Consider the following 392,403-nt stretch of genomic DNA (forward strand, 5'->3'; position numbering starts at 1 on the left):
CCAGCAGACCCGCGAAACCGTCCCCGCCAACTAGTCAACACCTGACTGACACCCCTGGCGGCGGCCCTGAACACCAGGGCCGCCGCCACACTTCGTCCCAACCACGTGGAGCACCATGACCTCCGGCAACACCAACTCGCTGCAGCAGCGGCACCGTCGCACTGGCATTACGCTGGGCCTGCGGCAGAACCTGGCCCAGTTCATGCTCCTCGTCGCCGTCAACGCGCTGGTCGGCGGCACCCTGGGCCAGGAACGCACGGTCCTCCCGCTGCTCGCCGGACAGGTCTTCCACCTCGACCTCTACACGTCCGCGCTGACGTATATCCTGGCCTTCGGCCTCGCCAAGGCCGCCACCAACTACTTCGCCGGCACCCTCTCAGACCGTTACGGCCGCAAACCTGTCCTGATCGTCGGCTGGGTTATCGCCCTGCCCGTCCCGCTGATGTTGATCTTCGGACCGAGCTGGGGCTGGATCGTCGCGGCCAACGTCATCCTGGGCATCAGCCAGGGCCTCACATGGTCCACCACCGTCATCATGAAAATGGACCTCGTCGGCCCGTCCAAGCGGGGCCTCGCCATGGGCCTGAACGAGGCGGCCGGGTACCTCGGGGTCGCCGGCACCGCCCTGGCCACCGGCTACATCGCCGCCAACTACGGTCTGCGGCCCGGACCGTTCCTGCTGGGCGCCGCCTACATCGCACTCGGTCTCGGCCTCTCGGTCTTCGCCGTGAAGGAAACCCGGGGCCACGCGAAGCTCGAAGCAGCCAACCATACGTTGGCCCACGGCGAGGCCCACGGCGAACTGAGCAACCGGGAAATCTTCACCCTCACCAGCTTCCGGGACAAGTCACTGTCGTCGGTCAGCCAGGCCGGCATGGTCAATAACCTCAACGACGGCCTGGCCTGGGGACTCTTCCCCGTCCTGTTCGCCGCGGCCGGACTGACGATCGAAAAGATCGGCATCCTGGCCGCCGTCTATCCCGCCGTCTGGGGTGCCGCCCAACTCGTCACCGGCGCACTGTCGGACAAATACGGCCGGAAATGGCTGATCGTGGGCGGTATGCTGCTCCAGGCCGCCGCCCTGGCAATGATCGCCGTCGGCCAGGACTTCGGGATCTGGCTGGCCGCCGCCATCCTCCTGGGCCTCGGCACGGCGATGGTCTACCCGACCCTGCTCGCCGCCATCGGCGACGTCGCGCACCCGGAGTGGCGTGCGCGCTCCGTAGGCATCTACCGGCTGTGGCGCGACGGCGGATTCGCTGTCGGCGCCCTGCTCTCCGGCATCATCGCCGACGCCTACGGCATCCCGGCCGCCGTCGGCGTCGTCGCAGGACTCACAGCCCTGTCAGGTCTGCTGGTGGCCGTCCGTATGCGCGGCACCGACCACCGCCCGGCCGCCGCCTGAGCTGGCGCGGAACCCCTCGGCGGTCCCGCACCCAGCCATTGCAATCTGCGGCCGCAAGGTCCAATATCGAGTCCAGCCCTGCGCCGTCCCGCTGAGGCAGGAGGTCATCGTGGCGGATTTTGCCAGGCAGCCCATTCCGGCTCACCCGGATGAGCGCCGCCGGCCTGGCTTGCCGATGCCGCTGCTGCGGCTGGACCCGGGTTTCGGCCGACGTTAAGCGTGGGGCGCGATGAGCGACATCAAGGACTCGGCCGGACTCGTTCCCGGTGCCGTCAATCTCGACGGTCTGACGGAGATCCGTGTGCACGGCGTGGGCGGCACACCGCCGGAGGATCTTCTCGGCGATCTGCGGCCGACGAGGGTCGCGGGGGATCGCATCGCCGGGTTCTACCGGACAAGCGATGCCCGCGGCCGACACCGTGAGGCTTACTCGTGGGGCGGCCTGACCTCGCACTCGCCGCTCCGGGTGCTGTGGACGCCGCTGCTGCCGTCGATGCTTGCCAACATGGCCGGGTGGATGGCCCGGCGCCGGGTGATGTCCGGCGATGAGGAGGCAACCGCGGAGCCGACGACGAAGACGTTCCGGTGGTTTGCCCGCCTCGCCGCCCTCGCGCTGACCCTGAGCACCGCGATTATGGTCACCATGCCGAGCCTGGATACCGTCGCCTACCAATGCCTGGGCCAGCAGCAGTGCCGCTCCAGGCTGTGGGGTGCCCAGTTTCTGGACTTCGTGGCGCCGTACGACCGCCCCGGCTTCCGGCTGGCCGCGGGCATCATCGCGCCGGTAACCGTCGCGGTGATCTTCTACGTTCTGGCTTCCCGTTCGCGCACCAGCTATGAAGGCGTTGAACCGCCCGCGCCGGGAACGGCCAGGCCCGTGCCCTACGGCCGCTGTGCCGCGGCGCAGTCGGGCGGGTTGCGCAGCGCTGACTTCTGGTCCGGGCGCCGGTGGCACCAGCACCTCTCGGAACTGCACCTGGCGGCCGGCCTGGCGGTGGCGGCGGGGACGCTGGGCTGGTGCGTGTCCGAACTCGGCGGACGTGTGGACCTCACGGACACGGGCGCCCACGTGGCCGCCCGGGCAGCCGGCGTGGCCTCCGCCGTCGTGATCGCTGCTGTCATCGTGATGCTCGCATCGGACGAGGCGCACGAGCAGCTCGCCCGGGGAACGCTCTATGCAGCAATCGGCGCCCTGCTGGCCTCGGTCACCGGCGCCCTGACCCTGCCTCTGGAACTCAACGAGGCCGGCGGTGGGCCGGAGACCGTCACCCAACCGGCGGGCGTCCTGCCGGGCATCGGTTCGTCTGTCGCTACTGGCTGGGCGCTCACTCTCGTGCTGCTGGTCCCCTTGATGATGCAGCTGGTGGCGGCGTGGATCATCCGGTGGCGGAACGCCCTGAGGGTCGAGGAGCCCGGGCCCGGGCGGATCAAGCGCTTGACGGCCATTGCTCGCGGCTCCAACAGTGTGTTCCCGTGGGCGGCGCCACTGGTCCTGAATGTCGTGGCACTCATAGTGGCCAACGCAGTGCTGTTGTCGTTGATGATGCTCGTCGCCGCCGGGCTCGGGACGATCGAATACGGGCTCGGGCCACAAGAAGTCAGCGGCGGGCGACCCGCTGCGGGCAATTACGCGGGCCCGGTGCTGTGGGTGCCGAAGGCGGTGGCGTCGATCGCTTCCCTTCTGGCCCTGGGCCTTATCGGCGTGCTTGGACTTTTCGCGGCGGCCGCCGGCGTGTGGCTGTCCGTCACATCACGGCAGCGCGCGGTGAGCCTCGTGGTCGAACTCCAGCGCGACTACGACGCAGCGGAGGCAGTGCAGGCCGGTCCGCCCATGGAAGCTGCAGCACCGGCAAGCAGGACGTCCCGGAGTCGCGGGAACGCCTGGACGGTGTCGGCCTTTGACCCGGCGCCGTTCAGCTGGGGCCGGTCCGCAGCCCTACGGGCAGGTGACGGAACGCGCCCCAGCCCCTGGGTCCGCAAGGTGGCGAGGATGCGATTGCTCGGCGAGTACGCCCCCACCCTGGCGGCCTACCTGATGATTGCGGTCGCCGGTGCGGCTCTGCTGGGTGTGGCGCTTTTTGCCACCCAGGTCTTTGTGCTCGATCAGGATCCGCCCTTCCTGAACATCGGAGTGGCCACGTGGATCAGCGCCTCGTTGCCCATTGTGTACGGGGTGGTCCTCCGGCTCGCGTTCCGGCAGGAGAAATGGCGCAAGATCCTGCTCTCGCCGTTCGACGTCGGGACGTTCTTTCCGCGGTCCTTCCACCCGTTCGCCCCTCCTTCGTACACCGAGCGGGCGGTGCCCGAGCTGACACGCCGGATCTGGCGGTTGCATGACAACCAGGGCCGGGTGGTGCTCACCGCGCACTCGCAGGGCAGCATGGTGGCCGCCGCCGCGCTGGCGCGCCAGTCCGCCCGCCACGAGGAGAAGACCGTCGGCCTGGTGACCCTCGGTTCCCCGCTGGCGAAGCTGTATCGCTGGGCGTTTCCCGCCCTGGTCAGCGACGGACTCCTGCAGAATTTCGCCGGGGGCCACGGCGGCATCGGTGCGGTCCGGTGGCGCAACGTCTACTACGAGACCGATTACATCGGCGGACCGGTCGCCACGGATGACTGGCCCGCGCCCAGTACGACGGACGTCCGCCTTGTCGACCCGCCGACGGACAAATTCGTGTTCGCCCAGCCGCTGCCTCGGATCCTTAGCCATACCGGCTACTGGGTTGACGCCAGATTCTGGCATGAGGTCGACAGCGTCTGCGACGCAATCGCAGCGGACACCGCGGCTTTCCCCACACCGGGCAGCCCTGGCCCTGGCGGGACCGGGCCGCCCCGCGAACTTCCCCCGGAAAAGCCGGCGACCGACGGGACGGCACCCGGGGGTGCCGCCGAGGACGGCCGCCAGGGTTTGGCGGACACCATCGCTCCTGACCCCGCGGCGCCGCTCCAATACCGGTAGACCTTCACCCGTCCGTGACGCCGGGGCGGATTTCGCGATGCCACCCCGTGCCGTCAGACCAAGGTGGACGCCCGGACCACCAGTTCAGGGGGAAAGACGACCTGGCGTGGCACAAACCCGGACTCCGGGTTGGCCTCCCGGAGCAACAACTCCAGGGCGGTGGAACCAATCAGGGCGCTGGGCTGCCGGATGGACGAAAGGGGGACCACGGCGGCCGCGGCGAACTCGATATCGTCATAGCCAATCAACGCAATTTCCTGCGGCACCGGCACGCCGCCCATCAGCATGAGCCCCTGCAGGACACCCACCGCGAGCAGATCGTTGGCCGCGAAAATCGCATCCGGCCGTTGTGCCGCGGGCCGGAGCCGGATGGCTTCGCCGGCGGCACGGCCGGACAGGACGGTCAACGACTCCGTCCTGATGACTTCCAGGCTGGCGCCGGGCGCAGCCTCGATGGCCTTGCGCGCTCCGGACAGCCGGTCTGCCACCTGGCGGATAGTTTCCGGCCCGCCCACGAAGGCGATCCGGCGCCGGCCCACGGAGAGCAGGTGCGCAACAGCCATCTCACCGCCGGCCAGGTCGTCCACCGCGACGGAAGAGAAACTCAAGTTATCCGCCTGCCGGTCCACCAGGACCGTGGGGATACCCCTGCGGCGCAGCTGTTCAAGCCGGGGGATCACATTGCCCACGGGGGAGATCAGCACGCCGCGGACACGCTGCTGTTCAAACAGATCCAGGTAGGCCGCTTCCCGCCCTGCGTCCTCGTTGCTGTTGCCCACCAGTACGGTGAAATGTTCGGCAGCAGCCCGGTCTTCCGCTCCTCTGGCCAGATCGGTGAAGAAGGGGTTCGCGGCGTCCAGCACCACCAGGCCAACACTGTGGCTCAGGCCGGCGCGGAGCTGGCGTGCGGCGTCGTTGCGCACGAATCCAAGCTTGTCGATCGCGGCCTGCACCCGGGAGGTGACCTCCGTGGACACCTTTTCCGGACGGTTCAGCACGTTCGATACCGTCCCGACGGAGACGCCGGCCAGGGCCGCGACGTCCTTGACGCTGGCTGAAACCATTCCTGAGCTCCTGAAGGCGGGACGTCGCCGCCGCGGGGGAGAGGCAAGCGGGCGAACCGAAGTTGGTGCCCCTAGGATACCCGCCCCGGACCCATTTTGAACCCTTTCATTGAAACGAATCAAAAATGCCGGCGCGGGGATTCTGGGCCTATTGACGACGAGGCCACCCTGCTCATATGATTCAAATCACAGCAGCTCTGAAACGATTCATTATGATGTTCACTCAGCCCCAAAGGTGCGGTTACTTCCATGCAGCAGACAGACAGCTCCCGGTCCGGTCCCTCACCGGACGGACCGGGACCGGTACTTTCCCTTTCCCATGCAGCCAAGACCTTCGGCCCGGTGGTCGCGCTGGCCGATGGCACCATCGAACTCCGGGCCGGCGAAATCCACGCCCTGGTCGGCGAGAACGGGGCCGGAAAGTCCACCCTGGTGAAGATCCTCGCCGGCCTGCACCATCCGGATTCCGGCGACTTCAGGGTCGGCGGCGAGAGTGTCCAGTTCCGCAACGTCGGCGACAGCAAGGCCGCGGGCATCTCCGTCATCTACCAGGAACCCACGCTCTTTCCGGACCTCACCGTCGCGGAGAACATCTTCGTCGGACGCCAGCCCAAGGGCCGGTTCGGCCTGATCAGCAAGGCGGCCATGGTCCGGGAGGCCAGCAAACTCTTCGACCGCCTCGGCGTCCCCATCGATCCGACGCGTATTGCCGAGGGCCTGTCCATTGCGGACCAACAGATCATCGAAATCGCCAAGGCCATATCGCTCGACGCCAAAGTGCTCGTGATGGACGAACCGACGGCAGCGCTGAGCGGAGTGGAAGTGGAGCGGCTGTTCGCCGTCGCCCGCAGCCTCCGGGACAAGGGCACCGGCATCCTCTTCATCTCGCACCGCTTCGACGAGGTCTTTGATCTGTGCGACCGGATCACGGTCATGCGGGACGGCCGGTACATCTCCACGCACCGGACCTCCGATGTCACCGTCGCGGAGATTGTCCGCGAGATGGTCGGCCGCGACATCGAGGCGCTCTTCCCCAAGACCGTTGCGGAGATCGGCGACACTGTCCTGAAGGTCGACGGCCTCAGCCGGGCCGGGGTCTTCAACGACATCAGCTTCGAGGTCCGGGCCGGGGAGATCGTGGCGCTGGCCGGCCTGGTGGGCGCCGGCCGCACGGAGGTCGCCCGCGCCGTCTTCGGCATCGACCCCTACGACGCCGGTGAGATCAGTTTCAAAGGAAGAAGACTCAAAGCACGCGATCCGCAGGCGGCCATCACCGCGGGCATGGGATTCGTTCCTGAAGACCGCCGCAAGCAGGGACTGGTCATGAACCTCTCCGTGGCCCGTAACGTCACCCTCACGCTGCGCAACAAGCTGGCGACGGCGGGCCTGATCAACGGCGCCGCCGAGCGCCGTGCCGCCCAGGACTGGAGCAAGCGGCTCCAGGTCAAGGCCGGATCGCAGGAACACGCAGTCTCCACCCTCTCCGGCGGAAACCAGCAGAAGGTGGTGCTTGCCAAGTGGCTGGCCACCGACCCGCAGCTGCTGATCATTGACGAACCCACCCGAGGGATCGACGTCGGGACCAAAAGCGAGGTCCACCGGCTCATTTCCGACCTCGCGGGACGGGGGATCGCCATCCTCATGATCTCCTCCGAACTGCCCGAAGTCCTCGGGATGGCGGACCGCGTCCTGGTCATGCGCGAGGGCCGGATCACCGCCGAACTGGACCGCGCCGTGGCCAACCCCGAATCCGTCATGCACGCCGCAACATCTTCCGCAGGAGGAACCCTGTGAGCTCAGCTCTGGACCACAAAAAGCCGACGACGGCGGCGCCCGCCGGCAGTGCCCGTGGTGCCGTGGCCTCCGTGCTGCGGCTGCGCGAAGTGCCCGTGATCATCGCACTGGCGCTGCTGGTGCTCGTCACCTACCTGATCAACCCGCTGTTCCTAACGCCCCAGGGCGTCAAGGACCTCCTGCTCAATGCCACCATCGTGATGATCCTGGCGGCCGGGCAGACCCTGCTGATCATTACCCGGAACATCGACCTGTCCGTGGGGTCGATGCTGGGGCTGGTGGCCTTCGGCACCGGCTCCATCTTCTCCGCCATGCCCGAGCTGCCGATTTTTGCGGTGTTCGTGATCGGCATGGCCTTCGGCGCGTTGCTGGGGGCGATCAACGGGCTCCTGGTGACCGCGGCCAAGGTGCCCGCCCTCGTCATCACCCTCGGAACCCTCTACGTCTTCCGTGGCCTGAACAACGCCTGGGCCGGTGGGAAGCAGTACTTCGCCGGGGACCGGCCGGACGCCTTCGGAGCCCTTTCGGTGGACACCGTGCTGGGGTTCCCCATCATCACCCTGCTGGCCATCCTGGTCGTCGTCGCGGTGGCGGTCTACATGGCCGGCACCCGTCCTGGACGCGACCTCTACGCCATCGGTTCCGATCCGGATGCGGCCACCGCCTTCGGCATCAAGGTGTCCAAGCGCGTGCTCCTGGCCTTCCTGGCCAACGGTGCCCTGGCCGGACTGGCCGGCGTGCTCTACGCCAGCCGCTTCAACTCCGTCGGCGCCACCACGGGAACCGGCATGGAACTGACCGTCGTGGCTGCCGCCGTCGTGGGGGGAGTGGCCATCTTCGGCGGCAGCGGATCGGTGACCGGCGCCGCCCTCGGCGCGTTGCTCCTCACCACCATCACCAGCTCCCTGACCGCCCTGCGCGTCGACAAATTCTGGCAACAGGCAATCGTCGGCGTACTGATCCTCACGGCCATCATCATTGACCGCGTGGCAAGCCTGCGCACAGCCAAGAAACTGCGGATAAGCGAGGCACGCAATGTCTGAAACCACATCGACAACCGGCACGGTTCCGGCTCCGGTGGCTGACAGCACCAAGCCGCTGGCCTCCGAACCCAAGGGCAGGACAGGCGCCGCGAGGATCCTGGCCGGCCGCGACGCCATCACCATCTATGCCCTGCTGGCGTTCCTGATCTATGCAGCCATCGCCATCCCGCGTTTCGCTTCACCGGTAACCACCGGATTCCTGCTCCTGGACGTCATCCCGGTCCTGCTGATCGCCATGCCAATGACCCTGATCATCATCACCGGCGAAATCGACCTCTCGGTCGCGAGCATTGCAGGACTGACCAGCGCCCTGATGGGCGTGCTCTGGGCCGGCGGCATGGACATCTGGCTGGTCCTGGCGATCAGCCTGCTCGCCGGCATCGCGGCCGGAATGTTCAACGGCTTCCTGATCGCGGTCCTCGGACTGCCCTCCCTGGCGGTCACGATCGGCACCCTGGCCCTCTTCCGGGGCCTGGCCCTCGTCACTATCGGCGACAACGCCGTGGCCAATTTCCCGAAAGCCCTGACTGCCTTCTTCACCTCCAAGCTCGGCGGCACGGGCATCCCCACCGTCATGATCGGCGTCGTGGTCGTCATCGTCTTCTTTGGGGTCCTGTTGCATTTCACGCCGTTCGGCCGCGGTCTGTTCGCCATCGGCTACAGCAAGGAAGCCGCCAGCTTTGTCGGCATCAAGGTGGCCCGCAGCAAGTTCTGGCTCTATGTGGCCTCCGGCGCAGTCTCGGCCCTGGCCGGGATCTACTGGACATTGCGCTACACGAGCGCCCGCAGCGACAACGCGTCCGGCCTGGAACTCGCCGTCATCGCAGCGGTTCTGCTGGGCGGGGTCTCGATCTTCGGCGGCAAGGGGTCCATCCCCGGCGTGATCGCCGGTGTCCTGCTGATCGGAAGCCTCAACTACGCCCTCCGCCTGGCCCGCGTGTCCGACGTCGTCCTCATCACCGTGACCGGGCTGCTGCTGATCGTCTCGGTCGTGGCACCGAGCGTCGGCTCCGCGATCAAACAATGGCGCCACACCCGACGCGTCCGCCGAAGTTTCACCGCAAGCACCAGCTGAAATTTTGCCCACTGCACTACCCGCCGCATCCAGAACGGACCGGCTGTACCGACCGCACGAGGAAAAAGGAAGAACAATGATGTTGAACCGCAAGAGCCCGGGCCAGACCGGCCGTTTGGCGGGCGTGGTGGCCATCGCTGCCGCCGCCGCACTAGCCCTGACCGCCTGCAACAGCGGCTCGGGATCCACCGATGGAAGCAGTCCCGCCGCGGGCGGGGACCTGAAGATCACCTTCATCCCCAAGCAGCTCAACAACCCCTACACCGACGTTGTCCTGGGCGGCGGCAAGAAGGGCGCCACCGAAGCCGGCTTCGCCTCCGCCCAGGTGGTCGGACCGCTCGAGGCCTCCGCCTCCAGCCAGGTCTCGTTCATCAACGCCGAGACGCAGGCCGGCACCAACGTCATTGTGATCGCCGCCAACGATCCCGACGCCGTCTGCACGGCGCTCGGTGAAGCCCGGTCGGCCGGTGCCAAGATCGTGGCGTTCGACTCGGACGCCAACCCGGACTGCCGCGACGTCTTCATCAGCCAGGTGGTGGCCAAGGAAGTGGCGCTGATCCAGACCAAGCTGATTTCCGAGCAGATCGGCGGCAGCGGCGAAATCGCCATCCTGTCAGCCACGGCGAACGCCACGAACCAGAACGAGTGGATCAAGTTCATGGAAGAGGAACTGGCCTCCAACCCCGCCTACAAGGACATCAAACTCGTATCCAAGGTGTACGGCGACGACAACGACACCAAGTCGTTCCAGGAAGCCCAGGGCCTGATGCAGGCCCACCCGAACCTGAAGGGCATCATCTCACCGACCACCGTCGGCATTGCGGCCACCGCCCGGTACCTCTCGACCTCCGAGTACAAGGGCAAAGTAGCCCTCACCGGTCTGGGGCTGCCCAATGAAATGCGACCCTTCGTCAAGGACGGGACCGTGAAGGAATTCGCCCTCTGGGATCCGGCGCAGCTGGGCTACGTTGCCGCCTTTGCCGGCAAGGCGCTCACGGACGGCAAGATGACCGGCGCCGAAGGGGACACGTTCACCGCCGGCGAGCTGGGCGAACGCAAAGTCGAAAAGGGTGGCCTCGTGATCGTCGGACCGCCCACGGTCTTCAACGCCGAGAACATCGACAAGTACAACTTCTGAGCCGCCGCGTCTGAGCGGCCCGAACTGAGCCGCCGGGCAGGCTGCTGACAGCCTGCCCGGCGCCAACCCCGCACCGCCCCCGTACACTGCACCGTCCCCTGCCGGGAGCGGGCGCGCTGAGCCCCACGAGTTCCTTTTCCATGCCGGAAGGCCCCTTCACATGAACCAGAAACAACCGGATGCGCGGCTGCTCCAACCGCACCGCCGCCGGCCCACCCGCATCGGATTGGTCTCCGGCGGCCTTGGCGCCTACTGGCCCCAGTTTCCCGAGTTGCTGCCGCAGCTGCAGGAGTCCGTCCGCTACGTGACGGACCGCTTCGAAGCACTCGACGCCGACGTCGTCAACACCGGCTTCATCTCCGATGCGCAGGAAGCAGCCGCAGCCGGCGAAAAGCTTCGCATCGCCGACTGCGACCTCATCGTCATTTTCCTGACCACCTACCTGACCTCGTCGATGGTGCTCCCCATCGCCCAGCGGGCCAAGACCCCCGTCCTGGTGATTGACCTGCAGCCCACCGAAGCCATGGACCACGCCAACTTCGACACCGGAAAGTGGCTGGCCTACTGCGGCCAGTGCCCGGTCCCCGAGGTCGCCAACGTCTTCCGCCGGGCCGGCATCGAGTTCCGCTCCGTTTCCGGGCACCTCAAGCAGGAAGCCGCCTGGGACCGCATCACCCGGTGGGTGCACGCGGCCGGCGTCCGCGCCCGCTTGCGCAACGCCCGGCACGGGCTCATGGGCCACCTGTATCCGGGCATGCTGGATGTCGCCACCGACCTCACCACCGTCTCCACGACCTTCGGCTCCCACGTCGAAGTGCTGGAATTCGATGACCTCCGGGAACGGGTGAACGAGGTCACCGACACTGAAGTCGCTGAACGCCTCGACCTGGCCCGGCAGCTGTTTGTCCTCGACGGTTCCGTGAACGACGACGACTTCGCCTGGGGCGCGAAAGTATCCGTCGGCCTGGACCGGCTCGTGGAAGACTTCGACCTCGACTCCGTGGCCTACTACCACCGCGGCCTCGCCGGCGAGCAGCACGAACGCCTCGGTGCCGGGATGATCCTCGGGTCCTCCATCCTCACGGCCCGGGGAATCCCGATGGCCGGCGAGTTCGAATTGCGGACCTCCATCGCCATGCTCGCAGCGCAGGCGATTGGTGCCGGCGGGTCGTTCACCGAAATCCAGGCCCTGAACTTCTTCGACAACGTGGTGGAAATGGGCCACGACGGTCCCGCCCACCTGGCCGTTTCTGCGCAGCAACCGCTGCTGCGTGGCCTGGGCGTCTTCCACGGCAAGCGCGGCTGGGGCGTCTCGGTCGAATTCGACGTCCGGCACGGCCCGGTCACCACGTTCGGGCTCGGGCAGGACCCGGACGGCAGCTACGTGTTCATCACCTCCGAAGGTGAAGTGGTGCCCGGCCCGCTCCTCGCGATAGGCAACACAACCTCACGGGTGGACTTCGGCGGTGACCCGGGACTCTGGGTGGACCGCTGGAGCCAGACCGCCATCGGCCACCACTGGGCGCTCTGCGTCGGACACCGCGGTGCCGACATCAAGGCAGCCGCGTCCCTGCTGGGCATTGAACACCGGCAGGTGGTCCTGTCATGAGCACCAGGCGCGTCTGCTTCCAGCTCCAGCTCAAACCCGGACGGATCGCCGAGTACAAGGCCCGCCACGCCGCCGTGTGGCCGGAGATGCTCCAGGCCCTGAAGTCCGCCGGCTGGAACAACTACTCCCTCTTCCTCCGCCCTGACGGGCTGCTGATCGGCTACTTCGAAACCGACAACCTCGAGGAAGCCCAGGCCCGGATGGCAGCCAAGGACATCAACGCCCGCTGGCAAGCCGAGATGTCCGGCTTTTTCGAAGACCTGAACGGGGCCCCCGATGAGGGGTTCCTCCAACTGACCGAAGTATTCAACCTCGAGGACCAGCTGGCCGCAGCCGCGTCAGCCCTCACCCAGTCCAAGTCCCTAGGAGACTGACGTGTCTATCCCCACCGACGTTCTGACCACGCTCGAACAACAGAGCATCGAACTGCCCTCCTGGGCGTTCGGCAATTCCGGCACTCGGTTCAAGGTCTTCGCCACACCGGGAACTCCGCGCACCATTGAGGAGAAACTCGCCGACGCCGCCCAGGTCAACGCCCTGACGGGGCTTGCCCCCTCGGTTGCCCTGCACATTCCCTGGGACAAAGTCGACGACTATGCCGTGCTGGCGGACTACGCGGCCGGCCTGGGCGTCAAGCTCGGGACGATCAACAGCAACACCTTCCAGGACGACGACTACAAGTTCGGCAGCCTCACGCACAGCGATCCGGCGGTGCGGCAAAAGGCGGTGGACCATATGTACGAGTGCCTGGAAGTGATGAACATGACCGGCTCGCAGGACCTGAAAATCTGGCTGGCCGACGGCACCAACTACCCGGGACAGGGCAACATGCGGGCCCGCCAGGACTGGCTGGCCGAATCCCTCCGCAAGGTCTACGACCGTCTCGGCGAGAACCAGCGGATGGTGCTGGAGTACAAGTTCTTCGAGCCGGCTTTCTACCACACCGACGTTCCGGATTGGGGCACCTCCTACGTGCACTGCGCCGCCCTGGGCGAGAAGGCCAGGGTATGCCTGGACACCGGACACCACGCGCCCGGGACGAACATCGAGTTCATCGTCGCGCAGCTCCTGCGGCTGGGGAAGCTCGGTTCCTTCGACTTCAACTCGCGCTTCTACGCCGACGATGACCTGATTGTGGGGGCCGCGGATCCGTTCCAGCTGTTCCGCATCATGCACGAGGTGGTCCGCGGCGGCGGGCTGGAGCCGGCCGCCGGGGTGGCGTTCATGCTGGACCAGTGCCACAACATCGAAGGGAAGATCCCCGGCCAGATCCGTTCCGTGCTCAACGTCCAGGAGATGACGGCGCGGGCCCTCCTTGTCGACACCGCAGCCCTCGAGGCCGCGCAGCACACGGGCGATGTCCTCGCTGCCAACGCGGTACTGATGGACGCGTTCTACACCGATGTCCGCCCCGGACTGGCGGAATGGCGCGAATCGCGGGGACTTCCCGCCGACCCGATGGCAGCCTTCGCCGCCAGCGGATACCAGGAAAAGATCAATGCCGACCGCCAGGGCGGCCACCAGGCCGGATGGGGAGCCTAAGACCATGACCAATCCAACCGTTGAACAGCTGGTACGCCGTTCCAACCGGCTCGGCGCCGACAAACGAAACACCAATTTCGCCGGTGGCAACACCTCCGCCAAGGGCACCGAAAAGGACCCTGTCACCGGCGAAGACGTGCAGCTCCTGTGGGTCAAGGGATCCGGCGGTGACCTGGGCACGCTGACCGAATCCGGACTCGCGGTCCTGCGCCTGGACCGGCTGCAGGCCCTAAAAAACGTCTACCCCGGCGTCGACCGCGAAGACGAGATGGTGGCCGCATTCGATTACTGCCTGCATGGCAAGGGCGGGGCGGCCCCCTCGATTGACACCGCCATGCACGGACTGGTGGACGCAGCCCACGTGGACCACCTCCACCCGGACGCGGGAATCACGATCGCCACGGCCGCCGACGGCGAGGCGCTGACCGCCAGGATCTTCGGCGACAAGGTGGCCTGGGTGCCGTGGCGCCGTCCCGGTTTCCAGCTCGGGCTGGACATCGCCGCGATCAAGGACGCCAACCCGCAGGCCGTCGGCACCATCCTGGGCGGCCACGGCACCACCGCGTGGGGCGCCACCAGTGAGGAAGCCGAAACGAACTCCCTGTGGATCATCGAACAGGCCGAGAAATACATCGCGGAACACGGCCGGCCCGAGCCTTTCGGACCGAAACTTCCCGGCTATGGCGCCCTGCCGGAGGCCGGGCGTCGCGCCAGGGCTGCAGCCCTGGCACCGGTGATCCGCGGGCTGGCCTCCACTGACAAGCCCGTGATCGGACACTTCAGCGATGATGCCGCCGTCCTTGACTTCCTCGAAGGCGCCGAACATCCACGCCTCGGTGCGCTGGGTACCTCGTGTCCTGACCATTTCCTGCGCACCAAGGTCAAACCGCTGGTCCTGGACCTGCCGGCGGACGCCTCGATCGAGGAGTCCGTGGCCCGGCTGAAGGAACTCCACGCCGCCTACCGGGAGGACTACCAGGGATACTACGACCGCCATGCGGACGCGGACTCACCCGCGCTGCGCGGGGCGGACCCCGCCATCGTCCTGGTCCCGGGCGTCGGAATGTTCTCCTACGGAAAGGACAAGCAGACCGCGCGGGTCGCCGGGGAGTACTACCTCAACGCGATCAATGTGATGCGCGGCGCTGAGGCAATCTCCACCTACGCCCCGATCGAGGAAGCCGAGAAGTTCCGGATCGAATACTGGGCGCTGGAGGAAGCCAAACTGGCCCGCATGCCCCAACCGAAGTCCCACGCCTCCCGCATCGCGCTGGTGACCGGGGCGGCGTCGGGCATCGGCAAGGCCATCGCCACCCGGCTCGCGGCCGAGGGCGCCTGCGTCGTCATCGCTGACCTGAACCTGGACACCGCACGGGCTGCCGCGGCGGAGCTCGGCGGCTCCGACGTCGCCGTCGGCATCCAGGCCGATGTCACCGACGAAGCCCAGGTCATCGCCGCGGTGAACGCCGCCGTGCTCGCCTTCGGCGGCCTGGACCTCGTGGTCAACAACGCCGGACTGTCCATCTCCAAACCGCTGCTGGAAACCACCGAGCAGGACTGGGACCTGCAGCACAACGTCATGGCCAAGGGCTCCTTCCTGGTCTCCAAGGCCGCAGCGAGGGTCCTGATTGACCAGGGCATGGGCGGGGACATTATCTACATTTCCTCGAAGAACTCCGTCTTCGCCGGGCCGAACAACATTGCCTACTCCGCCACCAAGGCCGACCAGGCGCACCAGGTCCGGCTCCTCGCGGCGGAACTGGGCGAGTACGGCATCCGGGTCAACGGGATCAACCCCGACGGGGTGGTCCGCGGCTCCGGGATCTTCGCCGGCGGCTGGGGCGCCAAGCGCGCCGCCGTGTACGGTGTCGACGAGCAGGACCTGGGCAAGTACTACGCCCAGCGGACCCTGCTCAAGCGCGAAGTCCTGCCGGAAAACGTGGCAAACGCCGTCGCCGTCCTCACCGGCAGCGAACTCTCGCACACCACCGGACTGCACATCCCGGTGGACGCCGGCGTCGCCACCGCCTTCCTCCGATGACCACGGCACCATCCACGGCCGGCGGGGTGTTTGCTGCGGTCGATATTGGGGCGTCCTCCGGCCGCGTGATTCTGGGACGAATCACCCGTGACGGAGGGACCCCGGGTGTTGTGCTGGAAACGGTCCACCGGTTCCCCAACGGCGTGGTGGAATCCGACGGCGGCCTGCGCTGGGATTTCACCGCGCTCTTCGCGGAGGTGCTCACCGGCCTGACGGCTGCCGCGGGCTGCGCAGCCGAGCACGGGGAACGGCTCACCAGCATCGGGATCGACACCTGGGCCGTGGACTACGGGAGGGTGAACACCGCCGGCGAGCTGGTCGCGCAGCCTTTCAGCTACCGGGATGGCCGGGGCCGCGGTGCGGTGGCGAAGGTCCACCGGCGCCTCGATCCGGAACGCCTGTACGCGACGACCGGGCTGCAGTTCCTGGAATTCAACACGATCTACCAGCTCGCCAGCGAAGCTGACCTGACCGGGCTCCAGGCCCTGCTCGTTCCGGACCTGATCGCGTTCCTCCTCACCGGCCAGCGCCGAACCGAGGCCACCAATGCCTCCACCACGGGACTTTTCGATGCCGTGGCGGGGCAGTGGGCCACGGAGTTCCTGACCGCTCTGGAGCTGCCCCGGGACCTGTTCCCCCCGCTGATCCAGCCCGGCGAAACCGTCGGCACCCTGCTGCCCGGCATCGCCGCCAGGACCGGACTGGACCCTGCCACGAAGGTAGTGGCCGTCGGCTCGCACGACACCGCCTCCGCCGTCGCCGCCATCCCGGCCCGGACCGGGAACTTCGCCTATATCTCCTCCGGGACCTGGTCCCTGGTAGGGGTCGAGCTGAAGCGCCCCGTGCTCACCGAAGCCAGCCGGCAGGCGAACTTCACCAACGAACGCGGCGTGGACGGCACCATCAGGTACCTCCGCAACGTCGGAGGACTCTGGCTTCTCAGCGAATGCCAGCGCAGCTGGGCCGCCGGCGGCTACTCGCTTGAGTTGAGCCAGCTGCTGGCGGCCGCCGCCGCCCTGCCGCCAGGCGGGCCCCAAATCAACGCCAACGATCCGTACTTCATCGCACCGGACAATATGCCCGAAAGGATCCGGGCTGCTTCACGCATCACCGGAGCCGTCCTCACCGACAACCCCGCTGCGATCACCCGTTGCATCCTGGACAGCCTCGCTGCTGGCTACGCCCGGACAGTCGCCGACGCCGAACGCCTCGCGGACGTGGTGGTGGACGTGGTGCACATCGTGGGCGGAGGCTCGCAAAACAGGCTCCTGTGCCAGCTCACGGCCGATGCCACCGGCCGTCCCGTCATCGCGGGCCCGGTTGAAGCGACCGCCCTCGGCAACGTGCTGGTCCAGGCCCGTGCCGCCGGCGATCTTTCAGGGAGCCTCGCGGAACTGAGGACGATTGTCGCCGGCGGCACGGCCCTGGAACGGTACGAGCCGTCCGCGCTCACGAACGGGCCGCTGCCGTCGCCAAACCCGATCCACCAGGGCTAATGCTCCAGGCGCACCGTGATGTCGAGGTGAATGCCGTTGGTGGCCAGGCGGTCCGCCAGGAATGTGGCGAGGCTCGCCTCAGTGGCGGTGTGCTCGTCTTTTGCGATGGCGCCCCGCAGGCAGGCCATCGTCGACGTGGACTTGACGGTGGACAGCGGTGCACGGTGGTCGGATACCAGCCGCTCGATGTCCGTTTGGAAGGCGCGCTGGTGGCCTTCCCGTGCGGTGGCGAGCAGGGTGAAGGGTACAAAAGCAGTTGGCACGGAGAATCCTTTTCTGGCGGCGGCCCCATGGCCGTCCAATGGGAACAAGTCTTCGAAGTCTCCTGCTATTCCGCTGCCGGGCGTAATGAGGCCGGGCTCACCCGGCGGGCTCCTCTGCCCGCCGGGGTGCCAGCGTGACGGAGGAGACGAGTTTCAGCCGGGGATGCAGCTGGTCACCGCCATCCACGACGCCGGTCTGCCACCATAGATTCAGCCCCTCCGGTGCTACTTCCAGGCAGGCCAGGTTGTTGTCGAACCAGGGCCCTTTGATGCCAGACCAGCGAAACGGCGGGTCAGGGACCTTCGCCGAGCGCGCTACCAGGGCGCCTACCGGGGAGGCCAGACCGTAGGACATGACGGCCGCGAAGGACCTCATCAGCCGGGGCAGCGGGTTGCGGATGGGGGAGCAGACGGCCTGCACGATCCGGCTGCCGGAGGAGCGCTCCACCTCCGAAACGTAGGAGTAGTGCACGTCTCCGGAGAGAAACGCGATGGTTTCCGGTGCCGGGCCGCGTTTGCCGTCGGCGACCTCGGTCACCATGGCCGCCACTTCCTGGAAACTGTTCTGGAAGGCGCCCCAGTGTTCAAGGTCCACCGCCTGGCGCAGCTTTTCGCCGACCCGGGAAACAGGTTTCCCCCACGCACCTTGGGAAATTGCCTCATTCCAGGACTCGACGTAGTGCAGTCCCATCGGCAGCAGGAAAGGCAGCGACGTCGCTACCAGCAGGTGGCGGAAACCGCCGCGCATCCGTCCGTCGAGCCAGGCCATTTCCGCCTTGTCCACCAAGGCGCGGTCATCCGGCGTCAGGTCCCGGGCCGCCCGGGAATCCACCACAATCAGCCGCGTGTCCCCGAAATCGCGACAGTAGCTCCACCGGTACGATCCCGGGTCCTTGTCTGCCCGGTCCGCGAAACTGTCCAGCTCGGCGCTCACGTCGATCTCATCCTCGCCCGCGTGCCCGGCGATCAGCTGCCACACGGCGTCCCCGGCCCGCTCCTGCGGCGACAGGTTCCCCAGATGCTGGTACACCCAGTAGGAGGCCAGCCCGGCGACGATCCGCCCATGCCACCAGGACGTGGCCTCCATCTGCTTTCTCCAGCTGAGTGAGGTATTCCAGTCGTCGCGGATGTCGTGGTCGTCGAAAATCATGGCGCTGGGAAGGGTGGACAGCAGCCACCTGTTCGCGGGGTCAGACCAGGCCAGATTGTAGAGGTGGGCGTATTCCTCATAGTCCTTGAGCTCCTCGCCGGGCGGTTCATCGGTGTCCCGGCGGGCGCGGATGAACTCCTGCATCTGCTCGCTGGTCAGGTCGGCGTAGACCTGGTCGCCGAGGAAAGCCACCAGATCCGGCCACTGCAGGTCACCGCCGGAGGCCATCCCCACTGCGTAAGCCCGCAGTGAGTCGACGCCGTGGGTCCGGTTGCCGGTCTTATCGTGCGGCACACTGGTCCGGCAGGAGCCGAAAGCCATCCGCAGCGGCTTGCCGGTCTGCAGCGTCGCGATCATGGACGGCGGGAACTCCGATGCGGGATCAGGCCAGACCTGGCTTCCGTTGATGTCGACGGCGTACGGTGTGACCGTTCCCGGCTCCAGCCCGTCCAGTTCCACCAGCGCGTAGTGGTGGCCGTGCACCGCGAAGGTACGGGCTACCCAGTCCCGTCCGCCTGCGCGGATGGAGACCCGGGCAGCAGCCCGGGTCTCCATCCAGACGCTCGCCGAGGTCTCATCCACGTACCGCATCATCGGGCCGAGCACCAGGGGTGAGGTAGTCATGACTCAGTTCTACCTGCTCGGCCCGGGGTGCGGCCATGCTTTGGCGGCAAATGATCCAGCGGAGCGGCTGCTTTTCGTGACGTGCAGGGCCTGCCGCCTCCGATATCCAGGGACCAGGAGGTCAACCGCGCGGGGCCATGGCGTAGGTGACGGTGGCGTAGGCCAGGGCCGCGGACATTTCCTTCAGCATGTCCGCGTTGGTGTTACTGATGGTGTCGCAGGCCTTGTGGTAGCAGGAATCGAGTTTCTTCCCGGCCACACCGCCGTAAGCCTGCATCTGGGCCTTGGTCTTGGATTCCACGTCGCCGGTGAACAGCCCGCCGCCGGGAATGCCTGCCCGCAGGAACGGTTCGTAATCGGACCCGCCGTCAAAGGGAGTGGTTTCCGCCGGCAGCGAATTGTCTTCGAAGAACCGGAAAAAGACGTCCTCGATCTCCTGGGAGCCTTTCGGCCCGGCCTCCTCGAAATCCGACCCGTCACCGTCATGGATGGACCGCACGCCGTTGGGCGAAGCTGCCATGTCCACATTCAGGTAGACCGCTGTCCTGCGGACTTCGGCCGCGCTCAGCTCGTCAACGTAGTGCCGGGAGCCGTCGAGGTCATCCTCTTCGGCGCCCCAGAATGCGAACCGGACCCGGTTCGCCGGCGTGATCCCGCTCTCCTTCATCCACCGGGCGGTTTCCAGCACTGCAGCGACGCCGCTGGCGTTGTCGTTGATTCCCGGACCGTCCTCCACGGAGTCCAAATGGGCGCCCACCACAATGGTGTTCTCGGCACTTCCCTCCGTGTCGGCGAGAATGTTGAAGGTCTCCACCCGCTCGTCATCGGGCCGGTGGGTAAACGTCTGCCTGACCGGGTTGTACCCGGCCGCGCGCAACTGGTCCTCCACGTAGCGTGCCGAGTCCTCGTATCCCGAGGTCCCCGAGGCGCGGTTGCCGTCATTCTCATCAGCGACACGCTGCAGCGCCTCCATGTGCTTCACCATGCCCCGGCCCCTGAAGGCCTCAAGCACCGTTCGTGCGTCGACCGCACTCGCGGGCCCCAACCGAGGAGCCGCAATGCTGGGGTCGGTGGATGTCGCGCCGCTGCCGGGGCTGCTGGTCACTTCTTCGGGCAGGAAGTTTGGCCGGGAGCCGGCCGCGGATTCGGAAGTACAGGCGGTCGCGGACAGGAGCAACACGGCCAGGACTGAAGGAAGTACGTGCTTTCGCAGAGTCAACATGCTCGGAAACCCATCAGTAGTCGGTTTCAGCTCGGAAGGCCAAGGCGCCCGCCACTGACGTACGGCAAGCCACGGCCACCATTGATTCCGCGAACACCGCTATCAGTTTCGACCATTCTTGTAGATCCGGCTGTATCTTCAATAGCGCGTGCCTGTGAAAATGCTGTGCGAATGGCGTGACGTCGTTGCCCGGCAGGATGGCCGAACGTTGGTTCGCCTGCAGCGGATTGCTCCGCGGCGTCATGGCCAGGGCGGATAGACTGGTTCGCACTATGGATGACCCTCCCTCGCATATGCCCTCGCCCCTCAACCTCCTGACCGGGATTCCGGCCACCGCGGGAGAGGGGCGCCCGAATGTATGAATGGATCATGATTGGCGTTGGCCTCGTCCTGACGGTCGGGACGGGAATGTTCGTTGCCTCCGAGTTCGCCCTGGTCAACCTGGACCGCAACGACCTTGAAGCCCGCCAGGCGCGCGGCGAGAAGCGGCTGACGCCCACTATCAAGGCCCTTAAGGTCACGTCGACGCACCTCTCCGGCGCGCAACTCGGCATCACCTTGACCACGCTCCTTACCGGGTACACCTTTGAGCCGGCCATCAGCAAACTGCTCAGCGGACCGTTGACCAGCGCCGGTCTCCCCGAAACGGTTGTCCCCGGGGTGGGGGCTGTCGTGGGCATCTTCCTGGCCACGATTTTCTCCATGGTGATTGGTGAACTAGTGCCCAAGAACTTCGCCCTGGCGCTTCCGCTGGCCACGGCGAGAGTGGTGGTTCCTTTCCAGACGCTCTTCACCACGGTCTTCAAGCCAGTGATTCTCCTGTTCAACAACACGGCCAATTCGATCATCAGGTCGTTCGGCATTGAACCTAAGGAAGAGCTGTCAGGCGCGCGCAGTGCCGAGGAATTGAGCTCCCTGGTTCGCCGCTCCGCGCTGGAAGGCGTCCTTGACCTGGACCACGCGGCCTTGTTGCACCGGACACTGCGGTTTTCCGACCACAGTGCCGCCGACGTGATGACCCCGCGCGTGCGGATGGCGACGATCGGAGCCGACGACACGGCCGAGCAGATCGTCAGCCTGGCGACAGCTACCGGATATTCGCGTTTCCCGGTGATCGGCCGGGACCGGGACGAGGTCCTTGGTGTGCTGCACGTCAAACAAGCCTTCGCGGTGGCCCTCGACAATAGATCGGAAGTGTCCGCCTCCGACCTCATGATCGAGCCGCTGCGGGTGCCTGAGTCGATGGGGGTCGACACCCTCCTGGGACTCCTGCGCCGGCAGGGCCTGCAGGTGGCGATCGTCTCGGACGAGCATGGCGGCACGGCCGGCATCGTCACGCTCGAGGACCTGGTGGAAGAGATTGTCGGGGAGCTGGAAGACGAACACGACCGTGCGCGCACCGGCGTCGTACGGACGGGCCGTTCGCTGACTTTTGATGCGTCCCTCCGGCCCGACGAACTCCTGGACCGGACCGGCATCACCGTCCCGGACGGCGAGGAGTACGACACGATGGCCGGCTTCGTCACGGACCGGCTGGACCGGATCCCTGAACTCGGCGACGAGGTGGCCATCGACGGCGGGACGCTTCGGGTGGAACGCGTGGTGGGGACCCACGTCGAGCGGCTCCGGTATACCCCGGATGAATCCGCGGAACCCCCGCAGAGCGCCCATGACCGGATCATCGACAATCTCACGCAGGAGCTGACCCATGAGTGAATATCTGCCAGGCATCATCTGGCTCGTCGTCCTGCTGGTCGTCAATGCCTTCTTCGTCGGTGCTGAATTCGCTGTCATCTCCGCCCGGCGTTCGCAGATCGAGCCGAGGGCCGAGGCCGGAAGCAAAGCGGCCAAGACCACCCTCTGGGCGATGGAGCACGCCACCCTGATGCTGGCGACCAGCCAGCTTGGCATCACGGTGTGCTCCCTGGTTATCCTGAACGTCTCGGAACCGGCGATCCACCACCTGCTGGAGATCCCCCTTGGCTTGACTTCCCTGTCGGCTGAGACCATCGGCATCGTCGCCTTCGTCGTCGCCCTGCTGCTGGTGACGTTCCTGCATGTGGTGTTTGGCGAAATGGTGCCGAAGAACATCTCCTTCTCCGTTCCGACCCGGGCTGCGCTGCTCCTGGCGCCGCCGCTGGTGCTGGTGGCCCGGGTGTTCAAGCCGGTCATCTGGACCCTGAACGGCATCGCAAATTCAATTCTGCGGCTCTTCAAAGTTGAACCCAAGGACGAAGCCACCAGCGCCTATACGCTGGACGAGGTGGCGAACATCGTGGAGCAGTCCACCCGGGACGGGATGCTGACGGACACCAGCGGGACCCTGACCGCGGCCTTCGAGTTCACTGCCAAGACCGTCGCCGACGTCGAAGTGCCGATCGATTCGATGGTGCTGCTGCCGTCGTCCGCCACCCCGGCTGATATCCAGCGGGCTGTCGCGGCGCACGGCTACTCCCGCTACATCCTCACGGACGACGACGGCGCCCCCACCGGCTACCTGCACCTCAAGGACGTTATGGACCTCACGACGCCGGCCGCGTTCAGCGAGGCGGTCCCCGCCAAACGGATCCGGAAGCTGGCGTCGGCGTTCAGCGGCAGCGAACTCGAAGACGCCCTGGCCGTGATGCGCCGCACGGGAGCCCACGTCGCACGGGTATTTGACGCCCACGGCACAACAACAGGCGTGCTGTTCCTTGAGGACATCATTGAGGAACTCGTCGGCGAGGTGCAGGATGCCACCAGCGCTTAAGTTTCTCCGATCACCTGAATTACCGGACCGAACTGGCCTCCGGGGCCGGATCCCTCACGGAAGTTGAGCAACATGACCGTTTCCCCCCTTATCTGGGCAAGCACCATCGCCGTCATCCTGGCCTTGCTGGCCTTCGACTACTTCTTCCACATCCGCAAGGCCCACGTGCCCACGCTCAAGGAGGCGGCCGCGTGGTCGGCCCTCTACGTGGGACTGGCCGTCCTCTTTGGTGTCCTCGTGTGGATTTTCGGCGGCACCGAGATGGGGTCGGAATACTTCGCCGGCTACATCACGGAGAAGGCCCTCTCCGTCGACAACCTGTTTGTCTTCCTGATCATCATCGCGAGTTTCCGGGTGCCGCGCGAAGACCAGCAGAAGGTGCTGCTTTTCGGCATCGTTTTCTCGCTGATCGCCCGCACCGGGTTCATTTTCCTCGGGGCCGCGCTGATCAATTCCTTTGCGTGGGTGTTCTACATCTTTGGCCTGATTTTGTTGATCACCGCGGGCAACCTGCTCCGGCCGGACGCCCACGGCGACGACCAGGCCGATAATTTCCTGATCCGCATTGCCAGGAAGCTGTTCCACACCACGGAGCACTACGACGGGGACAAGCTCTTTACAGTTCACGACGGCAAGAGGGCGCTCACGCCGATGCTGCTGGTGATGGTGGCCATCGGGGGAACCGATATCCTCTTTGCCCTGGACTCGATCCCGGCGATCTTCGGGCTGACCCAGAACGTGTTCATCGTGTTCACCGCCACCGCGTTTTCCCTGATGGGCCTGCGCCAGCTGTACTTCCTGATCGACGGCCTCCTGGACCGCCTCATCTACCTCGCCTACGGCCTGGCGGTGATTCTTGCCTTTATCGGCGTCAAACTGGTGCTCCACGCCCTGCATGAGAACAACCTGCCGTTCGTCAACGACGGCCAGCCGGTTCCCGTGATCGAGATCAGCACCGGCCTGTCCCTGAGTGTCATCGTTGGGGTGCTCGTCCTGACGGTCGTCGCGTCGCTGCTGAGTAAGGCCGGCAAAGCCCAGACGTCCATCAACAACGCGCGCCGGCACGCCGTTAACTACCTTGACCTGGAATACACCGCTGACGCCTCCGAACGCGAGCGGATTTACCGGATGCTGACCGAGGAAGAGTCCCAGATTCTGGCCATGGATTTGAAGTACCGCAACAAGGCCAAGGACATTGACAAGATCCGGGCGCTGGTGGCGGAAGCGCACCGGCAGCACGAGGAATACCTCGCGCGTTAGGTGCCAGTCCGCGAGGCCTCAGTCCGTGCGAGGTCAGGCGGGGCCGGCGGTGGAGTGCAACCCGGCCGGCCCTCCGCAGGACTGGGCGATGGCGGCCTGCAGCCGGGCCAGCACCTCGGCCGGCTGCCCGTCGGCAGGGATGCTGGTAAACGCTGGGAATTCCGGGAGTGATTGGTAGGCCTCGCGCAAGGACTCGAGGTCTTCGAGCCGCTCGGAGTCGGTGCCCCGCGCGAGGACCCGTGCGTGCGCCTCTCGGGGGTCGATGTCGAGGTAGATCAGGAGGTCGGGCTGGGGGAGCGCACGGATGAGGTAAGGAAGCACGCGACCCCGGGGAAGTCCGTGCATCCGGCGCAGCGCAAGCTGGCAATGCAGGTCCCGATCCATGACCACCAGGCCGGGATATCGTTTGGCGCGGCGGTGTGAATTCAGGACGTTGAAGGTCCGAACGGCCGTTTCCAGAAAGTCCGCCGGCCGCGAGGGCAGGTGAACGCCGAGTCTGGCACTGATGAGGGACATTTGCCGGCGGCCCGCATAATTGCCGAGAAGCAGGACGTCTTTCCCCGCGTTGCGGGCAGCATCAACCAGGGCCCGTGCCGCCGTCGTTTTTCCTGACCCGTCAATTCCGGTGAGCACGATCAGCAAGCAGTCTCCTTTGGTGGGCGAGGGTGTTGGGCCGCTACCCACCCCAACGAATGGAAGTGCGGCTTGATCCCCAGGCTGCGGCGGTCCGCGGTGCCCCTGTCAGAGGCTGTGCGCCAACAGTTCGAGGCCAATGACCATCAGGCTCAACACTACTTCGGCGAACATGATCACGGCTTTGTGGCGGAACGGCAGCTCCAGTCGCCGGATCGCGAGGAAGCCGACGATGAGGAGCGTCACCACGAGAACGATGACTGCCCATTGCAACGCCACCGCGGTTGACCAGAGGCCGAGGCCGGCCGCCGTGAGGAGAAGGAGCGGAGTCACCAGGACACTGAGCGCCTCGGTGCTGACGGCGATCATGTGGTGCAGTTCCTGACCGCTGGGGAGCTGCGCGTGAACTGTCAGGTGGCTCAGCAGATCGGCGACGAAGATCCCGAGCAGGGAACCGACGACCACGATGCTGAGGGTTGCCGCCGCAGCAGCGGGCGACGTCTCGTCCGCATGGCTCCGCAGGGCCAGCACCACAGCCAGGCTGGTGAAGCTGATGTAGACGCGCTCCTTCAGGCTCGCCGCGCGATGGACGGCAGACATTTCACGCCGGCCCGTCGGTTCGACTGCATTCATCGAGGGAGTCCTCTCTATGCGTGGGACGGGATCGTCAGGTGCCGGGAGCCCGGTACCCGACCTCGGCGGCCATCCGCAGGGCGTCCAACGTTTCGTCGACGGTCAGCAGCACGGTTGTTTCCAGCGAACTCAGCGCACCGCCGCCGGTAATTGCTAGGGCCACCGCGGCCATGGACACGTTGTTGGGAGCCTCCCAGAGGTTGTAGCCGTCGTGGCTGCCGAAGGCATACCAGAAGCCGTGGAGCTTACCCCCGACCGATTCGATATAGGCCTGGGCGGCCTTTCCGCGGTCTTCCGGGTTGCTGATCATCCTGGCCCAGGTCTCTGGGGTGTAGCTGAACTTCGACAGATAGAGCGGCATCGTCTTTCCCTTTCGTTCGCTTCCGGGAGTGCGGATTACCCAAGGATGGCAGTCCGCTGCCGGGCCAGCAATGGCGCGTGACAGTCCAAGGAGGTGCCCCGCGCCGCGCCTGTCAGGGCCCGCGGCCCTTCACGTGCTGGATCAAGGCCTCGAGGATCGGCAGTTGGCCGCTGACCAGCTTGGTCCGGGCTTCCTGCAGTCCGGCCCAGCGGGCGTCGTCGACCTCGGGGTAGCTGCGGACCGTGCCGGATCCCTTCGGCCACTCCAGGACGAAGGTGTTGCTCACGATGTGTTCCGGAGCGAAGTCGGACTCGGCGGCGAAGACCGTGATGACCTTTCCCGAAGGTTGCCGGAAATCACCGAGCTGGCAGTAGTGCGCGGCTGGTGCAGGAGTTCCCATTTCCTCGGCGAACTCGCGCTGCGCAGCGGCCAGCGGGTCCTCGTCTGGAAGGTATTCACCCTTGGGAATCGACCAGGCGCGGGCATCCTTGCGCGCCCAGAACGGTCCGCCCATATGGGCTATCCACACGTCCACTCCCGCTCCACCAACCCGGCGGTATAGCAGAATGCCTGCGCTCCGAACCGTCATGGTTCATCTCCTGTCCGGGGTGGCCCGGGGTCCTGGTCCCGTCGTCCTCCTCCGGTGTCGATGGCCGGCAGGAACTGTCGGTTCCTGATCCGTGATTCGCCGAATTCGATGGCCAGCGGGGCAATGTCCCGCGGCCCGCGGCCCTTTGATTTGGGGCGGCCGACGGCGACGTGCGGTGTCCAGCGGGGGTACCTGAAACCGAGGGCGCGGGAGCCGAGGATGAAGTCGTCGACATTGTCCACCAGCAACCCGTCCAACAGTTCATGCAGCGCCTTCACGAGGGAGACCTGATAGTCCCGCACCTGCTGGGGCACCTCCACTTCCAGCCCGCTCACGCGCCCGCCGCCCAACAGGACCAGACGCTCGGACCTCGCAGAGAAGCCGCCGAGCACGGGCAGACCCTCCAACCAGGAGACTGCCGTGCTGGCGGCTTCCTCGGCACTCGTGCTGCCCCTGGTCCAGTCCGCGATGTCCCGGGCGAAGTCCGCCAGGACGCCGATGTGCAGCAGGGTCAGGTGCAGCCCCCGTTGCCTGCGCAGCGCATCGACGTGGCTGCCCAGTTCCTCATAGTCAGAGGGTCCGGAGCCAATGGTGAGTACCGGCACCTCAACCGTGATGCGCGGCGGCGTTTGCATTCGGACCCCTTCCGTCCGCTCTGGCTGCTGGCCCTCGGTGCCATTATCCTCCCGGGCGGCGAGCGGGCAATAAGGGCAGGCGGGGCCGTGGTGCAATGTCCGACGGGTCGAACGCGGCAGGCGACATGACACAATCGACGCATCGCCCGGAGCGGACCCCCGCCGACGCATCCGCAGAGCGGGTGACCTGTCACAGGACCACGAAGGAGCGCAGTGAGCAACCCGAAACAGCACCGCACGGACTTCCACCGGTCCTCGCTGGCAACAGCCGGGCTATCGTAACCCTGCTGACGCGGCACGGAACTCCGGGGCAGCGCTACCGGCCAAGGGCCCGGAACATGAAGAGCCGGACGGACTGGGCCAACGACTCCAGCCGGCAGGGCCCGTTCCAGATATCGAAATTTTCGTAGCGGTGCGCCCCGGGGCGGTCGGCAGCCAGGGCTGCCGCATCCCGGATCGCCCGAAGGTCCCCGACCGTCAGGGGAAGGGCAGCTTCATCAGGGTGCCAGGTTGAGCCGAGCGGAAAGTCCCGGAACGGCCGGTCCGACATTTCGATGTGGGCCCCAAGAACCACCCTGACCGGGTGCGCCGCACTGAAATCGCACAGGGAACGCAGCGATTCCTGGAAAGCCGGAAAATCCTGCACATAGAGCCGGCCGGGATAAACAGTGTCTCCGGTGAGCAGAATGCCCGTGGCCTCGTCATAGATGGCGACGGCGGAAGGATGGTGCCCTGGCGTCGGGATCACCTCAAGCACCCGTCCGCCGAGGTCCACGCGGGCCGTGCCCCGGGGCCAGTGGTCGATCCCGAAGAACGAGGCAACCTCTTCGGCGGAATGTCCCACGACCCGGGTGTGGGGCCGGCCTGTGAACTGGCCGTCCCCGGCGACGTGGTCCCCATGGGCGTGCGAGTGGGCCACGACGAGTTCGTAACCGTCCTTGGGGTGCCCGCGCAGCCAGCCTTCAATGAGCGCGTCGACTGTCGCCCGAAGCGGAAATCTGGTGGCATCCGCCGTCGCGCCCGTATCAAGAAGGACGGCACGGTCCTCGCCGAACAGCAGGTAGAGGAACGGTGCTTCGAAATCGCTCGCGATGCTCTGCCGGAGGATGACCGTGTTGGGCGCGGCCAGGTGCACCTGGATCGGCGGTGCTGCGCCGTGGCGGCGGGACCGCGTCCCCGCGTACCAGCGCACGTCAATATCGAGATCCGTCATGGCGCTGCTGGTCTGTTTGAGGCTTCCGCGGCTTCCGCGGCTTCCGCGGCTTCCGCGGGGCCGGGGGCGGCCGGGGCGCCATGGGCGTTGCCGATTTCGCCGGCGGAACTAACGTGCATGACGGTACCTTACGTGAAGCTGCGTACTCGCGGACCGAAAGAGGGGGCGCCCCGGGAGTCCAAACAGGCCTGGGCTGCGGAGGCGTCCGTTGAGTCGAATCCAGAAAACGAAGGGGCCGACGACGGCTGGGGGCGAGAACCCCGGTCTCAGAGGGCTCTCAAGCGTCGCCGACCCCGTTTTACGCCCGACCCGACCGGATCCGGCAAGCAAACGTACCCGGTCCAACACGTCGCAACGTTCGGCAGCGGCGCGGACCTATTACTATTCAACACCTTGTCTGCTGGGACGGCGAGAGAGATATCTGATGTCCACCAGAAGGTCTGGCCGGAGGGTTTCATCCTTGCCGGGTGACGGCACCCGGCCGTGGCAGTCGTAGCGTAGGGGTACCCCGGAAACGGACCAAGCCCGCGGCACTTCGCCCCAGCAGGACGAGCTGCGGGTAACGGCGGCACTCCATGACCCCCCATAGCCCACACCATGTTCGCGGTCGCGATGCTCGCCGGTAAGAGGGCCGCGGCGCGCCGCCCGGCCATCCTCATCCGGTGGGAATTCCTGCTCTTGATCGTGGGCCTGGTGGTGCTGGTTCCGATCGTGCCACGTGCGGACTCCGGCAGGTGGACCCGGCTGCCACTGATCATCGCCGGATGTGGTCTGGGGCCGTTAGTGTCCCAGCTCACCAACTACACCCTGGGTCCAGCAACATGGATGTCCGCTCGTTCAGCCTCAACATGGAGGTGTCGGTGCTTGTCCATGGGCGCGGGATTGTGGACGCAATCCGCGGGATTGAGGACGGGTACCGGGAGAACAGCCTCGAACTCCAGCTCGAGGACTGGATCCGGCGGCCGGTCGCCCAGAAGGCGTTCGATAACCTGGCGCGCCTGACCGCATCCCTCCAATAACACCGTGGCGGGTCGGGCCGGGCGTCCTGGCACCGCGCTTATTGGGCTGCGTCGGTGAGTAACTGCCGGAATTCGGCTTCCGTGTCCAGCACCAGTTTCTTGCCATTGAGGAAGAATGTCGGTGTGCCGGTGACCCCCAGGGCCGTACCGTCCGCGGCATCCTTCCGGATCCGCTCCCTGGTACTCTCGTCCGCCACGGCCGCGTCGTACCTGGCCAGGTCGAGGCCGAGGTCCTGCGCGTAGCTGCGGAACACGGGGGCCTGGGATTCCTGCTTTCCGCCCCACTCTGTCTGGGTTGCGAAAAGCTTCGCTGCCATCTGCTCGTATTTGCCTTGCTGTGCGGAGGCCTCGACCGCCAGGGCGGCTGTCCCGGAGTTGCGGTGTCCGGGGAGGGGGAAGTAGCGGTTCACAAACGTGATCCGGTCACCGTACTCCTTCTTGAGTTCCTCGACGAGCGGATGGGCGGCCCGGCAGGACTCGCATTCGAAATCCAGGAACTCGACCAATTGGGCCTTTTCGACAGCGGGGGAGGTAAGCCGGTGGCTGTCCTCGCGGACCAGTTGTGCCCTGGCCGCCGGCTGCTGGGTTTCGGGTGCGGGCCTGTTGGTCGTCAGGACCGCGTACCAGACGAGGCCGGCCGCGACGATGGCAGCGAGCAGGATCCAGAGGACCATGCGGATTTTCTTCGCGGGGTCACGCCGGGCCGGTGTTGGTTTCGTCGTGGTCTGTGTCATCACTATGGATAGCTTTCATGGTCGCGCCGGGCGGCGGGTTCGATTGGACGGGCAGTTTGCAACGGATTCCGCGTCTCCGGCCTAGCCGGCGCTACGTGGCGCGAACATGATCACGGCCACGCCGAACAGGCAGAGCACGGAGCCGATGATGTCCCATCGGTCGGGCCGGAACCCATCAAACATCATGCCCCATGCGAGCGAGCCGGCTACAAAGACCCCTCCATAGGCTGCGAGGATGCGTCCGAAGTGCGCGTCGGGCTGGAGGGTCGCCACGAAGCCGTACGCGCCCAGCGCGAGGACGCCCAGCCCGGCCCACCACCAGTCTTTGCCCTCGCGGACTGACTGCCAAACCAGCCACGCGCCGCCGATTTCAGCTGCAGCAGCGAGCACGAACAGCACAACCGATTTTGCGATAGTCACTGCTCCATCATTGCAGGGCGTTTGTGGGCCGGAAGTGCCTCACGATTCCCGCCAGTTCCGGGTGTCGTTGAAGACGCATCCCAGGCGGCTGCATTGCCGGGCACTCACTCGCCAGTCGGGCTGGCTGGAAGCCGCAGACCGCTTGTCTTTCCAGATCGGGATGACCCGCGAGCCGCATTCTCGACACGGAGTCTCCACGTGGGCGCGTCTCTGCGCTTTGTTCATAATTTCCCCCCAAAGAAACTCACCAGAATATAGCCTTAAATCGAACGAATGTACAAACTATGGACGGCTGGCGGCTCCGCGAAAGCCGATACGGGCGGGGCACGTATCCGGGTCATGAACCGTTGAGTTTGTGGTGAGGGGGAATACTGGAGCGGGTCCGTCTGTTGAACAGCTATCCGACCCGCAATCCGAAGAAGAGAGAATCACGTCAGTGGCAACCGATTACGATGAAGTACGTTCCGACGTCAAGGAATCGCAGGACAGGTCCCTGGAGGCGCTGCAGTCTGCGAATGCTCCGGACGCCCGCAGCGTGGTGCGCGAGCTGGATGAGGCGGATTCGCTGGACGACTCGATCGTCCCCGGCGGAGAATTCGTCGCCGAGGAACTCATCGTCCAGGTCATCCCCCAGGCGGAGGATGAATTCACCTGTTATTCCTGCTTCCTGGTCCGGCACCGGTCCCAGATCGCGCGTGAAAAGAACGGCCACGCTTACTGCGTTGACTGCGAGGGGTAGGAGCGGTCCGGACTGAAAAAACGGCGGCAGTGGCGACGGTACCAGGCTATGTGTCGGAGGGACGCGGACCACTACAATCGCCGCATGACCATTCTGGACTGGCTGCTCGATAGTGATCCTTCCATCCGATGGCAGGCGCTGCGGGATCTTGCCGCCGCACCTTCCGACGTCGTGGCCGCCGAGCGCGCACGGGTGGTGACCGAGGGATGGGGAGCCCGGTTGCTGGCTCTGCGCGGCGACGATGGCCAATGGGCCGGGGGAGCGCACTTCCCCGCGCAAGGCGGCGTTTCCGACGTCGTACCTCCAGATGGAGCTGACACCCCAGGCAGCCAGTACGATCCCTCCGGGCATGAAGGTGCCGACGACGGGATCCAGCCCTGGACCGCCACCACGTACAGCCTCCTGCAGTTGCGTGACTTCGGCGTCGAGCCGGGCAGCGAGCAAATGCGCCGGACCGTTGCACTCGTGCGGGACAACTGCCGCTGGGAGGAAGGCGGACAGGCCTATTTCACCGGCGAGGTCGAGCCCTGCATCAACGGCATGGCCGTTGGACTCGGAGCCTACTTCGGGCAGGACGTCGACGCCGTGGTCGCCCGGCTGGTCCGCGAACAGCTCGACGACGGCGGGTGGAACTGCTGGGCAGAGTATGGCGCCGTGGTTTCCTCGGCCGCGACAACCATCAACGTGCTCGAAGGCCTGCTGGCGCACGAAAAGTCAACCGGCGGCTCCGCGAAATCCATCGAGGCGCGGCGCCGGGCCGAGGAGTATCTCCTTGAACGACGGCTGTTCCGCCGCAGAAGCACGGGAGAGGTCATCGACCCGGCCTGGCTGGAGTTCTCATTCCCGACCCGCTGGCACTACGACGTGCTCCGTGCCCTGGAGTATTTCCGCTCCGCCGGTGGTCCGCCCGACCCGCGCATGGCCGAGGCAGTCGACCTGCTCCGATCCAAACGGCAGCCCGACGGCACCTGGCTGCTCGAAAACACGCACCCCGGGCAGGTCCACTTTGCGCTCGGGGACGGTGACGGGCGTCCCAGCCGGTGGAACACCCTGCGCGCGCTGCGGGTCCTGCGCTGGTACGAGGACGGAGCGCACCCGTAGCCCACACGGCGGGTTCGTAGCCCCCGTCATCCCACGATCTGGTTACGCTGCGCCGGTCCACCGGGGCGCTGATGCCGCCCGCCGGATGGTCTTGGAGCGGCTGTGGAAGCCTTCGGCCCGTTTGTGCCAGCCATGGCGGGCCAGCGGGGCGTCGGGCGCTGACTCCTGAACCCCGCCCTGCCCGCGGGTCTCGGAGCAGAGGTCGGTGACCAGCCCCATCCCGGCGCACTCCCGCACGGCGGCGATGCCGGCTACGGCAGCGGACTTGTCGCGGAACGCAGCCGATACCGCCATCACGGTGCCGTCTGCTGCCCTGAGTCGGAATCGAAACCTCGACTCCGTGTCAACGAACAGTTCAAATTGGCCGGTCATCGCTATCCTCCCGGTCTGGGGAGCCTGTCCCCCGGCGTCACTACCGCGGATCAGGCCGGAACGCATCACTGCGTCCGTCTCCCGGTGCCTCGTCGACCGATCACGAAAGATCAGTTCTTCTGGTGATATCCAGTCTGTTGCAGGTCCCCGGGACCCACAAGGCAAGGCAGGTAAACCCTAAGTAAAAGCCGCGCAACAACGGGCTCAAACGTACTTGGTGAACCAGGCCAGCGTGTCATTCCATGCGGCGGTGGCCTGCGCCTCAACGTAGCGCGGCCCGGTGTCATTGTGGAAAGCGTGGTCGACGCCGGGATAGACGGTGAGCTGGTGGCGGACGTCCGTGCCAGCCAGCGCATCCCGCAGCGCCGGCAGTGCGCCAGTAATCCGCTGATCGAGTTCAGCGTAGACGCCGAACACGGCCGGCTGGATGGTCGGGACTTTGTCCAGTTCGGGGGAGGGCCCGTAAAAGGCTGCAGTCGCCTTCAGTCCGGGCAGTTCCGTGGCCGCCTGCCACGTGATGCCCCCGCCGAAGCAGTATCCGGTCATGGCGATGCGCCCCTCGTCGACGAAGTCCTTTGTCTGCAGGTAATCAAAAGCCGCCGCGAAATCGGAAACATGGCGCTGGACGCCGGCCGCCGTCAATGCGCCCGGGACGGCGTCGCGGTCCATGCCCGCGGTGCCACCTTCCCTGCTGAGCAGGTCCAGCGCCAGGGCCGCGTAGCCGGCCTTGGCGAAACGGCGAGCCACGTCCTCAATGTGCGCAGTCAGCCCGCGGTTCTCGTGGCAGATCAGTACTGCAGGTCCGGACGCACCCGCCTCCGGCCGGGCAAGGTAGGCGCTGATGTCTGTTCCCTCGGCAGGGAATCGCACTGTCTCTGTCAGTAGACCGGGCGCTCCCTCAGGAACAGAGAGCGGGCTCTTGGCTCCCGGCACCGGGCCAAGGGAGGCGGTGCCGGCCCCCGAGCCCGACGGCGAGGGGCTGGGGCTGGGGGTCGGCATGGGGTCGGTGCTGCGCGGTACTTCCTCCGGAGTGCAACCCACCAGCAGCATCGCCGCCGAGGCCGCGGCCATGCTGCCCGTTATGAAAGCCACCCGGCGCGTGAACGTCCGCTGGCTCATGGCGCCGGCGCGGTAATCGTCGAAAAATTCCTCAATCAGGTACTTCTCAAACTTGCCAAGCTTGTTCATGACAGGCCTCCTGGAGTGTCCGCACATCCTCCTCCGAAGTCCCTAGTCAGGCAAGGGCACGCCGCATTGGTCGCCGGCCCGGGTACGGTCCAGCTTCGCCTTCCGCGATGACCAGCCCTGCTGGACGAACTGACCCGCGCACTGCTGATGACGGCGGCCTGGGTGACCAATTTGGCCGTGGCCGAGTATGTCATCCATCGTCGTGCCCGACAGCCTGCCCGCGTCCTGCATGCTTCCCGTCCGGCCGTCCGGACTCTCCGGACCACTGCGGGGATGTCTTGATGAGGGCGAGAAGCCGGCGCGGCTTCTCGAACGTCTTAATTCGACATGCTAATGTCCCCGGCCACCCTTCAGTCCGTAACATTGAGGAAAGTACAGTCCCCAGCTTGCCAAGTTCATCGAAAAGGACTAATAAGGTGCCCCTCGAATCATTGCCCGTCCTGGACCTTTCCCGATTGAGCGCGGGCCCGGAGGAGGCCTCCCGGTTTCGTGATGACCTGCGCAACGCCATGCACGAGGTCGGCTTCCTCTACCTGGCCGGACACGGGATCCCGCAGGAGCTGACGGATTCCATGCTCGACGTCTCCCGGCGCTTCTTCGAGCTGCCCGAGGAGCAGAAGCTCGCCGTCGAGAATATTAATAGCCCGCAATTCCGTGGATATACCAGAGTCGGTGGCGAACTCACTGACGGCGCCGTCGACTGGCGCGAGCAGATTGATATCGGCGTTGAGCGTGCTGTGGTGGAGCCGGGGCCGGGAGTCGCCGACTACTGGCGTCTTGAGGGCCCCAACTTGTGGCCGGAAGCCCTCCTCGAAATGCGGGGCATTGTCCTGGAGTGGACCGAGCGGCTGAGCACTATTTCGCTGACCCTCCTGCGAGCCCTGGCGGTGTCCCTCGGTGCGCCCGAAGACACTTTCGACAAGGCTTTCGCCGCACGGGCCTTTCCCCTGCTGAAAATTGTGCGGTACCCGGGGGAGTCCAACCCGGAGCCCAAGCAGGGCGTGGGCTCCCACCGCGACGGCGGCGTCCTGACGCTGCTGCTCGTGGAGCCAGGAAAGGGTGGGCTGCAGGTCGAGTACCAGGGGCAGTGGATCGATGCCCCCCAGGTGCCGGGAACGTTCGTCGTCAATATCGGCGAGATGCTCGAACTGGCAACCAACGGATACCTCAAGGCGACCCTGCACCGGGTGATCTCGCCCCTGCGCGGCACCGACCGTATTTCGCTTCCGTTCTTCTTCAACCCGGCGCTGGACGCGACCATGCCGCAGCTCGCAGTGAGCCCGGAGTTCCAGGCCAGGGCCCGCGGCCTGTCCGTTGATCCAACGAACAGCCCCATTCTTGAAACGTACGGAGACAACGCACTCCGCTACCGGCTCCGGGCCCACCCGAACGTCGTCGCCGAGCACCACTTGGACCTGCAGAACAGCTGAGTCGCCCGGCCCCTTTCCGCTGTGCAGTCCTGGGCCGCCGTCGGCTGCGCCGTCGTTCTTGACCTCAAACAGGGGCCGCTGCTGCCGGTGCGCCGCGGTTCAGTCGTTGATTGCCTCGATGCCTAGCCGTTTGAGTTCTTCAAGGTGGTTCCGCATGTTCTGAAGCACCTCGGGGGAGTGTGGTTCCCAATCCAGGACCTCGTCTAGTACCCGCAGTGGCTCCCGGGTTCGGTAGGACCTTGTCGGGTTGCCCGAGAACTTTTTATCGGTCAGGTTGGGGTCATCCTCAAAGGGGCCAGTGGGTTCCACACGGTAGATTTTGCCCGGTCCCTCGCCCACCCCGAGTTCGGCTCCCCAAGTGGCCGCATCGAGGGTTGCGGTCATGTAGATGTAGTTGGCCTTCTTACGCTCGCCGAAATTCGAGCTATAGCCGGGTTTCAGCACGTCCCCCGGCTTCAGGTCAGCCTTCGTGCCGTGGTAGAAGGGCCCGGGGTCTCTGGCCCCGGACGGCATCGGTTCATTCTCCATACGAACCCCCCCATCGACGTTGGGCTCCCACTCTAGCTCGCCACTCCCAAGTAAAGGACGGTTATATCCCGGCTTGTTCCGATCGGTCTGGTGTTGCTGTTCCTCGTTTGGCGGAGACACCCGCTGGCTGGCCGGTGAGCACCCACCCTGGCGGGCGGCGGGACCGACGGACGCCCACGCAAGACGCTCGGCCGGGATGTCCTAGCCGAGCGTCTTGCGTGTCTTACTACTAACCACTTAAGCAACGGGTGTTGCAGTGACCGCTGGAAGCCGCCGTGAAGGTCGGGGCCTTTGTGCAGGGCGGCTTAGCCCATGACGAGGTTCAGGATGAACAGCAACGGGATAGACCCGGCCCAGACGGCGGTGGTGATGCCCGACCAGCCCCGAAGGGCCGCGGTGCCTTCGAGCCCGGCGAACCTGGTGACCACCCAGAAGTAGGAGTCATTGAAGTAGCTCAGGATCATGGATCCGGCGGTGCAGGCCATTGCAGCCACCAGCGGATCGATGCCGAGGGTTCCCACCAGGGGGGCCGTGACGGAGGCAGCCGTGATCATCGCCACCGTACCTGATCCCTGGGCCAGCCGGACGAGGGTCGCTACCAGGAAGGGCACAAGGAAGGCCGGCAGGGCGGTGGCGGCAATGGCCACCGCCAACGCGTCGCCCACACCGGAGCTGCGCAGCACCTGTCCCAGCGCGCCGCCGGCACCGGTGATCAGCAGGATGAGGCCGGCAGATGCAGCCGCATCACAAAACCCGCCCTGGACCTTGGTGCGCGGAGTCCATCGCGGCAGCAGCACGTAGACGGCCAGCAGTACGCCAATGATCAGTGCGATCACCGGGTTGCCGATGAAGGCGAAGGGAACAACCCAATCGGACGGTTCGTATTTGGCGCCGACAACGCCCTGTGCGTTCTGGTCGATAGCACCCGTGACCGTGTTCAGGATGATCAGCAGCAGCGGGACCAGCAGGGGCAGGGAGGCGAGAAATGCGCCGACGCGGTGCCTCGGTGGCATGATTGACCGGAAGATCGGCCGGGTGGTCAGCATTTCGTCCATCTCCGCCCAGCGCGGCGGTGGCACCTACTCCAAGGTCGCGTACAGCGCGGCCAAGGCCGGCATTATTGGCTTCACCCGCGCCCTGGCACGCGAGATGGGTGAGCATGGGATCACCATCAACTGCATCGCACCGGGGCCTGTGGACACGGACATCATGGGCGGCACCCTGACCGAGGAACGGAAGAAGGAAATGTCCAAGGACATCCTGGTGGGCCGCGTGGGCACGGTCAACGAGATGGCAGCTTTGATGACCTTTCTCATGGGAGAGGAGGCCGGCTTCATCACAGCGGCCACTTACGACATCAACGGCGGACTGCAGGTTTCCTAAGCACGTTCCGCCCTCACCGTTCCGGCCTGGGGCTATCCTGACGGTTATGGATGTGCGGGAAGCACCCGGCGCCGGCCCTCTCTGATGGATTCCCCAGGCGATGGCCAGCCCCCTCCGGCGGTCACGGAACGGCCGTCCGGACCGGTGGTGCTCGGGGTGGGTTGGGAACCATCTAAATCCCTGATCAGGTCCGGCGCCAGCCTGGCTGCACGGCTAAACGCACACTTGATTTGCGCCTATGTGGATCCGGCCAGTTACCTCACGGAGTGGGAACCCTCAGCCTCACGGGCAAGCGCATCGTTGGATCCGGCCATCAACAGTGAGACGGACTTCCCCTCCAGCCACGTCCGGGGCGTCCTCCAAGACGTATTGGGCCTGCCGGGGGAGGACTGGTCGTTCCGGGTGCTGAACGGCGCCGTTGCCCAGGCTCTTGGCCGGCTGGCGGCGAGCACGGACGCCTCGCTGCTGATCGTCGGGGGACAACGCCCCGGGCGGCTGGCAGCCGTTGAGCGGATGCTGGAGGGGTCGGTCGGAATGAACCTGGCCGGACTGCAACGCAGACCCGTGCTGGTTATTCCACCGCCGGGTCGCTGACGCCGGGAGACCAGCAACCGCCCTATTTCCAGCGGAGTGGCTCGGGCGGAGATGACTCCCATGTGCGGAAGAAACGCTCGCGGGACACTTCACCGGCAACTTGCTCCAAAGCATGCAGCCGCCCGTAGGTGAACGCACTTTTCCCGCGGTGGTTCGCGGCCAACTCGCGCAACAGCTCCCGGGTGACGACACTGTCATGGTGATCGCCCAGGCTCTCCTGGATCTCTTCGGCGGCCCGCGCAACGGTGGTGGCCCGTTTCCCCAGAATCGGGGCGGCCGCTTCTGCCGCATAGCGCAGTCGCTTGGCGCTCTTCCGGACCTCGTGGAGCGCGGCTTCCGTCGCCGGGCTGTCGGAGTCGACGTCGAGGGCCAGGACCTCTTTTTTCAAGCGTTTGCGCTGCTTCGAGACGAGCCGGCCAACCGTCTGCCGCGCTTCCTTCCCGGCAGTCCCAGTTAGCGGCGGCTCCGCCAGGAACGCATCCAGCGCATCGAGCAGGCGGAAGTAGCGGGCACTCTTCAACGCAGCCAGGCCCTTCGCGCGGGCATCATGGGCCGCAGCGTCGAAATGTTCTTCGATCTGCCGCGCCACAGAACCCAGCAGGAGGTCCGGCGGCTCGGTGCCGATCAAGTCCAGCAGCCGGGCCCGCATCACTTCGTTGTCCCGGACCTCACCCACGCTGCCGGCAAGCCATTGAAGTTCTGAGCGCAGCGATCTGGTGACGTCGGGGTCGGCAAGTTTCCGGAAGGTTGCCAGCACGGAGCGGATCCTGCGCGCGGCCACCCGGAGCTGATGCACGGAGTCCGGCGTGTTTTCCCGGACGCCGGGGTCATGTTTTTTGAGCGCCTCGACCTGCTGGCTCAGGTAGGACAGGAGGACTGCCGAAGCTGGTCCCTCTGGCTCCGGCCCAGGTGCAGGTTTGGCGACCGCGGGATACTGTTCGCCCAATCCGCGGGCGAGTTTGGATGGCAGCGCCGACGGGCGGCGGCCGGTTTCAGCGAGCAGCGCGTCGGCACCCTTGAGCAGCTTTTTGGGGCCGTCAATGAGTTCGATTTCCCATTCCCGCCAGGTGGAGTGCGCCTGCGGCTCCAACAGGGTCTGGGAATCCACCCGGTCATCGCTGAAGTCGGCCAGAGCCGTTCCATCGGACGAAAAGAGCCGCTGCTTGGTGCGCCGGGTGGTCAGCCTTGCTACTGGAATCACGTCGCGGTCCCTCGTATGGACCTGGACGAGTCGCCGCAGCCGCCGGGGCACTGACTCGGGCTTTTTGCCGAACTGCACGGTGAATTCCTGACGTTCCCCTACCGCCACGGGGAGCTTCAGGTGCCATCCGTCATCGTGTCCACCGGTCCGCCGGCGCAGGGTGATGCCGCGGGACGCCAGTGCCAGACCTGCGGTGTCGAAGTAGACGGCGTCGAGGGCCTCGTCCTCGGGCGGCCCCGCCCGGTCCACCTCCGGCAACGACTCCAGGAGCGGCAGTTCGTCGCCCTCGCCGACGTCGTATTTTCGCTCCACCTCGAGCATCTCGGAGTCAGTCATGTCCTAGCCTAGGCCCGCTCGGGATCGAGCCGCATGAGTCAAAAGTCCCGGTGTCGCGGCGCCGCAGCGTTCTGCGTGGGATTGATCGGGGACGCCGCACCCGTTCCGGGCGGAACACGGCGTCCCGGCTTTGTGGGGACAATGGGAGTGTGACTACTCCGGCTGATCCGCTGACCCTTGCCCCCGCGCCGTTCAGGCTGGAGGCCATCGGGTCGGGCCTGGCCTTCGGGCGCTCGCTCGGCGATCTGGCCGAGGCATTGCGGGCCGGCGGCCCGGGCGCGACCGCCGTGGTGCAGGCGCCGCCGGGCACGGGCAAGACCACGTTGGTCCCGCCGCTGCTGGCCAACCTCGTCCTGAGTGCCGCACGGCAGCAGGGCCGCGGGTCCAACGCACGCATCATCGTCACCCAGCCGCGCCGGGTCGCCGCGCGTTCAGCGGCGCGGCGCCTCGCTGCGCTGGACGGCAGCCGGCTGGGGGACCGTATCGGATACACGGTCCGCGGCGAACGCCAGACCGGCCCGGACACCCTGATCGAATTTGTCACCCCGGGCATCCTGCTGAACCGCCTGCTGGCGGATCCGGGGCTGGAAACCGCCGGCGCCGTCATCCTCGACGAAGTGCACGAACGCGGCCTCGAAACCGACCTGTTGCTGGGCATGCTCGCCGAGGTCCGTCAGTTGCGGGGCGACCTCGCACTCGTCGCCATGTCCGCCACCCTGGACGCGCCGCGGTACGCCGCCCTCCTCGGAGCCGGCGGCGATGCGGCGGATCACAGCGCCGGGGATCACGGCGGCGCCCGTCCGGCGCCCGTCGTCGACTGTCCGTCCGCGCTGTACCCGTTGGAGGTGGACTGGGTGCCGGCCGCGGTGCCCAGGCTGGATGAGCGCGGAGTGACCCGGGCCTTCCTGGACCATGTGGCAGACACAGCCGCCTCCGCGCATGCCGAAGCCCTCGCGGCCGGCCTGGATATTGATGCCCTGGTGTTCGTCCCGGGGGCGTGGGAGGTGTCCTACGTTGCGGGACGGCTGCGCGGCCGCTCGCGCGCGGAGGTCCTGGAACTGCACGGGCAGGTCGGCCCGACAGAGCAGGACCGCGCCGTATCCGGGCGGGTACCCGGGGGCGGCCCGCGGATCATCGTATCCACGTCGCTCGCCGAATCCTCCCTCACGGTCCCGGGAGTCCGGCTGGTCATCGACTCCGGACTGTCCCGCGAGCCGCGGCGGGACGCGGGCCGCGGCATGTCCGGGCTCGTGAACGTGTCCTGTTCCCGCGCCTCCGCCGAGCAGCGCGCCGGGCGGGCAGCCCGCCAGGGACCGGGACGGGTGGTCCGCTGCTATGACCAAAAGACCTACGGCGCCGCGCCGGCCCACCCGACACCGGAGATCGCGGTTGCTGACCTCACCGGTGCCGCCCTGGTCCTGGCGTGTTGGGGATCGCCGGGGGGCCGCGGGCTGTCACTGCCTGACGCCCCGCCGCAGTCCGCGATGAACGAGGCCGTGGAGGTGCTGAGGGAACTCGGGGCGGTGGCACCGGACGGCCTGGCCACGGATCTCGGCAAGGCGCTGGCCCGGGTTCCCGCAGATCCCCGGCTGGCCCGGGCCCTGCTGGACGGGTCGGCCGCCGTAGGGAACCGCGCCGCCGCGGAAGCCGTCGCGCTGGTCGCTGGGGACCAGCGCGCCCCCGGCGCCGATCTCCCGCGCCTGCTGGCCGGCCTGCGCTCAGGCAAGGATCCGGCGTCCCGGCCCTGGGCGGACGACGTCCGGCGGATGGAGACCATCGCACGGCAGGAGCGGTCCGGCGTCGCATCCCCGCCCCTGGCGGTGGCTATCACCCCTCGGGAAGCTGTTGGGGTCGTTGTCGCCCTCGCTTTCCCGGACCGGGTGGCGCGCAGGGTCGCCGGAGAAGGACCGGAGCGCTACCTGCTCAGTTCCGGGACTCGGGCCGGGCTTCCTGCCGGAAGCTCCCTGTCCGGGCACGAATGGCTCGCTGTCGCCGAGGTTTCCCGGGCCCAGGGCCGCGACGCGGCCGGCACCGGCGCTGTCATCCGTTCGGCCGCACCGCTGGCGGCGGATACCGCCGAGGCTGCCGCCCGGCACCTGCTGAGCGACACCGTAGTGGCCATGTTCAGCCAGGGCCGGGTCACGGCCCGGAAGGAACGCCGGCTGGGCGCGATCGTCCTCTCCACCACTCCGGTCCGTCCGTCCGCCGCTGACGGCCGGGCGGCAGTAGCGCGGGCGCTGGAGAAAGAGGGGTTGGGAACGATTGGATGGTCGACGGCGGCGGACGCCCTGCGCCGCCGCCTTGCCCAGCTGCGCCGGGAACTCGGGGACCCGTGGCCGGACGTGTCCGATCCGGCATTGATCTCCCGCCTCGACGAGTGGCTCGCACCGGAACTCGAGGCGCTTGCCGGCGGCGCTGCCACGAGCGGGATCGACCTGGCAGACCCGCTGCGGCGACTGCTGCCCTGGCCCGAGGCCGCCCGGCTCGGGGAGCTGGTCCCGGAACGGCTGGAGGTGCCCAGCGGTTCCTGGGTCAAAATCGACTATCCCGCCGTCGGCGACGACGGCGCGCGCCCGGTGGTCGCGGTCAAGCTCCAGGAGTGCTTCGGCTGGGACCAGACGCCGCGGCTCGTGGGCGGCAGGGTGCCGGTGCTGTTCCATCTGCTGTCGCCGGCCCGGCGGCCGCTGGCCGTGACCGACGACCTCGCCTCCTTCTGGTCCGGGCCCTACGCGCAGGTCCGTGCGGAGATGCGGGGCCGATACCCCCGGCATCCCTGGCCGGAGGATCCGTGGACGGCGCCGGCGACCTCCCGGACGAAGAAACGGAGCTGACGAACGGGCGGCTGTGACGTCATTGTGACGCGGCTCACGGCGGTCCGGGTATCCTAGAGGTGGTCATGCAGTCGGCCGCACATGCTTCACAGGGGATCTTTTACTATGACTAGCAAACTCGACATCACCGTCGCTGTCGACCTCAGTTCGGAATCCGCACTCGTATCACCGGTGGGCCAACTCACCGTTCGGAACGTCTCAAGTCTTATCGCAGTTGCCCGCCGGGCAGGTTCGTTTGGGTATGGCCTCGACACGGTCGTGGACCTGCGGAAGCTGACCGGCGCAGACCCTGAAGCCGTGGAGATGATCCGCGACTCGGGATGGCAGGGGCGCCGCCTACTCGGAGCGGGCCCCGCCGACCGGAGGCGTGCAGCATGAGGGCGGAAGTGGCCGTCTACGGTTCGCTCACCCATACCCACGGTGCGGAACTGATGTTCGATTCTTTCCGCCGCTGGCCCCTGGTGCCCTCCCCGCAGCTCGTGCGTCTCCGCTCGGCGCTGCTGCAATGCGTCGAGTTGGCCTCGCCGGACAACGGCAGGGACCTCTCGGAGTCCGCCGGAAAGCTGCTGCGGCTCGTCACCGACGAACTGGACCGCCGCAACGACCACTCAGCCGGTCCCGCGGACCTGCCGCAAGGATTCCGGCGCGCACGGCGCCGCCCTCACGCGTAGATGGTCGGAATGGCGGGTCCGCCGCGCTGAAGCCGGTACACGACGGCGGGAAGTTCGGCCATGGTCTCCGTGTGCCGGCGCCGGGCCCGCACCACGGCCTCCGGCCCGGTCCATCCCGGCAGGAGCTCTCCATCCCGCACGAAGTGCTGAAGCAGTGGCCTGCCGTGCGGTTCCTCCGCCGGAGGGTGGCCAACCCCGAGGACTTCGTGGGTGGCCGTGCCCGAGCCGTCAAGCCGGCGCACCGCGTGCTTCCGGCCGCTGGCGTTGATCTTGTTCTTCGAGCTCTTGGCCACCGCGATGAATTCCCCGGCGTCGTTGGTGCGGCTGACCAGCTTGTAGACCATGCCGGCGGTGGGGGCGCCGGAACCAGTGACCAACGCCGTCCCGATGCCGTACGAGTCAGCCGGTGCAGCCTGGAGCGCCGCAACGGAATATTCGTCCAGATCGGACGTGACGACGATCTTCGTGTGCACGTTGCCCAGCCGGTCCAGCAGCTCACGGACCCACCGCGCCTGCGCCAGCAGGTCACCGGAATCAAGCCGCACCGCCCCCAGCTTGTCGCCGGCGAGCTCGACGGCGGTCCGGACGGCCGCCTCGACGTCGTAGGTGTCCACCAGCAGTGTGGTCCCGGGTCCGAGCGAGTCCAACTGCGCCCGGAACGCATCGCGTTCGGTGTCGTGCAGGAGGGTGAAGGAATGCGCGGCTGTGCCGACCGTCCGGAGGCCGAAGCGCCGGCCGGCTTCCAGGTTCGACGTTGCGGCGAAGCCCGCGATGACGGCGGCCCGGGCAGCGGCGGCGGCCGCTTCCTCCTGGGCCCGGCGTGAACCCATCTCAATGCAGGGCCTTCCGCCCGCCGCGCTGACCATCCGGGAGGCCGCCGACGCTATGGCGCTGTCGTGGTTGAGGACGGACAGCACGAACGTCTCCAGGATGCAGGCCTCGGCGAAAGTGGATTCCACGATCAGGACAGGGGAGTAAGGGAAGTAGGCCTCCCCCTCGGCGTAGCCCCAGATATCGCCGGAGAAGCGGAAGTCCGCGAGCCGGTCCAGGATGCCGGCGTTGACGACGCCGGTCCGGTCCAGGAACTCCAGCTCGGATGGGCCGAAGCGGAAACCGGCAAGGCCTTCAAGCAGCCGCCCCGTTCCGGCCACGATCCCGTACCGGCGCCCCTCCGGCAGTCCGCGGGCGAACGCCTCGAACACGGCCTTCCGCTCCGCAGCGCCGGAGTGGAGGGCCGCCTGGAGCATGGTCAGTTCGTAGTGGTCGGTATAGAGGGACGAAATGGGGCGGTCCCACGCCGGGGAGGTATCCATGATTCACCCTAGTCCTCCCCGGACGGAGGGTCAGCCTGGAGCGTCTGCGGCCGCCGACCCAACGCCGTGCCCGGGCCCTAGTGCCGCATACAGCGCCTCGACCCGGCCGCGGATGTCGTCCCGGACCAGCCGCATCCGTTCCATGCCCTGGATGCCCCGCTGGGAGGGCTCATCGGTTTCCCACACCTCGAAGCGCTTTCCCTCCCGGGGTTCGAGTTTCGCTTCGGTCCCGAGGATGACCACCACGTCGACGGCGTCGATCGCCGCGTCAGTGACCGGTTTCGGGTGTTCGTGGCGGATGTCTATTCCGAGCTCGGCAAGGGATTCCACCGACTCGGCGTTCAGGGAGGTGCCCGGCGTGGTGCCGGCCGACAGTACGGTCACGGTATCGCCGGCGAGCTGTTTCAGGAGCGCGGCCGCGAGCTGGGACTTCCCGCCGTTCTTGCTGCAAACGAACAGGACGGCCGGCTTCCTGTCGCTCTCAGGCATGGGTGGGTTCCTCGACGAGGGCGGTGGCGATGCTGTCGGCGTCGTCCAGTGCGGCGAGGTACCGTTCGGCGTCCAGGGCGGCGGCGCAGCCGGTGCCGGCGGCGGTGATGGCCTGCCGGTAGCGGTGGTCCACGGCGTCCCCGCACGCGAAGACACCGGAGAGGTTGGTGACGGTGGTGGGGGAGTCGACCTTGATGTAGCCCTCGGAGTCGAGCTCCACCTGGCCGGTGAGCAGTTCGGTGCGAGGGACATGCCCGATCGCGACGAAGATGCCGGTGGCGGCCTGTTCCCGGGTTTCGCCGGTGCGGGTGTCCGTCAGGGTGACGCCGGTAACCTTGGCGTCCCCGTGGATGGCGGTGACGGCGGAGTTCCACGCGAAGCTGATCTTGGGGTTGTCCTTGGCGCGCTGCGCCATGATCCGGGAGGCGCGGAGCTCGCCTTTGCGGACCACGACCGTGACGGACTTCCCGAAGCGGGTCAGGAACGTGGCTTCCTCCATGGCCGAGTCTCCGCCGCCGACAACAATGATGTCCTGGTCGCGGAAGAAGAACCCGTCGCAGGTGGCGCACCAAGAGAGCCCGTGCCCGCTGAACTTCTTCTCCTCCGGCAGGCCGAGTTCCTTGTAGGCCGAGCCGGTCGCGAGGATAACGGCGGGCGCCTCGTGGGTCTCACCGGCTCCGGTGACCACACGCTTGAGGTGGCCGGAGAGCTGGACCTCGGTGACGTCATCGAACACCACCTGGGCGCCGAATTTCTCGGCCTGCTGCTGGAGCCCGTCCATGAGCTCAGGGCCCTGGATGCCGCCAGGGAAGCCGGGGAAGTTTTCCACCTCGGTGGTGTTCATCAGGGCGCCTCCCGCGGTGACGGCCCCGGCGATAACGAGGGGCTTCAGGCCGGCCCGGGCGGCGTAGATCGCCGCGGTGTAGCCGGCGGGGCCGGATCCGATGATGATCAGCTGTTCAGTGTTTCCGGCGTCAGCGCTCACGGTCGTGCTCCTTGGTCTTGGTGCCGGTTACTGGCGGCGGGGATGAGGGATGCGATGAGGTCCTCGATGCGGGCCTTGATGTCGTCGCGGATCGGCCGGACGGACTCGACGCCCTGGCCGGCCGGGTCCTCGAGTTCCCAGTCCTCGTAGCGCTTGCCGGGGAAGATCGGGCAGGTGTCGCCGCAGCCCATGGTGATGACGACGTCGGATTCCTTGACGGCCTCGGTGGTGAGGACCTTGGGGATCTCGGCTGACATGTCGATGCCGAGTTCGGCCATGGCCTCGACGGCGGCCGGGTTGACCTTGTCGGCGGGCTGGGAGCCGGCGGAGCGGACTTCGATGGCGCCCTTGGACAGGGTGGTGAGGAAGGCGGCGGCCATCTGGGAGCGGCCCGCGTTGTGGACGCAGACGAACAGGACGGAAGGCTTCTTGGCGGTTTCGGCGGTCATTCGGGTCTCCTGGGGTTCGAAGGGGTGGAAGTTCAGCGCGCGACGGCGGCGGGGGTGAAGTAGCGTGTGCGGGCCCAGAGGGCCACATAGACCAGTGCAACAAGAACCGGGACTTCGATCAAGGGGCCAACGACGCCGGCCAGCGCCTGGCCGGAGGTGACGCCGAAAGTTCCGATTGCCACGGCGATGGCGAGTTCAAAGTTGTTGCCGGCCGCGGTGAACGCCAGGGTGGTGGTCTTGGCGTAGCCGAGGTCCAGCCACTTTCCGATCAGCATGCCGGCGCCGAAGACGACGAGGAAGTACACCAGCAGCGGCAGCGCGATCCGGACGACGTCGAGCGGACGGGAGGTGATGGTGCCGCCCTGCAGGGCGAAGAGCAGGGTGATCGTGAAAAGCAGGCCGTACAGCGCCCACGGACCGAGCTTGGGCAGGAACGTTCCTTCGTACCAGTCACGGCCCTTGGCCTTTTCGCCGATGGTGCGGGTGAGGAAGCCTGCCAGCAGCGGGATCCCCAGGAATACGAGCACCGAAGCGGTGATGGCCCAGAAGGAGAAGTCCGCGCTGGTGGTGGGCAGGCCCAGCCATTCCGGCAGCAGCTGCAGGTAGAACCAGCCGAGCGCGCCGAACGCGATGACCTGGAAGACGGAATTGATGGCCACGAGGACGGCGGCGGCCTCGCGGTCGCCGCACGCGAGGTCATTCCAGATCATCACCATGGCAATGCAGCGGGCCAGGCCCACGATGATCAGGCCGGTCCGGTACTCGGGCAGGTCCGGGATGAAGATCCAGGCCAGGGCAAACATGAATGCCGGCGCCAGGACCCAGTTCAACACCAGTGACGTGACCATAAGCTTGCGGTCGCCGATCACGCGGTGCGCCTGGTCGTAACGGACCTTCGCGAGGACGGGATACATCATCACCAGCAGGCCGACCGCGATCGGCAGGGAAACCTGGCCGACCTTGACGGTCTCCAGTGCGGCATTGAGCCCCGGGATGAAGCTGCCCAGGAGCAGGCCCAGGACCATGGCGGCAACGATCCATACCGGCAGGAAGCGGTCGAGCGTGGAGAGCTTGCCGACGACGGCAGCCTCGCCATCAAGGGTGGGCGACGGGTCGGTCTGGATGCTCACGGGGCTCCTGTGCTGCTCAGCGGTACGCTAAATTGATGAGTGTCGATATGAACTCTTCCAAATCACATCGATGAATGTCAATCTGTGCGCCGCCGGGGAAGATGAACACTGTGGAAACACCTCCGGGCCGTCAGGCGGGCTGCGGTACGGCCGTCAGGGCCGTGAGCTTCTCCTCACCGATCGGTTCGGTGGCCAGCAGGGGTACGAATGCGATCCTGTCGGCCAGGGCGCGGACCCTGGTGATTTCCGGGATCTCGGCGGCGGCCCGGGCCTGCAGGAACGGGGTCTGCGGGCGGGCGGCGGCCATGGAGTTGTTGATCACCCAGGCCCACGGGTGGATCCCTGCCCGTTCCAGGTCCTCCTGCAGCCCCTGGGCCTCCAGGACCGGAGTGGTTTCGGCGAGGGTGATGAGCAGGACCTTGGTCTGGGCCGGATCCTGAAGCCGCATCAGCGGGGTCACGAACCCCATGGTGCTGCCGACCTGCCGGGCGATCTCGCGGTGGTACGACCCGGTGGCGTCCAGGAGCAGGAGCGTGTGTCCGGTCGGCGCGGTGTCCATCACCACGAAATTGCGGCGGGATTCCTGGACCACCCGGGAGAACTGCCGGAAAACAGCCACCTCGTCGGTGCACGGGGACAGCAGGTCCTCAGCGAGGGCGGCACGCCCGTCGGCGTCGAGGCTGTGGCCCTTGGTGGTCATCACGTGGTCCCGGTACTCCTGGATGGCAGCGACCGGATCGATGCGTGAAACCTTCAGGCCCGGGACGGAACCATGCAGCGTTTCGGTGAGATGCGCCGCGGGATCGGTGGTGGTGAGGTGCACAGCGTGGCCACGGTTGGCCAGGGCAACCGCGAGCGCCGCAGCGACAGTGGTCTTGCCGACACCGCCCTTGCCCATGCACATGACGAGTCCGTGGCCGTCGCGTTCCATTTCGGCGACGAGGTCCGACAGGGCGGCATCCTCAAGTTCCGCCGCGGGCGGCGCGGCCATGGGCGCAAAACTGCCCGGCACGAACAGGGTTTCCAGCGCCGGAATGCCGACCATGTTGCCGGCCTTCAGCTCCAGGACGTCGCGGGGGAGCGCGGCAATACTGCCTGAGATGGCGGCGATGGCTGCGGTTTCGCGGCCCCGCACGGCCTGTGCCAGTGGTTCGTCTCCGACGCTGTGCGGCAGGACACCGTTGATGACGACGAATCCGCCGGCGATACCGATCTGGTTGAGTTCCAGGAAGGTCCGCTCAATCTCCGTCAGCGAGGAGGTCTGCGCCCGTGCGACCAACACGAGGCGCGTTCGGGCGGGGTCGGTGAGGGTCTGGACGGCCTTGGCGTAAACCTGTTTGTGTTTCTCCAGCCCGGACAGGGGGCCAAGGCAGGACGGATCGCCCTTGCCCGCGTCGAGGAAGTCAGTCCACGACCCGGGCAGCTGCAGCAGCCGGATGGTGTGGCCGGTGGGTGCGGTGTCGAAAACAATGTGGTCGTAGGCCCCATAGGCCGTGTCGTCGGCGAGCAGGTTGGTGAACTCGTCGAACGAGGCAACTTCCGTCGTGCAGGAGCCTGAGAGCCCCTCGGCGATGCTCGCCAGTTCGCTCTCCGGCAGGAGTCCCCGGACGGGGGCGATGATCCGCTCCCGGTACGCGGCGGCGGCCTGCTCCGGGTCAATCTCGAGCGCGGCCAGGCCGGGCGCCGCCGGAATGGGAGTGATGGTGTTCCCGATGGTGACGCCGAAAACCTGCCCCACGTTGGACGCGGGGTCGGTGCTGACCAGGAGGACCTGCTTGCCGGCCCCGGCCAGGCTCAGGGCGGTGGCGCAGGCCACGGAGGTCTTGCCCACGCCGCCCTTGCCTGTGAAGAACAGGAAGCGGGGCGTGTTCTCGAGGAACTTCATGCCGGTCTAGCAGCAGCTCGTTGAGCCGCCGCAGCAGCCGCCGGATTTCTTGCTGAGGCCAAGCTCCGGGCGGATTCGGTCCTCTGCCGGAGCCTCTTGGGCGAGGCCGGCGAAGCTGAGCAGCTGCTCGCGGTTCGGGTAGCTGCCGATCGCGACCGTGACGCCGTCGACCATGGTCAGGGGAAGTCCTTTGGAGCCGACGGTGTGCAGGAAGCCGCGGACGGACTCGTCGGCGGCGAAGGCGGTGGGATCGCTCGCAAGATTGTGGCGCGCGATGTCAGCGCCGAGGCTCTGGAGGTGGCGCACGTCGGCCGTGACCTCGAGGAGCGACTGGTCGACGTCGGGGCCGCAGACTCCGGTGTCGCAGCACAGGGCGGATTCGTAGATGTGGATAGCAGGCATGTGGCTCTCCTTGGCCTAGGTGCAAGTGAATGCGTGATCAGTATATCGAGCTTTGTCGATAGATGCGCTGCTGTGGTTGCCGGGCTATTCAGTTGTCCCAGGTCTGGGAGTACCTTGTCCCCATGGCGAAGGAAGAAGTGACCATCACGCTCGACAGCCCCACCGGAAAGCGGGACCTGCGGATTTCCAGCCCCAGCAGGGTCCTGTGGCCGCAGCTCGGGCTCACGAAGCTGGACCTCGCCCGGTACATTGTCGACGTCGGGGACGCCTTCCTGGCGGCGAATGGCAGCCGTCCCGTGACGCTCCAGCGGTTCGGCGACAACATCGACGGCGAACAGTTCTTCTCGAAGAATCCGCCGCGGGGCGCCCCTGACTTTGTGCGTTCGGTGACGGTGGTCTATCCCAGCGGACGCTCGCATCCGCAGCTCGTGATCGACGAGATTGCCGCCGCGGTCTGGGCCGTGCAGATGAACACGGTGGTGTTCCACCCCTGGGCCTCGCGGGCCGGCAACCCGGACAACCCGGACCAGCTCCGGATCGACCTCGACCCGCAGCCGGGCACCGGATTCGAGGAGACCGTGCCCGCCGCCCAGGAACTGCGCTCCGTCCTGTCCGAGGCCGGGCTGGAGTCCTTCATCAAGACCTCCGGCAACCGGGGTCTGCATGTTTTCTCCCCGATCGAACCCAGCCGTGAGTTCCTTGAGGTCCGGCACGCCGTGATCGCCGCCGCCCGTGAACTTGAGCGACGGATGCCGGACAAGGTCACCACTGCCTGGTGGAAGGAAGAACGCGGCGCGAGGATCTTCGTCGACTTCAACCAGGCGAACCGCGACCGCACGATGGCGGGGGCCTACAGTCCACGAGCCCTGCCCGGTGCCACGGTTTCCTGCCCGATCGGCTGGGAGGAGCTGGAGCACATCACCACTAAGGACTTCACCATCATCACGGTGCCGCAGCGGCTCAAGGCCACCGGAGACCCATGGGCGGAGATGCAGGCGAAGCCGGGCACCATCGATGTTCTGCTGCAGTGGTGGGAACGTGACCTCGCGGCCGGCCTCGGTGAGCTGCCGTTCCCGCCGGACTTCCCGAAAATGCCGGGCGAGCCGATGCGGGTGCAGCCCAGCCGGGCCAGGGCCAAGGAGTAGGGCGGGGTCAGACGCCCAGCAGGCGCTGGCCGTTGTGCCAGCAGACCGTACGCAGCCAGTCGTCGTCGAGCCGGGGTTCCTTGTCGCGGAGGCGTTCGAGTGCTTCCAGCTGATGGGCGTAGGCATACGGGATGTTCGGGAAGTCGCTGCCGAGCACAATCCGCTCCGGCATCGAGGCCAGCCGCGGCAGGAGCTCGGGCGGGAAGGGTGCGGCGGCCTCGAAAAAGTCCGTGAAGACCATGGTGGTGTCCAGGTGGACGCGGGGGTACCTCTCGGCCAGGTCCAGGAACTCGCCATACTCGGGTGCCCCCAGGTGGGCGACGACGGCGGTCAGCTGGGGATGGCAGCGCATGACGCCCTCCAGCTTGTCCGGGCCGGTGAAGCCGGGCCGTGGAACCGGGCCGCTGCCCACGTGCACAACGACCGGAACACCGGTCTCGGCGAGCAGGCCCCAGACCGGGTCCAGGACAGGCTCGCGCAGATCGAATCCGCCCACCTGCGCGTGGATCTTGAACACCCTGGCGCCGCGTTTCAAGGCCGACCGCACCTGATCCAGGACACCGTCCTCCGGGAAGAATGTGGCGCTCGGGACGCAGTCGGGCTCTGCTGCGGCCAACGCAAGGGCAAAGTCGGTGAGGTCCGCCGCCATGCCCGGGCGGTGCGCGTAGGTCAGTGCGGTGAAATGGCGCAGCCCCAGCTGGCGCAGCCGGGCCAGCCTGCTCGCCTCGTCCGTGCGGTAGGTAATGGGCCAGGGGCGGCCGATGAGGGGACCGGCTTCATCAAAGTGTGCCCACACCCGACGCAGCATCCGCTCCGGAAGGAAATGCGTATGGATATCGATCAGGCCCGGGAGCCCGAGCCGCCTCCACCACTCCGGTACATCGGCATCCCGCATCGTCTCCGCAGGTTCTTCCATTGCGTTGTTCACGCCGACAGTCTGTCACGCCGTGCCGTCCACCCGGCAGGCGCGCCCAAGGACAGGTGCAGTCCCGGGTCCGCTCAGTTCAGGGCCGGATACGTCGCCAGGATGTAATCGGTGGCTGCCGGTCCGGCCATGCGGAGTCGGCTGCGGCCGGGCCTGATGCGGTGCGCCTTCAAGGCAGCCCAAAAGCCGGAGACCGGCTGCGGTGCGGTGTCGTGCAGCAGGCACCAGCTGATGTAAAGACCGTAGAGCTGGTCTTTCCTCAGCGAGTTGCCGTCGTCGGTTCCTTCGGTGGTTGCCTCGGCGAGGAAGCGGTCGATGTGGGCAGGGGCAGTCAGTGAAGCGGCCATGGTCGGCTCTCTCCCGTACTGTGCAGTGAATGCTGCCGTGTGGCTACAGCAGCGTGTTCCTCGGCGCCGCGCACAAGGGCGCCGAAGCGGTTGGCCCGAAAGCCGAGCCGAGAGCGGCCCGCTGTGCCCCGGGGGCAGTCAGCGGGCGATCCCGGAAGGCAGGAGGCGGGCCAGCGGAGCTCAATCCTGGAACATGTCATCCGGGAACGTCTACATTGTAGATATTAGGCGTAGACTACGGGTTAGGCAAGTGGTGCCGCGGTCGCGGCGCCTGGCCCACAGCTTGAGGAAGTGGCACCAACATGACAACCCCGCAGCAACCAGCAGGCGACGAAGCCGGCAGTGGCGCCCGGAAGAAGCGGCTCAGCCGTGAGGTCGTTCTGGCTGCGGCACTGAAGCTTGTCGACGACGAGGGGCTGGAATCGTTGACCATGCGCCGGCTGGGGCAGGCCCTGCACCGCGATCCGATGGGGCTGTACCGTTACGCAGCCAACCGGGCGGCGCTCCTGGACGGCGTCACCGAGCTCGTGCTGGACGAGCTGGCCATCTTCGGGGACGACCCGGACTGGCAGGGACAGTTGCGGCGCATCGCCCACGACCTCCGGCTGCTCGCACTCCGCCATCCCAATGTGGTTCCGCTGCTGGTGACCCGTCCGCTCTCGACCCCGCTGGGTCTCCGTCCGCTGGGCACCCTCCGGCCGCTGGAGCAAATTCTGGGTCTGCTGATCGACGCCGGCTTCACCGCCTCCGATGCCCTGCACGTCTACCGGGCCTACTACGGATTTCTCTACGGACACATCCTCAACGAACTCCAGGAGTTCATCGTGGACCCCGACGAGAATGAGGCCTTGCTGCGGCTTGGCCTGCACCGCCTTCCGCCGAAGGAGTTCCCGCGGCTGCGTGCCCTGGCTCCCCAGCTGGCCGACTATGACGGTGCCGCGGAGCTGGATGAGGGCATAACCATCCTGCTGTCCGGGCTCTCAGCCCACCTTGCCGCGCCGCTGATCAAGTAAGGCTGAGGACGCGGCTCCCTGGCATGGCAGCGTCACCGCGTTCCCGGGCGCCGCGGCGGCGACAGCAGTGGAGTAAGCAGCGGAGTAAGCAGCGGAGTCAGCGGCGGCGGAGGGTGCGGAGCACTCCGCGGACCGCGAATCCGACGGCACACACCAGCGGAACCAGCCCGGCAAGGACGGCGATGCTGTTGGGCCGGAACGCCACCTGCCCGTCACTTCCGCGGCAGTACACCCCCAGCGGGAGCACAAAGCCGCCTCCGCCGCCTCCGGCGGCCGCGCCGTCGTGGCCGGCAGCTTCGCCGCCGGGAACGGGGCCGGAGTTTCCACCGCCGCCGAAGCCGAAGGAGACCAGGGCCACCGGGATCAGTTCCTCGCCGTCCACTGTCACCGCCGGGCCATAGGCCCTGGACACACCCACGTTTTTGAAAGTCTCTGCGAGAGACGATAGAGCTTCAGTCATGCCACGACCGTAGGCGCCCCGCGCGGGGGAGCGCCAGAGGCATTGGCCCCTGAACCGCCCCGCGGCAGGGCCATCCGGCCCCTGTTCGGCTGCGGAACGCCGAAATAGATTGGAAGCGGACTAAGGCACCGGCAGAAAGGCCATGATTATGACGAAAAAGACTGGGGCGGCACCACGGCTGGCGGAAGTGCTCTCCGTCGTCCTGGGCACAGCGGAAATCCCGCTGCGGCTGAAGGCCTGGGACGGTTCGGAGGCCGGCCCGGCCGGCGCGCCGGTCATCGAGTTCCGCTCCCGGCGGGCCCTGCGCCGGATGCTGTGGTCGCCCGGGCAGCTCGGCCTCAGCCGCGCCTACGTTGCCGGGGACATCGACGCCCCGGGCGACGTTTTTGCGAGCTTCGCGGCGCTGAGCTCCACCGGCAAGTTCGCCGAGCCCGGGCCGTTCCGGTCTCCCACTGTCCGCGAACTGGCGACCATCCTCAAAAACGCCGCCCTGCTCGGCGCCCTGGGCCCCAACCCGGCGCCACCGCCGGAGGAAGCCAGGATCGTCCGCGCCGGCGGGCGGCACACACGGACGCGTGACGCGGCGGTTATCTCCCACCACTACGACGTCGGCAACGACTTCTACGCCCTCGTCCTCGGCCCGTCGATGGTCTACTCCTGCGCGGTCTGGCAGGACGAAGACACCGGACTGGAAGCCGCGCAGGGCGCCAAACTCGACCTGGTCTGCCGGAAGCTGGGACTGCAACCCGGCATGAGAGTGCTGGATGTCGGCTGCGGCTGGGGCAGCTTCGCCCTGCACGCGGCGCAGAACTACGGAGTCGACGTCGTAGGCGTGACGCTGTCGGGTGAACAGGCGGCCAGGGCGGGCAAGCGGGTGGCGGAGGCCGGCCTGACCGACCGGGTGGCCATCCGCGTCCAGGACTACCGCGATGTCGTCGACGGGCCGTTTGACGCGATCAGCTCCATTGGTATGTCGGAGCATGTGGGCCGCGATCAAATGCCCGGGTACGTCGCCAGGCTGCACGGGCTGCTCCGGCCCGGCGGCCGGCTGCTCAACCACGCCATTTCCTGGAACGCGGGTCCCAGCGCCCCGGATCCGGACTCCTTCATCCCGCGCTATGTGTTCCCGGACGGCGAGATGTTGGCCCTGGCGGAGATGGTGGGCGCGCTGGAGGCCGGCGGACTGGAAATCCTCGACGTCGAGGCCCTGCGCCGGCACTACGCGCTGACGCTGCGGGCCTGGGTGCGGAACCTCGAGGAGCACTGGAGCGAGGCGGTGCAGCTGGGCGGGGCAGGGCGGGCCCGGGTTTGGCGGCTCTACATGGCTGCCAGTGCCCTGGGCTTCGAGTCCGGCATGACCGGCGTCAACCAGATCCTGGTGCAACGCCCCGGAGGCGCCGAACCGCCGCTGCGCAGAACCGCCTGGATCTGACGTAAGCGGATGCCTCAGCAGGGGCTGTGCGCGGCGATGAAGGCCGCCGCGGATCCTGCCAGTGATACGCCGACTTCCTCGGTGCTGCGCTTGGTCCCTTTGACATCGAAGGTATGGTTGCCGCCGTCGCGCCACTCAAGGGTTGCTGACGGGCCGATCCGGGCCGCCACGGCCTCCAGCAGTTCCGGCGTGGCAAACGGGTCGCGCGTGCCCTGCAGGAAGAGCATCGGCAGTGCCAGCCCGTAGAGGTGGTCGTCACGGAGCTTCTCCGGCCTGCCCGGGGGGTGGAGCGGGTAGCCAAGGAAGACGAGTCCGGCCGAGGGCATCCCCTCGGCCACCGCCATTGAGGCCATCCGCCCGCCAAAGGACTTGCCCCCGGCCCAGAGCGGCTCGCCTGCCGACCGGGCGGCAGCGTCAGCCATGGCCGCGCGCCAGGCCGCAATCGCTGCCGGAGGCCTGTCGGGGAACTTGCGTCCGGCCTCCCGGTAGGGGAAGTTGAAGCGGAGCGTGGCGATCCCCAGGTCGTTCAGGGCGCGGGTGAATCCGGCCAGGAACGGGTGCTCCATGCCGGCCCCCGCCCCGTGGGCGACTACCATGGTCGCCGCTGGCGTCCCGGGGCGGGCGTAGATGCCTGAAACGGCGGATTCGCCCACGTTGATCGTGACGGGTAACTCGGGGACGGTCATGACTCCATCATGACGCCTTTGCAGGCTGCGGATACCGCCCCGCGATGGCTAGGCTGTCGTTATGAGCAACACCGAGGTGGCACCCCAGGAGATCCTGTGCGAAACGGACGACAGCTGCGTGGGCGTGGAAATTCTCGTGCCCCGGCAGGTCCCGCTGGGCGGGCCGCGGGCCATGGATGTCAGACGCACTCTGCCGCAGCGCCAGCGGAGCCTTATCGGTGCCTGGTGCTTCCTGGACCACTACGGTCCGGACAGGGTCGGGGAATCGGGGGGCATGCACGTGCCGCGCCACCCGCACACGGGTCTGCAGACGGTCAGCTGGCTGTTTACCGGCGAGATTGAGCACCGAGACTCGGCCGGGTTCCACGCCGCGGTGCGGCCCGGCGAGGTCAACCTGATGACCGCAGGGCGGGGCATCAGCCACTCGGAATTTTCCACCCCCGGGACCGACGTGCTGCACGGTGCGCAGCTGTGGGTGGCACTGCCGGACGGTGCCCGCCAGATGGAGCCCACCTTTGAGCACTACCGCCCGGATCCGCTCTCCGGACCCGGCTGGATCATGCGGGTCTTCCTGGGATCCCTCGCCGGTGCCACCTCACCGGTCACCACCCACACACCGATGCTCGGGGCTGAGATCCTGCTGGAGGCGGGTGCGACGCTGAGCCTGGACACCGACCCGTCCTTTGAACACGGGCTGCTGGTTGACACTGGGTCCCTCCTGGTCGACGGCCACCCGGTCGCCAAGGACCACCTCGCCTACCTGCCGGCGGGGCACACCTCCCTGACCCTGGCAGCCGGCGCCGAACCGTTGCGCGTGCTGCTGATCGGAGGCGAACCCCTGGGCGAGCAGATCGTGATGTGGTGGAACTTCGTGGGACGAAGCCATGAAGAACTCGTCGAATACCGGGCGCAATGGCAGGCGGAAATCGGCGCCGAGGACGCAGCCGTAGCCGCCGGGACGGACACCGCGGGCCCGCGCTTCGGCACCTTTCCCGCGGGTGAACCCGCGCCGCTGCAGGCGCCAGCACTCCCGAACGCCCGGCTCCGCCCGCGTGCCTAAGACTGTCCACTGGCCAGTCGGCTCAACCCGACAGCCCACCCCACTGTGAAACGAGACAGATGCTGACCGCTATCACCATCCGCAACAATCCGGACCGGCCGCGCTTCGAGGTGCTCGACGGCGACACGGTCATCGGCCAGGCGGCCTACGTCGACGACGGCGACGCCCACCGGATTTTTTACCACACGGCCATCGATGAGGAGTACGGCGGTCAGGGGCTTGCCGGCCGGCTCGCGGCACAGGCACTCGACGAGACGGTCGCCGCCGGATTGAAGATTGTCCCGGTGTGCCCGTTCATCAAGAAGTACCTCGGGAAAAACACCCGGTACGCGGCGAGTGTTCAGCGTCCTACACCGGCGCTGCTCGAGGTTCTCAACAGCGCATTGGCGCAGCGCGCCCGGCGCTGAGTGGTGCCGGGCGTGGATCACGTGCGGGGCCGCTCCTGCTCAAAGCCTGACGCCGGGCCGCGGGTTAGCTCATGCAGTCAGCGCAGTACGCATGCCCTGCCTTCTCGCGGGCGAGTTGCGAGCGGTGCCGGACCAGGAAGCATGAGTAGCAGGTGAACTCGTCTTCCTTCTGCGGAATGACGGTGACCGTCAGTTCCTCGCCGGACAAGTCGGCGCCCGGCAATTCCACGCCTTCGGAGGTGTCAGCCTCGTCGAGTTCGCGGGTTACGCTGCGTGCGTCCGGAGCGTTCGCGGAGCGAAGGGCCTCCAGCGAGGCGTTGCGTGATTCCGCAACGTCGGATCGGACTTCGTCATAGTCGGTTGCCACCTGGTTAATTCTCGATTCCGTTGTTCTGGGTTTCCCGGGATTGAACGGTACAGCATCCAACCGTTAATTGGCTGGGTGTAGAGGGACGGCGGGCAGTGACACTCACAACACCGCAGGTGTTCGATGATCGTCGCCCGGATTTCACGTGGCGTTCATGCCGCGGTCCTAGGCTGATTCTTCAAGCACCGTCCGCCAGAAGGGAATCGTGATGGCCGATATCGCCGCAGTACTCGGGAGGCTCTCGCCCGAGGAATTTGACGGACTCCGGGCCCTTGGCCCGGCGGGTCACCTGCCCCGGCACCTCACCGAGGCCCTCGACCGTGCGGCCGGCGGTCCGGGTGCGGGCCGTGGTTACTACGTTCCCACCGGCAGTGTCAGTGCCACGGGTGGACCGCACTTTGTGCTGCGCAGCGACGTCTCCGGCTGGCTTTTCGGTTCCGCTGCCCCGGTGCCCCAAGCACGCGGTGACGTTTAGGAATCCGGCGGCCGCCACCGGGTCCGGCGTCGGGCTTCAGCTGCTTGGGTGCTTGTTCCCGACGGGCTGCCGCCTTAAGCTAAATACTCAGCATGCTTAGTATTTACGCAACGCGAAGGAGTCATGATGAGAGCACTTACCTGGCAGGGCAAACGCAAAGTCAGCGTCGAGAACGTGCCGGATCCGGTCATCCGTGAGTCCACGGACGCCATCGTCAAGATCACCTCATCGGCGATCTGCGGTTCGGACCTCCACCTTTACGAGGTGCTGGGGCCGTACTTGAAGGCCGGCGATATCCTGGGCCACGAGCCCATGGGCATTGTGCAGGAGGTTGGCGCCGACGTCACGAACCTCAAGCCCGGCGACCGCGTCGTCATCCCCTTCAACATCTCCTGCGGGCACTGCTGGATGTGCAAGCGGGGCCTCCAGTCCCAGTGCGAGACCACGCAGGTTCATTCGCACAACAGCGGGGCCAGCCTGTTCGGGTTCTCCGAACTCTACGGCTCCGTACCCGGCGGCCAAGCGGAATTCCTGCGCGTTCCGCACGCCGACTACGGCCCGATCAAGGTTGGCCACGAACTGCCGGACGAGCGCTATCTTTACCTCTCGGACATCCTCCCCACCGCCTGGCAGGGCGTAAAGTACGCGGACGTCCCCGCCGGGGGCACCCTGGCCGTCTTCGGTCTCGGCCCCGTAGGCCAGTTTGCGAGCCGGATCGGACGTCACCTGGGGCACCGGGTCATCGCCGTCGAACCGGTGCCGGAACGCCGCCAGATGGCCGAGCGCCATGGCATCGAGACCATTGACTTCACCAAGGACGTCGGGAACGAGCTCCGTGAGCTGACCGATGGCCGGGGTCCCGACGCCGTCGTCGACGCCGTGGGGATGGAGGCGCACGGCTCCCCGGTGGGCGCATTCGCCCAGAACGCGGTCGGCCTGCTCCCGGACGCGCTAGCCAGAAAGGTGATGGAGACGGCCGGCGTGGACCGCATGTCGGTTCTGTACGCGTCCATCGATTCGGTCCGCCGCGGCGGCACCCTGTCGCTCAGCGGCGTTTACGGGGGCACAGCCAGTCCGATGCCGCTGCTCACCATGTTCGACAAGCAACTCCAGTTCCGGATGGGCCAGTGCAACGTCCGCCGCTGGACCGACGAGTTGCTCCCGATCGTGGAAGACCCAAGCGACCCGCTCGGCGTCATGGACCTGAAGACGCACGAGGTCTCCCTGGACGGCGCTGCTGCCGCCTACGAAATGTTCCAAAAGAAGGAAGACGGCTGCATCAAGGTTGTTCTGAAGCCCTAGGTTGCCGGCGTCACCCTGAGCCAGACCTGCGGCCAGCGCTGGGGCACAATTGCTGCCGTGTTCCTAGCTGGCAACCCGGATGACCAGCGGATCCATCGGCTGCCCGGCGGCGTACTGGCCGTCGAAGAGTTCCGATCCTTCCGGGGAGATAACGACGTCGACGTGGTCCCAGACCAGGGACCCGTCGGCGTCGCGGGGCTTCGACGGGCTGAGGAACCCGACGACGGTGCGGTCCTGGCCGCCGCCGTCGCCGGTGCTGATGGAGAGCACGCCGCTGCCGCTCGTGAAGCTAATCCACGGGTCCAGCAGCCGGACCAGCAGCATGCCGTGATGGCCGCCGAGCCGGACGTCACCCCGGAAGCGCAGCACGCCGGTGCCGCGCGCGACGTCGTAGTCGGACGACTCGGGGCTGAAGCAGAACATGAAAGATTCGGCCACAGTCGCCCCGGCGGTCGCCGAAACGGACCCGTCCGGCAGGCTGGTGATGTAGTCGATGAAGCTGCGCTTGATGCCCCAGCTCAGGCCCAGCGCAGGCAGAAGATCGGGTGAAGCGGACGCTGGGTTCACGTAGGTTCTCCTGTGGCTGAGAGGCTGATCTCCTCTGAGCCTAGCGGCGGATTGCCCGCCAGATGAACTGCCGCCCGGGTGGCAGTTCATCCGACGCCATCTCTGCGGAGCCGGGAGCACCGGGCTACGACGGCGAGGGCGGTGGTTGACTGGGGGCAAGTAGCAGTTCGGGGCGCTGCCTCGCATTGCCGAAAAGGCAGTCTCCCAGGCCACCAGCAGCAAATCCGTTGATCTCCTGGACAATTGGTGTCCCGCTCGGCGTTGTTGGGTCCGTGCACCTCGGAAGTAAGCGTTCTCACCGTTCGGGAGGGCGGGGGTGTCGGCGTCGCCCGACCCCCGGGGAATGCGGAGTGGGGCGCGGAAATGTACATTTCAGTGTTAGGGCGGGAATGATGCTGCATTTCGGCCCTGTCGACAATATCCGGCACAAAAGGTAATCCGGGAATTCTCATTCACATCCTGTGAGGTGCCAGGGTGTCGGTCCCGTCCCGTTCAACGTCGAGGCCCCCGAGGGGGCCCGGGCACCCCGGGAACGGAGCGTCTGTACTGCCGCCCGCGGGTCCTGGCAGGGCTATCTGGCCTGCGACGACTCGCCGTACCCGGGGCTTTCCCGTCCCGGCCGAGCCCCACGGGGCCCCTACTCGACGCCGTGCCGATGCCCGGGAGTGCGAATACCTACCCCATGAACTAAGTACTCGCATTGTGTTCGGCGGATACTTGGTGGCGTTCTGCGGTGTACCCGACTTTCCGTGCGGCATAGGATCGGGTAGCTACATTCCTTGTTGCGCCCCTTTTTGCGTGTCACGGTTTTCGTAGAAAGTCGAAGGAAGTGAGTCTCAGCACGTCGTTCCGACAATTCCTTCTGGCTCTCCGAAATACGAATAAATGATGCCTGGGGAAAACGGAGATCATGGTGGACAAGGTGAGCGGTTCCACGCCGGCAATTTCGGTTCGACTATTTGGAACATTCGAGGTCCGGCGAAATGGCGCAGTACTCAGAGCTGCGGACATGGGAGGCTGCAAGCCGCGACACATTCTGGAGATTCTGTTGCTGAATCTGGGGACACCGGTCTCCAAGACGCGCCTCGTGGAGCTCCTGTGGGGACCCCAGGCCAGCGACGGCGCGGTCGCCACCCTGGAGAGCTACGTCAGTGGCATTCGCCGGGCGATCCAGCCAGGGAACACCAAATCGGGTCCGCTTCGCACCGCGAATGGCGGCTACGTGCTTGACCCACAGCTGGTGGAACTCGACCTGTCTGCGTTTCACGAGCTTGTCCGCGCGGCCCGGCAGTCGCCGCCGGCTGAGGCGCATGTGCTCTCGATGCAGGCCCTGGAGTTGGCGGCAGAGCCGCTGCTGGGCTTTGAACTCGTCGCCGACTGGGCAGAGGAGGCGCGGACCCGCCACGCTGCCGAGAAAGTCGCCGCCCAGATTCTCGCGGCAGAGACCGCAGCGTTCCTCGACAAACCCGAGCTCGCCGTCTCGCTGGCACAGACTGCCATCCGGTGTGAGCCGCTCAATGAACGGGCCTGGACCATCCTTGTCGCGGGATACGAGCAGGCGGGACTGCCGGTGGAGGGGTTGAACGCCTATGAACGTTGCCGCCGGCTGTTCGACCGCGACCTCGGCTGCACGCCGGGACCGGCGCTGCGGGCTGCCCACCTGAGATTGTTGCGGCAGCGCGCCGATGGAAACACCGAGCTCTCGGAAGTCCTGGCGGCCCTGCTCTATTTGGGTGAACGGCTTCACGGCCCTAAATGCACGCAGCCTGCCGCAGAGGAATCCCGGCGCATGCAGGAGAACGCCGGCCGGGTGCTCGACTCCTTCCTGCAACAGGCGCTGGCCGCCGCTGTCTGACGATCCGCTGTGCCCTGCTGCAGGCGCCCGGCCCGGGCAGTCACCCCGCTTTGACGACCGGGAGCTCGGCCCAGTGGGTCGTGTACCGCGGGGACAGCATGCCGCGTTTCATGCTCCAGTCCGGCCCGCCCCGGATTCCGGCGCGGCCCAGCCCGATGGAGCCGCGTCCATACCGCCGGCTGACCTCCTCCAGCAGCGAGCCGATGCCGCGTTCCTCGTGCGGGTTCTCGAAGATCTCCAGCGGTGCCTGGTTGCCGGTGGGGCGCAGATCGGTGACCATGATCCCGGCGCGGACGTACCTCATGCCGTTCTCGGCCCGGGGGAGCAGGGCATACGCCGCCTTCGCCAGGAGTACCGGGTCAGCGGTGGGCATGGGCAGGGGCACGCACACCGTGGGGTGCGAGCTGGGCTGCGGGCTGTAATGGGACGTGGCGGCGAAGGCCGTCAGCACCTTAGCCTGGAGCCCGTGCCTCGCCAGTCGGGCACTGGCCTGCTGGGCATAGACGCCGAGGACCTGGCGAAGGCCGGCGCTGGTGGTGATCGGGGTTGAGAAGGAACGGCTGAAGATCAGCTGGTCGCGGCCGATCCGCTCTTGCTCGAGGGGGATGCACGGAGTTCCCTGGAGTTCCAGGACGGTCCGCATCAGTACCACGGAGAAGCGGTCCCGGATCCTGGCCGGGTCCGCCCGCGCGAGGTCCAGGATCGAATGGATGCCCAGGGCATTGAGCCGTTTGGTCAGCCGCGTCGCGACTCCCCAGAGTTCGACCACGGATAGGCCCGCCATGAGCTTCTCCTGCTGGCCAGCGGGCACGGCATCCCAGTGGCAGACGCCGTCGAACGCCGGGTTGTGTTTGGCCCACTTGTTGGCCAGCTTCGCCAGCGTCTTGGTGCCGGCGATGCCGACGCAGACGGGGACACCGACGTTCCGGCGCACCGCCGTCTTCATGGTGTGCCCCAGCCGCTGAAGCTCCTCCGGGGTGCCGCTGACGCCCAGGAATGCCTCGTCGATGCTGTAGACCTCCAGCCAGGCCGAGTAACGGCCGAGGAGCTCCATCACCCTGGCGCTGATGTCCCCGTACAGCTCGTAGTTGCTGGATAGTGCCACGAGCCCCCATTCCTTGGCCCGGGGCGCGAGCTTGAACCAAGGCTCGCCCAGGGGGATCCCGAGTGCCTTGGCCTCGGGGGAGCGGGTGACGGCGCAGCCGTCGTTGTTGGAGAGGACCACCAGCGGACGGCCCTCGAGGGAGGGGTTGAAGGCGCGTTCGGCGCTGGCATAGAAGCTGTTCACGTCAACCAGGGCGATGCTGCCACGGCCGGGCACGGCCCTAGACATGGTGCAGGCAGCGGGTCGCGACACCCCAAATGACCAAGTCCGACAGGCCCGGGACCATGATGTCCGGATAGCGGGGGTTGTCTGCCTGAAGCACCACGCCCGAAGCCGTCAGGCGCAGCCTCTTGACCGTGAGTTCCCCATCGAGGACTGCGATGACGACGCAGCCGTCGCGCGGCTCGAGTGCCCGGTTGACGATCAGCTCGTCGCCGTCGCTGATCCCCGCGCCCTCCATGGAGTCGCCGGACACCCGGACGACGTACGTGCTGGTGATGTCCTTGATGAGATGTTCGTTGAGGTCAATGCGGCCGTCAAAGTAGTCCTGGGCCGGAGAAGGGTAGCCGGCGGCGACCTGCACCGGCGAGATCAGGACCGACAAAAGAGAAGTGCCCGCGTCTATCACGCGGGGCCCGATGATTACGCCCACAACACACCTTTATTCGAATATATGTTCGATCTATTCAGTGTAGCCCCGGGTGCTGACATTGAGCATTCTTCGCGGAAGTTCCTGGCCGACAGGGGTGGCGACACTCCAGCATGACGTTGGCCACGGCGTCCTCTTCACGCTGCGGCAGGCGATCATCCACACACACGATGCAGCTTCGTGGGCGTTAGGGATCTGTGGGTGGGCTGTGTCTGTATGCTGTGCACATGACGGCGCCGCAGATCTATGTCAGTTTCCCCGGCACGGCGCGTGAAGCACTCGGCTTCTACGCGGACGTTTTCGGCGGAGAGCTTTCCTTGTTCACCAACGAGGACTTCAGTAGAAGCGACGGCGTGCCGGGCGCCATAGCTCACGGAGTGCTCAGCGGGGTCGTTGCGATGGCGGGATCGGATGTGGCGGCAGGCCAGAAAAGTGTCCGGCTCGAAGGTGTCATGCTCTCATTGCTGGGGACCGTCGAACCGTCAGTGCTTCATGAGTGGTTCGACAAGCTCGCTGTCGGCGGCCAGGTGGTGGACCCCCTTGCCCCGAAGCCTTGGGGCGCTTCGGACGGCCAAGTCATAGACCGGCACGGCCTTCACTGGCTCATCGGATACGAACCTGAGCCGTAAGCGACGCACAGCTGCCTAACGAGGCCGCAACGGAGTGGTTCTGCTCCACTACCCGGGAGGGGGCGCCTAACGGCCCACCTGCTGGGAACCGGGGACAGGCTGCCCTTCAGTGGACCACCCGATAGCGCACGTGGGTGACGAGCCGGGTGCCGCGCACTTCCGTCGGCTCAAGCTTGAGGTTGCCGACTCCGTCCAGCAACCGCTCACCCGCTCCCAGGACGATAGGCGCGATGTGGAGCCGCAGCTCGTCGATCAGCCCCGCCGAAAGGTACTGTCGCACGGTCTGCGCTCCTCCGGCAATGGCCACGTCCTTGCTCCCAGCGGCCTTCCGTGCCTGGGCCAGCGCAGATTCGATCCCCTCGGTCACAAAGTTGAACCTGGTGCCGCCCTGCATGTCCAGGGGCTCGCGTTGCTGATGGGTGAGAACGAACACGGGTGCGTGATAGGGCGGCTCCTCACCCCACCATCCCCGCCAATTCTCATCCCACGCCCCGGGCCCTGCGAACATGTTCCGTCCCATGATGAAGGCGCCGGCCGCGAGGATGCCTTCGCGCTCGGCTGCATTGGACTCGGGTTCTTCGAACTGCCACCTGTGCAGGAGCACTCCGCCCTCGCCGAGAGGTTCCGCCTGGCTCTGGTTCGGACCGGCGGCGAATCCGTCGAGCGAGATGGTCAGATCGCATGTGACGCGGCCCATGGGCACATTACGTCACCACCATGTCACCCCGAAGCCGACTGCAGGGAATTTTCCATGGCGACCGCTGGTGCCTTTCCGTACTGTGCCTCACTCCTGATGTTCGACGTCCTGGACGGATCGGGACAACAGGCAGAACTCGTTGCCCTCGGGATCGCCCAGGACCACCCAGCTGACGTCCGGGCCCTGGCCCACGTCCATGCGCCGCGCGCCGAGGGCGAGCAGTCGCTCGAGCTCCTCGGCAGTGGATACGCCGTCAGCCCGGAGGTCGAAATGCAGCCGGTTCTTGACGGTCTTGCCCTCGGGCACCGCGACCACATCAATGGAAGGCCAGGTCTTGTCCTGCGGCGCGATGCTGATGACGCCGCTATCCTCGTCGACAACATGCCAGCCGAGGACGGCGCACCAGAAGTCGGCCACCACCCGTGGCCGGATCGCGTCGATGGTAATCACTGCTAATTGGCTGGGCATGGCCCCACGATAGCCCGGGAAGGTCAGCAGGAGGACCTTGCAGCGCTGGTGCGGTTCCTGCCCGCGGATCGCGGATCGCGGGTGCGGGGCCGGGAGCGTCGTCATGGGCGGGGCCGCCTCGTCTCCCTCAGCCTGCTCGACGGCGCGGGCCAGCCGTTCCCGCTCCCGGGTGACCCACCCGCCCGGGGCATAGTTCTGGAGGAACGTCTCAGCGAACTCCACGGGGTCATCCCCGACAATCCCGCGGATCGGCGTTCCGTCAGCCGCAGCCTGCTCGAACAGGTCGGCAAGGTCCTCGAACATCGACGATGCGCTGTCGCCGTCCGCCGGACCGAAATACATCACATACCGTTCCAGCGCCTCGACCGCCGTGCGATAGTTCGCGGGGAGCCGTTGCGTGCGGGCCTTGTATTCCCGCCAGCGTCGCTTGTCGCCGATCACCTTTGAGGTGAACTTTGAGATGGACATGGTCATCTGCCTCCGTCGCGGAGCTGTTCAAGCCGATCTGTGAGGAAGCTCCAGGTCCTCCAGAAGTCTTCGAGATATTCCCGTCCCTGAGCGTTGAGGGAGTACACCTTGCGCGGGGGCCCCTTCTGGGACGGACGCTTCTCGACGTCGACAAGGCCTTTCTGCTCGAGCCTGATAAGCAGCGCGTACACCGTCCCCTCGGCGATCTCGGAGAAGCCCCTCGCCCGGAGCTGCGTCGTGATTTCGTACCCGTACGCCGGCTTCCCGGTCAGGAGGGCCAGCACGATGCCCTCCAGCGTCCCCTTGAGCATTTCCGTCATCTGCTTGCCCATGGGACATCACCTCCTACTACTCAGTGCTACTAGCTACTGCTACATAGTAGCGCTAGGTAGCGGGGTTGCAAGCCTCCTGGTGTGGTCACCAGCGACGGAGCCTTCCGGCCCCATATCCGGCCGCTAAGTTAGCTTCGTCACGTGCCGGGTTTTCGACGAAAATCCCGGCGCGGCGGGCCTCATACTTGGAATGACCCCGGCGGACTTTCCCCACCGCCAGGTATGAGGAGGGTCCATGAAAACCTTGAGAATTTTGCAGAGCACTGTGCAAAGCACTGTGAAAAGCGCAGTTACGAACGAGTACTATCCCTCGGCGGCGGTGCTGGCCGGAGTGGTCCTGTTTTGGGGCATAGGGCTCTTCGGCGGGTTGTCGCTGCTGAGCAACCACCAGACGCTGCTGACCACGCTCAGCTGGCTGCTGTTTGTCTACGCCGCGGCTGTGCTCACGCCGCTCGCGGGACTCATCGCGGTGGTGGACCTGTCACGGCGCTGGCTGCGGAACCGGGCGTCCGGCGCCGCAACGTCGGCCGAGACCGCGTAGGGCCGCCGGGCACCTATTCGAAGCGGGACGGGTCGCCCATGCCGCGCCGGACGATTTCGGCCACGCCGCTGGAGTAGTCGATCACCGTCGTCGGCTCCGCGCCGCAGTCGCCGGAGTCAATCACGGCGTCCACGACGTGTTCCAGCCGTTCCTTGATCTCCCAGCCCTGGGTCAGCGGCTCTTCCTCGTCCGGGAGCAACAGCGTGCTGGAGAGCAGCGGCTCGCCCAGTTCCGCCAGCAACGCCTGGACCACCGGGTTGTCCGGGATGCGCACGCCGACGGTCTTCTTCTTCGGGTGCAGCAGCCGCTTGGGAACCTCTTTCGTGGCCGGCAGGATGAACGTGTAGCTCCCGGGAGTGACGGCCTTGATGCTGCGGAACACATCGTTGTCGATCTGCACGAACTGGCCCAGCTGGGCGAAGTCCTTGCAGACCAGGGTGAAGTGGTGCTTGGCATCGAGGTGGCGGATGGTCCTGATCCGGTCCAGCGCCTCCTTGTTCCCCAGCTGCGCGCCGAGCGCGTAGCAGGAGTCGGTGGGATAGGCGATGAGCCCGCCGGAACGGACGATGTCCACGGCCTGGCTGATGGAGCGGGCCTGGGGGTTTTCAGGGTGAACATCGAAGTATCTCGCCATGGGATGAGCTTACGCCCGACGGCGGCCCGGTCGCCTCACGCCCGACACGTCCGGGAGCCTCAAGTTCGGCGGTTTGGGTCCTTATCCGTCAGACCGCGAGCGCCGCGAACATGACGGCCATCGACGCCGCGCCCGCGAGTTCCAGGAACGCGTCGCCGCTGCGGGGACGGCCGGGCACGCGGAGCCGCCGGAACAGGAGCAGCCCCCACACGGCTGCGGCGAGCCCGAAAGCCAGCGCCAAAACGAGGGCGGGCTGGCTGCAGCAGTCCTGCGCCGAGCCAGCCAGGACGCCCGGCACCGACAGCCCGAAGGCGGGTCCGCCGTGGTGCGGCGCCTGGCCAGGAAGTCCCGGGGCTTCAGGACCTGCCAGAGTGCCGGCGCCGTACAGGTCCATGACGGCCAGCATGCACGCCATAGCTGCCATGGTCAGCGCGTTATAGAGCAGCGCGCCGCGGCTGTGCCCCGGCCCGGCGGCGGGAACCTGCAGCCCGGCGCCCTGCACCGGCCGACGGGAGACGGAACGGAGGATGAACCACCATGCGGCCAGGCCGAAGAAAACGATCTGGGGGAGTGCGGGCCACTGGAGTCCGGGCACAAGCATCGGCACCATGGCGATCATCATCGCGGCATGGAGTCCATAACCGGCCCGGGTGGCCGGCGGCGACTGCCGTCCGGCGCGGAACGCCGCGTACAGGGACGCTGCCAGCAGCAGTGCCATCAGCCCCCAGCGCAGGACATCGTCTTCGATCACGGTGACCGGTCAATGCTGGTCGTCGTGGTGGATCCGCTCGTCGAGGTGCCGGAGTGGCTCCCCGCTGCCGCTCCACTGCTTGGCAATGAACTCCGCGGCGATGGACACCGCGGTCTCCTCCGGGGTCCGGGCACCGAGGTCAAGGCCCACCGGGCTGTGCAGCCGAGCCAGCGCGTCCTCGCCCAGGCCCGCCTCGCGCAGCCTGGCGATCCGGTCGGCGTGGGTCCGGCGCGAGCCCATGGCGCCGATGAAGGCGATCGGCGGGCCGCGCAGGGCGACGTCCAGCAGCGGAATATCGAACTTCGGATCGTGGGTGAGGACGCACAGTACGGTGCGCTCATCCACCAGGCCCTGTTCGAGCTGCTCGGCGAAGTAGCGGTGCGGCCAGGCGTTGACGACTTCCGCCGCATCGGGAAAGCGCGCCGGAGTGGCGAAAACGGCGCGGGCATCACACACCGTGACGCGGTAGCCCAGGAAGCTGCCCAGCCGGGCCAGCGCCGAGGCGAAGTCGATGGCGCCGAAGACCAGCATCCGCGGTGGCGGGGCGTAGCTGGCGAAGAAGACCCGCATGCCGGTGTCCAGCCGTTCCCCGTCGGGGCCGTAGCTCAGGACGGCGGACCGGCCGGCGGCGAGCAGGCCCTGCGTGTCGTCGCCCACGGCATGGTTGGCCCGGGCGGAACCGAGGTCGCCCTCGAAGCCGTCCGGCCGCACGATCAGGTGCCGGCCCAGCCAGCCGCTGTCCGGGTGCTCGATCACCGTGGCCACCCCGACGCGCCGGTCCCCGGCGATGTCCTTCCGCACGGCGTCGAGTGCCGGAAAACTGCGCCGGGACACCGGCTCGACGAAGATGTCGATGATTCCGCCGCAGGTCAGGCCGACGGCGAACGCGTCGTCGTCGCTGATCCCGTAGCGCACCAGTACGGGGGCGCCATCCTCCTTGACCTGCGTGGCCAGCTCGTACACGGCCCCCTCGACGCAGCCGCCGGATACCGAGCCGACCGCTTCGCCGTCGGCAGTGACGAGCATGGACGCGCCCGGGAGCCGCGGGGCTGATTTGAAGGTACTCACCACGGTGGCCAGGCCGGCGGTGTCACCCTTCTGCCAGCCCGGCATCATGGCTGCCAGAACATCACGCACGGTCGGTCTTCAGCCTTCCGATCGCCCGGATCAGCCGGAAGGCGGAGCGCCGGCCCGCCCAGTAGGAGACGCATGCGACCACCGCCACGAGTGCCAGAACCTTCCCGGGGTTGGACAGCTGCTCCGCCGCGATTCCCTTCGCGAGGCTGAGGGCGTCCAGGCTGCCGGCCGGGGCGGACGCCGGGGCGGGAGCGGAAACCTTCGGGGCCGCCGCGGGAACGGCGCTCGCCGGCACACCCGGAAGTCCCGACGCCGGCGCCGGGGCGGTCGCTGCGGCGACCTTCGCCGCTGCGGCCTCCGACGCGGGCACGGGTTCCGGGACCTGGCCCGCCGGCGCGGTTCCGGGCGCGCCGGAGGCGGTGATCATGGCCTGCAGATTGCTGGCGAACAGGGCCATCATCTGTTCGGTGACACTGCCAATCACGCCCTTGCCCATCGCGGCGGCCTTGCCGGAGAGTGACAGCTCGGCGTTGACGGTGCCGCGGGTGGTGCCGCCGGCCTCCTCCGTCAAAAGCAGGGTCACGGTGGCCTCCGCGGTGCCCTGGCCGCGGGTTTCCTGTGCCTTGCCGCCGAGCACGGCGCGGTGTTCATCGGCGTTGCGCTCGATGACGTTGAGCAGCCCTTTGTACTGCATGTTCACCGGGCCCAGCTTCACGGTCATGCCCACCTGGTAGGCGTCGTCCGAAAGCTTGTTCAGGATCTTGGCGCCGGGGACGCAGCCGGCCACACGTTCAAAGTCCATGATGGTGTCCCAGACGGTGTCGATCGGTGCGACGACCGAGAAAGTGCTGTTGATCTGCATTAGTTCCCTCTTCCCTTGAGTGATGACTGGCCGTCGCCGCGGATTGCGGCTGCCACCTCTGCCAACGCCGTGTAGCTGTGTCCGCTGACGAAGGCGTCGCAGTACGGGATGGCCGCTGCCATGCCGCCCACCAGCGGCTGGTACTGCGGGGCGGCCTTGCGCGGATTGACCCAGATGATCCGGTGCGCCAGGCGCCGCAGGCGCGCCATCTGGGCTGCCACCTGCCCGGGGTCCTCCTGCGCCCAGCCGTCCGAGAAAATCACCACCACCGCGCCACGGGCCAGGCCCCGGCGGCCGTGTTCGTCGACGAAATGCCGGATGCTGTCGGCGATCCGGGTGCCGCCGGCCCAGTCCGGGGCAGCCTCGGCGGCACGGGCCAGAGCCGTGTCCGGATCGCGCAGCGCCAGTTGCCGGGTCAGGCGCGTCAGCCGGGTGGAAAACACGAAAGCCTCGGCGCCGGCCGTTGCCACGGCTCCCTGCAGCAGCGAGACGAAGATCCGCGCATACGGTTCCATGGAGCCGGAGACGTCGCACAGCATCACCAGCTTGCGGCGCTGCTCCCGGCGCCGGGCATACAACAGCCGCGTGGTGTCGGTGCCCGAGCGCCGGGCCGCACGGACTGTGGCGCGCACGTCCAGCCGGGCGCTGCTGTGGCTGGACTTGCGGGTGCGCCGGCTCAGGCGCGTCGGGGTGGCGAGCAGCAGCCGGGACGCCAGCCGCCTGATTTCCAGGACTTCCGCCTCGGTGAGCTGCGTGAAGGACGTCCCGTGCAGTCGTTCCTCGGTGGAGGCCATGGCCAGCACGGCTTCCCGTTCCGGGGCGTCCGGGTCGCCGCCTGCGTCCGGTCCCGCGGAGGCAACCGCCGGCGCCGTCGGCTGTGATGCCGGCGCCTGTCCGGGGGCGCGGTCCCCGGCCGGGGAGGGCCGGGTGTGTGCCTGCTCGGGGCTGCCCGGCGGGGACGGGCGCGCGGCGCTGGTGCGGTGTGCGGAAGGTACGAACCCGCCGCGGAAGACCGCGGAGAAAACGGCGTCGAACACCGGCAGCTGTCCGCGGGCGGACACCAGCACCACCCGGGACGCCCAGTAGAGCCGCTCGACGTCGGTGGGCGGGATCAAGCGGAGCGCCTCGGCCAGCCGGACGGCCCGGTCGGGCGAGCATGAGAGCCCGGCCCGGCGCAGGGCGGTGACAAAAGCTGCGCACAGGGTGGCTGCCTCCACCGTGGGGGGTGCGGGGGACATGTCCTGCCTGGTCCGGGCCATCACCGGGCTCACCCGCCCGTGCCGGCGACGAGCCAGTCGGCCCCGCGGGCTCCGACCAGCTCCAGGTCATCGCGGTTCTTGACGATCGCGCCGAGCGTCCGGTCCGCCGTTGTGGCGTCGATGTGGTCGATGCCCAGGACGGCCAGGGCGGACACCCAGTCGATGGCCTCGGAGATCCCCGGCGGTTTGGCGAGGTCCAGGGTGCGGAGCTTGGTGATCACCGCAGCCGCCTGAAGTGCCAGCGGGCCGCTGCTGGCGGGCACGCGGCGGCGCACGATTTCGGCGATCCGCTCCGGCCCGGGGTAGTCAATCCAGTGGTAGAGGCAGCGCCGGGTCAGGGCGTCGTGCAGGTCCCGTGTCCGGTTGGACGTCAGGATCACGATCGGGGGGTGGGTGGCCCGGATGGTGCCGAGCTCCGGGATGGTGACCGCGGCTTCGGCGAGGAGTTCGAAGGTGAACGCCTCGAACTCGGCGTCGGCCCGGTCAATCTCATCCAGCAGGAGGACCGCGGGGCGCGGGCCGGGGTGTTCGATCGCCTGCAGCAGCGGCCGGCGCAGCAGGTACTCCGGGCCGAAGAGGTCCGTTTCGGTAACGGAGGCGTCCCGGACTTCCGCGAGCCGGATTCCGAGCAGCTGACGCTGGTGGTTCCACTCGTAGAGGGCCTCGCCGGCGTCGATTCCCTCGTAGCACTGCAGCCGGTACAGCGGCGTGTCCAGCAGTTCGGCCAGGGCCTTCGCCGCCTCGGTCTTGCCGACGCCCGCCTCACCCTCCAGCAGGATGGGCTGCGGCAGCCGGACGGCCAGGAACAGTGCCGTGGCCAGCCCGACGTCGGCCAGGTAGTCGTTGCTGTCCAGCGCCGACATCAGGGATGCGACGTCGGGAACCCTGAGCTGGACATCCTCCTCCGCGCCGGTGCGCGCCGCGGTGTTCATAGCGCGCCCCCCAGACCGGCCAGGACCCGCCGGTAGTCCTCTTCCGTGTCCACGTCCAGCGGGATGGGCCCCGGAACGGGGAGTTCGACGACGTCGCCGGCCCGCTTCTCCAGCAGCTTCCAGACGGCCTTGTCGCCGTGCAGGGCGGCCAGTTCCGGAAGCATCCGCCGGGCGAACGCCAGGGGGTGGCCGACGCCGTCGTCGTAACGGCAGACGGCGATGCCCGGAGCGCCCCGGCCGGTGCGTTCCGCGCCGGTGAACAGGCGTTCCAGCAGTGCCCGTGCGGTGACGGCCGGCACGCCCGGCTGGTCCCCGAGCAGGAGGACCACGGCGTCCGTGTCCGGGTGGAGCACGGCGATGCCGGCGGCGATCGAGGAGGAACAGCCCTCGCCGAAGTCCGGGTTGAGGACGATCTCGCAGCCGGTGGTGTCCACCGCGCGCTGCACCTCCCCGGCTGCACCGCCCAGGGCCAGCACGGTCTGGTCGAAGCCGCAGTCCCGCGCGGTGGCCAGCACGGCGTCGAGCAGGACGCCGTCGCCGTAGGGGAGCAGCTGCTTGGGCCGGCCAAGACGTCGCGACGCCCCGGCCGCCAGGATCAGACCCGCCGTCCGGTGCGTGGTGGCCGGGCGTTCAGAGGGTGAGGGCATAGCGCTCCGGATCTTTACGGAAGGCCGCACGGCAGCCCGGCGAGCAGAAGTACACGGTGACTCCGTTGTGCTCGAGCTGCAGGGAGGAGTCACCGGCGGCGACCGTCATGCCGCACACGGGGTCGACTGCCGTCGCCGGCGCATCCGCCGTCGTCTCCGCTGCCGTCTCCGCCGTCGTCTCCGTGGCCGTCACCGGGGTGGCGTGCCGGGCTGTTGCCCGTTCCTGGATGAGCTGCGCCAGAATCGAGAGCGCGATCTCGCCGGGGGTGCGGGCGCCGAGCTGCAGCCCGGCGGGGGTGAACACACGTGCGCGCTGCGCCTGGGCGACGTCCAGGGATTCCAGCACCGCGGCGCCCCGCGTCCCGCTGGCCACGAGCGCGACATAAGGCACCCCGGCGCGCAGGGCGGCCTCGAGCGCGACTTCCTCCGCTTTGCCGTGCGAGGCCACAATCAGCGCCGCGTCGTCGGCCCGCGGAGCCGCCGATTCCCCGTCGGTGAGTTCCATGGCCAGTCCCACGCCGGCGCCGAGGGTCGCCAGGGCCTGGGCCACCGGCGTGGTTCCGATCACGACGACCCGGGGTGCCGGGATGCGCGGCTGCAGGAAGATCTCGATCGCCCCGCCGCTCAGGCACGGGTTGGACACCTCAACCGCGCCCTCCCCGGCCGTGCGGGACGGTTCGCCGGGGACCACACGCAGCAGCAGGGGTTCCTGCGATGCCAGGACCTGCAGGCTGTACTCCCGCACCGAGGACTCGACGCAGTTTCCGCCAACGAAACCCTGGATCTCGCCGCTGGGCAGCACCAGGGCGGTGTCCCCGGCGTGGGCGCTGGTGGGATGCTGGGCACGGACCACCGTGGCGTGCACGAAAGGCTCACGGCGGGAGGCAAGATCGTTCGCCCGGGCCGTGAGGGAATCTGCAGTCGGGCTCATCTTAGATCGGCGGCCTTGCCCGGCCCTGCATGGCGGCCCAGACCCGGGCCGGGGTGCAGGGCATGTCCATGTGAACCACCCCGTAGGGCGCCAGCGCGTCAACGACGGCGTTCACGACCGCCGGGGGTGACCCGACCGTGGCGGACTCGCCGATGCCTTTCGCGCCGATGGGGTGGTGCGGGGACGGGGTGACGGTGAAGCCGGTCTCCCAGTCCGGCACTTCCATCGCGGTGGGGATCAGGTAGTCCATAAAGGACCCGCCCAGGCAGTTGCCGTCGGCGTCGAACTCGATGATCTCCATCAGGGCCATCCCGACGCCGTCGGTCAGTCCGCCGTGCACCTGGCCTTCAATGATCATCGGGTTGATCCGGGTGCCGCAGTCGTCCACCGCGATGAAGCGGCGCACCTTGACGTGCCCGGTGCCCGGATCGATGTCGACCACACAGATGTACGCACCGAAGGGGAAGGTCAGGTTCGGCGGGTCATAGGTGACCTCGGCGTCGAGGTTGCCGTCGACCCCCTCGGGAAGGGTCATGGTGCCGTGGGCCGCCATGGCGATCTCAGAGATGGTCTTCCCGGCGCCGGGGTCGCCTTTGACGAACCAGCGCCCCTTCTCCCATTCAAGGTCTTCCGGCCGGGTTTCGAGCATGGCTGCGGCGATCAGCTTCGCCTTCTCCCGGACCTTCCGGGCGACGAGGGCGACAGCGCCCCCGCTCACCGGCGTCGAACGGCTCCCGTAGGTGCCGAGGCCGAACGGTGTCTGGTCGGTGTCGCCATGGACGACGTCGATGTCCTCCGGCGGGATGCCGAGCTCCTCGGCGACGATCTGCGCGAAAGTGGTCTCGTGGCCCTGGCCCTGGCTTTGCACCGAGAGCCGGACGACGGCCTTTCCGGTGGGATGGACCCGCAGTTCCGCGCCGTCGGCCATGCCGAGGCCCACAATGTCGAAGTGTTTGCGCGGTCCGGCGCCCACCGTTTCGGTGAAGAAGGAGATGCCGATCCCCATCAGTTCGCCGCGCTCCCGCTTCTCCCGCTGCTCGCGGCGGAGCTCGTCGTAGCCGGCCAGCTGCATGGACAGCCGCATGGCAGGTTCGTAGTTGCCGGAGTCGTAGACCCAGCCGGTCTTGTTGGTGTACGGGAACTGCTCGGGCTTGATGAAGTTCTTCAGCCGCAGTTCCGCCGGGTCCATCTCCAGCTTGCGGGCCAGGATGTCCACCATCCGCTCGACGAGGTAGACGGCCTCGGTGACGCGGAAGGAGCAGGCATAGGCGACGCCGCCCGGTGCCTTGTTCGTGTAGACGCCCGTGACACTGCAGTAGGCGGCCTTCAGGTCATAGCTGCCGGTGAAGATGGAGAAGAAGCCGGCGGGGAATTTGGTCGGTTGCGCGGTGGCGTTGAACGCGCCGTGGTCGGCCAGGACATTGGTGCGCACCGCGAGGATCTTGCCGTCCCTGGTGGCCGCGATCTCGCCCTGCATGATGTAGTCGCGGGCGAAGGAGGTGGACATCAGGTTCTCCGAGCGGTCCTCCACCCACTTCACCGGCCGGCCGGTGACGATCGAACCGACCACGGCGAGGATGTAGCCGGGGTAGATGCCGACCTTGTTGCCGAAGCCGCCGCCGATGTCCGGGGACACCACACGGATCTTGTGCTCGGGGATCCCGGCGACGATCGCGAACAGCGTGCGGTGCGCGTGCGGCGCCTGGGTCGTTTCGTACAGGGTCAGTTTGCCGTCGACGGCGTCGAAGTCGGCGATCGCGCCGCACGTCTCCATCGGGGCCGGATGCACACGCGGGTAGACCATTTCCTGGGAGACGACGACGTCGGCGCTCGCGAAGATAGCCTCGGTTTCGGCCTTGTCACCCATCTCCCAGTCGAAGATGTGGTTGTCCGTCTTGCCCTCGATCTCGTCGCGGATCACGGGGGCATCGGCGTCGAGGGCCTTCCGGGCGTCGATGACCGGGGGCAGGACATCGTATTCGACGTCGATCAGTTCCAGCGCATCGCGGGCGGCGTAGCGGTCCTCGGCCACAACGAACGCGACCTCCTGGCCCTGGAAGCGGACCTTGTCCGTCACGAGGACTGCCTGGACATCCGCCGAGAGGGTGGGGGCCCAGGCGAGCTTGAGGCCTAGCAGGTCCTTTCCGGTGATGACGGCGAGGACCTTGGGGTGGGCGAGGGCGTTAGTGGTGTCGATGGAGACCAGCCGGGCGTGCGCCACCGGGGCGCGCAGGATGGCTCCGTGCAGCATGCCGGGCAGGACAATGTCGTCCAGGTAGTTGCCTTTGCCTCGGACAAAGCGCGGATCCTCCTTCCGCTGGATCCGGCCGTAGCCGATCGGGCGGTCCTCGTCGCCGGCCGCCGGGTTGCTGGGCCGTTCGTGGATGACGGTCATGCCTTCACCTCGTTGTCTGCTGTTTCTGCTGTTTCCGCCGGGATGTCCTCGATGACGGTGTCCGTACCGTCGATGACCTCCTCGACGGTGGCGTCCGTGTCGCCGCCCGCCGGGTGGGCGGCGGCCCACTGCACCGACCGGACAATCGTGGCGTAACCTGTGCACCGGCAGATCTGCCCGGAAATGGCCTGCCGGATCTCGGTGGTGTCCGGGTGCGGGTTCTTGTCGAGCAGGGCACGGGCGGTCAGCATCATGCCCGGGGTGCAGAAGCCGCACTGCAGCCCGTGTTCCTCCATGAAGCCCTGCTGGACCGGGTCAAGGGTTGCCCCGGAGGCCAGGCCCTCGACTGTGCGGATGTCGTGTCCGGCGGCCATGGCCGCAAGGACGGTGCAGGACTTCACCGGCTGGCCGTCCATCAGGACAACGCAGGTCCCGCAGTTGCTCGTGTCGCATCCCCAGTGGGTACCGGTCAGGCCCAGGACTTCGCGGATGTAGTGGACCAGGAGCACACGGGGCTCAATGTCGGACGTGACTTCGCTGCCGTTGACGGTCATGCTGATCTGCATCCGCTTCAGCCTTCCTGTGTCTGGGCGGCGCGGGCACAGGCCTGCCGCAGTACCCGCCGGGTGAGTTCGTCGGCGAGATGCCGTTTGTAGTCAATCGGGCCGCGCTGGTCGGCCACGGGGTCGCAGGCCGCGGCGGCGAGCCGTCCGGCCTCCACGAACAGTTCCTCCCGGGGCTGCTGGCCGCGGAGCAGTTCGGCGGCGCCGGCGACGCTGTGGTCGAGTCCGAGGGCTGTGAGTCCGACGGCGGCGTCGGCGATGGTGCCGTCCGCCGCAAGTGTGACGGACGCCCCGGCGGCGCCGACTGCCCAGTCGCCCACGCGGCGTTCAACCTTTTCGTAGGCGCTGCCTGAACGGGGTCGGACGGGGATGCGGACCTCACACAGCAGCTCGTCCTGGCCGACCGCCGTCTCATAGGGTCCGCGGTGGAAGTCGGCCATGGCCAGGATGCGCTCGCCGGCCGGTCCCCGGATCACGGCTTCGGCACCCAGCACATCGCAGACCGTGGACAGGTCCTCGGCCGGGTCAGCCTGGCAGAGCGAGCCGCCGATGGTGCCCCGGTTGCGCACGATGGGATCGGCGATCACGGCTTCGGCGTCGCGGACGATTGGGAAGAGCGCCGCGATTTCGTCCGACTCCAGGAGCGTCGTGTGGCGCGTCAAGGCGCCGATGCGGAGTTTGTCGCCGTCGCGCAGGATGAAGTCGAGCTCGTACAGGTCGTTGATGTCGATCAGCCACTCGGGCCGGGAGAGCCGGAGCTTCATCATCGGCAGGAGGCTGTGGCCCCCGGCGACGACCCGTGATTCCGCGCCGTGGCGGGCGAGGAGTTCCAGTGCGTTGGCCACGGAGGTGGCCCGCACGTAGTCGAAAGGAGCCGGAATCTGCATAGTCCCTACCTCACTCCAGGGCGCTGGCAACGCCGCGCAGCACCGGTTTGAGGCAAGTCTTGCCCTGGCTGATACGGAGTGTCAATATCGTCATAAGCGAAAGGTTATGACGCCGTGGCCATGACACTAAGCCAGCTCCGCACGTTCGCCCTGGTTGCCCGTCTGGGCTCGTTGCACGCTGCCGCGGAGACCCTCGGCGTCAGCGAACCGGCGGTTTCCGCTGCCCTGGCGGCGCTGCGCCTGGACCTCGGCGACCCGCTCTTTGTCCGCGCCGCTGGGGGCATCGCGCTGACTCCGGGCGGCCGGGCACTGGCCGATTACGCCCAGGACATCGTCGGACTGGCGGACCAGGCCCGCTGGCAGGTCGCCAATGCCAAGAACGACGCCGTGCGGCTGAAGATCGCCTCGACCGCGCCTTTCGCCGAACACGCCGCCGGCCGGCTGCTGGACATCTTCACCAAGCGTGTCCCCGGCGCTGCGGTGGACGTGGTGGTCGAATCCGCCGACGACCTTGCCTCGCTCCTGCAGGAACGCGCGTATGACATCGCCCTGGGTGCCCGGCCGACGGCTCCGGCGGGCAGCGCCGTCACCGAACTTGGACTGGAGTGCGTTCCGTTCCTGCGCTACCAGCGTGCCCTGGTTGCGGGGGCGGGGCATCCGCTCGCCCGGCTGCACGGGCCGGTGGCCGTGGCCAGGCTGCTGGACAGGCCGTGGTTTGCCGGACCGGCGGGGATCCAGGCCGGTTCGGAAGAGGGCCGGTGGCTGGCGTCGATGGGGGTGGCACCGGAGGTCATCCGGCTCAGCAGCGAGACGGAGGCCCTGGCGGCGGTCAGGGCGGGGGAGGGCATCATGCTGGCGCTCGGCCACATTGTCCGCACCGAGCTCCAGAGCGGGGCACTCGTCCGGCTGCCCGTCGTCGGGACACCGGTCACCGGATTGTGGTGGGCGAGCACCCTGGACCACCGCCGGACCACGACCATGGCGCAGGCGCTGCAGCATTTCGCGGGCACCGCCGATGCGACCGCCGCCATGGTTGCCCCGGGCGGCTCGCGGGGACTCGAACGCCGGGGGTCGAAGTTCCACGTCGCCCTGTGGAGCTAGGGCGGATCCGGATTTCCCCAGCGGGGATTGCCTGTGTCGCGTTGCGAAACCCGGGTGTCGGTGCTACCCCTTGTGGGGGAAGACGAACGACAGATGCACCGCCACGAAGAGGAGAAACAATGACTTTGACCCGGGACGAAGACAGCTCGCTGCGGCACTGGAGCGCCCGCCTGATCCAGGCGCTGCAAATCCTGGACCTGGAGGTGGACCAAGAAAAGATCGTCCAGGTCGCGGACGAGTCGCTGAAAGCCGTCGGGCCGCATGCGGATGCCATCAGCGCGTTCCTCGTGGGGTATGCCGCGGGAACCGCGTCGACGGACGGCCGGAAGAGCACTCACGAAGCCGTGGTCGCCGCGTCCAACAAGGTGCTCGAATTGTGCGAGCACGGCGAGTCCGGTGGCCCCGACGAAAAGGGCTGGGCCAAGCGCGCCCAGTAGCCGGCACCCCGGGGGACATGCCCTCCCTTGGGACCCGCGGATGGACACGTTTGCATGATGTCCAGTGGCCGCGGCCAGGGTGGGGCATTTCCCGTGGAGTGTGCCCGCGGTGCGGGGCGCCCTACCGCGGCTGGGCCGCCGCGCCGGATGCCACGGTGGTCGAGCCGTCCGGGGTCTGGTCCTCGCTGGGTTCGAGCCTGACGATCACGGCCTTGGATACCGGGGTGTTGCTGCCTTCGGCCGTGTGGTTCAGCGGCACCAGCACGTTGGCTTCCGGATAGTAGGCCGCCGCGCAGCCGCGCGCGGTCGGGTAGGAGACCACCCGGAACTTGCGGACCATGCGCTCCACGCCGTCCTGGTACTCGCCTTTGATATCCACGAACATGCCGTCGGCCAGCCCCAGCTCGGCAATGTCCTCCGGGTTCACGAACACTACATGGCGGCCCTTCTTGATGCCCCGGTAGCGGTCGTTGTGGCCGTAGATGGTGGTGTTGAACTGGTCGTGGGAGCGCATGCTCTGCAGGATCAACGTGCCTTCCGGCTTCTCCACGTGCTCCAGATCATTGACCGTCAGCACCGCCTTGCCGGTTGGGGTGGGGAAGGTGCGGGAATCCCGGGGCCCGTTCGCCAGGATGAAGCCGCCTTCCTGCCGGATCCGCTCGTTGTAGTTCTCACAGCCGCCGACCACCCGCGAGATATGGTCCCGGATCAGGTCGTAGTTCTTCTCGAAGCCGTCCCAGTCGGCCTTGACCCGGTCCCCGACCAGCGCTTTGCCCAGCCGGCTGACAATCGCCGGCTCGGAGAGCAGATGGTGCGAGACGGGTTCAACCTTGCCCCAGGAGGGGTGCACGGCGCAGACCGTGTCCTCTACCGAGACGAACTGCGGGCCGGACTCCTGGATATCGATCTCGCTCCGGCCCATCGTGGGCAGAATCAGAGCTTCCGCGCCGGTCACGGTGTGGGACCGGTTGAGTTTCGTGGAAATCTGCACGGAGAGTTCGGTGTTCTGCATGGCCGCTTCGGTGGCATTGGTGTCCGAAATGGCGCCGACGAAGTTGCCACCGAGCGCGATGAACGCCTTGATGCCGCCGTCGCGCATCTTGTTGATGGTTTCCACGGCGTCCACGCCGTGTTCGCGGGGCGGCTCGAAGCCGAACTCGTCACCGAGGGAGTCCATGAAGGACTGCGGCATCTGCTCCCAGATGCCCATGGTGCGGTCGCCCTGGACGTTGCTGTGGCCCCGGATAGGGGAGGCGCCGGCGCCGGGCTTGCCGATGTTGCCGCGCAGCAGGAGCAGGTTGATGATCTCCTTGATAGTGGCCACGCCCTTCTTCTGCTGCGTGATGCCCATGGCCCAGGTGATGATGACTTTTTCGGCCTTCAGATAGCGGGCCGCGAGTTCGTCGATTTCCTCGGTGCGCAGGCCGGTCGCCTTCAGGACCGCCTCCTCGTCCAGCAGGCTGAGGTGTTCCCTGAGTTCGTCCAGTCCCTCGCAGTGTTCGGCGAGGAACGCGTGGTCCAGGACGGTGCCCGGGTTAAGGGCCTCCGCGTCGAGGACACGTTTGGAGATGGCCTGCAGCAGCGCCATGTCGCCGCCGATGCGGATATGCAGGAACTGGTCCGCGATCTCCGTTCCGCGTCCGATGATGCCCTTGACCTTCTGTGGGTTCTTGTACCGGCGCAGGCCGGCCTCCGGCAGGGGATTGACGGCGACGATCTCGCCGCCGTTTTCCTTGCACGCTTCCAGCTCGGTCAGCATGCGCGGGTGGTTGGTGCCCGGGTTCTGACCCATGACGATGATCAGGTCCGCCTTGGCAAAATCATCAAAGCTGACGGTGGCTTTGCCGATGCCGATGGTCTGGCCCATGGCCCAGCCCGAGGATTCGTGGCACATATTGGAGCAGTCGGGCAGGTTGTTGGTGCCGTAGCCGCGGACCACCAGCTGGTAAAGGAAAGCGGCCTCATTAGAGGTGCGACCGCTGGTATAGAAGGCGGCCTCGTCCGGTGAGTCCAGGCCCTTGAGCTTGTCCGCGATGATCCGGATGGCCTCCGGCCAGCTCACCGGCTTGTAATGGTCCTCACCGGCCGGCTTGTGGACCGGCTCGGTGAGCCGGCCCTGCATCCCCAGCCAGTACTCGGAATGCGTCCGCAGTTCACTGACGGAATGTTCCGCCCAGAACTCCCGGCCGATGACCACCGGCGTCGCCTCCCAGGTGACAGCCTTCGCGCCATTCTCACAAAACTCAAAAGCCTTGCGGTGGTTCGGGTCCGGCCACGCGCAGCTGGGGCAGTCGAAACCGTCCTTCTGGTTCATCGCCAGCACCGTCTTGCGGGTGCGGTTCAGGCCCATGTGTTCGATTGCGGGCTTCATGGAGTGCAGCACCCCCGGGATGCCGGCGGCCCAGTCCTTTGGACCGTCGCCGACCACGAGGTTCTTTTCGTCGTTTTCCTCGACCTGGGGATTCTTGCGGGTCACGTGAACTTCCCTTCTGCAACCACAGCCTGTTCAGGCCGTGCGTCTCTACTACTAAGCACCCTACCTTTTGGCCTGTTACAGGCCTATCAGCTGGTTCGGAGCGCCGCAAGGGATCCATGGCGAAGCAGCGGGAAACGCTGGAGCATCGGGAAACGCCGGAGGGCTTCACCGAATCGACTTTCAGCCACGGCGGAATCCACCATCAGGTCTTTGGGGCCGGCACGGGCCCGGCCGTGGTCCTGACACGCGCCCTCGCCGCCCTGAGGCAGGAATTCGGTGAGGGCTTGCCTGCGGCCGGACACAGCGGCGCCGAAGTGAACAAAGGAGCAGCGATGAAACTGATGACAGTGGTGTGGACGGCGGCGGCGACCGCCGCAACAGCAGCGGCCAGCGGAATAGCTACGGATCCGGACAGCCGCTGGTACCGGCGGCTGCGCAAACCGGACTGGCAACCGCCCGCCATCGCCTTTCCGGTGGTGTGGACGGCGCTGTACGCAGACCTCGCCGTGAGTTCTGCGGTTGCTTTGGACAGCGAGGCTGCCGGGGAAACCCCGGGCCGTAGGACCCGGGGGCAGGAGCTGGCCGCCTACCGGGGCGCCCTGGCCGCCAACCTGGTTCTCAACGCGACATGGAGTTGGCTTTTCTGGCGGGCCCGCCGGCCGTGGCTGGCCGCGGCCGAGTGCGCCGTGCTGACGGCGAGCAGCGTCGACCTGGTGCGGCGGACACACCGCCTAAACCGCAGCGCCGGCGTGTCCCTGGCCCCTTACGCCCTGTGGTGCGGTTTCGCCACCGTCTTGTCGACGGCAATCGCGCGGCTCAATCCCGGACCGGCAGGCAGGCACTAGCGCGGTCTCTCGGTTCAGTGCCCTGACACGAGGGTGTCGCGGATTTCACGGCGAAGGACCTTGCCGATGAGCGAACGGGGCAGGGAATCGAGCACCACCACCCGGCGCGGCACCTTGTAGGCGGTCAGGTGCTCCCGGGCAAACCTTAGGAGCGCGTCAGGATCGATGGTGGCCCCGGGGATCGGCACCACGGCGGCGACCACGTCCTCGCCACCTCCGGGGCGTGGCAGCCCGACCACGGAGACTTCGGAAACGCCGGGGAACGTGGCAATGACGTCCTCCACTTCACTGGGTGAGACGTTGAAGCCTCCCGTGATGATCAGCTCCTTGATCCGGTCCCGGATCGTCACGAAGTAGTCGTTGTCCACGGAGACGATGTCGCCGGTGCGGAACCAGCCGCCGTCGAGCAGTGCTTCCTCGGTCTCTTCCGGGCGGTTCCAGTAGCCGGAGAACACCTGGGGGCCGCGGATCAGGAGTTCCCCCTCCTCGCCTGGCGCGCGGTCCAGCGTGACGTTTCGGGGATCCACCACCCGGATGTCGGTCAGCGGAAACGGTACCCCGACGGTGCCCGGTTTGCGGCTGGGGCCGAACGGGTTGCCGATCGCGATCGGGGACGTCTCGGTCAGTCCGTAGCCCTCGATCAGGTAGCCGCCGGTCGCTTCTTCCCAGGTCTCCACCGTCGCCGTCGGCAGGTTCATGGCGCCGGAGATGGAGAAGCGGATGCTTTCCAGCCCGACGCCGCGTTCCGCTGCCGCGGCGGCGATCCGGTCGTAGATCGGCGGCACGGCCGGGAGGAAGGTCGCCGGAGACTTCTTGAGCGCCTTCAGCACCAGGTCGACGTCGAACTTCGGGAACAGGACCAGCTTCGCGCCGATACTCAGGGCGAACGTCATGCAAAGCGTCAGTCCGTAGGCGTGGAACATCGGCAGCACCGCGTACACGGTCTCCCGGCCGTCCTTGAGTCCCGGCACCCAGGCCCGGCCCTGCGCCGCGTTGGCCTGCAGATTGGCATGGCTGAGCATGGCGGCTTTGGGCAGTCCCGTGGTGCCGGAGGTGTACTGGAGGACGGCGAGGTCCTGGGCCGCAGGGCGCGGATGTTTCTTCTTCAGTTCTCCGGCGTCGAGGAGTTTCCGCCACGGCAGCACGGGCCGCGGGGCGGGAGTTGTCCGGCTCCTCGGCTGGTCGGAGCCGGCGGAGAGCGCAGCGCGGGCCTTGCCGGCCGCCGGAACCGGCAGCCGCAGCGCCAGCCGCTGCAGCAGCGGCATCGCGGGGATAAGTTCCACCGAGACGATGTGGCGGAGCCCGACGTCGGCCGGCAGTTGGCGGACCCGCTCCACCGCTTTGTCCCAGACGATCGCGACGGCAGCCCCGTGGTCCTCGAACTGGTGGCGCAGTTCCCGGTCCGTATAGAGGGGGTTGTGCTCGACGACGACGGCGCCGAGGCGCAGCACGGCATGGAAGGCAACGATGTGCTGGGGGCAGTTCGGCATCACCAGTGCAACCCGGTCGCCGGCCTTGACCCCGAGTCTCTGCAGCCCGGCGGCGGCCCGGCTGATCAGCGTGCCGAGCTCGCGGTAGCTGGTGCGGGCGCCGAAGAATTCCAGGGCGGGCTTCGACCCGTAGCGCCGCACGGAGGCGTCCATGAGGTCAACGAGCGATCCCTCGGGGAGCACCAGGTCAGCCGGAACACCTGGCCCGTAGGAGCTGGTCCACGGGCGGTCACTCCACGGCTGCCCGGGCTGCGGTGCGGTGCGGAGCGGAGCCTTGCCGTGGGCTGCCGTCCGCGTGGATTTCTTCTTCATCATCAGTCCTTGCCGCTGGAATCGCCGGGTGTCCGCGAGCCAAAGGGCCCGCTGCAAAAGCCTACCGGTGCCCGGCCCGGTGCCGTGGCCGGGCGCCGCCGGGTGCACGCAGCGCCTGGTGACTTTTGGCCCTAGGGTCAGGCCGTGCGCGGGCGGAAGCTGGGTACATCGCCTGCGCGGATCACCGTGCTGATTCGTGTCGACGCAGGTCAGTCCAGGCAGGACATGCGGGATCGGGAGCACCATGAAGCACCAGCAGCCCACCCTCCGTTTCCTCGGAGCCACCGACACTGTCACCGGGTCCCGGTACCTGCTCGAGGCCGGCGGGAAACGCTTGCTGGTGGACTGCGGGCTCTTTCAGGGCTACAAACGCAGCCGGGAACGGAACCGTGCGCCGTTCCCGGTGCGGCCGGCCTCAATCGACGCCGTAGTCCTGACCCATGCCCACCTGGACCACACCGGCTACGTACCCGCGCTGGTGCGGGACGGGTTCACCGGGCCGGTCATCGCCACCGACGGCACCACGGACTTATGCAAGCTGCTCCTCCCGGACAGCGGCTACCTGCAGGAGGAGGAAGCCCGGTACGCCACCCACCGCGGATCGTCCCGGCACAGTCCGGCCCTGCCGCTGTACACCGCTGCCGACGCGGTGAAGTCCCTCAACAGCTTCGAGATCCAGGATTTCGACGATCCGCTGGACCTTGGCGGGGGGATGGAACTGACGTTCCTGCCGGCCGGCCACATCCTGGGCGCGGCCCAGGTGCATGTCCGGATCGGTTCACGTTCGGTGCACTTTACCGGGGACCTGGGCCGGGCGGATGATCCGCTGATGTACCCGCCCCGGCCGCTCATGACGAGTGATGTGCTGGTCACGGAGTCCACCTACGGGAACCGGAAACACTCCACCGTGGATCCTGAACAGCAGCTCGGGGACATCATTAACCGCGTCGCGAAGCGCGGCGGTGTCGTGCTGTTCGCCGCGTTCGCCGTCGGCCGGGCGGAAACCCTGATGCTGCACCTGTCCCGCCTCCGCAGCAAGCACCTGATCCCGGACATCCCGGTGTACCTCAACAGCCCGATGGCCATTGATGCGTCCGGGATGTACCAGCGGCACCCCGAGGAGCACCGGCTGAAGGAACAGGAATACCTGAATATGTACAAAGTCGCCAAGCTCACCCGCTCGGTCGACGAATCCAAGCTGCTGAACCTCCGCGGCGGCCCGATGATCATCATCTCCGCCAGTGGAATGCTTACCGGCGGAAGAATCCTGCACCATCTCTCCGCCTACGGGCCCGATCCGAAGAACGCGGTGATCCTCAGCGGCTACCAGGCCGGCGGCACGCGTGGTGCAAGCCTGGCAGCCGGCGAGCGTGAGCTTCGGGTCTACGGTGAGGACGTCAAGGTCAGGGCTGAAGTCATCCAGATGGAGAGCTTGTCCGCGCATGCTGACGCGGACGGCGTCATTGCGTGGATGAAAGCCGCGGCACGGGAGCCGCGGATGACGTACATCACCCACGGTGAGCCGGATGCCTCGGATGCCCTGCGCATCAGGATGAAGCGTGAGCTCGGCTGGCGCGCGCGGGTCCCCGAACACCTTGAACAGATCTCTATCGAGGAGCCCCGATGACTTCCGGCGTCGCCAAATCTTCGGTCCTGGCCGAAATCCACTCCCTGGCCCGGCCGCTGAAGACCGACCGGGACCTCAACGGGCTGGTCCGTCGGGCGGCGGACTGCCGGTTCGTCGCGATCGGGGAAGCCTCCCACGGCACCCACGAGTTCTATACCTGGCGTGACACCCTCAGCAGGCGCCTCATAGAAGAAGAAGGCTACAACTGGATCGGGGTCGAGGGGGACTGGCCCGACTGCTGGCGGATCAACCGCTGGGTGCGGGGCGAGGCCGGACAGGCCCAGGGCGTTCATGCCCTGCTCGCCGGCTTTGAACGCTGGCCCACGTGGATGTGGGCCAACGAGGAAGTTGCCGCGTTCCTGGACTGGCTGCGCACGTGGAACCTCGGCCGTCCGATGAGCCGGCGCGTCGGCTTCTACGGACTCGATGTCTACTCGCTCTGGGACTCGCTCCGCGAGATCATCGGCTGGCTGGAGGACAACGTTCCCGACGCCGTCCCCGCCGCCATGCGCGCCTGGCAGTGTTTCCTGCCTCACCGCGAGGACCCGCATAAGTACGCGTGGAGCACGCGGCTGGTGCCAGAATCCTGTGAGGCCGACGTCATCGCCCTGCTCACCGAGGTCAGGAGCAGGGTGGCCACCCCGGGCGGGCACGACGAGGACGCCTTCGGCGCAGTGCAGAATGCCGAAGTGGCAGCGAACGCCGAGCACTATTACCGGATCATGGTCCGCGGCGAGCGCCAGTCCTGGAACGTCCGGGACCACCATATGGCCGACACCATCGACCGGCTCAGCAGGCACCTTGGCCCCGAATCGAAGGGCCTCATCTGGGAGCACAACACCCACGTGGGGGATGCCCGGGCCACCGACATGGCCCAGGACGGACTCGTCAACGTGGGTCAGCTGCTGCGTGAACGGCATGCCGCGGAAGGCGTCATGCTGGTGGGCCTTGCCTCCCACCGCGGTGAGGTCATCGCCGCGGACGCCTGGGGCAGCCCGGAACGGATCCTGCCCGTTCCGCCGGCACGCCGGGGCAGCCACGAAGACTTCCTGCACGAGGCCCTCGGGGTGCCGTCGGTGCTGGAGTTCGGGGAGGACAGGTCCGGCCCGTGGCTCTCCACCTGGCTCAGCCACCGGGCGATCGGTGTGGTCTACCATCCCGAGCGGGAGCTCGGGAACTACGTTCCGACCCGGATCGGCGAGCGCTACGACGCGCTGATCTGGTTCGAGCACACCCACCCGCTGCGACCGGTGCACCATGAAGGACCGCCGCGGGAACCGGAATTCGAGACGGAACCGACCGGCTTCTAACCCGCTGTCCCGGACGCGACGCCGGCGGGCTGGGTGGCTCCGGCGGCCGGCGGCACCAGACCGGGGGCAAGGATCCGCACGGCACTGAGCGTCACGGATTCGTTGGGCCCTGTCCTGCCCCAGTCAGTCATGGCAGTCTGGCCCTTTGACCCCGGCGGGTACCACCAGGCCCCCTCGACCGGCCACCGTCCGTCCGGCAGTCTCTTCCTCCGCAGCAAGTCGAGGGCCTCCAGAGCCCGGGGGTCTCCGGACAGTCCCATCCGGGACAGCAGCAGCAGGGCCGGGAGGATGCCGTAGTGCCAGAACTCCGGGTACCGGAGCTTGACCCAGCGCGGGTCGATCGGCCGCCCGGTCGAGGAGGATTTGACGAGCCGGTGGGCCAGCAACAGCTCGGCGGTCCGCTCAGCGGCAGCCAAGGCCGCAGGATCACCGCTGGCTTTCCAGTACGCTTGCAGGCCCTTGGCGGCAGGCAGCGATTCGTGGAACGAGGAGCGGCGTCCGCTCGCTTCGACGTCGCAGTTCCAGCCGCCGTCGGCCCATTGCCACAGGATCAGGTCGTGGGCCAACTGAGCCACCCGGGGATCCGTAGCCATTCCCAGCCGGCTGCAGACGTACAGGGCGTTCCCTTCCTGCGATGCGCAGCGCCGGGTGAGGCCGTTGATGATGCGGATCTGGCTCCGGTGCTGATCGCTGTGCAGCCAGTCGAGCACCGTACCGGCGGCGTACAGCAGTGACGGCGCATCCGTTCCCGTTACGCCGAGGTCGACCAGGGAGACGAGCCGCCAGTGCGCGCCCGTCCATTTCCGGTACGGGTGGACGCCGAAGCCGCCGTCGGACTGCTGGCCGGACAGCAGGGAGGAAACGATCCTGCCGGTGTTCACGCAGCCACCCGCCCACGGGGTGCCAAGGAATTCCAGCTGCGCCGCGCGGCGGACGGCAGGTTCCTCGGAGGCCGCCAACCACTCAACGGCGGCCGGCAACGCGTCCTGCTGCATGGCTCGACGCTACGCAGCCGGGCAATGGGGAGTGAGGGGCTTAAGGCCCTAACCGGGGGGCAGGGCCCGGCGCACACTGAAGTGTCGGCGGACTCCTGGGCTGCCGCCCGGATCATGCCATGCAGAACAGGCCGCGCCACGGAAAAGAGCAGGATTCAGAATGAATAAACCAATCGCCGTCGGTTTCAACGGATCAGCCGGAAGCGAGGCCGCGTTGACGTGGGCCCTTCAACGGGCGGGCACCCACAAGCTTCCGGTAATCATTATTCACGCCGTGGACGACCGCTGGATGTCTCCGGATTTCCAGTACCACGAGCTCATCAGGCAATCGGGCATGGAAATGCTGCAGAAGGCGCAAGCCAGCGCAGCGGAGCAGGCGCCCGGCGTGAAGGTGGACATCCAGCTGCGTCATGGCAGTGGCGGCTCGGTTCTGCGCGAGGTGTCGAAGGAAGCATCCATCGTGGTCGTCGGCGAGCACGACAGGCATTGGATGGACGGCGGTCCGCTGACTGACCGTGCCCTGCAGATCGTCTCCGCGTCGGAAATCCCTGCGGCTGTGATCCCGCTGAAGCGCGGCTCCGGTGACCGCGGCGTTGTGGTTGGTGTCGACGGTTCCGAAGAATCCCTGCAGGCCGTGGCCTTCGCCGCGGCGGAGGCTGACCGGGGCGGGGACGACTTGACCGTGATCCTGGCCTTCCGCCGGCCGGCCCGCTGGATTGAATCCCAGTTGCCGAAAAGCGGGCTTGCCGAGACCATCCTCGAGGAGGACCGGATAGTCCTGGCCGAATCCGTGGCCGGGCTGGGCGACAAATATCCGGACCTCGTCGTCCACCAGAAGCTTGAGTCCGACACCGAACCCGCCAAGGCCCTGGTCGAAGCGGCCGAGGACGCCCGGCTCCTCGTGATCGGCAGCCGGGGCCGTGGCGGTTTCTCGCGGATGGTCCTCGGGTCCACAGCCCACGCCGTCCTCCTCAATCTGCCGTGCCCGACCATCGTCACCCGGGTGCACAAGGTCAAGCACGAGGACTGAGCGGCGGAGCAGCCGCTCGTCCGCAGGACAGCCCCCTGAGTGAGGAAGCTGTCCTGCGGCGCGGCCCTTGAGCCTGCCCGGGACGGGTGGGAGGATGATGCGGTGGAGCCAATCCTCGATTTTGTCGGTCACTTCTGGTGGCTCGTCTTCCCCTTGAGCGGACTGTTTGGCGGCTGGGCGCGCTCCTGGTCCAAAGCCAGCGAACGCCGGCACCGGCGCCGGGTGGAGCTCTATAAGATCCGCAACCACGCCGCGGAGCTGGAGCAGGCCAGCCGGTCCCAGGTAAGGCAGCTCATGGACAGCCATGACGCCGTCAACCGGCGGTGGCTCGATTACGAGCTTGACGTGGGTAAACTCATCGACTTCCCGGTCATGACCGATGTGCGCGAACCGCTGACCGTGGCATTCCTGCGCGCCAAGCGGACGGCCGACAGCCTGCGGCCGGGAGCCCCGGAGGACATCACGACGGGGGCGCAGCTGGGGGAATACCGTGAGGCCGTGCACGGCTTCGAGCTGGCCTTCGACGTTGCCGAGCGGGAAGCCCGGCGGATCAAGGACAGCAACTTCACCGGACCGGAGCGGGATCGCCTCGCAACTGCCCGGAAACTCCTGCGGATCGCATCGGATGCCGCCGCAACACCGGCTGAGCGTCAAACCGCGTACAAGCGTGCGCGGCGCGAACTGGACGGACTCATTGTGCTCCCGGACGCGACGCTTGCCGCGCTTGAGGAGAAGATCGCCGGGATGATCGGCGCCGGCAGAAAACCCGACGTCCGCCAGGGCTGACGGAACGACCCCGGAGCACACACCCACAGGGTCAGGGCGGATACCGGCGCTTGTTTTTGCCCTGCTGTCTTTCCCCCGTACGATTTAAGCCGTCAAGCTACTTTGCTGAACGCCGCACTCCCTCCAGGTAAATCCCGGGTGAATCTTGCGGCAACGGGGAATGAAACCGCTGACCGTCGACTCTGCAGATTGGGCAACAGGTGGAAATCACCATCATGGTGGCGCTGGTAATTACTCTGGCGCTTTTTTTTGACTTCACCAACGGATTTCATGACACGGCCAATGCGATGGCCACGCCCATCGCGACCGGTGCCATCAAACCCAAAACGGCAGTCGCCCTTGCGGCGGTGCTGAACCTGGTGGGGGCATTTTTGTCCACGGAAGTGGCGAAGACCGTTTCCGGGGGCATCATCAAGGAGGGCTCGGACGGGATCCAGATCACGCCGGAGATCATCTTTGCCGGCCTGATGGGCGCCATCCTGTGGAACATGATCACCTGGCTGAAAGGCCTTCCATCAAGTTCCTCGCACGCCCTCTTCGGCGGCCTCATCGGTGCGGCCATCGCGGGCATCGGCATCCATTCGATCAACTTCGAGAGCCTGATGCAGAAGGTGATTCTCCCCGCGATCTTCGCGCCGATCATCGCCGGCGCAGTGGCCTACCTCTGCACCAAGCTGGCCTACGCGCTGACCTCCCGCCACGACCCGGAGACCGGCAGCAAGCTCACGCAGAAGCGCGGCGGCTTCCGCAACGGCCAGATCTTCACGTCCAGCCTCGTTGCCCTGGCGCACGGCACCAATGACGCGCAGAAGACCATGGGCATCATCACCCTGGTGCTGATCGCCGCCGGCACCCAGCAGCCGGGTTCCGGACCGCAGTTCTGGGTCATCGCCTCCTGCGCCTTCGCCATCGCGATCGGCACCTACTCCGGAGGCTGGCGGATCATCCGCACCATGGGTTCCGGACTCACCGACGTCAAGCCTGCCCAGGGCTTCGCCGCCGAAAGCAGCACGGCATCCGCCATCCTGGCGTCCTCACACCTGGGGTTCGCGCTGTCCACCACCCAGGTGGCCTCCGGCTCCGTGATCGGTTCGGGCATGGGCCGCCGCGGCACCACCGTCCGCTGGGGAACCGCCGGAAGGATTGCGCTCGGCTGGCTCTTCACCCTCCCGGCCGCCGGGATCGTCGGCGCCCTCACGGCCATGCTGGTGCAGACCGGCGTCCTGGGTGTTGTCATCGCAGCAATAGCCGGCACCGGTGCAGTGCTCTACATGTTCCTCCACTCCAAGAAGTCGCACGTCGGACACCACAACGCCGTCGAGGTCGAGGAAGCCGGCACGGCCGTTCGCTTCCGCAAGAAGAAGGCGCTTGCCGTCAGCCGCGCCAACAATAAGCCAAAGGACGAACTGTAATGAAGTGGCTGGAACTGGTTCAAGTGGCTGGCGCAACGCTCGTCTCCGCCGTGACCGTTGTGGTCCTGTACTCCCTGGGCGTCCGCCTCACGGCCATCGCCGGCGACGTCAGTGAAAGAAAGCCGGCCTGGCTGCGGCCGCTCGCCTATGTATGTTTCGCCTTGTGCGGCCTCGCCGTGCTGTTTGGGCTCTACCTGATCATTCCCTACTTCAGCAAGTAGCCTCCGGCCTCCCGGCTCCCGGGCTCCTCATTGCACCGGCGCGGCGCCGGTCACCCGCACACCCCACGGAGCATGGGCACTCCGGCCGGGAGTGGCTAGGCTGGGGCCATGTCTGGATTCCAGTATTTTGTCGCGTCCTCGCTGGACGGATTTATCGCCACCGCCGATGACGAACTGGACTGGCTCCTCCAGTTCGACGGGTTCGCCGGCGGCAAGGAAAGCTACGACTCATTCATGGCCGACGTCGGCTGCATCGTCATGGGCGGGGACACCTACGCCTGGCTGAGGAAACACGAACCCGGCAACTGGCCGTATCCGGCCACGCCGTGCTGGGTGTTCACGCACCACGAGCTCTCCGCCCCCAAGGGCGCGGACGTGACCTTCGTCCGTGGCCCCGTGGCCGAGTTCGTTGAGGACCTCAGGGGCGCAGCGGCAGGCCGGAACGTCTGGATCGTCGGGGGAGGTGTCCTCGCGGCCCAGTTCGCGGACGCCGGTGCGCTCGAGGAGATAATCATCTCGATCATTCCCGTGGTCCTTGGCAGCGGTAAAGCGGTGCTTCCCATGTCAGGCCCGACGGCGCCGCTGGAGCTGATGTCCTCGCACACCATGGGACGGGGCATCGTGGAACTGCGGTACCGGTTCGGACGCGCCCCGGCGTAGCCGCTGCGCGGCGCCGTGAATGTCCGGTGCAGCGCCTCAGCGGCGCAAGCCTATTCGGCGATGTCGCGGATCAGGTTGGTGATGCGCGCCGTGGACAGCCGCCGGCCCTGCTCGTCGGTCATCACGATCTCGTGCGTGGTGAGGGTGCGGCCAAGGTGGATTGCCGTGCACGTGCCGGTCACAGTGCCCGCGGTGATGGCCCGGTGATGCGTCGCGCTGACGTCTATGCCCAGTGCCTGCCGCTTCGGCCCGGCGTGCATTCCGGCGGCGAACGACCCCAGTGTCTCGGCCAGGACCACATGGGCGCCGCCGTGCAGAATCCCGGCCACCTGGGTGTTGCCTTCCACCGGCATGGTGCCGACCGTGCGCTCCGGGCTCATCTCGAGGAAATGGATCCCCATCTTCACGACCAGGGCCCCCACGCCGTATTGTCCAAGCCAGTCGTGCAGTTCCTCGGGAATCCCGGCAGCCGCCAGTTCGGCCGCGTAAGGGTCCGGCGTGAAATTGTCCTTCATGGGAACTAGGCTGGCACCTGTGAGCGAAACTACCAAACCGGCCCCTTCCCCCCTTTCCGCAGACACCGCAACGAGCACGGCCCCCGCCGCCGGCACCGCGTCCGTGCTCGTTGCTGAGCCTGCCAAGAAAACCCGGCGCACCGCCGCGGAGGTCTCCGCCACTGAGGCGCCGGTGGTGCCCATCACCGACCAGCCCCGCCTGCTGGTCCTTGACGGCCACTCCATGGCGTTCCGGGCGTTCTTCGCCCTGCCTGCAGACAAGTTCTCCACCGCCACGGGGCAGCACACTAATGCCATCCACGGGTTCACATCCATGCTCATTAACCTGATCAAGGAGCAGAAGCCGACCCACGTCGCCGTGGCCTTTGACGTCTCGGACGACACCACCCACCGCAAGGCCGAATACAGCGACTACAAGGGCGGACGCAACGAAACCCCCCGGGAGATGAGCGGCCAGATTGATCTCATCGACAAAGTTATGGGCGCGTGGGGCATCAAGACCATCAAGATGCCCGGCTATGAAGCTGATGACATCCTGGCCACCCTCGCCGCAATGGGAGAAAAGGCAGGCTTCGAAGTACTGCTCGTGTCGGGCGACCGGGACGCCTTCCAGCTGATCACGGACAACGTTTTTGTGCTGTATCCCAGAAAAGGCGTCAGCGACATTCCCAGGATGGATGCAACGGCCATCCAGGAAAAGTACTTTGTCAGCCCCGCCCAGTATTCGGACCTCGCCGCCCTGGTGGGGGAGTCCGCAGACAACCTCCCCGGCGTTCCCGGCGTCGGCCCCAAGACGGCGGCCAAGTGGATCAACCAGTACGGCGGGCTGGAGGGGGTTCTGGACAACCTCGACGCGATCGGCGGAAAGGTGGGGGATTCCCTCCGCGAAAACGTGGAGGAGGTCAAGCGCAACCGGCGGCTCAACAGGCTCCATACGGACCTCGACCTCCCGGTGACGCTGGACGAGCTCGCGGAACCGCGGCCGGACCAGGCCGCCCTCGAGGAGCTGTTCGACGCTCTCGAATTCAAGACCATCCGGACCAGGCTCTTTGCCCTCTATGGCAGTGAGGTTTCTGAGGCGGAGCGGGAAAGCCTCGAAACCCCGGACTACGTGATCCCCGCGGACGCGGCCGAGCTGGCCGCTTTCCTCGAGTCCGGGGCAGGCAAGCGTTCAGCCGTCGCCGTCGACCTCGTGCCCGGCCGGATCGTTGAGGATGCCGCCGCCCTCGCCATCGTCCATGACAACGGGGCCGCGTACATCGACCTCGCCAGCCAGGACGCCGCTGCGGAGAACGTCCTGGCCGGCTGGCTCCGGGACGCCGGCGCGGCCAAGGTCATGCATGGCTACAAGGCGGCCCTCAAAGCCCTTTCCAGTCGGGGCCTCGGCCTGGAAGGCGTGGTGGACGACACCTCAATATCCGGGTACCTCATCCAGCCGGACCGCCGCAGCTACGAACTTGCCGAATTGGCCCAGCACCACCTCAACATCAGCATCTCGACCGAGGTGGCCAAAGCCGGCCAGCTGGAGCTGGCGTTCGACGGCGATGACGCCGCCGCTGCGGGCGAGCTGGTCCACGTGGCCGCCGTCGCCCAGGCGCTGAGCCGGTACTTCGAGACGGAACTTGCCGATCGAAAAGCCCAGGACCTGCTGACTACCCTTGAGCTGCCTGTCAGCCGCGTTCTCGCCGACATGGAGCTCGCGGGAATCGCCATCGATATGACGCGCATGGACGAGCAACTGGCGGACCTCGCCAAGGTGATCGACAATGCCCAGGAACTCGCCTTCGCCACGATTGGCCACGAGGTGAACCTCGGGTCACCCAAGCAGCTGCAGACCGTGCTCTTCGAGGAGTTGGGGCTGCCGAAGACCAAGAAGATCAAGTCCGGCTTCACCACCGACGCCGCGTCACTGAAAAACCTGCTGGAAAAGACCGGGCACGAATTCCTGGTCCAGCTGATGGCGCACCGCGAGTCCTCGAAGTTGCGCCAGATGCTGGAGTCCCTCAAGAAATCCGTCACCGACGACGGCCGGATCCACACCACTTACGCGCAGAATGTCGCAGCCACGGGCCGAATCTCCTCGAATAACCCGAACCTGCAGAACATCCCCATCCGCAGCGAGGAAGGCCGGCGCGTCCGCGGCATCTTCGTGGTCAGCGAAGGTTATGAGTGCCTGCTGTCCGCGGACTACTCGCAGATCGAGATGCGCATCATGGCCCACCTCTCGGGGGATGCCGGCCTGATCCAGGCCTACAAGGACGGCGAGGACCTGCACCGGTTCGTGGGCTCCAACATCTTCCATGTGCCCACCGACCAGGTGACCAGTGCGATGCGTTCGAAGGTCAAGGCCATGTCCTATGGCCTTGCCTACGGTCTGACTTCGTTCGGCCTCTCCAAGCAGCTCGAAATTTCCGTCGACGAGGCGCGGACCCTGATGAAGGAGTACTTCGACCGTTTCGGTGCCGTCCGCGACTACCTCCGCGGCGTGGTGGACCAGGCCAGGATCGACGGTTACACCGCCACCATCGAAGGGCGCCGCCGCTACCTCCCGGACCTCACGAGCACCGACCGCCAGCTGCGCGAGAATGCGGAGCGCATTGCGCTGAACTCGCCCATCCAGGGCTCAGCCGCGGACATCATCAAGCGGGCCATGCTCGGCGTCTCGGGCGCCCTGGCAGACCAAGGCCTGAAATCCCGGATGCTGCTGCAGGTCCACGATGAACTGGTCCTCGAAGTGGCCCACGGCGAGCGGGAAACCGTGGAGAAGCTCGTGACCGAACAGATGGGCTCGGCCGCCAGGCTGACCGTTCCGCTCGACGTCCAGATCGGCGTTGGCTCCAGCTGGTACGAGGCCGGGCACTAGCGTACAAAGGCCAGCTGTTCCTGATCGGGGGGAACGGCCCTGCATGCGCGAAGCCGCACGTGCGATGACGCGTGAGGTGGGACGGGAAACCGTCCCACCTCACGCTTGTCCGGGCGTCCGGTGCTCGCTTTCAGGCGAACTTTAGGTCAGCCGTTTCTGGTTGCGCCGTGCCGGCGCTGCTTGAGGCGTTCGAGCAGGTGGTGCTCAGCGTCTTCGCCAGGAGCAATTCCGGACGGAATACGGAAGAAAAGGACAAGCCCGAGCACCCACCAAAGCCCAAAGAGGATCCACGGCGGTGGGGTGAGGGCTGCTGGCATGCCGGGGAGGTAGAGGCTGAGCAGTCCCAGGCAAAGGACCACGGCGGCGACGCCAATAGCGATGCCGCCGTTGCCGTTGCCGCCGACGCAGAGTGGGCGGTCCATCTGGGGTTCGCGGCGGTGCAGGATCTCGAACACCACGGCCACGAGGATGTATGCGATGACAATGCTCGGTGCGCCGGAATCTACCAGCCAGCCAAGCATCGATACACCGAAGAACGGTGCAAGAAACGACAGCACACCGATGAACAGCAGCGCGTTGACGGGCGTGCGGTACTTCGGATGCAGCTTGGCGAACCATGCCGGCAACATTCCAGAGCGGGCCATGGAATACATCAGTCGTGAAGCGCCCAGAAGCAGTGAGTTCCACGAGGTCAGGATCCCGGCAATCCCCCCGGCAATCAGGATCTTTGCCATGATGTCGTTGCCGAACAGCGCACCCATGGCATCGGCCGTGGGGATGTCCGCCTGGGCGATTTCTCCGGCAGGCATTGCGGAGGACGCGGTCAGTACGGTCATGACGTACCAAACCGTGACGAGCAGGACGGCAACGACGACGAGCTTACCCAGCTGCCGTGCCGGGATGTTCACTTCTTCCGCAGACTGCGGGATGACGTCAAAGCCAACGAACAGAAACGGGACCACCACGAGTACCGCGAAGTAGCCATTGATGCCGCCCGTGAAGAAAGGCTCCATATTCGTAGCCGAGCCACCGACAAAGGAGCCGAAGACAAGCATGAGGCCGATGATCAGAAGGAAGACCACCACGAAAGTCTGAGCGACTCCGGCCAGCTTGACTCCAAGGATGTTGATTCCTGTGATCACAACCGCGGTAACAGCTCCCACCAGCGCCCAGGTCAGGTGCACCTGGTATCCGGCGACTTCCCAGAGCGGGACCTGGCTGAGGTCGGGGAAGGGTACTGCGCCGTTCGAGGCAGCGCCACAGCCTCGAAGGCAACGATCGTGATGTATCCGCCAGTGATTGCCCAGGACCCAATAAAGGACCACCGGGGACCCATGCCGCGGAGCAGGAAGTTGTGCTCGCCGCCCGCCTTGGGCATGGCCGCAGTCAGTTCGGCGTAGGTCAACCCCACCACCATCATGATGGCGCCGCCGGTCACCATGGCCGGGACCGCCCCCATGGTGCCGGCTGAAGCTATCCAGCCTCCGGTGAGGACCACCCGGCCGAAGCCGATCATTTCTCCGAATCCAAGTGCCAGGGCATCCCAGTTGCCCAGGACTTTGAGAAGGGAAGTGTCGGGCGTCTGTTCAGCCTGAGAAACGTTCATTTGTCCTCGCTAAGGTTGTTGGCTGTGGGCAGAAACGAGATGTAGCGTCAATCGCCGGTCCCCACCTGTGCCGTGCGCCGCGTCCGGCTCCAACCTGGAGCTATGTAGTTATTCGCACAATGTGCATCAGCCCTGAAGGCGATGGCTAGGTTTGAGCGGCACTATGTGTGGAGGTGTGTGAGCGTGGGAATCGGCCGCCGCGGGTGGGGGACTGGTGGCGGCGGCTGACCTTGGCTAGGCTCGAACGCGTGGCTGATCTGAGTGGGAACTACGAAATACGGCGTTTTGCCGCGGTGTCCAAGGGCAATGACAGTTATGCGGAGGCGGAATCCTGGGTCAAGGCGGTGGCCTTCGGGTTCCATGAGTCCACCAGGACGCCGGAGCACGTGGCAACATCATTGGCCACGTATGAGGCTGACCGGCGTGTTTTGACGGGCGCCTACCAGACCGGTGAGGTTGCCCCCGGGTCGCTCCCTGCGGAGGTGCCGGTGGCCACTTTTGGAACGTTGCGGAAATCCCTCAACATTGGCTTCGGCCGAATGCTGGACACCCAGATGGTGACTGCCGTGACAGTACGGACCTCCCACCGGCGCCGAGGCCTGCTTCGGCGGATGATGTCCGAGGACCTGCGGCTTGCCCGCGAGGACGGCCTGGCCATCGCCGCGCTGACGGCTTCCGAAGGCACAATCTATGGCCGGTTCGGCTACGGCGTGGCCAGCTTCGAGCGGACTGTGCAAGTCGATACCACGGCGCGGTTCAGCCTGGACCATCAGCCCGTCGGACGCGTGGAAATCGCCGATCCCAAGGTGCTGCTGGAGGTGGGACCGACTGTCTTCGAACGGGTTCACCGCCTTACTCCAGGATCCCTCGGCCGTCAGGAGTGGTACCGGCAGCTGGCCTCCGGTTCGCTCGGGCGGGACGGTAAAGAAGACCCTGCGGTCAAAGTGGCGCTGCACTATTCGCCGGACGGAGACGTGGATGGCTATGTCTCGTACAAGTTCCTCGGCTGGGACACCAAGCCTTACACAGTCGAGGTTGTGGACTTGGTAGCGGCCGGGAACGCCGCCTACCTGGAGCTTTGGCAGTTCCTCGGCGCCATGGACCTGGTGGAACGTGTCACCTGGGAGGAAGCACCGGTTGACGACCCCCTCACCTGGGCTTTGGCCGACCCCCGCTGCCTTGACTCCTCGGACGTCCGGGACATGCTGTGGCTCCGCATCCTGGACGTCCGCAAGGCCCTGGAAGCCCGGCACTATCAGGTGGACGGAAGGCTCGTCCTCGAGGTGCTCGATCCGCTGGGCCTGACGGCTGGAACGTTCACCCTGGATGCGTCGGGCGGCGAGGGCGCCGTCGTCCCTTTCGCGGGAGCAGAACCGGCAGACCTCACCCTGGACGTGTCCGCCCTCTCCTCGATTTTCCTCGGCGCGGTCTCCCCGGTGACTCTCGTGGCGGCTGGCCGGATCCGGGAGAACCGTGCCGGCGCCGCCCTTACGGCGCGGCAATTGTTCGCCGTGGAGCGCGCCACCCACTGCCTGACGCACTTCTAGGGGAGTATTTCCAGGGACCAGCCGGCCTGTCACCGTCACTGCCGGCACGGGGGTCGGGGCGGGTGCCGCCCGCTTTGACCGGCGTTGGCTGCGCCGACTAGACTAAACGGGCGTGTACTACGTGCGCGCATCTACAATCCACAAATCAGGATAACCCGGTGATATGCCGTGTTCTGTGCCCGTGTCGCCGACGCGGTTGCAGCGGTTTGCCTGACCGACTAACTATCCACAACGGAGCCCCTACTACATGACCATCACCTCCACCGAGAAGCCCGGTACACCCGTAGTCGCAATTAACGACATCGGTACCGCTGAGGACTTCCTCGCAGCAGTCGACGCCACCATCAAGTACTTCAACGACGGAGACCTTGTTGAAGGTACCGTCGTCAAGGTCGACCGCGACGAAGTCCTGCTCGACATCGGTTACAAGACCGAAGGTGTCATTCCCTCCCGCGAGCTGTCCATCAAGCACGATGTTGATCCCGGAGACGTCGTCTCCGTTGGCGATCTCGTCGAAGCCCTGGTGCTCACCAAGGAAGACAAAGAAGGCCGCCTGATCCTCTCCAAGAAGCGCGCTCAGTACGAGCGTGCCTGGGGCGACATCGAGAAGGTCAAGGAAGAAGACGGTGTCGTCACCGGTACCGTCATCGAGGTTGTCAAGGGTGGTCTTATCCTCGACATCGGTCTGCGCGGCTTCCTGCCCGCATCCCTCGTCGAGATGCGCCGTGTGCGCGACCTCGCTCCGTACATCGGTCAGAAGATCGAAGCCAAAATCATCGAGCTGGACAAGAACCGCAACAACGTTGTGCTGTCCCGCCGTGCCTGGCTCGAGCAGACCCAGTCCGAGGTTCGCTCCACGTTCCTCAACAAGCTGGAAAAGGGCCAGGTTCGTCCCGGCGTCGTTTCCTCCATCGTCAACTTCGGTGCCTTCGTGGACCTGGGCGGCGTAGACGGCCTGGTTCACGTTTCCGAGCTGTCCTGGAAGCACATCGACCACCCGTCCGAGGTTGTCGAAGTTGGCCAGGAAGTCACCGTCGAAGTTCTCGAGGTCGACCTGGACCGCGAGCGTGTTTCCCTGTCGCTCAAGGCTACGCAGGAAGATCCGTGGCAGACCTTCGCCCGCACCCACGCCCTCGGGCAGGTTGTGCCGGGTAAGGTCACCAAGCTGGTTCCGTTCGGCGCGTTCGTTCGCGTTGAAGACGGCATCGAAGGCCTGGTCCACATCTCCGAGCTCGCCGTGCGCCACGTTGAGCTGGCAGAGCAGGTTGTCTCCGTTGGTGACGAGCTGTTCGTCAAGGTCATCGACATCGACCTCGAACGCCGCCGCATCTCGCTGTCCCTCAAGCAGGCCAACGAGGGCGTCGACTCCGAGTCCACCGAATTCGATCCGGCTCTCTACGGCATGGCCGCTGAGTACGACGAAGAGGGCAACTACAAGTACCCGGAGGGCTTCGATCCGGAGTCCAACGAGTGGCTTGAAGGTTACGAGACGCAGCGCGCCGCCTGGGAGCAGCAGTACGCTGACGCCCAGACCCGCTGGGAAGCCCACAAGAAGCAGGTTGCCCAGCACGCTGCCGACGACGCTGCAGCTGCAACGTCCGGTGAGAGCGACTCCGGCACCACCAGCTACTCCTCCGAGCCGGCTGCAGCCGAGTCCAACACCGGTGGCGGCACGCTCGCTTCCGACGAGGCTCTTGCAGCACTGCGCGAGAAGCTGACCGGCAACTAGTTGCCTCTGGCCCTCGGGGAGTCCGCTCCCTGAGGCTTGGCAGTTGGTAGCTTGAAGTAGCACCGTGAAGGTGGCCGTCCCTGCGGGGGCGGCCACCTTTTTCGTGTGGGACATGCCCCGCGCGTGCTTTTCCCGGGGGGACATGCCCAGTGATGCCCGATTCGCCGAGGGGGGACATGCCCAGTGATGCCCGATTCGCCGAGGGGGGACATGCCCAGTCCTGGCCGCGGCCACTGGACATACGGGCGCTATGTCCAGTCGTGGGCACGTGCGCAGGGCATGTTCCGGCATCCAAGTCCGGATGCCCAGCAACATGCTCACTCTTCCCGCCTCAGCGTGGACAAAGTGACAGCAAGCACAGCAGCCCCGGATCCGTGGGTGGGGCATGCCCATGCTCCGGGAACTGGGCGCGACGGCGTGTGGTTGCGGGCCGCGCCGGGCAGGCTCCGGCAGGATGGCCTGATGGATCCAGTCAGTGCAGCCCGTGCCTATGTTGCGGAAAGACATCCGAATGCCGAGGCGGCCATCCTCGGCGGCAGTGCGCGGCCCACGCCCGCAGTACTCCCACCTCCGACCTGGACCTCGTGGTCCTTTATCCGGACGGCGCTGCAAACTATGCCGTAACCACGCGCCATGACGAATGGATTGTTGAAGAGTTTGTCCACACCCGGTCAAGCCTGGCGAGCTGGTACGCGCGCGAGCGTGCCGCCCGCTGCGCCGTCCTCGGCGATCTGTGCGCTCGGGGAGTCCTGATTATCGACCGCGGGCCGGGGGAAGCGTGGCAACGGGAGGCGCAGTTCTACATGGAGCGCGGACCCGAGCCGCTGACTGACCATGACCGCCGCCTGCGCCGTTACGAGCTGGGCAGTTCCCTCGACGACCTGCGGGGATCGACAGTTGCGGCTGAAATCTACGCCATCGCCTCTGAGGTCTTCGGACAGTCGGTGGAGCTTCTGCTCCTGCAGCACGGAAAGTGGTTGGGTAAAGGCAAATGTGCGATCCGCCGGCTGTGCCAGCTCCCGGATGATGAGTGTGCAGTCGCGCTACGGGACTGGGCTGCTTCCCCGGAGCGCAGCCCTGAGCGGCTCATGCAGGTCGCGGCCAAGGTACTGGAGGGGAGCGGCGGATACCTCATGGAAGGCTTCCTTCGCGGATCGCGTGCACGCCGTCCGCAGTTCTCCGCAATTCCGGCAAACGCGCGCCGCAATCCTTGACGTGGCCCGGGACCTCATCGGACCGCCAGCGTTGCTTCCCTCGGTGCGGGATCCCGGATGCAGTTCACCATAGAGATCGACGACGTCGACGCCCTATGCGCCGAACTCGCGAGCCGCGGCGTCGATCTCCTCAACGGACCTACGGACCGGCCCCGGGGATCCGAACGGCCAGTTTCCGCGATCCAGGCGGCCACATCCGGGACATTGCAAGCGTGCCCGGGCCGCCACCGCGGGACATGTCCAGTCAGTGGCCGGGCGGATGGGCGCAAGGGGTATATGTCCAGCGGCGGCGACCGCGTTGGGGCGTGTCCAGTCGGGGCGGTGGAACCGGGCGGGAGGACATGTCCAGTCGCCGGCCCCGCGGATGGGCACAATGGGTATATGTCCAGCGGCTGCGGCCAAGGTGGGGCATGTCCGGTGGGGGCTGCGTAGCCAGCGGGGGGCATGCCCAGTGGGGGGGCAGGCCGCGGGGCCCATATAGCCCCTAGCGCAGCGGGATTCTGGCCTTGACCGGAACCGTGGCGTCAACGGAGGCTTCGCCCTGCTCGAACTCCGCCCCGGCTGAGCGCAGGAGGACCAGCGCCGCTGCATTCCCCGCTGTCGTGTCCGCCTCGAGCACTGCAGCCCCGGACGCGGCGGCCCGGTCCATCACGAGCCGAAGGGCCTCCCGCGCGATGCCGTGGCCGCGGAAGCTGCGGCCCAGCCAGATTCCCGTTTCCAGCACGTCCGCTCCGGTCCACTTGAGCCGGATGGACCCTGCCAGCTCCCCGTCGGAGCTGATGGCCCAGCTCTTCTGCTGCGCGGGGCCGTCGAGGCCTGCGGCAGCGTGGTGGTATTCGCGGAACCAGCTGATCCGCTTCGAGTTCCAGCCGGAGGCGCTGCCCAGGGGAGGGGTCACCTCGTCCGCGTCGGCGTCCTGGATCGCCACGGTCAGGAGCTGCTCCAGGACCGGCTCGGAGACGTCGACGAGTCGGACAGCGGCAGGGGACGGCTCAGCCGAGGGGGACATCGATCCACTCCGTTTCTCCAGGCAGCAATTCGGCGGTTCCAGCAGACAGAGCCGCGACACGTTCCCCTGCCCGGGCCAGGCCCGCCGGATCATCCGGCAGGGCAAGCCTCAGAACAGTAGTCTGCGCCTCATAACTGGTTTCGGCCATCACGTAGCCCGCGGCGCGCAACTCGTTCTCCAGCCTGCCGGCCGCCGTGTGCGGGACCGTCACCGCGCAGATCCGCAGCCGGCGGCGCTGGGCCAGCGGCGCCCGGTCCAGGGCAGCGGACACAGATTCGGAATAGGCCCGGACCAGTCCGCCGGCACCCAGCAGGATCCCGCCGAAATAGCGGACCACGACGGCGGTAACATCGCTGAGGTCCGTCACGCCCGGCGCGGTTTCGCGTTTCAGCAGTGCATCGAGCATCGGGATGCCCGCGGTGCCGGACGGCTCGCCGTCGTCGTTGGAGCGCTGCACCGCCCGGTCGGGACCGAGCACGAACGCGGAGCAGTGGTGCCGTGCATCATGGAATTCCTTGCGCAACCCGGCGACGACGGCGCGGGCGCCCTCCTCATCCCCGGTGCGGTGCAGCACGGTGATGAATCGGGAGCGTTTCACTTCGATCTCGTGGCGGAACTCCGGCCCGGCGGCCAGCGTGGTGTAAACGGTGGCCCTGCTCTCCGGGAAATCCGCATCTTCAGCCACCGGATCAGTTTAGTCTGGTGGGGTGCTGAAAATCGGGTTGACGGGCGGCATCGCCTCAGGGAAGTCAGTGGCCGCCTCACGCCTGCGCGAACTCGGGGCCGTGGTGATCGACGCCGATGCCCTGGCCCGGGAGATCGTGGAACCCGGGACGCCGGGACTCGCCCGGGTCGTGGAGGCCTTCAGCAAGTCCATCCTGACACCCGACGGCGGCCTGGACCGGCCCAAACTCGGCGCCCTCGTCTTCGGCAACCCGGATCGCCTCGCCGTGCTTAACGGCATCATCCATCCCCTCGTCCGGGAACGCGCCGCCGCTCAGGCAGCCGCCGCTCCGAAGGGCGCCGTTGTGGTCCAGGACATCCCGCTGCTCGTCGAGACCGGGCAGGGCGCCAACTTCCACCTGGTGGTGGTGGTGGACGCCCCGGACGACGTCCGGGTGCAGCGCATGGTGCAGCACCGGCACATGACCGCAGCGGACGCCCGGGCCCGGATGGCCGCCCAGGCCGCCAGAGCCGACCGGCTGGCGGCGGCTGACGCCGTCCTTGATAACTCCGGCGCCAAGGAGGAACTGAGGGACGCGGTGGACCGGCTCTGGAAGTTCCGGCTGGCACCGTTCGCGTTGAACCTGAGCAGGCACCGCCTCGCGCCGCGGACCGGCGGACCCGTCCTGGCGCCCGCCGACCCGGCGTGGCCCGCGCAGGCAGCCCGGCTCATCGCGCGCCTGCAGCTGGCCGCCGCCGGGGACATCCTGACCCTGGACCACGTCGGTTCCACAGCCGTCCCCGGACTCCCCGCGAAGGACATCCTGGACTTGCAGCTCGGCGTCGAGGACATGGCCGCCGCGGAGCGGATCGGGCCGCTGCTCGCCGACGCCGGCTTCCCTGCCTGGCCCGGCATCGTCTCCGACAACCCCAAGCCCTCCCACCCGGACCCGTCGGACTGGCCGAAGCGGCTGCACGGCAACGCGGACCCCGGCCGGGCGGTGAACCTGCACGTCCGCGCCGTGGGGTCCCCGGGCTGGCGGTTTGCGCTCTGCTTCCGTGACTGGCTGCGCGACGACGCGTCCGCCCGGGCCGACTACCTCACAGAGAAGCGCAGGGTCGCCAAGCTGCACGGCGTGGACAAATCCACCGCGCGCTACGCGGCCGACAAGGAAGGCTGGTTCACCGAATACGCCGCCCCGCGGATGGAGGCGTGGGTGCAGCGCACCGGCTGGCAGCCGCCGTTGTCCCCGGCCCCCGAACCGGTGACCGGTCCGGAGCCGGGGGCGGGGCCGGAGCGTACCGCCCAAAGCTGAATCAGGACATCCTGTCGGAGCCCGGCGGTAGATTAGATACATGAGTCTTGCCCAGCAGATCAACCGTGTCGTGGCGCCCTTCGAGGTCATCAGCGAATTCCAGCCGGCGGGTGACCAGCCCGCCGCGATCGCGGAACTGACCGAGCGCATCAAGAACGGCGAGAAGGACGTGGTGCTGCTCGGTGCCACCGGTACTGGTAAAAGCGCGACGACGGCGTGGCTGATCGAGCAGGTCCAGCGGCCCACGCTCGTGATGGTGCAGAACAAGACCCTCGCCGCGCAGCTCGTCAACGAATTCCGCGAACTGCTGCCCAATAACGCCGTCGAGTACTTCGTCTCCTACTACGACTACTACCAGCCCGAGGCGTACGTGGCGCAGACGGACACCTTCATCGAGAAGGACTCGTCGGTCAATGAGGAAGTCGAACGGCTCCGGCACTCCGCCACCAACGCGCTGCTGACCCGCCGCGATGTGATTGTCGTGGCCACGGTGTCCTGCATCTACGGCCTGGGTACGCCGGAGGAATACATCGCCGGCATGGTGACGCTCCGCAAGGGTGCCGAGATGAACCGCGACGACCTGCTCCGCAAGTTCGTCTCCATGCAGTACGCCCGCAACGACATGGACTTCCACCGGGGCACCTTCCGGGTCCGCGGCGACACCGTGGAAATCATCCCGATGTACGAGGAGCTGGCGATCCGGGTCGAGTTCTTCGGCGACGAGATCGAGAACATCTACACCCTGCACCCGCTCACCGGGGAAATCATCCGGGATGAGACCGAAATGTACGTCTTCCCGGCGTCGCACTACGTGGCCGGACCTGAACGCATGGGCCGGGCGATCAAGCGGATCGAGGACGAACTGGCCGAGCGGCTCCAGGTCCTGGAGGGCCAGAACAAGCTCGTGGAAGCCCAGCGGCTCCGGATGCGCACCACCTATGACCTGGAAATGATGCAGCAGATGGGCTTCTGCAACGGCATTGAGAATTACTCCTCGCACATCGACGGCCGGGCCCGGGGTACTGCCCCGCACTGCCTCATCGACTACTTCCCGGACGACTTCCTGCTGGTGATCGATGAGTCCCATGTGACTGTCCCGCAGATCGGCGCGATGTACGAGGGCGACATGTCCCGCAAGCGGAACCTCGTGGACCATGGCTTCCGGCTGCCCTCCGCGATGGATAACCGGCCGCTGAAGTGGGATGAGTTCCAGGACCGCGTGGGCCAGACGGTGTACCTGTCCGCGACGCCCGGCAAGTACGAGCTCGGCAAGGCGGACGGCTACGTCCAGCAGATCATCCGGCCCACCGGCCTGATTGATCCGGAGGTGATCGTGAAGCCCACGAAGGGCCAGATCGATGACCTGCTCGGTGAAATCAAGACCCGCACCGCGAAGAACGAGCGCGTGCTGGTCACCACCCTGACGAAGCGGATGGCCGAGGACCTCACCGACTACCTGCTGGGCCACGGCGTGAAGGTAGAATACCTGCACTCCGACGTGGACACGCTCCGCCGGGTGGAGCTGCTCCGGGAGCTCCGGATGGGCGTCTTCGATGTGCTGGTCGGCATCAACCTGCTCCGGGAGGGCCTGGACCTGCCCGAGGTATCGCTGGTCAGCATCCTCGATGCGGACAAGGAAGGGTTCCTGCGCTCGTCCACGTCGCTGATCCAGACCATTGGCCGTGCCGCCCGCAACGTCTCCGGCCAGGTGCACATGTACGCGGACCGGATCACCGATTCCATGGCCCACGCCATCGACGAGACGAACCGCCGCCGCGCGATCCAGGTCGCGTACAACACGGAAAAGGGCATCGACCCGCAGCCGCTGCGGAAGAAGATCGCCGACATCACGGACCAGATCGCCAAGGAGGACGCCGACACCCGCGAACTCCTCGCCAACGCGGGCAAGGCCCGCGGCAAGGGCAAGGGCGCCTCGAAGATCCGCGCGGACGGCCTCGCGGCCGCACCGGCCGAGGATCTGGTGGGGCTGATCGAGCAGCTCACCGAACAGATGCACTCCGCAGCCGGGGAACTCCAGTTCGAGCTCGCCGCACGGCTCCGCGACGAGGTGGGGGAGCTGAAGAAGGAACTGCGCCAGATGCAGTCCGCGGGGCACGCCTAGGGTATTGTTGGGCGGACGTAGGGGAGTATCCCAAGCGCTACGATCGTCAACACGCACGGCACAGATGCCCTGCCGGGCGTAGCGGGCAGCCAAGCAGAACCGGTTTCGTAACGGACACTCAGGCCAGTCGGAGAGACTTACACCGCACCGTCACACCCTGCGAAAGGTATCTTCGTGCCCGAACTTCCCGTCTGGTTTGAGATCGGCTCCTTTGTCGTTCTCGGCATCATCCTGGCCATTGACCTGCTGTTGGTCCTCAAACGTCCGCACGAGCCCTCCATGAAGGAAGCCGGCCTGTGGGTGTCCTTCTACATCGCCCTCGCCCTGGTCTTCGCCGGTGCCATGTTCGCCTTCACCGGCCCGGAATACGGCGGGCAGTTCCTCGCCGGCTGGGTGACGGAATACAGCCTCAGCATCGACAACCTCTTTGTTTTCATCATCATCATGGCCCGCTTCTCGGTACCCCGTAAGTACCAGCAGGAAGTCCTGATGGTCGGCATCATCATCGCGCTGATCCTCCGTGGCATCTTCATCCTGCTCGGCGCCCTGGTGATCGAACAGTTCAGCTGGGTCTTCTACATCTTCGGCGCCTTCCTGCTGTGGACCGCATGGAAGCAGGCCCAGGACGACGGTGAGGACGAGGAGGACAAGGAAAACCCGCTCATCGCCCGGATCCGCAAGGTCCTGCCGATGTCGGAGAAGTTCGACGGCGGCAAGCTCCGCACGGTGGTCGACGGCAAGAAGGTCTTCACCCCGATGCTGATCGTCTTCGTCACCATCGGCCTGACCGACCTGCTCTTCGCGGTGGACTCCATCCCGGCCATCTTCGGCCTGACCCAGAGCGCGTTCATCGTTTTCACCGCCAACATCTTCGCCCTGATGGGCCTGCGGCAGCTGTACTTCCTGCTCGGCGGCCTGATGACCCGCCTGATCTACCTCAAGCACGCGCTCTCGGTGATCCTCGCGTTCATCGGCGTGAAGCTGATCCTGCACGCCATGCACGTCAACGAGCTGCCCTTCATCAACGGCGGCCAGCACATCGAATGGGCCCCCGAGATTCCGACCTTCGTCTCGCTCGGGGTGATCATCGGCACCATCGTCGTCGCCGTGATCGCCAGCCTGATCAGCTCCAAGGCCACGCAGTCGAAGATCGACGCCCGGCTCGAAGAGGACTCCCGCAAGAGCCTGACCGACGCCGAGTAGCCCTCACGGTTCGGCTAAGCTCGGACCGTGAAAATCTTCGACACTGCAGCAGTCAACAGTACGGCGCTGGACCCGCAACGGGTCCAGCGCCGTACTGTTTGGGTGCTGAGCACCGCGCAGCTCCTCAGCGGCGTGGGCAGCGGCGCCAGCCTGTCCGTCGGGTCCCTGCTGGCCGTCCAGCTCTCCGGCTCGAACGCCTGGGCCGGCTCGGTCACCACCACCATGACACTTGGAGCCGCGGCGGCCGCACTGCCTCTCGCCGGACTGGCCGGACGACGCGGGCGGCGGGCCTCCCTCGTCACGGGGCTGCTCGCCGCCATGGCCGGCGCCCTGCTGGTGATCGTGTCCACGGTGACCGGCAGCTTCCCGGTATTGCTGCTGGCCGCGGCCCTGCTGGGGCTCGGAACGGCCGCCAACCTGCAGGCCCGCTTCGCCGCCGTCGACCTCGCCGCACCGGAACACCGCGGCCGCTCCCTGGCGATCGTGGTGTGGGCCGTGACCATCGGCGCCGTCGCCGGGCCCAACCTGATCCGTCCCGGCGCCCTGGTAGGGGAGGCCCTCGGGCTGCCGGCGCTGGCCGGACCCTTCGTGTTCTCGACGGCGGGGCTGGCGCTGGCCGCGCTGTTGCTGGTCATCGGCCTGCGGCCGGACCCGCTCCTGCTGGCGGCCCGGCTCCGTGCCGGCGGACAGCCGGCCGCCGCCAGCGGCACGGCCAGCACGGCCAGCGGCTCCGCGAGAACCGCTGGCGGCACGGCCGGAGGCACCGCCGATGCCCGACGGCGGCACGGCCTCCGGCACGGCATGCGCGCCATCCGGGCCTCGCCGCGGGCTGGCCTGGCCCTCCTCGCCGTCATCGCTGCGCACGGCTGTATGGCAGCAGTGATGTCGATGACGCCCCTGCACCTGCAACTGCTGACCGAGGGCCCCCTCGCCTCCGTGCCGGCCGGCCACGCCCACGCCGCCAGCACCGACGTGCTGGTCCTGATCGGGTTCACCATCTCGCTGCACATTGCCGGGATGTACGCGCTCTCGCCGGTGATGGGCTGGCTGGCTGACAAGGCCGGACGGCTTCCCGTCATTCTGCTGGGCCACGGCCTGATCCTGCTCTCCGTCCTCGTGGCAGGCTTCGGCCAGGCCGCCCCGGTCCTGGTGACGGTGGGCCTGGTGCTGCTCGGGCTGGGCTGGTCCGCGGCCACGATCGCCGGTTCCACGCTGCTCGCCGAGAGCGTCGGCGCCGACGACCGTGTCCTCGTCCAGGGCGTCTCGGACACCATGATGGGGGTCGCCGGCGCGGTCGGGGCAGGGTTCTCCGGGCTGGTGATGAGCGGCGTCGGCTACCAGGGCCTCAACATGGCGGCAGCTGCCGTCGCCGCGGTGGTGTTCGCCGTGGCCCTCCGGGCTGCCGGCCAGGACCGCAGCGTGCAAGCGGCGGCGTAGGCACCGGCGGGACCGCCGGGTTCAGTCCCGGGTTCAGTCCCGGACGGACCGGGTCAGGCCTAGGAGCCGGGCGAAGATACCCTCGCCGTCGTCCGCGATGCCGTCGTGGTGGAAGTCCGCCGACTCCCAGACCTGCAGGCCCCGGACGGCCGCGGCCGTCTCGAGCGACAGGTCGCGGTCGACGTAGATGTCGTCGGTGTAGACGGCGGCCGCCACCGGGACGGTGTTGAGCGCGAGCCGTTCCGGATCGTAGAGCGGCGGCCAGTCGTCCTTTTCGGCGAGCCGGCCGGCGACATTCCGCAGCGGCCGGAGGGCGGGATCCTGCTCAAAGTACCAGGGATAGACCATCTCCCCGGTGAGCAACGGCTCGGCGGCCTCCGGCGAGAACTCCGGGAAATCCTGCAGCACCCGCCAAGCGGCCCAGTCCGTGGACTCGCCCTGGCCGTAGATGGATTCGTGCATCAGCGCGTACAAAGGGTTGGCGGAACGGGACACGATCCCGCGGACCTGGTCGAGGAACGCATCCGAGAGGCGCTCCCCGCCGGGCGTGCCGACGAAGGCGTCCTCCAGCAGGTGGTGCAGCGCATCAACCCGGGTGTTGCCGCCCAGGAAGGAACCCACCATCTGGAAGCGTTCCACGGTGAGCCGTTCGCCGTCGGGCAGGAATTCCTCCGTCTCCCGAAGGTGCCGGGCTATCCGGGTGACCGCTGCGCGGTCCTCGGGGTACCGTGCGAAGTACTCGGAGTTGCGGGCCGCCACCCGCTGGAAGGTGGCCCGGTAGACCCGGTTCGCGGGCCCTGAGAGGGGCGCGAGCCCGCCGGTGATGAGGGCTTCCCGCAGGCCCTCCGGGGCGAAGGAGAGATAGCTGAGGGCACAGAAGCCGCCGTAGCTCTGCCCGTAGATCGTCCACGGCACGGAGCCCAGCGCCCGCCGGATGGCCTCGGCGTCGGCGACGATCGAGTCCGCCCGGAAGTGCGCGAGGTAGTCCGCCTGGTCGGCGTCGTTCCCGCGCAGCGGCAGTGTGTTGCGGTCGACCGCGGAGGACAGGCCGGTGCCGCGCTGGTCCAGCATCAGGATCCGGAAGTCCATGGCGGCGGCCTTGCTCCAGCCGCCGAGCGCCGGGAGACGGTTACCGCGTCCGCCCGGGCCGCCCTGCAGGTACAGCAGCCACGGGAGCTGCGCGGCTGTCTCCTCGCTGTGGTCCGTGGAGACGTACTCGCGGGCAAAGACGGTGATGGTCTCGCCAGCCGGTGCGCCCCCGCTGAAGTGGTCCAGGGGCACTTCGAAGTAGTGCTCCGCCGTGCGCATCCCGCGGTATTCGTACCGCGCCTTGATGGTGTGGGGGACGGTCGGCGGCGCAGCCTCCAGCAGCTTGGCGGCCCCGGTCCCGGTCAGGGGCAGGTCAGCCACGGGCCTGGGCTTTGCGCGCAGTGCCAAAGGCTTCCAGCGCCTCGCCGGTCAGCCGGAAGGTGGACCATTCCTCCATCGGGTTGGCACCAAGCCTTTTGTAGAAATTGATGGAGGGCTCGTTCCAGTCCAGGACACTCCACTCGACGCGGGCATAGCCGCGGTCCACGGCGGTCGAGGCAAGATGCTGGAGGAGCGCCTTGCCATGGCCTTCACCGCGGGCCTCGGGGCGTACGTACAGGTCCTCGAGGTAAATGCCGTGGACGCCTTCCCACGTGGAGTAGTTCAGGAACCAGAGGGCGAAGCCCCGGACCTCGCCGGCCTCGTTCTCGGCCATGGCGGCGAACACCCGCGGGTGCTCGCCAAACAGGACCTCGGTCAGCATCTCCGGGGTGTTCCGGACGGCGTCCGGCTCCTTCTCGTAGATGGCCAGGTCGTGGATCATCTGCAGGATTTCGGGGACATCGTTCGCCGTCGCGGGCCGGATTACACTCATCCCTCGAGTTTACTAGGGCCCGCCCGGCGTTGGATCCGGATCGCGGACCGCTACAGCCGGTTCACGTCCGTCACGCGCACGACGGCGGTTCCGGCCTCGTCCGATGCCGCGAGGTCCACCTCCGCGGAGATGCCCCAGTCATGGTTGCCGGCCGGGTCCTCGAAGATCTGCCGGACCTTCCACCGGCCCGGCTCCTCCGTGATGATCAGCAGGCCCGGGCCGCGGGCGTCCGGGCCGGTGCCGATGTCGTCGTGTTCGTCGAAGTAGTCATCCAGCACGTCCTCCCACCGTTCGGCGTCCCAGCCGGAACCGGCATCAAGTTCGCCGAGGGCAGTGGCGGCCTCGTCCGCGAAGAGCTCCACCCGGCGGAACATCTCGTTGCGGACCATCACCCGGAAGGCGCGGACGTTGGAGGTCAGCGACGGCGGCGGGGGCGGGGGAGCGTCGTGCGGCGTCGGCGCCTTGCCGGAAGTCAGTTCCTCCCATTCGTCGAGCAGGCTGGAGTCGACCTGGCGGACCAGTTCGCCGAGCCACGCGATGAGGTCCTCAAGGTCTTCGCGGAGGGCGTCCTGCGGGACGGTCTGACGCAGCGCCTTGAACCCGTCGGCGAGGTAGCGCAGCACGATTCCCTCGGAGCGGGCCAGTCCGTAGAACTGGACGAACTCGCCGAAGTTCATCGCCCGTTCGTACATGTCCCGGACGATTGACTTGGGCGCAAGTTCGAAATCGCCGATCCACGGCGCGGCCCGGCGGTAGACGTCGAACGACTCGCCGAGGAGCTCCGCGAGCGGCTGCGGGTAGCTGACTTCGTCCAGCATGGCCATGCGCTGGTCGTAGTCGATGCCGTCGGCCTTCATCGCGGCGACCGCTTCCCCGCGCGCCTTCTTCAGCTGCGCGGACAGGATCTGCCGGGGCTTCTCGAGCGTGGACTCGATCACGGAGACAACGTCCAGGGCGTACGACGGCGACTCCGGATCCAGCAGTTCCAGCGCCGCGAGGGCGAAGGGGGACAGCGGCTGGTTCAGGGCGAAGTTGGCCTGAAGATGGACCGTCAGGCGGACGGTGCGCCCGTCCGCGCCCTGCTCCTGAAGCGGGATCCGCTCCACCACACCGGCGGCCAGGAGCTCCCGGTAGATGCCCAGGGCCTTCTTCATGAGCTGCAGCTGCGAAGAACGCGGCTCATGGTTTTCGGTCAGCAGGCGGCGGGCCGCCTTGAACGGATCGCCCGGCCGTTCCATCAGGTTCATCAGCATCGCGTGGGTCACGCTGAAGCTGGATGTCAGGGGATCCGGGGCCGACTCCACGAGGCGCTTGTAGGTCGGTTCGCCCCAGGACACAAAGCCCTCCGGCGGCTTCTTCTTGACCACCTGGCGGAGCTTCTTCTGGTCGTCGCCGAACTTCGCCGTGGCCTTGGCCATCGCCTTGACGTTCTCCGTGACATGTTCCGGGGCCTGCACGACGACGGTCCCGGCGGTGTCGTAGCCGGCCCGGCCGGCGCGGCCGGCGATCTGGTGGAACTCGCGGGAATTCAGCAGCCGGGTGCGGACGCCGTCGTACTTGCTCAGCGCCGTGAGCAGCACGGTGCGGATGGGGACGTTGATGCCCACCCCGAGGGTGTCGGTGCCGCAGATGACTTTGAGCAGCCCGGCCTGGGCGAGCTGCTCCACGAGCCGGCGGTACTTGGGCAGCATGCCGGCGTGGTGGACGCCGATGCCGTGCCGGACCAGCCGGTTGAGTGTCTTGCCGAAACCGGCGGCGAAGCGGAAGCCGGCGATCAGCTCGGCGATCTTGTCCTTCTCCTCGCGGGTGCAGACGTTGATGCTCATCAGGTTTTGGGCGCGGTCGATCGCCTCCACCTGACTGAAGTGCACCACGTACACGGGGACCTGCTTCGTGGCGAGGAGTTCCTCGAGCGTCTCGTGCACGGGCGTCTGCTCGTAGTAGTAGTGCAGCGGGATGGGCCGCTCCACCGAACTGACAGTCGTCGTCGGGCGGCCGGTCAGCTCGGTGATGCCGGCTTCGAAGCGACTCACGTCGCCGAGGGTGGCGGACATCAGCAGAAACTGCGCCTGGGGGAGTTCCAGCAGCGGTACCTGCCAGGCCCAGCCGCGCTGCGGGTCGGAGTAGAAGTGGAATTCGTCCATGATGACGGCGCCGAGCTCGGCGGCGGCGCCCTCACGGAGGGCGATATTGGCCAGGATTTCCGCTGTGCAGCAAATGATCGGGGCGTCCTGGTTGACGCCGGAATCGCCGGTGATCATTCCCACGTTCTCGGCGCCGAAGATCTCGCACAGGGCGAAGAACTTCTCCGAGACGAGGGCCTTGATCGGTGCGGTGTAGTAACTGCGCTGCCCGCGGGCCATGGCCTGGAAGTGCACCGCAATTGCGACGAGGGACTTCCCTGACCCGGTGGGGGTTGCCAGGATGACATTGGCGCCGGCGGCCAGCTCCATGACGGCCTCGTCCTGGGCGGTGTACAGGGCCAGCCCGCGGGTTTCCGTCCACTCGACAAAGCGGGTGTAGAGCTCGTCCGGGTCCAGGCCGGCCCGGCCTGGTACTCGGGCGGCCGGGGCGGGGAGTTGATCAACAAGTTTCATTGCTCACCAGCTTAGTGGCCGGTGCGATAGGGCCGCGCGCCCCCTAGGCTGCCGTTCCAGCCGGGGTTAGGCTTCGGACGTTGCGTTATTCGCCGGTGATCGGAGGAAAGCAGTGAAATGGGATCCCGCCAAGTACGTGCAGTTCGGGGACTACCGGGACAGGCCCTACTTTGACCTGACGGCCCGGGTCCATGCGGACGCTCCCCGTCACGTCGTCGACCTCGGCTGCGGTCCCGGGAACCTGACGGCCACCCTCGCCGAGCGCTGGCCCCACGCCAGGGTCACCGGCCTGGACTCCTCGGAGGAGATGCTGGCCCAGTCTGCCGGCTATGCGGAGCAGCTGCCCAACCTCTCCTTCGGCGAAGCGGATATCGCCGGCTGGATGCCCGCCGGTGACACCGACGTCGTCGTCACCAACGCCGCCCTGCAGTGGGTTCCGGGGCACCGGGACATGCTGGCCCGCTGGCTTGCAGCGCTCCGGCCCGGAGCCTGGTTCGCGCTGCAGGTGCCCGGCAATTTCGACTCGCCCTCCCACACGCTGATGCGGGGACTGGCGGAGTCCGCGGCGTGGGCGGGACGGCTCGCCGGGGTGCTCCGCCACGACGACGTCGTGGGCTTGCCGGACGACTACCTGGCCATCATGCTCGACGCCGGCTGCGATGCGGATGCGTGGGAGACCACGTACTTCCAGCTCCTCCCCGGCGCGAACCCCGTCCTGGAGTGGGTCCGCGGCACCGGACTCCGGCCCGTGCTCGCGGCCCTGTCCGCCGCGGACGCCCGGGATTTTGAAACCGAATACTCGGCGTTGCTGGCCGAGGCCTACCCGGCCGGCCCGCATGGCACCGTGTTCCCGTTCCGGCGGATCTTCGCCGTGGCCCGCAAGCGGGACTGATCCGCAGCCGGGGATTCCGGACCCGCGGACAGGCCGGAGAGCGTATGACAACGGAGCACCGTGTGAGAGTGCTTACAATGTCGAGGCAGCGTGGGGGCGGCTGGGTTGGTCGATCCCTATCCTTGCCCTGATGTAGCGATGGAGGTTCGGTGCTTATTGGCCTGATGGGCCGGCTGCTGGCCGCCCGCAAGGGGACCGTGCTGGCCATCGTGGTCCTGCAGCTCGTGCAGACTACCGCGAACCTCCTCCTCCCCACCCTGAACGCGGCCATCATTGACGACGGAATCGTCGGCGGCAACGTCCCGGAGATCCTGGGCCTAGGTTCCTGGATGGCCGCGACCGCCGGCGTGCAGGTGGCGGCGGCCATCGCCGCCGGATATCTGGGCGCCGTCGTGGCGATGGAACTCGGCCGTAAACTGCGCGAAGAGCTGTTTGCCACGGTGCAGTCGATGTCCTCCCAGGAAGTCGGTGCGTTCGGCGCCGCCAGCCTGGTCACCAGGGCCACCAACGACGTCGCGCAGATCCAGAACCTTCTGGTCCTCGTGTTCACCATGCTGGTCGCAGCACCCGCCATTTTCATCGGCGGCATTGTGCTGGCCGTGCACCAGGACATCGCCTTGTCCGGCATCGTCGTGGCGGTCATTCCGTTGCTCGCGGTCATCATGGTCCTGATCGTGCGCCGCCTGGTCCCTCTCTACCGGCAGGGCCAGGAACTCATCGACCGGATCAGCCGGGTGCTGCGTGAGCAGATCATCGGCGCGAACGTCATCCGGGGTTTTGTCCGCCAGGGGCACGAGATGAGGCGCTTTGACGGGGCCAACAAAGACCTGACTCGGAACAACCTGCGCTCCGCGCTGCTGGTCGCGGGAATGATGCCGCTGATCATGTTCGTCGTCAATCTGTCCTCCGTCGGTGTGGTCTGGTTCGGCGGGCACCGGATCCAGTCCGGCGACATGCGGCTGGGCGCGCTGACGGCGTTTATCGCTTATATCCTGCAGATCCTGATCGCGATCATGATGGCGATGTACGTCTTTATGACGGCGCCGCGCGCGGCTGCCTGCGCGGAACGAATCCAGGCGGTCCTGGACACTGCGCCGGCGATTACGGACGGCCATGGCGGGTCGGCACCCGAGGGCAATGCCGTGGAGTTCCGCAACGTGTCCTTCGCCTACCCGGGTGCCGAGGCCCCGGTCCTCGACGGCGTCAGCTTCACGGCCGCTCCCGGGGCTGTCACAGCTGTTATCGGCGCCACCGGGAGCGGAAAAACCACCCTGCTGAACCTGCTGCCCCGGTTCCTGGAAGCCACTGAGGGGCAGATCAGCATCGGCGGCTGCGACGTGCGCGGGCTTCCCCTGGCGGCGTTGCGGAGCCTGATCGGCGTTGTTCCCCAGCATTCCTATCTGTTCTCCGGAACACTCGCCGGGAATCTGAGGATGGCGTCGCCGGCGGCGACGGACGCGGAGCTCTGGCAGGTCCTGGACGCCGCGCAGGCGGCGGATTTTGTCCGGGAGCTGCCACAGGGCCTGGAATCACCGGTGAGCCAGGGCGGCACGAATTTTTCCGGCGGTCAGCGGCAGCGCCTCTGCATCGCGCGCGCGCTGCTGCGCCGGGCTCCCGTGTACCTGTTCGACGACAGCTTCTCGGCACTGGATTACGGCACCGACTACCGGCTCCGCGAGGCGATGGCGCCGCTGCTGCGCACGGCCACCGTCCTGATCGTCGCTGAACGGGTCGCCACGATCGTGGACGCCGGGCTGATTCTGGTCCTCGAGGACGGCCGGGTCGTGGCGCAGGGAACACATCACGAGCTGATGGAGTCCTCGCCTAGCTACCAGGAAATCGCGGCTTCCCAGCTGGTCCTGGAGGAAACCCCGTGATCCGCGAACCGGCGCTCGACGCCGGGACCGAGGCCCCCACCACCCGTGACGCCCGGGACCAGTCCCTGGTGGACCTGCCCTCCGGCGGCCGCAACGAATCCCTCCCGGTGGTGCCCCCCGGGGACGCCGGGAAAGGCGGCCGGTTCCGCTGGCGCACGGCCGGACGGCTGATCGGGCTGCTCCGGCCGTCGAAGTGGCGGATGGTCGGCGTCATCGCCGCCACCTGCGCCTTTGTGGTGCTCAACGTGGCGGCGCCGAAAATCCTGGGGGACGCCACCGACGTTGTTGTTGAGGGCGTGGTCGGCGGATCCTTCGACCAGGAGAAACTGGGTGCCCTGCTGGCGGCGGTGTCCGTCATGTACCTGGGGGCATCCGTCTTCAGCTGGATCCAGGGTGCCGTGACGGCCGTGGCGGTGCAGCGCCTGGGCTACGGGCTGCGGGCCTCGGTGGAGGGGAAACTGCACGTCCTGCCGTCCAGCCATTTTGACGTCCAACACCGCGGGGACGTGCTGAGCCGCGCCACGAACGACGTCGACAACATCGCCCAGGCCCTCAACCAGCTGCTCAACCAGCTGATCCTGTCGCTGCTGATGCTCTCCGGGGCCCTGGCCATGATGATGTGGCTCTCCCCGGTCCTGGCCGTGATCGCGCTGGTCTCCGTCCCGGTGTCCACCCTCATCACCGTCCTCGTGGCCCGGAAATCCCAGGCCCATTTCACCGAGCAGTGGGGGAGCACGGGCGAGCTGCACGCGCAGCTGGAGGAGTTCTTCACCGGCCACGAGGTCATCAAGGCCTTCGGGCGGCAGGACGCAGCCGCGGCCCGTTTCAAGGATGGCAACGACAAGCTGTGCCGGGCCAGTGCCCGCGCCCAGTACGTGTCCGGCGTCGTGCAGCCCTTTATGGTCCTGGTGTCCAATCTCAACTACATCGCGGTCGCCGTCGTCGGCGCGCTCCAGGTCCTGTCCGGCGCCCTGACCATCGGCGGCCTCCAGGCCTTCTTCCAGTTCAGTAGGCTCTTCAGCCAGCCAATGGGGCAGATCGGCGGCATGCTGACGCTCATGCAGTCCTGCCTCGTGTCGGCCGGGCGGGTCTTCGAGCTCCTCGATGCGGCGGAGATCCCGGCGGAAACTGCCCCGGCCCCCACGGTGACATCCGCCGTCGGGTATGCCGGGACCGGAGTTCCAGCGTCCGACGCCGCCGGCCGGGTCACGTTTGAGCGGGTCACCTTTGGCTACCGCCCCGGATCGCCCGTGGTCCAGGACCTGTCCTTTGCCGTGGAGCCGGGGCAGACGGTGGCGATCGTGGGGCACACCGGCGCCGGCAAGACCACCGTCGTGAACCTCCTGATGCGCTTCTACGAACTGGATTCCGGCCGGATCACGGTCGATGGTACGGATATCGCAGCACTCTCTCGGGATGAGTTGCGGGCCAATTTCGGCACGGTGCTGCAGGACGCCTGGCTGTTCACCGGCACCATCCGGGACAACATCGAGTACGGCCGCCCCGGCGCGGACGACGCCGCGATCGTGGCCGCTGCGCAGGCCAGCCACGTGGACCAGTTCGTCCGGGCCCTGCCCCGCGGGTACGCCACGATGCTCGGCAACGACGGCGACTCCCTGAGCCGCGGGCAGCGCCAGCTCATCTCGATCGCCCGGGCGCAACTGGCCGGGCGCAGCATCCTGGTCCTCGACGAGGCCACCAGCTCGGTGGACAGCCGCACCGAAGCGCAAATCCGGCAGGCCATGCGGCGGCTCCGGCAGGGACGCACCAGCTTCGTGATTGCCCACCGCTTGTCCACGGTCCGGGACGCTGATCTAATTCTGGTCATGGATCAAGGACGGATCGTTGAACAGGGCACCCACCGCCAACTCATGGCCAGAGGCGGGCTGTACCTAAAACTGTACGAGGCGCAGTTCGCCCGCCGCGAACACCGCAAGCCCGCCCAGGAGCCTGGACAGTGACCCCCACCGAAACATCAATCACGCCGTTCCCCGGATCCTGGCGGCCCAACCCGGGCAGCTCGGTCCCGCTGTTCGAACAGCTCCGGCTCAACATTATTGAGCGGGCCGACAACGGCACCCTGGCGCCCGGGACCAAGCTTCCTGCCGTCCGGAGCCTGGCCGGCGAACTGGGCGTCGCGCCGCACACCGTGGCCCGCGCCTACAAGGAACTGGAGGCGGCCGGCGTCGTGGTGACCCGGGGCCGGAACGGGACCGTGGTCTGCGCCCGCGACGAGGCCTGGAGCTCCCTCTCCGCTGCCGCCGCCGAGTTCGCCACCGCCGCAAAGGCCCAGGGCGCCAGCTTCGCCGAGGCCGTCCAGCTGCTCGCCGCCGCGTACGACCGCGAGTAGCACACCGTTAACACAGCGGGCGGCGTTTCCCGGCTGACGGCACGGCCCTGAATAGAAATTCGAAGAAGTTTTCGATTAGCATTGGTAGCGTGCCTAAAGCCGTAGCTGAAGATCCAGCCGTTGATTCCCCACCCTCCGCATTTCAGGAGAGCCCAGTTCCGATGGGCTCCGATCCGTTGAGTCCGGCAAAGCCGGGCCGCGCGGAGGATTCCCGCCCCGCGGTGAAACGCCCGGACATGTCCCGGCTCATCGTCAAGGGTGCGCGCGAACACAACCTGCGCAATGTGGACCTGGACCTGCCCCGCGACTCCATGATCGTCTTCACCGGGCTCTCCGGCTCGGGCAAGTCGTCCCTGGCCTTCGACACGATCTTCGCCGAGGGCCAGCGCCGGTACGTCGAATCGCTCTCCGCCTACGCCCGGCAGTTCCTGGGCCAGGTGGACAAGCCCGACGTCGACTTCATCGAGGGCCTCTCGCCCGCGGTGTCCATCGACCAGAAGTCCACCAGCAAGAACCCCCGCTCCACCGTGGGCACCATCACCGAGATCTACGACTACATGCGCCTGCTGTGGGCCCGTGTCGGCCGTCCGCACTGCCCCGTCTGCGGGGAGCCCGTCGCGAAGCAGACCCCGCAGCAGATCGTCGACCAGCTGCTGGAACTGCCGGAGGGCACCCGCTTCCAGGTCCTGGCCCCGGTGGTCCGCGGACGCAAGGGCGAATTCGTCGAACTGTTTAAGGAACTCACCGCCAAGGGCTACTCGCGGGCGCGGGTCGACGACAAGCTGATCCAGCTGAGCGATCCCCCCAAGCTGGGCAAGCAGTTCAAGCACACCATCGAAGTGGTCGTGGACCGCCTCGTGGTCAAGGAAGGCATCAGCCAGCGCCTTACTGACTCGGTGGAAACCGCCCTCGGCCTCGCCGAGGGGAGGATCCTCGCCGAATTCGTGGACCTCGAGGCTGACGACCCGGAACGGATCAGGGCGTTCTCCGAGCACCTAGCCTGCCCCAACGAACACCCCCTCGCGATTGACGAGATCGAACCCCGCTCCTTCTCCTTCAACAACCCCTTCGGCGCCTGCTCGGCCTGCAGCGGCATCGGCACGAAGCTGGAAGTCGATGAGGAACTCATCATTCCGAACGGGGAGCTGTCCCTTTCCGAGGGAGCCATCGCGCCGTGGTCCCTGGGCACCGCGACGACCGAGTACTGGAACCGCCTGCTCGGCGGACTCGCCAAGGAACTCGGCTTCTCCATGACCACCCCGTGGGACAAGCTCTCCCAGGACACCCGCCAGACCGTGCTGCACGGCAAGGACCACAAGGTCGTGGTGCAATACCGCAACCGCTTCGGCCGGGAACGCAAGTACAGCACCGGCTTCGAGGGCGTCATCCAGTACGTGCACCGCAAGCACCTTGAAACGGACTCGGACTCGGCCCGGGACCGCTACGAGGAGTACATGCGGCAGATCCCGTGCCCGGCCTGCAACGGCGCACGCCTGAACCCGGCGTCGCTCTCGGTGCTGATCAACGGCAAGTCCATTGCCGAGGTCGCCGCCCTGCCGATGCGCGATTGCGCCGACTTCCTGGACAACCTCGTCCTCACCGGCCGCGAGGCCCAGATCGCCCACCAGGTCCTCAAGGAGATCCAGGCCCGCCTGACCTTCCTGCTCGACGTCGGCCTGGAGTACCTGAACCTGGAACGCCCCTCCGGCACCCTGTCCGGCGGCGAGGCCCAGCGCATCCGGCTGGCCACCCAGATCGGCTCCGGCCTCGTCGGTGTGCTGTACGTCCTGGATGAGCCGTCCATCGGCCTGCACCAGCGGGACAACCGCCGCCTGATCGAGACCCTCACCCGGCTGCGGGACCTCGGAAACACGCTGATCGTGGTGGAGCACGACGAGGACACCATCCAGGAAGCCGACTGGGTGGTGGACATCGGACCGGGCGCCGGCGAGCACGGCGGCATGGTGGTGCACTCCGGCTCCTACAAGGAGCTGCTCGAGAACACCGAGTCACTCACCGGCGACTACCTGTCCGGCCGGAAACAGATTGAGATCCCCAAGAAGCGCCGCAAGTACGACAAGAAGCGCGAACTCAAGGTCGTCGGCGCCAAGGAGAACAACCTCCTGAACGTTGATGCCACGTTCCCGCTGGGCCTGTTCACGGCGGTAACCGGCGTTAGCGGCTCCGGCAAGTCCACCCTGGTCAACGAGATCCTCTACAAGGTCCTGGCCAACAAGCTCAACGGCGCCAAGCAGGTGGCGGGGCGGCACAAGTCCATCCAGGGCCTCGAGCACCTCGACAAGGTGGTCCACGTCGACCAGAGCCCGATTGGCCGCACCCCGCGGTCCAACCCGGCGACCTACACGGGCGTCTTTGACAACATCCGCAAGCTGTTCGCTGACACCACGGAGGCCAAGGTCCGCGGCTACCTGCCGGGCCGGTTCTCCTTCAACGTCAAGGGCGGCCGCTGCGAGGCCTGCTCCGGCGACGGCACACTGAAGATCGAAATGAACTTCCTGCCGGACGTCTACGTGCCCTGCGAGGTATGCCACGGCGCCCGGTACAACCGCGAAACCCTGGAAGTCCACTACAAGGGCAAGACGATCGCCGATGTGCTGAACATGCCGATCGAGGAAGGCGCCGAGTTCTTCGCTGCCTTCTCGCCGATCGCCCGGCATCTCAGGACGCTCGTCGACGTCGGACTCGGCTACGTCCGGCTGGGCCAGCCCGCCACCACGCTCTCCGGCGGCGAGGCGCAGCGCGTCAAGCTCGCCGCGGAGCTGCAGAAACGCTCCAACGGGCGCAGCATCTACGTGCTGGACGAGCCCACCACGGGCCTGCACTTCGAGGACATCCGGAAGCTGCTCCTGGTCCTCCAGGGCCTCGTGGAAAAGGGCAACACGGTCATCACGATCGAGCACAACCTCGACGTCATCAAGAGCGCTGACTGGATCGTGGACCTGGGCCCCGACGGCGGCTCCGGCGGCGGCCGCATTGTCGCCTCGGGCACCCCGGAACAGGTGGCCAAGTCCACGGAAAGCCACACGGCGGCGTTCCTCGCCGACATCCTGGCCTGAGGCACGACGCCGGTACCTTCGCAGGAGTTAGCGCGGAGGTACGGGCGCCGTCGTCACTGATACATTCCCGTCGGGGCATGCGAGTTTCTGGCATCCGTGTCTCTCGTGAGAAACTAGGCCGGTGACGCAAACAACAGTGCCCGTGATCTTCGACCTGGACGGCACTCTTGTCGATCCGGCCGGGGGGATATCGGACGGAATCGCAGCGGCCCTTACTGAACTTGGGCTTGGCGTTCCCGACAAAGCCCTGCTGGATGCCATGATCGGCCCGAAACTCAGCCATTCCCTCACGGACATCGCCGGTGTCCCCGCCGAACGGCTCGACGACGCCATCCGGATCTACCGCGCGCACTACCTCGCCACCGGCATCGGCCAAAGCCTGCTCTACCCTGGAATCCGGGCACTGCTGGAATCCTTCGTCGAGGCCGGCCGGCCCATCGCCGTCGCCACCCAGAAACCCGAAGGCATCGCCCGGATAGTCCTGGAGCACCACGGCATCGCCGCGCTGTTCCACACCATCCGCGGCTCGGCCGCCGACGAGGCGGCTGCCGCCGGTGTGCCGTCCGGGAAGGCCGCGATCGTGGCGGCGGCGCTGGCGGACCTCTCCGGCCAGTATGGCCTGGATACGCAGGACGCCGTGATGGTGGGGGACCGTGCGCAGGACGTTGCCGGTGCGGCTGCCAACGGAATCGACTGCATCGGCGTAGGCTGGGGCTTCGCTCCGGACGGTGAACTGGACGCGGCCGGCGCGGTGGAGATTGTGCACAGCAGTGCCGCCCTTCACGAGAGAATTGCCCGGCGGGATCCGGGAGGGGCGCACGCCGGACACCCGAACGCAGCGACCCCTTTCCTGTTGACCGAAGCCATAAACGAGGTGCACACCGATGGCAATGTTTGATGCAATCCGCTGGACCACGCGGGGTCTGGTGACCTCGACGTGCCGGCCCACGGTCATCGGACTGGAAAACGTGCCCAATGAGGGCCCGTTCATCGTCGCGCCCAACCACCTGTCCTTCCTGGACAGTGTGATCGTCCAGGCGCTGATGCCCCGCCCCGTGGCCTTTTTCGCCAAAGCGGAATATTTCACCACCGGCGGGGTGAAGGGCAAGGTGATGAAGTCCTTCTTCGAGGCCGTCGGGTCCATCCCGGTGGAACGCGGCGAACAGGCCGCCAGCGTCCAGGCGCTGAAAACCCTGCTGGAGATCCTCGACTCCGGCAAGGGCGTTGGCATCTACCCGGAGGGGACCCGCTCCCGGGACGGCATCCTCTACCGCGGCCGCACCGGCGTCGGCTGGCTTGCCCTGACGACGGGCGCCCCCGTGATCCCGGTCGGGCTGATCGGCACCGAGCACCTCCAGCCGGCGGACAGCAAATCGGTCAAGCCGCAGCACTTCACCATGAAAGTCGGCCAACCGCTGTACTTCGACAAGACCGGACCGGACCACTCCCTGCCCGCCCGACGCCAGGCCACCGACCGCATTATGGACGCGATCGCGGAACTCAGCGGCCAGGAACGTTCCACGAGCTACAACCAGAGCAAGTCCATCGACTAGTCCGGCCTGACTAATCCGACCTGCCTAGGGCGGCCTGAGGTCAAGGGTCCCCCCGGGGCCAGACCGTCAAGGGCACGGCCGCAGGCTCAGTAGACTTGAACTGTGGCAGATCCAGCGAGTTACCGACCCCAGACGGGTGAGATTCCGACCAATCCGGGCGTGTACCGCTTCCGCGACCCGCACGGCCGGGTCATCTACGTCGGCAAGGCCAAGAACCTCCGTTCGCGGCTGAACTCCTACTTCGCCAACCCCGCCGGGCTGCTCCCCAAAACCTATGCGATGGTCCATGCGGCCAGCAGCGTCGAATGGACCGTCGTCGGCAGCGAGCTCGAATCGCTGCAGCTCGAATACACCTGGATCAAGGAATTCAAACCCCGGTTCAACGTGATGTTCCGGGACGACAAAAGCTACCCGTACCTGGCCGTCTCGATGGGGGAGAAGTACCCCCGCGTTCAGGTGCTGCGCGGCGAACGACGCAAGGGCACCCGCTACTTCGGCCCCTACACCGCCGGTGCCATCCGCGACACCATGGACACCCTGCTGCGCGTTTTCCCGGTCCGCAGCTGCAGCTCGGGCGTCCTGAAACGGGCCGAGGCCAGCGGCAGGCCCTGCCTGCTCGGTTACATCGACAAGTGCGCGGCACCCTGCGTCGGCCGCATCTCCGCCGAGGAGCACCGCGCCCTGGCCGAGGACTTCTGCACGTTCATGGGCGGCGAGGCCAAGCCGTTCGTCACGCGGCTGGAAAAGGACATGGCCGCCGCCGTGGCGGAACTTGACTACGAGCGGGCGGCCCGGATCCGTGACGACATCGTCGCGCTCAAGAAGGTGTTCGAACGCAACGCCGTCGTCCTCGCCGAGGGCACGGACGCCGACGTCTTCGCCCTGCACGAGGACGAACTCGAAGCCGCCGTGCAGGTCTTCCACGTCCGCGGCGGCCGGATCCGCGGCCAGCGCGGCTGGGTCGTCGAAAAGGTCGAGGACTCCACCACCCCGGACCTCGTCGAGCATCTGCTCCAGCAGGTCTATGGCGAGGAAGCAGGCCTCCAGGGCAGGCTGCCCCGCGAGGTGCTCGTCCCGGCAGAGCCCAGCAACGCCGCGGAGCTGGCGCAGTGGCTCAGCGGGCTGCGCGGGGCGAGAGTCGATGTCCGTGTGCCGCAGCGCGGCGACAAAGCCGCCCTGCTGTCCACCGTCCGGGAAAACGCCGAGCACGCCCTCAAGCTCCACAAATCCCGGCGCGCCGGCGACCTGACCCTGCGGTCCCAGGCGCTGCAGGAGCTGCAGGAGGCCCTCGAGCTGCCGGTCGCGCTGATGCGGATCGAATGCTTCGACATCTCACACGTCCAGGGCACCAACGTGGTCGGTTCCATGGTGGTGGTAGAGGACGGGCTGCCCAAGAAGTCCGAGTACCGGAAGTTCTCCGTCACCGGCGCCGCCGCCGCGGACGACACCGCGGCCATGCATGATGTGCTGACCCGCCGGTTCCGCAACTACCTGCAAGAGAAGACGGCCCAGGCCGACGCCGCCCGGCAGCCGGGCCATCAGGCCATGCTCAACGCCGCGGCCGACGCCGCCGTCGCGGGGTCTTCCGCCGTCGCCGTCGCCGACACCACGACCCCGGCGCCGCGGACCAAGTTCGCCTACCCGCCCAACCTCGTGGTGGTCGATGGCGGCAAGCCGCAGGTCAACGCCGCCGCCCGCGCCCTGGCCGAACTGGGCATCGACGACGTCTACGTCGTCGGACTCGCCAAACGGCTCGAGGAAGTCTGGCTGCCGGACAGCGACTTCCCGGTGATCCTGCCGCGGGCCTCGGCCGGGCTGTACCTGCTGCAGCGCGTCCGCGACGAGGCCCACCGCTTCGCGATCTCCTTCCACCGGCAGAAGCGCGGCAAGGCGATGACCGTCTCCGCGCTCGACGGCGTGCCCGGCCTCGGCGAATCCAAACGCAAGGCCCTGCTCGCCCAGTTCGGCTCGGTTAGGAGCATCAGGACGGCCAGCGTCGAGGAACTGACCGGCGCCAAGGGGATCGGCCCGTCCCTGGCTGCGGCGATCGTCAGGCACTTCACCGACGACGACGGCGACTCCGCGACGGTCCCCGCCATCAACATGACCACCGGCGAAATCCTGGAGACTTAGCTAGCCCCGGCAAACTTAGCTAGGGTAAGGACTTGGGAAGGGCGCGCGGCGGTTCACCGCACCGCGGGCCACACCTGGCACAGATCGAGAACAACAGCACAGCAGAACGGGGCTTCACTGATGGCAGAGTCGACGGCAGGACCCGGGACGGAGCCGGACGGCATGACGCCTGTCAAACCCGTCGAGGCCGAACTGCTCGTTGTGACGGGCATGTCGGGAGCCGGCCGGAGCACCGCATCCGACGCGCTGGAGGACCACGGCTGGTACGTCGTGGAAAACCTTCCCCCGCAGATGCTCGGCACCCTCGCGGAAATCGTGTCCCACGCACCGGGTTCCATTTCCAAGCTCGCGGTCGTGATGGACGTCCGCAGCAAAGAACTGTTCGCGGACATCCGCACCGCCCTGCGCAATCTGGAAGCCAGCGGCGTCGGCTTCCGGGTGCTGTTCCTCGACGCGAACGACGACGTCCTCGTCCGCCGCTTCGAGCAGGGCCGGCGCCCCCACCCGCTGCAGGGCGGCGGCAGGATCCTGGACGGCATCGCCGCCGAACGCGAACTGCTGCACGAACTCCGCACCTCCGCCGACATCGTGCTGGACACCTCCACCCTGAACGTCCACGGCCTCGCCACCGCGATCACCGAGCTGTTCAGCGAAACCGGTCCCGTCGCCCTCCGGCTCAACGTGATGAGCTTCGGCTTCAAATACGGGCTTCCGGTCGACGCGAACTTCGTCGCCGACGCCCGCTTCATCCCCAACCCGCACTGGGTGCCGGCGCTCCGCCCGCACACCGGGCTGGACCAGGACGTCAGCGACTACGTGCTCGCGGCGCAGGGCGTCAGCAGCTTCGTGGAACGCTATGTGCTGGCCCTCGAACCGGTCCTCGACGGCTACCGCCGGGAGAACAAGCACTACGCCACCATCGCCGTGGGCTGCACCGGCGGCAAACACCGCTCCGTGGCCGTCGCCGTCGAACTGTCCCGCCGGCTCGCGCAGTACCCGCGCGTCACCGTGACCACCACCCACCGGGACCTGGGCCGCGAGTAATGGCGCTGCTCACCGGGCCATTGCCGCTCGTCCCGCCGGCCAGCGCCGCCTTCGCCAGCCAGCAGGACAAAGGCCCTTCCGTGGTGGCGCTTGGCGGCGGCCACGGCCTCGCAGCGTCGCTGTCCGCGCTGCGCCTGCTCACGTCCGAGCTGACCGCCGTCGTCACCGTCGCTGACGACGGCGGGTCCTCGGGACGGCTGCGCGAAGAATACGGCGTCCTGCCGCCGGGAGACCTCCGGATGGCGCTGTCCGCGCTCTGTGACGACACCGACTGGGGCCGCACCTGGCGGGACGTCATGCAGCACCGCTTCGCGCCCGGCAAGGGCCGCGGCGGTTCCCTCGACGAACACGCCATGGGCAACCTGCTGATCGTGACCCTGTGGGAGCTCCTGGGCGATACCGTGGCGGGCCTCAAATGGGCCGGCGCGCTGCTGGGCGCCCGCGGGGAGGTCCTGCCGATGTCCAGCGTCCCGCTGACCATCGAGGGCCAGGTCCGGGTCACCGCCCCGGACGGCAGCCAAGCGCTGCAGACCCTGACCGGACAGGCGAAGTGCGCCGTCGCCGGCTCGCTGGAACGCGTCCGGCTGCTGCCCGAGAACGCCCCCGCCTGCATCGAGGCGCTCACCGCGATCGAACTGGCGGACTGGGTCATCCTCGGCCCCGGCTCCTGGTACACCTCCGTGCTGCCGCACCTGCTGCTGCCGGAAATGCGCGAGGCGCTCTGCAACACGGCCGCCCGCCGCTGCCTCACCATGAATCTCGCCACGGACACCAAGGAAACCCTTGGCATGTCCGCGGCCGACCATTTGCGGGTGCTCCGGGAGTATGCGCCTGACTTCACGATCGACGTTGTCCTGGCCGATCCGGCCTCCGTGACTGACCGCGCCGACTTCGAACAGGCGGCCGGGATGCTCGGCGCTGAGGTGGTGTTGGGTAAAGTGGGTGCGTCGAGCCGCCGGCCGATCCACGACCCGCTGCGTCTGGCAACGGCGTACCACGACATTTTCGGGAACAGGTAGGAAAGGTGCCATGGCACTGACAGCATCAGTCAAGGAAGAACTTTCGCGGCTGGACATCAAGAAGTCCTCGGTCCGCAAGGCTGAAGTGTCCGCCATGCTTCGCTTCGCCGGCGGACTCCACATCATCTCCGGCCGGATCGTGATCGAGGCCGAAGTCGACCTCGCCTCGACCGCGCGGCGGCTGCGCGCCGCCATCGCCGAGGTTTACGGGCACCAGAGCGAAATCATCGTCGTGTCCGGCGGCGGACTGCGCCGCGGCAGCCGCTACGTCGTCCGGGTGGTGCGCGACGGCGAGGCCCTCGCCCGCCAGACCGGCCTGCTGGACGCCCGGGGCCGCCCGGTCCGCGGCCTGCCCTCGGTGGTGGTGAACGGCTCCGCCGCCGACGCCGAGGCCGTCTGGCGCGGCGCCTTCCTTGCCCACGGTTCCCTCACCGAGCCCGGCCGGTCCTCCGCCATGGAGGTCACCTGCCCCGGCCCCGAGTCGGCGCTGGCCCTCGTCGGCGCGGCCCGCCGGCTCGGCATCCAGGCCAAGGCCCGCGAGGTCAGGGGAGTGGACCGCGTGGTGATCCGCGACGGCGACACGATCGCTGCGCTGCTGACCCGGATGGGCGCGCACGATGCGCTGATGGTGTGGGAGGAACGGCGGATGCGCAAGGAAGTCCGGGCCACCGCCAACCGGCTCGCCAATTTCGACGACGCCAACCTGCGGCGATCGGCGCAGGCTGCGGTCGCTGCCGGCGCCCGGGTGGACCGTGCCCTGGAGATCCTTGGCGACGACGTCCCGGACCACCTGAAGTACGCCGGTGAACTCCGCGTGGCCCACAAACAAGCGAGCCTTGACGAACTCGGCCGGCTGGCGGACCCTGTCATGACGAAGGACGCCATCGCCGGGCGGATCCGCCGGCTGCTGGCCATGGCGGACAAACGCGCCCAGGACCTCGGCATCCCCGGCACGGAAGCCAATGTGACGCCGGAAATGCTGGACGAGTAGCCTCTCCAGAAGAAACATCTGCAGAATCGGATCGGGCCGGCGGGAATACCTCAGGGGGACCGGAGGCTATGCCCACTGGATTCCGATCCAGAGACTTCCGGGTGCCACACCATCCGGATGCACAATCCGAGAGTTACCCAACGGACAACCAGTCCACGACATTGGAGGATTTTGTGACCGAGTACGTTCTGCCCGAACTCAGCTACGACTACGCAGCGCTGGAGCCCCACATTTCCGCGCGGATCATGGAGCTGCACCACAGCAAGCACCACGCCGCATACGTGGCCGGTGCCAACAACGCCCTCGCCCAGCTGGCCGAGGCACGCGACAAGGGCGACTTCGCCAACATCAACCGCCTCTCCAAGGACCTCGCGTTCCACACCGGCGGGCACATCAACCACTCTGTGTTCTGGAACAACCTGTCCCCGGACGGCGGCGACAAGCCCGAAGGTGAGCTGGCAGCGGCCATCGACGACGCGTTCGGCTCCTTCGACGCGTTCCGCGCCCAGTTCAGCGCCGCGGCGCTGGGCCTGCAGGGATCCGGCTGGGGCTTCCTGGCCTACGAGCCCATCGGCGGCAACCTCGTCATCGAACAGCTCTACGATCAGCAGGGCAACGTCGCACTCGGCACCACCCCGCTGTTGATGCTGGACATGTGGGAGCACGCCTTCTACCTGGACTACGTCAACGTCAAGGCCGATTACGTCAAGGCGTTCTGGAACATCGTTAACTGGGCCGACGTCGCCAAGCGCTTCGACGCCGCCCGCAAGAACGCCACCGGCCTCATCACGCTCTAACACGGCCGTGACCTTCTCCGCGTGATGCGGTTCACACGTCTGTAACAAAGTTCACAATTCGTGCCGTCTGGCTCAAATCGTGGACGGTCTGCCCCCGCACTTGCGGGGGCAGGCCAAGTTAAACGTAAGATAGGTCACGGAAGGCGGTTAGCCTTCAGCAATGTGGCTGGTCGCCCTCCGATCTGTTAATCATCTCTGCCCAATGGCGTGCGGGATCTGTTAGTTGGCTTGAGCGCCTTCTCAACTAGTCGTGCTCGCTAGAGCACCAAGGAGACTGAAAACGTGACCACCCGTATTGGTATCAACGGCTTCGGCCGTATTGGCCGCAACTACTTCCGCGCTGCACTTGCCCAGGGGGCAGACCTCGAGATCGTGGCAGTGAACGACCTCACCAGCCCGGAAGCACTGGCCCACCTCTTCAAGTACGATTCCGTGGGCGGGCGCCTGCAGGAGACGATCGAGGTCAAGGACGGCAACATCGTCGTCGACGGCAAGACCGTCAAGGTCCTCGCGGAGCGCGATCCGGCCAAGCTGCCCTGGGGCGAGCTCGGCGTTGACATCGTGATCGAATCCACCGGTTTCTTCACCAAGGCCGCCGATGCGCAGAAGCACATCGATGCCGGCGCCAAGAAGGTCCTGATCTCCGCCCCCGCATCGGACGAGGACATCACGATCGTGATGGGCGTCAACGACGGGCTCTACGACCCCGCCGCGCACCACATCATCTCCAACGCCTCCTGCACCACCAACTGCCTCGGCCCGCTGGCCAAGGTCGTCAACGACGCCTTTGGCATCGAGCGCGGCCTGATGACCACCATCCACGCCTACACCGCCGACCAGAACCTGCAGGACGGCCCGCACAAGGACCTCCGCCGCGCCCGCGCCGCCGCCATCAACATGGTCCCCACCTCCACGGGTGCGGCCAAGGCAATCGGCCTGGTCCTGCCGGAACTCAAGGGCAAGCTCGACGGCTACGCCATCCGCGTTCCCGTCCCCACCGGCTCCGCAACGGACCTGACCGTCGTCGTCTCCCGCGAAACCACCGTCGAGGAAGTCAACGCGGCCCTCAAGGCCGCCTCCGAGACGCCCGAACTCAAGGGCCTGCTGACCTACACCGACGAACCGATTGTCTCCTCGGACATCGTCGGCGACCCGGCGTCCTCCATCTTCGACTCCGGCCTCACCAAGGTGATCGGCAACCAGGTCAAGGTTGTTTCCTGGTATGACAACGAATGGGGCTACTCGAACCGCCTCGTCGACCTCACGGAGCTCGTCGCAGCCAAGCTGGGCTAGGGTAAGACACATGACATTCCACACCCTCAACGAACTGATCGCTGATGGTGTCCGCGGGCGGTACGTTCTGGTCAGAAGTGACCTGAACGTGCCGCTCGACGGCTCTACAGTGACTGACGACGGCCGCATCAAGGCCTCCCTGCCAGTGCTGGCGAAGCTCACGGACGCCGGTGCCCGCGTGCTGGTCACAGCACACCTTGGCCGCCCCAAGGGCGCGCCCGAGGACAAGTATTCGCTCAAGCCCGCCGCGGCGCGGCTCGCCGAACTTGCCACCTTCACAGTCTCGCTGGCGGACGACACCGTCGGGGACTCCGCCAAGGCAGCCGCCGCGGCGCTGCAGGACGGTGAAGCCCTCATCCTCGAGAATGTGCGCTTCGACGCCCGCGAGACGTCGAAGGACGACGCGGAGCGCGGCGCCTTCGCGGACGAGCTGGTGGCCCTCACCGGTACCAACGGCGCCTTCGTGGACGATGCCTTCGGTGCCGTGCACCGCAAGCATGCCAGCGTGTACGACGTCGCCACCCGCCTGCCGTCCTACCAGGGCGACCTGGTCCGCACCGAGGTCGAAGTGCTGCGCAAGCTCACCACCGACACGCAGCGCCCCTACGTCGTTGTGCTGGGCGGTTCCAAGGTCTCGGACAAGCTCGCGGTGATCGACAACCTCATCGGCAAGGCAGACACCATCCTGGTCGGCGGCGGCATGCTGTTCACCTTCCTCGCCGCCGCGGGCCACAAGGTCGCCGGCAGCCTGCTGGAAGAAGACCAGATCCCGGTCGTGCAGGAATACCTCAAGCGCGCCGCGGACGCCGGCACCGAGTTCGTGGTTCCCACCGACGTCGTGGTGGCCAGCAAGTTCGCCGCCGACGCCGAGCACGAGACGGTGCGGGCCGAGGCGATTGAAGGCAGCAGCTTCGGCGCCCGGGGCATCGGCCTGGACATCGGACCGGAATCAGCGGCAGCCTTCGCCGAACGGATCCAGGGCGCCAGAACGGTGTTCTGGAACGGCCCGATGGGCGTGTTCGAGTTCGAGGCCTTCGCCGCGGGCACCCGGGCCATCGCCCAGGCGCTGACCGGGACCGAGGCATTCACCGTGGTCGGTGGCGGCGATTCCGCCGCCGCGGTCCGGACCCTCGGATTCGCCGATGACCAGTTCGGGCACATCTCCACCGGCGGCGGCGCCAGCCTTGAGTACCTTGAAGGCAAGGAACTCCCCGGCCTGAGCGTCCTGGACCGCTAGACCCTCCAGCCGGCAGGGCGCCCATCCCACGACGGGCGCCCTGCCGGCTGTTCCACTGCTACGAACTTTTGGGAGACCACGTGACTACTTCAACCAACGGCACCTTCGACCGCACGCCCTTCATCGCGGGCAACTGGAAGATGAACATGGACCACGTTCAGGGCATCACCCTGCTGCAGAAGCTGGCCTGGACCCTGTCCGACGCCAAGCACGACTACAGCCGGGTGGAGGTCTCCGTCTTCCCGCCGTTCACCGATCTCCGCGGCGTCCAGACCCTGGTCCAGGGCGACGAGCTCAAGATCGTCTACGGCGGCCAGGATCTTTCCCCGTTCGACTCCGGCGCCTACACGGGCGACATCTCGGGGCAGTTCCTCGCCAAGCTCGGCTGCGGCTACGTCCTCGTCGGCCACAGCGAACGCCGGACCATCCACCACGAGTCCGACGAGGTGCTGAACGCCAAGACCAAGGCGGCCTTCCGGCACGGCATCACCCCGGTGCTCTGCGTCGGTGAAGGCCTGGAGATCCGGCAGGCGGGAACGCACGTCGACCACACGCTCGCGCAGCTCCGCGCCGGCGTCGAGGGCCTCACCCCCGAGCAGGCTGCCGAACTCGTCGTCGCCTACGAGCCGGTCTGGGCCATCGGCACCGGTGAAGTTGCCGGGCCGGACGACGCACAGGAAATGTGCGCCGCCCTCCGCGCCGAGCTCTCCACCCTCTTCGGCGCAGATGTCGCCGCCAAGACCCGGCTCCTCTACGGCGGCTCGGTCAAGGCCAACAACGCCGCCTCGATCCTGAAGGAACGCGACGTGGACGGATTGCTGGTCGGTGGTGCCAGCCTGGACGCCGCCGAGTTTGCTAATATTGTCAGGTTCGAGAGTCACCTGCTGACGGATTAGTCCGGACACCGTCGTGGCCCCCGCAATCCAAATCTTCTGAAAGGCCGTCGTGGACGTTCTTCATGTCATTCTGCAGGTCCTCCTGGGTATCACCAGCCTCCTGCTGACCTTGCTCATCCTGCTCCACAAGGGTCGTGGTGGCGGTCTGTCCGACATGTTCGGCGGCGGCATGAGCTCCGGCCTCAGCTCCTCCGGAGTGGCAGAGCGGAACCTGAACCGCTTCACGGTCATCCTGGGAGTCACGTGGGGCCTCGTGATCATCGGCCTCGGCCTGATCATGCGGTTCAGCGGCGGCGACTCCTAGGAACTTTCCTAATAACTTCATATGGGGTCCTTGTGGCCCTCCCGGCATCGGGAACTCCGAACTACACTTTGGCTGACTGCACGCGCTTTCCGTCCCCAAGTAGCCAGGAGTTCCCGATGCTGCATTCCGCCTCCGGATTCCGGGGTATCCGCGTAGGAGCCACCGAAGGGGCCTCACCCCGCCACGAACCGCTCGACGGCGCCGCCGCCCGGACACCCCGCATCCGCGTCACCTACCGGTGCGCCAAAGGCCACGAGACCCCGCTGGTCTTCGCCCAGCTGCCCGAGGACCAGATCCCCGGCGTCTGGGACTGCCGCCACTGCGGCGGAACAGCCACCCGGGACGAGGCGCAGTTTGCGCTCGAGGAAGTTCCGGTGGAAGGCTTCAAGAGCCACCTGGAATACGTTAAAGAGCGGCGCTCCAGCCAGGACGCCGAGGACGTGCTGGCCGGAGCGCTCGAGAGACTGCGGGCCCGCCGGGACCTCCCGGAGGGATAACCCGGAGGAGCAGCCCCGCCGGGCTAGCTCTTACGGACCAGTTGTTGCGGAACCCGGGCGGCCGCGTTTTCGTCGATGAGCCAGATGGTCTCGCTCCGGCCCCGCGGGCCGGCCGCCGGCACCTGTACCGGGTTGGCGCCTGCCAGGGCCAGCCCCACGGCCCCGGCCTTGTCCTCGCCGGCGACGACCATCCAGATTTCCGAGGCCGTGTTGATGGCGGGCAGCGTCAGGGAAACCCGCAGCGGCGGCGGCTTGGGTGAGTTGCGGACCCCCACTACGGTAAGTTCCTTCTCCCGGATGCCCGCCTGTTCCGGGAAGAGCGACGCGACGTGCGCGTCCGGCCCCACCCCGAGGAGAACGATGTCGAACCGGGGGAGCGCTGACGGGTGCTCCGGCCGGTCATCGGACATGTCGGCGGCGTGTTCGGCGGCTGCCGCCTCGCTGAGCTGGCGGGCGTAGTCCGCGGCCGCCTCCTCGGGTGTGTCGAAGTCGCCGGTGGAAGCGGGCACGTGGATCCGCGCCGGATCCGCGTCGATGCGCGAGAGCAGCGCCTCGTGGGCCTGCAGGGCGTTCCGTTCGGGATCGTCGGCTGCTACGAAGCGCTCATCGCCCCACCAGAAATTGACTTTGGACCAGTCGACGGCGGGAGACGCCGGCGACTCGGCCACGGCCTTGAGCGAGCCGATGCCCATCGATCCGCCGGTAAGCACCACCGTCGCCTCGCCGTGTTTGTCCTGGATGTCCACCAGCTTGGTGATCAGGCGGGCCGCGATGGCTGCCATCAGGACGGACGAGTCGGGATGGATGCTTACTCTGGGGTCAGCGCTCACTGGGACGGACACTCCTTAGATTGGTACGTGGCAGTCCAATAGTAATCACTTCGCCGAACACTTCGTCCGGATCGAGGCGGCGCAGTTCCTCGGCCAGGCAGTCCTTCAGGCTGCGGCGCGGCAGCGAGATGCGCTGCACCGGCTGCCCGGGCTGGCTCAGTTCCGCTACGGTGAGGCCCGGCCGGAACAGCTGCACGTCGCCTGCGGTGCGGGTGAGCCGCACCCGCCGGATCCCGGTCCCGGCGGGGTCCGCGACAATCGTGACCGGAGCGTCCAGGGCCAGAGTGAGCCAGGCAGCCAGCAGGATCGTGCTGGGGGAGTCGGAAGCGCCTTCGACGGCGACCGCCGTCACCGGGGAGCCGTCCACCTGGTCCAGGACCGCGGCGAGCTGGATCCGCCAGTTGGTCAGGCGGGTCCAGGCCAGGTCCGTGTCGCCGGCCTTGTAGGTGCGGCGGATGTTCTCCAGGGCGCGCTGCGGATCGTTCTCGTTGGCCGAGTCCGTGATCCGGCGGTGCGCGATCCGGCCGATGGAAGTCTCGCAGGCGTTCTTCGGTGCGCCGTGCGGCCACCAGGCCACGATCGGCGCATCCGGCAGCAGCAGGGCCGCGACGAGTGACTCGCTTTCCTCCGCGAGCTCGCCGTAGCCGCGGAGTAGGATGACCTCGGAGGCTCCGGCGTCGCCGCCCACCCGGATCTGCGCATCAAGCCTGGTCGGGGCCTTGGCGCCGGCGTCGGCGAGGACGATGATCCGGCAGGGGTGCTCCCGGCTGGCCTCGTTGGCCGCCTCGATGGCCTCCTCTTCCAGCCCGGACTTGGTGACGACCACGAGCGTCAGCACCCGGCCCAGGGCAATCACGCCGCCCTGCTCGCGCAACGCCATGATCTTCTTGGAAATTTTGGAGGTGGTGGTGTCGGGAAGATCTACGATCATGGCCTTCTCCAGGTTCGTCCGTCACGGGCAAGGAGCTCGTCGGCGGAGGGAGGTCCCCAGCTTCCGGGGGCGTAGGGTTCGGGCTGGTCGTCCAGGGACGCCCAGTAGTCCTCGAACGGGTCGAGGATCTTCCAGGACAGTTCGACTTCCGCGTGCCGCGGGAACAGCGGCGGCTCGCCGAGCAGCACATCGAGGATCAGACGTTCGTAGGCCTCCGGGCTGGACTCCGTGAAGGAGTGGCCGTAGCCGAAGTCCATGGTGACGTCGCGGACTTCCATCTGCGTGCCCGGGACCTTGGACCCGAAGCGGATGGTGGCACCCTCGTCGGGCTGGACCCGGATCACCACGGCGTTCTGGCCGAAGTCATCCTCGCCGTGGTCGGTGAAGAGCAGGTTCGGGGCGCGCTTGAGCACCACGGCGATCTCGGTCACCCGGCGGCCCAGCCGCTTGCCGGCGCGCAGGTAGAACGGTACGCCGGACCAGCGGCGGGTGTTGATGTCGACCCGGATCGCTGCGAACGTCTCCGTTTTGGAGTCGGCGGGGATGCCGTCCTCCTCGAGGTAACCGACCACCTTTTCGCCGCCCTGCCAGCCGCCGGTGAACTGCCCGCGTGCCGAGTGGGTGGAGAGATCCTCGGGGAGCCGGACGGCGGCGAGGACCTTTTCCTTCTCCGCGCGAAGGTCGTCGGCGTTGAAGGAAATCGGTTCTTCCATCGCCGTCAGCGCCAGGAGCTGCAGCAGGTGGTTCTGGATGACGTCGCGGGCCGCGCCGACGCCGTCGTAATAGCCCGCCCGGCCGCCGGTGCCGATGTCCTCGGCCATGGTGATCTGGACGTGGTCCACATAGTTCGCGTTCCACAACGGCTCGAAGAGCTGGTTGGCGAAGCGCAGCGCCAGGATGTTCTGCACCGTCTCCTTGCCCAGGTAGTGGTCGATCCGGAAGACCGCGTCCTGCGGGAAGACGGACTCGACAATGTCGTTGAGCTGGCGCGCGGACTCGAGGTCGTGGCCGAACGGCTTTTCGATCACGACGCGCCGCCACTTGTCACCCTCGGCCTGGGCCAGCCCGTGCTTGGACAGCTGCCGGCAGACCAGCTCGAAGGCGTTCGGCGGGATGGAGAGGTAGAACGCGTGGTTGCCGCGCGTTCCCCGCTGCTCATCGAGTTCATCGATGGTTTCGGACAGCCGTTTGAAGGCATCGTCGTCGTCGAACTCGCCCTGCACGAAGCGGATGCCTTTGGAGAGCTGCGTCCACACCGTTTCATCGAACGGGGTGCGGGCGTAGGCCTTGACGGCTTCCTTCACCTCGGCGGCGAAGTCCTCGTTTTCCCAGTTCCGCCGCGCGAAGCCCACCAGGGCGAAGCTCGGCGGAAGCAGCCCGCGGTTGGCCAGGTCGTAGACGGCCGGCATGAGCTTCTTGCGTGCAAGGTCCCCCGTGACCCCGAACAGGACCAGCGACGACGGTCCGGCAATACGGTTCAGGCGGCGGTCCCGCGGGTCCCGGAGCGGGTTGCGGACCGACCGTCCCGAACGCGTCGCGGAACCGCGGCCGCCATTGTGTTTGTCTGGCATGGTTGCGTGGGTGCCTTAGCTTTCGGTGGTGGGGACTGCCTGGCCGGCCAGCGTGGAGACAATCTCCTGCAGCTGGCGGACGCCGGCGGCGCGGTCCGTGAGGTGCAGGCGGAGGACCGGGCGGCCGTGTTCGGACAGTACCTGCGCGTCGCCGGCGGCCTGCGCCGAGATCAGCTCACCGAAGGTGAAGGGACGGTCCGGGATGGCCAGGTCGGTGGCGGAGGCGGCCGTCACCTGCAGGAAGACGCCGATCGCGGGTCCGCCCTTGTGGAACTGCCCGGTGGAGTGCAGGAACCGCGGACCCCAGCCGAAGGTCACGGGACGGCCGCTGACGGCTGCCAGCTGGTCCCGGACCCCCTCGAGGGGCGCGTAGGCGAGCCGGTCGAAGTACGCCTGGACACTCAGGTAGCTGTCCGGGCCGAGCTCGCCGAGCAGGGCGCTGACGGCCTCTGCTGCGGTGCTTGCGGCGCCGAGCCAGTCCCCGCCGCGGACCTCTATGGCGCCGTCGGTGAAGGCAGCCGGGGTCGGTTCCGGCTGTGCGTCCAGCAGGCCGCGGGCGGCGACCTTGGCGGCCTCCACGTCGGGCTGGTCATAGGGGTTGATCCCGAGCAGGCGCCCGGCGACTGCGGTGGCGAACTCCCACGTCATCATCTGGGTGGGCAGGCCGCCGGCGATCGCGACTTCGTTCCCGCCGAGTTCGACGTCGGCGTCCGCCGCGACGAGGCGCACCACCAGGACGTCGGGGGCGCCGAGGGTGGCCTCCGGGGAGGACGGTCCGGCGACGACCGGCAGCACGCCGGTGCCGAGCTTGCCGGTGGATTCGGCGATGAGCTGTTCGGCCCAGTCCGCGAAGCCCTTGATCCCGGAGCCGTCCTCGGCGATGACGATCTTGTCGCGCAGCGGGTTGGTGCCGCCCAGCGCCGCCCCGAGGGCGAGCCCGATGTTCTCCTCGCCGTCCTCGTTGAGCACCTCGGCGGCTTCCTCCGCCTCGTCCAGGAAGGCCTGGATGTCAACGCCCGCCAGTCCGCACGGCACCATCCCGAACGCGGTGAGCGCCGAGTAGCGGCCGCCGACGGTCGGGTCTGCGTTGAAGACGGCGCGGTAGCCGGCCTCGCGCGAGGCCTTGTCCAGCGGCGAGCCCGGATCGGTGACGATGATGATCCGGCTCTTCGCGTCGAGTCCGGCCCCGGTGAAGGCGTGCTCAAAGATCCGGCGCTGGGAATCCGTCTCCAGGGTGGAGCCGGACTTGGAGGACACCACAATCGCGGTTTCGGCCAGTCGGTCCGCGAGTGCGGCGGCGACCTGTTCCGGATCGGTGCTGTCCAGCACGGTCAGCTCGACGCCTGCGGTTCCGGCGATGACCTCGGGGGCCAGCGAGGAGCCGCCCATGCCACAGAGGACAATCCGGCTGACGCCCTCGGCGCGCAGGACGTCACGGAGGGCCAGGATGTCCGCTACCAGCGCCTGGGAGACGGTGGCCGCCTCCACCCAGCCGAGCCGGACGGACGCCTCGGCCTCGGCGTCGGGACCCCACAGGGTGGGGTCCTTGGCGAAGATCCGGGTGGCGACTTTGTCTTCCAGCAGGGCGGGCAGGTGCTGTTCGTGGGCCAGGCGGGCGGCGCCCGTGGCGTCGTAGCTGAGAGTGGTCATGGGACTATGCGTCCTTCCGTGCAGCGGCGAGGGCGCCCTCGACGTCGGCGAGGAGTTCCTTCCAGCTGGCCACGAACTTGTCGAGGCCTTCGGACTCGAGCACGGCGACGACCTCGTTGTAGGAAATGCCGAGGGCATCGAGGGCGTTCAGGGTGCCGTTGGCGTCGTCATAGCCGCGGCTGATCGTGTTGCCCGTGACGGTGCCGTGGTCGAACGTGGCGTCGAGGGTCTTTTCCGGCATGGTGTTCACGACGCCGGGAGCGACGAGTTCGGTGACGTAGAGGGTGTCCGGGTAGGCCGGGTCCTTGACGCCGGTGGAGGCCCACAGCGGGCGCTGCGGGCGGGCTCCGGCGTCGGCCAGGACGGCCCAGCGTTCGGTGGAGAAGAGCTCCTCGTAGACCTGGTAGGCGAGGCGGGCGTTCGCCAGGCCGGCCTTGCCCTTGAGGGCGCGGGCCTCGTCGGTGCCGATCGCGTCGAGGCGCTTGTCGATTTCAGAGTCGACGCGGGAGACGAAGAAGGACGCCACCGAGTGGATTTTGGAGAGGTCGTGGCCGTTGTCCCTGGCCTGCTCCAGGCCGGACTGGAAGGCGTTGATGACGGCGCGGTAGCGCTCCAGCGAGAAGATCAGCGTGACGTTGACGCTGATGCCGGCGGCGAGGGTGGCGGTGATGGCTTCCAGGCCCTCGAGGGTCGCCGGGATCTTGATCAGGACGTTGTCCTTGTTGACCTGGGCGTAGAGTTCCTTGGCCTCGGTGATCGTGCCGGCGGTGTCCCAGGCCAGGCGCGGGTCAACCTCGATCGAGACGCGGCCGTCGACGCCCTTGGTGGCCGCGGCGACCGGGGCGAAGAGGTCGCAGGCGTCGGCGACGTCGGACGTGGTGATCGCGAAGACGGTCTCTTCGACGCTGGCGCCGGAGGCGGCCTTGGCAGCGACGATGTCGTCGTAGTCGTGGCCGGTGGTGATGGCCGCGTGGAAGATCGACGGGTTCGTGGTGACACCGACGACGTTCTTCTCTTCGATCAGCTTGCGCAGCGTGCCGGTGGCGAGGCGGCCGCGGGAGAGGTCATCGAGCCAGATGGAGACGCCGGCGTCGGACAGCTGCTGCGTGGGGGTGGTGCTGGGGGTGGTGTTCATGTGTAACTCCTGAAGTCTGGGGCCGCCGCCGTCAGTGGGGCGGCGGCCCGGAAAGCGTGAAGTTGTGGATCAGGCCGGAAGGCCCGCGAGGGATTCCTTGGCTGCGGCGGCAACGGCCTCCGCGGTGATGCCGAATTCCTGGAACAGGCGCTTGTAGTCCGCCGAGGCACCGAAGTGCTCGAGGCTGATGGAACGGCCGGCGTCGCCGACGAATTCCTTCCAGCCCAGGGCGAGCCCGGCTTCGACGGAGACCCGTGCCTTGACTGCATCCGGGAGCACCGCTTCGCGGTAGGCGGCGTCCTGCTTGTTGAACCACTCCACGCACGGCATCGACACCACACGGGTGGGGATGCCTTCGGCCTGGAGCGCTTCACGGGCGTGCACGGCCAGCTGGACTTCCGAGCCGGTGCCGATCAGGATGACCTGCGCCTCGGCGGTCCGGCCGTTGGCGGATGCTTCCGCCAGGACGTAGCCGCCCTTGGCGACGCCGGCGGTGGAACCGAAGGTGTCGCCGTCGGCGTCGGACGTTCCGCGGGCGTAGGTGGGAATGTTCTGGCGGGTCAGCACGATGCCGGCAGGGTTCCCGTGGTTCTCGAGCATCACCTTCCAGGCCGCTGCGACCTCGTTCGCGTCGCCGGGGCGGACGACGTCCAGGCCCGGGATGGCCCGGAGGGAGGCGAGCTGCTCCACCGGCTGGTGGGTCGGTCCGTCTTCGCCGAGGCCGATCGAGTCGTGAGTCCAGACATACAGCGACGGGACGCCCATGAGGGCACCGAGCCGGATCGCCGGGCGCTGGTAGTCGCTGAAGATCAGGAAGGTGCCGGAGAACGCGCGGGTGCGGCCGTGCAGGGCGATGCCGTTGACGATCGACGCGGCGGCGTGCTCGCGGATGCCGAAGTGCAGCACCCTGCCGTAGGGGTTGCCCTTCCAGGCGTCCGTGGAGCGGGAGGACGGGATGAACGACGGCGAACCCTCGATCGTGGTGTTGTTGGACTCGGCGAGGTCGGCCGAGCCGCCCCACAGCTCAGGCATGACCGGGCCGATCGCGTTCAGGACCTTGCCGGACGCGGCGCGGGTCGAAACGTCCTTGCCGGCTTCGAAGACCGGGAGGGCGGAGTCGAGCTCGGCCGGGAGCTTGCGTGCCTCGACGCGTTCGAGCAGTGCAGCGGCGTCGGGGTTGCCGGACTGCCAGGCCTCGAAGGCTGCCTGCCATTCGCTGCGGGCGGCCGCGCCGCGGTCCACGGCCTTGCGGGCGTGGGCCAGGACGTCGTCGTCGACCTGGAAGGTGCGCTCCGGGTCGAAGCCGAGGACGTTCTTCAGGGCGGCGACTTCCTCGGCACCGAGGGCGGAGCCGTGGATCTTGCCGGTGTTCTGCTTCTTCGGGGCCGGGTAGCCGATGATGGTGCGCAGCGAGATGATGGACGGCTTGTCCGTCTCGGCCTTGGCGGCGAGGAGGGCGGCGTGGAGTTCGGCCACGTCCTCCTTGTATTCACCGGTCCGGGTCCAGTCGACGCGCTGGGTGTGCCAGCCGTAGGCTTCGTAGCGCTTCAGGACGTCCTCGGTGAAGGCGATGTCGGTGTCGTCCTCGATCGAGATGTGGTTCTCGTCGTAGATCACCACGAGGTTGCCCAGCTCCTGGTGTCCGGCGAGCGAGGACGCCTCGGACGTGACGCCTTCCTGGAGGTCGCCGTCGGAAGCGATGACCCAGATGGTGTGGTCGAACGGGCTGGTGCCTTCGGCGGCGTCGGCGTCGAACAGTCCGCGCATGCGGCGCTGGGAGTAGGCGAAGCCGACGGCGGAGGCGAGGCCCTGGCCCAGCGGGCCGGTGGTGATCTCCACGCCGGCGGTGTGCTTGTATTCCGGGTGTCCGGGGGTCAGCGAGCCCCAGGTGCGCAGCGCCTCAAGGTCCTTCAGTTCCAGGCCGTAGCCGGAGAGGAAGAGCTGGATGTACAGCGTCAGGGAGGTGTGGCCGGGGGAGAGGACAAAACGGTCGCGTCCCAGCCAGTCCGGGTTCTTCGGGTCGTGCCGCATCAGCTTCTGGAAGAGAAGGTAGGCGGCCGGAGCCAGGCTCATCGCGGTGCCGGGGTGGCCGTTGCCGACCTTCTCCACCGCATCGGCGGCGAGGACACGGATGGTGTCCACGGCGCGCTGGTCCAAGCTGGTCCATGACAGTTCTTGCTCTTCCAAATGTGGCACGAAAACCGGGCCCCTCTCTGTGCTGATGGCGGGTGGTATGGTCAGTCCCGTCGGGGGCACAGCTCGGTGCCCGCTGCGGTACGTACCAGCCGTTCACCATCGAAACGTTGATCTATCATTCAGCCACCTATGCCGGCAGCTGCCTGCGAAACTGCAGGCAAGTGCTTCCGGCAAGAGGAAAGGCCTTTTGGCCGTTCCTGTGCGCGCTGATCTGCAGACAGCTTAGCCCTATTCGACTTGGCGGGTGCGGTATATCTCACCAAATGGACCGGATTTGTCGCTTATATGAATCACCGCCGCCCGCGGCGGCTGTGAGCCCGCGTTAATCTGTTCGAAGCACGGAGTCTGCGGCAGCTTTCCGAAGGCCCGCCGCGCTGTGCCTGCACGGTATGATGGTTCGTGGCTACCAACGGGGGCGAGGACACGCCTGTACGCTGCGCGTGGACCCCTCGGATATGCAACCCGCGTTGCGGAACCAGCCGGACTGAACAGCCAGACAGAACAGAGTGACTGCCACCGTGAGCACAACAGATACGCCGCTGACCGCCTCTCCCATCCGTGGAAGAATCGGCTTCGCCCGCAAAGCCAAGGCCTACCTGGCGCTCACGAAACCCCGCGTCATCGAGCTCCTGCTGGTCAGCACCCTTCCGACCATGATCTACGCCGAGCGCGGCTTCCCGTCGATCGGCCTGATCGTGGCAACCCTGGTGGGCGGGGCCTTCGCCGCCGGCAGCGCCGGCGCGTTCAACTGCTACCTCGACCGCGACATCGACAAGCTTATGCACCGCACCGAGAACCGCCCGCTCGTCACGGGCGAGGTGACCCCGCGCGAGGCACTGGTCTTCTCCTGGCTCCTCGGCGCGGCCGCCATCGCGATCCTCTGGTTCGGCGCCAACCCCCTCGCCGCCTGGCTCGGACTGGGTGCAATCGTCTTCTACGTGGTCATCTACACGATGATCCTCAAGCGCCGCACGGCCCAGAACATCGTCTGGGGCGGGGCGGCCGGCTGCTTCCCGGTGCTTATCGCCTGGGCCGCCGTGACCAACACGGTCGAGTGGCCCGCCGTTGTGCTCTTTATGGTCATCTTCCTGTGGACCCCGCCGCACTACTGGCCGCTGTCCATGCGCTACGGCGAGGACTACCGCAACGCCAACGTGCCGATGCTCGGTGCGATCGCCGGGGCCAAAGTCGTCTCGGTCCAGGTGGTCCTGTACGCATGGGCCATGGTGGCCTGCTCGCTGCTGCTGGTCCCGGTCGGCAACGCCGGCTGGGTCTACACCGTCACCGCGGTCCTCGCCGGCGCCTGGTTCCTCTACGAATCGCACGCCCTGTACAACCGGGCGCAGGCCGGCGACGTGTCCAACAAGGGCGCCATGAAGGTCTTTCACGGCTCGATCAGCTACCTGACCCTGCTGTTCATCGCCCTCGCCGTGGACCCGTTCATCGGCTCCCCGATCATGGGCGGCTAAGCTCAGAGCCCCACCAGGAACGACAGAAGCACCCCGGCCCAAGCGGACCGGGGTGCTTCTGTCTGTGGCCAGGGTGCGGCTGCTTTGCCGGACCCTTTGCCGGGCCCAGGTTTGGCCGGACTTACTTGACCGGGCTGCTGCGGGCCAGGTCGGCGGCGTTGGTGGCCGCGCTCATCAGCAGGGCGGCGCCGAGCATGTGCGCCGCGACCAGGAGCGCCGGGATGCCGTTGTAGTACTGCGTGAAGCCGATGACGGCCTGCAGCACGGTGACGCCCAGGAGCATCACGACGGCGGTGCGGAACGGGCCGGGAATCCGGTCGCGGATGACCAGGTAAAGCGCGACCAGCGCCCCGGCGGTCACCAGGTACGCCGGCACGGCGTGGATGTGCGAGAACAGGTCCCAGTCCAGGTTGTTGCGCGGCGCATCGGCATCGCCCGCGTGCGGGCCTGCGCCCGTGACCACAACGCCCAGGCAGACGGCCAGGGCGGAGAACAGCGCGACGGCGCCCATCAGCGGGCGCGCGACGCCCGGCAGGGCCGCCAGTTCAGCCACCCGGAAGCGCCCCGTCCGCCCGTAGGCACGGTTGACCAGCAGGGTGGCCACCACCACGAGGGCCATCGAGACCAGGAAGTGCAGGCCGACCACCCAGGGGTTCAGCTGGGTAAGCACCGTGATGCCGCCGATGACGGCCTGCGCCGGGATGCTGGCGAGCAGGCCGATGGCCAGCCGGAACAGGTCGCGGCGTTCCTTGCGGAGATTCCACAGGTACACCAGCATGGCGACGGCGACGGCGGCCAGCGCGAACGTCAGGAGGCGGTTACCGAACTCAATGATGCCGTGTATCCCCATTTCCGGGGTGTTCACGAGCGACGAGTCCGTGCAGCGCGGCCAGGTGGGGCAGCCCAGGCCCGACGAGGTGAGGCGGACCGCGCCGCCGGTCACGATCAGGATTGTCTGGCCGATCAGGGACAGCACCGCCAGCCGTTTCACCGTCTCGTTAACGGTGACGGGCAGCCAGGCGATGTTCCGGGAAGCGGTCCGGGGAGGGCGGGAGGCCGTGCTCACAGTTTTCTCAATTCCATTTGAACCAACGGGTAGCTGCGCCGCCGGCGATCGCCGTCCAGAGCAGCAGGACAAGTACCGGCACAGGGCTGACACTGCCGGAAAGGAAAGCTTCCCGCATGGCCTGTCCCAGGGCGCCGGAAGGGAGGAACTGCACAGTTGACTGCAGCAGGGCGGGCAGCCGTTCGGCCGGGATCACGATCCCGCCGAGGGCACCCAGCAGGATCCAGAGCAGGTTGGTGATCGCGAGCGTCGCCTCCGGCCGGACAGTCCCAGCGACCAGCAGGCCCAGCGCGGTAAAGGCCGCCGCGCCGAGCACCAGCAGGACCAGCCCCGGGGCCCAGCCCAGCGGATCCGGCTGCCAGCCCAGCAGCAGGGCTACGGCCGTGACCACCAGCACCTGCAGCGCGAGGACGGCGAGGACCGCGAGGACCTTTCCGGCGATCAACCCGGTACGCCCCAAGGGAGTGGTGGACAGGAAACGCAGGACCCCATAGCGGCGGTCGAAACCGGTGGAGATGCCCTGGCCGGTGAAGGCGGTGGACATGGCACACAGCGCCAGGATCCCGGGCACGGCAACGTTGATCCGGCTCGCACCGAACCCGTCCAGCAGGGGCGTGACGGTCAGGCCCACCATGGCCAGCAGCGGCAGCACGACCGCCAGGATCAGCTGCTCGCCGTTCCGGAGCATGGTGACCGTCTCGTACTTTCCCTGCAGCACGATCCGCCGCAGCAGCGGGGCCGGTGCGCTCCCGAGCGGGCGGGCCGGCGCGGCGCTCCCAGGCGGGGCGCTGCCCAGTGCGGCACTGTCGCGGGTCATCGGATCTCCCTTCCGGAGATGTCAAGGAAGACGTCCTCAAGGCTGCGGGCCTCAAGGCTCAACGAGCGGGGCATGATGCCCCGCGCGGCCCACCACGCCGTGATTGCCGCGAGGTCCGCAGCGGTCAGTGCGCCGGTGGCGGCGTAGCTGCCGGCCCGCGCTTCGGTGACGTTGACGCCGTCGGGCAGCACCCCGGTGAAATCCAGACCCGGGTCGGTCTCGAACAGCAGGGTGCGGATGTGCTGCTCCCCGGCCTCGGGCGGCAGGGGGTGCTGCAGGAGTTGCGCGACCGTCCCCTCGGCGACGTTGCGGCCGGCGTCGATGATGTAGACGTAATCGGCCAGTCGCTGGGCGTCGTCCATGAGGTGGGTGGTCAGGACGATCCCCATCCCGCGGTTCCGGAGTTCGGAGATGAGCTCGAAGACAAGCTGGCGCGACTGCGGGTCCAGGCCGGCGCTCGGCTCGTCCAGGAAAAGCACCTCGGGGTTGCCCACGAGCGCTGCCGCCAGCGCGAGCCGCTGCTTCTGCCCGCCGGACAGCCGCCGCACGGAGGTCCGGCTGAAGGTGTCGATGCCCAGGCGCTCGATGAGCTCCCCGACCGGCCACGGGTCCTGGTACATCCCGGCAATATGCCTGAGCAGGGGAACGGGGCGGGCCGACGGCGGCAGTCCGCCGTCCTGGAGCATCACCCCGACGCGGGCACGCAGTGCGGCCCCCGCGGTGTCCGGGTCCTCACCCAGGAGGCTGATGCTGCCGTGGGTGCGTTTTTGCAGTCCCTGGGCGCATTCGATGGTGGTGGTCTTGCCCGCGCCGTTGGCTCCCAGCAGGGCCGTGACCTGCCCGCGTTCGGCGACGAGGGAAAGGCCGCTGACCACCCGCAGCATTTTGCCGTCGAGGGTGTGCAGTGGACCAACATCCTTGACGAGCCCGCTGATGGTCAGGACGGGGGATTCGGGAGATCGCACCACAGCATTCTACGGGATGTAGTACGTCCGGTTCAGGCCGGCGGCAAGCCCCGGGCCGGGGGGCGTGCTCGGCGGCCGCTCCCGCCGGTACCCGAGGAAAGCCATGCCTTACTGGCCGGGGGGAGTAAATTACGACATGATTGTGTTGTGTATTCCATGAGCTCCTCTACTTCTGTCGCGTCCGCCGGCCATACCCGCCCGCGTGCGGTGCCAGCCGCCGCGTCCGTGGCAGCGGGATCTGAGGCTGCGGCATCCCTGGCGGCCCAGCCCGCGGCCGCCTCGCCGGCTGCCGACGCCGAGGAACGCACCCGGGACCGCGTGCTGAACGCAGTGCTGGAACACGGTCCCATCAGCGCCGCTGAACTCGGCGAGCTGCTCGGCTTCACGCCCGCGGCTGTCCGGCGGCATCTGGACCACCTTTCACGCCACGGCGTGATTGAGGTCAAGCGGGCAACCCGCGCCGGCGCCGGGGCTGGACGCCCCGCCCGCCGTTATGTCCTCAGTTCCCAGGGCCAGTCCACGCTCGGCAACGACTACCTGGACATCGCCACCCTGGCCCTGCAGCGCCTCGGCGAGATGGCCGGACCCGACGCCGTCCGTCAGTTCGCCGTCGAACGCTTCGGCGAGATGGAACGCCGCTACGCGCCGGAAGTCGACGCCGCCGGACCCGACATCACTGCCCGGGCCCAGGCGCTGTCCGAGGCGCTGAGCCGCGACGGGTTCGTGGCCTCCACCACGTCGATCGAGGCCAAGGCACCCCTGCCCGCGGCGCTTTCCAGCGTCCAGCTCTGCCAGGGACACTGCCCCATCCAGCAACTGGCCGCGCAGTTCCCGGTGTTCTGCGACGTCGAGACCGACGTGTTCTCCCGGCTGGTCGGCGTCGACGTCCGCAGGCTCTCCACACTGGCGCGCGGCGGGCACGTCTGCACCACCCACATACCTACAGGCCGTCCGGCGGCCAGGGGGCTTCACAGCCCCGCAACCACCCCGGGCAGCCTGGACGAAGTATCCAACCATCTGCAAGAAAGGCCGTGATGACGGACCAACTATCAGAGAAGAAGGTTGCTGAATCCACTGTGATTTCGGAGATTCTGGAAAAGAATCCCGAGCTCCACGGAATCGGAACCTATGAGTACGGCTGGTCCGACAAGAATGACGTCGGAGCCAACGCCCGCCGCGGCATCAACGAGGACGTCGTCCGCGACATTTCGGCCAAGAAAAGTGAGCCGGAGTGGATGCTGGACCTGCGCCTCAAGGGTCTGAAGTACTTCGACCGCAAGCCGATGCCGACCTGGGGTGCAGACCTCTCCGGCATCGACTTCGACAACATCAAGTACTTCGTGCGGTCCACGGAGAAGCAGGCCAACACCTGGGAAGACCTCCCCGAGGACATCCGGAACACCTACGAGAAGCTGGGCATCCCGGAAGCCGAGCGCAGCCGCCTCGTCTCCGGTGTCGCGGCCCAGTACGAGTCCGAGGTCGTCTACCACCAGATCCGCGAGGACCTGGAACAGCAGGGCGTCATCTTCCTGGACACGGACACCGCGCTGCGCGAGCACCCGGAGATTTTCCAGGAGTACTTCGGCACTATCATCCCGGTGGGCGACAACAAGTTCGCTTCGCTGAACACGGCTGTCTGGTCCGGCGGTTCCTTCGTATACGTCCCCAAGGGCGTCCACGTGGACATCCCACTGCAGGCCTACTTCCGCATCAACACGGAAAACATGGGCCAGTTCGAGCGCACGCTGATCATCGCGGACGAGGACTCCTACGTCCACTACATCGAAGGCTGCACCGCGCCGATCTACACCTCGGACTCGCTGCACTCCGCCGTGGTGGAAATCATAGTGAAGAAGGGCGCCCGCGTCCGCTACACGACCATCCAGAACTGGTCCACCAACGTGTACAACCTGGTCACCAAGCGCGCCATCTGCGAAGAGAACGCCACGATGGAGTGGATCGATGGCAACATCGGCTCCAAGGTCACCATGAAGTACCCGGCCGTCTACCTCGTCGGCGAGGGCGCGAAGGGTGAGACCCTGTCCATCGCGTTCGCGGGCGAAGGCCAGCACCAGGACACCGGCTCCAAGATGGTGCACATCGCGCCGAACACCAAGAGCTCGATCGTCTCCAAGTCCGTGGCCCGCGGCGGCGGCCGCGCCGCCTACCGCGGCCTGGTCCAGGTCCGCGAAGGCGCCAAGCACTCGGCCAACACGGTCCGCTGCGACGCGCTCCTGGTGGACACCATCAGCCGTTCGGACACGTACCCGTACATCGACATCCGCGAGGATGACGTCACGATGGGGCATGAGGCCACGGTCTCGCGGGTCAGCGAAGAGCAGCTGTTCTACCTGATGTCCCGTGGCATGCGCGAAGACGAGGCCATGGCGATGATCGTCCGCGGCTTCATCGAGCCGATTGCCCGTGAGCTGCCGATGGAATACGCCCTCGAGCTGAACCGCCTGATTGAACTGCAGATGGAAGGATCGGTCGGTTAATGACTGACATCACTACTGAAAAGGCCCGCATCGGCGCGCCCTCAGCCCAGCCGTTCATCAACGGCTTCACCGAGGAAGGCGAAAGCCTTTCACCGGTGAACGCCGCGGCATCCAAGTCCCCGCTCGCCGGCGAAGCCGTCAAGCGCCACTCGCACGGCGGCGGCGCCGGTGTTCCGGACAGCTCACGCGCCGGTCGCCTGACTTCCTACAAGCTGGCGGACTTCAAACCGCTGACCGGCATGGAAGAGGACTGGCGCTTCACCCCGCTCAAGCGCCTCCGCGGACTGCACACCGAGGTCCTCAACGGGACCGCACCGTCCGTGAGCGTCACCGCCCCGGACAGTGTCACTGTGGAGACCGTCGGCCGGAACGACCGCCGGATCGGCTCCGCAGCGATTCCCGAGGACCGCGTCTCCGCGAACGCCTGGGAGAACTTCACCGAAGCCACCGTCATCACGGTTCCGGCCGAGGTCCAGGTCGACGGCGAGGTCAGCGTCCTGCTGACCGGCCAGGGCACCGAGGCCGCCTCCCAGCACGTGGTAATTGTCGCGGAGAAGTTCTCCAGGTCCGTTGTGGTCCTGGACCACCAGGGCACCGCCGTTGTCTCGGAAAACATCGAGATCCTCGTTGAGGACGGTGCGCAGCTCACCGTCATCTCGCTCCAGGAATGGAACGACGACGCCGTGCACGCCTCCTCCCAGCAGGCGAAGCTCGGCCGTGACGCCAAGTTCAAGCACATCGTCGTCAGCCTCGGCGGCGACCTCGTGCGCGTCACCCCGTCGGCACGCTTCACCGCCCCGGGCGCCGAAGTGGAACTGTTCGGACTGTACTTCGCCGACGCCGGCCAGCACCTGGAGCAGCGCCTCTTCGTGGACCACGCCGTCGCGAACTGCAAGTCCAACGTCCTGTACAAGGGCGCCCTGCAGGGCCGCAACGCGCACACCGTCTGGGTGGGTGACGTCCTGATCCGCAAGGAGGCAGAAGGCACCGACACCTACGAGGCCAACCGCAACCTGGTCCTCACCGACGGTGCCCGCGCCGACTCCGTGCCGAACCTGGAAATCGAGACCGGCCTGATTGCCGGCGCCGGCCACGCCAGCGCCACCGGACGGTTCGACGACCAGCACCTGTTCTACCTGATGGCCCGGGGCATTCCGGAAAAGGTGGCCCGCCGTCTGGTGGTCCGCGGCTTCCTGAACGAGATCATCCAGCAGATCAAGGTTCCCGCCATCGAGGAGCGCCTCACGGACGCCGTCGAGCGCGAACTCGCGGCAACGGACAACTAGTGCGCAGCACTGGAGAACACGGAACCATCAATGACTGAACAGCCAAGAGGCGAGCTCGTCTGCAACGCCAGTGAGATCCAACTCAAGCAGGCGCTGCGGATCCTGATCGACGACTACCCCGTCGCGATCGTGAAGGACTCGATGGGCGAGATCCACGCCATCGGTGACACCTGCTCGCATGCGGACATCTCCCTCTCCGAAGGTGAGGTGGAAGGCTGCAAGATCGAGTGCTGGGGCCACGGCTCCCAGTTCGATCTGCGCAGCGGCGAGCCGCTCCAGCTGCCGGCTTACGATCCGGTGCCGGTCTTTGCCGTGACCGTCCTGGATGACGAGGTCTATGTGGACTTCACCAATGTCCTGAACGGCGCCGAGGCCCCGAACTTCAGCTAGCTGCCCGCAGCCGGCAACCCGCACAACAGAACTTATCGACGAGAAACCGCACAGTGCCGGAGGGCACGGTGCAGAGGAGAACAAGACACATGTCTACTCTTGAGATCAAGGACCTGCACGTCAGCATTGACACCGAGCAGGGCACGAAGGAAATCCTGAAGGGCGTCAGCCTGACCATCCGGACCGGCGAAACCCACGCCATCATGGGCCCGAACGGTTCCGGCAAGTCCACCCTGGCGTCCACGATCGCCGGGCACCCGCGCTACAACGTCACCTCCGGCACCATCACGCTGGATGGCGAAGACGTCCTGGCGATGAGCGTGGACGAGCGCGCCCGCGCCGGCCTGTTCCTGGCCATGCAGTACCCCGTCGAGGTTCCCGGCGTCAGCATGACGAACTTCCTGCGGACCGCCAAGACGGCCATTGACGGCGAAGCGCCCAAGCTGCGGACCTGGACCAAAGACGTCAAGGCCGCCATGGCCCAGCTGCGCATCGACGCCGACTTCACCCAGCGCAACGTCAACGAGGGCTTCTCCGGCGGCGAGAAGAAGCGCGTCGAGATCCTGCAGCTGGAGCTGTTCAAGCCGAAGTTCGCCATCCTGGACGAGACCGACTCGGGCCTGGACGTCGACGCACTCAAGGTTGTCTCCGAAGGCGTCAACCGCGCCCACGCCGAGGGCAACATGGGCACCCTGCTCATCACGCACTACACCCGGATCCTGCGCTACATCAAGCCCGAATTCGTGCACGTGTTCGTTGATGGCCAGGTTGTCGAAGAGGGCGGCCCGGAGCTCGCCGACCGCCTGGAAGAAGAAGGCTACGACCGCTACGCCACCGGCGCCGGGGCAGCCACCATTGCTGCCGCGTCCGCTGCAGCACAGGCCTAGTTAGGACTTGGCAATGACCGAACTCAATGTGGCCCGCACGGGCCTCGAGGATGTCGAGGAAGCACTCAAGGATGTGATCGACCCTGAACTGGGCGTGAACATCGTTGACCTGGGCCTGCTGTACGGCCTGAAGTACTCGGACGACGACGGCGCCCTGCTGATCGACATGACGCTCACCACGGCCGCCTGCCCGCTCACCGATGTAATCGAGGAGCAGGTCGGCAAGGCCCTGGACGGGGTCGTCGACGAATGGCGCCTCAACTGGGTATGGATGCCGCCGTGGGGTCCGGAACGGATCACCGAGGACGGCCGCGACCAGATGCGCGCCCTGGGCTTCAACATCTAGATCCCCACCGCCTCCCTTGCCTCGCTTCGCTCGGCCAGGGAACCCTCGGCGGCGGAGGCCCCTGACATGAGACGGCGGCCGGTCACCTTCCATGGAAGGTGGCCGGCCGCCGTCGTCGTGTATCGAATGCTCCGTAACCGCCCTATAGGGACCTCATAACGGCAGTTGCGGAGCAGCGGATGGGGGTTACGGGGTGGCGACGCCGAACGTGTCGCACTGGTTGATGTCGCCGGTCTTGTACCCCTGGTAGAACCACTTCTGGCGCTGCGCGCTGGAACCGTGGGTCCAGGCCTCCGGGGACACCCGGCCGGTCGCGGCCTGCTGGATCCGGTCATCGCCGACAGCCGAGGCGGCGGAGAGGGCGTCCTGCAGGTCCCGTTCCGTCAGCGGCTCCAGGAACGGCACCCCCGTCTGGGGGTCCTCCTGGGTCGTGGCGTAACGGACCCACAGCCCGGCGTAGCAGTCAGCCTGCAACTCCACGCGGACGGCACCGGATTCCGGTCCCTGCGGGTCATGTTGCGCCCGGTCCAGGTTCCCCAGCACGTTCTGGATGTGGTGGCCGAATTCGTGGGCGACCACATACTCCTGTGCCAGTGGCCCGCCGGAGGAGCCGAAGCGGTCCACCAGTTCCTGGAAGAAGCCCGGGTCGAAGTACGCGGTGGAGTCGGCCGGGCAGTAGAATGGCCCCACCTCCGAGGTCGCCGCGCCGCAGCCGGTGTTCGTGGCCCCCTCGAAAATCACCGTACCCGGCTGCGGGTACTGCCGGTCGTACTGGGCCAGGTAGGCGGGCCAGAAGGCGTTCAGGCTGTTCACCGTGCCGGTGATGCGGCAGTCGAGCCGGGCGTCGGCGTCGGCGCCGGTTTCGCAGGCCGGGGCGGTGCTCTGGCTCTGCGATCCGGAGTCCTGGGTGCTGCCGCCCAGGCCTTCCAGCAGGCTCGGATTGATGCCGAGCAGGGATGCGATCAGCAGGATGATGCCGCCGCCGAGACCGATCCCGACTTTTCCGCCGCGGCCCATGCCGCGCCGGTCCTGGACCTGCGAGGGGTCCAGTTGGACGTTGTCATTGAAACTCATGCTGTCACAATATCGCGTACCTGCTTTCGGACGGCTCCCGGCCGGTAAAGTTGATCTGATGCCTTTCCTCGACAGACTCCAGCGCTGGGCCGACGACCGCCCCGACGGGACCGCCGTCGTCGTCGCCGGCCAGCGCCTGAGCTGGGAAGACCTGCGGGACACGGCCGCCGGCCTGGTGCCGGAAACGCCGGCCGTGACCGTGCTGTCCGAAGAGAATTCGCTGCACTTCGCCGCAGCGTTCGCGGCCGCCGTCGCGGGGGAGCGGCAATGCGCCGTGCTGGACCCGACGTGGCCGCAGCAGCTGCAGGACAGCATCAGGGAACGGATCCGCAAGACCGTCGTGACGGCGCCGGGTGCCGCGACGGTGGCGGACCTCCGCGACGGGCCGGAACTGGTCGACGGGCGCCCGGTCACGCCGTTCCTGATCGGCCTGACCTCCGGGACCACGTCTGTCCCCAAGGCCTTCAGCCGCTCGCGCCGGTCCTGGCAGCTGTCCTTCGATGCGTCGGTTGAATTTTTTGGCCTGCACGCGGAAGACAAAACCCTGGCGCCCGGGCCCCTCGCTGCCAGCCTGAACCTCTATGCCCTGGCCGAATGCCTGTACGCCGGTTCGGAGTTCCACACCCTGGCCCGGTTCGATGTCGGCGACGCCCACGCCGCCGTCAGCCATGACGGAATCACCCGGCTGGTCCTCGTCCCCACGATGCTCCGGATCCTCAGCGAACGGGGACTGAGCGGCGGTGTCGACGCCTCAGGCATCCGAAGCATCATCTGCGCCGGCTCAAAACTGGACGCCCGAACCCTGGAAGCAGCCCGCCGCTGGGCACCCAACGCGACCATCTTCGAGTACTACGGCGCCTCTGAGCTCAGCTTCGTCTCCGGCGCCGGGCTCCCGCCCGGGCAGCAGCCCGACCAGCGCGGCACCGGGATCGGCACGCCGTTTCCCGGCGTCGAGATCCGCATCCTCGACGACGGCGGAGTCCAGCTGCCCGACGGCACCGACGGCAACATCTGCGTGCGCAGCGGCATGGTCAGCGACGGCTACCTCTGGGGCGACGACGGCCAGGCCCTGCAGAGCTTCGACGGCTGGCACACGGTGGGGGACCAGGGCTACCTCGAGGGCGGGACCCTGCACATGCTGGGCCGCCGATCCGACATGATCATCACCGCCGGCACGAACGTCTACCCGCATGAGGTCGAGCTGGCGTTGGCCTCGGTTCCCGGTGTGGCCGCCGCCGTGGCCGCGGGCATCGCGGACGAGCTCCGCGGCCAGAAAGTCGTCGCCGGCATTGTCCCCTCGCACGGCGGGGTGACCGCCACGCAGCTCAAAGCCGGAGTCGATGACGTGCTGTCCCGCAACAAACGGCCGCTGGAATACTTCGCCCTGGCCGAACTACCCCTGACGGACCGCGGCAAGCTCAGCCGGGAGCTGCTGCTCGACTGGATTGCCCGCAACGACCCCCGGATCCGGCGCCTTGGCTGAGCATTCCGCGCGGAATCTTCCCGACGACCGGCAGCCGGTCATCATCTCCGCCCGGCGCACCCCGATCTGCCGCGCCAACGGCGCCCTGAAGACCCTGCAGGCCCATGAACTGCTGGCCCCCGTGCTCCGCCGCCTGCTCGCCGACACCGGCGTGGCCCCGGCGTCGGTGGCAGATGTGGTGATCGGCAACGCCGTGGGCGGCGGCGGAAACGTGGCCCGGCTCGCGGCCCTCGAGGCAGGCCTGCCAGTCAGCGTCCCCGGCCTCACTGTGGACCGGCAGTGCGGGTCCGGACTGGACGCGGTTGCCCTGGCCTCCCGCCTGGTGGCCGCCGGCGGAGGCGGCGTGTACCTGGCCGGCGGGGTGGAGAGCATCAGTACGGCACCGCTCCGGGCCCGCCGCGACGCCGGCGGTGCCCCGGAGTTCTTCCCGCGGGCGCAGTTCGCACCCCTGGGCCTAGGTGATCCGGACATGGGGGTGGCCGCCGAGAATGTGGCCGCCCGCTTCGGGGTCAGCAGGGAACGGCAGGACGCGCTGGCGCTGCGCAGCCACCAGCGCGCCCTGGCGTCCGCCGCGGCAGGACTCTTCGACGCCGAGATCGTTCCGCTGCCGGGTGTTTCCGGGCCGGACGGCCTGCACACGGTCAGTGCCGACGACGGGCCGCGCCGCGGGTTGACCGCAGCCGTGCTGGCCCGGTTCCCGCCGGTGTTCGCCGCCGGCGGCACCGTCACCGCGGGGAACTCCTGCTTCGACGCCGACGGCGCCGCCGCCGTCGTCATCACCTCGGTGGCACGCGCCCGCGAGTTGGGAGCCGGCGACGGCCTCCTCGTGCGCGGGACGGACACGGCTGGCGTGGACCCGCAGCTGCTGGGCATCGGGGCGGCCCGGGCGGCCGGACGCCTGCTGGAAAGCAGCGGCGTCAAGGCCGCGGAGCTGGGGCTGGTGGAGTTCAACGAGGCATTCGCCTCCCAGACCATCGCGTGCCTGGACCAGCTGGGCATCCCCCCGGAACGCGCCAACGCCGACGGCGGCGCCCTGGCTCTGGGGCACGCCTACGGGGCTTCCGGCGCCGTGCTGGTCACGCGGCTGCTGGCCCAGGCACGGCGCGGCCCGGTAGAGGGACATCTGGCGCTGGCACTGATCAGCATCGCCGGAGGAATGGGAACCGCCGCGCTGCTGGAGTACCGCAGCTTCACCTAGCGGGTTCTCCCAAGGGGCTCCGGGGGACATGCCCAGTCCTGGGCCCGGCCAGTGGACATAGTGGGCTTATGTCCCGTCTCCGTGGACAGGGGAGGGCATGTCCCGTGGTTCCGCAATATCGGAACTCAGACCTGCACCACCTCGCCGGGGACTTGCCCAGTCCTGGGCACGGCCAGTGGACATACTGGGCTTATCTCCAGTGTCCGCGGTCGTGGGAGGGCATGTCCCGTGGTTCCGGGCTGTCAGGGGAGGGCATGTCCTGCGGCGAGGGTGGCAGGCGGGGCATGCTCCTCGGTCTCGGCCTCACCCAGGCCCCGGGCGGCGAGGGCATCGCCGGTCTGCCGGGCGAAGGCCACGGTGGTGATGAAGACCGGGAGGATCAGGGCCCGGGGGTTGCGTTCCAGCCCGCGGGCCCGGGCGGAATCGCGGACGTCACTGTAGGCGCCCGCGATGAACGGGATGCTGCGCAGCATGATGGCGATGGTCAGCGCGAAGCGCTCCGGATCCGCCCCGAGGCGCCGGAACGGCTGCGCCAGGGAAGCCACGCCATCCAGCAGCCGCTGCACCGGGGTGGTGGCCGTGAGGATGGACGCAGCCACAATACAGACCAGCACGTTGAGCACAATCCGCGCCGCGGTCGGGCCACCGAGCTGCCACCACTGGAACAGCCCAATCGCCGCCAGAACGGGCAGCACGGGCCGGACCGCGCGGAACAGCCGCGGCACCCCCGCCCCGCTGAACAGGAACAGGGCGCACATCACGGCCAGGGCTGCCGCCGCCACAGCCCAGTCGACGATCAGGAAGGACGCCATGCCGCAGCCGACGACCAGCAGGAACTTCAGCCACAGCGGCGCGCGGTGCAGCAGGGAATCGCCCGGCACATAGTTGGCCAGCAGGAACCCGTGGCCGCTCACAACTGCCCCGGATGCCGCTGCGCCAGGGACGGATCCCCAAGGTGAAGATTCTGAGGGTGCGGGTGCCCCAACGGTGCTGCATCCGCCGCGCCAGAATCAGCGAGCCCGGCCGCGCACAGCGCACGGTAATGTGCGACGGCGGCGGCCGGCCCGCCGTCGAACACCACCGCGCCGGCGTCGACCACGAGGACCCGGTCGAGGTCCAGCGCGAGCTCAAGGTCGTGGGTGGAGAGGATGACCTGCTGGCTGAGTCCGGCCAGGGTCCGGCGCAGCAGTTCCCGGTTGCGCAGGTCCAGCAGGGTGGAGGGCTCGTCCAAGACCAGCACCTCCGGGTCCACGGCGAGGACCGCGGCGAGGGCCAGTAGCTGGCGCTCCCCGCCGGAGAGTTCATAGATGCTCTGGTCGGCCAGCGGCAGCAAACCGAAGCGGTCCAGCGTCGCCTCCGCCTGGCGGCTGCGTTCGCGGGAGTTTCGGACCGAGCGGCGGAGGGACAGCTCCACGTCCTCCCGGCCGGTGGGCATGACCAGCTGGGACAGCGGGTCGGTGAAGACGAAGCCGACGCGCCGTCGTACCTCCCGTACCGAGCGGACCGTGTCCCACTCGTCCACCGTGACGCTCCCGCTGCTCGGCACCACCAGCCCGTTGAGGAGCCGCAGCAGCGTGGACTTGCCGGAACCGTTGGCGCCGATGATGCCGATCCGCTGCTCGCTGAGCCGCAGGGTCAGCTCCGCCAGCAAGGTTTTCGGTGCCGGGCGGCCATCAACCGCCACCCGCACCGCAACCCGGTCCAGCGCAATGGTGCTCACCTCCGGTGACCCGCCGTGGCGTGGGAAACGGGCGCGCCGCCCGGGGCAACGGTCCCGCTGCTCCGGATCCGGCGGATCAGCAGATCCGGGAACGCCTTGTGCAGCGCCAGGGCAATGGTCACGGCCAGGATGTTCTTGATCACATCTCCCGGGTAGAAGACCAGGTCCGCGAGGAACGCCTTCGAGAAGTCCAGTTTCGCGTTGACCACCATGCCGAGGACACCGAGGCCGTGGACGAAGATGATGCTGCTCACCATCGCGGCAGCGAAAAGCAGGACCGCACGCAGCCTGCCGGGACGGCCCGCAGTGCGGCGCAGCACGACGACGGTCAGCCAGCCCACCGCCGTCGCGGCGAAGACAAAGCCGATGATGTAGCCCGCCGAGGGGCCGGCCAGGACCCCGAGACCGCTGCGTCCGCCGCTGAAGATCGGCAGCCCTGCGAGACCGAGGAGGACATAGAGCCCGACGGCGGCGAAGGCCCTGCCGGGGCCCAGTGCCAGCCCGGTGAGCATCACGGCGAGGGTCTGCACCGTGATGGGGACACCCATTCCTGCCACCGGAATGGCGGCAATCAGGGCGGAGCCGGCCACCAGCGCGGCGAAGACCGCGATCAGTCCCAGGTCGGTAGCGTTCCAGCGGTTCCGCTGCCGGGCGGGGGTGGCGGCTGTGCTGCCGTGGGTCTGCGTCATGGGGGGGTTCCTATCGCGAGTGAATCAGTATCTGCTGCTGATTTTGACTTTACGAGCATGCCGGGCCGGGTTTTTTGTAGGTGCTCCACTAACCGGGGGCCCGGCAGCTGGAGGGCCGCACCAACGGCCGCCGGTGGTGTCCGGCAGCACACGGCAGGCACCGCCATGGTCCGGGTTCCGGCAGCCGGCGGGGCTCTTGTCAAGAGGCGCAGGCTGGGCCGGTAGACTGGGAGAGGCCGTTCTCTCGGCCACACTGCCCCGGCCCCCTCCAGATTCCACCGTTGTGCCGCGGCGTTCCCTGTTGTGAAAGGCCTTAGCTGCATTGATTACCGTCCAGGATCTCGAACTGCGCGCCGGCGCCCGCCTCCTTATGGACCAGGTGAGCTTCCGGATCGACAAGGGAGACAAGATCGGCCTTGTGGGCCGTAACGGTGCAGGGAAGACCACGCTGACCCGGGTGCTCGCCGGCGAAGGCCTGCCCGCCGGCGGAAAGGTCACCCGCAGCGGGGAGATCGGCTACCTGCCGCAGGACCCCCGGACCCCGGACATGGAGCAGCTGGCCCGCGACCGGATCCTGTCCGCCCGCGGCCTGGACATCGCCGTCGGCAAACTCCGCCAGACGCATGAGGACATGGCCAGCGACGACGCCGAGGTCCAGCGCAAGGCGATGAACCGTTACGACCGGCTCGAATCAGAATTCCTGGCTGCCGGCGGCTACGCTGCCGAGGCCGAGGCGGCAGCGATCTGCTCCAACCTCGCCCTGCCTGACCGTCTGCTGAACCAGCCGCTCAAGACCCTCTCCGGCGGCCAGCGCCGCCGTGTGGAACTAGCCCGCATCCTGTATTCGGACGCCGAAACGATGCTCCTGGATGAGCCCACGAACCACCTCGACGCCGACTCCATCACCTGGCTGCGCGAGTTCCTGAAGAACCACCAGGGCGGCCTGATCGTGATCAGCCACGACACGGAACTGCTTGAGGCCACAGTGAACAAGGTGTTCCTGCTGGATCCCAACCGTGCGCAGATCGACTTCTACAACATGAACTGGAAGCGCTATCTCCAGCAGCGCGAAACGGACGAACGTGCCCGCAAGCGCGAGCGCGCCAACGCGGAGAAGAAGGCCCAGGTCCTCTTTGACCAGGCGAACAAGATGCGCGCCAAGGCCACCAAGGCCGTGGCCGCGCAGAACATGGCCAAGCGCGCGGAGCGTCTGCTGGGCGGCCTTGAAGCCGTGCGCGCGACTGACCGTGTGGCAGCCCTGCGCTTCCCGGATCCCTCGCCCTGCGGCAAAACCCCGCTCACCGCGGACGGCCTCAGCAAGTCCTTTGGTTCGCTGGAGATCTTCACCGACGTGGACCTCGCCATTGACCGCGGTTCCAAGGTGGTTATCCTGGGCCTCAACGGCGCCGGCAAGACCACCCTCCTGCGTATGCTCGCAGGCGTCGACAAGCCCGATACCGGCGAAGTCGTTGCGGGCCACGGCCTGAAGGTGGGCTACTACGCCCAGGAACACGAGACACTCGACGTGGACCGCACTGTCCTGCAGAACATGCGGTCCTCCGCCCCGGACATGAACGACGCGGAAGTGCGCAACATCCTGGGCTCATTCCTGTTCTCCGGCGACGACGTCGACAAGCCGGCCGGCGTGCTGTCCGGCGGCGAGAAGACCCGCCTGGCGCTGGCCACCATCGTTGCCTCGAGCGCCAACGTGCTGCTCCTCGATGAGCCCACCAACAACCTCGACCCGGCCAGCCGCGCCGAAATTCTTGGCGCCCTGAGCAACTACACCGGCGCCGTCGTACTGGTGAGCCACGATGAAGGTGCCGTTGAGGCGCTGAATCCGGAGCGGGTTGTGCTGCTGCCCGACGGCATCGAGGACCACTGGAACGAAGATTACCTGGACCTGATCACGCTCGCGTAGGCGTCTCCGGGCGCCTACGCGCCCCGCCCGGGCGCCCTCGCCATGCCGGCTAGCGGACCGGCATTTCCTCGGCCTCGGTGATTCTCTGCAGCTCATCGTAGCTGATCGAGAACATGGAGTGGTGGTCTCCTGCTCCGGCCCAGAGCACCTCGTGGATTCTCAGGGACTCATCCAGCAGCGTCTTGATTTTCTCGGGATGCCCGACCGGGGCGACGCCGCCTACTTCCTGGCCGGTGTGTGCCAGGACGAACCCGGGGGAGGCGCGTCGGATTCTCCCGGTGCCCAGCTGCTCGGCGACCTTCCGGACATCGACCCTGGCGGCGCCGCTGGCCAGGATCAGCAGCGGGGCGCCCTCGAGGTCGAACACGAGGCTGTTGGTGATGGCCGCGACGTCGCAGCCCAGCTCGGCGGCCGCCGCGGCCGCCGTCGGGACTGTCGAATCGAACACCGTGACGGTGTCCTTGGCGCCGAGCGCGTTCAACGCGTGCTTTACCCGGGCCACGGGCTCCGGAAACAGGACCGCCACTGCTCAGAACCCCTGGGCATCCAGGATCGCGTCTTCCTCTTCCTCCGCGGTCGCGTTTTTCCGCTTGCGGGGGACGGGACGCCGGCGGGCCACCGGGCCGCTGGAGTGCATCAGGAGGCCGTCCGTGTCCGCGGACTCAGCTTCGGCGTCCTCCGCGTCGATTTCGGCGTTTCGTGCCTGCTGACGGGCCGCATATCCGAAGCCGATGAACATCAGCACGCCGAACGCGAACCACTGCAGTGAGTAGGACAGGTGCGTGCCCTCTTCGGTGGAGGGCTTGGGGAACGGGAAGGGCATGTCCGCCGCCGCCGGGCTCTCCGAGGCCAGCTGGCCGTAGGCGCCCGTCAGCAGCGGGTAGCCCAGCTCGGCGGAGTAGGCGGAGAGATCGATTGAGGCGAGCTGCCCGTCCGGGGCGCCGCGCTGAAGCTCGGGCTCGGCGGGTTTGAGCCGGGCGACGACCGTCACGGTGCCCTGCGGGGGTGCCGGAACCGCGTCGGGGCTGCCTGGGTTCTTGTTGCCGATCGGCAGCCAGCCGCGGTCAATCACGACGGTCTCGCCGCTATCCACCTTGAAGGGGACAACGACCTCATAGCCGGGCTGGCCGTTGAGCGGGCGGTTGCGGACGATCCGCTGCCCGTCGACGTCGTAACTGCCCTTCAGTTCCACCTGCGTCCACTCCCGGTCCGCCGCCAGCGAGCGGAACTGGTCCTTGATCTCAGCGAACGGGACGGGCGCGGCGGAATAGTTCGAGGTGACCCGGTTGATCTCCGCGAGGGTCTCGGCGCGGCGGTCCATCTGCCAGCGGCCCAGTCCGACGCACGCTGCGGCAAAAATCGCGGCCAGCAACAAATACCCCAGCCACTTGCTGGAGAAGAGAAAACGGTACATTCAGCTTGCCCTGCCTGCCGGGTTCAGTGCCACGGTTTCCTTCCAGAGCCCGCGGGTCTGCAGATAGTCCTCGAGCCAGGCCCGGTGTTCTCCGCAGGCCAGCCAGATCTTGCGCCGTTCGGGGGTGTGGATCTTTGGGTTGTTCCAGAGCAGCTGCCATTCGGCGCCGCTCCGGCATGCTTTGCGGGAGCAGACGGCCCCGGCCGGACCGGCAGCTCCGCCGCCGGCGAGGTCAAACAGGCTCATGACGCGGCCCGCCCGCCGTCGTCGTCGGCGTGGACGTCAGGGACGCCGGGGACGTCAGGGAATCCGGGGACGCCGAGGACATTCTTCGGGGAGTCCTCATCATCTACGAGTTCGCCCTGCAGCAGCGTCATCGACGGGTCGTCCGGCGCAGCGTCGCCCTGGTCAGCCGGGGCGGTGGCAGGCGCATCGAGTTGGGCCAGCGGCGCGTAGTCCAGCAGCGAGTCGGAGTGGACTTCCGCCTGGTCGCTACCGTTCGCGATGATGACGGCAAACCAGGGCAGGAACACGGCTCCGATGACCGGGAGGATCTTCAGCCAGCCGTCCACCACAAAGATCAGGATCAGGCACACCATGCGGATGCCCATCGCCACGGCGTACTTGATCATCCGCCGGCGCATCTCTTCCGAGTGCGCGGCGGCGGCGTCGGTGATGCTGTGAACCTCGGAATCACCGGACGGTACTTCCGGGTTCCCGGGCACAGGGACACCGGATCGGTTTTTGAGTGTCAAGGCTGTCAGATCACGCTCCCAAGGCTTACTTCAATTCTCTCACCAACGGGAGAGCCGCCCAAACCCAGGCGGCCCCGGGCGCTAAGATCGGAGGCAGGAAAATCCCGCCCCCAGCGCGGCACCGTCCCGCCGCAGAATTCCGGAGCCCCACCATGTCTGAAACAGCAACCACCGGCCGCAGTGTCCTGATCACCGGCGGAAACCGCGGAATTGGCCTCGCCATCGCCGAAGCCTTCCTCGCGAACGGGGACAAGGTGGCCGTCACGTACCGCAGCGAATCGGAGCTCCCGGCAGGCATCCTCGGCGTGAAGGCCGACGTCACGGACGAGGCCTCCGTGGATGCCGCGTTCACCGAAGTGGAAGCCGCCCACGGCCCCGTCGAGGTGCTGGTGGCCAACGCCGGCATCACCAAGGACACCCTCCTGATGCGCATGAGCGAGGACGACTTCACCTCGGTCATCGACACCAACCTCACCGGCGCCTTCCGCGTGATCAAGCGCGCCTCCAAGGGCATGATCCGGGCCCGCAGGGGCCGCGTGGTCCTCATCTCCTCCGTCTCGGGCCTCTACGGCGCGCCCGGCCAGATCAACTACTCGGCCTCCAAGGCCGGCCTCGTCGGCATCGCCCGCTCGCTGACCCGCGAGTTGGGCGCCCGCGGCATCACCGCAAACGTCGTCGCACCAGGCTTCATCAACACGGACATGACCGCGGAACTGGCCGAGGCGACCCAGAAGGACTACCTCTCCAAGGTTCCCGCCGGCCGCTTCGCCGAGGCCTCCGAGGTCGCCAACGTGGTCCGCTGGATCGCCAGCGACGAGGCTGCCTACATCTCCGGCGCCGTCATCCCGGTCGACGGCGGCCTCGGCATGGGGCACTAGGAGAGTTCCCCAAGCCGACGACGGCGGCGGGAGCCCCCGGCCGCCCTCCCGGCGGGGCGCGCCGGGGCAGCCACTAGGACTTTCAGCCCGTGGCGCCGGGCGCCGCCGGGGTGTGTAATGGGGCTACAGCCCCTGACCACACCTCGGCAGGGGCATGGAATCAGGAGGACAATCGTGGCTGAACTGAACAAGTGGGTCCCGTCGGACGTGCTGGAGCCGATCAAACGTTTCCTCGACGGCGACATGACCATGACGCCGTCCATCAAGGTCGAACAGTTCGTGGACGGCACCACCCTGGTGGTGCGCGCCGAGGTTCCGGGAATCGATCCCGACCGGGACGTGGACGTCTCCGTGAGCGAAGGCATGCTGCACATCAGGGCGGAACGCGAGGAGAAAACCGAGCACAAGAGCAAGGACGGCTACCGCTCCGAGTTCCGCTATGGCTCTTTCTCGCGCAGTGTTGCGCTGCCGCCGGGTGCCAAGGAAGAGGACATCACCGCCACCTACAAGGACGGCGTCCTTGAGGTGCGGGCACCTGCCCCCGTGGCCGCCCCGGACGCGACGGCCAAGAAGATCAGGATCGACCACCCGTAGCAGGCGGCCCGACGGGGCGGGCGGACAAGAACGTGGGTCCGCCCGCCCCGTGCCGGCGCCGGCACCGGCACCGGCTGTCCGGCGGGGGCTGTCCGGCGCGGGCTGTCCGGAGCGGGCCTCAGCCCGCTGCCGCCCGCGCCTCAAACAGCCAGCCGGCTACCTCGGCGTCGAGCTCCTCCTCGTTGTGCAGCTCCAGGTGATGCATCCACACCCCGGGCGACGGGTTGACGATCTCCTTGAACCGGGCCGAACTGATCCGGCGCGGGAGCGCGATCGACAGCACGGCGGGCACCTCGGAGGCAACATACCGCCCCGGCCACCAGAGGTACGCGTAACCCCGCTTCTCCCGGAAGGCCACCTGGCTTTTCGTGGCGCGGATCGCCGGCGGGGTGGGCGCGCCAAGCAGCTTTTCCACGGCACGGAACAGGTCCAGGCCCCGGGGGGATCCGCTGAAGACCTGCTCCGGTGTGGAGTCCTCGCTCACGCCCCGGGGCACCGGATCCCCTGATCTCCAGCCCTGCGTCCAGCCGAAGGGCAGCTACCGCGCGGACGTTCCATGCCCGCGATCGTACGCCCGCGGGCCGGGCCGGAACTAGCCTGCCGCAGCTTCTTTGTGGAACCCGGACAACGGAAAACCCCTGCGCCGCTGGCATGATGGACTGCAGACCCACCGTTTTTGGACGTTTGGAACAAAGGAGCTCATATGGGACTGCTGGACAACAAGACCGCAATCGTGACCGGTTCGTCGCGGGGCATCGGCGCTGAAGTCGCCAAGATCCTCGCCGCCGAGGGTGCCGCCGTCGTCGTGAACTACCGCCAAAAGGCCCCCCGCGCCAACAAGGTTGTGACCGAAATCGAGGCGGCCGGCGGCCGTGCCGCTGCCGTCGGCGCCGACCTCACCACGCAGGAAGGCGTCCAGGCCCTGGCCAGCGCCGCGATGGAGAACTTCGGCTCGCTTGACGTCCTGGTCCTCAACGCCTCCGGCGGGATGGAATCCGGCATGGAGGAGGGCTACGCGCTCAAGCTCAACCGTGACGCGCAGGTGAACATGCTCAACGCTGCCGTGCCGCTGATGCCCGAGGGTTCCCGGGTGGTGTTCGTGACGAGCCACCAGGCCCACTTCATCAACACCGTGCCCACCATGCCGGACTACGAGCCCGTGGCACGCAGCAAGCGCGCCGGCGAGGACGCCCTCCGCGAACTCGTTCCGAACCTGGCCGAGAAGGGCATCTCCCTCGTCGTCGTCTCCGGCGACATGATCGAGGGCACCGTCACGGCCACCCTGCTGGACCGCTCCAACCCGGGCGCCATCGAGGCCCGCCGCGCCGAGGCCGGGAAGCTGTACTCGGTCACGGAGTTCGCCGCCGAGGTCGCCAAGATGGTCACCGCGGACGTCGAATCCGGCCACACCGAGTACGTCGGCGGATCCGACTACTTCGACAAGAGCAGCAACTAAGCACCCGCGCCACCCGCGGAACGCCGTTATAGCGCAGTAAACACAGTGAAGGCCGGGGCAACCGCCCCGGCCTTCACTGCTGTTCCGGGTTCCCGGTCCGGCCTCAGACGCCGGCGATGTGCCGCACGGCGTCGAGGTAGGGCATGTTCACGGCGGCATCCGCGACCGCACGGACGGCCGGTTTGGCGTTGAACGCCACGCCGATGCCGGCCGCGCCGAGCATGTCCAGGTCGTTGGCGCCGTCGCCCACAGCAATTGTGTGCTCCATCGGGATGCCTTCCCTGGCGGCCCATTCACGCAAATACTTTTCCTTCGCCGCCCGGTCAATCACCTCACCGATGACTTTCCCGGTCAGCGCCCCGTCGACGATTTCAAGTTCGTTGGCCACCCAGTAGTCCAGTCCAAGGCCCTCCGCGATCGGCTGCAGGATCTGGTTGAAGCCGCCGGACACCACCGCCACCACGTGGCCGGCGGCGTGGAAGGCGGCCACGAGCTCCGCCGCACCGAGGCTCAGTTTCACCTCGGCGCGGACGGCATCGACGACGTCGGCCCGCAGGCCGGCGAGCACCGCCACCCTCGCATGCAGGCTCTGCGCGAAGTCGAGTTCGCCGCGCATGGCGGCCTCGGTGACCGCCGTGACTTCCTCGCGTTTGCCGGCGTAGGCGGCGAGGAGTTCAATCACTTCCTGCTGGATCAGGGTGGAATCCACGTCCATGATGAGGAACTTCCGCTGCGCACTCCGGAGGGCGGCGGGGACGATCGCCGTGTCCACTCCGGCGGGGCCGTTATCTGCCGCTGCCCGGCGCAGTTCCGCCAGGGCGGTCACCCCGTGGTCCGGGCCGGAGGCCAGCTCAACGCTCCCGTCCGCCGCATAGACCTCAAAGCGGTCGTCTCCGGTCCGGGTTTCGGCGTCCAGCGTTACTCCGTTCGCTGCGAGCAGCGAGCGGAGCCGCTGCACCTCGGGAAGGGTCAGTTTCGGGGCATAGCTCACGGAGGTCACGAACAGGTTCATGCCTGCAATCCTAACGATCCGGCAGATGCGGGCCCGAATTCGTTGCGCCCCGGTGACGCCGCGGCAGCCGGGCAGTCGGCGCCCGGCTCGGTCCCGGCGCACCGGTTATCAGTCGTCCGCTGTTTTGTCCTAGTGTCTACTCCTATGAGTGATGTTCTTGAAATGGCCGCCGTCAGCGTTGTACGTGGGGCAAAGACCCTGCTGGACAAGGTCGACTGGCAGGTCAAGGAAGGCGAGCGTTGGGTGATCCTGGGCCCCAACGGCGCCGGCAAGACCACTCTGCTGCAGCTCGCGGCCGCGCGGATCCACCCCACCAGCGGCATGGCCGGCATCCTGGAGGAGATCCTTGGCGCCGTCGACGTCTTTGAACTCCGCCCCCGGATCGGCCTGTCCTCGGCCGCGCTGGCCAACCAGATCCCGGAGCATGAGAAGGTCCTCAACGTCGTCGTGACGGCCGCCTACGGTGTCACCGGACGGTGGCGCGAGGGCTACGAGAAGGACGACGAACGCCGCGCCTTCGCCCTGCTCAACGAGTGGGGCATGGGACCGCTGCTCAACCGGCCGTTCGCTTCGCTGTCCGAGGGTGAGCGCAAGCGGGTCCAGATCGCCCGGGCCCTGATGACGGATCCTGAGCTCCTGCTCCTCGACGAACCCGCTGCCGGTCTCGACCTGGCCGGCCGCGAAGACCTCGTGTACCGGCTCAGCGAACTCGCCCGCGACGACGCCGCCCCGGCCATCGTCCTGGTCACGCACCACCTCGAAGAGGTCCCGCCGGGCTTCACCCACGCCATGCTCTTGCGGGACGGAGGCGTGGTGGCCCAGGGCCCGATCGAAGGCGTCCTCACGGCCGAGAACCTCAGCCGGACCTTTGGGTTGCCGCTGGACGTCAGCGTCACAGCCGGCCGGTACACGGCCACCGCGCACCGCTGACCGGGCCGCTGACCGCGCGTGGAGCTCCTCAATAGTGCCTTAATTTTCTTCGCCGGACTCTGGGCCGGCACCATCAACAGTGTGGTCGGTTCCGGCACCCTGGTGACCTTCCCGGTGCTGATCGCCCTCGGCTACGCGCCGGTCACGGCGTCCATCAGCAACGCGATGGGCCTTGTGGCCGGGAGCGCCGCCGGCGCCTGGGGCTACCGCAAGGAACTGACGGGACGTGGCAAGCAACTGCTCAAGCTGCTGCCTGCCTCAGTGCTGGGCGGCATCACCGGCGCCTACCTGCTGCTGCACCTGCCCGAGAAGGTCTTCCATTACGCGGCCCCCGCCCTGATTGTGCTCGCGCTGCTGATGGTGGCCTTCCAGCCCCGGCTGCAGCAGTGGGTCCGGAACCGCGAACAGAACCCCGAACACGCCATCCGGGACCGCCGCCACGGCGTCATCCTCGTGGTCCTCGTGTACCTAGCCGGCGTGTACGGCGGCTATTTCGTCGCGGCGCAGGGCATCCTGCTGGTCGGGATCCTCGGCATCTTCATGACCGGGACCATCCAGAACGCCAACGCCATGAAGAACTTCCTGGTCCTTGCCGTCAACGTCGTGGCGGCGGTCTCCTACCTGCTCTTCGCCTTCGGCCGGATCGACTGGGCCGTCGTCGGGTTGATTGCCGTGAGCTCGCTGATCGGCGGCGTAATCGGTTCCAGGGTCGGGCGCCGGCTGTCCCCGGTGGTGCTGCGCGGGGTCATCTTCGTCCTGGGCCTCGTCGCGCTGGGGTTTATGATCGCCAACCTGTTCAAGTGACCCGATCCGTGACCGCACCATCTCCCGCTGAAATGACCCGCCAGTGACCTTCCATCGCCTTGAATCCGCCGATGACCCCCGGGTCTCCGACTACACGCAGCTGACGGACGTGCACCTGCGCAAGCTCCGGGAACCCGCCGAGGGCATGTACATCGCCGAGTCCTCCCGGGTGCTCCGGCGGGCCCTCGCGGCGGGACACAGGCCCCGTTCCTTCTTCCTCGCCGAAAAATGGCTCGAGGACCTCTCGGATATCTTCGCGCAGTACCCGGACGTCCCCGCGTACATCGGTTCCGCCGCGCTCCTCGAGGAGATCACCGGCTTCCACCTGCACCGCGGCGCGATGGCGGCCATGCAGCGCCCGGAACCTGTGCCACTGCCCGAGCTTCTCGCCGGGGCGCACCGGGTCGCTGTGCTGGAGGATATCGTGGACCACACCAATGTCGGGGCGATTTTCCGCTCCGCCGCGGCCCTGGGCATTGACGCCGTCCTCGTCTCGCCGCGCTGCGGGGACCCGTTGTACCGCCGCAGCGTCCGGGTCAGCATGGGGACTGTGTTCCAGGTGCCCTGGGCCCGGCTGGAAGACTGGCCGGGGGACCTGCAGGTGCTCCGCGGCCAGGGCTTCACCGTGGCCGCGATGGAGCTCACGGACGACGCCGTGGACCTCGACGCCCTGGCCGCCCGCCGTCCGGAGAAACTCGCCCTGGTGCTGGGCACCGAGGGTGCCGGGATGAGCCCGGAGACCCTTGCCGCCGTCGACCTCGCCGTCAAGATCCCCATGCGCGCGGGCGTCGACTCGCTCAATGTCGCGGCGGCGTCCGCCGTCGCCTTCTGGGAGCTCCGGCCGCGCGAGTGAACCGCGCCGCTGGGCGGGCAGCAAGGGCGCTGACTTTCCGCTATGATTGATAGCTGGCCGTCCGGTGCATTCCGCTGGCCATCCCATTCATACCTGGCAGCTGGCAAAATCCAGTTGTGCGAACAAAGGTCCAATTATGAAGTCTGATACTCACCCGAAGTACGAAGCTGTTGTTTTCAACGACCTGGCTTCCGGCGTCAAGTTCCTGACCAAGTCCACCGTGTCTTCCAAGAAGACCATCGAGTGGGAAGACGGAAACACCTACCCGGTTATCGACGTCGAAATCTCCTCCGAGTCCCACCCGTTCTACACGGGCAAGCAGCGCATCATGGACTCTGCAGGCCGCGTCGAGCGCTTCAACGCTCGCTTCAAGGGCTTCGGCGGCAAGAAGTAACTTCTTCTCCCCAGGGTCTTTTGGAAAAGCCCGCACCGGTGACGGTGCGGGCTTTTTGCGTCCGTCACCGGTGCGCGTGGCAGGATTAACGCCATGACAACCCAACACCTGGTTCCCGGATCCGCCAGCGCCGACGACGGCGGAGCCCGCCGCCACGGGGAGTACAAGGTTCCCGGCGGCAAACTGGTGGTGGCCGATTTCGACGTCGTCGACGGTGTCCTCACCAACGTCTCGGTCAGCGGGGACTTCTTCCTGGAGCCGGACGAGGCACTGCTGGAGATCAACCGGGCACTCACCGGCCTCCCCGCGGATGCCGGTGCGGCGGACATCTCCGCGGCAGTGGCGGCGGCCCTGCCGGCCGACGCCGTGCTGTTCGGCTTTTCGGCCGACGCCGTGGCCGTCACCGTCCGCCGAGCCCTCGCGAAGGCCACCGGCTGGGCGGACCACCACTGGAACATCATCGCGCCGTCGGTCCTGCCCACCCACATCAACGTCGCGCTGGACGAAGTCCTGACCGAAGAGGTCGGCGCCGGGCGGCGCAACCCGACCCTGCGTTTCTGGGACTGGGAGGAACCGTCCGTGGTGATCGGCAGCTTCCAGTCCGTCCGCAACGAACTGGACCCCGCCGGCGTCGAACGCCACGGCATCAGCGTGGTCCGCCGGATCAGCGGCGGGGGAGCGATGTTCATGGAGGCCGGCAACTGCATCACCTACTCGCTCTACCTCCCGCAAACCCTGGTGGACGGTATCAGCTTCGCCGACTCCTACGGCTTCCTCGACGCCTGGGTGATGGCAGCGCTCGAGAAGATGGGGATCAGCGCCTTCTATGTGCCGCTCAATGACATCGCCACCGAGCACGGCAAGATCGGCGGCGCCGCGCAAAAGCGGCTCGCGAACGGCGGCATGCTGCACCACGTGACCATGAGCTACGACATCGACGCGGACAAAATGGTCGAGGTCCTGCGGATCGGCAAGGAAAAGCTCTCCGACAAGGGCACCCGGAGCGCCAAGAAACGGGTGGACCCGCTCCGGCGCCAGACCGGCCTGGCCCGCGCCGAGATCGTCGCGGCCATGATGGAAGTCTTCGCCGAACGGTACGCCGCGACGCCGTCGGAGCTCACCGAGGCCGAACTCGCAGCCGCGCACCACCGGGTCGGCGCCAAGTTCGGCACTCCTGAGTGGCTGCACCGCGTCCCCTAGGGGACCCCACACCCCCGTCGGTTGCTCCGCAACTGCCGTTTAGAGCCGCCAAAAGGGCGGTTACGGAGCACTCGATACGGGGTTCGCGGGATGGGTCTGCGCCGTGAGGGAACGGTGCAGGTGGCTGCGCTGTTCGATGATGATGCGGCGCAGCGCCCGCGGGGCGTCCGGGTGCCCGGCCAGCCAGTGGTCCGTCCGGACGATGACGGGGTGGGTATCCGGAGTACCGCCGTCCAGGTCCTGCCCTGCCGGGTAGAGTCCGCGGACAATGCGGCTGGCGATCTCGATGCTGCGCCCGGCCCAGACGTCTTCCAGGCACTCGAAATACCGGTCAATGAAACCGCGCAGCAGCGGGGCCGGGCCGGTGTTGAAACCGGCGATGGTCGCGCTGAGCAGCTGATTGGAGAGCGCGGTGCCGTACACCGCATCCGTCCAGGCCGCCTCCTTGACGGCGGCCTCGGGTCGGGCCGCGAGGGCGGTGGCATGTCCGGATTTACCGGCGGCGGTGTTGTCCCGGGCGAGCTCCTCGTCCAGCTGAGCAACTGTTGCCTCCCCGTGGGCGGCCAGGGCATGCCAGAGGTTCCAGCGGAGCTCCGCGTCCACGGCAAGGCCTTCAATGACAGTGCTGCCGGACAGGATGCCGCGGATCAGGTCCAGACGGCTGGCGTCGTAGCGGCTGGCCGCGGCGACCGTGCGCGCCCAGGCCAGCTGCTGGTCGGAGCCGGGCGCTGCCCGCTGGAGCTCGTCCGCCGCGAGGGACAGGAAGCCGTGGCGGACGGCGGACCGCTCGGTCTGGGGGACGTAGCGTTCGATTGCCGTGGCCGCGTTGCCCAGGACGTTGAGCAGCACACCGATGCCGGTTTCCCTGGGCCCAAAGCGCTTGACGGCGTCCACGTAAAGGGACGACGGCGTGACGGCGTCACGGGCCGAGTCCCAGAGGGCGGTCCAGCACAGGGCCCGGGCCATCGGATCACTGAGCGCGCTCAGGGAGGCCCGCGCGGTAGCTTCGGAGCGCGGGTCCAGCCGGACCTTGGCGTAGCTGAGGTCCTCGTCATTGACCAGCAGCAGGGCCGGGCGCACCTTCCCGGAGAGGGCCGCCACCTCGGTCCGGGCCCCGCTGACGTCGGTCTCGACGCTGTCGGTGCGGACCAGGGCGCCGGCGTCGTCCATTTCGTACAGGCCGATCCGCAGCCGGTGCGGCCGTGGCTCCTGCCGGCCCGTCGTCGGGTCCTCGGCGTCCTGGACGATGGTGACCGTGCGGAGGACGCCGTCGTGCGCCTCGATCTCGCTGGTAAGGGTGGAGATGCCGGAGGTCTGCAGCCACTGCCGGGCCCAGTCCGCGAGGTCCCGCCCGGAAGAGGCGCTGAGCGCGGCCAGCAGGTCCGCCAGAGTGGTGTTGCCGTAGGCGTGGTCCTTGAAGTACTGGCGTGAGCCGGCCACAAAGGCCTCGAAACCCACATAGGCGACCAGTTGCTTGAGCACCGAGGCGCCCTTGGCGTAGGTGATGCCGTCGAAGTTCTGCTTGGCTGCCTCGAGGTCGGGGATGTCGGCGACGATCGGGTGCGTGGTCGGAAGCTGGTCCTGGACGTAGGCCCACGCCTTGCGGTTGCTGGCGAAGTTCACCCAGGCCGTGGCCCAGTCCGTGGTGCGGTCCACGCCGAGGGTTCCCATGTAGTCCGCGAAGGATTCCTTGAGCCACAGATCGTCCCACCACTGCATCGTGACGAGGTCGCCAAACCACATGTGCGCCATCTCGTGCAGCAGTGTGTTGGCGCGCGCCTGGTACTGCGAATCGGCGGCCCGTGAGGTGAAGACGTAGCTTTCCGTGAACGTCACCAGGCCGGGGTTCTCCATCGCGCCGAGGTTGTATTCGGGCACGAAGGCCTGCTCGTACTTGCCCCACGGGTACGGGAAGTCGAAGAGCCCGTTGAAGAAGTCCAGGCCGTTCCGGGTGAGGGCGAAGAGGGCCTCGGGGTCGAACGACGGCGCCATCGAGGCGCGGCAGTAGAGGGCGAGCGGCACCTCGAGCCGGGTGCCGTCGTCGAGCGTTCTGCTCCAGAAGTCCTCGGCCCTGAAATACGGGCCCGCCAGCACGGTCGTGATGTAGGTGGACATCGCCTTCGTGGGGGCGAAGTCCCAGCGGCTCGTGTCCGGGTCGCTGGTGAGGAGCGTGCGCTGGCTTTCGATGCCGTTCGAGGACACCTGCCAGGCCGAGGGCGCCATAACGTGGAAGGTGAATTCCGCCTTGAGGTCGGGCTGTTCGAAGTTGGCGAAGACCCGGCGGGCGTCGGCGGGCTCGTACTGCGTATAGAGGTAGCACTGGCCGTCGGCCGGGTCGAAGAAGCGGTGCATGCCTTCCCCGGAGGTGCTGTAGAGCGCGGTGCCCGTGACGGTGACCGAGTTTTCCGCCTGGAGGTTGCCGAGCCGGATCCTGGCACCGTCCACGACGTCGGCGACGGCGAGTTCCTTGCCGTTGAGGACGACGCTGTGCACCTCGCTGCCGACGAAGTCCAGGAACGTTGAGGCCCCGGGTTCCTTCGCGGAGAAGGTGATCACGCTGCGGCTCGTGTAGCCGGCGACGTCCGGATCGGCAGCCTGCCGGACGTCCAGGGAGACGTCGTAGCTGTGGGTGGTGATCAGGGCTGAGCGGGTTGCGGCTTCATCGCGGCGCAGGTTCTGGTTCGACACCCCGCTATCTAATCATGAGGAACGCGGCGCCCAGCCCCAGCCCGGCGATCAGCAGCCAGGACGCCAGCGCGGCCAGCAGGGCCCGGGCCCCGGTGTGCAGCAGCTCGCCCACCCGCACCGCCGAGCCGAGGCCAAAGAGCGCCATCCCGAGCAGCACGTCCTGGAGCACCGCGGCGGCGTCAAGGATGCCGGGGGAGAGCCAGCCGGTGGTGCGCAGGGCGGCCAGGGCGACGAAGCCGAGCACGAACAACGGAACGAGGGGCGGGCGTTTCAGCCCGGCGCCGGCGTCGGCGCTGCTGCGGTGATGCAGTCCGGCGGCGGCGACGATGGGCGCCAGCAGGATCACCCGGGTGAGTTTGACGACGACGGCGACGGCCAGCGCCGTCGCCCCGGCGGTCTGTGCGGTGGCCACCACCTGTCCCACGTCGTGCACCGAGGCCCCCGCCCAGGCCCCGAAGACTTCCGGGCTGAGGCCCAGCGGCTGAATGAGCAGCGGCAGGACACCGATGGCCAGGGTGCCGCACAGGGTCACGAGGGCCACCGGGAGCACCGTGTCCTGCTGCCGGATCCGGCGCACCGCGGCCATCGCCCCGATGGCGGAGGCACCGCAGATGGAGAAGCCGGTGGCAATCAGCAGCGACACCGGCGGCGGCAGCCGGAAGAGGCGGCTGATGCCGTAGGTCCCGGCGAAGGCGGCCAGGACCACGCCCATGATCAGCAGCAGCGCGGCCCAGCCGAGGCCCAGCACATCGACGAGACTGACCTTCAGGCCCAGGATGACGATCCCGGCGCGCATCAGGTGCTTGCCGGCAAAATCCAGGCCCGGCCGGCCCTGGTCCGCGGTCCAGCCGGCCAGCCCCGGGACATTCGCGGCAAGGAGCCCGAACGCCACGGCCAGGGTCATGGCCGGGAGCGCCGGAACCAGGCTGTGGACGGCGAGGGCAAGCACGACGGCGGCGGCGGCCGCCAGCAGGCCCGGCAACAGGCCCGGCAACGGATCAATCCTGAGCAGCGGTTTGAGAGTAAGCGGTGGCACGTGTCTACCTTGACGCAACCGCCGGGAAAAGCCGTTACCGCCACGGCGGCCGCCGCCGGTTGAGCCCGGGTACCGCCCGGTTGAGCCCGGCCGACGGCCGGTCGCCGGGCCGCCGACGGCGCGGCGCCGGACCCTGTCCCGCTTCCGGTGCCACGCTCCAGCGGGCGCCGAAATGATTTCGCAACAAAAAGGTGATTGTCTAGTGACATGTCTGACCTATTCCAGGATTACTCAGTGGCCGCCGAACGTTCCGGCGCCTACGACGAGATGTTTACGCCCGGGCAGGAGCCCCGGAAGTCCTACGGGCAGGTTGCCGATGCCCTGCGTGAACTCTCGCTGGCTGATGTCACCGCGCGCGCCGATTCCATGGCCCGGACCTTCCTGGACCGCGGTGTCACCTTCGACTTCGCGGGGGAGGAGCGGCCCTTCCCGCTCGACATCGTGCCCCGGGTCATCCCGGCCGACGAGTGGACCGTGCTGGAGAAGGGCGTGGCGCAGCGCGTGCGGGCCCTGGAGGCGTTCCTCAACGACGTCTACGACAAGATGACCGTGGTGGCCGACGGCGTCATCCCGCGCCAGCTCGTCACGACGAGCGCCCACTTCCACCGCCAGGTGCACGGCTTCGAGCCGGCCGGAGGCGTCCGCGTCCATATCTCCGGAATCGACGTCGTCCGCGACGCTGCCGGAACCTTCCGTGTCCTCGAGGACAACGTCCGTGTCCCCTCCGGTGTCAGCTACGTCCTGGAGAACCGCCGCGCGATGGCCAAAGGCCTGCCCGAGGCCTTCGGCCAGCAGCTCATCCGGCCGGTCGAAGAGTATCCCCGCCGGCTGCTGTCCGCCCTGCGCAAGACGGCACCGTCCGGCGTCGACGATCCCACCGTGGTGGTCCTGACCCCCGGCGTCTTCAACAGCGCCTACTTCGAGCACACCCTGCTCGCCGGCCTGATGGGCGTAGAACTCGTCGAAGGGCGCGACCTCATCTGCCGCGGAAACCGCGTCTATATGCGCACCACCGCCGGGGAACAGCGCGTGGACGTGATTTACAAGCGCATCGACGACGAGTTCCTGGACCCGTTGCAGTTCCGCGCCGATTCCATGCTCGGCTGCCCGGGCCTGGTCAACGCGGCCCGCGCCGGCGGCGTCACCATCGCGAACGCTGTGGGCAACGGCGTCGCCGACGACAAGCTGGTCTACAGCTATGTCCCGGACCTGATCCGCTACTACCTCAACGAAGAACCCGTGATCGCCAACGTGGACACCTTCCGGCTGGAAGAAAAGGAGGCCCGGGAAGAGGTCCTGGACCGCCTCGACGAACTGGTGGTCAAACCAGTGGATGGTTCCGGCGGCAAGGGCCTGGTGATCGGCCCGGATGCGTCCAAGGACGAGCTCGAGGCGCTGCGCAAGCGCGTCATCGCGGACCCCCGCGGCTGGATCGCGCAGCCGGTCCTGCAGCTGTCCACGGTGCCCACGCTCAGCGGCGACAAGTTCGGCCCCCGGCACGTGGATTTGCGCCCCTTCGCTGTCAACGACGGCGACGACGTCTGGGTCCTGCCCGGCGGCCTGACCCGGGTGGCGCTCAAGGAAGGCTCACTGATCGTCAACTCCAGCCAGGGCGGCGGCTCCAAGGACACCTGGGTGCTCGCTGACTCCCCGGAGGTACCGGTGGAGACCCTGCCGCGGGCGGCCATCACGGTCCGCGAACGGGTCTCGGTCTGGCCCGTCGAAAGCAACTGGCGCGACAGCCAGAAGGAGCAGCAGCAATGAGCCGCGGCCCCGTGTCAATCATCGTTCCGCCGACCTACTCTTTTCAGATTTCCGTTGCGCTGGAGGTAACCGCGAATGCTTAGCCGTATCGCCGAATCACTGTTTTGGATCGGCCGCTATGTGGAACGGGCTGACGGCACTGCCCGGATCCTCGACGTCCACCTGGAGCGGCTTAACCACCTGCCGATGGAGGAACAGCGCAGCGTGGCGCAGGAGCTCCTCGCCGTCATGGGCGCCCGGGCGCAGAGCGAGGAATTCGGTCTTCCCGAACTGCTGAATGCGCTGGCTTACGACAAGCAGAGTGCCACGTCCATTGCGGGTTCCCTTGGCGCGGCGCGGGAGAACGCCCGGCGCGCCCGGGAAACCGTGTCGTCCGGGCTCTGGGAGAGCCTGAACACCACGTACTACGGCCTCAACCAGCACCGCAAGGACGTCGTCGGCACCTACCGCTTCTGCAACTGGGTGCTGGAACGCACGGCCATGGTCAGCGGGCTCGCGGACACCACGGTGAGCCACGACGAGAGCTGGCAGTTCCTGGTCCTGGGCCGCTCGCTGGAACGCGCCGACATGACGGCCCGGATGCTTTCCACCCGGGACGTCCTCTCCGCGGGGATGTCGTGGGTGAACATGCTCCGCTGCGCCGGCGCCTACGAATCCTTCCTGCGGACCCGCCGAGCGGCCTTCGGCGACCAGCACGCCGCCGAGTTCCTGTTGCTGGACCGGCTGTTCCCGCGGTCCATCGTGTATGCGCTGCGCGACGCCGACGAGTGCCTCGCCATGCTGGACCCCTCGGCCCAGCGCGTTGGCTTCATCAACGACGCCCGCCGGATCGTGGGCCAGGCCCGCACCTTCCTCGAGTTCCACCGCACCGATGACCTCATGTCTGAACTGCCGGAACACATGGAGCGCGTGCAAAAGGCCGTCTCACAGGCCTCGGACGCCATTTCCCGTAAGTACTTCAATCAGGCAGACGAACTGGCCTGGGTGGGAGAAGTTTCATGACCCGGCTGAGCATCATCCACAAGACGGCGTACAAGTACAACAAGCGCGTCACGCTCTCCTACAACGAGGCCCGCATGACCCCGCTGACGGATCCCCAGCAGGTGGTGCTGGAGTCCTCCCTGAAGGTTTCTCCGTCACAGGCCGCCCTGAGCAGCTACCGCGACTACTGGGGCACACGCGTCACGGGCTTTGACATGCAGATGCCGCACGAGTACCTCGAGGTCCTGTCCACCACCACCGTGGAGGTGCACCGGTCGGAGAGGATCCCGGCGGAGGCGGACATCCTGGGCTGGGACGACCTCGAGTCCCCGGAGACCCTCAACAAGTTCAGCGACTGGATTCCGCAGTCGCAGCTCACCGGTCCGGGTGCCGAGGTGCTCGGGATCGTTCCCGGCGTCGTCGAAGGCCGCAATCCGCACGAGGCCGCCATGGCGGTCTTTCAATGGATGCGCGGGGAAATGACCTACATGAAGGGCTCCACCGGCGTCACCACGAACGCCGAGGAGGCCTGGAACCAGCGCCAGGGCGTCTGCCAGGACCTGGCACACCTCGCCATCGGCGCGCTGCGCAGCCGTGGCATCCCCGCCCGGTACGTCTCCGGCTACCTGCACCCGCGCTCGACGGCGGAACTCGGCGAGACGGTCGCCGGGCAGTCGCACGCCTGGCTGGAATGGTGGGACGGCGAATGGCGTAGCTGGGACCCCACCAATCACAAGCCGGCCGGCGACTTCCACGTGACCGTGGCGAGGGGCCGCGACTACCGCGACGTGCCCCCGCTCAAAGGAATCCTGTCCGGCGGCGGCGGCTCCGCACTCAGCGTGAGCGTGGAGATAACCCGCCTGGCCTGATTCCCCGATGCGCTACCACTTGCAGCGGTTCTGAGGCTTCAGAACCGCGTTGTCTGATAGAGCATCGGGTTATTCGAGTCCGGAACGGGTGGCGTCATCCAGCGGCGTCCACCAGGTCAGCGGCGGGACCACCTTGAACCGGCGGCCTGTCACGGTGTCCGGAGTGATCCTGACGAAGTGTTCCTTCTTGCCGGCCTGCCAGGGGAACAGCAACAGCCCCACGGTGTCCAGGACCTCCTGCTGGTTCTGCACCGGTGCGGCCTGTCCCTTGATCACCACACTCCAGGCGATGCCGCTGTCGGCGTCCACGCCGTCGGCCTCCACCGCCACCGGCGTGTCGCTCGTAGCGGCCTGGAGCTTGGTGCCGTCCGCCGTGCGGAACACCAAGGTGCCGTGGTCCACCTTGTAATTGATCGGGAATATGTCGGGATGGTCGTCCACCCAGACCGCGAGCCTGCCCACGGTGACACCGCGTAACAGACGCCAACATTCGTGGTGGTCAAGGTTCTCAACTTCGTGTGCCTGCTGGTTTTTTCCCGGCTTCGGATCAGTACTCATGGCGGCGAGCCTACGCCAGGCAAGCGCCAAGGGGGTAGGGGAAAAGGTCACAATCCGAAGCAACATCGTCGTCCGTCTAGGGTCTTTGCGCACGCTTCGGGGTAGTCTGGCAGCACTATCGTCAGCGCGGACGATTGTTGCGTTCGTTGTATCGAATTGGGGCCATGAGCATGCATTCAATGGGGGAACGACCGGATCAGACCGCCACTGAGCCACAGCCCATGATCGACGGCGTCCTCAGGGGCTTCGTTTCCAGGGCCGAGGAATTGCTCCAGTCCCAGGAGCGGATGGCCGGGCTGCTGGAGGCTGTCGTCGCCGTTGCCGAGGACCTCAGCCTCGATGCTGTTCTGGAACGCGTGGTGCAGTCCGCCTGCCGCCTGCTTCATGCCCGGTATGGCGCCCTGGGCGTCATCGGCGACGACCGCGCGCTCAGTCACTTCATTACGGTCGGCATCGACCAGGAAATGGCCCACCAGATCGGGCCGCTGCCCACCGGCCACGGGGTCCTGGGCCTCCTGATATCCGACCCCCGCCCGCTTCGGCTTCATGACCTGCATACACATCCGGAATCGTACGGCTTCCCGTCGAACCATCCCCCCATGAAGTCCTTCCTCGGTGTTCCGGTGCGGGTCCGGGACGTGGTGTTCGGGAATCTCTATCTGACGGAAAAAGAAGACGGCAGTGACTTCACGGCCGAGGACGAGGGCCTTGCCGTGGCCCTGGCGGCCGCTGCGGGTGTCGCCATTGAGAATGCCCGGCTCTACGACGACGCCCGGCGCCGGGCCCGTTGGCTGGAAGCCTGTATGGATGTCTCAGGGCTCATGCTCAGCAGCGACCGCGACTACACCGCCGGCGGACTGGATCCCATCGCAAGCCGGGCTTTACAGGAGTCGGGCTCCCAGTTGGCCCTGCTGGTGGCACCCGCCGCTGACGGCCGCGGCCATATCGTCGCCGGAGTCGCCGGAAAGCGCAGTCCACAGTTCTCCGGCCGTAGGCTCAGGCTCGATTCACCGCTGCTGGAAAGTGTCCTCGACGGCGGCGAACCCGTTGTGCTCGACGACGCCTCAGCCCTCTTCGGCGAGATCGACGGCGGGATCACCGGCCCGCTGCTGGCGGTGGCGCTAAGCACCCAGGGGGCGCACCACGGCCTCCTGCTGCTGATCCGGGACCCCGACGAGTTGCGCTACGCCCGCACGGACATCGAGATGGGTGCCGTCTTCGGCTCCCATGTCGCCCTCGCCCTCGAACTCGCCCGCGTTCACCGGCTCCGCGAGGAGCTGCTGGTCTTCACCGACCGCGACCGGATCGCCCGCGACCTGCACGACCTCGTGATCCAGCGGCTGTTCGCGGCCGGCCTCAGTGTCCAGAGCCTGACCCGTTTTACCAAGGATGAGCTCGCCACCGAACGGATCCGCAACATCACCGCCGAACTCGACGAGGCGATCAGGAGCCTGCGGGACACGATCTACTCGCTCAAGAGCAGCATCGGCGAAACGGAACTGCTGAGCGGACGGATCCGGCGGGTGACCCGCAGCTCGGCGAAATCCATGCCCTTCACACCCCGCCTGATCATCACGGGCCCGGTGGACGCCGTCACGCCGGACAAGGCGGACAATGTCGTGGCCGTGGTGTCGGAGGGGCTCAGCAACGCCATCAGGCATTCCGGCGCGGACACCATCTCCGTTTCGGTCGGTGTGGTCAAGGGCCGGGTGACGGTGGTCATCACGGACAATGGAGCCGGCTTCGCTGAACCCGGAAAACGCCGGGGACTCGCCAACCTGGAGGACCGTGCCCGGATGCTGGACGGCGAATGCACTATCACCAGCGCGCCGGACGCCGGCACGAGCCTTGAGTGGTCAGTGCCGCTCTAGCAGCAGGCGGTGCTGTTTGGCAGACCGTGCCGTTGGCGTGCCCGTGCCGGCTTCAGCTAGCGGACGCCGTGCGGGCGGCTGGGTTCTGCATGGCCACCGGGCGGTACGGGTGAGGACGGCCCGGCAATGAACACCGCGGCCTGGGTCCGGCGTTCGAAGCCCAGCTTGGCCAGCAGCGACGACACGTAGTTCTTCACAGTCTTCTCCGCGAGGAACATTTCCGCAGCAATCTGGCGGTTCGTCAGCCCGCCACCCACCAACTCCAGCACCCGGCGCTCCTGCGGTGTGAGGGAGGACGTCCTGGGATCCACCTCTTCGGCCTCGACAAGGCTCTCAACGATGCCGGCGGCGACGCCCTCCGCGAAGAGCGACTCACCGGTGGCTGCCCGTCGCAGTGCCCCGATCAGGTCGGTGCCGCCGATTTCCTTGAGCACATAGCCGCTCGCGCCCGCCAGTACTGCGCCGCGCAGGGCCTGCTCGTCATCGAAACTGGTCAGGATGATGCAGTTCAGCGACGGGTCAACCGAGCGCACGTCGCGGCAGACCTCAATCCCGGTTCCGTCCGGAAGCCGGGCATCGAGGACACTGACGTCCGGATGGAGGGCTGGAATGCGGCGGGTCGCCTCGACGGCGGAACCCGAACTCCCCACCACTTGGAAGCCCTCACCCTCGAGGAGCTCCTGAAGCCCGCGCCTGACGAGTTCGTGGTCATCCAGGATGAAAACCCGAATGACGGCCGGCGCCCCGTCGGGTGCAGTGAGACCTGCGTCTGCCCAGGCAATCATGATTCTCCTGTCCGGCGGCTTGCGCTGCCATGAATGGTGCGGTGCTCCCCAGCCTGATTTTCGCAGATCGCGTCTGCGGGTCGTGCCTTGTGATCGATTGTTGCTGAATCAGGTGCCGTCGTCGCCGGCGCCACCTGGTCCCGGTTGTTACATTGTCCACTCCGGGAGCTGTTTCCCGTCCCCGGCAACTGCAATTCTTCTCCGTGGTCCGAGCCCCGGCAAGGGTCCTTGGTCCCGCCGGGAGCGGGCCGGCGTGCCGTCCCCGATGACCTTCGGCCCTAGCTGGATCCCCGCCCGGCCCGGCACTATAGGCTGGACGCGAGAACTGTATGACGAAGGGATCTGCCATGACCGAAGCCAGGGACATCCGGACCATTGTGGTGGGGGTTGATGGTTCCGATGCGTCGGTAGAGGCGCTGCTCCAGGCCCAGAGCCTCGCCGTGCCACTGTCGGCGCGGCTGGTGGCGCTGGCCAGCTGGGATGTCCCTCCGGTCTACGACGGTTACGTCGCAATGGGAATCGACGACTTCGACGTCCGTGCCGGGGAAATCCTGCAGGAGACGGTGGAGAAGGCCTTCGGGGCCGACACCCCGGCCAACGTCGAGCCACGCCTCGTGCAGGGACACCCCCGGCACACCCTGATTGAGGCCAGCCGGGACGCCGACCTGGTGGTGGTGGGGCGCCGCGGACACGGCGGCTTCGGAGGGATGCTGATCGGGTCCGTGAGCTCCGCCCTGGTGGCCCATGCCCACTGCCCCGTCCTCGTCGTCCATGCCCCGGAGGTCAAGGCAGCCAAGTAGGCGCCCCCGCTCCGGTCCATCCGCTCAGGCTGGGGCCGGGGCTGATCGGGTCCTCTTGATAGGGACCTGATCGACCGGGGCCCTATTCGAAGGAACTCCGGCGGGGGTCGGCGAGCCGCGTGCTCCACAGGTCCGGCCTGTTGACCTTGAACCGGCGCCCGGTCAGGGCCTTCGGCGAGAGCCGCACGTAGTAGTCCTTATCTCCCGGCTGCCACGGCTCAAGCAACCGGGCGTCGACGGATTCCTTCTCCTGCTGGCTTTCGATCAGTTCAGCCTCACCGCGGGCAACCACGCTCCAGGCCTGCTGTTCATGGGAGTCGTAGCCATCGATTTCGAACGCGATGGGCTTGGCCGTCATTGCTGCCCACAGTTTGGTGCCCCCGGCGGTGCGGAACACGATCGAGCGCCGCTCGAGCGCGAAGTTCACCGGAAAGATCTCCGGATGCCCGTCCACAATCAGGGCGATCCGACCCACGACTTCGGTGTCCAGCAGCACCCAGCACTGGTCCATGGACAATCCGTAATCGGGCGCAGGCGTCGTCTCTGTGTTCATGTGGACCCACGTTACGTACTGTGCCGGGGCCCCATTAGGGCCATAAGGCCCGTAGCCCCCACTGGCCGGCTCTGCTATAGACCGGGTGGTTACCAGGGGCTCGGTTTGTAGTCCTTCAGGAAGACGCCGAACTGGTCCTCGCCCGACTCGCCCATGACTATCGGGTCGTACACCCGGGCGGCCCCGTCGACGAGGTCCAGGGGAGCGTGGAAGCCCTCCTCCATCAGACGCACCTTGGTGTAGTGCGGGCGCTCATCGGTGATCCAGCCGGTGTCCACGGCGGTCATCAGGATGCCGTCCGCGTCCAACATCTCCTGGGCGCTGGTCCGGGTCATCATGTTCAGCGCCGCTTTGGCCATATTGGTGTGCGGGTGGCCGGGGCCCTTGTAGGCGCGGGAAAACTGGCCTTCCATGGCACTGACGTTCACGATGTACTTACGCCGCGCAGTGGAGCGCTTCATCGCCCCGCGGAGCCGGCTGACCAGCAGGAACGGCGCGGTGACGTTGCACAGCTGGACCTCGAGCATTTCGAGGGGATCCACCTCGTCCACCACCTGGGTCCAGCTGTTGATGCTGCCCAGGTCGGGGACCAGGCCGCCGGCGTCGATCGCGGTGCCGGAGGCGATGCGTTCCAGCGAGGCGGAACCGGTGGACAGCGCCAGTGAGGTGATCGCGTCCCCGGCCAGCACCGGGTGCTCCAGGACGGTGCTCGCCAGGGCCAGCGGGTGCTTGTCGTGGGCATGGCCGAAGGTTACGAGTTCCGGGCCGCCGTTGGCCGCCTGGAGGGCCGCGGGAAGCGGTTCGTCCTCGGCGTCGACCAGCGGCTTGTAGGCGTTGCCGGTGCGGCGCACGGTCTGGGCGGCGTTGTTGATGATGATGTCGAGCGGGCCCGCGGCGTCCAGGGAGTCTGTCAGTGCCATCACCTGCGAGGGGTCGCGCAGGTCAATGCCGACGATCCGCAGCCGGTGCAGCCACTCGCCGCTGTCTTCCATCGCGGCGAAGCGCCGTGCGGCGTCCTTGGGGAAGCGGGTGGTGATGGTGGTGTGGGCGCCGTCGCGCAGCAGCCGCAACGCGATGTACATGCCGATCTTGGCCCGGCCGCCGGTCAGGAGGGCACGGCGGCCGCTCAGGTCCGTCCGGGCGTCGCGCTTGCTGTGGCTGAACGCGGCGCATTCCGGGCACAGCTGGTGGTAAAACGCATCCACCTGGGTGAAGTGCTGCTTGCAGATGTAGCAGGGCCTGGACTTGATCAGGTGCCCGGCGATGCTCCCCGTCGTGGAGGGGGCGAGCTTGTTGCCGCGGGTTTCGTCGTCGATCCGGTCCGGGGCCGCCGTCGCCGTCTGGGCGATCACGGCACGGTCTGCTTCGGCGATCAGATCCCGCTTGCTGACCCGGCGGTGGCGCTTGACGGCCTTGAACATCTTGCCGGTGGCACGGCGTACCGAAACGTAGTCCGGGTGCTCCTCGTCGTAGACGTGGATGCTGTTCAGGACCTTCAGGCAGGCCTGGATTTCCTCGGGGGTCAGATCGGAGGGCAGATCGGGAGAGCTCATTGCCCCAATTTTACAGCCTGCGGGAAGCCCGGCCCGACGCCGGGGCCGGGCTCCCGCTGCTGGTCAGCCTCAGGGGGTGTTGCCGGACCGCGGAGCAGAGACGCCGACGGCGGCCGCCTGGACTTCCGCGACCTTGTCCACGGATTCCCGCAGCGCGGGCCAGTGCTCCGTGGCGGCCTTGACCGCATTCGGCACCAGAATGAGGTTGGCGGCCGACAAAGCGCGCTCCTGCTCGCCGGGTTCCGGGACGAGCTGTCCCTTGGACAGGACGGTGATGCCCGAGTCGGTGACCTTGAAGCCGCGCGCCCGGTCCAGTTCGTGGTCGAGGCCGATCGCGGCGCCCGCCGGGACCTTGACGTTCTTGTCGATGATGGCCCGCTTGACGACGGCGCCTTCACCGATGTTGACCTTGTCCATCAGCACGGAGTCGAGCACCCGGCTGGACGTGCCGACGTAGACGTCGTTGGACAGCACGGAGCCTTCCACAATGCCGCCGGAGATCACGGTGCCGCTGGCAACGATCGAATCCAGGGCGGTGCCGACCGTGTTTTTCTGGCCGCGGACGAACTTGGCCGGCGGGGAGATGCTCTGCCGCGTGTAGATGGGCCATTCCGAGTTGTAGAGGTTGAACACCGGCACGGGGGAGATGAGGTCCATGTGTGCGTCGTAAAAGGAATCGATGGTGCCGACGTCGCGCCAGTAAGTGCGGTCGCGTTCGGTGGAGCCGGGGATCTCGTTGAGGGTGAAGTCGTAGACGCCGGCCTCGCCCTTGTCGACGAAGTACGGAATGATATCCCCGCCCATGTCGTGCTTGGTGTCCAGGCGTTCGGCATCGACATGCAGGGCCTCGACGAGGGCGTCGGCGTCGAAAACGTAGTTGCCCATGGAGGCAAGGAACTGGGTGGGGTCGGCGGCCAGCCCCGGGGTGGAGGACGGCTTCTCGACAAAGGCCGCGATCTTCTCCGGGTTGTTATGGTCCACTTCGATCACACCGAACTGGTCCGCCATGTGCAGCGGCTGGCGGACGGCCGCGACGGTGGCCTTGGCGCCGCTGGCGACGTGCTGGTCCACCATCTGGGCGAAATCCATCCGGTAGACGTGGTCTGCGCCCACGACGACGACGATGTCCGGGTTGGCGTCGTGGATGAGGTTCAGCGACTGGTAGATGGCGTTGGCGCTGCCGAGGAACCAGCTCTTACCCACGCGCTGCTGCGCGGGGACCGACGCGATGTAGTTGCCCAGTTGGGTGGACATCCGCCAGGTTTCGGAAATATGGCGGTCCAGGCTATGCGACTTGTACTGCGTCAGGACGACGATCTGCAGATAGCGGGAATTGACCAGGTTCGATAATGCAAAGTCAATAAGCCGGTAACTTCCAGCGAACGGGACGCCGGGTTTAGCCCGGTCCGCCGTCAGTGGCATGAGCCGGTTCCCCTCGCCACCTGCGAGGACAATGGCCAAAACTTTCTTATTCGGCATGGTGATCGCTCCTGAACGCCTTTGTACTTCCCCAAACAGTCCGGCACGCCCGAACGTCTTCACACTAGATCAGTTCCACCGTAACGACTACCTTGGGGTTTGTGCGTATAGACATTGTGACCAAAGAATTCCCGCCCGAAATCTATGGCGGCGCCGGGGTCCACGTGGCCGAACTCAGCAGGGTGCTCGCCCAGCACGTGGATCTGCAGGTGCGCGCCTTCGGCGCGCCCCGTGAACCCGGGTATCACGGAGCGACGGTCACGTCCTACGCCGTGCCCGAGGATCTCGGCGGGGCGAACGCCGCGCTGCAGACCCTCGGGGTGGACCTGCGGATCGTTCCGGACATCGCCGGCGCGGATTTGGTGCATTCGCACACCTGGTACGCCAACATGGCCGGGCACATCGCGTCGCTGCTGCACGACATTCCGCATGTGCTCAGCGCCCACAGCCTGGAGCCGCTGCGCCCGTGGAAGGCCGAGCAGCTCGGCGGCGGCTACGCCCTGTCCTCCTGGGTGGAAAAGACCGCCTACGAGGCCGCGGCCGCCATCATCGCCGTGTCCGAGGGCATGCGCCAGGACATTCTCCGCAGCTACCCCGAGGTGGACCCGGCCAAGGTCAAGGTGGTGCACAACGGCATTGACGTGAGCCTCTGGAACCGGGACGAGGGCGAGGACGTCGTCCGGGCCCTCGGGATTGACCCGGCCCGGCCGAGCGTCGTCTTCGTGGGCCGCAACACGCGCCAGAAGGGCGTGCCGTACCTGCTGCGCGCCGCCGCGAAGCTGCCCGCCGACGTCCAGCTGGTGCTGTGCCTCGGTGCCGCCGACACCCCGGAACTGGCGGCCGAAACGGCCCGCCTGATCGAGCAGCTGCAGACCCAGCGCAGCGGCGTGATCCTGGTGGAGCGGATGCTGCCGCGCAACGAACTCATCCAGGTCCTCAGCCACGCCACAGCGTTCGCCTGCCCCTCGATCTACGAACCGCTCGGCATCGTGAACCTTGAGGCCATGGCCTGCGGCGCTGCCGTCGTGGCCAGCGCAACCGGCGGGATCCCCGAGGTTGTCCAGCACGGCGAAACCGGACTGCTGGTGGACATCGAGCAGGTCACGGACGGGACCGGCACTCCGCTGGACCCGGAAAAGTTCGTCACCGAATTCGCCGCCGCGCTGACCGAGGTTGTGTCCGATCCCGCCCGGGCCCGGTCCATGGGCCAGGCCGGCCGGCGCCGGGCCGAGGAGCACTTCTCCTGGGAATCCATCACGGAAACCACCCTCGAGGTCTACCGCTCGGTGCTCCCCAAGGGTTCCTGACCCCTGACCCCTGGAACTCCATTAGCAAACGACGGCGCCGCCCCGGTTCAGGGGGCGGCGCCGTCGTGGTCTCAGGCTGGATCAGGCGCCGGAAGCCTTCCCGTGGCTCTTGCGGGCCAGCAGGATTTTCTCGTCCACCGGGGCGTCGCCGCTGGCGCGCTGCGAGCGGAAGTACTCGCGGGCCTCGTCCTGGCGGCGCTGCTCGGCGCCCGTGGCGATCTCGGCGCGGAGGTGTTCGGGGCCGAACCCGAAGGCGTCGACCAGGTCCAGGGCGTGCGGGCGGATCTTCACGAGCAGGCGGTTGATGTAGTCGCCCACGGTCCGGGCGCGCTGCATGGAGAGCCGGCCGTTCATCAGGTACCAGGACAGGTTTTCCTCGATCAGGGACAGCCCGAAGAGGTCGCGAAGCCAGGTCAGGACCTTCCTGGTGCCCGGGTCCGTGACCTTGCCCAGCGCTTCGGTAAAGGCTTCCCACTGCAGCAGCTCGGCGTGCGCCTGGGCAGCTTCGATAAGTTCGTTCTGGTGGCTGTTGAACAGTGCCGCGCCCTGCTGCTGCGGCAGCTTGTTGGCCCCCTTCAGTGCCGAGCCGACGTCGGCAACCATGGTCTGCACCCGGTCCGTCAGCAGCGCCCGCTGGCTGGCCTCGTCCTTGATCGCGATGGCTGCCTTCTGCACCGACCCGGTATCCGCCATGAACTGCGCGACACCGCGCAGGCCGGTCCGGTGGATGGCGGCGCCGGTGGCCTGGCCGACCACGTAGCGGGCCAGCACGCCGAAGTTCACGGTGCGGAATTCCTTGGCGTAGTCGGCCAGCAGCCGCTTGGCGACCAGCTGCAGCAGGACCGTGTTGTCCCCTTCGAAGGTGGCGTACACGTCGAGGTCCGCGCGCAGCGAGGCGAAGCGGTTCTCAATCAGGAAGCCGGCGCCGCCGCAGGCTTCGCGGCATTCCTGCAGGGTGTCGAGCGCGTGCCAGGTGCTGAGCGGCTTGAGCGCGGCCGCGAGGGTTTCCAGGTCCTGGCGGTCCTCGTCGGTGTCAGTCCGGCCGGAGAAAACGTCGTCGAACTTCTGCAGCAGCTGTTCGCTGGCGAAACCCGCGGCGTACGTTGTGGCCAGGCGGGTGAACAGCCGGCGCTGGTGCCGCTGGTAGTCCAGCAGCACTTCCTCGTCGGTCTGCGAGGAGGCGTTGAACTGGCGGCGTTCCGTGGCGTACTGGATCGCCGTCTTCAAGGCGAGCTTCGACGCGGTGACGGCGGCGCCGTCGAGCGAGACTCGGCCCTGGACCAGGGTGCCGAGCATGGTGAAGAAACGGCGGCCCGGGCTGGCGATGGGGGAGCTGTAGCTGCCGTCGGCGTCGACGTTGCCGTAGCGGTTCAGCAGGTTGGTGCGCGGGATCCGGACGTGCGTGAAGTGCAGCCGGCCGTTGTCGATGCCGTTCAGTCCGCCCTTGACGCCGTCGTCCTCGCCGCCGATGCCCGGCAGGAATTCCTTCGTCCCGGGGTCGCGGAGGTCCATGTAGAAAGCGTGGACGCCGTGGTTCACGCCCTGCGTCACCAGCTGGGCGAAGACGACGGCGGCGAGGCCGTCCATGGCGGCGTTGCCGATGTAGTCCTTCCATGCGGCCCGGAACGGGGTGTGCACCACGAATTCCTCGGTGGCCGGGTCGTAGGTGGCGGTGGTGGCGATGCTGGCGACGTCCGAGCCGTGCCCGGTCTCCGTCATGGCAAAACAGCCGGGAATGTCCAGGCTCATGATGCCGGGCAGCCACTTCTGGTGGTGCTGCTCGGTGCCGAGGTGGCTCACGGCGGAGCCGAACAGTCCCCACTGCACACCGGCCTTGATCTGCAGCGAGGGGTCGGCGATGACAAGTTCCTGGAACCCGGCCACGTTGCCGCCGTGTTCGTCGGCGCCGCCGACGGACGCGGGGAAGGCGCGGTGCACTGCGCCGTTGTCCACCAAAATCTTGAGCTGGCCGAAAGTGCGACGGCGGTGCTCGGTATGGGTCAGCCCCTCCGTCTTGTGCAGTTCAGGCTGGCCTGCGAGCGCCCGTGCGGTGCGGCGGGTGTCGGCCCACTTTCCCAGGAGCAGCTCGCCCAGTGCGGCGACGTCGACGGCGGGGGCCACCGCTGCCGGCGCGCCGGGCGTGGCCGGCGGGCGTGTGGAGGCCGGCTTCGCGGCAGGGACGTTCGTAGGGGAGCCCGCGGGGCGGTCGGCTAGTTCGGTCATGTCGATTCCTTCGTTGGTTCTGACAAGGTCGGTGCTGAAGTCGGTGCTGAAGTCGGTGGTGGAGTGAACGGGTTAGCCCGTTCCTGCGGACTCCGGGCCTGCGGAATCCCGGTCCCGTTGCTCCGGGGCGGCCGCAGCACGGAGCTCGGGGGCGATGCCGAGGCACAACCAATCGGTGATCTGGCGTGCCATGGCCGCCTGGTCGGGTTTGGTGGGGGACGCCGGACTGGCCAGCCATTGTTCGCCGGCGTTCCGGACGAGGCCGATCGCCGCGTTCGGCCAGTATCCGATCACGGCCTCGTGCCCGGCCGAATCGCTGAGGTAGTTGCGCATGGGCCGGGCGATCATGTCGCTGATCGCCGCGAAAAAGTGACCCAGGGCTCCGGCGGTGGCGAGGGTGCCGCTGGTGGCATCCCCGGGGGTGTAGCGCGTGACGAAGGTGTAGACATTGGGGCTGGTTTCCGCCATCTGCAGGTACGCGGACACCATCGCCAGCAGCCCCTCGCGTGGTGTTTGGGCGCTCTGGGCGGCTTCCTGGATGCGGCGCTGCATCTGGCTCAACACCACTTCGCCCACGGCCTGCTGGAGCCCGGCCTTGTCCCCGAAGTACCGGTAGAACACGGACTTGGAGGTACCCGCCGCGGCGGCGATGTCTTCCATGGACGCATCACTGCCCAGGCTGTGCACGGCCTTCCGGGCTGATTTGATCAGCTCCCGGCGGCGCTCTTCACGGTGCGACTGCCAGCGCGAGGCGCGGCCGTCCACACTGCCGACACCGGCAGGGCCGGAGCCTGGTGCGCTGCCGCCGGGAAGGTCTGTCTGGGGGATGTTCACGATACTCAGCGTATCAGGTACGCTGGGTATCGGTAACCGCTTTGATCAAAGGAGACAGCCCATGTCCGTCAACGGACAGTCCGCACCCGGACCAAAGGAATCAACCGCCCCGGCGACGCCCGAGGCCGTCACGGCAGCAGCCTCCCCTTCCGCCGCAAGCGCCGAAGCGCCGACAGGGCCGCGGCTCCGCAAGGCAGTCATCGTTGGTGGCAACCGCATTCCCTTCGCCCGCACCGGGGGCGCCTACACCAAGTCCTCCAACCAGGACATGCTGACCGCGGCCCTGGACGGTCTCATCGCGCGGTTCGGCCTGCAGGACGAACGCATCGGCGAGGTTGCCGCCGGGGCGGTGCTCAAGCACTCCCGTGACTTCAACCTGACGCGTGAGGCCGTGTTGGGCTCCGCCCTGTCCGCGGAGACTCCGGCCTACGACCTGCAGCAGGCGTGCGCCACCGGGCTGGAAACGGTCCTCGGCCTCGCCAACAAGATCAAGCTCGGCCAGATCGATTCGGCGATCGCCGGCGGAGTCGACTCCGCCTCGGACGCACCCATCGCCGTGAGCGAGGGCCTGCGCGAGGTTCTCCTGGACCTGAACCGGGCCAAGACGCTGCCGCAGCGGCTGCAGGTCCTCAGCCGCCTCCGCCCTAAAGACCTCACCCCGGACGCACCCAACACGGGCGAACCGCGCACCGGCCTGTCCATGGGGGAACACCAGGCGCTCACCACGGCGCAGTGGAAGATCTCCCGGGATGCGCAGGATGAACTGGCCTTCAACAGCCACCGCAATCTCGCCGCGGCCTACGACGCCGGCTTCTTCGATGACCTGCTCACCCCCTACCGCGGCCTCACCCGGGACTCCAACCTGCGGGCCGACACCAGCCTCGAGAAACTGGCCACCCTCAAGCCCGTTTTCGGCAAGAACCTTGGCGCCGCGGCCACCATGACGGCGGGCAACTCGACCCCGCTCACCGATGGCGCCTCCACGGTGCTGCTCGCAGCTGAGGACTGGGCGGATGCCCATGATCTGCCCAAGCTGGCCACCGTTGTCGACGGCGAGGCGGCCGCGGTTGACTTCGTTCACGGCAAGGACGGGCTGTTGATGGCTCCGGCCTTCGCTGTGCCGCGGCTGCTTGCCCGCAACGGGCTCAGCCTCGACGACATCGACTTCTTCGAGATCCACGAAGCCTTCGCCGGTACGGTGCTGAGCACCCTGGCCGCGTGGGAGGACGAGGAATTCTGCCGCACGCGGCTGGGCCTGGACGGAGCCTTCGGCAGCATCGACCGGTCCAAGCTCAACATCAACGGGTCCTCCCTCGCGGCGGGCCACCCCTTCGCGGCCACCGGCGGAAGGATCGTCGCCTCGCTCGCAAAAATGCTCCACGCCAAGGGCCACGTGGACGGCCGCCCGGCCCGCGGGCTCATCTCCATCTGCGCCGCCGGCGGCCAGGGCGTCGTCGCTATTCTTGAAGCACACTAGGGGGATCCGATGACCGACAAATACACCCAATTCGTGAGCCAGGGCCCGGGCAGGGACATTGCCAGGAAACTCGGGCTGCCCCAGCCGGTAGTGCTGCGCCGCCACCAGCCGGGACAGCCGCTCGTCAGCGGGCCCGTGCTGGTCCAGGGTGGCGGCAGCGGCGCCGACGCGCTGGCCTCGACGCTCCTGTCCTGGAATCTCGATGTGCGCCGCCACGCGGTGCCGAAGGAGAAGCTCGGCGCCATCATCCTCGTCCTGGATGAACTGGGCCGTCCGGAGGACCTGGAAAAGCCGGTGCTCACCGCCGCCACCTCCCTCCGGGACCTGTCAGCCAACGCCCGCGTCATCACCGTCTCCCGCACGGCGGCGGATGCTGCAAATCCAGCCAGTGCGGACCCGGCGGCCGCGGCAGCCCGCCAGGGAGTGGACGGGCTCCTCCGCTCGCTGGCCAAGGAGCTCCGTGCCGGCGCCACCGCCAACGGCATCCTGCTCTCCGACGGCGCCGGCACCACCAGCCCCAGCACCCTCGGAGCGCTCCGGTTCTTCCTCTCCGGCCGGTCCGCGTTCGTCGACGGGCAGTTCCTCACCGTCAGCTCCGGCGAAGGGCAGCTGCCGGCCGACGCCGAGAAGCCGCTCGCGGGGAAAGTCGCCGTCGTGACCGGAGCCGCGCGCGGAATCGGAGCCGCGATTGCGCGCACGCTCCACCGCGACGGCGCCACGCTCGTCGTCGTCGATATCCCGGCGGCCGGTGACCACCTTGCCGCCGTGGCCAACGAGGTGCATGGCACGGCTCTGCAGCTGGACATCAGCCGCGAGGACGCCGGGCAGCGGATCATCGACCACGCCGTGGAACGTCACGGGCGTCTGGACATCGTGATCCACAACGCCGGCATCACCCGGGACAAGCTGCTCGCCAACATGGACCAGAGCCGCTGGAACTCGGTGATTGCGGTCAACATCGCCGCGCAGCTGCGGATCAACGAGGCCCTGCTGGCCTCTGAGCATTTCCGGAGCTCCCCGCGGATCGTCTCCGTCGCCTCGACCAGCGGCATCGCCGGCAACCGCGGCCAGACCAACTATGCCGCCTCCAAGGGCGGCGTGATGGGCATGGTCCGGGCCACGGCTCCGCTGATCGGCACGCACGGCGGCTCCATCAACGCCGTTGCCCCGGGCTTCATCGAGACCGAGATGACCGCGAAGATTCCCTGCGCCACCCGCGAGATCGCCCGGAGGCTGAACTCCCTGCAGCAGGGCGGCCGGCCGGGCGACGTCGCCGAGGCCATCGCGTTCCTGGCCAGCGACGCCGCCGGGGGCATCTCCGGCGAGGTACTGCGCGTCTGCGGGCAGAACCTGGTGGGGGCATGAGCCTTTCGCAGCCGGTCATCCTGGGGGAGATGCCGTCGCTGTCCAAGCTTTACGTCAACGCGGCAGCCACCGCCGCCCGACGCCGGGTTCTCGGCACCCATGCGGGCGCCGGGCTCCCGGAGGCACGGCATGAAGTCCGCGGCGTCAAGGCGTCGGTGGAAAACCTCACGGCGTACCAGCACCTGATCGGCGAGACCGCGAGCGATGTCCTGCCGGCCGGCTTCATCCATGCGCTGGCGTTCCCGCTGGCGATGAGCGTGATGAACCGGGATGATTTCCCGCTGCCGCTGCTGGGGATGATCCACCTGGAAAACCGGGTGGTGCAGTCCGCGCCCCTCCGGTTCACCGAGGCGCTGGATATTCAGGCGTGGGCGGCGAACCTGCGGGGGCACCGGTCCGGCACGCAGCTGGACCTCGTCGCGGAGGTGCGTCGTGCGGGGGAGGACGCCGTGAGCTGGCGCGGTGTCTCGAGTTACCTCGCGAAGGGCGTGTTTCTGCCCGGAATCGACAAATCCACGGCCGCTTCGGCGGCGGCGGATTTCTCGGCGCCGGATCCGACCGCGCTGTGGCAGCTGGGCGTCGACACGGGGCGGGCCTACGCCACCGTGTCCGGCGACTTCAACCCGATCCACCTGAGCGTCCTCTCGGCCAAGGCCCTGGGCCTGCGACGGTCGATTGCGCATGGCATGTATTTGGCGTCGCGGGCCCTGGCGGACGTGGGGGCCGCCAAGGGCGATGCCTTCAGCTGGGATGTGGCCTTCGAGGCGCCGGTATTCCTGCCAGCCCGCGTGGCGCTGGGCATCAGCACCGGCCAGGACGCTGACGGGGCGTGGGGACGCTCAGACTATGTCGCCTGGAATTCGCGGTCCGGACGCAAGCACTTCAGCGGATCTGTGGCCGCGCTCTAGTTCCACCTGGCCGAACAAGGTGACGGCGGTGTCCGCCCCGGAAAGGGGAGGGCGCCGCCGTCGTTGTCTGCGCTGTTATCCGGATTATTGCCGGCATGAATGCCCGGGAACCGCCCGCTACTGCCTGTCCGCGGAGTCCTTTACCACGCGCAGCATCCGGTGCAGGCTCAACAGGATCGATTCGACAGCGCTGGGGGCGTCGGTTGCCGCTTCCTCGGCGCCAACGCGTGCCGTCAGGGACTTGACGGCGGCGTCGGCTTCTTCACTCAGCTCCACCTGCCGGTCCGGGCTCTCCGTCTCAACCGCCTCCAGGACGTCGCCGACGGCGGCCATAGCGTCGGCGAGCGGCGCAGCGTATTCATCCGGCACCACAAACGGAGTGTCCTTGGCCCAGATGACATCCGAGAGCACCTGCGTCACGTCCTGGACGTGGAAGGTCACCCGTTCCAAGTCCCGCAGGTTGCGGTAGTCCAGCTCAATGTCCCGCGGATGGAGCCGGCGCCGGGGGTTCGCCCGCCGGCTGGCGTCCGCCTTCTCCACGGCCAGGCGGACGGAACGCGCGGACGCTTCGAGCGCGCCGGACCGCTTTGACCAGTCTTCGTGCTCCGGCGGCCAGCTTTCCTTCATCGCCTTGGCCATGTCCCAGAGCTGCTGGGCGAGCGCGAGGCGCAATTCGGCGATGCTGAGCTCGGCGGCGCGGAAATGAAGTGGCGGGAACACCAGCAGGTTCACGAGGATGCCCACCGTAACCCCGGCCCCCATCTGCAGGAGGTAGCCGAAGGAGAACTGGTCCGGGTTGTGGCCGCCGACCAGCAGGACCAGCAGCGCCGCCGTCGGGATCCAGTCCCGGCCCGCGCCGATCTTCGGGAGTCCGGCCAGGATGACGCCGAAGGCCATCACGACACCGACCGTCAGCGGCGTCGGGCTGCCGAGAATGAACAGTACAAAGGCCAGCCCAACGCCGATGGCGAGTCCCGCGAGCGTCTGCACACCCTGCTTCATGGAGCCGGCAACGTTCTCGTACATCGCCACCAGGGCGCCCAGCGGAGCGTAGTAGGGGTAGTCGGCCGCGGAGCCGGGCATAAACGGGGCGATCGCGAAGGCAATGCCCGCAGCAAGTCCAGCCTTCATGGCCAGCTGCAGCCGGGGCCACAGCAGCGCTGAACGGGCGTTGCCGGTCACCACCCGCCAGAGTCGCAGGGGCAGTGAGGGGCCGCCGGTGTGCGTGGCCTCGTCTGTAGTAGTCACCCGGCTCACCCTAGGCTGGGGACGTTGCTGCGACAACTGGACGAACCCCTCAGGCCGGCGCCGTTCGGCTCAGCCGGCGCCGTGCCCCGGAGCGACTTCCTCCCCGGCCCGGACCGGTCCCGGGGGCGTTCCCTCGCCGAAGGGGCGGCCGCCGAGGGTGTCGCGGCCGTGGGCGGTCAGCCAGTTGGCAAGCTCCGGCCCCGCCGGAACGATCCCGGTGGGGTTGATGTCCTCGTGGACGATGTAATAGTGCTGCTTGATCTGCACGAAGTCGATGGTGTCGCCGAACCCGGGGGTTTGGAACAGGTCACGGGCGTAGGCCCACAGCGCGGGCATCTCGCTGAGTTTCTGCCGGTTGCATTTGAAATGCCCGTGGTAAACGGCGTCGAAGCGAGCCAGCGTGGTGAAGAGCCGGACGTCGGCCTCCGTGATCGTGTCTCCGACAAGGTACCGCTGTCCGCTGAGGCGCTCCTCACCAGTCCAAGGCGGTCCAGAGCCGGTCGTAGGCGGCGTCGTAGGCTTCCTGGGAGCCGGCGAAGCCGCAGCGGTACACGCCGTTGTTCACCTCGGTGAAGACCCTCTTGTTGACCGCGTCGATCTCCTCGCGCAGTGCCTCCGGGTAGAGGTCCGGGGCGCCGGGGCGGTGATACGCCGTCCACTCGGTCGCGAAGTCGAGGGTGATCTGCGGGAAGTTGTTGGTCACCACCTGTCCACTGGTGACGTCGACAATGGCGGGCACGGTGATGCCGCGGGGATAGTCCGGGAACCGCCGGAAGTAGGACTCCTGGATCCGTTCCACGCCGAGCACCGGATCCTTGCCGTCCGGGTCCAGGTCGAAAGTCCAGGAGCGTGCATCATGGGTGGGGCCGGGCTGGCCGAGGGAAATGGCGTCCTCGAGGCCCAGCAGCCGCCGCACGATCACAGTCCGATTCGCCCACGGGCAGGCGCGGGCCGCGATCAGCCGGTAGCGTCCCGGCACTACCGGCCAGCCGGGCTCACCGTTCCGGCCTGGGGCGCCGTCGCGGGTGATCCGGTCCTCGATGTAGTTGGTGTCCCGGTTGAACTCGGCGCCGCCGGTAACGTAGGCACCCTTGGTGCTGAATCCCGGGTCGTCCGTGTGTGTTGTGCTCATGGTCCCAGCCTATGCCGGGCCGCCGCCCTGTCCGGGCACCGTAGGCAATGGCAGTGTTGCGAACACCTGCGACATCGGCTGCCAGGCTACCCACCACGCGGCACCGACGACGGCGGCGAACAGGACGATCCAGACGGCGGCGGGGATGCGGGTTGCCCGGGAGAGCAGGTAGGCGTCCGAGGTCGCCAGCCGGTCCCGTCGCTTCAGGTGGACGTTGGCCAGCTTGCCCAGGTCCCGGACAGCGGCGACGAGGAGCGCCAGGCCCAGGACGATCATCACATGGCCGTTGAATTCGGGCGGGACAAACAGCACGAGCAGGGCGGCGGCCAGGACCGCGGCGGCGGTGATCAGCAGCCCGATGCCGTTGCGGATGAACAGGAACGAGGCCAGCAGGATGAGGGTCCCGAGCGACATCGCCGCCGGACCCCAGCCGTTGAAGCCGCTCCAGACCATCGCTGCGCCGACGACGGCAGGCACCGGGTACCCCCAGAACGTGGACCAAACGGCGGCCAGGGGTTTCCGGCTGTAGGTGGTAGTGGTGCCCGAGTGGTCCAGGCTCAGGTGGATGCCGCCGAGGCGCTGCCCGGTCATCAGCGCGGCGAACGCGTGGCCGAGTTCGTGCGTGACGGTGGCCAGCAGCCCGAAGTACCGCCAGGTCACCCGCGGCAGGGAAAGGGCGACGGCCAGGAGGATGACCAGGGCCAGCTCAGTGCCGGTGACGTGCGGGACGGGGGACTGGGTGAATCCGGCGACAATCCGGGTCCACCAGGTCTCGGCAGGATTGGTCATACCGACGTTCGGTCCGGTGTCCCTGCGGCGCCCGCCGGTCCGGCGCTGTGCCGGATGCAGTACGGGGTCCAGGGCCTGGCCTCCAACCTTCCCTCCGCGATCTGTTCCCCGCACACGGCGCAGATGCCGTACGTGCCGGCGTCGATCCGTGCCAGGGCCGCCTCGATCTGCGCGAGGCCCTGACAGCTCTGTTCCAGCAGGGCCGAGGCCTGGGAGAGCTCAAACGCGATCGTCGTTCCCTCGGGATCGTGTTCGTCGTCGACATTTGAATCCTGCCGGGCGGCGTTCACCGAGGAGATGTCCCGGCGCAGCGCGGGGAGGAGTTCAAGTTTCCGGCGGCGCTCCTCCTGGAGGAGGATCCGGAACCGTTCGACGTCGACCATAGGCTGCAAGGCTAGCGCGGACGTTGCGGCCGAGTCTAAAGCCGGCGTCGTCTTCCGCGCCGGGCCGGCTTCATTCCGCTGGGCCGAAAGGCCCGGTGCGCGGGTTCGTGTCCGCCGTAAAGTGGGAAGAGAGCGCGCATGCCCCTATCCAGCAGAACCGGGAGACGTCATGGATCAGCCAGCGGCCAGCACCGTCAACCAGAACGCCGATGAGGACGCCGAGGCCCTGGCGGCGGTGGAGCAGCACCACGCGGGCATGCTCAAGCGGCTCAGCGCGCTGACGGCGACACTGGTCCGCGCCGTCCGGACGGGTGACGCGGTGGCGGAGCACGACGCCCATGAGGTGCTGGTGGAGTGGTGCGAGACCGACCTCGTCCCGCATGCGCTCGCTGAGGAGGGCCCGCTGTACAGCGCGCCCCGGAACCTGCCGCAGGGAAAGCTGCTCGTGGAGGGGATGCTGGCCGAGCATCAGGTGATCGTCGGACTGGTCGAGGAACTGCGGGGATCCACCGGGGTGGACGCCGCCGTGGCCGCCGGTTCCATCCGGAACATCTTCGCCCTGCACCTGGAGAAGGAAAACCGGCTCCTGATGCCGTTCATCGTTGCCTCCCCGGAGCTGTCCCTGGCGCGCGCCGTCGAGGGCCTGCACGAACTGGTCGGCGAAACCCACGTCCATCGACACGGCACGGGTCCCGGGGGCAGCGTCTAGAGTTGCCCCATGGCTGATGGCATGCACCACCACAACGGGTCCAGCGCACCCCTACTGCTGCGGGAACTCGCCGCGGCCCACGGCGTGGGGACGTCCTACTGGGGCTGGGACGGCGTGGAACGCTCCGTCGCGGACGGCACCCTGCGCAGCGTCCTGGCCGCGCTGGGCGTCCCGGCCGCGGACCCGCAGGAGATGGAACGGTCCCTGGCTGAGGCCCGCCGGGCACCGTGGCGGCGCCTGCTGCCGGCGGTCGCCGTTGCCCGTGAAGGGCAGGAGTTCCACGTCAACGTCCATGTACCGCACGGAAGCGCCGTCAACGTCTGGATCATCGCAGAAGACGGCCGGCGGTATGAGGCGACGCAGCGCGAGAACTTGGACGCACCGGTCGACGTGGACGGCGTCCTCACCGGCCGGGCCGTGTTCGCTGTCCCGGACCACGTGCCCCTCGGCTGGCACACCCTGCTGGCGGACAACGAGGGCACGGTGGCCCAATGCCCACTCATCGTCACGCCGCGGAGGCTCCGCACGACCGAGGCGCTCGCCGGCCGGCGGAACTGGGGCCTGACCGCGCAGCTCTATTCCGTGCGGTCCTCCCGCTCCTGGGGGATCGGCGATTTCTCCGACCTCGCCGATCTCGCCGCCATGACCGGGCAGGAGGGCGCCGGGTTCCTGCTGGTCAACCCGCTGCATGCCGCCGAGCCCCGGCCGCCGGTCGAGGACTCGCCCTACCTGCCCACGACCCGGCGTTACTTCAACCCGCTCTACCTCCGGGTGGAGGAGATCCCCGAATACGGCTACCTCGACCCGGCCGGCCGGGCCGAGGTGGAGCGGCTGGCCAATCAGCAGCACGCCGCGAACCATTCCACCGGGCTGCTGGACCGCAACTCCAGCTACGGCGCCAAACTCGCTGCCCTTGAGCTGCTGTTCGGCGTCCCGCGCGACCCCGCCCGTACCCTGGCGTTCGCTGACTTCTGCGCCGGGGAGGGGCGGGGACTCGACGACTTCGCCCTGTGGTGCGCCCTGGCCGAGAAGCTCGCCCCCGACGCCCCCCAGTGGGCGGCGGAAGCCTCCTCGCCCGGCACTGCCTACTGCAAGGAGCAGCGGGCCCTGCTGGGTGGCCGGATCGAATTCCACCGCTGGCTGCAGTGGCTCTGCGACCAGCAGCTCGAGGCCGCCCAGCGCTCGGCCCGGCTGTCGGGCATGGAAATCGGCGTCATCCACGATCTTGCGGTCGGCGTGAAACCCGGCGGGGCGGACGACTGGTCGCTTGCCGGGGTGCTGGCCCGGGACGTCACGGTCGGCGCCCCGCCGGACATGTTCAACCAGCAGGGACAGAACTGGACCCAGCCGCCCTGGCACCCGGGCCGGCTCGCCGAATCAGGCTACGCCGCCTACCGGGACATGCTCCGGACCGTGCTGCGCCATGCCGGCGGAATCCGGGTGGACCACATCCTGGGGCTGTTCCGTCTGTGGTGGATCCCGGCCGGGGCCGGGCCGGAGCAGGGCACCTACGTCTACTACGACCACGAGGCGCTGATTGGTATCCTTGCCCTGGAGGCGCAGCGGGCCGGAGCGATCGTGATCGGCGAGGACCTGGGCGTGTTTGAGCCGTGGGTCCGGGACTATCTGGCCGAACGCGGGATCTTTGGCACGTCGATCCTCTGGTTCGAGCACGACGCCGACGGACCCATCCCGCCGGAACGGTACCGGCAGCAGTGCCTGACCAGCGTCAACACCCACGACCTTCCCCCGACCGCCGGCTACCTGGCCGGTGACCACGTCACCCTCCGCGAATCACTGGGCCTGCTCCAGCGTCCGGTGGACGAGGAACGCGCCGAGGCCGCCGCTGAGCAGCAGGCCGTACTCGGCCTCCTGCGGGAACGCGGTCTTCTGCCGGAACCGGGTCACCAGGACGTGCAGGCCACCGTCGAGGCGCTCTACGCTTTCACCACCCTCACGCCCTCGTCCCTGCTGGGCGTCGCCCTGGTGGACGCGGTGGGGGAGACCCGGACGCAGAATCAGCCCGGGACCAGCACGCAGTACCCCAACTGGCGCGTACCACTGGCCGGTCCGCGCGGACCCGTCCTGCTCGATGCGCTGCAGGCCGATCCCAGGTTCCGTTCGCTCGTCGGAACCATCCGGTCCGCGCTGCCCCCGGACGCCTAGCGGCGGTGGGACGCAGTGAGGCGCGTTGCCAGTCCCTCCCTGGCCATTGTCCTTGCACTGGGCCTGCTTCTGGCCGGGTGCACTTCGTCTCCGCCCGGCCCCGCCCGGGCCGGGACGATCGATCACGTCGTCATCATCGTGATGGAGAACAAGGCCGCCAGCCGGATACTGGGAGCCGATGATGCCCCGTACCTCAACTCTCTGGCAAAGGACCACGCCCTGGCAGCCAACTATCATGCGATAACCCGGCCCAGCCTGCCGAACTACATTGCCCTGACCAGCGGCTCCACCGCCGGCATCACCAGCAACTGCGACCCCGAGGCACCCAGCTGCCAGGCAGATGTGCGGACCATTACCGACGAAATCACCACGTCGGGGCGGGAATGGCGGATGTATGCCGAAGGAATGCCCGGCCCGTGCCTGGCCAAGGACTCCGGACGATACTCGGTAAAGCACAACCCGTTTATGTACTACCCGTCCGTGACGGAGGACAGGGAGCTGTGCGCCCACCACGTGGTGCCCTTGAGCTGGCTGGACGAGGGCCTGAAGCCCGGTCCGGACCGGCGACGACTGGCTGTCCCGGCAAATACCCAAAATCCTCGCCTCACCGGCGTTCACCACAAAGAACTCCCTGCTGGTGGTCACGTTCGATGAGGGCAGCCGTGGCAGCAACCGGGTCGCCACGGTCTTCGCCGGACCCGCCGCGCGGAAAGGCTACGTCTCGGACACCCGCTACACCCACTATTCCCTGCTCCGCACGATCGAAGACGCCTGGGGCCTGGACCCGCTGACGGAGAACGACCGGAATGCCGCCCGCATGGCCGAACTGCTGAAATAGCTTTGGTCAGCTGGCCGCAGTGGCCAAAGCGGATTAGAAGAACCCTGTGAAGGACTACCCTTGCTGCGTGCCGACGGCCAGTTCCCTGACCCACTCCGGGGTGGCCTGGCCGAGGCGCCGGTCGGTGACGAGGCGGAGCCTGGCGGCCGCGCTCTGCACGCCTGGGTCGAGGGAGGCGGCACGGTGTCCGGGGCCGGCGGCTTCCGACGGCGGGGCGATGGTCGGCCGGGCCGGGGCGCTGTCCAGCGGGTCTTCCCAGGCCACCGTGATGATTTTGAGTTCCTCCGGGCTGGCCAGTCCGCTGTCGGCCAGGACCGCCAGGACACCCAGGCCCAGTTCGGCCCGGCGCGGGTCAGCGGCGAGGGAGCTGTCCAGGGCCCACTGGGCGCGGTTCCACCATTCGCTCCGGTTGTCCGCTTCCCGTTGCTGGACCAGCGCGGCCGTGTCAGCGGCGGCGCGCTGCTGCAGGGTGCGCAGGCTGATGGCGGCACCGATGACCGCCGCGAGCAGCACGGCCAGCGGACCCAGGGCGGCGAGGACCTCCCACCACTCGGCGGGGCCGGTCTGGACGAAAACGTCGACGGGAGCTGGGGAGGGTGTCACGGCACCAGCTTAGGCCCCGTGCTGCCTGGCGCCCCTCGCGGCTGACGGGGCAGATGACGGCAACCCGGTCCTTTTGGCCCTCAGTCCCGGCGCCGGCCAGCATCAGGGGCCCATGGCGGGAACTACTTCCGGAGGAGGGACGAACCTGAGATCATTCAAGCAGGGGAGAGACTACAACAACCGGGCCGGCCGCGTGCCGTCCCACACCGAGGTATCCCTGGAGGACCCACATGCATCCTCTGTTCCTGATTGGTATCGTCCTCACTGCGGCGGTTCTCTGGATGGCTTTTACTTGGGGCATGCTCGCCCATCTCGCTCGTTCTGAACGCCGGGCAGGGCTGAGAGCTCCCCGCAAGAGTGCTGATGCTTTCGGGCGGAGGCATGGGGCCGGAACCCCGAGAAGACTCAAGCTGCGGCGCCGGGGGACGTCGCGGCGGGTCCCCATGCACCATCCAATGAGGTAGCCGCTACCCGTGAACCGGACCCGGCGTCTGCCTGGCGTCTTGCCCACCCGCTGTGCGCTGAAGCTGCGGTGGCTGCTTCACCCCGCGGGAGGTCATTACCTCGCTCCACGACGCGACCGGCCCAAGTGTGTCCACTGAGAATGCCGTGGGTGGGCGGGGACAGAAAAAAACCCCCAGAATCCTTGGATTCTGGGGGTTTTCCCGTTGTGCGCGGAGGGGGACTTGAACCCCCACCCCCTTTCGAGGACTAGCACCTCAAGCTAGCGCGTCTGCCATTCCGCCACCCGCGCAGGTGGTATTCGGTGTACCTTTTCGCCTTTCAGCGTTTCGGTTTTCTCCGAAGCAGCGAGAAAGACTCTAGCATGAACTTTCCCGAAACAAATAATCGGGGCCGGAACAGGCATGTGGGTAGGCTGAAGCCAGCAAAAGAGCCGACGCCACGAGGAGTGAAACATGACTGATATCAGGCCCGAGGACGAAGTCGTCAGAATCTGCCAGGAACTGATCCGGATCGACACGTCCAACTACGGCGACGGTTCCGGCCCGGGGGAGCGGGCGGCCGCCGAATACACCGCGGGGCTGATGACCGAAGTGGGGCTGGACGCCGAAATCTTCGAGGCCGCCCCGGGCCGCGCCAGCGTGGTGACCAGGCTGGCCGGGGAGGACCCCTCCGCCAGCGCCCTCGTGGTCCACGGGCACCTGGACGTTGTCCCCGCACTGCGCGAGCAGTGGTCGGTGGATCCCTTCGGCGCGGAACTCAAGGACGGCATGATCTGGGGCCGCGGCGCCGTGGACATGAAGGATATGGACGCCATGATCCTCTCCGTTCTGCGGAATTTCGCCCGCACCGGACGCAAGCCCAAGCGGGACCTGATCTTCGCCTTCTTCGCCGACGAGGAAGCCGGCGGCACCTACGGCGCCCGCTACGCGATCGAGAAGCGCCCAGAACTCTTCGACGGCGCCACCGAGGCCATCTCCGAAGTGGGCGGTTTCTCCGCAACCATCGGCGGGCAGCGCACGTACCTGCTGCAGACCGCCGAAAAGGGCCTGTCCTGGCTGCGCCTTGTCGCGCACGGCCGCGCCGGCCACGGCTCCCAGATCAACACGGACAACGCCGTCACGCGCCTGGCCAGTGCAGTGTCCCGGATCGGGGAATACCGCTGGCCGGTGGAGCTGACGCCCACCACGCGGCAGTTCCTTGACGGCGTGACGGAACTCACGGGTGTGGAGTTCGACCCCGACGACCCGGACAAGATCCTCAAGGAGCTCGGCACCGTGGCCCGCTTCGTCGGCGCCACCCTGCAGAACACCACCAACCCGACCCTGCTCAAGGGCGGCTACAAGCACAATGTGATCCCTGAATCGGCGGAGGCCCTCATCGACTGCCGCACCCTGCCCGGCCAGGAGGATCACGTCCTCGAAATCGTCCGCGAACTCGCCGGCAAGGGCGTGGACGTGAGTTACGTCCACAATGACGTCTCCCTTGAGGTTCCGTTCGCCGGTAACCTCGTGGACTCGATGATCGACGCGCTGCACGCCGAGGACCCGGGAGCCAAAGTCCTGCCCTACACACTCTCCGGCGGCACGGACAACAAGTCCTTGAGCCGCCTGGGCATCATCGGGTACGGCTTCGCGCCACTCCAGCTCCCGGACGAACTGGACTTCACCGGGATGTTCCACGGCGTGGACGAACGCGTCCCCACCGACTCCCTGAAGTTCGGCGCCCGGGTACTGGACACCCTGCTCACCAACTACTGAGGACCGAAAGACACCGCCCATGAGCCCTGAAGCTGCCCTGTCCGACGTCCTGCCAGATGCCCTGCTGGAACGGATCCGCGGGCGCGCCGCCGGCTACGACCGGGACAACGCCTTTTTCCACGAGGACCTCGCGGAGCTGGCCGAGGCCGGCTACTTGAAAATCTTCGTTCCGGCGTCCGACGGCGGCCTGGGACTCGGGCTCCAGGCGGCGGCGCAGCTGCAGCGGCGGCTGGCGACGGCGGCGCCGGCCACCGCGCTGGCAGTCAACATGCATCTTGTCTGGACCGGCGTCGCGCACGTCCTGGCCGCCCGGGGCGACACGTCACTGGACTTTGTCCTCCGCGAGGCCGCGCAGGGTGAGATCTTCGCGTTCGGGAACTCGGAGGCGGGCAACGACTCGGTGCTCTTCGACTCCCGCACCACGGCTGTCCCGCAGGCCGGCGGCGGGTATGCCTTCACCGGCCGCAAGATCTTCACGAGCCTCTCGCCGGCGTGGACCCGGCTGGGGATCTTCGGGGAGGACGCGTCTGCCGCGGACGGCGCAGGGCAACTTGTCCACGGATTCCTCACCAGGAACACGGCCGGGTACGAAATTCTGGCCGACTGGGACACCCTGGGCATGCGGGCCAGCCAGTCGAACACGACCGTCCTGGACGGCGCGGTGGTGCCGGCGGAGCGGATCTTCCGGAAGCTGCCGGTCGGCCCGAACGCGGACCCGCTGATCTTCGCCATCTTCGCCTGCTTCGAGACGCTGCTGGCGGCGGTCTACACGGGCATTGGCGAACGGGCCCTCGCCCTGGGCGTTGAGGCCGTGAAGGGGCGGACGTCCTTCAAGAACGGCGGGCGCAGTTACGCCCAGGATCCCGACATCCGCTGGAAGGTGGCGGACGCTGCCATGGCGATGGATGCGCTGTACCCCCAGCTCTCCAGCGTCGCCGCGGACGTGGACGCGCTGGCCGACCATGGCAGCCAGTGGTTCCCGAAGCTGGTCGGGCTCAAGGTCAGTGCGACGGAGACGGCCCGCACGGTCGTGGACCTGGCCATCAGGGTGTCCGGGGGATCGAGCTACTTCCGCGGTTCCGAACTGGAACGGCTGTACCGTGACGTGCTGGCGGGGATGTTCCACCCCTCGGACGACGAATCGGCGCACAACACCGTGGCCAATGCGTGGCTGGGACCGCTCGAGAAGCCCTGGACGGTCCGCTGAACCCCAGGACCTAGACGGTCCGCTGGACCTGGGTGACCCGGCGGCGGAGCCAGAACCGGCGGCCGCCGCCAAGATACAGCACGCTGCGCTCCAGTTCCCACTTGCCGTACTCGGAGTGTTCCACCAGTCGGCGGCGCGCTTCCGGCAGGGAATCTTCAGGACTTACCGTCAGTACGAGGTACTCGTACTGCCTCACATAGTCCCGTTCCCGCCGGACTGAACTGCTGAGAAAATGTTCCTTCATTGCTCTCCATTTTCTTCCTTTTCCGGCTAACGTGAAGTCATGAGCATCGATCCGCGTGTCGCGCTTGAAGCCTTCACGGCTGCCCTGGAAGAACACCTCGCCGCTGCGTCAGCACGCCGGGGGCCCGGGGACCCCGCGGTCGAGGCAGCGTTTTTTACTGTTGCTGATGCCTTTGAAGTCTACGACGACTCTCTCTATGAAGCGTACGGCGAAGTGACGGGACTTGGGGTCCTTGATGAGGACAGCGATGACGACGAGGAAGAAGACGTCGACGACGAGGAAGACCTCGAAATTCTCCAGTGACTGACTCGGTCCGCGGGACGCCGCTCAGGCGTGGCTGGACACATCCTCGAGGGCCTGGGCGATCTGCGGCGGAAGCGGTGCCAGCGTTGAGTCCAGGATCTCCTTGAGCTGCACCGGGGTGCGGGGGCCGACGATCGCCGTCGCCACGCCGTGCTGGGACAGCAGCCAGCTCAGCGAAACGTCGAGGGCTGTCCGGCCCAAACCCTTCGCCGCCATCGCAACGGCCTCCACCACGCTGGACGAGGTCCCCTCCAGGTACGGCTCCACATAGCCGGCCAGCCGCGCATGGGCTGCCCGTGAGTCCACCGGAATGTGCCCGCGGTACTTGCCGCTCAACACCCCGCGCCCCACCGGACCCCACGCCATCAGGCCCAGGCCGGCGTCCTCGACAGCGGGGATGAGTTCAGCTTCGGGGGAGCGGTGCAGCAGGGAGTATTCGGACTGGTTCGCGACCAGCGGGAAGCCCGCGACCGCTGCGGCTTTGGCGGTCTGCCAGCCGTTGTAGTTGGACACTCCCGCGTAGCGGGCCCGGCCCGACCGGACGGCGAATTCGAGCGCGGACAGGGTCTCTTCCAGCGGGACGTTGGGGTCCCAGGCGTGGGCGAACCAGAGGTCGACGTAGTCGGTGCCCAGCCGGGCGAGGCTTGCATCCAGGCCGGAGAGCATTCCGTTCCGGGACGTGTCGACGCTGCGGCGGCCATCCGACGTCGACAGTCCCGCTTTTGTGGAGATGACCACTTCGGAGCGGGCAACAACGTCGCCCAGCATGCCGCCCAACATCGCCTCTGCCTGGCCCTCGCCGTAGGAGGCGGCCGTGTCGATCAGGGTTCCGCCGCCGTCCACGAAAGTGCGCAGAAGAGCCGAGGCATCCTGCTCATCGGTTTCCCGGGCCCAGGACATGGTGCCGAGGGAAAGGGAGGACACGCGCAACCCACTGTTGCCGACATAACGCTGCTGCATGTCAGCAAGCTTACGGGGGTTCGGTCGGCTTCATGACGTAGGGTCTATCTACGTGAACTGGTTTGAAGCGGCCTTTCTGGGCCTTGTGCAGGGACTGACAGAATTCCTCCCGATTTCCTCAAGCGCCCATCTGCGGATCGTTGGCTCCTTCCTCCCCAACGCCGCCGATCCAGGGGCCGCCTTTACGGCAATCACCCAGCTGGGCACGGAAACCGCGGTCATCGTCTACTTCTGGCGCGACATTGTGCGGATCATCACGGCGTGGGCCGCATCCCTGACCGGCAAAGTTTCGCGGCAGAACCCCGACGCCAGGATGGGCTGGCTGGTGATCCTGGGCAGCCTGCCGATCATCGTCCTCGGACTGCTGTTCCAGGACCAGATCGAGTCCGTGCTCCGCAGCCTCTGGGTCGTGGCCACGATGCTGATTGTCTTCGGCATGATCCTCGCCGTCGCCGACGCGATCGGACGCCAGGAACGCGAACTCACCCAGCTGACGTATAAACACGGCATCCTCTACGGCCTGGCCCAGGCCATGGCACTGATCCCCGGGGTCTCCCGCTCCGGCGGCACGATCACCGCCGGGCTGCTGATGGGCTACACCCGCGAAGCGGCAGCCCGCTATTCGTTCCTGCTGGCGATCCCGGCAGTGTTCGGCAGCGGTTTGTACCAGCTCTACAAAGTGGCCTCCAAAGACGGCATCACCGGCCCCTACAGCCTGCCGGAAACGGCACTGGCCACGGCCGTCGCGTTTGTGGTGGGCTACATCATCATCGGCTGGTTCCTGAAGTACGTCTCGACCCACGGCTACCGGCTCTTCGTCTGGTACCGGATTCTGCTCGGCCTGGCCCTCTACCTGCTGCTCGGTTTCAACGTCATCAGCGCCTAGCACTAGGCTTGGGCTGTGAAGTCTTGGATCTCCCGCCCCGTTCCCCAGCTCCCGGGCCGCATGCCTGCCCTCCGCCTCTTCGACACCGCTAAGGGCAGCGTCGTCACCATCGGGGCAGCAGGCGAACAGTCAATGTATGTCTGCGGAATCACGCCGTATGACGCCACGCACATGGGCCATGCCGCCAGCTACGTCGCGTTCGACCTGCTCAACCGCGCCTGGCGGGACGGCCGCCAGCAGGTGTCCTACGTCCAGAACGTCACCGACGTCGACGACCCCCTGCTGGAGCGCGCGACGGCCACCGGAGTGGACTGGCGCGATCTCGCCGCCAGCCAGATCGAGCTCTTCCAGACAGACATGGAAGCCCTCAACGTGCTGGCCCCGGACCACTATGTAGGTGCGGTGGAAGCCATTCCCCTGATCGTCCCCGCCATTGAGCGACTGGTCAAGCGGGGTTTGGCCTACCGTGTCGCCGGCAGCGCCGGGGAGCCCGACGGGGACTTCTACTACGACGTCGAAGCGGCCGGCAAGCACTCCGCCGAAGCCACGGACGCCTGGACCCTCGGCGCCGTCTCCGGATTGTCCGACGCCGAGATGCTCGAGCTTTTTGCGGAACGCGGCGGCGACCCCGGCCGCGCCGGGAAACGCCAGGCGCTGGACCCGCTGCTCTGGCGGGTTGCCCGTGAGGGCGAACCGAGCTGGCCCGGCGACGGGCTGGGGGAGGGACGGCCAGGCTGGCACATCGAATGTACCGTCATCGCCCAGAAGTACCTGCCCGCCCCGTTCACCGTGCAGGGCGGCGGCTCGGACCTGATCTTCCCGCACCACGAAATGGGCGCCGGGCATGCCTATTCCCTGTCCGGGGTGCCGCTGGCACAACACTTCGCACACGCCGGCATGGTGGGGCTCGACGGAGAAAAGATGAGCAAGTCCAAGGGAAACCTGGTCCTGGTCTCCAAACTCCGCGCCGCCGGCGAGGACCCGGCCGCGATCCGGCTGGCCATCCTGGCCCACCATTACCGCAGCGACTGGTCATGGACCGAGGCCGGGTTCGCCCAGGCCAAGGAACGGCTCCGCACCTGGCGGGCTGCCCTGGACGTCGCGCCCGAAGGCTCGGCTGACGGGCTGGTGTCCCGGCTGCGGGCCGAACTCTCCAAGGACCTGAACGCCCCCGGGGCCGTCGCCGCCATGGATGAGTGGGCCGCGGCCGCCCTTGGGGCCGCGCAGGCCGGATCCGCCTTCGACGCCGCGCTGGCGGGCGACGCCATCAACGCCCTGCTGGGCGTCGAACTCTAAGGCTTGTCCTTGCCGCGGCGCTTGAGGTAGCGCTCGAATTCACGGGCGATCGACTCGCCGCTGGCCTCCGGGAGGTCGGCGGTGTCTTTCGCTTCCTCGAGTTGGCGCACATACGCCGCGATCTCGGGGTCCTCAGTGGCCAGTTCGTCCACACCGCGTTCCCACGCGTCGGACTCCTCGACGAGCTCCTGGGTGTCAAGCGGAACCTGCAGGAGCTCCTCGATACGGTGCAGCAGCGCCAGCTGCGCCTTGGGGGAAGGTGCCTGCGCCACGTAATGCGGCACGGCGGCCCAGAGTGAGACCGTGGGCAGCCCGGCGAGCAGCGCAACCTCGGCGAGGACGCCCACGATCCCCACGGGACCCTCGTACTGCGAGGCCTCAAGGTCCATCCGCTCACGCAGCGCAGGGTCATCCGTCGACGTGCTTACCGGGATCGGCCGGCTGTGCGGCACGTCGGCGAGGAGGGCACCGACCAGGATGACGTAGTCCACGTGGAGTGCCTCGGCATGGACCAGCAGTTCGGCGGTGTAGGCCCGCCACTTGTACGACGGCTCAGTGCCCTGGACGAAAATGACGTCCACCTTGGAGTCGGGAACGCTGGCTTTGAAAATGCGGGTGGAGGGCCATTTGATCTTCCGCTCCCCGGACGCCGTGCGGCGGATTGTGGGCCGGGTGAACTGGAAGTCGTAGTACTCGTCGGCGTCGACCGAACCGACTTTCTTGCCGCCCCAAAGCTTGTTGAGGTAACGCAGGGCATCGCTTGCAGCCTCGCCGGCGTCGTTCCAGCCTTCGAAGGCGGCAAGCATCACCGTGATGCGCCGGCCCTCGGGGACGGGCTGCAGCAGCCGTTCCGGCTCGGGCACGTCGCCCGTTTCCGCGGGGTCTACCTCGAAGCTATTCATCCCTTCACCCTACGTCCAAGGACCCGGCCGCCGCAGGGAATGAAGCGCCGGGAATCGGCGACCCGCGGGCGATATTCGCCGTAGGCGTAGTAATCAGGCCCCTCACAGGGCCGCCCCGTAGACTGGAAGGCATGCAATCCTCAGTTCCCCAGCCCCTGCTCAAAGCCGCGCTCTGGGACATGGATGGCACCATCGTGGACACCGAGCCGTACTGGATCGAGGCCGAGCACGCCCTGGTTGCCGCGCACGGCGGGCAGTGGTCCCATGAAAAGGCCATGCAGCTGGTGGGCCAGTCCCTGGTCTTCTCCGCGGGTATCCTGCAGGACGCAGGGGTGGCGCTGGAGCGCCGGGAGATCATCGACATCCTGACGGCCCATGTCATCAGCCAGGTCCGCACCTCCGTGCCCTGGCGGCCCGGTGCCCGCGAACTGTTGGAGGAACTCCACACGGCGGGGATCCGCTGTGCCCTCGTGACCATGTCCGAGGCCCCGCTGGCCCGGGAGATTGTGGCCAGCCTGCCCAGGCCCTACTTCGATTTCCTCGTCACCGGCGACACCGTCACGCAGGGCAAGCCGCACCCCGAGGCGTACCTCAAAGCTGTCGAGCTGCTGCAGGAACAGGACCCGGAACTCGGCCTGCAGCACTGCATCGCGCTGGAGGACTCCGGGCCGGGCGTGGCGGCCGCCGTCGCCTCCGGCGTGCTGACCGTCGCCATCCCGCATATCGTGCCGCTGCCACAGGATCCCCGCCACGCCATGTGGGACACCCTCGCGGGGCGTACCGTAGGCGACCTCGAAGAGCTCGTCGCCCTGCGCCACGAGTTCCCGGACGCCACTTTCGGCTCGGGCAGCGGCGCAGTAAAGGTGCCGGTCCATGACTGACACCGACACCCGCGGCCGCAGCGGGCAGGATCCGCAGAAGCAGGGCCGCAAAGAGGGTATTTCGCTGGGGCGCATCGCCGGCATCCCGGTCATCCTCGCCTATTCGTGGTTCATCATTGCGGCGTTCACCGTGATCGTCTACGGCCCGGTGCTGCAGGCAAACAACCCGTACCTCGGCATTGGCGCTTACTTCGTGGCGTTCGCCTACGCTGTCCTGCTGCTGATTTCGGTGCTGGTGCATGAGCTCGCGCACGCACTGACGGCGAAGATCTACCGCTGGCCCAGCGAAAAGATCGTCCTCAACCTCTGGGGCGGCCACACCCAGTTTGAAAGCTTCACGGCGTCACCCGGACGCTCCGTTATCGTCGCCATGGCTGGCCCGGCGGCCAACTTGGTCCTCGCCGCCGGCGGCTGGCTCCTGCTGACCGCGGGCGACCTCACCGGCGTCGCGGGAATCCTGACCAACATCTTTGTCTGGGCCAACCTGCTGATCGGCATCTTCAACGTCCTGCCCGGGCTGCCGCTGGACGGCGGCCGGCTGGTCGAATCCGCCGTCTGGAAGCTGACCGGCAGCCAGGAAAAGGGCACCGTGGCGGCCGGCTGGGGCGGGCGGATCATCGTGATCGCCCTCGTGGCCTGGTTCGTGGCACTGCCCCTGCTCAGCGGCGGCCGGCCCGACATCTCCCTGATGCTCATCACGGTCCTCGTCGGCAGCTTCCTCTGGATGGGCGCCACCGCCTCGATTGAGCAGGCGCGGCTGCGTAGCCGCCTGCCGTCCGTGGAAGCCGGCGCGCTGGCCGAACCCGCCGTGGGCCTCCCGGAAGGCGCGTCCGTGGCGGACGTGCTGGCGCTGGCCCCGGATCCCACCACGGGTGCGGCTCCCGCCGTCGTGCTCTACCGCCCGGACGGGCGTCCGGCCGCCGTGGTGGACACCGGGGCAGTCGCCACGGTTTCCGCGGCCGCCGCCGCCACCACACCCCTCACGGCGGTGTCCTACGCCCTCGGCGCGGGCGCCTACGTGCCCGAGTGGTCCAGGGGACAGGAACTGATCCAGTACCTGGCCCAGCTCGACGGCCTGGAATACGCCGTCGTCGACCGCGACGGAACCGTCACCGGCCTGCTGCGGCAATCCGCCGTCCTTGGTGCCCTCACGGGCAAGAACCCAGGGTCCGGCAAGCGGATGTTCGGCCAAAGCCGGTAGAGTTACCTGCCGGTCGTGTATTTCCGGCCCGGGCGCACGGCCCTGGGCGCAAGCAGCCGGACCGCCGGCACTTTCCGCGGCCACACAGCTTTACAGGAGCGAGGAACATTTTCATGAGCAGCGACACCGCCGCCAGCACCAGCCCCAACGACGCCGGAACAGCCGACGGCGCGGCCATCAGCCCGGCCCCCGGCACAGAGGCCCCGGCGGCCAGCCCGGCACGTGCCGGCGGCGCTCCCGTCGGCGCAGCACGCCGCCGCGGACCGTTCCGGGAGGGCGAACGCGTGCAGCTCACCGACGAGCGCGGGCGCATGAACACGATCAGCCTCGAAGCTGGCGGAGCCTTCCACACGCACCGCGGCTTCCTGAACCACGACGAGATCATCGGCAGGCCGGACGGCTCCGTGGTGGTCAACAACGTCGGCCAGCAGTACCAGACGCTCCGCCCGCTGCTCTCGGACTTCGTCCTCTCGATGCCCCGCGGCGCAGCCGTCGTCTACCCCAAGGACGCCGGCCAGATCGTCACCATGGCGGACATCTTCCCCGGCGCACGCGTCGTCGAGGCCGGCGTCGGCTCCGGCGCCCTGTCCATCTCGCTGCTCCGCGCGGTCGGCGACAACGGCTACCTGCACTCCTTCGAGCGCCGGGAAGAATTCGCGGACATCGCCCGCGGCAACGTCGAGACTATCTTCGGCGGCCCGCATCCAGCCTGGCAGATCTCCATCGGTGATTTCCAGGAGGAAGTCGTCCGCACCGAGGAGCCCGGGTCCGTGGACCGCGTGGTCCTGGACATGCTGGCCCCGTGGGAATGCCTCGACGCGGTTGCCACCGTCCTGGCCCCCGGTGGCGTGTGGATCAACTACGTCGCCACCGTGACCCAGCTGTCCCGGACCGCGGAAGCCATCCGCGCCGACGGCCGCTTCACCGAACCCGACGCCTGGGAATCCATGGTCCGCGGCTGGCACCTTGAGGGCCTGGCAGTCCGTCCGGACCACCGGATGGTCGCGCACACCGGCTTCCTGCTGGTCACCCGGCGGCTGGCCGACGGCGTCACGGGCATCTCCGTGAAACGGCGCCCGTCCAAAACCGACTTCAACGAAGAGGACGTCAACGCCTGGACGCCCGGGGCGGTGGGGGAGCGCGCCGTCTCGGACAAGAAACTGCGCCGGGCCGCCCGCGACGCCATTGCCGGGACCAACGTCAAGGACGATCCGGATATTACGAAGTAGTCCGTATTTCGGAAGTCTTCAGCGGGGTCCGGCTTCTTGGGGCTAATGTCTTAATAGAAGCGTAGGAAGGGGCTGATGCACGATGGAGACTCCGAACACCGATCCGGGCCAGACGCCGGCAGAGGATGCGTCCGCATCCGCGGGGCAGGCGCACGCCGCCAGCGAACTGTCCGTGGCCGAGCGGCAGGTCAATATCCTCCGGGACAAGCTCCGGCATATTGACCGCCAGCTCGCCGCCGCGACGCAGAACAACTCCAAGCTCGTGGGCATGCTGGAAACCGCGAAAGCGGAAATCCTCCGGCTGAAGAACGCCCTCGACCAGGAAGGCCAGCCGCCGTACAGCTTCGGCACGGTGCTGCAGCTGAACCCGAAACGCCACCCCTCCGCCGGCAACGGCGGGCAGGCCGCCACCGAGGAATCGGTCGACATCTTCAACGCCGGCCGCAAGATGCGTGTCGGGATCAGCCCACTGGTCAACATGAACCAGCTGGCCGTCGGCCAGGAAGTCCTTCTCAATGAGGCGCTGATGGTGGTCGCCGGGCTGGGCTATGAACGGGCCGGGGACCTTGTCACGCTGAAGGAAATGCTGGGCGCGGACCGTGCCCTGGTGGTGGGCCGTGCGGATGAGGAACGTGTCATCCGGCTTTCCGGCGCCCTGCTTTCGCAGAAGCTCCGGGTCGGCGACGCCCTCTCGATCGATTCCCGCACCGGCTACGCCCTCGAAAAGATCCCGCGCTCCGAAGTGGAGAACCTCGTCCTCGAGGAAGTGCCGGACATCACCTACCAGGACATCGGCGGCCTCGGACCGCAGATCGAACAGATCCGCGACGCCGTGGAACTGCCGTTCCTGCATCCGGACCTGTACCGCGAACACGGGCTCAAGGCCCCGAAAGGCATCCTGCTCTACGGCCCGCCGGGCTGCGGCAAGACGCTGATCGCCAAGGCAGTCGCCAACTCCCTCGCCGCCCGGGCTGCCGAACGCACGGGCAAAACGGACATGAAGAGCTACTTCCTGAACATCAAGGGACCGGAACTGCTGGACAAGTACGTCGGCGAGACCGAACGGCACATCCGGCTGATCTTCGCCCGCGCCCGGGAAAAGGCCTCCGAGGGCAGCCCGGTGGTGGTGTTCTTCGACGAGATGGACTCGCTGTTCCGCACCCGCGGCACAGGCATCTCCTCCGACGTCGAAACGACCATCGTCCCGCAGCTGCTCAGCGAGATCGACGGCGTGGAGCGGCTCGACAACGTGATCGTGATCGGCGCCTCCAACCGTGAGGACATGATCGACCCCGCGATCCTGCGGCCGGGACGGCTCGACGTCAAGGTCAAGATCCACCGCCCCGATGCGGAGGCCGCGGCGGACATCTTCAACAAGTACATCACCGCCGACCTTCCCTTCCACGAGTCCGACCTCGCCGAGCACCACGGCGATGTGCAGGCCACCGTGGACGCGATGGTCCAGCGCACCGTCGAGGCCATGTACTCCACCGACAAGTCCAACGAATACCTCGAAGTCACCTACGCCAACGGCGACACCGAAATGCTCTACTTCAAGGACTTCAACTCCGGGGCCGTGGTGCAGAACGTCGTGGACCGGGCCAAGAAGTACGCCATTAAGGACCTGCTCACCGTGGGCCAGAAGGGCATCCGGATCGACCACCTGCTGCGCGCCGTGGTCGACGAATTCCGCGAGCACGAGGACATGCCCAACACCACCAACCCGGATGACTGGGCACGGATCTCGGGCAAGAAGGGCGAACGCATCACGTACATCCGCACGATCGTCCAGGGCAAAGCGGGGCAGGAACCCGGCAAGTCCATCGAGACGATGCCGAGCACGGGCCAGTACCTGTGACGTCGGCGGTGCCCGGCAGGCCGGCCGGCGTATCGGGCGGGCTGCCGGTCGGCGGCGCCATGCGGGTGATGGGCTCGGAAACCGAATACGGCATCCACGCGCCCTCCGCACCGGGCGCCAACGCCACGATGATGTCCGCCCGGGTGATCCAGGCCTACGCCCAGGTGACCCGGCAGCGCGCCGCCGGCGGGGCCGAGACCCGCTGGGACTACACCGACGAGGAACCGCTGCATGACGCCCGCGGCTGGACGCTGGAGCGCAGCCAGGCCGAACCGGACCAGCTGACCGACCAGCCGCCCGTCCTCGACGCCGAGGCTGTCGCCCTGGCCTACGGCCGGCAGGAGCTCGAAGCCGACGGCGAGGACGAGTCCGGCACACTGCTGATGAACATGGTGCTCGGTAACGGTGCCCGGCTTTATGTCGACCATGCCCACCCCGAGTACTCCAGCCCGGAAGTAACCAGCCCGCGCGACGCCGTCGCGTGGGATGCTGCCGGAGACCTCGTGGCCCTCGCCGCGGTGCGGCGCCTGGCGTCGGATCCGGAGCTGCCGCCGGTCAACCTGTACAAGAACAACACGGACAACAAGTCGGTCTCCTACGGCTCCCACGAGAACTACCTCATGCCCCGCTCGGTGCCGTTTGGGGACATTGTCCGCGGCCTGACGCCGTTCTTCGTCACCCGCCAGATTTTCTGCGGCGCCGGCCGGGTCGGCATGAAGCAGGACGGCTCCCGCCCCGGCTACCAGATCAGCCAGCGGGCGGACTTTTTCGAGACCGAAGTCGGCCTCGAAACCACGATCCGCCGGCCCATCATCAACACCCGCGACGAACCCCACGCGACCGCGGACAAGTATCGGCGGCTGCACGTCATCATCGGTGACGCCAACCTCAGCCAGACCGCCAATTACCTGAAGTTCGGCACCACAGCGCTGGTGCTGAGCCTGATCGAGGCCGGGCTGGCCCCGAAGCTGGAAGTCCATGAGCCGGTTGCCTCGCTGCAGGCAGTCAGCCACGACACCTCGCTGACCGCCACCCTGCGGCTGCTCGACGGCCGCCGGATCACCGCCCTGGACCTGCAGTGGATCTACTTTGAAGCGGCCGCAAAGCATGCCCAGGACACCGGCGTCGCTGATGCGGTGGACGGGGACGGCCACACCCATGACGTGCTGGAACGATGGTCGGCGACGCTGACCGAACTGGGCAACGACCGCGCAGCGGCTGCGTCCTCCGTGGAATGGCTGGCGAAACTCTCCCTGCTGGAGGGTTACCGGGACCGCGACGGACTGGAGTGGGGCCACGCACGGCTGGGCCTCGTGGACCTGCAGTGGGCGGATATCCGGCCGGAAAAGGGACTCTACTACCGCCTGCTGGCACGGGACCGCATGCAGCGGATCGTCGACGACGGCGTGATCCAGCGGGCGGTCACGGAGCCGCCGTCGGACACCCGGGCCTACTTCCGGGGCCGCTGCGTCAGCCGCTTCGGAGCCGACGTTGTCGGCGCCAGCTGGGACTCCGTGATCTTCGATGTGCCCGGCCGCGGCAGGCTTCAGCGGGTCCCCACCCGGGAACCGCTGCGCGGAACCGAGGCCCTCACCGGCGGCCTCTTCGCCCGGCACCGGGAGGCCGGATCCTTCCTGTCCGAGCTGCTGGGACTCCCTCCCGGTTCGTAGGCCCAAAGAGTCCCGCAGGGGCTCAGGGCGTGGCAATATGGCTTACAGGAAGTCCCTTGCGAAGAAGGGACGGACAGAAGGAGAGAACAATGGCAGGCCAGGAGCAACAGCAGCCGCAGTCGCGGGACACCGAGGTCGACGAAGACGTCCCCGCAGCCCCGCCGGCTCCCGCGGAGGGACAGGCGTCAGCCGCCACCCAGGGCGTCGACGATCTGCTCGATGAGATCGACGGCGTTCTGGAATCCAACGCCGAGGAGTTCGTCCGCGCGTTTGTCCAAAAGGGCGGCCAGTAGCGCACCGCCCGGACCGCGGCGGCGCAGGGGTTGCGCCGGCACAGGGCTGAGGGCCGGAAGTCGTTGATTCACTACGTTGAGGGAGTGCACCAGTGCAGGAAACCACCGCCAACCAGGTAGCAGCCAACGCCACGTCCTCCTTCACCGAACACCTGCAGCGCCAGCGCCCCGATTTGCTGCCTTTCGGCCAGCTTCCGCCCGGCCAGCAGCTCCCGGCAGGGAATGCCGCCACGCCCCTGCAGGCGCCGCACGGGACCACCATCGTCGCGCTGACCTACGCCGGAGGGGTGCTGATGGCGGGGGACCGCCGTGCCACGATGGGCAACATCATCGCCAGCCGGCACATCGAGAAAGTCTTTCCCGCGGACCAGTACTCCGTGCTCGGCATCGCCGGGACCGCGGGGATCGCGCTCGACATCACCCGTCTCTTCCAGGTCGAGCTCGAACACTACGAGAAGATCGAAGGAACACTCCTAAGCCTGGACGGCAAAGCCAACCGGCTCGGGGCGATGGTCCGCAGCAACCTGCCGATGGCGATGCAGGGCCTGGCCGTCGTGCCGCTGTTCGCAGGCTTCGACCGTCCCGCGGGCCTGGGCCGGCTGTTCTCCTACGACGTCACCGGCGGCCGCTACGAGGAGCAGGAACACCACACCGTCGGTTCCGGCTCGATGTTCGCGCGCGGCGCGCTGAAGAAACTCTGGCGGCCCAACCTCCCGGAGCGGGACGCCGTCTCCGTCGCCGTCGAGGCGCTCTACGACGCCGCCGACGACGACTCCGCCACCGGCGGCCCCGATCCCGTCCGGCAACTCTGGCCGGTCGTTTACACCGTCAACCGAACAGGTGCCGTCCGGGTCCCGGAGCGCGAGCTCGCGGAAATGGCCGGCGCCATCATCGAGTCCAGGGCCGTTGCCCAGCGGGAGGCCTGAGATGACCCAGCAGTTCTACGTATCGCCCGAACAACTGATGAAGGACCGCGCGGATTTCGCGCGGAAGGGCATCGCCCGCGGGCGCTCCGTGGTGGTCATCAGCTGCAGCGACGGGATTGCCCTCGTAGCCGAGAACCCCTCGCCGTCACTGCATAAGATCGGCGAAATCTACGACAAGATCGCGTTCGCAGCCGTGGGCAAATACAACGAGTTTGAAAGCCTCCGGCAGGCCGGGGTCCGGTACGCGGATGTGCGCGGCTACTCCTACGACCGGGAGGACGTCACGGCCAGGGGCCTCGCCAGCGTCTACGCGCAGAGCCTGGGGGCGGTGTTCACCGCGGAACAAAAACCCTTCGAAGTCGAACTGGCCGTGGCCGAGGTGGGGTCCTCCCCGGAGGAGGACCACCTCTACCGGCTCACGTTCGACGGGTCGATCGCCGACGAGAACGGGTTCATCGTCATGGGCGGCCAGGCGGACAAGGTCTCCGAGGCCGTCGCGGCGGGCTGGCAGGGCGCCCTGGACTTCGCCGGTGCGATCAGGCTGGCCCTGGCCGGTCTCGTTGCGGACAAGGAAACCACCACGCTGCCGCCCTCGGCCGTGGAGGTGGCGGTGCTGGACCGCGGCTCGGAAAGCAGCCGCGGCACCCGCCGTGCGTTCCGCCGGCTTGAGGACGCAGATATCACGGCATTGCTGGCTGAGGAGAACTGAGATGGACAAGCGCATTTTCGGCATCGAGACCGAATTCGGGATTTCCTATTCAAGCCCGGAGTCCCGTCCGCTGGCCCCCGAGGAGGTGGCCCGTTACCTGTTCCGCAAGGTGGTCAGCTGGGGGAGGTCCTCCAATGTGTTCCTGACCAACGGGTCCAGGCTCTACCTCGACGTCGGGTCCCACCCGGAGTACGCCACCGCGGAATGCGACGACCTCGCCCAGCTGATCGCGCACGACCGGGCCGGGGAACTCATCCTCGACGACCTAGTCGATGAGGCGCAGGAACGGCTCGCGGCGGAGGGCTTCAACGGCACCGTATACCTGTTCAAGAACAACACCGACTCCGCCGGAAACTCCTACGGCAGCCACGAGAACTACCTCATCCCGCGGCGCGGCGAATTCTCCCGGCTGGCCGAGATCCTGATTCCGTTCCTCGTGACACGGCAGCTGATCGCGGGCGCCGGGAAAATCCTCAAAACCCCGCACGGAGCGACGTTCGCGTTCTCCCAGCGGGCAGACCACATCTGGGAGGGCGTCTCCTCCGCCACCACGAGGTCCCGTCCGATCATCAACACCCGCGATGAGCCGCATGCGGACGCCGAGTTCTACCGCCGGCTGCACGTGATCGTGGGCGACTCCAACATGTCGGAGACCACGGCGCTGCTCAAGGTGGGGACCGTGGACCTGATCCTGCGGATGATCGAAGCCGGGGTCATCATGCGCGACATGCGGATGGAGAACCCCATCCGCAGCATCCGGGAAATCTCCCACGACCTCAGCGGCCGCGCCCTGGTCCGGCTCGCGAACGGCCGGCAGCTGACCGCGCTGGAAATCCAGCGCGAATACCTGGGCAAGGTCACGGCGTTCGTCGCGGAGCAAGGCGCCCACAACGCCCACGTCCCGCTGATCCTGGACCTCTGGGAACGCACCCTCGATGCGATCGAGAGCGGAGACACCAGCAAGATCGACACCGAAGTGGACTGGGCGATCAAGAAGAAGCTCATGGACAACTACCGCGAACGGCACAACCTGGGACTGGACGCGCCCCGGATCGCCCAGCTGGACCTGACCTACCACGACATCTCCCGCACCCGCGGGCTCTACTACCTGCTGCAGTCCCGCGGGGCCGTGCGCCGCGTGGTGGATGACACCGCAGTCAAGGACGCGGTGGATGCCCCGCCCCAGACCACCCGCGCCAAGCTCCGCGGCGACTTCGTCCGCCGGGCGCAGGAACTGGGCCGCGACTACACCGTGGACTGGGTGCACCTGAAGCTCAACGACCGCGCCCACCAGACCCTGCTGTGCAAGGACCCGTTCCGCAGTGTGGACGAGCGGGTGGATGCCCTGCTGAACTCTATGGGCTGATACCCAGCTTTCCACGTTATTCTGGAGGGGTGCCGTTCGCGGCCAACGCTTGCTTTGCCGCTGGCATTTGCCCGGCGACGCGTCCATCCTGCCCCGACGAAAGTTCTTAAGTGCGCCGACTACTAGCAATTCTTCTTCCCGGACTGCTGCTGCTGACCGCCTGCGGCGGTGGCGAACCAGCCGCCGCGGAGCCCACCAGCCAGTCCGCTGGCGAGACCGCCAAGCTGGACTCCCTCAAGCTGACGGAGAACGGCGACAAGAAGGCACCCGGTGTTGAATTCGACAAGCCCATTGAGGTTAAGGAACCCACCGTCAAGGTCATCACGGAAGGCGACGGCGACCGGGTCAAGGCCAACCAGATCGCCTCGATCTCCATCGTCGCCCTGAGCGGCAAGGACGGCTCCACCCTGGAGGACACCTTCCCGGGGGAACCGGAGGAGCTCGAACTGACCGACGATCTCAAGACCGAGAGCCCCGTCATCTACAACGCCTTCGTGGGCGCGAAGATCGGCACGCACCTGGCACTGGCCGTTCCCGGCGCGGCAGCCGCTGAAGGCGCCGAAGCGCAGCCCACCCAGCTCCTTGTCGTCAAGGTGCTCTCCGCGAAGGATGCGCCCATGGTCCTGGACAAGCCCGAGGGCGAGACGGTCACCCCGCCGGTCGGCCTGCCGACCGTGAAGGACAATGACAAGGGCATCCCGGAGATCTCCGTCGAGGGCGTCGCCGCCCCGACCGCCCTCGTGTCCCAGGACCTCATCAAGGGCACCGGCCCCGAGGTCAAGGAAACTGACACCCTCACCGTGAACTACGTTGGTGTGGCGCTTGAAGGCGGCAAGGTCTTCGACTCCAGCTTCGACCGCGGCGAGAAGGCCACCTTCCCGCTCACCGGCGTCATCAAGGGCTGGACGCAGGGCCTGACCGGCAAGACGGTCGGCTCCCGTGTCCTCCTGGTCATCCCCAAGGACCTTGCATACGGCGATGAAGGCCAGGGCGACGCGAAGGGCGACCTCGTCTTCGTCGTCGATATCCTCGGCACCAAGTAATCACCACACCCGCACCACCCCCAAGCCACGCTAGAAGGAGCAACCATGTCATTTGGACAGCGCAACATTGACCGCCAGAAGCCGGAAATTGACTTCCCGGAGGGCGCAGTTCCCACCGAACTGGTCATCACCGACCTCATCGAGGGCGACGGCGCCGAGGCCAAGGCCGGCGACACCGTCTCCACCCACTACGTCGGCGTGGCCTGGTCCACCGGCGAGGAGTTCGACGCTTCCTGGGGCCGCGGCGCACCGCTCGACTTCCGTGTCGGCGTCGGCCAGGTCATCCAGGGCTGGGACCAGGGCCTGCTGGGCATGAAGGTCGGCGGCCGCCGCCGGCTCGAAATCCCCTCCGAGCTGGCCTACGGCCCCCGCGGCGCCGGCGGCGCGATCGGCCCCAACGAGGCCCTGATCTTCGTCGTCGACCTCGTCGCCGTCCGCTAATCCCCACCCACGGGCCAACGTACTGCAGGAGCGCGGTAACAATCGGAAAAGTTCTTCCGGCTGTTGCCGCGCTTTTGTCAGTTTCGGGCAGGGACTTTAGTACCCTTGCGGGGTGTCAGCCTCCCGTACCGAACGCCTCCTGAACCTGCTCATCGCCCTGCTCAACACCACCTACGGCCTGCGCCGCAGTGAGCTGCGCGAGAAGGTCTACCACGACACCACCAGCAACGACGTCGCCTTCGGCCGGATGTTCGAACGCGACAAGGGCGAGCTGCGGCGGTTCGGCTTCGACGTCGAGACCGTCATGGACAAGGGCTGGGGTTCGGATGATCCGGCCACCACCCGCTACCGGATCGGTAAGGAATCCAACCGGCTTCCGGACGTCAGCCTCACCCCGGCAGAGTGCACCGTGCTCATTCTCGCGGCCCAGCTCTGGGAGCACGCCGCACTGGGCTCCGCGGCACTCAACGCGGTGCGCAAGCTGCAGGCCTCCGGCGGACTGGTCGACGCCGAACTCCCCGCCGGTGTCCAGCCGCGGATCCGACCCGCCGGGCAGGCGTTCGAGGACCTCGTCGCTGCCATGCACGCCCAGCACCCCGTCAGCTTCCGCTACCTCGCCGGCAGCACCGGCAAGGAAGTGGAACGGCTGGTGGAACCCTGGGGACTCGGCAGCCGCTTCGGCCAGTGGTACCTCGTAGCCCACGACCGGGCCCGCGGCGACAAACGCTTCTTCCGGCTCTCCCGCCTCACGTCCGCCGTGACCGTCCTGGACAAGGAAGGCTTCACCCCGCCCGCGGACTTCAACGTGCGCGCCGAACTGGCCGGGCTGGCGGAATTGCCGGTCCGGACCGCCGCCGTCGATGTCCAGACCGGCAGGCTCCGCGGACTGCGCAAACGCGCCCTCCCCGGCCCCGATGCCGGAACCGGCCCCGGACTGCCCGGTATGGGCCGGGAACGCCTCAGCGTGCCATTCCGGGACGTCGAAACGCTCGCCGAGGAGCTCGCCTCCTACGGTCCCCGGGCCCGCGCGGTGTCCCCGCCCGAACTCGTCAGCTCCGTGCGGCGCCGCCTGTCCGCCGCGGCCGACTTCGCTGCGGCGCCCGTTCCGCCGATCGCCTTCGAGGCGGGCGCTTTCCCCTCGGGGCCCCGGCACGGCCGCAAACGCACCTCCGAGGACCAACTGAGCCGGATGCTGCAACTGGTGCCGTTCCTGGTGCACAACCAGGGCCTGCACATCAGCGAAGTGGCGGCGAAATTCGGGATCACCCGCAAGGAACTCGAAGCGGACCTGCGGATCCTCATCTGCTCCGGCCTGCCCGAGGGCTACCCGGACGACCTGCTGGACATCCAGTGGGACGACGACCACGTCACCATCAGCCAGGACCTCGACCTCAACCGGCCCGTCCGCTTCACCGTCGAGGAAGCCTGCGCCCTGCTGACGGGGCTGGAGACGCTCAACGGTCTGCCCGAGCTGGCCGAAGGCTGTGCCCTTGAATCCGTCACCCTCAAGCTCATGGCGGCGGCGGGGGAGGAGGGCCTCAAAGCGGCCGCGCTGGCGGGCCCCGAGGTGGGCCCGGAGAATTCGGCAGCGCTGGAAACGGCCCGCGAAGCCATCCGGACCGGCGCCCAGCTGCGGCTGCGCTACTTCTCGCCGCTGCGCGATGCAATCTCCGAACGCAACATCGACCCGCTGCGGCTCTATTCGATGGACAACACCTGGTACCTCGAGGCCTACTGCCATTCGGCGCAGGGTCTGCGCAACTTCCGGCTGGACCGGATCGAGGCCCTGGAGACCACCGGGGTGCCCGTCTCGGCGACGGCGGCGCCGGAGACGAGTTTCCCCGTCAAGCTCTTCACCCCCAACGACGACGACACCCTGGTGGTGGTGGAACTGACACGCCGCGGTATCGGACTCGCCGACGAGTACTACGCGGAACGGACGGCGGAACTGCCCGACGGCGGGCTGCTGGCCGAAATCCGCTTCGGCAGCACCGACTGGCTGCCGATGTTCGTGGCGCAGCACGGCGGGACGGCACGGATCCTTCACCCGGGCGGACTGGCGGACGCGTCCCGCGAGTGGCTTGCCGCTGCCCTGGCCCAATATGAAGACTAGCCAGTGCGGCGGCTAGACTACTCAGCATGCCTTGGTGGTCCTGGATCGTGATCTGGATAGCGCTCGTTGCGTTGTCCCTGTTGATCTTTGTTGTGCTCGGCGTCCGCTTGTTCCGGAAGTTCATGGCCACGGTCAAGGAACTCGGGGAAGCGGGGGAACGGTTCTCCACGTTCCCCGCCGCCCCGTCCGCGGACACTGCCGGGGAGGACGGCCAGTCCGTGAACGGCGCAGCGGCCGGGGCCGGCGCGGAACCGCAACCCGAACCCGGGTCCGCCGTTTTTGCCTCCCCTCTGAAGATGGGGCATGATTACCGCGCGTCGAAGTTCGCCCGCCAGGAAACCCGCCGCCAGCGGCGCGTCCAGCGCAAGCTGGACCGTGGCCAGCCCCAGCGGCTGCACGACATCGAATTGAGTTAGACGTAGGATGTATTCAAACGAAAGGACCTCCTGTCATGAGGCTTGAAGGCTGGCATCTCATCATCATCATCGTTCTGGCACTGGTGCTTTTTGCTGCACCGAAGCTGCCCGGCATGGCCCGGAGCCTTGGCCAGTCGATGCGCATTTTCAAGTCCGAGGTCCGGGAAATGAAGAAGGACGGCGCCACCGACGCCGCAGACGGCTCTGAGCCTGTCGAGGGCAGGGTCGTGAACCACCCGAAGTCCACCGGCCCGGAAACCCGCGCCGGAGACGGAACCGACGTTCCGCCGCCGAACCGCGCCTAACACCGCGTGGCAGTAACCATGGGCCGCCAGTCGAACCCCGAGGGGAGGATGGCGCTCCTCGATCACCTGAAAGAACTGCGGAACCGTCTCTTCAAGTCCGCGATCGCCGTCATCCTGGGGACCGTCGTCGGGTTCCTCGTCTACCAGCCCATGCTCGAGGCACTGATCAAACCGATCGCTGACCTCAATGAAAATGAGGGCCGGCAGGCGACGCTGAACTTTGACGGGGTGGCCAGCTCCTTTGACCTGATGATCCAGGTCTCCGTGTTCCTGGGCCTGATTGTCGCGAGCCCGGTCTGGCTGTACCAGCTGTGGGCGTTCATCGTCCCCGGCCTGCACAAAAAAGAACGCCGGCTGGCGCTGTCCTTCGTGGCGGCCGCCGTTCCGCTGTTTGTGGGCGGCGTGCTGCTGGCCTGGCTGGTGCTTCCGAACGCGGTCCGGGTGCTGACCGACTTCACTCCCTCCGGCGGCTCCAACTTCATCAGCGCCCAGGTGTATCTGTCCTTTGTGCTGCGGCTCCTGCTCGCCTTCGGCATCGCCTTCCTGTTGCCGGTGATCCTCGTCGGGCTGAACCTGGCGGGAATCATCAAGGGCAAACAGCTCGTCAAGAGCTGGCGCATCACCGTTTTCCTGGTCTGCCTTTTCGCCGCCATGGCCGCGCCCGGAGCCGACGCGATGAGCATGTTCTACCTTGCCGGGCCGATGCTGCTCCTGTTCTTTGCCGCCATCGGACTCTGCCTTCTCAACGACCGCCGGCGTGAACGGCGCGCCGTCAAGAAGGCCGCTGGGAACGAAGCCACCGCGGACCAGGGGACTCCCAGCTCCGAGCTGGAGAATCTCTAGCCCTTGGCGCACTAGGCTGGAACCATGTCCTCAATACCCGGGCCGGAATCGCCGTCTGAACGCTACCGAGCCAGCGCCGAGCGGGCCGCAGAAGCCAAAACCTATCTGGGCGGCTTCATCCGTTCGCTGGCCTTCGAACTCGACGACTTCCAGCGCGAAGCCTGCCTGTCCCTGCAGGCCGGCCGGGGCGTCCTGGTCGCCGCCCCCACGGGTGCCGGCAAGACCATTGTGGGGGAGTTCGCCATCTACCTGGCGCTCCAGCGCGGGCTCAAGGCCTTCTACACCACCCCGATCAAGGCCCTGTCCAACCAGAAGTACTCGGAGCTGGCGGACAAGTACGGTCCCGACCGGGTGGGGCTGCTGACCGGTGACACCAGCATCAACGGCGACGCCCCCGTGGTGGTGATGACCACCGAGGTGCTCAGGAACATGCTCTACGCCGACTCCAGCACCCTGGCTGACCTCGGCTACGTGGTGATGGACGAGGTCCATTACCTGGCGGACCGTTTCCGCGGCGCCGTCTGGGAAGAGGTCATCATCCACCTGCCCAGCGAAGTCCAGGTCGCCTCGCTCAGCGCCACCGTCTCCAACGCCGAGGAGTTCGGCGCGTGGCTGGACACGGTGCGCGGCCAGACCGACGTCATTGTGTCCGAGCACCGGCCGGTGCCGCTGTGGCAGCACGTGATGGTGGGCCGGAAGATCGTGGACCTCTTCGCCGGCGACACCAGCTTCGATGAGATCGCCCCTGCCGGCGAGGCCGCCGTCTCCGCGGTGTCCGCCACCGCGGCAACCGCCGACCTCAGTGCCCGCCCCGGCTTCGAGGTCAACCCCGAGCTGCTTTCCATGGCCCGCGCCGAGAGCCAGATGAACTTCCGCGGACGCTTCGGCCAGGGCGGCCGCAACGTCCGGCGCCAGCGGAACCAGCGCGACGACGCCCCGCAGGGCGGCCCGCGCAGCCCCGTCCGAAAGGCCAGCCGCCCCCAGGTCATTGCCAGCCTGGACCGGCAGGACCTGTTGCCGGCCATCACCTTCATCTTTTCCCGCGCCGGCTGCGACGCCGCCGTGGCACAGTGCGTCGCTGCCGGTCTGTGGCTGACCACCGAGCAGGAACAGCTCATCATCGCCAGGCGCGTCGACGAGGCAGCTCAGGACATCCCCTCCGACGACCTGGACGTGCTCGGATTCTGGAGCTGGCGCGACGGGCTGCTCCGCGGACTGGCCGCCCACCACGCCGGCATGCTGCCCACCTTCAAGGAAGTCGTCGAGAAGCTCTTCGTCGACGGGCTGGTCAAGGCCGTGTTCGCGACCGAAACCCTGGCACTCGGCGTCAACATGCCGGCACGCTCCGTCGTGCTGGAGAAGCTCGACAAGTTCAACGGCGAAGCGCACGTCAACATCACCGCGGGGGAGTACACCCAGCTGACCGGGCGCGCCGGCCGCCGCGGGATCGACGTCGAGGGCCATGCCGTCGTCCTGTGGCAGCCCGGCACGGATCCCGCGTCCGTCGCCGGCCTCGCCTCGCGGCGCACGTACCCGCTGAACTCCAGCTTCCGTCCCACGTACAACATGTCGATTAATCTGCTCGCCCAGTTCGGCCGGCCCCGGGCCCGGGAGATCCTCGAGTCCTCCTTCGCCCAGTTCCAGGCCGACCGCTCCGTCGTCGGGCTGGCCAAACAGGTGCGCAGCCGGGAGGAATCCCTGGCCGGCTTCAGCAAGGCGATGAGCTGCCACCTGGGCGACTTCACCGACTACTCCCGGATCCGTCGGGCGCTTTCCGACGCCGAGAAGAACGCCTCCCAGACCAGCTCCCGGGCCAGGAAATCCGTGACCGAGGACTCCCTGAGCCGGCTGCTCCCCGGGGACGTGGTGGATGTTCCCACCGGCCGCGCGCCCGGACTCGCCGTCGTCCTCAGCTCCGACCACCACTCCCGCGAACCGCGGCCCGCCGTGATGACCCTGGACAACCAGCTGCGGCGGATCGGCACCCAGGACGTGGAAGGGCCGCTGGCTCCCATCACCCGGGTACGGATCCCGAAATCCTTCAACGCCAAGGTGCCCAAGTCCCGGCGCGACCTGGCGTCCTCGGTCCGGAACGCCCTCCGGGAAAACCGGCCCCCCGCGCCGCCGAGCCGGAACGATGACTTTGGCCGCGCCGCCGCCCTGCCGGACCAGGAGAAGAAGATCACTGAGCTGCGCCGCGAACTCCGCGCGCACCCGTGCCATGGCTGCAGCGAACGCGAGGACCACGCCCGCTGGTCCGAGCGCTACTGGAAGCTCCGCCAGGAGACCGACGGGCTGGTGCGCCAGATCCAGGGCCGCACCAACACCATCGCCAAGACCTTCGACCGGGTCTGCGGTGTCCTGTCCAGCTACGGCTACCTGGAAACCTCCGACGCCGGCGTGCTCACCATCAGCCCCGACGGGCAGCGGCTGCGCCGGATCTACGGCGAAAAGGACCTGCTGATTTCACAATCCCTGCGCCTGGGCGCTTTCAGCGACCTGGACGCCGCCGAGGTCGCCGCCCTCGCCAGCGTCCTGGTCTACCAGGCCAAACGTGAGGACCGCGGGCTGCGGCCCAAGATGCCGAGCGTGTCTTTGGAATCCGCCGTCGACATTGTGGTGCATGAATGGTCGGCCCTGGAGGACGTCGAGGAAGCCAACAAGCTCCCCCTGACCGGTGAACCCGAGCTCGGCCTGGTCTGGCCGATCTTCAAGTGGGCCAAGGGCCGGCACCTGCAGGACGTCCTTAGCGGCACGGACCTGGCCGCGGGTGACTTCGTCCGTTGGGTCAAGCAGGTCATCGACCTGCTGGACCAGCTGGCAAAGATCCCGTCGCTGGACCCCAGGGTCGCGCGGTTGTGCGGCGACGCGATCAAACTCATCAAGCGCGGCGTCGTCGCGTATTCCTCCGTGGCCTGACCGCCCCGGCCGGCCCTCCGGCCGGAACCTCCCGTCGTCGAACACGTCCGGCCCGCGCCGGCCACCAGCAACAAGGAGTCCCCGTCCCATGACCGATTCACCGGCCACCCCCGCCCCGCACAAGGCAACGCTGTACCGGAACGGTTCCGTCTACACCGCCGCCGATCCCTTTGCGACGGCGATGCTGGTCGACGGCGACACCGTCGCCTGGGTCGGCTCCGAGCAGGCGGCCACCTCGATTGCCGACGCCTCGATGGAGGTCATTGACCTGCACGGCGCGCTCCTCGCGCCCGGCTTCGTCGATTCCCACGTCCATCTCACCGAAACAGGCATTGCCCTGGACTCGCTGCAGCTCGGCGGGGTCCGCTCTGCCCGGGAACTGCTCGACGCCGTGGCCGGCTTCTGTCTCTCCGCCTCCAGCGCGGACGGCCCCGTGCTGGGCCACGGCTGGGACGAGACCCAGTGGGTGGACTCCGCCCTGCCCACGCGGGAAGAACTGGAGCGCGCCGCCGGCGGGCGGCACGTCTACCTCTCCCGCATTGATGTGCACTCGGCGCTCGTGTCCTCCTCGCTGGCGGCGGCCGCTGGCCTCAACGACGCCGGCCGCAACGATACCGACGGCTCCGGTGCGGGCGGCCAGGTCAAGCGCGACGCGCACACGGCGGCCCGGCTGGCGGCGCGCCGGCTGCCCGCCGCGGCGCTCCGCGGCTACCAGCAGCGGACCCTCGCGGAGGCGGCAGCCAACGGTTACGTGGCGCTGGCGGAAATGGCGGCCCCGCACATCGGCAGCATCGAGGACCTTCAGCTCGCCGTCGCCTGGAACACCGGCCCGGACGCGTTTCCGGAGATCCTGCCCTACTGGGGCGAGCTGGCCGGCTCGGCGGAACATGCCCAATCCATCCTGGACCGTCTGGGCGTGCCCGTGCTCGGGCTGGCGGGGGACCTGAACCTCGACGGGTCGATCGGTTCGCGGACCGCGGCCCTGCGGGAGGACTACAGCGACGCTGCGGGGGAGCGGGGCAGCCTGTACCTCTCGGCCGCGGAGGCGGCCGCCCACCTCGCGGCGTGTTCGCTGCTGGGGATCCAGGCAGGCTTCCACGTCATTGGTGACGCCGGCCTCGACGCCGCGCTGGACGCGCTGGACCAGGCGGCGGCCGACGTCGGGGAGCAGAAGGTCCGCGCCGCAGGCCACCGCCTGGAACATGTCGAGCTCGCGGATGCGGATGCCATCCGCGGGCTCGCCAACTACTCCGTGACGGTCAGCGCGCAACCGGGTTTCGACGCGGCCTGGGGCGCGGCGGACGGTCTCTACCAGCAGCGCCTGGGATCCCGGCGCGGCAGCATGAACCCCTTTGCCTCCTTTTACGCCGCCGGCGTCCCGATCTGCTTCGGCAGTGACAGCCCGGTCACGCCCCTGCGGCCCTGGTCCAGCGTCCGCGCCTGCCTGCAGCACAACAATCCGGCGGAACGGATCTCTGCCCGCGCCGCGTTCCTCGGGCACACCCGCGCCGGCTGGCGGGCTGCCCGGTACCGGAACCCGATGGCCGGGCAGCTGGTGCCGGGTGCCCCTGCCAGCTTCGCCGTGTGGGCAGTCGAGGAACTGATGGTCCAGGTGGCCGACGGCCGCGTCCAGTCCTGGAGCACGGACCCCCGGGCGCGGACGCCGCTGCTGCCGGCACTGGACACCGGTTCCGAGCCGGTGTGCCTGCAGACCGTCAGGGATGGCCGGGAACTGTTCGCCAGCGGTTCGCTCCGGGGCTGACGGCCGGCGCACAGAACCCCGGTCCGGCCCGAAACTTCACCGGCCACACGGCGGCCCTGACCTGCGATGATGAACGAAAGGGCTGGTCACGGAGCGGTTGACAGATCAGGGCCGCCCCGTAGCATTGAGGGTCAACGGAGGGTTGTGTAAGTCGCAGACTCCGGACGCCCCCGGTCAGTTCCAGGTTGCCGCCAGCACGGTAGCTTCTTCGGTCATGGCCACGGGTACTCCCAAGGGGCGGGTTCACTTCGCAGCAGAAAACGGTTCCGGCGGCGCTGTTCGCGCCCTGCCGGAACTGGCCCGTGGCGAGTGGACCTGCCCGGGGACCGGCACCGGCCCCAGCGGGCCCGGCGACTCCCTATAATGGAGAGTTGCGCCTGGTGTCAGCTAAGCACTGACCGCCCGGCTCTCGACCGCTCCCTTCAAGGAAAGGCCTCGCTGTGCGTGTCCTCACGATCATCCCGACCTACAACGAGCTGGAATCGTTGCCCAAGACCCTCGGGCGCCTGCGCACGGCGGTGCCAGGCTCCGACGTCCTGGTTGTCGACGACAACAGCCCCGACGGCACCGGGCAGCTGGCGGACCGTTTCGCCGCCGAGGACAGCCAGGTCCACGTCCTGCACCGCGCCGGCAAGGCCGGACTCGGAGCAGCCTACATCGCCGGTTTCAAGTGGGGCCTCGACGCCGGGTACGACGTCCTCGTAGAGATGGACGCCGACGGCTCACACCAGCCGGAACAGCTTCCGCAGTTGCTGGAGGCCGTGGAACAGGGAGCCGACCTTGCGATGGGCTCCCGCTGGGTACCCGGCGGCAGCGTCGTCAACTGGCCGCTGTACCGGCAGGCGATCTCGCGCGTGGGCAGCACCTATGCCCGGATCATGCTGGGCGTGAAGATCAAGGACGTCACCGGCGGTTTTCGTGCGTTCCGCCGGAGCACGCTGGAGAAACTGGATCTGAACACAGTCGACTCGGTCGGCTACGGCTTCCAGGTGGACCTGGCCTGGCGCGTCGCCAAGCTCGGCCTGACGATCGTCGAACGGCCCATCACGTTCGTCGAGCGTGAGCTGGGCGCCTCAAAGATGAGCGGCAACATCGTGGTCGAAGCCATGATCAACGTCACCAAGTGGGGCCTCACTGCCCGCTGGAACACGTTCACCGGCAAGCTCACCGGCAAAAAGGCCTAGCCGCTCTCCGCATACGAGAGCCGGCATAAGCAAAGGGCCGGACCCACACCGTCTCTGTTGACGGGGTTGGTCCGGCCCTTTTTGCTGGGGCTGGTGCGCGGGCTGACTAAGCCGAGCGCCGTTCGCCGCGGCGTTCACGCAGGATCGTGAGACGGTCTTCGAGGATCTGCTCGAGTTCGGGCAGCGAACGACGTTCCAAGAGCATGTCCCAGTGCGTGCGGACTGCCTTTTCGTTGAGGTTCACAGGGCGTTCGCCGTCGACGAGCAAGGCTTCCTTGCCGGTCTTGGATACCCACACCGGGGGGATCTCCGCTTCGGAGGAGAAGGTCACGAATACCTGCTCGCCGTCCTCGCAGCGGTACTCGACCCGCTGGCGCGGAGCCGGCTCAACACCGGATTCAGTCTCCATGCTCTGTGCGCCAAGGCGCATACCCCGCAGGCTGCGATCGCTCATCTTTTCTCCCTCTATTCGGTTCGCAGGGTCATGCCCTGCGTTAGCCGGGGGCTGTGAGGCCGCGCCGGACTACTGTTTGCACTGCGCCGTCTCATTGGACCCAAACCGGATGAATCGTCACTGGATAAAACGCTTTGCGAAGCTTAATTGTTCCGCCGGACTGAACCAGCCGGACAAATATTCAAGTATACGGGAACAGGGCACCCCGGGTAAAGCCTGCGGGGGCGGGGCAGCCGTTCCGAGCACGCCAAAGGGGAGGCATCCGCGCGGCGGATGCCTCCCCTTTAGCTGGATCGCCTACGCCTCCGGGTGCCCCGGGAAACCCGCGCCGGACCCTGCGGCCGGACCGGCGGCGGGCGCAGCCGGGCGCGGAGCAGCGGGTTCCGCCGCGGCGTCGGAATCGGGGCCGAACAGCCCGTCATTGAACTGGCCGTCCTTGCTGCCGCCCAGCGCGTTGCCGATGCCCTTGAGGGCTTCGCCGACTTCGCTGGGAATGATCCACAGCTTGTTCGCGGAGCCTTCGGCGATCTTCGGGAGGGTCTGCAGGTACTGGTAAGCGAGGAGCTTCTGGTCCGGGTTGCCCTTGTGGATCGCGTCGAAGACCTTCTGGATGGCCTGGGCCTCGCCATCGGCCCGGAGGATCGCCGCCTTCGCGTCACCTTCGGCCTTCAGGATTGAGGACTGCCGCTGGCCTTCGGCGGTGAGGATGGCGGACTGCTTGGTGCCTTCCGCGGTGAGGATCGCTGCGCGGCGGTCACGCTCGGCGCGCATCTGCTTCTCCATCGAATCCTGGATGGAGTGGGGCGGATCGATTGCCTTGAGCTCCACCCGGGAGACCCGGATACCCCAGCGGCCGGTCGCTTCGTCCAGGACGCCGCGGAGTTGCCCGTTGATCTGGTCACGCGAGGTCAGGGCCTCTTCGAGGTTCAGGCCGCCGACAACGTTGCGCAGGGTCGTGGTAGTGAGCTGTTCAACCGCCTGGATGTAGTTGGCGATCTCGTAGGTGGCCGCCCGCGCATCGGTGACCTGGAAGTAGACCACGGTGTCGATCGAGACAACCAGGTTGTCCTCGGTGATCACCGGCTGCGGCGGGAAGGAGACCACCTGTTCACGCAGGTCAAGCAGCGGCAGCAGCCGGTCCACGAACGGGATCAGGATCGTGAGGCCGGGGTTCAGCGTTCGCTGGTACTTGCCCAGCCGTTCGACGACGCCGGCGCGGGCCTGCGGGACAATCCGCACCGCCCGGACGAGCACGATTATTACGAACGCAACGAGAACCAGCAGCACGATTGCGACTGCGATATCCATACATCACCTATTCCCCAGATTGGTCTTGCTATGGTGTGCGGCGGTGTCCCGCCGCGTGCCCGGCGCCGGTGGCCGCCGCCGGAATTCTTGCGTAGCTATTGGATGGCGGTTTCGGGTTCCGGGGCGACAACGGCGGTCGCGCCGTCGATCGCGCTGACGATGGCGTGCTGTCCGGGGGCCAGGGCTCCGGTTTCGGAGCGGGCGCTCCAGACATCGCCGCCAATTTTGACCAGGCCACCGGTTGCGGTCACCGGCTCCATGACCAGGGCCGATTCGCCGATCAGCCGTTCGACGTTGCTCCGGAGATCGGCCGGCCCTTTATGCAGGTGCTTGAGCGCGACGGGCCGGACGAAGCCGATCATCAGGAGGGAAACCACGCAGAAGGCCACGATCTGCAGGCCAAGGTCGGCGCCGGACAGTGCCGCCACCAGTCCGGCGAGGGCTCCGCCTCCGAGCATGATGAAGAACAGGTCGAGGGTGATCATCTCCACCACGGCGAACACCAGGAACACCGTGAGCCACAGCGCCCACAAGTTTTCGGGTAGCCATTCGAACATCTTTTCCCCCTTCGCCCCCGGGGGCTGCAGGTGCAGACCCTCAGTCACTGTGATTCCATCCTAAGCCGAACGGCAACGCCTGCGGAGGGCCCGGGAAGGCCCTTGGCGAAAGTGGCCAAGTCGTTACCTCCCGGTACTCCCTTGGCACTGGTGGAGCGACTAGTGGAGCGGCTCGAAAACACTGATCCGGAACCGGGCCGACACGGCGGTCAGCGGCGGGAGCCCCGCCTCGAGGGAGGCGAGCGCCCCGCGGTCCAGGTGGTGACCGGCGGGTCCCATGAGCGCCAGCCGGGTGACGTCCCCGGGGGACAGCAGCAGCGGCACGTCCAGGTTGTCGGCGGAGAGCGCCGAAAAGTATGCCTCGAGCGAGGCCACGAGCCGTTCGTCCTTCGCCGGTTCGATCCCCAGCATGCCCGCCTGGCCTGCAACCTCCTCGAGGTGGCCCGGCCGGGGAGTCACTACCACCAGCCGGCCGCCCGGGCGGAGCACCCGGGAGAACTCTGCCGCGTTGCGGGGCGCGAAGACCACGGTGACGGCGTCGACGGCGTCGTCGGCGACCGGCAGCGGCTGCCACACATCGCTGACGAGGTTGACGGCGTCCGGGTTGAGCCTTGCGGCCCGGCGGAGCGCGAACTTCGAGATGTCCAGGCCGATCGCCGCGGCGTGCGTCCGGTCCAGCGCCACCCGGTCCAGCAGGGCCCGGAGGTAGTGGCCGGTGCCGGTGCCGGCGTCCAGCACCATCCCCGGGGCTCCCGCCGTGCTGCCGGCAAGGGCCGGGAGCGCGAGTTCCGCCACGGCGGAGGCGAGGGGTCGGTAATGACCGGCGGAGAGGAAGTCGAAACGCGCCGCCACCATATCGGCCGTGTCCGCTTCGAACACGGTGCCCTTGCCGACGAGGAAGTTGAAGTACCCCTGTCTCGCCGCATCAAAGCGGTGGCCGGCCGGGCACCCGAGGGTGCGGCCGGCGCCGTCGCTGAATCCGAGGTGGTTCCGGCAGACCGGGCACAGCAGGGAGGCGGCGGATACGGGGGGCATAGTGTCCATCCTAGGGGTGGCGTGCCCGGCCCGGGCCGGCAGGGCCGCACCGCCCGGGGCTCCGACCCGCCGAGGTGAGCTATTTCACTGCCGGGGAAACTGGGGCTAGGCTCGCACACGTGAAATCCGAACATCTGCCGCTGCTGAATTCCGTCTCCGCCCCTGCTGTACACCCGGACGGCACGCGTGCCGTGGTGTCGGTGCTCCGGCCCGACTTCGACGCCGATGCGTACGTCGGGCAGCTGTGGACGGTGCCGCTGGACCCGGACCGGTCCCCGCGCCGTCTGACCCGCGGATTCCGCGACACCGCGCCGGACTTCTCCCCGGACGGGGAGGTGCTGGCATTCCTGCGCGCCGCTGCCGGCGGCAAACCCCAGCTCCACATCGTGGAGGCCGCCGGCGGGGAGCCGCAGCCCGTCACCGACGCGCCGCTGGGAGTGTCGGCGTTCGCGTGGTCGCCCGATTCCCGGCACATCGTCTACGGCGCCCGGACTCCGGAAGACGGCCGCTACGGCAGCACCGAGGGGGTTTCCGCCGGCAGCGAGGACGCGCGGCTGATCACCGACTACCAGTACCGGATGAACGGCGTCGGGTATACCGCGGACAAGCCGGTCCAGCTCTTCCTCGTCGAGGTTCCGGATCCCGGCGCGGAACCCAGGGTGGCGCCCCACGGGAGGGCGCTGAAGGCCCGCACCGCGGCTGCCGCCGGTCAGTCCGCGCCGGATTCCGCCAGCGCCACACCGGCCGGGCTGCTGCCGGCGGCACGGCAGCTGACCTCCGCCGCCACCGACCACACCGGCGCGAGCTTCAGCACCGACGGGCGCACCATTTACTTCACGGCCGCCCTGCATGAGGACAGCGACAACGACCTCGTTAGCGGCATCTACCGCATCGCGGTGGGGGAGGGCTCCGCAGAAGCGGAAACAGGAGCGGAGCCGGAACCCGTCGCCCCGGCCAACACCGGCCGGCAGGGCGTCCACGCCGTCCGCGAGTCACGGGACGGGCAGTGGCTGTTCTTCCTGGCCCAGGATCTTGGCCCAACGGGCCAGGACTTCGTGGCACGCAACACCGCGCTCTACGTGGCGCCGGCGGGCGGCGGCGACGCCACGCGGCTGAGCGACGTCGAGACGATGGACCTCGGCTGCAACGGCAGGCTCGAACTCGGCGGTCCCGACTCGGTGCTGCCGCTGAACAATGCCCGGGGAACCGTCGAACTGCTCGAGTTCCAGGCCTCCGGCAGCCACCAGACCCTGGTCCGCGGCGAGCGTGTGGTCACGGGTGCCGCCGCCCACGGAGAATCGCGGGTGCTCAGTTTCGCCGACGCTTCCACCGCGGGCGACGTCGCGGTGCTCGACGGCGGGCAGCTGCGTGTCCTGACCGATTTCTCCGCACCGCTGCGCTCCGGCGCCGAAATCATCGAACCCCTTGAGCTCACGGTCCCCTCCGGCGACGGCTACCCCGTCCACGGCTGGCTCGTAAAGCCGCCGGGCCAGGGTCCCCACCCGGTATTGCTGAACATCCACGGCGGTCCGTTTGCCCAGTTCACCGGGGCCCTTTTTGATGAGGCCCTGGTGTACGCCGCGGCGGGGTACGCCGTCCTGATGTGCAACCCCCGCGGTTCCGCCGGCTACGGCCAGGAGCACGGTCGGGCCATCAAGGAGAAGATGGGCACCCTGGACATGCAGGACGTCCTGGCGTTCCTCGACGGCGCCCTCGGAAAGTTCGAGGAGCTCGACGCCGGGGCACTCGGCATCATGGGAGGATCCTACGGCGGCTACCTCACCGCCTGGACCATTAGCCACGACCACCGCTTCAAGGCAGCCATCGTGGAGCGCGGCTTCCTCGATCCCGTGAGCTTCACCGGCTCCTCCGACATCGGCTGGTTCTTCGGCGGGGAGTACACGGGCCGTTCAGCAGAGCAGATGGCGGCGCAAAGCCCGATGGCCAGGGTGGACCAGGTGCGCACACCGTCCCTTGTCATCCACAGCGAGGAGGACCTCCGGTGCCCGGTGGAGCAGGGCCAGCGGTATTTCACCGCACTGAAACAGCTCGGCGTGGAGGCGGCGTTCCTGGTTTTCCCCGGGGAAAACCATGAACTGTCACGTGCCGGGACGCCGCACCACCGCAAGCAGCGCTTCGACCAGATCCTGCAGTGGTGGTCCCGCTACCTTCCAACGGCGGCAAACCCCGCCCCTGCGGACCGCACCTGAGCGTAGCGCGGCCTGGGCGTTAGACGCCCGGCAGGAACCCAAGTTCCTTCCGGGCGAGGCTGATGTCGGGCTGCGCCCAGCGCGCGGAGTACTCGGCGTTGCTGCTGATGGAGCGCAGCTCGGCGCGGTCCAGGTAGAGGATGCCGTGCAGGTGGTCGGTTTCGTGCTGGACGATCCGGGCCTGCCAGCCCGTGAATTCGCGCTGCTGCCTGGTTCCGTCCGGCGCGGTGAATTCCAGCCGCACCGACTCGGGCCGGCTGACGGCGGCCTGAAGCCCGTTGACCGAGAGGCACCCTTCGTAGAACGCCACGGTGGAACCGTCCGTTGGCTGGTAGCTCGGGTTGAGCATGGCGAAGAACGGCAGCGGTTCCCGTCCGCGGGCGGCGGCGACCTCGGGATCGACGTCGAACTGGTCCTCCAGCACGGCGAGCTGCAGCGGTATGCCGAGCTGGGGCGCGGCGAGGCCCACACCGGGGGCTTTGTGCATCACACTGCGCATCAGGTCGATCAGCTGGCCGAGTTCGGCGTCGCTCAACTGCCCATCGAAGGGAGCGGCGAGCTGCCGGAGCACCGGATTTCCCGCCTGGACGATGGCGGGGAGGACTCCGGCACTGAGTACCTGGTGGACGGTTTCGTGGATGCGCGCGGCGCTGAAGTCGGTGGGCTTGGCGTCAGGAGACATGGCAACAGACTACTGGCGTCCGCACGCCGTAGTTATAAATTCATAAATTCGTCCTCGCAGCTGCGCTCCGGCGTCAATTTTCAGGACGCCGTCGCGGCCACCCGCGGTGACCCTCAACGGCAGCAAGGTGCCCACCTTGTCGTCCGCGATGGCATGCGGATCGCAGCGTGCCGGCCGGATCCCCAGCCGGAACTGCTGGCTGGCGTCCCCGGCCTGGACCGAGACGGAGCGCGGCCAGGGGGCCCCCGGGTCCTCCTGGAGCAAGGTGGTGCCGTCGATCCGGTTGATCGTCAGGGATCCCGTCGACCCGGGATTCGCACCACCGGCCGTTCTCCGCGGCGCGACGGCAAGTGTCAGCACAGCGCTCTGCGCGTCGGCGGACACCTCGAGGTCCGGTTCCAGCCGGATTCCGGCGACCGCGGCGGCCGACTGGACCAGGCACATTTCGGCGTTGTTCCGGTCCAGCACCCCGTACGGATCAGTGGCCGGCACCGTCGTCGCGGGCCGTGTCGTAGGGGGCAAAGCGTCGCTGTCCCCGGCAAGGAGGAGTTCCACCGCCGCTCCCACGTCCGGCGGCCCCGTCCGGACTCCGCATTCCGGAGCGCGCAGCTGGGCCGGCAGGATCTTGGTCTGGCCCGGCGGCAGCTTGATCCCGCCGGGCGCCGGCTGCCACTCGATGGTGCCGGAAAAGAGCGGGCTGACCACGACTGCGCCGAGCACCGTCACCGGGGTGTCGGTAGTGTTCGTCAACTGCACGGCAATGATCTGTTGGCTGTAGTTGTCGCGTAGTTGGTTGATCACGGCGGTGACCGGGGCGGCCGGGGGCGTTTCTGTGGGCGTCGGCGCCGGCGTGCCGGATGTTCGTCCGGTGCCGGACGCCCCCGCACTGCAGGAGGCCGTCAGGGCGAGGGCAGCGACGGCGGCGGCCAGCCCGGCCGCCCGAACGTGACGGGACCCGCCGGTCGGGCATCGCAGCAGCGGGGGGAAGCAGCCCATGGGGCCAGTGTATTCCCGGCAAAGGGCCGCGGGACCGGGGTCCGGCCGGAGAGTTCAGCTAGTCTCGTTCCATGACTTCACGCACCCCCTTGGATTGCGTCCTCGCGCTGCTGCGCGCTATCGAAGGCGGCGGCGGGGCCGCGGAGATCGCTCCGTTCCTGGCCGAGGACTACACCCTGAGCGAGGCGCCCCATCTGCTGGCTCCGGCCGGAGCAACCCGGAACCGCGCCGAGGCCCTGGCCGGGGCGGAGGCAGCCCACGAAGTTGTCTCGGGGCAGCGCTTCGCGGTGCGGCGCACGACGTGTGAAGGCAACCGTGTGGTGGTGGAGGCCGAGTGGAGTGCCACACTGCTGATGGACCTGCCGCACTGGGACACCGGCGAGGTCATCCGGGCCAGGGTCGCGTCCGTCTTCGAGGTCCGGAACGGCAGGGTCGTCAGCCAGGACAGCTACGACTGCTACTTCACGCCCGCACCCGGCTGAGCCGGGCTGTCCGCCGCCCTGCAACGCTTCCGTCCCGGCGGCTACTGCATGGTGAACCGGCGGGCCACGAACGCGTGGATAGAGGGTTCGGAGGCGGCCGCCGCCACGGCGCGGTTCCGCACTGCACACGGTCCGGCCGGCAGGGGCCGGCCCAGTGCCATGTTGATTTCGGACTGGCGCGCCGCCCGGGCCGCCGCGGCCATGCGGCTGGTCTCGAAGTTCCGTAGCTTCGCTCCCACGTCCGCGCCGTGCAGCGATGCGCGAACCACCGGGGCCAGGGCGGCTGCGTCCAGCCAGCCCAGGTTCATGCCCTGCCCGCCGATCGGGCTGATCTCGTGGGCGGCGTCGCCGATCAGCACCGTCCGGCCCGTCACCATCCGGCGTACCAGCCGGGTCCGGACGCCAAAACGGCTCAGCATGCTGTTGCTCGCGGGATCGACGTCGATTCCGGTGCGTTGTTTGATGGTGTGAACGAGCCATCCCGCGTCCCCGCCGTTCCCGCCGTTCCCGGCGGTCCCGGCGGTCCCGGGGTCCGCGAGGCGCACTACCCAGCGGCGCAACATCCCTGGCAGCGGGAAGGACTCCACAATTCCCGCGGACTCAAGGAACAGGGCCGCGTCCGGACCGAATCCGGTGCTGTCCGCAAAGTCGCCCATCAGGTAGCTGTCCCGGTAGTCCTTCGCCCGGACTGCCGTGCCGAGCTGCGGGCGAACCGTGGACCGGACGCCGTCGGCGGCTATGGCAATGGCCGCCGTGTAGCGAACCGCCGAGCCCCCCGCGGTGGCTTCCGCGGTGACCTGGCGGCCGTCGTCGTGCAGCCTCCCAACCCGGACGCCGCGGTGCAGGGCGGCCGGGTCGAGTTGCCGGACGCGGCCCTCCAGGGCGGCTTCCGTGCGGGACTGCGGCAGGGCAAGGACGAACGGGAAGTTCTCTGAGACCCCGGCGAACGACATCCGGGCGAGCGTCCGGCCCCCGCCGATGGCGATGCCGCGCCGGATCGGCACCCCTTCGGCCACCATGGCCGGTGCCACGCCGAGGCCCTGCAGCGCGTCCAGCGAGGGGGGATGGATGCCTATGGCCCGGGAGTGGGGTTCGGTGCCGGTCCGCTGCTCCAGGATCCGGACGCTTACGCCGTGCTGGAGGAGCAGCGCGGCCATAAACAGTCCGACCGGTCCGCCGCCGATCACCAGAACGTCAACCATGGGCCCCGTCGCTGTCCAGTACCAGCAGGTTACGGAAGGGGGCGCGTCGCAGAACGGTCCAGCCCGGGGGAGCGGCGGCCTGGAGCTCGGCGGCGGTGTAGCTACGGCGGATCGAAGTGAGGCCGTCCTGCCTGATGTAGGAGCCGGTGAAGGGCCAGGAACCGGCGAAGAAGAGGGCGTAGGCGGCCGGGCTGCGCCGGAGGTCGTTGTGGATGACCCGGCCGTGGCAGAGCCCGGCGGACTCGGCCAGGAACGCCGGAAGCTCGTCCCCCGCCAGGTGGTGCAGCACGTGGTTGGACACCACCAGGTCGAAGCTGCATCCTTCGCCGGCGAGCTGGGCTGCCGTGGACTGGCGGAACGTCACGCCGGCGGCCGGGTGCCGTTCCGAGGCGAAGCGGCTGGCGCGCGGATCGGGGTCGATGGCCGTGATCTCCAGCTGGAGTCCATCCCGGGCGGCCCAGCGGGAGAGCATCACCGGCACGTCGCCGCCGCCGCAGCCGATATCCAGCAGGGTGGCCGCGATGCCCTTCCGGAGGCGTGGCCTGAGCTGGTGCAGGTAGATGCCGTGCCAGCCGGAGACGGCCCGGTTCACGAGCGCAAATTGGGCGTAGGTGCGGTCCAGCCGGACCGGATCACAGCCGGGCAGGTCCATTTCCTCAACGGCGTGCGCCGCACGTTGCCGCAGCAGGTCCACGGTTTCAGGCCAGGGCCGATTCCGGTTGGGCGGACTCGGTTATGGCGGACTCGGCCTGCGCCGCATCCGCGGCCAGCAGTGGCGGGTGTTCACGGGGCGGGTTGCTGAGCTTGGTGAACAGCGCAGTTTCGACCGTCAGCCCGGGACCGAACGCCATGGAGCAGATCCGTTCCGCGCGGTCGTCGGCGCTGTCCCGCTGCGGCAGGTCAAGGATGTGCCGGAGCACGAAGAGCACGGTGGCGCTGCTCATGTTCCCGTAGTTGCGCAGGGTCTCACGGGCCGGGACCAGTTGTTCGTCGCTCAACTCCAGCCGGGACTGGACTTTGTCCAGGATGCTGCGGCCGCCGGGGTGGATGGCCCAGTGCCGGATGTCCCGGTAGGGGAGTCCCCGCAGTGCACTGTCCCGGGAGAGGAGCGGTTCCAGGGCGCCGATGATGTGGTCGTCGATGATGTGCGGGACGTAATTCCCCAGGACCATCTCGAAGCCTTCATCGCCGATATTCCACGCCATGGATTCCTCGCCGACCGGCGTCAGAACGGTCTCGAAGTGGTCCAGCTGCAGCAGTGCCGGTTGGTTCTGGTCCTCCCGGGCAGTCACGATGGCCGCGGCCGCGCCGTCGGCAAACAAGGCCGATCCCATGATGGTGTCCGGGTCGTTCGAGGTCCGGACGTGCAGCGAGCAGAGCTCGGCGCAGACGACGAGGACGACGGCGTCGGGATCCGCCTCGCAGAAGGACTTAGCCGCCCGCAGTGCGGGGAACGCCGCGTAACAGCCCATGAATCCGAGGTGGTAGCGCTGCACGGCGGGATCCAGGCCGAGGGCGCGGACGATTTTGTAGTCGGGCCCGGGGTTGAAGAACCCGGTGCAGGAAACCGTGACGAGGTGCGTTATGTCAAGGGTCGTGAGCCCGGGGCACGCGTCCAGGGCTTTTTGTGCTGCCTCAATGAAAAGTTTGGTCGCTTCGGTGGCGAAAATGTCGTTGCGGACCTTGGTACTGGGGCTCAGCAGCAGTCCCGTGCCGGCGTCGAAAAACCGCGGGTTCTCGGCCTGCCGGTCCTTGGTCAGTTCGTCGACGGCCGTATGGCGGGTGTCGATGGCGGCGGAATCAAAGCACGTGCTCACCAAACGGGTGCCCAGCCTGGTGAGCCCCGGCTGGGCCGCGAAAACGTCCCGGGCCTCCGTTTGGATCAGGACAGTTGGCGGGACAGCAGTTTCCAGGGACCTCAGGTAGACCGTCATGGTTCATTCTCAGTGAGGTCGGCGCAGAAGACAATGGATACGCCCGCGGATGCGGGCTCGAAGCTGGTTAGATGGAGCCAGACAACGCCGGCGGAGACCGCGGAAGCGGCCCCGCCCCAGAGATGGAGACACGATGAGCATGCCCACCGGGACCGAGGCGCAGTCGGACACGCAGTCGCCTGCGTTGCATGTTGCTGACAGCCACGACCTGATCCGCGTGCAGGGCGCCCGCGAGAACAACCTCAAGGACATCAGCATCGAGATCCCGAAGCGCCGGATGACGGTATTCACGGGTGTCTCCGGCTCGGGCAAGAGCTCGCTCGTGTTCGCCACCATCGCCGCGGAGTCGCAGCGGATGATCAACGAGACCTACAGTGCCTTCGTGCAGGGATTCATGCCCAATCTGGCGCGGCCCGACGTCGACTTCCTGGAGGGGCTGACGACGGCGATCATCGTCGACCAGGAGAGGATGGGCGCGAACCCCCGCTCCACAGTGGGGACTGCGACCGATGCCAACGCCATGCTCCGGATCCTTTTCAGCCGGCTGGGATCGCCGCACGTGGGGCCCCCCACCGCGTTCTCCTTCAACGTCCCGACGCGGAAGGCAAGCGGGGTGATGAGCACCGAGAAGGACGGCAGGGTCGAGAAGAGTGTGGTGCACGATGCGGTCTACCTGGGCGGAATGTGTCCGCGGTGCGAGGGTATGGGCTCGGTCTCCGACTTCGACCTCACTGCGCTCTACGACGACAGCAAGTCGCTCGCCGGGGGAGCGCTGACGATCCCGGGCTACAGCATGGACGGCTGGTACGGCCGCATCTTCAGCGGCGCCGGCTTCGACATGGACAAGCCGATCGTGAAGTTCACCAAGAAGGAAATGCACGACCTCCTCTACAAGGAGCCGACCAAGATCAAGGTCGAGGGCATCAATCTCACGTACGAGGGCCTGATCCCGAAGATCCAGAAATCGATGCTCTCCAAGGACGTCGACGCGATGCAGCCTCATATCCGGGCCTTCGTGGAACGCGCCATCACGTTCCAGGCCTGCCCCGAGTGCGAGGGCACGAGGCTCAGCGCGGAGGCCAGGTCCTCGAAGATCCAGGGCAGGAACATCGCCGAGCTGTGCGGGATGCAGATCAGCGACTTGGCCCGGTGGGTCAGCGGGCTCAACGAGCCGTCGGTCGCGCCGCTCCTCAAAGGCCTGCAGCACCTGCTCGACTCGTTCGCTGAAATCGGGCTCGGTTATCTCTCACTGGACCGGCCGGCGGGCACGTTGTCCGGGGGAGAGGCCCAGCGCACCAAGATGATCCGCCACCTCGGCTCGTCCCTCACGGACGTCACGTACGTCTTCGACGAGCCGACGATCGGCCTGCACCCGCATGACATCGAGCGGATGAACCAGCTGCTGCTGCAGCTCCGCGACAAGGGCAATACTGTGCTCGTCGTCGAGCACAAGCCGGAGACCATCGCCATCGCCGACCACGTCGTTGACCTGGGCCCCGGCGCAGGCACGGAGGGCGGGCGCGTCTGCTTTGAGGGAAGCGTGGAGGGCCTTCGGGGGAGTGACACCATCACCGGCCGACACCTCGACGACCGGGCCAGGGTAAAGGAATCGGTGCGGACGCCGTCCGGGACGCTCGACGTGCGTGGTGCCTCGACTCACAACCTCCAGGACGTCGACGTCGATATCCCGCTCGGGATGCTGTGCGTGCTCACCGGCGTCGCCGGTTCCGGAAAGAGCTCGCTGATCCAGGGTTCGGTCGCCGGCCGGGACGGCGTGGTGGTAATCGACCAGGGGGCGATCAAGGGGTCCCGGCGCAGCAACCCTGCAACGTACACGGGCCTTCTCGAGCCGATCCGCAAGGCGTTCGCGAAGGCCAACGGCGTGAAGCCGGCGCTGTTCAGCTCCAACTCGGAAGGCGCATGCCCCACCTGCAACGGCGCCGGCGTCATCTTCACCGAACTGGGCGTGATGGCCACCGTCGAGTCCACCTGCGAGGACTGCGAGGGTAGGAGATTCCAGGCGTCAGTCTTGGAATACAACTTGGGCGGCCGCAACATCGCCGAAGTGCTGGCAATGTCGATGACCGAGGCCGAGGCGTTCTTTGGTGCCGGCGAGGCGAAGACGCCGGCGGCGCACAAGATCCTCGACCGGCTCGTGGACGTCGGGCTTGGCTACCTGACCCTCGGACAGCCGCTCACCACTTTGTCCGGCGGCGAGCGGCAGCGGGTCAAGCTGGCCACCCAGATGGCCGAGAAGGGTGACGTTTACGTCCTCGACGAGCCCACCACCGGCCTGCACCTGGCCGATGTCCAGAACCTGCTGGGCCTCCTCGACCGTCTGGTGGACTCCGGCAAGTCAGTCATTGTCATCGAGCACCACCAGGCCGTCATGGCGCACGCCGACTGGATCATCGACCTCGGCCCGGGCGCCGGCCACGACGGTGGCCGGATCGTCTTCGAGGGGACACCGGCCGAGCTGATCGCCGGCCGCAGCACCCTCACCGGCGAGCACCTTGCGGCCTACGTCGCCCGGTGACCGAATCTCTACGAGCTCAGCCTCGCCGTCTCCTGCCAGAACTCGTCCACGCGCGCATTCCAATCGTCCGGGATCTCCTGGAAGGGCTGGTGGGATTCCTGCGGCATCACCTCGAAACGTGCGCCCGCTATGCCACGGGCCACGGCTTCACCCAGTTCCGGCCGGCTCATCGGATCCACTCCGCCGGCCAGGACAAGGGTGGGCGCGTTGATCTGGCCCAACCGTCTTTCCGTCTCGTGGACCACAAACGCGTCCAGGAACCTCAGGAAATCCGCGGTGGACTGCTGATGCGGGAATACGAGCGCGTCCTCGATGATCTGGCGGACCATTCCGCTGTTGTGTGCCCGTGGGGTATAGACAAGCAGGAAAAAGAACTCCAGGAAGGCGCGTTCGTCCGGTGCCAGCTCGGCCTGCCAGTGGATGGACCGGGCTAGCGTCTGCATGTACTCGTCCATTGCGGGCCAAGTGCTCTGCAGCACCAGGCTTCGTACCAGCTTCGGATGCCGGAGAATAAGTTCCTGGGCGATGATGCTGCCGCCGGAGAACCCTGCGACATGCGCTGATGAGATGTTGAGACCCCGCAGCACTGCAGCGGCGTCGTCCGCCATAGCCTCGACGGTCGGCTGCCCCTCCGGCATGGCTGTGCGGCCCGCACCCCGGTTATCGAACGCCGTCATCCGGTAGCGGTCCGCCAGCCCGTCCAGCCCGTCCAGCTGGAACTGCCAGGACTCGACAGTATCCCCCAGCCCGCCGATCAGCAGTACGTCCGGCCCCTCGCCGACTTGCTCCGACCAGATTTCGAGTTCCCCGGCTTTCACATACCGGCCCATTCCGGCCCTCCTGTCTTGTTCGGCCGCCGGCTGAACGGGCCTGCCGGTGCCGGCGCCAGCCCGCGCCCGGCCACCCGCCGGGCAGTCAATTCGTAATTTACTCTTCTGTACGTTGGGTGCCTAGGCGCGACTGCCTGGTTGTCGGTTGTCCGTTGTCCGTTGTCCGGCGCCGCAGGCGAATCTATACTGTGGACACCGCGAACTGTTCCAGCGCCTTGGCGGCTGGAAGTATCGCCCTGCAGCGCCGACCCCGGCGAGATCAATTCCATTATTGGACCTGGGGTACCAACCCCCATGGCACGGAGGCAGCAGACCGATGAGCACAATGCATCAGGGGGAGCAGGCCGGCGAAGTGGACCGCGCTCTGCAGGAGTTGCGCGGGCACCTGGCGGGGTCGGTGATCGAACCGCAGGATCCGTTGTACGACGAGGTGCGGGCGGTATGGAACGGCATGATCGACGTGCGCCCACGGGCGGTCATCCGGGCAGGAGCCGTCGGAGACATCGATCCCGTCCTTGACACGGCCCGGCGCACCGGCCTGCCGCTTGCCGTTCGCGGAGGCGGGCACAACATTGCCGGCCACGGCACTGTCGAAGGGGGCCTCGTCCTGGATCTAGGCCAGTTGTGCGGGGTGGAGGTCGATGTGAAAAACCGGCTCGTGACCGTCGAACCCGGGGCGACCCTGGCAGACGTGGACCGGGCCACCATTACGCACGGACTGGCCGTGCCGCTTGGCGTGATCAGCGCCACAGGGGTCGCCGGGCTGACACTCGGCGGAGGGGTGGGCTGGCTGACCCGGTCCAACGGGCTGAGCCTGGACAACCTGGCCTCCGCTGATGTCATCACCGCCACGGGAGAGCACGTGCACGCCAGCGAACAGGAAAACCCCGAGCTGTTCTGGGGGTTGCGCGGCGGGGGCGGAAACTTCGGGGTGGTCTCGTCCTTCACCTTCCGCGCCCGGCCGCTGCCGGCTGCCGTACTGGGTGGAAACTTCTTCTACCGCCCGACCCGCTGGAAGAGCGCGCTGAGCGCGTTCGCCCGGTGGACGCAGGATCTACCTGAGGAAATGAACCCTATCGTCTCCTTCCTGGTGCTACCGCCCGACTTCGGGATGGGGGAGGAGCCCTGGATGATCATCGCCTTTGCCTGGGCTTCGGAGAACCACCAGCCCGGGCTCGAGCTGATCGAGCAGCTGCGCGACGCCGCGCCCCCGGACGAGGAGGAGGTCGCGCCGGCCGCCTGGCTCCAGTGGCAGTCCGCCATGGACGGCCTCTTTCCCAAGGGCTCCCGGGGGTATTGGAAAAACTTGTCGTTTTCCCGGATGGACGATGACGCCGTCGACGTTCTGGTCGGTTTCGCCTCTGAAGTGACCTGGTTCGGGACCGGGATCGATATCCACCACATGGAAGGGGCCTTCGGGCGGGTGCCGGAGGACGCCACAGCGTTTCCCAACCGCTCGGCGAAGTACTGGCTGAACATCTACGGCTTCTGGAACGACCCGGCGGAGGACGAGCGGCTGAGCGCGTTCGCCCGGAAGGCCTACACGCTCATGCAGCCGTTCGGCGAGCACGGCCAGTACGTCAACTTCCTCGGCGCAGAAACCGGCCAAGACATCATCGAGGCCGCACGTGAGGCCTACGGGGCGGATACCTATGACCGACTGGTGGCCCTGAAGAACCGTTTCGACCCGCACAACCTTTTCCGCCTTAACCACAACATCGTGCCGACCTCTGTCTGAGACATCAATGGCAGGCGCACAACGGGACAGCTAGAACAATGAGCTGCGGGGCAGATCCATCAGCGGATCAAAGATCTGCCGCCCGGAACGCCGATTCGTGGAGTGTCCCTGAAGTGATCGTTCTTATCTGCCTGTAGGTGCGCTGCGCACGGCTGCCATGCCCTGGGCCTAGGCGGCGGATGAATCAACTACCTGGCGTTCGAGTTTGATGAGTTCGCGGATAGTTCCGAGTCGGATTTCCTTCACGCACGGGAGTTCTCGCAGCTGCTTCCACTGCAGTTGTTTCAACGCCGATAATCAACATTATGTAAAGTAGAAGTGATCTGGAGGCAGAATCTGCGGAATATGACCCGGCTTCACCGCACTCCCCGGGTTGCCGGCAGTTCCTCTCACTCACCCGCCACAAGCCCCACGGAACGTTCCGCTGAGGTCTTGGCCAAGCTAGTCTCGTTATCGCCAACCGAACAAGTCCATCAGCCGTTCTGCCATAACCCAGGTTCGACCGGAATGCGCCGGGTTGGGTCCTTCAACGACGGCGGCTCTGGCAGTTGCCGATTCCGGTACTGCCCGCCGCAGTCGATCTTGGCGCTCACGACTCCAGACGACCGACGGTCGAACTCCCCCACCGGGCAATTTGCCAGGCTGTCGATCGGTTGTCCCCTCGGTTGCCGTGGGAACACCGGCGCATACACATCGAAACCCCCGCTCCAGCCCGTCCCTCAGCGAGTCCCTCCGACCCGCAGCAGAGGCCCCTCGGCCTTCGTTCGGTGTGCCGTTTGCCCTGTCAGGCGAGTGAGAGCACGAAGGAGAGGACAAACCCCGCGGCTGTGCTCAAGGCGACGGCCGGTCCCCCGTGCTCAAAGGCTTCCGGCATCAGGGTGTCTGCCAGAGAGGCTATAACGGCTCCCGCCGCGAAGGCCAGCGGCAGGGAAATGGTTTTAGGATCCGAGCCCGACAGCGGGCCCGCACCCAGCACCACGGCAGCCACCAGCAAGACAGCACAGATGGTCCATAGGCCCATGATCGCCCCGGAAGGCCGGCCCTGGCTGCGCATCGAAGCGGCACCGACGAGCGCCTCCGGAAGGTTGGAAACGAAGATCGCGGCCAAAAGGGCCAGCCCGCCGGTACCTTCGCCCAGTGAAACGCCCAGCGCGACGTTTTCCGGGACGCCGTCGAGCGTCACCGCGGCCAGCAAAGCCATTCCGGCGGCACCGCGGGTGGACACCGGGCTCGGCGCTTTCCCGACGGCGGCGGCATCGGTGTCGAGCTTCGCGCTTCCCTGAAACTCGTCAGCGGGAGTGGGCTCGGCCGCGGGCTGCGCCCACCGGTCTAGCAACGCGCTGAGAATGGTGAACACCAAGGCCCCTGCCAGCAGTCCGACTGCTGCCCGCACAATGCCGCCCCGTTCGTAGGCGTCCTCGAACAGTTCGAACGTCAGGGCCGTAATCAGTGCCCCGGCCGCAAAAGACAAGAGCATCGCAAGGAACCGCTTGGGCAGCTCAAAACGGACCCCCACGAAAGCACCCACGATCAGGGCGCTGGAAGCCACCGCGCCAAAGAGCAGAGCCGTTCCCACACGGCCAGTATAGGAGCCACGAACTTAGACAACGAGAGCTGTCACTCGTTGGATGTGCCGAACACCCACGCTGATGGACTCTCTACAGTCTCCTCACCAGCTGGTGCCTGCTGCACAACCCTTCGCCAGAGGAGGACATGATTTTCCGGTCCGCCGCCGCACTCCTCCGCCGGCCCCTTGACTCCGCCGGGCACCGCGTTGGGTCATGTTCCCTAATGCGTCCGATCGACGGCCTGGCGCGGGTACTCGGCGTGGACCTGCTGCGTTCGAAATCCGGTTGGCGCTTCATAGCGCCGCCTCTGCAGGGCCGAGGCCACCTGCTGCTGTCCAGGACATCCTCTGCCGCGAATACCGGCAACGAATTCTTTCGATCGCGGAGATCAGGGACCGCCTGATATCTCCGCTCAAGGCACAGGAAGCATTGTCATGACGTCACTCTGGCTGGCCGGAGACCGGGCCATTCCGGTCGACGAATTCGTTCCGGGATCCACCTACGACACGGTCGTCGTCGGGGCCGGAATCACCGGCCTGGCTACCGCGCTGCTGCTCGCGCGGTCCGGCATGAAGGTAGCCGTGCTGGAGGCCCGTTCGGTCGGGGCAGGAACCACCGGCGACACCACCGCGAAGTTGAGCCTTCTCCAGGGCACGGTGCTGTCCGCACTGCGCGGGCAGTACTCCCAGAAGATCGTCAACGCCTACGTCGAAGCCAACAGCGAAGGGCAGGCGTGGCTGCTCCGGCATCTCCAGGACGACGCGGTGCCCTTCCAGCGCCGGGATGCGTACACCTTCTCCGTAACCGAAAAAGGGGCCAACCGGGTCCGTTCGGAGCTCGCCGTGAGCAACGCCGCCGGCCTGCCCGTCGAGGAGTTGGCCGACCCGGGGCTGCCGTTCGCTACCCGCGCCGCCATCCGGCTCCCGAACCAGGCCCAGTTCAATCCGATGGACGTCCTCGAGAGCCTCGCTGCGGACTTCCGCGCCCACGGCGGAATCCTTGTTGAAGGGGTGCGGGTCCGGGATGTCACCGGGGACAGCAGGCTCTCCATCACCACCGACGCCGGCGACGTTCATGCCATGCGTGTCGTGCTGGCCACGGGCATCCCTATCCTGGACCGCGGGTTGTACTTCGCCAAGCTGAAAGCCTCCCAGTCCTACGCCGCCGCGTTCCGGGTGCCGGCCTCGGGAATGTATCTGTCCGCTGAAGCGCCCGGCCGCTCGCTGCGCACCTACCCAGGCGTTACGGGGGAAGTGCTCATCGCTTACGGCAACGGCACCTGGTAGGCAGGGAACCCTTCCCCAGCGCCCGTCTGCAAGAGCTGGTGGACTGGACACTCCGGCACTTCCCGGGGGCGGAAGCGACCCACACATGGTCGGGAGAGGATTACCGGGCCACCAACCTCATGCCCTTCTTCGGGACAATGCCCCGCGGCGGCGGCAAAATCCTCTTCGCAAGTACAACAAGTGGGGCATGAGCAACGGCATTGCAGCCGCGCTGGCCATCACCGCCGAGATGCTGGGCGGCAACCTCCCCTGGGCCGACACCATCCACAACAGGGTCACGTCACCCAAAGGGGCCGTCGCCGCCGTCGCGCTCAACGCTGACGCCGTCAAAACCATGGCCGCAGGATGGGCAAAAGCAGAAACGGCCCACCCCGACACCGCGGTAAACACGGTCCCCGCCGAGGGTGGAGGCATCAAAGTCCGGCACGGCCGCAACCCCGTGGCGGTCTCCACCGTCGGCGGCCTCACCTGCCGGGTATCGGCCGTCTGCACCCACCTGCGCGGAATCCCCACTTGGAACGACGCCGAAAAAACCTGGGACTGCCCGCTGCACGGCTCGCGCTTCACCCCCGCCGGGGAAGTCCTGCAGGGCCCCGCGACAAAGAGGCTCCCGTCGCGGGAATGACAGGCGATCAGTGCCGTTCGGGGGCGCCCCTGTTCGGGTTCCGGGACAGCAACAGCGCCAAAGCGACCATCCCCAGGCCCAGGACAAGGTGAAGCCAATTGTCCGCGTCGTTGACCGGGACAAAGTTTGCCGGTGTGTCGTGCCCGACCACGAGACCGTAAATCCACAGAACCAGGTAAATGATTCCGCCGTAGAGGAGGAAGTTCCTGGACTGGGTGTGGGTGCGGGCCATCAGAATTCCTGCCACGCCGAACAGCAAATGGACCACATTGTGCAGGACAGAGATTTGGAAAATTCCCAGGAGGAGCGCCTCTGAGCCGTGCCCTGCCATGCCCAAGGATTCGTAGTTGGTCGTGATGCCTGGAATGAATCCGAGGATCCCGACCAGCAGGAAGACGGCGCCCACTACTTGGGAGGCCCTCTGCAAAGTGGTCTTGGTGGCGGCGGCGCGGTTGGTGTTGACCATTTTCCTTCTCCTTCTAGCTCATAACTCGAGATCCGCGGTTTTGTACCGCTGGCCGGAGCAGGAGTGCCGCTAGTCCCTGGGACCGTGTACCGCACGATCGCCCCGTACTCGAATAGTAAGCTTGCTGACTATCTGTTTCCAGAGCAATTTCGGACCGGGCAAGGTGGTTGATTGGATCTTCAAGCTCCTTCTGGTCCGGGTCACCCAGGTTAGCGCCGCCCTTTGTGGTGACAACCAGCAGCCTGCCCTCGACCGCGGCGACCTCCATCAGCATCTGCTCCTCGCCGCGGATGCTCACAGAGAACCCAACAGCCGGTAACCGGCGCCCGACGGCACCTGCCCCCAACGCGTTATTCGGCGGACGGCCGCTGGCGCTGCCGTTTCGTCGCGGCCCGCCGCTCCTTTGCGGCAAGGCGCCGACGGTTTGAGCCCCGGGTGGGTTTGGTCGCACGGCGTCGAGCGGCTTCAGGAGCGAGCCCCTCTGCCACGAGGTCAGCGAGCTTAGCCAGGGCGATCTCGCGATTGCGCAGCTGAGAGCGCCGCTCGGAGGCGCTCACGGTGATCACCCCGGCGCTTAGACGCCGGCCGAGGCGCGTAACGAGCAGCAGCCGCTGGTCATCCGAAAGCGACACAGAGTCGACGACGTTCCACGAGAGCTCGACGCGGCTGTCCGAGGTGTTGACGTGTTGACCGCCCGGCCCGGACGAACGCGAGAACCTCCAACCCAGTTCCGACGACGGAATCGTGAGCGTGGGCAACACCTCCAGATCCATGCAACTAGCGTTACACAACACGGGCACGATCGAAGACCATGAACCCACTCCGGTCGACAAGTCCCGCCCGGCCTCTGGCCTCACCGTACCCCAGCGGATATAGTAAGCCTACTGATGATTACTTGAACTCTCGTCAGTTCCCGAATCCAGTCAAAGGAGACATCGTGAGCACCAAGGTTGAAAAGCGGATCCTGGTCAACGTTCCAGTGAGCGTGGCCTATAACCAGTGGACCCAGTTCGAAGAGTTTCCCCACTTCATGGGCGGGGTAAAGAGCGTCAAGCAGCTCAGCGACGACCGGCTTGAGTGGATTGCAGAGATCGCCGGGGTGCGCCGGCAATGGCAGACCCGGATCCTGGAGCAGGTCCCGGACCGGAAAGTGGCATGGGCCGCGACCGAGGGCGCCACCAACGCAGGCTCCGTGTCGTTCGAAGACCTCGGCGGCGGGCAGACCTCCGTGCAGTTGTCACTTGAATACGAACCCGAAGGCATCGTGGAAAAGGTTGGCGACAAGCTCAACATTGTGGACAAGCAGGCCGAGAACGACCTCAACCGGTTCAAGGCCTTCATCGAAGACGAGGGCTATGCAACGGGTGCCTGGCGCGGCACCGTCAACGAAGGCGCGCCTACCGGCACACCAGGCGCTGACGCGGCAGCGGGCTCCCGGGGCGACAGCGGCAAAGCCGGCGTTTCAGGCAAAGTCGTTGCCGGCGTTGGACTAGTTGCCGCAGCCGCCGCAGGCGTGGCGGCGGCAGGCCACAAGGACTCTGGCCCGGACGTGTCACCCGACAATGCGCAAGCTGTGCCGCCAGCAACGACGCCACCCAGTGCGGTGCCCCCCACCGGCACGGCAGGCAGCGTGTTCCCTGGTGAGGGACTCGCCCAGGACACGACCCCTTCCGCGAACGACACCGTTGACCGGTCGGACGCGAAGCCGTTCGACCAGACCAACGGCCTCGTTGATACCGACGGCGAATCCGACGGGACATCCCTGAGCGACACCACCAGCGCGGGCGAACGCGAACGGGGCCTGGGAGACCGACCCGGCCCTGTCCCCCCGGCCGGAGGAAGCCTCGGTCAGCACTGACCCTTTCGGGCCCGATGTCCGGCCCGGCCGTTCCCACGAACGGCCGGGCCGGACGCATGACAGGGCCTCACGGGGCGGAACGCGGGACCGGCGCCCGGATCAGTCTCCGTTCCAGGGTCCTGAGTTGCTGTTGCGGATCCGGTCCACGACGGCGGTAGTGGACTGATCCGCCACGTAGTCGAGAATTGCGACCCGTCCTCCGTAGCGTTCCACGGCGGCCGTTTCCGCCAGCATCCCCGGAGTGTAGTCACCCCCCTTGGCGTAGATCTCGGGCCGGATCTTCTGGATCAGGGGAATGGGCGTGGGCGTGTCAAAGACAGTGACGTAGTCCACGCAGCTGAGCGCTGCGATCACGCCGGCACGGTCGGTGATGGTGTTGATGGGGCGTCCGGGACCTTTGAGCTGACGGACGGAAGCGTCGCTGTTCAGCGCCACCACCAGGACATCGCCCAGTTGCTTGGCCTGGTTGAGATACCGGGTGTGGCCCCGATGCAGGACGTCGAAGCAGCCATTGGTGAGGACGATCCGGTGGCCCTCCCCGCGGTGCCGGCTGATATGGAAGGCGAGCTCGTCGGCGTCGACGGCGGTGTCCAGGAAGCCTTCCAGGTGTCGGCTGAGATCCTCGGTACTGCACACGGAGGTACCGGGACGGTGAACGGCAATGTCAGCCGCCGCCTGGGCCAGGTCCACGCTGGTGGTCAGGGGCAGCGACGCCGTCCGAGCCATCGTGAGTGCCGCCACGAAGGTGTCTCCGGCTCCGGAGGCCTGTTTTTCCTGCACCGGCCGTGCCCAGGTTCGGTGGACGTCCCCGGAGCGGGGCAGCAGGACCGTCCCATCCCGGTCCAGGGTGACAACCACCGCCTCAGCCCCGGCCGCCTCAAGCAGCTCCTGCCGGTGCTCCTCGACGACGGCCGCCCGGTTTGTTCCCACGTCGAACTTCAGCCCGAGTATGTCAGCCGCTTCCACCGCGTTCGGGGTGGCGAGGTCGGGTTTCATCTGAGCCCAGGCAGAGGGCTGATGTGCGTCTACGACCACGAGGACTCCTGAGCGCATCTGGAGAGGGCCCAGAAGTCCGCTCCGCACCGGTCCTTTGAGCGTTCCGGCGCCGTAGTCGCAGATCACTACGGCCTGCTGGTCCAAAAGCACCTGTGGGATAGTCATTGCCAGCGCGTCCATGGCCTCTGCCGGGATCTCGCACTGAACATCGTCAAGCCGGAGCAGCACCTGGCCGCTGCTGCTGATGCGGGTTTTGGTAGTGGTGACCGCGTCGGGACTCTGATGAACGTGGCTGGTGTCCACTCCTGCACCCGCTAACTGGCGCAAGAGCTCGGTGGCCGCTTCGTCGCACCCCACAATGCCGGCGAGCTTCACCTTGGCCCCAAGGGCAGCGAGGTTCATCGCCGTGTTGGCAGCTCCGCCCGGGGCGAACCGGCGCTGGCTGATTTCCACCACCGGGGCCGGCGCTTCCCGACAGAGGCGCTGGATGGGACCGGACCACCAACCATCGAGCATAACGTCGCCGATTACGGCTATGGCCGGCTCCACTTCCGCCAGCCGGCCGGGCAGCCATCCGGTCAGGCCCCGCTGCCCGCTTAGCGCGACCCGCGCGGCGTCGTCGTCCTGCCGTGGGGGTTGGATCACGGCCTCCTCCCATCCGCGCCGTCTCTGGCGGCCTGGTGAAATGGCGGTGGGGGCATCTGCGCAGAATTACTCCCGCCGTATTGGACGATCTTGGACATGTGAATCCCTCCCGGTGTTGCCGCTGTGGACCGATGGGCACGGAGCCGCCTCCAAGACCGTAATCCTGCAGATGGTCTCCCTATGCAGACCCATACCCCGACGCGTGCGCATCTACACTCCCTTGCTGCCGGGTAATCCAAATACCCGGGAGTACCCGCCCCGGTTCGCACGGCTCTTCCGGAATCGACTCGCGCCCTGGTCGTAGCCAAACCACGGCGCCGGGACTTAGGGTGGGCCCACCACAGGGGGCACAGGACGGACAGGACAGCTTGTTGGAAGACCTCACGGCGGAATTCGGAGGGGCCGGTATCACCGGCTGGGGAGTTGGCCCTGTCCTCGAGAAGTTCCCGGACGTCTCTCGGATCGCAGTGCTGCGGGGCGGGGGGTTGGGGGACATTCTGTTTGCCCTCCCCGCCATCTCCGCCCTTGCAGCCGCCTACCCCGGAGCGTCTGTCACGCTGCTGGGGACCCCGTGCCACGCTGAGCTCCTCAGTAATACCGCGGGCCCAGTACGCGACGTCCGGATCCTGCCCATAGCGGAAGGAGTCAGGCCCGGACACGAAGACCCGGCAGCGATCGAGGCGTTCTTCGAATCCACGCAGCGGGAAGAATTCGACCTGGCCGTCCAACTGCACGGTGGTGGAAGATTTTCCAACCCCTTCCTGGTGCGGCTTGGGGCACGTCACACCGTTGGCTCGCGGACGGCGGACGCCGCTCCGCTGGAACGCAGCCTGCCTTATCTTTACTTCCAGCACGAACCGCTTCGTGGTCTGGAAGTGGCAGGGCTGGCGGGCGCTCCCCCGGCCGGGCTGGAAGCCAGGCTGAGTCCGTTGGACCAGAACGTTGTCCAGGTCCAGGAGTTGCTTCACCGCCGTGATGACAGCCCGGCGACCCCCGTTGTGGTCATCCATCCAGGGGCCACTGATCCCCGACGCCGCTGGCCGGCAGGACGTTTCGGTGAGGTCGCGGCGGCGTGCGCCGCCGATGGTTGCCGCGTGCTGGTCATCGGTACCCCGGAAGAGCGGAAACTGGCGGACGAGGTCGTGGAGGCCGCCGGGTCGGACCGGGTCGCCTCTGTTGCCGGCAGGTTCGGCCTCGGCACGCTGGCGGCGCTGCTGGACAGCTGCGATGTACTTCTGGGCAACGACAGCGGACCCCGGCACCTGGCCCAGGCCCTGGGCACTCCGACCGTGGGCCTGTACTGGGTGGGGAACCTGATCAACGCCGGTCCCCTGGGACGCAGCGTGCACCGCGTCCATCTCTCCTGGGCGACCCGGTGCCCCGAGTGCGGCGCTGACATCACCCAGGTGGGGTGGACAGCTGCCCGCTGCGCGCATGATACGTCCCTGCTGGCGGGAATCAGCGCGGCAGACGTCTACCGGGACGTCCGCCAGTTCACGGCCACGAATCCTCTCGCGCATGGCAGATGACTAACTCCCGGATCTCGCAGCCGGGAGGCTGCGAGAGTGCGAACACAACAGCCTGCGCCACCCTGGCAGGATCGTTCAGGCGCGAATCGTCCCGGGGCTTGTACTGCTCCGGCCGGTCGTCGAAGAACCGTGTCTTCATGCCGCCCGGGATCAGCGTGGTCACCCCGATCTCCGCTCCGGTCTCCGCGGCAAGGGCCTGGCTGAACCCGATTACGCCGAACTTGGACGCGCAATAGGCTGAGGCCTCGGGCAACGCCCGTTTGCCCAGTGTCGAGGCGACCGTGACCACGCGTCCTCCGGAGGATTTGAGATAGGGCAGGGCTGCCCGCACGACGGAGACTGTTCCCAGAAGATTGACGAAGATGACTTGTTCCCAATCGCCGGCAGGGACGTCCTCGAGCTTCCCGCACCGGTCGATCCCGGCCGCCGTGACCACGGCGTCCAGACCGCCCAGAGCCTCCGCCGCCTGTGTGACGGCGGCCGTCACCGCTGCACGGTCCGCGACATCGACTTCGATCGCCTTCGCCGCGGCCACGTTCCGGACGTCGCGGTCGAGCACGAACGGCGTGCCGCCGGCTTCGAGGACGGCGTCGACGACGGCGGCGCCGAGTCCTGATGCTCCACCGCTCACCAACACCCGTCCGGAGCCGGGCAGTGCGGGTGACGTGACTTTATTCATGATGTTCCTTTCATTGTCCCGGCCCATGTCTGGCCGGATGGCTTGACGGGCCCCCTTCTTGCCGGTCCGCTACTTCTGTTCAGCCCACCCTGGCCAGTGCAGCAGCGAGCCGGGTGGTGGAGCGCGCCGGGTGGTAGGGGACCACCAGGCAGCGGCCGCCCCAGCTCTCCACCAGGGCGGTTTCGGGCAGCTGCGTGGGGTCGTAGTCACCGCCCTTCACCCAGATGTCCGGACGCAGCAGGTCAAGGGACTTTTCCGGGGTGTCCTCATCGAATACCAGCACCGCGTCCACGCACTCGAGGGACAGCAGCAGTTCCGTCCGGTCCTGTTGGCCGATGATGGGACGGGAGGCCCCCTTGATGCGGCGGGCCGATGCGTCTGAGTTCAGGCAGACGATGAGGCAGTCCCCCAGGCTCCTGGCAGCTGCGAGAGTGCGGGCGTGTCCGGCGTGCAGGAGATCGAAGCACCCTCCCGTCGCCACCACGGTGCCACCGGCCGCCCGTACGCGGCGGACCACTCCCAGGGCGTCAGCAGCTTTCCCAGGAAACGGCAGCGTCGGCGGCAAGGACGGCAGGGCGGCGACGCCGCCGGCAGCCAGGAACGCCGCCGCCTCCCGGACGGCCCGGCGGCAGGACTCTTCAACGTCTCGTCCGGTCATGAGATGGGCTGCGAGGCTGCCAGCCAGCCTGTCACCGGCACCGCAGGTATCCGCCACGGTGATGCTCGGCGCGGGAAGCTGAACGTGTGCCGGGGATGAAGCGCGCACGAGGGTCGCTCCGTGCCCACCCTGTGTGACCAGAACGGCGTTGCTCTGCCAATGGCGTAGCAGCTTACCCGCGATTTCAGGCACGCCGGCCGGCGGGCACGGTGACCCGGCCGCGGCGGCTCGGGCCTCGGAAAGGTTCGGCGTCACAACGGCGATGCCGGGAACAGGATCGGCTCCGGCAGGGTGCGGGTCCCAGACGACAGGAATGCTCCGGGCGAGCCGCGCGATCATTGCGCGAAGGGTTGGGTGCGACGTCAGGCCACGGCCATAGTCCGCCACAATCAGGGCCCCGGCGCCCTCCACCGCCTCGAGCATGCCCGGCGTCACGTTGGGCGCTGGACGGACCTGGCACCCTTCATCGAATCTGGCCACCGGGTGGCCGTCAGCCCGGAGCCGGGTCTTGACCGGGGTCGGCGCCCCCGAGTGCCCTGCGACCACGGTGATGCCCGCCAGCTCCTCGACGAGCCGGCGGCCAGGGTCGTCCCTGCCGAGTGCCGTCACGAGGCAAACCTCGTGTCCGTCGCCCGCGAGCATCCGGGCTACGAGGCCGGCACCCCCGGCCCTCCCCCGGACAGCCGAGACGTCGACGACGGGGACAGGCGCGTCCGGGGAGAGCCGGGTGGCCGTGCCATCCAGGTCAACGTCGAGCAACACATCACCGACCACTACGATCTTCATGGCCGCGCCCCCTGCCGCACTCCCCGGAGGCCGTCGCGATCGACCTCGGCGTCGAAAGCCCGGCAGATGGCATGCAAGGCAATCAAATGGCATTCCTGGGCGTTGGCCGCGGGCCCCTCGATGGCGATCGTTTCGTCGCAGCTGAGGGATAGCGGGTTCGGACCCCGTCCGGTCAGGGCCCAGGTGGTGACTCCCATCCGGGCTGCGGTCTTGGCGGCCAGCAGAAGATTGGGGCTCTTGCCGCTGGTGGACAGCAGCATCAGGATGTCCCGGGGGCGGCCGTGCGCCCGGACCTGCCGTGCGTAGAGTTCCTCAAACCCATAATCATTGGCGATGGCTGTCACAGCCGAAGTGTCGGCGTGCAGGGAAATGGCGGAGAACGGAGCCCTTTCGCCGTCGAAGCGCCCCACGAGCTCTGCCGTGAGGTGTTGAGCCTCTGCCGCGGAACCCCCATTCCCGGCCGCGAGCAGCCGGTTACCGGCCATTAGCCGCCGGGCGAGTTCCTCGCCCCAGGCAGCCAGGCGTGGGGACTGGCTGCGCAGCGAGTCCAGGGCGGGCAACACATTGTGCAGGTGGGCCTCGACAGCTGCGGCCGGGTCCGGAGCGGACCAGCCGACGACGCTCCTGCCAGCGGCTGCTTCCTTCCCGGACCGCAGTGCCAACGGGGCCGGGATATGCACATCGGCAAGAGGCAATTCGGCGCTCACAGCGCTGCTCCTTCCACGGGATGGAGCCGGTCGCGGGTCTCGGGCCGCCGCCCCGCAACGGTTCCGGTAAGAGACTGCAGATACGCCTTCTCGGTGTCGGCGGCCACCCTGTCCCAGCTGTAGCGCGACCGGGCACGTTGCTGGCCGGCGCGGCCCAGAGTTTGGCGCAGCCCCTGGTCGGCCAACAGCCGGGCGAGGGCCCCGGCGGTTGCTTCCGGGTCCCGGGGCGGAACGTGCAGGCCGGTTCCCTTATCCACCACGGTGTCGCGGAGACCACCCACGGCAGCGGCGACCACCGGGATGCCGCACGCCATGGCTTCGAGGGGGACGATGCCGAAGGGCTCGTACCACGGGGTGCAGACGACGGCATCCGCGCTGCGGAAGATTCCGGGCATGGACTCGCGGGGCACCTGTCCCCGGAAGCTCACCTGCTGCCGGACGCCCAGCTCTGAGGCGATGGCCAGCAGGCGGCGGGCTTCAGAGTCTGCCTCTGTCTCCGTTGCGTCACCGCCGCCCCCGACGACCAGGAGTTCGACGTCGGGAAGTCCGGCATCCCGGAGCAGCGGCAGGGCCCGGATGACCACGTCGACGCCCTTTCGGGGCACAAGGCGTCCAACAGAGAGGATCCGGTGGGACCGGCCGCGCCTGTCCGCCGGTCCGAAACCCGGGAAAAGGTCCAGGTCCACACCGCACGGGGCTATCGAGATCCTCCCTGGCGGGATCCCCATCGACTTCAGCTCGAAGACTTCGTCGGAGCAGGTGGCGATGATCCGGTCGGCGCTCCGCCCCACGGAGGGTTCCAGCCACCGCCTTTCGAAGGGGCTGGTGTCCGCGCTGCCTTGATGGCGGCGCTTCACCGTGCCCAGCGCGTGGAAGGTCTGGACCACCGGGATGTGGACTCCGGCGGGACTTTGGCGGGTCGCGGCGAGGGCCGCCAGGCCCGACATCCAGAAGTGCCCGTGAACGAGGTCTGGTGGCCGGTCCTCCCAGTCGCGTGAAATTCCGCTGGCCAGCTCTCCCATGAAGGGAAGAAGTTCGTCCTTGGGGACGTGGCGCGCCGGACCGGCCTGGATATGGACCACTTCAACGCGCGGAAAGATCCGTACCCTGCCCGGGAGGTCGTCCGCGTCCCGCCTCGTGTAGACCGTTATGTGGTGGCCCCGTCTTGCCAGCGCGGCAGCCAACGCCGCCACATGGACGTTCTGGCCGCCGGCGTCGACTCCGCCGAGGGCCGCCAGCGGGCTGGCGTGCTCGGAAACCATCGAAATTTTCACTGCCTCTTCCTTTCTTGGGTTGGCATGACAAGCCGTCCGGTCCTGAACCGAGGGTCGGACAACTCCGCCAGCAGGGCATCCCAGGCAGCAAGGAAAGCAGGCAGTCCGTAGCGGTCCAGAGCCACCTCCCGGGCGATACCTCCGCGCCGGCGCGCTTCCTGCGGGTTGTCGATGAGCAACCGCGAGGCACGAACCAGCTCGTCCACACTGGTTGAGATCGCACCGGCTTCCGGCGGCACCGCGCGTACCGCCTCCGTGGTAGCCAAGGCCACGACGGGCATGCCAAGATGCATGGCCTCCAGCAGTGCCAGGCCCAGGGACGTCCAGCGGAAGGGATGGAGGTAGACCCGGCAGCGGGACATTTCCCGGTGCAGTTCATCCTTGGGCAGGTCCCCAAGCACTGCCAGCCTCGGCGCCGGAAGACCCACGGCGTCGGACAGCCCGTTGCCGCCCATGCCAAAGATCCGCAACGGCGCTGCCGCGGCAAAGCGACCCAGGAGGTCTGTTCCGACGACCCGCCCCCGCCGCACCGGCTCATTAACGACGGCGGCCAGTTCCGGGATCTCGCCGGTGTAGGCGGGACCGGGATCGTGAACGCCGTGTTCAATCACCAGCGTCGGTCCGGAGCCGTTATCCCAAAAGAGTTCATTGAAATACGTCACGTGCACAACCGGGATGGACTGCTGGTCGGCCAGCGGGTGGACCGAGTTCGGCACGTCGCCCCGGGGACTGTTGTGTTCCACATACGCGGCAGGCAGGTCCTTGCCGGGCGTCCGGCCCAGGGCGCGGCTCACCGCCGCCAGTTCCTCCGGCCTTTGCAGGACGACGGCATCCACGCTGTCCGCGTCAAGTGCATCGAGCCGTACCTCACGGACGGAGGACGGCCAGGGCCGGCCAGCGCGGCCCAGGCCCCAGGGCCCCTGTCCGGGGAGTACCGGCAGGAGGTACTCATGGCTGCCCCGGACGAAAGCATCAGTCCACGAGCCGTGCACGTGCCAGAGAAGTACTCTCATGGGTGTCGGACCTTTCGGCGGGTGGACAGCGAGGACACGCCTCTAATAAGCCGTTCCACCGCGTCCACGAGTTGTTCGGGAGCCACGGAAGATAGGCAGGGATGCCCCGCGACCGGACACTCCGTTGCGCGGCTGAGCCTGCAGGGTGCAGCCTGGTCGCCCAGGATTTCCAGCGGCACTCCGTAGGGTGCCCAGCGGATCGCGGGCACCACCGGAGAGAATAAACATGCCACCGGTGTGCCCACCGCGGCCGCTAGGTGCGCCGGGCCGGTGTTTCCCGTGACCAGGGCCTTGGCCCCGGCCAGCACGCCGGCCAAGGTCTTCAGGTCCGTGCGCCCCCCGAGATCCAGCGCCGAGGGCCCGGCCACCGTGGCCGTCAACCCGGTTTCACCCCGGCCACCGGTGACCACAACCCGGTGTGCTGCTCCCTCGAGCAACTCTACCGCCGCAGCATGGTGCAGCGGGGGCCACGCCCGTGACGGGGCAGCAGTCCCGGGGTGGACCACCACATAGGGCTCCTCGCCTACCAGCGGGCGCACATCGGGATAGTCCTGCACCCGGAGCTTGCCGTCATCTCCGGCGGGCAGCCGGAAGCCGGCCGCCTCCGCGATGCCCAGGGCGCGCTCCGCTTCCGGCTGGTCCTCGGGAAAATCCTCGCCCGGCCGTAGCCGCACATCCATCAGGCTGCCGGCATAGTCCGTGGAGGCTCCGGAGATACGGTCCACGCCGGCCAGTCGCAGCAGCAGGGCAAGCGGCAGCGGGGACTGATGGAACGACGTCAGGATGACAGCTTCGTCGATCCTTGAGTCCCGGACGAACGATGCAAGCATCTCAAGCTGGGCCTGCTCAAGCCTGGGCGCCGGCTTCACTATCCACGGACAACTCCAGCTATAGACCTCCGAAGTGCCCGGTAGAAGCGACGCGGCAGACTCCCCCTCCGGGCCACACAACATGATGACGTCGTTCGGGGCGCCGCCATCGGGCCGCCGCCCGAATGCAACGGCGCGGACCGCCGGCCCGGCCAGCAGGACGTCGCCCACACCGTCAAGCCGGGCAACCAGGACGCGGCTCACGGGGCTTTCCTTCCGGACGGCGCCGCCAACAGGAGGTTTATTGCGGAACGAAGGTCAGCAGCCACCTCCGGAGCAGCCTCAACTTCAGCAGGCAGGGTCAGTTCCGTGGGGACCATCACGCCCCGGGCTCCTGCCGCGTGGGCAGCCTCGACGTCGCTTCCGATGTCACCGACATAGGCTGCCTCAGCGGGCACAATTCCCAGCCGCCGGCAGGCCCGGCGGATCAGCCCTGGCGCCGGTTTCCGGCACGTGCAGCCGTCCTCGGGGCGGTGCGGACAAATGTCCCACACATCGAAGGGGCCCAGCAGTTGCTCAATCCTCATGTTCACAGCAGCAACTTCGTCAAAGGTCAACATGCCGCGGCCAATCCCGGACTGGTTACTTAGGACCCCTGTGGCGATGCCGCGGGACCTGAGGCAATGCAGTACCTGCCTCGCTTGGGGCATCAGGTGCACCCGGGCCGGATCGCCGTTGTAGGGCACATCGCGAACGAGGGTGCCGTCCCGGTCGAACAGGACGGCTCTCAGCGGAAGTCCGGCGGAAGGTTCCATAACTGCCTCGTTCCCCGATGACGCCCCGGCTAAACTCCCAACGGGTTCTTTCTCCGGACTAGAATCCGAAATCAGAGACAACGAAGGGCGGCCGCGATGGGCGGACTTGGGGACACTGGAAGACCGGTCCTGTTGGTCCTGCGGGCGCTCAAGCTCGGCGATCTCCTCGTGGCCGTGCCGGCCCTGCACGGACTCCGTCGCGCCTACCCGGAGCACCGGCTCCTGTACGCGGCACAAAGCTGGCTCGAAGATGCTGTCGCCTTGGTGGGCGGGTTCGAGTTGCTGCCGGCCCACGGGCTGGACGAACCTCTGTCGCTGGAACCCGGGATGGTGGACATTGCCGTGAACCTTCATGGCCGGGGGCCCGAGAGCCAGTCCCTCCTCGAGGCGCTCCAGCCAAACAGCATCATTTCCCACCGTTCGGATCGGGCTGTTGGACCACCGTGGCGCAGCGGCATCCACGAGCGGGAGCGCTGGACGCGGCTGTTGCAGTGGCACGGAATCGACGCCGACCCGCAGGAGTTGTTCCTCCCCACCCCTGGCCTCCCCGCTCAACCGCCAGGGGCCACGATTGTCCATGTGGGTGCCGCCTACGGCAGCCGGCTTTGGCCGGCACACCGCTTCGCCGAGGTCTCCCGCAGGCTGCGGGAAGCCGGCCACAGCGTCGTCTTTACCGGCGGTGCAGCCGACCGGGAGCGGGCCCTGGAAGTTGCCGAGCGGTCCGGGGCCTCGGTTCCAGCGGTCCTGGCCGGGAGGCAATCGCTGCGGGAATTCGCGGCACTGGTGGCCTGCGCACGCCTGGTAGTTTCAGCTGACACGGGCGCCGCCCACCTGGCCTCCGCCTACGGGCGGCCCTCCGTGGTGCTGTTCGGGCCCGCCACCCCGGAGGAATGGGGCCCACCGGCAGGGCCGCATATCGCTTTGACCAAGGCTGAGCTGCGGCGGGGCGACACGTTCGCCCCGGACCCGGACCCAGCGCTACTGGGTGTCTCGGTTCAGGAAGTCCTGGAAGCCGTCCGGGATCTGGGGCTGCTGTAGGGCTCTCCCTCGGAGAGCCGTTGCTGCAGACGCACGAGCACTCGTGAAAGCCGGCGTGAGATCTGCATCTGTGACACGCCAAACCGCTTGGCCAGGTCGGTCTGATTTTCCTCAAAGAAGTAGCGACGGTACAACAGCTCCCGCTCGTCGCTGGATAATTCCTTGATGGCCTGGGTGAGGCAGATGAGTTCGTCCAGGTGCTCCAATGTCGGGTCCTGAACCGCAAGCGCCTCCATGAGCGGCGGAGCCTCGCCACAGCCAGCGGTAGCATCGAGTGAATCCGGGCGCATGCTGGACGCTGCTGCTGCCGCCTCCAGGACGTCCCCGACGGGAACGCCCATTTCCCGCGCCAGTTCGGCTGGACTCGGAGTCCGACCAAGGGCCTGGGCCAGTTCGGGCCCCTCGCGTAGAAGCTGGGTACGCAGATTCTGGATACGGCGCGGGGGCCGGACGACCCAGCAACGATCGCGCAGGTAGCGTTTGAGCTCGCCCGTGATGGTGGGGGCGGCAAAACCAGGAAAGCTGGTCCCTTTGGATTCGTCGAACGCCCGTGCGGCCTTAACGAGCGCCAAATAGGCCACCTGGGTCAGGTCTTCCCGTTCGCGGCCCCTGTTGGCGAAGCGGGCTGCCAGCGACTCCGCCAGGTCCAAGTAGTCCACGACAAGCTGGTTCTCGATGGCTTGCCGGATTTGCCCGTTTGGTGCCGAAAATTCCGTGAAGTCAACCATGTCAGCAGTCCTTTGACAATGGATTCGGATTAAGCCTGTGGCAAGACTTAGAAGCAGGAAAACATAAGCTTGCTTATAATTCAATACTTCTTCGTTCCCCGAACGGCCGTGCACCGCCAAGGACAAGGGATTTTTCCTTGGCTGGAGCGCGGCCGAGGCAGTCGAGCATCCGACCCCAGGCAAGTCGCCTCGGAAAGCTGAGTCCAGCCGGTCCTACGATGCTTGACAGGCGCGGCACTGTGTCCACATACTCCCAAGACGTCAACGTTTGGCCAGAAACAACAGGGACCAGGGAGCGAGCAATGGCCGGCCACGCCCGGAATGCAGCCGTGTTGCCCGCGCTGGCTGTGCTGTGCACTTCTGCCCTGATCGGTTGCGGACCCGGCCCGGCCCCGCCCCCGCCGGCTTCCCAGTCAGCGACCAGTCCCCCGGCATTTCCCGCTCCCACGGACTCCCCCACCCCCGGACTGGAGGATCCGAGTGCCTTGCCTGCCCTCGAAACGGAGGCATTTTCGGGTTCGGGAGACATTTCGGATGACTCCGCGATTTGGGCCGATCCTGCCGACCCCGCCAACAGCGTGGTGATTGCTGACAACAAGTCGCAGTCAGGCGGGGGTATCGGGGTCTTCGATATGAGCGGCAAGCTCATCCACTTCCGGCCCGACGGAATGATCGGCAACGTCGACCTGCGGACCGGATTCCCGTCGTCGGGGTCGTCGATGGTTTTGGTCGGTGGCAACAACCGGTCGGACAACACGCTCGCATTATGGTCCCTTGACACCGCAGCCAGGACCCTGTCACCGGTTGCAGCCCGAATCATCGAGACTGAGGCACCCAACTACGGTTTCTGCCTGTACCGCAGCCAGGCCAGCGGAAAGTTCTACGCCTTTGTGACACCCAACGGACCCGGCTCGGTCCAGCAATTCGAGCTGGTCGATGACGGCGCAGGCAAGGTTGACGCCACCCTCGTCCGGACACTGCCGGTCAGCAGCATCACCGAGAGCTGCGTCGCTGATGATGAACTCGGCCACCTATACGTCGGCCAGGAGGACAGTGGGGTCTGGAAGTACGGCGCGGAACCGGACGCTGGAACCGGTCGCCGTTCCGTGGACGAAGTGGGGGCAGGCCGGCTGGAGGCGGACATCGAGGGGATGGGTATCGCCACCGGCGCGGATGGGACGGGGTACCTTTTCGTATCCAGCCAGGGCAACTCCACCATCGCCATCTACGACAGGGCCGGAGACAACACGTTCCTCAAGACTTTCGAGGTCGCCGGCAATGGGTCAGTGGACGCGGTGACAGGGACCGACGGCCTGGCCGTGACCGTTGAAAACGTCGGACCGAAGTTCGAGCAGGGGCTGCTGGTGGTCCACGACGAATCCAACCAGGGCGGCAGTACGTCGAACCTGAAGTACGTCCCGCTCACCGAGGTGCTCCAATGACGCCTCGTCCCACGCCGCTGTCCACGGCCGTGCCGCGCGGTGTTCACGGCCAGTCACAGTTCTCTCCGCGAATGCTTGACACGGGTCACTAATGCTCAGCATACTTCCCACTACAGCCCACTCTCCTTAGGGGCTCCAAGGTCCTTCCAGACGCATACTGGCGTCGAAGCACATACTGCCGCAGTGTAGCCCGGTCGTGCTCGGTGCTGTCCCCGGCCGGCGGACGCCTACGTCCACCGCGTTGTTCCCTGTGTTCGCGCTTGATAATGGCCTGCGCCCTGTAGGCCCAGGTGGTGTGTCATGCTCACTCACATCCGAACGCTAGGGGCCTTTCTCGTTGTGGTCTTGCTTGGAGCCGTGGTTTGGCTCAGCGGGTCCACGGTAGCCTTCGCCGCACCCACGACGGTGACTATCAATGCGGCGGCGGATACGTACGTCTATACGTCCTCCCCCCAAAAGAATTATGGCCGCGCAACCTCGCTGGCCATATCGCAGAACTCGTACCACGTGTTGGTGCGCTTCAACATATCCCTGCCCGCCGGGAGCGTCGTGTCCGGCGCCAGCCTCCGGATGCATTCCAATTCCTCGGTGAGTGCCAGCCTGATTGTTCATCCATCGAGCAACGCCTGGCAGGAAACCACTGTTACTTCGGCAAATCAGCCCGCTTGGCAAGCCGCCGAGCTTGCCCGTTCCAGCATCCTGAGATCGGGTACCTACGCGAGCGCTACCCTGCATGTCAGTTCGGTACCCGTCAGCGGCAGCGTCAGTTTTGGCCTCAACACAACACCCGGGGTCCAGGGCAACTTGGCGTCGCGGGAGACTGTCCGGCCACCGCAGCTTGTGATCACCTACTCGCCGGCAACAACAACGCCCACGGAAAGCCCCACCGCAACCACGACCCCCACTCCCACTGTCACGCCGACAGCCACACCATCGCCGACGGCGACCCCGACGCCGACAGCCACGCCGACAGCCACGCCGACCCCGACGCCTACGCCGACAGCCACGCCGACAGCCACGCCGACCCCGACCCCGGCGCCCGTGTCAGGTCCCTTGACGGCAATCGAAACCGTCGGTTTCACGGGTTCGGGTGATATTTCGGACGACTCTGCCATTTGGGTTGACCCGGCAGCACCGGCCAACAGCGTTGTGATTGCTGACAACAAGGCGAGCTCCGGCGGGGGCATCGGTGTGTATGACATGGCGGGCAAGTTGATCCAGTTCCGGGCGGACGGGATGATCGGCAACGTTGACCTGAGGACCGGCTTCCCGCTGTCAGGGAACTCAACCGTGCTTGTAGGTGCCAACAACCGGACCAACAACACGCTGGCATTGTGGTCATTGAATACAACGACGAGAACCCTGTCACCTTCGGCCGCGCGCAACATCCCGACCTTCGCACCCAACTACGGTTTTTGCATGTACCACAGCAAGGTGAGCGGGAAGTTCTACGCCTTCGTCACACCGAACGTGTCAGGTTCGATCCAGCAGTTCGAACTGTTCGACAACGGAACGGGAAAGGTGGACGCCGCCCTTGTGAGGACACTGCCGATCAACAGCATCACAGAAGGCTGCGTGGCCGATGACGAGCTGGGTCACTTGTATGTCGGCCAGGAGGACGTGGCGATCTGGAAGTACGGCGCCGAACCCGGTGCGGGAACCACCCGCACCTCTGTGGACGCGGCAGGAGCAGGCAGGCTGGTGGCCGACATCGAGGGGATGACCATTGCTTACGGCGCCAATGGCGCCGGATACCTTTTCGTGTCCAGCCAGGGCAACTCAACCATCGCCATCTACGACCGGTCCGGAAACAACCCTTACATCAAGAGCTTCTCCATCGCCGCCAACGGAACTATCGACGCCGTGACGGGCACGGACGGTTTGGACGTCACGAGCCTGAATGCCGGACCGCAGTTCGAAGAGGGCCTGCTGGTGGTCCACGATGCCACCAACACCGGCGGCGCCACGTCAAATCTGAAGTACGTCCCGCTCAGCGAGGTGCTCAAATAGGCAACTCGGCGGAGTCCCCGTCACGCGTCCCGGACGCTGGCCCTCAGTCCTTCGTGGCGGCGCGGGCGGCGGCGGCGGGCACCGGTTCGTGGCGCAGGTAGCTCCGGCTGAAACGGCCGCTCCCGGACGTCAGGGCACGCAGCTCGATCGTGTACCGCAACAGCTCCTGGTCCGGCACTTCGGCGGTGATTTCAGTCAGGGCTCCCCCGGTCGACGTCGTTCCGGTCAGACGGGCCCGGCGCGATGACAGGTCACTCATCACCGCGCCCACATGCTCATCCGAGACGCTGATGATGACGGCCGAGACGGGTTCCAGCAGTTGGATGCGTCCCGCCGCCGCGGCCTCTCGCAGGGCCAATGCCCCCGCGGCCTGAAAGGCGGCGTCCGAGGAATCCACACTGTGGGCCTTGCCGTCGAGCAGGGTCACCCGGATATCCACCACCGGGAAGCCGGCCGAGACGCCCTTCTGCATCTGCGTCCGCACGCCCTTCTCCACGGAGGCGATGAAGGGTCCCGGAATCACCCCTCCCACGGTTTTGTCGACGAATTCAAAGCCGGCTCCGCGGTCCAAAGGCTCCACATCGATGTCGCAAACGGCGTACTGACCGTGGCCGCCCGACTGCTTGACGTGCCGGCCATGGCCCGCCGCGGGCCCGGCAAACGTCTCCCGCAGCGGAGTGACCACGTCGACCGTGTGCAGGTTGACGCCCTGCTCGCGCAACCTGCCCAGGACGACATCCGCGTGCGCCTCGCCCATGCACCAGAGGATCAGTTGGTGCGTCTCCGCGTTCCGTTCCACCCGAAGCGCCGGGTCCCCGGCCGCAACCTTTCCCAGGCTCCGGGCCAGGGCATCCTCATCGCCATGGGAGGCCGCCTCGACGGCAACCGGCAGCAGCGCGTCCGGCATCTCCCACGGCTGGATCAGCAGCGGCAGTTCCTTGGCCGATACCGTGTCACCGGTCTCAGCCGCCCCCAGTTTCGTGAGGGCGCAGATGTCTCCCGCCACGCTGAACGGCACCGGCCGCAGGCTGGATCCCAGCGGGGAATACACGTGGGAGACACGCTCGTCGCTGTCGTGGTCGGCGTGGCCCCGGTCCGCCAGGCCGTGCCCGGCCACATGGACGGCCGTGTCCTCGCGCAGGGTGCCGGAGAAGAGGCGGACCAGGCAGACGCGGCCCAGGAACGGGTCGATCATGGTGCGCACCACTTCGCACAGCAGCGGCCCCGCAGGGTCGCAGTCCAGCGGCGCGGCCGGGGTGCCATCAAGGTGGGACACCGCAGGCCGCTCACGTTCTGTAGGCGACGGGAACGCCCCTGCCACGACTTCCAGCAGTTCCGCCAGCCCGACGCCGGTCTCCGCGGACGTGGCGATCACCGGGTGGAAGGATCCCCTCGTGAATGCCGTTTCCAGGTCGCTGATGAGGATGTCAGGCGGGATCTCCTCGCCGCCGAGGTACCGGTCCATCAAGGACTCATCCTCGCTCTCGGCGATGATCCCTTCGATGAGCGCTCCCCGCGCCGCCGCAGAGGCGGCGCGTTCGACGTCGTCGGCCGTCCGGGACACGGGCAGCGCATCATCCGCCGGCTGTTCCGACACGGTGTCCGAGAGCAGTCCCAGTAATCCGGTGACTTCCGCCCCGGTACGGACCGGCAGGTAAAGCGGAAGCACAGTGTCACCGAAAGCCTGCTGGCATCTCTCGAGCGCCGCGTCGAAGTCCGCCCGGGGATGGTCCAGCCGGCTGACCACCACGGCCCGCGGCACCCCAACGCGCTGGCATTCTGCCCACAGCGCTGTGGTGGCAACATCAATGTCGTCAACAGCCGAGACGACGAAAAGCGCCGCGTCCGCCGCGCGCAGCCCGGCGCGCAGTTCGCCGACGAAGTCAGGGTAGCCCGGCGTATCGAGGAGGTTCACCTTGACGCTGCCGACCATTACGGGCACCACGGAGAGGGCGACGGATCGTTGCTGGTGGACCGCGGCAGGCTCCGAGTCACTCACGGTGGTGCCTTCGGTAATTGAGCCCTTCCGCGAAATCACACCCGTCGCGGCCAGCAGCGCCTCGGCCAGCATCGTCTTCCCGGCGCCGGAATGGCCAACCAGCGCCACATTCCGGATCAGCTCCGGCTGGTCGGGCGGCCGGATATCAGCGGCGTCGGCCCTCCGGAGTTCGGAGGTGCCCCGGCTGGCGGCCTTCGCCGGAACCTTGGCGTCTTTCGCGGCCATGGGAACCTCCTGGCTTGCATCCGTCGGGCGGCCGGACCGCCGGCCTCCGGGCAGCGTTCGGCTGTCTATATGGATTGGACACCCTGGGAGAAACCGACGGCAAGACCCAACGGCCAACTCCGCCGCGGCGCCGGTGCCGTCCGGGCCCGCCGCCCCCGCCTAGCTGCCGTCGTAGGCCTTCTGCAGCGCCGCGATATCAAGCTTCTGCATACCCAGCATGGCCTGCATGGCGCGTTGGGACCCCTCCGGGTCCGGGCCCCCAATCAGCTCGCCCAGCACGGAGGGGACCACCTGCCATGAGACCCCGTACCGGTCCTTGAGCCAGCCGCACTGGCTTTCGGTGCCGCCCGCACCCAGGGCGTCCCAGTATCGGTCCACTTCCTCCTGGCTGGAGCAGTCGATGACGAAGGAGATCGACTCGTTGAAGGTGAACGCCGGCCCGCCGTTCAAGGCTGTGAAGGTCCGGCCCTCGATTTCGAACCGCACGGTGATCGCCTGGCCTGACGGACCGGGACCGCCCTCGCCGTAGCGGGAGACATCCAGCACCTTCCCGCCGTCGAAGACGGACGTGTAGAACTCGGCGGCTTCCTCCGCCTGGTTGTCGAACCACAAGCAGGTCGTGATCTTCTCGGCCACGGTCTGTCACCTTTCCGTTGGGCCCGTGCCGCATGGCGGAGTCCGGCGGCAGTGCGGGGTTACCAGCCCGAGCCTAGTCCTGCCGGATAACCGGCACAACGAAGGGCGGCGCCCTGATAGGCCCCGCCAGCCAGACCGCTGCGACGAAAGCGCGATCTTCGGCCTTCCAGCGTGCGCGGCTACGCTTGGAGCATGCCTTCCGCCACGCCTCCGCTCCCCCGCCCTACAGCCACCCCCTCCGCGTCAGGAACGATGGCACGGCGGACGGCAGTGCTGGCCGCCTGCACTGATGCCGCATTGATCCTCGTCTTCGCAGCCATCGGCCGGGACGCCCATCAGCGCGGGGACATCGTTATCGGCGTATTTTCCACGGCCTGGCCCTTCCTCGTCGGTGCGGCGCTCTCCTGGCTGGCACTGCGCGTATGGCGCTCTCCCCTGGCCCTCTGGCCGGCCGGCGTCGGCGTCTGGCTCGGCACGGTCACTGTTGGCATGCTCCTGCGCGCCGTCACCGGGCAGACAGTGGTCCTGCCGTTCGTCATCGTGGCGCTGCTCAGCCTGGGACTTCTGCTGCTCGGATACCGTCTGATGGCCGCTGGTGTCCGGCGGCTCAACACACGGCGCCGCGGGGCGTAATGGACTAGGCTTGCAAGGACATGGCCGAGGCCCGGAGGAGTACCGTCTGGGCGCCTATACCCGGCCGGCAACGACGCAACAGATCCGGAAAGGCTCACACGTGGTCACCGCTTTCGTCCTGATTAAGACAGACGCTTCCCGCATCCCGGAGACCGCGGAAGAAATCTCCGCCATCCAGGGCATCAGCGAGGTCTACTCCGTGACCGGCGAGTGGGACCTCATCGCGATCGCCCGGGTTCCGAAGCACGACGATCTGGCGGATGTCATCGCGGACAAGCTTTCCAAGGTGGCCGGCGTGGTCCACACCACCACCCAGATCGCGTTCCGGGCCTATTCCCAGCACGACCTCGACGCGGCCTTCGCGCTCGGATTCGAACAGTAGGCTTCGCGCAGTAGGCGTCCGCGGGACCCGGACCCGGCAGCTGAGTTGCCAGGCGGCCGGCGTACCCGGGACAGTTCAGCTGCGCGAGAGTGCGACCCACCGGTCCAGCACGGCCGCTGCCGCACCCGACTCGATGGACTCTTCCGCACGCTTCAACGCGGCGGCCATCCGCTCGCTGAACGGTCCGACAGCATCCAGATCAAAAGCCACCAGTCCGGCAGCGGCGTTCAACAGGGCGGCATCCCGCGCCGAACCGGGCCCGCCGGCAAGCACGGACCGCACAACGGCGGCGTTGGCCGCAGCGTCCCCGCCGCGCAGCTCCTCAAGGGTGGCCTGGCGGATGCCGAGGTCACGAGGGTCGAACACTTCCTCGATCACCGTGCCATTCCGGATCTCCCACACCCGGGAGGGCCCGGTGGTGGTGAGCTCATCGAGTCCGTCATTCCCGCGGAACACCAGCCCGCGGCTGCCCCGCTTGGCCAGCACTCCGGCCACCAACGGGGCCATTCGTTCATTGGCCACACCCACTGCCGAGGCCTGCACGTGGGCCGGGTTGATCATGGGGCCCAGGAAGTTGAAGGCCGTCGGCACGCCGAGTTCGCGGCGCGCGACGGCGGCATAACGCATCGAGGGGTGGAACACCTGGGCGAAGCAGAAAGTAATGCCTGCCTCTTCGGCGTTGAGGGCCACCCGTGGGATCGGCAGGTCCAGCCGTACGCCCAAGGCTTCAAGGACGTCGGCGGACCCGGAGGTGGAAGACGCTGCACGGTTGCCGTGCTTAACCACCTTGGCGCCGGCGCCGGCCGCGATCAGCGCGGCCATCGTGGAGATGTTGACCGTGTTCTGCTGGTCTCCCCCGGTGCCGACGATGTCCAGCTTTTGCCCCGCTATCTCAATGGGGCTTGCGTTCGCGATCATCGCCTCGACCAGGCCGACAAGTTCATCCACGGTCTCGCCCTTGGAACGCAGCGCCACGAGGAAGCCGGCAACCTGTGCCGGTGTGGCCTCTCCCGACATGATGGAGTTCATCGCCCACTCCGTGCTGCCGGTGGTGAGATCCGTACCGTCAATAAGTGCGTTGATGAGCCGCGGCCACGTGTTGACTGCCGCCTGTGCAGATGCCTGAGAAGTCACGTTCCGATGCTATCGAGGTGCGCACCGCAAAGACCAATGTGAACGGCTCCGGGAACTTTTCCGCGCGAATTCGCGTCTTTGTAGAAAAAGTCCTCCCAAAACGCGGTTTGCGTTGGGCAGGAGGGAGTTTTATAGACATAATGTCTATGTGACATCTGCGACCCATGCCCCCAGTACCCCGGCGCACCCGACGCTGAATCGCCCGAACATGGTTTCTGTTGGAACCGTAGTCTGGCTGTCCAGTGAGTTGATGTTCTTCGCCGGTCTCTTCGCCATGTACTTCACACTCCGTTCGACTTCCGGACAGATGTGGGCCGACGAGACAGCCAAGCTCAACTTCCCCTTTGCGCTCATCAACACGATCGTCCTTGTGGCAAGTTCCTTTACTTGCCAGATGGGCGTCTTCGCCGCTGAGCGGCTTCAGCCGCGTCGAAGCGGCGGACCCCTCAGCTTCACCCGCTGGGGAATGAACGAATGGTTCACCGTGACATTCATCATGGGTGCCTTCTTCGTGGCCGGCCAGGCGGCTGAGTACGCCATGCTCGTTTCCGAGCATGTCTCACTCTCCTCCAATGCTTATGGCTCGGCGTTCTACATCACCACGGGCTTCCACGGCCTGCACGTTATCGGCGGACTGGTTGCCTTCCTCCTCATCATGGGCCGCTCCTTCGCAGCGAAGAAGTTCGGCCACTTCGAAGCAACCTCCGCGATTGTCACCTCCTACTACTGGCACTTCGTCGACGTCGTCTGGATCGGCCTCTTCCTGGTCATCTACGTGCTCAAGTAGCAAAACCTGACTCTTGTTCTACAAGAGGTAGAATTTTAAGAAGTGGCTCCCGGAGCCAACGCAGGATCGAAAAAAGGAACCACCACGTGAAGGCACTCTCGCAGAAGCGACGTCACCCGCTCGCAGCAATTGCACTGCTGCTGATGGGCCTCCTGGTCACTGGTGGGCTGTACGCCGTAGCCACCACCGTCAACCAGGCCAAAGCCACTACCAGCTTCAGCGCAAATGACGCAGAGGAAGGCGGCAAGCTCTTTGCCGCCAACTGCGCCACCTGCCATGGCATGGGTGCCAGCGGGTCCCAAGCCGGCCCCTCCCTGGTTGGCGTCGGCGCTGCCGCCGTTGACTTCCAGGTTGGCACCGGCCGTATGCCCATGCAGATGAACGGCCCGCAGGCCTACAAGAAGCCCGCCCAGTTCAACGAGGAGCAGACGCACCAGCTGTCCGCTTACGTTGCTTCGCTCGGCCCCGGCCCGTCCATCCCGGAGGCAAGTGTCCTCGATGGCCAGGGCGACGCCGCCAAGGGCGGGGAACTGTTCCGCGTGAACTGTGCCATGTGCCACAACGCTGCGGCTGCCGGAGGCGCCCTGACCCGGGGCAAGTTCGCTCCGGCCCTGAGCGGTGTCTCCGAAAAGCACATCTACGAAGCGATGGTCACCGGCCCGCAGAACATGCCGGTCTTCAGCGACGCCAACATCGGTCCCGAGGGCAAGCGCGACATCATCACGTTCCTGAAGCAGATCGAAGCCAACGGTTCACCCGGCGGCGCGGATCTGGGTGCTTTGGGTCCGGTGTCCGAGGGTCTGTTTGTCTGGATCGCCGGGCTGGGCGTCATCATTGCCTTCACCATCTGGCTTACGTCCCGGACGTCCTAAGCCTACCTGCTGCACCTGTAAGAGTTTTCTGCTGACCCGTCAGCAGTTTGAATTGAAAGCTAACTCGGCATTCGCCGAGACGAGAGAGGGATGAGGCGAATTATGGGCAACCATAGTGACGGCAGTCCGAACCACTCGGGCACCGTAGCTACGGCTGGTCAGAATGAGGTGGAGAAGTTCCAGGATCCTGGACTTCCTCCGCATCGTTTGCGCCTGGCCGACACGGACCCGAAGGCCGCCAAACGAGCAGAACGGCAGGTAGCCCTTCTGTTCGGGACCTCGGTCGTTGGCACCCTGATATTCCTGGTGGCGTACTTTGCCATCGATCTGGGGGACGGTACCGGGATCGCGACGGTCCGGCTGCAGAACATGCTGCTGGGCCTCGGCACCGCCTTTGCCATGCTTGGCATCGGCACCGGCATCGTGCACTGGGCCAAAGCCCTCATGCCGGACCATGAAGTCTCGGAAGAGCGCCATGCCATCCGCACCGAGGAAGACCGCCAGGCCGCTGTCCGGATCGTCGACGACATCGCCGAGGAAACCGGCATCAAGCGCCGTCCGCTGATCCGCAACACCCTCCTGGGCGCCGTGGCGCTGGCTCCCCTGCCGGCCCTTGCCATCTTCGGTGATCTGGGTCCGCGTCCTGACGACGCCCTGAAGCACACAATGTGGGCACCGCAGGAGGGCAAGCTCAAGCGGCTCACCCGCGATCCTGACGGCACCCCCATCAAGGCAGCCGATGTGACCATCGGTTCAGCTTTCCATGTCATTCCGGAAGGCCTGAACGAACTGCACGAACACAAGCTGGAAGAAAAGGCCAAGGCCGTTGTTCTGCTGATGCGCCTTAACCCGGAATCGCTCAATCCTTCCCCGGGACGCGAGGACTGGGGCTATAACGGGATAGTCGCCTACTCCAAGATCTGCACCCACGTTGGTTGCCCTGTTGCCCTGTACGAGCAGCAGACACACCACCTGCTCTGCCCGTGCCACCAGTCAACCTTCGACCTGACCCAGGAATGCAAGGTTATCTTTGGCCCGGCCAGCCGGCCCCTCCCCCAGCTGCCAATCGCGGTTGATTCCGAGGGCTACCTGGTCGCTACCAGCGACTTCAAAGAACCTGTAGGACCTAGCTATTGGGAGCGTGATGAGCATGAGCGCAGCATCAACGCCTAATGCCCCCGCCTTCGTCGCCAAGACCAAGGGCGGCCGCATTACCAACTTCGTTGACGAGCGCGTCGGCGGTTCCGGCATGCTCCGCGAATTCGGCCGCAAGGTTTTCCCCGACCACTGGTCCTTCATGTTCGGCGAGGTGGCGCTGTACTCCTTCGTCATTCTGCTGTTCTCGGGCACGTTCCTGACGTTTTTCTTCGATCCCTCGATGGCGGAGACGCGTTACCAGGGCTCCTACATGCCGCTGAAGAACGTGGAAATGTCGGTGGCCTACAGCTCCTCACTGGATATCTCCTTCGATGTCCGCGGCGGTCTGTTCATGCGCCAGGTCCACCACTGGTCCGCGCTGCTGTTTGTCGCCTCGGTCTCCGTGCACATGCTCCGCGTCTTCTTCACCGGCGCGTTCCGCAAGCCCCGTGAAATGAACTGGGTGGTGGGCAGCGTGCTGCTCATCCTCTCGATGGCTGCCGGCTTCACCGGCTACTCCCTCCCCGATGATCTGCTCTCCGGCAACGGCCTGCGCATCATCGACGGAGTGATCAAGTCCATTCCGGTGATCGGAACGTACATCTCGTTCTTCCTCTTCGGCGGGGAATTCCCCGGCACGATGGTTATCGGCCGCCTGTACATGCTTCACATCCTGCTGGTACCCGCGCTCATCCTCCTGATGATCGTGATGCACCTCTTTATGGTGGTCGTGCACAAGCACACCCAGTACCCCGGCCCGGGACGCAACGACGGCAATGTCGTCGGCTACCCGCTCGGCCCGGTGTACGCGGCGAAGGCTGGCGGCTTCTTCTTCATTGTCTTCGGTGTCGTCGCCCTCATGGCAGGGTTCTTCACCATCAACCCGATCTGGAACTACGGCCCCTACGACCCGTCCCCCGTCTCGGCCGGAACCCAGCCGGACTGGTATATCGGGTTCGTTGACGGTGCACTCCGCCTCATGCCGGGCACCATCGGTAACTGGAGCGTCGAGCAGGTCTGGTTCGGCCAGGTCTTCAGCTTCAACGTACTGCTCCCGGCCCTGGTGCCGGCCGGAATTCTCTTCACCGTGATGTTCATGTACCCGTGGATCGAACGGTGGATCACCAAGGACGACCGCGAGCACCACGTTCTGGACCGTCCGCGCAACGCCCCGACCCGCACTGCCATCGGCATGGCCGGCTTCGTCTGGTACTGCGTCATGTGGGCAGCGGCAGGCTCAGACCTCATCGCCACGCACTTCCACGTGTCGCTGAACGATGTGACCTACTGGCTGCGGGCACTGTTCTTCATCGGCCCGGTCATCGCCTTCATTGTCACGAAGCGCATTGCCCTGGCCCTGCAGCGCAAGGACCGGGAGATTGCCCTTCACGGCCGCGAAACCGGCCGCATCGTGCGCCTGCCGCACGGCGAATTCATCGAGGTCCACGCCCCGCTGGACGAATACAAGCGCTACAAGCTCGTCGGCTTCGAGTCGCCGTCTCCGCTTCCCGCGGAGCCGAACGCCAACGGCGTCGTCGACAAGAAAGAGAAGCGCCGCGCGAAGCTGTCGCAGTGGTTCTTCGAGGACCGGGTTGCCCCAGCCACACCCGCTGAGCTTGAGGCGGCCCATGGCCACCACGGCGACCACGGCGACCACGAGGCAATCGAAGCAGCCGACACCCAGAAGACGCTCAGCCGCTAGCCAGCTGCAGTGAACACCAGAAAGGCCCGGTCCACCAGGACCGGGCCTTTCTGCATCTCCGGGCATCCAAACAATCAACGCGGGGTCAGACAGCGCCCATCCCGAACCGCCTAATGGGCGCGATGTGACCCCGCGTTGCTGTTAGGGGCGGTAGCCGGAGGCGTAGTTGCGGGTCGGTCGGACGCCGGGACGCTGCAGCGGCACCCAGAGCTTGTAGCGGTCGGCCCGGTAGTAGGACACCGAGTAGTCCACCATGGCCCGGGCCACGAAGGCGTGGCGCTGGATCTTCAGCAGCGGCGAAGCGACCTCGACGTTGAGCAGGCGGGCCGTGGACGGTGAGGCGGCCGTGGCCTCGATCATGTCCTCGCCCCACTCCATCACCAGCCCGAAGCGTTCACTCAGGACGTTGTAGAGCGAGGTGGGCGGTTCGCCGTCGAGCAGCCCGGGCACGCGGTGGGCCGGGATGAAGTTCTCGTCCACGCTCATGGGCTCGTTGTCCGCCAGCAGCAGGCGGCGGAACCGCACCAGGGGCGTGCCCTCCTCAAGCTGGAGTTCCCGGGCCAGGAAGGCGCTGGCGCCGATCTGCTCGAAGCTGAGGACCTTGGCCGCCGGGACCATGCCGCGTCGCTGCATTTCCTCGCTGTAGGAGGTCAGCTTGACCTGCAGGTCCAGCTTCGGCTTCCGGACAAAGGTGCCCAGACCCACCACCCGCTCGATGACTTCCTCACCAACGAGGGCATCGATGGCCTGGCGCACCGTCATCCGGGCCAGGCCAAAGCGTTCGGCGAGGTCCCGTTCGGAGGGCAGCGCCGACCCGGGCGGGCAGGCGCTGGCAATGTGGGACCTGAGGATTTCCCGCAACTGGACGTAGATGGGCGTACCGTTGTTCCGGTCGATCTCGCCGACCATGCGTGCCGCGTCAGAGGGCGCCACTGTACAGCCTTCCGGAATGAGTCATACCTCAAGGTTAAACCACACCCGGCGCAGGTCTAGACCACCGGGGTGTCCGGGTTCGCCCGGGAACGCGGCCCCGGCTAGGCTTAAATGCGCCGGTCCCCGCCGGCATCACCACCGCCACCATCTGAGACAAGGGAGCCCCGTTGCCAGTACGGAACGCAGTCGTTCAGGCCGAGGTCGGACTGCATGCAAGGCCTGCGGCGCTTTTTGTTCGCGCTGTCCATGAAACCGGGCTGCCCGTGACCATCAGCAAGGACGGCCGGCAGGGCGTCGACGCCCGCTCACTGCTCGAAGTTATGACCGAGGACTTCCACTGCGGCTGCGTGGTGCAGCTGGCGGTAAACCCCGACGCCGTCCCGGAACGCTACAGCCCTGACGACGTCGAGAGCGCCCTGGACGGCCTGCGGGTGCTGCTGGAATCCGCACGGTCCCGCTGAGCGCCCTAGGGAACCTCCTGCGGCCCTGCCCAGGGTCCCGGCGGCCTCGGTTCTCGCCGCCAGCCAGCGACCGGCACCCCAATGGGAATTTCCGCCAGTACCTGCGCCGCTGATCGCCTCCAGGTTCGGCTCTGCTCGGTCGGCGCCCCGGGATCCGCACCCAACCCGACGGGTGCACCGGCCGGTTATCCCTTGCGCCGGGCGGCAGACCGCGTCACGTAGGCGCGCAGGCCGCCGACGGCGGCCGTTCCGACGCCCAGGACACCCGCGATCCACTGGAAGCCGTAGCTGCCGTCGGGCTGGACGAAATACGACGCAGCGTCGAGCGAGCTGAAGCCGACGAGCAGCGACAGGAATGCGACGAAGCCTGGTGACGCGGAAAGGATCATACGCCCCTGCCAAGGTCCACGCGAAGTAATGCCGCGAGGGCTTCCACACCACCACGGGCAACACCATCAGCGCCGCTACGAGGGCGAGAAGCACCCATGCAGCGGGAGCGCACCGGCCCACCGGTCCCTCGTACTCACGCCAGGGCCAGGCGGCAAGTTGGGGGTACCGCCGGCGAACTCGGCGGCCAGGAGGTTGGTGCCGGTCCATCCCGGTCCGATCACCGCGAAGACTCCTACGAGGATCCCAACCGCTATCGCGGCGCGTCGTCCGCCCGCCTGGCCCTGGGCTTTGCGCACCGGCTCCTCCTGCATATCGTGGCCGAAGGCACGGCGGCACCCCGCAGGCGCAGACGACGGCGGGCCCCACCACATGGTGGGGCCCGCCGTCGATATTGATCCGTACGTGTCCTCGCGGACGTTAGTGCGCGTGGTCTCCGCGGCTGTATTCGTAGACCCAGCCGACCAGGCCGACCAGGGCAAGACCGGCCGCGATGTAGACGATCCAGAACCCGACGGCCAGGCCGAGGAAGCCACCGGCCGAGGCCAGACCGAGGACCAGAGGCCACCAGCTCCAGGGGCTGAAGTGGCCCTGTTCACCGGCGCCCTCGTGGATCTCCGCATCGCTGCGGTCCTCGGGACGCATTCCGACCCGCTTCGCGGTGAAGGCGAGGTAGGCGCCGACCATACCGGCGAGGCCGCCGAGCAGCAGAACACCGAGGGTGCCGACCCATTCGTTCCATTCGGTCAGGTACCCGTAGACGATCGCGACCGGGATGAAGAAGAAGGCTCCGTAGCCGAAGAGCCTTGATTCGATTTTCACTGGGCTTGATCCTTCTGGTCGGCGTTACCGAGCGTTGCTGCTGCCGGGGCAGGAGATTCGACGGTGTATGACTGGGAGAGTTCGGGGTGGTGAAGGTCCAGGGCGGGACGCTCCGAACGGATCCGCGGCAGCGAGGTGAAGTTGTGGCGCGGCGGCGGGCAGGAGGTCGCCCACTCGAGGGACGCGCCGAAGCCCCACGGGTCATCCACTTCGACCCGCTCGTTGCTGCGCCAGGTGATGTAGACGTTCCAGAAGAACGGGATCAGCGAGGCGCCCAGCAGGAACGAGGCATAGGTGGAGAACTGGTTCATCCAGGTGAAGTTGTCCTGCGGCATGTAGTCCGCGTAGCGGCGGGGCATGCCCTCGACGCCCAGCCAGTGCTGGATGAGGAAGGTGCCGTGGAAACCGAGGAACAGCATCCAGAAGTGGATCTTGCCAAGGCGCTCGTTGAGCATCTTGCCGGTCCATTTCGGCCACCAGAAGTAGAAGCCGGCGAACATCGCGAAGACCACGGTGCCGAAGACGACGTAGTGGAAGTGGGCCACGACGAAGTAGGAGTCGGAGACGTGGAAGTCCAGTGGCGGGGAGGCCAGGATGATGCCGGTCAATCCGCCGAAGAGGAACGTCGCCAGGAAGCCGATGCTCCACAGCATGGGGGTTTCGAAGGTAATCGATCCCCGCCACATGGTACCAATCCAGTTGAAGAACTTCACACCGGTGGGCACCGCGATCAGCATCGTCATGAAGGAGAAGAACGGCAGCAGGACCGAGCCGGTGACATACATGTGGTGCGCCCACACGGTCACGGACAGTGCGGCGATGGAGATGGTCGCGTAGACCAGGCCCTTGTAGCCGAAGATCGGTTTGCGGCTGAAGACCGGAAAGATCTCCGAGACAATGCCGAAGAACGGCAGGGCAATGATGTAGACCTCCGGGTGTCCGAAGAACCAGAACAGGTGCTGCCAGAGGACGGCGCCGCCGTTCTCCGGGTCGAAGATGTGGGCTCCGAAGCGGCGGTCCGCGCCGAGGGCGAAGAGGGCTGCGGCCAGCGGCGGGAAGGCCATCAGGACCAGGATCGACGTGACGAGGATGTTCCAGGTGAAGATCGGCATCCGCCACATGGTCATGCCCGGGGCACGCATGCAGATGATCGTGGTAATGAAGTTGACCGCGCCGAGGATGGTACCGAAGCCGGTCAGCGCCAGGCCAAAGACCCAGAGGTCACCACCCACGCCGGGGCTGAACGTCGTGTTGGACAGCGGCGCATACGCAAACCAGCCAAACGATGCTGCACCCTGCGGGGTGATGAAGCCGGACACGGCGATGGTGGAGCCGAAGAGGAAGAACCAGAAGGCCAGTGCATTCAGCCGCGGGAAGGCGACGTCAGGGGCGCCGATCTGCAACGGCATCATGACGTTGGCGAAGCCGGCGAACAACGGCGTCGCGAACATCAGCAGCATCACGGTGCCGTGCATAGTGAACAGCTGGTTGTACTGCTCTTTGGTCTGCAGGATCTGCATGCCGGGTTCGAACAGCTCGGCGCGGATCAGCAGCGCCATGACTCCGCCGAAGCAGAAGAACACGAAGGACGCGATCAGGTACATGTACCCGATGGTCTTGTGGTCGGTGGTGGTGATCCAGTTGACGACGATGCGTCCCTTGGACTTCGGTACTACGGGAGCCTCAAGGATCCCGGTGGGCTGTGAATAGGTAGTTGCCACGTCGCTCCCCTTACTTGGTTTCGGTCGGGGCCGGGTTGCGGTCGTACTCTTCGCCGAGGAGGCCCGTGTTGCCGTCCTGGCGCAGCTTCTCCAGGTGCGCCTGGAATTCGGCGTCGGAGACGACCTTCACGCGGAACAGCATTTCGGAGTGGTATTCGCCACAGAGTTCGGCGCACTTGCCGTCGTAGGTTCCCTCCTTGGTGGGGGTGAACCTCATGTAGTTGGTCTTTCCGGGGATCATGTCGCGCTTCTGCAGGAAGGCGGGGACCCAGAAGGAGTGGATGACGTCGCGGGCGTTCAGCTCCACGTCAACCGACTTGTTGACCGGCAGGTACAGGGTGGGCAGCTTTTCCTTGTCCACTTCCTCGCCGGTGAGGTGCGCCTGGACGCCGGCTTCGTGGACATCCTCCTGGATGACCTCGCCCTTTTTGTAGTTGAAGTCCCACGCCCACTGCTTGCCGCGGACGTCAACGACGACGTCGGCGGGCTCGGAGCGGTTGTCGATCGCCTGCTGGTCGCGGTCGGTGAAGTAGAAGAACACCAGCACCATGAACAGCGGGATCGTCAGGTAAAAGACCTCAAGGGGCAGGTTGAAGCTGTTCTGCCGCGGGAACCCGACGGTGCCTTTGCGGCGCCGGTAGGCGACGATGCACCAGATCATCAGGCCCCAGGTAATGACGCCCACAACCAGGGCGGCAATCCATGAGTTGACCCAGAGGTCCATGATGCGGTCAGTGTGGTTGGTGGTGCCACGCTCAGTGGGCAGCCACCCTTTCTGTACCTCTGGTGAACATCCAGTCAAAGCCAACGCGCCGGCGAGTGCCAAGCCAGTGATCGTAGTGATCTGTTTGCGTCGGCTGCCGGTTCGGTTCTGCGAACTCACAGACGGCCCTTCCTACTTGTTGCTGTCGCCCGGGCCGCAAAATGGCGGTCAGGGCACACTAAAAGTTTTACTACTCGGTGTAGAGCTTACCGCTCCCCGCGAGTTTTCGCCCACATGTCCGCGCCGTGCGTCGGGACCTTTTTAACGGGCCCGCTCGTCATGAATCCTGCGGCCCTAAGGCCGGGCGGATTGCCCGGCCTTAGTGGAAGGAATCACCGCAGGCGCAGGAGCCGCCGGCGTTGGGGTTGTCGATGGTGAAGCCCTGCTTGGAGATGGTGTCCTCGAAGTCGATGCTGGCGCCGCTGAGGTACGGGACGCTCATCTTGTCGACCACAACTTCAACGCCGTCATAGTTGCGGACAGCGTCTCCGTCGAGGAGTCTCTCGTCGAAGTAGAGCTGGTAGATCAGGCCAGAGCAACCGCCCGGCTGCACGGCCACCCGGAGGCGCAGATCGGTGCGGCCTTCCTGCTCGAGCAGGCTGCGAACCTTGCCGGCCGCGACGTCGGTCAGCTTGACCTCGTGCGTGGCCAGTTCTTCGCCCGCCGTGGCGGTGGTGTCGGCGCTGTTCTCATTGGTTGTAGTGCTCATGGCCTACCTTCTAACGACGGTGGTGGCGGCGCCGCTCCCGCGGCACCCGCCCCTACTTGAACGGTACGGGCTATAGCTACATGCTACGTCGATCAGCCCTGTAGCTCTAACTCCTGCCGTAACGGTCCCAGCCGGCTGGATGTTCCCTGAGAACACTCCCGGCCGGTCCGTTCAGGCGAGTCCTTCCTCATTCAGGCGGGCCAGCATCAGCGCTTCGGCCACGATGGCGTTCCGGAAGTCCGCGAGGTGGAGGGATTCGTTCGCGCTGTGCGCCCGGGAATCGGGATCCTCGACGCCGGTGACCAGGATCTGCACGTCCGGGTACAGCTCGGTCAGGTCGGCAATAAACGGGATCGAGCCGCCGATGCCGGTCTCCACGGCCGGGACGCCCCACGCCTCTCCGAGCGCCCACATCGCGACGCTGGCGGCCTTGGAGGAGGTGTCCGTGAGGAAGGCGTTGCCGCTCTCCCCCGGCGTGAACACGACCTGGGCGCCGAACGGCGCGTTCGCTTCCACGTGGCGGCGGACGGCGTCCATAGCGTCGGCCGGATGCTGTCCGGGCGCGAGCCGCAGGCTGAACTTGGCGCGCGCCCGCGGCAGGAGGGTGTTGGAGGCGACGTCAACGGCGGGGGCGTCGAAGCCGATGATCGACAGGGCCGGCTTGGTCCACAGGCGCGAGGCGATCGTCCCGGTGCCGGCGAGCCGGACGCCGTCGAGCACCGAGGCGTCGGCGCGGTACTGCTCCTCGGAGAGGTCAACGGTGACGTCGTCCCGGCTGGCCAGGCCGGCAATCGCCACGTTGCCCTCCTCATCGTGCAGGGTGGCGATCAGCCGGGAGAGCAGGGTCGGCGCGTCCAGCACGGGCCCGCCAAACATGCCGGAGTGGACTGCGTGGTCCAGGACCTTGACCTCGATGGTGCCGTCGACCAGGCCGCGGAGGCTGGTGGTGAGCGCAGGGATGCCGACCTTCCAGTTGCTGGAGTCTGCCACGACGATCACATCGGCGCGCAGCAGCTCCCGGTGGGTTTCCAGGAAGGTGCGGAAGGTCGGCGAGCCGGCTTCCTCCTCCCCCTCGAAGAAAAAGGTCACGCCGAGGCCAAGGTCGTCGCCCAGCACACGGGTCACCGCCGAGTAGGCGGCGATGTGCGCGAGGATCCCGGCCTTGTCGTCGGCCGCGCCGCGCCCGTACAGCCGCCCGTCGCGCTCGACGGCGGTGAACGGCTCCGTCTCCCACAGGGCCAGGTCTCCGGTGGGCTGCACATCGTGGTGCGCGTACAGCAGGATGGTCGGCTTGCCCGCGGCGGCGGGACGGCGGGCGACGACGGCCGGGCCGCCGGGGGTCCCGTCTTCCTTGTCGCACCGCAGGATCTGGACCTCGTCGAAGCCGCTGGCACGGACGAGTTCGGCGACGGCGTCGGCGCTGGCGTTGAGCGGGGCGGGGTCGAAGCTGGGCCAGGCGATGCCCGGGATGGCAACGAGCTCCGTCAACTGGGCGATCGTGGTGTCGAACGATTCGGCAACGGCCTGGCGGAGGGCCTCGGTGTCGACGTTTCCGACCCGGGCAGATGTGGTTTGCGGGTTCCCCGCGGGTGATGAAGTCATGGCCAGAACACTACCGGTGCCGCAGATCACTTTAAACCTTGATCACTGGCACAGCGGGTCACGCGCTGTGTGGGCTGGGTCTCGCGCGTGCCGCCCCGGGGTATTCTGTAGGGGTGTTTGGACGTAAAAAAGAAGCGCCATTGGCGCAGGACATAGTTGACCAGCAGGCGGCCGGGGCAGCAGCCCGGGACACCGCCCTCGGCAAGGGCGCGCCCACGCCCAAGCGCAGCGCGCAGGTGGCGGCCCGTAAGCGGCCGCTCGTGCCGGAGGACCGCAAGGCCTCCAAGGCCGCGGAGCGTGCAGCGGTCCAGGAGCAGCGGCTCAAGATGCGGCATGCCATGGACACCGGCGACGAGAGGTTCCTGCCGCTGCGGGACAAGGGTCCGCAGAAGCGTTTCGCCCGCGACTATGTCGATGCCCGCTTCAGCCTCGGCGAGTACCTGATGTTCGGCGCGCTCATCTTCGTGATCGTCTCACTCCTCGTCCCGGCCTCCAGCGAACAGATGATCTACGTCCTGGGCGGGTTCTGGGTGATGTTCCTGGCGGTATTCGTCGACGTCTTCATCCTGTCCCGGAAGCTCAAGAATCGCCTGACCGAGAAGTTCGGCGACGTGGAGCGAGGCACCGTCTGGTACGGCTCCATGCGTTCGCTGCAGTTCCGCCGCCTGCGCCTTCCCAAACCGCTCGTCAAGCGCGGCGAATATCCCGCCTGACCCCATTCAACACGGAGCCCCCGGCAGTCTGACTGCCGGGGGCTTTGTCGTCGCCCGGATTTCGGGGGACGGCCCGCGCGGGGCCGCGTGGCCTAGCGCCGGGACGGGTGTTTCGCGAGCAGGCGGTTGATGCCGGCGGCCCAGAACGGACCCTCGTAGAGGAACGCCGTGTAACCCTGCACGAGGGTGGCGCCGGCGTCGAGCCGTTGCTGGACGTCCTGCGCGGTTTCGACGCCGCCCACCGAGACCAGGGTCAGCTTGCCTTCGGTGGCCGCCTTAAGCCGGGCCAGCACCTCCAGCGAGCGGTGCTTCAGCGGGGCTCCGGACAGCCCGCCGGCGCCGCAGGCTGCCACCTTGTCCGGGCTGGAGGAGAGTCCGGTGCGGGCGATGGTGGTGTTGGTGGCGATGATTCCGTCCAGGTTCAGGTCCAGCGCCAGCCGCGCGACGTCGTCGATGTCCTCATCGCTGAGGTCCGGAGCGATCTTGACCAGCAGCGGGACGTGGCGCCCTGCAGCCTGGTCCGAGGCCTCCCCCACGGCCGTCAGCAGCGGGCGCAGTGTTTCGACATCCTGCAGCAGCCGCAGGCCCGGGGTGTTCGGGGAGCTGACGTTGACCACGAGGTAGTCGGCGGCGGGCGCCAGGCTGCGGGCGCTGATGAGGTAGTCAGCCACGGCGTCCTCGAGTTCCACGACCTTGCTCTTGCCGATGTTGACGCCGATGACCGGCCGGACACCGGGATGGCGGCGCTGCAGGGCGGCGCGGGCGGACTTCAGCCGGGGCGCCACTGCGGCGGCCCCGTCATTGTTGAAGCCCATCCGGTTGATCACGGCCCGGTCCCCGACCAGGCGGAAAAGCCGCGGCGCGGGGTTCCCGGGCTGGGCCTGGCCGGTGATGGTGCCGACCTCCACGTGTCCGAAACCCAGCTCGGTGAGGGCCTCAATGCCGTGGCCCTCCTTGTCGAAGCCGGCTGCCAGGCCGAACGGTGAGGGGAACGTCAGGCCGAACGCCTGGGTCTGGAGGGACGCCGCCGGGGAGGTGAATTTCTGCAGCACCCGTCCGGCGCCGCAGGAGTGGACGAGCCGGATGGCCTTGAAGCCGATCTTGTGGGCGCGTTCGGCGTCCATCCATGAGAAGGCCAGCCGGAAGAAAGTCGGATATACGCGCATGGCTCTAGTTTTCCGGTTCCGGCGGCCCAGACCAAACCCGCAGGCCACCGGGCACTAGCATGAAGCCATGGAATGGGTACCCGATATCCTCGGCGACGACTTCGAAGCCTGCACCTTCCCGGCTGCCGGGCCCGACGGCGTCGAGCGGACTGCCACGCTGGTCCGGCACGTCCCCGGCGGAGGGGGTGCCGGCGGCGGCGCGGCCGGCGGGGGTGCGGCGGGCGGGTCCCGGCCCCGCGCCGTGCTGTTCCTGCACGGCTGGAGTGACTACTTCTTCAATGAGGAACTCGCCGAATTCTGGACCGGCCAGGGCTTCGCGTTCTTCGCCCTCGACATGCACAACCACGGGCGAAGCCTCCACGCCGGCACGCACGGCGGTTACGTGGCCGACCTGGACGACTACGACGCCGAGATCACCGCAGCGATTGACATCATCGCCTCCCGGCAGGCCGAGGCCGAAACCCGGCCGACCGTGGCGCTGATGGGCCATTCCACCGGCGGGCTGGTTGCGGCCCTGTGGGCCAGCCGGCATCCGGGGATGATCTCGCAGCTCATCCTCGACAGCCCGTGGCTGGAAATGCACGGCAGTCCGGCCGTGCGCCGCGCAGCACGGACGATGGTGGAACCGCTCGCGCGGTTCCGGCCCGAAGCCGTCATCCGGCTCCCCGAACGAGGCTTTTACTGGCGCAGCATCAGCAGCGCCGCAGAGGGCGAGTGGACCCTGGATGACAACTACCGCCCGCGCCGGGCCTTCCCCGTCCGGGCCGGCTGGCTGAGCGCAGTCCTCACCGGGCAGTCGCGGGTGGCGCGGGGATTGAACATCGACGTCCCGATCCTGGTCCTCATCTCCGGAGCCAGCGCCAACGGGATGTTCTGGAAGGAATCCATGCGGCGCACCGACGCGGTTCTCGACGTCAACACCATTGCCCTGCGTGCCCTCAGCCTGGGCCGGACCATCACGCTGGAACGGATCGACGGCGCCCTGCACGATGTGTTCCTCTCCGCCCCGCGCGTCCGCGCCGACGCCTACGCCCGGCTTTCCCGCTGGCTCCGCGCCTACGTGCTGGACGACGGCGGCTCGGCATGACTCTTCCCGCGGTGCGGCCGCTGTGGCGGAACGACGTGCTGGGCAGCCGCTTCGCGAGCCTGGAGCTGCCCCTGCCTGCGGACGACGAAGGACCCGTTGTCGCGACCCTGGTGCGGCATACCGGCCCCGGTGGCGTTGCGGCCGGGATAACTGAGGCGGGCCCCGCACGCATGCTGCCCGCCGTCCACGGAACGCAAGCGCCGGCGAAGGTGGTCCTCTACCTGCACGGCTGGGCGGACTATTTCCTGCAGGCCGAACTCGCCGACCACCTCGTTGCCAGCGGCTTCCACTTCTACGCCCTGGACCTGCGGAAGTTCGGGCGCAGCCTCCGGGACTGGCAGACCCCCGGCTACACGGCCGATCTGGCCGTCTATGACGAGGACATCGCAGCTGCGCTGGCAGCGATCGGCTGCGACATCGCCGGACGCACCGGCAGTTCCGTCGCCCCGACGGTGCACCTGCTCGCGCATTCCCTCGGTGGTCTCGTGGCAGCACTGTGGGCGGACCGGAATCCGGGGAAGCTGGGCACCCTGGTCCTCAATGCGCCCTGGCTGGAACTGCAGGGCAGCAGCCTGATCCGGAACATCGCGGTGCATTTGGTGGAACCCCTGGCGCGCGCAGATCCGCGCCGGGCCCTCCTCCTGCCCAGCATGCCCGGCTACTGGGACAGCGTGAGCGACACAGCGCACGGCGAATGGGTACTGGATCCCGCATGGCGTCCGAAGGAATCGTTCCCCATCCGGCCGGGCTGGATGAAGGCGGTCCTGGCCGGCCACGCGGCCGTGGCCCGGCGGCTCAACATCAGCTCGCCGGTGCTCGTGATGCTGTCCGAACGCACCCGGATCCAAGCCGAATGGTCCCAGGAACTCATGGATCTCGACGCCGTGATCGATGTCGAGGAAACAGCGCGCAGCGCGCTCCGGCTGGGCCGCCGAACGGCCGTCTTCCGGTACCCGGGGGCAATCCACGACCTCTTCCTGTCCCGCCGCGCGGTGCGGCAGGAAGCCTACGACGATCTGGTCCTCTGGCTCAGCCTGTACCCGGGTTGACCGGCCCTGCCCCGGGCAGGTGGGGCGGGTGGACCCGGGGTCAGGCCGGGCCGGCGGGGGCTGCGTCCACCGCTCCGCCGTAACGGCGGTCCCGCTGGGCGTAAATTTCGACGGCGTCCCACAAAGTGCGCCGGTCAACGTCGGGCCACAGCGTGTCCATAAAGACGAACTCCGCATACGCCGACTGCCACAGCATGAAGTTGGAGAGCCGCTGCTCGCCGGAACTGCGCAGAAACAGGTCAACGTCCGGCAGGTCCGGTTCGTCCAGGTATTTCTGGATCGTTTTCTCCGTGATGGCGCCCGGCTTGAGCCGCCCGGCGGCCACTTCCTCCGCGATCGCGGACACCGCATCCGCGATTTCGGCGCGCCCTCCGTAATTAACACACATGTTCAACGTGCAGGTGCTGTTGCCGCGGGTGAAGTCCTCGGCCTCCTCGAGTTCGCGGATGACCGAACCCCACAGCCGGGGACGCCGGCCGGACCAGCGGATCCGGACGCCCCATTCATCGAGCTGGTTGCGCTGGCGACGTAGCACGTCCTTGTTAAATCCCATCAGGAAGCGCACTTCCTCGGGCGAGCGGCGCCAGTTTTCCGTGGAGAAAGCATAGACACTCACGTACTCGATGCCGAGCTCGATCGCGCCGGCCATGACGTCCAGCAGGGCAGGCTCCCCCGCCTTGTGGCCTTCGATCCGGGGCAGGCCGCGCTGGTTGGCCCAGCGTCCGTTACCGTCCATCACGATCGCGACGTGCCGCGGAATGAACTCGGCCGGGATCGCCGGGGGCACGGCGCCGGAGGGGTGCGGGTACGGGCTCACCACGGGGGTGCTGCGCTGCCGGACCGAATTCTTCTTTTTACCCAACGCCACAGTTACGTTCGCTCCACATGTTTGAGGGATTTAAGCACACGTTCCAGATGCCACTGCAGGTAGCTGGCCACGAGGCCCGCGGCCTCCCGGCGGTGCACGGGGACGGACGCGTCCGCCGTCGTCCAGTCCCCGGTCAGCAGCGCGCCGAGCAGCAGAACAGTTTCCGCGGCCGGCGCGGGTGATCCCGGCGGCCGGCAGTCGGCGCACACCATGCCGCCGAGCGGAGCCGAGAACGCGGTGTGCGGCCCGCGGGCCCCGCAGCGGGCACAGTCGGTGAAGCTCGGCGCCCACCCGCCGGTGGCGAGGGCGCGCAGCAGGTACGAATCGAGAATGAGTTCCGGGCTGTGGTCGCCCCGGCTCAGCGAGGCCAGGGCGCCGACGAGGAGGTTGTACTGGGCCGTGCCCGCTTCACCGTCGACGTCGGTGAGCTTCTCCGCCGTTTCCGTCATGGCCGCAGCCACGGTGTAGCGGCCGTAGTCCGCGGCGATGTTGCCGCCGTAGGCACCCTTGGCGACGGCCTGCGTGACAATGTCCAGGCTACGGCCGGAAATCAGTTGGAGGTCCGCGACCATAAAGGGTTCCAGCCGGGCGCCGAAGCGGCTGCTTGTGCGCCGGACGCCCTTGGCCACTGCGCGGACCTGGCCGTGGTGCTTGGTGAGGATGGTGATGATGCGGTCCGCTTCGCCCAGCTTGTGGGTGCGCAGGATAACGCCGTCATCACGGTAGGCGCGGGAGGCAAAGGAGGAAGGTTGGGCCACGGTTAATCTTCGCACTGTCTGTGAACTTAACGCTGCCGATCGGAAAATCAGCACTGCGCCGCCGGAAAGCCCGGCGGCGCAGTGACGGAGGGCTTAGGCGCGGGCGTCCCGGATGGCCCGGTTCACGGCCGAGATGACCGCCTTGAGCGAGGAAGTGGAGGTGTTGGCGTCGATCCCGACGCCCCACAGCACGCGTTCCCCCACGGCGCATTCGACATAGGCCGCGGCGAGGGCACTGCCGCCTTCGGACAGGGCATGCTCGCTGTAGTCCAGCACCCGGACGTCGACGCCGTCTTCACGCAGGATGCTCAGCAGCGCAGCGATCGGACCGTTGCCGGTCCCGGTGCGGTGGACCGGGGTGCCGTCGATCTTGAGCGCGGCGTGCAGTGTCATCGAACCGTCCTCGTCCGTCTCCGTGCTGAACGGGCCGAGGGCGTAGCGTCCCCACTGCGCGTCAGCCGAGCCGGAGGGCAGGTATTCATCCTGGAAGACCTGCCAGAGCTGGGCGCCGCTGACTTCGCCGCCCACGGTGTCGGTCTGCTTCTGGATGACACCGGAGAATTCGATCTGGGCGCGCCGCGGCAGGTCCAGGTTGTGCTCGTTCTTCAGCAGGTAGGCGACGCCACCCTTGCCCGACTGGGAATTGACCCGGATGACGGCCTCGTAGCTGCGGCCGAGGTCCTTCGGGTCGACCGGCAGGTACGGGACCTGCCAGGGGTAGTCGGCAACGTCCTTGCCGGCGGCGGCTGCGTCCTTCTCGAGCGCCTCCAGGCCCTTCTTGATGGCGTCCTGGTGCGAGCCGGAGAAGGCGGTGAAGACGAGGTCCCCGCCGTACGGTGCACGCTCGGCCACGGGCAGCTGGTTGCAGTATTCAACGGTGCGCCGGACTTCATCGATGTCGGAGAAATCGATCATCGGGTCGATGCCCTGGACAAACATGTTCAGGCCCAGGGTCACCAGGTCCACGTTGCCGGTCCGCTCGCCGTTGCCGAACAGGCAGCCTTCGATCCGGTCCGCGCCGGCCAGGTAGCCCAGCTCCGCAGCCGCGACACCGGTGCCGCGGTCATTGTGCGGGTGCAGGGACAGGATGATGCCCTCCCGCGGGTGCAGGTTGCGGCTCATCCACTCAATGGAGTCCGCGTAAACGTTGGGGGTGGCCATTTCCACGGTCGCCGGGAGGTTGATGATGACCTGGCTGTCGGCGGAGGCCTCGAACACGTCGGCGATGGCGTTGCAGACCCGCACGGCGTACTCCAGCTCGGTCCCGGTGAAGGATTCCGGCGAGTACTCGTAGGTGATGTGGGTGTCCTGCAGGGTTTCTTCGTATTTCTTGCACAGCCGTGCGCCCTGCAAGGCGATGTCCAGGATGCCGTCCTCGTCCTGGTTGAAGACGACCCGGCGCTGCAGGACCGACGTCGAGTTGTACAGGTGCACGATGGCCTGCTTGGCGCCGACCAGCGACTCATAGGTGCGCTCGATCAGGTGCTCGCGGGCCTGGGTCAGGACCTGGATGGTGACGTCGTCGGGAATGTGGTTGCCCTCGATCAGCTGGCGGACGAAGTCGAAGTCCGTCTGCGAGGCGGAGGGGAACCCGACCTCAATTTCCTTGTAGCCCATCCGGACCAGCAGCTGGAACATCTTCAGCTTGCGGGCGGGGCTCATGGGGTCGATCAGGGCCTGGTTGCCGTCGCGCAGGTCCACGGCGCACCAGCGCGGGGCTTTGGTGATGACCTTGTCCGGCCAGGTGCGGTCCGGCAGTTCGACCGTGATCAGGTCCTGGAACGGGACGTAGCGGTGGACGGGCATTCCTGAGGTCTTCTGTGCGTTTCGCATTACAATCGGGGCCTTTTCTGTGATTCCTGATGAAAGGGTGGCCGGGCAACACAAACTCCGCAGCGAGGGTGGGCCTTGCGCTAGATCGCGTCTGAGGCCTCGCCGCGGCAGCTAAGAAGAAGCAGTTCTGCGCGCACCTTTTCACGATAACACGGGTGCGTAAGATGAAGGAGCCACACCTCCGTAACGTCCACCATGCAGACCGGCGACCCGTAACAAGGCGGTGCCGCGCTGCCTCTCAAAGGAGCATCCGTGCCACTTTCGGGAATCGCCCTGTCCAATATCGACTCCAGTGTCCGGCCCCAGGATGACCTGTACGAGCATGTCAACGGCACCTGGCTCAAGAGCACCGAGATCCCGGACGACCGGCCCCTGGAGGGGACGTTCACGGCGCTGCGGGACGGCTCGGAGCTTGCGGTGAAGGAGATCATCGAGGACGCGGCGGCCCGCGGCGCGGAGTCCACCGGGATCGAGCAGAAAATCGGGGACCTCTACAACAGCTTCATGGACGAGGCCGCGGTGGAGGCCAAGGGGCTGGACCCGATCAGGCAGCGACTCGCCGAGGTATTCGCCACGCAGACGGCCGCCGAACTCGTGGCTCTCTCCGGCCGGTTGTTCCGCGCCGACGTGGGCGGCCTCTTTTATATCTATCCCGCCCCCGACGCCGGCAACCCGGACCGGATCCTGCTGTACACCGGCCAGGGCGGACTGGGCCTGCCGGATGAGTCGTATTACCGCGAGGAGAAGTTCGCCGCGGTGGTCCAGGCCTACCAGGACCATGTGGCGACCGTTTTCACCCTGGCCGGCGTTGCCGACCCGGCGGCTGCGGCCGGCCGCGTCGTGGCGTTGGAGACGGCGCTGGCCTCGCATCACTGGGACAAAGTCACGCTGCGGGATCCGCAGAAGACCTACAACCTGAAATCCGCCGATGAGGCCACACAGCTCTTCCCGCTGCTTACGACCTGGTTCGACGCCGCCGCCATCACGCCGGAGAAGCGCGCCGAGCTGGTCGTCAGCACCCCGGATTTCTTCTCCGGGGCGGCCTCCCTGCTCGACTCCGAGCCGCTGTCCGTCTGGCAGGAATGGCTTGCCCTGCGCGTCGTCAGTGCGGCCGCACCGTACCTCTCCTCCGCGTTGGTGGACGCCAACTTCGCCTTCTACGGCACGACGCTCAGCGGCACGCCGCGCAACAAGGACCGGTGGAAGCGCGGGGTCGCCGTCGTCGAGGCTGCCCTCGGCGAGGCCGTGGGACAGATCTACGTGGCCCGGCATTTCCCGGAGACGCACAAGGCCCGGATGGAGTCGCTGGTTGCAAACCTGATCGAGGCGTACCGAGATTCCATCACCGGCCTGGCCTGGATGGGCGAGGACACGAAACACGAGGCGCTCAAGAAGCTCGATTCCTTTCGGGCCAAGATCGGCTACCCGGACAAATGGATCGACTACTCCGCGGTGGACATCGACCCGTCGGACCTGCTCGGCAACGTGGAGCGCGCGCACAACGCCGACGTCGACCGGCACCTTGATGAGGTGGGCAAGCCCGTGGACCGGGAGAAGTGGCTGATGACGCCGCAGACGGTGAATGCCTACTACCACCCGCTGCTCAACGAGATCGTTTTCCCCGCGGCGATCCTGCAGCCGCCGTTCTTCACCGCCGACGCCAACGATGCCGTCAACTATGGCGGCATCGGCGCCGTCATCGGGCACGAAATCGGCCACGGCTTCGACGACCAGGGCTCCCAGTACGATGGCAGCGGACTGCTCCGCAACTGGTGGACGGAGGACGACCGCAGCGCCTTCGAATCGCTGGCCGCCAGACTGGTGGCCCAGTTCGATGCGCTCTCCCCCGCCGCGGCGCCCGGGCACACCGTCAACGGCAAACTGACCCTGGGCGAGAACATAGGCGACCTCGGCGGCCTGACGATTGCGTACAAGGCCTACCTGATCAGCCTCGACGGCCAGGAGCCGTCGGTGCTGGACGGCCTGACCGGCGTGCAACGCTTCTTTGCGTCCTGGGCTGCCAGCTGGCGGCAGGTCATCCGGACCGAGGAAGCGATCCGCAGAATCGCCACGGATCCGCACTCCCCCAACGAGTTCCGCACCAACCAGATCGCCAAAAACCTTGATGCCTTCCACGAGGCCTTCGGCACGGAGGAGCAGGACGGCATGTGGATGCCGGCGGACGAGCGCGTCAGCATCTGGTAGGCAGCGCTCCCCGGCAGCACCGGCCGCCTGGCCACAACAAAGGGCCGGCCCCGGGAACAGTTCAGTTCCCGGTGCCGGCCCTCGTGGGCTTAACGCACGCCGCTACGGGGTGATCAGCGCCGGATTGGCCTGCTGGCAGACGACGTCCCCCGCGGTCTGGTTGACGATGTCCGAGGGCAGCTGCACCGCGGCGTCCCCGCCCGGGGTGCCGCCCACCAGGTCGCTGCCCAGGTAGACCTGGACGCCCACGACACTGGCGGACGGCAGCACCTGGGTTGCCGGAATGCCGAGCAGGGCGGCGATATCAGCGGCCACAGCCTCGTAGCCCGCACCGTAGTACACAGCGGTCGCTGCGACCGGCTGGGCGGCCAGCTCGCCAAGTTGGGTGAATCCGCCGGCGGTGAGGGCCTGGATGATCTCCTGGGCCCGCGCCGGGACCCCGGAGCCGTTCGCCACGGTAACGGGCTGCAGCGCCTTGTCGTAGGCGGCGGCGGTCTCGCTGGGAGTCGGCTCGGGGCTTGGACTGCCGCTGGCACTGGGCTCCGGGGACGCGGACGGGCTCGGCGGTGCCGTCGGGTCGGTGAGGTCAATGTCCTTGCGCATCGCGGCGAAGAGCTGGGAAGCAGCGGGCTCCGCGACCTGCAGCCGGTTCGGGTCGGTCTCCGCGGGGACCGTCGGGACCGCCACGAACGCGACCTTTCCGACGTCGATGTTCTTCAGCCGGTTCCCCACCGTCAGCAGCGTCGGGATGGAGGCGAGCCCCTCGTCGATGGTCAGGTTCTTGGTGACAACGTCGGCGATCTCCAGCATCTTGCCGGGGTTGGACATCGTGCCGTCATCCTTCATCTTCCGCGTGAGGGATGACAGGAAGCCCTGCTGTGCCTTAATCCGGCCGAGGTCGCCGCCGTCGGCGAACGCGTGCCGGGTGCGCAGGAACGCCAGCGCCTGCTCGCCCTGGACCGTGGAGGTTCCCTTGGGGAGCCTCAGCTTCGAATCCGGGTCATACACGGCGTCGCTGATGCAGACCTCCACACCGCCCACGGTGTTCGAGAGCTCCTTGACGGCGTTGAAGTCGGCCATCATAAAGTGGTCGATCTCCAGGCCGGTCAGTTTGTTGACCGTGTCCACGGCGCAGCCGATGCCGGCCTCCGACATGGCCTCGTTGATCATCACGTTTTCCTGCGCCGGGAATTCCTTCTTGGATTCCTGGTCGGTGCATTCGGGGGTGTCCACCAGCAGGTCGCGGGGGAAACTGACCACACTGACCCGCTTGTTGTCCGCGGAGATGTCCATCAGCATCATGACGTCGGAGTGCCCGTAGCCGGTGGCGTCGTCGGACGTGCCGTACTTCGCGTTCTTGCCGTCCCGCGTGTCCGAGCCCAGAATCAGGATCTGCATCCTGTCCCGCGAGTCGTCCAGTGCGCCCTCGGTCTTGTCACTGCCGGCTCCGAGTGATGCCTTGCTGATATTGCCCTGCAGCCGGATGACCCAGTAGGCGCCGAACGCGAGGACACCAACCAGCAGGATGGACACAACGGCCGTGCCGATTTTCAGCCAGCCGGGCATGCGGCGGAGGGGTCCCAGATGCCGTGCCGGTCCCGCGGCGGGGTCATCCGTGTGCCGGGCAGCAGAACCTGACCGAACCGGGGATCCGGTTCCGTCAGCACGGTCTTCACTGGGTCGAGACACAGGTGAGCCTTCTTTCACGACAGGGGTCAGGCCATTTTAGAGTCCGAATCTGGGAATTCCCCGGTGGCGGGCTCCATGGGAGCGGCGCGGGCCTCGCCGGCGCCGGGTTGTGCCTAGAAGCCGAGCTTGACCAGCTGCTTCGGGTCGCGCTGCCAGTCCTTGGCGACCTTCACGTGCAGGTCGAGGTAGATGCGCGCGCCGAGCAGGGCCTCGATCGACTTGCGGGCGTTGGTGCCGACGTCGCGGAGCCGGGCACCGCCCTTACCGATGATGATGGCCTTCTGCGAAGGACGCTCCACGTAGAGATTGACCCGGACGTCGAGGAAAGGCTTGTCATCGGGCCGGCCTTCCCGTGGAACGATCTCGTCGACGACGACGGCCAGGGAGTGCGGCAGTTCGTCGCGGACGCCCTCGAGGGCGGCCTCCCGGATGAGTTCGGCGATCATCACGGCTTCCGGTTCGTCCGTCAGGTGGCCGTCCGGGTAGAGGGGCGGCGACGGCGGCATGTGGGTGATCAGCACGTCGGCGAGGGTGCCGACCTGGAATCCGTCGGTGGCGGAGACCGGAACAATGTCCTTCCAGCCGTCGTCGCCGAGGACCTCGCGGCCCAGGGCGGCAACGGCGAGCAGCTGCTCGGTGAGGGCCTGGCGGTCCACGGTATCGGACTTCGTCACGATGGCAATGACCGGCTTGTTGCCGATGGCGGCGAGCTGGGCGGCGATGAACTTGTCGCCCGGGCCGATCTTCTCATTGGCCGGCAGGCAGAAGCCGATCGCGTCGACCTCAGCAAGGGTGTCGGCTACGAGCTCGTTGAGCCGCTTCCCCAGCAGGGTGCGCGGGCGGTGCAGTCCCGGGGTGTCAACCAGGATCAGCTGCGCGTCGTCCCGGTGCACGATGCCACGGATGGTGTGCCGCGTGGTCTGCGGCTTGGCCGAGGTGATCGCCACCTTCTGGCCGACCAAGGCGTTGGTGAGGGTCGACTTGCCCGCGTTGGGGCGTCCAACCAGCACCGCGAAACCGGCGCGGTAGCCGCCGTGGGCTGCTTCGCCGTCGGACTTATTCTGCTTGCTCACGTGAGACTCCCTGTTGGATTGGTGCGGCCTCGTCGAGAAGGTCTTCAAGGTCAGTTTCTACTCTTGGTGCGGCCGCCGCAATGATGTGGCTGACGCGGTTCCGCCGGCCCTCGAGCCGGTCGGCACGGAGGGACAGCCCGTGGACCTCGACGGTGCTGCCGACAATCGGCACCCGCCCGAGGGCCTTGGCCAGCAGGCCGCCCACGGTGTCCACTTCGTCGTCGTCGAGCTCGAGGTCGAAAAGCTCGCCGAGGTCATCGATGCTCATCCGGGCGCTGACCCGGTAGCTTCCGTCGCCGAGTTCCACCGCTTCCGCGCTCTCGGTGTCGTATTCGTCGACGATCTCGCCGACGATCTCCTCGATGAGGTCCTCGAGGGTGACGAGCCCGGCGGTGCCGCCGTATTCGTCGATCACGATCGCGACGTGCGTTGATTCCTTTTGCAGTTCGCGCAGCAGTTCACTCACCGGCTTGGAGTCGGGGACATAGCGCACCTCGCGGGCGAGCTCGTCAACAACCGGCGGCTCCTCATCGGGGCCGAGGTTGTGGATGACTGCCGCCACATCCTTGAGGTACACGATGCCCAGGACCTGGTCCGTGTTCTCGCCGATGACGGGGATCCGGGAGTAGCCCGAGCGCAGGAACAGCGACATGGCCCGGTGCAGGCTGGACCCGGAGTCGATGCTGAGGATGTCGGTCCGGGGCACCATGACGGAGCGGACCAGGGTGTCGCCGAAATCGAACACCGACTGGATCAGCTCGGCCTCGTTGTCCTCGATCACGTCGGACTCCGTGGCCCGGTCCACGAGTTCCCGGAATTCCTCTTCGCTGAAGAAGGCCTCGTTGTCCGCGGGCGCCCCGGGGGCCACGGCACTGCCCAGGGTGACGAGCCAGCCGGGAATCGGACCCAGCACCCAGCAGAGCCAGCGGATCACCGGGGCGCTGAAGCGGACCAGGCCGGCCGAGTGCACCCGGCCGAGTTGCCGCGGGGACACACCGACAATCACGAAGCCCAGCAGGGCCATAACGCCGGTGGCGATCAGCCCGGAGAGCCAGACGTTGTCGAGCAAGCTGTTCAGCAGCACCGTCACGGCGACGGCGGAGGCCATGTCGAACCAGATGCGCCAGAACCGCAGGGCCCGCATGTGCGCCACGGGCTGCGCCATGATGCGCTTGAGCGCGGTACCGCGGCTGTGCAGGATCGCGGCCCCGGCATCATGCCGGGAAAGGTAGTTGAAAGCAGACTCAGCTGCGGTCAGGAACGCGGCAAAACTGAGGAACACCAGCGCCATGCCGGCAACGATCAGTGGGGTCACTGAATCGTCTCGGAGGGGGCGTCTTTACCGGTGAAGGCGGCGAGCAGTTCGCGCTGGAGGCCGAACATCTCCTCCTTCTCCTCAGGCTCCGCGTGATCAAAGCCAAGCAGGTGCAGGATGCCGTGGGTGGTGAGGAGCAGCATTTCGTCCTGGGTGGAGTGGCCGGCGTTCATCGCCTGGACCTCCGCGACCTGCGGGCAGATGGCGATGTCGCCCAGCATGCCCTGCGGCGTGGGCTTGTCCGGGGTGCCCGGCGTCAGCTCGTCCATAGGCACCGAGAGCACATCCGTGGAGCCCGGTTCGTCCATCAGTTCGATGTGCAGCTTCTCCATGGCGGGCTCGTCCACGAGCAGGACTGACAGCTCGGCCTGCGGGTGGATAAAGAGGCGTTCGAAGATGAAGCGGGACAGCTGGACCAGCTCGGCCTCATCGACGGTGATACCGGATTCGTTGTTGACCTCGATGCTCACGCGTGTTCCCCCCGCTTGTCGCGGGCCACGGAATGTTTGACCCGGTTCCGCTGGATCTCGTCCCAGACGCTGTAGGCGTTGACGATGTCGCCCACCAGGCGGTGCCGGACGACGTCGGAGGCGTCCAGGACGGTGAAGTTGACGTCATCGATGCCCGTCAGGATTTCCTCCACGATCCGGAGGCCGGACCGGGTCCCGAACGGCAGGTCAACCTGCGTGACGTCTCCGGTGACCACCATCTTGGAGCCGAAGCCCAGCCGGGTGAGGAACATCTTCATCTGCTCCGGCGTGGTGTTCTGTGCCTCGTCCAGGATGATGAAGGCGTCATTGAGCGTGCGTCCGCGCATGTAGGCCAGCGGGGCGACCTCGATGGTGCCGGCCGCTATCAGCCGCGGGATGGATTCTGGGTCCATCATTTCGTGCAGGGCGTCATAGAGCGGCCGCAGGTAGGGGTCGATCTTGTCGCTGAGCGTGCCGGGAAGGAACCCCAGCCGCTCCCCCGCCTCGACGGCGGGACGGGTCAGGATGATCCGGGAGACTTCCTTTTGCTGCAGTGCCTGCACGGCCTTGGCCATCGCCAGGTACGTTTTGCCGGTACCGGCCGGGCCGATCCCGAAGATCACGGTGTTGGCGTCAATCGCGTCCACGTAGTTCTTCTGGTTCAGCGTCTTCGGCCGGATCGTTTTGCCGCGGCTGGAGAGGATGTTGTGGGTGAGAACGTCGACCGGGTTCTGCAGGGACTGGCTCCGGAGCATCGACACAAGCTGCTGCAGGACAGCGGGAGTGATCACCGTGCCCCGGGCGACGAGTCCCCGGACTTCGTTGAGCAGGCGCATAATCCTGGGCACGTCGGCGGCCGGCCCGCTGATGGCGAGCTCGTTTCCGCGGGCATGGAAGTCGACGGCGGGGAACTGGGCCTCAATGAAGCGCAGGGCTTCATCATGACTGCCGAGGGACTGGACCATCTGATCGGAATTGTCGAACAGGACTACCTCCGTCCGCAGCCCTGGTAGGGAGTGGGGGAATTCACCTGCGGCGCGCTCTCCGGCGCTGATCCGGGCCTTGCCGTTCGCTGCTTCAGTCATGGTGTTGGCCCGCGGGCCTCTGGTCCCCTCCAGTTCGGAAATGGTCTGTCCGCTGATCCGGACCGAGGGCGGTGCTCGCCTTCTGGTTCCGGGTGTCAACGGGTCCTTTTATCTTACGCCAGTGAGGGGCTGCGCACTGCGCCGGGCGGGACCACCTGGCGCGCCGCCACCTGGCGTCATCTGGAGCCGTTCCCGGTTTTTGGTATCAACTTCGTATCGGCCTCATATCGTTCCCGTTGCAATCCCCGCCCGCCGGCCGAATCCACGCTTCCGTGCCGGACCCGTATGCCATGCTGGAAACCGGCCTCCGCCAGGCTTTTAAGCCGGGCCGGCGGGCCGGCACGGACGGCACTACCGAGCAGCGAAGGGCAACGGCCATCAGGGAACGCGGGACTGGACAGACAACGGCAGGCAGGCGGATACGTCCGGGTATGCCGCTGCTGGCGCTGCCCGCGGCGCTCGCCCTGGCCCTTTCCGGCTGTGTGGCCACACCCCAGTCCGGCATCACGGACTCCAGTGCCCCCTCGCAGGTCCTGTCCGCCCAGGCGACGGCGCCGACCACGAGCGCGCCGCTGGAAACCACGCAGGCGTCCAACAAAGCACCGGTGTACTGGATCGGCCGGAGCAACGACAGTATGTTCCTTTACCGGGAGTTCCGTGACGTTCCGGAGCAGGACAATCCGGTCACGCGGGCGCTCCGGGTCATGATGTCCGAGAAGCCGCTCGATCCGGACTTCTTCACTCCGTGGCAGAACCCGAAGAAACTGGCAAGCTCCATCTCGGGCAAGAACGTCATCACGGTGGACATGTCAGCGGACGCCTTCAACAGCAACGTGGATCCCGTCATGGCCGAGCGTGCGGTCCAGCAGCTTGTCTACACCGCGACGGCGGCCGCGGCCAGCGCTGGGCTGATCGATGCCGGCCAGCAGATCCAGGTGGTGGTCCTCGTCGACGGGCATACCGACTACGTCGCTTTCAACCACGTTCGCCTCGGCGCCCCGACCGCACGCAGCGTCGGGATGGTCGCCCCGGTGTGGATCATTGATCCCCAGGAGGGGACGTCCCTGGACGACGGCGCCGTCAAGATCTCCGGCCGCAGTACCGCTCCTGGCGGGAAACTCCGGTGGGAGATTCTGCGCATCGACGGCAGCGTTGAGACGAGATACCTGGACGGGACGGTCACGGCATCGGCTGAGGCCGGCCAATCGGGAGCGTTCGGCCTGTCGGTCAATCTTGGGCCCGGCAAATATGAGGTCCGGGTGTCGCAGCTCGAGGACGGCAACCCGGCCGAGGACCTCAACGTCGACACCCGCGGGTTCACGGTCAAATAGCGGACCCGCCGGATTTCAGGATCGACTGCTCCGTAACGGCCCTCTTGAACCCTCAGAACGGCGGTTACGGAGCAGTCGATCGCTTGGTAGGCGCGAACGGACCGCAGGATGCTACCAGCGGCCCAGGATGTCGCTGGCGAGGACCGTGGCGGCGGGACCAGCCGTGGAGGAACGCAGCACATGGTGTCCCAGCAGGGCTGTCACCGCGCCGGCATCGCAGAGCCTGGTCACTTCGCGCGGGCTGATTCCGCCCTCGGGCCCGACGATCAGCAGCACCTCGCGGCCCCTGCCTGGCCCGTCGCGAGCGGAGCCCGCGTCCTGCCAGGCCTCCAGCACCCGGCGCAGCGGCCGGACGGCGTCCTCGTGCAGGATGATGGCGAGGTCGGCAGCCGCCACTGCCGCCTGCAGCCCGGCGCCGTCGACGGCGGGGCGGACCTCCGGGATCCAGGCGCGGCGGGCCTGCTTGGCCGCCGCCGTGACGACGGACTGCCACTTGGCGTGCGCCTTGGCGGCACGTTCCGCCTTCCAGCGGACAATCGAACGTTCCGCCTGCCAGGGGACGACGGCGTCGATGCCCAGTTCCGTGGCGGTTTCGGCGGCGAGTTCGTCCCGGTCGCCCTTCGCGAGGGCCTGGACCAGGACGAGCCGGATCCCGGGCCGGGGTTCGTCGGAGAGCTCGGAGCACGCCACCGTCAATTCGCTGGGCGCGGCGGCGGCCACGGTGCCGGTAAGGCGCTTGCCGGCGCCGTCGGCGATGTCCACGGTCTCCCCCACGGAAAGCCGCTTCACCGTGACCGCATGGCGGGCCTCGGGTCCGTCAAGGACGAAGACGGAACCGGCGGCCAGCCCGTCCAGGGTGCCGGGGGCAGTGAAGAAGACCGGGTTGCTCACCGCTACAGGTTACCGAGCCGGTCCCGGAGCTTCGCGAAGACTCCGCCGCTCGCTGCAAGCTTTCCTTCGGTGAACTGTTCCCCGCGGAGTTTCGCGAGCTGGCGGAGCAGATCCTCCTGGGCGGGATCGAGTTTGGCGGGGGTGTCCACCTGGAGGTGGACCTTGAGGTCGCCGCGGCCGTAGCCGCGCAGGTGGGTGACGCCGAGCCCGCGGAGCGTGATGACCTCACCGGACTGGGTGCCGGCCTTGACGTCGATCTCCTGCTGGCCGTCGAAGGTGTCGAGGGTCAGCTCGGTTCCCAGCGCGGCGGCCGTCATGGGGATGTTGAGGCTGGCGTGCAGGTCGTCGCCGTCGCGCACGTATGTGGCGTCGTTGGCGACCCGGATCTCGACGTAGAGATCGCCCGCGGGACCGCCGGCGGGTCCGGCCTCGCCCTGCCCGGAGAGCTGGATGCGGGTGCCGGTGGCGACGCCGGCGGGAACCTTGACGGTCAGGGAGCGCCGGCTGCGGATCCGGCCCTGGCCGGCGCATTCGTTGCAGGGGTCCTTGATGACGGTGCCGAAGCCCTCGCACGACCCGCAGGGGGCCGTGGTCATGACCTGGCCGAGAATGGAACGCACGGCGCGCTGCACCTGGCCGCTGCCGCCGCAGATGTCGCAGCGTTCCGGGTTGCTGCCTTCCCGGCAGCACGAGCCCTCGCAGGTGGGGCAGGTGACGGCCGTGTCCACTTCGAGTTTCTTGTTGACGCCGAACACCGCGTCGCGCAGCTCGATCCGGACGCTGATCAGGGCGTCCTGGCCGCGGCGGACCCGGGAGGCCGGTCCAGCCTGGCCGCCGGCGCCGAAGAAGGTCTCGAAAATGTCCTGGAACGCGAAGCCCTGGCCGGCGTAGCTGCCGCCGCCGAAGCCGTTGTCGGTGCCGTTCTCGTTGCCGGTGGTGTCGTAGATCCGGCGTTTCTGCGGATCGGACAGCACTTCGTAGGCGTGGGTGACGGCCTTGAACCGGTCCGAGGCGTCGTCCCCGGGGTTTACGTCCGGGTGGAGGGTCCGCGCCAGCTTGCGGTAGGCCTTCTTGATCTCTTCTCCGGTAGCTTCGCGGGAGACTCCCAGAACGTCGTAATGGCTGCTCAAAGTTTGTATCTCTTCCTTTTTGTACTGCCGGTGGGGCACTGCCTGTTAGGGGCAAGAAGTCTGGTGCCGGCCCGTCGGGCCGGTCGGTTGGACGCGGTTCGTCAGGGGCCGAGAATCCGAGAAAGGTAGCGGGCCACGGCCCGGACGGCGGCCATGGTGGTCGGGTAGTCCATCCGGGTGGGGCCCAGCACGCCGACCTTCGCCGTGGCGTCGGGGCCGTAGCCCGTCGCCACCACTGAGGCCTCCGCGAGGCCGTCGTAAGGGTTTTCCCGGCCGATGCTGACTGTCACGCCCCGCGGGTCCTCGGCCATGTCACTCAGCAGGCGGAGCATGACCACCTGCTCCTCGAGGGCCTCCAGCACCGGACCGATGCTGAGCGGGAAGTCCACGTTGGAGCGGGCCAGGTTGGCGGTCCCGGCCATGACCATTCGCTCTTCTCGGCTGCTGGCAGCCAGCGCCTCAAGGCCGCGGGCCAGCGCCTGGGCTGCGCTGCGCCGAGCGGGCGGGCAGCTGACAATCACCGACTGCAGCGTCTGCGGCAGCAGGTTCAGCGGGGTGCCCGAGAGGCTGCCGAGGAACCGTGTGCGCAGTTCGGACAGGGCCTCGTCGGAAAGATCCTGCCCCGCGTCAATGACCCGCTGTTCGACCTTTCCGGTGTCCGCGATCAGCACGGCGAGCACCTTGCGGGGAGCCAGCAGGACGAATTCGATATGCCGCACCTTGGCCCGGCTGAGGTGGGGGTACTGCACAACGGCAACCTGGTTGGTCAGCTGCGAGAGCAGCCGGACGGTCCGGTCCAGAACGTCGTCGAGGTCCTCGGAGCCCTCCAGCAGCGCCTGGATGGCGCGGCGTTCCGCCGGTGAGAGCGGCTTGACCGCCGAAATCTGGTCCACGAAGAGCCGGTAGCCCTTGTCCGTGGGGATGCGCCCGGCGCTGGTGTGCGGCGCCGTGATGAGGCCATCGTCTTCCAGGGCCGCCATGTCATTGCGGATCGTGGCACTGGACACCCCGAGGTGGTGCCGCTCTACGAGGGCTTTGGAGCCGACGGGTTCCCGTGAGTGGACGTAGTCCTCCACGATGGCGCGCAGCACTTCGAGCTTGCGTGGTTCGCTCATCCTCCACCTCCAATCGACTGTCCCGCATCCGGTGCCGCCGTTCGCCGGCCGCGCCGGACACTGTCCTGGCACAAAGACATGTTGATTAGCACTCGACATGCCTAAGTGCTAACCAGTCTAATATGAGTCGCCGCATTGTTAGCATTGAATTCGCTCCGGGCGTTCCTCCTGGGGCGGGTGTTTTCGGGCACAGCCCGCCGCAGCAAACCGAGCGCAAAGCAGTGTGTAACCAATGTCCTACCAGAACTGGGGCCCCCAGGACCTGTCCGCCCCCGCCAAAACCCAACTGCCGGAAGTGCCGGTGGAGCGCGGAATGGTGCTCGAAGATGTGCAGTCCGGCTGGGTAGGCGCTGTCACCAGGGTGGAGAAGTCCGGCGGCATGTACGTCGTGGCCCTTGAAGACCGCCGCGGCAAGTCCCGGTCCTTCCGCCTCGGCTTCGGTTTCCTGCTGGAGGGCCAGCCGATCCGGCTGATGCCGCCGGCGCCCCGGGCAGCCGCCGCAGCCGCCGCGGGCACCAGAACCGCCTCCGGCTCCGTCCGGGTGGCCGGCCAGCGCGCCCAGGTGGCGAAAGCGAGCCGGATCTGGGTGGAGGGAAAGCACGACGCCGAACTCGTGGAAAAGGTCTGGGGTGACGATCTCCGGGTGGAGGGCATCGTCGTCGAGCCGCTGCACGGCATCGACGACCTTGCCGGTGCCGTGGCGGCCTTCGGGCCCGGGCCCGGGCGCCGGCTCGGGGTGCTGGTGGACCACCTGGTTCCCGATTCTAAGGAATCCCGGATCGCCGCGGCTGTGATGGCGTCCCCCGGCGCGGCCGGCAACGTCCTGATCGTGGGCCACCCCTACGTCGACGTCTGGCAGGCAATCCGGCCTGCCGTGCTGGGAATCGAGCAGTGGCCGGTGATCCCCCGCGGCGTGGATTGGAAGACGGGGATCCTGATGGCCTTCGGCTGGCCGCACAGCACCAAGGAGGACGTCGGCCTGGGCTGGCAGAAGCTCCTGGGCGCGGTCCGGAGCTACGCCGATCTGGAACCCTCCCTGCTGGGCCGGGTGGAGGAGGTCATCGACTTCCTCACTGTTCCCTGAGGAGTCCCGCCGCGCTCCCCCGCCAGCGGGCCGATCCGTGAATCGGCGCCCGAGCAAGTATTCTTGGTAAGGCGGCTACGCTCCCGGCGCAGCCTTGGCACCTCCAGGCACCAACGCACCACCGCAATCCGAAGGACGACACCGTGGCAGATGACGCACGCGAACACACTGGCAACCAGGCCGGCCATGGCCAGCCCCCGTACCACGGCGTTCCCGCGAATGCGCTGCCGCTCACGGCCGATGAGGACCGGCAGTGGGCCACCCTGGCCCACTTTGGCGGCATCCTGGGCTGCGTTCCCTCGCTGCTGATCTACCTGATCTTCAAGGACCGCGGCCCGTTCACGGCCCAGGAGTCCAAGGAAGCCCTCAACTTCACGCTGCCCCCCACAATTGCTGCCGTTCTGTGCAACCTGCTGGTTTTCGTCCCGGTGGTGGGCAACATCTTCGCGGTCCTGGCGACGGTTATCTGGATTGCCGTGACATGCTTCTCGGTCGCGGCCGGTATCCACGTCAACCGCGGCCAGCCGCACCGCTACGAGTACAACCTCCGCTGGATCAAGTAGGCCCGCAGCCGCGACGGCCGTGCGCAGCGTCGGGAACGCGCATTGCCTGACATCGGCTACCCCTTGCCTGGCCCCTACGTCCCAGGTCGCCCGCGCCGCCTGCAGCCTCGCCTTGGTCCCGCCGTTCCGGGCGTGGGAGAGGTTCAACGGCCCGGACAGCCGTCTTTTGGAGGCTGACCCCTCTCCGGTTGTCGGTCAGCTCCGGTGTCGGGCCGCAACGCAGGAGATCTTCCAATTTTGTCGGTGGCTCCTGAGATCCTGAAAGTGTGGATAGCAGGACAGCGTGGAGTCCGGAGAGCAGGCAGGCCTGGGAGGCCGTCGCCGCGTCCGTTGCTGCGCTTGGTGCCTTCACGGGCGCCGGCGCGGATTGTCTTGATGCCACCGGCAGCGGTGGGCTGCGGGACGCTGATCCTTCGGGCAGTGGTTCAGTCCGGGATGCCGAGTCTGATCCGCTGTGGGCTGATCCGTTGCGGGATCTGGCGGATGCGTCCCTGGAGGGGATGGCCGGGGTGGCCCGCCGGGAGGCACGGACGGCGGCGTTGAAGGTCAGGTTCGCCGCGGACTACATGCAGGCGACCCGGGCGCTGGCGCCGCCGGCGGCGTCCCCGCAGGAGCGCGCCGTCCAGGAGATGGCTTTGGTCGCTGAGGTCGCGTGCGCATTGACGGTCAGTGAACACGCCGCCGGAGCCCTGCTGGGTGAGAGTCAGGCCCTGACCACGCGGCTGCCGCTCACCCTGGCGGCCCTGCAGGCCGGGACAATCTCCTGGGCCCATGCCCGGATCATGGTGGACGAGACCAGCAATCTGGATCCGGCCGGGGCGGCGGCATTGGAGGAGCACTTCCTGGACCCCGACGCCCCGAACCCGGCCCGCGGGTGCCCGGCCGGGGACCTCGTCCCGGGACGGCTCCGCACCAAGGCCCGTGTTTGGCGGGAACGCCACCACCCGGTCAGCATCGAGAAACGCCACACCAAGAGTGCCGCGGACCGGCGGGTCGAGTACTGCCCGGACCGGGACGGGATGGCCTGGCTCTCCGCGTACCTCCCGGCCGACACGGCCGCGGGGATCTGGGAGCGGACCACCGCCGCCGCCCGGGCCCGGCAGGGCCCGGAGGAGGCCAGGACCCTGACCCGGCTCCGCGCCGACGTCGCCGCCACCTGGCTCCTCAGCACTGGACTGGCCGAAGGCGGCACCGGGACCATCGGCGGCACAAGCGAGGGAGGACACGGTCTGGCTGGCGGCACCGGCACCGGCACGGATGTCAGCGGCCTGGGTGGGGGTGTGCCGGTCCCGCGGGCGCAGGTCCTGGTCACCGTCCCGGTCCTGTCGCTCCTGGGTGCCACTGAGGAACCGGCGATGCTGGACGGGTACGGGCCGATCCCGCCGTCCATGGCCCGCCGACTGATCGCCGAGGGCGCGGGTTCCTTCTACCGGGTCCTGACGGACCCGCGGGACGGGGCCCCGCTGGAAATCGGCCGGACCAGCTACCGCCTCACGAAAGCTATGCGCCACTGGCTGCACCTCCGCGACGGCAGATGTCCCTTCCCTGGCTGCAACAACCACTCCCTGGACAATGAGGCGGACCATCTCCTGGCCTGGGCCGACGGAGGCACCACCGGGATCACCAACCTCGGACAGCCCTGCCCGAAACACCACCGCCTCAAACACACCTCGGCCTGGACACCAGCCGGGGCCAACAAAGACAAACCGCCCGGCTGGACCTCCCCGACAGGACGCAACTATCCCAGCGAACAGCAGGACTGGGAACCACCCGACTGGCCCCACGATATTTCGGAATCAGAATCGGAAACGGCCTTGGACCAAGGCTTGCCCGCGGATTCCGGCCCTGACCCCGGTTTGGACCCGCCCGCGGATCCGGGCCCTGACCCCGGTTTGGACCCGCCCGCGGATCCCGGCCCTGACCCCGGTTTGGGCCTGCCCGTGGATCCCTTCCCGGACTGGTATCTATTCGCGGCCGGGCACCAATTCCCCGCCGCAGAAACGGACTGGCGAGAGTCTGACGAGGGCTCCTGCCTGGAAGCCTTCCTGATCCACTACGCCTGAACGACTCGCTGCACGCCGTTTTAGTGCGGCTCGACAAGGAGAGCGGGGTTCCCTAGTCCGGCAGGATCCTGCGGACCACGGCGTCGGCGAGCAGCCGGCCCTTGAGCGTCAGGACGAGGCTGCCATGGAAGGCCGCCACGGGATCCACAAGTCCGTCGGCTATGAGTCCGGCGACGGCGTGCCGCCCGGTGTCGCCCAGTCCGCCCAGGCTGGCGATCTCCAGTCCCGAGTTCAGCCGCGCTTCCAGCATGACGCGCTCAACGTTGCGGGTCTGTGAATCGAGGGTTTCCCGGCCGGCGGCCGGCGAGAGGCCGGACCCCAGGCGGTTTGCATAGGCGGTGGGGTGCTTGACGTTCCACCAGCGCACGCCGCCGACGTGTGAATGCGCGCCCGGGCCGATTCCCCACCAGTCATCCCCCCGCCAGTAGGCGAGGTTATGGCGGCAGGCCTGCTCCGGGGTGCGGGACCAGTTGCTGACCTCGTACCAGGCGAGCCCGGCGGCCGAAATCAGTTCGTCGGCGAGTTCGTATTTGGCCGCGTGGTCGTCGTCGTCGATTCCCGGCACTTCGCCGCGGCGGATCTGCGCGGCGAGTTTCGTGCCCTCCTCGACGATCAGCGCGTAGGCGCTGATGTGGTCCGGACCGTAGGACAGTGCGGTCTCCAGCGAGTAGCGCCAGTCGGCCAGCGACTCCCCCGGTGTTCCGTAGATCAGGTCGAGGCTGACGGCGAGGCCGGCCTCCCTGGCCCACTGGACCGCCTGCGGCACCCGGCTGGGAGTATGGGTGCGGTCCAGCACCTTCAGGACGTGCGGCACTGCCGACTGCATTCCAAAGGACACCCGGGTAAAACCGGCGTCGGCCAGCAGCCGCAGGGAAGCGGGGGTGACGGAGTCCGGGTTCGCTTCGGTGGTGACCTCGGCAACGGGCTCCAGGCCCCAGGCCCCGATGGCGGCGGTGAGGATGCTGGCCAGGTCTGCGGCGGGGAGCAGCGTGGGTGTCCCGCCGCCGAAAAAGACCGTGCTGAGCGGGCGTGCCGGCAGGCCGCTGCTCTGCAGGACAGCTGCGGCGAAGTCGACTTCGGCGATGGCGGTGCCGGCGTAGGCGTCCTGGGAGGCCCCGCCGCCGAGTTCCGTGGCGGTGTAGGTGTTGAAGTCGCAATACCCGCAGCGCACGGCACAGAACGGGATGTGCACATACAGCCCGAAGGCCCGGTCCGGGGCGCCTTCCAGCGCCTGGGCGGGCAGCAGCCCGTCCGGTGGCGCCGGGTCGCCCAGCGGCAGGGCGCTAGGCACGGTCCGGGCCCGCCTGCGTGGGGTCAGTCATCACTGGCACTGCTACTTCTTGGCCTTGTCCTTGGACTCGTCCGTGGTGAGGGCGGCGATGAAGGCTTCCTGCGGGACCTCGACGCGGCCCACCATCTTCATGCGCTTCTTGCCTTCCTTCTGCTTTTCCAGCAGTTTGCGCTTTCGGGTTATGTCACCGCCGTAGCACTTGGCGAGCACGTCCTTGCGGATGGCCCGGATGCTTTCCCGGGCGATGATCCTGGAACCGATGGCGGCCTGGATGGGCACCTCGAACTGCTGCCGCGGAATGAGTTCGCGCAGCTTGCCGGTCATCATCACACCGTAGGCATAGGCCTTGTCGCGGTGTGTGATGGCAGAGAAGGCATCAACTTGTTCGCCCTGGAGCATGATGTCGACCTTGACCAGGTCGGCCACCTGGTCGCCGTCGGCCTTCCAGTCCAGCGAGCCGTAGCCGCGGGTCTTGGACTTGAGGATGTCGAAGAAGTCGAAGACGATTTCTGCCAGCGGCAGGCGGTAGCGGATTTCCACCCGGTCCTCGGAGAGGTAGTCCATGCCGCCCATGACGCCGCGGCGGCTCTGGCAGAGCTCCATGATGGCGCCGACGAACTCGTTGGGCGCCAGGATGGTGGCGGCGACCATCGGTTCGCGGACTTCCGCGATCTTGCCGGTGGGGTATTCGCTGGGGTTCGTCACGTGGACGACCTTCTTGTCCTCCAGCGTGACCTCGTACTCCACGTTGGGGGCGGTGGAGATCAGGTCCAGGTTGTATTCGCGTTCGAGCCGCTCACGGGTGATTTCCAGGTGCAGCAGGCCGAGGAACCCCACGCGGAAGCCGAAGCCCAGCGCAGCAGACGTCTCCGGCTCGTACACCAGGGCGGCGTCGTTAAGCATCAGCTTCTCCAGCGCATCGCGGAGCACCGGGTAGTCCGTGCCGTCCAGCGGATACAGGCCGGAGAAAACCATCGGCTTGGCATCCGCGTAGCCGGGAAGGGACTCGGTGGCCGGCTTGGCAAGGTTGGTGACGGTGTCGCCCACCTTGGACAGGCGGACGTCCTTCACACCGGTGATCAGGTAGCCCACCTCGCCAACGCCGAGGCCCTTGGAGGGGGTGGGCTCCGGGGAGCTGACGCCGATCTCGAGGAGTTCGTGGGTGGCGCGGGTGGACATCATCTGGATGCGTTCGCGGGGGTGCAACATGCCGTCAACGACACGCACGTAGGTGACCACACCGCGGTAGGTGTCGTAGACCGAGTCGAAGATCATGGCGCGGGCCGGGGCGTTCGGGTCACCCATGGGGGCGGGAAGGTCGCGGACGATCTTGTCGAGCAGGACCTCGACGCCCATGCCGGTCTTGCCAGAAACCCGGAGCACGTCGTCGGGGTCGCCGCCGATCAGGTTGGCGAGTTCCGCTGCGTACTTCTCGGGCTGCGCTGCCGGGAGGTCGATCTTGTTCAGGACCGGGATGATGGTGAGGTTGTTTTCCATCGCCAGGTAGAGGTTGGCGAGGGTCTGGGCCTCGATGCCCTGGGCCGCGTCCACCAGCAGCACGGCGCCTTCGCAGGCCGCGAGCGAGCGGGAGACCTCGTAGGTGAAGTCAACGTGTCCGGGAGTGTCGATCATGTTCAGCGCGTAGCTGACGCCGTCGAGCTCCCAGGGCATACGGACTGCCTGGGACTTGATGGTGATGCCGCGTTCGCGCTCAATGTCCATGCGGTCCAGGTACTGGGCCTTCATGTCACGGGACTGGACCACGCCGGTGTACTGAAGCATCCGGTCGGCCAGTGTGGATTTGCCGTGGTCAATGTGCGCAATGATGCAGAAGTTCCGGATGATGTCCGGATCTGTTGCCGCGGGCACCGGGGCGGTGCGGGCCATGGGAGACACGCAGGGTCCTTACTGTTGGCAATACTGTTGGTTTTTCCACAGATCGGCGCGGGGGCTGGTGTCCCAGCCCGCGACGTGCCGCATCTCTGAACCTATAGTCTCCCACGTCCCGGCCCGACGGAGTGCATCCCGCCGTCGGCCTGCCGCCTGGCTGCTTACGCTGCCGGTATTGTGTCCCCATGGCTTGGAATCTACGCTCAATCGGCAACGCAATCCGCAGTACCTTGCGCTTCCTGGAGGGGCGCCCGGGCTCCGCGCCCGGCAGCTCCGGCACAGCCCGGCCGGCCGGCACCAAGGCCAAGCCCGGAACAAGGGCCCGACCCGGAACGAAGGCCCAGCCGGGTCGGCCGGGCACGAAGTCCGGCGGACGCCCGGGGACCGGGCGTGGCGCCGCCGTCGGCCTGACCCACGCCTATCCCGGCGATTTCCGCGGAACGGCTAAGATCAACTACGCGCCCTCCCCCAACGGCCGCCCCGAACCGGGCGAAGTCGTCTGGACGTGGGTGCCGTATGAAGAGGACCACTCCCGGGGCAAGGACCGCCCGGTGCTGCTGGTGGGCACCAGCGGCCGCTATCTGCTCGGCCTGATGCTGACCAGCAAGGACCACGACGGCGACGCGCGCCGGGCGGACGACTACGTTGACATCGGCACCGGCCCTTGGGACCGGCAGTGGCGTCCCAGCGAAGCGAAACTGGACCGTATCCTGCAGATCAACCCGCAGGACGTCCGGCGCGAGGGCGCCATCCTCGACGCCGGAAGCTTCAGCGTCATCGCCGCCGCCCTGCAGAGCCGCCACGGCTGGCGCTGAGCGCCGCTAAATCGCCAGTCCGACGGTCACTCTGCTACTATTGACAGCTGTGTGTCCGTGCAGGTCGACGGCCACAGATGGTTGGTCGCCATAGGTATCCCCACGCCGCTCAGTCAATGGCCAATCTGAAAGCCCTCTAGACCATTTTCCGCATTGAAAAAGAGAGTTCACACGTGGCTAATATCAAGTCCCAGAAGAAGCGCATCCTCACCAACGAGAAGGCCCGCCTGCGTAACAACGCAGTCAAGTCCGAGCTGAAGACGGCCATCCGCGCCGTCAACACCGCCGTTGAGTCCACCGACAAGGATGCTGCGGCTACCGCGCTGCTTTCCGCCAGCCGCAAGCTGGACAAGGCTGTCAGCAAGGGCGTTCTCCACAAGAACAACGCTGCAAACCGCAAGTCGGCCATCTCCAAGAAGGTCAACGCGCTCTAAAGGTTTCCAGTTCACTTGAACTGATGGAAGTGGCCGGCACCCTCGGGTGCCGGCCACTTCCAGTTAAAAAGGCACATTAGGGCCCGGCACATCATGTGGTAGCCCGAATCCTGGCCCGGGCGGCGCCCGCCAATAGCGGGCAAGCGCACACGACGCCCCGCGTCAGCGGCGCACGGACGTCGCAATCACCGTCACGGCGTGTTCGACGGCGTAGACCGGGTCCCGGGACAGGCCCTTGACCTGGGCATCGGCCTCGGCGGTCACCTGGATGGAGCGGACGAGCCCCTCCGGAGTCCAGCGCCGCACCTCACGTTGCGCCTGCTCGACAAGCCAGGGCTGCATGCCCAGTTGCTTGGCGATCTGCGACGAGGAGCCTTGGGCACCGGCAACCTTGGCGAGGGTGCGCAGCTTGGAGGCCACCGCGGCCACCAGCGGCACCGGGTCCGCGCCCGTGTCGAGGGCGTGGCGCAGCGTGGAGAGCGCCAGCGGCGCGTTGCCGGCCATCGCGGCGTCGGCGACCTTGAAAGCGGTGGCTTCCACGCGGCCCCCGTAATACCGGTCCACCATGGCGGAGTCCACCCCGGTGGCGGCATCGGCGATCAATTGGCTGCAGGCAGCGGCCAGCTCAGCAAGATGGGCGCCGACGGCGTTGACCAGGGCATGCACGGCGTCGGGATCGATGCGCCGGGACGCGGCCTTAAACTCAGACGTCACGAAGGCGATCTTGTCGGCGTCTTTCTTCAGTGGCTGGCAGTCCACCACCGGCCACCCGCCGGCCTTGATGGCGTCCAGTAGCTTCTTGCCGCGCACGCCGCCGCTGTGGCGGAGAACCAGCACGGCGTCGGGTTCGGGCCGGGCGAGGTACTTCAGCCCGTCGGCCAGGAAAGCGTCGTTCATGCCCTCCAGGCCTTCCACCTCGATCAGCTTCTGCTCCCCAAAAAGGGACGGGCTAACGTTCATCGCGAGGGAACCGGGCTCGTAGGTGCCGGCATTGAGCCGGGTGACTTCGACATCGGGGGCTGCGGCGCGCACCTGCGCCCGGATGCGGTCCATGGCACGGGACCCCAGATAGTCTTCCGGTCCGCCGACCAGGACGACGGCGGCCGGGGTCACGTCGCGCCAGGTGGCAGTGTTCGACGCGGCGGACCGGGCGCGTGGGGTCTGGGCAGCAGCCACTGAGGTTTCCTCCCGGAAGATTGTTTGCAGACTCTAAGCCTGCCACGGCCCGGGCGGTGCACCAAGCCGGGCCGGGCACCTCCCGGCAGCGGCCGCAGGCCTTCGCCGCGGGGCGGGATCCGGTGGAGCAGCGCCACCGTCCGTTCATGCGCCGCGCGGGCCAGCGCGACGGTGCGGGCGGGGTGGAAGGGCAACCACCAGGCGGCGAGGGTGCAGGCGGAGAAGAGTGTCATCGTGGCGGCGCCGAACCCTCCCTCCGGCCACGGGAGGACCGCGCCGGGCAGCCCCGCGAAGAAGCGGGCGATTGCTCCCACCCCGGTGGCGAAGGCCGCAGCGATGCCCAGCGGCGCGGCGGCGAGGGCCGGGGCCAGCGGCACCAGCGGCACGGCCGCGGTCCCCAGCAGCGTGACCGGGGCGACGAGGACGGCGGCGGCCATGTTGGCGGCCAGCGCGTAGGTGGAGAACTGCGGCTGCAGGAGGACGATCGCCGGTCCGCAGAACGCTTGCGCGGACAGCGGAACAGCTACTCCTGCGGCGAGCCAACGCGGCACCGCTGGCGGGAACCAGCCCATGATCGGCCGGCCCGTCACCACGATGCCGAGGGTCGCAAGCACGGACAGCAGGAAGCCGAAGCTGGTGGACAGCCCCGGCTCTGCCAGCACCAGGGCGATCACGGCGAGGCACAGGAAGCTCAAGCCCCGCCCGGGCCTGCCGCCGGCCAGGGAGACGAGCCCGATGGCGCCCATTACGGCGGCCCGCAGGACACTGGACTCCGGGCCGACCATCAGGACAAACAGGGCCAGCCCCGCCAGGCAGAGGACCGCCGCGAACGCCCGGTTGAACCGCAGGGTGCGCGCGGCCAGCAGGAGGGCGCCCAGGATGAGGCTGCAGTTGGCGCCGCTGACGGCGGTCAGGTGGGTCATTCCGACGGACTTCATGGCTGCGTCCAGCTCCGCGTCCAGGGAGCTGGTGTCACCGGTAACCATGCCTGGCAGGAGGCCACGGGCGTCACCGTCGAAGTGCCCGGCGGCAGCGGAGAAACGGTCGCGGAGTTCGGCCGGGCCCCGCTGCCAGGTCGCAGCCGCCGCCAGCGTGAGCGGCGCGGAACTGGCCGAGAGGACCGCCGCTTCCGGCTGGCCAGGCCCGGGCGGCTGGAGTTTGCCGGTCGTGCGGATCCGCTGACCGGTGGCTGCATGTTCCCAGCCGGCGCCTCCCAGGACCAGCAGCTTTGCCTGCGCGTGCACCCGGTGCGAGTCGAAGGTCATGTCGATCAGGGTGACCGGGACCGCCCACCGGTCCGTGAGTCCGGAACGCCCCGGCGTCCTGAGCCGCCGGGGCGCACCCGCTATTTCCACTTCCACGGCGACGGCTGTGTTCGCAGCCGCGGCGGCGGCCACGGCCCCTTCGTGCCGCCGGGAGGAGTCGGCTGCGCCGTGGCCGCCCGCGGCAGCGGCGAGAAGCAGGGCCGCGGCCATCGTCGCGGGGAAACTTCGGCGCGCTGGCGCGCCGGGCCGCCGTGCCCGGGCGGTGGATGCCGCCCTGAGCAGCAGCACGCCCGAGCCCGCCACGAGGGTCAGGTAGAGGGCGGCCAGCGCCGCGGGTTGCAGCTGGTGGCCCGCGGCGGCCGTTGCCCACACGAGAACTGCCGCGGGGACCAGACGCACATCGGTCCGGCGGAGGTTGTCCTCACGCACGAGGACGTCGTGCCCGGGGACTGCGAACGACGGGAGCCGGCCACGGAGCCCCAGTCCTCGGCGCCCCAGTCCTCGGCGCCGTTGCCGCATGGCTTGCGGGAGTCCCGCCGGGGCCAGCAAGGGTCCGGGCGTTTGGGAGTTACCGGGCGTGTGATTGTTTCCTGCAGTCCTGCCGACCGCGGCATCAACGTACCATTGCCAGCGACTCGTCCGTCCCACGTCCTGCCCCGCCCTCACACCCGCACCAGGGGCAGCAGGCCCTCGAGCAGCTTGGGCCCGAACCCGTCCACAGCATCCAGCTCCTCAACCCGCTGGAAGTCGCCGTGTTGCTGGCGCCAGTCCACAATCCGCTGCGCCAGCACCGGGCCCACCCTCGGCAGGGTGGCCAGTTCCTCGGCGCCGGCCGTGTTCAAGTTGATCTTTCCCGCTGCGGGAGCGGAGCCGCTGCCCGGGCTTCCCCGGGCGCCCACCTCCCCCGTCGGGGCGGCCGCGGCAGGGACGGTTTCACCCTCCCTCGGCACCAGGACTTTCTGCCCGTCCTCCAGGACGGCCGCGAGATTGAGCTGGTCCGGGTCCGCGCCCGGGGCACCGCCGCCTGCCGCGGCGATGGCCTCGTGCAGGCGGCTGCCCCGCGGCAACTCCACAATTCCGGCACGGACCACGGCGCCGGCAACGTGGACAATGATGTTTTCGCGGGTGTTGGCTTCGCCTTCGCCGGTGGCACTGTCCGGGGTGCTTGACGGTCCGGTGGAGGGTCCTGTTTCAGGTTCCGGGTCCTGCACCCCGCTGGTTTCCGTTGGGTGGATGGAGCTGAGCGGACTGACCTCCGTTCTGGCGTTCGCCGCCTGCCACCAGAACCAGCCAAGGACTCCCGTGGCCAGCAGGCACAGCAACACGGCAGCATGGCGGCCGGTGCGCCACCTGATGCGGGGGCTGCGGACCGGCGACCCGTCCGGGCCGGGGTCGCGCTGTCCCGGGGACGGGGAAACGAAGGGCGGCTCGTCGAGCAGGCCCGTCCCGGCGCCAGGACCAACAACGCCCGGAGCAACGGCGGCCGCCAGCCTGCGGCCGGCATGGCCCGGTTCGGTGCTGGGCGGGTCTCCCGGATTGTGGCGCGGCATGCGCCCATCGTACGAAGCCCTGGCCGCTCGGCTCAGGGTCAGCGCGTCTTATGTGGATACCGGGAAACCGCCGGGCACGCGGCCCAGCGCCGGCGGGTCTTTTGTCGACGCCGGTACCGCGCCGGACTACGGCGAGGCGGGGGCGTCCTGGCCTGCGGGGGTGCTGCTCTCCCCCACGATCACGGCCAGCACACCGAGTCCGGCGTGGGCCGCCAGCACGGCTGGAAGGGCACTGATCTGGACGGGAGCGCAGCCGGGAACGGCTTCGCCCAGCTGCGACGCGAGCAGTTCCGCCTCGGCCGGGTTGCCGAAGTGGTGGACGGCAAGCCGGGCCCGCCCCGCGGGCCGGCCGGCGGCGTCCGCCACCACGATCTCCTGGAGCCGCGCGATGGCTTTCGCCGCCGACCGGACTTTCTCCAGCGGAACGACTTTGCCGTCTTCCACCGCGAGGATGGGCTTGATCGAGAACATGGTCCCCCAGAGCGATGCCGCGGCGCCGATCCGTCCGCCGCGTCGCAGCTGCTCCAAGCTCGGCACGTAGAAGTACACCTTGGTGCGGGCCAGTTCGTGCTCAGCGACCCCCCGCACGTCCGCCGCGGCCGCACCCTCCGCCGCCGCGGCAACGGAGCTCTGGACCGCCATCCCCTGCGCCATACCGACGGTGCGCGAGTCCAGGACTTCCACCGGGATATCCACGCGGGCGGCGGCGAGCCGGGCGGAGTCCACCGTTCCGGACAGCTCCCCGGAAATGTGGAGCGACACGACGGACTCAAATCCGCCGTGCTGGGCTGCCAGGTACGCCTGTTCGAACTGTCCGGGTGAAGGGCGCGAGGTCTTGACGGGCCTGCCGCTGGCAAGGGCCAGGGCGATCGTCTCGGCGATGTCGTCCTCGCCCTCACCGTAGATTTCCGCCCCCACCATCACCGGCATCGGGACGACCGTCAGCCGCCCGTCGGCGGAGACGGCATGGACCCAGTCCGCCGGCAGCGCAGCGGCGGAGTCCGTGACGACGGCTGTCCGCACGACGGCTGCGGGGCCTTCGGCGGACGGTTTGGCGTGCCGGAGCCCGCTGAGGCGCTCCTTCAGCCACCCTGCGGGATCGCGGTGGGGCACGAAGGACCTCCTGCTGTCTGCACGTGCTGACGGACTTGCGGTATCGGCCGGCCGCCGGTGTGTACCGGCGGCCGGTTCCCGGTTAGGCCGGGACGATGTTGACCAGTTTAGGGGCCCGGACGATCACCGTGCGGATCCCGCGGCCGTCGAGGGCGCGCTGGACGTTTTCCGACGCCAACGCCAGTTCCCGCAGCTCGTCCTCGTTGATCTCCGGCGAGACTTCCAGCCGGTCCCGGACCTTGCCCTGGACCTGGACGACGGCGGTCACCGTGTCCTGCACGAGGAGGGCAGCGTCGTGCGTCGGCCAGCCGGCGTTGGCCACCGAGGCGGGATGCCCCAGCACGTCCCAGAGGTCCTCGGCCGTGTACGGCGCGAAGAGGCTCAGGATGACCGCAACGGTCTCAACGGCTTCACGGACCGCCGGATCGGCGCCGCCCGCGCCGCCGGCTGCGTCAATAGTTTTACGCGTCGCGTTGACCAGTTCCATCAGCTTGGCCACGACCACGTTGAACTTGTTGTTATCCAGCAGGGCTCCCGCGTCGGCGATCGTGCGGTGTGTCACGGCGCGCAGGGCACGGTCGCCGGTGGCGTAGTCGACGCCGGGTGCGCTCGTGACGTCCCGGCCCAGGCGCCAGGCGCGGGCCAGGAACTTCGCGGAGCCCGACGGCGAGACGTCGGCCCAGTCGACGTCGTCCTCCGGCGGGGAGGCGAAGATCATGGTCAGCCGGACGGCGTCGACGCCGTACTTGTCCAGCTGTTCGCTCAGGTCAACGCCGTTGCCCAGGGATTTGCTCATGGCCTTGCCGCCGTTGAGCACCTGGCCCTGGTTCAGCAGCGCGCTGAACGGCTCGTCGGCGTCGATCATGCCCAGGTCGTGGATGACCTTGGTGAAGAACCGCGCGTAGAGCAGGTGCAGGATGGCGTGCTCCACGCCGCCCACGTACTGGCCGACCGGCATCCAATCGTTGATCTTCTCCGGATCGAACGGGCCGTCCGTGTACTGCGGCGAGACGAAGCGCAGGAAGTACCAGGAGGAATCCACGAACGTGTCCATGGTGTCTGTGTCCCGCTTGGCCGGGCCGTGGCAGCTGGGGCACTCGACGTTGACCCAGCTTTCGACGGCGGCCAGCGGCGACGTGCCCTTCGGGGACAGGTCCTCGCCGCGCAGGTCGGCCGGCAGGGTGACAGGCAGCTGGTCGTCCGGGACCGGGACTTCGCCGCAGGCGGGGCAGTGGATGATCGGGATCGGCGTACCCCAGAAGCGCTGCCGGCTGAGCAGCCAGTCGCGCAGGCGGAAGTTCACGAATTTCTCGCCCGTGCCCTGCTGCTGCAGGATCCCGATGGCGGCCGGGATTGCCTCTGCCTTCGGCAGGCCGTCCAGGGCGCCGGAGTTGATCAAGGTCCCCTCGCCGGAGGTAGCGGTGCCGCTGACCGCGGGATCCTCCTCGCCGGTGTCCAGCACTGCCCGCACGGGCAGGTCGAAAGTCCGGGCGAAGTCGAGGTCGCGCTGGTCGTGGGCCGGGACGGCCATGATGGCGCCGGTGCCGTAGTCCGCCAGCACGTAGTCGGCCGCCCAGACGGGCAGCTTCTCACCGTTGAGCGGGTTGACGGCGTAGCGGCCGGTGAAGACTCCGGTCTTTTCCCGCTCGGTGGACTGGCGTTCGATTTCCGTGAGCGCCTTGACCTGTTCGCGGTACGCGTCCAGGGCCGCGGCGTGTTCTTCGGTGACCAGTTCGACGGCGATCGGCGCATCCGCGGCGACGACGAAAAAGGTCGCGCCGTACAGGGTGTCAGGGCGGGTGGTGAAGACCGTGACGTCCTTGGCGGGCAAGCCGGCGTCGGCTTCGATCACGAAGTTGACGTGCGCACCCTCGGAGCGTCCGATCCAGTTCTTCTGCATGGCCAGGACGCGTTCGGGCCAGTGACCGCGCAGTTCGTCCATGTCATCGAGCAGCCGGTCGGCGTAGTCGGTGATCTTGAAGTACCACTGGTTCAGTGACTTCTTGGTGACCGGGGTGCCGCAGCGCTCACAGGCGCCGTTGACCACCTGTTCGTTGGCCAGCACGGTCTGGTCCTTGGGGCACCAGTTGACCGGGGAATTCTTGCGGTAGGCCAGTCCGCGCTCGTGGAAGCGCTTGAAGAGCCACTGCGTCCAGCGGTAATACTCCGGGTCGGAGGTGTGGATCCGGCGGGACCAGTCGGCGGAAATGGCGTAGCGCTTGAACGACGCCGCCTGGGTGTCGATGTTGGCGTAGGTCCACTCGCTGGGGTGGGCATTGCGCTTGATGGCCGCGTTCTCGGCGGGCAGCCCGAAGGAATCCCAGCCGATCGGGTGCAGCACGTCGTAGCCCTGCTGGCGCAGGTACCGCGCGACGACGTCGCCCATAGCGAACGCCTCGGCGTGGCCCATGTGGAGATCTCCGGAGGGGTACGGGAACATGTCCAGCACGTACCGCCGCTCCTTCGAACCGTCGTCGACGGGCGTGAAGACCTTGAGGTCTTCCCAGACCTGCGGCCACTTGGCTTCCATGGCCGCGAAGCTGTAGGCACCCTCTTCGGGGGTCTCCGCTGCGACTGCTGGTGTTCCGGTCTCTGTCTCCGGCTGAACGCTCACTGCTGGCCTCTTCTGTTCTGTCAAGCCTTATGTTCCGTCAAGTCTTGTACCGTCGAGTCTTCTCCGGTCAATCGCGGGCGAGGGCAAATTCCGGCCCCGCCCGCTCCTCTGCTGCCCGCCCAAACGGGTCCAGACACACAAAAGCCCCTCGACACGGAGGGGCTGCCGCTCGGCAATCCGAGTTCTCGTCGGGATGCCGGGCGGCTAGCTAAGCAGGAGGATCGCACGCATAGCTCTACTTTAGCGCCTCCGGCCGGTCCGCGGGGAAACGGCGGCGGCGTTGCGGACGGGCAGAGCCCCGGCCAGCGTGGCTGGCCGGGGCTCTGTTGTGCCCCTCAGAGGCCCTGGAACCGGCTACTTGACGTCGTCGTCGACCCAGTCCATGGACTTGGTGACGGCTTTCTTCCAGAGCCGCATCTGGCGCTCGCGCTCGGACTGTTCCATCTTCGGTTCCCAGCGCTTGTCCTCGGACCAGTTGGCGGAACATTCGCCGAGGTCCTTCCAGAAGCCGACGGCCAGACCGGCGGCGTAGGCGGCGCCCAGCGAGGTCGTCTCCACGACCTTCGGCCGGATCACCGGAACGCCGAGGATGTCCGCCTGGAACTGCATCAGCGCATCGTTGGCGACCATGCCGCCGTCGACCTTCAGCTCCGTCAGCGGCACACCCGAGTCCGCGTTGACGGCGTCCAGCACCTCGCGGGTCTGGAAGGCCGTGGCCTCCAGCGCCGCCCGGGCGATGTGGTTCTTGTTCACGAACCGGGTCAGCCCGACAATCGCGCCGCGGGCGTCGGAACGCCAGTACGGGGCGAACAGTCCGGAGAAAGCGGGAACGATGTACACGCCGCCGTTGTCCTCCACCGAGGCCGCCAGCGTCTCCACTTCCGGGGCGCTGCTGATCATGCCCAGGTTGTCGCGCAGCCACTGCACCAGCGAGCCGGTGACGGCGATGGAGCCTTCCAGCGCGTAGTGCGGGGCGGCGTCGCCGAGCTTGTAGCCGACCGTCGTGAGCAGCCCGTTCTTGGAGTGGACGATTTCCTCACCGGTGTTGAAGATGAGGAAGCAGCCGGTGCCGTAGGTGTTCTTGGCTTCGCCGGCGTCGAAGGCGGCCTGGCCGAACGTCGCGGCCTGCTGGTCGCCCAGGATGCCGGCGACCGGAACCTCGCGCAGCAGCTGGGAGGTGTGCACCGTGCCGTAGACCTCGGAGGAGGACTTGATGGCCGGCATCATGGAGGCCGGAACGCCGAAGGCGTCCAGGATCTCCTGGTCCCAGGAGAGCGTCTCGAGGTCCATGAACATGGTCCTCGAGGCGTTGGTGACATCCGTGACGTGGACGCCACCGTCGGTTCCGCCGGTGAGGTTCCAAAGCACCCAGCAGTCGGTGTTGCCGAAGACCAGGTCCCCGGCCTCAGCTTTGGCGCGGGCACCCTCGACGTTGTCCAGGATCCACTTGATCTTGGTGCCGGAGAAGTAGGTGGCCAGCGGCAGGCCGACCTTCTGCTTGAAACGCTCCGGTCCCCCGTCCTTGGCCAGCTCGTCCACGATTGACTGGGTCCGGGTGTCCTGCCAGACGATCGCGTTGTAGATGGCCTTGCCGGTGGTCTTGTCCCAGACGACCGCGGTTTCACGCTGGTTGGTGATGCCGACGGCGGCGATGTCGTGCCGGGTCAGGTTCGCCTTGGACAACGCGGAGGCGATGACCTCGCGGGTGTTGTTCCAGATCTCGGCGGGATCGTGCTCCACCCAGCCTGCCTGCGGGAAGATCTGTTCGTGCTCCATCTGCCCCGAGGAGACGATGTTGCCGCTGTGGTCGAACACGATGGCGCGGGTGCTGGTGGTGCCCTGGTCGATGGCGATTACGTACTGGTTCATGTTGACGTCCTTGTCTTGGGCTGGCAGTTGAATGAGTGCGTAGCGGGTGGGTTAGGCGGCTGCGGTGGCGATGATCGGCACGACTGCCGCGACGAGACCGGCGAGGCCTCCGCCGACCATCGGCCCGACGATCGGAACCCACGAGTAGCTCCAGTCGGAGGAACCCTTGCCCTTCATGGGCAGCAGGGCATGGGCGATGCGGGGGCCAAGGTCACGGGCCGGGTTGATGGCGTAGCCGGTGGGGCCACCGAGGGAGACGCCGATACCGACAACGAGCAGTGCCACCGCGAGCGGGCCGAGACCCGAAGGCGTCCCGCCGAAGGTAAGGATGACGAAGACGAGGACAAAGGTGCCGATGATCTCCGTGATCAGGTTCCACGGGGCGGAGCGGATGGCCGGACCGGTGGAGAACACAGCCAGCTGGCTTGCGGGCTCCGGCTCGGCGTCGAAGTGCTGCTTGTAGGCCAGCCACATCACCACGGCACCGAGGAAGGCACCGAGCAGTTCACCGCCGAAGTAGGTGAGGGTGGAGGCGAAGTCGACCGGGACACCCGGTGCGTACTCCGTCTTGCCGTTGAGCAGCAGGCCGAAGGTCACGGCGGGGTTCAGGTGGGCACCGGACTGGGCTGCGACGTAGACGCCGGAGAAGACGGCGATGCCCCATCCCCAGGTGACCATCAGGAACCCGCCGTTGTTGCCCTTGGTGCCTTTGAGTGCAACGTTTGCCACAACGCCGCAACCCAGCAGGGTCAGCATTGCGGTACCGAATACTTCGGACAGGAAAACTATTCCAAGAGACATCTTTGACTCCTCTATTTTTCTGTTGTCAGCCCCTCGCGAGTTTGAGGGGCTGTTTGGCCGGCAACGCGTTGACGCCGCCGGCCGGCCACTGCGCCGGTCCCCGGGGGAACCACGCAGTCCTTGCGCCCGGACGTCCCCCGTCCGGGCGCCGAGGTCTATCAGGAGACCAGGCTGTGGACCTGGACACCGTGGAACCGCTTGAGCACCTCCTGAGCGTGGGAGATCTCGGACGACCGCGTTGCCGCGTCCCAGCCCAGCGGGCCGGAGAGGATGTCGGCAACCTCGTTCAGCAGCTCGCCGGTCACCAGCCCGCGGAAGGCGAGGGAGGTGCGGCGGATCAGTACGTCGATCAGGTGCCCGACCTGTTCGTTGCGGGCCATGAATTCCAGTTCGCGGACGCTCAGTTCCCGGGTCGAGTGCAGGAGCCGGTCCGGGGTGGATCCCGGGGCGCCGTCGAGGAAGCCTATGACTTCCTCGGCGCGGGTGCCGTAGCGGGTCAGCAGACCGGCGGTGCGGTCGGCGTCGCGTCCGGCGGTCATGTGCGCCTTGATCCAGCGCTGCACGCCGTCCTCGCTGTCCGGGAAGCCGGCGCCGCCGCCGATGGCGAGTTTCGCCGTCGAGACCTTCCGTTCCATCCCGAGCTCGGCGAGAACGTCGTTGCTCAGGTGTTCGGCGAGGGCCCGGAAGGTGGTCCACTTTCCGCCGACGAGGCTGAGCACGACGGCGCCGCCGTGCGGTCCTGCTCCAGCGCCTGGTGTGGCGCCGGCGCGGCGTTCGATCCGGTAATCGCGGCTGACGAAGCCGGGCTGGGTGGCGTCGTGCTTGGGCAGCGGGCGGACGCCGGAGAAGGTGTAGACGATCTGTCCCCGGCCCACGGTGATGTCCGGGAAGACGTGGCCGATCAGGTCGAAGAAGTAGTCGATCTCCGCCTCGGTGCACACGGCGTCCTCAGCCATGTCGGCGTCGACGTCGGTGGTGCCCACCAGGACCCGGTCCCCCATCGGGTAGATCAGCACGATCCGGCCGTCGGTGTGTTCGAAGAAGATCTCGCGTCCGTTGCAGGCCGCCAGCAGTTCCGGGTGGTCCAGCACGATGTGCGAGCCCTTGGTGCCGCCCATGAACGCCGACGCCGCGCCCATCGCCTGGTTGGTCTGGTCGACCCAGGCGCCGGTGGTGTTGACGATGACGTCCGCGGTGAAGTTGAACAGCTCGCCGGTGAGCTCGTCGCGGAACTCCACGGTGCTTCCGCTACGACCGGCTCCTGCACTGTCCCGGACGGAGACGAGCGAGAGGTAGTTGCTGGCGCGGGCGTCGCTGGCACCCGCGGCGCCGGCCTTCTCACCGTCCTGCAGCACGTCCAGGGTCAGGCGCTCCGGGTTGTGGACGGAGGCATCAAAATACGTGGCGGCGTACTTGATGCCCGGGTGCAGGCGCGGCAGTTCCGCCAGGGCCCGCTTGCGGCCGCGGAACTGGTGGCGGGGTACGGTGCCGCCGTCACGGGAGAAGAAGTCGTACAGGCTCAGGCCGAGCTTGATCAGGAAGGCCCCGCGTTCCTTTGGGGCGCCCTGCTGCTTGTGGGTCAGGAAGCGCAGCGGAGCGGAGAGGATGCCGGAGAACGTGCTGAAGATGGGGATGGTGGTCTGCAGCGGCTTCACGTAGTGGGGTGCGATGCGCAACAGCCGGTTCCGTTCCACCACCGATTCCTGGACCAGGCGGAACTCGCCGTTCTCGAGGTAGCGGATGCCGCCGTGGATCATGTGTGAGGAGGCTCCGCTGGCCCCCTGGCAGTAGTCACCGCGCTCCACGAGGGCGACGTCCACACCCTGCAGGGCCAGGTCCCGGAACGTGCCCACTCCGTTGATGCCACCGCCGATGATCAGTACCTGCGCGTGGGGCCGCGTCCGCAGCTTGTGCACCGATGCTCGCTCGCCGGCCGATGCCGGGTGGCGGGCTGAATCCTTCTGTCCCAAGAACTGCTCCTTTGGGTTTCGTCCTGTGCGGCGCGCCACGCGGCGCGCCGCCGTTCAACACTATTCTTTGGAGTAATGGAAAATGGAGTCAAGCACTATGCACAAACGTGCAGAACGGAAATGGGATGATGCCCTCACGCAGCTCTGAAGCCCTCCGCGCGGCCCAGTTGTATTACCTGCAGGACCTGACCATGGACGCGATTGCCCGGGAGCTCCGCACGTCGCGGTCCACCGTGTCCCGCCTGCTCTCCTCGGCCCGGGAATCGGGGCTGGTGCAGATCCAGATCCGCAGTCCGCTGGACACGGGCCCCGAGCTGGCCAGCATGATCCGCGCGGAATACAAGGTCGATGTGCACGTCGTCCCGGTGGTCGACACCCTGAATGAGGCGGAAACACTGGACCGCGTGGCCATGCAGGCCGCGCGGACCATTGGCCCGCTGGTCGATTCCAATGCCATCATCGGCGTCGCGTGGGGCTCCACCCTGAGCGCCGTCAGCCGGCACCTGACCCGGAAGATCACCCACGACAGCGTGATCGTCCAGCTCAACGGGGCCGGCAACATGCAAACCACGGGCATCACCTACGCCTCCGACATCATGCGGCGCTTTGGCAGTGCCTACGGGGCGCGGGTGGAACAGTTCCCGGTGCCGGCGTTCTTCGACCACGCCGCGACGAAACGGGCCATGTGGAATGAGCGCAGTGTGCAACGGATCCTTGAACTGCAGGCCCGCATGAGCATCGCCATTTTCGGCGTCGGATCGGTCGACGCCGATTACCCCAGCCACGTCTACGCGGGCGGCTACCTCGATGAAGACGACCTGACGGTGCTGGCCTCCTCCGACGTCGTAGGCGATGTGGCCACGGTGTTCTTCCGCGCCGATGGTTCCTCGGACGGCATCACCCTTAACGAGCGCTCCACCGGCCCGGACCTTGCGCAGCTGCGCCAAGTGCGCCGGAGGATCTGTGTGGTGTCGGGCGCCTCCAAGATCAACGGCCTGCGCGGCGCCCTTGCCGCCGGGCTGGCCACCGATCTGATCCTCGACGAGGCCAGCGCCCGGCGGCTGGTCAGCTTTGACGGCTTGTCCTGAACCGGCCCGCCGTGAAGGGTACCGGCGGCGGAGTCGGTAAAGTCGAGGCTATGAAACCCTCGCCCCGGCTTAGCCTTAACAACGGTGTCCTGATCGACCAGTTGGGGTTCGGACTCTACAAAGTGCCCCCCGCAGATGCCGCCGGACTCGTGACCATGGCGCTGGAGGCCGGCTACCGGCACTTCGACACCGCCGCCATGTACGGCAATGAGACAGGCGTCGCCCGGGGCATCGGCTCGTTGTCGAGTTTCATGAGCCCCGACGACGCCCGCGGCGGTTCCGGCGAATCCTCCCCCTCGCTCTCGCGCGAGGATCTGTTCGTCACGACCAAGCTCTGGAACGATGACCAGGGCTACGACGCCACGCTGCGCGCCTTCGACACGTCCATGTCGAACCTCGGGCTGGAATATGTGGATCTGTACCTGATCCACTGGCCCTGTCCGCAGCGCGGGCTGTATCCCGAGAGCTACCGCGCCATGGAGACGCTGTACCGCGAAGGCAGGGCGCGGGCCATCGGGGTCTCGAATTTCCAGCCGGCCCACCTGGACCGCCTGCTGCAGACCGCGGAAGTCGTCCCGGCCGTCAACCAGATCGAGCTGCACCCCTGGCTGCAGCAGGAGGAGCTGCGCACCCTGCACCGCGAACTCGGAATCACCACCGAGGCGTGGAGCCCGCTGGGCCGCGGCCAGGTCCTGCAGGATCCGGTGGTGCTGGACCTCGCCGCCGCGCACAGCAGGACCGCCGCGCAAATCATCCTCCGCTGGCATGTCCAGCTCGGCAATGTCACCATCCCCAAAGCAAGCTCCTTCGCCCGGATCAAAGAAAATTTGAACGTCTTTAGCTTCAGCCTCGACGACGACGCCATGGACGCCCTGGCCGGCCTGGAGCGTGGCTTCCGCACCGGCTCCAACCCGGACTCAGTCAATTAGGACTCATCGAATGGACCACGTGGCCACCGAGCCTTCCCCCACCGCCCCCCTGTTCAGCGCCGGACTCGAGACCCGCACCCACGCCTCCGAGGTGATCCTCGACGGCACCAAGGTCGCGTACTGGACTTACGAGCCGGTCGGGGTGACGCCGGAGACCCGGACCATCCTGGTCATCCACGGCTTCCGCGGCGACCACCACGGCCTGCTCCGGGTAGCCGACCAGCTGCCCGAGATGCGGCTGATTATGCCCGACCTGCCCGGTTTCGGCAGCTCCGCCGCTTTCGTCGGTGCCGAACACAGCGTTGAGCGCTACGGCCGGTTCATCTCCGACTTTATGGAAGCCCTGGGTCTGGGACCGGACACGGTCCTGCTGGGCCACTCCTTTGGCTCCATAGTCGCGGGCCACTACGTGGCGGCCCACCCCGGCACGGTCTCGGAGCTGATCCTGGTCAACCCCATCGCCGCTCCCGCCCTGGAGGGATCCAAGGGGCTCATGACCAAACTCGCGGTCCTGTACTACGAAGCTGCCGCGCGCCTTCCCCGCCGGCTGGGACAGGGCCTGCTGCGCAGCCAGCTGATCGTCAGGGTCATGAGCGAGACGATGGCGAAGACCCGGGACAAACAGCTCCGTCGATTTGTGCATGCCCAGCACAGCGCCTATTTCTCCGCGTTCGCGGACCGGGAGAGCCTGCTGGAGGCGTTTAAGGCCTCGGTCGGCAGCAACGTGGCGGAAGTCGCCAGCAGCCTTGCCCTTCCTGTGCTGCTGATCGCCGGGGAAAAGGACGAGATCGCCGCGCTGCCGGACCAGCACAGGCTGCTGGCCGTGCTGCCGGACGCGTACCTTGAGGTCATCCCGGACGTCGGCCACCTGATCCACTATGAAACCCCGGAACCTGCCGCCGAGTTCATCCGCTGCTTCCTGAAGGACCATTCCGCGTGAAAATCCTCATCGATGCCCGCTTCACCCGGCTGGACCACCATGACGGCATCAGCCGCTACGGCTCCAGCCTGATCCAGGCGACGGCCAAAGTCGCTGATGTCTCCATGCTGATCAGCGACGTCCGCCAGCTGGCCCTGCTCCCTGACGTGCCCTACACCCTGATCAACAGTCCGCTGTCCCCCGCCGAGCTGTTCGTCGCGGGCAAGGTCAACAAGCTCGGCGCCGACGTGGTGGTGTGTCCGATGCAGACCATGGGCAGCTGGGGCCGGAAGTACGCCCTGGTGCTGACCCTGCATGACCTGATCTACTACGAACACCCGGCACCTCCCGGCTTCCTGCCCGCCCCGGTCCGGGTCCTCTGGCGGCTGTACCACAAGGCGTTCTGGCCGCAGCGGCTGCTGCTGAACCGGGCCGACGTCGTCGCGACCATCAGTTCCACCACCGCCGCGCTGATCTCGAAATACCGGCTCACCCGGCGTCCCGTCCGGATCGTCGGCAACGCCCCGCAGCACGGGCACACGCCGCGGGATCCCGGGGCGGGAGCGGACAAGACGCTGCTGTACATGGGTTCCTTCATGCCGTACAAGAATGTGGAGACCATGATCCGGGGCATGGCCGAACTCCCGGACATGACCCTGCACCTGCTCAGCCGGATCACCCCGGAACGACGGGCCGAACTCGAAGCCCTGGCACCGGCGGGCGCCGGCATTGTCTTCCACAACGGCGTGACCGACGCCGAGTATGAGGCCATGCTGGGACGCACCACTGCCCTGATCAGCCTGTCCAGAGCGGAGGGCTACGGACTGCCTCTCGTTGAAGCGATGTCGCACGGCACGCCCGTGATCGCCAGCGACATCCCGATCTTCCGCGAAGTGGGCGGCGACGCCGTCAGCTACCTCCATCCGGATTCCCCGGCGGAGTTCGCCGCTGCGGTGCGGAAGCTTGAGGAACCGGACCTGTGGAAGACCCGTTCCCGCCGCTCGGTGGAACGGGCCGCGGAGTTCAGCTGGGACGAGTCCGCCCGCAGGCTGCTGGAGGTCGCCGAAGAGGCCGTGGCGCTGCGGGCACGCCGCTAGGGTCTCGTCCGGTCAGCCGGTAACGGGGCGGGCGGCGCCGTCTGAGTCCGCCGGAAATTCCCGCCACGTCCGCATGGGCGAAAAGACGATTGGGAGAACAGAGGCGCCGGCGAGCAGGGACCAGATCCAGAGCACGGGTTGGACACCTATCCATGCGGCCAGCGCGCCCCCGGTGAGGCTGGCGAGCGGCATGATTCCGAGGACAAAGAGTCGGCTGCTCGCCATGACGATTCCTAACCTGTGGGCCGGAGCGATGCGGGGCACGATGCCGGCTCCTGCCACCGAGATGACCACAACGAGGAAGGCCCACCCGAACGTGGACGCGCCGAGCCAGAGGGCCGGGAACCACGGCAGGACCGCAGCGAGGGGCGTCAGCGCGACGACCGGAACGCAGGCGACGCCGGCGAGAATCCTAGGCTCAGGGCGGACAGTACGTAGGAGATCCCTGCCTTCACCAGGGCGAACGGTGCGGCGATGACGCTGAGCAGCGCCGCCGTCAGGGACGGGGAGCCGACGGCGACTATGCTGGCGGCCGATTGCAGCCGGGCGTGGGCGTCGCTGACCTGCTCCCGGTCCACCACGGAAGGGACGAAGGCTCCATGAGCGGTGGTGAACACGACATCGGCGACGCTGATCAGCGTCAAGCAGACCAGCAGATGCCCGATCGTCATTGCACCCGTCACGAAGGCCGCCGGAACGCTCAGGGCGACCAGTGCCCGGAACACGTCCGCGGCGATCATCAGTCGACGCCGGCGAAGCCTGTCCACCCAGACACCGATCGGGACGCCCAGGACAAGGAAGGCACTCAGGCCCAGGGCGTTGATGATTCCCACCTCCAGGGCGCCAGCACCAAGCATCGAGACAGCAATGATCGGGATCAGGACGCGGCTTGCTTCGTCGCCCACACCCTCGAACGCGCTGGACATCCACAGCTTTCGGAACACAACCAGCCGCATCAGAGGTGTCTTGTCGGGCGGCCGGCGCCCGGCGTCTACAACTGGCTGTAAGGTCACACCTGACAATCTGTCAGGTTATTCCTGACACGTCAACCACACTGAACATGTTTACACACTTACTCAAGGAGAGCGCCGTGGAAGTCGAACTGCCACTTGAAGGCCCGACGATGTGCAGTTTCTGTGCAAAATTAGCCAGCCGCAGGCGTCGCCTCGTGGCAGGTCCAGGTGTCGCCATCTGCGAGGACTGCGCCAGGTCATCCATAAAGCTTTTGAGCGGCACGGACAGCTCACCGGCAGAGGCTCCTTGGGTGAGCATGACCGATGAAGCCCTGCTTGCCCACCTGCCGGAAATTTCCGCAGTCGCCGCGCAAGTCGAAGACCGGCTGTGTGCCTGGGTGGGGACCGCCCGGCAAAGAAATATCAGCTGGGCACGCATTGGCGCTGCTTTGGGCATGACCCGCCAGTCGGCTTGGGAACGCTTTCGATCCCCGGCTGCTGCCCCCTCGCCCGACACACCCTGAGCCTGCTGCGCGCATCGTCCACGGCCGCCTCTGCACAATCAACCGGCACTGTGGTCGATCAAGGTTCAGCCAGCACCATGGAAATGAGACAGCAGCAGTCTTATGGCCGCTCAGTCACGTTGGACTAGAAGGCATTCCGGGAAAGGGTCCTCCAGGGGCTCTGGCCAGGGTGGATCCTCCGGGATCGCTGCAGGAAATTCGTGCCCGGCCGTGAAGTGGTGACAGTCCGGGAAGGGGTCGGGGGGCGGGTCCAGATCGGAATTCCAGCCTGGATCCGGGGGCAGGTCCAGGTCCAGTTCTTCGTCCGCGGGCAGGCCTCCGTCCGTGCACAGGAGATGGCCCGGCCAGTCTGGTGGTTCCCAGTCCTGCTGTTCGCTGGGATAGTGCCGCCCCGACGGTGAGGTCCACCCCGGCGGGCTGTGTTCGCTTGCCCCGGATGGTGTCCAGGCCGAGCTGTGCTTCAGGCGGTGATGCTTGGGGCAGGGCTGGCCCAGGTTGGTGATCCCGGTGGTGCCTCCGTCGGCCCAGGCCAGGAGATGGTCCGCCTCATTGTCCAGGGACGGGTTGTTACATCCCGGGAACGGGCACCTGCCGTCGCGGAGCCGGAGCCACTGGCGCTGAGCTTTCGTGAGGCGGTAGCTGGTCCGGCCGATTTCCAGCGGGGCACCGTCCCGCGGGTCCGTCAGGACCCGGTAAAAGGAACCCGCACCGTCGGCGACCAGGCGGCGGGCCATCGACGGCGGGATCGGCCCGTACCCGTCCAGCATCGCCGGTTCCTCAGTGGCACCCAGGAGGGACAGGACCGGGACGGTGACCAGGACCTGCGCCCGCGGGACCGGCACACCCCCACCCAGGCCGCTGACATCCGTGCCGGTGCCGGTGCCGCCAGCCAGACCGTGTCCTCCCTCGCTTGTGCCGCCGATGGTCCCGGTGCCGCCTTCGGCCAGTCCAGTGCTGAGGAGCCAGGTGGCGGCGACGTCGGCGCGGAGCCGGGTCAGGGTCCTGGCCTCCTCCGGGCCCTGGAGGGCGCGGGCGGCGGCGGTGGTCCGCTCCCAGATCCCCGCGGCGGTGTCGGCCGGGAGGTACGCGGAGAGCCAGGCCATCCCGTCCCGGTCCGGGCAGTACTCGACCCGCCGGTCCGCAGCACACTTGGTGTGGCGTTGTTCGATGCTGACCGGGTGGTGGCGTTCCCGCCAAACACGGGCCTTGGCGCGGAACCGGCCCGGGACGAGGTCCCCGGCCGGGCACCCGCGGGCCGGGTTCGGCGCGTCCGGGTCCAGGAAGTGCGCCTCCAATGCCGCCGCCCCGGCCGGATCCAGATTGCTGGTCTCGTCCACCATGATCCGGGCATAGGCCCAGGAGATTGTCCCGGCCTGCAGGGCCGCCAGGGTCAGCGGCAGCGAAGTCGTCAGGGCCTGACTCTCACCCAGCAGGGCTCCGGCGGCGTGTTCACTGACCGTCAATGCGCACGCGACCTCAGCGACCAAAGCCATCTCCTGGACGGCGCGGTCCTGCGGGGACGCCGCCGGGGAGGCCAGGGCCCGGGTCGCCTCCGCGTAGTCCGCGGTCAGCCAAACCTTCAGCGCGGCCATCCCGGCCTCCACCCGCGCCACGCCGGTCATACTGTCCAGGCAGCCATCCGCCAGCTCCCGCAACGGATCAGCCCACAACGGATCAGACTCGGCACCCCGGAGCGGATCGGCGCCGGACCGATCAGCGCGGTCCCCGCCCGAGGCGAAAACAGCCAGCGCAGCAACGGACGCCGCGACAGCCGCCAGCGCCTCCCTGGACTCCGCACTCCACGCCGTGCTTTCCATACCTCCATAAAATCACGAGTCACCGACATTAAATGGTGGAGCCGGACGCAGTGCAGCCCGACGCCGGTACGGGCCAGGTCCGGGTGAAAGTCGTTCACGGAGGACAGGTTTTGGAGGACAGGTTTTGCGGAACGAATTTGGGAGTCCGGGAACGACGAGAGGATGTCCGCGCAGGGCTTATGCCGTCGAGCCCAGCCGCGGCTTCGAAGCTGTGGTCGAAGCCGCGCATGCCGTCATCGACGAGGCCAAGGCGGCGGGCGTGTACGTCTTCGGCGGCGGGATCGATGAGGACGTAGACCCGGTGCGCGTGGCCGGTGACGGCACCGTCACCGAGGGCACGTACCTCGTTCAGAGTCGATCTAGAGCACGTCCACGCCGTCGAGCCGCAGCTGGACCGGGTCGTCGGTGCGTTTGGCGGCGGCCGCTACCTTGACCGCCCGCAGCGCCCGGGTTACCTGCGCGGCCTGGCCGTAAGGGATGAACAGCAGCGTCCGGACGTCCTCATCGGCGGCACCGTCGGCTTTGCCCTGGGTCCCTGCCTGGCCGGGGGCGCCGGCCATCACGAGGGGGGCCGGGCCGGCGGTCCGCAGTACAATCCCCTGCGGGCCCAGCTGCTGCTCGACGGCCTGGCCGAAGTGCCCGACGGCGGTCCGGCCGCCGGTGATGGAAGCGACCCGGACGGCCGGCGGCAGCTGCAGCTCCTGGCGGAGGGATAATTCCCGCTGGGCGTAGCCGGCAGGGTCCCAGCGCAGCAGGGCCCCGACGCCGGCTGCGTCGTCCGCGGTGATGACCACAAGACCGCCCTCACCCGCGGGCCGGACCAAGGCTGCGGCGTTGAACCAGCGCCGGACGGCGTCCTCCCCCGCCCTCAGGTTTTCGCGCCGCAGCAGCGAGTCACCGTCAAGCAGCAGTGCCGCCGCGTAACCGCCGGCAGCGACGGGTTCCGCGCCGACCGTCGCCACGACCAGGGCTTTCGAATCCGGAACCGTGGCCAGCACCCGGTCCCCCGACGAGGTGATGACCGGCTTGCCCGGGAAGGCGCGGCCCAGTTCCTCTGCCGTGCGCAGCGCCCCGGTAGCGCCCCGCCGGAGCCGGGTCCCGTTGCAGGTGCCGCAGCGCCAGGCCGGCGCCGGCGTAGAACACCAGCGGCACTGCGGCACGGCGGAGCTCCCGCTCGCCCCGGCGATGGCCAGCGGCCCGCTGCAGGCGGTACAGCGCGCCGGTTCGCGGCAGTTGTCGCAGGCGAGCGACGGCGCGTAGCCGGCCCGCGCCACCTGGACCAGGACCGGGCCACGTTCGAGCCCGTCCTTGGCGGCACGCCAGGCGGCGCCCGGCAACCGCGCGATCCTGGCCAGCGGATCATGTTCGAGTTCGTAGCTGTCCGCGGTGTTCAGCACCCGCGGAACGGTCCGGCGGACGACGGTGCGATCCGCTTCCACGGGCCAGGCCCACCCCGCTTCGACGAGGCGCTGCGTCTCGGTGCTCCGGGTATGCGCGGCGAGCAGGCACGCGGCGCCCTCCTGCCCGGCGCGCAGCAGCAGGACTTCGCGGGAGTGCGCATAGGGTGAGCGCTGCTCGATGTGCAGGTCGTCCCCGTCGTCCCAGCAGACCACCAGGCCGAGATTGTGGACGGGAGCGTAGGCGGCGGAACGGGTGCCGACGGCAACGCCGGCAGCGCCGCTGAGGATGCGCAGGAAGCTGCGGTAGCGCGGGGTCTGGCCGTCGTCCGCGGTGAGCCTTGCGACGTCTCCGGCGGGCAGGAGCTGCAGGAGAGCGGACTCCACCCGGTCCAGGTCCCGGTAGTCGGGCACCACGACGACGGCGCCGCGGCCGGACAGGCGTACGGCGGCCACCGCCTCGGCAATCAGGCGCGGCCAGCCTCCGGGCCCGAAGCCCTGGAGCGCGCTGAGCACGGCCCGCGGCGACTCCCCGGCATTGAGGTGCTGCAGGAAGGCCGGGCCGTTGCGGTAGGAGGTCCAGCTGGACGCTTCCAGTCCGGCAGGTAGTGCCGGTCCCGACCCGTCGTCGTCCCCGTCAGTGAAGAGCGACGGATCCTGGATTCCATCGGGAGCGAGGTCCTTCTCCAGTTTCGCCATCCGCGGCGGCACGGCGACACGGAGCACGTCGCTGACGTTGCCGGCGTAACGCGCCGCGACCCGGTAGGCCAGGTCCGCGACGGAGGTCGTCAGCACCGGGACGGGCGAGACCACTTTGAACAGCGGGACGAGGGGGTGGCCGGCGTCGGATTCTGCCATCCGTTCGATCAGGTAGCCGGCGAGTTCCTGGCCGTTGAACTTCACCTTCACCCGGACACCGGGCTGCGCCGCTGCGTCGAGCGCGGCGGGCACGCTGTAGTCGAAGGGCCGGTCAAGGTGCGGCAGGGACGACTCGAGCCGTACCCGGGCCACCGGAAGCGCGGCGGCGAGGGGTGGGCCGGTGGAGGCGGCGGCCGAGCCCGGAAACCCCTGGAGCAGCGACAGCTGGAGGGGCTCGTCCGGCGCGGCGGCGCCGTGGATCGGGCTCATCGCGCGGGTCCTCCCTTCAGCAAAGGGTCAGTGCCGGCCCAGGAAGCGCCGGTCCAACAAAGAATAGCCAGGCCGCCGGGATCGGCGGCCTGGCTACAGCACATCACAGGGCAGTGACATTATTTCAAGTCAGCATTCCGAGACTGCATTTCAAGACAGGATCTGAACGTCTCAGGCGTTGAAGAACGACTTCAACGCATCCACCCGGTCCAGCCGCTCCCAGGTGAAGTCGGGATCCTCGCGGCCGAAGTGGCCGTGCGCTGCGGTCTTGGCGTAGATGGGTCGCTTGAGGTCGAGGGCATCGATGATGGCCCGGGGGCGCAGGTCGAAGATCTCGGCGATCGCGGCACTGATCCGGGCGGGATCCACGGTCTCGGTGCCGAAGGTTTCGACGTAGGTTCCCACCGGGCGGGCCTGGCCGATAGCGTAGGCGATCTGGATTTCAGCGCGCTTCGCGAGACCGGCAGCCACCACGTTCTTGGCCACCCAGCGCATCGCGTAGGCCGCCGAGCGGTCCACCTTGGACGGGTCCTTGCCGGAGAAGGCGCCGCCGCCGTGGCGGGCCATGCCGCCATAGGTGTCAACGATGATCTTGCGGCCGGTGAGGCCGGCGTCGCCGACCGGGCCGCCAATGACGAAGGCACCGGCCGGGTTGAGGATGTTCTTGGCCCGGGAGATGTCCAGGTTGGACAGCGCCATGACCGGGTCCACGACGTGGGCGGCGAGGTCGGCGCGGAGCTGGTCCAGGCTGGCGCCTTCGGCGTGCTGGCTGGAAATCACCACGGTCTCGACGGAGACGGGCCGGTCGCCGTCGTAGCCGACGGTGACCTGGGTCTTGCCGTCGGGGCGCAGGTAGGCGAGTTCGCCGTTCTTGCGGACCTCGGTGAGCCGCTCTGAAAGGCGGTGCGCGAGCCAGATCGGAACCGGCATGTAGGAGGGGGTCTCGTCGCTGGCGTAGCCGAACATCAGGCCCTGGTCCCCCGCACCCTGGAGGTCGTAGTCATCCTCCTGGCGTCCCTCGCGGGCTTCGAGCGAATTGAAGACGCCGCCGGCGATGTCGTTGGACTGCTGGCCGATCGAGACGGACACACCGCAGCGGGCGCCGTCGAAACCGTTGGCCGAAGAGTCGTAGCCGATGCCCAGAATGGTTTCCCGGACGATCTGCGGGATTTCGACGTAGGCGTCGGTGGTGACCTCACCGGCGACGTGGACCAGCCCGGTGGTGGCAAGCGTCTCCACGGCAACCCGGGACTCGGGGTCCTTGGTCAGCAGGGCATCGAGGATCGCATCGCTGATCTGGTCGCAGATCTTATCGGGATGTCCTTCGGTCACCGACTCGGACGTGAAGAGCCGGAGCGAGGCGGGCGTGGACCCGTGGAAGTCAGGGATGTGCAGCGGTAAAGTCACTCAACTACCTTACTGGTTGGAAAACGGACGGCCGGCGGCGGGTGTCCCCGTGCTAAGGAGACGTTGCTTACGCCGGATCAGGCGGGCGGGACAACCCGGCTCAGCTCGGCGCTGATGCGGTCAATCACGGCAGCCGCAACGTCGGATTTGGAACCCGACGCCTCCTGTGGTTCGGAGCCGGAACGGGAAAGGATGACTACGGAGTTGGTGTCCTCACCGAAGACCTTGTCCTGTCCTACGTGGTTGACCACCAGCAGGTCGCAGGCCTTGCGGCGCAGCTTGGCCGCGGCGTAGTCGAGGACGTCACCATCCGCGTCCCCGGTCTCGGCGGCGAAGCCGACGATCAGCTGGTCGCGGGAGGCCGCATCCCGGACCTCGACGAGTTCGCGCAGGATGTCCGGGTTCCGGACCAGGGAGATGACAGGATCGGCGACGTCGTCGCGCTTTTTAATTTTCGTCCCGGAGACGTCCGCCGGCCGGAAGTCCGCGACGGCGGCGGCCATGATGATGACGTCGGAGTCAGCGGCGGCGTGCAGGGCGGCCTTGCGGAGCTCCAGGGCGGTCTCGACCTTGACCACGCTCACACCGGCCGGCGGCGGGACGTCCATGTGGGCGGCCAGCAGCCGGACCTTGGCTCCGGCGTCGCGGGCGGCGACGGCCAGCGCCGCCCCCTGCTTGCCGGAGGACCGGTTCCCGAGGAACCGCACGGGGTCCAGCGGCTCGCGGGTGCCGCCGGCGCTGATCGTGACGGTAAGCCCGGCCAGCGGCAAAGACAGCACGGCCTCCGACGCCGGCAGCGGCGCGGTCGCGGGCACCGCCGGCGCACCGGCGAGGGCAAGAGCCGCTTCGAAGATGGCCTCGGGTTCCGGCAGCCGGCCCGGTCCGGAGTCCGAGCCGGTCAGCCTGCCGGAGGCGGGCTCCAGCACGGTGACGCCCCGGCTGCGGAGCGTTTCGACGTTAGCCTGGGTCGCCGGATGCTGCCACATCTCGGTGTGCATGGCGGGGGCCATCAGCACCGGGCAGCCGCCGGCCATCAGCAGGGTGTTGCTCAGGAGGTCGTTGGCCTGGCCGGTGGCAGCGCGTGCCAGCAGGTCGGCGGTGGCGGGGGCCACGACGATCAGCTCGGCTTCGTGGCCAAGGCGGACATGGTTGACCGTGTGCACCTCGTCGAAGACGCTGTTGCTGACCGGATGCCCGGACAGCGCTTCCCACGTGGCGACGCCGACGAAGCGGGTCGCGGCCTCCGTGGGGATGACGGTGACGTCATGGCCGGCTTCAGTAAAAAGCCGGAGGAGCGACGCCACCTTGTAGGCAGCTATCCCTCCCCCGACTCCGAGGACTATACGCACGTGACCTCCGCCTGCGGCTGCGTGATTACTCTGCAGGTTCGATCGGCGTGGAAACGAGCTTGCCTTCGTTGATCTCGCGCAGCGCGATGGAGAGCGACTTCTCGTTCAGCTTGGTGTCGACCAGCGGGCCGACGTACTCGAACAGGCCCTCGTGCAGCTGGGCGTAGTAGGCGTTGATCTGGCGTGCGCGCTTGGCGCCGAAAATCACCAGTCCGTACTTCGAATCGGCGGCCTTCAGCAGCTCGTCGATCGGCGGGTTGATGATGCCTTCAAGGTTCGTGGACACGAATTCTCCAAATTCTAACGGGCCGATACGTCCCGGCGCCTAGCGTGGGTTCGGGGTCAGCCCCATGAGTGAAACAAGCTCGTCCGCTGCCCGTCGAACGTCATCATTGATGACGGTGTGGTCAAACTCCGGTTCAGCGGCAAGTTCTAGTTTAGCGGTTTCCAGCCTCTGCTGCTGTTCTTCCGCTGTTTCCGTGCCGCGACCCACCAGGCGGCGGACCATTTCGTCCCAGCTCGGCGGCGCCAGGAAGACAAACTGGGCCTCGGGCACGGCCTCCTTGACCTGCCGCGCGCCCTGCAGGTCGATCTCCAGGAGGACCGAACGGCCGTCGGCAATTGCGGCGTCCACCGTGCTGCGCAGAGTGCCGTAGCGGTTGCGTCCATGGACCACGGCCCACTCCAGGAGCTCGCCGTTCGCGACCAGGGAATCGAATTCCTCGGCGGACTTGAAAAAGTAATGCACGCCGTCGACTTCGCCGGGCCGCGGGGGCCGGGTGGTCGCCGAGACGGAAAGCCAGACGCCGGGATAGTTGTCCCGGATGTAGGTGGACACGGTGCCTTTGCCAACAGCCGTCGGGCCGGCGAGGACTGTCAGTCCCGGTTTGTTGCTCACATATTCCTTCGTGCGGGGTTGAGTCAGCGCGGCGGACCGGGCTGTTTGTCGTCTATAAAATCTACCAGCGCCCGGCGCTGGTGGATTCCCAGGCCACGGACCCGGCGCGACGCCGCGATGCCGAGCTGTTCCATGATGGCCGCGGCACGTACCCGCCCGATGCCGGGAAGCGCCTCCAGCAGTTCCACGATCCGCATCCGGGCGATCGCGTCGTCAGTTTCTCCGGCGCTGAGCAGTTCCGCGATGCTCAGCTCCCCGGTCTTGAGCCTGTCCTTGGCGGTGGCCCGGGTGGTCCTTGCGGCGGCGGCCTTGCCCAAGGCATCGGCACGCTCCTGCGGAGTGAGGGGTCGCAAACTCACTGAATGCCTCCCTGCATTGTCGGACGGACCGCGCAAACGGCCCGGCCGGACGGGCCGAACTGCACCCCGGCCGGTACCGCGGACTTGTCCTGAACCTACCGTCTTGGCCAGGCAGAAATCAATGGACTTCTCCGCCGGCCCGGCACGGCGTCGGGAGCACCTACGCCGCGCGCAGCTCCTCAAGGGTCCGCTGGGCGGCGTTCCGCAGATCCTGGATCCGCGGACCGGCGCCGAGGATGTCACGGCTGGACGTGCCGAGCACCTGGCCATAGGCGCTGCCAAAGGTGCGCCGCAAGTCCCCGGCCGTGGCGCCCTGCGCGCCGAGGCCCGGGGCCAGGATGGGCCCCCGTACCGCGGCGAGGTCCAGGTCCAGGTCCGTCAGCGCGGAGCCGACAGTGGCGCCGACGACGAGTCCGGTTGAACCCAGCTCCCCCGCGTACCGCCGGTTCTCCTCGGCTGCGGCCCGGACGATCCGGCGGGCCACGGAGTCCGCGCCGCCGACGTGCTGGACGGACGCGCCCTCCGGGTTGGACGTCAGGGCCAGGACGAAGACGCCACGGCCGGTCTGCGCCGCGAGGTCCAGGGCCGGCCGGAGCGATTCGAAGCCCAGGTACGGGCTCAGCGTCACCGAGTCGGCTGCCAGGGCGGAACCGTCCCGCAGCCAGGCGTCGGCGTAGGCAGCCATCGTGGAGCCGATGTCGCCGCGTTTGGCGTCGGCGATGGACAGCACCGAGGCCTCCGCCGCCGCGGCGAGGATGCGCTCCAGCACGGCCATGCCCGCGGAGCCGTGCCGCTCATACAGCGCCACCTGCGGCTTGACCGCGGCAGCGAGCGAGGCCACCGCGTCCAGGACGGTGAGCGAGAAGCGCTCCAGCCCGGCGACGTCGTCATTCAGTCCCCAGCTTCGGAGCAACGCCGCGTGCGGGTCGATCCCGACGCACAACGGACCGCGGTCCGCCATGGCCCGGCCCAGCCGGGAGCCGAAGGACTCCCGGCCGGCCGGATCAACGGTGACCTCCGGCATGCCGTCAGCCGGCATTCTGCGCGACCCGTTCCTGCGCGACCCGTTCGTGCGAGGCGAACAGCGCGGCGGCGTGCTCCTGCAGGCTCGTGACCGACCATTCGTAGGTGCGCAGCGCCTCGATGGCCTGGACGGCGGCGTTGAACTCAGCCACCGTCGTGATGCACGGGATGCCGATCGACGTCGCTGCGGCGCGCAGTTCGTAGCCGTCGCTGCGTGCCTCGCCGCCCGAGGGGGTGTTGAAGACCATGTCGATCTCCCCGGCGATGATGAGGTCGGCGATGGTGCCCTCGCCTTCGGCGCTGGAGCCCTCGGCGACCTTCCGGACCGGGGTGGCCTGGATGCCGTTGCGGCGCAGCACATCGGCGGTGCCGCCGGTGGAGACGATCTCGAAGCCGAGATCGGAGAGCCGCTTCACGCCCATGATGACCGAGCGCTTGTCCCGGTTGGCCACGGAAACGAAGATCTTGCCCTCGGTGGGCAGCGCGTTGTTGGCGGCGGCCTGGCTCTTGGCGAAGGCGGTGTCGAAGTGCTTGTCGATGCCCATAACCTCGCCGGTGGACCGCATTTCCGGCCCGAGCAGCGAATCCACGACCTTGCCCTCCGGGGTGCGGAAGCGGCTGAACGGCAGCACGGCCTCCTTGACCGAAACGGGGGCGTCCAGCGGCAGCGTGGAGCCGTCGCCGGTTTCCGGCAGCATCTTGTACGCCGTGCGGAGCTGGTTGATGGTGACGCCGGTCCCGATCAGGGCAGCCGCCTTCGCCATCTGCACGCCGGTCGCCTTGGAGACGAACGGAACCGTGCGGGACGCCCGCGGGTTGGCTTCCAGGACGTAGAGCACGTCGGAGGCCAGGGCGAACTGGATGTTGATCAGGCCGCGGACTCCCACGCCCTCGGCGATCGCCAGCGTCGCGGCGCGGACCCGCTCCAGGACGTTGTTGCCCAGAGTAATGGGCGGCAGCACGCAGGCCGAGTCGCCGGAGTGGATGCCGGCTTCCTCGATGTGCTCCATGATGCCGCCGAGGTACATCTCGGTGCCGTCGTAGAGGGCGTCGACGTCGATTTCGACGGCGTCCTCGAGGAACCGGTCGATCAGCACCGGGTGCTCGGTGGTGATCTCGGTGGCGTTGGCGATGTAGCGCGAGAGGTTGGGCTCGTCGTAGACGATCTCCATGCCGCGGCCGCCGAGCACGTAGGACGGCCGTACCAAGACCGGGTAGCCGATCTCGTCGGCGATCTTCTTGGCGTCCTCGAACGACACCGCGGTGCCGTTCTTCGGCGAGATGAGACCGGCCTTGTCGAGTACCCGGGAGAAAGCGCCGCGGTGCTCCGCGAGGTCGATGGCCTCCGGGGAGGTGCCGAGGATCGGCACGCCGGCATCGGCGAGCTGCTGCGCCAGCTTGAGCGGGGTCTGGCCGCCGAGCTGGACGAACACGCCCATCACGCCGCCGGTGCGTTCCTCGGCCGCGATGACCTCCAGCACGTCTTCCAGGGTGAGCGGCTCAAAGTACAGCCGGGTGGAGATGTCGTAGTCGGTCGAGACGGTCTCCGGGTTGCAGTTGACCATCACGGTCTCGTAGCCGGCCTTGCGCAGCGCCATCGAGGCGTGCACGCAGGAGTAGTCGAACTCGATGCCCTGGCCGATCCGGTTCGGGCCGGACCCGAGGATGATGATGGACGGCTTGGAGTGCAGCGCCACCTCGTCCTCCTCGTCGTAGGAGGAGTAGTGGTACGGCGTGTACGCGGCGAACTCGGCGGCGCAGGTGTCCACGGTCTTGTAGACCGGGCGGATGCCGAGGGCCTGCCGGACGCCGCGGACGACGTCCTCGGAGTTGTGCGTCAGGGCGCCGATCTGCTCGTCGGAGAAACCGTGGCGCTTGGCGCGGGTCAGCATCTCCGGGGTCAGGGCGGCGGCCTTGCGGATCTCGACGGAGATCTCGTTCAGCAGCTGGAGCTGGTCCAGGTACCAGGGGTCAATCTTCGTGGCTTCGAAAAGCTGCTCCACCGTGGCGCCGCCGAGCAGGGCACGCTGGACCTGGTGCAGGCGGTCCGTCGTGGGCCGCTTGGACTTCGCGATCAGCTCCGCGACTTCCCATTCCGGGACGTGGCTGAAGTCCAGCTGGGAGCCCTTCTGTTCGAGGGAGCGCAGCGCCTTCTGCAGCGCCTCGGTGAAGTTCCGGCCCATGGCCATGGCCTCGCCCACCGACTTCATGGTGGTGGTGAGGGTGGGGTCCGCCGCCGGGAACTTCTCGAAGGCGAAGCGCGGGACCTTCACGACGACGTAGTCCAGGGTCGGCTCGAAGGACGCCGGGGTCTTCTGGGTGATGTCGTTCGGGATCTCGTCGAGGGTGTAGCCGAGGGAGAGCTTGGTGGCGATCTTGGCGATCGCGAAGCCGGTGGCCTTGGAAGCCAGCGCGGAGGAGCGGGAGACGCGGGGGTTCATCTCGATCACGACGACGCGGCCGGTGTCGGGCTCGACGGCGAACTGGATGTTGCAGCCGCCAGTGTCGACGCCGACTTCGCGGATGACGGCGATGGAGATGTCGCGCAGGCGCTGGTACTCACGGTCCGTCAGGGTCAGGGCCGGGGCAACGGTGATCGAGTCGCCGGTGTGCACGCCGACCGGGTCGAAGTTCTCGATGGAGCATACGACCACGACGTTGTCGTTCTTGTCGCGCATCATCTCGAGCTCGTATTCCTTCCAGCCCAGGATGCTCTCCTCGAGCAGCACCTCGGACGTGGGGCTGTACTGCAGCCCCTGGCCGACGATCCGGCGGAGGTCGTTCTCGTCGTAGGCGAGGCCGGAGCCCAGGCCGCCCATGGTGAAGGAGGGCCGGACCACCATCGGGTAGCCGAGGTCCTCAGCGGCGGCAAGGGCCTCGCCGATGGTGTGGATGATGTGGCTGCGGGCGGATTCCGCGCCGCAGCGTTCCACGACGCCCTTGAACTTTTCGCGGTCCTCGCCCAGCTCGATCGCGGCGATGTTGGCGCCGATCAGTTCGACGTTGTACTTCTCCAGCACACCGTTCTTGTCCAACGCGATGGCGGTGTTGAGTGCGGTCTGGCCGCCCAGGGTAGGCAGGAGCGCGTCCGGGCGTTCCTTGGCGATGATCTTCTCGACCACCTCGGGGGTGATCGGTTCGATGTAGGTGGCGTCGGCGAACTCCGGGTCGGTCATGATGGTGGCCGGGTTGGAGTTGACGAGGATGACGCGGAGGCCTTCCTCCTTGAGGACGCGCAGTGCCTGGGTCCCGGAGTAGTCGAATTCGGCGGCCTGGCCGATCACGATCGGACCGGAACCGATGACCAGGACGCTCTTAAGGTCAGTTCTCTTGGGCATTACTTCTTGTCCTCAGTCTTGGAATCGGTGGCAGTCTTTGTCTTTGAAGAAGCAGTGTCCGCCATCAGCTCGATGAAGCGGTCGAAGAGGTACGCGGCGTCGTGCGGTCCGGAGGCGGCCTCGGGGTGGTACTGGACCGAGAAGGCCGGGATGTCCAGGCACGACAAGCCCTCGACGACGTCGTCGTTGAGGCTCACGTGGCTGACCTCGACGCGGCCGAAGCGTTCCTCGGGGGCCTGCGTGGCGCCGTCCAGCGGGGCGTCGACGGCGAAGCCGTGGTTCTGCGAGGTGATCTCGACCTTGCCGGTGCGGCGGTCCATGACGGGCTGGTTGATGCCGCGGTGGCCGTAGCGCAGTTTGTAGGTGCCGAAGCCCAGGGCGCGGCCCAGGATCTGGTTGCCGAAGCAGATGCCGAAGTACGGGATCTTTTCGTCCAGGACCGAGCGGAGCAGCTTGACCTGGTTGTCGGCGGTGGCGGGATCGCCCGGGCCGTTGGACATAAAGAAGCCGTCGGGGTTGACCGCCTGGACATCGGCCAGGGTGGCGGTGGCCGGCAGCACGTGGACCCGGACGCCGCGCTCGGCGAACCGGATCGGGGTCATCCGCTTGATGCCGAGGTCGATCGCGGCAATGCTGAAGCGCGGCTCGCCGTCCCAGCCCCAGTCCTTGGGCTCCACGATGTAGGCCTCGTCCACGCTGACTTCCTCGGCCAGGCGTGCGCCTTCCATCGGGGCACTCGCCAGGACGGCGTCCACGAGTTCCTTGTCCGAGGCGCGGACGGCGTCCCCGGAGAAGATCCCGGCGCGCATGGTCTTGTGTTCGCGCAGGTGGCGGGTGATGGCGCGGGTATCCACACCCTGGATCCCGACGATCCCCTGGTCGACCAGCTCATCGTCCAGCGAGCGTTCGGAGCGCCAGTTGGAGGGCCGGCGGGCGGCGTCACGGACGATGTAGCCGGCCACCCAGATCCGCCGGGACTCGGCGTCGTCCTTGTTCACACCGGTGTTGCCGATGTGCGGGGCGGTCTGGACCACCAGCTGGCGGGCGTAGGAGGGGTCCGTGATGGTCTCCTGGTAGCCGGTCATGCCGGTCGCGAACACGGCCTCGCCGAGGGCTGTTCCGGTGGCCCCGTAGCTGGTCCCGCGGAAGATCCGGCCGTCCTCGAGCACAAGGGCTGCCGGGGTGGATGCTGCCGCGTTTGATGACGCTGGTTTCTCTGACATTGCTGTTGCTGACACTGTTTCTTCTGACATTGCGTTGGGGTCCGTCACGTCGTTACTTTCCACTATCGGCATTGGCCTGAGGGGCCGCGGGGATCAAATCTTGCAGGGCGTTGAGGAGGGGGGTTTTGTCGTCGGCGTGCCGGGTGCGGAAACCGGAATCCAGTTCCTGGCTGCCGAGCATCCAGCTGATCACCAGCAATCCGTCCTTTTCGACGAACTTTCCGGCCATGCCGCTTTCCTGCCGCACCCCGGTGAGGCTGGGGGCGGGGATGAAGACGGGGCCGGCGCCGGAGCGGTCGAACAGCACTCCCTCCGGGTGGACGCTGAGTTCGGCGTTCGTGCGGATGCCCAGATTGTGCACGGCGATGCGGTCCAGCCAGTCGCCGGCGGTGGTGGAGGCCACGTACTGGCCGTCGGCGACGGCCAGCGCCGCGCCCAGGTGAGCCGGGATCTCCGGCAGCGGGTCGACGTCGGCCTGGCGTCGCAGCCGGTTCCGCCAGCCGAGCCAGATCAGCGCCAGCGCGACGCCGATCAGGACCAGCGTGAGGAGCAGTGAGAGTTCCTTGACCATCAGTTGCTGCCTGCCGCTGCGGTGCCGGGCAACTCTTCCGGGTAGCGGTACGGGGTGTTGAGTTTGCCGTCGAGGACGGTGGGGTGGCCCTTGAAGAACGTCGCCACCACTTTGCCGGGCAGTTCCCGGCCGGCAAACGGAGAGTTACGGCCCATGGTTGCCATCTTAGAAGGGTCCACGGTCCAGCGTGCAGCCGGGTCCACGAGTGTGACGTTGGCGGGCTCGCCGGCGTCGAGCGGGCGGCCCTGGTCCTCCAGCCGGCCGATCGCGGCGGGCGCGGTGGAGGTGACCCGGGCGAAGTCCGCCCAGCCCATCAGCCCGGTTTCGATCATGGTGTGCTGCACCACGGACAGCGCGGTCTCCAGCCCGGTCATGCCCATGGCGGCCTGCGCCCACTCGCACTCTTTGTGCTCGCTCGGGTGCGGGGCGTGGTCGGTGCCCACGACGTCGATCGTGCCGTCGGCCAGTGCGGCGCGCAGGGCCTGGACATCGGCGTCGGTGCGCAGCGGCGGGTTGACCTTGTAGACCGGGTCGTAGCTGCGGGCGAGCTCGTCCGTGAGCCAGAGGTGGTGCGGGGTGACCTCGGCCGTGACGTTGACGCCGCGGGACTTGGCCCAGCGGATGATCTCCACGGATCCGGCCGTGGACACATGGCAGACGTGCAGCCGGGAGCCCACGTGCTGGGCCAGCAGCACGTCGCGGGCGATGATGCTTTCCTCGGCGACGGCGGGCCAGCCGGTGAGGCCCAGGACGGCGGAGACCTCGCCCTCGTTCATCTGCGCGCCGGCGGTCAACCGGGGTTCCTGCGCGTGCTGGGCGACGACGCCGTCGAACGCCTTGACGTATTCCAGCGCGCGGCGCATCAGCACGGGATCGTGGACGCAGATCCCGTCGTCGGAGAAGACCCGGACGCGGGCGCGGGAGTCGGCCATCGCGCCGAGTTCGGCAAGCTGCTCCCCCGCGAGGCCGACGGTGACTGCGCCCACCGGGCGGACGTCCACCCAGCCGGCGGTGCGGCCCAGGGTGAGGACCTGCTCGACGACGCCGGCGGTGTCGGCCACCGGGGTGCTGTTCGCCATCGCGTGCACGGCCGTGTAGCCGCCAAGGGCAGCGGCGCGGGTGCCGGTCTCGACCGTTTCGGCGTCTTCGCGGCCGGGTTCGCGCAGATGGGTGTGGATGTCCACCATGCCGGGCAGGGCGACCAGCCCGGCGGCCTCGATGACGGTCGCACCGTCGGCCGACAGGTTCTGGCCGCGTTCGGCGATGACCCCTCCGCGGATCAGGAGGTCTTCAGGGGCTCCGCCGAGGATGGCGGCGCCGCGGATAAGGTAGGCGCCGGTGCCTGCATCCTGTTGCTGTGATGCCATTAGTGGCTCTCCTTGGTGACGTGGGCTGAGGTGTTCTCTGCGGGGGTGGAAAGGGTGGAGTTTGTGTGGTGCGCCGGTTCGCGGCTGTCCCCGGAGAGCAACAGGTAAAGGGCTGCCATGCGGATGGACACACCGTTGCGGACCTGGGCCAGCACCGTGGAGCGGGGCGAGTCGGCCGCGGCGGAGGAGATTTCCAGGCCGCGGTTCATCGGACCGGGGTGCATGATGATGGTGTCCTTGAGGCCCAGCCGGTCCAGGGCGCGGAGCCGGTTGTCGTCGAAGCCCCAGCGGCGCGAGTATTCGCGGGTGGTCGGGAAGAACGAGGCGTTCATCCGTTCGCCCTGCACGCGCAGCATCATCATCGCGTCGGTGCCCCGGGCGAGGGTCTCGTCGAGGTCGTAGCTGACGCTGCACGGCCACTTTTCGACGCCGATCGGCAGCAGCGTCGGCGGGGCGACCAGGGTGACCTCGGCGCCGAGGGTGCGCAGCAGCCAGACGTTGGAGCGCGCCACCCGGGAGTGGAGCACGTCGCCGGCGATTGCGACCCGCATGCCCGTGAGGTCCGCGCCTGCGGACGGGGTACCGGCCAGCTTGGACCAGTGCCGGCGCATCGTGAAGGCGTCCAGCAGGGCCTGGGTGGGGTGTTCGTGGGTTCCGTCCCCGGCGTTGATGACGGCGGCGTCGATCCAGTCCGTGGCGGCCAGCCGGTGCGGGGCGCCGGAGGCCCAGTGCCGGATGACGACGGCGTCGGCCCCCATCGCGGAGAGCGTCTGGGCCGTGTCCTTGAGGGATTCGCCCTTGGAGACGGAGGAGCCCTTCGCGGCGAAGTTGATGACGTCGGCGGAGAGCCGTTTGGCGGCGGCCTCGAAGGAGATCCGGGTGCGGGTGGAGTCCTCGAAGAAGAGGTTGACGACGGTGCGGCCGCGCAGGGTGGGGAGCTTCTTGACCTCGCGCTCCCCCACGGCTGCCATTTCCTCGGCGGTGTCGAGGATGCGGATGGCGTTGGCCCGGCTGAGGTCTTCGGTGGAGAGCAGGTGCTTCACGCGGTGGCCTCGATGACCACTTCGTTGACGGGAGCGCCGTCGACTGTGTCGGTTTCGGCGAGCCGGACCCGGACTTTCTCGGAGGAGGAGGTGGGGAGGTTCTTGCCGACGTGGTCCGCGCGGATGGGCAGTTCGCGGTGGCCGCGGTCAATCAGCACCGCGAGGCGGACGATGCGCGGGCGGCCGAGGTCGATGATCGCGTCGAGCGCGGCCCGGATGGTCCGGCCGGAATACAGGACGTCGTCAATGAGCACCACAACCTTGTTGTCGATGCCGGTGCGGGGAAGCTGGGTGGGATACGGCGGGCGCATGCCCTGGTGCGAGAGATCGTCGCGGAACATGGTCACGTCCAGCTGTCCCACGATCGCGGCGGGGTCCACAGTGGGATCGGCGGCGGCAATTTTGGCGGCAAGCCGGACGGCGAGGGGGTAGCCCCTGCGCGGGATGCCAAGCAGGACCAGGTCCTGGGAGCCCTTGTTGGACTCAAGGATCTCATGGGCGATACGAGTGAGTGCACGGTCGATATCCGCCTGGTTGAGTACCACTCGGGTGAGTACAACCTTGGCCGGAACCGGTGCTTCTGGAACAGAAGTCAACGCTCGTCTCCCCTTTCCCCGCCTCACGGGACGGAATTAAAAAAGGATTATTTGCGTTCCCAAATTACCATAGCGGGGTTGGCGCCCCGGCGCCGCCGGCATGCGTTTAAGCTCACACGGACATAGGCTCAAGTCCATGACGATGAGTGATCCGCGGCCGGGCCCTGACCACCCCGGCTACTCCCCCGGCGGCCAGCGGCCGCTTCCCCAGCAGGCCAATCCGACGTGGCTGGGCCATGTCCAGCCGGAGTACTACCGGCAGCCACCGGCCAACAACCGCGGCCGGGTCCAGCCGGTCCTCCCGCCCGCCCTGCCGCCGGTCCGGGGTGGCCGCCGCTCCCCCGGCGTGGTGGGGCTCGTGATGGCCGGCGGGTTCCTGGCGTTCATCAGCCTGTTCCTGGTCCTGCCGTTCCTGCTGGGCAGCACTGGGATTTCCGGATTTGTCATCGGCTTTATCGCCTCGCTGATTCCGCTGGGGACCGTGCTGCTGACGGTGCGTTTCATCGACCGCTGGGAGCCGGAACCCAGGCCGTTGCTGGTGTTTGCCTTTGTCTGGGGAGCCGTGGTCTCGATTGCGGTAACGATGCTGATCCAGCCCTATTTCTCGCTGGTGGCGGGGCCGGCCACGGGCCTGGACTACACAACGTTCGCGGTGACGGTCCAGGCGCCCGTGGTGGAGGAATTCGCCAAGTCCCTGGGGCTGCTGTTGCTGTTGCTCTTCGCCCGGAAACACTTCGACGGCCCGGTGGACGGGGTGGTATTCGCGTTTACGATCGCGGCCGGCTTCGCGTTCACCGAGAACATTCTGTACTTCGGCCGCGCGATCGCCGAATCCAGCGACCCCGGCACGGACCTCGCGGTGGTGTTCTTCCTCCGCGGGGTTATGTCACCGTTCGCCCACGCCATTTTCACGGGCACCACCGGGCTCATTATGGGCTTCGCCGCACGCCGCTGGCACAACGGGCTGTCCGTGCTCGCGTTCGCCGTCGGCCTCATTCCCGCGATGCTGCTGCACAGCGGCTGGAACAGCATGGGCCAGAACTTTTTGGCGCAGTATGTGTTTGTGCAGGTGCCGATATTCCTGCTGGCAGTCCTGGTCATCGTGCTGCTGCGGGTTGCGGAGCGACGGCTCACCCGCCAGCGGCTCAAGGAGTACGCGGCGGCGGGCTGGTTCACCGGGGCCGAGGTGGACATGCTGGCCACCTCAAGCGGGCGGCGTTCCGCCCTGCGCTGGGCCAAGTCCATCGGCCGGAGTCCGCAGATGAAGGCGCTCCTGCATGCCGCCACCCAACTCGCCTTCACCCGGCAGCGGATCCTCAGCGGCCGGGACGTGCCGGCGCACCAACTTGATGAGCGGCACCAGCTCGCCGAAATCGCCGCCCTCCGGGCTGCCGTCATTCACTAGGCGCGTGCCAGCGTACTGCCAGTTCACGCAGCAGCTCGAATCCCTGGCGGTCGACAGGTGCAGCCGTCGCCGAGAGCAGGACAACTGCAGCATTTGCCTCAGGGTCCAGCCCGATCCAACTGCTGAACCCGCCCGTGCCACCGTTATGCCAGGTGACCCGGCGGCCCCTGGCGTCGACGGTCAGCCAGGCGGCGCCGATGCGGGCTGCCGGTCCGGCGAAGTCCGCCACCGGGTCGAGGGCCGACCGGCCCGGGGCGGAGCCGTCCAGCAGCGCCCCGGCCAGCCTGGCGAGGTCCTGGATGGGCGACCGGATGCCACCGGCCGGGGCCAGGGCCTCGCCGGTCCAAGGTTGCCGGGGACGGCCCCGGCGGTTGGTGCCGATCAGGGCTGCCGGTCCGAGCTCGCCGGGGGCTGCGGGCATGTACACCGAGCCGAGGGCCAGCGGCCTGCAGAGCCGTTCCGTGACAAGTTCCCGGTAGCTCATCCCGGCGCCGGCCGCGATCGCGTGGCCAAGGAGCTCGAACCCGAAACTGGAATACCGCGGCCGTGGCGCCTTCAGCCGGACCGCACGTGCCTGTTCCAGCAATTCCGCCACGGTCTCCCCGTACGGGTTCCGCCCGTGCATCAAGAGTGCCGCCGTTCGCCGCAGAAGGGACGCAGATCCGGGCATTCCCGGCGGGAGGCGCGGCAGCCCCGAGGCATGCCGGCTCAGGGCGCCGAGGCTGGCGCGGGCCGCCTCGCACTTTCCCAGCGGGAGCAGCTCCCCGAGCGGGGTGGCCGGGGATATTTCGCCCCGCCGGCAGGCGTCCGCGAAGAGCAGGCCGGTGATCCCCTTGGAGATTGAGCCAATTTCGAAATCGGCGTCCTGGGCGACTTGGCTGAACGCCAGGGTTGTCTTTCCGCCGGCGATGGCGGCCGCGGCGAACCTCGGATTCCTGGATCCCAGCCGGGCCCGGAGCGTCGCCTCGAGCAGGGCTTCAGTGTCCACCCGGCCACGATATCCGGCCCTGAAGCGCTGGGAAAGACCTGCCGGGGACAGCAAGAACCCCGCCCGGGGTGACCCGGGCGGGGTTCTGTGAGGAGCGTGGTCGGGTCAGGCGAGCAGCGAAGGCTTCAGCTGCTGCAGCCGGCCGAGCAGGCCGTTGATGAATGAGGGCGACTCATCCGTGGAGAGGGTCTTGGCCAGAGCCACGGCCTCGCTGACGGCAACGCCGTCGGGAACGTCGTCGTTGTAGAGCAGCTCCCAGGTGCCGATCCGCAGGATGATGCGGTCCACCGAGGGCATCCGCTCCAGGGTCCAGCCCTGCGAATAGGTCTCCAGGAACTCGTCGATCGCGCTCTGGTGGGAGACAACGCCCTCAACGATTTCGAGGGTGTACGGGTTGACGATCTGGTCCGTCTGTTCCCGGCGGGATTTCAGTACATCGAACGCCGAAACGGAACGCTGTTCCGCCTCGAAGAGCACATCCAGGGCCCGGTTACGGGCCTTACCGCGTGCACTCACTAGTCGTTGACCCGGCCGAGGTAGCTGCCATCGCGGGTGTCGACCTTGACCTTGGTGTTGTTCTCGACGAACAGCGGCACCTGGATCTCGTAGCCGGTTTCGAGGGTGGCGGGCTTGGTGCCGGCCGAGGAGCGGTCGCCCTGCAGGCCCGGCTCCGTGTAGGTGATCTCGAGCACGACGCTCGGGGGCAGCTCGATGTAGAGCGGGTTGCCCTCGTGGATGGCGATGTTCACCATCTGGTTCTCCAACATGAAGTTGGTGGCGTCACCGACCGTGGCGCCGGGAACCGTGAGCTGGTCGAAGTCGGAGGTGTCCATGAACACGAAGTCGGCACCGTCCTGGTACAGGTACTGGTAGTCGCGGCGGTCAACCGTGGCGGTCTCGATCTTGAGTCCGGCGTTGAAGGTCTTGTCGACGACCTTGCCGGACATCACGTTACGCATCTTGGTGCGTACGAACGCACCACCCTTGCCGGGCTTGACGTGCTGGAACTCAATGATGTTCCAGAGCTGGCCCTCAAGCTTCAGGACGGTTCCGTTCTTGATGTCGTTAGTGGTTGCCACTGTTTCCTCTGGTTTCGTTTTTGGCTGCTTCTAGCTGCCAGCCGGTTATGCCAGGCAAGCATGCCGAATGGCCCGCCAGCGCGTATTTATCAAAAATCCAAGATCCATTCTACCGGTTTTATGGGCCCGCTGCCGGACGCGCTCCTGCGGGACCTCCGTGGAGGTCCCGGTGGCCGCACGTCAGGAAGTGTGTTCCAGCACGTCCCGGGCACGCCGGACCGCCACGGTGGACGCGTAGATCAGGGCGGCGTCGGCTGACCCTGCAACGCGCAGGTCCAGCGCCTTGGTGAAGGATTCGACGGCGGCGGCAATGTTGCCGCTGGCAAAGTAGGACCGTCCGAGGTGCTGGCGGATGACCGCCTCGTCCGGCGTGCCATGGGTCTCCGCCAGGAGCTGGCGAAACAGTTCCACCGCCCGGTCCAGCCGGTTGGAGACCCGCAGGACGTCCGCTTCGAAGATGCGCAGGCGAAGCGAGGAGGGGTCGCTATACCGGGCCTCGGCGAGCAGTTCGGCGGCCTCCGCGGGATGCCCCTCGACGAGGAGCACGAAGATCCGGTCACCGGGGTCGGTCGAGGCCGCCAGCGCTTCGGCGACCGCGTCCTCGTTGACGATCTGCGGGACCAGGGTGTCCGGATTGATCTTGATCCCGGGAAACCCTGCATCCGGCCAATCGCTGGTGCCGCCGGGGAGGAATGCCATCAGGAGGCGATCTCCTGGTACGCGGCGAACAGCAGGGAGGTGTCCGGGACGTCAAGGATGCCGGGGCGGGCCACGCCGTCGAGCACCACGAAGCGCAACAGGTCGCCGCGGGACTTTTTGTCCCGCCGCATGCCGTCCAGCAGGGCCTGCCAGCGGTCGCGCCGGTAGGTGATGGGCAGCCCCAGGCTTTCCAGGATGCTGCGGTGCCGGTCGGCGTCGGCGTCACTGAGGCGCCCGACGCTGCGGGCCAGCTCGGCGGCGAACATCATGCCGACAGAGACGGCGGCGCCGTGGCGCCAGGAGTAGCGTTCGGCCAGTTCGATTGCGTGGCCCAGGGTGTGGCCATAGTTGAGGATTTCGCGCTGGCCGGTCTCTTTGAGGTCTTCGGAAACGACCCTGGCCTTCACCGTGATGGCGCGTTCGATGAGTTCCCGGACAGCGTCGGAGCGGGGATCGGAGACGGCGGCCGGATCTTTTTCGATCAGATCGAGGATGGCCGGGTCGGCGATGAAGCCGCATTTGATGACCTCGGCCATGCCGGAGATCATCTCGTTCTTGGGCAGGGTGTCCAGGGTGTCGAGGTCCGCGAGGACACCGGCGGGGGGGTGGAATGCCCCGACAAGGTTCTTGCCTTCGGCGGTGTTGATGCCGGTTTTGCCGCCAACGGAGGCGTCCACCATGCCGAGCAGGCTGGTGGGCATATGGATGACCTTGACGCCGCGCAGCCAGGTGGCGGCCACGAACCCGGCCAGGTCGGTCACGGCTCCGCCGCCGACGGCGACGACAGCATCGGAACGGGTGAAGTCGTTCTGGCCCAGCACCTGCCAGCAGAAGGAGGCGACCTCGATGTGCTTGCCTTCTTCCGCGTCGGGGATCTCGGCGGTCAGCGCCGTGAATCCTGCCGAGGCGAGTTCTTCCCTGACGGTGTCGCCGGTGAGGCGCAGCGCCCGCGGGTGGATGACCAGGACACGCTTGACCCGCTCCCCCAACAGCCCGGGCAGGCCGGCCAGCAGGCCGCGGCCCACAACGACGTCGTAGTTCTCCCCGGGCGTCTGCCCGGTGACCTTGATGACGGTTGATTCGGTGATCACTTTTCAACTTCCTTTGTCGCCGCTGGCGTGGGTACGGCCGCGGTGCCCGCGGCTGCGTACCCACGCAGCGCATCTTCAAGCCGGCGTGCGATGTCCGGAACGGATCCGTTCCGCACGTCGATGACCAGGTCGGCCAGCCGCTCGTAGACCGGCCGCCGGGTGGCGAACAGCGTCTTCCATCGTTCCATGGCATCTCCGGCCAGCAACGGCCGGCCGGAATTCCTACTGATGCGTTCCGCCACTGTGTCCGCATCGCACTCGAGGTAGACCACGGTGCAGCGTCCCAGCAATTGCTGGGTGCCGGAGTCCAGGACGGCGCCGCCGCCCAGAGAGATGACCGTACTGGTGTCCCGCGCGTCCTCGATGGCCCTGGCGACAGCCCGGGCTTCAAGCTCACGGAAGGCGTGCTCCCCGCGGCTGGCGAAGATCTCCGCGATGGATCCATGATTGGCCACAACCACGACGTCGGTGTCCACGAACGGAACCCCCAGCTGCTGGGCGAGCTGGTGGCCGATCGCTGATTTTCCGACCGCCATGGGCCCAATCAACGCGATGGGCAGGGGAGCAGTCCGGGCCGGCACGGCCCGTGTTTCGGCCGGCACTAGTGGCCGATCGAGTCCAGGGACGCCGGAATATTGTCCAGGTAACCCTTGATGTTGCGGGCGGTTTCCTGCACGGAATCCCCGCCGAACTTCTCTGTGACCGCCTCGGCGAGGACGAGCGCCACCATGGCTTCGGCGACGACACCGGCCGCGGGGACCGCGCAGACGTCGGAGCGCTGGTGGTGGGCCTTGGCGGCCTCTCCGGTGCTGACGTCGACGGTTTTGAGGGCGCGCGGGACGGTGGCAATGGGCTTCATAGCGGCGCGGACCCGGAGCACGTCGCCGATGCTCATGCCGCCTTCAATGCCGCCGGCACGGTTGGACGTGCGGATGATCCTGCCGTCGGCATCCTTGACGATCTCGTCGTGGGCGGCCGAGCCGCGGCGCGATGCGGTGAGGAAGCCATCGCCCACCTCGACGCCCTTGATGGCCTGGATGCCCATCAGGGCAGCCGCCAGCCGCGAATCGAGGCGGCGGTCCCAGTGGACGTAGCTACCCAGTCCCGGCGGGAGTCCGTAGGCGAGGACCTCGACGACGCCGCCGAGGGTTTCGCCTTCCTTGTGCGCGATGTCGACCTCGGCGACCATGGCGTCAGAGGTTTCGCGGTCGAAGCAGCGCAGCGGGTCGGCGTCGAGGGCCAGGACGTTGTCCGGGACCGGCAGCGGCCGGCCTTCCGGGACCGCGGTGCTGGCGATCGACACCGTGTGGGAAACCAGCTCGATACCGAGCTGCTTGAGGAACGCGGAGGCGACGGTGCCGAGGGCCACGCGGGTGGCCGTTTCGCGGGCGCTGGCGCGCTCCAGCACGGGACGGGCCTCGTCGAAGCCGTATTTCTGCATCCCGGTGAAGTCCGCGTGGCCGGGCCGGGGACGGGTCAGCGGGGCATTGCGGGCCTGGTCAGCGAGGACTTCCGGGGCCACGGGATCGGCAGACATGATCTGCTCCCACTTGGGCCATTCGGTGTTGCCGACCTGGATGGCGACCGGGCCACCCTGGGTGATGCCGTGGCGGACGCCGCCGAGAATGGTGACCACGTCCTGCTCAAATTTCATCCGCGCGCCGCGGCCATAGCCGAGCCGGCGGCGGGCCAGCGAATCTGCGATCTGGGCGCTGGTGAGTTCCACACCGGCGGGCACGCCTTCGATAATTCCGACCAGTGCCGGGCCATGGGATTCACCGGCAGTCAACCAACGCAACATAAAATCCATCCTGCCATGTAAGGCGGTTAGAACACCCGTCGGGGCGCCCCGACTGCGTCACACATCACATCTATGACTTCAGCCGGCACGGCCTCACCGAGGCCGGTGAAGTGTCGGACCTGCTCCACGGCCTGGTAGATGAGCATCTCGAGTCCGGGGATCACGGTTCCGCCGGCCTCCTGCCAGGCGGCGGCGATCCGGCTGGGCCAGGGGTCGTAGGCGACGTCCAGCAGCACGCCGGGCCGGTGCCCTGCGGTGTCCCGGGACGGCCCGCCCGCGCCCTGCGCGAACAGCGTCGCGAGCTCCCCGGCGAGCGGGTCCGCGGCCCGGGGCGGCAGGGTGGAGATGACGACGTCGGCCGCGGCCACGGCGGCAGCCGCTCCGGCCAGCGGCAGGACCTGGAGCGGGAGGCCGACGGCGGCGGCGGCGGCCTGAGCCTCGGCGGCGCGGGTGACATCGCGGACAAAGATCCTGGCGTCCGGCGCGCCCAGTTCCTTCAGCGCCGCGATCGCAGCGGCCGAGGTGCCGCCGCCGCCCAGCACGGCGGCGGTGGGCGCGGTAGCGGCACCCGCGTGGCGGAGGGCGTTAACGATTCCGGCGACGTCGGTGTTGTAGCCGACCAGCCGGGCGGCGCCGGCGGTGCCTCCCGGAGCCGGCCGCTCGAAGGCGACCGTGTTGATGACCCCGAGGTCGCGGGCAACGCCGCGCACCTCATCCACTTCGCGGACCATGCCGGACTTCAGCGGCATGGTCACCGAGAGCCCGCGCCAGCCCTCCCCCTGCCGTAGGTCCTCCCGGACACGCGCCATGAAGGCCGGCAGCGCGTCCTCGGTCACATCAATGGCCGAATAGTCGATTTCAACGCCGAGGTAGGCGTAGGCGGCCTGGTGCAACGCCGGGGACTTCGAGTGGCTGATCGGATGCCCGAGCACGGCGGCCCGGAGCGTCATACGCAGCGTCCGGGGTTGTCCTCACACCAGGCGTTGTACTTGGCCACGTAGACGTTGTGCTCCGCCAGCGTCTTGGAGAACAGGGTTTCCTTGGTGTCCAGGTTGATCGTCACCCAGTAGAGGTATTCGTTCGTCTTGGGCTTGGCCGCCGCGTCAATCGCCGTCTTGCCCGGCGAGCCAATCGGCCCGACCGGCAGGCCCTGGTTGGCGTAGGTGTTGTAAGGGTTGGACTTGTCGGCCTTCTGGGCCTCGTCGATGTGGAAGCTCTTGATGCCGAGCCCGTACGTCACCGTGGCATCGGACTGGATCAGCCCGTTCGTCTCGATGTTGTCCGGCTTGAGGCGGTTGTAGATCGCGCCCGCCACATCGCCATACTCTGCCTGGCCGCCCTCGGCCTGCACAATGCTGGCGACTGTGACGACGTCGTACTGCCTCGCGGGATCGGTGACGCCCTGGGAGGTTAGCTCGTCCAGGGTGGTGGCCACCAGCTTTTGCAGCACGTCCTTGGCCGGGGTGCCGAGCGGGAAGCGGTACTCGCCCGGCGCGAGGAAGCCTTCGAGGTTCTTGGCCTGGGCAGGCACACCGAACTGGGCGGGCGAGTCGCTGAGCTCCTTGAGTTGGGCGACCGGCACACCGGTGCCCTCGGAGATGGCTCCGAGCGATTCCCCGATCCTGAGTCCGGCGCTCAGCGCAAAGTACATGACCTTGTCCTGGTCCTTGTTCAGCAGCACGGCCACCGCGTCGGAGTTCTTCATTTCGTTGCGCATGGTGAAGTCCCCGGGGGCCAACGCCCCACCGGAAGCCAGGAAATCCCGAAGGAACGTGTCGGCGTTCGCCACCACGTTCTTCTCCTGGAGTTCGGTCGCCACGGACCTCGGCCCGGCGCCCGGCGGCACGGTGATGAGCACCTCGCCGGTTCCGGGTCCCGGGTAGTCGGCCAGCGTGTCCCCGCCGAGCAGGGGCTTCAGGAACTGCGCGCCGACGGCGACGGCCACAACGAAGACCGACAGGGTCAGCAACAGCGCAAGGAAGCGACGCCGGCGGCGGACCTTCTTAGACGGGCCCTTGGACGTACGGATGGCGGCACCTCCGGCCAACACAACCCGGCCGTCTTCCTCATGGTATTCGGCAGGGCGTCCGTCAGCGTCGTCGTAAACGTAGCGGGCGTCGTCGTCGGGATGGACGGCGTGGCCGTCATGAGCGTCAGCGTCATAGCGCGCTTCGTGGTGGGGGTGAAGGTCGGCCGGGTAGTGCTCGGAGTCCTCACGGGCAACACCGCCTGCGTACTGGTGAACGGCTTCGTCGTGCATGGGCTCGTAGTGCGCTGGTTCTTCATGCACGGGCTCGTAGTGCACGGGCTCTTCATGCGCACCCTCGTGGTGCTCGGCTTCTTCGTGCACGGTGGGGGCTGCGGCGGGCCGGTCCGGCGCGCCGGCAGCCTGGACCGGCGCCGGCAGGACAGCATCGGCGTCAGGAACGGAACCCTGCCCGGCGCCGGGCGCGGCAGGCGGGACGTCCTCACCGGTCTCGAAGGCCTGCGGCGGGATATCGTCGTGACCCTCGGTCCCCTGGACCTTCTGTTGGGCCCTGATCTCCTTACGGGTCAGCGGTCGGCCGGCGCCGCCGAAAACCTCACCGGAGGAGTCGTCACTGTTGACCGGGCTCACTGTAGCCTTCCATTTCGGGCAGAATGCGTTGCGCAGAATGCTTGTCTAGTGCCGGACCGGCCTGAGCGCCATCCCCGGTTGGCCCCGGCGCGGACTCCGCGTAAACGCGGCTTCCGACTTCCGTCCCCCTGGCCTTTTGCATATCAATTGCCTGTTGCAGGATACCTGCCGCTGCAACCTGATCAACTACCTTACGGTGATTTCGGCTGCTCATGCCAGCTTCATGCAGGTTCCGGTGCGCCGACACTGTGCTCAGGCGCTCGTCCACCAGCCGGACCGGAACATCGGAACCGCACTCCCCCAGTTTACCCGCCAGTAGTATTGCGTAGTCCGTCGCCATCCGGGCCGAGGCATGTTCCTCGCCCTTCATGGTCCGCGGCAGACCAACAAATATCTCCACGGCCCCGAGCTCCACGGCCAGAGCTGCAAGGATCCGCACGTCGGTATTCTTCTTCGCATTCCGATCCAGGGTGCGCAAGGGTGTGGCCAGGATGCCATCGCGGTCGCAGACCGCCACGCCGACCCTGACAGTGCCGACGTCAACCCCAAGCTTCACGCCACGGGGATAGTCGCCGGCCACAGCAGCTTCGTTCACGGGTCGTCCGTTATCGCCGGGTAATGGCGTCCACGACGGCCGCGAGGGCGGCGCCGACCTTGGTGGCGTCCGTGCCGCCGCCCTGGGCAACGTCGTCCTTGCCGCCGCCGCCGCCGCCGAGGATTCCGGCGGCGAGGCGCACCAGGGCACCTGCCTTGACGCCGGCCGCCCGGGCAGCGTCGTTGGTGGCGATCAGGATCATGGGGCGGTCATTGCTGACGCCGGCGACGGCGACGGCGGCCGGCTCGGAACCGAGACGGGTCCGCAGGTCCAGTGCCAGGCCGCGGAGGTCATCCGCGCCGCTGACCTGGCCGGCGTCGTGCGCGATGACCTTGACGCCGGCGGCATCCGTGGCGGTGCCCACGAGCTGGGCTGCAGCTGCCGTGAGCTGGACCTTGCGCAGGCGCTCGAGTTCCTTCTCGGCAGTTTTGAGCTTGGTCAGTGTGGTGGCAATCCGGTCCGCGAGCAGACCGGACGGAACCTTGAGCATTTCGGTGAGCTCGGTGACAAGGGCGCGTTCGGCGGCGAGGTGCCGGAAGGCGTCCATGCCGACAAAGGCCTCGACGCGGCGGTTTCCCGATCCGACGGACTGTTCCCCGAGCAGGGAAAGGCTGCCGATCAGCGAGGTGTTCTCGACGTGGGTGCCGCCGCAGAGCTCACGGGACCAGGCGCCGTCGATCTCCACGACGCGGACTTCGTTGCCGTAGTTCTCGCCGAACAGTGCCATGGCGCCGAGGGCTTTGGCCTCGGCGAGGCCCATGACCTTGGTCTCCACCCGGTAGTTGTTGCGGATGGCGATGTTGGAGACTTCCTCGATTTCCGAGCGCGTGGCCGGGCTCAGGCCTTCACCCCACGCAAAGTCGAAGCGCAGGTAGCCGGCCTTGTTGAAGGAGCCGCGCTGCAGCGCTTCCGGGCCGAGGATCTGGTGCAGGGCCGCGTGCACGATGTGCGTGCCGGTGTGGGCCTGCTCGGCGGCGTGCCGGCGTTCCCGGTCCACGGCTGCCTGGACGAGGGAGTCGGCGCCGATTTCACCCTCCCGGACGATTGCCTTATGCACGCTGAGGCCCTTGACCGGACGCTGGACGTCCAGGACCTCGACGACGAAGCCGTCGCCGGTGATCAGGCCGGTGTCGGCGGCCTGGCCGCCGGCCTCGGCATAGAACGGGGTCTCGGCCAGGACGAGTTCGATTTCCTCGCCCGTGGAGGCCTGGGAAACCTTGCGTCCGCCGGCGAGGATGCCGCGGACCTTGGACTCGCCCGTGAGCTCGCTGTAGCCGGTGAAGACGGTCTCGCCGGCGGAGAGCAGCTCCTGGAACGCGCTGAGATCCGCGTGCGAGCCCTTCTTGCCCTTGGCGTCGGCCTGGGCGCGCTGGCGCTGTTCGAGCATGAGCTTGCGGAACTCGGGCTCGTCGACCTTCAGTCCGGCCTCTTCCGCCATTTCGAGGGTGAGGTCGATCGGGAAGCCGTAGGTGTCGTGCAGGGCGAAGGCGTCGGCACCGGAGAGCGGCCGGCCGGCGGCCTGGGACTCCTTAACGGCGTCCTCGAGGCGGGCCGTGCCGGAGGCAATGGTGCGCAGGAACGCCTTCTCCTCGGCGTAGGCGATCCGGCTGATCCGGTCGAAGTCGGTCTCCACGATCGGGTAGACGCCCTTCATGGCGTCGCGGGAGGCGGGCAGCAGTTCTGGCAGGCAGGCCTTCTCGACGCCGAGCAGGCGCATGGAGCGCACGGCGCGGCGGATCAGGCGGCGGAGCACGTAGCCGCGGCCTTCGTTGGAGGGGGTGACGCCGTCGGCGATCAGCATGAGGGAGGAACGGATGTGGTCGGCGACGACACGCATCCGGACGTCGTCGGTGTGGTGCGGGTCCTCGGCGGACTCGGCGGAGGTGTATTCCCGGCCGGACAGAGCCGCGGCCCGGTCGATGACCGGGCGGACCTGGTCGGTCTCGTACATGTTCTCGACGTCCTGGAGGATCATCGCGAGACGTTCCATGCCGAGGCCGGTATCGATGTTCTTCTTGGGCAGTTCTCCCGTGATGTCGAAGTCCACCTTGGAGCGCACGTTGTCGATCTGGTACTGCATGAACACGAGGTTCCAGATTTCCACGTAACGGTTCTCGTCCGCGATCGGGCCGCCCTCGACGCCGTAGGCGGGGCCGCGGTCGTAGTAGATCTCGGAGCAGGGCCCGGCCGGGCCGGGCTGTCCGGTGGACCAGTAGTTGTCGGCCTTGCCCATCCGCTGGATCCGCTCGGCGGGCATCCCCGTGTTCTTGAGCCAGAGCTGCTCGGCCTCGTCGTCCTCTTCGTAAACGGTGACCCAGAGTCGCTCGGGCGGCAGTCCGTAGCCGCCGTCGTTAACGCTCGTGGTGAGCAGTTCCCAGGCGAACTTGATGGCGTCTTCCTTGAAGTAATCGCCGAAGGAGAAGTTGCCGCACATCTGGAAGAAGGTGCCGTGGCGTGCCGTCTTGCCGACTTCCTCGATGTCGCCGGTACGGATGCACTTCTGCACGCTGGTGGCGCGTTTGTAGGGAGCTTCCTCCCGGGCGGTCAGGTACGGGATGAACGGGACCATGCCGGCCACTGTGAACAGCAGGGAAGGGTCGCTGGAGACCAGGGACGCGGACGGCACCGCCGTGTGGCCCTTGCTGACGAAAAAGTCGATCCAGCGCTTAGTGATCTCCTGCGACTTCATGAGCTGATTACATACCCTTCAATATTCACTGCGTTCGTGGTTCGCGCGTGTGGTCCGCGGGAACGGTGTGGTCCCGGCCGGTGGCCGTGCCGGCGGCCCTGATCCAGGTGCCGCCCTCTATCAATTCTCTCCCGGCTAGCGCCGGACTGCATCCCGGCCGGCAGAGCCGTGGCCAATGGCCTTCTCGAGCCCGGCGTCGATGCCCAGGGCGCTGCGAAGTTCGGTCTCGCGCTCGGTCATTCCTTCGCGTACGGCGTCGGCGAAATCGTAAAGGCCGTCGGCGAGCCGACCCGCCGCCCGGTTGAGGCCCTCGGGGCCAAGGTTGGACTGAGCCTCGGTGATCTTGCGGAAGGCGATGACGCCAATGGCGACGCCAATTCCCATCCAGATAATTCTGTTCATGTCAGGTTCTCCAGCTGGGATTAGCGGCTGCGGCGGCCGGTGACGGGCTTTTTACGGGCGGTGAAGGCCGAACGGACGCCGTAGCTGAAGGAGGCGACCTTAATCAGGGGCGAACCCACGGTGGCGGCCACCAGCGAGGACAAAGCCGAGATGTTGGCCGACGCGTCCGAGACGTTGTTCGCGATCCCGTCGACCTTCTTCAGCTGCTCGTTGGTAGTGGAGACGGTCGCCGTGACTTCATCCATCAGCGGGGTCGCACCGTCGCTGATGGAACGGATCGAGGTCCGTACTTCGTCGAACACTCCCCCGAGCTTCAGAATCGGCACGGCGAGCAGCAGGACCAGCAGTGCAAACACCCCGGCCGCGATCAGGCCGGCAATATCGCCACCAGTCATAGTCGTTCATCTCCTTGTTGCGTCGTGTCCCTGCGGGCACCTCCGGCTGACACAGCCGGCAACCGCAGAACTCCCCCAAGTACCTTACATACAAAGAAGCCCGCGGCGCTTGCCACGGGCTTCTTTGTAAGGTGTCGCGTTGAATCTAGCGTGCGTAGAATTCCACGACGAGCTGCTCTTCGCAGGTCACGGGGACCTCGGAGCGCTTGGGGCGACGGACCAGGCGTGCCTGCAGGGCGTCAAGCTTGACGTCCAGGTAGGCCGGAACCATCGGCAGGACGTCGCGGTGGGCGCCGGCTGCTGCGACCTGGAACGGAGGCATGGACTCGCTGCGGCTGTGAACGTGGACCAGCTGGCCCTCAGAGACGCGGAAAGACGGGCGGTCAACGCGGATGCCGTCGACCAGGATGTGGCGGTGGACAACCAGCTGGCGGGCCTGGGCGATGGTGCGGGCGAAGCCGGCACGCAGCACGAGGGCGTCGAGACGCATTTCGAGCAGTTCGATCAGGTTTTCACCGGTCAGGCCCTTGGTGCGCCGTGCTTCTTCGAAGGCACGGGTCATCTGGGCCTCGCGGATGCCGTACTGGGCGCGCAGACGCTGCTTTTCGCGCAGACGTACGGCGTAGTCGGAGTCCTGCTTCTTGCGGGCACGGCCATGCTCACCGGGGCCGTACGGACGGCGCTCCATGTACTTGGCGGCCTTGGGGGTCAGAGCAATGCCGAGTGCACGCGAAAGGCGTGCGGTACGGCGAGCACGAGTGTTGTTAGCCACTTGTGTCCTTCCAATATCTGCGGTGTGTCAGTGTTACTGGCCTCCACGATGGAGAGCATCGGCCAACCGCTGCCTTTTGCTACTGGGCACAGGGCAAACCCAACTTGACAGCAAAAAACGCTGAAATTAGGTGGATTGTGCGTCCGTGCCTTGCCAGACAACGTACAACTTTACCATGCCGGGGGCGGCGGACCGTCAGGTCCGGGCATGCACACCCCGCCCGCCGCGCCGCCCGAAGGATGCCGCGCCCAGGAATTCGACCGCCCGGACCGAGGACGTTAGACCTCGCGGACCGGAAGTCAACGGGCCAGTTTCCGGATCCGCCGGTCACTTGCCCCGGATGATCCGGCGCAGCCGCTCCAGCCGGGTGGAGATGTCCCGTTCAGCGCCATTGGCGGTCGGTTCGTAGTAGTTTCGCCCCACGAGGTCGTCCGGCGGGTACTGCTGGGTGGCCACCGAATGGGGCGCGTCATGGGCGTATTTGTAGCCCTGCCCGTGGCCCAGTTGTTTGGATCCCGGGTAATGGGCATCGCGCAGGTGGGCGGGGATGCCGTTGCCAAGGCCGGCGCGGACGTCGGCGATCGCCTGGTTGATGCCCATGTAGGCGGCGTTCGATTTGGGTGCCGTGGCCAGGTGGACGACGGCCTCCGCCAGGATGATGCGGCCCTCGGGCATGCCGATCAACTGGACAGCCTGGGCGGCTGCGACGGCGGTCTGCAGCGCCGTGGGGTCTGCCATTCCGACGTCCTCGGCCGCGGAGATGACGATGCGGCGGGCCACGAACTTCGGGTCCTCCCCCGCCTCGAGCATCCGGGCCAGATAGTGCAGAGCGGCGTCGACGTCGGAACCCCGGATGGATTTGATGAAGGCGCTGGCGACGTCGTAGTGCTGGTCACCGGCGCGGTCATAGCGCACGGAGGCGACGTCGAGGGCACGCTCCGTGTGCTTGAGTTCGATCTTCACCGGGGCTTCCCCGTCCGCCCCGGTGGCTGTGCCGGTGATGACTGCGTCAGTGTCGTCCGCGTCCCCGAAGGCGACGCCGGCCGCCGCCTCGAGCGCCGTCAGCGCCCGGCGGGCATCCCCGCCGGAGAGCCGGACCAGGTGCGCCAGCGCCTCGTCGCTGAGTTCCACTTTGCCGCCCAGCCCGCGGGGGTCAGCGGCGGCCCGCAGCAGCAGGCCCTCGACGTCGGCGTCGGTGAGCGGTTTGAGCGTCAACAGCAGGGACCGGGAGAGCAGCGGGGAAACGACGGAGAAGGAGGGGTTTTCGGTGGTCGCGGCGACCAGGACCACCCAGCGGTTCTCGACGCCGGGCAGCAGCGCGTCCTGCTGAGCCTTGTTGAAGCGGTGGATCTCGTCCAGGAACAGCACGGTGGTGGTCTTGAAGAGGTCGCGGGCGGTGAGGGCTTCGTCCATGACGCGGCGGACGTCCTTGACGCCGGCGGTGATGGCGGAGAGCTCGACGAACTTCCGGCCGGGGCCCTTGGCGATGACGTGGGCAAGTGTGGTTTTGCCGGTGCCGGGAGGTCCCCAGAGAATCAGCGAACTGGGACCCGCCGGGCCGGTGGCGTCCGTGCCGGCGGCGAGCTGGCGCAGCGGGGAACCCTGCCCGAGGAGGTGCTGCTGGCCCACCACGTCGTCGAGCGTCCGCGGCCGCATCCGGACCGCGAGCGGGCTGCGCGGCGAGGGGGCGCGGCCCTCCCCCGATTCCTCGGCGTCGCCGTCATCCTCGATAGCGCCGCCGCTGTCCCGTCCTGCGCCAAAGAGATCATCCACATAGATAGGCTACTTCTAGTTCCCGCCCGCCCTGACACCTCACAACGGAGACCCGCGCCATGACAACCACCGAGACCCGTGTGGCGTTCGTCTCCGGCGCCCGGCTGCCGGGCTGGGTGGAGCGCTTCGCCGCAAGCCACGGCCCCCTCAGCGAAGAGGAGCTCGACGGCGGGCTGCAGCTGAGTGCCGGGGATGGGGCCGTGGCCCTGCTGCAGGCGCCGTGGCCGGTGGACGGCCGTCCCGGGCGCGGGGGCGACGCCGTCGCCCGCCTCGCCTCCCTGGCGTCCCAGCCGCGGAGCATCGGAGCCGTGCTGGTCCGCCGCGGCGGCTACTCCGTGGCGGTAGTGAGCGGCGGGGCGGTGCTCGCGTCCAAGACCGGGACGCGGCATGTCCAGTCCCGGACAGCTGCCGGAGGCTGGTCCCAGCAGCGCTTTGCCCGGCGGCGGGCGAACCAGGCCGATGCCCTGGTGGAGGCCGTGGCGGACCATGCCGCCCGGATCTTCGCGGACCACCGGATCGAGTACCTGGCTCCCGGCGGCGACCGGACCCTTGCCGAACAGGTCCTCGCCGAACCGGTGCTGAAAAAGTACGCCGCACGCCCGAGGCTGGCGTTCCTGGACGTCCCGGACCCCCGCGCCGCGGTCCTGAAGAAGGCCGCGGCGGACCTGTGCGCCGTACGGATCCTGGTGACGGATCCGCCGTCGTAGCTGCGGCCGCCGTTCCTTCCGCGAAGTCAGCTGACGGGCGACGGCGACGTCCGACCCGGGGCTGCCCTCCGGGCCTCATCGGTGCTGTTTGTCGAGCTGGTTCGGAATTACGACGTTGGCGCGTCGAAGGTGAGCCAACCGCCGGACTAGCGCTTAGAGGGCGTTGAACGAAGGCGCGATGCCAAAACGACTCCCGCAACGACCTGGAGCAGACTCACTGCCCGCGTCAGTTCGGGATGCTTGGCCCACATACGCATGCAGTTCCGCCACGGCTCTGGACCGAATTCCCACCGGGTCGAGTGCTGCACCGGAAACAACGCTCCGAGGACGCCGTCACCAATGGCCATCATCGCTACGGATTCCGCGATAAGAACTTTCATGAGAGCCTCCACGAATCGTGGCCGTCGACGGCTGGTCCGGCAATCTGGCCGAAAGGGCGAGTGCCCCTATTCACTCCGATTGTTCTCCGGCAGCGATCAGGGCCCCCAGTGCTGAAAGGCCCGGTCCCCGGGGTTCCCCTGGGGGAAAACGGCGGGAACAATGACCCGGTGCCGACGAGAGGCACTCCCGGCTTGATGACCTGATCCGGATTGGCTGTCCGGGCCGCTGGCCGGCGTGGTCGGCGCGGACACACCTGACTGACACAGGAGCCGTTAGCCTGGCCAGATGAATGCTGATAATCACTTTGACAGCGTCCGATCAACGTATGACACGGTGGCGGAAAGCTACGCGAGCTTGCTGCCCGACGCCAGCTTCGAAGCACCGACGGACCGCGGCATGATCGAAGCGTTCGTCCAACATTTGACCGAGGGGACTGCCCGTCCGGTGGTCGATGCCGGCTGCGGATCGGGCCGCATGACCCGATTGCTGGCGTCCCTGGGGGTGGCCGTTTCAGGGATTGATTTGTCCGCTGGAATGATTGCCGTGGCCCGGAAAACCTCACCGGAACTCGCCTTTGAGGTCGCCGAACTAGCGGAACTTCCGTACCCGGACATGCAGCTGGGCGGAGTATTTGCCTGGTATTCGATTATCCATTCGCTGCCGGGGGATCTTCCCCGGATTTTTGCCGAGTTTTTCCGCGTCCTGGCGCCCGGGGGCCATGCACTGCTTAGCTTCCAGGTCGGCGAGGGACACCGGCATCTCTCACACGCCTACGGGCACGATGTCTCAATAGAGGCCCATCTCTTCACACCAGAAGTGATCGCCGGACACCTGACCAGCGCCGGCTTCACCGTGATCGCTCAGATGACACGCCAAGCACGTGCGCACGAAACGAGGCCGCAGGCAGTCCTTCTCGCCCTCCGGCCAGCCAGGGAGGACTAGTCCCGGGAAGCATCAGGCGCCGAGGCAACCTGAAGCGCGCCGTTTCAGCAGCCGGTCAGGTGCCGCCTGGGCCGTTCCTGCCGGTACAGGTACCGGCCGGCTGCCTGGAAACCGGCGCGGGCGTAGAGTTCCCGGGCGCCGGCATTGGAGGCCATCACCAGCAGCCAGTAGCCGCTGAGGCCCCGGGCGTCCCCTTCGCGCAGCAGGCCGTGCAGGATCCGCGTGGCATGGCCATTCCGCCGGGCATCCGGCCGGGTCGCCATGCAGTACAGCCCGCCCGTCCCGCCCGGCGGCAGGGCAAGGCGTCCGACGGCGGCGGGCCGGCCGTCGTCGTCGCGCGCCAGGGCGTACAGCGACGGACAACGTTCGAGGATCCCGCGGGCGACGTCGAGGGCAGTGTCGTCGCCGCGGCCGTCCACGCTCCACCAAAGCCGCAGCCACTCCGGGGAGGGTTCGGCGTAAATTTCCACTCCGCTGTCAAGGGCCGGCGAGTCCGTCCCGCCGTCCCGGACCAGCACGAGAGTCTCGGACTGGCGGGTGAACCCTTCCTCGTCCAGTACGGCGTTGAGCGGCGCGTAGCGCGGGTCCTCGAAGACCTGGAAGATCAGCGGCAGCCTGCGGTTCCGGTACCAGAGGCGTGCTTCCCTGAGCCCGGCGAGCAGCCCATGGGGGTCCGCTCCGGGCTCGCGGGGCCAGACGGAGTTGGCGCGCTGCGTCACGCCGGAGGCAGCGCGGAGCACCCAGCCGCCGGATTCCTCCCGCTCGGCGGCGGGCCACGCGGCATCCATCAGCGCCTCAAGCCCGGTCATCGGCTTTGTTTCCATGGGGCCCCTTCCGACAGGCACAACGTCCGGCCTTCCCGCGGGAATTCCAGTACAGCAGATGCGACAGCAAAGGCTCCCCGGTTGCCCGGAGAGCCTTTGCTGCTGATCAGGTCAGCCTACTTGGTGCCGTCAGCCTTCTTGGCTTCCGGCTTGAAGTCCACGCCGGCTTCCTTGCGCTGCTGCGCCGTGATCGGAGCCGGAGCCTGGGTCAGCGGGTCGAAGCCGCCGCCGGACTTCGGGAAGGCGATGACGTCGCGGATGGACTCCACTCCGGCCAGCAGGGCGACCACACGGTCCCAGCCGAACGCGATGCCGCCGTGGGGAGGAGCGCCGAACTTGAAGCCCTCGAGCAGGAAGCCGAACTTGGTCTGCGCATCCGCCTTGTCCAGGCCCATCAGCTCGAAGACCCGTTCCTGCACCTCGCTCTGGTGGATACGGATGGAGCCGCCGCCGATTTCGTTGCCGTTGCAGACGATGTCGTAGGCATAGGACAGCGCGGATTCGGGATCCTTGTCGAAGCTGTCCATGAACTCGGGCTTGGGCGACGTGAACGCGTGGTGCACGGCGGTCCACTGCCCGGCGCCGACGGCGACGTCACCGGATGCGACGGCCGCTGCGGCCGGCTCGAACATCGGGGCGTCGACCACCCAGCAGAATGCCCAGTCGCTCGGGTTGATGAGCCCGGTGCGGTGGCCGATCTCCACGCGGGCGGCGCCCAGCAGGGCGCGGGACGGTGACTTGTCCCCGGCGGCGAAGAAGATGCAGTCGCCCGGCTTGGCGCCAACGGCCTCGGCCAGGCCGGCGCGCTCAGTGTCGGTCAGGTTCTTGGCCACGGGGCCGGCGAGCTCGCCGTCTTCCTTGTACAGGACGTAGGCCAGGCCCTTCGCGCCGCGCTGCTTGGCCCATTCCTGCCAGGCATCGAGCGCACGGCGGGCCTGGGAGGCCCCGCCCGGCATCACGACGGCACCGACGTAGGGCGCCTTGAAGACCCCGAAGTTGGTGTCCTTGAAGAACTCGGTCAGCTCGGTGAGTTCCAGGCCGAAGCGCAGGTCCGGCTTGTCCGAACCGTAGCGGGCCATCGCATCGTGGTAGGTGATGCGCTGGATCGGCGTCGGGATCTCGACGTCGATCAGCTTCCACAGTGCCTTGACGATGCTTTCGCCGAGCCGGATGATGTCGTCCTGCTCGACGAAGCTGGCTTCGATGTCGAGCTGGGTGAACTCCGGCTGGCGGTCCGCGCGGAAGTCCTCATCGCGGTAGCAGCGGGCGATCTGGTAGTACTTTTCGAAGCCGCCGACCTGCAGGAGCTGCTTGAACAGCTGCGGGGACTGCGGCAGCGCGTACCAGGAACCCGGCGCCAGGCGTGCGGGTACCACGAAGTCGCGGGCGCCTTCCGGCGTCGAACGCGTCAGCGTCGGGGTTTCGATCTCGACATAGCCGTCCTGGTGGAGCAGTTCGCGGGCCACGCGGTTGGCTTCGGAGCGCAGGCGCATGTTGCGGGCGGGGCCGGGGCGGCGCAGGTCCAGGTAGCGGTGCTTGAGGCGGGCTTCCTCGCCGACTTCGACGTGCTCGTCGATCTGGAACGGCAGCGGCTCGGAGGTGTTGAGGACGGTGACCTTCTCAGCCATGACCTCGATCTCGCCGGTGGCCAGCGCCGGGTTCTCGTTGCCCTCGGGGCGGCGGGAGACGGTACCGGTAACCTGCAGCACGTACTCGTTGCGCAGCCCGTGGAAGACTTCCTCTTCACGGACGACCACCTGGGACACCCCCGAAGCGTCGCGCAGGTCCACGAAGGCGACACCACCGTGGTCACGACGCCGGCCGACCCAGCCGGCGAGGGTTACGGTTTGTCCAATGTGCTCGGAGCGAAGGGATCCGAGGTCATGTGTGCGCAGCACAGCACGCCTTTCTGAAGAAGACAGAGGGAAATCAGAACTCATGTTCAATAGGATCGCTACTGGAACGATCCCGTTCGAGTTTACCCGCTGGAAAGGCCCCTCCCGCCATGGCAAGCCGCCATCAGAGCACCCCCTCCCCTGACCCGCGCACACCCGGGCAGCTGCAGCGCCGCCTCGGTGTTCTGGATTCGACGGCGATCGGGCTCGGCTCCATGCTCGGCGCCGGCGTGTTTGTGGTCTTCGCGCCCGCCGCAGCCCTGGCCGGTCCCCTGCTGGCCGCCGCGGTGGCCCTGGCCGGTGTGATCGCGTACTGCAATGCGGTGGCGTCGGCCCAGCTGGCCGCCCAGTACCCGTCCAGCGGCGGCACCTATGTTTACGGGCGGAAGCGGCTGGGCGAATGGCCGGGCTTCATCGCCGGCTGGGGCTTCGTGACCGGCAAGACCGCCTCCTGCGCGGCGATGGCCCTCACGTTCGGCCACTATGTGGCACCGGAATACGCGACGCCGCTGGCGGTGGCCGCCGTCGTGGTGCTGACCGGCGTGAACCTGCTCGGGATCACCCGGACGGCGCTGCTGACCCGGATCCTGCTGGGCGTGGTCCTCGCCACCCTTGCGTTCGTGGCGGCCGCAGCGATTCTGGGGCCGCATGCTGCACCTGGCGGTGACGGCGGCGCTGCCGGTGCAGCCGGCGCCGCGGCGGGCGGCTGGGGGGTGCTGCCCGCGGCCGGGCTGATGTTCTTTGCCTTCGCCGGGTATGCGCGGATCGCGACGCTGGGCGAAGAGGTCAAGGATCCCGCCCGCACCATTCCGCGGGCCATTCTCGCGGCGCTGGCCGCGGCCTTCGTCATCTATCTCGGGCTGGCGTTGCTGCTGCAGTGGTACCTGCCGGCGGAGCAGCTGGCCGGGTCGACGGCGCCGCTGCTCGACGCCGTCACCAGCTCGCAGCTCAGTGCAGGGGCCCCGTTCGTGCAGGCGGGCGCGGCAGCCGCGTGCCTCGGCGCGCTGCTGGCACTGATCACGGGAGTGGGCCGGACCGCGATGGCGATGGCGCGGGAACGTGACCTGCCGTCCCCGCTGGCCCGGGTGGGCGGCGCGCACTCGGTCCCGTTCCTCGCCGAGCTGACCGTCGCGGCCGCCGTCATCGCGCTGCTGCTGACCACCAATGTGCTGACCGTTGTGGGCTTCTCCAGCTTCGGCGTGCTGGTCTACTACTCGGTGACCAATGCCGCCGCCTTCACCTTGGCCGCGCGTCCCTGGCATGCGCCGCGCTGGCTCAACGCGCTGGGCTTCCTCGGCTGCCTGCTGCTGGCCGTGACCCTGCCGCCCGCCTCGGTGCTGGGCATGGCGGCAGTGCTGGCCGTCGGCGTGGCCGGGCGCTTCCTGGTGCTGCGGCGCCGGAAAGCGGCCGCCTAGGCTTTCAGGACCCGGACGTGCAGGTCCTCCGCGGCCGGAGCCCAGGTGGCCGGATCGGCGTCGACCTGTTCGCCGGAGCGGATGTCCTTGACCTGGTGCTTGCCGTCGTCGTCGGTGAACCAGACGAAGGGGATGCCGCGGCGGTCCGCGAATTTGATCTGCTTGCCGAACTTCTCGGCCTTGGCCGCAACCTCGGTGGCGATCCCGCGGCTGCGCAGCTCCGCGGCGACGTCCTGCGCCGCGCCCCAGCTGTCATCGCTGTTGAGCGCCACCAGCACGACGGTCGGCACGGACCGGGTTGCCTGGGCGAGTTCCTGGCTGAGGATCCGGGAGACCAGCCGGGTCACGCCGATGGAAAGGCCGACGCCGGGGAACTTGCGGTTCCCCTTGCTGGCGAGGGCGTCGTAGCGTCCGCCGGAGCAGATCGATCCGAGCTGTTCGTGGCCCACCAGGACAGTTTCCACCACGGTGCCGGTGTAGTAGTCCAGGCCGCGGGCGATGCTGAGATCGGCGACAACCTTGCCGGGCGCGCGCTGAACGGCAGCGGCGATGACCTGCTCCAGTTCGGCCAGGCCCTCCTCGAGCAGTTCGTTGCTGACGCCGAGAGCGCGGACCTGCTCCACGAAGGAGGTGTCCCCGGTGCGGATCGAGGCCAGTTTGAGGGCGGACTGGGCCTGCCCGTCGGTGGCTCCGAGCTCGGACTTCAGCAGGTCGGCCACCTTGGCCGGGCCGATCTTCTCGAGCTTGTCGATGCTGCGCAGCACACCGGCGGTGTCGGTGAGTCCAATGCCGTTGTAGAAGCCCTCGGCCAGCTTCCGGTTGTTGATCCGGAGCAGGAAAGCCGGGATCGGCAGGGCACTCAGGGCCTCTGCGATGACCAGTGCAATCTCGACGTCGTAACGGAACGGCAGTTCGCCGTCGCCCACAATGTCGATGTCGGCCTGGGTGAACTCGCGGGCACGGCCTTCCTGCGGACGCTCCCCGCGCCAGACTTTCTGAATCTGGTAGCGGCGGAACGGGAAGGCGAGGTAGCCGGCGTTCTCGACGACGTACCGGGCGAACGGCACGGTGAGGTCGTAGTGCAGGGCCAAGGCGTGCGGATCGCCCTTGGGTGACTTGGCGGCGCCTGTTGCAGTGCCTGTGGCGCTGTCGTCGTCGTCCTGGAGCCGGCTCAGTCCGTAGACCTCTTTGTCGATCTCGCCCTTGCGCAGGAGCTGCCCGACCGTCTCCACCGCGCGGGTTTCAATGGAGGAAAAACCGTGGAGTTCGAAGACCCTGCGCAGCGTGTCCAGCACATGCAGCTCCACCAGCCGCTCCTCGGGAAGCCACTCGGGGAATCCGGACAGGGAGGCGGTGCGTGCCATGGTGGATTTTCTCCTCAGGTAAAACCGGCCGGAGTCTCCTGCGCCGCGTTGCGGCCTAAACGGGCCGTCCGAAACGGGGATCAGATGGGCGGCAGACAGGCCGGTCATGCATAAACTGTGTGCGGCAGTCAGTTTATGCGTTCCGCGCCCGCAACTTCCAATGCGGCCGGATCCGCCCCGACTGCCGGCAGCTTTACCGCTGAACACGCGACGGCGCCACCGCGCTGCCCGGTTTCGGCCCGACACCCAGGAGGACTTTTGGCGTCCAGTTCACGGAGCGCCCGCGATGCCAAGCGGCGCGTCCAGCAAATGGAGGCGAAGCGCGAGCTGCGCAAGGAGCAGGACAAGCGCCGCAAGCGCGACAACGTCCTGGCCATTGGCGCAGGCACGGCCGCGGTCGCCGTTGCTCTGGTGCTGCAGCTGACCGTCTTCTCCTCCAATCCCACCGAGGACGAGTACGCCGCCGCCCAGGCCGGGCTGACCACTCCCACGGCCACACCGTCGGCCTCCCCCAGCAACGCCGACAACATCCCGAAGCCTGAAACGGCTGCAGGCCAGACCTTCACCGGGGAACTCAAGCTCAACAGCGGCACGCTCGGCGTGGAACTGGACGGCACCAACGCGCCCCAGGCAGCCGCCGTCTTCAAGTCCCTCGCGGACCAGAACTTCTACGCCGGGCTCAACTGCCACCGGCTGACCACGGCCGAGACGTTCGGCGTGCTGCAGTGCGGTTCCAAGGCCGGCGACGGCAGCAGCGATCCGAGCTTTACCTGGGGCCCGCTGGAGAACACCCCGCAGGACAACAGCTACCCGGCCGGAACCATCGCCGTCGCCAGGAGTGGCGGGAACGCCTACGGGAACGGCACGCAGTTCTTCATTGTGTACAAGGACACCGTCATCCCGGCCGACGCCGCGGGTGGCTACACCGTGGTGGGGAAGGTGACCTCGGGACTGGAGGTGGTGGCCAATATTGCGGCCGCCGGACTAAAACCGGGTGATAACGCCTCAGACGGCGCCCCTGCGGAACCAGTCACGATAGACTCGTTCTCTCTGAAGTAACCAGCCGTTGCCCTTGTGGCCCCGGCCCCGGTATTTCCCTCCAAGCGAAAGACTTCTAGCGGTGACAGACAGTCAGAAATCCGACGAAACAGTGTCAGCAGCAGCTGCCAACGAGACCGAAGCTGAGGCTAAGTTCGTAGAACACAGCACAGCACACGGCACAGCACAGGCGACAGACACTCCCACCAGCACGGGGCCGGAGACGGCCCCCGAGCCCGAGGTTGAAGCCCCTACGGCCGAAGCCGGGGACGCAGCTGAGGCTGCTGAGGCGCCCGCCGCTGAAGCTGCTGCAACTCCTCAGGCTCCTGCCGCGGAAGAAGCTCCTGGCGCGGAAGCTGCGCCGGAGGCCCCCGCCGCCGCTGAGGCCGCCGAAACTCCTGAGGCTCCCGCCGCGCCGCGTCCCGCGCCGTCACCGGCAGCGTTCGCCGCCCGGCCTAAGGCGAAGCCCTCCCCGGCAGCTCCCGCAGCCGCCCCGGCCACCGTGTCCTCTGCCGCTTCGCTCGCCGAAGCCGCGCGCTGGGGCCGTGTCGAGGGCGACGGCCACGTGTTCCTGACTGTCGACGGCGAGGAACATCCCGTTGGCCAGTACCCCGGCGTCAGCGATGACGAGGCCCTGGGCTACTTCGCCCGGAAGTACGACGACGTCGTGGCGCAGATTGTCCTGCTGGAACAGCGTGTGAGCTCCAAGGCGCCCGCCACGGACATGCAGAAGACCGTCACCCACCTGCGCGAGCAGCTGGCCGAGCGCAACATGGTGGGCGACCTTCGCTCCGCCGAGGCCCGCCTGGACACTCTTGCCACGCAGATCTCCGAGCTTGAGAAGGCCGAGAAGGCCGAGCACGACGCCGTCCGCGCCGCCGAGCTCGCCGCCCGCGAGGCGATTGTGGCCGAGGCTGAAGAGATCGCGGGCCACGATCCGGCCCAGATCCAGTGGAAAACCTCAAGCGCCCGGATGAACGAACTGTTCGAGAGCTGGAAGACCGCGCAGAAGAGCGGTGTCCGGCTCGGACGCAGCAACGAGGACGCCCTCTGGAAGCGCTTCCGTGCCGCACGTACCGTCTTTGACCGGCACCGGCGGGCGTACTTCTCCCAGCTGGACAGCACCAACTCGGCAGCCAAGGCCGCCAAGGAGAAGCTGATCACCGAGGCCGAGGCCCTGTCGACCTCGACGGACTGGGGCTTTGCCGCCGGTGAATACCGCCGGCTGATGGACCAGTGGAAGGCGTCGCCGCGCGCCAGCCGCAAGGACGACGACGCACTCTGGGCCCGGTTCCGTGCCGCCCAGGATGTCTTCTTCACCCACCGCCAGGCAGCCAACGACGAGATCGACCAGGAATACGGCGCCAACCTGGTGGTCAAGGAGGCCCTGCTGGTCGAAGCCAACGAGCTGCTTCCGATCAAGGACCTCGCCGCCACCAAGAAGGCGCTCCAGTCCATCCGTGACCGCTGGGAAGAAGCCGGCAAGGTTCCCCGCGCCGACATGGGGCGCGTCGAAGCCGGGCTGCGGAAGATCGAAGACGCCGTCCGCCATGCCGAGGATGAGAACTGGAAGCGCTCCAACCCGGAGACGAAGGCACGCACCAACAGCGCGCTCACGCAGCTGGAGTCTGCCATCGCCGGGCTCAGGGATGACCTGGCCAAGGCCGAGAAGGCCGGCGACGATCGCAAAATCAAGGCCGCCAAGGAAGCCCTCGAGGCCCGTGAGGCCTGGCTGGAACAGCTCGAGAAGTCAGCAAGCGAGCTCTCCTAGCAGCAAGCAGCCCGGCGCCCGGCTTTTTTGAAGCACGTTGCAGCAGGCCCCGCACCGGTTATCCACATGACCGGATCGGGGCCTGTTTGCTTGGCCGGGGAGCCGACAGGATGGCTGAATGGTCATTCTTCACGGCCCTCCATCGCCTGACCCGCCACCATCCGAGCTGTACTCTCCGGGGGCATTGTTCTCCTGGCCCGAGCTCCAGGCGATGGCGTCCGACGGCGTGCTGACGCAGCTGTACCAGCGCGGCTATCTGCCGCCGGGCACGCGGCCCACTCCGCAGCTCCGCGCCCGCGCGGCGTCTGTCCTCATTAGTCCTGGCATCCGCCAGCGGGTCGTCGCTGGCAGGATGACGGCGGCCTGGATCTATGGCTGCGCCCCTGAACCGGACCGGCTCGCCTTGCTGGTGGATGCCAACCGGCGGATTTCCAGTCTGCGGTCCACCAGGGGCTGCACTTTCCATGAGGGGCGCCTGGGCCCGTTCGACGTCGTGAGCCTGGGCGGGCTGATGGTCTCCAGCCCGCTGCGGACCTCAGTGGACATCGCACTGCATGTCGAACCCGGGCGGGCCCTGCCGGCCCTGCAGGCACTCCTGGCCAAGCCCGAGCTGGGGCTACGGCTGCGGCTTCTTGTCCACGCCGTTGAAGCCACCCCCAGGATGCCGTACAGGCAGGCGGCCCTGTCAAAGCTCGAAGAGTTACAGGCCGGCCCGGCGCCCTAGCGTCGGATCACCGGCAGTTAAACGAGCCTCAACTGCGCCGCCGGTTGCCGGTGGTGCGGTAGACGTCGAAGACGCCGTCGATGCGGCGGACGGCGCTCAGGACGTGGCTCAGGTACTTGGGGTCGCCCATCTCGAAGGCGAATTTGGAGATGGCCACCCGGTCCGTGGACGTATGCACGCTGGCCGCCAGGATGTTGACGTGGTTCTCCGACAGGATTCTGGTCACATCCGAGAGCAGCGACTTGCGGTCGAGGGCTTCGACCTGGATTTCGACCAGGAAGACGCTTGACTGCGTGGGAGCCCACTCGACCTCGACGATCCGGTCAGGTTGCTCCAGGAGGCCGCTGACGTTGGTGCAGTCCGTCCGGTGCACGGAGACGCCGGAGCCGCGGGTGACGAAGCCCAGGATCGGGTCCGGCGGTACCGGGGTGCAGCAACGGGCGAGTTTGACCCAGACGTCGTCCACCCCGCGCACCACGACGCCCGAATCGGAGTACCGCGTTTTGGTGACCTGGGTGGGAATGGAAATCTCGGTGAGGTCGTCCTCGGGCGTGTCATTGCCGCCGAGGCTCTCCACCAGGCGTTCCATAACGGACTGGGCGGAGGTATGCCCGTCCCCCACGCCTGCGTAGAGCCCGGAGATGTCGACGTATTTGAAGTCCTCGGCGATTGCGGCGAGGGCGTCGTGCGTCATCAGGCGCTGCAGCGGGAGGTTCTGCTTGCGCATCGCCTTGGTCAGCAGTTCCTTGCCACGGTCGATCGACTCTTCGCGGCGTTCCTTGCTGAACCACTGCCTGATCTTGTTGCGGGCCCGGGCGCTCTTGACGAAGTGCTGCCAGTCCTGGCTGGGCCCGGCACCCTCGGCCTTGGAGGTGAAGATTTCGACCCAGTCGCCGTGGTTCAGTTCGCTGTTGAGCGGGACGAGCTTGCCGTTGACGCGGGCGCCGATGGTCCGGTGTCCCACCTCGGTGTGGACGGCATAGGCGAAGTCCACGGGCGTGGAGCCGGCGGGCAGCGCCATGACCTCGCCCTTGGGGGTGAAGACGAAGACTTCGCGGGCGTTGATTTCAAAACGCAGGGAGTCCAGGAACTCGCCGGGATCGGAGGTTTCCTGCTGCCAGTCCACGAGTGACCGGAGCCAGCCCATGTCGCCGTCGCGCGGGCTTCCGGGCCCTTCGGCCGCCCGGTTCGGCTGATCCTTGTACTTCCAGTGCGCGGCGACGCCGTATTCGGCGCGGCGGTGCATCTCGTGGGTGCGGATCTGGATCTCCACAGGCTTGCCGCCCGGGCCGATCACCGTGGTGTGCAGCGACTGGTACATGTTGAACTTGGGCATCGCGATGTAGTCCTTGAACCGCCCCGGCAGGGGGTTCCAGCGCGAATGCATGGCACCCAGGGCCGCGTAACAGTCCCGGACGGAGTCGACCAGGACGCGGACGCCCATCAGGTCATTGATGTCGTCGAAGTCCTTGTCCCGGACGATCATCTTCTGGTAGATCGAGTAGTAGTGCTTCGGCCGGCCCGTGATGGTGGCCTTGATTTTGGCCTCGCGCAGGTCTTCGGTGATCTGGTTCCGGATGACGGAGAGGTTCTTCTCCCGCTCGGGGGTCCGGTCCCCCACCATGCGCACGATCTCCTCATAGACCTTGGGGTAGAGGGCCGCAAAGGAAAGGTCTTCCAGTTCCCACTTGATCGTGTTCATGCCGAGCCGGTGCGCCAGCGGGGCGAAAATTTCCAGCGTTTCCCGGGCCTTGCGTGCCGAGGACTCGGCCGAAACGAAACGCCAGGTCCTGGCGTTGTGCAGCCGGTCCGCCAGCTTGATCATCAGGACGCGGATGTCCTTGGCCATGGCCACGACCATCTTGCGCACGGTCTCAGACTGCGCTGCCTCGCCGAAACTGACCTTGTCCAGCTTGGTGACACCGTCGACCAGCATGGCGACTTCCGGCCCGAACTCGGCCTTCAGGTCCTCCAGCGTGTACGAGGTGTCCTCGACGGTGTCGTGCAGCAGCGCCGCCGCCAGCGTGGTCCCGCTGAGCCCCAGCTCCGCCAGAATGGTCGCCACCGCCACGGGATGGGTGATGTAGGGATCGCCACTCTTACGCTTCTGTCCCCGGTGGCAGCGCTCCGCCACGACGAAGGCACGCTGGATGAGGTCGAAGTCCTCTTTGGGGTTGTTGGCGCGCACGGTGCGCAGCAGCGGCTCGAGAATGGGGGAATAGGCGGGGACTCCGCGCCCGGTCAGGCGGGCAAGCCGGGAACGGGTGCGTTCGCGGCGGCCGGGGAACGTGGGGCGTGCGCCCGAGCTGTCCACGGGGACCAGCGGATCGGCGCGTCCGGCAGCCACCACACCAGTCTGCGAACCCTGGCCTGGAGCCTTATCCGCCGGCGCTGATGGCACCGACGTCGCACGTTCTTCCAATGGAGCACCTCTCCGAACCCGTTAATTCTTCCAGTCTATTCCCGCAGCAGGATACTTCGATAACCGGCGGCGATACGGCGACGGGCCGGAGAGCGTCACGAATGACGTTCTCCGGCCCGTGGGGACCACCGGAAGACCCCCGGTGGTGACCGGTCCGGCAGGACCGTGGCGGCTACGCGGTGGCCGGCTCCGCCGGGGAGTCGGTCTTGGCGGCAGCGTGGGCGCGGCGATGGTGCACGCGCTCGGCCTGCTTGACCAGTTCCGGTTCGCCCTGGCGCAGCCAGGCGTAGAGCGGCGCGGCGATGAAAATCGTGGCAGCCGTGCCGATCAGGATCCCGACAAACAGTGCCAGGGAGAGGTCCCGCAGCGTTCCGGCGCCCAGCAGTCCGGCACCGATGAAGAGGATGGCGCCGACCGGGAGGATCGCCACCATCATGGTGTTGATGGAGCGGACCAGGGTCTGGTTGACGGCCAGGTTGACTTCCTCGCCGAAGGTCCGACGGGTAGAGGCCTGCAGGTCCGCGGTGTTCTCACGGATCTTGTCGAAGACCACCACCGTGTCGTACAGCGAGTAGCTCAGCACGGTCAGGAAGCCGATGATGGCCGACGGCGTGACTTCGAAATCGCTCAGTGCATAGACGCCGGCGGTGATGAACATCGTCACGAGCATGCCCACGATGGCCGAGAGAGACATCTTCCAGGTCCGGAAGTACAGCGCCATCAGCACGGCGGCGAGTCCGACGAAGATCGCCAGGCCCAGCAGGGCCTGCTTGGTGACGTCAGCGCCCCACGTGGGGCCGATGAAAGTTGATGTCACCTCGTTGTCGGTTACGCCGTAGACCTCGGTGAGGCTCGCCTTGATCTGGAGCGTCTCATCTTCCGTGAGTTTGTCCGTCTGGATCCGCATCGTGTTGCCGGCGACGTTCGCCACTCGGGGGACGCTGCCGGGGACAACGTCCTCCACAGCCTTTTCGCCGATGGCTGCGTCGGTGGTTTTCACGTTGGAGACGGTGAATTCCGAACCACCGCGGAATTCGATGCCGAGGTTGAAGCCGCCCTTGACGACCGGCAGCAGGATCGACAGCGCCACGAGGACGCCCGCGATCAGGAACCAGATCTTCTTGGATCCCACGAAGTCGTAGGAACGTTTGCCCGTGTAGAGCTCATTGCCAAAATTGGCGAAACTGGTGGCCATTTAGTTGCCCTCCTTGGACGTGCTCTTGGAGGAGCCAGCAAGCTGTTCCTGTCGTTCCGCGAGGCGTCGTTCTGCAATGGTCATCCGGCGTTCGGCCTCAGCCGTGGCGCCGGTGTTCTTGGCGCGGAGCGCGGCAACTGCAGCCGGCTTGTCCGCGGGAGTGCGGAACCGGCCCGCGCCCCGGTACAAGGGAACGGCGCCGAGGCTCTTCGGGTCCAGTCCGGAGAGCGGATGGCCTTCACCGAAGAACTTGGTGCGGGCCAGCAGCTGCAGGGTCGGGTGGGTGAACATAAAGACCACGATGAGGTCGGCAATGGCCGTCAGGCCGAGCGTGAACGCGAAGCCGCGGACGTTGCCCACTGCCACGAAGTACAGCACGAGGGCGGCCAGAAGGTTGACTGCCTTGGATGCCAGGACGGTGCGCTTGGCGCGCCTCCAGCCGTTCTCGACGGCCGAGACGAGGCCGCGGCCTTCACGGAGCTCATCGCGGATACGTTCGAAGTAGACGATGAACGAGTCCGCGGTCTGGCCGATGGCCACGATGATGCCTGCGACGCCGGCCAGGGACAACCGGTAGTTCTCGGTCCAGCCGAGGATCGCGATGGCCAGGTACGTCAGCGCTCCGGCCACCACGAGGGAGGCGACGGTGACCAGGCCCAGTGCCCGGTACTGGATCAGTGAGTAAACCACCACCAGCAGCAGGCCGATCAGGCCGGCAAGCATACCCATCCGCAGCTGCTCACCACCGAGGGTGGCAGAAATCTGCTGTTCGCTCTGGATCTCGAAGCTGATCGGCAGGGCGCCGAAGCGGAGCTGGTCGGAGAGGGCCTTCGCGGACTCCTCGGTGAAGCCGCCGGTGATCTGCGGACGGCCATCGGTGATGACGGCGAGGGACCGCGGAGCGGAAATGACCTGGTCGTCGAGGACGATCGCGAACTGGGACTTCGGATCCGAGCCGCTCTGGCCGCCGCCGGCGATGTAGAACTGGTACAGCCGCTCGGTGACTTCCTTGAACTTGGCGGTGCCCTCGTCGTTGAACTGGATGTTGACAGCCCACTCGTTGGTCACGGCGCCCTGGGCACCGCGCTGCAACTGGAAGGAGGAACCCGCAATGTCTGCGCCCTTGACCTCAACCGGGCCAAGGATGTACTTGATCGCCGGCGAGTTGGCGGTGGCCGGTTCGCAGGTGACCAGCGGCTGGGTCGGGTCGGAGCGTTCCTGCTTGTCCTGCGAGGGGTTGTCACAGTCGAGCGTCTCGAACTTCTTGTAAATTTCGGGAGTGACCCAGTTCACGTCGCTGCCGTTGGTGGGCTCAGCGGTGGGCTGGGGCAGCTGGTCGTCCGGGGTCAGTGACTCCGCGGGGACAGCTGCGCCCGGACCAGCTTGGAGGACGGGCCGGAAGTTCATGTCGGCGGACGCCTGGATCAGCGCCCGGGTTTCCTTGGACGGTGTGCCCGGCAGGCTGACGACGACGTTGCGCCCGGACTGCGTGCTGATTTCAGCTTCCGCGACACCGGAGCCGTCCACGCGCTGACGGATGATCGCCACGGCCTGGTTGAGCTGTTCTTCGTTGATGTCCGAACCGCCCTCAACCTTGGGCGCCAGGATCATCTGGGTGCCGCCTTCAAGGTCCAGGGCGAGCTTTGGAGCCCAGCTCGCCTGGCCGGCCATGGTGCCGCCTGCCAGGACGGCGGTCAGGACGGCGAGGATAACGCCGAGCCAGACCAGCACCCTGAGGGCTGAGTTTTTGGGGCCAGTTCGTGCCATTGTCGATCTTTCTATTATTTACGGAGGAAACCGCCGGGCGGCCCGGTCGGGCCGCTCCGGCGGTGGCCCGCAGCCGTTACTTCGCGGGATAGCTCAAACAGGCAGACTAGCTGTCTTTTTTACCTTCGTCGTTGAGGCGGCGCAGGGTTTCTTCCGGCGTCTCGTCGCGCGGGGCGTCGTTGACGGGGGCGGCGCTGTCGGCCTTGTCGATGGTCAGCGAGGAGGCATCGTTGGGAACGACGGCGGGCTCCTCAGCGGCGACAACCGGTTCGACGATCTTGGTGACGGCCTGGCGGTGAACGGTGGCGGTGTTACCCGGGGACAGTTCCAGCAGGACCTTGTTCTCTTCGTCGTCGATCTCGACGATCCGGCCGTACAGGCCGAAGCTCGTCATGACCTCGACACCCGGGGCGAACTTCGACTGGAGCTGCGCCTGCTGCTGCTGGGTCTTCTTGTTGCGGCGGAACATCATAAAGACGAAGACGCCGAGCATGGCGAACAACAGGATGGTCATGATGTCGATACCGCCGCCGGCCTGCGGCTGGGTCTGGGCAGAAATAAGTCCGAACACAGGAATAGTTCCGTTCTGTACTTGCGTAGCTGGTTTTACAGCAACGTCCGCTTCGCTCCGGGCTGGCTGCGAATCATGCCCAGCCGACGGCGGCCAGGTGCTGGCCGCGCACAGAAACAAAGACCCGAACGTGCCGAGCGTCATTCCAGTCTAAAGGGAAAAGGTTACGGAGCGGTGCTATTGACTATTACGGATCCATTCCGGATCAGCGTCCTGGCCAAGCCCGTCCGGCACGTCCGGGGTGTCGTCCTCTGCACGGAAGAGCTCGAGCGGGTCCTGGGCGAAGATCCCGGACGGCACCGCGAAGCCGAGGTGTGTCCAGGCCGGGGCGAGCGCGATGCGCCCCCGCGGGGTGCGTCCCAGCAGTCCCTCGCGGACGAGGTATGGCTCGGCGACGGTTTCCACCGTTTCGGTCTCTTCGCCGACGGCGATGGCCAGGGTGGACAGGCCCACGGGCCCTCCGCCGAATTTGGTGATGAGAGCCTCCAGGACGGCACGGTCGAGACGGTCCAGTCCCCGCTTATCGACCTCGTACATGTCCAGCGCCGCGGAGGCGGCGCGTGCGTCGATCTGCTCGATGCCGTGCACCAGTGCCCAGTCGCGGACCCGGCGCAGGAGCCGGTTGGCGATGCGGGGCGTGCCGCGGGAACGGCCCGCGATTTCGCTGAAGCCGGCGGAGTTGACCTTGAGGTCCAGGAGGCCGGCGGAGCGCCGGAGCACGAGCTCCAGTTCGGCTACGGAGTAGAACTCGAGGTGGCCGGTGAAGCCGAAGCGGTCCCGGAGCGGGCCGGGCAGCAGGCCGGCGCGGGTGGTGGCCCCCACCAGGGTGAAGGGCGGGAGTTCCAGCGGGATGGCGGTGGCGCCGGCACCTTTGCCGACGACGATGTCGACCCGGAAGTCTTCCATCGCCATGTAGAGCATCTCCTCGGCCGGCCGGGACATCCGGTGGATCTCGTCGAGGAAAAGCACTTCACCTTCGGAGAGTGAGGACAGGATGGCCGCCAGGTCCCCGGCATGCTGGATGGCCGGGCCGCTGCTGATCCGCAGCGGGGCGTTCATCTCGGCTGCGATGATCATGGACAGCGTGGTTTTCCCCAGCCCGGGAGGGCCGGAAAGCAGGACGTGGTCAGCGCTGCGGCCGCGCATGCGCGAGGCCTCCAGGACCAGGGAGAGCTGCTTGCGGACCCGGTGCTGGCCGACGAAGTCGTGCAGGTTCTTGGGCCTGAGGGCGGCTTCGATGACCCGCTCCTCCGGCTCCTCTCCCCCGGCGACAATCGACGGCTCAGCCACGGGCGCCTACCCTGTTCCCGGCGCGGGCGCCGTCCTGGCCCAGCCAGCGGAGGGTGGCGCGCAGGATCTCGGCGACGTTGCCCTTCTCGGCCAGTTCGGGGGAATCAGCCAGGGATTTGTCGATGCTGGCGGTGGCGTCCTTCTCGGACCAGCCAAGACTCGTCATGGCTGCAACGACCTGCGGCTTCCAGACCGTTTCGGAGGACTCCGCCGGGGCCGTGGCGCCGGTGGCGGTGCCGTGCGGCACGAGTTTTCCGGCGAGTTCCAGCACGATCCGGCCGGCGACCTTGGGGCCGATGCCGGGCACCTTCGTGAATTCCTTGCCGTCGCCGGAGTGCGCGGCGACGCGGATGGCTTCGGGCTCGTGCACGGCCAGGACGGCCAGCGCCAGCCGGGGGCCGACGCCGCTGACGCTGAGCAGGACATCGAAGACTTCGCGTTCGTCGTCGCTGCCGAATCCGAACAGGGTGAGGGAGTCCTCGCGGACGATCAGGGAGGTGAAGAGTTTCCCCTCCTCGCCGGCACGGAGCCTGCTGAGGGTCTGCGGCGTGGCGTTCACGCTCATGCCGGCGCCGTTGAGGTCGATCACGGCGGAGGACAGGCCGACGTGCGCTACGGTTCCGCGGAGAAAACTGATCAAAGCCGGGCTCCTGAAAATTCAGCTGAAAGATAGAACCGGGAAGACCCGGCTATCCGAACATATCTACGAATACCCTATCAAGGGCTGGGACCGGACAGCCGGACATTCAGCGTGAACGGCGCGCTTTGGCTTCCGCGTCTGCCCAGGCCCGCTGGGCCGGGGTCAGGGAGAGGCTGCCCGGTCCCGTGGTGGCGACCGCGGCTCCGCTGCCGGCCCGCCAGGCGTGGGTGATGGCCAGCGCGAGGGCGTCGGCGGCGTCCGCCGGCCGGGGCGGGGCGTCGAGCCGGAGGATTTTGGTGACCAGCTTCGTGACCGCCTCCTTGTTGGAGGTTCCGCTGCCGGTGACGGCGGCCTTCACCTCGGACGGGGTGTGCAGGGCCACCGGAATGCCGCGGCGTGCGGCAGCGGCGATCACGACGCCGGAGGCCTGTGCGACCCCCATTACGGTGCTGACATTGAGCTGCGAGAAGACGCGTTCGACGGCGAGGACGTGGGGTTCGTACTGGTCGAGCCACTCGTCGATGGAGGTGGCGATGACCAGCAGGCGCTGGTCCAGGCTCTCCTCCGGGGAGGTTCCGACGACGCCGAACGCCACCAAGGTGGCGCGGCGGTTCTTTTCGACGTCCACGACGCCGATCCCGCAGCGGGTGAGGCCCGGATCGACGCCGAGGACGCGGAGGGTCACTCGGATTCCAGTGCGGCCTGCACTTCGTCGCTGAGGTCGGCATTGCTGTAGACGTTCTGGACGTCGTCGAGTTCCTCGAGGGCATCGACGAGCTTCATGAACTTCTTGGCAGCGTCGAGATCCAGCGGGACCTGCATGGACGGGACGAACTCGGCCTCGTCGGTGTCGTATTCCATACCGGCTTCCTTGAGCGCATCGCGGATGGCCTGCAGGTCGGTCGGTTCGGAGTGGATCTCGAAGCTGTCGCCGTTGTCCTTGACTTCCTCGGCGCCGGCGTCGAGGACGGCCATCAGGACGTCGTCCTCGGTCAGGCCGTTCTTGGGCAGCGAGACGACGCCCTTGCGGGAGAAGAGGTAGCTGACCGAGCCGGGGTCGGCGATGGTGCCGCCGTTGCGGGAGATAGCGAGCCGGACCTCGGACGCTGCACGGTTCTTGTTGTCCGTGAGGCATTCGATCAGCAGCGCGGAGCCCTGCGGTCCGCGGCATTCGTACATGATCTCGGTGTAGTCCACGACTTCGCCGGTGAGTCCGGCGCCGCGCTTGATGGCGCGGTCGATGTTGTCAGCGGGGACCGAGGTCTTCTTGGCCTTGGTGACGGCGAGTTCCAGGCTCGGGTTGCCGGCGAGGTCCGGGCCGCCCATACGTGCGGCAACTTCGATGTTCTTGATCAGCTTGGCGAACGACTTGGCCCGGCGGCTGTCGAGGATGGCCTTCTTGTGCTTGGTCGTCGCCCATTTGGAGTGGCCTGACATGCTTTACGCTTCTCCTCTGATCATTCGAATAAACAATTCGTGCACGCGCTTCTCCCCCGTCACTTCCGGGTGGAAGGAGGTGGCCAGCAGCTTGCCGGAACGCACAGCAACAATTCTAGCCGTCCCGGCCAGCGCCTCGGGGTGGGATGCCTTGGAAGGTTCCACTATGGCGAGGACTTCCACGCCGGCGCCGACGCGCTCCACCCAGGGTCCGCGGATGAAGACCGCATGGACAGGGGCGACGCCGTCGGCGGTGGCGCTGAAGTCCAGGCCCTTAAAGTCGAGGTCCGTCTCGAAGGACTCGCGCTGCCGGCCGAAGGCGTTCCGGCGCACCGTGATGTCCAGTCCGCCGAAGGTCTGCTGCGGGTTGCCGGCGAGGTCCTTTGCGGGGTCGGCGATCTCCTCCGCGAGGAGAATCATCCCGGCGCAGGAGCCGTAGACAGGCAGCCCGTCTTTGATGCGCTGGCGCAGCGGGTCGCAGAGCCCGAAGGCGCGGGACAGCTTGTCGATGGTGGTCGATTCGCCGCCGGGAATAATGAGTCCGTCGAGGCCGTCGAGCTCGGACGGCCGGCGCACGCCGGTGCCCGTGGCGCCGGCTGCTTCCACCGCGTGCAGGTGTTCGCGGAAGTCGCCCTGAAGTGCCAGGACGCCGATCCGCAGCCCCGTTCCCACACGGGAAGAGGGCGCAGAAGTGGGGTTGGTCATCGGACCAGCATAGTGGCCCGCGCACGTCGCCTGCCGCCGCCCGGCGGGCCTCCATGCCGCCGCTGGGATATATTACAGAGCATGTTTTACTTCAGCGTTCCGCTCGGCAAGCTCGTCCGCCGGGTCACCCGGCTCAGGGGCGGAGGCTCCGCCCTTCCCGGGCTCGTGGTTGAAAAGATAGACCCCGGCTTCATGCGCAGGACCCTGTCCACGCTGCCGCACGGCGTCGCCGTCGTCAGCGGCACGAATGGCAAGACGACCACCACGAAGATGGTGGTCGAACTGCTGGAAAGCCAGGGCATGAAAGTCTTCACGAACCGCACCGGCAGCAACTTCACCCGCGGTGTGGCCGCGGCGCTGCTGGGAGAGGTGGACTGGCGCGGACGGCTGAACGCGGACGTCGCCGTGCTGGAACTGGACGAGGCCCACGCGGTGCACTTCGTCAACCAGGTGCCGCCGCGCTACTGCCTTCTGCTGAACGTCCTGCGGGACCAGCTGGACCGCTTCGGTGAGATCGACAAGACCGCGCAGCTTCTGCAGCACATCGCCTCCAAGACCACCGGTACGGTCGTGCTGAACCGCGAGGACCCGCGCGTCGCGCGAATCGCGGACACGCTCAAAACTGATACCGTCACCGGTCCCGACGTCCTTTACTTCGGCCTCGACGATTCCCTGCTGAGCACCTTCCCGAATGACGACGAGATGCGGGCGGCCCCCGGGAGCCCGGTGCCGCCGGCTCCTGCGAAGCCGCACGCCGACGTCGTGTTGCGCCGGGTGGGTGCGGCGGACGCGGACTTCGAGTACGACGGCGTTACGGCCAGCACCTCCATGAAGCTCCGCGGCGTCTATAACATCTTCAATGCCGCGGCCGCGCTGACCCTGGCGCGGGCCATTGCCGTGGGGGACTCGGTCCCTGGAAAACCGGCTGTAGCGGACAACGAGGGCCTGCTGAAGGCGCTGTCCCAGGTGGCGCCGGCGTTCGGCCGCGGTGAGAGCCTCGTCGTCGACGGCCTGCCGTTGGATCTGGTGCTGGTGAAGAACCCCAGCGGCTTCCGCCTCGGGCTGAAGTCCTTCCCGGCCGCGGGTTACGCCACGATGATCGCGATCAACGACAACTACGCCGACGGCCGGGACATGTCCTGGCTCTGGGACGTCGAGTTCGACACCCTCCGGGAGGGCGGCGTGGACCAGTTGAGCGGCTCCCGCGCCTACGACATGGCGCTCCGCCTGCAGTACGACGACGTCGCGATCGGAGCGGTGAACACCGAGATTGCGCCGGCACTGGCGGCTTTCATCAGCGGCGCCAGGGACAAGCCAAAGCGGGTCTTCTGCACCTACACAGCGATGCTGGCGATCCGCCGCGAGCTGTCCAAAATCACCACAGTGGAGGTGGTCTCATGACCCCCCAGTCCCCCGCCAGCGAATCCGGCCCGTCCAGCGAGTCCACGTTCTCCTTCGGGCACGAGCTTCCGCCCGAGGAATCCCCGGCGCCCGGCAAGGGCACCATCCGGGTCCTGCAGCTGTACCCGCGGGACATGAACATCTACGGCGACTGGGGCAATGCCCTGGTGCTGGCCCAGCGGCTGCGCTGGCACGGGTACACCCCGGAGCTGCTCGAGTACAACGTCGGCGACACGTTCCCCTCGGACATCGACCTGATCGTTGGCGGCGGCGGGCAGGACAGCGGCCAACTCGTCATCCAGGATGACCTGCTCTCTCGCGAGACCGTCCTGAAGGAGCTGGCCGAGGACGGCACCCCGATGCTGGTGATCTGCGGCCTCTACCAGCTGTTCGGGAAGTTCTTCAAGACCCGGACGGGGTCTGTCATCCCGGGAATCGGCATCCTGGACGTGGAGACCCACGGCACCGACGAGCGGCTGATCGGCAACGTATCGGTGTCCTCCCCCGAGTTCGGCACCGTCCTGGGGTACGAGAACCACAGCGGCCAGACAACCCTCGGTCCCGGCGTCTCACCCTTGGGCACCACGGCGAAGGGCACCGGGAACAACAGCAGCGACGGCCAGGAAGGCGCACGCTACCGGAACATCGTGGCGAGCTACCTGCACGGCTCCCTGCTGCCCAAGAACCCGGCGCTGGCGGACTTCCTCATCAGGACCGCCGCCGAACGCAAATACGGCAGCTTCTCCCCCGGCACCCCGGACGACTCCTACGCCGTCCTCGCCCGGGAACACGCCGCCCGCCGCCCGCGCTGACCCCACCTGAGGCGAAATCGCCGGAAAGCGGCACAGTAGCCGGAACGTTCCGGCGACCGGAGCGCGCTTCCCGCGACCTCGGCGGACGGCAGCACATTCTGGAGAGGAGCCGTTCACGATGATCCGGATTGACCGCGACAACCCCGGGCGTGCCGACGTCCAGCAGCTCCTGGTCGAGCACCTCGCGGACATGTTTGCCACCTCGCCCGCCGAGAGCGTGCACGCCCTCGATTCCGCGGCTCTCTCCGGACCGGGCATCACCTTCTGGACCGCACGGGAAAGCGCCGCGGTGCTCGGCTGCGGGGCGCTGAAACAGCTCCAGAAGCGCGAGGGCGAGATCAAGTCCATGCGCACCGCTGCCCACGCACGGGGCCGGGGCATCGCCACCCTCCTGCTGGCCCACATCCTGGCAGAGGCCCGGCTCAACGGCTATGTCCGCCTGTACCTCGAGACCGGAAGCCAGGACTTCTTCGCCCCGGCCCGGCGGCTGTACCAGCGTCACGGATTCAGCATTTGCCCGCCCTTTGCCGACTACGGGGACGACGCGAACAGCGTCTACATGTCCCTTGCCCTGGACCCGGGCCGGCTGCAGGGCCTCGGTCCGCGCCGGGCGTGAGCTAAGTCCCGGCCGCAGGTCAGTTGCGCCCGGCGAACGCCAGCACGTCGTGCGCGATGCGTCCGCTGGAGGCTGCCCGGAGGTGGCCCTTGCCTTCATACCAGATGAGCGTGCAGTCCGGGATCAGCCCGGCCGTTTCCTGGGCGACCTCACGGGGAAAGAACTGGTCGGAGCCTCCGCAGATCAGCAACACGGGCCGCCGTATGAGCGGGAGTACCGCCCGGGAATTAAAGGTCATTTCGCCCTGCACCTCAGTGAGCACGTCCTGGGAGGGGAAATCGGACCCGCTCAGCAGCCGGCGGCTGATCAAGGGCCCGATCAGCCGCCGCAGCCACATCAGGCGCCGGCCCGGCAGTAGATACTCTGCGAAGACCGTCCCGGCGCCGTTCGTGTCTCCGCCTGCGAGGGCCGTGGCCATCCGCGAATCAACGTCCTTGCACCAGTCGCTCAGCTCCGCGGCCGTGACCACCATGGCGATATGGCCGAACGAGCCGGGATGCCGTGCGGCCAGATACTGGGCGATCATCCCGCCAAATGACTCCGCCACAACGACGTCAACGCACCCGCCGAACTCCTCGGCGATGAGCCGTGCGTAGTCGTCCGCCATGTCCGCAATGCTGTGCTCCGGCGGCATGCCCCGGCGCCGGGTGATAATCCAGACGGCGTATCCGGCGTGGAGAAAGGCGTCGAACTGCCGCCGGAACATCCCGCGCAGCATCCCCGTGGGGACCGTGCTCCCGGGACCGCCCTGGATGAAAAGGAGTGTCTTCGGGCCGCTTCCCCAGCTCAGGTAGTCCATGCCGTTGGGGAAGGTCCCGTTCCGGGCTTCCCGGTCCGCCGTCGATACTTTGCCCACGAAAGCCTCCTGCGCCGGCGCGTCTACGGTTCCTTGGTGATGAGCAGTTCGTGGGCGCCGGCGGCCGCGGCCCCCATGGACTCGACCGCGGTCTGGGTGCGCTGGCGGGTAGCCGCGTCAGCCGCGGCCCCGGCGCATGAACCCTGCGGGGCGTCAGAGGCAACCGAGCACCAGCGGTAGGGGCCGCGGACAATCACCGACGGCGCCCAGGCCAGGTCGGAGGCGGTCCAGGTGCCGGCGGTGTCCTGGCTGAACTGGACCCGGACCAGCAGACCCTCGTTGTTCACCACATAGTTCGGCGAGAGTTCGGTGATCCCGTTGCCCAGGCCGTAGGCAATCCAGGTGCCCTTGTACTGCTCGATCGGCAGGACCGAGTGCGAGTGGTGGCCGTAGATCATGGTGAACTGGCCGCTGTCCGCGAGGGCATGGGCGACGCTCTTCTGCTCGGCGTTGGGCACGCTCGAATATTCGTCGCCGGCGTGCATGGCGCCCAGCACGATGTCCGCGCCGAGGTCCCGGGCCTTCTTCGCCTTGGCGACCATGACCTCGGGGTCGAGCATGTCCACCTGCCAGGCCGCTTCCGGGAGCTGTCCGTTGAGCCCGTACGTCGCACTGATCACGGCGATCTTCGCCGCGGCGGTCTGCAGGATCAGGACGCCCTCGGCGTCGGCTTCGCTCCGGTAGGCCCCCGTGTGCTGCAGCCCCGCAGCGTCAAGTGCATCCAGGGTGCGGACCAGCCCGGCGGTGCCGCGGTCAATGGTGTGGTTGCTCGCGGTGGTGCACGCCTGGTAGCCCACCTGCTGGGCGGCTGTGAGGATCTGCGGCGGAACGTTGAAGGAGGGGTACGCGGAGAAAGGCCCGGCCGGGCCGGCCACTGGCGTCTCCTGGTGGCAGATCGCGAGGTCACTCTTCTCGATGTACTTGCGCTGGCCCTCAAGCAGCGGCCCGAAGTCCAGGCCCTTGGCGCCGGTGGCCAGGGCGTCCGCGCGGGCCTGCTCCCAGAGCTGGGCGTGGACCAGCATGTCCCCGGTGACCACTACCGAGGTGCAGCGGACGGCCGCGCAGTCCGGTCCCTTCCCTGGCGTCGGAGTCGCCGAAGGACTTGGAGTGCTCGACGGCGACGCCGCCTGGGTGGTTGCCGGCGTCGTTGCCGGGCTCTGGGCCGCTGCCGGGCCGGAGGAGCTCCCGGCCGCCGACGGGGAGCCTGGGGCAGTGCTTTCGGATTGTGCGCCGATGCCGCAGGAAGCCACGGAGGCCACAAGGGAGAACGCAGCGGCGGCGGCGAGCAAACGGCCGCGCAGCTGGGGGGTGATGGTACGCATGGCGCCCATCCTACGGCGGCAACGGACCCAACACGCGTAGCAAACCGTTGAGACTCGCCCCATTACATGAAAGAGTTATTTCATGACTAATCCCCTGTTGAGCCCCAGCCCCCTGCCGTTCGGTCTGCCGCCGTTCGCGGACATCACGGATGAGCACTACGCCGAAGCCGTGGAAGCCGGTCTCGCCGAGCACCTCGGTGAAATCCAGGCCATCGTGGACACCCCGGAGCCAGCCAGCTTTGAAAACACCGCACTGGCAATGGAGCGGTCCGGGCAGCTCCTACAGCGTGCGGCGGCGTCCTTCTTCACCCTCGTTTCCGCCGACGCCTCGGACCCCATCCGCGACCTCGAGACCATCCTGTCCCCGCGGTTCTCGGCCCACCAGGACGCCGTCTACCTCAACCGGGGACTGTTCGAACGGTTCTCCGCGGTCAACACGGACCAGCTCGACGCCGAGTCCGCCCGGCTGGTGGACGAGTACCTCAAGGAGTTCCGCCAGTCCGGCATCCAGCTCGACGGCGCCGGACAGGAACGGCTCAAGGCCGTCAACGCCGAGCTCTCCCGGCTCGGAACCGAGTTCGGCCAGCGGGTGAAGGAAGCGATGAAGTCCGCTGCGCTGCTGCTCGACGACGCCGCCGAGCTCGCCGGGCTGCCTGCTGACGATGTTGCCAGCGCCGCGGAAGCCGCCCGCACCGCCGGGCACGAGGGCAAGTTCCTGCTGACCCTCATCCAGCCCAGCAACCAGCCCGCCCTCGCTGCCCTCGAAAACCGCGACGTCCGCCGCCGCCTCTTCGAGGCCTCCATCGGCCGCGGCAGCGACGGCAGCGCCCTCGACGTGCTGGACCTGGTCAAGGACCTGGTGAGGCTCCGCGCGGAGAAGGCGGCGCTGCTGGGCTTCACCAACTACGCCGAACTCGTCGTGGACCAGCAGACCGCCCCGGACTTCGCCGCCGTGCAGACCATGATGAACCGGCTCGCACCGGCCGCCGTCCGGAACGCCGACGCCGAGGCCGAAGCGCTGGCCGAAGTCGCCGGCCACCCCCTTGAGGCCTGGGACTGGGCCTATTACTCCGCCAAGGTCAAGCGCGAGCGGTACGCCGTGGACGAGCAGGCCCTGCGCCCCTACTTCGAGCTGGACCGCGTCCTCAACGACGGCGTATTCTTCGCCGCCAACGCGCTCTACGGCATCACCTTCCACGAACGCGCCGACCTCGCCGGCTACCACCCGGACGTGCGCGTCTGGGAAGTCCGCAACCACGACGGCGCTGAGCTTGGCCTGTTCCTGGGCGACTACTACACGCGCGAGTCCAAACGCGGCGGGGCATGGATGAACTCCCTCGTGGAACAGTCCGGACTGCTCAACACCCGGCCCGTGGTGATCAACAACCTCAACATTTCCAAGCCGCCGGCCGGGGAACCCACGCTGCTGACCCTGGACGAGCTCCGCACCACTTTCCACGAGTTCGGCCATGCCCTGCACGGGCTGTTCTCCTCGGTCACCTACCCGCGCTTCTCCGGCACCTCCGTGCCGCGCGACTTCGTGGAGTACCCCTCGCAGGTGAACGAGATGTGGATCATGTGGCCGGAGGTTCTCGCGAACTATGCCCGCCACTACGCCACCGGGGAGGCCCTGCCGCAGGAAGTGGTGGATAAGCTTGACGCTGCGCAGCTCTGGGGCGAGGGCTTCGGCACCACCGAATACCTGGGCGCGGCCCTGCTGGACCTCGCCTGGCACGTGCTGGACGGTTCCGAGGTGCCCGAGGACGTCCTGGAATTCGAGGCCAAGGCGCTGGCCGCGGCCGGCGTCGCCCATCACCTGATCCCGCCGCGCTACCGCACCGGCTACTTCCAGCACATCTTCGCCGGCGCCGGCTATGCCGCGGGCTACTACTCCTACATCTGGAGCGAGGTGCTGGACGCCGAAACGGTCGAATGGTTCAAGGACAACGGCGGCCTCACCCGGGCCAACGGGGACTTCTTCCGCGCCGAGCTACTCTCCCGAGGCCACAGCCGCGACCCGCTGGATTCCTTCCGCGCCTTCCGCGGCCGCGACGCCGAGCTCGAACCCCTCCTCAAGCGCCGCGGCCTTGACTAACCCGCCTCCCCCACCCCATCGGTTGCTCCGTAACCGCCCGTTTGGAGCCCCATAAGGGCAGTTGCGGAGCAGACGATGGGGAAAAGCACGACGCCGGCCGGCCACCTGGGAAAGGTGACCGGCCGGCGTCGTTGTTGTTGCTTTAGTTCAGTTACCAGCCGCGCTCGGCGAGGCGGTGCGGCTGCGGGATTTCGTCCACGTTGATGCCGACCATCGCCTCGCCCAGGCCGCGGGAGGCCTTTGCGATCTCTTCCGGGTCATCGAAGAAGGTGGTGGCCTTCACGACGGCGGCGGCACGCTGGGCCGGGTTGCCGGACTTGAAGATGCCGGAGCCGACGAACACAC

The 392,403-nt window shown here is 67.4% G+C and carries 354 protein-coding genes, 1 tRNA gene and 4 pseudogenes; 166 read left to right on the forward strand and 193 right to left on the reverse strand.

What is annotated here, in order from left to right:
- Positions 1–115: 115 nt before the first annotated feature.
- Both AC50YC_RS03230 and AC50YC_RS03235 read left to right on the forward strand, forming a co-directional pair.
- Positions 116–1,405, forward strand: a complete 1,290-nt coding sequence (locus tag AC50YC_RS03230; protein WP_494952177.1) for an MFS transporter — start codon at positions 116–118, stop codon at positions 1,403–1,405.
- A gap of 229 nt (positions 1,406–1,634) precedes the next feature.
- Entirely contained in the window at positions 1,635–4,361 is a 2,727-nt protein-coding gene (locus AC50YC_RS03235) for a hypothetical protein (RefSeq protein ID WP_494952178.1), read from the forward strand.
- Positions 4,362–4,414: 53 nt separating this feature from the next.
- Here the strand turns inward: AC50YC_RS03235 and AC50YC_RS03240 are convergent, their stop codons facing one another.
- On the reverse strand, positions 4,415–5,425 hold the full coding sequence (locus AC50YC_RS03240) for a LacI family DNA-binding transcriptional regulator (RefSeq protein ID WP_494952179.1): 1,011 nt from the start codon (positions 5,423–5,425) through the stop codon (positions 4,415–4,417).
- A gap of 249 nt (positions 5,426–5,674) precedes the next feature.
- Here AC50YC_RS03240 and AC50YC_RS03245 point away from each other — a divergent pair, with 249 nt between their 5' ends.
- The 9 genes from AC50YC_RS03245 to AC50YC_RS03285 all read left to right on the forward strand — a co-directional run bounded on the left by AC50YC_RS03245 (position 5,675) and on the right by AC50YC_RS03285 (position 17,163).
- Positions 5,675–7,219, forward strand: a complete 1,545-nt coding sequence (locus AC50YC_RS03245) for a sugar ABC transporter ATP-binding protein (RefSeq protein ID WP_494952180.1) — start codon at positions 5,675–5,677, stop codon at positions 7,217–7,219.
- Positions 7,216–8,262 carry an ABC transporter permease gene (locus tag AC50YC_RS03250; RefSeq protein WP_494952181.1) on the forward strand — a complete coding sequence of 349 codons (1,047 nt, stop codon included), beginning with the start codon at positions 7,216–7,218 and terminating at the stop codon, positions 8,260–8,262. The genes AC50YC_RS03245 and AC50YC_RS03250 overlap by 4 nt, the downstream gene beginning before the upstream one ends.
- On the forward strand, positions 8,255–9,337 hold the full coding sequence (locus AC50YC_RS03255) for an ABC transporter permease (RefSeq protein WP_494952182.1): 1,083 nt from the start codon (positions 8,255–8,257) through the stop codon (positions 9,335–9,337). The genes AC50YC_RS03250 and AC50YC_RS03255 overlap by 8 nt, the downstream gene beginning before the upstream one ends.
- A 76-nt stretch (positions 9,338–9,413) precedes the next feature.
- A complete protein-coding gene (rhaS, locus tag AC50YC_RS03260) occupies positions 9,414–10,475 on the forward strand; it encodes a rhamnose ABC transporter substrate-binding protein (protein WP_494952183.1) in 1,062 nt (353 codons plus the stop codon).
- Between the two features lie 160 nt (positions 10,476–10,635).
- Entirely contained in the window at positions 10,636–12,084 is a 1,449-nt protein-coding gene (locus AC50YC_RS03265) for an arabinose isomerase (protein WP_494952184.1), read from the forward strand.
- Positions 12,081–12,458, forward strand: coding sequence for an L-rhamnose mutarotase (locus tag AC50YC_RS03270; protein ID WP_494952185.1), 378 nt, complete (start codon positions 12,081–12,083; stop codon positions 12,456–12,458). The genes AC50YC_RS03265 and AC50YC_RS03270 overlap by 4 nt, the downstream gene beginning before the upstream one ends.
- Position 12,459: 1 nt before the next feature.
- The gene (gene rhaI, locus AC50YC_RS03275) at positions 12,460–13,626 is read left to right on the forward strand and encodes an L-rhamnose isomerase (protein WP_494952186.1); all 1,167 of its coding nucleotides are present in this window, start codon (positions 12,460–12,462) and stop codon (positions 13,624–13,626) included.
- Between the two features lie 4 nt (positions 13,627–13,630).
- Positions 13,631–15,667: a bifunctional aldolase/short-chain dehydrogenase gene (locus AC50YC_RS03280; RefSeq protein ID WP_494952187.1), complete on the forward strand. Its 2,037-nt coding sequence runs from the start codon at positions 13,631–13,633 to the stop codon at positions 15,665–15,667.
- Complete coding sequence (locus tag AC50YC_RS03285; protein WP_494952188.1) at positions 15,664–17,163, forward strand: rhamnulokinase; 1,500 nt, start codon at positions 15,664–15,666, stop codon at positions 17,161–17,163. The genes AC50YC_RS03280 and AC50YC_RS03285 overlap by 4 nt, the downstream gene beginning before the upstream one ends.
- Here the strand turns inward: AC50YC_RS03285 and AC50YC_RS03290 are convergent.
- From AC50YC_RS03290 to AC50YC_RS03300, 3 genes are all read right to left on the reverse strand, one after another.
- Positions 17,160–17,426, reverse strand: a complete 267-nt coding sequence (locus AC50YC_RS03290; RefSeq protein ID WP_494952189.1) for a hypothetical protein — start codon at positions 17,424–17,426, stop codon at positions 17,160–17,162. The genes AC50YC_RS03285 and AC50YC_RS03290 overlap by 4 nt on opposite strands.
- A gap of 97 nt (positions 17,427–17,523) precedes the next feature.
- Positions 17,524–19,200, reverse strand: a complete 1,677-nt coding sequence (locus tag AC50YC_RS03295; RefSeq protein ID WP_494952190.1) for an alkaline phosphatase D family protein — start codon at positions 19,198–19,200, stop codon at positions 17,524–17,526.
- Between the two features lie 121 nt (positions 19,201–19,321).
- The gene (locus tag AC50YC_RS03300; RefSeq protein WP_494952191.1) at positions 19,322–20,185 is read right to left on the reverse strand and encodes a M20/M25/M40 family metallo-hydrolase; all 864 of its coding nucleotides are present in this window, start codon (positions 20,183–20,185) and stop codon (positions 19,322–19,324) included.
- Between the two features lie 591 nt (positions 20,186–20,776).
- On the opposite strand from AC50YC_RS03300, the gene AC50YC_RS03305 reads away from it, so the two are divergent.
- The 3 genes from AC50YC_RS03305 to AC50YC_RS03315 all read left to right on the forward strand — a co-directional run bounded on the left by AC50YC_RS03305 (position 20,777) and on the right by AC50YC_RS03315 (position 24,431).
- Positions 20,777–22,138, forward strand: a complete 1,362-nt coding sequence (locus AC50YC_RS03305; protein ID WP_494952192.1) for a hemolysin family protein — start codon at positions 20,777–20,779, stop codon at positions 22,136–22,138.
- Complete coding sequence (locus AC50YC_RS03310) at positions 22,131–23,171, forward strand: hemolysin family protein (RefSeq protein ID WP_494952193.1); 1,041 nt, start codon at positions 22,131–22,133, stop codon at positions 23,169–23,171. The genes AC50YC_RS03305 and AC50YC_RS03310 overlap by 8 nt, the downstream gene beginning before the upstream one ends.
- Before the next feature lie 72 nt (positions 23,172–23,243).
- Positions 23,244–24,431, forward strand: coding sequence for a TerC family protein (locus tag AC50YC_RS03315; protein WP_494952194.1), 1,188 nt, complete (start codon positions 23,244–23,246; stop codon positions 24,429–24,431).
- 33 nt (positions 24,432–24,464) lie between these two features.
- On the opposite strand, the gene AC50YC_RS03320 is transcribed toward AC50YC_RS03315, so the two are convergent.
- The 6 genes from AC50YC_RS03320 to AC50YC_RS03345 all read right to left on the reverse strand — a co-directional run bounded on the left by AC50YC_RS03320 (position 24,465) and on the right by AC50YC_RS03345 (position 28,495).
- Positions 24,465–25,073, reverse strand: coding sequence for a dTMP kinase (locus AC50YC_RS03320; protein ID WP_494952195.1), 609 nt, complete (start codon positions 25,071–25,073; stop codon positions 24,465–24,467).
- A gap of 99 nt (positions 25,074–25,172) precedes the next feature.
- Positions 25,173–25,697, reverse strand: coding sequence for a hypothetical protein (locus tag AC50YC_RS03325; protein ID WP_494952196.1), 525 nt, complete (start codon positions 25,695–25,697; stop codon positions 25,173–25,175).
- Between the two features lie 34 nt (positions 25,698–25,731).
- Positions 25,732–26,058 carry a GYD domain-containing protein gene (locus tag AC50YC_RS03330; RefSeq protein WP_463901653.1) on the reverse strand — a complete coding sequence of 109 codons (327 nt, stop codon included), beginning with the start codon at positions 26,056–26,058 and terminating at the stop codon, positions 25,732–25,734.
- Positions 26,059–26,170: 112 nt separating this feature from the next.
- Positions 26,171–26,647: an NUDIX hydrolase gene (locus tag AC50YC_RS03335; RefSeq protein WP_494952197.1), complete on the reverse strand. Its 477-nt coding sequence runs from the start codon at positions 26,645–26,647 to the stop codon at positions 26,171–26,173.
- On the reverse strand, positions 26,644–27,282 hold the full coding sequence (locus tag AC50YC_RS03340; RefSeq protein WP_494952198.1) for a hypothetical protein: 639 nt from the start codon (positions 27,280–27,282) through the stop codon (positions 26,644–26,646). Before AC50YC_RS03340 ends, AC50YC_RS03335 begins: the two co-directional genes overlap by 4 nt.
- Before the next feature lie 316 nt (positions 27,283–27,598).
- Positions 27,599–28,495, reverse strand: a complete 897-nt coding sequence (locus tag AC50YC_RS03345; RefSeq protein ID WP_494952199.1) for an MBL fold metallo-hydrolase — start codon at positions 28,493–28,495, stop codon at positions 27,599–27,601.
- Positions 28,496–29,316: 821 nt separating this feature from the next.
- Here AC50YC_RS03345 and AC50YC_RS03350 point away from each other — a divergent pair.
- Positions 29,317–29,514 carry a phospholipase D-like domain-containing protein gene (locus AC50YC_RS03350; protein ID WP_494952200.1) on the forward strand — a complete coding sequence of 66 codons (198 nt, stop codon included), beginning with the start codon at positions 29,317–29,319 and terminating at the stop codon, positions 29,512–29,514.
- A gap of 38 nt (positions 29,515–29,552) precedes the next feature.
- On the opposite strand, the gene AC50YC_RS03355 is transcribed toward AC50YC_RS03350, so the two are convergent.
- Together AC50YC_RS03355 and AC50YC_RS03360 are read right to left on the reverse strand one after the other, a co-directional pair.
- A complete protein-coding gene (locus AC50YC_RS03355; protein WP_494952201.1) occupies positions 29,553–30,248 on the reverse strand; it encodes a DsbA family protein in 696 nt (231 codons plus the stop codon).
- Positions 30,249–30,329: 81 nt separating this feature from the next.
- Complete coding sequence (locus AC50YC_RS03360) at positions 30,330–30,668, reverse strand: YnfA family protein (RefSeq protein ID WP_494952202.1); 339 nt, start codon at positions 30,666–30,668, stop codon at positions 30,330–30,332.
- 436 nt (positions 30,669–31,104) lie between these two features.
- Here AC50YC_RS03360 and AC50YC_RS03365 point away from each other — a divergent pair, with 436 nt between their 5' ends.
- Positions 31,105–31,407 carry a DUF4193 domain-containing protein gene (locus AC50YC_RS03365; protein WP_354170373.1) on the forward strand — a complete coding sequence of 101 codons (303 nt, stop codon included), beginning with the start codon at positions 31,105–31,107 and terminating at the stop codon, positions 31,405–31,407.
- Positions 31,408–31,491: 84 nt separating this feature from the next.
- Complete coding sequence (locus tag AC50YC_RS03370) at positions 31,492–32,508, forward strand: hypothetical protein (RefSeq protein ID WP_494952203.1); 1,017 nt, start codon at positions 31,492–31,494, stop codon at positions 32,506–32,508.
- 42 nt (positions 32,509–32,550) lie between these two features.
- Here the strand turns inward: AC50YC_RS03370 and AC50YC_RS03375 are convergent, their stop codons facing one another.
- Both AC50YC_RS03375 and AC50YC_RS03380 read right to left on the reverse strand, forming a co-directional pair.
- The gene (locus AC50YC_RS03375) at positions 32,551–32,880 is read right to left on the reverse strand and encodes a YegP family protein (protein ID WP_494952204.1); all 330 of its coding nucleotides are present in this window, start codon (positions 32,878–32,880) and stop codon (positions 32,551–32,553) included.
- 204 nt (positions 32,881–33,084) lie between these two features.
- The gene (locus AC50YC_RS03380; RefSeq protein WP_494952205.1) at positions 33,085–34,068 is read right to left on the reverse strand and encodes a dienelactone hydrolase family protein; all 984 of its coding nucleotides are present in this window, start codon (positions 34,066–34,068) and stop codon (positions 33,085–33,087) included.
- Positions 34,069–34,484: 416 nt separating this feature from the next.
- Between AC50YC_RS03380 and AC50YC_RS03385 the strand changes: the two genes are divergently transcribed.
- Positions 34,485–35,498, forward strand: a complete 1,014-nt coding sequence (locus tag AC50YC_RS03385) for an isopenicillin N synthase family dioxygenase (protein ID WP_494952206.1) — start codon at positions 34,485–34,487, stop codon at positions 35,496–35,498.
- Positions 35,499–35,597: 99 nt separating this feature from the next.
- Here AC50YC_RS03385 and arr read toward each other — a convergent pair whose 3' ends face one another.
- On the reverse strand, positions 35,598–36,026 hold the full coding sequence (gene arr / locus AC50YC_RS03390) for an NAD(+)--rifampin ADP-ribosyltransferase (RefSeq protein ID WP_494952207.1): 429 nt from the start codon (positions 36,024–36,026) through the stop codon (positions 35,598–35,600).
- A gap of 305 nt (positions 36,027–36,331) precedes the next feature.
- Positions 36,332–37,081, reverse strand: coding sequence for a GntP family permease (locus tag AC50YC_RS03395; RefSeq protein ID WP_494952208.1), 750 nt, complete (start codon positions 37,079–37,081; stop codon positions 36,332–36,334).
- On the opposite strand from AC50YC_RS03395, the pseudogene AC50YC_RS03400 reads away from it, so the two are divergent.
- Both AC50YC_RS03400 and AC50YC_RS03405 read left to right on the forward strand, forming a co-directional pair.
- Positions 37,023–37,409: pseudogene (locus AC50YC_RS03400) on the forward strand (SDR family NAD(P)-dependent oxidoreductase); the annotation flags it as partial. The gene AC50YC_RS03395 and the pseudogene AC50YC_RS03400 overlap by 59 nt on opposite strands.
- A gap of 84 nt (positions 37,410–37,493) precedes the next feature.
- Positions 37,494–38,003 (forward strand): universal stress protein, encoded by a 510-nt coding sequence (locus AC50YC_RS03405; protein ID WP_494952209.1) that lies wholly within the window; start codon positions 37,494–37,496, stop codon positions 38,001–38,003.
- Positions 38,004–38,025: 22 nt separating this feature from the next.
- On the opposite strand, the gene AC50YC_RS03410 is transcribed toward AC50YC_RS03405, so the two are convergent.
- Complete coding sequence (locus AC50YC_RS03410) at positions 38,026–39,540, reverse strand: CYTH and CHAD domain-containing protein (protein WP_494952210.1); 1,515 nt, start codon at positions 39,538–39,540, stop codon at positions 38,026–38,028.
- A 149-nt stretch (positions 39,541–39,689) separates the two neighbouring features.
- Between AC50YC_RS03410 and hrpB the strand changes: the two genes are divergently transcribed.
- From hrpB to AC50YC_RS03425, 3 genes are all read left to right on the forward strand, one after another.
- Positions 39,690–42,371, forward strand: a complete 2,682-nt coding sequence (gene hrpB / locus AC50YC_RS03415; RefSeq protein ID WP_494952211.1) for an ATP-dependent helicase HrpB — start codon at positions 39,690–39,692, stop codon at positions 42,369–42,371.
- 105 nt (positions 42,372–42,476) lie between these two features.
- Positions 42,477–42,749 (forward strand): hypothetical protein, encoded by a 273-nt coding sequence (locus tag AC50YC_RS03420; protein ID WP_494952212.1) that lies wholly within the window; start codon positions 42,477–42,479, stop codon positions 42,747–42,749.
- Positions 42,746–43,042, forward strand: coding sequence for a hypothetical protein (locus tag AC50YC_RS03425; RefSeq protein ID WP_494952213.1), 297 nt, complete (start codon positions 42,746–42,748; stop codon positions 43,040–43,042). The genes AC50YC_RS03420 and AC50YC_RS03425 overlap by 4 nt, the downstream gene beginning before the upstream one ends.
- On the opposite strand, the gene AC50YC_RS03430 is transcribed toward AC50YC_RS03425, so the two are convergent.
- The 7 genes from AC50YC_RS03430 to arsD all read right to left on the reverse strand — a co-directional run bounded on the left by AC50YC_RS03430 (position 43,033) and on the right by arsD (position 49,695).
- The gene (locus AC50YC_RS03430) at positions 43,033–44,355 is read right to left on the reverse strand and encodes a nicotinate phosphoribosyltransferase (RefSeq protein WP_494952214.1); all 1,323 of its coding nucleotides are present in this window, start codon (positions 44,353–44,355) and stop codon (positions 43,033–43,035) included. The genes AC50YC_RS03425 and AC50YC_RS03430 overlap by 10 nt on opposite strands.
- Positions 44,356–44,385: 30 nt before the next feature.
- Positions 44,386–44,844 (reverse strand): arsenate-mycothiol transferase ArsC, encoded by a 459-nt coding sequence (locus tag AC50YC_RS03435; RefSeq protein ID WP_494952215.1) that lies wholly within the window; start codon positions 44,842–44,844, stop codon positions 44,386–44,388.
- On the reverse strand, positions 44,837–45,829 hold the full coding sequence (gene trxB / locus AC50YC_RS03440; RefSeq protein ID WP_494952216.1) for a thioredoxin-disulfide reductase: 993 nt from the start codon (positions 45,827–45,829) through the stop codon (positions 44,837–44,839). The genes AC50YC_RS03435 and trxB overlap by 8 nt, the downstream gene beginning before the upstream one ends.
- Positions 45,826–46,278 (reverse strand): arsenate reductase ArsC, encoded by a 453-nt coding sequence (locus AC50YC_RS03445; RefSeq protein ID WP_494952217.1) that lies wholly within the window; start codon positions 46,276–46,278, stop codon positions 45,826–45,828. The genes trxB and AC50YC_RS03445 overlap by 4 nt, the downstream gene beginning before the upstream one ends.
- Positions 46,279–46,310: 32 nt before the next feature.
- Complete coding sequence (arsB, locus tag AC50YC_RS03450) at positions 46,311–47,402, reverse strand: ACR3 family arsenite efflux transporter (RefSeq protein ID WP_494952478.1); 1,092 nt, start codon at positions 47,400–47,402, stop codon at positions 46,311–46,313.
- 136 nt (positions 47,403–47,538) lie between these two features.
- A complete protein-coding gene (gene arsA / locus AC50YC_RS03455; protein ID WP_494952218.1) occupies positions 47,539–49,293 on the reverse strand; it encodes an arsenical pump-driving ATPase in 1,755 nt (584 codons plus the stop codon).
- A gap of 6 nt (positions 49,294–49,299) precedes the next feature.
- Positions 49,300–49,695, reverse strand: coding sequence for an arsenite efflux transporter metallochaperone ArsD (arsD, locus tag AC50YC_RS03460; RefSeq protein ID WP_494952219.1), 396 nt, complete (start codon positions 49,693–49,695; stop codon positions 49,300–49,302).
- 122 nt (positions 49,696–49,817) lie between these two features.
- On the opposite strand from arsD, the gene ligD reads away from it, so the two are divergent.
- Entirely contained in the window at positions 49,818–50,840 is a 1,023-nt protein-coding gene (gene ligD / locus AC50YC_RS03465; RefSeq protein WP_494952220.1) for a non-homologous end-joining DNA ligase, read from the forward strand.
- A 7-nt stretch (positions 50,841–50,847) separates the two neighbouring features.
- On the opposite strand, the gene AC50YC_RS03470 is transcribed toward ligD, so the two are convergent.
- Both AC50YC_RS03470 and AC50YC_RS03475 read right to left on the reverse strand, forming a co-directional pair.
- The gene (locus tag AC50YC_RS03470; RefSeq protein ID WP_494952221.1) at positions 50,848–51,768 is read right to left on the reverse strand and encodes an amidohydrolase family protein; all 921 of its coding nucleotides are present in this window, start codon (positions 51,766–51,768) and stop codon (positions 50,848–50,850) included.
- A 71-nt stretch (positions 51,769–51,839) separates the two neighbouring features.
- Positions 51,840–52,112 (reverse strand): hypothetical protein, encoded by a 273-nt coding sequence (locus tag AC50YC_RS03475; RefSeq protein WP_494952222.1) that lies wholly within the window; start codon positions 52,110–52,112, stop codon positions 51,840–51,842.
- Between the two features lie 302 nt (positions 52,113–52,414).
- Between AC50YC_RS03475 and AC50YC_RS03480 the strand changes: the two genes are divergently transcribed.
- Entirely contained in the window at positions 52,415–53,125 is a 711-nt protein-coding gene (locus AC50YC_RS03480; protein ID WP_494952223.1) for a TetR/AcrR family transcriptional regulator C-terminal domain-containing protein, read from the forward strand.
- A gap of 97 nt (positions 53,126–53,222) precedes the next feature.
- Here the strand turns inward: AC50YC_RS03480 and AC50YC_RS03485 are convergent, their stop codons facing one another.
- Complete coding sequence (locus AC50YC_RS03485) at positions 53,223–53,585, reverse strand: hypothetical protein (RefSeq protein ID WP_494952224.1); 363 nt, start codon at positions 53,583–53,585, stop codon at positions 53,223–53,225.
- Between the two features lie 148 nt (positions 53,586–53,733).
- On the opposite strand from AC50YC_RS03485, the gene AC50YC_RS03490 reads away from it, so the two are divergent.
- Positions 53,734–55,017 (forward strand): class I SAM-dependent methyltransferase, encoded by a 1,284-nt coding sequence (locus tag AC50YC_RS03490; protein WP_494952225.1) that lies wholly within the window; start codon positions 53,734–53,736, stop codon positions 55,015–55,017.
- A 14-nt stretch (positions 55,018–55,031) separates the two neighbouring features.
- Here AC50YC_RS03490 and AC50YC_RS03495 read toward each other — a convergent pair whose 3' ends face one another.
- Complete coding sequence (locus tag AC50YC_RS03495; RefSeq protein ID WP_494952226.1) at positions 55,032–55,703, reverse strand: alpha/beta hydrolase family protein; 672 nt, start codon at positions 55,701–55,703, stop codon at positions 55,032–55,034.
- A gap of 61 nt (positions 55,704–55,764) precedes the next feature.
- Here AC50YC_RS03495 and AC50YC_RS03500 point away from each other — a divergent pair, with 61 nt between their 5' ends.
- Positions 55,765–56,763 carry a pirin family protein gene (locus AC50YC_RS03500; protein ID WP_494952227.1) on the forward strand — a complete coding sequence of 333 codons (999 nt, stop codon included), beginning with the start codon at positions 55,765–55,767 and terminating at the stop codon, positions 56,761–56,763.
- Between the two features lie 62 nt (positions 56,764–56,825).
- Positions 56,826–57,170: a GNAT family N-acetyltransferase gene (locus tag AC50YC_RS03505; RefSeq protein WP_494952479.1), complete on the forward strand. Its 345-nt coding sequence runs from the start codon at positions 56,826–56,828 to the stop codon at positions 57,168–57,170.
- A 64-nt stretch (positions 57,171–57,234) separates the two neighbouring features.
- On the opposite strand, the gene AC50YC_RS03510 is transcribed toward AC50YC_RS03505, so the two are convergent.
- Entirely contained in the window at positions 57,235–57,537 is a 303-nt protein-coding gene (locus AC50YC_RS03510) for a DUF4193 domain-containing protein (protein ID WP_346926970.1), read from the reverse strand.
- Positions 57,538–57,745: 208 nt separating this feature from the next.
- On the opposite strand from AC50YC_RS03510, the gene AC50YC_RS03515 reads away from it, so the two are divergent.
- The gene (locus AC50YC_RS03515) at positions 57,746–58,012 is read left to right on the forward strand and encodes a hypothetical protein (RefSeq protein ID WP_494952480.1); all 267 of its coding nucleotides are present in this window, start codon (positions 57,746–57,748) and stop codon (positions 58,010–58,012) included.
- A 126-nt stretch (positions 58,013–58,138) separates the two neighbouring features.
- Positions 58,139–59,314: a zinc-dependent alcohol dehydrogenase gene (locus AC50YC_RS03520; protein ID WP_494952481.1), complete on the forward strand. Its 1,176-nt coding sequence runs from the start codon at positions 58,139–58,141 to the stop codon at positions 59,312–59,314.
- A gap of 63 nt (positions 59,315–59,377) precedes the next feature.
- Here AC50YC_RS03520 and AC50YC_RS03525 read toward each other — a convergent pair whose 3' ends face one another.
- Positions 59,378–59,881: an HtaA domain-containing protein gene (locus tag AC50YC_RS03525; protein ID WP_494952228.1), complete on the reverse strand. Its 504-nt coding sequence runs from the start codon at positions 59,879–59,881 to the stop codon at positions 59,378–59,380.
- A 910-nt stretch (positions 59,882–60,791) separates the two neighbouring features.
- Between AC50YC_RS03525 and AC50YC_RS03530 the strand changes: the two genes are divergently transcribed.
- Positions 60,792–61,736, forward strand: coding sequence for an AfsR/SARP family transcriptional regulator (locus tag AC50YC_RS03530; protein WP_494952229.1), 945 nt, complete (start codon positions 60,792–60,794; stop codon positions 61,734–61,736).
- Between the two features lie 40 nt (positions 61,737–61,776).
- On the opposite strand, the gene AC50YC_RS03535 is transcribed toward AC50YC_RS03530, so the two are convergent.
- Both AC50YC_RS03535 and AC50YC_RS03540 read right to left on the reverse strand, forming a co-directional pair.
- Positions 61,777–63,069 carry a Y-family DNA polymerase gene (locus tag AC50YC_RS03535; RefSeq protein WP_494952230.1) on the reverse strand — a complete coding sequence of 431 codons (1,293 nt, stop codon included), beginning with the start codon at positions 63,067–63,069 and terminating at the stop codon, positions 61,777–61,779.
- The gene (locus AC50YC_RS03540) at positions 63,062–63,493 is read right to left on the reverse strand and encodes a LexA family protein (protein WP_494952231.1); all 432 of its coding nucleotides are present in this window, start codon (positions 63,491–63,493) and stop codon (positions 63,062–63,064) included. The genes AC50YC_RS03535 and AC50YC_RS03540 overlap by 8 nt, the downstream gene beginning before the upstream one ends.
- 224 nt (positions 63,494–63,717) lie before the next feature.
- On the opposite strand from AC50YC_RS03540, the gene AC50YC_RS03545 reads away from it, so the two are divergent.
- A complete protein-coding gene (locus tag AC50YC_RS03545; protein WP_494952232.1) occupies positions 63,718–64,119 on the forward strand; it encodes a VOC family protein in 402 nt (133 codons plus the stop codon).
- A 106-nt stretch (positions 64,120–64,225) separates the two neighbouring features.
- Here the strand turns inward: AC50YC_RS03545 and AC50YC_RS03550 are convergent, their stop codons facing one another.
- The 3 genes from AC50YC_RS03550 to AC50YC_RS03560 all read right to left on the reverse strand — a co-directional run bounded on the left by AC50YC_RS03550 (position 64,226) and on the right by AC50YC_RS03560 (position 66,084).
- Positions 64,226–64,816, reverse strand: a complete 591-nt coding sequence (locus tag AC50YC_RS03550; protein ID WP_494952233.1) for a dihydrofolate reductase family protein — start codon at positions 64,814–64,816, stop codon at positions 64,226–64,228.
- An 87-nt stretch (positions 64,817–64,903) separates the two neighbouring features.
- Entirely contained in the window at positions 64,904–65,752 is an 849-nt protein-coding gene (locus AC50YC_RS03555; RefSeq protein ID WP_494952234.1) for a VOC family protein, read from the reverse strand.
- A gap of 2 nt (positions 65,753–65,754) precedes the next feature.
- Positions 65,755–66,084: a PadR family transcriptional regulator gene (locus AC50YC_RS03560; RefSeq protein WP_494952235.1), complete on the reverse strand. Its 330-nt coding sequence runs from the start codon at positions 66,082–66,084 to the stop codon at positions 65,755–65,757.
- A gap of 277 nt (positions 66,085–66,361) precedes the next feature.
- Between AC50YC_RS03560 and AC50YC_RS03565 the strand changes: the two genes are divergently transcribed.
- Positions 66,362–66,625: a hypothetical protein gene (locus AC50YC_RS03565; protein ID WP_494952236.1), complete on the forward strand. Its 264-nt coding sequence runs from the start codon at positions 66,362–66,364 to the stop codon at positions 66,623–66,625.
- 13 nt (positions 66,626–66,638) lie between these two features.
- Here the strand turns inward: AC50YC_RS03565 and AC50YC_RS03570 are convergent, their stop codons facing one another.
- From AC50YC_RS03570 to AC50YC_RS03620, 11 genes are all read right to left on the reverse strand, one after another.
- Positions 66,639–67,259 carry an L-threonylcarbamoyladenylate synthase gene (locus AC50YC_RS03570; protein WP_494952237.1) on the reverse strand — a complete coding sequence of 207 codons (621 nt, stop codon included), beginning with the start codon at positions 67,257–67,259 and terminating at the stop codon, positions 66,639–66,641.
- A gap of 88 nt (positions 67,260–67,347) precedes the next feature.
- Entirely contained in the window at positions 67,348–68,010 is a 663-nt protein-coding gene (locus AC50YC_RS03575; protein ID WP_494952238.1) for a DUF5134 domain-containing protein, read from the reverse strand.
- 9 nt (positions 68,011–68,019) lie between these two features.
- Positions 68,020–69,147: an XdhC family protein gene (locus AC50YC_RS03580; RefSeq protein ID WP_494952239.1), complete on the reverse strand. Its 1,128-nt coding sequence runs from the start codon at positions 69,145–69,147 to the stop codon at positions 68,020–68,022.
- Entirely contained in the window at positions 69,140–69,949 is an 810-nt protein-coding gene (locus tag AC50YC_RS03585) for an SRPBCC family protein (protein WP_494952240.1), read from the reverse strand. The genes AC50YC_RS03580 and AC50YC_RS03585 overlap by 8 nt, the downstream gene beginning before the upstream one ends.
- A complete protein-coding gene (locus AC50YC_RS03590) occupies positions 69,949–71,187 on the reverse strand; it encodes a vWA domain-containing protein (protein WP_494952241.1) in 1,239 nt (412 codons plus the stop codon). Before AC50YC_RS03590 ends, AC50YC_RS03585 begins: the two co-directional genes overlap by 1 nt.
- A 29-nt stretch (positions 71,188–71,216) precedes the next feature.
- On the reverse strand, positions 71,217–72,140 hold the full coding sequence (locus tag AC50YC_RS03595; RefSeq protein ID WP_494952242.1) for an AAA family ATPase: 924 nt from the start codon (positions 72,138–72,140) through the stop codon (positions 71,217–71,219).
- Positions 72,137–72,787 carry a nucleotidyltransferase family protein gene (locus AC50YC_RS03600; protein WP_494952243.1) on the reverse strand — a complete coding sequence of 217 codons (651 nt, stop codon included), beginning with the start codon at positions 72,785–72,787 and terminating at the stop codon, positions 72,137–72,139. Before AC50YC_RS03600 ends, AC50YC_RS03595 begins: the two co-directional genes overlap by 4 nt.
- Positions 72,771–73,718 (reverse strand): XdhC family protein, encoded by a 948-nt coding sequence (locus tag AC50YC_RS03605; protein ID WP_494952244.1) that lies wholly within the window; start codon positions 73,716–73,718, stop codon positions 72,771–72,773. The genes AC50YC_RS03600 and AC50YC_RS03605 overlap by 17 nt, the downstream gene beginning before the upstream one ends.
- A gap of 1 nt (position 73,719) precedes the next feature.
- Complete coding sequence (locus AC50YC_RS03610) at positions 73,720–76,113, reverse strand: aerobic carbon-monoxide dehydrogenase large subunit (RefSeq protein WP_494952245.1); 2,394 nt, start codon at positions 76,111–76,113, stop codon at positions 73,720–73,722.
- Entirely contained in the window at positions 76,110–76,679 is a 570-nt protein-coding gene (locus AC50YC_RS03615; protein WP_494952246.1) for a (2Fe-2S)-binding protein, read from the reverse strand. Before AC50YC_RS03615 ends, AC50YC_RS03610 begins: the two co-directional genes overlap by 4 nt.
- A gap of 5 nt (positions 76,680–76,684) precedes the next feature.
- The gene (locus AC50YC_RS03620; RefSeq protein ID WP_494952247.1) at positions 76,685–77,563 is read right to left on the reverse strand and encodes an FAD binding domain-containing protein; all 879 of its coding nucleotides are present in this window, start codon (positions 77,561–77,563) and stop codon (positions 76,685–76,687) included.
- A 120-nt stretch (positions 77,564–77,683) separates the two neighbouring features.
- On the opposite strand from AC50YC_RS03620, the gene AC50YC_RS03625 reads away from it, so the two are divergent.
- Both AC50YC_RS03625 and AC50YC_RS03630 read left to right on the forward strand, forming a co-directional pair.
- Complete coding sequence (locus AC50YC_RS03625; RefSeq protein WP_494952482.1) at positions 77,684–78,664, forward strand: LysR family transcriptional regulator; 981 nt, start codon at positions 77,684–77,686, stop codon at positions 78,662–78,664.
- Positions 78,665–78,783: 119 nt separating this feature from the next.
- On the forward strand, positions 78,784–79,101 hold the full coding sequence (locus AC50YC_RS03630; RefSeq protein ID WP_494952248.1) for a DUF6457 domain-containing protein: 318 nt from the start codon (positions 78,784–78,786) through the stop codon (positions 79,099–79,101).
- Positions 79,102–79,222: 121 nt separating this feature from the next.
- Here the strand turns inward: AC50YC_RS03630 and AC50YC_RS03635 are convergent, their stop codons facing one another.
- Entirely contained in the window at positions 79,223–81,577 is a 2,355-nt protein-coding gene (locus AC50YC_RS03635) for an FdhF/YdeP family oxidoreductase (protein ID WP_494952249.1), read from the reverse strand.
- Positions 81,578–81,693: 116 nt separating this feature from the next.
- On the opposite strand from AC50YC_RS03635, the gene AC50YC_RS03640 reads away from it, so the two are divergent.
- The gene (locus AC50YC_RS03640) at positions 81,694–82,422 is read left to right on the forward strand and encodes a TspO/MBR family protein (RefSeq protein ID WP_494952250.1); all 729 of its coding nucleotides are present in this window, start codon (positions 81,694–81,696) and stop codon (positions 82,420–82,422) included.
- A 14-nt stretch (positions 82,423–82,436) separates the two neighbouring features.
- Here the strand turns inward: AC50YC_RS03640 and AC50YC_RS03645 are convergent, their stop codons facing one another.
- Positions 82,437–84,227, reverse strand: coding sequence for a long-chain-fatty-acid--CoA ligase (locus AC50YC_RS03645; RefSeq protein WP_494952251.1), 1,791 nt, complete (start codon positions 84,225–84,227; stop codon positions 82,437–82,439).
- 241 nt (positions 84,228–84,468) lie between these two features.
- Between AC50YC_RS03645 and AC50YC_RS03650 the strand changes: the two genes are divergently transcribed.
- Together AC50YC_RS03650 and AC50YC_RS03655 are read left to right on the forward strand one after the other, a co-directional pair.
- Positions 84,469–85,851 carry an MBL fold metallo-hydrolase RNA specificity domain-containing protein gene (locus AC50YC_RS03650; protein WP_494952252.1) on the forward strand — a complete coding sequence of 461 codons (1,383 nt, stop codon included), beginning with the start codon at positions 84,469–84,471 and terminating at the stop codon, positions 85,849–85,851.
- On the forward strand, positions 85,848–87,161 hold the full coding sequence (locus AC50YC_RS03655; protein WP_494952253.1) for an erythromycin esterase family protein: 1,314 nt from the start codon (positions 85,848–85,850) through the stop codon (positions 87,159–87,161). Before AC50YC_RS03650 ends, AC50YC_RS03655 begins: the two co-directional genes overlap by 4 nt.
- On the opposite strand, the gene AC50YC_RS03660 is transcribed toward AC50YC_RS03655, so the two are convergent.
- Positions 87,158–88,156, reverse strand: coding sequence for a hypothetical protein (locus tag AC50YC_RS03660; protein WP_494952254.1), 999 nt, complete (start codon positions 88,154–88,156; stop codon positions 87,158–87,160). The two genes, AC50YC_RS03655 and AC50YC_RS03660, sit on opposite strands and share 4 nt — an antisense overlap.
- A 160-nt stretch (positions 88,157–88,316) precedes the next feature.
- Between AC50YC_RS03660 and AC50YC_RS03665 the strand changes: the two genes are divergently transcribed.
- The 5 genes from AC50YC_RS03665 to AC50YC_RS03685 all read left to right on the forward strand — a co-directional run bounded on the left by AC50YC_RS03665 (position 88,317) and on the right by AC50YC_RS03685 (position 92,265).
- Positions 88,317–89,186 (forward strand): universal stress protein, encoded by an 870-nt coding sequence (locus tag AC50YC_RS03665; RefSeq protein WP_494952255.1) that lies wholly within the window; start codon positions 88,317–88,319, stop codon positions 89,184–89,186.
- A gap of 102 nt (positions 89,187–89,288) precedes the next feature.
- Positions 89,289–89,972, forward strand: a complete 684-nt coding sequence (locus tag AC50YC_RS03670; RefSeq protein WP_494952483.1) for a hypothetical protein — start codon at positions 89,289–89,291, stop codon at positions 89,970–89,972.
- Between the two features lie 200 nt (positions 89,973–90,172).
- On the forward strand, positions 90,173–91,384 hold the full coding sequence (locus AC50YC_RS03675; RefSeq protein ID WP_494952256.1) for an inorganic phosphate transporter: 1,212 nt from the start codon (positions 90,173–90,175) through the stop codon (positions 91,382–91,384).
- Positions 91,384–91,605 carry a hypothetical protein gene (locus AC50YC_RS03680; protein ID WP_307464053.1) on the forward strand — a complete coding sequence of 74 codons (222 nt, stop codon included), beginning with the start codon at positions 91,384–91,386 and terminating at the stop codon, positions 91,603–91,605. The genes AC50YC_RS03675 and AC50YC_RS03680 overlap by 1 nt, the downstream gene beginning before the upstream one ends.
- A gap of 108 nt (positions 91,606–91,713) precedes the next feature.
- On the forward strand, positions 91,714–92,265 hold the full coding sequence (locus AC50YC_RS03685; protein ID WP_494952257.1) for a dihydrofolate reductase family protein: 552 nt from the start codon (positions 91,714–91,716) through the stop codon (positions 92,263–92,265).
- A gap of 50 nt (positions 92,266–92,315) precedes the next feature.
- Here the strand turns inward: AC50YC_RS03685 and AC50YC_RS03690 are convergent, their stop codons facing one another.
- Positions 92,316–92,780 (reverse strand): hotdog fold thioesterase, encoded by a 465-nt coding sequence (locus tag AC50YC_RS03690; RefSeq protein WP_494952258.1) that lies wholly within the window; start codon positions 92,778–92,780, stop codon positions 92,316–92,318.
- Between the two features lie 223 nt (positions 92,781–93,003).
- Here AC50YC_RS03690 and polA point away from each other — a divergent pair, with 223 nt between their 5' ends.
- Complete coding sequence (polA, locus tag AC50YC_RS03695) at positions 93,004–95,643, forward strand: DNA polymerase I (RefSeq protein ID WP_494952484.1); 2,640 nt, start codon at positions 93,004–93,006, stop codon at positions 95,641–95,643.
- 146 nt (positions 95,644–95,789) lie between these two features.
- On the opposite strand, the pseudogene AC50YC_RS03700 reads toward polA, so the two are convergent.
- Positions 95,790–97,249, reverse strand: a pseudogene (locus tag AC50YC_RS03700) (APC family permease).
- Positions 97,250–97,497: 248 nt separating this feature from the next.
- Between AC50YC_RS03700 and AC50YC_RS03705 the strand changes: the two are divergent.
- From AC50YC_RS03705 to AC50YC_RS03715, 3 genes are all read left to right on the forward strand, one after another.
- Positions 97,498–98,796, forward strand: a complete 1,299-nt coding sequence (locus AC50YC_RS03705; protein WP_494952259.1) for a GNAT family N-acetyltransferase — start codon at positions 97,498–97,500, stop codon at positions 98,794–98,796.
- A 247-nt stretch (positions 98,797–99,043) separates the two neighbouring features.
- Positions 99,044–100,525, forward strand: a complete 1,482-nt coding sequence (rpsA, locus tag AC50YC_RS03710; RefSeq protein WP_494952260.1) for a 30S ribosomal protein S1 — start codon at positions 99,044–99,046, stop codon at positions 100,523–100,525.
- A 584-nt stretch (positions 100,526–101,109) separates the two neighbouring features.
- Positions 101,110–101,739, forward strand: coding sequence for a hypothetical protein (locus AC50YC_RS03715; protein ID WP_494952261.1), 630 nt, complete (start codon positions 101,110–101,112; stop codon positions 101,737–101,739).
- A 484-nt stretch (positions 101,740–102,223) separates the two neighbouring features.
- Here AC50YC_RS03715 and AC50YC_RS03720 read toward each other — a convergent pair whose 3' ends face one another.
- Complete coding sequence (locus AC50YC_RS03720) at positions 102,224–102,748, reverse strand: GNAT family N-acetyltransferase (RefSeq protein WP_494952262.1); 525 nt, start codon at positions 102,746–102,748, stop codon at positions 102,224–102,226.
- The gene (locus tag AC50YC_RS03725; protein ID WP_494952263.1) at positions 102,732–103,433 is read right to left on the reverse strand and encodes an IMPACT family protein; all 702 of its coding nucleotides are present in this window, start codon (positions 103,431–103,433) and stop codon (positions 102,732–102,734) included. Before AC50YC_RS03725 ends, AC50YC_RS03720 begins: the two co-directional genes overlap by 17 nt.
- 22 nt (positions 103,434–103,455) lie before the next feature.
- Here AC50YC_RS03725 and coaE point away from each other — a divergent pair, with 22 nt between their 5' ends.
- The 4 genes from coaE (at position 103,456) to AC50YC_RS03745 (ending at position 109,489) form a co-directional block, all read left to right on the forward strand.
- Entirely contained in the window at positions 103,456–104,727 is a 1,272-nt protein-coding gene (coaE, locus tag AC50YC_RS03730) for a dephospho-CoA kinase (RefSeq protein WP_494952264.1), read from the forward strand.
- Positions 104,728–104,767: 40 nt separating this feature from the next.
- Positions 104,768–106,849: an excinuclease ABC subunit UvrB gene (uvrB, locus tag AC50YC_RS03735; RefSeq protein ID WP_354170500.1), complete on the forward strand. Its 2,082-nt coding sequence runs from the start codon at positions 104,768–104,770 to the stop codon at positions 106,847–106,849.
- A 174-nt stretch (positions 106,850–107,023) separates the two neighbouring features.
- Positions 107,024–108,052 (forward strand): TerC family protein, encoded by a 1,029-nt coding sequence (locus AC50YC_RS03740; protein ID WP_494952265.1) that lies wholly within the window; start codon positions 107,024–107,026, stop codon positions 108,050–108,052.
- Between the two features lie 27 nt (positions 108,053–108,079).
- On the forward strand, positions 108,080–109,489 hold the full coding sequence (locus AC50YC_RS03745) for an MFS transporter (protein WP_494952266.1): 1,410 nt from the start codon (positions 108,080–108,082) through the stop codon (positions 109,487–109,489).
- Between the two features lie 33 nt (positions 109,490–109,522).
- Here AC50YC_RS03745 and AC50YC_RS03750 read toward each other — a convergent pair whose 3' ends face one another.
- The 3 genes from AC50YC_RS03750 to AC50YC_RS03760 all read right to left on the reverse strand — a co-directional run bounded on the left by AC50YC_RS03750 (position 109,523) and on the right by AC50YC_RS03760 (position 113,989).
- The gene (locus AC50YC_RS03750) at positions 109,523–110,797 is read right to left on the reverse strand and encodes an alpha/beta fold hydrolase (protein ID WP_494952485.1); all 1,275 of its coding nucleotides are present in this window, start codon (positions 110,795–110,797) and stop codon (positions 109,523–109,525) included.
- Positions 110,798–110,891: 94 nt separating this feature from the next.
- Positions 110,892–111,392, reverse strand: a complete 501-nt coding sequence (locus AC50YC_RS03755; RefSeq protein WP_494952267.1) for a GNAT family N-acetyltransferase — start codon at positions 111,390–111,392, stop codon at positions 110,892–110,894.
- Between the two features lie 50 nt (positions 111,393–111,442).
- Positions 111,443–113,989: a DEAD/DEAH box helicase gene (locus AC50YC_RS03760; RefSeq protein WP_494952268.1), complete on the reverse strand. Its 2,547-nt coding sequence runs from the start codon at positions 113,987–113,989 to the stop codon at positions 111,443–111,445.
- Positions 113,990–114,101: 112 nt separating this feature from the next.
- Between AC50YC_RS03760 and AC50YC_RS03765 the strand changes: the two genes are divergently transcribed.
- The 17 genes from AC50YC_RS03765 to AC50YC_RS03845 all read left to right on the forward strand — a co-directional run bounded on the left by AC50YC_RS03765 (position 114,102) and on the right by AC50YC_RS03845 (position 133,949).
- The gene (locus tag AC50YC_RS03765) at positions 114,102–114,881 is read left to right on the forward strand and encodes a trans-aconitate 2-methyltransferase (RefSeq protein WP_494952269.1); all 780 of its coding nucleotides are present in this window, start codon (positions 114,102–114,104) and stop codon (positions 114,879–114,881) included.
- 164 nt (positions 114,882–115,045) lie between these two features.
- The gene (locus AC50YC_RS03770) at positions 115,046–116,758 is read left to right on the forward strand and encodes an ABC transporter ATP-binding protein (RefSeq protein ID WP_494952486.1); all 1,713 of its coding nucleotides are present in this window, start codon (positions 115,046–115,048) and stop codon (positions 116,756–116,758) included.
- A gap of 200 nt (positions 116,759–116,958) precedes the next feature.
- Positions 116,959–118,719, forward strand: a complete 1,761-nt coding sequence (locus AC50YC_RS03775; protein WP_494952487.1) for an ABC transporter ATP-binding protein — start codon at positions 116,959–116,961, stop codon at positions 118,717–118,719.
- A 17-nt stretch (positions 118,720–118,736) separates the two neighbouring features.
- Complete coding sequence (locus AC50YC_RS03780; protein WP_494952488.1) at positions 118,737–119,108, forward strand: GntR family transcriptional regulator; 372 nt, start codon at positions 118,737–118,739, stop codon at positions 119,106–119,108.
- An 89-nt stretch (positions 119,109–119,197) separates the two neighbouring features.
- On the forward strand, positions 119,198–122,185 hold the full coding sequence (gene uvrA / locus AC50YC_RS03785) for an excinuclease ABC subunit UvrA (protein ID WP_494952270.1): 2,988 nt from the start codon (positions 119,198–119,200) through the stop codon (positions 122,183–122,185).
- 121 nt (positions 122,186–122,306) lie between these two features.
- Complete coding sequence (locus tag AC50YC_RS03790; protein ID WP_494952271.1) at positions 122,307–123,083, forward strand: HAD hydrolase-like protein; 777 nt, start codon at positions 122,307–122,309, stop codon at positions 123,081–123,083.
- Entirely contained in the window at positions 123,070–123,738 is a 669-nt protein-coding gene (locus AC50YC_RS03795) for a lysophospholipid acyltransferase family protein (protein ID WP_494952272.1), read from the forward strand. The genes AC50YC_RS03790 and AC50YC_RS03795 overlap by 14 nt, the downstream gene beginning before the upstream one ends.
- Before the next feature lie 102 nt (positions 123,739–123,840).
- Positions 123,841–125,871 (forward strand): excinuclease ABC subunit UvrC, encoded by a 2,031-nt coding sequence (gene uvrC / locus AC50YC_RS03800; protein WP_494952273.1) that lies wholly within the window; start codon positions 123,841–123,843, stop codon positions 125,869–125,871.
- A 120-nt stretch (positions 125,872–125,991) separates the two neighbouring features.
- The gene (rapZ, locus tag AC50YC_RS03805; RefSeq protein WP_494952274.1) at positions 125,992–126,915 is read left to right on the forward strand and encodes an RNase adapter RapZ; all 924 of its coding nucleotides are present in this window, start codon (positions 125,992–125,994) and stop codon (positions 126,913–126,915) included.
- Complete coding sequence (locus tag AC50YC_RS03810) at positions 126,915–127,934, forward strand: gluconeogenesis factor YvcK family protein (RefSeq protein WP_494952275.1); 1,020 nt, start codon at positions 126,915–126,917, stop codon at positions 127,932–127,934. Before rapZ ends, AC50YC_RS03810 begins: the two co-directional genes overlap by 1 nt.
- Before the next feature lie 10 nt (positions 127,935–127,944).
- A complete protein-coding gene (gene whiA / locus AC50YC_RS03815; protein ID WP_066438143.1) occupies positions 127,945–128,925 on the forward strand; it encodes a DNA-binding protein WhiA in 981 nt (326 codons plus the stop codon).
- Between the two features lie 173 nt (positions 128,926–129,098).
- The gene (locus AC50YC_RS03820) at positions 129,099–129,722 is read left to right on the forward strand and encodes a superoxide dismutase (protein ID WP_282379198.1); all 624 of its coding nucleotides are present in this window, start codon (positions 129,099–129,101) and stop codon (positions 129,720–129,722) included.
- A 282-nt stretch (positions 129,723–130,004) separates the two neighbouring features.
- Complete coding sequence (gene gap, locus AC50YC_RS03825) at positions 130,005–131,015, forward strand: type I glyceraldehyde-3-phosphate dehydrogenase (protein WP_354170520.1); 1,011 nt, start codon at positions 130,005–130,007, stop codon at positions 131,013–131,015.
- Between the two features lie 10 nt (positions 131,016–131,025).
- Complete coding sequence (locus tag AC50YC_RS03830; protein WP_494952276.1) at positions 131,026–132,252, forward strand: phosphoglycerate kinase; 1,227 nt, start codon at positions 131,026–131,028, stop codon at positions 132,250–132,252.
- 80 nt (positions 132,253–132,332) lie between these two features.
- Positions 132,333–133,148 carry a triose-phosphate isomerase gene (gene tpiA / locus AC50YC_RS03835; RefSeq protein WP_494952277.1) on the forward strand — a complete coding sequence of 272 codons (816 nt, stop codon included), beginning with the start codon at positions 132,333–132,335 and terminating at the stop codon, positions 133,146–133,148.
- Between the two features lie 49 nt (positions 133,149–133,197).
- Complete coding sequence (secG, locus tag AC50YC_RS03840) at positions 133,198–133,452, forward strand: preprotein translocase subunit SecG (protein ID WP_354170526.1); 255 nt, start codon at positions 133,198–133,200, stop codon at positions 133,450–133,452.
- Positions 133,453–133,568: 116 nt separating this feature from the next.
- Positions 133,569–133,949 carry an RNA polymerase-binding protein RbpA gene (locus tag AC50YC_RS03845; RefSeq protein ID WP_494952278.1) on the forward strand — a complete coding sequence of 127 codons (381 nt, stop codon included), beginning with the start codon at positions 133,569–133,571 and terminating at the stop codon, positions 133,947–133,949.
- 23 nt (positions 133,950–133,972) lie between these two features.
- On the opposite strand, the gene pgl is transcribed toward AC50YC_RS03845, so the two are convergent.
- From pgl to tkt, 6 genes are all read right to left on the reverse strand, one after another.
- Positions 133,973–134,779, reverse strand: a complete 807-nt coding sequence (gene pgl, locus AC50YC_RS03850) for a 6-phosphogluconolactonase (RefSeq protein ID WP_494952279.1) — start codon at positions 134,777–134,779, stop codon at positions 133,973–133,975.
- Positions 134,769–135,710, reverse strand: a complete 942-nt coding sequence (locus AC50YC_RS03855) for a glucose-6-phosphate dehydrogenase assembly protein OpcA (RefSeq protein WP_494952280.1) — start codon at positions 135,708–135,710, stop codon at positions 134,769–134,771. The genes pgl and AC50YC_RS03855 overlap by 11 nt, the downstream gene beginning before the upstream one ends.
- Positions 135,707–137,281, reverse strand: coding sequence for a glucose-6-phosphate dehydrogenase (gene zwf, locus AC50YC_RS03860; protein ID WP_494952281.1), 1,575 nt, complete (start codon positions 137,279–137,281; stop codon positions 135,707–135,709). The genes AC50YC_RS03855 and zwf overlap by 4 nt, the downstream gene beginning before the upstream one ends.
- 15 nt (positions 137,282–137,296) lie before the next feature.
- Entirely contained in the window at positions 137,297–138,931 is a 1,635-nt protein-coding gene (locus AC50YC_RS03865; RefSeq protein WP_494952282.1) for a phosphoglucose isomerase-related protein, read from the reverse strand.
- Between the two features lie 4 nt (positions 138,932–138,935).
- The gene (gene tal, locus AC50YC_RS03870) at positions 138,936–140,066 is read right to left on the reverse strand and encodes a transaldolase (RefSeq protein ID WP_494952283.1); all 1,131 of its coding nucleotides are present in this window, start codon (positions 140,064–140,066) and stop codon (positions 138,936–138,938) included.
- Positions 140,067–140,135: 69 nt separating this feature from the next.
- The gene (gene tkt, locus AC50YC_RS03875; protein WP_494952284.1) at positions 140,136–142,253 is read right to left on the reverse strand and encodes a transketolase; all 2,118 of its coding nucleotides are present in this window, start codon (positions 142,251–142,253) and stop codon (positions 140,136–140,138) included.
- 515 nt (positions 142,254–142,768) lie between these two features.
- On the opposite strand from tkt, the gene AC50YC_RS03880 reads away from it, so the two are divergent.
- A complete protein-coding gene (locus AC50YC_RS03880) occupies positions 142,769–143,731 on the forward strand; it encodes a heme o synthase (RefSeq protein ID WP_494952285.1) in 963 nt (320 codons plus the stop codon).
- A gap of 121 nt (positions 143,732–143,852) precedes the next feature.
- Here the strand turns inward: AC50YC_RS03880 and AC50YC_RS03885 are convergent, their stop codons facing one another.
- The 3 genes from AC50YC_RS03885 to AC50YC_RS03895 are packed head-to-tail and all read right to left on the reverse strand — an operon-like array spanning position 143,853 to position 146,579.
- Complete coding sequence (locus AC50YC_RS03885) at positions 143,853–144,797, reverse strand: COX15/CtaA family protein (RefSeq protein ID WP_494952286.1); 945 nt, start codon at positions 144,795–144,797, stop codon at positions 143,853–143,855.
- A gap of 7 nt (positions 144,798–144,804) precedes the next feature.
- The gene (locus AC50YC_RS03890; protein WP_494952287.1) at positions 144,805–145,614 is read right to left on the reverse strand and encodes an ABC transporter permease; all 810 of its coding nucleotides are present in this window, start codon (positions 145,612–145,614) and stop codon (positions 144,805–144,807) included.
- Positions 145,611–146,579 carry an ABC transporter ATP-binding protein gene (locus tag AC50YC_RS03895; protein ID WP_494952288.1) on the reverse strand — a complete coding sequence of 323 codons (969 nt, stop codon included), beginning with the start codon at positions 146,577–146,579 and terminating at the stop codon, positions 145,611–145,613. The genes AC50YC_RS03890 and AC50YC_RS03895 overlap by 4 nt, the downstream gene beginning before the upstream one ends.
- Before the next feature lie 147 nt (positions 146,580–146,726).
- On the opposite strand from AC50YC_RS03895, the gene AC50YC_RS03900 reads away from it, so the two are divergent.
- The 6 genes from AC50YC_RS03900 to AC50YC_RS03925 all read left to right on the forward strand — a co-directional run bounded on the left by AC50YC_RS03900 (position 146,727) and on the right by AC50YC_RS03925 (position 151,986).
- Positions 146,727–147,614, forward strand: a complete 888-nt coding sequence (locus AC50YC_RS03900) for a helix-turn-helix transcriptional regulator (protein WP_494952289.1) — start codon at positions 146,727–146,729, stop codon at positions 147,612–147,614.
- On the forward strand, positions 147,614–149,077 hold the full coding sequence (gene sufB / locus AC50YC_RS03905; protein WP_160665963.1) for a Fe-S cluster assembly protein SufB: 1,464 nt from the start codon (positions 147,614–147,616) through the stop codon (positions 149,075–149,077). The genes AC50YC_RS03900 and sufB overlap by 1 nt, the downstream gene beginning before the upstream one ends.
- Positions 149,077–150,363: a Fe-S cluster assembly protein SufD gene (gene sufD, locus AC50YC_RS03910; RefSeq protein ID WP_494952290.1), complete on the forward strand. Its 1,287-nt coding sequence runs from the start codon at positions 149,077–149,079 to the stop codon at positions 150,361–150,363. The genes sufB and sufD overlap by 1 nt, the downstream gene beginning before the upstream one ends.
- Positions 150,364–150,393: 30 nt before the next feature.
- Positions 150,394–150,753, forward strand: a complete 360-nt coding sequence (locus AC50YC_RS03915) for a non-heme iron oxygenase ferredoxin subunit (protein WP_494952291.1) — start codon at positions 150,394–150,396, stop codon at positions 150,751–150,753.
- 89 nt (positions 150,754–150,842) lie between these two features.
- The gene (gene sufC / locus AC50YC_RS03920; RefSeq protein WP_494952292.1) at positions 150,843–151,640 is read left to right on the forward strand and encodes an ABC transporter ATP-binding protein; all 798 of its coding nucleotides are present in this window, start codon (positions 150,843–150,845) and stop codon (positions 151,638–151,640) included.
- A 13-nt stretch (positions 151,641–151,653) separates the two neighbouring features.
- The gene (locus AC50YC_RS03925; RefSeq protein WP_056434018.1) at positions 151,654–151,986 is read left to right on the forward strand and encodes a metal-sulfur cluster assembly factor; all 333 of its coding nucleotides are present in this window, start codon (positions 151,654–151,656) and stop codon (positions 151,984–151,986) included.
- Between the two features lie 186 nt (positions 151,987–152,172).
- On the opposite strand, the gene ypfJ is transcribed toward AC50YC_RS03925, so the two are convergent.
- Complete coding sequence (ypfJ, locus tag AC50YC_RS03930; protein WP_494952293.1) at positions 152,173–153,060, reverse strand: KPN_02809 family neutral zinc metallopeptidase; 888 nt, start codon at positions 153,058–153,060, stop codon at positions 152,173–152,175.
- 58 nt (positions 153,061–153,118) lie between these two features.
- Here ypfJ and AC50YC_RS03935 point away from each other — a divergent pair, with 58 nt between their 5' ends.
- Entirely contained in the window at positions 153,119–154,543 is a 1,425-nt protein-coding gene (locus tag AC50YC_RS03935) for an AMP-binding protein (protein ID WP_494952294.1), read from the forward strand.
- Positions 154,536–155,741 carry a thiolase family protein gene (locus AC50YC_RS03940; protein WP_494952295.1) on the forward strand — a complete coding sequence of 402 codons (1,206 nt, stop codon included), beginning with the start codon at positions 154,536–154,538 and terminating at the stop codon, positions 155,739–155,741. Before AC50YC_RS03935 ends, AC50YC_RS03940 begins: the two co-directional genes overlap by 8 nt.
- Before the next feature lie 242 nt (positions 155,742–155,983).
- Here AC50YC_RS03940 and AC50YC_RS03945 read toward each other — a convergent pair whose 3' ends face one another.
- From AC50YC_RS03945 to AC50YC_RS03955, 3 genes are read right to left on the reverse strand one after another with little or no spacing between them, the layout of a single operon-like run.
- Positions 155,984–156,655: an energy-coupling factor transporter transmembrane component T family protein gene (locus AC50YC_RS03945; RefSeq protein WP_494952296.1), complete on the reverse strand. Its 672-nt coding sequence runs from the start codon at positions 156,653–156,655 to the stop codon at positions 155,984–155,986.
- A complete protein-coding gene (locus AC50YC_RS03950) occupies positions 156,652–157,461 on the reverse strand; it encodes an energy-coupling factor ABC transporter ATP-binding protein (protein ID WP_494952297.1) in 810 nt (269 codons plus the stop codon). Before AC50YC_RS03950 ends, AC50YC_RS03945 begins: the two co-directional genes overlap by 4 nt.
- Positions 157,458–158,150 carry a biotin transporter BioY gene (locus AC50YC_RS03955; RefSeq protein ID WP_494952298.1) on the reverse strand — a complete coding sequence of 231 codons (693 nt, stop codon included), beginning with the start codon at positions 158,148–158,150 and terminating at the stop codon, positions 157,458–157,460. Before AC50YC_RS03955 ends, AC50YC_RS03950 begins: the two co-directional genes overlap by 4 nt.
- Before the next feature lie 322 nt (positions 158,151–158,472).
- Between AC50YC_RS03955 and AC50YC_RS03960 the strand changes: the two genes are divergently transcribed.
- Complete coding sequence (locus tag AC50YC_RS03960; RefSeq protein ID WP_494952299.1) at positions 158,473–160,071, forward strand: ABC-F family ATP-binding cassette domain-containing protein; 1,599 nt, start codon at positions 158,473–158,475, stop codon at positions 160,069–160,071.
- A 49-nt stretch (positions 160,072–160,120) separates the two neighbouring features.
- Here AC50YC_RS03960 and AC50YC_RS03965 read toward each other — a convergent pair whose 3' ends face one another.
- The 4 genes from AC50YC_RS03965 to AC50YC_RS03980 are packed head-to-tail and all read right to left on the reverse strand — an operon-like array spanning position 160,121 to position 162,240.
- A complete protein-coding gene (locus AC50YC_RS03965) occupies positions 160,121–160,597 on the reverse strand; it encodes a YbaK/EbsC family protein (RefSeq protein ID WP_494952300.1) in 477 nt (158 codons plus the stop codon).
- A gap of 3 nt (positions 160,598–160,600) precedes the next feature.
- Positions 160,601–161,485 carry an SURF1 family cytochrome oxidase biogenesis protein gene (locus tag AC50YC_RS03970; RefSeq protein ID WP_494952301.1) on the reverse strand — a complete coding sequence of 295 codons (885 nt, stop codon included), beginning with the start codon at positions 161,483–161,485 and terminating at the stop codon, positions 160,601–160,603.
- Positions 161,486–161,731, reverse strand: a complete 246-nt coding sequence (locus AC50YC_RS03975) for a hypothetical protein (RefSeq protein ID WP_494952302.1) — start codon at positions 161,729–161,731, stop codon at positions 161,486–161,488.
- Positions 161,728–162,240 carry a DUF3099 domain-containing protein gene (locus AC50YC_RS03980; RefSeq protein WP_494952303.1) on the reverse strand — a complete coding sequence of 171 codons (513 nt, stop codon included), beginning with the start codon at positions 162,238–162,240 and terminating at the stop codon, positions 161,728–161,730. The genes AC50YC_RS03975 and AC50YC_RS03980 overlap by 4 nt, the downstream gene beginning before the upstream one ends.
- 152 nt (positions 162,241–162,392) lie before the next feature.
- On the opposite strand from AC50YC_RS03980, the gene fabG reads away from it, so the two are divergent.
- A complete protein-coding gene (gene fabG / locus AC50YC_RS03985) occupies positions 162,393–163,118 on the forward strand; it encodes a 3-oxoacyl-ACP reductase FabG (RefSeq protein ID WP_494952304.1) in 726 nt (241 codons plus the stop codon).
- Between the two features lie 174 nt (positions 163,119–163,292).
- The gene (locus AC50YC_RS03990; RefSeq protein ID WP_494952305.1) at positions 163,293–163,712 is read left to right on the forward strand and encodes an Hsp20/alpha crystallin family protein; all 420 of its coding nucleotides are present in this window, start codon (positions 163,293–163,295) and stop codon (positions 163,710–163,712) included.
- Positions 163,713–163,830: 118 nt separating this feature from the next.
- On the opposite strand, the gene AC50YC_RS03995 is transcribed toward AC50YC_RS03990, so the two are convergent.
- A complete protein-coding gene (locus AC50YC_RS03995) occupies positions 163,831–164,196 on the reverse strand; it encodes a DUF5655 domain-containing protein (protein ID WP_494952306.1) in 366 nt (121 codons plus the stop codon).
- A 219-nt stretch (positions 164,197–164,415) separates the two neighbouring features.
- Here AC50YC_RS03995 and AC50YC_RS04000 point away from each other — a divergent pair, with 219 nt between their 5' ends.
- Complete coding sequence (locus AC50YC_RS04000) at positions 164,416–165,168, forward strand: SDR family oxidoreductase (protein WP_494952307.1); 753 nt, start codon at positions 164,416–164,418, stop codon at positions 165,166–165,168.
- A 103-nt stretch (positions 165,169–165,271) separates the two neighbouring features.
- Here the strand turns inward: AC50YC_RS04000 and serB are convergent, their stop codons facing one another.
- Positions 165,272–166,180: a phosphoserine phosphatase SerB gene (serB, locus tag AC50YC_RS04005; RefSeq protein WP_494952308.1), complete on the reverse strand. Its 909-nt coding sequence runs from the start codon at positions 166,178–166,180 to the stop codon at positions 165,272–165,274.
- Between the two features lie 144 nt (positions 166,181–166,324).
- Between serB and AC50YC_RS04010 the strand changes: the two genes are divergently transcribed.
- The 5 genes from AC50YC_RS04010 (at position 166,325) to lplAB (ending at position 170,361) form a co-directional block, all read left to right on the forward strand.
- Positions 166,325–167,110, forward strand: a complete 786-nt coding sequence (locus tag AC50YC_RS04010; RefSeq protein WP_354170577.1) for an ABC transporter ATP-binding protein — start codon at positions 166,325–166,327, stop codon at positions 167,108–167,110.
- Between the two features lie 18 nt (positions 167,111–167,128).
- Positions 167,129–167,914 carry a sulfite exporter TauE/SafE family protein gene (locus AC50YC_RS04015; protein ID WP_494952309.1) on the forward strand — a complete coding sequence of 262 codons (786 nt, stop codon included), beginning with the start codon at positions 167,129–167,131 and terminating at the stop codon, positions 167,912–167,914.
- 43 nt (positions 167,915–167,957) lie between these two features.
- Positions 167,958–168,767, forward strand: coding sequence for a TrmH family RNA methyltransferase (locus AC50YC_RS04020; RefSeq protein ID WP_494952310.1), 810 nt, complete (start codon positions 167,958–167,960; stop codon positions 168,765–168,767).
- A 136-nt stretch (positions 168,768–168,903) separates the two neighbouring features.
- Complete coding sequence (locus AC50YC_RS04025) at positions 168,904–169,161, forward strand: type B 50S ribosomal protein L31 (protein ID WP_024365679.1); 258 nt, start codon at positions 168,904–168,906, stop codon at positions 169,159–169,161.
- A 93-nt stretch (positions 169,162–169,254) separates the two neighbouring features.
- Positions 169,255–170,361, forward strand: coding sequence for a lipoate-protein ligase LplAB (gene lplAB / locus AC50YC_RS04030; RefSeq protein WP_494952311.1), 1,107 nt, complete (start codon positions 169,255–169,257; stop codon positions 170,359–170,361).
- 60 nt (positions 170,362–170,421) lie between these two features.
- On the opposite strand, the gene pepN is transcribed toward lplAB, so the two are convergent.
- Both pepN and AC50YC_RS04040 read right to left on the reverse strand, forming a co-directional pair.
- Positions 170,422–173,049 (reverse strand): aminopeptidase N, encoded by a 2,628-nt coding sequence (gene pepN / locus AC50YC_RS04035; RefSeq protein ID WP_494952312.1) that lies wholly within the window; start codon positions 173,047–173,049, stop codon positions 170,422–170,424.
- A gap of 4 nt (positions 173,050–173,053) precedes the next feature.
- The gene (locus tag AC50YC_RS04040) at positions 173,054–174,085 is read right to left on the reverse strand and encodes a YeiH family protein (RefSeq protein ID WP_494952313.1); all 1,032 of its coding nucleotides are present in this window, start codon (positions 174,083–174,085) and stop codon (positions 173,054–173,056) included.
- Positions 174,086–174,292: 207 nt separating this feature from the next.
- On the opposite strand from AC50YC_RS04040, the gene AC50YC_RS04045 reads away from it, so the two are divergent.
- The 3 genes from AC50YC_RS04045 to AC50YC_RS04055 all read left to right on the forward strand — a co-directional run bounded on the left by AC50YC_RS04045 (position 174,293) and on the right by AC50YC_RS04055 (position 177,699).
- Entirely contained in the window at positions 174,293–175,849 is a 1,557-nt protein-coding gene (locus tag AC50YC_RS04045) for a circularly permuted type 2 ATP-grasp protein (RefSeq protein ID WP_494952314.1), read from the forward strand.
- Positions 175,850–175,924: 75 nt separating this feature from the next.
- The gene (locus tag AC50YC_RS04050; protein ID WP_301230777.1) at positions 175,925–176,851 is read left to right on the forward strand and encodes an alpha-E domain-containing protein; all 927 of its coding nucleotides are present in this window, start codon (positions 175,925–175,927) and stop codon (positions 176,849–176,851) included.
- Positions 176,848–177,699: a transglutaminase family protein gene (locus AC50YC_RS04055; RefSeq protein WP_494952315.1), complete on the forward strand. Its 852-nt coding sequence runs from the start codon at positions 176,848–176,850 to the stop codon at positions 177,697–177,699. The genes AC50YC_RS04050 and AC50YC_RS04055 overlap by 4 nt, the downstream gene beginning before the upstream one ends.
- A gap of 69 nt (positions 177,700–177,768) precedes the next feature.
- Here AC50YC_RS04055 and AC50YC_RS04060 read toward each other — a convergent pair whose 3' ends face one another.
- Entirely contained in the window at positions 177,769–178,257 is a 489-nt protein-coding gene (locus AC50YC_RS04060) for a pyridoxamine 5'-phosphate oxidase family protein (protein ID WP_354170594.1), read from the reverse strand.
- Between the two features lie 179 nt (positions 178,258–178,436).
- Between AC50YC_RS04060 and AC50YC_RS04065 the strand changes: the two genes are divergently transcribed.
- A complete protein-coding gene (locus AC50YC_RS04065; RefSeq protein ID WP_494952489.1) occupies positions 178,437–180,128 on the forward strand; it encodes a sensor histidine kinase in 1,692 nt (563 codons plus the stop codon).
- 56 nt (positions 180,129–180,184) lie between these two features.
- On the opposite strand, the gene AC50YC_RS04070 is transcribed toward AC50YC_RS04065, so the two are convergent.
- A complete protein-coding gene (locus tag AC50YC_RS04070) occupies positions 180,185–180,913 on the reverse strand; it encodes a response regulator (protein ID WP_494952316.1) in 729 nt (242 codons plus the stop codon).
- 347 nt (positions 180,914–181,260) lie between these two features.
- Between AC50YC_RS04070 and AC50YC_RS04075 the strand changes: the two genes are divergently transcribed.
- Positions 181,261–181,713, forward strand: a complete 453-nt coding sequence (locus tag AC50YC_RS04075) for a universal stress protein (protein WP_494952317.1) — start codon at positions 181,261–181,263, stop codon at positions 181,711–181,713.
- Positions 181,714–181,795: 82 nt separating this feature from the next.
- On the opposite strand, the gene AC50YC_RS04080 is transcribed toward AC50YC_RS04075, so the two are convergent.
- From AC50YC_RS04080 to glgC, 3 genes are all read right to left on the reverse strand, one after another.
- Positions 181,796–182,266 carry a pyridoxamine 5'-phosphate oxidase family protein gene (locus AC50YC_RS04080; protein WP_494952318.1) on the reverse strand — a complete coding sequence of 157 codons (471 nt, stop codon included), beginning with the start codon at positions 182,264–182,266 and terminating at the stop codon, positions 181,796–181,798.
- Between the two features lie 89 nt (positions 182,267–182,355).
- Positions 182,356–183,819, reverse strand: a complete 1,464-nt coding sequence (locus tag AC50YC_RS04085; protein WP_494952319.1) for an SDR family NAD(P)-dependent oxidoreductase — start codon at positions 183,817–183,819, stop codon at positions 182,356–182,358.
- Between the two features lie 69 nt (positions 183,820–183,888).
- Entirely contained in the window at positions 183,889–185,304 is a 1,416-nt protein-coding gene (glgC, locus tag AC50YC_RS04090) for a glucose-1-phosphate adenylyltransferase (protein ID WP_494952490.1), read from the reverse strand.
- Positions 185,305–185,399: 95 nt separating this feature from the next.
- On the opposite strand from glgC, the gene glgA reads away from it, so the two are divergent.
- Positions 185,400–186,605: a glycogen synthase gene (gene glgA / locus AC50YC_RS04095; protein ID WP_494952320.1), complete on the forward strand. Its 1,206-nt coding sequence runs from the start codon at positions 185,400–185,402 to the stop codon at positions 186,603–186,605.
- A gap of 81 nt (positions 186,606–186,686) precedes the next feature.
- Here the strand turns inward: glgA and AC50YC_RS04100 are convergent, their stop codons facing one another.
- Together AC50YC_RS04100 and AC50YC_RS04105 are read right to left on the reverse strand one after the other, a co-directional pair.
- A complete protein-coding gene (locus tag AC50YC_RS04100) occupies positions 186,687–188,828 on the reverse strand; it encodes an acyl-CoA dehydrogenase family protein (RefSeq protein WP_494952321.1) in 2,142 nt (713 codons plus the stop codon).
- Positions 188,829–188,900: 72 nt separating this feature from the next.
- A complete protein-coding gene (locus AC50YC_RS04105) occupies positions 188,901–189,656 on the reverse strand; it encodes a TetR/AcrR family transcriptional regulator (RefSeq protein WP_494952491.1) in 756 nt (251 codons plus the stop codon).
- A 67-nt stretch (positions 189,657–189,723) separates the two neighbouring features.
- Between AC50YC_RS04105 and AC50YC_RS04110 the strand changes: the two genes are divergently transcribed.
- From AC50YC_RS04110 to AC50YC_RS04120, 3 genes are read left to right on the forward strand one after another with little or no spacing between them, the layout of a single operon-like run.
- Positions 189,724–191,139: an acetyl-CoA C-acetyltransferase gene (locus AC50YC_RS04110; protein WP_494952322.1), complete on the forward strand. Its 1,416-nt coding sequence runs from the start codon at positions 189,724–189,726 to the stop codon at positions 191,137–191,139.
- Positions 191,140–191,148: 9 nt separating this feature from the next.
- Positions 191,149–192,504, forward strand: a complete 1,356-nt coding sequence (locus AC50YC_RS04115) for a 3-oxoacyl-ACP reductase (RefSeq protein ID WP_494952323.1) — start codon at positions 191,149–191,151, stop codon at positions 192,502–192,504.
- Positions 192,501–193,412, forward strand: coding sequence for a MaoC family dehydratase (locus AC50YC_RS04120; RefSeq protein WP_494952324.1), 912 nt, complete (start codon positions 192,501–192,503; stop codon positions 193,410–193,412). Before AC50YC_RS04115 ends, AC50YC_RS04120 begins: the two co-directional genes overlap by 4 nt.
- 117 nt (positions 193,413–193,529) lie before the next feature.
- Here AC50YC_RS04120 and AC50YC_RS04125 read toward each other — a convergent pair whose 3' ends face one another.
- From AC50YC_RS04125 to AC50YC_RS04140, 4 genes and pseudogenes are all read right to left on the reverse strand, one after another.
- On the reverse strand, positions 193,530–194,543 hold the full coding sequence (locus tag AC50YC_RS04125; RefSeq protein WP_494952492.1) for an FUSC family protein: 1,014 nt from the start codon (positions 194,541–194,543) through the stop codon (positions 193,530–193,532).
- Between the two features lie 186 nt (positions 194,544–194,729).
- Positions 194,730–195,792 (reverse strand): annotated as a pseudogene (locus tag AC50YC_RS04130) (glutathione S-transferase family protein).
- A gap of 9 nt (positions 195,793–195,801) precedes the next feature.
- Entirely contained in the window at positions 195,802–196,581 is a 780-nt protein-coding gene (locus AC50YC_RS04135) for a M50 family metallopeptidase (RefSeq protein ID WP_494952325.1), read from the reverse strand.
- Entirely contained in the window at positions 196,578–196,964 is a 387-nt protein-coding gene (locus tag AC50YC_RS04140) for a TraR/DksA family transcriptional regulator (RefSeq protein ID WP_494952326.1), read from the reverse strand. The genes AC50YC_RS04135 and AC50YC_RS04140 overlap by 4 nt, the downstream gene beginning before the upstream one ends.
- A gap of 169 nt (positions 196,965–197,133) precedes the next feature.
- Between AC50YC_RS04140 and AC50YC_RS04145 the strand changes: the two genes are divergently transcribed.
- From AC50YC_RS04145 to AC50YC_RS04160, 4 genes are read left to right on the forward strand one after another with little or no spacing between them, the layout of a single operon-like run.
- Positions 197,134–197,673, forward strand: a complete 540-nt coding sequence (locus tag AC50YC_RS04145) for a hemerythrin domain-containing protein (RefSeq protein WP_494952327.1) — start codon at positions 197,134–197,136, stop codon at positions 197,671–197,673.
- A 9-nt stretch (positions 197,674–197,682) separates the two neighbouring features.
- Positions 197,683–199,839, forward strand: coding sequence for a 4-alpha-glucanotransferase (gene malQ, locus AC50YC_RS04150; RefSeq protein ID WP_494952328.1), 2,157 nt, complete (start codon positions 197,683–197,685; stop codon positions 199,837–199,839).
- Positions 199,840–199,854: 15 nt separating this feature from the next.
- Positions 199,855–200,493, forward strand: coding sequence for an alkaline phosphatase family protein (locus AC50YC_RS04155; protein WP_494952329.1), 639 nt, complete (start codon positions 199,855–199,857; stop codon positions 200,491–200,493).
- Positions 200,435–200,677, forward strand: coding sequence for an alkaline phosphatase family protein (locus tag AC50YC_RS04160; RefSeq protein ID WP_494952493.1), 243 nt, complete (start codon positions 200,435–200,437; stop codon positions 200,675–200,677). Before AC50YC_RS04155 ends, AC50YC_RS04160 begins: the two co-directional genes overlap by 59 nt.
- 54 nt (positions 200,678–200,731) lie before the next feature.
- Here AC50YC_RS04160 and AC50YC_RS04165 read toward each other — a convergent pair whose 3' ends face one another.
- Positions 200,732–201,280, reverse strand: coding sequence for a hypothetical protein (locus AC50YC_RS04165; protein ID WP_494952330.1), 549 nt, complete (start codon positions 201,278–201,280; stop codon positions 200,732–200,734).
- A gap of 671 nt (positions 201,281–201,951) precedes the next feature.
- Positions 201,952–202,034 (reverse strand) — tRNA-Leu (locus AC50YC_RS04170).
- 163 nt (positions 202,035–202,197) lie between these two features.
- Here AC50YC_RS04170 and AC50YC_RS04175 point away from each other — a divergent pair.
- Positions 202,198–203,502, forward strand: coding sequence for a M20/M25/M40 family metallo-hydrolase (locus AC50YC_RS04175; protein WP_494952331.1), 1,305 nt, complete (start codon positions 202,198–202,200; stop codon positions 203,500–203,502).
- Positions 203,503–203,521: 19 nt separating this feature from the next.
- The gene (locus AC50YC_RS04180) at positions 203,522–204,709 is read left to right on the forward strand and encodes an acyl-CoA dehydrogenase family protein (protein WP_494952332.1); all 1,188 of its coding nucleotides are present in this window, start codon (positions 203,522–203,524) and stop codon (positions 204,707–204,709) included.
- A 10-nt stretch (positions 204,710–204,719) separates the two neighbouring features.
- Here the strand turns inward: AC50YC_RS04180 and AC50YC_RS04185 are convergent, their stop codons facing one another.
- Entirely contained in the window at positions 204,720–204,953 is a 234-nt protein-coding gene (locus AC50YC_RS04185; RefSeq protein WP_024366712.1) for a DUF5703 family protein, read from the reverse strand.
- Between the two features lie 39 nt (positions 204,954–204,992).
- Between AC50YC_RS04185 and AC50YC_RS04190 the strand changes: the two genes are divergently transcribed.
- On the forward strand, positions 204,993–205,256 hold the full coding sequence (locus AC50YC_RS04190) for a hypothetical protein (protein ID WP_494952333.1): 264 nt from the start codon (positions 204,993–204,995) through the stop codon (positions 205,254–205,256).
- 24 nt (positions 205,257–205,280) lie between these two features.
- On the opposite strand, the gene AC50YC_RS04195 is transcribed toward AC50YC_RS04190, so the two are convergent.
- The gene (locus AC50YC_RS04195) at positions 205,281–206,216 is read right to left on the reverse strand and encodes an aldo/keto reductase (protein WP_494952334.1); all 936 of its coding nucleotides are present in this window, start codon (positions 206,214–206,216) and stop codon (positions 205,281–205,283) included.
- A 52-nt stretch (positions 206,217–206,268) separates the two neighbouring features.
- On the opposite strand from AC50YC_RS04195, the gene AC50YC_RS04200 reads away from it, so the two are divergent.
- Positions 206,269–207,102 carry an undecaprenyl-diphosphate phosphatase gene (locus tag AC50YC_RS04200; RefSeq protein WP_494952335.1) on the forward strand — a complete coding sequence of 278 codons (834 nt, stop codon included), beginning with the start codon at positions 206,269–206,271 and terminating at the stop codon, positions 207,100–207,102.
- A gap of 15 nt (positions 207,103–207,117) precedes the next feature.
- Positions 207,118–208,398, forward strand: a complete 1,281-nt coding sequence (gene mshC, locus AC50YC_RS04205; RefSeq protein WP_494952336.1) for a cysteine--1-D-myo-inosityl 2-amino-2-deoxy-alpha-D-glucopyranoside ligase — start codon at positions 207,118–207,120, stop codon at positions 208,396–208,398.
- Here the strand turns inward: mshC and AC50YC_RS04210 are convergent.
- Positions 208,395–209,300 (reverse strand): PAC2 family protein, encoded by a 906-nt coding sequence (locus AC50YC_RS04210; protein ID WP_354170633.1) that lies wholly within the window; start codon positions 209,298–209,300, stop codon positions 208,395–208,397. The two genes, mshC and AC50YC_RS04210, sit on opposite strands and share 4 nt — an antisense overlap.
- A gap of 131 nt (positions 209,301–209,431) precedes the next feature.
- Between AC50YC_RS04210 and AC50YC_RS04215 the strand changes: the two genes are divergently transcribed.
- The 18 genes from AC50YC_RS04215 to AC50YC_RS04300 all read left to right on the forward strand — a co-directional run bounded on the left by AC50YC_RS04215 (position 209,432) and on the right by AC50YC_RS04300 (position 230,459).
- Entirely contained in the window at positions 209,432–210,181 is a 750-nt protein-coding gene (locus tag AC50YC_RS04215; RefSeq protein WP_494952337.1) for an HAD family hydrolase, read from the forward strand.
- Complete coding sequence (locus AC50YC_RS04220) at positions 210,174–211,382, forward strand: site-2 protease family protein (protein WP_494952338.1); 1,209 nt, start codon at positions 210,174–210,176, stop codon at positions 211,380–211,382. Before AC50YC_RS04215 ends, AC50YC_RS04220 begins: the two co-directional genes overlap by 8 nt.
- Before the next feature lie 113 nt (positions 211,383–211,495).
- Positions 211,496–212,611, forward strand: coding sequence for a tRNA (adenine-N1)-methyltransferase (locus tag AC50YC_RS04225; RefSeq protein ID WP_494952339.1), 1,116 nt, complete (start codon positions 211,496–211,498; stop codon positions 212,609–212,611).
- An 82-nt stretch (positions 212,612–212,693) separates the two neighbouring features.
- Positions 212,694–214,469, forward strand: coding sequence for a proteasome ATPase (gene arc / locus AC50YC_RS04230; protein ID WP_494952340.1), 1,776 nt, complete (start codon positions 212,694–212,696; stop codon positions 214,467–214,469).
- A 59-nt stretch (positions 214,470–214,528) separates the two neighbouring features.
- Positions 214,529–216,139, forward strand: a complete 1,611-nt coding sequence (gene dop, locus AC50YC_RS04235) for a depupylase/deamidase Dop (RefSeq protein WP_494952494.1) — start codon at positions 214,529–214,531, stop codon at positions 216,137–216,139.
- An 89-nt stretch (positions 216,140–216,228) separates the two neighbouring features.
- Entirely contained in the window at positions 216,229–216,432 is a 204-nt protein-coding gene (locus AC50YC_RS04240; RefSeq protein WP_024365265.1) for a ubiquitin-like protein Pup, read from the forward strand.
- A 92-nt stretch (positions 216,433–216,524) separates the two neighbouring features.
- On the forward strand, positions 216,525–217,358 hold the full coding sequence (gene prcB, locus AC50YC_RS04245) for a proteasome subunit beta (protein ID WP_494952341.1): 834 nt from the start codon (positions 216,525–216,527) through the stop codon (positions 217,356–217,358).
- A gap of 1 nt (position 217,359) precedes the next feature.
- Positions 217,360–218,067, forward strand: coding sequence for a proteasome subunit alpha (gene prcA / locus AC50YC_RS04250; RefSeq protein ID WP_494952342.1), 708 nt, complete (start codon positions 217,360–217,362; stop codon positions 218,065–218,067).
- Between the two features lies 1 nt (position 218,068).
- Complete coding sequence (pafA, locus tag AC50YC_RS04255) at positions 218,069–219,433, forward strand: Pup--protein ligase (RefSeq protein WP_224046525.1); 1,365 nt, start codon at positions 218,069–218,071, stop codon at positions 219,431–219,433.
- A 110-nt stretch (positions 219,434–219,543) separates the two neighbouring features.
- Entirely contained in the window at positions 219,544–220,476 is a 933-nt protein-coding gene (locus AC50YC_RS04260) for an FKBP-type peptidyl-prolyl cis-trans isomerase (protein ID WP_494952343.1), read from the forward strand.
- A 45-nt stretch (positions 220,477–220,521) separates the two neighbouring features.
- Positions 220,522–220,917, forward strand: a complete 396-nt coding sequence (locus tag AC50YC_RS04265) for an FKBP-type peptidyl-prolyl cis-trans isomerase (RefSeq protein ID WP_354170650.1) — start codon at positions 220,522–220,524, stop codon at positions 220,915–220,917.
- A gap of 112 nt (positions 220,918–221,029) precedes the next feature.
- A complete protein-coding gene (locus tag AC50YC_RS04270; RefSeq protein ID WP_494952344.1) occupies positions 221,030–223,030 on the forward strand; it encodes a helix-turn-helix transcriptional regulator in 2,001 nt (666 codons plus the stop codon).
- Between the two features lie 26 nt (positions 223,031–223,056).
- Positions 223,057–223,446 (forward strand): hypothetical protein, encoded by a 390-nt coding sequence (locus AC50YC_RS04275; protein WP_494952345.1) that lies wholly within the window; start codon positions 223,057–223,059, stop codon positions 223,444–223,446.
- A gap of 35 nt (positions 223,447–223,481) precedes the next feature.
- Complete coding sequence (tatA, locus tag AC50YC_RS04280) at positions 223,482–223,751, forward strand: Sec-independent protein translocase subunit TatA (RefSeq protein WP_354350235.1); 270 nt, start codon at positions 223,482–223,484, stop codon at positions 223,749–223,751.
- A gap of 48 nt (positions 223,752–223,799) precedes the next feature.
- Positions 223,800–224,594: a twin-arginine translocase subunit TatC gene (gene tatC, locus AC50YC_RS04285; RefSeq protein WP_494952495.1), complete on the forward strand. Its 795-nt coding sequence runs from the start codon at positions 223,800–223,802 to the stop codon at positions 224,592–224,594.
- 24 nt (positions 224,595–224,618) lie between these two features.
- Positions 224,619–227,513, forward strand: a complete 2,895-nt coding sequence (locus AC50YC_RS04290; RefSeq protein WP_494952346.1) for a DEAD/DEAH box helicase — start codon at positions 224,619–224,621, stop codon at positions 227,511–227,513.
- Between the two features lie 88 nt (positions 227,514–227,601).
- Positions 227,602–229,275: an amidohydrolase gene (locus AC50YC_RS04295; protein ID WP_494952347.1), complete on the forward strand. Its 1,674-nt coding sequence runs from the start codon at positions 227,602–227,604 to the stop codon at positions 229,273–229,275.
- 440 nt (positions 229,276–229,715) lie between these two features.
- Entirely contained in the window at positions 229,716–230,459 is a 744-nt protein-coding gene (locus AC50YC_RS04300) for a polyprenol monophosphomannose synthase (protein ID WP_494952348.1), read from the forward strand.
- 106 nt (positions 230,460–230,565) lie between these two features.
- Here the strand turns inward: AC50YC_RS04300 and AC50YC_RS04305 are convergent, their stop codons facing one another.
- The 4 genes from AC50YC_RS04305 to AC50YC_RS04320 form a co-directional block, all read right to left on the reverse strand.
- Positions 230,566–230,913, reverse strand: a complete 348-nt coding sequence (locus tag AC50YC_RS04305) for an RNA polymerase-binding protein RbpA (RefSeq protein WP_056429445.1) — start codon at positions 230,911–230,913, stop codon at positions 230,566–230,568.
- A 297-nt stretch (positions 230,914–231,210) separates the two neighbouring features.
- On the reverse strand, positions 231,211–232,221 hold the full coding sequence (locus tag AC50YC_RS04310) for an SPFH domain-containing protein (protein ID WP_494952349.1): 1,011 nt from the start codon (positions 232,219–232,221) through the stop codon (positions 231,211–231,213).
- A gap of 95 nt (positions 232,222–232,316) precedes the next feature.
- On the reverse strand, positions 232,317–232,778 hold the full coding sequence (locus AC50YC_RS04315) for an NfeD family protein (protein ID WP_494952496.1): 462 nt from the start codon (positions 232,776–232,778) through the stop codon (positions 232,317–232,319).
- Positions 232,779–232,937: 159 nt separating this feature from the next.
- Entirely contained in the window at positions 232,938–233,813 is an 876-nt protein-coding gene (locus tag AC50YC_RS04320) for a methyltransferase domain-containing protein (protein WP_494952350.1), read from the reverse strand.
- A 119-nt stretch (positions 233,814–233,932) separates the two neighbouring features.
- Here AC50YC_RS04320 and AC50YC_RS04325 point away from each other — a divergent pair, with 119 nt between their 5' ends.
- A complete protein-coding gene (locus AC50YC_RS04325) occupies positions 233,933–236,023 on the forward strand; it encodes a S9 family peptidase (protein ID WP_494952351.1) in 2,091 nt (696 codons plus the stop codon).
- Positions 236,024–236,042: 19 nt separating this feature from the next.
- Here the strand turns inward: AC50YC_RS04325 and AC50YC_RS04330 are convergent, their stop codons facing one another.
- Both AC50YC_RS04330 and AC50YC_RS04335 read right to left on the reverse strand, forming a co-directional pair.
- The gene (locus tag AC50YC_RS04330; protein WP_494952352.1) at positions 236,043–236,705 is read right to left on the reverse strand and encodes a peptide deformylase; all 663 of its coding nucleotides are present in this window, start codon (positions 236,703–236,705) and stop codon (positions 236,043–236,045) included.
- 9 nt (positions 236,706–236,714) lie between these two features.
- A complete protein-coding gene (locus tag AC50YC_RS04335) occupies positions 236,715–237,701 on the reverse strand; it encodes a hypothetical protein (protein WP_494952353.1) in 987 nt (328 codons plus the stop codon).
- Between the two features lie 71 nt (positions 237,702–237,772).
- On the opposite strand from AC50YC_RS04335, the gene AC50YC_RS04340 reads away from it, so the two are divergent.
- Entirely contained in the window at positions 237,773–238,183 is a 411-nt protein-coding gene (locus AC50YC_RS04340) for a nuclear transport factor 2 family protein (RefSeq protein WP_494952354.1), read from the forward strand.
- A gap of 41 nt (positions 238,184–238,224) precedes the next feature.
- Here the strand turns inward: AC50YC_RS04340 and AC50YC_RS04345 are convergent, their stop codons facing one another.
- The 3 genes from AC50YC_RS04345 to AC50YC_RS04355 are packed head-to-tail and all read right to left on the reverse strand — an operon-like array spanning position 238,225 to position 241,319.
- Entirely contained in the window at positions 238,225–239,385 is a 1,161-nt protein-coding gene (locus AC50YC_RS04345; RefSeq protein ID WP_494952355.1) for an FAD-dependent oxidoreductase, read from the reverse strand.
- On the reverse strand, positions 239,378–240,037 hold the full coding sequence (locus AC50YC_RS04350; protein WP_494952497.1) for a class I SAM-dependent methyltransferase: 660 nt from the start codon (positions 240,035–240,037) through the stop codon (positions 239,378–239,380). The genes AC50YC_RS04345 and AC50YC_RS04350 overlap by 8 nt, the downstream gene beginning before the upstream one ends.
- 46 nt (positions 240,038–240,083) lie before the next feature.
- Positions 240,084–241,319, reverse strand: a complete 1,236-nt coding sequence (locus AC50YC_RS04355; protein ID WP_494952356.1) for a type III polyketide synthase — start codon at positions 241,317–241,319, stop codon at positions 240,084–240,086.
- 133 nt (positions 241,320–241,452) lie between these two features.
- On the opposite strand from AC50YC_RS04355, the gene AC50YC_RS04360 reads away from it, so the two are divergent.
- Entirely contained in the window at positions 241,453–243,855 is a 2,403-nt protein-coding gene (locus AC50YC_RS04360; protein ID WP_494952357.1) for an ATP-binding cassette domain-containing protein, read from the forward strand.
- An 8-nt stretch (positions 243,856–243,863) separates the two neighbouring features.
- Here the strand turns inward: AC50YC_RS04360 and AC50YC_RS04365 are convergent, their stop codons facing one another.
- Positions 243,864–244,685 (reverse strand): alpha/beta fold hydrolase, encoded by an 822-nt coding sequence (locus tag AC50YC_RS04365; RefSeq protein ID WP_494952358.1) that lies wholly within the window; start codon positions 244,683–244,685, stop codon positions 243,864–243,866.
- A 316-nt stretch (positions 244,686–245,001) separates the two neighbouring features.
- On the opposite strand from AC50YC_RS04365, the gene AC50YC_RS04370 reads away from it, so the two are divergent.
- Complete coding sequence (locus tag AC50YC_RS04370) at positions 245,002–246,423, forward strand: FAD-binding oxidoreductase (RefSeq protein ID WP_494952359.1); 1,422 nt, start codon at positions 245,002–245,004, stop codon at positions 246,421–246,423.
- A 784-nt stretch (positions 246,424–247,207) separates the two neighbouring features.
- Here the strand turns inward: AC50YC_RS04370 and AC50YC_RS04375 are convergent.
- Positions 247,208–247,999 (reverse strand): ZIP family metal transporter, encoded by a 792-nt coding sequence (locus AC50YC_RS04375; RefSeq protein WP_494952360.1) that lies wholly within the window; start codon positions 247,997–247,999, stop codon positions 247,208–247,210.
- 426 nt (positions 248,000–248,425) lie between these two features.
- On the opposite strand from AC50YC_RS04375, the gene AC50YC_RS04380 reads away from it, so the two are divergent.
- Both AC50YC_RS04380 and AC50YC_RS04385 read left to right on the forward strand, forming a co-directional pair.
- Entirely contained in the window at positions 248,426–249,277 is an 852-nt protein-coding gene (locus tag AC50YC_RS04380; RefSeq protein ID WP_494952361.1) for an NAD(P)/FAD-dependent oxidoreductase, read from the forward strand.
- Between the two features lie 187 nt (positions 249,278–249,464).
- The gene (locus AC50YC_RS04385; RefSeq protein WP_494952362.1) at positions 249,465–249,902 is read left to right on the forward strand and encodes a Rieske 2Fe-2S domain-containing protein; all 438 of its coding nucleotides are present in this window, start codon (positions 249,465–249,467) and stop codon (positions 249,900–249,902) included.
- Positions 249,903–249,909: 7 nt separating this feature from the next.
- Here AC50YC_RS04385 and AC50YC_RS04390 read toward each other — a convergent pair whose 3' ends face one another.
- Both AC50YC_RS04390 and arfB read right to left on the reverse strand, forming a co-directional pair.
- A complete protein-coding gene (locus AC50YC_RS04390; RefSeq protein ID WP_494952363.1) occupies positions 249,910–250,368 on the reverse strand; it encodes a DUF4383 domain-containing protein in 459 nt (152 codons plus the stop codon).
- Between the two features lie 350 nt (positions 250,369–250,718).
- The gene (arfB, locus tag AC50YC_RS04395) at positions 250,719–251,141 is read right to left on the reverse strand and encodes an alternative ribosome rescue aminoacyl-tRNA hydrolase ArfB (protein ID WP_494952364.1); all 423 of its coding nucleotides are present in this window, start codon (positions 251,139–251,141) and stop codon (positions 250,719–250,721) included.
- Between the two features lie 164 nt (positions 251,142–251,305).
- Here arfB and AC50YC_RS04400 point away from each other — a divergent pair, with 164 nt between their 5' ends.
- A complete protein-coding gene (locus AC50YC_RS04400) occupies positions 251,306–252,226 on the forward strand; it encodes an SRPBCC family protein (RefSeq protein WP_494952365.1) in 921 nt (306 codons plus the stop codon).
- Positions 252,227–252,325: 99 nt separating this feature from the next.
- Here AC50YC_RS04400 and rfaE2 read toward each other — a convergent pair whose 3' ends face one another.
- Positions 252,326–253,867 carry a D-glycero-beta-D-manno-heptose 1-phosphate adenylyltransferase gene (gene rfaE2 / locus AC50YC_RS04405; protein ID WP_494952366.1) on the reverse strand — a complete coding sequence of 514 codons (1,542 nt, stop codon included), beginning with the start codon at positions 253,865–253,867 and terminating at the stop codon, positions 252,326–252,328.
- 371 nt (positions 253,868–254,238) lie between these two features.
- Between rfaE2 and AC50YC_RS04410 the strand changes: the two genes are divergently transcribed.
- Positions 254,239–255,396, forward strand: coding sequence for a glycosyltransferase family 9 protein (locus AC50YC_RS04410; RefSeq protein WP_494952367.1), 1,158 nt, complete (start codon positions 254,239–254,241; stop codon positions 255,394–255,396).
- On the opposite strand, the gene AC50YC_RS04415 is transcribed toward AC50YC_RS04410, so the two are convergent.
- The 7 genes from AC50YC_RS04415 to AC50YC_RS04445 form a co-directional block, all read right to left on the reverse strand.
- On the reverse strand, positions 255,362–256,075 hold the full coding sequence (locus AC50YC_RS04415; protein ID WP_494952368.1) for an SDR family oxidoreductase: 714 nt from the start codon (positions 256,073–256,075) through the stop codon (positions 255,362–255,364). The genes AC50YC_RS04410 and AC50YC_RS04415 overlap by 35 nt on opposite strands.
- 79 nt (positions 256,076–256,154) lie before the next feature.
- Positions 256,155–257,519, reverse strand: a complete 1,365-nt coding sequence (locus AC50YC_RS04420) for a PfkB family carbohydrate kinase (RefSeq protein WP_494952369.1) — start codon at positions 257,517–257,519, stop codon at positions 256,155–256,157.
- On the reverse strand, positions 257,516–258,226 hold the full coding sequence (locus AC50YC_RS04425; RefSeq protein WP_494952370.1) for a D-sedoheptulose-7-phosphate isomerase: 711 nt from the start codon (positions 258,224–258,226) through the stop codon (positions 257,516–257,518). The genes AC50YC_RS04420 and AC50YC_RS04425 overlap by 4 nt, the downstream gene beginning before the upstream one ends.
- A complete protein-coding gene (locus AC50YC_RS04430; protein ID WP_494952371.1) occupies positions 258,223–259,500 on the reverse strand; it encodes a glycosyltransferase in 1,278 nt (425 codons plus the stop codon). Before AC50YC_RS04430 ends, AC50YC_RS04425 begins: the two co-directional genes overlap by 4 nt.
- The gene (locus AC50YC_RS04435; RefSeq protein WP_494952372.1) at positions 259,497–260,513 is read right to left on the reverse strand and encodes a glycosyltransferase; all 1,017 of its coding nucleotides are present in this window, start codon (positions 260,511–260,513) and stop codon (positions 259,497–259,499) included. The genes AC50YC_RS04430 and AC50YC_RS04435 overlap by 4 nt, the downstream gene beginning before the upstream one ends.
- Positions 260,510–261,586, reverse strand: coding sequence for a glycosyltransferase family 9 protein (locus AC50YC_RS04440; protein WP_494952373.1), 1,077 nt, complete (start codon positions 261,584–261,586; stop codon positions 260,510–260,512). Before AC50YC_RS04440 ends, AC50YC_RS04435 begins: the two co-directional genes overlap by 4 nt.
- The gene (locus AC50YC_RS04445; protein WP_494952374.1) at positions 261,583–262,137 is read right to left on the reverse strand and encodes a D-glycero-alpha-D-manno-heptose-1,7-bisphosphate 7-phosphatase; all 555 of its coding nucleotides are present in this window, start codon (positions 262,135–262,137) and stop codon (positions 261,583–261,585) included. Before AC50YC_RS04445 ends, AC50YC_RS04440 begins: the two co-directional genes overlap by 4 nt.
- Positions 262,138–262,233: 96 nt before the next feature.
- Between AC50YC_RS04445 and AC50YC_RS04450 the strand changes: the two genes are divergently transcribed.
- Positions 262,234–263,175 (forward strand): glycosyltransferase family 9 protein, encoded by a 942-nt coding sequence (locus AC50YC_RS04450; protein WP_494952375.1) that lies wholly within the window; start codon positions 262,234–262,236, stop codon positions 263,173–263,175.
- Here AC50YC_RS04450 and AC50YC_RS04455 read toward each other — a convergent pair.
- Positions 263,133–263,903: a sigma-70 family RNA polymerase sigma factor gene (locus tag AC50YC_RS04455; protein WP_494952376.1), complete on the reverse strand. Its 771-nt coding sequence runs from the start codon at positions 263,901–263,903 to the stop codon at positions 263,133–263,135. The genes AC50YC_RS04450 and AC50YC_RS04455 overlap by 43 nt on opposite strands.
- Positions 263,904–264,388: 485 nt before the next feature.
- On the opposite strand from AC50YC_RS04455, the gene AC50YC_RS04460 reads away from it, so the two are divergent.
- Positions 264,389–265,345, forward strand: coding sequence for a phytase (locus tag AC50YC_RS04460; protein WP_494952377.1), 957 nt, complete (start codon positions 264,389–264,391; stop codon positions 265,343–265,345).
- 300 nt (positions 265,346–265,645) lie between these two features.
- Complete coding sequence (locus AC50YC_RS04465) at positions 265,646–267,355, forward strand: phytase (protein ID WP_494952378.1); 1,710 nt, start codon at positions 265,646–265,648, stop codon at positions 267,353–267,355.
- A 43-nt stretch (positions 267,356–267,398) separates the two neighbouring features.
- Here AC50YC_RS04465 and AC50YC_RS04470 read toward each other — a convergent pair whose 3' ends face one another.
- Together AC50YC_RS04470 and AC50YC_RS04475 are read right to left on the reverse strand one after the other, a co-directional pair.
- The gene (locus tag AC50YC_RS04470; protein ID WP_494952379.1) at positions 267,399–269,579 is read right to left on the reverse strand and encodes an elongation factor G-like protein EF-G2; all 2,181 of its coding nucleotides are present in this window, start codon (positions 269,577–269,579) and stop codon (positions 267,399–267,401) included.
- A 159-nt stretch (positions 269,580–269,738) separates the two neighbouring features.
- On the reverse strand, positions 269,739–270,215 hold the full coding sequence (locus tag AC50YC_RS04475) for a VOC family protein (protein WP_494952380.1): 477 nt from the start codon (positions 270,213–270,215) through the stop codon (positions 269,739–269,741).
- A gap of 252 nt (positions 270,216–270,467) precedes the next feature.
- On the opposite strand from AC50YC_RS04475, the gene AC50YC_RS04480 reads away from it, so the two are divergent.
- Positions 270,468–270,848, forward strand: a complete 381-nt coding sequence (locus AC50YC_RS04480; RefSeq protein WP_494952381.1) for a DUF3054 domain-containing protein — start codon at positions 270,468–270,470, stop codon at positions 270,846–270,848.
- Positions 270,849–270,948: 100 nt separating this feature from the next.
- On the forward strand, positions 270,949–271,230 hold the full coding sequence (locus AC50YC_RS04485) for an Lrp/AsnC family transcriptional regulator (RefSeq protein ID WP_282379365.1): 282 nt from the start codon (positions 270,949–270,951) through the stop codon (positions 271,228–271,230).
- Positions 271,231–271,305: 75 nt separating this feature from the next.
- Here the strand turns inward: AC50YC_RS04485 and trpD are convergent, their stop codons facing one another.
- Positions 271,306–272,364 carry an anthranilate phosphoribosyltransferase gene (trpD, locus tag AC50YC_RS04490; RefSeq protein WP_494952382.1) on the reverse strand — a complete coding sequence of 353 codons (1,059 nt, stop codon included), beginning with the start codon at positions 272,362–272,364 and terminating at the stop codon, positions 271,306–271,308.
- 112 nt (positions 272,365–272,476) lie between these two features.
- Here trpD and ctaE point away from each other — a divergent pair, with 112 nt between their 5' ends.
- The 4 genes from ctaE (at position 272,477) to qcrB (ending at position 276,862) form a co-directional block, all read left to right on the forward strand.
- Positions 272,477–273,151: an aa3-type cytochrome oxidase subunit III gene (ctaE, locus tag AC50YC_RS04495; protein ID WP_494952383.1), complete on the forward strand. Its 675-nt coding sequence runs from the start codon at positions 272,477–272,479 to the stop codon at positions 273,149–273,151.
- 86 nt (positions 273,152–273,237) lie between these two features.
- Positions 273,238–274,023 carry a cytochrome bc1 complex diheme cytochrome c subunit gene (gene qcrC / locus AC50YC_RS04500; RefSeq protein ID WP_494952384.1) on the forward strand — a complete coding sequence of 262 codons (786 nt, stop codon included), beginning with the start codon at positions 273,238–273,240 and terminating at the stop codon, positions 274,021–274,023.
- A 102-nt stretch (positions 274,024–274,125) separates the two neighbouring features.
- Positions 274,126–275,196 carry a cytochrome bc1 complex Rieske iron-sulfur subunit gene (gene qcrA / locus AC50YC_RS04505; RefSeq protein ID WP_494952385.1) on the forward strand — a complete coding sequence of 357 codons (1,071 nt, stop codon included), beginning with the start codon at positions 274,126–274,128 and terminating at the stop codon, positions 275,194–275,196.
- Positions 275,174–276,862 carry a cytochrome bc1 complex cytochrome b subunit gene (gene qcrB, locus AC50YC_RS04510; protein WP_494952386.1) on the forward strand — a complete coding sequence of 563 codons (1,689 nt, stop codon included), beginning with the start codon at positions 275,174–275,176 and terminating at the stop codon, positions 276,860–276,862. Before qcrA ends, qcrB begins: the two co-directional genes overlap by 23 nt.
- Before the next feature lie 141 nt (positions 276,863–277,003).
- Here qcrB and AC50YC_RS04515 read toward each other — a convergent pair whose 3' ends face one another.
- Complete coding sequence (locus tag AC50YC_RS04515; protein WP_494952498.1) at positions 277,004–277,771, reverse strand: GntR family transcriptional regulator; 768 nt, start codon at positions 277,769–277,771, stop codon at positions 277,004–277,006.
- Between the two features lie 191 nt (positions 277,772–277,962).
- On the opposite strand from AC50YC_RS04515, the gene AC50YC_RS04520 reads away from it, so the two are divergent.
- Entirely contained in the window at positions 277,963–278,256 is a 294-nt protein-coding gene (locus tag AC50YC_RS04520; protein WP_494952387.1) for an HPr family phosphocarrier protein, read from the forward strand.
- Between the two features lie 185 nt (positions 278,257–278,441).
- Here AC50YC_RS04520 and AC50YC_RS04525 read toward each other — a convergent pair whose 3' ends face one another.
- The 6 genes from AC50YC_RS04525 to AC50YC_RS04550 form a co-directional block, all read right to left on the reverse strand.
- Positions 278,442–278,645, reverse strand: a complete 204-nt coding sequence (locus tag AC50YC_RS04525; protein ID WP_494952388.1) for a hypothetical protein — start codon at positions 278,643–278,645, stop codon at positions 278,442–278,444.
- 418 nt (positions 278,646–279,063) lie between these two features.
- Positions 279,064–279,465 (reverse strand): cytochrome c oxidase subunit 4, encoded by a 402-nt coding sequence (locus AC50YC_RS04530; RefSeq protein ID WP_494952389.1) that lies wholly within the window; start codon positions 279,463–279,465, stop codon positions 279,064–279,066.
- Positions 279,462–281,186: an aa3-type cytochrome oxidase subunit I gene (ctaD, locus tag AC50YC_RS04535; RefSeq protein ID WP_479821713.1), complete on the reverse strand. Its 1,725-nt coding sequence runs from the start codon at positions 281,184–281,186 to the stop codon at positions 279,462–279,464. The genes AC50YC_RS04530 and ctaD overlap by 4 nt, the downstream gene beginning before the upstream one ends.
- A gap of 10 nt (positions 281,187–281,196) precedes the next feature.
- Positions 281,197–282,069: an aa3-type cytochrome oxidase subunit II gene (ctaC, locus tag AC50YC_RS04540; protein ID WP_494952390.1), complete on the reverse strand. Its 873-nt coding sequence runs from the start codon at positions 282,067–282,069 to the stop codon at positions 281,197–281,199.
- 199 nt (positions 282,070–282,268) lie between these two features.
- Positions 282,269–282,658, reverse strand: coding sequence for a HesB/IscA family protein (locus tag AC50YC_RS04545; protein ID WP_494952391.1), 390 nt, complete (start codon positions 282,656–282,658; stop codon positions 282,269–282,271).
- A gap of 171 nt (positions 282,659–282,829) precedes the next feature.
- Complete coding sequence (locus tag AC50YC_RS04550; RefSeq protein WP_494952392.1) at positions 282,830–284,260, reverse strand: dipeptidase; 1,431 nt, start codon at positions 284,258–284,260, stop codon at positions 282,830–282,832.
- Between the two features lie 113 nt (positions 284,261–284,373).
- On the opposite strand from AC50YC_RS04550, the gene AC50YC_RS04555 reads away from it, so the two are divergent.
- Entirely contained in the window at positions 284,374–284,973 is a 600-nt protein-coding gene (locus tag AC50YC_RS04555) for a DUF3043 domain-containing protein (protein ID WP_494952393.1), read from the forward strand.
- Positions 284,974–285,065: 92 nt separating this feature from the next.
- Here AC50YC_RS04555 and AC50YC_RS04560 read toward each other — a convergent pair whose 3' ends face one another.
- Positions 285,066–286,139 carry a quinone-dependent dihydroorotate dehydrogenase gene (locus AC50YC_RS04560; protein ID WP_494952394.1) on the reverse strand — a complete coding sequence of 358 codons (1,074 nt, stop codon included), beginning with the start codon at positions 286,137–286,139 and terminating at the stop codon, positions 285,066–285,068.
- Between the two features lie 67 nt (positions 286,140–286,206).
- On the opposite strand from AC50YC_RS04560, the gene AC50YC_RS04565 reads away from it, so the two are divergent.
- Together AC50YC_RS04565 and AC50YC_RS04570 are read left to right on the forward strand one after the other, a co-directional pair.
- Positions 286,207–287,226 (forward strand): alpha/beta hydrolase, encoded by a 1,020-nt coding sequence (locus AC50YC_RS04565; protein ID WP_494952395.1) that lies wholly within the window; start codon positions 286,207–286,209, stop codon positions 287,224–287,226.
- Entirely contained in the window at positions 287,223–288,275 is a 1,053-nt protein-coding gene (locus AC50YC_RS04570) for an alpha/beta hydrolase (protein WP_494952396.1), read from the forward strand. The genes AC50YC_RS04565 and AC50YC_RS04570 overlap by 4 nt, the downstream gene beginning before the upstream one ends.
- Positions 288,276–288,315: 40 nt before the next feature.
- Here the strand turns inward: AC50YC_RS04570 and AC50YC_RS04575 are convergent, their stop codons facing one another.
- The 3 genes from AC50YC_RS04575 to leuA form a co-directional block, all read right to left on the reverse strand.
- On the reverse strand, positions 288,316–289,143 hold the full coding sequence (locus AC50YC_RS04575) for an isoprenyl transferase (protein ID WP_494952397.1): 828 nt from the start codon (positions 289,141–289,143) through the stop codon (positions 288,316–288,318).
- A 2-nt stretch (positions 289,144–289,145) separates the two neighbouring features.
- On the reverse strand, positions 289,146–289,901 hold the full coding sequence (gene recO / locus AC50YC_RS04580) for a DNA repair protein RecO (protein WP_494952398.1): 756 nt from the start codon (positions 289,899–289,901) through the stop codon (positions 289,146–289,148).
- Between the two features lie 93 nt (positions 289,902–289,994).
- The gene (gene leuA, locus AC50YC_RS04585) at positions 289,995–291,734 is read right to left on the reverse strand and encodes a 2-isopropylmalate synthase (RefSeq protein ID WP_494952399.1); all 1,740 of its coding nucleotides are present in this window, start codon (positions 291,732–291,734) and stop codon (positions 289,995–289,997) included.
- A gap of 252 nt (positions 291,735–291,986) precedes the next feature.
- Here leuA and AC50YC_RS04590 point away from each other — a divergent pair, with 252 nt between their 5' ends.
- On the forward strand, positions 291,987–293,939 hold the full coding sequence (locus tag AC50YC_RS04590; protein WP_494952400.1) for a M13 family metallopeptidase: 1,953 nt from the start codon (positions 291,987–291,989) through the stop codon (positions 293,937–293,939).
- Positions 293,940–294,041: 102 nt separating this feature from the next.
- On the opposite strand, the gene AC50YC_RS04595 is transcribed toward AC50YC_RS04590, so the two are convergent.
- The 5 genes from AC50YC_RS04595 to AC50YC_RS04615 all read right to left on the reverse strand — a co-directional run bounded on the left by AC50YC_RS04595 (position 294,042) and on the right by AC50YC_RS04615 (position 299,571).
- Positions 294,042–295,505, reverse strand: coding sequence for an LCP family protein (locus AC50YC_RS04595; protein WP_494952401.1), 1,464 nt, complete (start codon positions 295,503–295,505; stop codon positions 294,042–294,044).
- A 236-nt stretch (positions 295,506–295,741) separates the two neighbouring features.
- Positions 295,742–296,701 (reverse strand): GTPase Era, encoded by a 960-nt coding sequence (era, locus tag AC50YC_RS04600; protein WP_494952402.1) that lies wholly within the window; start codon positions 296,699–296,701, stop codon positions 295,742–295,744.
- Positions 296,685–298,016: a hemolysin family protein gene (locus tag AC50YC_RS04605; RefSeq protein WP_494952403.1), complete on the reverse strand. Its 1,332-nt coding sequence runs from the start codon at positions 298,014–298,016 to the stop codon at positions 296,685–296,687. Before AC50YC_RS04605 ends, era begins: the two co-directional genes overlap by 17 nt.
- Entirely contained in the window at positions 298,013–298,486 is a 474-nt protein-coding gene (gene ybeY / locus AC50YC_RS04610; protein ID WP_494952404.1) for an rRNA maturation RNase YbeY, read from the reverse strand. The genes AC50YC_RS04605 and ybeY overlap by 4 nt, the downstream gene beginning before the upstream one ends.
- Positions 298,483–299,571 carry a PhoH family protein gene (locus tag AC50YC_RS04615; RefSeq protein ID WP_494952405.1) on the reverse strand — a complete coding sequence of 363 codons (1,089 nt, stop codon included), beginning with the start codon at positions 299,569–299,571 and terminating at the stop codon, positions 298,483–298,485. The genes ybeY and AC50YC_RS04615 overlap by 4 nt, the downstream gene beginning before the upstream one ends.
- Positions 299,572–300,002: 431 nt before the next feature.
- Between AC50YC_RS04615 and AC50YC_RS04620 the strand changes: the two genes are divergently transcribed.
- Complete coding sequence (locus AC50YC_RS04620; protein ID WP_494952406.1) at positions 300,003–300,902, forward strand: GerMN domain-containing protein; 900 nt, start codon at positions 300,003–300,005, stop codon at positions 300,900–300,902.
- Positions 300,903–301,013: 111 nt separating this feature from the next.
- Here AC50YC_RS04620 and AC50YC_RS04625 read toward each other — a convergent pair whose 3' ends face one another.
- The 3 genes from AC50YC_RS04625 to hrcA all read right to left on the reverse strand — a co-directional run bounded on the left by AC50YC_RS04625 (position 301,014) and on the right by hrcA (position 304,038).
- Positions 301,014–301,793, reverse strand: coding sequence for a 16S rRNA (uracil(1498)-N(3))-methyltransferase (locus AC50YC_RS04625; protein ID WP_494952407.1), 780 nt, complete (start codon positions 301,791–301,793; stop codon positions 301,014–301,016).
- Positions 301,794–301,795: 2 nt separating this feature from the next.
- A complete protein-coding gene (dnaJ, locus tag AC50YC_RS04630; RefSeq protein ID WP_494952408.1) occupies positions 301,796–302,923 on the reverse strand; it encodes a molecular chaperone DnaJ in 1,128 nt (375 codons plus the stop codon).
- Positions 302,924–303,024: 101 nt separating this feature from the next.
- Entirely contained in the window at positions 303,025–304,038 is a 1,014-nt protein-coding gene (gene hrcA, locus AC50YC_RS04635; RefSeq protein ID WP_494952409.1) for a heat-inducible transcriptional repressor HrcA, read from the reverse strand.
- Positions 304,039–304,270: 232 nt separating this feature from the next.
- Between hrcA and AC50YC_RS04640 the strand changes: the two genes are divergently transcribed.
- The 3 genes from AC50YC_RS04640 to AC50YC_RS04650 all read left to right on the forward strand — a co-directional run bounded on the left by AC50YC_RS04640 (position 304,271) and on the right by AC50YC_RS04650 (position 307,748).
- The gene (locus AC50YC_RS04640; protein ID WP_494952410.1) at positions 304,271–305,122 is read left to right on the forward strand and encodes a DUF3097 domain-containing protein; all 852 of its coding nucleotides are present in this window, start codon (positions 304,271–304,273) and stop codon (positions 305,120–305,122) included.
- Positions 305,123–305,265: 143 nt separating this feature from the next.
- Positions 305,266–305,685 (forward strand): DUF4870 domain-containing protein, encoded by a 420-nt coding sequence (locus AC50YC_RS04645; RefSeq protein ID WP_494952411.1) that lies wholly within the window; start codon positions 305,266–305,268, stop codon positions 305,683–305,685.
- 266 nt (positions 305,686–305,951) lie between these two features.
- Entirely contained in the window at positions 305,952–307,748 is a 1,797-nt protein-coding gene (locus tag AC50YC_RS04650; protein ID WP_494952412.1) for an HNH endonuclease signature motif containing protein, read from the forward strand.
- Between the two features lie 52 nt (positions 307,749–307,800).
- Here AC50YC_RS04650 and hemW read toward each other — a convergent pair whose 3' ends face one another.
- Positions 307,801–309,039 carry a radical SAM family heme chaperone HemW gene (gene hemW, locus AC50YC_RS04655; protein ID WP_494952413.1) on the reverse strand — a complete coding sequence of 413 codons (1,239 nt, stop codon included), beginning with the start codon at positions 309,037–309,039 and terminating at the stop codon, positions 307,801–307,803.
- A 42-nt stretch (positions 309,040–309,081) separates the two neighbouring features.
- A complete protein-coding gene (gene lepA, locus AC50YC_RS04660; RefSeq protein WP_494952414.1) occupies positions 309,082–310,935 on the reverse strand; it encodes a translation elongation factor 4 in 1,854 nt (617 codons plus the stop codon).
- Between the two features lie 179 nt (positions 310,936–311,114).
- On the opposite strand from lepA, the gene AC50YC_RS04665 reads away from it, so the two are divergent.
- Complete coding sequence (locus AC50YC_RS04665) at positions 311,115–311,744, forward strand: type II toxin-antitoxin system PemK/MazF family toxin (protein WP_494952415.1); 630 nt, start codon at positions 311,115–311,117, stop codon at positions 311,742–311,744.
- A 173-nt stretch (positions 311,745–311,917) separates the two neighbouring features.
- Entirely contained in the window at positions 311,918–312,178 is a 261-nt protein-coding gene (rpsT, locus tag AC50YC_RS04670; protein ID WP_226775157.1) for a 30S ribosomal protein S20, read from the forward strand.
- Between the two features lie 162 nt (positions 312,179–312,340).
- Here the strand turns inward: rpsT and holA are convergent, their stop codons facing one another.
- From holA to AC50YC_RS04710, 8 genes are all read right to left on the reverse strand, one after another.
- Positions 312,341–313,354 (reverse strand): DNA polymerase III subunit delta, encoded by a 1,014-nt coding sequence (gene holA / locus AC50YC_RS04675; protein WP_494952416.1) that lies wholly within the window; start codon positions 313,352–313,354, stop codon positions 312,341–312,343.
- On the reverse strand, positions 313,288–315,048 hold the full coding sequence (locus tag AC50YC_RS04680; RefSeq protein ID WP_494952417.1) for a ComEC/Rec2 family competence protein: 1,761 nt from the start codon (positions 315,046–315,048) through the stop codon (positions 313,288–313,290). The genes holA and AC50YC_RS04680 overlap by 67 nt, the downstream gene beginning before the upstream one ends.
- A gap of 233 nt (positions 315,049–315,281) precedes the next feature.
- A complete protein-coding gene (locus tag AC50YC_RS04685; protein ID WP_494952418.1) occupies positions 315,282–316,169 on the reverse strand; it encodes a ComEA family DNA-binding protein in 888 nt (295 codons plus the stop codon).
- Positions 316,170–316,295: 126 nt separating this feature from the next.
- Entirely contained in the window at positions 316,296–317,282 is a 987-nt protein-coding gene (locus AC50YC_RS04690) for a DegV family protein (RefSeq protein WP_494952419.1), read from the reverse strand.
- A gap of 82 nt (positions 317,283–317,364) precedes the next feature.
- Entirely contained in the window at positions 317,365–319,896 is a 2,532-nt protein-coding gene (gene leuS / locus AC50YC_RS04695) for a leucine--tRNA ligase (RefSeq protein ID WP_494952420.1), read from the reverse strand.
- Positions 319,897–320,250: 354 nt separating this feature from the next.
- The gene (glpK, locus tag AC50YC_RS04700; protein WP_494952421.1) at positions 320,251–321,765 is read right to left on the reverse strand and encodes a glycerol kinase GlpK; all 1,515 of its coding nucleotides are present in this window, start codon (positions 321,763–321,765) and stop codon (positions 320,251–320,253) included.
- Between the two features lie 51 nt (positions 321,766–321,816).
- Positions 321,817–322,566: an MIP/aquaporin family protein gene (locus tag AC50YC_RS04705; RefSeq protein WP_494952422.1), complete on the reverse strand. Its 750-nt coding sequence runs from the start codon at positions 322,564–322,566 to the stop codon at positions 321,817–321,819.
- A gap of 158 nt (positions 322,567–322,724) precedes the next feature.
- Complete coding sequence (locus tag AC50YC_RS04710; protein WP_494952423.1) at positions 322,725–324,536, reverse strand: glycerol-3-phosphate dehydrogenase/oxidase; 1,812 nt, start codon at positions 324,534–324,536, stop codon at positions 322,725–322,727.
- 125 nt (positions 324,537–324,661) lie between these two features.
- Between AC50YC_RS04710 and AC50YC_RS04715 the strand changes: the two genes are divergently transcribed.
- Genes AC50YC_RS04715 through AC50YC_RS04730 form a run of 4 tightly spaced genes read left to right on the forward strand, consistent with a single transcriptional unit; the run spans position 324,662 to position 328,569 of the window.
- Positions 324,662–325,624 (forward strand): sugar-binding transcriptional regulator, encoded by a 963-nt coding sequence (locus tag AC50YC_RS04715; RefSeq protein WP_494952424.1) that lies wholly within the window; start codon positions 324,662–324,664, stop codon positions 325,622–325,624.
- 50 nt (positions 325,625–325,674) lie between these two features.
- Complete coding sequence (locus tag AC50YC_RS04720) at positions 325,675–326,553, forward strand: aldo/keto reductase (RefSeq protein ID WP_494952425.1); 879 nt, start codon at positions 325,675–325,677, stop codon at positions 326,551–326,553.
- Positions 326,554–326,563: 10 nt separating this feature from the next.
- On the forward strand, positions 326,564–327,493 hold the full coding sequence (locus AC50YC_RS04725) for an alpha/beta fold hydrolase (protein ID WP_494952426.1): 930 nt from the start codon (positions 326,564–326,566) through the stop codon (positions 327,491–327,493).
- On the forward strand, positions 327,490–328,569 hold the full coding sequence (locus tag AC50YC_RS04730) for a glycosyltransferase family 4 protein (RefSeq protein WP_494952427.1): 1,080 nt from the start codon (positions 327,490–327,492) through the stop codon (positions 328,567–328,569). Before AC50YC_RS04725 ends, AC50YC_RS04730 begins: the two co-directional genes overlap by 4 nt.
- 12 nt (positions 328,570–328,581) lie before the next feature.
- Here AC50YC_RS04730 and AC50YC_RS04735 read toward each other — a convergent pair whose 3' ends face one another.
- Positions 328,582–328,794, reverse strand: coding sequence for a hypothetical protein (locus AC50YC_RS04735; protein WP_494952428.1), 213 nt, complete (start codon positions 328,792–328,794; stop codon positions 328,582–328,584).
- A 146-nt stretch (positions 328,795–328,940) separates the two neighbouring features.
- On the reverse strand, positions 328,941–329,582 hold the full coding sequence (locus AC50YC_RS04740) for an MFS transporter (protein WP_494952429.1): 642 nt from the start codon (positions 329,580–329,582) through the stop codon (positions 328,941–328,943).
- Positions 329,583–329,659: 77 nt separating this feature from the next.
- Between AC50YC_RS04740 and AC50YC_RS04745 the strand changes: the two genes are divergently transcribed.
- The gene (locus tag AC50YC_RS04745; RefSeq protein WP_494952430.1) at positions 329,660–330,046 is read left to right on the forward strand and encodes a ClpX C4-type zinc finger protein; all 387 of its coding nucleotides are present in this window, start codon (positions 329,660–329,662) and stop codon (positions 330,044–330,046) included.
- A 110-nt stretch (positions 330,047–330,156) separates the two neighbouring features.
- On the opposite strand, the gene AC50YC_RS04750 is transcribed toward AC50YC_RS04745, so the two are convergent.
- From AC50YC_RS04750 to pyrR, 14 genes are all read right to left on the reverse strand, one after another.
- Positions 330,157–331,863: an HNH endonuclease signature motif containing protein gene (locus AC50YC_RS04750; protein ID WP_494952431.1), complete on the reverse strand. Its 1,707-nt coding sequence runs from the start codon at positions 331,861–331,863 to the stop codon at positions 330,157–330,159.
- 359 nt (positions 331,864–332,222) lie between these two features.
- The gene (locus tag AC50YC_RS04755) at positions 332,223–334,388 is read right to left on the reverse strand and encodes a primosomal protein N' (protein WP_494952432.1); all 2,166 of its coding nucleotides are present in this window, start codon (positions 334,386–334,388) and stop codon (positions 332,223–332,225) included.
- 171 nt (positions 334,389–334,559) lie between these two features.
- Positions 334,560–335,795 (reverse strand): methionine adenosyltransferase, encoded by a 1,236-nt coding sequence (gene metK, locus AC50YC_RS04760; protein ID WP_494952433.1) that lies wholly within the window; start codon positions 335,793–335,795, stop codon positions 334,560–334,562.
- Positions 335,796–335,872: 77 nt separating this feature from the next.
- Entirely contained in the window at positions 335,873–337,144 is a 1,272-nt protein-coding gene (gene coaBC, locus AC50YC_RS04765) for a bifunctional phosphopantothenoylcysteine decarboxylase/phosphopantothenate--cysteine ligase CoaBC (RefSeq protein WP_494952434.1), read from the reverse strand.
- A gap of 25 nt (positions 337,145–337,169) precedes the next feature.
- A complete protein-coding gene (rpoZ, locus tag AC50YC_RS04770; protein ID WP_011692102.1) occupies positions 337,170–337,430 on the reverse strand; it encodes a DNA-directed RNA polymerase subunit omega in 261 nt (86 codons plus the stop codon).
- 39 nt (positions 337,431–337,469) lie between these two features.
- Positions 337,470–338,042 (reverse strand): guanylate kinase, encoded by a 573-nt coding sequence (gene gmk, locus AC50YC_RS04775; RefSeq protein ID WP_494952435.1) that lies wholly within the window; start codon positions 338,040–338,042, stop codon positions 337,470–337,472.
- Positions 338,043–338,065: 23 nt separating this feature from the next.
- On the reverse strand, positions 338,066–338,401 hold the full coding sequence (mihF, locus tag AC50YC_RS04780; protein WP_479821789.1) for an integration host factor, actinobacterial type: 336 nt from the start codon (positions 338,399–338,401) through the stop codon (positions 338,066–338,068).
- Positions 338,402–338,561: 160 nt separating this feature from the next.
- Positions 338,562–339,425 carry an orotidine-5'-phosphate decarboxylase gene (gene pyrF / locus AC50YC_RS04785; RefSeq protein ID WP_494952436.1) on the reverse strand — a complete coding sequence of 288 codons (864 nt, stop codon included), beginning with the start codon at positions 339,423–339,425 and terminating at the stop codon, positions 338,562–338,564.
- A gap of 4 nt (positions 339,426–339,429) precedes the next feature.
- Complete coding sequence (gene carB / locus AC50YC_RS04790; protein ID WP_494952437.1) at positions 339,430–342,762, reverse strand: carbamoyl-phosphate synthase large subunit; 3,333 nt, start codon at positions 342,760–342,762, stop codon at positions 339,430–339,432.
- A complete protein-coding gene (gene carA, locus AC50YC_RS04795) occupies positions 342,762–344,057 on the reverse strand; it encodes a glutamine-hydrolyzing carbamoyl-phosphate synthase small subunit (protein WP_494952438.1) in 1,296 nt (431 codons plus the stop codon). Before carA ends, carB begins: the two co-directional genes overlap by 1 nt.
- A complete protein-coding gene (locus AC50YC_RS04800) occupies positions 344,038–344,556 on the reverse strand; it encodes a PH-like domain-containing protein (RefSeq protein ID WP_494952439.1) in 519 nt (172 codons plus the stop codon). The genes carA and AC50YC_RS04800 overlap by 20 nt, the downstream gene beginning before the upstream one ends.
- Entirely contained in the window at positions 344,556–345,923 is a 1,368-nt protein-coding gene (locus AC50YC_RS04805) for a dihydroorotase (RefSeq protein WP_494952440.1), read from the reverse strand. Before AC50YC_RS04805 ends, AC50YC_RS04800 begins: the two co-directional genes overlap by 1 nt.
- Positions 345,923–346,966, reverse strand: coding sequence for an aspartate carbamoyltransferase catalytic subunit (locus AC50YC_RS04810; protein ID WP_494952441.1), 1,044 nt, complete (start codon positions 346,964–346,966; stop codon positions 345,923–345,925). The genes AC50YC_RS04805 and AC50YC_RS04810 overlap by 1 nt, the downstream gene beginning before the upstream one ends.
- Positions 346,963–347,562: a bifunctional pyr operon transcriptional regulator/uracil phosphoribosyltransferase PyrR gene (gene pyrR, locus AC50YC_RS04815; protein ID WP_494952442.1), complete on the reverse strand. Its 600-nt coding sequence runs from the start codon at positions 347,560–347,562 to the stop codon at positions 346,963–346,965. Before pyrR ends, AC50YC_RS04810 begins: the two co-directional genes overlap by 4 nt.
- Before the next feature lie 136 nt (positions 347,563–347,698).
- Between pyrR and AC50YC_RS04820 the strand changes: the two genes are divergently transcribed.
- The gene (locus tag AC50YC_RS04820) at positions 347,699–348,967 is read left to right on the forward strand and encodes a PrsW family intramembrane metalloprotease (RefSeq protein WP_494952443.1); all 1,269 of its coding nucleotides are present in this window, start codon (positions 347,699–347,701) and stop codon (positions 348,965–348,967) included.
- Here AC50YC_RS04820 and AC50YC_RS04825 read toward each other — a convergent pair.
- The 15 genes from AC50YC_RS04825 to AC50YC_RS04895 form a co-directional block, all read right to left on the reverse strand.
- Positions 348,957–349,955 carry a serine hydrolase domain-containing protein gene (locus tag AC50YC_RS04825; protein ID WP_494952444.1) on the reverse strand — a complete coding sequence of 333 codons (999 nt, stop codon included), beginning with the start codon at positions 349,953–349,955 and terminating at the stop codon, positions 348,957–348,959. The two genes, AC50YC_RS04820 and AC50YC_RS04825, sit on opposite strands and share 11 nt — an antisense overlap.
- A 105-nt stretch (positions 349,956–350,060) precedes the next feature.
- Positions 350,061–350,471, reverse strand: a complete 411-nt coding sequence (gene nusB / locus AC50YC_RS04830; protein ID WP_069951903.1) for a transcription antitermination factor NusB — start codon at positions 350,469–350,471, stop codon at positions 350,061–350,063.
- Positions 350,471–351,034, reverse strand: coding sequence for an elongation factor P (gene efp, locus AC50YC_RS04835; RefSeq protein WP_024368580.1), 564 nt, complete (start codon positions 351,032–351,034; stop codon positions 350,471–350,473). Before efp ends, nusB begins: the two co-directional genes overlap by 1 nt.
- A 180-nt stretch (positions 351,035–351,214) precedes the next feature.
- A complete protein-coding gene (locus tag AC50YC_RS04840) occupies positions 351,215–351,733 on the reverse strand; it encodes a tetratricopeptide repeat protein (protein WP_494952445.1) in 519 nt (172 codons plus the stop codon).
- On the reverse strand, positions 351,733–352,824 hold the full coding sequence (aroB, locus tag AC50YC_RS04845; RefSeq protein ID WP_494952446.1) for a 3-dehydroquinate synthase: 1,092 nt from the start codon (positions 352,822–352,824) through the stop codon (positions 351,733–351,735). The genes AC50YC_RS04840 and aroB overlap by 1 nt, the downstream gene beginning before the upstream one ends.
- On the reverse strand, positions 352,821–353,405 hold the full coding sequence (locus AC50YC_RS04850) for a shikimate kinase (protein ID WP_494952447.1): 585 nt from the start codon (positions 353,403–353,405) through the stop codon (positions 352,821–352,823). Before AC50YC_RS04850 ends, aroB begins: the two co-directional genes overlap by 4 nt.
- Positions 353,406–353,425: 20 nt before the next feature.
- Positions 353,426–354,625 carry a chorismate synthase gene (gene aroC / locus AC50YC_RS04855; protein WP_494952448.1) on the reverse strand — a complete coding sequence of 400 codons (1,200 nt, stop codon included), beginning with the start codon at positions 354,623–354,625 and terminating at the stop codon, positions 353,426–353,428.
- Positions 354,626–354,651: 26 nt separating this feature from the next.
- Positions 354,652–355,575 carry a shikimate dehydrogenase family protein gene (locus AC50YC_RS04860; RefSeq protein ID WP_494952449.1) on the reverse strand — a complete coding sequence of 308 codons (924 nt, stop codon included), beginning with the start codon at positions 355,573–355,575 and terminating at the stop codon, positions 354,652–354,654.
- Positions 355,572–357,242: an endolytic transglycosylase MltG gene (gene mltG, locus AC50YC_RS04865; protein ID WP_494952450.1), complete on the reverse strand. Its 1,671-nt coding sequence runs from the start codon at positions 357,240–357,242 to the stop codon at positions 355,572–355,574. Before mltG ends, AC50YC_RS04860 begins: the two co-directional genes overlap by 4 nt.
- The gene (gene ruvX / locus AC50YC_RS04870) at positions 357,223–357,837 is read right to left on the reverse strand and encodes a Holliday junction resolvase RuvX (protein WP_494952451.1); all 615 of its coding nucleotides are present in this window, start codon (positions 357,835–357,837) and stop codon (positions 357,223–357,225) included. Before ruvX ends, mltG begins: the two co-directional genes overlap by 20 nt.
- 10 nt (positions 357,838–357,847) lie before the next feature.
- Entirely contained in the window at positions 357,848–360,526 is a 2,679-nt protein-coding gene (gene alaS / locus AC50YC_RS04875; protein ID WP_494952452.1) for an alanine--tRNA ligase, read from the reverse strand.
- Between the two features lie 135 nt (positions 360,527–360,661).
- Entirely contained in the window at positions 360,662–360,928 is a 267-nt protein-coding gene (locus tag AC50YC_RS04880) for a DUF6167 family protein (RefSeq protein ID WP_494952453.1), read from the reverse strand.
- A gap of 20 nt (positions 360,929–360,948) precedes the next feature.
- A complete protein-coding gene (locus AC50YC_RS04885) occupies positions 360,949–361,323 on the reverse strand; it encodes a DUF948 domain-containing protein (RefSeq protein ID WP_494952454.1) in 375 nt (124 codons plus the stop codon).
- A 145-nt stretch (positions 361,324–361,468) separates the two neighbouring features.
- Positions 361,469–362,095 (reverse strand): 30S ribosomal protein S4, encoded by a 627-nt coding sequence (gene rpsD, locus AC50YC_RS04890; protein ID WP_024364981.1) that lies wholly within the window; start codon positions 362,093–362,095, stop codon positions 361,469–361,471.
- Positions 362,096–362,422: 327 nt separating this feature from the next.
- Positions 362,423–363,868: a replication-associated recombination protein A gene (locus tag AC50YC_RS04895; RefSeq protein WP_494952455.1), complete on the reverse strand. Its 1,446-nt coding sequence runs from the start codon at positions 363,866–363,868 to the stop codon at positions 362,423–362,425.
- A 59-nt stretch (positions 363,869–363,927) separates the two neighbouring features.
- Here AC50YC_RS04895 and AC50YC_RS04900 point away from each other — a divergent pair, with 59 nt between their 5' ends.
- Positions 363,928–364,575 carry an acVLRF1 family peptidyl-tRNA hydrolase gene (locus tag AC50YC_RS04900; RefSeq protein WP_494952456.1) on the forward strand — a complete coding sequence of 216 codons (648 nt, stop codon included), beginning with the start codon at positions 363,928–363,930 and terminating at the stop codon, positions 364,573–364,575.
- A gap of 666 nt (positions 364,576–365,241) precedes the next feature.
- On the forward strand, positions 365,242–365,898 hold the full coding sequence (locus AC50YC_RS04905) for a class I SAM-dependent DNA methyltransferase (RefSeq protein ID WP_494952457.1): 657 nt from the start codon (positions 365,242–365,244) through the stop codon (positions 365,896–365,898).
- Positions 365,899–365,942: 44 nt separating this feature from the next.
- On the opposite strand, the gene AC50YC_RS04910 is transcribed toward AC50YC_RS04905, so the two are convergent.
- Both AC50YC_RS04910 and aspS read right to left on the reverse strand, forming a co-directional pair.
- Positions 365,943–366,722: a GNAT family N-acetyltransferase gene (locus AC50YC_RS04910; RefSeq protein ID WP_494952458.1), complete on the reverse strand. Its 780-nt coding sequence runs from the start codon at positions 366,720–366,722 to the stop codon at positions 365,943–365,945.
- A 116-nt stretch (positions 366,723–366,838) separates the two neighbouring features.
- On the reverse strand, positions 366,839–368,620 hold the full coding sequence (gene aspS, locus AC50YC_RS04915) for an aspartate--tRNA ligase (protein ID WP_494952459.1): 1,782 nt from the start codon (positions 368,618–368,620) through the stop codon (positions 366,839–366,841).
- A gap of 107 nt (positions 368,621–368,727) precedes the next feature.
- Between aspS and AC50YC_RS04920 the strand changes: the two genes are divergently transcribed.
- Positions 368,728–370,032 carry an APC family permease gene (locus AC50YC_RS04920; protein ID WP_494952460.1) on the forward strand — a complete coding sequence of 435 codons (1,305 nt, stop codon included), beginning with the start codon at positions 368,728–368,730 and terminating at the stop codon, positions 370,030–370,032.
- On the opposite strand, the gene hisS is transcribed toward AC50YC_RS04920, so the two are convergent.
- On the reverse strand, positions 370,029–371,396 hold the full coding sequence (gene hisS, locus AC50YC_RS04925; protein WP_494952461.1) for a histidine--tRNA ligase: 1,368 nt from the start codon (positions 371,394–371,396) through the stop codon (positions 370,029–370,031). The two genes, AC50YC_RS04920 and hisS, sit on opposite strands and share 4 nt — an antisense overlap.
- A gap of 258 nt (positions 371,397–371,654) precedes the next feature.
- Here hisS and AC50YC_RS04930 point away from each other — a divergent pair, with 258 nt between their 5' ends.
- The 3 genes from AC50YC_RS04930 (at position 371,655) to AC50YC_RS04940 (ending at position 374,929) form a co-directional block, all read left to right on the forward strand.
- Positions 371,655–372,455, forward strand: a complete 801-nt coding sequence (locus tag AC50YC_RS04930) for a peptidylprolyl isomerase (protein ID WP_494952462.1) — start codon at positions 371,655–371,657, stop codon at positions 372,453–372,455.
- Positions 372,456–372,516: 61 nt separating this feature from the next.
- Positions 372,517–374,205, forward strand: a complete 1,689-nt coding sequence (locus AC50YC_RS04935) for a DUF349 domain-containing protein (RefSeq protein WP_494952463.1) — start codon at positions 372,517–372,519, stop codon at positions 374,203–374,205.
- A 184-nt stretch (positions 374,206–374,389) separates the two neighbouring features.
- On the forward strand, positions 374,390–374,929 hold the full coding sequence (locus tag AC50YC_RS04940; protein ID WP_494952464.1) for a hypothetical protein: 540 nt from the start codon (positions 374,390–374,392) through the stop codon (positions 374,927–374,929).
- Positions 374,930–374,957: 28 nt separating this feature from the next.
- Here the strand turns inward: AC50YC_RS04940 and AC50YC_RS04945 are convergent, their stop codons facing one another.
- The 9 genes from AC50YC_RS04945 to pdxT form a co-directional block, all read right to left on the reverse strand.
- Complete coding sequence (locus AC50YC_RS04945) at positions 374,958–377,351, reverse strand: RelA/SpoT family protein (protein ID WP_494952465.1); 2,394 nt, start codon at positions 377,349–377,351, stop codon at positions 374,958–374,960.
- 172 nt (positions 377,352–377,523) lie between these two features.
- Positions 377,524–378,546 (reverse strand): protein translocase subunit SecF, encoded by a 1,023-nt coding sequence (secF, locus tag AC50YC_RS04950; RefSeq protein WP_494952466.1) that lies wholly within the window; start codon positions 378,544–378,546, stop codon positions 377,524–377,526.
- Positions 378,547–380,313 (reverse strand): protein translocase subunit SecD, encoded by a 1,767-nt coding sequence (gene secD / locus AC50YC_RS04955; protein ID WP_494952467.1) that lies wholly within the window; start codon positions 380,311–380,313, stop codon positions 378,547–378,549. It abuts the gene before it with no gap.
- A 106-nt stretch (positions 380,314–380,419) separates the two neighbouring features.
- Entirely contained in the window at positions 380,420–380,827 is a 408-nt protein-coding gene (gene yajC / locus AC50YC_RS04960; RefSeq protein WP_494952499.1) for a preprotein translocase subunit YajC, read from the reverse strand.
- A 234-nt stretch (positions 380,828–381,061) separates the two neighbouring features.
- Entirely contained in the window at positions 381,062–382,174 is a 1,113-nt protein-coding gene (ruvB, locus tag AC50YC_RS04965) for a Holliday junction branch migration DNA helicase RuvB (RefSeq protein WP_494952468.1), read from the reverse strand.
- Positions 382,167–382,814, reverse strand: coding sequence for a Holliday junction branch migration protein RuvA (ruvA, locus tag AC50YC_RS04970; RefSeq protein ID WP_494952469.1), 648 nt, complete (start codon positions 382,812–382,814; stop codon positions 382,167–382,169). Before ruvA ends, ruvB begins: the two co-directional genes overlap by 8 nt.
- A gap of 106 nt (positions 382,815–382,920) precedes the next feature.
- Positions 382,921–383,499 (reverse strand): crossover junction endodeoxyribonuclease RuvC, encoded by a 579-nt coding sequence (gene ruvC / locus AC50YC_RS04975; RefSeq protein WP_494952470.1) that lies wholly within the window; start codon positions 383,497–383,499, stop codon positions 382,921–382,923.
- Positions 383,496–384,251, reverse strand: coding sequence for a YebC/PmpR family DNA-binding transcriptional regulator (locus tag AC50YC_RS04980; protein WP_354170872.1), 756 nt, complete (start codon positions 384,249–384,251; stop codon positions 383,496–383,498). The genes ruvC and AC50YC_RS04980 overlap by 4 nt, the downstream gene beginning before the upstream one ends.
- 3 nt (positions 384,252–384,254) lie before the next feature.
- Positions 384,255–384,956 (reverse strand): pyridoxal 5'-phosphate synthase glutaminase subunit PdxT, encoded by a 702-nt coding sequence (gene pdxT, locus AC50YC_RS04985; RefSeq protein WP_494952471.1) that lies wholly within the window; start codon positions 384,954–384,956, stop codon positions 384,255–384,257.
- A gap of 81 nt (positions 384,957–385,037) precedes the next feature.
- Here pdxT and AC50YC_RS04990 point away from each other — a divergent pair, with 81 nt between their 5' ends.
- The 3 genes from AC50YC_RS04990 (at position 385,038) to AC50YC_RS05000 (ending at position 387,785) form a co-directional block, all read left to right on the forward strand.
- On the forward strand, positions 385,038–386,357 hold the full coding sequence (locus tag AC50YC_RS04990) for a Mur ligase family protein (RefSeq protein ID WP_494952472.1): 1,320 nt from the start codon (positions 385,038–385,040) through the stop codon (positions 386,355–386,357).
- Positions 386,354–387,169: a type 1 glutamine amidotransferase gene (locus AC50YC_RS04995; protein ID WP_494952473.1), complete on the forward strand. Its 816-nt coding sequence runs from the start codon at positions 386,354–386,356 to the stop codon at positions 387,167–387,169. Before AC50YC_RS04990 ends, AC50YC_RS04995 begins: the two co-directional genes overlap by 4 nt.
- A gap of 118 nt (positions 387,170–387,287) precedes the next feature.
- Positions 387,288–387,785 carry a GNAT family N-acetyltransferase gene (locus AC50YC_RS05000; RefSeq protein ID WP_494952474.1) on the forward strand — a complete coding sequence of 166 codons (498 nt, stop codon included), beginning with the start codon at positions 387,288–387,290 and terminating at the stop codon, positions 387,783–387,785.
- A gap of 19 nt (positions 387,786–387,804) precedes the next feature.
- On the opposite strand, the gene AC50YC_RS05005 is transcribed toward AC50YC_RS05000, so the two are convergent.
- Both AC50YC_RS05005 and AC50YC_RS05010 read right to left on the reverse strand, forming a co-directional pair.
- The gene (locus AC50YC_RS05005; protein ID WP_494952475.1) at positions 387,805–388,641 is read right to left on the reverse strand and encodes an alpha/beta fold hydrolase; all 837 of its coding nucleotides are present in this window, start codon (positions 388,639–388,641) and stop codon (positions 387,805–387,807) included.
- A 23-nt stretch (positions 388,642–388,664) separates the two neighbouring features.
- Complete coding sequence (locus AC50YC_RS05010; RefSeq protein WP_494952476.1) at positions 388,665–389,963, reverse strand: CapA family protein; 1,299 nt, start codon at positions 389,961–389,963, stop codon at positions 388,665–388,667.
- An 82-nt stretch (positions 389,964–390,045) separates the two neighbouring features.
- On the opposite strand from AC50YC_RS05010, the gene AC50YC_RS05015 reads away from it, so the two are divergent.
- The gene (locus AC50YC_RS05015; protein WP_494952477.1) at positions 390,046–392,058 is read left to right on the forward strand and encodes a M3 family metallopeptidase; all 2,013 of its coding nucleotides are present in this window, start codon (positions 390,046–390,048) and stop codon (positions 392,056–392,058) included.
- Between the two features lie 151 nt (positions 392,059–392,209).
- Here AC50YC_RS05015 and AC50YC_RS05020 read toward each other — a convergent pair.
- Positions 392,210–392,403: pseudogene (locus tag AC50YC_RS05020) on the reverse strand (pyridoxal 5'-phosphate synthase lyase subunit PdxS); the annotation flags it as partial.

The organism is Pseudarthrobacter sp. MDT1-56 (assembly GCF_059383555.1).

What these genes read in the sequence shown, in the direction of transcription:
- AC50YC_RS03230 (WP_494952177.1), top strand. Translation starts at nt 116, where the DNA reads ATGACCTCCGGCAACACCAACTCGCTGCAGCAGCGGCACCGTCGCACT.
- AC50YC_RS03235 (WP_494952178.1), top strand. Translation starts at nt 1,635, where the DNA reads ATGAGCGACATCAAGGACTCGGCCGGACTCGTTCCCGGTGCCGTCAAT.
- AC50YC_RS03240 (WP_494952179.1), bottom strand. Translation starts at nt 5,425, where the DNA reads ATGGTTTCAGCCAGCGTCAAGGACGTCGCGGCCCTGGCCGGCGTCTCC.
- AC50YC_RS03245 (WP_494952180.1), top strand. Translation starts at nt 5,675, where the DNA reads ATGCAGCAGACAGACAGCTCCCGGTCCGGTCCCTCACCGGACGGACCG.
- AC50YC_RS03255 (WP_494952182.1), top strand. Translation starts at nt 8,255, where the DNA reads ATGTCTGAAACCACATCGACAACCGGCACGGTTCCGGCTCCGGTGGCT.
- rhaS (WP_494952183.1), top strand. Translation starts at nt 9,414, where the DNA reads ATGATGTTGAACCGCAAGAGCCCGGGCCAGACCGGCCGTTTGGCGGGC.
- AC50YC_RS03265 (WP_494952184.1), top strand. Translation starts at nt 10,636, where the DNA reads ATGAACCAGAAACAACCGGATGCGCGGCTGCTCCAACCGCACCGCCGC.
- AC50YC_RS03270 (WP_494952185.1), top strand. Translation starts at nt 12,081, where the DNA reads ATGAGCACCAGGCGCGTCTGCTTCCAGCTCCAGCTCAAACCCGGACGG.
- AC50YC_RS03280 (WP_494952187.1), top strand. Translation starts at nt 13,631, where the DNA reads ATGACCAATCCAACCGTTGAACAGCTGGTACGCCGTTCCAACCGGCTC.
- AC50YC_RS03285 (WP_494952188.1), top strand. Translation starts at nt 15,664, where the DNA reads ATGACCACGGCACCATCCACGGCCGGCGGGGTGTTTGCTGCGGTCGAT.
- AC50YC_RS03295 (WP_494952190.1), bottom strand. Translation starts at nt 19,200, where the DNA reads ATGACTACCTCACCCCTGGTGCTCGGCCCGATGATGCGGTACGTGGAT.
- AC50YC_RS03300 (WP_494952191.1), bottom strand. Translation starts at nt 20,185, where the DNA reads ATGGTGAAGCACATGGAGGCGCTGCAGCGTGTCGCTGATGAGAATGAC.
- AC50YC_RS03305 (WP_494952192.1), top strand. Translation starts at nt 20,777, where the DNA reads ATGTATGAATGGATCATGATTGGCGTTGGCCTCGTCCTGACGGTCGGG.
- AC50YC_RS03310 (WP_494952193.1), top strand. Translation starts at nt 22,131, where the DNA reads ATGAGTGAATATCTGCCAGGCATCATCTGGCTCGTCGTCCTGCTGGTC.
- AC50YC_RS03315 (WP_494952194.1), top strand. Translation starts at nt 23,244, where the DNA reads ATGACCGTTTCCCCCCTTATCTGGGCAAGCACCATCGCCGTCATCCTG.
- AC50YC_RS03325 (WP_494952196.1), bottom strand. Translation starts at nt 25,697, where the DNA reads ATGAATGCAGTCGAACCGACGGGCCGGCGTGAAATGTCTGCCGTCCAT.
- AC50YC_RS03330 (WP_463901653.1), bottom strand. Translation starts at nt 26,058, where the DNA reads ATGCCGCTCTATCTGTCGAAGTTCAGCTACACCCCAGAGACCTGGGCC.
- AC50YC_RS03335 (WP_494952197.1), bottom strand. Translation starts at nt 26,647, where the DNA reads ATGACGGTTCGGAGCGCAGGCATTCTGCTATACCGCCGGGTTGGTGGA.
- AC50YC_RS03340 (WP_494952198.1), bottom strand. Translation starts at nt 27,282, where the DNA reads ATGCAAACGCCGCCGCGCATCACGGTTGAGGTGCCGGTACTCACCATT.
- AC50YC_RS03345 (WP_494952199.1), bottom strand. Translation starts at nt 28,495, where the DNA reads ATGACGGATCTCGATATTGACGTGCGCTGGTACGCGGGGACGCGGTCC.
- AC50YC_RS03350 (WP_494952200.1), top strand. Translation starts at nt 29,317, where the DNA reads ATGGATGTCCGCTCGTTCAGCCTCAACATGGAGGTGTCGGTGCTTGTC.
- AC50YC_RS03355 (WP_494952201.1), bottom strand. Translation starts at nt 30,248, where the DNA reads ATGACACAGACCACGACGAAACCAACACCGGCCCGGCGTGACCCCGCG.
- AC50YC_RS03370 (WP_494952203.1), top strand. Translation starts at nt 31,492, where the DNA reads ATGACCATTCTGGACTGGCTGCTCGATAGTGATCCTTCCATCCGATGG.
- AC50YC_RS03375 (WP_494952204.1), bottom strand. Translation starts at nt 32,880, where the DNA reads ATGACCGGCCAATTTGAACTGTTCGTTGACACGGAGTCGAGGTTTCGA.
- AC50YC_RS03380 (WP_494952205.1), bottom strand. Translation starts at nt 34,068, where the DNA reads ATGAACAAGCTTGGCAAGTTTGAGAAGTACCTGATTGAGGAATTTTTC.
- arr (WP_494952207.1), bottom strand. Translation starts at nt 36,026, where the DNA reads ATGGAGAATGAACCGATGCCGTCCGGGGCCAGAGACCCCGGGCCCTTC.
- AC50YC_RS03395 (WP_494952208.1), bottom strand. Translation starts at nt 37,081, where the DNA reads ATGGACGAAATGCTGACCACCCGGCCGATCTTCCGGTCAATCATGCCA.
- AC50YC_RS03405 (WP_494952209.1), top strand. Translation starts at nt 37,494, where the DNA reads ATGGATTCCCCAGGCGATGGCCAGCCCCCTCCGGCGGTCACGGAACGG.
- AC50YC_RS03410 (WP_494952210.1), bottom strand. Translation starts at nt 39,540, where the DNA reads ATGACTGACTCCGAGATGCTCGAGGTGGAGCGAAAATACGACGTCGGC.
- AC50YC_RS03420 (WP_494952212.1), top strand. Translation starts at nt 42,477, where the DNA reads ATGACTAGCAAACTCGACATCACCGTCGCTGTCGACCTCAGTTCGGAA.
- AC50YC_RS03425 (WP_494952213.1), top strand. Translation starts at nt 42,746, where the DNA reads ATGAGGGCGGAAGTGGCCGTCTACGGTTCGCTCACCCATACCCACGGT.
- AC50YC_RS03430 (WP_494952214.1), bottom strand. Translation starts at nt 44,355, where the DNA reads ATGGATACCTCCCCGGCGTGGGACCGCCCCATTTCGTCCCTCTATACC.
- AC50YC_RS03435 (WP_494952215.1), bottom strand. Translation starts at nt 44,844, where the DNA reads ATGCCTGAGAGCGACAGGAAGCCGGCCGTCCTGTTCGTTTGCAGCAAG.
- AC50YC_RS03445 (WP_494952217.1), bottom strand. Translation starts at nt 46,278, where the DNA reads ATGACCGCCGAAACCGCCAAGAAGCCTTCCGTCCTGTTCGTCTGCGTC.
- arsA (WP_494952218.1), bottom strand. Translation starts at nt 49,293, where the DNA reads ATGAAGTTCCTCGAGAACACGCCCCGCTTCCTGTTCTTCACAGGCAAG.
- arsD (WP_494952219.1), bottom strand. Translation starts at nt 49,695, where the DNA reads ATGCCTGCTATCCACATCTACGAATCCGCCCTGTGCTGCGACACCGGA.
- ligD (WP_494952220.1), top strand. Translation starts at nt 49,818, where the DNA reads ATGGCGAAGGAAGAAGTGACCATCACGCTCGACAGCCCCACCGGAAAG.
- AC50YC_RS03475 (WP_494952222.1), bottom strand. Translation starts at nt 52,112, where the DNA reads ATGGCCGCTTCACTGACTGCCCCTGCCCACATCGACCGCTTCCTCGCC.
- AC50YC_RS03480 (WP_494952223.1), top strand. Translation starts at nt 52,415, where the DNA reads ATGACAACCCCGCAGCAACCAGCAGGCGACGAAGCCGGCAGTGGCGCC.
- AC50YC_RS03485 (WP_494952224.1), bottom strand. Translation starts at nt 53,585, where the DNA reads ATGACTGAAGCTCTATCGTCTCTCGCAGAGACTTTCAAAAACGTGGGT.
- AC50YC_RS03490 (WP_494952225.1), top strand. Translation starts at nt 53,734, where the DNA reads ATGACGAAAAAGACTGGGGCGGCACCACGGCTGGCGGAAGTGCTCTCC.
- AC50YC_RS03495 (WP_494952226.1), bottom strand. Translation starts at nt 55,703, where the DNA reads ATGACCGTCCCCGAGTTACCCGTCACGATCAACGTGGGCGAATCCGCC.
- AC50YC_RS03500 (WP_494952227.1), top strand. Translation starts at nt 55,765, where the DNA reads ATGAGCAACACCGAGGTGGCACCCCAGGAGATCCTGTGCGAAACGGAC.
- AC50YC_RS03515 (WP_494952480.1), top strand. Translation starts at nt 57,746, where the DNA reads ATGGCCGATATCGCCGCAGTACTCGGGAGGCTCTCGCCCGAGGAATTT.
- AC50YC_RS03520 (WP_494952481.1), top strand. Translation starts at nt 58,139, where the DNA reads ATGAGAGCACTTACCTGGCAGGGCAAACGCAAAGTCAGCGTCGAGAAC.
- AC50YC_RS03530 (WP_494952229.1), top strand. Translation starts at nt 60,792, where the DNA reads ATGGTGGACAAGGTGAGCGGTTCCACGCCGGCAATTTCGGTTCGACTA.
- AC50YC_RS03535 (WP_494952230.1), bottom strand. Translation starts at nt 63,069, where the DNA reads ATGTCTAGGGCCGTGCCCGGCCGTGGCAGCATCGCCCTGGTTGACGTG.
- AC50YC_RS03545 (WP_494952232.1), top strand. Translation starts at nt 63,718, where the DNA reads ATGACGGCGCCGCAGATCTATGTCAGTTTCCCCGGCACGGCGCGTGAA.
- AC50YC_RS03550 (WP_494952233.1), bottom strand. Translation starts at nt 64,816, where the DNA reads ATGGGCCGCGTCACATGCGATCTGACCATCTCGCTCGACGGATTCGCC.
- AC50YC_RS03555 (WP_494952234.1), bottom strand. Translation starts at nt 65,752, where the DNA reads ATGTCCATCTCAAAGTTCACCTCAAAGGTGATCGGCGACAAGCGACGC.
- AC50YC_RS03560 (WP_494952235.1), bottom strand. Translation starts at nt 66,084, where the DNA reads ATGGGCAAGCAGATGACGGAAATGCTCAAGGGGACGCTGGAGGGCATC.
- AC50YC_RS03570 (WP_494952237.1), bottom strand. Translation starts at nt 67,259, where the DNA reads ATGGCGAGATACTTCGATGTTCACCCTGAAAACCCCCAGGCCCGCTCC.
- AC50YC_RS03585 (WP_494952240.1), bottom strand. Translation starts at nt 69,949, where the DNA reads ATGCAGATCAACAGCACTTTCTCGGTCGTCGCACCGATCGACACCGTC.
- AC50YC_RS03590 (WP_494952241.1), bottom strand. Translation starts at nt 71,187, where the DNA reads ATGTCCCCCGCACCCCCCACGGTGGAGGCAGCCACCCTGTGCGCAGCT.
- AC50YC_RS03595 (WP_494952242.1), bottom strand. Translation starts at nt 72,140, where the DNA reads ATGAACACCGCGGCGCGCACCGGCGCGGAGGAGGATGTCCAGCTCAGG.
- AC50YC_RS03600 (WP_494952243.1), bottom strand. Translation starts at nt 72,787, where the DNA reads ATGCCCTCACCCTCTGAACGCCCGGCCACCACGCACCGGACGGCGGGT.
- AC50YC_RS03605 (WP_494952244.1), bottom strand. Translation starts at nt 73,718, where the DNA reads ATGAGCCCGACTGCAGATTCCCTCACGGCCCGGGCGAACGATCTTGCC.
- AC50YC_RS03610 (WP_494952245.1), bottom strand. Translation starts at nt 76,113, where the DNA reads ATGACCGTCATCCACGAACGGCCCAGCAACCCGGCGGCCGGCGACGAG.
- AC50YC_RS03615 (WP_494952246.1), bottom strand. Translation starts at nt 76,679, where the DNA reads ATGCAGATCAGCATGACCGTCAACGGCAGCGAAGTCACGTCCGACATT.
- AC50YC_RS03620 (WP_494952247.1), bottom strand. Translation starts at nt 77,563, where the DNA reads ATGCAGATTCCGGCTCCTTTCGACTACGTGCGGGCCACCTCCGTGGCC.
- AC50YC_RS03625 (WP_494952482.1), top strand. Translation starts at nt 77,684, where the DNA reads ATGACACTAAGCCAGCTCCGCACGTTCGCCCTGGTTGCCCGTCTGGGC.
- AC50YC_RS03630 (WP_494952248.1), top strand. Translation starts at nt 78,784, where the DNA reads ATGACTTTGACCCGGGACGAAGACAGCTCGCTGCGGCACTGGAGCGCC.
- AC50YC_RS03640 (WP_494952250.1), top strand. Translation starts at nt 81,694, where the DNA reads ATGGCGAAGCAGCGGGAAACGCTGGAGCATCGGGAAACGCCGGAGGGC.
- AC50YC_RS03645 (WP_494952251.1), bottom strand. Translation starts at nt 84,227, where the DNA reads ATGATGAAGAAGAAATCCACGCGGACGGCAGCCCACGGCAAGGCTCCG.
- AC50YC_RS03650 (WP_494952252.1), top strand. Translation starts at nt 84,469, where the DNA reads ATGAAGCACCAGCAGCCCACCCTCCGTTTCCTCGGAGCCACCGACACT.
- AC50YC_RS03655 (WP_494952253.1), top strand. Translation starts at nt 85,848, where the DNA reads ATGACTTCCGGCGTCGCCAAATCTTCGGTCCTGGCCGAAATCCACTCC.
- AC50YC_RS03660 (WP_494952254.1), bottom strand. Translation starts at nt 88,156, where the DNA reads ATGCAGCAGGACGCGTTGCCGGCCGCCGTTGAGTGGTTGGCGGCCTCC.
- AC50YC_RS03665 (WP_494952255.1), top strand. Translation starts at nt 88,317, where the DNA reads ATGAATAAACCAATCGCCGTCGGTTTCAACGGATCAGCCGGAAGCGAG.
- AC50YC_RS03680 (WP_307464053.1), top strand. Translation starts at nt 91,384, where the DNA reads ATGAAGTGGCTGGAACTGGTTCAAGTGGCTGGCGCAACGCTCGTCTCC.
- AC50YC_RS03685 (WP_494952257.1), top strand. Translation starts at nt 91,714, where the DNA reads ATGTCTGGATTCCAGTATTTTGTCGCGTCCTCGCTGGACGGATTTATC.
- AC50YC_RS03690 (WP_494952258.1), bottom strand. Translation starts at nt 92,780, where the DNA reads ATGAAGGACAATTTCACGCCGGACCCTTACGCGGCCGAACTGGCGGCT.
- polA (WP_494952484.1), top strand. Translation starts at nt 93,004, where the DNA reads ATGGCGTTCCGGGCGTTCTTCGCCCTGCCTGCAGACAAGTTCTCCACC.
- rpsA (WP_494952260.1), top strand. Translation starts at nt 99,044, where the DNA reads ATGACCATCACCTCCACCGAGAAGCCCGGTACACCCGTAGTCGCAATT.
- AC50YC_RS03720 (WP_494952262.1), bottom strand. Translation starts at nt 102,748, where the DNA reads ATGTCCCCCTCGGCTGAGCCGTCCCCTGCCGCTGTCCGACTCGTCGAC.
- uvrB (WP_354170500.1), top strand. Translation starts at nt 104,768, where the DNA reads ATGAGTCTTGCCCAGCAGATCAACCGTGTCGTGGCGCCCTTCGAGGTC.
- AC50YC_RS03750 (WP_494952485.1), bottom strand. Translation starts at nt 110,797, where the DNA reads ATGCGCACGGCGGAGCACTACTTCGAAGTGCCCCTGGACCACTTCAGC.
- AC50YC_RS03755 (WP_494952267.1), bottom strand. Translation starts at nt 111,392, where the DNA reads ATGAGTGTAATCCGGCCCGCGACGGCGAACGATGTCCCCGAAATCCTG.
- AC50YC_RS03760 (WP_494952268.1), bottom strand. Translation starts at nt 113,989, where the DNA reads ATGAAACTTGTTGATCAACTCCCCGCCCCGGCCGCCCGAGTACCAGGC.
- AC50YC_RS03770 (WP_494952486.1), top strand. Translation starts at nt 115,046, where the DNA reads ATGGGCCGGCTGCTGGCCGCCCGCAAGGGGACCGTGCTGGCCATCGTG.
- AC50YC_RS03775 (WP_494952487.1), top strand. Translation starts at nt 116,959, where the DNA reads ATGGTCGGCGTCATCGCCGCCACCTGCGCCTTTGTGGTGCTCAACGTG.
- AC50YC_RS03795 (WP_494952272.1), top strand. Translation starts at nt 123,070, where the DNA reads ATGGCAATGTTTGATGCAATCCGCTGGACCACGCGGGGTCTGGTGACC.
- rapZ (WP_494952274.1), top strand. Translation starts at nt 125,992, where the DNA reads ATGGCAGAGTCGACGGCAGGACCCGGGACGGAGCCGGACGGCATGACG.
- AC50YC_RS03810 (WP_494952275.1), top strand. Translation starts at nt 126,915, where the DNA reads ATGGCGCTGCTCACCGGGCCATTGCCGCTCGTCCCGCCGGCCAGCGCC.
- whiA (WP_066438143.1), top strand. Translation starts at nt 127,945, where the DNA reads ATGGCACTGACAGCATCAGTCAAGGAAGAACTTTCGCGGCTGGACATC.
- AC50YC_RS03830 (WP_494952276.1), top strand. Translation starts at nt 131,026, where the DNA reads ATGACATTCCACACCCTCAACGAACTGATCGCTGATGGTGTCCGCGGG.
- AC50YC_RS03845 (WP_494952278.1), top strand. Translation starts at nt 133,569, where the DNA reads ATGCTGCATTCCGCCTCCGGATTCCGGGGTATCCGCGTAGGAGCCACC.
- AC50YC_RS03855 (WP_494952280.1), bottom strand. Translation starts at nt 135,710, where the DNA reads ATGATCGTAGATCTTCCCGACACCACCACCTCCAAAATTTCCAAGAAG.
- zwf (WP_494952281.1), bottom strand. Translation starts at nt 137,281, where the DNA reads ATGCCAGACAAACACAATGGCGGCCGCGGTTCCGCGACGCGTTCGGGA.
- AC50YC_RS03865 (WP_494952282.1), bottom strand. Translation starts at nt 138,931, where the DNA reads ATGACCACTCTCAGCTACGACGCCACGGGCGCCGCCCGCCTGGCCCAC.
- tal (WP_494952283.1), bottom strand. Translation starts at nt 140,066, where the DNA reads ATGAACACCACCCCCAGCACCACCCCCACGCAGCAGCTGTCCGACGCC.
- AC50YC_RS03890 (WP_494952287.1), bottom strand. Translation starts at nt 145,614, where the DNA reads ATGACCCGCGACAGTGCCGCACTGGGCAGCGCCCCGCCTGGGAGCGCC.
- sufB (WP_160665963.1), top strand. Translation starts at nt 147,614, where the DNA reads ATGACGGACCAACTATCAGAGAAGAAGGTTGCTGAATCCACTGTGATT.
- sufD (WP_494952290.1), top strand. Translation starts at nt 149,077, where the DNA reads ATGACTGACATCACTACTGAAAAGGCCCGCATCGGCGCGCCCTCAGCC.
- AC50YC_RS03915 (WP_494952291.1), top strand. Translation starts at nt 150,394, where the DNA reads ATGACTGAACAGCCAAGAGGCGAGCTCGTCTGCAACGCCAGTGAGATC.
- sufC (WP_494952292.1), top strand. Translation starts at nt 150,843, where the DNA reads ATGTCTACTCTTGAGATCAAGGACCTGCACGTCAGCATTGACACCGAG.
- AC50YC_RS03925 (WP_056434018.1), top strand. Translation starts at nt 151,654, where the DNA reads ATGACCGAACTCAATGTGGCCCGCACGGGCCTCGAGGATGTCGAGGAA.
- ypfJ (WP_494952293.1), bottom strand. Translation starts at nt 153,060, where the DNA reads ATGAGTTTCAATGACAACGTCCAACTGGACCCCTCGCAGGTCCAGGAC.
- AC50YC_RS03935 (WP_494952294.1), top strand. Translation starts at nt 153,119, where the DNA reads ATGCCTTTCCTCGACAGACTCCAGCGCTGGGCCGACGACCGCCCCGAC.
- AC50YC_RS03955 (WP_494952298.1), bottom strand. Translation starts at nt 158,150, where the DNA reads ATGACGCAGACCCACGGCAGCACAGCCGCCACCCCCGCCCGGCAGCGG.
- AC50YC_RS03970 (WP_494952301.1), bottom strand. Translation starts at nt 161,485, where the DNA reads ATGTACCGTTTTCTCTTCTCCAGCAAGTGGCTGGGGTATTTGTTGCTG.
- AC50YC_RS03975 (WP_494952302.1), bottom strand. Translation starts at nt 161,731, where the DNA reads ATGAGCCTGTTTGACCTCGCCGGCGGCGGAGCTGCCGGTCCGGCCGGG.
- fabG (WP_494952304.1), top strand. Translation starts at nt 162,393, where the DNA reads ATGTCTGAAACAGCAACCACCGGCCGCAGTGTCCTGATCACCGGCGGA.
- AC50YC_RS04000 (WP_494952307.1), top strand. Translation starts at nt 164,416, where the DNA reads ATGGGACTGCTGGACAACAAGACCGCAATCGTGACCGGTTCGTCGCGG.
- serB (WP_494952308.1), bottom strand. Translation starts at nt 166,180, where the DNA reads ATGAACCTGTTCGTGACCTCCGTGAGCTATGCCCCGAAACTGACCCTT.
- AC50YC_RS04010 (WP_354170577.1), top strand. Translation starts at nt 166,325, where the DNA reads ATGAGTGATGTTCTTGAAATGGCCGCCGTCAGCGTTGTACGTGGGGCA.
- AC50YC_RS04025 (WP_024365679.1), top strand. Translation starts at nt 168,904, where the DNA reads ATGAAGTCTGATACTCACCCGAAGTACGAAGCTGTTGTTTTCAACGAC.
- lplAB (WP_494952311.1), top strand. Translation starts at nt 169,255, where the DNA reads ATGACAACCCAACACCTGGTTCCCGGATCCGCCAGCGCCGACGACGGC.
- AC50YC_RS04045 (WP_494952314.1), top strand. Translation starts at nt 174,293, where the DNA reads ATGTCTGACCTATTCCAGGATTACTCAGTGGCCGCCGAACGTTCCGGC.
- AC50YC_RS04050 (WP_301230777.1), top strand. Translation starts at nt 175,925, where the DNA reads ATGCTTAGCCGTATCGCCGAATCACTGTTTTGGATCGGCCGCTATGTG.
- AC50YC_RS04055 (WP_494952315.1), top strand. Translation starts at nt 176,848, where the DNA reads ATGACCCGGCTGAGCATCATCCACAAGACGGCGTACAAGTACAACAAG.
- AC50YC_RS04060 (WP_354170594.1), bottom strand. Translation starts at nt 178,257, where the DNA reads ATGAGTACTGATCCGAAGCCGGGAAAAAACCAGCAGGCACACGAAGTT.
- AC50YC_RS04065 (WP_494952489.1), top strand. Translation starts at nt 178,437, where the DNA reads ATGGGGGAACGACCGGATCAGACCGCCACTGAGCCACAGCCCATGATC.
- AC50YC_RS04070 (WP_494952316.1), bottom strand. Translation starts at nt 180,913, where the DNA reads ATGATTGCCTGGGCAGACGCAGGTCTCACTGCACCCGACGGGGCGCCG.
- AC50YC_RS04075 (WP_494952317.1), top strand. Translation starts at nt 181,261, where the DNA reads ATGACCGAAGCCAGGGACATCCGGACCATTGTGGTGGGGGTTGATGGT.
- AC50YC_RS04080 (WP_494952318.1), bottom strand. Translation starts at nt 182,266, where the DNA reads ATGAACACAGAGACGACGCCTGCGCCCGATTACGGATTGTCCATGGAC.
- AC50YC_RS04085 (WP_494952319.1), bottom strand. Translation starts at nt 183,819, where the DNA reads ATGAGCTCTCCCGATCTGCCCTCCGATCTGACCCCCGAGGAAATCCAG.
- AC50YC_RS04100 (WP_494952321.1), bottom strand. Translation starts at nt 188,828, where the DNA reads ATGACCGAACTAGCCGACCGCCCCGCGGGCTCCCCTACGAACGTCCCT.
- AC50YC_RS04110 (WP_494952322.1), top strand. Translation starts at nt 189,724, where the DNA reads ATGTCCGTCAACGGACAGTCCGCACCCGGACCAAAGGAATCAACCGCC.
- AC50YC_RS04115 (WP_494952323.1), top strand. Translation starts at nt 191,149, where the DNA reads ATGACCGACAAATACACCCAATTCGTGAGCCAGGGCCCGGGCAGGGAC.
- AC50YC_RS04120 (WP_494952324.1), top strand. Translation starts at nt 192,501, where the DNA reads ATGAGCCTTTCGCAGCCGGTCATCCTGGGGGAGATGCCGTCGCTGTCC.
- AC50YC_RS04125 (WP_494952492.1), bottom strand. Translation starts at nt 194,543, where the DNA reads ATGAAGGCTGGACTTGCTGCGGGCATTGCCTTCGCGATCGCCCCGTTT.
- AC50YC_RS04135 (WP_494952325.1), bottom strand. Translation starts at nt 196,581, where the DNA reads ATGACCAATCCTGCCGAGACCTGGTGGACCCGGATTGTCGCCGGATTC.
- AC50YC_RS04140 (WP_494952326.1), bottom strand. Translation starts at nt 196,964, where the DNA reads ATGGTCGACGTCGAACGGTTCCGGATCCTCCTCCAGGAGGAGCGCCGC.
- AC50YC_RS04145 (WP_494952327.1), top strand. Translation starts at nt 197,134, where the DNA reads ATGGATCAGCCAGCGGCCAGCACCGTCAACCAGAACGCCGATGAGGAC.
- malQ (WP_494952328.1), top strand. Translation starts at nt 197,683, where the DNA reads ATGGCTGATGGCATGCACCACCACAACGGGTCCAGCGCACCCCTACTG.
- AC50YC_RS04175 (WP_494952331.1), top strand. Translation starts at nt 202,198, where the DNA reads ATGACTGATATCAGGCCCGAGGACGAAGTCGTCAGAATCTGCCAGGAA.
- AC50YC_RS04180 (WP_494952332.1), top strand. Translation starts at nt 203,522, where the DNA reads ATGAGCCCTGAAGCTGCCCTGTCCGACGTCCTGCCAGATGCCCTGCTG.
- AC50YC_RS04185 (WP_024366712.1), bottom strand. Translation starts at nt 204,953, where the DNA reads ATGAAGGAACATTTTCTCAGCAGTTCAGTCCGGCGGGAACGGGACTAT.
- AC50YC_RS04190 (WP_494952333.1), top strand. Translation starts at nt 204,993, where the DNA reads ATGAGCATCGATCCGCGTGTCGCGCTTGAAGCCTTCACGGCTGCCCTG.
- AC50YC_RS04195 (WP_494952334.1), bottom strand. Translation starts at nt 206,216, where the DNA reads ATGCAGCAGCGTTATGTCGGCAACAGTGGGTTGCGCGTGTCCTCCCTT.
- AC50YC_RS04210 (WP_354170633.1), bottom strand. Translation starts at nt 209,300, where the DNA reads ATGAATAGCTTCGAGGTAGACCCCGCGGAAACGGGCGACGTGCCCGAG.
- AC50YC_RS04215 (WP_494952337.1), top strand. Translation starts at nt 209,432, where the DNA reads ATGCAATCCTCAGTTCCCCAGCCCCTGCTCAAAGCCGCGCTCTGGGAC.
- AC50YC_RS04220 (WP_494952338.1), top strand. Translation starts at nt 210,174, where the DNA reads ATGACTGACACCGACACCCGCGGCCGCAGCGGGCAGGATCCGCAGAAG.
- AC50YC_RS04225 (WP_494952339.1), top strand. Translation starts at nt 211,496, where the DNA reads ATGAGCAGCGACACCGCCGCCAGCACCAGCCCCAACGACGCCGGAACA.
- arc (WP_494952340.1), top strand. Translation starts at nt 212,694, where the DNA reads ATGGAGACTCCGAACACCGATCCGGGCCAGACGCCGGCAGAGGATGCG.
- dop (WP_494952494.1), top strand. Translation starts at nt 214,529, where the DNA reads ATGCGGGTGATGGGCTCGGAAACCGAATACGGCATCCACGCGCCCTCC.
- AC50YC_RS04240 (WP_024365265.1), top strand. Translation starts at nt 216,229, where the DNA reads ATGGCAGGCCAGGAGCAACAGCAGCCGCAGTCGCGGGACACCGAGGTC.
- prcA (WP_494952342.1), top strand. Translation starts at nt 217,360, where the DNA reads ATGACCCAGCAGTTCTACGTATCGCCCGAACAACTGATGAAGGACCGC.
- pafA (WP_224046525.1), top strand. Translation starts at nt 218,069, where the DNA reads ATGGACAAGCGCATTTTCGGCATCGAGACCGAATTCGGGATTTCCTAT.
- AC50YC_RS04265 (WP_354170650.1), top strand. Translation starts at nt 220,522, where the DNA reads ATGTCATTTGGACAGCGCAACATTGACCGCCAGAAGCCGGAAATTGAC.
- AC50YC_RS04275 (WP_494952345.1), top strand. Translation starts at nt 223,057, where the DNA reads ATGCCTTGGTGGTCCTGGATCGTGATCTGGATAGCGCTCGTTGCGTTG.
- tatA (WP_354350235.1), top strand. Translation starts at nt 223,482, where the DNA reads ATGAGGCTTGAAGGCTGGCATCTCATCATCATCATCGTTCTGGCACTG.
- tatC (WP_494952495.1), top strand. Translation starts at nt 223,800, where the DNA reads ATGGCGCTCCTCGATCACCTGAAAGAACTGCGGAACCGTCTCTTCAAG.
- AC50YC_RS04290 (WP_494952346.1), top strand. Translation starts at nt 224,619, where the DNA reads ATGTCCTCAATACCCGGGCCGGAATCGCCGTCTGAACGCTACCGAGCC.
- AC50YC_RS04295 (WP_494952347.1), top strand. Translation starts at nt 227,602, where the DNA reads ATGACCGATTCACCGGCCACCCCCGCCCCGCACAAGGCAACGCTGTAC.
- AC50YC_RS04305 (WP_056429445.1), bottom strand. Translation starts at nt 230,913, where the DNA reads ATGAGCGATCGCAGCCTGCGGGGTATGCGCCTTGGCGCACAGAGCATG.
- AC50YC_RS04310 (WP_494952349.1), bottom strand. Translation starts at nt 232,221, where the DNA reads ATGGATATCGCAGTCGCAATCGTGCTGCTGGTTCTCGTTGCGTTCGTA.
- AC50YC_RS04315 (WP_494952496.1), bottom strand. Translation starts at nt 232,778, where the DNA reads ATGTTCGAATGGCTACCCGAAAACTTGTGGGCGCTGTGGCTCACGGTG.
- AC50YC_RS04320 (WP_494952350.1), bottom strand. Translation starts at nt 233,813, where the DNA reads ATGCCCCCCGTATCCGCCGCCTCCCTGCTGTGCCCGGTCTGCCGGAAC.
- AC50YC_RS04330 (WP_494952352.1), bottom strand. Translation starts at nt 236,705, where the DNA reads ATGTCTCCTGACGCCAAGCCCACCGACTTCAGCGCCGCGCGCATCCAC.
- AC50YC_RS04335 (WP_494952353.1), bottom strand. Translation starts at nt 237,701, where the DNA reads ATGGGCTGCTTCCCCCCGCTGCTGCGATGCCCGACCGGCGGGTCCCGT.
- AC50YC_RS04340 (WP_494952354.1), top strand. Translation starts at nt 237,773, where the DNA reads ATGACTTCACGCACCCCCTTGGATTGCGTCCTCGCGCTGCTGCGCGCT.
- AC50YC_RS04345 (WP_494952355.1), bottom strand. Translation starts at nt 239,385, where the DNA reads ATGGTTGACGTTCTGGTGATCGGCGGCGGACCGGTCGGACTGTTTATG.
- AC50YC_RS04350 (WP_494952497.1), bottom strand. Translation starts at nt 240,037, where the DNA reads ATGGACCTGCCCGGCTGTGATCCGGTCCGGCTGGACCGCACCTACGCC.
- AC50YC_RS04355 (WP_494952356.1), bottom strand. Translation starts at nt 241,319, where the DNA reads ATGACGGTCTACCTGAGGTCCCTGGAAACTGCTGTCCCGCCAACTGTC.
- AC50YC_RS04360 (WP_494952357.1), top strand. Translation starts at nt 241,453, where the DNA reads ATGAGCATGCCCACCGGGACCGAGGCGCAGTCGGACACGCAGTCGCCT.
- AC50YC_RS04365 (WP_494952358.1), bottom strand. Translation starts at nt 244,685, where the DNA reads ATGGGCCGGTATGTGAAAGCCGGGGAACTCGAAATCTGGTCGGAGCAA.
- AC50YC_RS04370 (WP_494952359.1), top strand. Translation starts at nt 245,002, where the DNA reads ATGAGCACAATGCATCAGGGGGAGCAGGCCGGCGAAGTGGACCGCGCT.
- AC50YC_RS04380 (WP_494952361.1), top strand. Translation starts at nt 248,426, where the DNA reads ATGACGTCACTCTGGCTGGCCGGAGACCGGGCCATTCCGGTCGACGAA.
- AC50YC_RS04385 (WP_494952362.1), top strand. Translation starts at nt 249,465, where the DNA reads ATGAGCAACGGCATTGCAGCCGCGCTGGCCATCACCGCCGAGATGCTG.
- AC50YC_RS04390 (WP_494952363.1), bottom strand. Translation starts at nt 250,368, where the DNA reads ATGGTCAACACCAACCGCGCCGCCGCCACCAAGACCACTTTGCAGAGG.
- arfB (WP_494952364.1), bottom strand. Translation starts at nt 251,141, where the DNA reads ATGGATCTGGAGGTGTTGCCCACGCTCACGATTCCGTCGTCGGAACTG.
- AC50YC_RS04415 (WP_494952368.1), bottom strand. Translation starts at nt 256,075, where the DNA reads ATGAATAAAGTCACGTCACCCGCACTGCCCGGCTCCGGACGGGTGTTG.
- AC50YC_RS04420 (WP_494952369.1), bottom strand. Translation starts at nt 257,519, where the DNA reads ATGAAGATCGTAGTGGTCGGTGATGTGTTGCTCGACGTTGACCTGGAT.
- AC50YC_RS04435 (WP_494952372.1), bottom strand. Translation starts at nt 260,513, where the DNA reads ATGAGAGTACTTCTCTGGCACGTGCACGGCTCGTGGACTGATGCTTTC.
- AC50YC_RS04445 (WP_494952374.1), bottom strand. Translation starts at nt 262,137, where the DNA reads ATGGAACCTTCCGCCGGACTTCCGCTGAGAGCCGTCCTGTTCGACCGG.
- AC50YC_RS04450 (WP_494952375.1), top strand. Translation starts at nt 262,234, where the DNA reads ATGGGCGGACTTGGGGACACTGGAAGACCGGTCCTGTTGGTCCTGCGG.
- AC50YC_RS04455 (WP_494952376.1), bottom strand. Translation starts at nt 263,903, where the DNA reads ATGGTTGACTTCACGGAATTTTCGGCACCAAACGGGCAAATCCGGCAA.
- AC50YC_RS04465 (WP_494952378.1), top strand. Translation starts at nt 265,646, where the DNA reads ATGCTCACTCACATCCGAACGCTAGGGGCCTTTCTCGTTGTGGTCTTG.
- AC50YC_RS04470 (WP_494952379.1), bottom strand. Translation starts at nt 269,579, where the DNA reads ATGGCCGCGAAAGACGCCAAGGTTCCGGCGAAGGCCGCCAGCCGGGGC.
- AC50YC_RS04480 (WP_494952381.1), top strand. Translation starts at nt 270,468, where the DNA reads ATGGCACGGCGGACGGCAGTGCTGGCCGCCTGCACTGATGCCGCATTG.
- qcrA (WP_494952385.1), top strand. Translation starts at nt 274,126, where the DNA reads ATGGGCAACCATAGTGACGGCAGTCCGAACCACTCGGGCACCGTAGCT.
- qcrB (WP_494952386.1), top strand. Translation starts at nt 275,174, where the DNA reads ATGAGCGCAGCATCAACGCCTAATGCCCCCGCCTTCGTCGCCAAGACC.
- AC50YC_RS04515 (WP_494952498.1), bottom strand. Translation starts at nt 277,771, where the DNA reads ATGGTCGGCGAGATCGACCGGAACAACGGTACGCCCATCTACGTCCAG.
- AC50YC_RS04525 (WP_494952388.1), bottom strand. Translation starts at nt 278,645, where the DNA reads ATGATCCTTTCCGCGTCACCAGGCTTCGTCGCATTCCTGTCGCTGCTC.
- AC50YC_RS04545 (WP_494952391.1), bottom strand. Translation starts at nt 282,658, where the DNA reads ATGAGCACTACAACCAATGAGAACAGCGCCGACACCACCGCCACGGCG.
- AC50YC_RS04550 (WP_494952392.1), bottom strand. Translation starts at nt 284,260, where the DNA reads ATGACTTCATCACCCGCGGGGAACCCGCAAACCACATCTGCCCGGGTC.
- AC50YC_RS04560 (WP_494952394.1), bottom strand. Translation starts at nt 286,139, where the DNA reads ATGCGCGTATATCCGACTTTCTTCCGGCTGGCCTTCTCATGGATGGAC.
- AC50YC_RS04565 (WP_494952395.1), top strand. Translation starts at nt 286,207, where the DNA reads ATGGAATGGGTACCCGATATCCTCGGCGACGACTTCGAAGCCTGCACC.
- AC50YC_RS04570 (WP_494952396.1), top strand. Translation starts at nt 287,223, where the DNA reads ATGACTCTTCCCGCGGTGCGGCCGCTGTGGCGGAACGACGTGCTGGGC.
- leuA (WP_494952399.1), bottom strand. Translation starts at nt 291,734, where the DNA reads ATGCGAAACGCACAGAAGACCTCAGGAATGCCCGTCCACCGCTACGTC.
- AC50YC_RS04595 (WP_494952401.1), bottom strand. Translation starts at nt 295,505, where the DNA reads ATGCCCGGCTGGCTGAAAATCGGCACGGCCGTTGTGTCCATCCTGCTG.
- AC50YC_RS04615 (WP_494952405.1), bottom strand. Translation starts at nt 299,571, where the DNA reads ATGACTGAAGCAGCGAACGGCAAGGCCCGGATCAGCGCCGGAGAGCGC.
- AC50YC_RS04620 (WP_494952406.1), top strand. Translation starts at nt 300,003, where the DNA reads ATGCCGCTGCTGGCGCTGCCCGCGGCGCTCGCCCTGGCCCTTTCCGGC.
- hrcA (WP_494952409.1), bottom strand. Translation starts at nt 304,038, where the DNA reads ATGAGCGAACCACGCAAGCTCGAAGTGCTGCGCGCCATCGTGGAGGAC.
- AC50YC_RS04640 (WP_494952410.1), top strand. Translation starts at nt 304,271, where the DNA reads ATGTCCTACCAGAACTGGGGCCCCCAGGACCTGTCCGCCCCCGCCAAA.
- AC50YC_RS04665 (WP_494952415.1), top strand. Translation starts at nt 311,115, where the DNA reads ATGGCTTGGAATCTACGCTCAATCGGCAACGCAATCCGCAGTACCTTG.
- AC50YC_RS04685 (WP_494952418.1), bottom strand. Translation starts at nt 316,169, where the DNA reads ATGCCGCGCCACAATCCGGGAGACCCGCCCAGCACCGAACCGGGCCAT.
- glpK (WP_494952421.1), bottom strand. Translation starts at nt 321,765, where the DNA reads ATGAACCAGTACGTAATCGCCATCGACCAGGGCACCACCAGCACCCGC.
- AC50YC_RS04705 (WP_494952422.1), bottom strand. Translation starts at nt 322,566, where the DNA reads ATGTCTCTTGGAATAGTTTTCCTGTCCGAAGTATTCGGTACCGCAATG.
- AC50YC_RS04715 (WP_494952424.1), top strand. Translation starts at nt 324,662, where the DNA reads ATGATGCCCTCACGCAGCTCTGAAGCCCTCCGCGCGGCCCAGTTGTAT.
- AC50YC_RS04720 (WP_494952425.1), top strand. Translation starts at nt 325,675, where the DNA reads ATGAAACCCTCGCCCCGGCTTAGCCTTAACAACGGTGTCCTGATCGAC.
- AC50YC_RS04725 (WP_494952426.1), top strand. Translation starts at nt 326,564, where the DNA reads ATGGACCACGTGGCCACCGAGCCTTCCCCCACCGCCCCCCTGTTCAGC.
- AC50YC_RS04735 (WP_494952428.1), bottom strand. Translation starts at nt 328,794, where the DNA reads ATGGCGAGCAGCCGACTCTTTGTCCTCGGAATCATGCCGCTCGCCAGC.
- AC50YC_RS04750 (WP_494952431.1), bottom strand. Translation starts at nt 331,863, where the DNA reads ATGGAAAGCACGGCGTGGAGTGCGGAGTCCAGGGAGGCGCTGGCGGCT.
- AC50YC_RS04755 (WP_494952432.1), bottom strand. Translation starts at nt 334,388, where the DNA reads ATGAGCCCGATCCACGGCGCCGCCGCGCCGGACGAGCCCCTCCAGCTG.
- pyrF (WP_494952436.1), bottom strand. Translation starts at nt 339,425, where the DNA reads ATGCCGGAGGTCACCGTTGATCCGGCCGGCCGGGAGTCCTTCGGCTCC.
- carB (WP_494952437.1), bottom strand. Translation starts at nt 342,762, where the DNA reads ATGCCCAAGAGAACTGACCTTAAGAGCGTCCTGGTCATCGGTTCCGGT.
- carA (WP_494952438.1), bottom strand. Translation starts at nt 344,057, where the DNA reads ATGCCGATAGTGGAAAGTAACGACGTGACGGACCCCAACGCAATGTCA.
- AC50YC_RS04800 (WP_494952439.1), bottom strand. Translation starts at nt 344,556, where the DNA reads ATGGTCAAGGAACTCTCACTGCTCCTCACGCTGGTCCTGATCGGCGTC.
- AC50YC_RS04805 (WP_494952440.1), bottom strand. Translation starts at nt 345,923, where the DNA reads ATGGCATCACAGCAACAGGATGCAGGCACCGGCGCCTACCTTATCCGC.
- AC50YC_RS04820 (WP_494952443.1), top strand. Translation starts at nt 347,699, where the DNA reads ATGACGATGAGTGATCCGCGGCCGGGCCCTGACCACCCCGGCTACTCC.
- AC50YC_RS04840 (WP_494952445.1), bottom strand. Translation starts at nt 351,733, where the DNA reads ATGGCATTCCTCCCCGGCGGCACCAGCGATTGGCCGGATGCAGGGTTT.
- aroC (WP_494952448.1), bottom strand. Translation starts at nt 354,625, where the DNA reads ATGTTGCGTTGGTTGACTGCCGGTGAATCCCATGGCCCGGCACTGGTC.
- AC50YC_RS04860 (WP_494952449.1), bottom strand. Translation starts at nt 355,575, where the DNA reads ATGACGCTCCGGGCCGCCGTGCTCGGGCATCCGATCAGCCACTCGAAG.
- alaS (WP_494952452.1), bottom strand. Translation starts at nt 360,526, where the DNA reads ATGAAGTCGCAGGAGATCACTAAGCGCTGGATCGACTTTTTCGTCAGC.
- AC50YC_RS04880 (WP_494952453.1), bottom strand. Translation starts at nt 360,928, where the DNA reads ATGAACAGAATTATCTGGATGGGAATTGGCGTCGCCATTGGCGTCATC.
- AC50YC_RS04885 (WP_494952454.1), bottom strand. Translation starts at nt 361,323, where the DNA reads ATGACTGGTGGCGATATTGCCGGCCTGATCGCGGCCGGGGTGTTTGCA.
- AC50YC_RS04900 (WP_494952456.1), top strand. Translation starts at nt 363,928, where the DNA reads ATGACAACCACCGAGACCCGTGTGGCGTTCGTCTCCGGCGCCCGGCTG.
- AC50YC_RS04905 (WP_494952457.1), top strand. Translation starts at nt 365,242, where the DNA reads ATGAATGCTGATAATCACTTTGACAGCGTCCGATCAACGTATGACACG.
- AC50YC_RS04910 (WP_494952458.1), bottom strand. Translation starts at nt 366,722, where the DNA reads ATGGAAACAAAGCCGATGACCGGGCTTGAGGCGCTGATGGATGCCGCG.
- AC50YC_RS04920 (WP_494952460.1), top strand. Translation starts at nt 368,728, where the DNA reads ATGGCAAGCCGCCATCAGAGCACCCCCTCCCCTGACCCGCGCACACCC.
- hisS (WP_494952461.1), bottom strand. Translation starts at nt 371,396, where the DNA reads ATGGCACGCACCGCCTCCCTGTCCGGATTCCCCGAGTGGCTTCCCGAG.
- secF (WP_494952466.1), bottom strand. Translation starts at nt 378,546, where the DNA reads ATGGCCACCAGTTTCGCCAATTTTGGCAATGAGCTCTACACGGGCAAA.
- secD (WP_494952467.1), bottom strand. Translation starts at nt 380,313, where the DNA reads ATGGCACGAACTGGCCCCAAAAACTCAGCCCTCAGGGTGCTGGTCTGG.
- yajC (WP_494952499.1), bottom strand. Translation starts at nt 380,827, where the DNA reads ATGACCATCCTGTTGTTCGCCATGCTCGGCGTCTTCGTCTTTATGATG.
- AC50YC_RS04980 (WP_354170872.1), bottom strand. Translation starts at nt 384,251, where the DNA reads ATGTCAGGCCACTCCAAATGGGCGACGACCAAGCACAAGAAGGCCATC.
- pdxT (WP_494952471.1), bottom strand. Translation starts at nt 384,956, where the DNA reads ATGACCAACCCCACTTCTGCGCCCTCTTCCCGTGTGGGAACGGGGCTG.
- AC50YC_RS04990 (WP_494952472.1), top strand. Translation starts at nt 385,038, where the DNA reads ATGTTTTACTTCAGCGTTCCGCTCGGCAAGCTCGTCCGCCGGGTCACC.
- AC50YC_RS04995 (WP_494952473.1), top strand. Translation starts at nt 386,354, where the DNA reads ATGACCCCCCAGTCCCCCGCCAGCGAATCCGGCCCGTCCAGCGAGTCC.
- AC50YC_RS05000 (WP_494952474.1), top strand. Translation starts at nt 387,288, where the DNA reads ATGATCCGGATTGACCGCGACAACCCCGGGCGTGCCGACGTCCAGCAG.
- AC50YC_RS05010 (WP_494952476.1), bottom strand. Translation starts at nt 389,963, where the DNA reads ATGCGTACCATCACCCCCCAGCTGCGCGGCCGTTTGCTCGCCGCCGCC.
- AC50YC_RS05015 (WP_494952477.1), top strand. Translation starts at nt 390,046, where the DNA reads ATGACTAATCCCCTGTTGAGCCCCAGCCCCCTGCCGTTCGGTCTGCCG.